A 461,373-nucleotide genomic window follows, 5' to 3' on the forward strand; every position below is an offset into this window, starting at 1 on the left:
GCGGCTTCGATGAGCCACACCCTGGGTGCGTTCTGCCCGAACATCCTGTTCCCGTACGCCCGTGAGACCCTGGACAGCCTGGTGACCCGCGGTTCGTTCCCGGCCCTGATGCTGTCGCCGGTCAACTTCGACGCCCTGTATGCGCAAGAAATGCAGCGCATGCAGGAAGCGGGCGAAGTGCCGACTGTGCAGTAATCACTGCCGGTATCAAAAAAGCGCCTCTCGGGGCGCTTTTTTGTTGCCTGTTCCGGCCTCTTCGCGGGGCAAGCCCGCTTGTATGGTTAGACTTGAAGGGGTGGTGGGACTAAATGCCCGATTCTGACTGTTCACAGCAGTACAGACCGTGGGAGACATCGCCCCACCCCTTCCACCAAAGCGCCGATAAAGAATGCATCGTTTGCAAACGACGATAGAAGCAAGCCAGCGCCTCTTGGTGAAACCCCTTCAAGCCAAAAAACCATAACGTGAGGAGGCTCCCGTGGCAATGCAGGCTGGCAAATTGATCGTGGGTGCGGATGTCGCGAAAGCAGAGTTAGTGATTCATCACGATGATCGCGATGAGATCATCAAGGTGAAAAATACCAAACCGGAAATCAAGAAATGGCTGAAGCAACAGCCTCTCAACACGGCAATTGCTGTTGAGGCAACCAATGTTTACCACCTGGACTTGGTTGAGCTGGCCCATAGCCTGGGTTTCGAGGTCTATGTCATTGATGGGTTCCAACTGAGCAACTACCGCAAAAGCGTGGGTGTGCGGGTAAAAACGGACCCCTCTGATGCTCGGTTGTTATCCCGATTTTTGAAAAACGAGGGGGAAGACCTCCGCCCTTGGACTCCCCCTCCCGCCGTCTACGGCAAGCTTCAGAGCCTTCTGCGACGCCGAGCGGCCTTGGTGACTGCCCGCACGGCGATGACTCAGAGCTGGGCTAATGAAGCCCTCTTGAAAGCCGCCTTCCAAACCTTTGTAAAATCGATAGACCGGCTGGATTTGTTGATCCAAAAGAAAATTAAAGAAGTGCTGCGCGAAGCAGGGCTGCACGAGCAAGTTGCTCACTGCCAAGCAGTAGAGGGCATTGGGTTTCTCACCGCCACTGCCTTGGTAATGGCCTTTATGCGAGGCGAGTTCAAGAGCAGTGATTCGTACATTGCATTCCTGGGAATGGATCTACGAGTGATTGATTCTGGGCAGAAGAATGGACGTCGCCGCCTGACCAAGCGGGGCTGCTCAGAAATTCGTCGCCTGCTGCATAACGCAGCGATGTCAGCCAGCCGGACGGCCACTTGGAAAGGGATCTACGAACAACATCGCAATGCGGGTAAAGCAACAACCCAGGCGTTGGTAATCCTGGCCAGAAAGCTTGCACGAGTGGCATTCGCCCTGATGAAGAATCAGGACGAATATGTCACCAAAGGTGGGAAACCGGCTTGCTGAAAACCATAGAATCTCCCACAGTGAACTGTGTACGCCAAACCCTTGTGGGAGCGGGCTTGCCCCGCGAAGAGGTCGCCCCTGCCAATGCATCAGCTACCGGCAAACCCGTTCTGCCGCCAGGCCTCATACACTGTCACCGCCACGGTATTGGACAGGTTCAGGCTACGGCACCCCGGCCGCATTGGCAGGCGCAGCCGTTGTTCGGCCGGCAGGCTGTCCAGCACCTCGGCCGGCAACCCGCGGCTTTCTGGCCCGAACAGGAAGGCGTCGCCCGGCTGATAGGCCACTTCGTGGAACGGGTGCGAGCCCTTGGTGGTAAAGGCGAACAGCCGTGGATTACCCAGGCTTGCCAGGCATCCGGCCAGGCTCTCGTGGCGCTTGAGCGTGGCATACTCATGGTAATCCAGCCCCGCGCGACGCAGGCGCTTGTCATCCAGTTCGAAGCTGATGGGTTCGATCAGGTGCAGGTCGCAGCCGCTGTTGGCGCACAGGCGAATGATGTTGCCGGTATTGGGCGGAATTTCTGGTTGAAAAAGGATGACGTGAAACATGCACGGCTCCAAGCGTGAAGATGACGGGCATTCTACCCCTGAACCGGACGTGCGTTCGAAAGCCTTCCCACGGGTAATGCTGTCATTGGCGATTGTCGGTCTGATGGTAGGCCTGATGATCGGCCGGCTGACAGCACCCGACGAGCGTGAGCTGCAGCAGGTGGAGGTGGTACAAGATGGCCTGACGCTGTGGTTCAACGAAGAACCCAAGCTGCATGGCGAGAATGTGGAAGGCACGGTTGCGCTACTGTTCCAGGCCCAGGGCAAAGCCCAGCAAGGGCAATTGAGCCTGCAGGGCAAACCGGTCAGTTGGCGGGTGCAGAAGAGTGATAAGGGGTTGTTGCTGACGGTGGTTGCCGCGCGTCCCCTGCACGGCGAGTGGGCCGGTGCAGAGGACGATGGGCGTTGGCGGGTGCAGGTAAAACTGCACGAATAAAAGAGGGGATATCCCGGCCTGCCTGTACCAGGGTCCCCAAAAGGGGTTACTGCGTATAAAGGGGGGATGTCCCGGCCTGCCTGTACCGAGGTCCCCAAAACGGGCGGTGTTGCGAATAAAAGAGGGGTTCACCCGGCCTGCCTGTACCAGGGCCCCCGAAACTGGGTATGTATAAGCTATTGCAGGGGGCGTGCCAGTTTTGCAAAGCCCGTGAATGTTGGGCTTTGAGGGGGATTTGGCCGGGTTTTGAGGGGATTTGTGCCTTCCAGAGGTGCATCGGGCACAGGATCGGTGCATCGGGGCTGAAATAGCTGGGGCCGCTTTGCGGCCCATCGCGACACAAGGCCGCTCCTACAGGGGTTCGCGTTCTCCTGTAGGAGCGGCCTTGCGTCGCGATGGGCTGCGCAGCAGCCCCATGGATCTTACGGGTTACCCTGGAGCTCAGTGGTCGTCACCTTCCTCGTCATCCCCACCCGCCACATTCATCCCCAGTTCCTTGATCTTGCGCGTCAGGGTGTTACGCCCCCAACCCAGCAACAGCGCCGCATCCCGGCGCCGTCCGGCGGTGTGCTTGAGCGCCGTCTCGATCATGATCCGTTCAAAACTCGGCACCGCGCTGTCCAGCAGGTTCGACTGCCCGCGTGCCAGCGCCTGGTCGGCCCACTGGCGCAGGGCCTGCTCCCAGTTGGTGACCGGTGCGGCATCCTGTGGCAGGTTCAGCAGCTCGGGCGGCAGGTCGCCGATCAGCACCTCGCGGCTGGAGGCCATCACGGTGATCCAGCGGCAGGTGTTTTCCATCTGCCGCACGTTGCCCGGCCATGGCAGGTTGCGGATGAACTCTTCGGTTTCCGGCTTGAGGATCTTCGGCTCGACTGCCAGCTCTTGCGCGGCGCGGGCGAGGAAGTGGCGGGCGAGGGCAGGGATATCCTCGCGGCGGTCAGCCAGCCGCGGAATGTGGATGCGGATCACGTTCAGGCGGTGGAACAAGTCCTCGCGGAACTTGCCCGCCTGCACCAGCGACTCCAGGTTCTGGTGGGTCGCAGCAATGATGCGCACGTCGACCTTGACCGGCACATGGCCACCAACGCGGTAGAACTCGCCATCGGCCAGGACCCGCAGCAGGCGGGTCTGGGTGTCGGCGGGCATGTCACCGATTTCGTCGAGGAACAAGGTGCCGCCATCGGCCTGTTCGAAGCGGCCCCGGCGCAGGTTGGCAGCACCGGTGAAAGCCCCTTTCTCATGGCCGAACAGCTCAGACTCCATCAGGTCCTTGGGGATGGCCGCCATGTTCAGGGCAATGAACGGCGACGCCGCACGCGGGCTATGACGGTGCAGGGCGTGGGCGACCAGCTCTTTACCGGTACCGGACTCGCCGTTGATCAGTACGGTGATGTTGGAATGGCTGAGGCGGCCGATGGCGCGGAACACCTCCTGCATGGCCGGGGCTTCACCAATGATCTCCGGGGTGCGTGCCAGGTTCTGTGGCACATCCAGGCCTTGCTGCTCCTGGGCGTGCTGGTTGGCGCGCTTTACCAGCGAGACGGCTTCGTCCACATCGAACGGCTTGGGCAGGTACTCGAAGGCACCGCCCTGGTACGACGCCACGGCGCTGTCGAGGTCGGAATGGGCGGTCATGATGATGACCGGCAGGCGCGGGTGGTGTTCGCGGATCTGTGCCAGCAGGTCGAGGCCACTGGCGCCCGGCATGCGGATATCGGAAATGATCACGTCCGGCTGCTGGCGTGCCAGGCGGCCCATCACGCCATCTGCGCTGTCGAAGCTCTGGGTGGTCATGCCTTCTTGTTGCAGGGCTTTTTCCAGGACCCAGCGGATGGAGCGATCATCGTCGACGATCCATACGGTTTCACTTCGGCTCATGAGGCGGTGGCTCCTTGTTCCAGGGGCAGGTAGATCGAGAAGGCGGTGTGGCCTGCGTGGCTTTCGCACTCGATCAGGCCCTGGTGCTGGCTGATGATGTTCTGGGTAATGGCCAGGCCAAGCCCGGTACCGTCCGGGCGGCCGCTGACCATGGGATAGAAGAGGGTGTCTTGCAGTTCCGGCGGAATACCCGGGCCGTTATCGATGATCTCCACCCGCGCGACCAGGCGATGGCGAACATGGCCGATGGTGAACTGGCGCAAGGCGCGGCTGCGCAGGGTGATGCGGCCCAGGCGCAGCTCGTTCTGCGAACTGATCGCCTGCATGGCGTTACGCACGATGTTGAGCATGGCCTGGATCATCTGCTCGCGGTCGATCAGCACGTCCGGCAGGCTTGGGTCGTAATCGCGCACCAAAGTGATGCAACCCTGGCTTTCGGCGTCGACCAGGCTGCAGACCCGCTCCAGCACTTCGTGAATGTTGGTCATGGCCAGCGATGGCAGCTTGTTCGAACCGAGCATGCGGTCGACCAGGTTACGCAGGCGGTCGGCCTCTTCGATGATCACGTTGGTGTAATCGCGCAGGCCTTCTTCGGGTAACTCGCGGGCCAGCAGCTGGGCCGCGCCGCGAATGCCGCCGAGGGGGTTCTTGATTTCGTGGGCCAGGCCGCGCACCAGCATCTTGGTGGTTTCCTGTTTGCTCAGCTGGGCCTCTTCCTTGGTGATGCGCAGCAGCCGGTCGCGTGGGTGCACCTCCAGCAACAGCAGGGTCTGGCCCTGGTTCAAGATGGGCGTTACCGCGTAGTCGACGGTGATGGTCTGCCCGGTCAGCGAGGTGAGCTGCGCTTCGCGCTTGGTGAACGGGTGCGCCTGCTCCACCGCCTGGCGCAACGAGCTGAGCGCTTCGGTCGATTCGGTAAACAGCTCGCTGATGAACTGCCCATGGCTACGTTGACCACTGACGGCCAGTAGCATTTCCGCGGCCGGGTTCATGTACTCCAGGCGCAGCTCGGCGTTGAGCAGCAACGTGGCGGTGGTCAGGTTGTCCAGAAGCAGACGGTGCTGCGCATCGCTGATGGTCATAAGGCGTCGTTGACCTCTTTTGGCGCTTGCCTGGCACTTCTTTGGCCAGGGCCGGGCTCGGGGTGCATCTGCTGATGCCAGTCTCTCCACAGAAAAATGCAAGAAACAAACCAAAGCTCCGAAAAGAAGCGGGATTTGCCGATAAAGGCCTGGATCTGCGCAAATTCGGATCAGAAAGTCTTGATGAAACGTTTAATGTGAACCAGATTGGGGAGCAAATCGGGGCACTGCACTCAATCTTGCACCAAGATAGAGCATAGCGTGGGTGGCGAGGGTTCTGCGTGGGGCGCAAACGAAAACGGCCTCCCGGGGGAGGCCGTCTTGATCATTTCACCGGCGCGAGGCGCCGATCAGATCAGCAGCTGTAGTACAGCTCGTATTCCAGCGGGTGCACGAAGGTGCGGACCTTGATCTCTTCTTCGCTCTTCAGCTCGATGAAGGCATCGATGAAGTCGTCGGAGAACACGCCGCCCTTGGTCAGGAACGCACGGCCTTTGTCCAGCTCTTCCAGGGCTTCTTTCAGGCTGCCGCATACTTGCGGAATGTCCTTGGCCTCTTCTGGTGGCAGGTCGTACAGGTTCTTGTCGGCAGCGTCGCCTGGGTGGATCTTGTTCTGGATGCCGTCCAGGCCAGCCATCAGCAGGGCCGCGAAGGCCAGGTACGGGTTGGCCGATGGGTCCGGGAAGCGTGCTTCAATACGGCGGGCTTTCGGGCTGCCGACGTAAGGAATACGGATCGAGGCGGAACGGTTGCGAGCCGAGTAGGCCAGCATTACCGGGGCTTCGAAGCCTGGGACCAGACGCTTGTAGGAGTTGGTCGACGGGTTGGTGAAGCCGTTCAGGGCCTTACCGTGCTTGATGATACCGCCGATGAAGTACAGGGCAGTGTCGGACAGGCCGGCATAGCCTTCACCCGAGAAGGTGTTCTTGCCGTCTTTCCAGATCGACATGTGCACGTGCATGCCCGAGCCGTTGTCGCCGTACAGTGGCTTCGGCATGAAGGTGGCGGTACGGCCGTAAGCGTCGGCAACGTTGTGCACGACGTATTTCAGGGCCTGTACTTCGTCAGCCTTTTTCACCAAGGTGTTGAACTTGACGCCGATTTCGTTCTGGCCGGCAGTCGCCACTTCGTGGTGGTGAACTTCAACGGTCTGGCCCATTTCTTCCAGCGCGTTGCACATGGCAGTACGGATTTCGTGGTCGTGGTCAAACGGCGGAACCGGGAAGTAGCCGCCTTTCACGCCTGGACGGTGGCCTTTGTTGCCGCCTTCCACGTCAGCGCCGGTCATCCACGAGCCTTGCTCGGAGAAGATCTTGAACATCGAACCGGAGATGTCCGAGTGGAACTTCACTTCGTCGAAGATGAAGAACTCTGGCTCCGGGCCTGCGAATACGGTGTCACCGATGCCGGTGCTCTTCAGGTACTCTTCGGCGCGTTTGGCGATCGCACGTGGGTCGCGATCGTAGCCCTGCATGCTCGACGGGTCGACGATGTCGCAGGTGATGATCAGGGTAGGTTCTTCGGTGAACGGGTCCAGCACGGCGGTATCGTCAACCGGCATCAGGATCATGTCGGAAGCTTCGATGCCTTTCCAGCCAGCGATGGAGGAGCCGTCGAACATCTTGCCCACTTCGAAGAAGTCTTCGTCCAGCGCATCACGCGACGGCATGGTCACGTGGTGTTGAATGCCTTTGGTGTCCGTGAAACGCAGATCAATCCACTTGACGTCATGATCTTTGATGAGTTGAACCGACTTCGACATGTTGTCCTCCGGATGGTCTAGAGCGCGGTGGGCCGCTGCCCTGGAAAAAGGGTGTTGCCGGGCGCGGATAGTCGGCCAAGCTTACCTGCCTCACAAGGGAGCAAATTGCATGCCAGTGCCCGAAAATGGCGAGGGTGGGATAAAAGCAGGCGTTTGCGGGCATTTGGCGGCGGGTCGAGGGCGAAAAACGCACCCTTAAGATGCGGTTTCTGAGTGTTGCGCACTATTATGGTGCGCGGCGTGAATCGTGTGCCTTCTTCGAGGGCCTCTTCGCGGGTAAACCCGCTCCCACCGGGACCGCACGGATTTGGAAGACTGTGCAAACCCCTGTAGGAGCGGGTTTACCCGCGAAAGGGCCGGAACAGGCGCCACAAAACCCCAGCCTTGCATTTATCTCAAAGCTTCTGATCAAAAGTTGGTCAAATCCTGAGCAGTTTCCGCTATAATTCGCGCCCCACATTTTCGGCAGGCCCTGCGCGCGCTGTTAACCAATGAAACTTATCGTCAAAGTCTTCCCAGAAATCACCATCAAGAGCCGGCCGGTGCGCAAGCGCTTCATCCGCCAGCTCGCCAAGAACATCCGCAACGTGCTCAAGGACCTCGATCCTGAGCTCGCGGTCGATGGTGTCTGGGACAATCTCGAAGTGGTTACCCGCATCGAGGACGAAAAGGTCCAGCGCGAGATCATCGAACGCCTCACCTGCACACCGGGTATCACCCACTTCCTGCAGGTTGAGGAATACCCGCTGGGTGACTTCGACGACATCGTTGCCAAGTGCAAGCAGCACTTCGGCCACCTGCTGGCCGGCAAGCATTTTGCCGTGCGCTGCAAGCGCGGCGGCCACCATGACTTCACCTCGATGGACGTCGACCGTTACGTCGGCAGCCAGCTGCGCCAACAGTGTGGCGCGGCCGGCATCGAGCTGAAAAAGCCTGAAGTGCTGGTACGCATCGAAATCCGCAACCAGCGCCTGTACGTCATCCACAACCAGCACCAGGGCATCGGCGGCTACCCGCTGGGCGCCCTGGAGCAGACCCTGGTGCTGATGTCCGGTGGCTTCGACTCCACCGTGGCGGCCTACCAGATGATGCGCCGTGGCCTGATGACCCACTTCTGCTTCTTCAACCTCGGCGGCCGTGCCCACGAGCTGGGCGTGATGGAAGTCGCCCACTACCTGTGGAAAAAGTACGGCAGCAGCCAGCGCGTGCTGTTCATCAGCGTGCCGTTCGAAGAAGTGGTCGGCGAGATCCTCAACAAGGTCGACAACAGCTACATGGGCGTGACCCTCAAGCGCATGATGCTGCGCGGTGCCGCGCACATGGCTGACCGCCTGGACATCGAAGCCCTGGTAACTGGCGAGGCCATTTCCCAGGTGTCCAGCCAGACCCTGCCGAACCTGTCGATCATCGACTCGGCCACCGACAAACTGGTGCTGCGCCCTTTGCTGGCCAGCCACAAGCAGGACATCATCGACCAGGCCAACGAAATCGGCACCGCCGACTTCGCCAAGCACATGCCGGAATACTGCGGCGTGATTTCGGTAAACCCGACCACTCACGCCAAGCGCCACCGCATGGAGCATGAAGAAAAGCAGTTCGACATGGCCGTGCTGGAGCGCGCCCTGGAGCGCGCCAAGCTGATCTCCATCGACCATGTGATCGACGAGCTGGGCAAGGATGTCGAAATCGAGGAAGTGGCCGAGGCACTCTCGGGCCAGATCGTCATCGACATTCGTCACCCCGATGCCCAGGAAGACGAACCCCTGGTGCTGGAAGGTATCGAAGTCCAGGCCATGCCGTTCTATGCCATCAACAGCAAGTTCAAGCATCTGGACCCGACGCGCCAGTACTTGCTGTATTGCGACAAGGGTGTGATGAGCCGTTTGCACGCACACCATCTGCTCAGTGAGGGACATGCCAATGTGCGTGTTTATCGTCCGACATAAGACGCCGGGGCTGTATGGCGGCAGTATCCGCCATCGCCCTCCCGACCGCCGGGCCCGCTGAGCCTTAAACAGTACATATTGGCCGCCTACACTGGGCGGCAACCGAATCCTCTGATCGAGATACACTTGTGATCGAAAATCTGCGTAACATCGCCATCATCGCCCACGTTGACCATGGTAAAACCACCCTGGTCGACAAACTCCTGCGTCAGTCCGGCACTCTGGAGCGTAACGAGCTCAACGACGAGCGCGTCATGGACTCCAACGACCAGGAAAAAGAGCGCGGTATTACCATTCTGGCGAAAAACACCGCCATCAACTGGAACGGCTACCACATCAACATCGTCGACACCCCCGGCCACGCCGACTTCGGTGGCGAGGTTGAGCGTGTAATGTCGATGGTTGACTCCGTGCTGCTGCTGGTCGACGCTCAAGACGGCCCTATGCCGCAAACCCGCTTCGTGACCAAGAAGGCCTTCGAAGCCGGCCTGAAGCCAATCGTCGTGATCAACAAGGTTGACCGCCCGGGCGCGCGTCCTGACTGGGTTCTGGACCAGATCTTCGACCTGTTCGACAACCTCGGCGCTACCGACGAGCAGCTGGACTTCAAAGTGGTCTACGCCTCGGCCCTGAACGGCATTGCCGGTCTGGACCACACCGAAATGGGCGAAGACATGACTGCCCTGTACCAGGCTGTCATCGACCACGTTCCAGCGCCAGCTGTTGACCGTGACGGCCCGTTCCAGATGCAGATCTCTGCACTGGACTACAACAGCTTCCTGGGTGTTATCGGCGTTGGCCGTATTGCCCGTGGTCGCATCAAGCCGAACACCCCGGTTGTTGCCATCGACGCTGACGGCAAGAAGCGTAACGGCCGTATCCTCAAGCTGATGGGCCACCACGGCCTGCACCGCGTCGACGTCGAAGAAGCCCAGGCTGGCGACATCGTCTGCATCAGCGGTTTCGACGAGCTGTTCATCTCCGACACCCTGTGCGACCCGACTGCCGTTGAGGCGATGAAGCCGCTGACCGTTGACGAGCCTACCGTTTCGATGACCTTCCAGGTCAACGACTCGCCGTTCTGCGGCAAGGAAGGCAAGTTCGTCACCAGCCGTAACATCAAGGACCGTCTGGACAAAGAGCTGCTGTACAACGTAGCCCTGCGCGTTGAAGAAACCGATTCCCCAGACAAGTTCAAGGTCTCGGGCCGTGGCGAGCTGCACCTGTCGGTACTGATCGAAACCATGCGTCGCGAAGGCTTCGAGCTGGCCCTGGGCCGCCCGGAAGTAATCATTCGCGAAGTAGACGGCGTCAAGCAAGAGCCGTTCGAAAACGTCACCATCGACATCCCTGAAGAATCCCAGGGCAAGGTGATGGAAGAAATGGGTCTGCGTAAAGGCGACCTGACCAACATGGTCCCGGATGGCAAGGGCCGTGTACGCCTGGAATACAACATCCCGGCCCGTGGTCTGATCGGTTTCCGTAACCAGTTCCTGACCCTGACCAACGGTGCAGGCATCCTGACCTCGATCTTCGACCGCTACGACGCGGTGAAGTCCGGTCACATGTCCGGCCGTCAGAACGGCGTACTGGTTTCGGTCGAAACCGGCAAGGCGCTGACCTACTCGCTGGAAACCCTGCAGGCGCGTGGCAAGCTGTTTGTCGAGCACGGTCAGGAGATCTACAACGGTCAGATCATCGGCCAGAACAGCCGCGACAACGACCTGGGCGTCAACCCTACCAAGGGCAAGAAGCTCGACAACATGCGTGCTTCGGGTAAAGACGAAGTCATCGCCCTGGTTCCGCCTGTTCGCTTCACCCTGGAACAGGCTCTGGAATACATCCAGGAAGACGAGCTGTGCGAAGTAACGCCGAAGTCCATCCGTCTTCGCAAGAAGATCCTGGACGAAAGCGAGCGTACCCGCGCTGCCAAGAAAGCCAAAAACAGCTGAGTTAGCTTTGGCTGAATGAAAACGCCCCCGGTCGAAAGGCCGGGGGCGTTTTTTTATGCCTTCAGGATTTGCGTTGGCCCCTTCGCGGGCTTGCCCGCTCCCACAGGATCTTCACCACATTCAGAACCTGTGCAGCACCTGTGGGAGCGGGCAAGCCCGCGAAGAGGCCCTTGAAGGCTGACGGTCAGCGCCCGACCACCTTGGGCTTATAGGCGCAATACCCCGGCCGCGGCCCGACCTTGGGGTGGTTGCGGCAGGTATCCGGGCGCTTGTCATAAATGGTGCATAGCCGGCTTTTACGATCCAGGTACATGCAGTCATCATTGCTCATCCGGGTCAGGGTGAAGATCCCCGACTTCTGGTTGAAGCGCTCGATGATGCCGTCCTTCTGCAGGCGTTTGGCCACGTTTTTCGGTGGTTCGTCTTTCTCGAACTCGTCCACCACGCCGATACGGATCAGATCCTTGATCTTCACCTCCACCGGCAGGGTGCAGCAGGTCGAATGGCAGCCATGGCACATGTTGCTGGTATAGCGCTGCCAGGTCTCCAGGCGGTCGACTTCGGCCGCGGCGATCAGGGTCGTTTTCATCTTTATAGGGTGGATCACGGTCTTGGGGCGCGCGATCATACCGGAATTGTTCAATTTATGAACAACCTTTTGCCGGATTGGCAAAGTGGGCATGAAAACTGCGAACACTAACTGTCACTCCCTGTCGAAGGGGCTAGTCTCATCAATCTCCCTCCGCTTTCGTCAACTTGCCAGAGGATGCCGCATGTCCCAGGAACCCGAAGCACGTGACGCCGAGGTGGCCGAATTTCGTGCCGCTGTACTGAACAAACTGACCTACGCCGTTGGCAAGGACCCGGAGCATGCGTTCGACCACGACTGGTTCGAAGCCATCGCCCTGGCCGCGCGCGATCACATGGTCGACCACTGGATGGACCATACCCGCCTGGCCTACCGCCGTAGCCAGAAGCGGGTCTATTACCTCTCCCTCGAGTTCCTCATCGGGCGCTTGCTGTACGACAGCCTGAGCAACCTTGGCCTGCTGGACATCGCCCGTGATGCGCTGGAAGGGCTGGATGTGGACCTGGAGCGTATCCGTCTGCTCGAGCCCGACGCCGCGCTGGGTAACGGTGGTCTCGGTCGCCTGGCGGCGTGCTTCATGGAAAGCATGTCCACCCTCGGTATTGCCGCCCATGGTTACGGCATCCGCTACGAGCATGGGTTGTTCCGTCAGGCTGTGGTCGATGGTTGGCAGCAGGAACAGACCGAAAACTGGCTGGACTTCGGTAACCCCTGGGAGTTCGAGCGTGCCGAGGTGATCTACCCGATCAGCTTCGGCGGCAGTGTCGAAACCGTGAACGACGCCAGTGGTGCCCAGCGCCAGGTATGGTCGCCAGGCGAAACGGTGCGGGCGGTGGCGTACGACACGCCCGTGGTGGGCTGGCGTGGGTCCAGCGTCAATACCTTGCGGCTGTGGCGTGCGCGGGCGCTGGAAGAGCTGCACCTGGAGCGCTTCAATGCCGGTGATCACCTGGGGGCGGTGGCCGAAGTGGCGCGGGCCGAGAGTATTTCCCGCGTGCTGTACCCGGCCGACAGCACTGAGGCCGGGCAGGAACTGCGCCTGCGCCAGGAGTACTTCTTTGTGTCGGCTTCGCTGCAGGACTTGCTGCGCCGCCACCTGAACATGCACAAGGACTTGCTCAACCTGCCCGACGCCGCGGCCATCCAGCTCAACGACACGCACCCTTCGATTGCCGTGGCAGAGCTGATGCGGCTGCTGGTGGACCAGCATGAAGTACCGTGGGACAAGGCCTGGGAGCTGACCGTTGGCACGCTCGCCTACACCAACCACACCCTGCTGCCCGAGGCCCTGGAAACCTGGCCGGTAGCCCTGATGGAACGCATGCTGCCGCGGCACATGCAGATCATCTACCTGATCAATGCCTACCATATCGACGCATTGCGGGCCAAAGGGCTGCACGATTTCGACGTGCTGCGCGCCGTATCGCTGATCGAGGAAGACAACGGCCGCCGGGTGCGCATGGGTAACCTGGCGTTCCTCGGCTCGCACAGCGTCAACGGGGTGTCGGCGCTGCACAGCAAGCTGATGAAAAGCACGGTGTTCTCCGAGCTGCACAAGCTCTACCCGCAACGGATCAACAACAAGACCAACGGCATTACCTTCCGCCGCTGGCTGTACCAGTCAAACCCACAGCTGACCGAGATGCTGGTCGAAGCGCTCGGGCCGGGGCTCAAGGACGACCCTGAAGGGCTTCTGGCTGGCCTCGTGCCATTTGCCGACAAGGCGAGTTTCCGCAAGCAGTTCGCCGCTCAGCGCCTGCACAGCAAGCGCGCCCTGGCCAGCATCATCCAGGACCGCATTGGGGTCACGGTGAACCCCGAAGCGATGTTCGATGTGCAGGTCAAGCGGATCCACGAGTACAAGCGCCAGTTGCTCAACCTGCTGCACACCGTGGCGCTGTACCAGGCCATACGCAACGACCCTGGCACCAATTGGGTGCCGCGGGTGAAGATCTTCGCCGGCAAGGCTGCGGCCAGTTACCACCAGGCCAAGCTGATCATCAAGCTGGCCAACGACATCGCCCGGGTGGTGAACAACGACCCGACCGTGCGCGGCCTGCTGAAGGTGGTGTTCCTGCCCAACTACAACGTCAGCCTGGCCGAAAGCATCATCCCGGCGGCCGACCTTTCCGAGCAGATTTCCACGGCAGGTTATGAAGCCTCCGGTACCAGCAACATGAAGTTCGGCCTGAACGGCGCGCTGACCATCGGCACCCTGGACGGTGCCAACGTGGAAATGTGCGAGCAGGTGGGCACCGACAACATGTTCATCTTTGGCCTCACTGCGCAGCAGGTCGAGGCGCGCAAGCGTGCCGGTGACTTTGGTGCCAACGCCGCCATAGCCGCTTCCAACCGCTTGAGCGACGTGTTGCAGGCCATTCGCAGCGGTGTGTTCTCGCCAGACGACCCCTCACGCTACACCGGTTTGATCGACGGGCTGGTGGCCTATGACCGCTTCCTGGTGTGTGCCGACTTCGATGCCTACTGGGATGCCCAGCGGCGGGTCGAGGAACTGTGGCACACACCGCAGGAGTGGTGGCGCATGGCGGTGTTGAACACGGCGCGGATGGGCTGGTTCTCGTCGGACCGCACCATTCGCGAATATGCCACCGAGATCTGGAAGGCATTGGATTGAGCATTTGGGGCCGCGTTGCGGCCCATTCGCGGGGCAAGCCCGCTCCCACAGGATCTGCGTTGCCTTGAAGCCAGCACAAAACCTGTGGGAGCGGGCTTGCCCCGCGAATGGACTGCAAAGCAGTCCCACTCGACAGCCGGCCTGGCGAAGGCTGAACTAGCGACCTATTGTGCCGTCTGAGAGCCGTGGCGAGTCTCATTGCTCGCTAGCCTGCCACTCTCCCTGTAAACTGCGGGGGTTTTTACTCCCACAATCCTTTCGGAGCCATACATGTCCCGCGTTACCCTGAGTCGCTATCTGATTGAGCAGACCCGCAGCAACAATACCCCTGCCGATCTGCGCTTCCTGATCGAAGTGGTGGCGCGTGCGTGCAAGGAAATCAGCCATCACGTGTCCAAAGGCGCCCTCGGCGGCGTGCTGGGCAGCATGGGCACTGAAAACGTGCAGGGCGAAGTCCAGAAGAAACTGGACGTGATTTCCAACGATATCCTGCTCGAAGCCAACGAGTGGGGCGGCCACCTGGCCGGCATGGCTTCCGAAGAAATGGACAACGCCTACCAGATCCCGGGCAAATACCCGAAAGGCGCGTACCTGCTGGTCTTCGACCCACTGGACGGTTCGTCGAACATCGACGTCAACGTCTCGGTCGGCACCATCTTCTCGGTGCTGCGTTGCCCTAACCAGTACCTGAGCCAGAACGAAAGCCTCAACGAAGAAGCCTTCCTGCAGCCAGGCACCGAGCAGGTCGCCGCCGGTTACGCCATCTACGGCCCGCAGACCATGCTGATCCTGACCCTGGGCAACGGCGTCAAGGGCTTCACCCTGGACCGCGAACTGGGCAGCTTCGTGCTGACCCACGAAAACATCCAGGTGCCGGCGACCACCGCCGAATTCGCCATCAACATGTCCAACCAGCGTCACTGGGAAGCCCCGGTACAACGCTACGTGGGCGAACTGCTGGCCGGCGAAACCGGCCCGCTGAAAAAGAACTACAACATGCGCTGGATCGCCTCGATGGTGGCCGACGTGCACCGCATCCTGACCCGTGGCGGCCTGTTCATGTACCCACGTGACGCCCGCGAGCCAAGCAAGCCGGGCAAGCTGCGCCTGATGTACGAAGCCAACCCGATGTCGTTCATCATCGAACAGGCAGGCGGCGCCTCTACCAACGGTTACGATCGCATCCTCGACATCAAGCCAGAAAGCCTGCACCAGCGCGTGTCGGTGATCCTTGGCTCGAAGGAAGAGGTAGAGCGCGTCACCGCCTACCACAAGGAGTAAGTCATGCTCGCACCTTGGCAGCCGTTGCTGGAATGGTGGTTCGGTTGGGGCACCAGTGCCCAGGCCGTGGCTGACGAGAAGAGCACGCTGTGGTTCGGCAAGCATCACGATGCCGATGCCCATGCGCTGTTTGGCGACCTGGTCGAGCACGCCCTGGCGGGCGGGCTCGAAGAGTGGCAGCAAAGCCCGCAGGGCTGGCTGGGCCTGCTGATTCTGCTGGACCAGTTGCCGCGCATGATCTACCGCGACACGCCGCGCGCCTTCGAGGGCGACCGGCGTGCCCAGGTGGTGGCCATGCAGGGCCTGCAGAAGGGCTGGGACTACCAGCTGCTGCCGATCCAGCGTGTGTTCGTGCTGCTGGTGCTGGAGCATGCCGAGGTGCTGGACTGGCAGAACCTGTGTGTCGAGCGTTATCAGTTGTTGCTGGACGAGCAGCCCGAAGCCAGCCGGCGGCTGTTCGAAGGCTTCCTGGACTATGCCGAGCAGCACCAGCGGGTGATTGCCCGGTTTGGGCGTTTCCCGCACCGCAACCTGGTGCTGGAGCGGCCGAGCACCAGCGAAGAAATGGACTTTTTGCTGGAGCCTGGGTCCAGATTCTGATGCCCACGGGGCCTGCTGCGCAGGCCATCGCGACGCAAGGCCGCCCCTGAAAGGGGGCGGCCTTTTTATTGGCGCGCGGTTAATGCTTTGTGATTAATCGCACAGTAGTGGCCATCCGACCAATGGTGTAGGGGCAAAGTGGGTAGGGCAGGGAACCTGGGAGGGATTTTCCCGTCGAAGGTCACTGCAGGCCACTCGCCTGTTTCCCCTCTCCAGGAGTGTCCTTCATGTCGTTGCGTTCCCTCGCCCTGTTGTCGTTGTGCGTCGTCCTGACTGCGTGCAGCAAGATCAACCAGGAAAACTATTCCAAGATCAAGGCCGGTATGAACAAGGCCGAGGTCGAGCAGCTGCTCGGCACGCCGACCGAGTGTTCTGGCGCGCTGGGCATGAGCAGCTGCACCTGGGGGGACGAGAAGAGCTTCATCAGCGTGCAGTACGCGGCTGACAAGGTGCTGATGTATTCAGGGCAGGGCCTCAAATGAGGCGGCTGTACCTGCTGATGGGGGTATGCCTGGCGTTGCTGCTGGGCGGTTGTGCAGGCTCCGTGCACGACCCGCTGGCGCCGAAGACCGCTGGCAACGTCGACCTCAAGCGCTACCAGGGCAAATGGTTCGAGCTGGCGCGCCTGCCCATGCGCTACCAGACCGGCTGCGAGCAGTCCGAGGCGCACTACAACCTCAAGCCTGATGGCACGTATGGTGTGCTCAACCGCTGCCGCACCATGGGTGATGAGTGGCTGCGTGCCGAGGGGCACGCAAGCATCCAGGAGCCGGGGCACACCGACAAGCTGTGGGTAGAGTTCGATAACTGGTTCACCAAGCTGGTGCCTGGCGTGGCGCGGGGCGAATACTGGATCCTGTACGTGGACGATCGCTACCGCACGGCAGTGGTCGGCAGCCCGGACCGCAAGTACCTGTGGATATTGTCGCGTACGCCGACGCTGCCGGCCTGGGAGCGCGAGCACCTGCTGGCCAAGGCACGCCAGCAGGGGTATGACACCAGCCGGCTGATCTGGCGGGCGTCGGATCAGCAAATCGTAAAAATGCACTGATTTTTGGGGCCGCTTTGCGGCCCTTTCGCGACACAAGGCCGCTCCTACAGGAATACGCGTTCCCCTGTAGGAGCGGCCTTGTGACGCGATAGGGCTGCAAAGCAGCCCCAATACGCTCAGCCCAAGAGCTGCCGCAGCACCCCGGCAAACGCCTGCGCGCTTTCCTCTTCCTGGGCATGCCGCCCCTGGCGCACTACCCATTGCCCATTCACCATCACATCCCGCACCTGGCGATCCCCGCCAGCAAACAGCCAGCGGTTTAGAATGGCATCGCCATCCGCCAGGGCGATGTAGGGGTCCTGCCCATCCAGCACCAGCCAGTCGGCGCGCTTGCCCACGGCCAGTTCCCCGACCGCTTGCTCCAGTGCCTGTGCACCGCCCGCCAGCGCGGCGTCGTACAGCGTGCGCCCGACCATCGGCTGGTCGCCGCGGTACAAGCGGTTGCGTCGCTGGTCACGCAGCCGCTGACCATATTCCAGCCAGCGCAGTTCTTCTACCACGCTTAGCGACACATGGCTGTCCGAGCCAATGCCCATGCGCCCACCCTGGGCCAGGAAGTCCACCGCCGGGAAAATCCCGTCGCCCAGGTTGGCCTCGGTGGTCAGGCACAACCCCGCCACCGCGCCACTGCGGGCCATGGCGGTGACTTCATCCGGCTCGGCATGGGTGGCATGCACCAGGCACCAGCGGCGGTCCACATCCACATGCTCGTACAACCACTGCAGCGGGCGCAGGCCGCTCCAGGCCAGGCAGTCGTCCACTTCCTTCTGCTGCTCGGCGATATGGATATGCACCGGGCAGTGCTTGTCGCTGGCCGCCAGCACTTCGGCGATCTGCCCCGGCGTCACCGCACGCAGCGAGTGGAAGCACAGGCCCAGATGCTGGGCGGGTTGTGGGGCCAGTAGCGGGGCCAGTTGCGCCTGCAGTTGCAGGTATTGTTCGGTGGTGTTGATGAAGCGCCGCTGGCCGTCGTTCGGCGCCTGCCCGCCGAACCCGGCATGGCTGTAAAGCACCGGCAGCAAGGTCAGGCCAATGCCACTGTCGGCTGCGGCCGCGCTGATGCGGCGGGACAGCTCGGCCGGGTCGGCGTAGGCCTTGCCTGCCTGGTCGTGATGCACGTAATGGAATTCGGCCACCGAGGTGTAGCCAGCCTTGAGCATTTCGATGTACAGCTGACGGGCGATGACCTGCAACTGCTCCGGGGTGATCTGCCCGACCAGGCGGTACATCAGGTCGCGCCAGGTCCAGAAGCTGTCGTTGGGGTTGCCGGCGACTTCCGCCAACCCCGCCATGGCGCGCTGGAAGGCATGCGAGTGCAGGTTGGGCATGCCGGGCAGCAATGGGCCGGCCAGGCGCTCGGCGCCTTCGGCCGAAGCGCCCGGCTCGATGCGGGTCACATGGCCATCGCTGGCGACCTCGATACGGACATGGCTGGCCCAGCCCGTAGGCAACAGAGCGCGTTCGGCGAAGTAGGCGGACATCGGTCAAATCCTGTTATTGTTAACTTGTATATACATATACAGGCGTTTGCCTGCCGGGTAAACTGCGGCAAGCTACCGCTCATTCCCTATGCACAAGGATCCAACGCCGTGCCGACACCTCCTGTCTCCGCGCTGGTTGCCCAGATGGGCGAGGGCCCGGCGCCGCTGTATGCCCGGGTCAAACAGATGATCATCCAGCAGATCGACAACGGCAGCTGGCCGCCGCATCACCGGGTCCCCTCGGAGAGTGAACTGGTCAACGAGCTAGGCTTCAGCCGCATGACCATCAACCGTGCCCTGCGCGAACTCACGGCCGACGGCCTGCTGGTGCGCATGCAAGGGGTCGGCACTTTCGTAGCCGAGCCCAAGGGCCGTTCGGCGTTGTTCGAAGTCAACAACATTGCCGATGAAATTGCCGCACGCGGCCATCAGCATAGCTGCCAGGTGATCACGCTCACCGAGGAAGCAGCCGGTTCCGAGCGGGCCCTGGCCCTGGACATGCGCGAAGGCCAGCGGGTGTTCCACTCGCTGATCGTGCATTTCGAGAACGGCGTGCCGGTGCAGATCGAGGACCGCTACGTCAACGCCGCGATCGCACCCGACTACCTCAAGCAGGATTTCACCCGGCAGACGCCATATGCCTACCTGTCCCAGGTAGCGCCGCTGACCGAGGGTGAGCACGTGGTCGAAGCCATCCTGGCCGAGCCGGAAGAATGCCGCCTGCTGCAGATCGAGCGGGGCGAACCTTGCCTGCTGATTCGCCGTCGCACCTGGTCCGGTCGTCAGCCGGTAACCGCTGCACGGCTGATCCACCCCGGTTCCCGTCATCGCCTGGAAGGACGTTTCAGCAAATGAGCCAGTTGCAGTTGTTGCGCGCGCAGGATTACCCGCGCATGCCGTGGAAGAACGGTGGCGGGTTCACCGAAGAGATCACCCGCGACAGCGGCGAGGGCCTGGACGGCTTTGGCTGGCGCCTGTCGATTGCCGATATCGAAGAGTCGGGCGGCTTTTCCACCTTCGCCGGCTACCAGCGGATCATCACCGTGCTGCAGGGCGACGGCATGCGCCTGTTGGTCGATGGCCAGCCCAGCCGGCCGTTGCTGCCGTTCGATGCCTTTGCCTTCGGCGGCGAGAGCCAGGTCAGCTGCAAGCTGCTGGGAGGGGCGATCCGCGATTTCAACCTGATCTATGCACCGCAGCGGTACCGGGCGAGGTTGCAGTGGTTTGATGGCACAAGCCGGTTGTACAGCTCGGCGTCGACAGTGCTGTTGTTTGCTGCCAGCAGCCACGTGGAAGTGACCATGGCGGGGCGTGAGGTGGAGCGGTTGGGGTTGTATGACTGCTTGCGGCTGGAGGGCAACGATGAGTTGCTTGGGTTGGAGGTATTGGGGCGATTCTGCCTGATCGAACTCATTACACGTTGAGATAGCCGGGGCTGCTGCGCAGCCCTTTCGCGACGCAAGGCCGCTCCTACAAAGACTGCGTTTGCCCAGGCTGGCGCGGTCACCTGTAGGAGCGGCCTTGCGTCGCGAAAGGGCCGCAAAGCGGCCCCAGCTTTTCCAGCCTGCTAGCAAATCAGTCCGAATATTTTGGTTGTCCATGCTTGTACATACAAGTAAAGGTGTGTTTGTATATTGACCACGACATACCCGCCCGCGGACGACCGCAGAGGACCTTTCCCGTGACCGACAACAACAAATACCGTGACGTTGAAATCCGTGCCCCACGTGGCAACAAGCTGACCGCCAAAAGCTGGCTGACCGAAGCGCCACTGCGCATGCTGATGAACAACCTCGACCCACAGGTTGCGGAAAACCCGAAAGAACTGGTGGTGTACGGCGGTATCGGCCGCGCCGCCCGTAACTGGGAATGCTACGACAAGATCGTCGAAACCCTGACCCGCCTGGAAGACGACGAAACCCTGCTGGTGCAGTCGGGCAAACCGGTCGGCGTGTTCAAGACCCACAGCAACGCCCCGCGCGTGCTGATTGCCAACTCCAACCTGGTGCCACACTGGGCCAACTGGGAACACTTCAACGAACTGGACGCCAAAGGCCTGGCCATGTACGGCCAGATGACCGCCGGCAGCTGGATCTACATTGGCAGCCAGGGCATCGTCCAGGGCACTTATGAAACCTTCGTCGAAGCCGGTCGCCAGCACTACGGCGGCAGCCTGAAAGGCAAGTGGGTACTCACCGCAGGCCTCGGCGGCATGGGCGGCGCCCAGCCATTGGCTGCTACCCTGGCTGGCGCCTGCTCGCTGAACATCGAATGCCAGCAGAGCCGCATCGACTTCCGTCTGGAAACCCGCTACGTCGACGAACAGGCCACCGACCTCGACGACGCCCTGGTGCGCATCGCCAAGTACACCGCCGAAGGCAAGGCCATCTCCATCGCCCTGCACGGCAACGCTGCCGAAATCCTGCCAGAGCTGGTCAAGCGTGGCGTGCGCCCGGACATGGTCACCGACCAGACCAGCGCCCACGACCCGCTCAACGGCTACCTGCCTGCCGGCTGGACCTGGGAACAGTACCGCGACCGCGCGCAGACCGAACCGGCTGCAGTGGTCAAGGCCGCCAAGCAGTCGATGGCCGTGCACGTGCAGGCCATGCTGGACTTCCAGAAGCAGGGCGTGCCGACCTTCGACTATGGCAACAACATCCGCCAGATGGCCAAGGAAGAGGGCGTGGCCAATGCCTTCGATTTCCCGGGCTTCGTCCCTGCCTATATCCGTCCGCTGTTCTGCCGCGGCGTTGGCCCGTTCCGCTGGGCGGCGCTGTCTGGCGAGGCTGAGGACATCTACAAGACCGACGCCAAGGTAAAGGAACTGATCCCCGACGACGCCCACCTGCACCGCTGGCTGGACATGGCCCGCGAGCGCATCAGCTTCCAGGGCCTGCCGGCGCGTATCTGCTGGGTTGGCCTGGGCCTGCGCGCCAAGCTGGGCCTGGCCTTCAACGAAATGGTCCGCAGCGGCGAGCTGTCGGCACCGGTCGTGATCGGCCGTGACCACCTGGACTCGGGTTCGGTCTCCAGCCCCAACCGCGAAACCGAAGCCATGCGTGACGGCTCGGACGCTGTTTCCGACTGGCCGCTGCTCAACGCCCTGCTGAACACCGCAGGCGGCGCCACCTGGGTGTCGCTGCACCACGGCGGTGGCGTGGGCATGGGCTTCTCGCAGCACTCGGGCATGGTCATCGTCTGCGACGGTACCGATGAAGCCGCCGAGCGCATCGCCCGTGTACTGACCAACGACCCAGGGACTGGCGTCATGCGCCACGCCGATGCCGGTTATGACATCGCCATCGACTGCGCCAAGGAGCAGGGCCTGGACCTGCCGATGATCACTGGCTGATCGCCACGCTTTGGATCGCACCCTGCAAGGGTGATACTGAACAACAAGAAGGAGCGCGCAGGCACCCACGAACGGGCCTGCGGCTCCACGCGATTTGGAGTAGTAACGTGACCGAACTCACCCTCAAGCCCGGCACCCTGACCCTGGCCCAGCTGCGCGCGATCTACGCCGCCCCCGTGCGCCTGCAACTGGATGCCAGCGCCGCGCCGGCCATCGATGCCAGCGTCGCCTGTGTCGAGCAGATCATTGCCGAAGACCGCACCGCCTACGGCATCAACACCGGTTTCGGCCTGCTGGCCTCGACCCGCATCGCCAGCCACGACCTGGAAAACCTGCAGCGCTCGCTGGTGCTGTCCCACGCCGCCGGTATCGGCGCGCCGCTGGATGACGACCTGGTGCGGTTGATCATGGTGCTGAAAATCAACAGCCTCAGCCGTGGCTTCTCCGGCATTCGCCGCAAAGTCATCGACGCGCTGATCGCCCTGGTCAACGCCGAAGTCTACCCGCACATCCCGCTGAAAGGCTCGGTGGGTGCTTCCGGTGACCTGGCGCCGCTGGCGCACATGTCGCTGGTGCTGCTGGGCGAAGGCAAAGCCCGCTACAAGGGCCAGTGGCTGTCGGCCACCGAAGCCCTGGCGGTTGCCGGCCTCGAACCGCTGACCCTGGCTGCCAAAGAGGGCCTGGCCCTGCTCAACGGCACCCAGGCGTCCACCGCCTACGCCCTGCGTGGCCTGTTCTACGCCGAAGACTTGTACGCTGCGGCCATCGCCTGCGGCGGCCTGAGCGTCGAAGCCGTACTGGGCTCGCGTTCGCCGTTCGATGCGCGCATTCACGAAGCGCGTGGCCAGCGCGGCCAGATCGACACCGCCGCCTGCTTCCGCGACCTGCTGGGCGAAGCCAGCGAAGTGTCGCTGTCGCACAAGAACTGCGACAAGGTCCAGGACCCTTACTCGCTGCGCTGCCAGCCGCAGGTCATGGGCGCGTGCCTGACCCAGCTGCGCCAGGCTGCCGAGGTGCTGGGTATCGAAGCCAACGCCGTCTCCGACAACCCACTGGTGTTCGCCGCCGAAGGTGACGTGATTTCCGGCGGCAACTTCCACGCCGAACCGGTGGCCATGGCCGCCGACAACCTGGCCCTGGCCATCGCCGAAATCGGTTCGCTCAGCGAGCGCCGCATCTCGCTGATGATGGACAAGCACATGTCCCAGCTGCCGCCGTTCCTGGTGGAAAACGGTGGGGTCAACTCCGGCTTCATGATCGCCCAGGTCACCGCTGCCGCCCTGGCCAGCGAGAACAAGGCCCTGTCGCACCCGCACAGTGTCGACAGCCTGCCGACCTCGGCCAACCAGGAAGACCACGTGTCGATGGCCCCGGCTGCCGGCAAGCGCCTGTGGGAAATGGCCGAAAACACCCGTGGCGTGCTGGCCATCGAATGGCTGGGCGCCTGCCAGGGCCTGGACCTGCGCAAAGGCCTGAAGACTTCGCCCAAGCTGGAGAAAGCACGCCAGGCGCTGCGCAGCGAAGTGGCGCACTACGACCGTGACCGTTTCTTTGCGCCGGACATCGAAAAGGCTGTGGAACTGTTGGCCAAGGGTAGTTTGACCGGTTTGCTGCCGGCAGGTGTGCTGCCAAGCCTGTAATGCCCCTAGGGCCGCGTTGCGGCCCATCGCGAGCAAGCTCGCTCCTACAAAGGCAACGCGTTCCCTTGTAGGAGCGAGCTTGCTCGCGATTGGGTTGCATGGCGCCCCCCCTGATCTCACGACCACAAAAACAATTTAAGGACGTGACATGCAACAAGCTCAAGGTCTCAAGCGCGGGCTAAGTGCCCGCCACATCCGTTTCATGGCCCTCGGTTCCGCCATCGGTACCGGGCTGTTCTACGGCTCCGCCTCGGCCATCCAGATGGCCGGCCCGGCCGTGCTGCTGGCCTACCTGATTGGCGGCGCCGCCGTGTTCATGGTCATGCGCGCCCTCGGCGAAATGGCCGTACACAACCCGGTGGCCGGCTCCTTCGGCCACTACGCCAGCACCTACCTCGGCCCCATGGCCGGCTTTATCCTCGGCTGGACCTACGCCTTCGAGATGGTCATCGTCGCCATCGCCGACGTTACGGCCTTCGGTATCTACATGGGCTTCTGGTTCCCGGAAGTGGCCCGCTGGATCTGGGTGCTGGGCATCGTCTTCATCATCGGCGGCCTCAACCTGTGCAACGTCAAGGTCTTTGGCGAGATGGAATTCTGGCTGTCGCTGCTCAAGGTCGGCGCCATCGTCGCGATGATCCTGGCCGGCCTTGGCATCATGGCTTTCGGCTTCAGCCAGGTGGGTACCGGGCATGCCGTAGGGCTGAGCAACCTGTTCGACCATGGTGGCTTCATGCCCAATGGCGTGGGCGGCCTGATCGCCTCCTTTGCCGTGGTGATGTTCGCCTTCGGCGGCATCGAGATCATTGGTGTCACCGCCGGTGAGGCCAAGGACCCGCAGCGGGTCATCCCCAAGGCAATCAATGCCGTGCCCCTGCGCATCCTGCTGTTCTATGTGCTCACCCTGTTCGTGCTGATGTGCCTGTACCCGTGGCCGCAGATCGGCAGCGAAGGCAGCCCGTTCGTGCAGATCTTCAGCAACCTGGGGATTGGCTCTGCCGCCGCAGTGCTGAACGTGGTGGTGATTTCTGCCGCGATCTCTGCCATCAACAGTGACATCTTTGGTGCTGGCCGCATGATGTATGGCCTGGCCCAGCAAGGCCATGCGCCACGCAGTTTCGGCAAGCTGTCGAAACACGGTGTGCCATGGATGACCGTGGTGGTGATGGGCGCCGCGCTGCTGATCGGCGTGCTGCTCAACTACCTGATCCCGGAGAACGTATTCCTGCTGATCGCTTCGATCGCCACCTTCGCCACCGTGTGGGTGTGGTTGATGATCCTGCTCACCCAGGTGGCCATGCGCCGCAGCATGAGCCGTGAAGAGGTGGCCCAGCTCAAGTTCCCGGTACCGTTCTGGCCATACGGCCCGGCCATGGCCATTGCGTTCATGGTGTTCATCTTTGGCGTGCTCGGCTACTTCCCGGATACCCAGGCGGCATTGATCGTCGGCGTGGTCTGGGTGGTGTTCCTGGTGGCGTCCTACCTGCTGTGGTGCAAGCCACGCGCAGGGCAGGGCCAGCCCGTAGCAGAGCCGGTCGAACTGCACCGCTAGCAAAGGAGATTGTGCATGAGAACCCTCTGGCAGCATTGCCATGTGGCCACCATGGCCGAGGGCCGTTACTCGGCCATCGAAGACGCGGCCATCGTCACCCGCGCCGGGCTGATCGAATGGATCGGCCCACGCGCCGAACTGGCGCCGGTCGACGCTGACCGTACGGTGGACCTGGGCGGCGCCTGGGTCACCCCGGGGCTGATCGACTGCCACACCCACGCGGTGTTCGGTGGCAACCGCAGCGGCGAGTTCGAGCAGCGCCTGCAAGGCGTCAGCTATGCCGAAATCGCCGCCCAGGGCGGCGGTATCGCCAGCACCGTGCGGGCCACCCGCGCGGCCAGCGAGGACGAGTTGTTCGCCAGTGCCCGCCAGCGGGTGCAGGCGCTGATGCGCGATGGTGTAACCACCCTCGAGATCAAGTCCGGTTACGGCCTGGACCTGGCCAACGAGCGCAAGATGCTGCGCGTGGCCCGGCGCCTGGCCGACGAGCTGCCGCTGGCGGTGCGCGCCACCTGCCTGGCCGCGCACGCCTTGCCGCCGGAGTACGTCGGCCGGGCCGACGACTACATCGCGCACATCTGTGACGAGATGCTGCCGGCCCTGGCCGCCGAAGGCCTGGTGGATGCGGTAGATGCCTTCTGTGAACACCTGGCGTTCTCCCCGGCCCAGGTCGAGCGGCTGTTCATCAAGGCCCGCGAGCTGGGCCTGCCGGTCAAGCTGCACGCCGAACAGCTGTCGTCGCTGCATGGCTCCAGCCTGGCGGCACGCTACCAGGCGCTGTCGGCCGACCACCTGGAGTTCATGACCGAGGAAGACGCCATCGCCATGGCCGCAGCCGGCACGGTCGCCGTGCTGCTGCCGGGCGCCTTCTACTTCCTGCGCGAAACCCAGTTGCCGCCCATGGACGCATTGCGCCGCCACGGGGTGAAGATTGCCCTGGCCAGCGACCTCAACCCCGGCACTTCGCCCGGGCTGTCGCTGCGGCTGATGCTGAACATGGGCTGCACCTGTTTCCGCATGACCCCGGAAGAAGCCTTGGCCGGCGTCACCGTACATGCCGCCACGGCGTTGGGCCTGGGTGACAGCCACGGCTCGCTGGAAGTGGGCAAGGTAGCCGACTTCGTCGCCTGGCAAATCGAACGCCCCGCCGACCTGGCCTACTGGCTGGGTGGCGACCTGCCCAAGCGCGTAGTGCGCAAAGGCCACGAAATATCCAACTGAGCGAGGCACGATGGACAAGGTTCTGAGTTTTCACCAAGGCCGCCTGCCGCTGCTGATCAGCATGCCGCACGCCGGCCTGCGCCTGAGCGACGCGGTGCGCGACGGCCTGGTCGACGAAGCGCGCAGCTTGCCGGACACCGACTGGCACATCCCGCAGTTGTACAACTTCGCCCGCGAAATGGGCGCTAGCGTGGTGGCGGCGGAGTACTCGCGCTTCGTCATCGACCTGAACCGCCCGGATGACGACAAGCCGCTGTACGCGGGCGCCACCACGGGCTTGTACCCGGCCACGCTGTTCGAAGGCGAACCCCTGTTCAAGGATGGGCTGGCGCCGTCTGGCGAAGAACGCAAACGCTACCTGGAGCAGATCTGGCGCCCGTATCACGGCACCCTTCGCCGCGAGCTGGACCGGTTGCGCGAGCAGTTTGGTTACGCACTGCTGTGGGATGCCCACTCGATCCGTTCGCACATCCCGCACCTGTTCGATGGCAAGTTGCCCGACTTCAACCTGGGTACCTTCAATGGCGCCAGCTGCGATCCGCTGCTGGCCGAGCGTTTGCAGGGCGTGTGTGCCGAAGCCCGGGACTACAGCCATGTGCTAAATGGCCGCTTCAAAGGCGGGCACATTACCCGGCATTACGGCGACCCGGCCAACCACATCCATGCCGTGCAACTGGAGCTGGCGCAGTGCACCTACATGAATGAAACCGAGCCATTTGCCTACCGCGAAGACCTGGCGCAACCAACGCAGCGGGTATTGACGCAGCTTTTGCAGGCACTGCTGGATTGGGGCAAGGAGCGGTACGGACGTTGACGTTCACCCGTGAAGAGGGCGACGCGCTGGGGGCAGTGCGCGTCGCCAGTTGCAGCCAGCAATCAGCTGTTGATCTGCGCTATCGTGAGTTCACGCAACAGCTCCTGCTCCTCCAGGTCCTTATCGTTTTGTAATTGCTGTTGCAGGCTCAGTTCCTCCTGAAGCGAGTGATCCTTGCTGGCCAGTTCAAGCACCAGCAGGCGGAAGCGGGCCTCTATTTCGGCAAAGCGCTCGGCATGTTCGGCCCGCAGGCGTGCAACCCAGTCGGTATTGGCCAGCATGTAGTCGACCAGGGCATCGCCCAGTTCGCTTTTGCGGACCTTTTCCAGCACCAGCGACAACTCATCAGGCGCCAGATTTGCTGCGCTTCGAAAACGCATGCTGTCGGCAAGCGGAAGGTCGAGCTCTCTGGCCAGCTCCCGGCGGTAGGCCAGCCGCACCGAAACCCTGTCGCCCGAGCCGGTTCGCTGGTTGGCCAGTTTCTCCAGTTGTTCGATCCTGAACAGTTGCAACAGGCGTCGTCGCAACGTTTGCAAGGTATCGCCCGCTTCGATCAACAGGCGCTGCCCCATCAGGTACAACTCGATATTGTTGAACTCCTGCAGCGCTCCATCGTGGCATGTCTGCGAGCCGGTTTCAGGGTGAGGCAGTGCGGCCGCAGCGATACTTTCCATCAGCGGGCGCTCTGCATCGTTGCTTGCGGCCACAACCAGCATCAGGCGTACACGCTCGCAGAAGCTGGCTTGCGAGGTCGGGTCGATGTATGGCGCAGCATTGCGCAGGCGGCCCGCCAACCGCAGCAGATCGCTGCCTTCGAGCATTTCCCAGCAATCGCGCAATGCCTCGTTCTGCGCCTCGTTGCCAAGCATCCAGTCTTCGAGCCTGGGCGTATCGTCGCCCAGCAGAGGAAAGTGAGGGTGATCCAGTGAGCCTTCGCTCGAAGAATTGACGAGCATCAGGTTGCCCGGGATATCCAGGGCGAAGGAATAGCTGTGCTGGCTGTCCGAGAACGCACGCACACGCAGAATGGTTTCAAGCGGCAAAGGGTTGTCGAACAACGCGATCGACGAGATCGGCATGGGGTTGTCCAGGTTCGAGAGTATGTGCTCGGGCAACTGGGTGATGTTGTTGGAACTCAAGTCCAGCAGCTCTAGCGGCAGCAGGCTGTCGCACCAGCTTGGCCACGCTTGCAGGTTCATGTCGGTCAGCGCGAGTGATTGCAGGTTGCTTGAGAGCCGTGCAGGTACCTGGCTGATGGTACCCACACGGTTGCCTGACAGGTCCAGTGATGTCAGGTGCTCCAACCCCGCCAAGGTCTCCAGCATGCGCTGATCGACTTCCAGGCCCATGTTGCGAAACTCCACGTAGCTGAGTTGGGGAAGACGCGCCAAGGCAGACGCCAGCGAGGGAGTGGCCGCCTGATGGGCATCGATGGTCAACCGGGTGACATTGGGGAAGCGGCTGAGCAATTCGTCGAGTTGCGACGTGGTGCCGCTCGTGCGGGTCAGCATGAGCGCCTGAACGCGTTCTTCAAAGAATGCCGGAAGCCGCCTGGGGAACTGTTCTACAGCCACATCCTCCAGTCGCAAGTGAAGGTAGCGCTGGCCCTGCTCCTGTTGCTCCCAGAATTGGCTGATCGCTGCCTAGATGCGCTGCCTGTCCGCGAGCGCTGCCTGGGTCAGTGGGTTGCTCGAACTGGACGCCTGGGCCCAGCCGTCGATTGCATCGCGCATTTGCTGGCGCTCATCGCGTATGCGTGCAAGCCGGCCGGTGAGTTCTGCAGGTACATCCACGGTAATACCGGCTGTCTCGGCGCGCTCGTTCAGCAGCAAACGCTGTAGGTGGGTTTCGTTGATACTGTTGCCTTCGAGTGAGATCAGCGTCGGGTTGGGCAGTGTGTCTGCCTCATTGAGCAGGAACGATGGCAATGACCTGAGGTTGTTGTTTCGCATGGACAGGTGGGCGATACGCCTCAGGGCGTCACTGCCAATTCCTACGGGCCACTGTGCCAGTTGCATGTGATCCAGGCCCAGAAAGTCCAGGGTCAGTTCATGGAAGCTTGGGCTGTTGTGCTGGGCCAGGCGGTTGCCACTCAGGTCCAGGTACCTCAACTGGCGAAGGTCTGCCAGCAGGTTGAGGTCGTTTTCGGACAGCGCGATGTTCTGGTTGGTTAGCACCAGCCTTTGCAGTTCAGGCAAAAGCTGGGTGATGGACGGTACGCTGAACATGAAGAACGTAGGTGTTGATCTGGCGTTGTAAGGCCGGCTGATTTCCAGTGATTCGATCTGCGGCATCTGCCTGAGCAGGCGTTGCAGCAGGCGTTCGTGCTGTGCCCAGCCGGCGAGGTTACCTGACGGTAGATCGAGCAGGCTCAGGGCACGCACACGGTTGTTGAAGAAATCGGGCAAGGTCAGGGGTACATCGGCCAAGGGCACCTGGGTTATGCGTAGCTCGGCCGTGTGCTGTGCCCCTTCAGCCAGCGCGGTGTCATACCAGTGCTGCATGATCGAGTCGCGCAGGCTGTTGTAGTCACGTGCCGCCTGCTCTGTTACTGGTGTAATGGCTTCACTCCAGTCAGCCAGCCTGCTCTGCAGTTCATTGCGCTGCTCCAGCAGCGCCTGTAGATGTTCGAGTATCTGCGACGGCGTCAGGCCGCGACTGGTCAGCGTCAGCAGGACCTGATCCGCCGTAACGCCGGTGTGCGCGACGAGCCCTGTTGCTTCGACCGCCTCGATCAGGCGCTGGCGGGTAGCGCGTTGAGCTGCCGGGCCGCTCCCGCTCAACGGGTAGCCCAGGCGCCCATCGGCCAAGCGCATGGGCGAACGGTAGCCGGGGCGCACAGGTTGCATGCCCAGTAGCGTCCTCAAGGTCGAGCGGGGCGGCAGGGGGCTTTCCTGCACCAGGCGCTGCAACGCTTGCTGGTCCGCGACGCCAAGCTGGGTCATGGCCTCTGGCAGCGCTTCGTACAGCGCGGCATAAAGGTCTGGATCAGTCGTGACCGCTGTGCTCGGACGGCTTTCATCGTGCACGATGTATCCGGCATCAGCATGGGTGATGGTGTGGTAGGGGCGAGGGTCCTGCGGCCCGATGCCATGCGCCTGGGTCGGCCAGGACATGCGCTGGAGCAGCTGCAGTTTTGTCTCGACGGGCCAGCCTGGCAGGCGTTCGAGCGTGTGCATGATCAGCCGGTCGCTGTCCCAGTTTGGCACGCCGGAAAGGTACAGCCCTTCGCAGGCGCGGGCCAGGCGGATGTGTTGCTGGTAGAGGCGGATTTCCTCGCCAAGGCGTATGGGGATTTTGCCGCTGCCGAGCATTTGCAGTTCGCTGGCGCTGGCGCCGCGCACCAGCTCAGCGCTGACGATGGCCGGCAGTTTCGGGTACACCCGCCCTATGGCCTCAGCTTCTGGCGCCAGGTCGCTCGGAAGGCGAGCGTAAGCCCTGGTGAATGCTGCTGGCCGGGTGCTTGCGTCCGGCAGCTGGCGGACTGTTTCGTCCAGTTTGAAGCGTTGCAGGGTGTCTTCGAGCAATGCCGGCAGCCGCTGGTTCTCGGCCAAGGCGCGGCGCAGTACGTCTTCGTGGGTGTCGCTGACGGCCAGGATCCGTTGGAGCGTCGGCTCGTCGAAGTGGGCATTCAAGTGACCGATACGGCGCAGCAGTGCCATGCCCGACCAGCTCAGCGGCTTGTCCGTGACCTGCAACCAGGCCCCGGCCCCATTGTGCCGCAACGGCGGCTCATAACCGCCAGCCTTGCTGGGGTGCTCGATGCTGTAGGTGCCGGTGTCGGCATTCCATTTCAGTGAAAATGCCTTGCCTTCAAGGCGCAGCCAGGTCTTGCCATCCTGGCGGTACAGCCCAAGCCCGTCCGGGCTGGCCTGCGATGGCAGCGTGAGGTCTTGTTCGAAGGGGGTCAGGTCCTGGTTCCACAGGCGTGTGCTGCCATCTGGTAGCTCAACCTCCACCAGTTCCTCCATGAAGGAGGGGGTCGGCACATCAATGCGTTCTATTTCTGGCTCTTCCAGCGCACTGCCTGCTTCGCTGCCTGCGGTGTTTCTCGCCGCTTTTGCTGCGGCGCTCAGTGCGGCCATGATCGCCACGTTTTCAATCACATCGACCATGTAGGTGAATGCCTTGTCGCGCTCGTCGTTTTTCCAGGCCTCGATGCCTTCGTATACCTCGTGGGCCAATTGGGCCACGCAGACGGCGAGCATCACCTCGCCCAGCCCGGGCACGAAGAAACCGGCGATGTTAAGGGCCGTCAGCACGCGTCCTGCAATCAATTCCCGGTGAGCCTGGGCCGTGCGCCGGTCGACGATTTCGGTGGGGGTTGCGTGGAACAGCACATCTTTTTCATGCCGCTGGGCTTTCTGGAAGGCCATGACGCTCTGGAAGGTGTGGCCGAATGGCCTTGCAACCGGATGCAGGGTGGCATGTGGGTCAGGGACACGCTCAAGTACCCCGCGGACACTCCATGCGATGGGCGTGAGCCGATCCTTCAGGCGGGTGATCGTTGCCGCCTTGTCACGGTCGGCAATGTGGTTGTCCAGGTAACTGATGTTGGCGTGGAGCCTGTCGCGCAAATCGGCCTGCAAGGCCTCCAGGGTTGTGAATTCCTTGAGCGGCTGTGCGCTGTCCTCAGGGATATACAGGGCCACGGCCTGACGCCCTTCGGCTTGCACGGTAATCAGCACCACCCCGGTCAGCTCCGCTTCCCACAGATCGAGATAGCTGAATGTCACGGGCGAGGTTGCCGATAGCGGCTGGTCAACCGGGACGGCAAGCGCTGCGGTGTACAGCGTCTCACTGATATCGCCTTTGAGGCGGGCGTAATGCAAGGCTTGCCGGAAGGCCGAGACTTCCGCTCGCCCCAGGGTCTGGTAAACGGCCAGCCCGGCTTCATCGGTGCCTGACTGCGTGGTGGCCTCAGGGTAATAGATTGCATGCACCAGGCCATGGTACTTGCCACCGATGTCCAGCGTGCGGCACAGGTCGGCGAAGTCTTCGGCGCCGATATCCACTGCGTTGCGGATCGGGACCGTGCCCATGAAGCGCCGATGATCGAGGATGACGGACTTTTTCAGCGCCGCCCCGGGCGCGTCCATGCCGTGTTCGGCAGCGGCGTCCTGGTCAAAATTGTGCAGGGCGCTGTGCAGCAGCGAGCGGGTAGCCTGGTTCACGGCCACGCGCGCGTCGCCTGCGTGGGTCGTGTCGATCAGGCGGGCGTCGACCAGGTATGTGTTGTGCACATCCAGGTCGAGCCCGAAGCGTTGCTTGATGGCGTCGGTCAGTGTCTGCGCGGCGTAGGTTTGCAGGTCGGGTAGCGGGTCGAACAGCTTCTGCACCTGTGCATGGTGTTCGCGGTGCCGGGCATGTTCCGCCTGCCATGCCTTGGCGATTTCCGGTAGCTGCTGGACCGCTGTGGCCAGCCAGGCGGGGATCGGCAACGCGTTGCGCATTGCGCGGTGGGTGTCTGGCGTGGCTTGCTTGAGCCAGGCGGGGAGCTTGCGTTCGACGGTGGCGTAATGAGCGCCAGGTAAGGTGTTGGCTGGGGTTGGCATGGCGGGCCCTTGCTAGGTATGGGGCAAGGGACTATCGGTGGTCTGGCAGGCGTGCCGGAGGTAAATATATGTGCCCCGCTTGCGGCCGTATCCGAGAGGACGGTGCTCAAAGCGCAATTCAGGTTTATGATGCCCAACGGCAGTCAATATCCTCACACGGAGTGCGCAATGCAGACCCTCTACCCGCAGATCAAACCCTACGCCCGGCACGATCTGGCCGTGGAAGCGCCGCACGTGCTGTATGTCGACGAAAGCGGCTCGCCAGAGGGTCTGCCCGTGGTGTTCATCCACGGAGGCCCGGGCGCAGGCTGCGACGCCCAGAGCCGCTGCTACTTTGACCCCAACCTGTACCGCATCATCACCTTCGACCAGCGCGGCTGTGGCCGCTCCACGCCCCATGCGACCCTGGAGAACAACACCACCTGGCACCTGGTCGAGGACCTGGAGCGCATCCGCGAGCACCTTGGCATCGACAAATGGGTGCTGTTCGGCGGCTCGTGGGGCTCGACCCTGGCCCTGGCCTACGCTCAGACCCACCCCGAGCGCGTCCATGGGCTGATCCTGCGCGGCATCTTCCTGTGCCGGCCGCAGGAGATCGAGTGGTTCTACCAGGAAGGCGCCAGCCGCCTGTTCCCCGACTACTGGCAGGACTATATCGCGCCGATTCCGCCGGAAGAGCGCGGCGACCTGGTCAAGGCTTTCCACAAGCGCCTGACCGGTAATGATCAGATTGCCCAGATGCACGCCGCCAAGGCCTGGTCTACTTGGGAGGGCCGTACCGCCACCCTGCGCCCGAACCCGCTGGTGGTCGATCGCTTCTCCGAGCCACAGCGGGCGCTGTCGATTGCCCGCATCGAATGCCACTACTTCATGAACAATGCCTTCCTCGAGCCGGACCAGCTGATCCGCGACCTGCCGAAGATCGCCCACCTGCCCGCGGTGATCGTGCATGGTCGCTATGATGTGATCTGCCCGCTGGACAACGCCTGGGCCCTGCATCAGGCCTGGCCGAACAGCGAACTGAAGGTGATCCGTGACGCGGGCCACGCCGCGTCCGAGCCGGGCATTACCGATGCCCTGGTGCGGGCAGCCGACCAAATGGCCCGGCGCCTGCTCGACCTGCCCCTGGAAGAAGCATGAGGGGCTTGCTGCAGCGCGTGCGCGGTGCGCGGGTTGAAGTGGCGGGGCAGGTGGTGGGCGCCATCGACCAGGGTTTGCTGGTGCTGGTGGCAGTCGAGCCTGAAGATTCCCGCGAGCAGGCCGATAAACTGTTGCACAAGCTGCTGAACTACCGTGTGTTCAGCGATGAGCAGGGCAAGATGAACCTGTCGCTCAAGGATGTCGGGGGTGGTTTGTTGTTGGTGTCGCAGTTCACCTTGGCGGCGGACACCCGCAACGGCATGCGCCCGAGCTTCTCGACGGCAGCGCCGCCGGCCCTCGGAGCGGAATTGTTCGACTATCTTTTGCAGCAAGCGAAGCGCCAGCATGCCAACGTGGCGAGCGGGCAGTTCGGGGCGGACATGCAGGTGCATCTGGTCAATGATGGCCCCGTAACATTTATGTTACAAATATGAGGTCAAAAAACCCTTTGTTTACAGGAAAACAAGGGGTTTTGTACGATAAATAGTTGTTCCAGCCTGATGCGTTGTCACGCGACCTGCTGGATAATCGCGCGCTGCATGGACCTGCGTTCGCAGGTTCGTTTCACTCTGACTCGAGCATTGTCTGGATCCGTTTGGGGAATCATTACGCCCTCACGGGGTCCGAACAGTGCTCGCCAACCCGGCATTAGTCGCTGGCCGTTGGTTTCATGATCTGTTTTCGGCGAGGGTTGCTCGTGATTGTTAGTCCCCAAAAAGCATCAAGAATCCCCGGCATCCGGCTACGCAAGGCCCTGATGGCCAGTGTGGCACTGGTCGGCCTGATGAGCGCGGGCCAGCTGTGGGCATTCAATCTTGACGATGTTGCAGCCAAGGCAAAGGATCTGGCCGGCCAGAAGTACGACGCACCAAAAAGCAATCTGCCGGCAGTATTCCGCGACATGAAGTTCGCGGACTATCAGAAAATTCATTTCCTGCAGGAAAAGGCCGAGTGGGCCAAGGACAAGACCCCGTTCAAATTGTCGTTCTATCACCAGGGGATGCACTTCGACACCCCGGTGAAAATCAACGAGGTCACCACCACCAAAGTCGAGGAAATCAAGTACGACCCGAGCCGCTTCGAGTTCGGTGACGTGCCCCACGACCCGGAAACCACCAAGAACCTGGGTTATGCCGGTTTCCGCGTGCTGTATCCGATCAACAAGGCCGACAAGCAGGACGAGATCATGACCTTGCTTGGCGCCAGCTATTTCCGCGTGGTCGGCAAGGGCCATGTGTATGGCCTGTCGGCCCGTGGCCTGGCCATTGACACCGCGCTGCCGTCGGGCGAGGAATTCCCGCGCTTCACCGAGTTCTGGGTCGAGAAGCCCAAGCCGGCCGACAAGCACCTGGTGATCTACGCCCTGCTGGATTCGCCGCGTTCCACCGGCGCCTACAAGCTGACCCTGCGCCCGGGCAACGACACCGTGGTCGACGTGCAGTCCCGCGTGTTCCTGCGTGACCAGGTCAGCCGCCTGGGCATTGCCCCGCTGACCAGCATGTTCCTGTTCGGCCCTAACCAGCCGTCCAAGGTGCTCAACTACCGTCCGGCCCTGCACGATTCCGAAGGCCTGTCGATTCATGCCGGCAATGGCGAGTGGCTGTGGCGCCCGCTGAACAACCCTAAACACCTGGCCGTGAGCAACTTCAGCGTCGAGAACCCGCGTGGTTTCGGCCTGATGCAGCGTCAGCGCGCCTTCAGCGACTACGAAGACCTCGACGACAACTACCAGAAGCGCCCAAGCGCCTGGATCGAGCCGAAGGGTGACTGGGGCAAGGGCACCGTCGACCTGGTCGAAATCCCGACCGCCGACGAGACCAACGACAACATCGTAGCCTTCTGGAGCCCGGAAAAACTGCCGGAGGCCGGCAAGCCGATCGAGTACGCCTACCGCCTGCACTGGACCATCGACGAGGCGAAGTTCCAGGCGCCTGAGCTGGGCTCGGTCAAGCAGACCCTGCGCTCCACCGGTGACGTCAAACAGTCCAACCTGATCCGCCAGCCAGACGGCAGCGTGGCCTTCCTGGTCGACTTCGCCGGCCCGGCCCTGGCCGCATTGCCTGAAGACACCGCGGTGCGCAGCCAGATCAGCGTTGGCGACAACGCCGAGGTGGTCGAGAACAATCTGCGCTATAACCCTGAGACCAAGGGCTGGCGCCTGACCCTGCGCCTGAAGGTCAAGGAAGCCAACAAATCGACCGAAATGCGTGCCGCGTTGCTGCGTGATGTGCCGGTCGAGCCCGCCAAACCTGCCCAGGACGCCAAGCAGGACAAGGCCGCAGCCAAGCATGCCAAGGCCGAGAAAGCCGTCAAGGCCGAGCAACCTGCCAAGGCTGAACAACCTGCCGCCGATGCGGCGCCCACCAACGGGACCCCGGCCACCACCGAGAAGGTGTTGACCGAGACCTGGAGCTATCAGTTGCCTGCCGATGAGTAACTCAAACGCAAGGCCAGTATCGCTTGGCGAGTACCTGGCTCACCTACCACTGAGTGACGAGCAACGGGCGGAACTCGCCAGCTGCACGTCGTTCAGTGAGCTGCACCAACGCCTGGCGGCCAACCCGGCCGCCAACGCTGCCGAGGCCGTGCAGGCCTCGGTGGGCCCGCGCCTCACCGTGGGCAGCGCCGCCGAACTGGAAGAGGCCGAAATGCTCGGTGTCGACGGCAGCGGCCGCCTTTGCCTGAAGATCGCCCCGCCGATCAAGCGCACCAAAGTGGTGCCCGAGCCTTGGCGCACCAACGTGCTGATCCGCATGTGGCGGCGCATGACGGGCCGCACCAACGCGCCCCAGCCACCCAAGCGCGAGTTGCCGCCGGCACGCTGGCGCACGGTTGGCTCGATCCGCCGCTACATCCTGCTGACCCTGATGATCGGCCAGACCATCGTCGCCGGTTGGTACATGAAGGGCATCCTGCCGTACCAGGGCTGGTCGTTCGTCGACCTTGACGAAGTCCTCAGCCAGCCGCTGTGGGATACCGTGGTGCAGGTGTGGCCGTATGCCTTGCAAACCTCCATCCTGATCCTCTTCGGCATCCTGTTCTGCTGGGTGTCGGCGGGCTTCTGGACCGCACTGATGGGCTTCCTCGAGCTGCTCACCGGGCGCGACAAATACAAGATTTCGGGCAGCAGCGCCGGCAACGAGCCAATTGCACCCGAGGCGCGTACCGCGCTGGTGATGCCGATCTGCAACGAAGACGTGCCTCGGGTGTTCGCCGGCTTGCGCGCAACGTTCGAGTCGGTGGCCGCCAGCGGCAACCTCGACCGCTTCGACTTCTTCGTGCTCAGCGACACCAATGACACCGACATTGCCGTGGCCGAACAACAGGCCTGGCTGGACGTGTGCCGCGAAACCAAGGGCTTCGGCCGCATCTTCTACCGCCGCCGTCGGCGTCGGGTGAAGCGCAAGAGCGGCAACCTCGACGACTTCTGCCGTCGCTGGGGTGGCGAGTACAAGTACATGGTCGTGCTCGACGCAGACAGTGTCATGAGCGGCGAGTGCCTGAGCAGCCTGGTGCGCCTGATGGAGGCCAACCCGGACGCCGGCATCATCCAGACCGGGCCTAGAGCCTCGGGCATGGACACCCTGTATGCACGCATGCAGCAGTTTGCCACCCGCGTGTACGGCCCGCTGTTTACCGCTGGCCTGCACTTCTGGCAGCTGGGCGAATCGCACTACTGGGGCCACAACGCGATCATCCGCATGAAGCCGTTCATCGAGCACTGCGCCCTGGCGCCGTTGCCGGGCAAGGGAGCGTTCGCCGGTGCGATTCTCTCCCACGACTTCGTCGAAGCTGCGCTGATGCGCCGTGCCGGCTGGGGCGTGTGGATCGCCTACGACCTGCCAGGCAGCTACGAAGAGCTGCCGCCCAACCTGCTCGACGAGCTCAAGCGCGACCGTCGCTGGTGCCACGGCAACCTGATGAACTTCCGCCTGTTCCTGGTCAAGGGCATGCACCCGGTGCACCGTGCGGTGTTCCTCACCGGGGTGATGTCGTACCTGTCGGCGCCGTTGTGGTTCCTGTTCCTGGTGCTGTCGACGGCGTTGCTGGCGACCAACACCCTGATGGAGCCGCAGTACTTCATCGAACCGTACCAGCTCTACCCGCTGTGGCCGCAGTGGCACCCCGAGAAGGCCGTGGCGCTGTTCTCCACCACTATCGTGCTGCTGTTCCTGCCCAAGCTGCTCAGCATCATCCTGATCTGGGCCAAGGGCGCCGTCGAGTTTGGCGGGCGGATCAAGGTCACCCTGTCGATGCTGATGGAGATGCTGTTCTCCATGCTGCTGGCTCCGGTGCGCATGATCTTCCACACCCGCTTCGTGCTGGCCGCGTTCCTCGGCTGGGCGGCGACCTGGAACTCGCCGCAGCGTGACGACGACTCCACGCCTTGGAGCGAGGCAGTGCGCCGCCATGGCCCGCAAACCCTGCTGGGCATTGCCTGGGCCGCGCTGGTGGCGTGGTTGAACCCGAGCTTCCTGTGGTGGCTGGCGCCAATCGTTGGCTCGCTGGTGCTGTCGATTCCGGTTTCGGTGATCTCCAGCCGCACCCGCCTGGGCCTGGCGGCCAAGGACGAGAAGCTGTTCCTCATCCCCGAGGAATACGCCACCCCGCAAGAGTTGCTGTCCACCGACCAGTACACCCACGAAAACCGCTGGCATGCCCTGCATGACGGCTTCGTGCGGGCCGTGGTCGACCCACGGCAGAACGCCCTGGCCTGCGCCATGGCCACTGCCCGTCATGGCCAGGCGGCGCCGATCGAAGCGCTGCGTGCCGAGCGCGTGGCCAAGGCCATGGAAGTCGGGCCGAAAGGGCTGGACCTCAATACCCGCCTGGCCCTGCTCAGCGACCCGGTGGCGCTGACCCGCCTGCACGAGCAGGTGTGGGCAGAGCACAATGCGGCGTGGATCGATGTGTGGCGCGCTTCTATCAAGAACGACCCGCACTCGCCGCTGTTGCCGCTGCACCCAGAGAACGAAGGCCAACCGGCACTCGTCGGCGCCTGACAGACCTTGGGGCCGCTTTGCGGCCCGTTCGCCGGCAAGCCAGCTCCCACAGGGATTGCACAAGCCTCTGGCCTGCGTGAATCCTGTGGGAGCTGGCTTGCCGGCGATGAGGGCTCCCCAATCTTCCTGCCTAATCGGATTTTGGCCAACAAAGTCCCCCCCGGCGCTAGGTCCCCGAGCCGCCATGCGTTAGCATCCCATTCCGATACGACGCCTCGGCCGGTACGGCCGTGCCAACACAATAAGATTCGCTACTTTTCTTGCTAGGGGACTTGGTGATGATCAAGCAATACCTTTCGCGACTGCTGGTCGGTGTAACCGCCCTGGTCGCTGTAACTGCGGCCCAGGCAGGCGCCATCGATGACGCGGTCAAGCGCGGCACCCTGAAGGTGGGCATGGACCCGACCTACATGCCGTTCCAGATGACCAACAAGCGTGGCGAGATCATCGGCTTCGAAGTCGACATTCTCAAGGCCATGGCCAAGTCCATGGGCGTCAAGTTCGAGGCAGTGTCTACCGCCTATGACGGCATCATCCCGGCCCTGTTGACCGACAAGTTCGACATGATCGGCAGCGGCATGACCCTGACCCAGGAACGCAACCTGCGCCTGAACTTCAGCGAACCCTTCATCGTGGTTGGCCAGACCCTGCTGATCCGCAAGGAACTGGCGGGCGAGATCAAGTCGTACAAGGACCTGAACAACGAGAAGTACCGCCTGACGTCCAAGCTGGGCACCACCGGCGAAATGGTTTCCAAGAAGCTGATCGGCAAAGCCAAGTACCACGGCTACGACAACGAACAGGAAGCGGTGATGGACGTGGTCAACGGCAAGGCTGACGCCTTCGTCTATGACGCGCCATACAACGTGGTAGCCGTGGAGAAGGCCGGTGCTGGCAAGCTGCTGTTCCTCGAAGAGCCTTTCACCTACGAGCCGCTGGCCTTTGGCCTGAAAAAAGGCGACTACGACAGCATCAACTTCATCAACAACTTCCTGCACCAGATCAAGCATGACGGGACCTACGATCGTATTCACGACAAGTGGTTCAAGAACAAGGACTGGCTGAAGGACATGGAATAAGGCCCAGGCCACAAGCCCGGCTTTGACCCCGACGCGCAGGCAAACCCTGCGCGTTTCGCATTTACGGAAGTACCCCACGTGATCAAACACAAGAAAGCCCAGTGGCCCTGGCACGGGCTGACTGCCCTGGTGCTGGTCGGCCTGGCGATCAGCCTGTACATGGCCACCTCGATGATGTCCTACGAGTGGCGCTGGAACCGCGTACCGCAGTACTTCGCCTACAAGGCCGAGGACGTACAGCGCGCCGCCGGTTATGGCACCGTGCAGGACATCGTCATTGCTGGCGATAACGCCCGCGTCACGCTGAAGGACGAGCAAGGTGACGAGCAGGTGCTCGACGTGGCCAAGGACAGCCTGCAACTGAGCCGCGGCGACGATGTTGCCGAAGGCGACCAGATCGGTGTCACCCGGCACTGGGCAGCCGGCCCGCTGGCCTGGGGCCTGTGGACCACGTTGTGGCTGTCGGTGGTGTCTGGCGCCCTGGGCTTGGTCATCGGCTTGTTCGCGGGCTTGTGCCGGTTGTCCAGCAACCCGACCCTGCGTGACCTCTCGACCGTTTATGTCGAACTGGTGCGTGGCACGCCGCTGCTGGTGCAGATCTTCATTTTCTACTTCTTCATCGGCACCGTGCTCAACCTGTCCCGCGAGTTCGCCGGGGTGGCGGCGTTGGCCCTGTTCACCGGCGCCTACGTGGCTGAAATCGTCCGTGCTGGCGTGCAGTCCATTGCCAAGGGCCAGAACGAAGCCGCCCGCTCGCTGGGCCTGAACGCTGGCCAGTCGATGCGCCACGTGATCCTGCCGCAGGCTTTCAAACGTGTGCTGCCGCCGTTGGCGGGCCAGTTCATCAGCCTGGTCAAAGACACCTCGCTGGTCTCGGTGATCGCAATCACCGAACTGACCAAGAGCGGCCGAGAGGCCATCACCACCTCGTTCTCGACCTTCGAGATCTGGTTCTGCGTGGCAGGTCTGTACCTGCTGATCAACCTGCCGCTGTCGCACCTGGCCAGCCGGCTCGAGCGGAGGCTTGCGCAAAGTGATTGAAGTCCGTGACCTGCTGAAAGTCTTCGACACCCGTGGCCAAGTGGTACGGGCGGTGGACAACGTCACCACCCAGGTCGCCAAGGGCGAAGTGGTGGTAGTGCTCGGGCCGTCGGGTTCGGGCAAGTCGACCTTCCTGCGCTGCCTCAACGGCCTGGAGCATTTCGACGAAGGCCATGTGGCCATCGACGGCCTGCAACTGGCCGACCCGAAGACCGACATCAACGCCTACCGCCGCGAAGTCGGCATGGTGTTCCAGCACTTCAACCTGTTCCCGCACATGACCGTGCTGGAAAACCTGTGCCTGGCGCAGAAGGTGGTGCGCAAGCGCAACAAGGCCGAGCGTGAAGCCAAGGCCCGGGCGTTGCTGGAGAAGGTGGGCATTTCGCAGAAGGCCAACGAGTACCCGTCGCGCTTGTCTGGCGGCCAGCAACAGCGGGTGGCGATCGCCCGGGCCCTGGCGATGGACCCGAAAGTGATGCTGTTCGACGAGCCGACCTCGGCGCTTGACCCGGAAATGGTCGGCGAGGTGCTGGACGTGATGAAGACGCTGGCTCAGGAAGGCATGACCATGGTCTGCGTTACCCACGAAATGGGCTTTGCCCGTGAAGTGGCGGACCGGGTGCTGTTCTTCGACCATGGCAAGCTGCTTGAAGACGCTTCTCCGGGGGCGTTCTTCGATGCGCCGAGGGATCCGCGCGCGCAGTCGTTCCTGCGCCAGGTGCTGTAACCGTACCGGCCCCTTCGCGGGGCAAGCCCGCTCCCACAGGTACTGCACAGCCCTTCAGAGCTGTGCGATACCTGTGGGAGCGGTTGCCCGCAAAGAGGCTCGATCTTCCACAGGTCTCCTTCTGCCCTAAGGGTCAGTGAAATCCTGTGGGAGCGGGCATGCCCGCGAAGAGGCCAGCACGGGCGACCCATCCCTCAGGTTAAAGCTTGAACCGCCCCACCAACCCCTGCAGGTGGGTCCCCAGCCGAGCCAGCTCCACACTCGAACTGGCCGTCTCTTCACTGGCCGCTGACGTCTGGTCAGAAATATCCCGCACATTCATCACGCTGCGGTTGATCTCTTCGGCGACGGCCGTCTGTTCCTCTGCCGCCGTTGCAATCTGCTGGTTCATCGCCTGGATCGACGACACGGTGCGGGTAATAGTCTCCAGCGAGCTGCCGGCACGGCGGGTCAGTTCGACGCTGCTGTCGGTCAGCTGGCGGCTGCTGTCCATCACGCTGGCCACCCGTTGGGTGCCGCTTTGCAGGCCGGCAATCAGCTCTTCGATTTCTTCGGTCGACTGCTGGGTGCGTTGCGCCAGGCTACGTACCTCGTCGGCCACCACGGCAAAGCCACGCCCGGCCTCACCCGCGCGGGCGGCTTCGATTGCAGCATTCAGGGCCAGCAGGTTGGTCTGCTGGGCCACCGACTTGATCACGTCGAGCACGCTGCCGATCTTGTCGCTTTCGGCCTTGAGCTGGTTCATCGCTTCGCTGGAATTGACCACTTCACCCGCCAGGCGCTCGATCTGCGCCACGGCCTCGCCCACCACGCGGTCGCCTTCGCGGGCCTGCTGGTCGGCCATCAAGGCGGCTTCCGAGGCCTGTTCGGCATTGCGTGCCACTTCGTGCACGGTGGCCGTCATCTGGTTCATGGCGGTCGCCACCTGGTCGGTTTCGACCTTTTGGTTGTTGACCCCGGCGCTGGTCTGCTCAGTCACCGCCGACAGTTCTTCTGCGGCGCTGGCGATCTGCGTGACCCCGTCACCGATGCCGCCAATCAGCTCGCGCAGGCCTTGGGTCATGCGCTGCATGCTCGCTTGCAGCTGGCCCAGTTCGTCACGGCGGTTTACCTGCAGGTTCTGGGTCAGGTCGCCACTGGCTACCCGCTCGGCGGCGCGCAGGGTCTGGCGCAGGGGGATGATGATCTGTCGGGTAATGGCCCAGGCCGCCAGTAGACCAAGGGCCAGGGCCAGCCCGGTGGCCACGGCGAGCAGGGTCTTGGCCTGGGTGGCCCCGGCGTCACGCACGGCGGTCTGCGAGGTGGTCATCGCCTGGCTGGTCTGCAGCAGCAACGTGCCTTGCTCGGCCATGTGCTGCAGGGCCTGATCGCTGGCGGCCTGGGCATTGCCGAACTGGGTGACTGCATCGCGGTAGCCGCCCATGGCGGTGGCGGCATCGTCGAGACCGGCGGCATGTTCGGCAGGCACTTTGGCCGGCAATGCACGCAGCTCGGCCAGGGCCTGGTCGATGGCCTTCAGCGCCGTTTGCTGGTACTCGGTATTGCCGCTGTAGGTGTAGCCACGTACCTGGAAACGCGCTTGTTGCAGCAGGGCGCTGACATCTACCGCGTGCTGGTACTGGCTGATATCGCCACCCTGCAGCAGGCCCCGCTGCACGCGGCCGATCAGCTCTGCGGCTTTGTCGGCGCTGTCGCCGAGCACGCTACGGCTGGCCTCGCGGCGCTGGCCAGCCTGCTTCAGCTCGTTGAATGCCTGCTGGTAGATGCGCACGGCCTCGCGCTGCTGCTCCAGGCGCTGGCGGTCGGTGGGGTTTTCGATCTGCCCGAGCATCAGCTGCACCTGGCGGTCAAGGTTGGCCAGGGCTTTTTCCAGCTCGGCCACCGATGCGTCATCACTGCGGCGCTCGTAATGCTGGCGGGCAATGCGCAGTTCCTGGGTGTACTGCTGGATGACCGAGATGTTACCCAGCTTGTCGCCACGGTCGATGATGCTGTCCATGCCGTGCCAGCCGGCCAGGGTAATAGCCAGGGTCAACAGCAGCACCAGGCCGAAACCCAGCCCCAGTTTGCGATTCACGCTCACATTGCCCAGCGATTGGGCTAACCATTGGTACATGTACGACTCCCCGGCGGCTTGGCAGCACAAATAATTGTTGTGTTGCCAAGGCCATCGGCCCGGGAGGGGGAAACTTGATGGGCGAAAAAGTGACGTTTACGTCAGAAAATACGCGAAAGCAGCGCAGTGACGGCGGTTTCTACCCGCAGGATGCGATCGCCCAGTTGCACCGGTGCCAGGCCAGCCTTGCCCAGCAGGTCGATTTCGTAGGGGATCCAGCCGCCCTCGGGGCCGATGGCCAGGGTTACGGCTTGCTCCACGGCGCGTGGGCAGGCGGGGTAGGGGCCGGGGTGGCCGACCAGGCCCAGGGTGCCTGCGGCGATGGCGGGCAGCCGATCCTCGACGAAAGGCTTGAAACGTTTCTCGATGACCACCTCGGGCAGCACCGTGTCACGCGCCTGTTCCAGGCCTAGGATCAGGTTGTCGCGGATGCTCTCGGGCTGCAGGAAAGGCGTTTGCCAGAAGCTTTTCTCGACCTTGTAGCTGTTCACCAGGATCAGCCGTGATACGCCCAGGGTAGCCACGGTCTGAAACAGCCGCCGCAGCATTTTTGGCCGCGGCACTGCCAGCACCAGGGTCAACGGCAGCTTGGCCGGTGGCTGCTGGTCGAAGGCCACTTCAAGTTCGGCTTCGTGATTCTCCAGGCGCAGCACCGTGGCTTTGCCCATCAGGCCGTTGATCCGGCCCACGCGCAGGTTGTCGCCCACCGCCACACGGTGAATCTCCTGCATGTGGGTAAAACGCCTGTCAGCAAGAACGACGCGGTTTGCCGAGACGAAGTCGGCCTCTTCAAGAAGCAACAGATTCACGGTTGGGTCGCTGGTGGCTGGTCGTTGTGGTCGTTGGCTGCTTCGTCGTGGGCGCTACGCTTGCGGATCAGGCTGCCGCACAGCACGCCGACCTCGAACAGTAGCCACATGGGTACGGCCAGCAGGGTCTGGGAGAAGATGTCCGGCGGGGTGAGGACCATGCCGACCACGAAGCAGCCGATGATCACGTAAGGGCGGATCTTCTTCAGGTACTTCACGTCGACCACGCCTATCCACACCAGCAACACCACCGCCACCGGGATTTCGAAGGCCACGCCAAAGGCGAAGAACAGCGTCATCACGAAGTCGAGGTAGTTGGCGATGTCGGTCATCATTGCCACGCCTGCCGGGGTGGCGGCGGCAAAGAACTTGAACATCAGCGGGAACACCAGGAAATAGGCAAAGGCCATACCGGCGTAGAACAGCAGAATGCTCGACACCAGCAGCGGAATGGCAATGCGCTTTTCATGGCGGTACAGCCCTGGCGCGATAAAGCCCCAGATCTGCTGAAGGATGAACGGAATGGCCAGGAACAGCGACACGATCATGGTCAGCTTGAACGGCGTAAGGAACGGCGAGGCCACGTCGGTAGCGATCATCGTCGCGTTGGCCGGCAAATGGTCGCGCAGCGGCGCCGACACCAGTGTGTAGATCTGCTGGGCGAAGGAAAACAGCCCGGCAAAGATCAGGAAAATGACGGCAACACAGCGCAGCAGGCGGGTGCGCAGTTCGGTCAGGTGCGATACCAGCGGCATCGGCTGGTCGTGTTCCGGATTCTCGCTCATGGGGCTCGCGGCGGTTGAGGCGGTTCAGAGGGTACGGCCGGGGCAGCAGGTGCTTCGACCGGCCTGGCCTCAAGCCCGGCAGGTGGCTGCACGCTGGCCGTGGTTACCGGCGGCTGGGCAGGGGGTGTCATCGGGTTGAGGATGCGCTTGGCTTCCTCTTCCATCTGCAGGATGTGCTCGTTGTGCAGCTGGCGGCGGATGTCGTCGGCGCCGATTTCGCGCTCCACTTCCATCTTGATGCTGTTGAAGCTGCGTTTGAGCCGGCCAATCCACAGGCCTGCCGTGCGCGCGGCACCGGGCAGGCGCTCGGGGCCGAGCACCAGCAGGGCGACCAGACCTACGAGCAGCAGCTCGCTGAAACTGATGCCGAACATGGGTCAGTCTTTCCGTTGCGGCTCTTGGACCGGTTGGGCCTGGCCTTCGATGGTGTGGCCTTGTTGCGGCTGGGCAGTGTTTTGCACCGGCGGCACAGGCTGGGCAGGCGGCGGCGTTTGCTCGGCCGGCTTGGTCTCTTCTTCGTTCATGGCCTTGCGGAAGCCCTTGATCGACTCGCCCAGGTCACTGCCGAAGTTTTTCAGCTTTTTGGTGCCGAACACCAGGACCACGACAACCAGCAGGACGATCCAGTGTTTCCAGTCAAAAATACCCATTTCGTACTCCCGAAATTTACAGGTACAGCAAATCTGTCTGGCAGCGCGGCCCTTGTGGGAGCGGGTTTACCCGCGAACACCGGCGCTGCCGGTGCCATATACCGCGTTGCATGCTTCGCGGGTGAACCCGCTCCCACAGGGGTGTGCAGCGCCCCAAAAATACATCAGGCAGATGGCTGGCGTGCGGCCTTTTCATCATGCCCGGACAGCCCGAAACGGCGATCCAGCTCATCCAGCACGGCTTGTGGATGCTGGCCCAGCGCGCTGAGCATCACCAGGCTATGAAACCACAGGTCGGCGGTTTCGTAGATGACATCGCTGTAATCCTTGCTGACGGCAGCGTCCTTGGCGGCAATGATCGTTTCGACCGACTCTTCGCCGAGCTTCTCGAGGATCTTGTTCAGGCCCTTGTGGTACAGGCTGGCTACGTAGGAGCTGTCAGGCGCCGCTTGCTTGCGTTCTTCAAGCACTTCGGCCAGGCGGTTGAGGGTGTCGCTCATGTCAGTGTCCTGCGCTGTAGATGGCATCCGGGTCCTTCAGGACCGGGTCGACGATTTTCCACTGGCCGTCTTCAAAGACGCGGTAGAAGCAGCTTTCACGGCCGGTATGACAGGCGATATGGCCCAGTTGCTCGACCATCAGGATGATCACGTCGGCGTCGCAGTCCAGACGCAGCTCATGCAGCTTTTGCACGTGCCCGGATTCTTCGCCTTTACGCCACAGCTTGCCACGCGAACGCGACCAGTAGATGGCGCGCTGTTCGGTGGCGGTCAGCGCCAGCGATTCGCGGTTCATCCAGGCCATCATCAGCACGCGTCCGGTCTTGTGGTCCTGGGCGATTGCCGGTACCAGGCCGTCGCTGTTCCACTTGATCTCGTCCAGCCAGTCTTTCATCGTCGACTCCAAAGCGGGCCCGCTCCTGTATCGGGCCCTTTGCGCTAGTGTGCCAGCCACAGGCGCGGCTGGCTATTGGCGCACGATCAGGTAAAGGCCTGCGGCCAGCATCAGCCAGGCCGGCCACGCAGCAGGGGCGGCCAGGCTGGCGGCCTCGGCAGCGCCAGCGGCCAGCACCGCGCCACCACCGAGCAGGCCGGCGCCCAGCAGGCGCAGGGCCCAGCGGTCACCCTGGCGGCGGCGTTCCGGCATTTGCGGATCGTGCAGGTGCGGTTGCGACAGGCGTTCGAGCAGGTCGCGGGCCATGTTGGTCAGGTGCGGCAACTGCTCGACCTGCCCATGAATATTGCCGAGAACGGCCTTGGGGCTGTAGCGGTCGCGCATCCAGCGTTCGAGGTAGGGTTTGGCGGTACTCCACAGGTCCAGGTCGGGGTACAGCTGGCGGCCCAGGCCCTCGATGTTGAGCAGGGTCTTCTGCAGCAGCACCAGCTGCGGCTGCACTTCCATGTTGAAGCGCCGCGCGGTCTGGAACAGGCGCATCAGCACTTGGCCGAAGGAAATATCCTTTAACGGTTTTTCGAAGATCGGCTCGCACACGGTGCGGATCGCCGCTTCGAATTCGTTGACCTTGGTGTGCGCCGGCACCCAGCCCGAGTCGATGTGCAACTCGGCGACGCGGCGATAGTCACGCTTGAAGAAGGCAAACAGGTTACGCGCCAGGTAGTCCTGGTCCTCGGCGGTCAGGCTGCCGACGATGCCGCAGTCGATGGCGATGTACTGCGGGCTCCACGGCTTGACCGTGCTGACAAAGATGTTGCCCGGGTGCATGTCGGCATGGAAGAAGCTGTCGCGGAACACTTGGGTAAAGAATACCTCCACGCCTCGCTCGGCCAGCAGCTTCATGTCGGTACGCTGGTCGGCCAGGGTGGCCATGTCGGTCACCGGTACGCCGTAGATGCGTTCAATCACCAGCACTTTAGGGCGGCACAGGTCCCAGTAGACCTGGGGCACGTACATCAACTCGGAGCCTTCGAAATTGCGCCGCAGCTGGCTGGCGTTGGCAGCCTCGCGCAGCAGGTCGAGCTCGTCATAGATGGTTTTTTCGTAGTCACCGACGATTTCCACCGGATGCAGGCGGCGGGCATCGGCCGAGGCGCGTTCGGCGGCCTTGGCAATCAGGAACAACCAGGCCAGGTCTTGGGCGATTACAGGCTTCAGGCCCGGGCGCACCACTTTGACCACCACCTCTTCGCCCGTCTTGAGGCGTGCGGCGTGTACCTGGGCCACCGAGGCCGAGGCCAGCGGCTCGACATCGAAGCGGCTGAACACCTCGCCAACCTTCGCGCCCAGCTGCGCTTCAATCAGTGCCACGGCCTGTTTCGGGTCGAACGGCGGCACGCGGTCCTGCAGCAGCATCAGCTCGTCGGCGATGTCGGTGGGCAGCAGGTCGCGGCGGGTGGACAGCAACTGCCCGAACTTGATGAAGATCGGCCCCAGGTCCTGCAGCGCCAGGCGCAGGCGCGCGCCACGGCTGAGCTCGGTGGGCTTGCGCGGCAGCCAGCGCCACGGCATCAGCAGGCGCAGGCTGGCCAGCCACCAGGGCAGCAAGGGCTGTTCGAACAGCAGGTCATCGAGACGGTAGCGAATCACCACGCGCTGGATGCGAAAAAGACGGCGGACGGCGAGCAGCTTCATGCGTTTTCGCTGGTATCAAGGGATCGGGAGAGGCGCTTGATGCGCGCCTCGAGGCGTTCTGTATCGAGCTTCAGGGCATCGAGTTCGCTGAAGGCGGCTTCGGCTTCGCGCTTGCCTACCAGGGTGCGGGACTCTTCGGCCAGGTACTCGGAAAGGTTCTGGCTGAAGCGCGCCAGGCCCTGACGGGTCCAGCGTGCACGCAGGCGGATGTGGCCTGCCAGCAGCGCCGTGGCGACCGGGCCGAGCCAGCGTTGCAGTTCGTGCTCCCAGTCCAGCTCCAGGTCCTGCAGCACGCCAAACAGGTCGAGCAGCACGGCGCTGTCGCCATGCAGTTCGACCTGCGGGCTGTGCAGTACGGCGGTCTTGTCCCTGGCCAAGGCCAGTTGCGCCAGGCTGCCGGCCGGTGCGCGCAGGCTGCAGTCGACCTCGCCTTCCCAGTGGGCGGCGAGCATCAGGCCGTCTTCATCGGGCAGGATGAAGACCTGCAGGGCCGGTTGGCGGCAGTCGATCTCGATGACCTTGCCTTCCAGCGCGGCCAGCCGCGGCAGGGCCGTGCTGTCCATGCGCAGGACGCGGTTCAGGCCATGTTCGACGCTGGCGAGCAGCCCGGCCAGCAGCATCAGGGTTTGATCCCCCGGTGCACGGCAACGATGCCGCTGGTCATGTTGTGGTAGGTGACGCGGTCGAAACCGGCCTCGACCATCATGCTCTTCAGGGTTTCCTGGTCCGGGTGCATGCGGATCGACTCGGCGAGGTAACGGTAGCTTTCCGAGTCGTTGGTGATCAGCTTGCCGGCCAGCGGCATGAAGGCGAACGAATAGGCGTCGTAGGCCTTGGACATCAGCTTGCTGGTCGGTTTGGAGAATTCCAGGATCAGCAGGCGGCCACCGGGCTTGAGCACGCGCAGCATCGAACGGATGGCTTCGTCCTTGTGGGTGACGTTGCGCAGGCCGAAAGCGATGGTCACGCAGTCGAAGTGGTTGTCCGGGAACGGCAGTTTTTCGGCGTCGGCCTGGACGAACTCGATGTTGCCGGCCACGCCACGGTCGAGCAGGCGGTCACGGCCAACCTTGAGCATTGACTCGTTGATGTCGGCCAGCACCACCTGACCTGTCGGGCCGACCAGGCGCGAGAACTTGGCGGCAAGGTCACCGGTGCCGCCGGCGATGTCCAGCACCCGGTTGCCGCTGCGCACGCCCGACAGCTCGATGGTAAAGCGCTTCCACAGACGGTGCATGCCGCCGGAAAGCACATCGTTCATCAGGTCGTACTTGGCTGCCACCGAGTGGAACACTTCGGCGACTTTTTTCGCCTTCTGGCTTTCAGGTACGTCCTGGTAGCCAAAGTGGGTGGTGGGTTCGGCGTGGTCGCCTTTGCGCTGGTCGTTCATATCGCTTCACCGGAAAAAATTACCGCCATTCTAGGGCGAACGGGCGGATTTGTCTTGGCGGGGTGTGCCAGTGGGCAGGGGCGGGCATAATGCCCATTATGTCTACATCTTCAGGAATGCCCGCATGACCCAGATCAGCGTCGAACGCAAACACTCCCTCGGCCGCGATGCTGCCCGCGCCAAGGCGCAAGCGCTGGTCGACAAGCTCAGCCGCGAATACGACCTCAAGGCCACCTGGAACGGTGACCGGGTCGATGTGGCACGCAGCGGCGCAAACGGCAGCGTGCACATTGGCGAAGACATCATCCGTGTGGAGCTGAAGCTGGGCATGATGCTGTCGATGATGAGCGGCACCATCAAGGGTGAAATCGAGCGGGCGCTGGACAAGGCGCTGGCCTGACCCCCGCGGGTTTCAGTCGGGCGGGAACGGGATCACCCCTTCTATCTGCTCAAGCCGCAGGTCGCCCCGGTAGATGTGGATGCGTTCTGCCGGGTCGAGTGAGCGCTCCAGCTTTTCCTCGCGGCTCATGGCCCGGGGTTCCCAGAACTTCAAATGGCCCTTGGCGAACGCGCGCGCCGCAGCCTGGGCGCTGGTGTAGTGAAAGTGCGCTTCCCAAAGCATCTGTCTGGGTTGCTTGCGATAGATACTGTACACATCCAGGTAGTCATTGGCCTTGAGCCGCTTGCGCGCGTTGCTCAGGGTTATCTCGATCTGGCCTTGCTGATGAAGGTAGCGCAGTGCCTTGCTGTCCGGGTACCGTGTGTTGAGATAGGCGTCGGTGAGCAATCGGCGTTTTTCAGCCTGCAGCCCCTCGACCGCCTCGTTCAGCTGCGCTGCCAGGGCCTGGCCCTCGGGCGGGCCGGCCGTCAACTGCCGGGCGATGTCGTCCATGTCCTGAATCTGCCAGTCCATCAGGTCTGCCAGGCTGTTGGGTTCCTTCGAATAGCGGGCGGCCAAGGCGAGCTTGCCGGTCTTCTGCGCAAGCAGACTGGCGCCGACACGGCGAAGGTAGGCGTTGCTGCGCGGCGGCGCGGCGCTGGGTACCGGTTCCCATTGCGCGCCACGCGGCTGGTACTGGACGGTTTGCTGGGTGACAGGGTCGCTTTGCGTCGCCAGCTGGCCTTCCGCGCTGTAGTCGGCCAGGATCGTTCTACCCTTCACAGTACGGATCAGCTTGCGTCTGCCTGGGCGCCTGCGGTAGGTCAACTGCCTGGGCTGTGCAGGCCTGCCGCTTTGGCGGGCGAGCAAGGCGGTGCTCAGGTCGTGCTCGGCCGCTGATTTCAACGCCGTCAACTCGCTGATGTACTGCTCCAGGCGCGTTGTATCAAGTGCCGGCTCATCCATTGACAGCAGGTAGTTGGCCTTGCCAAGCGAAGCCTGGTATTCGCGTACGGCATTGCCGAGGATTTCGACTTGCTCTTCGGCGGGCAGATTCTCCGCCGCCAGGCCATCGTGGCTCAGCAATGCTGCCTGGAAGCCGCGATCGCGCAGGCCTGCTTGCATGCGCAGCAGTTCGTCGAAGTTTTCGCGGGTCAGTTGCTCCCTGTTCACTACCAACTGGGCCAGATCGCTGATCACCTGACCGCGGGAGATGACGGTCGAGTAATGGCGCTGGCCGATGATCTTTTCGAGCTTGGACTGTTTGTCCTTGAACTGCAGGGTGGTGTCGTTCAGGGCCAGCGCGATGTTCTGGTCCAGGCGTTCACTGACCGTGAGTACGCGTTTGTGCGTGGCGTACGCGGCTGCCACGTTGTCCCGGTAGGCAAGGTACAGCAACCCTTGTTCCTGGCCGAACGGTAACTTGACCAACTGTGCCGACTGGTGCCTGAGGACCTCATAGTCGGTCAGGTCCAGTAAGCGGTGGAAAAGATGCAGGTCGGTGTCGAGCAGTTGTTCCGCCCACTGACTGCGGCCCACGGCCGATGTGCTCCGGGGGTCGAGCCTGGCGAAGCGGGGCTCGCTCATCTGGGTAAACAGCCTGACTTGCGAGCCCAGCAGGTCGGCCTGCTTTTCGTAAGTCAGCGAGATGATCAGCAGGTGCGGGCGGACCTCGTTGCGCATCGTTTGCACCGTGCGCACCTGTTCCTGCAGCGTTTCTGGCAGGTCGCTACGGGCGATGCCTGGGTGTTCGCGCAGCGCTCGCCTGACATCCCGCGCGGCATCGTCGTAGGGTTTGGTCAGTTCCAGGTACCTTTCGATGAATGTCTCGTTCTTCAGGATCGCCTGGTCGTTGCGTTTTCGCTCTTCCTGCAGGGCAACGATTGTGGCTCGGTTTTCATCCAGTAGACCTTTGCGGGTCCTGGGCATACCGCCCGCCAGCCGCAGGTCGAGCATCCATTCGCCGTTCCAGCGGGCCAGCCACGGCCCTGTGCTGCGCTCGCGCCCAACGATGTGGTAGCCATCCCAGGCACCGCCAAGCGCCTGCCAGTCGCCTGCACTGGTATCGGGGCCGATGATGCGCACGCCTGTGTAGGATTCTTCAACCTCGTAGGGGGTATCTTCGAGCTTCACGTAGTAGCGCTCGTCGAGTTTGTAGAGCCCGCGCAGGCGCCCTTGCTGCTGTGCTACCAGCCCTTGCAGGTCAACGTTGGCACGCAGTTCGAGCAGGGCATTGCGCGCTGTGCTCGTGAGGTTGCCAATGCGATGGTTATTGCCCCAGGCGCTTACCTTGTAGGGGGCAGGTGCAGGCAGCTGCGACGGGTCTTGCCAGGCCCTGGCCTGGGGCTGTTCTTGTCGCGCCGCGCTGCCGGCCTGGCGTGGCGATGGGCCACCGAGGTACAGCTCATTCTTTTCCGGCTGCACCCGCTGCGGCTGCGCCGTGGTATGAACGTGGACCAGCAGCATGGCGATGTTGGACAACAGGTCGGAGGCGGCCAACACCTTCTCTTCGGGGCTGCCCTTGGCCAGCGCCGACAGGTCGGTTTTCAGGCTGACCACGGTGGCGACCAACCACATCACCGTGGCCGCAGGCCCGCGCAGCAGCGCTGTGACCGTGTTGAACACCATCCAGCCAAGTTGCACCACCATGGCCCAGCGCAGCTGGGCATTGGAGACGCTCTGGCGCGACGCCAGCAGCACCATCGCCTCGGCATGGGCTTGAAGCAGCTGGGTGTGCAGATCATCCGACCACGCAGCGAAGGCCAGGGTGGCCGGCGCACGCATCTGCGCCAGGGTGTGCTCGGTCAGCACCGCGCCGGCCCCCAGCAAGTCGGCCAGTTCGGACAGCTGCGGGTGCAGGTGGGGCCGGGTGAAACCACCGTTGTCGTAAATTGGGCGGTCAGCGTCATCCAGCCAGGCCAGGATGCTTTGTTGCAATTCGCCGGCAGCGCGGACATCGGCCATCAACAGCGCTTCGCTGCTGTACACCCGCAATCTGCGGCGCGCGGCCAGCGGGCGATAGAGTATCCAGGTGCGTGGCTGCTCGACCAGGATCACGAACATGCCGTGCACCCGGTTGGCACGGGTGGCGCCCCGTACGCAGTGGAAGGCCAGCGGGGCAACCCTGACTGGCCCCGTGGCCGTTGTCGTGTTGCGGCAGAACAGCATCAATGCCTGGCAGGCCTGCTCGCTCAAGTGCCCCACGATCCTGGCCTGGAGGGCGTCCAGCAGCAGGCTGCTGCGCCATTCACCGGCAAAGCGCTGGATACGCTGGTCACGGCCAACCGGGTCCTGCAGCTTTTGGTGGATGTACAGGGGATATTGGCCCCCCACATCCAGCGTGGCTACCAGCCGATTGATGTAATCGAGGTTCAGCCAGCCTTCGACGGGTTGCGAGCCGGCTGCAGTGACTGCCGTGGCCACTTCATGCTGGGCTGGTTGCAGGCGCGAGATGGCCAGCTCGGTCAGGGAGACGGTCTTGAGCGGCTCCAGGCGCGCGGGCCCGAGGGACGATATCTCGACCACTTGCGAAATCGAGATCAGCAGTTGGTCGGAGGCCGGCACTGCCTTGCCGGGGTGGTCTGCGGTCATCTGCTCGCGCAGGCGTCGGGTGGTGTACTGCTGCAGGTCCTCGAAGTCGTCCGGCGATGTCGTGCCAGTTGCCAGCGCCTGGCGTGCTGCCAGCGCCAGCATTGCCCGATGGTAGTCGAAGCGGTCACTGGCGCTGGCCTTGGCAAGCCAGGCCGGCAGGGGGATGGCCGGCGCCTGCCGGTCGATGCAGGTGTGTTCCGGGAACGCCAGGGAGGGGTCGCAGAGCTGGTTGTAAAGGCGCTCCAGTTCGCTCACCTGCGTGATCGAGCATAACTGCACGCGTTCGATGCCCTGCAAGGCGGCGTTTAGCAACTGGCCGGCCTGGTAGCGGAAAGCGTCCCCCTGCACCGGCGTACAGGCCCAGGACAGCGTGTCGAAATCATGCTGGTCGGCCAGTTCGTCGCGCAAGGCCAGGGCAAAGGCGGGCGCATCGTTGAAGCTGCGGACGGTACCTGAAGGCTGGCACCAGAGCACCAGGCTGCCCTCGTCGCGCTCCGCGATCATGAGCAGGTCCGCCGATACCAGATGATGCGCGTCGCCGCCCTTTTGCAGTGACACTTGCAGACCTTGCAGGGCGGGTGTGCTGCCGTCTTCGGCGACCCAGCCGTACAGCAGGCGTTTGGCGTCTTCGCACAGGCCCTGGCGTTCAAGCGTACTGAGCAACGCAGCCTTGATCATCTGCTCCAGCCAGCGCAACCGGGACACACCCGAGTCGCCTTCGCAGCCATTCCAGAAACTCACCTGCGCTTGCTGAAACGACTCGGTGAGGGTTGTCAGCATGTCGTCGAACGCCTGGCCTACAACATCCATACGCAGGTCGATGGTGGGCGCTTGCGGCTGCGGGCGAAAAATCGCGGGCGGCGCCAGGCTGAACTGGTCGCTGGCGGCAAACGACAGGCCAGTGCCGTGAAGGAAGTGCGCAAGCAGCGTGTCGAGCAGATCACTTTGCCGCGCCGCGCCATCGTCTGTCGGCGCATGCAAGATGGTCATCCCCTCAAGCGATTGCAGCCTGGGGTGATTGGTGCGGATCCAGGGATAACGGTCTGTCAGTGCCTCGAAGGCGGCGCGGGCCGTGACGCTGCGCAAGCTGGGGCGATCGGCAAAGTGGGCAGCTACCTGCTGTCTGAACGAGTTGAGGGGAGTGGGATGCGAGTCGGGCATGGCAGCGGCGCTCTGTGGGCTAAAGAGGCCGATGCTGGCTGGCGCCGCCAGGCGGGCGGTGGTAGATAGGTAAACACATGGCTGTTTTCAAGGCAGCCTGATCGGTGCGCAGGCGCTTTGCCTGCAAAGCCTAGGGTGAAGATTCTAATTTGGCTCATTACCTTATGCTCAAGCCCAACCTCCATGGGCGGTTCCTCCTCCACTCATGAGCATGAGGTACAGAGCATGGCCAAAGTGAATGTGAAGAAAAAGGATGACGCCCAGAGCACCTTGGGTGAAGTCCGCGGTTATGCACGCAAGATCTGGCTGGCTGGCATCGGCGCCTATGCGCGGGTCGGCCAGGAAGGCTCCGACTACTTCCAGGAGCTGGTCAAGGCCGGCGAAGGCGTCGAGAAGCGTGGCAAGAAACGCATCGATCAAGAGCTCGATGCTGCCAACCACCAGATCGACGAAGCCGCTGAAGAAGTCAGCCGCGTACGCGGCAAGGTGGAAATTCAACTCGACAAGATCGAAAAAGCTTTCGACGCACGGGTAGGGCGCGCCTTGAATCGCCTCGGCATTCCGTCTAAACATGACGTTGAGGCGTTGTCGGTCAAGCTTGAACAGCTGCACGAGCTGCTTGAGCGCGTCGCGCACAAACCATAAGGAGAGCAGGATGGCTGGCAAGAAGAATTCCGATAAAGAAAGCAGCTCCTGGATCGGCGGGATCGAGAAGTACTCCCGCAAGATCTGGCTGGCGGGGCTGGGTATCTATTCGAAAGTCGACCAGGACGGCCCCAAGCTGTTCGACTCGCTGGTGAAAGATGGCGAGAAGGCCGAGAAGCAGGCGAAGAAGACGGCTGAAGAAGCAGCCGAATCCGCCAAGTCGTCGACCACCTCGCGCGTGTCTGGCGTGAAGGACCGTGCGCTGGGCAAGTGGGGCGAACTCGAAGAGGCCTTCGACAAGCGCCTGAACAGCGCCATCTCGCGCCTGGGCGTGCCAAGCCGCAACGAGATCAAGGCCCTGCACCAGCAGGTGGACAGCCTGACCAAGCAGATCGAGAAGCTGACCGGTGCTTCGGTTACGCCGATTTCGTCGCGCGCTGCGGCTGCCAAGCCGGCTGCGGGCAAGGCAGCGGCCAAGCCACTGGCCAAGGCAGCAGCGGCCAAGCCTGCTGCTAAAACGGCGGCGGCCAAACCTGCTGCTAAAACGGCAGCAGCCAAACCTGCTGCAAAGCCTGCGGCCAAACCTGCAGCTGCCAAGCCCGCGGCAAAATCGGCAGCAGCCAAGCCAGCGGCAGCGAAGAAACCTGCGGTGAAGAAAGCACCGGCCAAACCGGCAGCCGCCAAGCCGGCAGCCCCAGCCGCCAGCGCCGCCCCGGCTGCAACCGCAGCACCGGCACCTGCTGCCGCCCCGGCCAGCAGCGCACCGTCGGCACCAAACGGCACCGGTACCTTGATCTGATACCGCGTCGCCCTCTTCGCGGGCTTGCCCGCTCCCACAGGTTCAGCGCCGATCAGCCGGTCAGCGCAGGCCTTGTGGGAGCGGGCATGCCCGCGAAGGCCCCAGCGCCGAAACAGCAGGCCTACCCCTCCAGATACCGCACCGCCAACTGCTCCGCCGCCGCCCGCGCCTGAGCCTGCAGGTGCGGCGCCACCAGCATCATCACCTGGTACACCACAATCCCCACATCCCCCTCGCGCCCCAGCACACGCTGGTAATCCAGCGAGAACATCAGCGTCAGGGTGATCTGCTCCACCAGTTGCCCCAGTGCCTGGGTTTCACTTTCTACCAGCCCCTGGCCCTTGAGGCTGGCCAGCAACGCTGCCAGCGTACGTTTGAGTGCATTGATCAGGCTGCGCATGCCGCGCGCCAGCTTGGGCAGGCGGCCGGTGAGGTTGGACAGGTCCTGGAACAGAAAGCGGTACTGGGCCATGTGCTCGACGATCAGGTGCAGGAACAGCCAGTAGTCCTCGGCGTCCAGGCGCACCTCCAGGGGCGGGTCAAGCAAGGGCATCAGCGCTTCCTCGAAACGCTCGAACAGGCCCAGTACCACAGGCTCCTTGCCGTGGAAGTGGTAGTACAGGTTGCCCGGGCTGATGCCCAGTTCGTTGGCGATCTCCAGGGTGGATACGTTCGGTTCGCCCTGCTGGTTGAACAGCTGCAGGGCGCATTCGAGGATACGGTCGCGGGTCTTCATCCAGTGGTCGGGCTCATCGGGTCAGGACATAGGTGCCTGGCGCCGGGCCGAGCGGTGGGTAGGCACTGTTGCCCAACTCGGTACGGGGCGCCTTGAGCGGGCCGGAGCGCGGGGTAATCCATTCCAGCCATAAGGGCCACCAGCTGCCGTCGCTGCGTTTGGCTTCGTAGAACCAGGCGCGCGGGTCCCCCGAAAGCTTGGGGTTTTCCAGGTAGTAGGCCTTGGGGTTGCCCGGTGGGTTGATGATGCTTTGAATATGCCCGCTGTTGGCCAGCACGAAACGCCGGTCGCCACCGAGCAGCAAGGCCGAGCGATACACGGCGTCCCACGGGGTGATGTGATCGTTGCTGCCGGCCACGGTAAAACTGTCCAGGTCGACCTGCTTGAGGTCGATGGGCGTGCCGCACACTTCGAGGCCTGCCGGGTGGGTGAGCGGGTTGTGCTTGAAAAAGTCCAGCAAGTCGCCGTGCAGTGCTGCCGGCAGGCGTGTGTTGTCGGCGTTCCAGTAGAGGATGTCGAACGCGGGCGGGGCTTTGCCAAGCAGGTAGTTGTTGACCCAGTAGTTCCAGATCAGGTCGTTGGGGCGCATCCAGGCGAAAATCCTCGCCACCTCGCCGCCGTCCAGCACACCCCGTTGATAGGAGCGGCGCTTGGCGGCCTCGACCGTCTGCTCGTCGGCGAACAGGCTGGCGGGGCTATCGAACTTGCTGTCGAGCAGGCTGACCAGGTACGTGGCGCTGCGGATCTTGCGCAACTGATGTTTGGCCTTCAGGTGGCCCTGCAGCGCAGCCATGGTCAGGCCGCCGGCGCAGGCACCCATCAGGTTGGGGTCGCGGTTGCCGCTGATGCTGCGGCAGGCGTTCAGCGCTTCTTCCAGGGCTTGTACGTACGTGGACAGGCCCCATTCGCGGTGGCGCGGGTCGGGGTTGCGCCAACTGATCATGAACACCTGCAAGCCGTTCTTGAGCATGTACTGCACGAAGCTGTTGTGCGCCTGCATGTCGAAGATATAGAACTTGTTGATTTGCGGTGGCACCACCAGCACGGGCCTGGCGTGCTGTTTTTCACTCATCGGCTTGTACTGGATCAACTCCAGCAGCTCGTTGCGAAACACCACCGCGCCGGGCGTTGCCGCCAGGCTGCCACCTACCTCGAAGGCGCGTTCATCCACCTGGCGCGGCAGGCCGTCATTGTGGCGCAGGTCGTCAAGCAAGTGGGCCACGCCCCGCACCAGGCTTTGCCCGCCCGTGTTCAGCAGCTCTTTGACCGCCAGCGGGTTGAGCAGCGAGTTGCTCGGTGCCAGGGCGTCATTGATCATGCCGAACAGAAAATGTGCGCGGGCGCGGTCATCGTCGTCCAGGTGGCTTTCGTCGATCCACTCGCGCGTCTGCTTCTGCCAGGCCAGATAGGCCTGCAGGCCCCGGCGATAAAACGGGTTCTGGCTCCAGGTCGGGTCGCTGAAGCGGCTGTCGCGAGGGTTGGGCTGGTAGGGCGTGTCGCCCAGCATCACACGGCCCAGCTGGCCCCCGAGCGCCAACAGGTGCCGCGCAGTGTGCAGCGGGTTGGTCAAGCCGTGGCGGCCAACCCGGCGCAGGGTCGACACCAGGTCGCGCCCACGCAGGCCGAGTATGGCGTTTTGCACATTCATGCTGGTGGCGGGGAGCGTTTTCGTTCCTTTGGCCGGTTTGTCTGTCATGGCAACACTCCCTCGTCTTCCCGATTCTTGGGCTGCGACAATCAACCGCCAGAGGCGGGGCGCGGGTGCATGACCGCGCGCTGACGTTCTTCCTGGAGAAACTTCATGATGATCGGTGCGACGGCCTCGGCCCGGGTAATCAGGAACAGGTGGCCATCGTCGATTATGTGTAGCTGGGCATTGGGAATCCGCCAGGCCAGCAGGCGCATGTTGACCAGCGGGATCAGCGGGTCGTCGTCACCGGCCAGCACCAGCGTCGGCTGATGAATCTTGTGCAGCCAGTGGATGCTGGTCCAGCCCAGGCCGGCGAACAGCTGCCAGTAGTAGCCCAGCTTGCCGCCTGAGCGCACCTTGGACGCATGGTGCATGGCCAGGTCCGGGTCGCGGCGGAAGGCGCCGCCGTAGATCAGCGGGGCAATGCGGATTACATGGGAAGGCTGCACGTAGCGCCTTGGGCTGGCCATCATCCACAACACCTTGGGCTTGCCCGGCACCATTACTGCGCCGGCGGCAGTGGCGGCCAGCACCAGTTTCTTGCAGCGTTCCGGGTAGTCGTGGGCAAACTGCTGGGCCAGGGCGCCGCCCCAGGACACGCCGATGACGTTGACCTGGCCGTAGTCCAGGTAATCGAGCATGCGCGCCGTGAGCTTGGCCAGGCCAGGAAAGCGATAGGGGTGACGCGGGGTGGATGACCCCCCTACACCGGGCACATCGAAGGCGATGACCTCCAGGTCCGGGTCCAGCGCCTCGATGAACGGGAACACCAGCTCCAGGTTGGCACCGATGCCGTTGAAGATCAGCAACGGTGTCAGGTGCGGCTTGCCCGGGCGCACGGCGGTGCGAATGGACTGGTCGTCCAGTTCGACGGTCCTGAAGATGTAGGGTTCCGGCATGCGTTCGACTCTGTCGTGAAAAAAGCGCCGTGGCGCGCTCATGGCGGCCACGGCAACGCAACTCAGCGCTCGTGAACGTAGGTGCCTGGGGCGGCTTCGCCAGCGGCATAGGCGCGGTTGCCCAGGCGGGTTGGCGCTTTTTTCAGCTCCCCGGCACGTTCGCTCAGCCAGCTCTGCCAGTGCAGCCACCAGGAGTCGGCGTGCTTGGTGGCGTTTTCCTGCCAGGCCACCGGGTCACCCGGGCGATCGGCGCCGGTCATGAAGCGCGCCTTGGGGTTGCCTGGCGGGTTGAGGATGCTCTGGATGTGGCCGCTGTTGGACAGCACGAACTCGATCTTGCCGCCGAACAGGTGCGCCGAGCGGTAGCATGATTGCCACGGGGTGATGTGGTCGGCGGTACCGGCAACGCTGAAGATGTCGCAGTGCACATTCTTCAGGTCGATCGGTGTGCCGCACACTTCCAGTGCATCCGGGCGGATCAGCGGGTTGCTCTTGAACATTTCGATCAGGTCGCCGTGGAAGGCGGCCGGCAGGCGCGTGGTGTCGTTGTTCCAGAACAGGATGTCGAACACCGGCGGCTCGTTGCCGAGCAGGTAGTTGTTGACCCAGTAGTTCCAGATCAGGTCGTTGGGGCGCATCCAGGCGAACACCTTTGCCATTTCGCTGCCTTCCAGCACCCCAGCCTGGTAGGAGTGGCGCTTGGCGCTTTCCAGGGTCTGCTCATCGACGAACAAGGCGACCTGGTTGTCCATGGTGGTGTCCAGCACGCTGACCAGCAGGGTCAGGGCATTGACCTTGTTTTCGCCAACGGCGGCATAGTGGCCCACCAGCGCAGTACAGGTGATGCCACCAGAGCAGGCGCCGAGCATGTTCAGGTCTTTGCTGCCGGTAATCGCCAGCACCGCGTCGACGGCTTCCTTGAGCGCATCGATGTAGGTGGACAGGCCCCATTCACGCTGGGCCTTGGTCGGGTTGCGCCAGCTGATGATGAAGGTTTGCTGCTGCGAGCGCAGGCAGTAGCGCGCCAGGCTCTTTTCCGGGCTGAGGTCGAACACGTAGAACTTGTTGATCTGCGGTGGCACCACCAGCAGCGGGCGGGCATGCACCTGTTCGGTGATGGGGCTGTACTGGATCAGCTCCAGCACATCGTTGCGGTACACCACCGCGCCCTCGCTGGTGCCCAGGTTCTTGCCCACTTCGAAGGCGTCCATGTTCACCTGGCTGGGCATGCCGCCGTTGTTGACCATGTCCTTGGCCAGGTTGGACAGGCCATCGAGCAGGCTCTTGCCGCCGGTTTCGAAGAAGCGTTTGAGCGCTGCCGGGTTGGACAAGGTATTGGTCGGCGCCATGGCTTCGGTCATCAGGTTGATGACGAACTGGCCGCGGCTGATGTCCTGGGGTGGCAGGTCGCTGTTGCCGATCCAGTCCTGCAACTCGTTGCGCCAGGCCAGGTAGGTTTGCAGGTAGCGGCGGTACAGCGGGTTGTTGCTCCAGGCCGGGTCGTTGAAACGGCGGTCGTCGCTTTCCGGGGCCAGGCTGGATTTGCCCAGCAGCACGTTTTTCAGCTCCAGGCCAAAGTGGGCCACATGCTTTGCGCTGTGCAGCGGTTGGCGCACGGCCTGGCGCAGCACGGTGCGTGCCGAGCTCAACAGGTCCTTGCGGCGAATGCCGATGACCGGGTTCAGCCCCAGGGTGTGTTCCGAGGCCTGCCGCTGCAGCTCATCGTTGTTCTTGTTACTCATCTACGACGCTCCGTTGTCCTGAGACGAGTACCGGTTGCTGTGACAAGCGCACAGCCCTGAGCCCGGTACTGCTACTCGGGTGACCAGTGATAAGGAACAGCGGTGCTGCGGGGTTCTGACTGCCTGCAAAAATGATGCAGGGAACTTGCCACACCCATTGGTTACCCGACTTTCATGTAATGCGCAAGACAGCCCTTCACTGGGCTGTCTGCAAGTCATTCAAACAGATGAATTTAGAAAATGCGCTCTAAACCCTGCAGGCCTTGCGCTAGAGCATGAGTTTCACAACCGATTCGGCCGGGTCGCGGGATTTTCCGGCCTTGTGCAACTCGTCGAGGTAGTCGGCCCACAGCTGTTCCTGGCGCAGGCACAGCTGTTCAAGGTATTCCCAGGTGAACAGGCCGCTGTCATGGCCGTCGTCGAAGGTCAGTTTCAGTGCATATTGGCCGGCAGGTTCCAGGCCGACCAGGCCGACGTTGATCTTGCCGAACTGCAGGATAGGGTTGCCGTGGCCCTGGACCTCGGCGGAGGGGGAGTGCACGCGCAGGAGTTCGGCAGGCAGGTGGTAGACCTCGCCGGGGGCGTAGGTGAGGGTGAGGGTTTTCGAGGCTTTGTGCAGGTTGATGGCGGTGGGCAGGCGGGCCATGGGCAGAATCTCTCGGGAGCTGATGATGCACAGCTTCGGGACATTCTGGGGATTGTGCAAGGGGGGCTGCTTTGCAGCCCAATCGCCGGCAAGCCAGCTCCCACAGGTGCTCCACAGCATTCAGGATTGTGTTAATCCTGTGGGAGCTGGCTTGCCGGCGAAAGGGCCGCGCAGCGGCCCCCTGCGGTCTTACAGGATGTAACGCGACAGGTCTTCGTTCTGCGCCAGTTCACCCAGGTGGCTGTTCACATACGCAGCGTCGATCTGGATCGGCGTTTCGTCATGGGCGCTGGCCAGGTCGCCAGCGCTGAACGACACCTCTTCGAGCAAACGCTCAAGCAGGGTGTGCAGGCGACGGGCACCGATGTTCTCGGTCTTTTCGTTTACCTGGTAGGCAATCTCGGCCAGGCGCTTGATGCCATCGGCGATGAACTCGATGTTCAGGCCTTCGGTCTTCAGCAGGGCCTGGTATTGCTCGGTCAGCGAAGCGTGCGGCTCTTGCAGGATGCGCTCGAAATCTTCCGGGGTCAGTGCCTTCAGCTCGACACGGATCGGCAGGCGGCCTTGTAGCTCGGGTACCAGGTCGCTTGGCTTGCTCAGGTGAAACGCACCCGAGGCAATGAACAGGATGTGGTCGGTCTTGACCATGCCCAGCTTGGTGTTGACGGTGCAGCCTTCGATCAGCGGCAGCAGGTCGCGCTGCACGCCTTCACGGGACACATCGGCACCGCCAACGTTGCCACGCTTGGCAACCTTGTCGATTTCGTCGATGAACACGATGCCGTGCTGCTCGACCGCTTCCAGGGCCTTGGCCTTGAGCTCTTCCTCGTTGACCAGGCGGCCCGCTTCTTCGTCGCGAACCATCTTCAGCGCTTCTTTCACCTTCAGCTTGCGCGCCTTGCGCTTGCCTTTGCCCATGTTGGCAAACAGGCTCTGCAGCTGGTTGGTCATCTCTTCCATGCCAGGCGGCGCGGCAATTTCGACGCCCACGGCATCGGCCACTTCGATCTCGATTTCCTTGTCGTCCAACTGGCCTTCACGCAGGCGCTTGCGGAACAGCTGGCGGGTGTTGGAATCGCTGCTGGTCTGCGCGGCTTCTTCCGAGAAGCTGCTGACCCGCGCCTGCGGCAGCAGGGCATCGAGGATACGGTCTTCAGCGGCGTCCTCGGCGCGGTGGCGCACGCGGATGATCTCCTGCTCGCGCAGCATCTTCAGCGCGGCATCGGCCAGGTCACGAATGATCGACTCGACGTCGCGGCCCACGTAGCCCACTTCGGTGAACTTGGTGGCTTCGACCTTGAGGAACGGCGCGTTGGCCAGCTTGGCCAGGCGACGGGCGATTTCGGTCTTGCCGACGCCGGTAGGGCCGATCATCAGGATGTTCTTCGGGGTCACTTCGGCACGCAGCTCGGCAGGCAGCTGCATCCGGCGCCAGCGGTTGCGCAGGGCAATGGCCACGGCGCGCTTGGCGTCGTCCTGGCCGATGATGTGGCGGTTGAGTTCGTGGACGATCTCGCGGGGGGTCATGGACATGATCAATAGGGTCCTTGGGCGGATGAATCAGCGTGGAAAAGCCCCGCTCGGAGCGGGACGCCAGAACAACTGATCAATCGGCCAGGTCCTGCTCCTCGATGGTCAGGTTGTGGTTGGTGAACACGCAGATGTCGCCGGCGATGTTCAGGGCAGTTTCAGCGATTTCACGGGCCGAGAGGTCGGTCTTGTTCAGCAGGGCGCGAGCTGCGGCCTGGGCGTAGGCGCCGCCGGAACCCATGGCGATCAGGCCGTCTTCGGGTTCGACCACGTCACCGTTGCCGGTGATGATCAGGGAGGCATCCTTGTTGGCCACGGCCAGCATGGCTTCCAGGCGGCTCAGGGAACGGTCGGTACGCCATTCTTTGGCCAGCTCGACGGCGGCACGGACCAAATGGCCCTGGTGTTTTTCCAGCTGGCTTTCGAAGCGCTCGAACAGGGTGAAAGCATCGGCCGTGGCACCAGCAAAGCCGGCGATGACCTGGCCGTGGTACAGGCGGCGCACTTTCTTGGCGTTGCCTTTCATCACGGTGTTGCCGAGGGAAACCTGGCCGTCGCCGCCCATGACGACTTTGCCGTTACGGCGGACAGAAACGATGGTGGTCAAGGGGAGAGTCTCCACGCAGCGGGGCGAAAGTGCCTGATGCAGACTCATATGGGGGTGGGGGGAAAGATTTCAACCGTGAGGGATGAATGGTTGGTCCGGTCCTCGAACCGGGCACGGTCGATGTAGGAGCGGCCTTGTGTCGCGAAAGGGCCGCAGAGCGGCCCCAGCAATTCATGCGTGATGCAGAGACCCTGGGGCCGCTGCGCGGCCCGATCGCGACACAAGGCCGCTCCTACACAAAGCAAGTAGGCGCTTTGTCAGGCCTCGTGGCAGACGTGCCCATCGACCAAGGTATAACGCACCGCACCCGGCAGGCAGTGGCCGATGAACGGGCAGTTCTCACCACGCGAGAACCACTGCTCGCCGGCAACGGTGGAGGCTTGCGGGTCGAACAGCACCAGGTCGGCCGCACCACCCACTTTCAGCTCACCTGCCGGCAGGCGCAGGGCGGCAGCCGGGCCGCTGCTCAGGCGGGCGAGCAAGGTTGGCAGGTCTAGCAGGCCGTCCTGCACCAGGGTCATGGCCAGCGGCAACAGCAACTCGACGCTGCTGATGCCCGGCTCGGTGGCGCCGAACGGGGCAAGCTTGGCGTCGCGTTCATGCGGCTGGTGATGGCTGGAAATCGCCTGGATCACCCCCGATTTTACTGCGGCGCGCAGGCCATCACGGTCCTTGGCAGTGCGCAGCGGTGGCTGCACGTGGTACAGGCTGGAAAACTCGCGCAGCGACTCATCGGTGAGTATCAGCTGGTATAGCGCCACATCGGCGGTCACCGGCAGGCCGAGTTCCTGCGCCTGGGCAATCAGCTGTGCGCCCCGGGCGCTGGTGATCTGGGTGAAGTGCGCACGCACGCCGGTCTGTTCTACCAGCAGCAGGTTGCGCGCCAGGGCCACGGTTTCGGCGGTTTCCGGAATGCCCGGCAGGCCGAGGAAGCTGGCCATGGCACCTTCATGGGCCAGGCCGCCGTGGGCCAGGTCGCGGTCCTGGGAGTGGAACACCACGGTCAGGTCGAAGGTGGCGGCGTACTCCAGGGCGCGGGCCAGGGTACGGTTGTTGGGGATTTGTTTCAGGCCGTTGCCGAAGGCCACGCAACCGGTGTCGCGCAGGGCCACCAGCTCGGCCAGCTGCTCGCCTTCAAGGCCTTTGGTCAGGGCACCGACTGGGTACACCTTGCTGTTGGCCGCCTCACGGGCGCGGTCCAGGATCAGCTCGGCCACCGCCGAGGTGTCCAGCACCGGCTTGGTCTGCGGCGGGCAGCACAGGCTGGTGACACCGCCGGCCACGGCAGCGCGGGTTTCACTGGCGATGTTGCCTTTGCGGCTGTAACCCGGCTCGCGCAGGGATACGCCAAGGTCGACCAGGCCCGGTGCGGCGACCAGGCCATCGGCCTGGATCGTGCGGCTGGCGCTGAAACCGGCCGGCGCCGCGCCGATCGCGGCAATGCGGCCACCGTCCAGGTGCAGGTCGGTCACCTGGTCCAGGCCGGTCTTGGGATCGATGACCCGGGCGCCAAGAATACTGATGGTCACTGGGCGTTCTCCTGGTCGAGTTGACGTTGCGCGTTTTGCCCGCTCATGGCCATGGACAGCACGGCCATGCGCACGGCGATGCCGTAGGTGACCTGGTTGAGGATCACCGAGTGCTTGCCGTCGGCCACCGCCGACTCGATTTCCACACCACGGTTGATCGGGCCCGGGTGCATGACGATGGCGTCAGGCTTGGCCCCGGCCAGGCGCGCGGTGGTCAGGCCGAACAGGCGGTAGAACTCGCCTTCGCTAGGCAGCAGGCCGCCGGCCATGCGCTCACGCTGCAGGCGTAGCATTATCACTACGTCGACATCCTTCAGGCCTTCGGCCAGGTCGGTGTAGACCTTCACGCCGTACTGCTCGATGCCGATCGGGATCAGGGTTTTCGGGCCGATCACGCGGATGTCCGGGCAGCCCAGCGCTTTGAGCGCCAGCATGTCGGAGCGGGCCACGCGTGAGTGCAGGATGTCGCCGACGATGGCCACCGAGAGGTTCTCGAAGCTGCCCTTGTGGCGGCGAATGGTGAGCATGTCGAGCATGCCTTGGGTCGGGTGCGCGTGGCGGCCGTCACCGCCGTTGATCACGGCGACGTCCGGGCACACGTGCTCGGCGATGAAGTGCGCGGCGCCGGAGTCGGAATGGCGCACCACGAACATGTCGGCCGCCATGGCCTCGAGGTTGCGCAGGGTGTCGAACAGCGTCTCGCCCTTGCTGGTCGAGGAGGTCGACACGTTCAGGCTGATCACGTCGGCCGACAGGCGCTGGGCCGCCAGTTCGAAGGTGGTGCGGGTACGGGTCGAGTTCTCGAAGAACACGTTGCACACGGTCTTGCCGCGCAGCAACGGGACTTTCTTCACGGCCCGGGCACCGACTTCCAGGAAGGAGTCGGCGGTGTCGAGGATCTCGGTGAGCAGTTCGCGGGGCAAACCGTCGAGCGAGAGGAAGTGGCGCAGCTGGCCCTGATCATTGAGCTGCAGCGGGCGCTTGGCGTCGATTGGCGTCATCGCGGGGGACTCTTAAAGGGCGGAAGCGGAGGCGAGGTCCTGGCGCTCGAGTGCGAGCGGTGCGGGTCCGGTCAATTTTACCCGCTCATGGGCGGCCAGCGACAGGGTGGCACCGAGCACATTCGGACGAATCGGCAATTCGCCGGCATCCAGGTCCAGCAGGCAGACCAGGGTGACGCTGGCCGGGCGGCCGTAATCGAACAGTTCGTTGAGCGCCGCGCGGATGGTACGCCCGCTCATCAGCACGTCATCCACCAGCACCAGGTGCTGGCCCTCGACCTCGAACGGCAGCTCGGAGGGGCGCACTTGTGGGTGCAGGCCGTTCTGGCTGAAGTCGTCGCGGTAGAACGAGACGTCCAGGGTACCCATGGGGCTGGTGTCGCCCATGGCTTCCTGCAGGGCCTGGGCAACCCAGACACCGCCGGTGCGGATACCGATGTAACGGGGCTCGGTGATTGCCCGGCGCGCCAGGTGGGCACGAAGGTCGACAGCCATCTGCCGAATCAGGTCGGCGGGATTGGGTAGGCTCATTGCGGGCTCCTCGGAAGGGTGCGCCGGGCGGGCCCGGCGGCAAAGATGATCAGGTATTGGCCTCCAGCCAGCCTTGCAGCAACAGGGCGGCAGCGATGGCATCGACCGGGTTGTCGCGGTAGCTGCCGCGCTGGCCGCCACGGGCCATGCGCTCGCCTTTGGCCTCGAAGGTGGTCAGGCGTTCGTCGTGGGTGTGCACGGGCAGGTTGAAGCGGCCGTTCAGGCGGCGGGCAAATTTTTCGGCGCGGGCGCTCATTTCGCTGGGCGTGCCGTCCATGTTCAACGGCAGGCCGACGACAATGGCATCGGGTTTCCACTCATTGATGAGCTTTTCCACCTGAGCCCAGTCCGGCACGCCGTTCTGCGCCTTCAGGGTGCACAGTTCGCGGGCCTGGCCGGTTATTACCTGGCCGACGGCCACGCCGATCTGTTTGCTGCCGTAGTCGAAACCCAGCAAGAGGCGTAGTTCAGCCATCAGGCGTGGCCCGCCTGGCTGGTCAGCAGGTGCAGGTTGATGCCCAGGCTGGCGGCCGCTGCTTCCAGGCGCAGGTCGCTGGCGCGGTCAAAGATGATTTCCGGGTCGAACGGGCAGTTGAGCCAGGCGTTGTGGGCCAGCTCCGCTTCCAGCTGGCCCGCTTCCCAGCCGGCATACCCCAGTGTGATCAGGCTCTGTTTCGGGCCTACCCCGGCGGCAATCGCAAGCAACACATCCTGCGATGTGCTCAGTGACAGCCCTTCCAGGGCCACGGTGGCCTGGAAGCTGCATTCGCTGCTGTGCAGCACGAAGCCGCGGTCGGTTTGCACCGGGCCACCCTGGTAGATAGGCACCTGCAAGGTGCTGGCCGGCGGCGTTTCGTCCGGGCGCAGCTGCTCGAGGATGTCGGCCAGGCTCAATTCCTGCGGCCGGTTGACCACCAGGCCCATGGCGCCATGCTCATTGTGCTCGACGATATACGTGAGGGTCTGGGCGAAGTTCGGATCGGCCATGTGCGGCATGGCAATCAGGAACTGGTGCTTGAGGTAGCTCGGGGTGAGGGTTTTCATGCCTCTAAGTGTGGCGTCGGGACGCCGGGCTGACAAGGTCAAGAGCGCATTATCGACAGGATGGCGCGGTGATGCGCTGAGCAAGCGCGCCGTCGAAGCGTGTGCCAAGGCTGGGGGCAAGGCCAGCCTTGGCGTTGAGTTCATTAGGTTGGGGCGGGCACGGGGTAATGAACTTCAACCTCATGCTTAAGACTGTGTGCGGTGAAGTTGAATGAGGATCGAACAAGTGTCAGGTGCGTGACCTTGTCGTAGGTGACGGTGCCACTGCCAATCTCGGCGTTGCCCTCAGCGTCTTCAAAATAGGCGAGGTGACCATAGTCCGGAATTAGTTGCGTAGTCAGTTTGAACTCGCCATTTTCCAAGGGCCTGGTATTGTTCAAAATGCTAATGCTGAACTGCATTTCTTTGCTTTGGAATGCTGCATCGAAATAGCTGTAATTGCTGAAGTCATCATACTTGGTAACGTGCCATTCCATGGATTCAGCGGTCAGCTGGATTGCTTGCTGACCCTCAATCGTTAGCGTCACACGGGGCATGGGCGGTTCATTTACCTTGGGGCTCGTCCGCGTTGTCACCCTGGTGGGTTTCTTAATGTTTAACTTATTGAAAATTTCCTGTCTGCGGGGCATGGTGGCGAACCTATTCTTGTGGAATGGCTCGAACTCTAGGAAGAAACTGGTGACCGGTAAACTGGTAAAACTACCAGTTGACGAGCGTTGGCAAGGGGGCTGGGCTGACCACACGCTGCGGATCAGCAAGTCGTGCCCTAGTTGCTCGACAACCGGTCCCCACGGGCAAACCGCCAGGTACGAATGATCTCCAGCCGGTCAAACTCGGCCAGATCCCCGGTAAACGGTGCAAACGGCGCGGCCAGCCGCACGATGCGTTGCGCCGCCTGGTCCAGCACGGGCTGCCCGGATGATTCCAGTACCAGCACCTCGTACAGCGAGCCATCGCGGTTGATCGATACCATCATGCGCAGGTTGCCGTAGATCTGTTGCCGACGTGCTTCGTCGGGGTAGTTCAGGTTGCCCACCCGCTCGACCTTCTTGCGCCACTCTTCCTTGTACCACGCGCCCTTGTCGCGCATGGTCGAGGCGGCGTTCAGGCGGTGGATGCGCGGGCGCTTGGCGTACATCTGCTGCTCGTTGGACAGCTCCGCCTCCAGGCTGGCGATCTGGCTGGACAGTTGCGAACTGTCGAAGTCTGGCGCTGGCGCGGCCGGCTTGGGCTGGGCCTTGCTTTCCTTGGGCTTGGGTTCGACCTTGTGCGGCTTGGGCGCAGTGGTCACTACCGCCGACTTCTGCGGGGCAGGGGGTGGGACCACCTCGGGCCTGGCCGCAGGCGGTGGCGTGACCTTGTTGATCTTGCTGTCCTGGAAGGGCGCCAGCTCGGTGGTCGTGGGCACCGCTTTCTTGTCCAGCGTGCCGCTGCCCTGCTGGTTGTCCTGCGCCTGGAAATCGGCCTTCTCGGGCGCTTTTTCGCTTTTGAAGGTGGCCAGGGTGATGTCCATGGTGTGGCGGATTTCGGCAGGTTTGACCACGGTGAAGCCAACGCCAAGAATCAGCGCCAGGTGCACCAGTGCAGCCAGGAACAGGGTAAAGCCGAGCCGGTCCACCGGGCGAACACGGGGCGGCAGCAGGTCGGAGGGGATGTCAGCGGGCAGCGTCATCAGGTATCCAGCAACTGCAGGGCGGGGCAGCAGCTCAGTCGAATAGGACCGGCATCATACCCCACTCTGCGGTTTTGCTTCGCGTTGGCTGTCAGCGCGCCTTGAGCTTGCGATCAATGGCATCCATCAGTTTGCCACCGATATCGGTGTTGTAGGCGGCATCGATCTCGCGGATGCAGGTGGGGCTGGTCACGTTGATTTCGGTGAGGTAGTCGCCGATCACGTCCAGGCCGACGAACAGCAGGCCCTTCTCGCGCAGCGTTGGGCCGACCTGGGCGGCAATCCAGCGGTCGCGCTCGGTCAGCGGGCGCGCCTCGCCACGCCCGCCGGCGGCCAGGTTGCCACGGGTCTCGCCGCTGGCCGGAATACGCGCCAGGCAGTAGTCCACCGGCTCGCCATCGATCATCAGGATGCGTTTGTCACCGTCCTTGATCGCCGGCAGGTAGGCCTGGGCCATGATCTGCTGGCTGCCCAGCACGGTCAGGGTTTCCAGGATGACCGACAGGTTGGGGTCGCCAGCCCGGTGACGGAAAATCGACGTACCGCCCATGCCATCCAGCGGCTTGAGGATCACGTCAACATGCTTGGCCGCGAATTCGCGAATGATGTCCGGGCGGCGGCTGACCAGGGTTGGGGTGGTGCACTGCGGGAACAACGTGGCGAACATCTTTTCGTTGCAGTCGCGCAGGCTCTGCGGGCGGTTGACCACCAGCACGCCATCTTGCTCGGCCTGCTCCAGCAGGTAGGTGCTGTAGACGAACTCCATGTCGAAGGGCGGGTCCTTGCGCATCAGGATCACGTCCAGTTCGGCCAGCGGGCTGTCCTGCTCCTCGCCCAGCTCGAACCAGTGCGCCGGGTCGGCAAACACCTTCAGCGGGCGCATGCGGGCGCGGGCCTTGCTTTCGCCCTGGTACAGGTCTTGCTGTTCCATGTAGAACAGGCTCCAGCCGCGGGCCTGCGCGGCCAGCAGCATGGCCAGCGAACTGTCCTTCTTGTAGGAGATGGACGCGATGGGGTCCATGACAATGCCGAGGCGAACGCTCATGGGGTGGTTCCTCTTGGCGGCAGGTGGCCGCGATGGATCGAAAGAAAAGTGGCTCAGGGTGGCGCCGCGAACGCCGCCGGTCAAGGGGCGGCGCAGATGGAATGGCCACCCGGAGTATGCTAAAAGTGCAGCTAATTTCCATTGGTAGGCGTCTATGGAACAACCCCTGAAGGTGATGGTGATCGACGATTCGCGCACGATCCGCCGCACCGCCCAGATGTTGCTCGGTGAAGCGGGCTGCGAGGTGATCACCGCCAGTGATGGCTTCGATGCCCTGGCCAAGATCGTCGACCACCAGCCCAGCATCATCTTTGTCGATGTGCTGATGCCGCGCCTGGACGGCTACCAGACCTGCGCCGTGATCAAGCACAACAGTGCTTTCAAGGACACCCCGGTGATCCTGCTGTCGTCGCGCGACGGGCTGTTCGACAAGGCCCGCGGCCGGGTGGTCGGCTCTGATCAGTTCCTGACCAAACCGTTCAGCAAGGAAGAGCTGCTCGACGCGATCCGCGCCCACGTGCCCGGGTTTACCGCGCCTCCACAACACGCACCCTGACCGCGCCCCGCCATGGCACGGCCTTACTTTCCTGATGGGGAAACAGCATGGCCCGAGTTCTGATTGTCGACGACTCGCCGACAGAGATGTACAAATTGGCCGGATGGCTTGAAAAGCACGGCCATGAGGTGCTCAAAGCCAGCAACGGTGCCGATGGCGTTGCGCTGGCCCGTCAGGAAAAGCCCGATGCGGTATTGATGGATATCGTCATGCCGGTTCTCAACGGCTTCCAGGCGACCCGGCAATTGAGCAAGTACCCCGAGACCAGCGCCATTCCAGTATTGGTCGTTACCACCAAAGACCAGGAAACCGATCGGATCTGGGCAAAGCGCCAGGGCGCGAGGGGGTTCGTGACCAAGCCTGTGGAAGAAGACGACCTGATCGCCAAGCTCAAAGAAGTGCTGGGCGCTTGACCACCCGCCCGCAGGGCGCGTCGCTGACCGCCTTCGAGCTGTTGCTGGACATTGACCGGCGCTGCCGCCTGCTGGTCGCCGACCAACCGCCGCAGGACAACCGCCTGCAACAGTGGAGCGGTATCGGTTTTCGCATTGCCGGGCAGTGGTTCGTCGCGCCCATGGGCGAAGTGGCCGAGGTGCTGCGCGAACCGCGCAGCAGCCGCGTCCCTGGTGTGCAGCCCTGGGTGTGCGGGGTCGCCAACCTGCGCGGCCGGTTGTTGCCGGTGATGGACCTCAGCTGCTTTTTCGGCCTGGGCCACGTTGCCCCGGGCAAGCAACGGCGGGTGCTGGTGCTGGACCACGAGGCGCTGTTCGTCGGCCTGCTGGTGGACGAGGTACTGGGCCTGCAGCATTTTGACCTGGACAGCCTGCAGCTTTCACCGCCGCAGCCACTGATCCGCGCCGCTGCACGTTTTGTGCAGGGGCATTTCCCGCGTGAACGCAACTGGGCGATCTTCAGCCCCTTCGCCCTTGCCCAGGCGCCGGGCTTTCTCGATGTGGCGTTATAGGACCTGCGAACGTGAACAAGCCTGCCACCTCCGTCACCGCAACCACCGTGAGCCCGCGTACCCGCAGCATCGCGCAGATTACCGTGCTGTTCCTGATTCTGATCTTGTCGATCATCCTGCTGTTCGCCAACTTCGCGTACCTGAACACCCAATCCAACTACGACAAGCAGTACATCGGTCATGCCGGCGAACTGCGGGTGTTGTCGCAACGCATCGCCAAGAACGCCACCGAAGCGGCCACCGGCAAGGCCCTGGCCTTCAAGCTGCTATCGGATGCGCGCAACGATTTTGAACGGCGCTGGGGCTACCTGCGCCAGGGTGACAAGTCCACCGGCCTGCCGCCGGCGCCGCCCACGGTGCGTGACGAGATGGAATCGGTACGCCGCGACTGGGAAAACCTGCGCAAGAACACCGACACCATCCTGGCCAGCGAGCAGACCGTGCTGTCGCTGCACCAGGTGGCGGCGACGCTGGCCGAAACCGTGCCGCAGTTGCAGGTGGAATACGAGAAAGTGGTCGAGATCCTGCTGCAAAGCGGCGCCCCGGCCAACCAGGTAGCGGTGGCCCAGCGCCAGCTGTTGCTGGCCGAGCGCATCCTAGGTTCGGTCAACACCGTGCTGGCCGGTGACGATGCCGCAGCCCAGGCGGCCGACGCCTTTGGCCGCGATGCCGGGCGCTTTGGCCAAGTGCTGGAGGGCATGCTTAGCGGTAACGCGGCAATCCAGGTAACCCGCGTCGAAGACGCCGACGCCCGTGCACGTCTGGCTGAAATCGCCGAACTGTTCCAGTTCGTTGCCGGCTCTGTGGATGAAATCCTCGAAACCTCGCCCGAACTGTTCCGCGTGCGCGAGGCAGCAGGCAACATCTTCAGCCTGTCGCAAACCCTGCTCGACGAAGCGTCGCACCTGGCCAACGGTTTCGAGAACCTGGCCGGCGGGCGCACCCTCGACACCGTTGGCGGCTACGCCCTGGGCCTGCTTGCGCTGGCCTCGATCATCCTCATCGGCCTGGTCATGGTGCGCACCACCAACCGCCAGCTGCGCGAAACGGCGGAAAAGAACGAACGCAACCAGCAGGCGATCATGCGCCTGCTCGACGAAATCGAAGAGCTGGCCGATGGCGACCTGACCGTAACCGTATCGGTAACCGAGGACTTCACCGGCGCCATTGCCGACTCGATCAACTATTCCGTGGACCAGCTGCGCGACCTGGTGGCCACCATCAACCACAGCGCCGTGCAGGTGGCCGCGGCCGTGCAGGACACGCAAAACACCGCTCGCCAGCTTGCCAAGGCCTCCGAGCACCAGGCCGAGCAGATCAGCGAGGCCTCCGAGGCGGTTGGCGACATGGTCGAGTCGATCGACCGGGTATCCGCGCATGCCTACGAATCGGCCAAGGTGGCCGAACGCTCGGTGGCCATCGCCAACAAGGGTAACGAGGTGGTGCACAACACCATCAATGGCATGGACAACATTCGCGAGCAGATCCAGGACACCGCCAAGCGGATCAAGCGCCTGGGTGAGTCTTCCCAGGAAATCGGCGACATCGTCAGCCTGATCGACGACATTGCCGACCAGACCAACATCCTTGCCCTCAACGCGGCGATCCAGGCCTCGCTGGCCGGTGAGGCCGGCCGTGGTTTTGCCGTGGTCGCCGACGAGGTGCAGCGCCTGGCCGAACGCTCGTCATCGGCCACCCGCCAGATAGAGGCGCTGGTGCGCACCATCCAGGCCGACACCAACGAGGCGGTAATCTCCATGGAGCAGACCACCGCCGAAGTGGTGCGCGGCGCCCGCCTGGCCCAGGATGCCGGGGTGGCGCTGGCGGAGATCGAAGGGGTGTCGCAGAACCTCGCCGACCTTATCCACAGCATCTCCGACGCTGCCCAGTTGCAGACCTCGTCGGCCGGGCAGATCTCCCACACCATGGCGGTCATCCAGCAGATTACCGCACAGACCTCCGCCGGCTCCGGGGCCACTGCCGACAGCATCCGCCACCTGGCCCGCATGGCCAGCGAGATGCGCCGTTCGGTGTCCGGCTTCACCCTGCCGCCACCTGCCGAGCCCAAGTGAAGCCCCGCGTTGAGGAAGTGACCATGGCATCTGTTGCTGTAAGCCCCGAGCGCCACGACACGGTGGCGCTGGCCTGGACCAAGGCTGCCATCCTCGACTGCCTGGGCCAGGCGCGCCAGGCGCTGGAGCGTTTTGCCGGCGAGCCTGGCGAGCTGTCGATACTGGCCTTTGTGGTCGACAACCTGCACCAGGTGCATGGCTGCCTGCGCATGCTCGAGCTGCGAGGTGCCACGCGCCTGGCCGAGGAACTGGAGCTGTTCGCCAAGGCCATGGCCGACGGCCAGGTGAGCCCACGGGGTGATTGCCTGGGTGCGTTGTTCCGCGGCCTGGAGCAATTGCCCTCATACCTTGAGCGCTTGCGCGGTGCCCGCCACGACCTGCCGTTGGTGATGCTGCCGCTGCTCAACCAGCTGCGCGCCTGCCGTGGCATTGAGCCGCTGGCCCAGGCCAGCTTGATCAGCGGTGCTGCGCAGCGCTTTGCCGGCTCCGACGACCTGGCCAACCTCGACCTGTCGCTGGGCAACTGGCGCGAACAGTTGCAGGCCGGGCCGGGCCGCGATGCCCTGCGCTCGGTGGTGACCGCACTGTGCGACGACCTTATGCGCATAAAGGAGCGCCTGGACCAGTTCGTGCGCAGCGATCGCCAGCACAGCGAGCAGCTCGATGCCCTGCTGGCGCCGCTGCGCCACGTGGCCGATACCCTGGCGGTACTGGGTTTTCAGCAACCACGGCGGGTGATCATCGACCAGGTGCTGGCGCTGCAGGCCCTGGCCCAGGGCGAGCGGGCCGTGGACGACGCGGTGTTGATGGATGTAGCGGGCGCCCTGCTGTATGTGGAAGCGTCCCTGAACGGCATGGTCGGCCCGCTGGAGGAAAACGGCCAGGGCGGCCTGCCAGGCTCGGATCTGGCCGAAATACGCCAGCTGGTGTTGAACGAGTCGCTGAACGTGTTGCAGCAGGCCAAGGACCTGATCGGCGACTATGTGGAGTCCGACTGGCCCCGGCAGCGCCTGCAACCCTTGCCTGGGCTGTTGCAGCAGGTGCGCGGGGCGTTGGCCATGTTGATGCTACCCGCCGTGGCCGAGCTGTTTGCCGGCTGCGCAAGTTATGCGCAACGTTGGTTGCAGCACCTGGAGGACGAACCGCCCGCCGACGAGCTGAGCCACCTGGCCGAGGCCTTGAGCGCCGCTGAATGCTACCTGCAGTGGCGGGTGGCCGACCCGCTGGCGGACGGCCAGCCGTTCATCGATATGGCGCGTGCCAGCCTGGCAGCGTTGGGCGTGCACTGTGCACAGGCCGACGCCCGAGCGGGCCTGGATAGCCATGGCGATGGCATCGATGACGAGCTGCGCGAGGTGTTCCTCGAAGAAGCAGGCGAGTTGCTGCCGGAAATCGAGCGCCACTGGCTGCGCTGGCGTGCCGACAACCAGCAGCGCGCGGCGTTGGGGGAAGTGCGCCGTGCGCTGCATACGCTCAAAGGCAGTGGCCGCATGGTGCATGCCGAGGCCGTGGCTGAACTGGCCTGGGGCGCCGAGCACCTGCTGAACCGGGTGCTGGAGGGCCGCAGCGTGCTCAGCCCGGAAGGCGTGGTGGCCCTGCAACAGGTGTTCGTCCATCTGCCTGATCTGCTGGCCGACTTTGCCGCCGGCCAGCTGCCGCAACTGACCGAAATCGAACAACTGGCCGGGCACCTGCATGCCCTGGCGGAAAACGACGCACCGGCGGCCAGTATCGATGGCCTCGATCCACAGTTGCTGGATATCTTCCGCAGTGAGGCACAGGGCCATTTGGCCACCCTTGATGATTTCCTGCAGGGCGCCGATGGCCACGACACGCCGGTCAGCGACGGCCTGCAACGTGCCCTGCACACGCTCAAGGGCAGTGCCGCCATGGCCGGGGTGATGCCGGTCGCCGAGCTGGCCACCGCCTTCGACCGCCTCGCCCGTGAATACAAGGGCCATCAACTGCCATTGCAAATGGCCGAGATCGAATGGCTGGAAGCCGCGCGCTCGCTGTTCCACCTGGGCCTGGCGCAACTCGACAGCACACCCCTGGCCGCCATCCCTGGCGCCGCAGAACTGATCGAAGCGGTTGGCCAGGCAGTCGATAGCCGCCTGGCCGGCGGGCATGACGACCCGCAGCATGCCCGGCGCAGCAAGCGCGACCCACAGCGGGTTGCCAGTTTCCTGGCCCAGGCCATGGACATTCTGCTGGATGCCGAGTCGTTGCTGTCGCGCTGGCAGCAACAGCCCGGCCAGCGCGACGCACTGGATACCCTGCTTGACCAGATGACCACCCTGGGCCACGCCGCGCACCTGGCCGACTTGTGGCAAATGGATGATGTGTGCGAGGCCTTGCTGGACCTGTATGGCGCCGTGGAAGAGGGCAGCCTGCCCGCTGATGCGCGCTTTTTCGCCCACACGCATCGCGCCCATGAGGCCCTGCTGGACATGCTCGACGAAGTGGCGGCCGGGCAGGACATCGTGTCGCGCCCGGAGCTGGTCGACAGCTTGCGCAACCTGCTGGACCAGGCCTTGCCACCGGATGCCACCGGCCTGGTGGGCATCGACACGGTAACACCGCTGCACCCGGACATGGACCTGAGCGATACCTTGGGGCTGTCGCATAACCCTTTGTTGCCAGAGCTGGTTGAGCCACTGCCCGAAGACCCGGAAAGCCCAGGCGAAGAGCTGCTGGAAGTGTTCCTCGAAGAAAGCTCGGACATCGTCGAGAGCGCCGCCGCAGCCCTGGCGCGCTGGCAGGCCGACCCGCGCAGCAGCGTCGAGGTCGACAACCTGATGCGCGACCTGCACACCCTCAAGGGTGTGGCGCGCATGGTCGAAATTGCGCCGATCGGTGACCTGGCCCACGAACTGGAATTTCTTTACGAGCTGCTGGCGGCCGGGCGTTTGCCGCCGAGCCCGCCACTGTTCGCCCTGTTGCAGAATTGCCATGACCGGCTGGCGCACATGCTTGATGCCGTGCGCCTGGGGCAGCCTTTGCATGCCGCCACGGCGCTGATCGACTATATCCGCAACTTCAGCAGTGCGGCCCTCACCGACAGTGCAGCCGGCCAAGGGCCGGTCGAAGCCGCCGCCAGCGAGGTACCGGCGGCAGCGCCAGAGCGGGCGCCAGGCGACATGGTCAAGGTTGATGCCGAGTTGCTCGATGACCTCGGCAACCTGGCCGGCGAACACTCGATCATTCGTGGGCGCATCGAGCAGCAGGTCAACGACGCGCAGTTCGCCCTCAACGAGATGGAAACCACCCTGGAGCGCATGCGCGACCAGTTGCTGCGCCTGGACAACGAGACCCAGGGGCGGATCTCCAGCCGCCAGGCATTTGAAGGCGATGCCTATGACGACTTCGACCCCCTGGAAATGGACCGCCATTCGCAGTTGCAGCAACTGTCGCGGGCCTTGTTCGAGTCTGCCTCGGACTTGCTCGACCTGAAGGAAACCCTGGCCCAGCGTGCTCAGGAGGCGTACAGCCTGCTACAACAGCAGGCGCGGGTGAACAGCCAGTTGCAGGAAGGCCTGACCGCCACCTTGATGGTGCCCTTCGAACGCCTGGTACCTCGGCTGCAGCGTGTGGTGCGGCAGGTGGCCAGCGAACTGGGCAAGCAGGTGGAACTGGTGGTTGGCAACGCCGAAGGCGAACTGGACCGCAGTGTGCTCGAACGCATGGTGGCGCCGCTGGAGCACATGCTGCGCAACGCTGTCGACCATGGCCTGGAAAGCCGCGAAGCACGGCTGGCCGCTGGCAAGCCGGAACAGGGCACCATCCACCTGAATTTGCTGCACGAAGGTGCCGATATCGTTATCGAAATGACTGACGACGGTGCCGGTGTGCCACTGGACGCGGTGCGGCGCAAGGCCATCAAGCGCGGCCTGCTGGACCCCCAGGCAGACTTGAGCGATCACGAGATCCTGCAGTTCATCCTGCGCCCGGGTTTTTCCACCGCCGAAAAGATCACCCAGATTTCCGGGCGCGGCCTGGGCATGGACGTGGTGCACGAGGAGGTCAAGCAACTGGGTGGTTCGATGAGCATCGAGTCGGCCCTGGGCAAGGGGGCGCGCTTCTTGATCCGCCTGCCGTTCACCGTGTCGATCAACCGTGCGCTGATGGTGCACCTGGGCGAGGAGCAGTACGCCATCCCGCTCAATACCATCGAGGGTATCGTTCGCGTGCCGCCGGCAGAGCTTGCGGTCTGCTACCAGCTGGACACGCCCCGCTATGTCTACGCCGGCCATGAATACGAGCTGCGCTACCTGGGCGAGTTGCTGCAAGGCCTGCCGCGCCCCGCGCTGCTGGGGCAGAGCGTGCCGTTGCCGGTGCTGCTGGTGCATTCCAAGGAGCAGTCGTTCGCCATCCAGGCCGACAGCCTGTCGCCCAGCCGCGAGATCGTGGTGAAGAGCCTGGGGCCGCAGTTTGCTGCGGTTGCAGGGCTGTCGGGGGCGACATTGCTGGGCGATGGCCGGGTCGTGCTGATTCTCGACCTGCTTGGCCAGCTGCGCGGCCAGCAGCGGCGCCTGGCCCGTTTGCCCGGTGGCGGCACCCAGCGCCAACTGCTCGGCCCGGCGCCGCGGCGTGCGTTGCTGGTGATGGTGGTGGATGACTCGGTGACCGTGCGCAAAGTCACCAGCCGGCTGCTGGAGCGCCACGGCATGAGCGTGCTCACGGCCAAGGACGGGGTCGATGCCATGGCCCTGCTGGAAGACCACCGCCCCGACGTATTGCTGCTGGACATTGAAATGCCACGCATGGACGGCTTTGAGGTGGCCACACGCATTCGCCGTGACGAGCGGCTGAAAGACCTGCCAATCATCATGATCACCTCCCGCACCGGGCAGAAGCACCGCGACCGTGCCATGGCTATTGGCGTCAACGAATACCTGGGCAAGCCGTACCAGGAGTCGCTGCTGTTGCAGAGCATCGCCCATTGGAGCCAGGCCCATGCTTGAACTGATTTCCGGCCAGCGCAGCAGCCTGACCGGACTGTTGCTGCCGCTGGGTGACCGTACCCTGGTGTTGCCCAACGTGGCGGTGGCCGAGTTGAGCGGGCAGCGCAACCTGGTGTGCCACCCCGGCGACCCCGCCTGGCACCTGGGCTGGATCGACTGGCGCCAACAGCGCCTGCCGCTGATCGGCTTCGAGGCGGCGTGCGGTGGTGAAACACCGTGCGGCGAGCGGGCCCGGGTGGTGGTGCTCAATGCACTGGGTGACACCGGCCTGCGCTACCTGGCGCTGTTGCTGCAGGACATACCGCGCTCGTGCAAGCTCGACAGCCAGTTGAACTACGTGGATGTGGCGCTGGGCAGGCTGGAACTGGCGGCGGTGCAGGTGGGCGAGCAGGTGGCTCGGGTGCCGGATCTGGTTGCACTGGAAAGGCTGGTGCGTGACGCGGATCTGCAACCTGACCTTGATTAGGATGTAGGGCACAAGGCTGCTCCTACAGGGCTTGTGTTTACCTTGAAATCGACACCGGGTGAGGCCATCAGCATCACATCAGGAACCCAGCCCACCTAAGGAGGTCTGTGTTTGCATGTATTACGGTGAACGCTTCAACGCCTGGACCCACCTGGTCGGTGCCGTCCTGGCCTGTATCGGTGCCATCTGGCTGATCGTGGTCGCGGGCCTGCAGGGCGACCCGTGGAAGATCGTCAGTTTCTCCATCTACGGCGGCACGCTGCTGTTGCTGTACAGCATTTCCACCCTGTACCACAGCACCCGCGGGCGGGCGAAGGTGATCATGCGCAAGCTCGATCACCTGTCGATCTACCTGCTGATCGCCGGCAGCTACACGCCATTCTGCCTGGTCAGCCTGCGCGGTCCCTGGGGCTGGAGCCTGTTCGGCGTGGTCTGGGGGCTGGCGGTAATCGGCATGCTGCAAGAGATCAAGCCGCGCTCCGAGGCGCGGATCCTGTCGATCATCATTTATGCCGTGATGGGCTGGATCGTGCTGGTGGCAGTGAAGCCGTTGCTGCACTCGCTGGGCGGCGCCGGCTTTGCCTGGTTGGCCGCCGGCGGGGTGTTCTACACCGTGGGCATCATCTTCTTCGCGCTCGACAGCCGCTTGCGCCACGCGCACGGCATCTGGCACCTGTTCGTGATTACCGGCAGCCTGCTGCACTTCGTGGCGGTGTCGTTCTACGTGCTCTAGCTAAAAATCGCCCCACAATTGCTGTGCCACCGACAGCGCCACCACTGGCGCAGTCTCGGTGCGCAGCACCCGTGGACCGAGGCGGGCAGCGTGGAAGCCAGACCCTTTGGCCTGCTCGACTTCGGCGTCGCTCAGACCGCCTTCGGGGCCGATCAGGAATGCCAGGGTCGCAGGTTTGTCGTGGCTGGTGAGCGGTTCGGCCACCGGGTGCAGGACCAGTTTCAGGTCGGCTTTGGTGCCTGTCAGCCATTCGGCCAGGGTCACGGGTGGGTGGATGACCGGCAAGGTAGAGCGGCCGCATTGTTCGCAGGCGCTGATCGCCACTTGGCGCCAGTGGGCCAGGCGCTTGTCGGCGCGCTCGTCTTTCAGCCGCACTTCGCAGCGTTCGCTGACGATCGGGGTGATTTCGTTGGCGCCAAGCTCGGTGGCTTTCTGGATCGCCCAATCCATGCGCTCGCCACGGGACAGGCCCTGGCCAAGGTGCACGTGCAACGGTGAATCGGCCTGTCCGGCGAGGGCCCGGTCGAGGCTGACGCGTACGGTTTTCTTGCCCACTTCAAGCAACTGGCCGAGGTATTCCTGGCCGCTGCCGTCGAACAGCTGCACGGCGTCGCCGGGGGCCATGCGCAGTACGCGGCCGATGTAGTGGGCCTGGGCTTCGGGCAGGTCGTGCTCGCCAAGGCTCAGGGGGGCGTCGATGAAGAAGCGGGACAGTCTCATGGGTTTGCTCGGTAAATAGAGAGACACAGATCCCCTGTGGGAGCGGGCGTGTCGATGCGTCGAACCGCCGCGAATCAGGCGCCGCGGTGCCTGGCAAGGGCTTCGCCCTTGTTCGCGGGCTCGCCCGCTCCCACAGGAAAAGTGGTGTGGCGAATTGCCGGGCCTAGCCCGGGTCGCGGAAGTCGGGGTGGAAGTTGGCCGGCACGGCAACACTGACGCTGTCGCGGGTGGCGATGTCGATGCCTTCGCTGGCAACTTCTGCAAGGAAGTCGATCTGCTCCGGGGTGATCACGTACGGCGGCAGGAAGTACACCACGCTGCCCAGCGGGCGTAGCAGGGCGCCGCGGGTCAGGGCGTGTTCGAACACCTTCAGGCCACGTCGCTCCTGCCAGGGGTAGGCCACCTTGCCAGCTTTGTCCTTGACCATCTCGATGGCCAGGGCCATGCCGGTCTGGCGGATTTCGGCAACGTGAGCATGATCGGCCAGGTGCGCAGTGGCGGTGGCCATGCGCGTGGCCAGGGCCTTGTTGGCCTCGATCACGTTGTCCTGTTCGAAGATGTCCAGGGTCGCCAGCGCCGCAGCGCACGCCAGCGGGTTGCCGGTGTAGCTGTGCGAGTGCAGGAACGCGCGCAGGGTCGGGTAGTCGTCATAGAACGCCTGGTACACCTTGTCGGTGGTCAGGCAGGCGGCCAGCGGCAGGTAGCCACCGGTCAGGGCCTTGGACAGGCACAGGAAGTCCGGGCGGATGCCGGCCTGCTCGCACGCGAACATCGTGCCGGTGCGGCCAAAGCCCACGGCGATCTCGTCGTGGATCAGGTGCACGTCGTAGCGGTCGCAGGCCTCGCGCAGCAGCTTGAGGTACACCGGGTGGTACATGCGCATGCCGCCGGCCCCCTGGATCAGCGGCTCGACGATCACGGCGCTGATCGAGGCGTGGTGCTCGGCCAGGGTTTGCTCCATGGCGGCGAACATGTTGCGCGAGTGCTCTTCCCAGCTCATGCCCTCGGGGCGCAGGTAGCAGTCGGGGCTAGGCACCTTGATCGTGTCCAGCAGCAACGCCTTGTAGGTTTCGGTGAATAGCGGCACATCACCTACCGACATGGCGGCGATGGTTTCGCCGTGGTAGCTGTTGGTCAGGGTGACGAAGCGCTTCTTGTCCGGTTTGCCGACGTTCAGCCAGTAGTGGAAGCTCATCTTCAGCGCCACTTCGATGCACGACGAGCCGTTATCGGCGTAGAACACCCGGTCGAGACCGGCCGGGGTCATGGCCACCAGGCGCTCGGACAGCTCGATCACCGGCTGATGGCTGAAACCGGCCAGGATCACGTGCTCCAGTTGGTCGACCTGGTCCTTGATGCGCTGGTTGATGCGCGGGTTGGCGTGGCCGAACACATTGACCCACCAGCTGCTCACCGCGTCCAGGTAGCGCTTGCCTTCGAAGTCCTCCAGCCACACGCCTTCGCCGCGCTTGATCGGGATCAGCGGCAGCTGCTCGTGGTCTTTCATCTGGGTACAGGGGTGCCACAGGACCTTGAGGTCGCGTTGCATCCACTGATCGTTGAGGCCCATGGGCACTTCTCCTGGCTTTGCGGCGTGGTTCGACCGCGTAAGCCTAAGCAATGCCGCAGGGCAGGACAACCGCTGCCTTTCAATGGCGGTGGGTGCCGGTCCATTCCAGCCGCCGGATGTGTACGGTTCCGGCCTGGGAAGTGGAGATGGTCAGGCGGCGGAAGGGGCCGTCGATCATCTGGTGGTAGGGGTTCGTGGCGATGGGGCCAGGGCGCAGGTCGCGAAACCCGCTGCCTTCCACGGTGAGCCAGTAGAAGTTGCGCGGGATCGGGGTGGCCAGGTCGCAATCTCCTCTTTCAGTATCGAACAGCATGTGCAGGTCGTCGCAGAGAAAGTCGCTGACTACGTAGTATTCCAGGCGCAGGCACTCGACTTCCTGGGCGAAGAGGATTTCAACATCGCTGTGTTCACCGATGACCAGTTCGGTACCGTCTTCACCCTTGAACGCTTCATGAAAGCCGGTCCATGAGGTGCTGTTGGAGCGGATACTCAGGCCCGAGGCCGTATGAAGCGTCTGTTTGTGCCACAGAAACTGCCGTTCGACGTGTTGGAAGTGCTCCTCGAAGATCATGCGCGTGCCCTCCTGATGGGGCTTCTGGCTATCTTGACCAGCTTCGCTTGCTGCCGTGTGACATGGCTACTGGCAAAAATGTCAGTTGCCAAAGGCACTTGATGTCACTGCGCTGGCAGGGTCGGCAGAGGTGACGTATTCTTAACGCATCTCCCTCGGGGCATTCCTGCCTCTCCCCGTTTCTGTAACCTCTGACTCGGAGTTCGCCGACATGGCTGCTGCTTGGGTGCGCCTGTGCGCGTTGGTATTGATTGGTGTGTCCAGCGGCGCCGCGCTGGCCAAGGACAAGACGCCCACGGCGATTGTCGTGGGTGGCGGCCTGGCGGGCCTGACGGCAGCCTACGAGCTGCAGGACAAGGGCTGGCAGGTGACCCTGCTGGAGGCCAAGTCGGGCATGGGCGGGCGCTCGGGCCTGGCCACCAGCGAGTGGATCGGCAATGCCAAGGCGCAGCCGGTGCTCAACCATTACCTGGACCGTTTCAAGCTTGAAACACTGCCGGCACCGGAGTTTGTGCGTAGCCCCGGTTACCTGATCGACGGTGAGTACTTCAGCGCCACCGACCTGGCCACCAAGCAACCGGCTACCGCCGAAGCGCTCAAGCGCTACGAGAAAACCCTCGATGACCTGGCCCGTTCGATCGATGACCCGCTGAACCCGCAGGCAACCAGCACGCTGTTCGCCCTCGACCAGATCAACGTCTCCACCTGGCTGGACAAACTGCAACTGCCGGCCACCGCCCGTCAGCTGGTCAACCAGCAGATCCGTACCCGTTACGACGAACCGTCGCGCCTGTCGCTGCTGTATTTCGCCCAGCAGAACCGTGTGTATCGCGGTGTCAGCGACCGCGACCTGCGTGCCGCGCGCCTGCCCGGTGGCAGCCCGGTGCTGGCCCAGGCCTTCGTCAAGCAACTGAAGACCATCAAGACCAGCTCGCCGGTCACCGCCATCGTGCAGGACAAGGATGGGGTAACGGTAAAAGTCGGCAGCGTCGGCTACCAGGCGGATTACCTGGTCATGGCCGTGCCGTTGCGTGCCCTGGCCAAGATCCAGATGACCCCGGGCCTGGACACCCAGCACGTGGCGGCGCTCAAAGGGACCAACTATGGCTGGCGCGACCAGCTGATGCTCAAGTTCAAGAAGCCGGTGTGGGAAAGCCGCGCGCGCATGTCGGGCGAAATCTTCAGTAACGCCGGCCTCGGCATGCTGTGGATCGAGCCAGCGCTCAAGGGCGGCGCCAACGTGGTGATCAACCTTTCCGGCGACAACGCCCGCCTGCTTCAGGCGTTTGGCGACAAGCAGATGGTCGACCAGGTGCTGATCCGCCTGCATGCGTTCTACCCGCAGGCCCGTGGAGCCTTCACCGGTTACGAGGTCAAGCGCTACAGCACTGACGCCGGTACCGGCGGCGCTTACCTGGCCTATGGCCCGGGGCAGATCAGCAAATACTGGCGCCTGTGGGAGCGCCCGGTGCAGCGCATCACCTTTGCCGGTGAACACACCGATGCCCTGTACCCGGGCACCCTGGAAGGCGCCCTGCGCAGTGGCCAGCGCGCGGCCAGCCAGGCACAGGACCTGTTGGCCGGGAAGTCGTTCGACCCCGCCAAGGCGGTGCCGGTTGCGGCGGCAGCTGCAGCAGGTGCAGCGGCTGCCAAGGACAGCAAGGGCGGGTTCTTCTCCAATATGTTTGGTGGTTCGTCCGACAAAGGCGACAAGGCTGCCAAGCCGCCGGTCAAAGCTGAGCCGAAGCAGCCCGAAGAGGCCAGGCAGGACAAGCCAGGCTTCTTCAAGCGCCTGTTTGGCGGGGCGCAAACGCCAGAAGTGAAGGCTGAGCCAATCGCCAAGGCAGAGGAAGTGGCACCGGCACCTGCGCCTGCTCCCCAGGCCGCGCCGGCTCCGGTGGCACCAGCGCCTGTGGTCAAGGAAGCGGCTGCCAAGCCTGCGGCAACCAAGGCCGCCCCGGCCAAGCATGCGCCCGCGCACAAGCCGGCGCATAAGCCTGCCGAGACGAAGAAGGCGACAGCCAAATCCGAGCCGACCAAGAAACCTGTGGCCAATACCCAGGCCAAGGCTGGTTGATTGATCGACAGTGCCGGCCTCTTCGCAGCACAAGGCTGCTCCTACAGGCACCGCATACCCCTGTAGGAGCAGCCTTGTGCTGCGAAGAGGCCAGTACTGGCAACCGCTATTTCCCCGACTATCGTTAATGTTTCCTTAATGGGAAGCTTACAGAATACTTATCGGATTTCTCGATAAACCGAAGCAATTTTTTCCGCTTTTCTTCGATACGTTACGCGTTAGTCTGTGCACAGCTTTCACGGGGAAACACGCCAACATGCAACTGCGCAATTCACCTTCTCGCTACGGCGTGGTCAGCATCATCCTGCACTGGGGCGTGGCGCTGGCAGTGTTCGGCCTGTTCGGCCTGGGTCTGTGGATGGTCGGCCTCGACTACTACAGCCCTTGGCGCAAAGCCGGCCCGGACCTGCACAAAAGCATCGGCCTGGTGCTGCTGGCGGTGATGCTGCTGCGGGTGGTCTGGCGTTTCATCAGCCCCCCACCACCGGCACCCGCCAACCATGGCGCAGTCACGCGCCTGGCGGCCAAGCTAGGCCATCTGGCCTTGTACCTTGGTCTGTTTGCGGTGATGGCTGCCGGATACCTGATTTCTACCGCCGACGGCGTCGGCATTCCGGTGTTTGGCCTGTTCGAAGTGCCGGCACTGATCAGCGACCTGCCTGACCAGGCAGATGTGGCTGGCGTGATTCATCTGTGGCTGGCCTGGGGCCTGGTGATTTTTGCCGTGCTGCATGCCCTGGCAGCGCTCAAGCACCATTTCATCGACCGTGACGCGACCCTGACCCGCATGTTGGGCCGCAAAGCTTGACTCTCAACCTCAATTGCATAGGAAGGAAATAAGGATGTTGAAAAAGACTTTTGCCGCTCTGGCGCTCGGTACCGCTCTGCTTTCCGCCGGCCAGGTCATGGCTGCCGAGTACAAGATCGACAAGGAAGGCCAGCACGCGTTCGTTGACTGGAAGATCAGCCACCTGGGCTACAGCTTCATTCACGGTACCTTCAAGGACTTTGACGGCAACTTCACCTGGGACAGCGCCAAGCCTGAAGCCAGCAAGATCAGCGTCGACCTGAAAACCGCCAGCCTGTGGTCGAACCACGCCGAGCGTGACAAGCACATCGCCAGCGCCGATTTCCTCGACGTGAAGAAGTATCCTCAAGCCAAGTTCGTCTCCACCGCTGTCAAGTCGACTGGCGACAAGACTGCTGACGTGACCGGCGACCTGACCCTGCACGGCGTGACCAAGCCGGTCACCTTCAAGGCTACCTTCAACGGTGAAGGCAAGGACCCATGGGGCGGTGAGCGCGCTGGTTTCAACGCCACCACCACCCTTAACCTGAACGACTTCGGCATCAAGGGCCCAGGCGCGACTTCGCAAACCCTGGACCTGGATATCAGTGTTGAAGGTGTGAAGCAGAAGTAAGCATTGCCTTGGCAATAGAAAACGCCGCCCATTGGGCGGCGTTTTCATTTCCCGTTCAGGGCCCTGGCAGGGCCGTTACAGGCTACCTCTGGCTCAACCTTTTCGGGTCAACAGGGCAGGACGCTCACCGCGCGGGCGGCTTGGCAGGTCATCCAGTTGCTCAGGCGTCGGGAAACGGTCGAGCTTGGACTCCTTGCGGATGATCACCGGCTGTTTTTCCGGTTGGCGCGGGTTGCGCACGGCCGGTTCTTGCCGGGCAGCATCGTCACGGGCCGGGCGACCACGGCCACCGCCATCACGGCGTGCACCGCCACCATTGTTGTTGCGCGGTGGGCGCTTCTCACCGTTGGCACTGCGGGGCTGGCCGCCATTGCGAGCCTGACCGCCGCCACCGTTGCTGCGCGGGGCAGCACCTTGGCCTTGGCTCTGGCCTGCGCCAGTACCACCGCCAGGGCGACGGTTACGCCCCTGGTTCTTGCCTTGGTAAGGGCTGACGTAATCGGCGCGGTTACCGAAGTTGTCGACTTCGTCATCCAGGAACTCATCCGGGGCACGGTCGGCGGGCGCCTTGGGTGTGCTGTTCTGGCTGGCCTGCTGCTGGCGCGGCTTGTTGTCACGCGGCTTGCGCTGCTGCGGCTTGTCGCCGGACTTTTCCTTATCTGCAGGCTTCGCGGCAGCTGGCTGCTTGGCCTTGCCTTTATCCTTGCCTTTGTCCTTGCGGCCACCGTTGGCGTCTTTGCCGCCTTCGCCGCGTGGCTGGTTGCGACCGCCACGGCCGTTGGCCTGCGGGCGCTCGCGTACTTCGGGTTTCTCGGCTTCCACCTGGCTGGCGTCAAAGCCCATCAGGTCGCCGTCGGCGATCTTCTGCCGGGTTACCCGTTCGATGCTCTTGAGCAACTTCTCTTCATCCGGCGCGACCAGCGAAATGGCCTCGCCCGAACGACCGGCCCGGCCAGTACGGCCGATACGGTGCACGTAGTCTTCCTCGACATTCGGCAGCTCGAAGTTGACCACGTGGGGCAACTGGTCGATGTCCAGGCCGCGGGCGGCGATGTCGGTGGCGACCAGTACGCGCACGCTGTTGGCCTTGAAGTCGGCCAGGGCCTTGGTGCGGGCGTTCTGGCTCTTGTTGCCGTGAATCGCGGCGGCGGTCAGGCCTTGTTTTTCCAGGTACTCGGCCAGGCGGTTGGCGCCGTGCTTGGTACGGGTAAACACCAGTACCTGTTCCCAGGCACCCAGGGTGATCAGGTGGGCCAGCAGCGCACGCTTGTGGCTGGCGGGCAGGCGGTAGACGCGCTGCTCGATACGCTCGACGGTGGTGTTCGGCGGCGTGACCTCGATACGCTCCGGGTTGTGCAGGAGCTTGTCGGCGAGGTCGGTGATGTCCTTGGAGAAGGTGGCCGAGAACAGCAGGTTCTGGCGCTTGGATGGCAGGCGGGCCAGTACCTTCTTGACGTCGTGGATGAAGCCCATGTCGAGCATGCGGTCGGCTTCGTCGAGCACCAGAATTTCAACGTGGGCCAGGTCGACCTTGCCTTGGCCGGCCAGGTCGAGCAGGCGGCCCGGGCAGGCAACCAGCACGTCAACGCCCTTGGCAATCGCCTGGACTTGCGGGTTCATGCCAACGCCGCCGAAGATGCAGGCGCTGACCAGTGGCAGGTCACGGGCATAGACCTTGAAGCTGTCGTGCACCTGGGCTGCCAGCTCGCGGGTTGGGGTCAGGACCAGCACGCGAGGCTGGCGCGGGCCGTGACGCTGCGACTTGTCGGGGTGGCCGGCCGGGAACAGGCGCTCGAGAATCGGCAGGGCGAAGCCGCCGGTTTTACCAGTACCTGTCTGGGCGGCAACCATCAGGTCGCGGCCTTGCAACACGGCGGGAATCGCCCGCTGTTGCACGGGGGTCGGCTGGGTATAGCCCGCAGCCTCGATAGCGCGGACAAGAGCCTCGGAGAGACCGAGGGAAGCAAAGGACATGGGCGATCCTGTTCTCGTGTGGGCTGGGCCCGTTGGGATGTTCTGCCTGGCGCGACGGGCATCGGTGGGATGCGATCGCGTCCGGTCCAGCTGGGCTTTCACTGCACATCCGGGAAACGGAGGGTGACGCGAAGGCGCGTCGGTGCCGATCGGGATGCCTGTTGCGAGGCCGAGCGTCCGGGCGTGAGCCGGGCGGGAAGGCCCGAGTATAACAGAGCTATCGCGCTGTGCTGCTTTCCTGCTGCTCAACGGCGTTGAGAATGTTTCCGATGTCGCCTGTGTAACGGTGGCTGATGGCGGCAAAGGCCGGGTCCTGCTTGAAACGCTGCAGTTCTTCGGCAAAGGCCAAGGCCAGTGTTTCACGCCCTGGCTTGCGCACCAGCCCCAGGTACTGGGCTTGGCGGTTGATCACCAGAGGCAGTTCCTCGACCTGTTGCTCCAAGCCAAGATGCCGGATCAGGTAATGCCCGACCCTGCGGTCGGTAATTGCCAGGTCGATACGGCCCAGCAGCAGTTTGCCGAAGTTGGCTTCCTGGGTCGGCGCGGCTTCACGTCGAAAATGTGTGGCCTGGTTGAACCCGCTGCCATAGGCGTAGCCGGGCGAGGTGCCTACGGTGAGGCCCGCGAGGTCGTCCGGGCCGGCTACGGCATGGCGACGTGCGCGGGCCTGGAACAGCACGAACTCGACCTCCGACATGGGTTCGGGGGCGTATACCAGATACGGGCGCCGGGTTTCGGTCTGGAAAATATCCAGAATCCCGTCCGCCAGGCCTTGCTCGATCATTGCCAGGCAGCGTTTCCACGGCAGGAACTGCCATTCCACCTCGACACCCAGGCGTTTGAATACCTCGGTGGTGACTTCGTAGTCGATACCGCGGGGCTGGCCATCGTGCTGATAGACGTAGGGTGCCCAGTCATCGGAGACCAGGCGCAGGCGCTCGCCCAGAGCCAACGGGCTCAGGCAGGCGAGCAGCAGGATCCAGAACAGTCGGGCGACGAGTGGCATGGCCGGAGATTACGCGGTCGGCCGAATCAAGGCCAGAGGCCTGATATTCAAAGCGGCCCCGATCTCAGTGGGGCAATTGCCCTGCTCAGATACTGATTTGTGAGAGCGGGCATGCCCGCGAACACCGGCGAAGCCGGTGCCCCTTCCGCGATGCCTGCTTCGCGGGCCTGCCCGCTCCCCCAAGGATGGTTTGAGGCAATGGGGTTGCGGGCGTATCAGCCTTGCGATGTTCTCAGCAGATGCACCTCGATCTCTTTGCGCCGTTCGCCCAACGACAGGCGCAACCCCGGGTGGCGCAAGCACTGGCGCAGTTGCTCGGGCTGCATCTGGCCATTACGGGCATTGAGGTTTTCCAGGGCCTTGTCCCACCAGGCCGGCGCGCAGGCGAGGTCGAACTCGTTAGGGTAGGGGTAGCAGCCATACAACAGTTCGCGGGCGAACTGGCGCTCGTGGCGCGGCAGCGTCAGGCTCAGGGCCTTGTAGCCCAGGCGGTGCAGGGCAGGCGGCCGTGGTAGCTGGTCATTGACCAAAGTGACGTCGGCCAAGGCCGCCTGGCTCAGCGGGTCATGGCCGTGCTTGCGCAGCCAGGCCTGGATCTTGGCGCGGAACTGCGCCTTGCGGCTCCAGTAGTGATGGATGACGTCGGTGCACTCGGCCACCTCCAGCGTGCGGTACGCTGCCACTGCCAGGCAAAACTCCTCGAGGGTATAGGCCTCGCGCGCCAGCGGGTAGAACTCGTCCATCATGTCGATGGAGCGGTCCAGGGTGCTGGCGTCCTCGGCGGTAAGGCCGATTACCCCGGAATTGACCAGTGGCATCTGGCAGTCGGCCAAGCCCCGGGCTTGCAGAATGGACAGCAGGTTCCGGTACAGCAGGCACTTCTGGTTTGCGCCATAGCGCGGGCCGATGGCATTGCACAGCAGCTTGCCAGGGGCCACCCGGGCGAACAGCTGCAGGGGCGAAGTGCGGAAGAAGGTGTCGGTGTCGATCAGCACTGCCAGCGGGTGTTGCTGCAGCACTTGGCGCAGCAGCACATGCTTGCTGCGAAAATGATAACCGTGAGGGGCGTTCCATGCCTGGCGCGTGGCTTCGTCCAGCAAATGGACGGTGACGGGCAACTTGGCGTAGGGCTGCGGGTTGTCGGTGTACACCTGGATGTCCATGGCTTCGGCGGCTGCCGGCCCCAAGTGGGTGACGGCGCTGACGATGCTGAAGCAGGCTTCCTGATGGTAGGTTGCTGGGCCAAAAGCCAGGTAGACAAGCTGTGGGCGCGATGGCTGGGGATGCTGCATGGCTGGCAAGACCTGTATAACCCGAAAATGAATAAGGCTTTAGTCTATGACCAAAGCCTTAACCATTTCTTAAGCAGACGTTGCCAAAAAGTTTCAGCGCGGCAGCTTCAGGTTGTTCCAGATCGCCAGGCTCGGCTCGGCCTGGTTCAAGGTGTAGAAGTGCAGGCCCGGTGCGCCGCCTTGCAGCAGCTGTTCGCACATGCGGGTAATCACTTCTTCGCCAAATGCCTGAATGCTGGCGGTGTCGTCGGCATAGGCTTCCAGCTGCTTGCGGATCCAGCGCGGGATCTCGGCGCCGCAGGCGTCGGAGAAGCGGGCCAGCTTGCTGTAGTTGGTGATCGGCATGATGCCGGGTACCACCGGGATGTCCACACCCAGCTTCTGTGCGCGCTCGACGAAGTAGAAGTAGCTGTCGGCGTTGAAGAAGTACTGGGTGATGGCGCTGTCGGCGCCAGCCTTGACCTTGTGCACGAAGTTGGCCAGGTCGGTTTCGAAGTTGCGCGCCTGCGGGTGCATTTCCGGGTAGGCGGCCACTTCCAGGTGGAAGTGGTCAGCGGTTTCCTGGCGGATGAACTCGACCAGGTCGCTGGCGTAGCGCAGTTCGCCACTGGCCATGCCCATGCCCGACGGCAGGTCGCCACGCAGGGCGACGATGCGCTTGATGCCGGCAGCCTTGTATTCCGCCAGCAGGGTGCGCAGGTCGTCCTTGGAGTCGCCCACGCACGACAGGTGCGGTGCGGCCGGTACCTTCACTTCGTTTTCCAGCTGCAGCACGGTGTTCAGCGTGCGGTCGCGGGTCGAGCCACCGGCACCGTAGGTGCAGGAGAAGAAGTCCGGGTTGTAGGTGGCCAGCTGGCGGGCGACGCCCATCAGCTTTTCGTGACCGGCGTCGGTCTTGGTCGGGAAGAACTCGAAACTGTAGCGGCGTTCTTGTGACATTACTCGTTCCTCAAGCAGCCTGCTTCAAGCGGCAGGCTGCAAGTAAAAGCCAGGGCGGTGGGGGCCGGCCTGGCTTGGGCATCGTTGCGAAGCGTTGCCAGCGACTACTTAGTAGCGGTAGGCGTGTGGCTTGAACGGGCCTTCGACGGTCACGCCGATGTAGTCGGCTTGCTGCTTGGTCAGCTTGGTAACCACGCCGCCGAAGCCGCGGACCATTTCCAGGGCCACTTCTTCGTCGAGCTTCTTCGGCAGCACTTCAACGGTCAGGCGCTCGGCTTTCTTCTCGGCCGACAGGTCGGCGTACTTCTGCTCGAACAGGAAGATCTGTGCCAGCACCTGGTTGGCGAACGAACCGTCCATGATGCGGCTTGGGTGGCCAGTGGCGTTACCCAGGTTGACCAGACGGCCTTCGGCCAGCAGGATCAGGTAGTCGTCGTTCTGCGGGTCGAAGCTGCCAGCACCGGTGCGGTGGATCTTGTGCACCTGCGGCTTGACCTCTTCCCAGGCCCAGTTCTTGCGCATGAAGGCGGTGTCGATCTCGTTGTCGAAGTGGCCTATGTTGCAGACCACGGCACGCTTCTTCAGGGCCTTGAGCATGTTGGCATCGCAGACGTTGACGTTACCGGTGGTGGTGACGATCAGGTCGATCTTGCCCAGCAGGGCCTTGTCGATGCTGGCTTCGGTGCCGTCGTTGATACCGTCGATGAACGGCGAGACCAGCTCGAAACCGTCCATGCAGGCCTGCATGGCGCAGATTGGGTCAACTTCGGTGACCTTGACGATCATGCCTTCCTGACGCAGGGACTGGGCCGAGCCCTTGCCCACGTCACCGTAGCCGATCACCAGGGCTTGCTTGCCCGACAGCAGGTGGTCGGTACCACGCTTGATGGCGTCGTTCAGGCTGTGACGGCAGCCGTACTTGTTGTCGTTCTTGCTCTTGGTAACCGAGTCGTTGACGTTGATCGCCGGGACTTTCAGCTCGCCCTTGGCCAGCATGTCCAGCAGGCGGTGCACGCCGGTGGTGGTCTCTTCGGTCACACCGTGCACGCGGTCCAGCACTTGCGGGTATTTCTTGTGCAGCAGCTCGGTCAGGTCACCGCCGTCGTCGAGGATCATGTTGGCGTCCCATGGCTGGCCATCCTTGAGGATGGTCTGCTCCAGGCACCACTCATACTCTTCTTCGGTTTCACCCTTCCAGGCGAACACCGGGATGCCGGCGGCGGCGATGGACGCGGCGGCCTGGTCCTGGGTAGAGAAGATGTTGCAGGACGACCAGCGTACTTCGGCACCCAGGGCTACCAGGGTTTCGATCAGCACGGCGGTCTGGATGGTCATGTGGATGCAGCCCAGGATCTTCGCACCCTTGAGCGGCTGCTCGGTCAGGTACTTGCGACGCAGGCCCATCAGCGCAGGCATTTCCGATTCGGCGATGATGGTTTCGCGACGGCCCCAGGCGGCCAGGGAGATGTCGGCGACTTTGAAATCGGTAAAACCAGCAGGCGTGTTTACAGCGCTCATGAGAGCCTCCATTCGTAGTGTGCGAATGGGCGCCGTTGTGCGTTGAGCGTCCGCGGGAGCGGACAACGCCCCATCCGAGCCTGACAGGCCTAGCCTGCTGCAGCGCCCCTCGGACAGGTGGCGGGCATGGCGCCGCAGTGGGCGACCATGTGAAACGGCGCAGATTATAGCCGCGCGCGGCCACTTGCCCAAGGTTTTCTGTCGATTAATCGAGACGATAGTCGATGTTCAATGGAGCGATGGCGGCCGCTCTGCCATCATTGCTACACGTTAGCCAAGCAGGTCAGGAGTACAGATGAACTTTCACACCCGCAAGTGGGTTAAACCCGAAGACCTCAACCCCAATGGCACCCTGTTCGGTGGCAGCCTGTTGCGCTGGATCGACGAAGAGGCGGCCATCTACGCCATCGTCCAGCTGGGCAACCAGCGCGTAGTGACCAAGTACATATCGGAAATCAACTTCGTCAGCGCTTCGCGTCAGGGCGACATCATCGAACTGGGCATCACTGCCACCGAGTTCGGCCGCACCTCGATCACCCTCAAGTGTGAAGTACGCAACAAGATCACCCGCAAGAGCATTCTGACCGTCGACAAGATGGTGTTCGTCAACTTGGGTGAAGACGGCTTGCCGGCAGCGCACGGGCGCACCGAGATCAAGTATGTCCAGGACCAGTTCCCGGATTCTGCAGTCGAGTAAACATGCTGGGGCTGCCTTGCAGCCCATCGCGACACAAGGCCGCTCCTACAGGAGAATGCGATCCCCTGTAGGAGCGGCCTTGTGTCGCGATGGGCCGCAAAGCGGCCCCGAAAATCTTACGGCTGGGCGCTGACCTTGCGCACCACCCGCCCGATGCTCAAGCCTTGCACCAGGATCGAGGACAACACCACGATGTAGGTGATCGACAGCAGCAGGTCACGCTCCTCGCCCAGTGGCAGCGACAGTGCCAGGGCCACCGACACCCCGCCACGCAGGCCACCCCAGGTCAACACCCGCACCGTGCCTTTGGGCACCGGGCGCCAGCGGCGCAGCAGGACAATGGCCGGGGCCACGGTCAGCAGCCTCGACAGCAGCACCGCCAGCGCCAGCACGCCGCCGGCCGCCAGGTGCATCCAGTTGAATGGCAGCAGCAACAGCTCCAGGCCGATCAGTGCGAACAGCAGGGCGTTGAGCATGTCATCGATCAGCTCCCAGAAACCGTCCATGTAGCGACGGGTCATGTCGTTCATCGCCAGGTTGCGTCCCAGGTTGCCGATGATCAGGCCGGCCACCACCATGGCGATCGGCGCCGAAACGTGCAGCTCGTAGCACATGGCCGAGCCACCGATGACCAGCGCCAGGGTCAGCATGACTTCTACCTGGTACTGCTCGATGCTCTTGATCATGCGGTAGGTGGCGTAGCCGATCAGACCACCAAATACCACGCCGCCAATGGCCTCGCGGGCGAACAGGATCGCCGTGTCGGTCATGCTCGGCGTTTCGCCAAGCTGGATGATGCCCAGCAACACGGTGAACACCACTACCGCGGTACCGTCGTTGAACAGCGACTCGCCGACGATGGTGGTTTTCAGCGGTTTGGAGGCGTTTGCGGTACGCAACGCGCCCAGCACGGCAATCGGGTCGGTGGGCGAGATCAGCGCACCGAACAGCAGGCAGTAGATCAGCGGCACTTGCCAGCCGAACATCGCGAATACCCAGTGCGACAGGTAGCCGATGACCACAGTGGCGATCAGCACCCCAATTGTCGCGAGCAAGCCGATCGGCCAGCGGTAACTGCGCAAATCGCTGAGGTTTACGTGCAAGGCGCCGGCAAACAGCAGGAACGCCAGCATCCAGTGCATCAACAGGTCGTTGAAATCGATCTGGTTCATCAGCCCTTCGACGCGCTCTTCCAGGCCAGGGAAGCCGATCAGGCTAAGGCCCTGCAGCATCAGGGAGAACAGCAGTGCCGTAACCATCACGCCGATGGCGGGGGGCAGGCCGATGAAACGGTAATTTACATAGGTAAGGAGGGTGGTGAGGCAGATAAACGCGGCAACTAATTCAAGCATCCCGAATCCTGTGACAGTGGCTTCCAAGTCGTTACCCGAATGGCTCGGGCAGTTCTTTGATGACCTGGCGCGGGGTTCGGGACACAAGCTTTGACCGGATTCGTTCCAATCGTTCCCATTTAAGGGGCTGCTGCGCAGCCCAATCGCCGGCAAGCCAGCTCCCACATGTAGGGCATCAACCTTGAAAGCGGCGCGGTCAATGTGGGAGCTGGCTTGCCGGCGATTGGGCCGCACAGCGGCCCCTGAACGCTATATATTCACATCAATAAAAAGCCATTAAGGATAAGAAGGCGTGTTGGCAACATCCTTGGTGCTGGTCGCCGCCTTGCTGCATGCGACCTGGAATACGCTGATCAAATTCAGCGGCGAGCGCTTGCTGGTGATCGCCAGCATGGACACGGTGGCCCTGGTGTTCGCGGTGCTGGCGGTATCCTTCGTCGATGTGCCGCCAGCTGAAATATGGCCCTGGTTGATAGCCTCAGCGTTGGCCGAGCAGCTGTACCGCTACCTGCTGATAAAAGCCTACCAAGTGGGCGACCTGGGGCTGGTCTATCCTCTGATGCGCGGGCTGTCGCCGCTGGTGGTGCTGGGGCTGACCCTGGCCTTTGCCGGGGAGTCGCTGAGCCAGCAGCAGATCATCGGTATCCTGTTGATCCCCTGTGGAATGGCCTGCCTGTTGTGGCAGGGCGGCGGCGGTGACCGGCTGCCCTGGTCGATGTTGCCTGTGGTTGCGTTGATTGGCCTGTGCATTGGTTGCTACACCTGGTTCGACGGCCAGGCCGTGCGACTGTGGGGCAAACCGTGGGATTACCTGGTGTGGCTGACCCTGCTCAGTGCTTGGCAATTTCCGTTGTTGGCTGGCATAGCGCGGCGGGCGCCGTTTGTACTGTTCTGGCGTACCCAATGGCGGCTCGGGCTGGCGGTAGGGTTCTGCGTATTGTTCAGCTATGCCCTGGTGTTGTGGGCCATGCACCTGGGGTCGGTGGCCGAGGCTGCCGCGTTGCGGGAGTTGAGCGTGATCCTGGTGGTGCTGCTGGGTATGCGCTACCTCAAAGAACCTTTTGGCGGGCCGAGACTCCTAGCTTGCGGGCTGGTCCTGGCAGGCATGCTGGTGATGAAGCTCTAACCCATTTTCGAACAAGGAGTCTGAGCATGACCGTTGCCCTATGGTGCATCCTGATCGCGCTGCTGCTGAACCCGCTGTGTGCCTTGATCGCCAAGGTGGCCAGCGGCCGGTTCGGCCTCAAGGACAATCACGACCCGCGAGCCTTCCTTGATACCTTGTCGGGCTTGCCGCGGCGTGCCCATGCTGCGCAGCAGAATGGCTACGAGGCATTCCCGGCATTTGCTGCGGCGGTGCTGGTGGCGGATATCGTCGGCAACGCCGAGCAGGTGACGCAGGATGTGCTGGGGGTGATGTACATCACCAGCCGCTTGCTTTACATCATCTGCTACCTGGCCGACTGGGCTGCCTTGCGCTCGCTGGTGTGGTTTGCCGGGTTGGCGCTGATCGTGTCGTTCTTCGTGGTTTCCGTCTGAAACCGCGTTGCCTTCTTCGCGGGCTGGCCCGCTCCCACAGGTACAACACAGCCCTTGAGTACTGTGGTGTACCTGTGGGAGCGGGCAAGCCCGCGAAGAATCCACCGCCGATCAAGGTACCTTAGGTACCTCAGGTAGTGGCTGGCCTTTAGGCCAGAGCATCCAGATCTGCCCCTGCTGCTTCATGTTCCCCGCCAGCTCGCCGGCTTCCGGCCCGGTGCCCCAGAACAGGTCGGCACGCACTTCACCCGCAATCGCCCCACCAGTGTCCTGCGCGCCTACCGGGCGCACCACTGGCGACCCGTCGGGGCGCGTGGTGGAAAGCCACAACAGGCTGCCCAGCGGAATCACCTTGCGGTCGATGGCCACGCTGTAGCCGGCGGTGAGCGGTACGTTCAACGAGCCGCGCGGGCCTTCATTACTGTCTGGGCGAGTGCTGAAGAACACGTAGCTAGGGTTGCTGGCCAGCAGTTCCGGGACACGCTGCGGATTGGCCTGGGCCCAGGCATGAATGGCACCCATGCTCACTTCTTCTTTTTTCAGCTGGCCCTGCTCCACCAGCCAGCGGCCGATTGGCCGGTAGGGGTGGCCATTCTGATCTGCGTAGCCAAGGCGCAACTGACGGCCGTCTTCCAGTTGTACCCGGCCAGAACCCTGGATTTGCAGGAATTGCAGGTCCATCGGGTCCGTCAGCCAGGCCAGCACCGGTGCCTTGACGCCGTTGCGGTTGATCACTTCGGCAGTGTCGTAGGGCTTGAGCACCCGGCCATCAAGCCGACCGCGCAGGCGTTTACCCTTGAGTTCGGGGTACACGCTGGCCAGGTCGACCACGATCATGTCATCAGGGATGCCGTAGACCGCCACATGGTTGGTCGCCGATTGGCTCAGGCTGCCGGGGTAGACCGGCTCGTAGTATCCGGTAATCAGGCCGTTGGCATTGTTATCGGCGGAGCGCAGGCCGTATACCTGCAGGTTCTGTTCAAGGAAGGTACGGACCTGGGCGGCGCTCGCCGTGTCGCTGCCGGCCGCTTCGCAGGTGGCGGCCCACACTGGGTCGCGCTTGAGCTTTTCACAGCCGCTGCGCCAGGCGTAGAAACCGGCCAGCAGGTCTTCGTCGCTGACCGCGGGCAGGTCTTGCCATGTGGCCGGGGCATAGGTGGCAATGGCGTGGGGCTCGGGCTTGGCGTTCTCGCCGCCGTTGCAGCCGGCCAGCAAGGCCAGCACCGGGAGTGTCCAGGCCAGGTGGCGCAAGGCAGATGTCATGTGTGCATTCCTGTCATGGGCGAACATGAAGATTCGCCCCTGTTTTTTATGTGGCTATTGGTGTTTGGCCCTTGGGCGGTGATACTGGCCGCCCATTTGCGTAGGCCGAAGTGAGCGTGATGTTGAAGCGATTGACCGTTGTTCTGCTGGCAGCCCTGGCCCTGAGTGGTTGTGACCGGGTTGACCCCAACTCGCCGCTGGGCAAGCGCAAGGTAATCTTCAAGGACATGCTCAACACCAGCGAAGACCTGGGCGGTATGCTGCGCGGCCGGTTGCCGTTCGACGGGCTGAAGTTTGCCGACGGTGCGCTGAAGCTGGACAACCTTTCGCACCAGCCCTGGCAGCATTTTCCGCAAGTGCGCGATGGCGGTGATAGCGCCGCGCGCGCAGAGGTGTGGGAGCGGCAGGCGCGCTTTCATGACCTGGCCCGGCAGCTGGAAAGCGTCACCGGCGAGCTGGTCGATGTCAGCCGCACCCAGCCGCTGGATGCTGCGCAATTGAAAGCGCCGATGGACAAGGTCGAAGCAGCGTGCAAGGCGTGCCATACCGAGTTTCGTAATCATTGATGGCCTGCTGTGGCCTCATCGCCGGCAAGCCAGCTCCCACAGGTACTGCGCAGTAATTGAAGGCAGTGTGATACCTGTGGGAGCTGGCTTGCCGGCGATGAGGCCAGTAAGGGCAACGCGAATCGCTGTCAGCGATCCAGATCGTCCACGGCTTCCTGCAGCTCTTTGCGCGACTCGGCAAGCTTGTCCTTGCGCTTGTTGATCTTCTCCGCGTCGCCTTTTTTCTCGGCTTTCTTCAGGTCTTTTTCCCGCTGCGCCACTTCGTGACGTGCATCCAGCACCTTCTGCTCTCGCTCTTTGCGCAGGCTCGCGTCGGTGCAGTTGTCCACGCCACGCAGTGCTTCCTCCAGCCCTGCGACCTGGCCGCTATTGCCGTGGTCGCGGGCAATTTTCAGCTGGTTCTCGATGGCGCTGCGCTTGGCGGCGCAGCCGGTCAGGCCTGGGTCTGGCTGGGCGGCTTGCACGGCACCTGCAGCCAAACCGAGTGATGCGAGCAGGAAAAGAGTCGAAATGCGTTTCATGAAAAGCCTCCTGAACGGGGCGGGGCAGCAAAAGTTGGTGGAAATCCTGCCTTGGTTTTGCCCATTTAGGAACCCTTGGTGGGGTTTTCCGCTTGAATCTCGGGTTTTCCTACAAGCTAAATGGTAAAAAATCATTGCTCAATGCGCTGGGGCGTAGCGGGGAACCCCTCTATGCCGGTTTTCGCCAACCGTGCAGCAATGGCTTGCACCTCAGGGGCCGCGAAGAAATCCACAAGTTGGCGCGAGCGTTTTGTGCCGATGCCGGGCACGGTTTGCCATTGCCCGGTACTGCGCGAAGCCAGCTCTGGCCAGTCACCCGTCAGTTGTAGATGCTTGCCGACGGGCGCGCCAATGCCGCGCAGCCACTGATCGAAGGGGCGTGAGCGCGCTTGGTCGAAACTGCCCAGCAGCTGTGCCGCCGCCAGGCTGCTTATGCCGGGGACCTGCTGCAGGCGCTCGGCATCGAGATGCAGCCAATCGGTCATTGACGTTACCAGGCCAGCTTCGACCAGCCGGCGCCATGTCCCGGGCCCGGTGCGCGGCAAGGCCAGGCCGTGTTTCCCGCCAAGCCAGGTGAGCCGGGCAATGAATTGTTCCTCACAGGCCTCGCTGGCCTGCCAGCAGCTGTGCGCGTGATGCTGCTCGGGAGCAGGCGCGGCCAGGGTTTGGCGCTCGACAGCGCGGTGCGCGACGTGATCGAGCCGTGGAATGGTCAGCCCGGCAAGGCTGATGGCCACCTGGTCGCCGGGGCCGATATCCAGGGCTTGCCAGCGCGCCAGCGAGCCAAGGCTTACCTGGGTAATGCGCCTGTCGTCGAGGGTTACCGGCTGCACATGCACAACGGGCGTGACCTTGCCGGTGCGGCCAACCCGAAAGCGCACGTCGCGTACTTCGGCCAAGGCTTGCACATAAGGGTATTTCCAGGCTGCGATCCAGTACGGCGCCTTGGCTTGCCAGCGCTCGGCGGGCGGCCGGCTGCCCTGGCGCAGGATCACGCCGTCGGTGGCGAAGGGCAGGGGAGAGCGATACCAGTGCTCGCGCCAGTGGGCTGCATCTTCCAGCGTGTCGATGGCGATGCTGTAACGTTGGCTGTCGGGGAAACCCAGTTGTTCCAGTTGTGCGAGGCGTTCGGCCTGTTGGTCAGGGCCTTGCGGCCAGCCCCACACGAACAGGCCGATAGTGTTCCCTTGCTCGGCGGTCATTTGCTTGCGTGCGAGCAGCCCGGCTACGGTGCCGCGGGCGTTGGCGCTGCCTGCCTGGGCTTGTACGTGTTCGGTCAGGCGCAGATACAGTTCACCTTGCAAGTGCAGGTCAACCGGCGTGGACAATTGTCGGGTGATTGCGCCGAGTTGTGGGATGTGTCGGCTCCAGTCATGGCCGTGTACCCCGTCACCCCGGCTGGTCAGCTGTACCAATCGGCCCCGCTGATAAGTGAGGGAAACTGCAACACCGTCGACCTTGGGCTGTACCCACACGCCGGTCTTGCCGGTGAGCCATCGCCCCACGGCCTGGCGGTCTGCCAGCTTGTCGACGCCGGTATGCGGCACCGGGTGGGGGACCGGGCCGCGAGCGCTGGTCAGGGGGGAGGGGCTGCTGCCAACCGCGAAGCATTGCTGCAGGTGATTCAGGCGCTCGCGGCTTTGGTCGTACAGTTCATCGGCGACCAGGGCAAGCCCCTGGCGATGGTAGTGCTCGTCCCATCGGGCAAGCGTGGCGCGCAGTTGCGCAACTTCGGCCTCTGCCTGTTGCGGCTTCCAGTCGGGGCATGAGGTGGCGCTGGCCAGAGGGGTGTGTAGCGCAAACAGCAGGACAAGCAGCAGCTGGTACGGCATGGCCAGCATCCTTGCATGGCGGGTGGGTCCCCAAGCCTAGGCAGGTTCGCAGGCGCTTGCCGCCGCGCGATTGTCAGCCGATATGTCACAAAAAAGCCCCTGCCGATTCCTCGGCAGGGGCTTTCGCCTGGTGCTGTAGGAAACTTACAGGCCGGCAGCGTCACGCAACGACTGGGCGCGGTCGGTGCGCTCCCAGGTGAAGGTGGTGAAGGTGTCGTCGCCGACAGTCTTCTGCTGCGGGGTGCGGCCGAAGTGGCCGTAAGCAGCGGTTTCCTGGTACATCGGGTGCAGCAGGTCAAGCATGGTGGTAATCGCGTACGGACGCAGGTCGAAGCACTCGCGCACCAGCTGGATGATCTTGTCGTCGGAGACCTTGCCGGTACCGAAGGTGTTGATCGAAATGGAGGTCGGCTGGGCCACGCCAATGGCGTACGACACCTGGATCTCGCAACGCTCGGCCAGGCCGGCGGCAACGATGTTCTTGGCTACGTAGCGGCCGGCATAGGCGGCGGAGCGGTCGACCTTGGACGGGTCCTTGCCGGAGAACGCACCACCACCGTGGCGGGCCATGCCGCCGTAGGAGTCAACGATGATCTTGCGGCCGGTCAGGCCACAGTCACCCACCGGGCCACCGATGATGAAGTTGCCGGTCGGGTTGATGTGGTACTGGGTGCCCTTGTGCAGCAGCTCGGCAGGCAGGGTGTGCTTGACGATCAGCTCCATCACGGCTTCTTGCAGGTCTTTCTGCGAAACTTCCGGGTTGTGCTGGGTCGACAATACCACCGCGTCGATACCGACCACCTTGCCGTTTTCGTAGCGGCAGGTGACCTGCGACTTGGCATCCGGGCGCAGCCACGGCAGCAGGCCGGACTTGCGCGCTTCGGCCTGGCGCTCGACCAGACGGTGCGAGAAGCAGATTGGTGCCGGCATCAGTACTTCGGTTTCGTTGCTGGCATAGCCGAACATCAGGCCCTGGTCACCGGCGCCCTGGTCTTCTGGCTTGGAGCGGTCCACGCCCTGGGCGATGTCCACCGACTGCTTGCCGATGATGTTCATCACGGCGCAGGTGGCGCCGTCGAAGCCGACGTCGGAGCTGTTGTAGCCGATGTCGATGATCACCTTGCGCACCAGGTCTTCCAGGTCGACCCAGGCCGAGGTGCTGACTTCGCCGGCGATGATGGCGACACCGGTCTTGACCAGGGTTTCGCACGCTACGCGGGCGTATTTGTCCTGGGCGATGATGGCATCAAGGACGGCGTCCGAAATCTGGTCGGCGATCTTGTCCGGATGCCCTTCGGACACGGACTCGGAGGTGAAAAGGGAGTATTCGCTCATCTCGAAGGTTCCTGAAATTTACCGATGGTGTATGTCGCCAGCCGTCCGCTGGAAGTGGCGGACCTGGATCTGGAAACCGTTACGCAAGCCCACGTACAGGCTGTCCCCATGGGCCAGCCCGGCAGCGTTGGCCCAGCGGGCCAGGTCGTCCTGTTCAAAGCCAAGCCACAGGTCGCCGCAGGCGTCCCGCGCCCACCCCTGGTCATGGCTGCACAATTCGGTGACCAGCAGGCTGCCGCCTGCCTTCACCCGTTTGGCCAACTGGCTCAAGGCCAGGGCCGGGTCGCTGAAATGGTGCAGCACCATGTTCAGCACAACGCAGTCGGCGGCCACATCCGTTGCACCCAGTGCATCGGCCAACTGCAGGTTCACGTTGTCGAGCCCCTCGCGCTGGCACACCTGGCGCGCCAGTTCGAGCATGGTCGGGCTGTTGTCCAGGGCGGTGACCTGGGCGAAGCGCCGGGCCAGGTCGGGGAGGAAGCCGCCGTCACCGGGGCCGACCTCCAGGGCGCTGGCGGCCGGGTCGAAATGCAGTTTGTCGAGCAGCGCCAGCAGGCTTTCGCGGTACTGCGGCAGGCCGGCGATCAGGTCTTGCTGGGCGCGAAACTTCTCTTCCACGCGCAGGAAGAAGTCCTGGCTTGTGGCCGCGCGGCGTTGTTGCACCTGGGCGATCCGCGCCTGCACGGCCGGCGGCAGGGCCAGGTCGTCGACTTCTTCGAGCAGCGCCGCATGCAGCCGACCACCCAGGCGCAGGCTGTCGGGCAGTGCGCGGCGATAGAAGATGGCGTTACCTTCGCGGCGAGTTGCCACCAGCTCGGCCTGGGCCAGCACCTTCAGGTGGTGGCTCATGCCCGACTGGCCGATGTCGAAGATCTGCGCCAGCTCCAGCACGCCGAACGAGTCGTTGGCCAGGGCGCGCAATACGTTCAGGCGCAGCGCGTCGCCACTGGCTTTGCACAGGGCTGCCAATGCTTCACGTTGCTCGGGGATCGATTGCGCGCGCAGGTTCATGGGGCGGCAGTCTAGACAGGCATCGATGCCCTAGCAAGGCCAATATCAAAAAGTTTTGATATTGGGTGATGGGCGGGGCGGGTAACCCGGTTTTGCCCCGAATTGAATGCCAATCACAGGAAAATCCCCCGACTGCGACCATACGTCATTGCCCCAAAGCCCCCCAGTGGGCGAAAATGGCCGCCTTTTTCGTAACACCACCTATTCAAGACCCCAGGAGATCAGCGATGCCCAGCCGTCGTGAACGTGCCAACGCCATTCGTGCCCTCAGCATGGATGCCGTGCAAAAGGCCAACAGCGGCCACCCAGGTGCCCCGATGGGCATGGCGGATATCGCCGAAGTGCTCTGGCGCGACTATCTGAAGCACAACCCGAGCAACCCGAGCTTTGCCGACCGTGACCGCTTCGTGCTGTCCAACGGCCACGGCTCGATGCTGATCTACTCGCTGCTGCACCTGACCGGCTACGACGTCACCATCGATGACCTCAAATCGTTCCGCCAGCTGCACAGCCGTACCCCGGGCCACCCGGAGTTCGGCTACACCCCGGGTGTCGAGACCACCACCGGCCCGCTGGGCCAAGGCCTGGCCAACGCCGTGGGCTTTGCCCTGGCGGAGAAAGTACTGGGTGCCCAGTTCAACCGTGAAGGCCACAACGTCGTCGACCACAACACCTACGTGTTCCTGGGCGACGGCTGCATGATGGAAGGCATCTCCCATGAAGTCGCCTCGCTGGCCGGCACCCTGGGCCTGAACAAGCTGGTTGCCTTCTATGACGACAACGGCATTTCCATCGACGGTGAAGTGGAAGGTTGGTTCACCGACGACACGCCGAAGCGTTTCGAGTCCTACAACTGGCTGGTGATCCGCAACGTCAATGGCCACGACGCCGACGAGATCCGTACCGCCATCGACACCGCCCGCAAGAGCGACCGTCCGACCCTGATCTGCTGCAAGACCATCATCGGTTTCGGTTCGCCGAACAAGCAGGGCAAGGAAGACTGCCACGGTGCCCCGCTGGGTAACGACGAAATCGCCCTGGCGCGCAAGGAACTGAACTGGAACCACGGTCCGTTCGAAGTCCCTGCCGACATCTACGCCGAGTGGGATGCCAAGCAAGCCGGCGCCAAGGCCGAAGCCGAATGGAACCAGCGTTTCGACGCCTATGCCGCTGCCTTCCCGGAGCTGGCCAGCGAGCTCAAGCGCCGCCTGAACGGTGAGCTGCCAGCCGACTTCGCAGAAAAAGCCGCTGCCTATATTGCTGAAGTCGCGGCCAAGGGCGAGACCATTGCCAGCCGCAAGGCCAGCCAGAACACCCTGAACGCCTTCGGCCCGCTGCTGCCGGAACTGCTGGGCGGCTCGGCCGACCTGGCCGGCTCCAACCTGACCCTGTGGAAAGGTTGCAAGGGCGTCAGCCATGAAGATGCCAATGGCAACTACATGTACTACGGCGTGCGCGAGTTTGGCATGACCGCGATCATGAACGGCGTTGCCTTGCACGGCGGCCTGGTGCCTTACGGCGCGACTTTCCTGATGTTCATGGAATACGCCCGCAACGCCGTGCGCATGTCTGCCCTGATGAAGCAGCGCGTGATCCACGTCTACACCCACGATTCCATCGGCCTGGGCGAAGACGGCCCGACTCACCAGCCGATCGAGCAGCTGGCCAGCCTGCGCAGCACGCCGAACCTGGACACCTGGCGCCCGGCCGACGCGGTGGAATCCGCCGTGTCCTGGAAGCACGCCCTGGAGCGCAAGGACGGCCCGTCGGCGCTGATCTTCTCGCGTCAGAACCTGCAGCATCAGGTGCGCAGCGATGCGCAGATCGCCGACATCGCCCGTGGCGGCTACGTGCTCAAGGACAGCGCTGGCGAGCCTGAGCTGATCCTGATCGCCACCGGTTCCGAAGTGGGCCTGGCCGTTCAGGCCTTCGACAAACTGACCGAGCAAGGCCGCAAGGTGCGTGTCGTGTCGATGCCGAGCACCAGCGTGTTCGACGCGCAGGACGCTGCCTACAAGCAGTCCGTGCTGCCGTTGGAAGTGGGTGCGCGCATCGCCATCGAAGCTGCCCACGCCGACTTCTGGTACAAGTACGTCGGCCTGGAAGGTCGTATCATTGGCATGACCACCTACGGTGAGTCGGCCCCGGCCTCTGCACTGTTCGAAGAGTTCGGCTTCACCCTGGATAACATCCTCGGTACTGCCGAAGAGCTGCTGGAAGACTGATGTAACAATGGAGGGCAGTGACGCCCTCCAGGTCGTGCAAGGGGAGGGCTTCGCCCTCCATCGCGACGCAAGGCCGCTCCTACAGGTACCACGCAACCCCGATGTTGCCGCGGTATCTGTAGGAGCGGCCTTGTGTCGCGATGGCCGCAACGCGGCCCCAAAAGCCATCATGCGTTAGCGAGCCAACGAATGCCCCACCCGCGTCCCTACAAAGTTGCACTCAACGGTTATGGCCGCATCGGCCGCTGTGTCCTGCGCGCGCTGTTCGAGCGGGGGGCAAAGGCGGGTTTCGAGATCGTCGCGCTGAACGACCTGGCCGACCAGGCCAGCCTTGAGTACCTGACACGCTTCGACTCCACTCACGGGCGTTTCCCCGGCGAGGTGAGGGTCGATGGTGACTGTCTGCATATCAATGGCGACTGCGTGAAGGTAATGCGCAGTGCCACCCCCGAAGGCATCGACTGGGCTGCGCTGGACATCGACTTGGTGCTGGAGTGCTCCGGTGCTTACAACACTCGTGCCGATGGCCAGCGCTTCCTCGACGCCGGTGCACCCAGGGTGCTGTTCTCGCAGCCCATGGCCAGCGAGGCCGATGTTGACGCCACGGTGGTTTACGGCATCAACCAGGCCTGCCTGACCGGCAGCGAGCGCCTGGTGTCCAATGCCTCGTGCACCACCAACTGTGGCGTGCCGCTGCTGCGTGTACTGGACCAGGCGTTCGGCATCGAATACGTGCAGATCACCACCATCCACTCGGCGATGAACGACCAGCCGGTAATCGACGCCTACCACCACGAAGACCTGCGCCGCACGCGTTCGGCCTTTCAGTCGGTGATCCCGGTGTCCACTGGTCTGGCACGTGGCATCGAGCGCCTGCTCCCGGAACTTGCCGGGCGAATCCAGGCCAAAGCGGTACGTGTACCGACCGTCAATGTCTCGTGCCTGGACATCACCCTGCAGACCGCCCGCGACACCAGCGCGGCCGAGGTCAACCGGGTGTTGCGCGAGGCTGCGCTGGAAGGCCCGCTGAAAGGCTTGCTGGCCTACACCGAGCTGCCGCACGCCAGCTGTGATTTCAACCATGACCCGCATTCGGCGATTGTCGATGCCAGCCAGACCCGCGTTTCCGGCCCCCGGCTGGTGAACCTGCTGGCCTGGTTCGACAACGAATGGGGTTTTGCCAACCGTATGCTCGACGTTGCCGAACACTTTCTGCACGTCGTTCACCCAACCCGCAACAAACAGCCCTGAAGGACTGCATTCATGACCGTGTTGAAGATGACCGACCTCGACCTGCAAGGTAAGCGCGTACTGATCCGCGAAGACCTCAACGTGCCTGTGAAGGACGGTGTGGTAACCAGCGACGCGCGTATCCTGGCAGCGCTGCCGACCATCAAGCTGGCGCTGGAGAAGGGCGCGGCGGTAATGGTCTGCTCGCACCTGGGCCGCCCGACCGAAGGCGAATTCTCTGCCGAGAACAGCCTCAAGCCGGTTGCCGACTACCTGAGCAAGGCCCTGGGCCGTGATGTGCCGCTGGTTGCCGACTACCTGGACGGTGTCGCGGTTCAGGCCGGTGAGCTGGTGCTGTTCGAGAACGTGCGCTTCAACAAGGGCGAGAAAAAGAACGCCGACGAGCTGGCGCAGAAGTACGCTGCCCTGTGCGATGTGTTCGTCATGGACGCTTTCGGCACCGCTCACCGCGCCGAAGGTTCGACCCACGGTGTGGCCAAGTTCGCCAAGGTTGCCGCTGCCGGCCCGCTGCTGGCGGCTGAGCTGGATGCCCTGGGCAAGGCGCTGAAAGCCCCGGCCAAGCCAATGGCGGCCATCGTTGCCGGCTCCAAGGTGTCCACCAAGCTGGATGTGCTGAACAGCCTGAGCAGTGTGTGCGACCAGCTGATCGTTGGTGGTGGTATTGCCAACACCTTCCTGGCCGCTGCTGGCCACCCGGTGGGCAAGTCGCTGTACGAGCCTGACCTGGTCGACACCGCCAAGGCCATCGCCGCCAAGGTCAGCGTGCCGCTGCCAGTCGACGTAGTGGTTGCCAAGGAGTTCGCCGAAACTGCCGAAGCCACCGTCAAGGCCATTGCCGACGTTGCTGCTGACGACATGATCCTGGACATCGGCCCGCAAACCGCAGCCAACTTCGCCGAGCTGCTGAAGTCGTCGCAGACCATCCTGTGGAACGGCCCGGTTGGCGTGTTCGAGTTCGACCAGTTCGGCAACGGCACCAAGGTACTGGCCAAAGCCATTGCCGACAGCGCAGCGTTCTCCATCGCCGGTGGCGGTGACACCCTGGCCGCCATCGACAAATATGGCGTCAGCAAGGAAATCTCCTACATTTCTACCGGTGGTGGTGCCTTCCTCGAGTTCGTCGAGGGCAAGGTCCTGCCAGCGGTGGCAATCTTGGAAGAGCGGGCCAAGGCCTGATGACGTCGGCGCTTGGCAAAGGGAGTGGCCTGATGGTCAAGCAATTGCCTGTGATGATACTGGCGGGCCTGCTGAGCGCCTGCTCCGGCAGCCCGGCCTCGGATGGCGACCCGGCGCACCCGCCCAAGGGTGGTTGCTACCAGTCCGAGTGGCAGGCCGAAACCGTGCCGGTCATCAGCAAGCGCGTGGGCCCGGAAGGCCTGGAAAAGTACGACGAAGACCACCAGCGCAAGGCGCCGGGTTGCCCTTGATCGGGTGAGAGGCAACCTGAAGGTTGATTTGTGGTCTTGAAGAAGGGGCCGCTGTGCAGCTCTTCGCGGGCTCGCCCGCTCCCACAGGTACAGTGCGTTCTCTGTGGGAGCGGGCAAGCCCGCGAAGAGCTGCACGGCAGCCCCAAATCGAGGAAACTGAATGAAAGCGCTTTTGGCCGTAACGGCCCTGGCGACACTGGCAGGATGCTCACTGCTGCAGCCGGCGCAACCCGCCCCGGCAGACGACTGGACCCGTTGGGTCTGCGATACCCAGGCCGAAGTGCTGTGGCGCTTCGCCGATGCACAACGCGACCAGGTCGACGTGCGCCTTGGCGGCGGTGACCAGGTCTACCGGCTCAAGTCCGAGCCGGGTGCTTCGGGCGCGCTGTACAGCGATGGCATGTTGGCCTTCCACACCAAGGGCGAAGAAGGCCTGGTGTACTGGGTAGCAACCAACGATCTGATTGGGCGGGGCTGCAAGGCACCGTGACTGGCCGGGCCGCGTGAATGGCCCACACTACTTGAACAGCAACCGCCCCTGCGGCAGGCTTGCACGAAACAAACGACGCTTGTCGGGAGAGAGATACACAATGGCACTCATTAGCATGCGCCAGATGCTGGACCACGCCGCCGAGTTCGGTTACGGCGTACCAGCTTTCAACGTCAATAACCTCGAGCAGATGCGCGCCATCATGGAAGCGGCTGACAAGACCGACTCCCCGGTGATCGTCCAGGCCTCGGCCGGTGCCCGCAAATACGCGGGTGCCCCGTTCCTGCGTCACCTGATCCTGGCTGCCATCGAAGAATTCCCGCACATCCCGGTGTGCATGCACCAGGACCACGGCACCAGCCCTGATGTCTGCCAGCGCTCCATCCAGCTGGGCTTCAGCTCGGTGATGATGGACGGCTCGCTGGGTGAAGACGGCAAGACCCCGACCGACTACGAGTACAACGTCCGCGTTACTCAGCAGACCGTTGCCATGGCGCACGCCTGTGGCGTTTCGGTAGAAGGCGAGCTGGGCTGCCTGGGTTCGCTGGAAACCGGCATGGCCGGTGAAGAAGACGGCATCGGCGCCGAAGGCGTGCTGGACCACAGCCAGATGCTGACCGACCCGGAAGAAGCGGCCGACTTCGTCAAGAAGACCCAGGTCGACGCCCTGGCGATCGCCATCGGTACCAGCCACGGTGCCTACAAGTTCACCAAGCCGCCTACCGGTGACGTGCTGGCCATCGACCGCATCAAGGAAATCCACAAGCGCATCCCCAACACCCACCTGGTGATGCACGGTTCTTCCTCGGTCCCGCAAGAGTGGCTGGCGATCATTAACCAGTATGGCGGCGACATCAAGGAAACCTACGGTGTACCGGTCGAAGAGATCGTTGAAGGCATCAAGCACGGCGTGCGCAAGGTCAACATCGACACCGACCTGCGTCTGGCTTCCACCGGTGCAATGCGTCGCCTGATGGCGCAGAACCCGAGCGAGTTCGACCCACGCAAGTTCTTCGGTGAAACCGTCAAAGCCATGCGTGAAGTGTGCATCGCCCGTTACGAAGCCTTCGGCACTGCCGGTAATGCCTCGAAGATCAAGCCGATCTCCCTCGAAGGCATGTACCAGCGCTACCTGAAAGGTGAGCTGGCCGCCAAGGTCAACTGATTAACTGGCAGCAGTGAAAAACCCGCAGCGATGCGGGTTTTTTTATGGGTGGCAAAAAGCCGGAACATATTCCGGCAGACCGACCGTTAGTCGGCTACCGTACAGTTGAACCACTGATAGCGTTCTGATTGCATTGCGTGTTACCACCTCAGGACTAGAGTAATAATGGATCCAACCGTATTTTGAAGTCGGTCACATAATAGAGAAGCAGCATGGATGGCGCTCAAGCTCAAGCTCAACCACAGCCACTGGATGGTAGCTCGGTCCTTCTGGTGGTAGATGACTACCCCGAGAACCTCATCAGCATGCGGGCGTTGCTGGCCCGGCAGGATTGGCAAGTGTTGACGGCAAGCTCGGGGACGGAAGCCTTGAGTGCGTTGCTGGAACACGATGTCGACCTGGTCTTGCTGGATGTACAGATGCCGGAGATGGATGGGTTCGAAGTCGCCCGGCTCATGCGTGGCAGCCAGCGCACCCGGCTGACACCGATCATCTTCCTCACCGCCAACGAACAGTCCGAAGCGGCCGTGCTCAAAGGGTACGCCAGCGGCGCTGTGGACTACATGTTCAAACCGTTCGACCCGCAAATTCTCAAGCCCAAAGTGCAGGCCTTGCTCGACCAGCAGCGCAACCGGCGCATGCTGCAGCGCCTGACCCGCGAGCTGGAGGCAGCCAGGGCGTTCAATGCGTCGATCCTGGAGAACGCCGCCGAGGGCATTCTGGTGGTGGATGCCCAAGGCGTCATCAGTTTTGCCAACCCGGCCATTTCGCGCTTGCTGGCGGCCCCGGTGCAGCAGTTGCAGGGTGTGCACCTGCTCGACCTGGTGCAACTCGCCAGTGCCAGCGTGTGGGGGGAGTCTGACTTCTACCAGGCCTACCTGGGGCGGCGTATTTTCCGCGTGCATGATGCCCAGCTGCGTACCCTCGGTGGCGAACTGGTGCCGGTGGCGTTGTCCTGCGCACCGTTGCCGGCTGACCAGCAGGCCATGGTGGTCACCGTGCTGGACATGTCGGTGGTGCGCAACCTGCACCAGCAGCTGGAATACCAGGCCGTGACCGACCCGCTTACCGGCCTGCTCAACCGCCGTGGTTTCTACCAGGCGGCCGAAGGTGCGCTGCTGCGCAACGAGCGTTCGGACAAGGCACAGGCATTGATGTACATGGACCTGGACGGCTTCAAGCGCATCAACGACTCGTTGGGCCACGACACCGGTGACCGTGTGCTGCGCTGGGTGGGCGAGCAACTCAAGGATTGCCTGGGCAGCGAGGCCTTGCTGGCACGCATGGGAGGGGATGAATTCACCGCGCTTTTCGACAGCCTGCCCTATCCCGAACAGGCCGGGCGCTATGCCGAGAAGTTGCTTGAGCGTATTTCGATCAGCCACCAGATCGAAGGGCTGGATGTGTGCCTTGGGGTCAGCATCGGCATCGCCACCTTCCCGGACTGCGGGGCCAATGTGGAAGGCCTGCTGCGCGCCGCCGATGCAGCGATGTACGCCGCCAAGCAGGCCGGGCGCCAGCAGTACCGTTTCTACGACCAGGAGCTCAACGGCCGGGCGCGCTCGCGGCTGATGCTGGAAGACGGTGTGCGCACCGCCATCGAGCAGCAGGATTTCACCTTGGTGTATCAGCCGCAGGTGTCGTTCATTGATGGCCGTCTGCGGGGCTTCGAGGCCTTGTTGCGCTGGCAGCATCCCAGCGTCGGCGACGTACCGCCTGGGCTGTTTATCCCGTTGCTGGAAGAGGCCCGCCTGATCAACCGCCTGGCCAGCTGGATCTACCGCCAGGGGGCCGCCCAGCGCCAGGCCTGGTACGAACGCTTCCCTGCAGACCTTGTGCTCGGCATCAGCCTGAGCCGCGCGCAGTTCGTCATGCCCGGCCTGGTCGAAGAGCTGCAGCGGGTGATCCAGCTTTACCAGCTGGACCCGGCGCAGCTGGAGGTGGAAGTCGCGGAAACCTCGCTGATGTATAACATCGATGCGGCCGTCAAACAGATACACCGCTTGCGTGAGCTGGGGGTGCGGGTGGCCCTGGACGATTTTGGCGCAGGCGACTGTTCGTTGCGCATGCTGCGTGACTTGCCGATCGACACCTTGAAGCTCGACCGCCACCTGGTGGCGCGCTTGCCTGATTCGGCGGTGGATGCAGCCTTGGTCCGCAGTGTCATCGGCCTGTGCGCCGACTACGGCATCACAGTGATCGCCGAGGGTGTGGAAACCCCGGCCCAGGCGGCTTGGCTGAAGGCCAATGGTTGCGAATACGTGCAGGGTTTTCTGGTGGCGTACCCAATGACTGCTGCGGATGCCAGCGGCTTCCCGGCAATTTTCTCCTGGCCAGGGCCATGATTGGCTAGAATCGGCATTCGTTACGCCGAATGCAGCGCCATGACCGTATTACGTTACCTGCAAGCCTACCCTGCACACCTGCAAGAGCAGGTGCGGCAGATGATCGACAGCGACCGCCTGGGCGAATACCTGCAGCGCCGCTACCCCGACCGCCATGACGTGCAAAGCGACAAGGCGCTGTACGGCTATGCCCAGGATCTGCGCCAGCAATACCTGCGCAGTGCGCCGAACCTGGACAAGGTGCTGTTCGACAACCGTCTCGACCTGACCCATCGGGCCCTGGGCCTGAACACGGCGGTGTCGCGGGTGCAGGGCGGCAAGCTCAAGGCGAAGAAGGAAATCCGCATTGCCTCGCTGTTCAAGGAAGCTGCGCCGCAGTTCTTGCGCATGATCGTGGTGCATGAACTGGCGCACCTGCGCGAGCGCGATCACAACAAGGCGTTCTACCAGCTCTGCCAGCATATGGAGCCGGACTACCACCAACTGGAATTCGACCTGCGCGTCTACCTGACCTATCGGGAGCTGCCAGGCAACTGCTAAGGACCACGCAGCATGGAAGTGAGCAAGACCAAGAGCAGCTTCTACCGTCGCCTGTACGTCGCCTGGCTGATCGACAGCCAGACCGCGACCAGCGTGCCCGCCCTGATGGAGGCTACCGGCATGCCGCGACGCACGGCCCAGGACACCATCGCCGCGCTGGCTGACCTGGACATCGTCTGCGAGTTCGAACAGCAGGAAGGCGCACGCAACCACGCCGGGCATTACCGCATTCATGACTGGGGGGCGATCGACAAGCAGTGGATCATCCGCCACTTGCGGCAGATCCGCGAAGTGCTGGGCTATCCCTGAGGATTCCGGGGCTGCTGTGCAGCCCATCGCCCAGGCCTGCGCGGAACCTGTGGGAGCTGGCTTGCCGGCGAAAGGGGTGCAAAGCACCCCCGGCAATTTCAGCCTTTGCGCATCCCGATGTGCGGGATGTCATCTTCAAGATATTCCTCGCCCACCACCTCAAACCCATGGCCGGCATAAAACCCCTGCAAGTGCGCCTGTGCCGACAGGTAAACCGGTACTCCCGGCCAGCAATGCTCTGCCGCCTCCAGCCCCTTGAGCAGCAACGTGTGCCCCAGCTTCAGGCCGCGCGCTTCGGGGGCGGTCACCACCCGCCCGATAACCACGTCCCCGCCCTGGGACTGCGGGTCGAGCAAGCGCAGATAAGCCACCAGCTTGTCGTCCTGCCAGGCCATCAGGTGCACGGTATCGCCGCTCAGGTCCTGGCCATCGACTTCCTGGTACGCGCAGCGCTGCTCGACCACAAACACTTCGGTGCGCAATTGCAGAATGGCGTAGAGCTGGTCCTTGCCGAGGTCGGTGTGGTGCTTGCAGAGCCAGTCGATGGACATTGGCGAACTCCTTGAATGGGTAGTCGATCATCGCACGTCGTCGGTGCTTCGGCCAAAATAGAGGCTAAATGACACTATTGGCCGCTGCCCTCTGCAACAGCTTTGTGTAATCTCGTCGGCAGTGTGTGCCCTCCATAGCGAAAGGACGTGAGCATGCGGCCACTGCTTTGTGTGCTGGGATTACTGGCAATGATGCTGGCAACACCCGCCCCGGGTCACGACAAGCTACGGTTGGTGGCTGACAGCTGGCCACCGTTCACGGATGCCAACATGCCGGGCGGCGGCCTGGCGACCAGCATCGTTACCACGGCACTGGCACGTGCCGGCTACACCAGCGGCTATGAAGAGGCGCCTTGGGCGAGGGCGCTGCTGGGGGTAGGTGAGGGGCGCTACGACGTACTGATCAATGCCTGGTACAACGACTCGCGCGCCAACATCGGGCAGTTTTCCAAAGCCTACCTGACTAACCGCATTCGCCTGCTGCAACGCACGGGCGAAAATTTCCACTACAAAGGCCAGTCGGATTTGTACCCCTACAGCATCGCGGTGGTACGTGATTACGCCTATTCCCCGGAATTCGACGCCGATACCCGTCTGCACAAGGTGCCGGTGCGCAACTTTTCGTCGGCGGTACGCATGCTGGCGGCAGGGCGGGTGAACCTGGCGGTGGAAGACGAGTACGTGGCCCGCTACAACCTGCAGCGTGAGCCGCAGGAAGTGCGTGATGGGGTGATGCTGGTGGAGCCGCCGCTGGGGGAGAACACCCTGCATATCCTGGTGAGCCTGAAGCACCCGGAGCATAAACGCATCGTCGAGCGCTTCGAGCAGGCCATTGAGGCGATGAAGGCCGATGGCAGCTATGACCGGCTGTTGCGTCAGCATGGCTTCTGACCTATATCGCGTGTTCTGGCCTCTTCGCGGGTAAACCCGCTCCCACAGGTAATCCATATGTCCCAAGCCCTGTGAAATCCCTGTGGGAGCGGGTTTACCCGCGAAGAGGCAAGCACAGGCAACCCAAAAATCAGGCCGGGGCACCTTCCTTGATCAGGTGTGCCGCCAAGGTCCGCAACGGCCCCAACTGCCGGCAAATCAACGCCAACTGTGTCTGCACCAACCGCTGATGTTCATCCAGCTCTTCCGGCATCTGCTCCAGGGCATTGGCCAGCGCCTCTTCGGCATCGCTGTGAATCGCCACCGGTAGCCGTGCTGCCAGGCCGTTGGCAATCTCGTCCAGGCTGCTGGCCAGGCTTTGCCCGGCGCCCTCGATCAACTGCTCCTGCACTTCTGCCGGCAAGGCCGTGTCGCGGTGCGCGCCCAACCCCGAGAGGTAGCTGAGCAAGGTGTGCGACAGCACCAGGAAGCGGAAGCCAACGTCAGCCTCCTTACGGAAATGCCCCGGCTCCATCAGCATGTTGGCCAAGGTAGTGGACAGCGCCGCGTCGGCGTTATGGGCATTGCGCCGGGCCAGGCGGTAGGCCAGGTCGTCGCGCTTGCCATGGGCATACTGCTGCATGATCTGGCGCAGGTACACGCTGGCGCAGGCCAGGGTATTGGCCAGCGCCTTGTTCAACCGTCGCCCTTGCCAGTCCGGCAAGAACAGGAACACCGCCAGAATGGCGATCAGGCTGCCCACCAGTGTATCGAACAGGCGTGGCAGGAACAGGCCGTAGCCATCGCCGATCTGGTTGAAGCAGAACAGCACCATCAGGGTGATCGCGGCCGTGGCCAGGGTGTAGCGGGTGGTACGGTTGACGAAGAACACCACCCCGGCAACCACGGCGAACAGCGACTGGATGACCGGGTTGGGGAACAGGTCGAACAACGCCCAGCCCACTGTCAGGCCGACGGCGGTGCCGAAAATTCGCTGCACCAGCTTGCGCCGGGTTGCACCGTAGTTGGGCTGGCACACAAACAGCGTGGTGAGGATGATCCAGTAGCCCTGGGTGGGGTGAATCAGGTGCACCATGCCGTAGCCGATCGACAGTGCGAGCGGCAGGCGCAGGGCGTGACGGAACAACAGCGAGGTCGGCGTGAGCTGGGTGCGCAGGCGTTTCCACACGTCTTTCAGCGAGCGTGGCGAGCGGTCGAGCAGGCTGCTGTCACTGGTATCGGCCAGGCTGTCCGGGTTGCTGGCGGCGCTCAGCAGGCGGTCCAGTGTGGCCAGGTTGGCTGCCAGTGCCCGCAGCGAGCGCAGCAGGCTGCGCCAGGCCGGGTTGTTCTGCATGCGCAGGTGCTCCAGCGAGGCGTTGAGGTCCTCGAGGGCTTCTGGATAACCGCTGGCCAGCACGAACGGCTGGCGCAGGCGGATCGAGCGGGCCAGCTCCTGGCAGGACGAGCCTTGCTTGCGTAGCAGGCGCTGGCAGCGGAACATCACGTCACTGTGGAAAAACGCCTCGGTCAGGCCGTTGTAGGGGTAGTGCGAGGCACTGACCCGCTCGTGAATGTCCTGGGCCAGGAAGTACAGTTTGAGGTAGCGGCTGACCTTGGAATTGGGCTGGCTGTTGCCCACCCGGTGCAGGATGATTTCCTTGGCAGCGTTGAGCGCTGCCACCACCTTGCCGTTCTGCTGGGCCAGCTCCAGGCGCCGGGCCTCGACGTCGAGGGTGCGGATCGGTTCGAACAGGCTGGCCTTGAGTTTGAGGTAGCTGCCCAGTTCGAAGAACAGCTTGGCCAGGCTTTGCTGCACCGGCTGGTTGGAAAACAGCGCCTGCCACAGTACCGAGAGCAGCCCGTACCAGGCCGCGCCCGCCACCAGCAGCAGCGGCTCGTGCCAGAAGTCCGTCACTTGGCCACCGCGCTGGTCCACACCGATCATGGTGTACACCGCCGTGATCAATGTCGCCGAGGCAATCGCACCATAGCGCTCGCCCAAGGCGCCGAGCATGGTCAGGCCGAACGCCGCCAAAGCCAGGGCGATGGCGAAGATCCAGGGGTAGGGGAACAGCAACTCGACCGCCAGCGCAGCGATGGCGAAACACACCAAGGTAACCGCCAGGGCGCTGAGGCGGCCCTGCCAGCTGTCGTCGGTCTCGGCCAGGGCGCTGGCGATGATGCCGAGGAACAGCGGAATCAGCAGGGCCATCTCGTTCTGGTACCAGCACAGGGCCAGGCTGCCGGTGAGGGCGATGGTGACCCGGATGCTGTAGCTGAACTTGTCTTGGCCCCACAGGCGACGCAGTGACTGACGGAACGAGCTCGATGACATGATGGCCTGCTAGGCAGTGAGCGAAGAATGCATTGCAGCACGGGCCAGCAAGAAGCGTTCCGTGCTGCTGAATGGATTCTACTCTACACGAACTGCGCCGCGGCGTTGGCCGATGCCCAGGCCCACTGGAAGTTGAAACCGCCCAGGTGGCCAGTGACATCCAGCACTTCCCCGATGAAGTACAGCCCGGGGCTTTTCAGCGATTCCATGGTCTTGGACGACACTTCGCGGGTATCCACGCCGCCCAGGGTCACTTCGGCGGTGCGGTAGCCTTCGGTGCCGGCCGGCACCACTTGCCAGTTCGCCAGTTTTTCGGCGATCTGTGCCAGTTCCGCCGGGGTGTACTGCTTCATCGGCCTGGACTCGAACCATTGCTCGGCCAGCAGGTTGGCCAGCTTGCGGGTGAATACCTCACCCAGCACGGTCTTCAGTTCGGCGTTGGCGCGTTCGGCCTGCATCTGTTGCAGCCAGCCCAGCGCATCGCGGTCCGGCAACAGGTTGATCTCGACCGTATCGCCCGCTTCCCAGAACGACGAAATCTGCAGGATCGCCGGGCCGCTCAGGCCGCGGTGGGTGAACAGCAGGTTCTCGCGGAAGCTGGTGCCGTTGCAGCTGGCGGTGCAGTCCAGCGAAGTGCCGGACAGTTCGGTGCACAGTGCCTTGAGTTGGGGCTCGGTGATGGTGAACGGCACCAGCCCGGCGCGGGTCGGCAGCAGGGTGTGGCCGAACTGGCGGGCCACCTGGTAGCCGAAGCCGGTGGCGCCCAGGGTCGGGATCGACAGGCCGCCGGTGGCGATCACCAGCGACTGGCAGGCGAACTGGCCACCGCTGGTCTGCAGCAGGTAGCCGCTTTCGGTCTTCTCGATGTGTTCGATGCTGGTGTGCATGCGGATCTCGGCGCCGGCCTCGTCGCATTCGGCCAGCAGCATGTCGAGGATGTCACTGGCCTTGTTGTCGCAGAACAGCTGGCCGAGTTTCTTCTCGTGGTACGGCACGCCGTGCTTGCACACCAGCTCGATGAAGTCCCACTGGGTGTAGCGGGCCAGGGCCGACTTGCAGAAGTGCGCGTTGTGCGACAGGAAGTTGGCTGGCTCGGTGTACATGTTGGTGAAGTTGCAGCGCCCGCCGCCGGACATGAGGATTTTCTTGCCGGGCTTGTTGGCGTGGTCGAGCAGCAGTACCCGGCGGCCGCGGCGGGCGCTGAGCTGGGCGCACATCAGGCCGGCGGCGCCTGCGCCGAGGATGATCACGTCGGTGGAGTGCACGGTGTTACCTCAGTGGTAGTTTGGGGCCGCTGTGCGGCCCATCGCCGGCAAGCCAGCTCCCACAGGCCCTGCACAAGCCTCAGGCCTGTGGTGATCCTGTGGGAGCTGGCTTGCCGGCGATGGGCTGCAGAGCAGCCCCAAAAATGTCAGAGAATGCGGACTTTCAGGGCGCGGCCCTTGATCTTGCCGCTGTTCAGCCGCTGCATGGCCTGCTTGGCCAGCGCGCGCTCCACGGCAACAAACGCCTGGAAGTCGAAGATGGCGATCTTGCCCACCTGCTTGCCCGGGATGCCGGCATCACCGGTCAGCGCACCAAGAATATCGCCAGGGCGCAGTTTGTCCTTGCGGCCTGCGGCAATGCACAGCGTGGTCATTACCGGCAGCAGCGGTTCACCGCCCTTGTTCTTCAGGCTGTCCAGCGAGGCCCAGCGCAGCGGGCTTTTCTGCAGGTCTTCGATGGCCTGGGCGCGGTGGCCTTCGGCCGGTGCCACCAGGCTTACCGCCACACCTTTCTCGCCGGCACGGCCGGTACGGCCCACGCGGTGCACGTGGATTTCGGCATCACGCGCCAGCTCCACGTTGATGACCATGTCCAGGCCATCGATATCCAGGCCGCGCGCGGCCACGTCGGTGGCCACCAGCACCGAGCTGCTGCGGTTGGCGAACATGGCCAGTACCTGGTCGCGGTCGCGTTGCTCCAGGTCACCGTGCAGGGCCTGGGCAACGATACCCTTGGCCGTCAGGTGAGCAACCACGTCCTCGCATTGCTGCTTGGTGAAGCAGAACGCCACGCAGGATTGCGGGCGGTAGTGGCCGAGCACACGGGTGACGGCTTCAAGGCGGTGCTGTGGGTCGATCTCGATGAAGCTCTGTTCGATCTGGTTGTCGGTGTGCAGGCTCTCGACCTTGACCTGCTGCGGGTTACGCATGAAGTCGGCGGCCAGCTGCTTGATACCGGACGGGTAAGTGGCCGAGAACAGCAGGGTCTGGCGGCGCGACGGGGTCTTGCCGATGATGCTGGCGATGGCGTCGAAGAAACCCATGTCGAGCATGCGGTCGGCTTCGTCCAGCACCAGCGTGTTCAGGCCGTCGAGCACCAGGGTGCCTTTGTCCAGGTGCTGCTGGATACGCCCCGGGGTGCCGACGATGATGTGCGCGCCGTGCTCCAGCGAAGCAATCTGCGGGCCCAGCGAAACGCCGCCGCACAGGGTCAGGATCTTGATGTTGTCCTCGGCGCGGGCCAGGCGGCGCAGCTCTTTGGCCACCTGGTCGGCGAGCTCGCGGGTAGGGCACAGCACCAGCGCCTGGCAGCCGAAGTAGCGCGGGTTGATCGGGTTCAGCAGGCCGATGCCGAAGGCGGCTGTCTTGCCGCTGCCGGTCTTGGCCTGGGCGATCAGGTCCTGGCCCTTGAGGATGACGGGCAGGCTCTGGGCCTGGATCGGCGTCATCGAGGCATAGCCGAGGGCGTCCAGGTTCGCCAGCATGGCGGCGGACAACGGCAGAGTGGCAAAGGCGGTGGATTCGGTGGTCACGAGGCGGGCCTGCGTTGCGAAGCGAAAAAATGCCGCACAGTCTACCAGCCTCGTGGCCATTCGCCCTACGGTTCCATGTGTTGTTCCGGACGACGGGCACGCCTTCCGTCCGTCGGCGCCAGTTGCAGGAAGATCGCTGCCGCCAGCATGGCCATCACGCCGATGGTGACAAACGTCAACTGGAAGGCGCCCAGGGTGCTTTCCACGCCTTCGGCACTGCCCGCTGCGGTAAAGCCGCCCAGCAGGGCGCCGGCACAGGCCACACCCAGGCTCAGTGCCAACTGTGCAACAACCGACAGCAGGCTGTTGCCACTGCTGGCGCTGGCGTCATCGAGGTCGATCAGGGTTACCGTGTTCATGGCCGTGAACTGCATGGAGTTGACCGCGCCCAGCAGGCCCAGCTGGATCAGCAGCACTGCGTAGGGTGTCTGCTCGTCGACCAGGCCGAGGCTGGCCAGCAGCAGGCCCAGCAGCAAGGTGTTGCCGGTGAGGATGATGCGGTAGCCAAACCGTTCGATCAGCGGCCTTGCGACAGACTTGGCCAGCATGGCCGCTGCTGCCAAGGGGATCATGCTCATGCCGGCCTGGGCCGGCGAGTAGCCGAGCGCCACCTGCAGCAGCAGCGGCACCAGGAAGGGCAGGGCGCCGCTGCCTAGGCGGGCGAACAGGTTGCCGAGGATGCCGATGGCGAAGGTGCGCACGCGGAACAGACTGGGCGAGAACAGCGGCTCCGGGTCGCGCCCGGCGCGCAGCCAGTAGGCGGCCAGGCAGGCCATGCCGGCGAACAGCAGCAGCATCACCCGCAGGTGCGGCAGGTGCAACTCGCCCAGGCCTTCCATGGCGATGGTGATCAATACCATCGCTGCGCCAAACAACAGGAACCCGGGGCCGTCGAACGTGGTGCGCTCGGCACCGCGCAGGTCCGGGATGAACTTCCATACAGCAATGCAGCCGATCAGGCCGACCGGCAGGTTGAGCAGGAAGATCCAGTGCCAGCTGAGGATTTCCACCAGCCAGCCGCCGACGGTTGGCCCCAGCAGTGGGCCGAGCAGGCCAGGGATGGTGATGAAACTCATGATCCGCACCAGCTCGCTGCGGGGGTAGGCGCGCAGCACCACCAGCCGCCCGACCGGCAGCATCAGCGCACCGCCCAGGCCCTGTACCACGCGGGCGAAGATCAGGAAGCCCAGGCTATTGGCTGCTGCGCACAGCAGCGAGCCGAAGCTGAACAGCAGGATGGCGCTGAAGAAGATGCGCTTGGTGCCAAAACGGTCGGCGATCCAGCCCGAGGCGGGGATCAGCAGGGCCACGGTGAGCATGTAGGCGATGATCACACCCTGCATGCGCAGCGGGTCTTCGGCCAGCGAGCGGGCCATGGCCGGCAGCGCGGTGTTGAGGATGGTGCCGTCCAGGGACTGCATGAAGAAAGCGATGGCCACTACCCAGGGGATCCAGCGGGCGGTGACGGGGTCCAGCGGGGTGCGCTCAGGCATGACGTCCTCTTTTGTCTGTGCCGGCCTCTTCGCGGGGCAAGCCCGCTCCCACAAGATCTCCACTGCACTCTGATGTGGTGGGATCTCTGTGGGAGCGGGCTTGCCCGCGAAAGGGCCGGTAATGCCAATCACAATGTCAAGGTCAGGCCTTTGACCAATGCCCCCGGTAAATGACTCGACCCGGTACTGCGCTGCCCATAGGTACTGGTCGACAAGATCATCTCGCGCTCCCGGGTCAGGTCCTCCAGCTGGCTACCCAGCAAGCTGTAAAGGCTGTCATCGAAGCGCATGGTGCTCACCGGCCCCTGGATCTGCCCGTTTTCCACCCAGAAGGTGGCGAAGCGGGTCAGCCCGGTCATGCGCGCTGCCGGCAGGTCAGAGTAGTTCAGGTACCACAGGTTGCTGATGTACAGCCCGGTGCCTAGTCGCTCAAGGATCTGTTCGCTGGCCAGGTTGCCAGGCGCCAGGCTGAGCGCGCAGGGCGACTCGTAGCTGTCGGCGCCATTGGCCAGCAGCTCGAACTCGGCCGCGCTGCGTGCGCAGATCAAGCGTTGCTGCGCCTTGCCTTGCTGGACCAACGGCACATCCAGGCGTGGCGCCCCTTCATCGGAAAACGCCGGGCTCAGCGAGCCGCTGACCTGCTCGGTGAAGCTCACCAGCGGGCTTAACCGTGCATCGCCGTTGTACAGGCGCTGCAAGGCGCTGTTGCCGGTGGCGAGGGCCTGTGCGGAAAAACCGCCCCAGCACAGCATGCCGGCGATTTCGTCCATGGCCGCAGGCGCCAGGTAGGCGCGGTAGCTGCCAGGCTTGAGGGTGACTGCCGGGCGGCCGAGGAAGCCCAGTTGTTCACGTGCCTGGCGCAGGCGCTCGGTGAAGTCGTCGGCGCTCCACAGCTGGCCGGCATAGTTGGCCTTCACCGCCTGGCCGTTTTCGTGGAACAGGCTCCAGTCAACGTTGAAGCTGTTGGCCTGGTGCCAGCCAAAGGCGCCGAACGAACTGGCGAAGCCCCGGCAGATCGGGCCGGCGGCGTAAATGCCGACCAGGTCCAGCTCGCCTGCTTCGCGGTCGAGCAAGGCCAGCACTTCGTCCAGTGCGGGCAGGGGATGGTCCTGCAGGCTGTGGCTTTGCCAGGCGCTTTCTTCCAGGCGCAGGTACGGGTCGAGGGCCAGCAGCGGCAAGGTCTGGCGCAGTTGCTCAAGGGCATCGCTCAGGCGCTGGCGGTCCAGTTGCACGTCGCCACTCAAGGTCACCTGCTGTTCCGCCTGGCGGCCATTGCGCACCAGCCGCAGCTGGGCGCTTGCCTGGCTCACTTCACCGGCCTGGCGCACCTTGGCGTGGTTGAAACGCACGAACTGCGACTGTTCTGCGCTGTAGCCGAGGGTGAACTGCTCGCCTGCTTGCAGGGCAGCGCGCACATCCCCGACAAGCGTTTCGAAAGCGTGCTTCATCAGGCGTCTCCTCCGAATACATCGATCTGGCGGAACACACAGGCCGGCGAGGCGTGGCCGACCCGCACCACCTGGTTAGGTTCGCCTTTGCCACAGTTGGGCGTGCCCAGTACCTGGAAGGTACTGCGGTCGCCGACGGCCGACAGGTTGCGCCAGAACTGCGCGGAGATGCCGCGGTAGTTGGGGTTCTTGACGATGCCCTTGAGCTCGCCGTTTTCAATCAGCTGGCCATATTCACAGCCGAACTGAAACTTGTTGCGCGCATCATCGATGGACCACGAACGGTTGGTACGCATCAGGATGCCGTGCTCGATGCCTTGCACCAGTTGCTCCAGGCTCTGATCACCCGGTTCGATGTTGAGGTTGGCCATGCGGTCGATCGGGGCACGGTTCCAGCCACAGGCGCGGCTGTTGGCTACGCCGTCCAGGCCAGAACGGAACTGCGACAGCGCGCCGCCCAGTGGGCGCAGCAGCAGACCGTCGCGGATCAGGAACTGCTTGCTGGCCGGGCTGCCGTCATCATCAAAGCTGTAGCTGGCCAGTTCTTCGCCGATGGTCGGGTCGAAGGTCACGTTCAACAGGCTGGAGCCGTACTGCAGGTGGCCGAAGTCGCTGGCTTTGACGAAGCTGGTGCCCGCGTAGTTGCGCTCGTCGCCGAGAATACGGTCCATCTCCAGCGGGTGGCCGATGGACTCGTGGATCTGCAGCATCATCTGGTCGGGCATCAGCAGCAGGTCACGCGGGCCGCTGGGGGTGTTGGGGGCCAGCAGCAGTTGCAGTGCCTCGTCGGCCACCTGCCGGGCGGCGCCGACCAGCCCGCAGCGCTCGATGATCTCGAAACCGCCCTGCTGGCCGAAGTTGTCGCGGCCCAGGCTACGGCTCTGGCTGTCCTGGCCGTCGCTGGCGGTTACGCCCAGGCCCGGGAACAGAAAACGCTGTGCATGGCGCAGTTCGGCGCCCGCGGAGTTCAGGTAGGTTTGCTCCACCAGGCTCAGGCCCAGAGTGGCCTGCCAGTCCACCAGGCGGCTGTCCTTGGGCACGCTGGCCGATTCGGCTGCGAGCAGGCCAAGGCAGTCGGCGAGGGAGGGTACGGGTTGATCGAAATTGGGCGAAGTGTGGTCGTGACGGGCGTTGGTCACTGGCTGGTCGCGCAGGTCGAGCAGGCTGTGCGGGGCGATCTGCCGGGCCAGGGCCTCGGCTTGTTCCAGTGCGCGTTGCAGCCCGGCCTGGGACAGATCGGCGGTGGCCGCATAGGCCTCCACGCCGTTGACCCGCACGGTGAGCATGGCGCCCTCGTCCTGGCTGAAGAAGGGTGGCTCGGCGACATTACGGCGAACCGACAGCGCCTGGTGCGACTGTTTCACATGGCGCAGGGAAAACAACTCGGCCGTACTGCGCAGCGCGGCAAAGCGCTGGCGCAGCAGGGCGCTGGAATCGAACATGCAAAAGCCTCCGTGTACACGGTGGCTCCCCCTTAGAACCACTCGTCCTGCATGGTGAGGCAAGTGTTGTCGCGTGCCTCTAGCAATGCCAGCTCATTATGGCAGCCCGGTACTTCCCAGGTCAGGAAATAACGCGCGGCCTGCAGCTTGCCGAAGTAGAAGTCGCGATCGCTGGCGTTGCCGTTGAGCAAGCCAAGCTCGGCGTGAATGGCCTGTTCCAGCCAGCGCCAGCCGATCACGCAGTGGCCGAAGGCCTTGAGGTACAAGGCTGAGTTGGCCAAGGCACCAGCGACTTTGCCTTGTGCCATGTCGCCGAGCAGGGCCAGTGTGACGCCTTGCAGTCGGTTGACCAGTTGCTCCAGCGGCTGGCGCAGTGGGTCGAGTTTGGGGTGGTGGCTTGCACGCTCGCCGGTAGTGGCGATCAGGCGGATCAGTTGCTTGAGGCCGGCGCCATTGTTCTGCGCCAGCTTGCGCCCCAGCAGGTCGAGCGACTGGATACCCTCGGTGCCCTCGTGAATCGGGTTCAGGCGGTTGTCGCGGTAGTACTGCTCCACCGGGTATTCGCGGGTATAGCCGTGGCCACCGAGAATCTGGATCGCCAGTTCGTTGGCCTTGAGGCAGAACGTCGAGGGCCACGACTTGACGATCGGGGTCAGCAGGTCGAGCAGCGCCTGCGCTTGTGTGCGGGACGTTTCGTCATCGGCGGTGTGGGTATCGTCGAACAAGCGCGCGGCGTACAGGCCCAAGTCGAAGGCGCCTTCCACGTAAGCCTTCTGTGCCAGCAGCATACGTTTCACATCGGTGTGCGCGATGATCGGCACCGCCGGGCTGAGCGGGTCCTTGCTGTCCGGCAGCCGGCCTTGCGGCCGTTGGCGGGCATATTCCAGCGAATATAGGTAGCCGGCATATCCGAGCATCACTGCGCCCATGCCCACGCCGATGCGTGCTTCGTTCATCATCTGGAACATGCAGGCCAGGCCCTTATGCGGCTGGCCGACCAGGTAGCCGACGCACTGGCCGTTGTCGCCGAAGTTCAGCGCGGTGGAGGTAGTACCGCGCCAGCCCATTTTGTGGAAAAGCCCGGCCAGCAGCACGTCGTTGCGCGGGCCACGGCTGCCGTCGGGGTTGACGTGGTACTTCGGCACGATGAACAGCGAGATGCCTTTCACCCCGGGCGGCGCGTCCGGCAGCTTGGCCAGCACCATGTGCACGATGTTTTCCGACAGTTCGTGGTCGCCACCGGAGATGAAGATCTTGTTGCCCTTGAGCCGGTAGCTGCCGTCGCCCGCAGGTTCGGCGCGGGTGCGAATGTCGGCCAGTGATGAGCCTGCATGGGGTTCGGTCAGGGCCATGGTGCCGAAGTAGCGGCCCTCGATCATCGGCTGCAGGAACAGGCGCTTCTGTTCCTCGGTGCCGAAGCTCTCGATCAGGTTGGCTGCGCCCATGGTCAGGAACGGGTAGGCCGTGGTGCCGGCGTTGGCGGCCTGGAAGTGGGCGAAGCAGGCCTGCGAAACCAGGCTGGGCAGCTGCATGCCGCCGACCTCGAAGTCGCGGTTGGCGTTAAGGAAACCGGCTTTTAGGAAGGCATCGACGGCGGGTTTCACATCGGGGATCAGTTCCGCGCGGCCGTCCACGTAGCGCGGCTCGTTTTCGTCGGCCTTGCGGTTGTGCGGGGCGAAGTACTTTTCGGCGATGGTGCGGGCGGTAGCCAGTGCCGCGTCGAAGGTTTCACGGCTGTGCTCGGCGAAGCGCGGGCGCTGGGTGAGGGCTTGGGCGTCGAGGACTTCGTAGAGTTCGAAGGCCAGATTGCGGGGGCTGAGCAGGGTCTCGGGCATGGTGGCGGTCCTGAGGCGGGATGCTGCGAGTGTAGGGAATCGGGTGGGGTGGGGGGAGGTTAATAGGTTTGGGTGATATGGGTTTAGAACGGGTGGGGTATACAGGTGCTTGCCTTGATTTTTTGTGCGCCTGTGAGACCGAGCGCCGCCCGCGCGGCGCATCGCGACGCAAGGCCGCTCCCACATTTGTTTCGGGCCAATCCATCCTGTGAGGCCACCGCTGTCCGCCTTGTTTGTTCCATGCGGTATTGAAGGGGGCGCAGTCGCTCTTTATCGATCTCCAGCCATGCACCCAGGGTGCGCGCGCCATAGGCACAGGAGAGACTGGCCCGAAACAGATGTGGGAGCGGCCTTGCGTCGCGATGCGCCGCGCGGGCGGCGCTCGATTTCACAGGCGCTGCAAAGGGTGAGGCGGACATGATCCCCGATCCACCCCCTAACAGCCCTAGGCTGATTAATGTGTTGTGAGTGCCGGCCCTTTCGCGGGCACGCCCGCTCCCACAGGATCACCACAGGCTTCAAGACTTGCACAGTACCTGTGGGAGCGGGCGTGCCCGCGAAAGGGCCGGCCCAGGGATTACAGAAATTTCAGGGGATCGAACAATGACAACAGAAGACAGTGAGGGCTTGCCTTCCGGTTGCGTGAAGGCGGCCAGGTGTTCGTCACAACATTTCAGCGCCTGTGAGACCGAGCGCCGCCCGCGCGGCGCATCGCGACGCAAGGCCGCTCCCACATTTGTTTCGGGCCAGGCCATCCTGTGAGGCCACCGCTGTCCGCCTTGTTTGTTCCATGCGGTATTGAAGGGGGTGCAGTCGCTCTTTATCGATCTCCAGCCATGCACCCAGGGTGCGCGCGCCATAGGCACAGGAGAGACTGGCCCGAAACAGATGTGGGAGCAGCCTTGTGCTGCGAAGCGCCGCGCGGGCGGCGCTCGGTCTCACAGGCGCTGAAAAGGGTGAGGCGCGAACACCTGCCAGTCTCACCGCATTCCGGCCAGTTTCGGCAGATCATTTTAGGTTTTCACCTATTCCATGTAGTCCATTTCCCAAACATACTCCCAACCCCCTTCAAGCCATTGCGGTGCTCTGGATCGGGCCCTAGTCTCGGGTGGTCGCTGCCAAATCAGTGACCGGCTTTGACAGGCCGCTTAGGTCAAACCGCATCGCTTTGCCTTTATGGCAGCTGTGCATGGGGCACTTCGTGTGCGCCGGGTTTTGGTTTGCCTACCGGTCTGTCAACCCATGTACAGCTGCCACCCTCTTGTTTGACAGCAGGTGTGTAGTGGCCTTTATCACTAGGTGAACCATGATGCTGAAGATAGTCCCCGATCCACCCCTTAACGCCCATTCCCTTGAAGACACCCTGATCCAGGCCACGGATCACGCGCTGTGTGCCGCAACCGTGGTGCACCACGCCATGCAGCTGCAGCCCAGGTCGCCGGCTTCGATCCTGATGATGACCACGATGCATGAACTGGAGGCGCTGCGGGCTTTGCTTGAGTCTGCATTGGTTCAGGTGCAGATGCCCGCTGAGGCCAGGCCTGTGCATTGAGGCTGCGTAATGTGTTGCCTGGGCTGGCCTCTTCGCGGGTAAACCCGCTCCCACAGGTACTGTGCAAGCCTTGGGGCTTGTGATGAACCTGTGGGAGCGGGTTCACCCGCGAAAGGGCCAGGCCAGGCAGTCGAGAATTATCAGGGGATTGAACAATGACAACAGAAGACACCCAGTTCACCGTCGGCAAGACCACGTTCTACCAGGGCGAGAATGGCACACATCCACTGTTTCGCATCGAGCCGGGTATCCCGTGCAGGGATGCCCGAGAGCAGTCTTCGGAGTTGATGGGCTATGTGCGCGAACTGACCATTACCGGGTTGATGGATGAGAAACCGATGATGCTCTGGGCTGCGCATTATTTGAGTGCGATGGCCAAGGCACTGATGGATGATGCTGAGTTGGGGATGAAGCAGTGAGGGCCTGGCTTCAGGCTGCATGAAGGCCCCAATGTATTCGCCGCAGCAGTTTCAGCGCCTGTGAGATCGAGCGCCGCGCGGGCGGCGCTCGATCTCACAGGCGCAAAAAATGTTGTGGCGAGCGCCTACCAGCCAAAACCCAATCTCAAGCCGATCACCCATAAAAAAGGGAGAGCCAAAGCTCTCCCTTTCCTTTCAACAACCCTCAGCCTCAGCCAATGGTCATCAAGCTGGCATTCCCCCCCGCCGCCGCAGTGTTCACACTCACCGCCCGCTCGATCACCAGGCGCTCCAGCGCAATCTGGTGATCCCCGCTGGACAGCCCGTGTACACCGACGATCGCACCAGCACGCTTGGCCACCTGCTGGCACACGCTGCGCAGTTGGTCCGAATCGCCGTGGTGAATCACGGCGTCGAACGCCACTTCATCCTTGTTCCAGTCCGCCACCAGCTTGACCTTGGCCTGCAGCTCACGCGGCAGGCGGGCACGCAGGGCTTTGCCAGGCTCGCTGTCTGCCCACACCGCCGAGCTGCCGACGGCCAGTACGGCGGCCAACTGCGCCAGCAGGTCAGCCTCGTTGTCGGCCAGGCACAGCACGTGCTCGCGTGGCAGGATGGTGTAGCTGTTGCGCTCGCCGGTCGGGCCTGGCAGCAGGCGGGCGATGCCGCTCTGCGACTGGCTGGCGAACTGGTCGCACAGCGCAGCCAGGTCGGCCAGCTGGTTGCTCTGGGCCCAGGCCTTCAGGCCGTGCAGCGGCTTGACCAGCTGTTCGTGCAGGGTACGGTCTGGCTTGCCTTCGCCATCCTGCTGCTGGAAGTGGCGACCAATCGCGTCGGCCGGGCGGGTCGACAGCAGGCGGTACAGGTACAGCGGGCCGCCGGCTTTCGGGCCGGTGCCAGACAGGCCTTCACCACCGAACGGCTGCACGCCCACCACTGCACCGACGATGTTGCGGTTGACGTACATGTTGCCAGCGTTGGCGTTTTCCACCACCTTGGCGATGGTCTCGTCGATGCGGGTGTGCACGCCGAGGGTCAGGCCGTAGCCGGAGTTGTTGATCTGCTCGATCAGTTGATCCAGGTTGCGGCGGTTATAACGCACCACGTGCAGCACCGGGCCGAAGATTTCACGCTTCAGCTCGTCGAAGCTGTCCAGTTCAATCAGGGTTGGCATCACGAAGGTGCCACGCTTGACCTCGGCAGCATCGGCAATGGCCACTTGATAGACCGCGCGGCCTTTCTCACGCATGCCCTGGATGTGCTTCTCGATGCCGGCCTTGGCTTCGGCGTCGATCACCGGGCCAATGTCCACGGCCAGGCGGTCCGGGCAACCCAGGCGGCTTTCGGCCATGGCGCCCTTGAGCATTTCGATCACGCGGTCGGCGGAGTCTTCCTGCAGGCACAGCACGCGCAGGGCCGAGCAACGCTGGCCGGCACTGTCGAAGGCCGAGGACACCACGTCGATCACCACCTGCTCGGTCAGTGCTGAGGAGTCGACGATCATCGCGTTCTGGCCGCCGGTTTCGGCGATCAGCGGGATCGGACGGCCCTGGTTGTCCAGGCGGCCGGCGACGTTGCGCTGCAGCAGGCGGGCAACCTCGGTGGAACCGGTGAACATCACACCTTTGACGCGTTCGTCACCGACCAGGCCGGCACCGACGGTTTCGCCACGGCCTGGCAGCAGTTGCAGCACGCCCTCTGGGATGCCGGCTTCCAGCAGCAGGCGCACGGCCTGGGCAGCGATCAGCGGGGTTTGCTCGGCAGGCTTGGCCAGCACCGGGTTGCCGGCGGCAAGGGCTGCGGCCACCTGGCCGGTGAAGATCGCCAGCGGGAAGTTCCATGGGCTGATGCACACCACTGGGCCCAGCGGGCGGTGGGCATCGTTGGTGAAGTCGTTGCGTGCCTGCACGGCGTAGTAGCGCAGGAAGTCCACGGCTTCACGCACTTCGGCGATGGCGTTGGCGAAGGTCTTGCCGGCTTCGCGGATCAGCAGGCCCATCAACGGCTGGATTTCGGCCTCCATGAGATCGGCGGTGCGTTCCAGAATGGCAGCACGCTCGGCGGGCGGGGTGGCCTGCCAGATCGGCGCGGCGTTCAGGGCGCACTGGATGGCGTTGTCCACGTCGGCAACGGTGGCTTCCTGCACATGGCCGACCACGTCGCGATGATCCGCCGGGTTCAGTACCGGCGCGGCAGCGCTTTCACTGGCGGCGCAGGCCAGCAGCGGGGTGGCTTTCCAGTCGTTGTGAGCGGTGGCCAGCATGGCGCAGGACAGCGACGCCAGGCGGTGTTCGTTGGCCATGTCGATGCCGGCCGAGTTGGCCCGCTCAGTGCCATACAGGTCGCGCGGCAGCGGGATGCGCGGGTGTGGCAGGCCGATATTGCCTTCCTGGGTGCCCATGCGTTCGATGCTGGCGACCGGGTCGGCAACCAGTTCCTGGATGGAAATCGAGTGGTCGGCGATGCGGTTGACGAACGAGGTGTTGGCGCCGTTTTCCAGCAGGCGACGCACCAGGTAGGCCAGCAGCGTTTCGTGGGTGCCGACCGGTGCATAGACGCGGCACGGGCGGTTCAGCTTGCCATCGGCAATCTTGCCGACCACCTGCTCGTACAGCGGCTCGCCCATGCCGTGCAGGCACTGGAACTCGTACTGGCCCGGGTAATAGTTCTGCCCCGCAATGTGGTAGATGGCCGACAGCGTGTGGGCGTTATGGGTGGCGAACTGCGGGTAGATGGCTTCTGGCACGGCCAGCAGCTTGCGGGCGCAGGCCACGTAGGACACGTCGGTGTACACCTTGCGGGTGTAGACCGGGTAGCCTTCCAGGCCCTCGACCTGGGCGCGCTTGATCTCGCTGTCCCAGTAGGCGCCTTTTACCAGGCGGATCATCAGGCGGTGGCGGCTGCGCTTGGCCAGGTCGATGACGTAGTCGATCACGTACGGGCAGCGCTTCTGGTAGGCCTGGATAACAAAACCAATACCGTTCCAGCCCGCCAGCGACGGCTCGAAGCACAGGCGCTCGAGCAAATCGAGCGACAGCTCCAGGCGGTCGGCTTCTTCGGCGTCGATGTTCAGGCCGATGTCGTATTGCTTGGCCAGCAGGGTCAGTGACAACAGGCGCGGGTACAGCTCTTCCATAACGCGCTCGTACTGGGCGCGGCTGTAACGCGGGTGCAGCGCCGACAGCTTGATCGAGATGCCCGGGCCTTCATAGATGCCGCGGCCATGGGAGGCCTTGCCGATCGAGTGGATGGCCTGCTCGTAGGACGCCAGGTACTTCTGCGCGTCGTGCTCGGTAAGCGCGGCTTCGCCGAGCATGTCGTAGGAATAGCGGAAGCCCTTGGCCTCGAAGCGGCTGGCATTGGCCAGGGCTTCGGCGATGGTCTCGCCGGTGACGAACTGCTCGCCCATCAGGCGCATGGCCATGTCGACACCCTTGCGGATCATCGGCTCGCCGCTCTTGCCGATGATGCGGGTGAGCGAGGAGGTGAGGCCGGACTCGTTGTGGGTGCTGACCAGCTTGCCGGTCAGCAGCAGGCCCCAGGTGGCGGCGTTGACGAACAGCGACGGGCTGTTGCCCAGGTGCGGCTGCCAGTTGCCGGTGCTGATCTTGTCGCGGATCAGCGCGTCACGGGTGCCCTTGTCGGGGATACGCAGCAGGGCTTCGGCCAGGCACATCAGCGCCACGCCTTCCTGAGACGACAGCGAGAACTCCTGCAGCAGGCCCTGGACGATGCCGGCACGGCCGCCAGCGCTCTTCTGGTTGCGTAGTTTTTCGGCGATGCCGGCGGCCAGCTTGTTGGTGGCTTCGGCCAGTGGTGCGCTCAGGCGTGCCTGCTCCAGCAGCATCGGCACCACTTCCTGCTCGGGGCGGCGGTAGGCGGCGGTGATCGCCGAGCGTAGTACCGACTGTGGCAGGATGCTTTCGGCAAATTCGAGGAAGCACTGGTGGCTGTGGTCGGCCTGAACATCACCGGCATCATCAGCCAGGCTGGTGGCGTGGCCGTTGAGTTCGGTCAGGGTGGCACCACCCTCGAGCTTCTCCAGGTAGTTGAAGATCGCCTGCTTGATCAACCAGTGCGGCGTGCGGTCAATCGACTGCGCAGCTGCCTTGAGTCGCTCACGGGTCGGGTCATCGAGTTTGACCCCAAGGGTGGTCGTCGCCATTTCTTATCCTCGTTATTGCCACGGCTGTGGCCTAAGCTGGCGCCAAGAGTAGCTGTAGGACAATTCGGGTGCAACCAGGTGCAACCCGAATTTTTTGTGTAAAAGGTGCAACTCGTCTGACAGACATTTCCACACCCTGAAACGGGGCGTTTCCGGTTCGTTTTGATCTGAAAAACCGGCGTGATGCGCCAAAAAGGAGCAAAAAAGCGGCTTTTACAAAAAATGCTCAAGCAGGTGCAACTTGCAATTGAAAAATGGTTGCACCTGCTTCGCGTTGTTGCATAGGATTCGCCGCCTGGGTGCAACCGCCATTGCTGCGGGTGTACATGAGATAAAAACAAACGCCAGGGCACACGCATGGGCAATCCAATCACGATCACCTTTGTGATCTACATCGCGGCAATGGTGCTGATCGGCTTCGCGGCCTATCGCGCCACCAACAACCTTTCCGACTACATCCTCGGCGGTCGCAGCCTGGGTAGCGTGGTCACCGCGCTCTCCGCCGGTGCTTCCGACATGAGCGGCTGGTTGCTGATGGGCCTGCCGGGCGCCATCTACTTTTCCGGCCTTTCCGAAGCCTGGATCGCCATCGGCCTGACCGTCGGCGCCTACCTGAACTGGCTGTTCGTGGCTGGCCGTCTGCGGGTGCAAACCGAGCACAACGGTGACGCGCTGACCCTGCCGGACTACTTCGCCAGCCGCTTCGAAGACAAGAGCGGCATGCTGCGGATCATCTCGGCCATCGTCATCCTGGTGTTCTTCACCATCTACTGTGCTTCTGGCATCGTCGCAGGTGCCCGCCTGTTCGAAAGCACCTTCGGCATGTCTTACGAGACTGCGCTGTGGGCTGGCGCTGCGGCCACCATCGCCTACACCTTCGTGGGTGGTTTCCTGGCGGTGAGCTGGACCGACACTGTGCAAGCCACGCTGATGATCTTTGCGCTCATTCTTACTCCGGTAATCGTGCTGATCTCCACCGGTGGCCTCGATCAGACCTTCGCCGCCATCGAAACGGTGAACCCGGCCAACTTCGACATGCTCAAGGGTGCAACCTTTGTCGGCATCATCTCGCTGATGGGTTGGGGGCTGGGCTACTTCGGCCAGCCGCACATCCTGGCGCGCTTCATGGCCGCCGATTCGGTGAAGTCGATTGCCAATGCCCGCCGCATCTCCATGACCTGGATGATCCTGTGCCTGGCCGGTACCTGCGCCGTGGGCTTCTTCGGCATCGCCTACTTCTCGGCAAACCCTGACCTGGCAGGCCCGGTCACCGAGAACCATGAGCGTGTCTTCATCGAGCTGGCCAAGATCCTGTTCAACCCATGGATCGCCGGCGTGCTGCTATCGGCCATTCTGGCGGCGGTGATGAGCACCCTGAGCTGCCAGCTGCTGGTGTGCTCCAGTGCATTGACCGAAGACTTCTACAAGGCCTTCCTGCGCAAGAACGCTTCGCAGGTCGAGCTGGTGTGGGTCGGTCGCCTGATGGTGCTGGCCGTGGCACTGATTGCCATCGCCATGGCTGCCAACCCGGAAAACCGCGTGCTGGGCCTGGTGGCCTATGCCTGGGCCGGCTTCGGCGCCGCCTTCGGCCCGGTGGTGCTGATTTCGGTGCTGTGGAAAGGCATGACCCGTAACGGCGCGCTGGCCGGTATCGTGGTCGGTGCACTGACCGTGATCCTGTGGAAGCAGATCGATACCTGGGGCCTGTACGAAATCATCCCAGGCTTCCTGCTGGCGAGCATCGCCATCGTTCTGGTGAGCAAGCTGGGCAGCCCGTCGCAAGCGATGGTGCAGCGCTTCGAGACTGCAGACGCGGCGTATCACGCTGACAAGTAATAGCCGTTGAGTCCGCGTTGCCTGCTTCGCGGGCTTGCCCGCTCCCACAGGTACTGCGCAGGGTTTGAGAACTGTGCAGGCCCTGTGGGAGTGGGTTTACCCGCCAAGCAGGCGACGCCGATCAGCAGCCAGGCCTGACTCCGCCTGCAAGGCAAGGTAAACTTGCCACCCCCGCAGGAGTTGCCATGAACTATCGTCACGCCTTCCACGCCGGCAACCACGCCGACGTCCTCAAACACATCGTGCTGACCCGCCTCATCGCCTTGATGTCGCGCAAGGAGCAGCCGTTCGCCTACATCGATACCCACGCAGGGCTCGGCCTGTACGACCTGCAAGGCGACCAGGCAACCCGTACCGGCGAGTACCTGGAAGGCGTCGCCCGCCTGTGGGGCCGCGATGATGTGCCGGCCATGGCTGCCGATTACCTGCGTGTCATCAAGCGCCTGAACGCCGACGGCGAGCTGCGTTACTACCCCGGTTCGCCCGAGCTGGCGCGCCGCCTGATGCGCCAGCAAGATCGCGCCCTGCTCAACGAAAAGCACCCCGAAGACGGGCCGCTGCTCAAAGAGAACATGAAAAAAGACCCGCGTGTGGTCGTGCACCTGGGCGAAGGCTGGCATGTGCCCAGGGCCCTGCTGCCGGTGCAGGAAAAGCGCGCAATCATGCTGATCGACCCGCCGTTCGAGCAGGCCGATGAGCTCAAGCGCTGCACCAATTCCATGAAAGAGGCCATCAGTCGCATGCGCCAGACTGTCGCGGCTATCTGGTACCCGATCAAGGACCAGCGCTCGCTCACGCGCTACTACCAGGACCTGACCAGCACCGGCGCGCCGAAACTGCTGCGGGTCGAGCTGTATGTGCACCACCAGGACAGCCCGCAGGGCCTCAATGGTTCGGGCCTGGCCATCGCCAACCCGCCGTGGGGCCTGGAAGAAGAGCTCAAGGAGCTGCTGCCGTGGCTGGCCAAGGAGCTGGCCCAGACGGACGGTAGCTACCGCATGGATTGGCTGATCGCCGAATAATATTGCTTGCCTGTACTGGCCTCATCGCCGGCAAGCCAGCTCCCACAAGTACCGAATCTCCCTTGAGGCAGCGTTGGTCCTGTGGGAGCCAGCTCCCACAAGTACTGCATCTGCCTTGAGGGCAGCGGTGTTCCTGTGGGAGCTGGCTCGCCGGCGATGAGGCCAGTACAGGTTGCCGCGTTGCGCGCATGTTTGCGTTATAATCCCGCCCTTTAGCCGCCACCCGCCCAAGAGGCCGCTGGCGCATTTTTACCGAATGAAGAGGCTAATCCCTTGGCATTGACGATTCTTGGCCTGTCCGGCGCCCTTAGCCATGACCCTTCCGCGGCCCTGTACATTGACGGCAAGCTGATTGCCGCCGCCGAAGAAGAGCGCTTCGTGCGTGACAAGCATGCGAAGAACCGCATGCCCTACGAGTCGGCGAAGTTCTGCCTGGAGCAGGCAGGCATCAAGCCGTCCGACGTCGACGTGGTAGCCATCCCGTTCGCCCCGATCAGCCTGTTCGGCAAGGCGCGCTGGCACTATGCCAAGCGCTACTGGTACGCCCCGGATCGCGCCCTCGACGCCATCCTGATGGGCAACCGTCGCTACAAGCGCTATCGCAAGAAGATCGTCTGGTGCCTGGAGCAGCTGGGCTTCGACCCGAAAAAGGTCAAGATCGAGCCGGTCGAGCACCACCTGGCCCACGCCTCCAGTGCCTACCACTGCTCGGGCTTCAAGGAAAAAACCGCAATCCTCGGCATCGATGGCAAGGGCGAATACGCCACCACCTTCTTTGGCTACGGCGAAAACGGCAAGATCCACAAAATCAAGGAATTCTTCGACCCGGACTCCTTGGGCGGCCTGTATGGCGCGATCACCGAATTCCTCGGCTTCGAAATGCTCGACGGCGAGTTCAAGGTCATGGGCATGGCGCCGTATGGCGACGCCAGCAAGTACGACTTCTCGCGCCTGGCCAGCTTCGAAAACGGCGAACTGGTGATCAACACCGAGTACGCCAACGTCATCGGCTTGCGCCGCTATAAAGAGAAGGGCAAGGGTTTCTACTTCTCGCCAAAGCTGATCGAATGGCTGGGCCCCAAGCGCGAAGGCGACATCGCCGACGAGCCTTACATTCATTACGCGGCCAGCATGCAGGCGCTGTTCGAGAAGCTGGCGCTGCAGATGATCGACCACTACCTGGGCGACACCCTGCGTGAAACTGGCAAGCTGGCCTTCGCCGGCGGCTGTGCGCTGAACGTCAAGCTCAACCAGAAGATCATTGCCCGCCCGGACGTGAAAGAGCTGTTCGTCCAGCCGGCCTCCGGTGACGCTGGTACTGCTGTAGGCGCCGCAGCCTACGTTTCCCATGCCCGTGGCGTACCGGTCGAGAAGATGGAACACGTCTACCTCGGCCCGTCGTATTCCAACGAAGACGTGATCGCTGCCTGCGCCCGTCACCCGAACCAGCCTACCTGGCGCAAGCTGGACAACATGCCTCAGCAGATCGCCCAGATCATGGTCGACGGCAACCCGGTGGCCTGGTTCCAGGGCCGCATGGAGTTCGGCCCGCGTGCCCTGGGTGGCCGTTCGATCATCGGCTGCCCGAGCGTCGAAGGCGTGGCGGACCGCATCAACCATCAGATCAAGTTCCGCGAGCGCTGGAGACCCTTCTGCCCGTCGATGCTCGACACCGTCGCCCCGCAGATGATCAAGGTCGACCACCCGGCGCCGTTCATGACCTTCACCTTCGAAGTGGCTGAAGAGTGGAAGACCCGCGTACCGGAAGTGGTGCACGAGGACGGTACTTCGCGTGCCCAGGTGCTCAAGCGCGAGTACAACCCGCGCTACTACGACATGATGAAGGCGCTGGAAGACCTGACCGGCAACGGCGTGTCGCTGAACACCTCGCTGAACCGCCGCGGTGAACCGATGATCTGCTCGCCGACCGACGCCCTGAACATGTTCTTCGGCTCGGACCTGCAGTACCTGATCATGGAAGACATCCTGGTTGTGAAGGACGGCGCGGCCGCGTATGACCAGCCGCTCTGAACCGCGCATCCTGCAGTTCTGCCATGGCTATGACGGGCCGTTCCTCGACTGTGCCCGTCAGTACGCCAGCCTGTTCCAGGGGCGTGGCTACCAGGTCACCACGGTGTTCCTCACCGGTGCCGCCGACCCGCAGGTGGCGGCCGGTTGCGCGTCGGACGAGGTGCTGTTCCTGGGGTTCAGTTCCAAGGCCGTGCGTGGCCTGAAGCTCGGTGCCATCCGTGCCTTGCGGCGCATCGCGGCCGAGCGCAACTTTGCCTTCTGCATTGCCCACCGCTTCAAGCCCATCTATGTGGCCCTGCTGGGTACCGGCCTGCCGGTGATTGGCGTGCACCATGCCTTTGGCGACTACGAGCGCAAAGGCCGCCGGCTGTTCGCCAACCTGTTCAGCAAGCGCCTGAGCCTGCTGGGCGTGTCGGACGCGGTGCGTGACGACATGCGCCGCTGCCTGCCACAGTGGCCGGCCGAACGCATCCAGACCCTGTACAACCGCATCGACATCGACGCCCTGCAAACGGCCCTGGTGCCGCGCGCCGAGGCACGCCAGGCCTTGGGCCTGGACGCGCAGGCGTGGGTTGTCGGCAACGTCGGGCGCCTGCACCCGGACAAGGACCAGGCCACGCTGTTGCGTGGTTTTGCCCAGGCGCTGCCCGGGTTGCCAGCCACTGCCCGCCTGGCCATCCTCGGCAAGGGCCGGCTAGAGGCCGAGCTCAAGGCCCTGGCCGCCGAGCTGGGCATTGCCGGGCAGGTGGACTTCCTGGGCCAGGTGCCGGATGCACGCCGCTACTTCCAGGCCTTCGACGTGTTCGCCCTGAGCTCCGACCACGAGCCGTTCGGCATGGTCCTGCTCGAAGCCATGGTCGCTGGCGTGCCGGTGCTGGCCACGGCCTGCGGCGGGGCCCGTGAGGTGGTCGAGGGTGTGGGTGTGCTGTTCCCGCTAGGCGATGCCGCACAGTTGGCCCACGGCCTGAAGCATATGGCCACGCTGGACGCTGAACAGCGTCAGGCCTGTGCCGGGCACATGCTGCAGCGCCTGCATGAACGCTTCTCCGATCAAGCGGTACGCGAGGCCTTCTGGCAGCTGCCGCAAGTACGTGCGCTGGTGGGGCAGGCCTGATGCTCAATCGTATCCAGGCCTTCCGCGAGCGCGGTTGGCAAACCATCGACGCCAAGGCCTATGCCGAGGCGTGGGCGCGTTTTGGTGGCAGTGTCGCCACCCATCCGCTGGTGGTCGAGCAACTGGCTGACCTGGCGCAGATCCCGGTGCGTTACCTGGGCTGGTACCAGGCCGGCGAGCTGAAAGCCGCCATCCCGACCTGGGGGCGCCACCTGGCACTGGCCAAGGACGTGCTCAAGCGTGCCGGCAAAAAAGCCCTGTTCGACCTGGGCAACGCCGAAATCATCCTGCCTGCGGCGGCCGATGCCGCTGCACCGTTGCGCCATACCGCACGCTACCTGTCCGAACTGTGCCAGGGCCGTTTCAGCGGCCTCAAGGCGCAGAAGGAACAGCTGGCGATGGCGCGGGCGCACGAAGACCTGTCGAAGAAATTCCGCTACAACCAGCGCCGCGAACTGCGCCTGCTGGAAGAGGCGGGTGGCGTGGTACGCCCGATCAGCGACTTCAGTGCGCAGGAAATCGCTAGCATGTACTGCGACCTGTTCCAGCGCCGCTGGGGCTTCCCGGCCACCGGCGCCGAGCGCATGGCCGAGGTGCTGGAGCGCCTGCGCGAGCTGCTGATCGGCTCGGTGCTGATGCTGGACGGCAAGCCCATTGCCATCCAGCTGGTGTACCGCGTCGAAGCGCCCGAATGGGTCAGTGTCGAGTACATCAATGGCGGTGTCGACCCTGAAACCAAGGCCTTCAGCCCCGGCAGCGTGCTGAGCTTCCTCAATACCCAGGCCGCCTGGGAAGATGCCCGGGCGCGCAACAAGCCATTGCGCTTCTCGTTTGGCCGTGCCGACCGCGAATACAAGGACCGTTGGTGCAACCCTGTGCCGGTGTATCAGGCGTGAGCCGCAAGCAGCAGTTGCTCAAGCGCCACCGGCGCAACAAGCGCCTGGGCTTGCTGGCCGGCCTGGTAGCGCTGGTCGCCCTCGGTGTACTGGCCGGGTGGTGGCTGCCGCTGTTGCTGTTGCCGCTGCTCTGGGCCGCCCACGAGGCCTGGTTTGCCGACCACCTGTTCTATGCGCCGGGCGAGGACTATGTCTACGACTTCGGTGACCAGGCGCGGCAGGTCCCTGCCAGCCTGCAGGGTGGCCTGCTCAAGGCCGACTGCGCGTTGCAGGGCGATGAAACCCTGGTGCTTGAGCTGCGGGTAAAAGGCAGCTGGCTCGGGCGGTTCCTGGACCCGCAGGTCGCGCTGCTGGCGGGTGAGCAGGCCGATCGGCAAACCTTCGAGCGTGGCGTCGATGGCGTGCGCTTCCTCAACCTGACTGGCCTGGCTGCGCCGCTGCAAGCCGGCACGTTGCGCCTGCGTGGTCGCCATTGCCGGCTGCTGGGCGAGCCGCGTCTGTGGATAACGCCGGCGGTCGAACTGCAACGGCGCCGGGTAATGGTGATTGCGCCCCATGCCGACGACGCCGAGCTGGCTGCGTATGGCCTGTACAGCCAGGCAGATGAAACCTGGGTCGTGACGCTGACCGCTGGTGAAATCGAGGCAGAGCACTACCAGGAGATGGGCCTGGCCAAGGCCGAGGCCGCGCGCCTGAAAGGCCGCCTGCGTGCCTGGGACAGCATCACCGTGCCGCGTTGGGCCGGTGTGCCGGAGTCGCGTTGCGTACAGTTGGGCTACTTCTGCCTGCAACTGCCTGCCATGCAGGCCGCGCCCGACCAGCCGGCCGCCTCCCGTGAAGCCGACCTCGCCGATATCCGCATATTCCGCCAGTTCAACCCGTTCCCGCTGCCAGCCGACAGCGACGGTGCGCCAACCTGGAACAACCTGTTGGCCGACCTGCGTGCCTTGCTGGAAATGGCCAAGCCAGAAGTACTGGTGATGCCGCACCCGCAGCTTGACCCGCACCCCGATCACATCTGCGCCCAGGCGGCGGTGCTGGAAGCCTTGCAAGGCCTGGCCTGGCAGCCACAAACCCTGCTGTGCTACGCCAACCACCTGCATGACAACGACCGCTGGCCCATGGGCGACAGCGGTGATGGCGTGGCGTTGCCGCCGCAGCTGGGCGCGGCGCAGGCATGGGCGCCTTGCAGCCTGGTCCTGGACCTGGCTACCCAGCACGACAAGGCCATGGCCCTGGGCATGATGCACGACCTGCAGCCGCCCGCGCCGTTCAAACGCCGCCTGCGCCGCTTGCTGCAACGCTGGCTGGCCGGGCGGCGGCCGTCGCCTTATGGGGAGAACGAGTTCTTCCGCAAGGCCGTGCGCCGACACGAACTGTTCTGGCGGCGCGAGCTGTAAGCACGCCCCATGGTTGACCGCGATGGCGCAGAGCGCCCAAGGAAAGCAATGAAAGTCCTATTTCTGGTGCAGAAGGAACAGCGGGCGATTCTCGACCGCCTGTACGACGGCGTCGCGGCCAACTGCGAGTGCGACCTGCGTTGGCTGACCAGCGAAGACCAGCGCAACCTGCGACGCTATTTCAAGCGTGAAGTGCAGGTCGAGCGTTATGACCGCATCGTATTCTTCCTGCGCTTCAAGCAGGAAATCCGCCAGGTGGCCTTCATCCGCACCGTGCCGAACCTGGTCATCCTCGAGCACGACGCCTACCAGAACTACATCCCGTGCAAGTACACCGGCAAGTTCAGCGCCCACTACCGCCAGTTGCCATGGGCACGGGTGATCAGCTCTGGCTACATGGTCAGCGAGCGCTTGCGCCAGGAAGGTTTCGATGCGGTGTTCGTGCCCAAGGGCTATGACGAGCAGTTGCTAACCGACCAAGGACGTGAGCGCGACATCGAACTGGCCTTCGTCGGCAGTGTCAACAGCGTGGCCTACAGCGGTCGCAAGGCGCTGCTGGACGAGTTGGGGCAGGTCGAGAACCTGCTGGTAACCCGCACCAAGTCGGGTGAAGACTATTGCAACACGCTCAACCGTATTCGTTTTTTCGTCAGTGCCGACGTCGGCATGGGCGAATACATGATCAAGAACTTCGAGGCCATGGCTTGCGGCTGTGTGTTGCTGGCGTACGACCAGGGCGAGGAAGAAAACCGCGCATTGGGCCTGCAGGACATGCACAACGTGGTGTTCTATGACAACATCCCGACCCTTCAGGAAAAGCTCCGCCGTTTGCGAGCAGACCCTGAACTGGCCCGGCAGATTGCAGAAAATGGCCGCCATCTGGCGGTTTCCCGTTTCAGTTTCGCCGCAGTTGGACGTAGCATCGTCGACCACATGCGCCCGGCGCTCAGGCCCCACCCGCCGTTGTCTGCTTGGCAGCGGCTGCGCCTGAAGCTGGGCATCTAAACGAGCGCTTTCGCGCCCAGGAGCGGGTGTCGAAAGCCGATAGTCGCAATGCGGAGGGAGTCCGGTGCGCTTTTCAGAAGAAAGTGATGTCACGCTCGTCGTGACCAGTTGTGGGCGGTTCGATCTGCTCAAAGACACCCTTGAGAGTTTCGATCGCTACAACACCGCGCCCATTCGCGAAGTGTTCATCACCGAAGACTCCGGTGACGATGCCGTGCATGGCGCTGTGCCGGAGCACTGGAAACCGCACTGCAAGGTGTTCGTCAACCGGCCCAAGCTCGGCCAGTTGCCGTCTATCGACCTGGCCTACAGCCACGTCAAGACGCCGTACATCTTCCACTGCGAAGACGACTGGCATTTCTACCGCCAGGGCTTTGTCGAAGACTCGCGGGCCATCCTGGCTGTCAGCCCCGACGTGTTGCAGGTGTGGCTGCGCAGCCATGCCCACGACCTGGCGGTCCACAGCCCGTACATCCACCTGGGCGATCGCCAGATCATCGCCGGTGTGCCGTGCTATCCGCTGTTGTCCGACAAGGCAGAATGGCAGGCGTTTTCGCTCAACCCTGGCCTGCGTCGATTGAGCGATTACCAGCGCTGTGCACCATTTGCCGCCTATGCTGGAGAGAAGGCGCTTTCCCGGCGCTACGCTGAGTTAAATCTGACAGCGGTCACCTTGGAGGGTGATGCAGTATTGCACACTGGATTTGGCAATCACGTGACCTTGCCCATTGAAGTGGAGCGCAAGGCCAAGCGTCGTCAACGTGATCGGATCAAACTGGCATTGACGCTGGTGACAGGTGCCTTGATCGGCATGGGTATCACCCTTTTTGTTCAATGAAGTCGCTGTCCCACCTGACATGAGCGGGAGAGGGCCCATGAACATCGTCAATATGATGTGGGCGGGTGGAACGCCGTACATGTCCATCCACAAGGTGCATCGGCAGGTGCTTTCGCACGCCGGTACCGATGCGCGGATCAGTAACTGGTTGCTGCTGGGTAGCGGGCTGTGCTGTGGGGTCGGTTCGACACGTGAGTGGCACATGCCACCACGTGCGCTGAAAGGGCGGCACCTGTGGCGGCTGCTGCGGCCGTGGTTGCGCATGCGTTTGCGCAAGGCGCTGACCGAGGCCAAGGCAGAAATCGTGCTGCTCGACGGTATTGGTGTCGCGCGGCTGGTGCTGCCGCTGCTGCAGACCATCCCCCAGGTGCGGGCCAAGGTGCTGTTCCATGGCAAGACGCGCCTGAACAGCAGCGATGTTCGCCTTTTGCGTATGTTCCCGGCCGAGCGCCTTAGCATCGCGGCCGTGTCGCATACGTTGGCTGAATCGCTGGAGCATGACCTGGGCAGGCCGGTGCAGACCCTGCGCATGGCGCTCGACCCGCTGGCATTCGTCGAACCGTTGCTAAGCCGGGACCAGGCCAGGCAGGCACTGCAGTTGCCTCAGGCCGACGGGGTGATGCTGGGTGCGGTAGGGCGGTTGGTAGAGAGCAAAGGCTTCGAAATGCTGATCGAGGCATTCGCCAAGGCCCATGCAAGGCAACCTGGCCTGCAGCTGGCGATCATTGGTGAGGGGCCGCAGCATGCCGCGCTGCAGGAGCGTATCGATGCGCTCGGCCTGGCTGGGCGCGTTCATCTGCGCGGTCACCGCGAAGACCTGCAGCAGCTGTATCGGGCATTCGACTGGCTGTTGGTGCCTTCGCGTTCCGAGGGCCTGGGGCTGGTGGTACAAGAGGCAGTGATGGCCGGTGTACCGGTAGTGTGCAGTGACCTGCAGGTGTTCCGCGAGCAGTTGCGCGACACCGGGGGCTACCTGCCCATAGCCGACGAGGGCGCCTGGGCTGAGGCGATCGAGCGTTGTACAGCCCTCAGCGCCCCGGCGGTAGCTGCGCAGCAGCGCCAGGCGCTGGCACCGGAGCAAGCCTGGCAGGCCTTCTGCACCGGCTCACAGAGCCTGTTGCGCAACTGACGCTCAGTGCGCCAGCAGGGCTGCCTCGAAGGCGGCGAGCGGGAACCGGTCGCCCAGGTTCTCCCGCTCGATATAGCGCACCATGTGCTGCACATTGCGACGAATCATGCGTGCCGACAGCGGCGGGCGCAGGAAGCGCATGTCGGCCACATCGATCAGGCCCAGGTGCTGGTCAGGGGTAACCACCACATTGCCCAGGTGCAACGAGCGGAAGTACACGCCGCTGCGGTGCAGTTGGCGTACCAGCTGGATCAGTTGCGGCAGGTAGGTGTCCCAGCTGAAGCCTTCATCGCGCGACATTTGCAGCAAGGTGCGCCCGGGTAGCGGGCGATACAGCACGGCAGTGCGGCCTGGCTGGTCGAGCTTGTGCTGGCTGATCACTTCGAGGGTGGGGATACCCAATTGCGCCAGGCGCGCGGCGTTATCGACGAAGCGCTGCGAGTAGGGGCGTAGCAGTGCAGATGAAATCAGCCGCTTCCTACGAAAAACCTTGAGGAAATTACCATCCGCGAGCAGGTAGACTTTGGCGCCATGGCTATCTGCCTCAAGCACCTGTGCGCCTTGTGTCAGCTGATCGAAGTCGACCTGGGTGAGCCGGGAGCATTGCATGAATAGAGCCTTGTCGTCTGGCGAGCAAAATGACCGGCAATAATGCCGAAAATAATGCTGTAGCACCATGGAAGGTGTCTTTGATTCATCGGGGGAAATGGATGTTGTATCAAAAAACCTGGGCGCGGGCCTGGTTGGGCTTGGGCCTGGTCTGGTTCCTGGCGGCGATTGCCTTGGCACCGAGCAACAAGATTTATCAGCAAGGCCTGGTGTTGTTCCTGTGGCTGCCGACGTTGGTGCTGGCGTGGTCCGCCCGCGAGGTGCTGGTGCAAGCCTGGAGGCGTCAGCCGGCGTTGTGGATAAGTTTGCTGCTGCTGTTGGCCTGGAGTGGCCTGAGCCTGGCCTGGTCGCCCGCTGAGGACTCGGGGCGCGAGATCAAGCGCCTGCTCTACATTCTGGTGTTCCTGCTGGCGTTTCCGCTGCTGGCCCAGCTTGGCCTGGCGAGGATTCGCCAGCTTTTGATGCTCGGTAGCGGCCTGCTGGCCATTGCTGCACTGGTCTCGATCGCCAACTTCTATGGTTTGCAGGGTGAGTCGTTGTTGGCTCGCCTGGCCGGCATTGGCGAGATATCACATCCTATTCTGGGTGCTTATGTCGTTGGCTCGGCCGTTCTTTTCCTGCTTTATGAGCCACCGCGGCAGCGTGGCCTGCAGCTGTTGTGGCTGTTGGCACTGGCTTGCCTGGGGGCGTTTGCCATGCTCAGCCAGAGCCGTGGCGCGCTCCTGGCCCTGGTGCTCACCGTCATCATGGCGCCATTGTGGTTCCGTGACCGCCACAGCCGGGTGTTCTCCATGCTGGCAGTCGTTGCAACCGGCCTTGCTCTGTACGCGGTATATGACCTGATCGCCCAGCGCGGCTCATCCTACCGGCCGGAAATTTTCCATGCCGTGGTCGACATGATTGCCGCACACCCCTGGACCGGCTTGGGCCTGGGGGCTGCCTACGACGTCAGTGCGGTGGGCATGCACTTCGACCACACCCACAACATGTTTACCCACGTCGCCGTGGAGATGGGCCTGCCTGGCATGCTGCTCTGGGCTATGGTGTGGTTGCTCACACTGGGCGAAATCATCCGTGCGCGCGGCACCCTGTTCGGCAAGATCCTGCTGGGCTTCTGGGTATACTCGACCTTGGCCATGCAGTTCGATGCCGCCAGCCTCACCGGTACGCCGCGTGCCGAATGGTTCATCAGCTGGTTGCCTGTGGGTCTTGCCATGATGCTGCCATGGGGGCGTGCCGAAAATGACGCCTGTGGTAAAATTTCCGGTTCAACCTGAACAGCGAGCTCGATAATGGCCGAAACACCGCGACCGGCGGAGCCCACCTCCAGCCTGAAGATCTACTTCCGGCTGTTGGGCTATGTGAAACCCTATGTCGGCATTTTCCTGCTGAGCATTGTCGGTTTCGTGATCTTTGCCTCGACCCAGCCGATGCTGGCAGGCATTCTCAAATACTTTGTCGACGGGCTGAGCAACCCCGAAGCGGTGTTGTTCCCCAACGTCCCCTACCTGCGCGACCTGCAATTGCTGCAGGCGGTGCCGTTGTTGATCATCCTGATCGCTGCGTGGCAGGGCCTGGGGTCGTTCCTTGGCAACTATTTCCTGGCAAAGGTCTCTCTGTGCCTGGTGCACGACCTGCGCGTGGAGTTGTTCAACAAGCTGCTGGTACTGCCCAACCGCTACTTCGACAACCACAACTCCGGGCACCTGATTTCGCGTATCACCTTCAACGTGACCATGGTTACCGGTGCTGCCACCGATGCAATCAAGGTGGTCATCCGTGAAGGCCTGACCGTGGTGTTCCTGTTTGCCTACCTGCTGTGGATGAACTGGCACCTGACCTTGGTCATGGTTGCCATCCTGCCGGTGATTGCCGTGATGGTCAGTGTCGCCAGCAAGAAATTCCGCAAGCAGAGCAAGAAGATCCAGGTGGCCATGGGCGACGTCACCCACGTCGCCTCGGAGACCATCCAGGGTTACCGCGTGGTGCGCAGTTTCGGCGGCGAGGCCTACGAGGAGCAGCGTTTCAGCAAGGCCAGCCAGAGCAACACTGACAAGCAGCTGCGCATGACCAAGACCGGCTCGCTGTACACGCCGATGCTGCAACTGGTGATCTACAGCGCCATGGCCGCGCTGATGTTCCTGGTGCTGTTCCTGCGTGGTGAGTCCACCGCCGGTGACCTGGTGGCCTACATCACCGCCGCCGGCCTGCTGCCCAAGCCGATTCGCCAGTTGTCGGAAGTCAGCTCGACCATCCAGAAGGGCCTGGCAGGTGCAGAAAGCATCTTCGAGCAACTGGACGAAGAGCCTGAACTGGACACCGGTACTGTCGAAAAGGAGCGTGTGGAAGGCCGCCTGGAAGTACGCAACCTGAGCTTCACCTACCCGGGTACCGAGCGTGAAGTGCTGAGCGACATCAGCTTTGTCGCCGAGCCTGGGCAGATGATCGCCCTGGTTGGCCGCTCTGGCAGTGGCAAGTCGACCCTGGCGGCGCTGATCCCGCGTTTCTATCACCACGACCAGGGGCAGATCCTGCTCGATGGCGTGGAGATCGAGAACTACCGCCTGCGCAACCTGCGCCGCCACGTTTCGCAGGTGACCCAGCACGTCACCCTGTTCAACGACACGGTGGCCAACAACATCGCCTATGGCGACCTGGCGGGTGCCCCGCGCGCAGACATCGAAGCCGCAGCGGCCGATGCCTACGCCAAGGAGTTCGTCGACCGCTTGCCGAAGGGTTTCGATACCGACGTGGGTGAAAACGGCGTGCTGCTCTCCGGCGGTCAGCGCCAGCGCCTGGCGATTGCCCGGGCACTGCTGAAAAACGCGCCGCTGTTGATTCTCGACGAGGCCACCTCGGCCCTGGATACCGAATCCGAGCGGCACATCCAGGCTGCCTTGGACCATGTGATGCAAGGCCGTACCACGCTGGTAATCGCCCACCGCCTGTCGACCATCGAGAAGGCCGACCAGATCCTGGTCATGGACCAGGGTCGTCTGGTAGAGCGCGGCACCCATGCCGAACTGCTCGCGGCTAATGGCCATTATGCCCGCCTGCACGCCATGGGCCTGGATGAGCCGGTCAAGGCCGATATCACCTGAGTCCTCCCTGATCGGGGCCGTAACGGCCCCGATTGTCACGGGAATTTTCCGGGGACGATCTGGCCATAAAGCCGTCGACTACCCTGTGCTAATATCCTGCCCCTGTTCATTATTTTCATATGGGTTGCCCATGAAGTTGTCCATGCCGCGTTTCGATCAAGCCCCGGTACTGGTGGTCGGCGATGTCATGCTCGACCGCTACTGGCATGGCGGTACTTCGCGTATCTCGCCTGAAGCGCCAGTCCCGGTGGTCAAGGTCGATCAGATCGAGGATCGCCCCGGCGGCGCGGCCAACGTTGCCTTGAACATCGCCGCTCTGGGCGCACCGGCTTCGTTGATCGGCGTTACCGGCCAGGACGAGGCTGCCGACAGCCTGGCCAACAGCCTGCAGGCTGCGGGTGTGCGGTCGGTGTTCCAGCGCATCGCGCACCAGCCGACCATCGTCAAGCTGCGGGTCATGAGCCGGCACCAGCAGCTGCTGCGTATCGATTTCGAAGAGCCGTTCGCCACTGACCCGCTGTCGCTGGGGGCCGAAGTCGACAGCCTGCTCGAAGGCGTCAAGGTGCTGGTCTTGTCGGACTACGGCAAGGGCGCACTGAAAAATCACCAAAGCCTGATCCAGGCCGCGCGGGCCAAGGGCATTCCGGTACTGGCCGACCCCAAGGGCAAGGATTTTTCCATCTACCGTGGCGCCAGCCTGATTACCCCGAACCTCAGCGAGTTCGAAACCATCGTTGGCCGTTGCGCCGATGAGGCCGAACTGGTCGCCAAAGGCTTGCAGCTGCTGAAGGAGCTGGACCTGGGTGCTGTGCTGGTAACCCGTGGCGAGCACGGCATGACCCTGCTGCGCATTGGCCAGCCGGCGCTGCACCTACCGGCGCGGGCGCGTGAAGTGTTCGATGTGACCGGTGCCGGCGATACCGTCATCTCCACCCTCGCAGCGGCCATTGCGGCTGGCGAGGACCTGCCCCACGCGGTGGCCCTGGCTAACCTGGCCGCAGGCATCGTGGTCGGCAAGCTGGGTACCGCTGCCATCAGCGCCCCCGAGCTGCGCCGGGCGATCCAGCGTGAGGAAGGCTCCGAGCGCGGTGTGCTGGGCCTGGAGCAACTGCTGCTGGCCATCGATGATGCACGGGCGCACAAAGAGAAGATCGTCTTCACCAATGGCTGCTTCGACATCCTGCATGCCGGGCATGTCACCTACCTGGAGCAGGCGCGGGCCCAGGGCGATCGCCTGATCGTCGCGGTCAACGACGACGCTTCGGTCAGCCGCTTGAAAGGGCCGGGCCGGCCGATCAACAGCGTCGATCGGCGTATGGCCGTACTGGCCGGGCTGGGTGCAGTGGACTGGGTGATCAGCTTCCCGGAAGGCACCCCGGAAAACCTGCTGAGCCAGGTCAAGCCGGATGTGCTGGTCAAGGGTGGTGACTATGGCATCGACCAAGTGGTGGGCGCTGATATCGTCAAGGCCTATGGCGGCACCGTGAAGGTGCTGGGCCTGGTCGAGAACAGCTCGACCACCGCGATTGTCGAAAAGATTCGCAAGAACTGATACCGCTGGGGCCGCTTTGCGGCCCAATCGCCGGCAAGCCAGCTCCCACAGGTACAGCGCAAGCCTTGAGAATTGCACAGGCCTTGTGGGAGCTGGCTTGCCGGCGATTGGCTGCGCAGCAGCCCCAGGTATTCACTTGTGAAGTGAGGTGCGGGCCCGCGCCAGCAGCGCGCGGGCCTTGTCGCCAAACCGCTGCAGGTGCGATGCCCGCGCCGGTTTGCTCTCCACCAACCCCTGCTGCTTCACCCAGTCCTTCCAGCGCACCCGCTCGTCGGTCACCACCCAGCCTTCCTGCCGGGCGAAACTTTCAGCCAGGTACAGCCCGCGTGTGCTCGCCGGCACCAGCTCGTCCTTCTTCAGCGTGTACAGCTCCGCCAGTGGCTGGCCGTCCTTCAACGGCATCAGGTACAGGTCTGGCCGTTTACGGTTGAGTCGCGCGACCAGTTGGTCGCCCTCCAGCCGCTCATCGACGTGGAACAGGCTGAGTTTCTTGGCTTCCCGGGGCACTTGCAGGCGCATGTCGTAGATCAGCTGCAGCGAGGCGGTGGGCAAGTGCACATAGGCCCGCGGCCGTTCCAGTAACATCAGCTTGCCGCAGTGCACGGGCCGCGCGGCGCCGGACTCTGGGGCAAGCACGAAGTGTGGCGTTTCGCGGTAGTGCAGGGCGGCGGCGTAGGGCACGGGCAGCCAGGTGTCGTTGAAGCGCCCGCCCAGCCAGCCTTCCGGGGTTTCCAGCAGGCATTCCTCGGCCACCTCCTGAACAGCCGTGTGCAAAGGCAGGTTCAGCTCCTGTGCGGGTACATAGCCAGAAATCAGTTTTAGTACTACATCGCCCCGGTCTTGCCGACGCTGACGTACCAACACCCAGTAATCGCGGTTTTGCCAATGCAGAGTAAGCCGCACCGACACACCCAGGTTGGCCAGTTCGACCACGAAACGCTGCGTATCGGGCAGCTGGATGGCCTTGCGCCGCTGTTGGGTTTGGGCAAAGTTCAGCGGCATGCCGATGCTCTGGTAGATCAGGCCTTCGGGCGTGGCTTCTACATGCAGTGGCAGTGTCTTGAAGTTGCTCGGGTTCTTGCGGATCAGCGTTCGCGCCACGAGGCTCCTCCTTGCGTCGGGTCATTCTCCTGGCCCGTGGGCCAGGGGCAACTCAGTGCTGGCCCAGGATACGGGCGACAGTGGCCACGTTGTGGGCCAGGTGCAGCGGATTGATGGTGCCGACGATAGCACTGCTGACGCCCGGATGGGCGAACAGCAGCTCGAAGCTTGCCTGCACCGGGTCAACGCCCGGGGCCAGGCAGATATGCCCGCTGGCCAAAGCCTTCTTTACCAGGATGGCCTTGCCGTGTTCGGCAGCGTAGTCCAGCAGCGGGCGTTCTGCCTGTTCGTTGAGGTTATAGGTGACCATGGCACAGTCGCCTTGCTCCAGCGCTTTCAGGCCGCCGGCCACGGTCTTGCCGGACAGGCCAAAGCCGAGAATCTTGCCCTCCTGCTTGAGCTCGGCCAAGGTCTGGTAGACCTCCTGCTGTTCGAGGATCGCCAGGTCGTTGCCGTCGGAATGCACCAGCACCAGTTCGATGCGGTCGGTTTCCAGGCGGCGCAGGCTGCGCTCCACCGAACGGCGGGTGTGGGCGGCACTGAAGTCGAAGTGCGACAGGCCGTTGTCGAATTCTTCGCCGACCTTGCTGACGATCACCCATTCATCGCGTTGGCCGCGCAGCAGCGGGCCCAGGCGTTCTTCGCTGCGGCCGTAGGCGGGGGCAGTGTCGATCAGGTTGATGCCCAGTTCGCGAGCCTGCGCCAGCAGCATGCGGGCTTCGTCATCGCCGGGGATGGTGAAGCCGGTGGGGTATTTCACACCCTGGTCGCGGCCCAGCTTGACCGTGCCCAAACCCAGCGGTGAAACCTTGAAACCGGTGCTGCCCAGCGGGCGGTGGAAGTCGTGCAGGGTTGGCAGGGTCATGGCAGCAGTTGCTCCCAGGCCGGTACACCCAGCGGTGGGCGTGGCAGGCCGGCCAGGTCGGCTTGTGCTTGCGGGCGGATGCCGTCGCGCTCCAGGTGGGCGATGACCCGGTCGCTGAAGTCCGGTGCCAGCGCCAGCTTGGTCGGCCAGCCGACCATCAAGCGTTGCTGGTCGGCGAGGAATGCGTTGTCCGGGCGTACCAGGCCCGATTGTGCGGGTTCTGCACGGTCGACCCGCAGGGTAGCCCAGCGCACCAGGCTCTGGTCGACCCAGGGCAGCAGGTTGGCGATTTCCTTCTGCGCCGCAGCAATCTGTGCTGCAGGATCGCGCGCCACGCCATCGGCTTCGGCCAGGTCCCCGCCGAGGTACCACACCCACTGGCCATCGGCTGCCGGGTGGGTGGTCACCGTAACGCGCGGCTTGGGCCCGCCACCGAGGCAGTGGGCGTACAACGGCTTGAGGTTCGGGCCCTTGGCCATGACCATGTGCAGGGGGCGTGTCTGCATTGCGGGCTGGTGCAAGCCGAGGGTGTGCAGCAGGTCTTCGGTGCCGGCACCTGCACTCAATACAACGCGCTGGGCACGGATTTCGCGGCCGTCGACGCGCAGACCGACCAGTTCGTCGCCTTCGCTCAGCGGTTCGATGTGTTCGCCTGCCAGCAGGCTGTCACCCGCCAGTTCGGCCAGGTTGGCCAACAGGCTGGGCACGTCGATGACCAACTCGGCCAAGCGATACACCTTGCCCTTGAAGGCGCGGTCCTGCAGTGCAGGCGGCAGTTGCTCGCCCTTGACCTGTTCGACACGGGTGCGCACGGCCTTGCTGGCGAAGAAGCTTGTGAGGTTGCCGGCCAGGGTGCCTGGCGACCACAGGTAGTGGGCATCGGACAGCAGGCGGGTACGCCCGAGGTCGAGTTCGCCGTCGCCCGCCAGGGCCTCGCGCCAGCGGCGTGGCATGTCGGCGATGGCTTCCGAGGCGCCGGTCAGGGCGCCGTGCAGGGCGTACTTGGTGCCGCCGTGGATGATGCCCTGGGACTTGATGGTCTGCTCGCCGCCAAGGCTGGCGCGTTCCACCAGCACTGTCGAGTAGCCCTGGCGGCGCAGGCGGGCATTGAGCCAGAGGCCTGCGACCCCGGCGCCGACGATCAGCACGTCAGTGGAAATGGCAGATGGCATGGCGGTACCTCGAAGACTGGGACAGCTGGCAAGTATACAGCCTATACCTGTGAGGGCCCTATCGCCGGCAAGCCAGCTCCCACAGGGGTAGTGGAAGTTGCAGGCTGTGCACTACACCTGTGGGAGCTGGCTTGCCGGCGATAGGGCCCTCAGAGGTTGACTCAATGCCCCGCCGTCTTTGAGAACAGCTGAATCACCACCACCCCACCCACGATCATGGCCATGCCCAGCATCGCCGGCACATCCAGCTTCTGCCCGTAAATCACCAGCGCCGCCACACTGATCAGCACAATCCCCAGCCCCGACCAGATTGCATAGGCGATCCCCACCGGAATGCTGCGCACCACCAGGGTCAGCATCCAGAACGCGATGCCATAGCCGACCACCATCAGCAGCAGTGGCAGTGGCGTGCTCAGGCCTTTCACCGCTTTCATGGAGGCAGTGGCGATAACTTCGGCGCAGATGGCAATGGCGAGATAGGTGTAGGCATTCATGGCAGGATCCTCCGGTAACTGGTCGGGCATTCTAGACCTTGCCCAGATGCGGTAAAGTCATTACCTATCAGATATGGGGATAGGTTGATGGCTGAGCAATGGAACCTGGAGCAGCTGCGAATTTTTCTGCGCGTCGCCGAATTGCGCTCCTTTTCTGCCGTTGCCCGCGAACAACGCAAGGCTCAATCGGCCATCAGCAATGCCATCGCCCTGCTGGAGGCAGACCTGGGCGTCACCTTGTTCGAGCGCAGCAGCGGCCGGCAACCGAAGCTGACCGAAAATGGCAGTGCGCTACTGGAAGATGCCCGCGAACTGTTGCGTCAGTGCGAACACCTGGATGGTCGTGCCCTGGCCCTGATGCGCGGGCAGGAGGCCTTGCTGCGTGTGGCCCAGGACGAGGCCATGCCGTATCAGCCGGTGATCGACAGCCTCGACGAACTGGCCAGCCGTTACCCGTTCCTGGAGGTGCAGCTGGCCAGCGGTGCCCAGGGCGATGTGGCGCGCAAACTGGTGGAGCGGCGCGCCGATCTGGGCCTGTTCTTCCACCACGAAAGTATCCCGGCCTCGCTGGAGCGGCGGGCGCTGGGCAGTGTGGAGATGGTTACGGTATGCGCTGTCGGCCATCCACTGGCCGGCGAAGGCCGGGTCACCCGGCAACAACTGGCGCGTCACCGGCAATTACTTATCACCCCACAGCAAAGCGGTTACCCCGGCGGCGAGGCGATCAGCCCGCAGGTATGGCGTGCCGACAGCTTCTACGCCATGGCTGAACTGCTGATGCGCGGCCTGGGCTGGGCCTGGCTGCCGCGGCATGTGGTGCAGTACCCGACCTACCAGGCGCACATGGTCGAGCTGGACAGCGAGTGGCGCCCGCCGGCCTTGGTGGCGGAACTGGCCTGGCGCCGTGATGAGCCCCTGGGCCCGGCCGCGCAGTGGCTTGCCGAGCGCTTTGCAGTGCACCTGCGCGCGATCGGGTAAACTTCGCCTCCATGAATAGAACACTCTATACCTTGCTGTTTCACCTGGGCCTGCCGCTGGTTGCGCTGCGCCTGTACCTGCGCGCACGCAAGGCGCCTGCCTATGGGCAACGCATTGGCGAGCGCTTTGCCTGCAAACTGCCGGCAATGCGCCAGGGCGGCATCTGGGTACATGCGGTGTCGGTGGGCGAAAGCATTGCGGCAGCGCCCATGGTTCGCGCCTTGCTCAAGGCCTATCCCGAGCTGCCGGTCACGCTTACCTGCATGACGCCGACCGGTTCCGAACGCATTCGCGCCATGTTCGCCGACGAACCCCGCGTGCAGCATTGCTACCTGCCCTACGACCTGCCATGGGCCGCCGGGCGTTTTCTCGACCATGTGCAGCCGAAGCTGGGCATCATCATGGAAACCGAGCTGTGGCCCAACCACATCCACCAGTGTGCCAAACGCGGCATTCCGGTAGCGCTGGCCAACGCGCGATTGTCCGAGCGCTCGGCACGCGGCTACGGGCGCTTTGCCAAGCTGACACGCCCGATGCTGGCGGAAATGAACCTGATCGCCGTGCAGACCGAAACCGAGGCGCAACGCTTCCGTGCCCTGGGCGCGCGCCCTGAGTGCGTGCAGGTCACCGGCTCGATCAAGTTCGACCTGAAGATCGATGAGCAATTGCTACCGCGTGCCAGGGCATTGCGTGAGCAGTGGGGCGCCGAACAGCGCCCGGTGTGGATTGCCGCCAGTACCCATGACGGTGAGGATGCGCTGATTCTGCAGGCTCATCGGCAGTTGTTGCAGGTGCATGGCGATGCCTTGCTGATCCTGGTGCCGCGGCACCCAGAGCGGTTTGCTGCGGTGCATGCGCTGTGCAGCGAGCAATTCACCACCGTGCGCCGTTCTGCTGCAGCGCCGGTCGATGCGCAAACCCGCGTGTTGCTGGGCGACACCATGGGTGAGTTGCTGTTCCTCTATGCGCTGGCCGATATTGCCTTTGTCGGCGGTAGCCTGGTGCCGACCGGTGGGCACAACCCGTTGGAGCCGGCGGCGCTGGCGTTGCCGGTGCTCATGGGGCCGCATGTGTTCAACTTCCTTGAAATCAGCGCGATGTTGCGTGAGGCGGGGGCGTTGCAGCAGGTGGACGATGCCGACGGGCTGGCCGGGGCGGTGCGGCGGCTGGTCGAGTTGCCGCAGGATGCGCAGCGCATGGGCGAGGCGGGCAGGGCGGTGATGCAGGCCAATCAGGGCGCGTTGCAGCGCTTGCTCGATGGCCTGGGTGCGCTTATCCGCTGACTTTTGCTTTGGTTTTCCTGGCCTCATCGCCGGCAAGCCAGCTCCCACAGGTACTGCACAAGGCTTGAGGCCAGTGAGGAACCTGTGGGAGCTGGCCTCAAGCCTTGTGCAGCCCCTGTGGGAGCTGGCTTGCCGGCGATGAGGCCATCAAAAGCAACCCGGTCTGTGAGCAATACACCCCTGTTTCAAGGGCGGCGCTCAAAGTTCTTGGCCGCTGCTGCAGCCAGGTCTGGCGGCAGGAAGTCCTTGTCCGGGTTGTAGTCCGGTTTCAGGTAGCGCTTGAGGTCCTGCAGGTCTTGCGGGCTGAGGGTGCCGGCCGCCTGCTTCAGGCTCAGGTTGTCGAGGATGTAGTCATAGCGGCTGTTGTTGTAGTCGCGCACCGAAGTGTACAGCTGGCGCTGGGCATCGAGCACGTCGACGATGTTGCGGGTACCCACCTGGTAGCCGATTTCAGTAGCTTCCAGCGCGCTCTGGTTGGAGATGATCGACTGCTTGCGTGCTTGCACCTGTTCCACATCGGTGTTCACCGCGCGGTGCAGGTTGCGGGTGTTTTCCACCACCTGGCGGCGCAGGCTTTCGCGCTGTTGCTCGCTCTGGCTCAGGCGCTGGTAGGCCTCGCGTACCTGCGAGCTGGTCAGGCCGCCGCTGTAGATCGGGATGTTCAGCTGCAGGCCAACGCTGGTCTGTTCGACATCGCCGCTGTAGCGCACGCCCAGTTGCGAAGGGTTGGTAAAGCCGAGGTTGTCGTTGTCACCCTTCTGGTACTTGGCCACTGCATCCAGGGTCGGCGCATGGCCGGCCTTGCGCTGGCGCAGGGTCTCTTCGGCGGCGGAAACCGCATAGTTGGTGGCCAGCAGGTTGAGGTTCTGGCGGCCGGCGGTTTCGACCCAGGCCTTGGCGTCGTTTGGCGTGGGTACCTGCACCGGCAGGGTATGCACCACGCCTTGGATCGAGGTGTATTCACGGTTGGTCAGGGTAACCAGCGCTTCAAAGGCATCCTGCACCTGGCGCTCGGCGATGATCCGGTTGGCACGGGCCGTGTCATAGCTGGCCTGGGATTGCAGCACGTCGGTCTTGTCCGACAGGCCCACATCGAAGCGTTCGTTGGACTGGTCCAGCTGGCGTTTGAACGCGGCTTCCTCGGCCTTGGTGGCGGCCAGGTTGTCCTGCGCGCGCAGCACGGCAAAGTAGTTTTGCGCGGTTTGCAGGATCAGGTTCTGTTCAGTGGCCGACAGCTCCAGCGCTGCCTGTTCGTTGGCCGCTTCAGCTGCCTGCAGCTGGAACCAGCGATCAGCGCGGAAGATTGGCTGGGCCAGGGTCGCGCTCCATGAGTTGCCGCTACGGTTGGAGGTGATGGAAGGCTCGTCCAGCTTGGTGCGGGTGTTCAGCATCTCGGCATCGGCCGAGAGGTTTGGCAGCAACCCGGCGCGGGCCTGCGGCACCACTTCGCGGCGGGCGCCATAATCGGCACGTGCCGCAGCCAGGTCGGCGTTGTTGTCTACCGCTTCCTGATAAACGCTGACCAAATCGGTTTTGACTGTCGAGGGCACGTCCACTGCCCAGGCCACTCCGTTGGACGCACAAGACACGGCTATCGCCAGTGAGAGTTTGCGCAGCATAGAGGCAATCCTTGTACGAAATTTAATTACTGAACTGTTGAGTATCGAGTGACGGGCCAGTGTAGTGCCATGCGCCCCTGGCAACAATCGCCCGGTGTGCCTTTCATCATCCGCGCATTTACCCGCTTGGCTTTGCCGACCACTCCAGTCTAGACTGCGCATGTTCTTGTCGGGGTGCCTTGAAGCAAAGGCTGAGATCGCAGAGGTGCGGATCCCGTTGAACCTGATCAGGTTAGCGCCTGCGTAGGGAACAAGATTGCTCGCCTTCCCGGGGAGCCTCTTGTGCCAGGTCCGGGAATGTCGCAGCTGCATGCAGCTTCAGGCACCCCCATATCCGGCACTGCACTCGTCCATGGGTGCGTCCGCGCTTTTCAGGTTCTCCCCGACATTCCACTGCTAGGAAGCCGTCTGGAGAGCCTGTGATGACCAAACAAGAAAAAGCGATCAACCTCAGCGAATCGGCACAAGTCGATCAGCAGTCCGTGCAACCGTTCCCGCGCTCGCGCAAGATCTATGTCGAAGGCTCGCGCCCGGACATCCGCGTGCCCATGCGTGAAATCAGCCTGGACGATACCCCGACCGATTTCGGCGGCGAGACCAACGCGCCGGTACTGGTTTACGACACGTCCGGCCCGTACACCGACCCCGACGTCATCATCGACGTGCGCAAGGGCCTGGCCGACGTGCGTTCGGCGTGGATCGAGGCGCGCGGTGACACCGAGCGCCTGGGCGGGCTTAGCTCCGACTTTGGCCAGCAGCGCCTGAACGATGCCGAACTGGCCAAGTTGCGTTTCGCCCACGTGCGCAACCCGCGCCGTGCCAAGGCCGGCGCCAACGTCTCGCAGATGCACTATGCCCGCCAAGGCATCATCACCGCCGAGATGGAATATGTCGCCATCCGCGAAAACATGAAGCTGCAAGAAGCCCGCGCCGCTGGCCTGCTGAACGAGCAGCACGCCGGCCACAGCTTCGGTGCCAACATCCCGAAAGAAATCACCCCCGAATTCGTCCGCCAGGAAATCGCCCGTGGCCGCGCGATCATTCCGGCCAACATCAACCACCCGGAAGTCGAGCCGATGATCATCGGCCGCAACTTCCTGGTGAAGATCAACGGCAACATCGGCAACAGTGCCCTAGGGTCCTCGATCGAGGAAGAGGTGGCCAAGCTGACCTGGGGCATTCGCTGGGGCTCGGACACGGTCATGGACCTGTCCACCGGCAAGCACATTCATGAAACCCGCGAGTGGATCATCCGCAACTCGCCGGTGCCGATCGGTACCGTGCCGATCTACCAGGCCCTGGAAAAGGTCAACGGCGTGGCCGAAGACCTGACTTGGGAGCTGTTCCGCGACACCCTGATCGAGCAGGCCGAGCAGGGCGTGGACTACTTCACCATCCATGCCGGTGTGCTGCTGCGCTATGTGCCGCTGACCGCCAAGCGCGTCACCGGCATCGTCAGCCGCGGTGGCTCGATCATGGCCAAGTGGTGCCTGGCGCACCACAAGGAAAACTTCCTGTACACGCACTTCGACGAAATCTGCGAAATCATGAAGGCCTACGACGTCAGCTTCTCGCTGGGTGACGGCCTGCGCCCCGGCTCCATCGCCGATGCCAACGACGCCGCGCAGTTCGGTGAGCTGGAAACCCTCGGCGAGCTGACCAAGATTGCCTGGAAGCACGACGTGCAGTGCATGATCGAAGGCCCGGGCCACGTGCCGATGCAGTTGATCAAGGAGAACATGGACAAGCAGCTGGAGTGCTGCGACGAGGCGCCGTTCTACACCCTCGGCCCGCTGACCACCGACATTGCACCGGGCTACGACCACATCACCTCGGGCATTGGTGCGGCGATGATCGGCTGGTTCGGTTGCGCCATGCTCTGCTACGTCACGCCCAAGGAACACCTGGGCCTGCCGAACAAGGACGACGTCAAGACCGGCATCATCACCTACAAGATCGCCGCCCACGCTGCCGACCTTGCCAAGGGCCACCCGGGCGCGCAGATTCGCGACAACGCCCTGTCCAAGGCACGCTTCGAGTTCCGTTGGGAAGACCAGTTCAACCTCGGCCTGGACCCGGACACCGCCCGTGCCTTCCACGACGAGACCCTGCCGAAGGAGTCGGCCAAGGTGGCGCACTTCTGCTCGATGTGCGGGCCGAAGTTCTGCTCGATGAAAATCACCCAGGAAGTGCGTGAGTACGCTGCCAAAATCGAGGCCGTGGATGTAACGGTCGAGCAAGGCATGCGCGAGCAGGCCGAGCGGTTCCGCCAGGAAGGCAGCCAGCTGTACCAGAAAGTCTGACTGCATAGCTGCCCCCTGTAGGAGCGGCCTTGTGTCGCGATGGCCCGCAAAGCGGCCCCGGCATTATCAGCGGTGAAGCTGAAACCGGGGGCCGCTTTGCGGCCCATCGCGACACAAGGCCGCTCCTACAACGACCGCGTACATCCATATTCCTCTGCCGAGCGCCAGCAAGCATGACCACCCCCAGCCGATTCTCCCCCGACCACCCTGTCCCCACCCACCAGCGTATCTTCGGCGCCCGCGACCTGTTCTCGCTGTGGTTCTCCCTCGGCATCGGCCTGATGGTGCTGCAAGTCGGCGCGATGCTGGCCCCAGGCCTTGGCCTTGCCGGCGCGGTGCTGGCCATCGCCCTGGGCACCGGGGTCGGGGTGCTGTTGTTGGGCGCCGCTGGCGTCATCGGCAGCGACACCGGCCTGTCCGCCATGGGCACCCTGAAACTCAGCCTGGGCAGCCATGGCGCGCGCTTGCCGGCTGTGCTCAACCTGCTGCAACTGGTGGGTTGGGGCGCCTTCGAGATCATCGTCATGCGCGATGCCGCCAGCCTGCTGGGCGCGCGGGCGTTCGGCGATGACAGTGCCTGGAACAGCCCGATGCTCTGGACCCTGTGTTTCGGTGCCCTGGCCACCCTGCTGGCCGTCAGCGGGCCCCTGGCTTTCGTGCGCAAGGTGCTGCGCGCCTGGGGTATCTGGGTGTTGCTGGGCGCTTGCCTGTGGCTGACCTGGAACCTGTTCGCCAAGGCCGACCTGGCTGAACTGTGGGGCCGCGCCGGTGACGGTTCGATGTCGCTGGCCGTGGGCTTCGACATCGTCATCGCCATGCCGCTGTCCTGGCTGCCGCTGATCGCCGACTATTCGCGCTTCGCCCGCAACGGCAAGCATGTGTTCGGCGGCACGGTCATTGGCTATTTCATCGGCAACACCTGGCTGATGAGCCTGGGCGTGGCCTACACCCTGGCCTTCGCTGCCAGTGGCGAGGTCAATGCCCTGCTGCTGGCCCTGGCCGGCGCCGGGATGGGCATTCCGTTGCTGCTCATTCTGCTGGACGAGTCGGAAAAGGCCTTCGCCGACATCCACTCGGCAGCGGTTTCCACCGGCGTGCTGGTGCCTGTGAAGGTCGAGCACCTGGCGCTGGCCATCGGCGTGCTGTGCACCCTGATCGCCCTGCTGGCACCACTGGCCCAGTACGAGAACTTCCTGCTGCTGATCGGGTCGGTGTTCGCACCGCTGTTCGGCGTGGTGCTGATGGACCACTACGTGATCCGTCGTCGTCGCCTGCCGGCGCAGGTGGGTGGCTTGCACTGGCAGGCACTGGTGGCCTGGTTTGCGGGGGTGGTGGCCTATCACCTGATTGCCGCCAACGCCCCGGAGCTGGGGGCTACCCTGCCAGCACTGCTGCTGGCAGGTGTACTGCATGGGTTACTGAGCCTTAGCCGCGGCCGGGAAACAGCTCAGGCTTGAGTACGCCATTCAGGCGCGGGTAGGGGATTTTCAGCTCCACGTGGCCCATGGAATAGGGCGCGATGGCGTAGACCTCGTACTTGACCACTAACGCGCCGTACGTCAGGGCGATGTGCGGCGACTTCTTGAATGGCCAGGTCTTGACGAACTCGGCGTCCTTGTCCATGCCCACGCTCATCAGCCAGGCGCGGTGCGACTCCTCGACGGTTTTCCAGAAGGTGTCCTCCTGGCCTGGCACCAGCATGTCCTGCAGGGTCAGCACCTTGTCCAGCTTGCGCGAGTAGTTGATGAAGCCGCGCCCGGGCATGCCATGGGCGCCACCGCTGTCCAGGTAGCTGGATAACTCGATGATCACCAGCCCGTCATGCTGCTCGCGTACCTTGGCTTGCAGATAACTGCTGTTACGTTTGTCGGCACTGGCCAGGTATTGCTGTTCGTAGGCCTGCAAGGTGCTTGGCGCGGTGCCATGCTGATTGTCTTCGGTCAGTTGCAGCAGGCGTTTTTCGACGATGCCGTCGAGCTTGGGCAGGGCCGGGAAGTGGACCATGTCGATGTTCACCAGCGGGCAGTCACTTTCGCTGCAGCCGGGTTTGACATGCTCCCAGGCGTCGCGCTTGACCTCGAGCGGGGCCCGGTAGTTGGGCGTGAACAGGCTCTGGCAGGCGCCCAGAGCGAGTGCCAGCACGGCCACGGAAGTCAGTTTGACAAGTGTCATGATGATCCTTGCAGAACAGGGAAAAGTCGGCCTTTGACCGTCTGCGCGGCCTTCAGTTCGCCACTAAGCTAACAGAGTGAAGACGCGCTGTCCCGAGTGTGCGAACGGTTGCTGGAAAGGGGTGAAACGGGCAAGCGTGCAGAGTAGGATGGCGCGATGCGGTAATTGAGGTAACGAGGATTTCCATGTCAGACACGTTGAATTCGGTGCCCAAGGCGGTCGAGATCGTCAAGCGGGCCAATTGCTTCCAGGGCTTCTACAAGCTCGACAAGGTGCACCTGCGCCACGAGCTGTTTGCTGGTGGCATGGGCCGCGAGATCAGCCGCGAACTGTTTGTGCGCCACGATGCGGTGTGTGTGCTGCCTTACGACCCGTTGCGCGATGAAGTGGTGCTGATCGAGCAGTTCCGTGTCGGCGCGCTGGACAAGGTCGCCAACCCCTGGCTGATCGAGATGGTCGCCGGGCTGATCGACAAGGATGAGCAACCCGAGGAAGTCGCCCATCGCGAAGCCGAGGAAGAAGCCGGCCTGACGTTCAGCGCCCTGTGGCCGATGACCCGCTACTTCCCGTCGCCCGGCGGCAGTGACGAATACGTGCACCTGTTCCTTGGCCGTTGCAGCAGCGAGGGCGCGGGCGGGCTGCATGGCCTGGAAGAAGAGGGCGAAGACATCCGCGTGCGCGTGTGGTCGTTCGAGGATGCCTTGCAGGCGGTGCGCGACGGGCGCATCTGCAATGCGGCGACTATCATCGGCTTGCAATGGCTGGCGCTGAACCGTGACGAAGTAAGAGGTATGTGGAAGTGAACCTGCTGCGCGAGCGCTATCGAGTCGACCTGGTCGGGCTGCAGGCCGCCTGCGAGGCCAACTACGCCCGGCTGATGCGCCTGTTGCCCGACATGCGCACCACCCAGAGCTCGCGCCGCATCGGCATGACCCAGGGCGACCAGATGCTTGGCGTGCTGGTGCTGGACGTGGTGTTGGCCTGCCCGTACACCACCACCTTGCATGTGCGTCAGGAGCACAGCTTGCCGTGGCTGCCGGTGCCGCACCTGGAAGTGCAGGTGTACCATGATGCACGCATGGCCGAAGTGGTCAGTGCCGAACACACCCGCCGCCTGCGCAGTATCTACCCGTATCCGAACGAGGCCATGCACCAGCCGGACGAAAAGGCCCAGCTCAACCTGTTCCTCGGTGAGTGGCTGAGCCACTGCCTGGCTTGTGGCCACGAACTGGCAAGCGTTCGCTGACATGTACCCAGACAACACGCGCCCTGTTCATGTGGTGCAACTGACCGACGCCCATCTTTTCGCCGACCCGGCCGGCAGCATGCTGGGGCTCAATACCCGTGACAGCCTGCGCCATGTGGTGGCCCAGGTGCGGCGCGAGCAGCCGCTTGTCGATTTGCTGTTGTGCACGGGTGATCTGTCCCAGGACGCCAGCGTTGCCTCTTATCAAGCGTTCCGGGATCTGACTGCGCCGTTTGCCGTGCCCACTCGCTGGTTGCCGGGCAACCATGACGAGGCCCGGGTCATGGCCGAAGTGGCCCCGGAGCTTGTGCAGGCGGTAACCGATATTGGCGCCTGGCGTATTGTCATGCTCGACACGGCGGTGCATGGGGCGACACACGGTCTGCTGGAGCGTGACCAGCTGGCAGTGCTGGAAGCCGCCTTGAAAGAGGCGGGCGAGCGGCATTGCCTGGTGTGTTTCCACCATCAGCCGGTGGACATCGGCTGCGCCTGGATCGCGCCGATCGGCTTGCGCAATGCCCAGGCCCTGTTCGACATCGTCGGGGCTTATCCACAGGTGCGGGCGTTGCTGTGGGGGCATGTGCATCAGGAATGGGATGAGCTGCGCGAGGGCCGGCGCCTGCTGGCTACGCCCTCGACCTGTATTCAGTTCGCGGCCGGCAGCGAAGACTTCAAGGTGAGCGAGGAGCAGCCCGGGTACCGCTGGTTGCGCCTGCACGCCGACGGGCGGTTGGAAACCGGGGTGGAGCGGGCCACGGACTTTGAGGTGAAACTCGACTTCGATAGCCCAGGTTATTGAAGAATCCGGGGCCGCTGCGCGCCCCATCGCCGGCAAGCCAGCTCCCACACCGACCGCATCGGCTTCAAGCCATGTGTGGTATCTGTGAGGGCCGGCAAGCCAGCTCCCACACCGACCGCATCGGCTTCAAGCCATGTGTGGTATCTGTGAGGGCCGGCAGGCCAGGTCCCATACAGACCGAATCGGCTTCAAGCCATGTGCAGTACCTGTGGGAGCTGGCTTGCCGGCGATGGGCTGCGCAGCGGCCCCGGCTTTCTTGAAGAAATTGTTGCGAAACCCGTGACACTGCGTCAAAACCCGGCGAACGCGCTACACTGCGCGTCCCTGCGCCCGCATCATCAGGCGCGAAGCCACAGATTCCGGGGGCAGCATGTCGGGTTCCATCCTCTATATCCATGGCTTCAACAGCTCGCCACTTTCAACCAAGGCGCGCCAGCTCGAAGCCGTGATGCAGCAACTGGGCCTGTCGGCCCAGCTACGTGTGCCCGCCTTGCATCACCACCCGCGGCAGGCCATCGCCCAGCTCGAAGCGGCCATCGCCGAACTGGGTGCGCCACTGCTGGTGGGCAGTTCGCTCGGCGGCTACTATGCCACTCATCTGGCCGAGCGCCATGGCCTCAAGGCGCTGCTGGTCAACCCGGCGGTAACCCCGCACAAGCATTTCGACGGGTACCTGGGCACTCAGCGCAATCACTACAGCGGTGAAACCTGGGAGCTGACCCACGATCACGTACAGGCCTTGGCCGAGCTGGAAGTGCCGGCCCCGGTAGATGCCAGCCGCTATCAAGTGTGGCTTCAGACGGCCGATGAAACCCTGGACTATCGCCATGCCGAGCGCTATTACCGTGCATGTGCGCTGCGTATCCAGGCCGGTGGCGACCACAGCTTCCAGGGCTTCGCCGAGCGCCTGCCGGCTTTGCTGGCGTTTGCCGGTATAGCTCGCGGGCAGTATGCGGCGCTCGATTTTTCTGTATTTTGACTTTTTTGCACTCACCAGACTGACGACGAGACCCTATGGCCAATCCCAGCGCTAGCGCCTATAACGCAGACGCCATCGAAGTCCTCTCGGGCCTTGACCCGGTCCGCAAGCGGCCGGGCATGTACACCGATACCAGCCGCCCCAACCACCTGGCCCAGGAAGTCATCGACAACAGTGTCGACGAAGCCCTGGCCGGCCACGCCCGTTCGGTGCAGGTCATCCTGCATGCCGACCACTCGCTGGAAGTCAGCGACGATGGCCGCGGCATGCCAGTGGACATCCACCCGGAAGAAGGCGTGTCCGGGGTCGAGCTGATCCTTACCAAGCTGCACGCCGGCGGCAAGTTCTCCAACAAGAACTACCAGTTCTCCGGTGGTTTGCACGGTGTGGGTATCTCGGTGGTCAACGCCCTGTCGACCCAGGTGCGCGTGCGCGTCAAGCGTGACGGCAACGAATACCAGATGACCTTCGCCGATGGCTTCAAGGCCAGCGAGCTGGAAGTGGTCGGCTCGGTCGGCAAGCGCAACACCGGCACCAGCGTCTACTTCAGCCCAGACCCCAAGTACTTCGACTCGCCCAAGTTCTCCATCAGCCGCCTCAAGCATGTGCTCAAGGCCAAGGCCGTGCTGTGCCCCGGCCTGCTGGTCAGCTTCGAAGACAAGGCCAGCGGCGAGAAGGTCGAGTGGCACTATGAAGACGGCCTGCGTTCGTACCTGGTCGATGCGGTCAGCGAGTTCCAGCGCCTGCCTGACGAGCCGTTCTGCGGCAGCCTGGCGGGCAACAAGGAAGCCGCAGACTGGGCGTTGCTGTGGTTGCCAGAAGGCGGCGACAGCGTCCAGGAAAGCTACGTCAACCTGATCCCCACTGCGCAGGGCGGCACCCATGTCAATGGCCTGCGTCAGGGCCTGCTGGATGCCATGCGTGAGTTCTGCGAGTTCCGCAATCTGCTGCCGCGCGGCGTGAAGCTGGCGCCAGAGGATGTCTGGGAGCGCATCTCTTTCGTGCTTTCGATGAAAATGCAGGAGCCGCAGTTCTCCGGGCAGACCAAAGAGCGCCTGTCGTCGCGCGAGGCGGCTGCCTTTGTTTCCGGCGTGGTCAAGGACGCCTTCAGCCTGTGGCTCAATGCCCACCCCGAGCTGGGCATGCAACTGGCAGAGCTGGCCATCAGCAACGCCGGGCGCCGCCTCAAGGCCAGCAAGAAGGTCGAGCGCAAGCGCATTACCCAGGGCCCGGCACTGCCGGGCAAGCTGGCCGATTGCGCCGGCCAGGACCCGATGCGTGCCGAACTGTTCCTGGTCGAGGGTGACTCGGCAGGTGGCTCGGCCAAGCAGGCACGGGACAAGGAGTACCAGGCGATCCTGCCGCTGCGCGGCAAGATCCTCAACACCTGGGAAGTGGACGGTGGCGAAGTCCTGGCCAGCCAGGAGGTGCACAACATCGCCGTGGCCATCGGTGTCGACCCGGGTGCCACAGACCTGGCGCAACTGCGCTACGGCAAAGTCTGCATCCTTGCCGACGCCGACTCCGACGGCCTGCACATCGCCACGCTGCTGTGCGCGCTGTTCGTCCAGCACTTCCGCGCGCTGGTGGAAGCCGGGCATGTGTACGTGGCCATGCCGCCGCTGTACCGCATCGACCTGGGCAAGGAAATCTACTACGCCCTCGACGAAGCCGAGCGTGACGGCATCCTCGACCGCCTGGTGGCCGAGAAGAAACGCGGCAAACCGCAGGTCACCCGCTTCAAGGGCCTGGGTGAAATGAACCCGCCGCAGCTGCGTGAAACCACCATGGACCCGAACACCCGGCGCCTGGTGCAGCTGACCCTGGATGACGTCGAGGCCACCTGCGAGCTGATGGACAAGCTGCTGGCCAAGAAACGCGCCGGTGACCGCAAGAGCTGGCTGGAAACCAAAGGCAACCTGGCCGAGGTCATGGTTTGATTCGGCACGTTCTTGCCGTTTGCCTTGCGTTGGTTGCCTTGCCCGCCCTGGCCGGTAACTGGCCGGAGCTGAAGCTCAGTGCCGAGCACCCGATCGACGGCATGCGCGGTGGCAACCTGTCCGGCCTGGCGCAATGCCGGGGCGGGCTGTGGGGTGTGTCCGACCGCGACGACGACCGCATCTACCGCTTCGACCAGCAGAACCCGACCTGGCGCGCGCAACCGCTGACCTTTACCTCGCCACCGCCGCCGGAAAGCGGCCTGCCGTGGGGCCTCAAGTCGCGCAATTGGGCGGCGTCCTACATTCGCGGGGGGGAGCTGGACTTTGAAGGCATCACCTGTGACCAGGCGGGTAACCTGTACCTGGCAAGCGAAGCCCATGCCGCCGTGTTGCAGTTGCCGGTGCAAGGCGAGCCGGACTGGTTGAAAATCGACCCGGCCATGGTGCGGCAGGCCCGCGCCAGTGGCATGCTGCTGAACTTCAATGCCCTGTTCGAAGGCCTGGCGATCAACCCGGCGGGCGACCGCCTGTGGCTGGCCGCCGAACGCGAGCGCCGTGGCCTGGTGGCCATCGAGCGCCAGCAATCGGTGTGGACCTGCGGACGCAGCTGTGTGCTGCTGAGCGAGGCCGGGGTCGAGATGCAGCCTGCGCAAATGCCCAACGCCCGGGCACTGTCGCGCGACTTTGCCGACCTGGCCTGGTTCGAGGGCAAGCTGTTCACCCTCGAACGCAATGCCTACCGGGTCTGTCGGCGGGATGCCGACAGCGGCAAGGTCGAGCGCTGCTGGTCGTTTGCGGCCGATGCCCTGGTCGAGGCGCGCCGCTACCCGCAACCGTTCGGCCTGGCCGAAGCCCTTGTGATCGATGCCAAGGGCGCCTGGATCGGCCTGGACAACAACAACGGCGCCCGCGCCGATGGCGAGACGCGCCCGATCGTCTGGCGCTTCGAGGCACCGGAAGGTGGCTGGAGCGCCAAGCCATGAGCCAGGCGCCGGGCAAGCGGGCGGGCAGGGTACTGATGATCGTCGCCTGGGCGGCGGCGCTGTTCCTTGCCACGCGCTTTTTCGGCCAGTGGGAAGACAGCCAGCGCAACCCCAATGCCCAGGTGCAGTCCGAGCATGGCGACGGCTTTGTCGAAGTGCGCCTGCTGGGCAACGGCCAGGGCCACTTCATGGTGGATGGCGCGATCAACGGCCAGGTGGTGCATTTCATGCTCGACACCGGCGCCACCGATGTGGCGATCCCCGAGGCGTTGGCCCGTGGCCTGAACCTTGAACGCGGCAGCCCGGTGCTGCTCAGTACCGCCAATGGCCGCACCGAAGGCTACCGCACACGCCTGGCCAGCCTGCAGCTGGGCGATATCCGCCTGCAGGATGTGCGCGCCATCGTGGTGCCGGGGCTGGACGGGCAAACCGTATTGCTGGGCATGAGTGCCCTGAAACAACTTGAATTTACCCAGCGCGGCGGCACCATGCTGCTACGCCAGAACCTGAAATGACGAGGCCCGCATGAGCGACTCACTGGAACTCAGCCTGGACGGCGTCGAACGCCGCTCGCTGGCTGACTTCACCGAACAGGCCTACCTCAACTATTCCATGTACGTGATCATGGACCGCGCCTTGCCGCACATCGGCGATGGCCTGAAGCCGGTGCAGCGACGCATCGTCTATGCCATGAGCGAGTTGGGGCTCGATGCCGATGCCAAGCACAAGAAGTCGGCGCGTACCGTCGGTGACGTGCTCGGCAAGTTCCACCCCCACGGCGACTCGGCCTGCTACGAGGCCATGGTGCTGATGGCGCAACCGTTCAGCTACCGCTACACCCTGGTCGACGGCCAGGGTAACTGGGGTGCGCCGGACGATCCGAAGTCGTTTGCCGCCATGCGTTATACCGAGGCGCGGCTGTCACGCTACGCCGAAGTGCTGCTCAGCGAAGTTGGCCAAGGTACCGTGGATTGGGTACCGAACTTTGACGGTACCCTGCAGGAGCCAGCCGTGCTGCCGGCGCGCCTGCCCAACATCCTGCTCAACGGTACCACCGGTATCGCCGTGGGCATGGCGACCGACGTGCCGCCGCACAACCTGCGTGAAGTGGCCAGCGCCTGCGTGCGCCTGCTCGACGAGCCAAAGGCCACCATCGAGCAATTGTGCGAACACATCCAGGGGCCGGATTACCCCACCGAGGCGGAAATCATCACGCCACGGGCAGAAATCCTCAAGATGTACGAAAGCGGCCGCGGCTCGATCCGCATGCGTGCCGTTTACCGCGTCGAGGATGGCGACATCGTTGTGACTGCACTGCCGCACCAGGTCTCCGGGGCCAAGGTGCTGGAGCAGATTGCCGCACAGATGCAGGCCAAGAAACTGCCGATGGTGGCGGACCTGCGTGACGAATCCGATCACGAGAACCCGTGCCGCATCGTCATCATCCCGCGCTCCAACCGTGTGGATGCCGACGAACTGATGCAGCACCTGTTCGCCACCACCGACCTGGAGAGCAGCTACCGGGTCAACGTCAATATCATTGGCCTGGACGGCCGCCCGCAGTTGAAGAACCTGCGTGCAATATTGGTTGAATGGCTGGAGTTTCGTACCAACACTGTTCGCCGCCGGCTGCAGCATCGCCTGGACAAGGTAGAAAGGCGCCTGCACCTGCTGGATGGTTTGCTCACCGCATTCCTCAACCTGGATGAAGTGATCCACATCATCCGTACCGAGGAGCACCCCAAGCAGGCCCTGATTGCCCGCTTCGAACTGAGCGAAATCCAGGCTGAGTACATCCTCGAGACCCGCCTGCGTCAGCTGGCGCGCCTGGAAGAGATGAAAATCCGCGGTGAGCAGGACGAACTGCTCAAGGAACAAGCCAAGCTGCAAGCGCTGCTGGGCAGCGAGGCCAAGCTACGCAAGCTGGTGCGCAGCGAACTGATCAAGGACGCCGAAACCTACGGCGACGCGCGCCGTTCGCCCATCGTCGAGCGCGTCGAAGCCAAGGCCCTGTCGGAAAACGAGCTGATGCCGACCGAGCCGGTCACCGTGGTGCTGTCGGAGAAGGGCTGGGTGCGTTGCGCCAAAGGCCACGACATCGACGCCACCGGTTTGTCGTACAAGGCCGGCGATGGCTTCAAGGCCGCGGCAGCCGGGCGTTCCAACCAGTTTGCCGTGCTCATCGACTCTACGGGCCGCAGCTACTCGGTGGCGGCTCACAGCTTGCCCTCGGCACGTGGTCAGGGCGAGCCGCTGACCGGCCGCCTGACGCCACCGCCAGGGGCCACCTTCGAGTGTGTGCTGTTGCCGGAGGACGACGCGCTGTACGTGGTTGCCTCGGATGCGGGCTACGGCTTCGTGGTCAAGGGTGAAGACTTGCAGGCCAAGAACAAGGCCGGCAAGGGTTTGCTCAGCCTGCCTAACGGCGCCAAGGTCATGACCCCGCGCCCGGTGGCCAATCGCGAGCAGGACTGGCTGGCAGCCGTGACCACTGAAGGCCGCCTGCTGGTGTTCAAGGTCAGCGACTTGCCGCAGCTGGGCAAGGGCAAGGGCAACAAGATCATTGGCGTGCCGGGCGACCGGGTCGCCAGCCGTGAAGAATTTGTCACCGATCTGGCCGTGATTGCCGAAGGCGCGACCCTTGTATTGCAAGCCGGCAAGCGTACCCTGTCTCTGAAAGCGGACGACCTGGAGCATTACAAGGGCGAGCGCGGACGGCGAGGCAGCAAGCTGCCACGCGGCTTCCAGCGCGTCGATGGGTTGCAGGTGGAAGTGCCGGCGTAAAGGGCAGAAATGTCTGGAACGGCAATTTCAGCGCCGTTCCGGGCAGAAATGCTGGAGTCGGACGGTTATTTCGCGGATGATATGGCCCTCGCGGTGCCGACGTAGTCGTGTGCCCGTTTGAATCTATATGTATCACTGCGGTGGCCTGTAGGCGACCGCCTGGATGGGATGATGAAACTTCTGCGCCTTCCATTTGCGCTGTTGATGACTGGCCTGCTGGGCCTTGGCGGGTGCACCATGCATCAGCCGGTTGCCCTGTACCAGCTCGACAGTGGTGATCCTGGCCAGCCGTCGCAGAGTGCGGGCATGGCCGTGGTACTCGGCCCGGTATCGGTGGCCGATTACCTGCAGCGTGAGACGTTCCTGCAGCGTCAAGCCGACGGCAGCCTGAGCGCGGCCACTGACGGCCGTTGGGCGGGCAGCCTTTCGTCGGATATCGACCAGCTGCTGGTGCGTCAACTGGCCTGGCGCCTGGACAGCCAGCGCGTTGTGCTGGCCCCGGCGACCGCTGGCTTCAGCCCGGACGTGCAGGTGCTGTTGTCGATCACGCGCCTGGACTCGGGCAAAAACCAGCCGGCCATCCTGGATGCCCAGTGGCGTCTGCTGGACCGCCGTGGCCATGTGCGTGACAACCGTATCGTTCACCTCGAGCAGCAGCATGAGGGTACCGAGTCGTCGCAGGTGCAGGCCCAGGGCCAATTGCTGCAGAAGTTGGCCGAACAGCTGAGCACAGCGGTGAAACCGCTGGCAAACCAGCCGGCGATTGCCGAAGAAGCACCGAAAAAGCCCGCTGCACCGGTGCAGGTCAAAAAGGGGCCGGAGAAATCCAAGATTCCGATGGCCTCGCCGATTCGCACCGACATGGAAGTTTATCGGTTCTGATCGAACTGACACCCACAAAAAAGCCCGCATCTCTGCGGGCTTTTTTGTATCCAAAGGATAGATGCGCCTTTGTGGGAGCGGGCGTGCCCGCGAACACCGGCGCAGCCGGTGCCATGCACCGCGGCGCCTGATTCGCGGGCGCGCCCGCTCCCACAGGGGGAACTGTCAGGCGCGGCGCTCGTGCATGCGGGCCAGCTGCCGTTCCAGCATCGACGGGTAAGGCTCCATCAAGCGCTCCACACAGCAGGCACCCTCAGGGCTGGCAATCGGGCGAATGCGGGCGCGCTGGCGAATCAGCGCGTCATCGCTGATCTGCCGCTCCACCAGCAACAGGTTGCGGCTGTGCTGCGACAGTGCCAGGGCATCCTGGGCCTTTTCGGCCATCAGCAGGTCTACCAGCTCCAGCCCTTGCAGGTCGTTGCCCAGGACCAGGCCCAGTTGCAGCTGAAGGGTGATGCCGCTGTCGGCCACTTCGATCTGCAGGGCATGGCCCAGGGCGCGCAGCAGCTCGCCGCAGCAGATGGCGTTGGTCAGGTAGTCCTCGCCACAGTCGCGGCTGTGGAACAGTACCAGGGTGCTGCCGTCGTTGAGCGTGTGGGTTTCACCGTCATAGAGCGAGGCAGCATGCTCCAGGCAATCGCGGTAGCGTTCGGTCAGCTCGGTCAGGCGGGTGCGCGGCAGGCGGCGCAGTTGCTCTTGCGAGCCCAGTTGCACGGCTAGTACGGCGCTGTACTGAGGCTCGTCAGACTCGACCGGGGCGGCTTTGGGCGCACTGTCGTCGTCCATCAGGCCGGCGAAGGCTTCGTCGTCCTCTTCCTCGGCCAATGCGGCAACCTTGGGGCGCGGTGCGGCCTTGGGGGCCGGCGCTGCGTCCTGGAAGTCGTCGAAATGCTCGTCGTCCTCTTCCTCCAGCTCTGGCTCCGGCGGTGGCGGCGGGGCCAGGCGCGCATGCAACTGGCGGGCGATGTCGCCGATCTCATCCTGGCGGTCGGTGGCCGGGGTATAGGGCTGCGGGTCTCGCAGCCACACCCGCAATTGCAGCAGCGGCAGGGTGATGTGGCGGCCCTGTCGCAGGCTCAGGCTGAGGGCCAGGGCCAGCAGGATGGCTGCCATGATCCCCATGCTCTGCAGGCTGATCAGCATCGGCTGCTGGAACTGGCTCATGTCCAGGCTGATGCGCAGTTGCCCGGCCGTCACGTCCTGGAAGGTGATCTTGGTCTGGTACAGGCCCTCGGCCTCGCCCAGCAGGCTGTTGCGCGGGCGCTGGCCGGCCTCGGCGAGGATGCGGTTGTCCACGCTGTAGATGGCCGCGTGGGCTACCAGCGGGTTTTTCACCAGGTTGCCCAGCAGCACGTTGAGACTGAGGATGTCGTTGGACACCAGCAGCTCGGTCGCCGAGGTGGCGGTCTGGGTGGTCAGGCTCTGGCCAAGGGCATCGGCCTGCTCGTGCATGGCCTGCTTGAACTGCAGGCCCATCACGCAGGCATAGATCACCAGCGCCAGCGCGACCAGGAAGATGTTGGTGCAAGCGATGCGCAGTGCCAGCGGCACGCGGCGTTGACTCAGGGCACGATAGATCATCAGGAAGAAATTGTCTGGTTTGACGGGCGTGGGCCGGTTCACTGAGCTCGGCTCTTAATGGCAGAAAGTGTGGGGCAGTATAGCGACCCGGGTTTTGTCGGCAAAGTATCGTTGGCGCCCGATGGTCACGGAAAATCGGTAGAATGCGCATTTTTCATCGAAGTCGGAGCCAGGTTGTGCGCGAAATCGTCCTGATCAACATCACCGGTGAGGACCGTCCCGGTCTCACTGCGGCTATCACCGGCGTCCTGCTGCAGGGCGGTGTGAGCATCCTCGACATCGGCCTGGCGGTCATGCACGGCACTTTGTCGTTCGGTATCCTGGTCGACATCCCTGACAACGAAGTGGCTACCGCCCTGCTGCAAAGCGTGCAGGCCAAGGCCCATGAACTGAACCTGCAGGCCCGCTACACGCCGATTTCCGAGGCGGACTACCAGCACTGGGCTGACGGCCAGGGCGAAGCGCGCCATATCGTCACCCTGCTTAGCCGCAAGATCACCCCCGAGCAATTGCAGCGGGTGAGTGCGGTGATCAGCCAGTACGGCCTCACCATCGAGCGCATCGAGCGTTTGTCGGCGCGCGTGGCGCTGGATGCCGAAACCGACAAGGGCAAAGCGGCCATCGAAATCTCCGTGCGCGGCGCGCCGAGCGATGCCCAGGCCCTGCGTGCCGACTTCTTTGCCCTGGCCGAAGCGCTGAGCATCGACATCGCCTTCCAGAAGGACGACCTGTTCCGCCGCAACCGCCGCCTGGCGGTGTTCGACATGGACTCGACGCTGATCGAAGCCGAAGTCATCGATGAACTGGCCAAGGCGGCCGGCGTGGGTGAGCAGGTGGCCGCGATCACCGAGCGCGCCATGCGCGGTGAGCTGGACTTCCGCGCCAGTTTCAAGGAGCGCATGGCGCTGCTCAAGGGCCTGGATGTGGGTGTGCTGGACGAAATCGGTGCCTCGCTGCGCCTGACCGAGGGTGCCGAAAACCTGTTCGCCGAGCTCAAGCGCCTGGGTTACAAGACCGCGATCCTGTCCGGTGGCTTTACCTACTTTGCCCGCCAGGTGCAGGCGCGCCTGGGTATCGACTATGTGTTCGCCAACGAGCTGGAAGTGGTCGACGGCAAGGTGACCGGTGTGGCTGTCGAGCCGATCGTCGATGCCCAGCGCAAGGCCGAGCTGCTGCAACAGCTGGCCAGTGAAGAAGGCTTGCAGCTGGAGCAGACCATCGCCGTGGGTGATGGCGCCAACGACCTGCCGATGCTGTCGCTGGCCGGCCTGGGCGTAGCGTTCCGCGCCAAGCCGCTGGTGCGCCAGTCGGCCAAGCAGGCGATTTCCACCCTGGGGCTGGATGGCGTGCTGTACCTGTTGGGCCTGCGCGACCGCGACGCCCGCGGCTGACACAAGAACCTGGGGCTGCTTCGCAGCCCTTCGCGGGCATGCCCGCTCCCACAGTGATCGCGCTTTGTGGGAGCGGGCGTGCCCGCGAAGGGCCGCACAGCGGCCCCAATGAAAAGGCCCCGCATGAGCAGGGCCTTTTTCATCCAGCTTGAATCAAGCCTGGGCGGGTTCTGCCAACAATTGCCCCATGCTTACAGCGGAGCCAGCGCCCAGGTTCTCAGCCCACTTCACCTGCTCCGGCCCGAACAGCACGATGGCGGTCGAGCCCAGCTTGAAGCGGCCCAGCTCGGCACCTTTCTCCAGGTGGATCGGCGCACGGCTGGCTTCGTCGTAACGGAAGGTCTTCAGCTCACGCTTGGGCGGCGTCACCAATCCAGCCCACACGGTTTCGATCGAGGCGACGATCATCGCACCCACCAGCACCACGGCCATCGGCCCGCGCTCGGTGTCGAACAGGCACACCACGCGCTCGTTGCGGGCGAACAGCTCGGGCACGTTCTCTGCGGTGGTCTGGTTGACCGAGAACAGACGGCCCGGCACATAGACCATTTCGCGCAGGGTGCCGGCCAGCGGCATGTGCACGCGGTGGTAGTCCTTGGGCGACAGGTAGATGGTGGCAAACTCGCCGCCCATGAACGGCGCTGCCAGGGCCGGGTCGCCGCCCAGCAGCTCTTGCGCGCTGTAACCGTGGCCCTTGGCCTGGAAGATGCGGCCGTGCTCGATCGGGCCGAGCTGGCTGACGGCGCCGTCGGCCGGGCACAGGATGGCGCCCGGGGTTTCGTCCAGCGGGCGTGCACCGGGCTTCAGGGCGCGGGTGAAGAACGCATTGAAGTGCTCGTAAGCGCTCAAGTCCTCGACCAGCGCTTCAGACATGTTTACCTGGTAGCGCTTGGCGAACCAGGCGGTAAAGGCATTCTTGAACCAGCGCACGCGGCACTCGGCGATGCAGCCGGCCAGCCGTGACAGCAGGTGGTGCGGCAGCAGGTACTGGCTGATGATGAACAAACGGGATTTCATGCAGGTTCCTTAAACTTCTACAGGCGTGTCCGGGTGGTTGCCCCATTCGCTCCACGAGCCGGCGTAGGCCTTGACGCGTGGGTAGCCGAGGGCCTTGGCCACCAGATAAGTGAAGCCGGAGCGGCGGTGGGTCTGGCAGTGGGTGATCACTTCCTTGTCAGGGGTGATGCCCAGTTGCTCGAGGACTTGTTTGATGTCCTGGCGAATGCGCAGGTGGTCGTTGAGGTCCATGCCGGCGGTCCACTCGAAGTTGATAGCACCGGGTATGTGCCCGCCCTTTGCTGCCAATACCTTCTCGCCGCTGAATTCCTGCGGGCCGCGAGCGTCCCAGATGACCAGGTCATCGGCGCCCAGGCGGCTTTGCAGGTACTCGCGGGTGGCGGTGGGGGCGTTGTCGATACGCAGGTGCACCGGGCTGTTGCCGCTGGCGGGCACGTCGGTGGACAACGTGTCTGCCGGCCAGGCCTGGATACCGCCATTGAGGTAGTGATACGCCTTGTGGCCGATCACGTCGAGCAGCCAGATGAAGCGCCCGGCCCAGCCACCGCCTTCATCGTCGTACACCACATAGACAGCGTCGTCGCGGTGGCCGAGTTCGCTGAACAGTTTTTCCAGCTCGCCCAGGGGCGGCAGCAGGCCGGGCGCAGGAGGCTGGCCAAGCTGGGTACGCTTGCCTTCGACAAAGCGTGCGCCGGGGATATGCCCGCTGACATAGCGGTTGGCACTGCTCAGGTCGACCAGGATCAGCTGTGGCGAACCCAGGCGTGGCAGCAGGTCCGCGGCTTCGATCACCAGGGGCAGGCCGGAAAAGTCAGTCATCCACGGTCTCCAGTGTGGAAAGAGGGGCGATTGTAGCGCAAGGCTCAGCCCTTGCGGTTGGCAAACACCGACAGTGCCCGCTCGGTGCATTGTGCGGTCTTGCCGAAGGCCTGCACGCTGATATCGGCCAAAGGCCGGCAGCCCTGGTCGGCCACTATCAGCATCAGCACCTGGTCGTTCACCGCCAGCGAGCGCAGCAGCACGTGCTCGCTGCGGAACAGGGCGCGCAGCGGGGCTGGCAGCAAGGCCGAGAACTGGCTGTGGTTTTCTGGGGTGATGCGCAGCTGCCCGGCCTGCGCCATCAGCTTTTGCAGCAGTTTGTTTTGTGACACCTGCAGGGCCAGGGCCCCCGCCTCTTTGGGTAGACCGGCAATCTGCTGCACGCGCAGGTAGTCACTGGCTTTATCCAGGCTCAGCAGCATGATGCGTTGCATGCCGCAGGCCAGCAGGGCTTCGCGGGCCTGGGTGGCCAGGTGCACGGTATTGGTGAACGGGCTGGGCTGGGCCAACAGGTCCTGGCACAGCTTGCGCCAGCGCGCCAGGTCGTCGCTGCTGGGTGGCGGCGGCGCCAGCATGTCCGGGTGCGGGCGGCGCTGGTGCCAGGGCCAGATCAGTGCTTCAGCCGGGTGGAACAGGGCATGCCTGGCGTGGCGGCGGGCGCTGGCGGCAGCTTGTTGGTGTACTTGCTGCTGCACGTCTTCCAGCGAGGTCTGCAGGTACAGCGCCGTCAGCAGTTGCCAGCGCAGCAGGTGCGGGTTGTCCCAGCCCACCTGCGCCGCCAGTGCAAGGTTGTTGGCCAGCAGCACGGTGTTGGCCGGCTGGTTGAACCAGCGGCGCAGGCCGGGCTCGGCATCCAGGCGGTGTTGCTGGCTGAGCAGGTCTTCGTCGCGGGCGATGCTGAGCACTTGGGCCAGTTGTTCGCGTTCCTCCAGCAGCAGGCGGTAACCCTGTGTTACCCACTGCGGCAGGCGCCAGTACTCCGCCATGGTTTGGCACAGCGCCATGATGCGCACGCCAAACAGCTCATCCTCTACCTGGGCGGCGTCCTCACCCTTGTGGATAACCCGCAGCTCCCAGGTGTCGAGCAGCTTGGGGTAGGCCAGTGCCAGCGGCCACAGCGGTGACAGGAACAGCAGGCTGCCCCAGTGAATTTCCTGCCACAGGCGTGCCAGGCGGCTGGCGAACAGGCCGCTGGCCTGCTGCGAAGCGTGCTGGCTGATCAGCTGGAACTGGCTGAGCACTGGCGGGATTTCTTCGACGGGCAGCGCGGGCAGGCGCTTGAGGAGTTGCTCGCTGCGCGCCAGGCCCAGGCGGTTGAGGGCGACTTCCAGGCTTTCGGCGGGCTCGGCCTGGCTGGCGTTGGTGGGGTGATTCGCTTCGCGCATCACCGAAAGCACCAGTGCCGGGCTGTCCTGCATCAGTTCGGCGATGTCGCGCAGCGAGCGGCGGCTATCGTGGATGGCAGCCATGACCCGGTCGTAGCTGTGCTTCGGCACGGGGATGCGAACACTCTCTAGCAGCTTTACCCAGGCCTCTAGCGTACGCGGAGCCTGAGCGGGCACCTTGGTTTCGATTGGCATTTTGACATCAGTCCGAACTGGCTTTTCGCATTGAGTGGCTATAGTCTGGCGCAGTTCTGCCGATAAGTAGAAGAAGAGTTTTAAAGCTCCCGTCTCTTCCCCTGACCACGACAGCAAGTGCTTTGAACCTATGGCTAAAATTATCGGCATCATCGTCGTATTCGCGAGCGTGCTCGGCGGCTACGTGCTCTCCCACGGCAAGATCGCGGCGCTGATCCAGCCGTTCGAAGTACTGATCATCGGCGGTGCGGCCTTTGGCGCATTCCTGCAGGCCAACCCTGGCCACATGACCATGCACGTCATCAAGAAGTCGATGAAGATGTTCGGCTCGCGCTTCACCCATGCCTACTACCTGGAGGTGCTGGGCCTGGTGTACGAGATCCTCAACAAGAGCCGTCGCGAAGGCATGATGGCCATCGAGGCCGACATCGAGGACGCCGCCGCCAGCCCTATCTTCGCCAAGTACCCAACGGTGCTGGCCGACGAGCGCATGACTGCGTTCGTGTGCGACTACTTGCGCATCATGTCCACCGGCAACATGGCCCCGCACGAACTCGAGGGCTTGTTCGACATGGAGCTGCTGAGCATGAAGGAAGAGCTGGAGCACCCGTCCCATGCGGTGACCGGCATCGCTGACGGCATGCCTGGTTTCGGTATCGTCGCGGCGGTACTGGGTATCGTGGTAACCATGGCCTCGCTGGGCGAGGGCGACCAGGCAGCCATCGGCATGCACGTGGGTGCGGCGCTGGTCGGTACTTTCTTCGGTATTCTGGCTGCCTACGGCTTCTTCGGCCCGCTGGCCAAGTGCCTGGAGCACGATGCCAAGGAGGAGCTGAACCTCTACGAATCGATCAAGGCTTCGCTGGTTGCCTCGGCCTCGGGCATGCCACCTTCGCTGGCCGTCGAGTTCGGGCGCAAGGTGCTGTACCCAAGGCACCGCCCAAGTTTCGCCGAGCTGGAACAAGCGGTTCGCGGTCGCTGAGTCATGGAAAACAATCAGCCCATCATCGTCAAGCGCGTCAAGCGCTTTGGCGGCGGCCACCACGGCGGCGCCTGGAAAATCGCCTTTGCCGACTTTGCTACGGCAATGATGGCGTTCTTTCTGGTGCTGTGGTTGATGTCCACGGCCACACCGGAGCAGAAAATCGCCATTGCCGGCTACTTCCAGGACCCGATCGGCTTCTCGGAAAGCGGCACGCCCTATGTCATCGACCTGGGTGGTTCGCCTGAACTGGCACCGGAGAAAACCATCAACCCGGAAGTCAAATCCGAGCCGATGCCCGAGTCCACAACCCAGATGAGCAAGGACCAGGTCGAGACCATGGCCGAGCAGGTCGAGCGCGAGCGCCTGGAGTTGCTGCTGCAGGAACTGCAGAACAAGGTGGAAGAGAACCCGCAGCTGCAGAAGTTCAAGGACCAGATCCTGTTCGAAATCACCCAGGACGGCCTGCGCATCCAGATCATGGATGCCGAGAACCGGCCGATGTTCGACATCGGTAGCGCCCGCTTGCAGCCGTACTTTGAAGACATCCTGCTGGCCATGGCCGACACCATCAAGGCGGTGCCGAACAAGATCAGCATCAGCGGCCACACCGATGCCAAGCCGTATGCCGGCAGTGGTGAGTTCGGCAACTGGGAGCTGTCGGCCAACCGTGCCAACGCTGCGCGCCGTGCGCTGGTGGCTGGGGGTTACCCGGACGGGCAGGTGGCGCGGGTGGTGGGTTATGCCTCGTCGTCGCTGTTCGACCGCAAGGACCCGTTCAACCCGGTCAACCGCCGTATCGATATCATCGTGCTGACCAAGAAGGCCCAGCGCAATATCGAGGGTGAGCAGGGTGCGCCGGAAGCGCCGGCCGCCGACCCTGCTGCTCCGCCAGCCAGTGGCGCTGTGCCGGGGGCTGGCGCACCGCAAGCCCCAGGGGCAACTGAGCAAGCACCGATGCAACCGCGTGAGCTGCGCCAGAAGCTGAACATCTTTGAAGATGGCACACTGAAGATGGATGAGGCCAAGGAGCAGTAAGCGGCTTTTTTGTGCGGGCGACTGTTCTACACAAAACCTGAACGCTGGCGCGATCACTGTGGGAGCGGGTTTACCCGCGAAGCATCCAGCGCGGTGGATGGCACCGGCGTTGCCGGTGTTCGCGGCTAAAGCCGCTCCCACAGGGGATCGCGGCAAATTTCATTTCAAGCGTTTCAGTAGCTGTCTTCGGTCAGGCTGGCAATGATCGAGCGGTAGCTGTTCATGCGTTGCGGCTTGATGCGCCCCTCGTCCAGGGCCTTGAGCAGCGCGCAGCCCGGTTCGCGGTCATGCTTGCAGTCGCGGAAGCGGCAGGTGCCGAACAGGTCGCGGAACTCGATAAAGCCATCTTCCACGTCGTCGCGGCTGACATGGCCAAGGCCGAACTCACGGATGCCCGGCGAGTCGATCAGATCGCCGCCGTTAGGGAAGTGGTACAGCCGCGCGGTGGTGGTGGTGTGGGTACCTTGGCCAGACCATTCCGACAGATCGCCGACACGGGTGCCAGCGTCCGGCAGCAGGCTGTTGACCAGCGACGACTTGCCCACCCCTGACTGGCCGACGAACACACTGATGTGGCCGTCAAGCAGCTGCTGCAGGCGCTGCATGCCGTCGCCCTGGTGTGCCGATACTTCCAGCAGCGGGTAGCCCAGTTCGCGGTAGACTTCCAGCAGCGCATGCAGGCCGGGGCCGTTCTCGTCATTGATCAGGTCGGCCTTGTTCAGCAGCAGCAGCGGCCGCAGGCCAGCGTGCTCGGCCGCTACCAGGTAGCGGTCGATCAGGTTTGGGTGCGGCTCTGGCGCAGGGGCGAACACGATCACGATCAGGTCAACGTTGGCGGCCACCGGCTTGAGTTGACCGTGGTTGTTTGGCCGGCACAGTTCGGTGCTGCGCGGCATCTGCGCCACGATTACGCCGATGCCCTGGTTACCCGCACGCCATACGACACGGTCGCCGGTGACCAGCGCCGGCAGGTTGGCGCGCAAATGGCAGCGGAACACCTGGCCTGCGGTTTCGCCATCCTGGGCTTCAACTTCTACCTGCACGCCAAAGTGCGCGATCACCAGGCCCAGTTGCTCTGGCCCCAGGTCGCCGCCTTCCAGTTCCTGCAGCGCATGCTGCTCGCGTTTGGCGGCGCGAGCGGCGCGCTCGCCCTGGATTTTTTCGATCCGCCAGTTCTGGCGGCGATTGAGCTGGCGTTTGGCCATGAAGGTACCGTGTGAAAGGCCCGGGTAGGGCATTGAAAACGGCTGGCAGTTTAGCACGCCAGGCTCTGGACCATTGTGCTTACCTTTGATGCGGTGAATGGGCGTGCATTGGCCACTAGGCTAATATGACGGCCTATATGAGGAGCCCCTGCATGCAAAACCCACAGAACCTGATCTGGATCGACCTGGAAATGACCGGCCTGGATCCGGACAGTGATGTCATCATCGAGATGGCCACCATCGTTACCGACAGCCAGCTGAACACCCTGGCTGAAGGGCCGGTGATCGCCATCCATCACAGTGACGAAGTGCTGGCGCGCATGGACGAATGGAACACCCGTACCCATGGTGCTTCGGGCCTGACCCAGCGCGTGCGCGAGAGCAAGGTCAGCATGGCTGAAGCCGAGGCGCAGACCATCGCCTTCCTCGAGCAGTGGGTGCCCAAAGGCAAGTCGCCGATCTGCGGCAACAGCATCTGCCAGGACCGCCGCTTCCTCTACCGCCACATGCGCAACCTGGAAAACTACTTCCATTACCGCAACCTGGATGTCTCCACCCTGAAGGAACTGGCCGCGCGCTGGGCACCGGACGTGCGTGACAGCTTCAAGAAGGGCAATACCCACCTGGCGCTGGACGATATCCGCGAGTCGATCGCCGAGCTGCGCCACTACCGCGAGCACTTCATCAAGCTGTGAACCGAAAAGGCGCAGATATTGTATCTGCGCCCCCTTTTGGTGCCCTGGGCAACTGGTTAGACTGCGCGCCTTTCTCGCACGGACCCGCGCCATGTTGTTGATGCTCTACCTCATCGCTATCACCGCCGAAGCCATGACCGGCGCCTTGTCTGCCGGGCGTCGCGGCATGGACTGGTTCGGCGTGGTGCTGATTGCCTGCGTCACCGCCTTGGGTGGCGGCTCGGTGCGCGACGTGCTGCTCGGGCATTACCCGCTGACCTGGGTGAAGCACCCGGAGTACCTGGTGCTGACCAGCTTTGCGGCGTTGCTGACCATTTTCATTGCGCCGATGATGCGCCGCCTGCGCTCGCTGTTCCTGGTGCTCGATGCCCTGGGGTTGGTGGCCTTCACCCTGATTGGCTGCATGACCGCGCTGGAGATGGGGCAGGGCATGCTGGTGGCGTCGATAAGTGGGGTGATTACCGGCGTGTTTGGCGGGATCTTGCGGGATATCTTCTGCAACGACATTCCACTGGTGTTCCGCCGTGAGCTGTATGCCAGCGTGTCCTTTGCGGCGGCGTGGTTCTATCTGGGGTGCGTGTATTTCAAGGTGCCGGCAGAGCAGGCGATGCTGCTGACCTTGTTTGGCGGGTTCCTGGTGCGGTTGCTGGCGATCCGCTTCCACTGGGAAATGCCCAAGTTCCACTACAACGACCAGCAGTAGGTCATTTTTCAGCCCTGAGGCAGTCTTTGTGGGAGCGGGTTCACCCGCGAAGAATGCAACTCGGTGTATGGCACCGGCTGCGCCGGTGTTCGCGGGTGAACCCGCTCCCACAGGGGCATGTGGTTATTGGATGTTGTGTCGGGCCAATGCCCACTCCACATGCTCGCGCACCAGTTCTGATTCATCCTCGCGCCGGGCTTTCAGGGCCTCGATCACAGGAATGGTGGAAGGCGCATTGCCCAACCCCACCGCCAGGTTGCGCAAGAACCGCTCATACCCCGCCCGCCGCAATGGCCCGCCCTCGGTCTTGCGCAGGAAGGTGCGTTCATCCCACAGGAACATCTGCGCCAACTCGGCATTCTCCAGCCCATGCCGCGGCTGGAAGTCCTGTTCCTGGGTGTGCTTGGCAAAGCGGTTCCATGGGCAGACGATCTGGCAGTCATCGCAACCGAACACCCGGTTACCCATCATTGAGCGCAACTCGACAGGGATTGCGCCCTTCAGTTCGATGGTCAGGTATGAGATGCAACGCCGGGCATCCAGCACATAAGGCCCGACAAATGCCTGGGTGGGGCAGATGTCCAGGCAGGCCTGGCAGCGCCCGCAATGTTCGCTGGTCGTCGCGTCGTCCACCGGCAACGGCAGGTCGACAAACAGCTCGGCAAGAAAGAAGTAACTGCCCGCCTTGCGGTTGAGCAATAAGGTGTTCTTGCCGATCCAGCCCAGCCCGGCCTGTTCGGCCAGGGCCTTCTCCAGCACAGGGGCGCTGTCGACGAATGCGCGGTAGCCGAACGGGCCAATGGCTTCCTGGATGCGGTCGGCCAGGAACTGCACACGCTTGCGCACCAGCTTGTGGTAGTCCCGGCCCAGCGCATAGCGCGATATGTAGGCCTTTTCCGGCTGTGCCAGGCGCTGCGCCATCTGTGTGTCGCCGGGCAGGTAGTCCATGCGCAGCGACACCACACGCACCGTGCCGGGAATCAGCTGCTCGGGGTGCGCGCGCTTGCTGCCGTGCGCACCCAGGTACTCCATCTCGCCCTGGTAGCCGGCATCGAGCCAGCGCTGCAGGTGGTGTTCGTGTTCGCCAAGGTCGACCCCGGCGATGCCAACGTGGGCAAAACCGAGTTCCTGGCCCCAAATCTTGATCGATTGGGCCAGTTGGGCGAGGTCAGGTGTGCAGCTGGACATGGATGGGCAAGGCAATACGGGCTCAGGTGCGTATAATTCTGCCAGACATTGGAGCCTTTGACCCCATGCCGCAGACCAAACACCCCAGCCATGCCCCGCAACGGCTCAGCAGCGTGACCGTCGCGCACCTGCCGACACGGCATGCGCATGCCCATAAAGGCGACTTCGGCCATGTAATGGTGGTGGGTGGCGACCTTGGCACCGGCGGCGCGGTGCTGTTGAGCGCTGAAGCCGCCCTGCGCTGTGGTGCCGGGCTGGTCAGCGTAGCGACGCGCCCCGAGCATGTTGGCGCGAGCCTGGCCCGGCTGCCCGAAACCATGTGCCTGGGCGTCAGCTCGGCCAACCAGCTGATGGGCGTGCTGGAGCGCGCCTCGGTGCTGGTGGTTGGCCCGGGGCTGGGGCAGGCGGCGTGGGGGCGTAGCCTGCTGTCGGCAGTGGCCAACGCCGAGCGGCCGCAGGTGTGGGACGCCGATGCCCTGAATTTGCTGGCGCGTACCCCCCTGGCCCTGCCCAGTGGCAGCATCCTCACCCCGCACCCGGGGGAGGCGGCGCGGCTGCTGGGTATTTCCACCGAGGCGGTGCAGGCCGACCGCCAGGGCGCTGCGCGCAAGCTGGCGCGCCGTTACAACAGCGTTTGCGTGCTCAAGGGCGCCGGTACGCTGGTGGCCGACCCGGCCGGGCAGCTGATGCTGTGCGAGCGGGGCCACCCGGCGATGGCCGGGGCCGGCCTTGGCGATGTGCTGACCGGTGTGCTGGCGGCGTTGCTGGCCCAAGGGCTGGATGCCTGGCAGGCCGCTGGCCTGGGGGTGTGGTTGCATGCCTGTGCAGGTGAGCGGCTGGGTGTAAAAGGTAGAGGCCTGGCGGCCAGTGATCTGGCGCCGGTCATTCGTGAGTTACTCGAGGAGCATTCTGCGTGTCTGGCATAACCCTGTTTCTGGCCGATGAAGACGCCACGGTCAAGTTTGGCGCAGCCCTGGCCGAGGTGACCGGCGGTCGCGGCGTGATCTTTCTTGAAGGTGACCTGGGTGCGGGCAAGACTACGCTTTCCCGAGGGCTGATCCGTGGCCTGGGCCATACCGGTGCAGTGAAAAGCCCGACCTTCACCGTGGTCGAACCCTACGAAATTGGTGGGGTGCGGGCCTTCCACTTCGACCTGTATCGCCTGGTCGATCCGGAGGAGCTGGAGTTCATGGGTATTCGTGACTATTTCGAGGGCGACCCGCTGTGCCTGTTCGAGTGGCCACAAAAGGGTGCGGGCGTTTTGCCAAAGCCTGACCTGACCATTACCATGACCCCCCAAGCGGGCGGACGCTCGCTGATCCTTTCGCCGCAGGGGGCTCGCGGCGAGGCCTGGTGCGTGGCACTGGCCAAACACTATAAACAGTAAGTGGGGTAGGTATGCGCATACGCGCACTGGTTGCCATCGTTGGGCTGCTGCTGACAACGGTGACCGTTGACGCTCTGGCCGTCACTCAAGTCAAGAGCGTGCGCCTGTGGCGCGCGCCAGACAACACGCGGCTGGTCTTCGACCTGTCTGGCCCCGTGCAGCACAGCGTCTTCACCTTGAGCGCGCCTGATCGCCTGGTTATCGACATCAATGGCGCGACACTGGCCGCGCCATTGAACGTGGCCACCTCCAACACGCCGATCACCAGCGTGCGTTCGGCTCAGCGCACCCCGACCGACCTGCGGGTGGTGGTCGACCTGAAAAAGTCGGTCACCCCGAAAAGCTTCACGCTGGCGCCGAACGCCCAGTACGGCAATCGCCTGGTGGTCGACCTGTACGACCAGGAAGCCGATGCCATTGCGGCCAGCGCGCCACCGCCGGCCCCGGCGCCGGTACAGACGCCGGCTACCACACCAGCGGTGCCGGTATCCCCGGCCCAGCCCGCCATCAAGTTGCCGCCGGTACCTAGCGGCAAGCGTGAAATCGTGGTGGCCATCGATGCCGGCCACGGTGGCGAAGACCCGGGTGCATCCGGTTCGCGCGGCCAGCATGAAAAAGACATCGTGCTGCAGATTGCCAAAGAGCTTCAGCGCCAGATCAACAGCGAAAGGGGCTTCCGTGCCGAATTGACCCGTACGGGCGACTATTTCATTCCGCTGCGCAAACGCACCGAAATCGCTCGCAAGAAGGGTGCCGACCTGTTCATCTCGATCCACGCCGACGCCGCGCCGTCGCGGGCTGCATTTGGTGCTTCGGTGTTCGCCTTGTCCGACCGCGGCGCCACCTCCGAGACCGCGCGCTGGCTGGCAGACACGGAAAACCGTTCCGACCTGATCGGCGGTGCCGGCAACGTCAGCCTCGATGACAAGGACCGCATGCTGGCCGGCGTGCTGCTGGACCTGTCGATGACCGCCACGCTCAGCTCCAGCCTCAACGTGGGGCAGAAGGTGCTGGGCAACATGGGCCGTGTCACCTCGCTGCACAAGCAGCGTGTGGAACAGGCCGGCTTCATGGTGCTGAAGTCGCCGGATATCCCGTCGATCCTCGTTGAAACCGGGTTCATCTCGAACAACAACGAAGCTGCCAAGCTGGCCACCGCCAGCCATCAGCAGGCCTTGGCCCGTTCGATTCATACCGGTGTGCGTCAGTACTTCCAGCAGAACCCGCCGCCGGGTACCTATATCGCCTGGCTGCGTGATACCGGCAAGATTGCCGCCGGCCCACGTGAGCACACCGTGCGCCCTGGCGAAACCCTGGCGATGCTCGCCGTGCGTTACCAGGTCAGCGTGGCCAGCCTGCGCAGCACCAACAGCCTCAAGACGGATGAACTGAAGGTCGGCCAGCGCCTCGACATCCCTGCAACCACATTGGCCGCGCAATGAGTGGCGGTTCGCGCATCCAGCTGCTCAGCCCGCGGCTGGCCAACCAGATCGCCGCCGGCGAGGTAGTCGAGCGGCCGGCCTCTGTCGCCAAGGAGCTGTTGGAAAACAGCCTGGACTCCGGCGCCCGACGCATCGACGTGGACGTGGAGCAGGGCGGCGTCAAGTTGCTCAAGGTACGGGACGATGGCAGCGGAATTTCTGCTGACGACCTGCCGCTGGCCTTGGCCCGACACGCCACCAGCAAGATTCGCGAGCTGGAAGACCTTGAAGGGGTATTGAGCCTGGGTTTCCGTGGCGAGGCCTTGGCATCGATCAGCTCGGTGGCGCGGCTGACCCTGACTTCGCGTACCGCCAGTGCCACCGAGGCCTGGCAGGTCGAAACCGAAGGCCGTGACATGACCCCGCGCGTGCAGCCGGCGGCGCACCCGGTGGGTACCTCGGTAGAAGTCCGCGACCTGTTCTTCAATACCCCGGCGCGGCGCAAATTCCTGAAGGCCGAGAAAACCGAATTCGATCACCTGCAGGAAGTCATCCGCCGGCTGGCGCTGGCGCGTTTCGACGTTGGCTTCCACCTGCGCCACAACGGCAAGAGCATCCTCAGCCTGCACGAGGCCCATGACGAAATGGCCCGGGCGCGGCGGGTGGGCGCCATCTGCGGCCCGGGCTTCATGGAGCAGGCGCTGCCGATCGACGTCGAGCGCAACGGCTTGCGCCTGTGGGGCTGGGTGGGCCTGCCGACCTTCTCGCGCAGCCAGGCAGACCTGCAGTACTTCTTCGTCAACGGCCGTGCGGTGCGCGACAAGCTGGTCGCCCACGCTGTGCGCCAGGCTTACCGTGACGTGTTGTTCAATGGTCGGCACCCGACATTCGTGCTGTTCCTGGAGCTGGAGCCCAACGGCGTCGACGTCAATGTGCACCCGACCAAGCACGAAGTGCGCTTCCGCGAGGGGCGTTCGGTGCACGACTTCCTGTATGGCACCCTGCACCGCGCACTGGCCGATGTGCGTCCGGAAGACCAGTTGGCCGCGCCTGCCGCCGTACCCGAGATAATCCGCCCCACCGGCCAGCAGGCCGGTGAGTTCGGCCCGCAGGGCGAAATGCGCCTGGCGTCGCCAGTGCTTGAGCGGCCCCAGGCGCCGCAGCATGCGATCTCCAATGGCGGCAGCGGCGCCGGTTACCAGTACCAGTACACCCCACGCCCTTCGCAGCCGCTGCCGGCCGCCGAGGCGCAGGCGGTGTATCGCGAGTTCTACAAACCGCTGGAAGACGGAGCGGCACCGGTAACCACGCTGCCCGAAAGCCAGGGTGATATTCCTCCGCTGGGCTATGCACTGGCGCAGCTCAAGGGTATCTACATCCTGGCCGAGAACGCCGTTGGCCTGGTGCTGGTGGACATGCACGCTGCCCACGAGCGCATCATGTACGAGCGCCTCAAGGTGGCCATGGCCAGCGAAGGCCTTAGCGGCCAGCCGCTGCTGGTGCCCGAAACCCTGGCCCTGAGCCAGCGTGAAGCTGATTGCGCCGAAGAGCATGCACAGTGGTTCCAGCGCCTGGGCTTCGAACTGCAGCGCCTGGGCCCCGAGACCTTGGCGATTCGCCAGATTCCGGCCTTGCTCAAGCAGGCCGAGGCCAACCGCCTGGTTCAGGACGTACTTGCCGACCTGATGGAGTACGGCACCAGCGACCGTATTCAGGCCCACCTCAATGAACTGCTCGGCACCATGGCCTGCCACGGCGCCGTGCGCGCCAACCGGCGCCTGGCAATCCCCGAAATGAATGCCCTGCTGCGCGACATGGAAAACACCGAACGCAGTGGCCAGTGCAACCATGGCCGTCCCACCTGGACCCAGATGGGCCTGGACGATCTGGACAAACTTTTCCTGCGCGGTCGATGAAATGAGCGGCAAGCCCCCTGCAATATTCCTGATGGGCCCGACGGCGGCCGGCAAGACCGACCTGGCCATCGAGCTGACCAAAGTGCTGCCGTGCGAGCTGATAAGCGTCGACTCGGCGCTGGTCTATCGCGGCATGGACATCGGTTCGGCCAAGCCGTCAAAAGAAATTCTGGCTGCCCACCCGCACCGCCTGATCGACATCCGCGACCCGGCCGAGAGTTATTCGGCCGCGCAATTTCGCGCCGATGCCCTGGAGGCCATGGCCGACATCACTGCGCGGGGCAAGGTCCCGCTGCTGGTGGGCGGCACCATGCTCTATTACAAGGCGTTGATCGATGGCCTGGCCGACATGCCGGCAGCGGATGCCGCGGTGCGAGCCGACCTGGAAGCCCAGGCCCAGGCGCTTGGGCTGGCCGAACTGCACCGCCAGCTGGCTGAGATAGACCCGGAATCGGCGGCGCGCATCCACCCCAACGACCCGCAGCGCTTGATTCGCGCGCTGGAGGTGTACCGGGTGAGTGGCGAGAGCATGACAGCCCATCGCCAGCGTCAATTCGCGGAAAGTCGCGGCGCAGACGCAGGCGCTGGCGGACATTTGCCCTATACTGTCGCGAGTTTGGCGATTGCTCCTACAGATCGTCACATTTTGCATCAGCGAATTGCGTTACGATTTTCGCAGATGTTGGAACAGGGCTTCGTTGACGAGGTCCGATCGCTGCGAGCCAGAAGTGACTTGCACGCCGGGCTGCCGTCTATACGGGCAGTGGGTTATCGGCAGGTCTGGGATTACCTGGACGGCACGCTGACTGAGAATGAGATGCGAGAACGCGGTATCATTGCTACCCGGCAGCTGGCCAAGCGGCAGTTCACCTGGTTGCGTGGCTGGCCTGATGTGCACTGGCTTGACAGCATGGCCTGCGACAATCTGTCCCGCACCTTGAAATACCTTGGGGCCATCTCCATATTGAGCTGAGTCCCTGCTGATTGCCGTCTATTCTTGCGAAGGGGCGGCCTAATTTATCGATTTTCTTGATTTTCTATTATTTATCCTTACAGGAGTGCGGCATATGTCAAAAGGGCATTCGCTACAAGACCCTTACTTGAACACCTTGAGAAAAGAAAAGGTTCCGGTATCCATCTACCTGGTCAACGGCATCAAACTGCAGGGCTCGATCGAATCGTTCGACCAGTTCGTGGTACTGCTGAAGAACACCGTCAGCCAAATGGTCTACAAACACGCCATTTCGACCGTGGTGCCTGCCCGTCCGGTTCGCCTGCCAAGCCCGTCCGATTCCGATCTCGGCGACAGCGAGCCAGGCAACGCCTGATAGGAGCCTGCATTGTTCTTTGAGCGCCACGGTGGTGGTGAACGGGCGTTGCTCGTTCACTTGGAAGGTCAGAACCCTGAGGCGCGCGAAGATCCGCAGGAGTTTCGGGAGCTGGCACTGTCGGCCGGGGCGGACATCGTCTCGCTGGTGACTGTGACAAGGCATCAGCCAACGGCCAAATACCTGATTGGCAGCGGCAAGGTCGAGGAATTGCACGACCTGGTCCATGCCGAACAGGTAGACCTTGTGATTTTCAATCACACCCTTACGCCCAGTCAGGAGCGCAACCTCGAACGTGTGTTCGAGTGCCGTGTGCTCGATCGTACCGGGCTGATCCTCGATATTTTCGCCCAACGGGCGCGTACCCATGAAGGCAAGCTGCAGGTCGAACTGGCCCAGCTTGATCACATGAGCACGCGGCTGGTGCGCGGCTGGACCCACCTTGAGCGACAAAAAGGCGGTATCGGCCTGCGTGGCCCGGGTGAAACCCAGCTGGAAACCGACCGCCGCCTGTTGCGGGTGCGCATTCGCCAGATCAAGTCACGCCTGGAGAAGGTACGCAGCCAGCGTGAGCAGGCGCGTCGCGGGCGCAAGCGCGCGGATATCCCTTCCGTTTCGCTGGTGGGTTACACCAACGCCGGCAAGTCCACGCTGTTCAACGCCCTGACCGAATCCGAGGTGTACGCCGCGGACCAGCTGTTCGCCACCCTCGACCCGACCCTGCGCCGGCTTGAGCTCAACGACCTGGGGCCGATCGTGCTGGCCGACACCGTGGGCTTCATTCGCCACCTGCCGCACAAGCTGGTCGAGGCATTTCGGGCTACGCTCGAAGAGTCGAGCAACTCCGACCTGCTGCTGCACGTGATCGACGCCCATGAGCCAGAGCGCATGGAACAGATCGAGCAGGTGCTGGCCGTGTTGGGCGAGATTGGCGCGGAAGGCTTGCCCATCCTCGAGGTGTATAACAAACTCGACCTGCTCGAAGATGTCGAGCCACAGATCCAGCGCAATGCCGACGGCAAGCCGGAACGGGTCTGGGTATCGGCACGCGATGGGCGTGGTCTGGAGCTGGTTGGCCAGGCGATTGCCGAGTTGCTGGGGGATGATCTGTTTGTCGGTACCCTGTGCCTGGAGCAGCGTTTTGCCCGCTTGCGCGCGCAATTCTTTGCTCTGGGTGCCGTGCAGAGTGAAGAGCATGATGAAGAAGGGCGCAGCCTGCTGAGCGTGCGACTGCCCATGGTCGAATTGAATCGCCTGGTCAGCCGCGAAGGCATGGAGCCGCAAGTGTTTGTCGAGCAACACACTTTGCAATAAATGCTCGTCGAGGTCGCCGGGCAGCAGTGACAGGCATTCTGTAGCATTGGACGGCGCGCCGTGGGCGCGTCTTTGCTTTATCAGATGGAGAGCGCTATGGCTTGGAACGAGCCGGGTGGCAACTCGAACAATCAGGATCCCTGGGGCGGCCGCCGTGGTGGCGGTGGCGGTGGTGGTGACAAGAAAGGTCCGCCGGATCTGGACGAGGCCTTCCGCAAACTGCAGGACAGCCTGAACGGCATGTTCGGCGGTAACAAGAAACGTGGCGGCGGTGACCGCAATGTCGGCAAGGGCGGTGGCCTGGGCCTGCTGGGCATCGGCCTGGCGGTACTGGCTGCCATCTGGCTGTACAGTGCCGTGTACGTGGTCGACGAGCAGGAGCAGGCTGTGGTGCTGCGCTTCGGCAAGTACCATGAAACGGTCGGTCCCGGCCTGAACATCTACTTCCCGCCGATTGATCGCAAGTACATGGAAAACGTCACGCGTGAGCGTGCCTATACCAAGCAGGGCCAGATGCTGACCGAAGACGAGAACATCGTCGAGGTACCGCTGACCGTCCAGTACAAGATCAGCAACCTGCAGGACTTCGTGCTTAACGTCGACCAGCCTGAGGTGAGCCTGCAGCACGCGACCGACAGTGCCTTGCGCCACGTGGTGGGTTCCACCTCGATGGACCAGGTGCTGACCGAAGGCCGTGAACAGATGGCCGTGGATATCCGCGAACGTCTGCAGCGCTTCCTCGACAACTACCGTACCGGTATCACCGTTACCCAGGTCAACGTACAGAGCGCGGCAGCCCCGCGTGAAGTGCAGGAAGCCTTCGACGACGTGATCCGTGCCCGCGAAGACGAGCAGCGTGCCCGCAACCAGGCCGAGTCCTACGCCAATGGCGTGGTGCCGGAAGCCCGTGGTCAGGCCCAGCGCATCATCGAGGACGCCAACGGTTACCGCGACGAAGTCATCGCCCGGGCCAAGGGTGAGGCCGACCGCTTCACCAAGCTGGTGACCGAGTACCACAAGGCACCTGAGGTGACCCGTCAGCGTCTGTACCTGGAGACCATGCAAGAGGTCTACAGCAATTCGAGCAAGGTCATGGTGGCAACCAAGGACGGGCAGAACAACCTGCTCTACCTGCCACTGGACAAGATGGTCGAAGGCAGCCGCAATTCGTCCGCGCCAACCACCAGCGTGTCGCCATCGGCCAACGATGCGGCCGCCCGTGCGGCGCAGGACCTGCAACAGCAACAGCAGCCGCTGCGTACTAGGGAGAGCCGCTGATGAGCAACAGATCGCTGATCGCCCTGATCGCCGCCGTCGTTCTGGCCATCGTGGCCTGGAACAGCTTCTACATCGTGTCCCAGACCGAGCGTGCGGTACTGCTGCGCTTTGGTAAGGTGGTCCAGGCGGACGTTCAGCCAGGCCTGCACGTGAAGATTCCGTACGTGAACCAGGTGCGCAAGTTCGACGCCCGCCTCATGACCCTCGACGCCCCGACCCAGCGGTTCCTGACCCTGGAGAAGAAAGCGGTGATGGTCGACGCCTACGCCAAGTGGCGCGTCAAGGATGCCGAGCGCTTCTACACCGCCACGTCCGGCATGAAGCAGATCGCCGACGAGCGTCTGTCGCGTCGTCTGGAAAGCGGCCTGCGCGACCAGTTCGGTAAACGTACCCTGCACGAGGTGGTTTCCGGTGAACGTGACGCACTGATGGCCGACATCACTGCATCGCTAAACCGCATGGCCAACAAGGAGCTGGGCATCGAGGTGGTCGACGTGCGCGTCAAGGCCATCGACCTGCCGAAGGAAGTCAACCGCAGCGTGTTCGACCGCATGAGCACCGAGCGTGAGCGTGAAGCTCGCGAGCACCGTGCCAAGGGTAACGAGCTGGCTGAAGGTATTCGTGCCGATGCCGACCGCCAGCGCCGTGTGCTGCTGGCCGAGGCCTACCGCGAAGCAGAAGAAACCCGTGGTGACGGCGACGCCCAGGCGGCCGCCATCTATGCCAAGGCCTACAGCCAGGACGCTGATTTCTATGCGTTCCACCGTAGCCTGCAGGCATACCGCGAGAGCTTCTCGAGCAAGAGCGACGTGCTGGTCCTGGACCCGAAGAACGAGTTCTTCCGTTACCTGGACAAGAGCAAGCCGTGATGCTCAGGCCCTGACTTTCGTGCAGGGGCGCCCCGCCGGGCAGCTAAAATACCAGGCGGGGTGCATCCTGAATGAAAAGGGGTGTATGATGAGGCAGCCGGGAAATTTCCCGGCTTTTTTGCGTCTGAAAGGTTGATTGGCGAAGCGCCAGTTGACGGTTTGGTCAGCTCGCAAGGCAATTCGAGGGTATCGGGTACGGTGGCTGCGCTGGGATCAGTGCTGCCCGCTGCTGTGCGCGATACCGGCTTTACTGACGGCTCGCCAGCTGGCAAGCCGCCCGGACCAGAGGGGAAAAGGCGTAATGGCAACGGTAGACCGCTGGCTGCTGCCAGATGGCATCGAGGAAGTACTGCCACCTGAGGCTGCGCGCATCGAGATCGCGCGCCGTCAGGTGTTGGACCTGTTCCAGAGTTGGGGCTACGAGCTGGTCGTCACCCCGCATATCGAGTACCTGGAGTCGCTGCTCACCGGCGCCGGCCAGGACCTGGATCAGCGCACCTTCAAGGTAGTGGACCCGCAGTCCGGCCGCCTGATGGGCTTCCGCGCCGACTTCACCCCGCAGGTGGCGCGCATCGACGCCCACACCCTGCGCCGTGAAGGCCCGAGCCGCCTGTGCTACGCCGGCAGCGTGCTGCACGCCCAGCCGCGTGCACTGTCCACCTCGCGCAGCCCGATCCAGCTGGGCGCCGAGCTGTATGGCGATGCCAGCCCGACCAGCGACGTGGAAGTCATCAGCCTGATGCTGGCCACGCTGCAACTGGCCGATGTGCCGGACGTACACATGGACCTGGGCCACGTCGGTATCTACCGCGGCCTGGCCCGTGCTGCCGGCCTGTCCGGTGCGGTCGAGCAGCAGCTGTTCGACGCCCTGCAGCGCAAGGCCGTCGATGAAGTGCAGGCGCTGACCGCCGACCTGCCGAAGGACCTGGGCAACATGCTGCGCGCACTGGTCGAACTGTGCGGTGGCCGCGAAGTGCTGGCCGAAGCCCGCGTGCGCCTGGGCCGTGCCCCGGCCAGCGTGCTGGCTGCACTGGACGACCTGCTGGCGATCGCCGATCGCCTGACGTCGCGCTACCCGGACCTGCCGCTGTACTTCGACCTCGGCGAACTGCGCGGCTACAACTATCACACCGGCGTGGTATTCGCGGTGTTCGTGCCGGGCGAGGGTCAATCGATCGCCCAGGGCGGGCGCTACGACGACATCGGCGCCGACTTTGGCCGGGCCCGCCCGGCCACCGGTTTCTCCACGGATTTGAAGACCCTGGTCACACTGGGGCGAGCGGAGGTCGTATTGCCAACGGGCGGCATCTGGATGCCGGACAGTGGCGACGCGGCCCTCTGGCAGCAAGTCTGCCAGTTGCGCACCGAGGGCCAGCGTGTGGTCCAGGCCCTGCCTGGCCAGCCGTTGAGTGCTGCTCTCGAGGCGGATTGTGATCGGCAATTGATTCAGCAAGACGGGCGCTGGCAGGTTCTGCCGCTGGCCCAGTGAGTTTCTGCGTCGGCAACAGGCCGGCAACCAAGTTTGCGTGAATGAGGACCAATGTAATGGGTAAGAATGTCGTCGTCCTGGGCACCCAGTGGGGTGATGAGGGCAAAGGCAAGATCGTCGATCTGCTGACCGAACATGCTGCCGCCGTAGTGCGCTACCAGGGGGGCCACAACGCGGGTCACACCCTGGTGATCAACGGTGAAAAGACCGTTCTGCACCTGATTCCGTCCGGCATCCTGCGTGAAGGCGTACAGTGCCTGATCGGCAACGGCGTGGTCGTTGCCCCGGACGCCCTGATGCGCGAAATCACCAAGCTGGAAGAAAAAGGCGTACCGGTGCGCGAGCGCCTGCGCATTTCCCCGGCTGCGCCGCTGATCCTGTCGTACCACGTGGCCCTGGACCAGGCCCGCGAAAAAGCCCGTGGCGAAGCCAAGATCGGCACCACCGGCCGTGGTATCGGCCCAGCCTACGAAGACAAGGTCGCGCGCCGCGGCCTGCGTGTGGGCGACCTGTTCCACCGCGAGCGTTTCGCTGCCAAGCTGGGTGAGCTGCTGGACTACCACAACTTCCAGCTGGTGAACTACTACAAAGAGCCGGCCATCGATTTCCAGCAAACCCTGGACGAGTGCATGGCCTACGCTGAACAGCTCAAGCCGATGATGCTCGACGTCACCGCCGAGCTGCACAACCTGCGTCGCGCCGGCAAGGACATCATGTTCGAAGGTGCCCAGGGCTCGCTGCTGGACATCGACCACGGTACCTACCCGTACGTCACCAGCTCCAACACCACCGCTGGCGGTATCTCCACCGGTTCCGGCGTTGGCCCGATGTACCTGGACTACATCCTGGGCATCACCAAGGCCTACACCACTCGCGTGGGTTCCGGTCCGTTCCCGACCGAACTGTTCGACGAGACCGGCGCTACCCTGGCCAAGCGTGGCCACGAGTTCGGTTCCACCACTGGCCGTGCCCGTCGTTGCGGCTGGTTCGATGCCGTCATCCTGCGTCGCGCCATCGACGTCAACAGCATTTCGGGCATCTGCCTGACCAAGCTGGACGTACTGGACGGCCTGGAAACCATCAACATCTGCGTTGGCTACAAGAACGAGAACGGTGCTGTCATCGACGCGCCTTCCGATGCCGACAGCTACATCGGCCTGGAGCCGGTGTACGAAGAGATGCCAGGCTGGAGCGAGTCGACCCTGGGTGCAAAAACCCTGGAAGAGCTGCCGCAAGCTGCGCGTGACTACATCAAGCGCATCGAAGCGTTGGTTGGCGCGCCGATCGACATCATTTCGACCGGCCCGGACCGCAACGAGACCATCGTGCTGCGTCACCCGTTCGCCTGATCTGCCCTCCAGGCTGATCTGACGCCGTGGCCCTGAAAAGGGCCGCGGCGTTTTCATTTGTGGTGTATGCCTGCACTGGCCCTATCGCCGGCAAGCCAGCTCCCACGGCATCTTCATCGGTCTCGAGATGTGTGAAGTTCCTGTGGGAGCTGGCTTGCCGGCGATAGGGCCGGTATTGGCAACCCCTTTGCTGAACCTTGGCGTTTATCCCTGCTGCCTTCGGCACAACCCTTGCTGTAAGAAGTTTCTGTAGATGCCATCAAAATAGTGGCGCCAGAAAACACGAGGGTTACACCGTGTCTGCCATCCTCTCACTGTTACGAAGCCGCCTTTTGCGGCCTGTGTTTGTTGCCCTTGGTATCGCTCTTTTGGTGCAGGTGCTGGTTGCCGTTGCGCTCACCCGAAGCACGGTCACCGCCCTGGAAGCCGACCTTGGCGAACGCCTGGGCAACGACAGCCGCCAGCTGGCCAACGACCTGGAGCAAGCCGGGCAAGACGTGCGCTCGGGCCTCGACGGCCTGTCCAGCAGCACCCGCCAGCGCCTGAGCGCCGGGTTGTCGGAGCGCCTGCAAAGCGAACAGCAGCAACTGCGCAGCACCCTGGAAAAGAACCTGAAGGACTCCGCCAACGACATGGCCGAGCTGCTGGCGTCGGTTGCCCCGCGGGCGATCTGGGACAACGACGTGCCGGTGCTCTCCGACTTTGCCCGGCGTGCCCAGCGCAACCCCAACGTGCTGTTCGTGGTGTACGACGATGCCCAGGGCCAGCACCTCACCCGCTATTTGAACCGGCAAAACCCGATCAACCAGGCTTTGATGGACAAGGGCCAGGGCGAGCGTGCGCTGGACAAGGTGATCGATGCCGCCCGACACGACCCGGCGGTGTACTTTGTCGAAGCTTCGATCAGTCCCAATGGCGCAGAAATCGGCAAGGTGGTGATGGGGGTTTCCACCGCCGGCATCGACCAGGAGCTCAAGGCCCTGGACCAGCGCTTCGCGGCGCTGATTGCCAGCGGTGAGCAACTGGTTGGCGACAGCCTGGTGGGGGCTGCCGCCGACAGCGGCAAAACCCTGCGTGAGCGCCTGGAGAAGGCGCAAGGCAGTGCTGCAGCGATGCAGGCCAATACCGCACAGACTGTGCGCGATGCCGCTGCCGAACTGCGCTGGCGCATTGGCCTGGGCCTGGTGCTGGTTGGCCTGGGTGTGCTGCTGGTGGTGGCCGTGGTGCTTGGCCGCCGAGTGCTGAGCAAGCTGCGCCTGCTGATTGCTGCCCTGGACGACCTGGCGGCGGGCGAAGGCGACCTGACCAAGCGCGTGCCGCTCGACAGCCGCGACGAAATTGGCGACATGGCTTCGGCGGTGAACCGCTTTGTCGACAAGCTGCAACCGATCGTGCGTGAGGCGGGCGAGGTGGCGCAGCGTACCGGTGTCGAGATTGGCGCGATGGCCCAACGCAATGCCGGCGCCGATGCGGCTGCGGCACTGCAACGCGATGAAGTGGCAGCCAGCCTGCGCGACCTTTCGAGCATGGCCGACGAAGCCCAGGCTGAAAGCCACGCGATGCAGGCGGCCTTGAAACAGGTGGTGGATATCCGCCAGGCCACCGACGAAAACAGCCGCACCTCGACCCAGCTCGCGGGGTTGATCGAGAACCTGGCAGGCCAGGTAGAGACCGGCTCCCAGGTGATCGAGCGCCTGGCCAAGCAGAGTGAGCAGATTGAAGTGGTGCTGACAGTGATCCACGGCATTGCCGAGCAGACCAACCTGCTGGCGCTGAACGCGGCCATCGAAGCCGCCCGGGCGGGTGAGACCGGGCGCGGGTTTGCCGTGGTCGCCGATGAGGTGCGGGCGCTGGCGAGCAAGACGCAAAGCTCCACGGGGGATATCCAGTCGCACATCGCGGCGCTGCAGAAGGGCGCCAAGGAAGCCGTGGCGACCATCAGCCAGGCCGGGCTCAAGGCCAGCGAAGGGCTGCTGGTACTGCGTGATAACGAGCGCCGGCAGCAGTCCGTGCAGGCGGCGGTAGAGCAGGTGCATGCGGCCATTGGCCTGGCCACCCGTGCCGCCGAGCAGCAGGCGAGCGGGGCGCAGGCAGTGCGTGGGCGGGTGGAGACTATCCATGCCCAGGCTGAGCGATCAGCTCAGGTGGTGATGCAGACCACGGCCAGCAGCAAGGTGCTGGATGACCTGGCCGCGCAGCTACGGGCAAGCCTTGGCCAATTCCGCGCCTGACGCGGTGCCTGTAGGAGCGGCCTTGCGTCGCGATGGGCTGCGCAGCAGCCCCAGGATATCGGCATTAATGCAGATATTGCCGGGGCTGCTGCGCAGCCCATCGCGACGCAAGGCCGCTCCTACAGTGGGCGGTGTTGCTATGCTGTCGGCGACACATGACAAAAGGACTTGCTCATGTCCGCCCAACTAATCGCCGCCCAGGCTGACCTGAATTTCCTGCACAGTGACAGCGTACAGCTCACTGACCCGATGACCGCCCTGCAAGCCTACTGCGCTATGACCTCGGACGTCCCCGACTGGCTGGCCCGGGCCTTCCGCTTTCGCGACTTCATCTCACGCCGTTTCAATGTTGCCGATATCCACGGCTTCACTCGCGCCGATCCAACGCATGTGCCAGCCGTTGGTGAGCGCCTGGACTTCTTCACTGTCGAGACCATCAGCGACCAGCAACTGGTGCTGACTTCGCGCGACACGCACTTGGCGGTGATGGTCTGCATGGATGTGTACGGGCAAAGCTTGAGCGTGACCACATCGGTGCTGTGCCTCAATACTTTTGGCCGGTTGTACATGCTGCCGGTCGGCATGGTGCATGGCCTGATCGTAAGGAAAATGCTGGAGAAGCTTTAAGCAGCATCGAACCTGACCAGGAAACATTCTTTTACTGATCAAATCGTCATCATCGTCGAATCTGTAGGAGATTTCCCAAATATTCCTTGATAGGGCGTTTGCTGTTGCAGTGGCTGACACAGGGGTTAGTGTCGTATTGGGCTGGCGTCAACCGAGCTGTCAATTCGTAACGCTTGCGTGCTTGGGCGGGAGTAGGAGTGCAGAAAGGCTGAGTATGTCGAGAAGAGTTCGCTAGTTGCGAGCTTGGGGCTAGGAGGAATGGGTGGATATGTTGGGGGCCTATTGGGGCAATAGCATGTGTTGCCGTAGGTATTCCCACCGGTGGAACGGCAACTTTCGCATGTGCGGTATTGGGAGGGGCGGCTGGAGGTGTTGCTGGCGGTGAGTTTGGTGAGGTATTGGGAGAAAGAGTGGGGGAGATTTTGTATGAGGCAGTGCGATGAGTAACTTGCACATGGCAGTGCTTGGAGTGTTTGTAATTATTTCTCCGTTTTTGATGTTTGGTGTGTGGGTATTCGTTGCGTATCGATATCTGGATCGTATCGAATCAATCTTGTCAAATAGCCGAATGGTGGCCGTGAACAGAGAAATATATTCTCATGCTGGGCTGCTCGGGAAAGTCATGCGGCTAGGGTCAATTTCTGCAATGCTATCTATGAAATATTTTAGCGTTCGAAAGGGGCTATTAGATAGCAATGATGTTAGTAAGGCTCCCGTCGACCTGCAAAGGCTGTTAGTGCGCTTGTGGACTGTACAAATTTTGCTGATTGCACTGATTGTTCTGTTTTTTGTTTGGATAGAGTACTTGAGGTAAGCTCGTGTGTGTCGTACGAAATTCCAGGCTACTCGCCAGCCTGGATTCGTTCTCAAGCCTTGGAGTCCATCAAGAAGACGCTAGAGGAAATTGATGAACTGCATAGAGCATATTTGGGTGAAGGATCACTCAGGGCGCGTGATGAGTTTTATGCAAAGCGAGCGGCCTTGTTCCTGACGCTGGAGGGCAAACTCGAAAAAATGGCCGCGTTCGGATCAGGTTTGCGTAACAGGGGCTCGATCAAGAGGATGCTGGAAATATCCACCAAAAGCTATCTGCATACAGGGGAAGTTGCTAGGTATGCAGATAAAGTGACCGGTGTTGCGAGTGCGGCGAACTTTATAAAAAAAGGGACTTATCTTGGCTCGGCATTGGAAGTGGCTTCTACAGGCCTCGCCATCCACAAGGCTTGCACTTTAGGTCGAGAGGAAGATTGCAGAAAAGCCAGATATGTAGAGACCAGCGCCTTGGCCGGTAGGATGTCTGGTAGCGCCGGTGGTGGGGTGGCGGGAGGTGCGTTGCTAAGCTCTCTGTGTGTAGCGATTGGAATTCCTTCGGCGGGGTTTGGAGGGATCACATGCGTCGTTATTGGTGCGGCGGTGGGAGGTAAATACGGAGGGGACTACGGTGGGGTGTGGGGTAGCGGTCTGGGGGAGTTGATTTATGAGAGAGTGCGAGAATGAGTACCGAAGCTTTGACGATAATCGCGTCTATCCTGCTCGCTTGTATGGCAATCAGCGTGTGTGTGATGATTTACTTGGCTTGCCGATTTATAGAGGCTGTCGAAAAATCTTTAGCGAAATGCAAGTATATTCAGAGTAATAGGGAGAGCTTTTCAGCGGCTGGTCTTGTTGGAAAATTAATGCGTACTTGCCTGGCGGCAAATATGCTCATGATTCCAGGGTTGTTTGTTCGAAAAGGTGTGGCAGATATTTCAGATCTCGAGAGTTTCCCAAGGTCTATGAAAAGAGTTTTGTTATCGTCTTGGGTGGGGCTTGTAGTATCGACGACCTTGTTCTTTGCTTTCAACTGGCTACTGGAAGTTTTAAAGTGAACTTGTGGTGAAGTCTCAGGTGGTAAATATTTTGGTGACATACTTTATCGTAGTGTAAATCCATGGCAATCAATGTGATAGAACTAGTTGTATTGGCCTGTTTTGTTTTGGCGGTACTATCGCTCTTGGTGTTGGTGTATTTATCGTATCGTTATCTAGAGTTCATAGAAACCATGCTTTCCAACTCTAGCTTTGTGGTGGGGAATAAAAACCTGTATTCACGGGCGGGCTTGATTGGGCGTGTCATGCGGATCTGCACGGTGTCGATATTATTGACGGTGCCAAAGTTATTCGTGTATAGGGGGCTGGTTGACTCACGGGAGGTAGATAGGTTTCCGGTGGCGATGCGGTGTGTATTGGTTGTGTTATGGAATCTTATGCTGATCTCGTTTTTAATCTTTATCTGTATGAGTGGATAATGAATTGGTGGCTGCGAATGTTGGGGTCATTGGCCGGGTCGCCGGTGCGCACAATTAGAAGCTCGGCGGTTATTGGGGTATCGAAACTGCGCCATGCTATTTGAAATCTATAGAACAGTATCCGAGGGGGGCAGCGTACCTGCTGGAAACCAAACTATCAAACGGGTCGGAACCAACCATCAGATCTCTGCCAATGCCTACGATCTCATCCTTGGCGGAGTACTGCTGTGGGGCTTTGCCGTCCACTGATACCTGATAACCACACTGCCAGCTGAGATCGTTGGGGGCCATTCCCATGATGTTGTTCTTGGCGGGTTTCAGGATCACTGCGAAGACAGGGGTCGTTATACCTTCAGTCTGAAACCGCGCAGAGACATCATCGATCTGTCTCTGCGGGTCTTGTGGGTCATGTCCAGGAAGTGCCTTGTGCAGGCCACGGTAAGCGTTTGCCGCTGATCTTGATGACAGCCTTTTTGTACAGCGCCTCGTCACGGTCCAGGCTGCTCGGCAGCCTGGACGGGTTCTCACGCCTTGTTTAGATACATCCGCGTAGTGAGCAGATACACCGGCAACCCCGAAACCAAGATCAACAAGGCGGCATAAGGCGCCGCTGCCGCGAACTCGACGTTGGCTGTATGCGCCCACACCTCGGTGGCCAGTGTGGTCATGCCCGTGGGGCTGAGCAGCAGGGTGGCTGTCAGCTCCTTCATGGCATCCAGGAACACCAGCGCAAAAGCCGCGGCCATGGCCGGGAAGATGATCGGCAGGGTCACCCGGCAGAACGCGGCAAAGCTGCTGGCACCCAAGGTACGGGCCGCTTCTTCCAGCGTTGGCGAGGCCTTGTTCAGCGCGGTGCGCACCGGCGACTGCGCCAGTGGCAAAAACAGCAGCGCATAGGCCAGCAGCAGCAATGCCGTGGTCTGGTACAGCGCCGGCACGTAGTGCAGGGCGAAGAACACCAGGGTCAGGGCAATCACCAGGCCGGGCAGGGCGTGCAGCAGGTAAGGCAGGCGCTCGGCCCAGATTGCCAGGCGACCCTTGTAGCGCACCACCAAGAAGCTGATCGGCAGGGCAAGCAGTACACAGAAGCCCGCACCGCCCAGCGACACCGACAGCGAGGTGAACAGCGCCTTTGAGATGGCCGCCACCGGGAACGCTGCCGACGACCCCACGCTCAGCCAGTAGCCGAGCATGGCCAGCGGAATACCGCTGCCCAGCACCGCCAGGCCCACGCAAAACAGCTGTGCCAGCACCGCCCAGCCACGCAGTTGCACCGGTTGCGCACGCCGCGCTACGCCCTGGCCGATGCGCACATGGCGGGCTTTGCCGCGTACGCGCAGTTCCAGCCACAGCATCACCAGGCACATCGCCAGCAGCACGGCAGACAGCATGGCCGCGTTGGCATTGCTGAACTCCAGTTCGAACTGTTGGTAGATTGCGGTGGTGAAGGTTTGCAGGCCGAGGATCGACAGCGCACCGAACTCCACCAGCATGTGCAGGGCAATCAGTAGCGCGCCGCCGAGCATCGACGGCCACAGCAGCGGCAGGGTGACCTTGCTGAACACGCCCCAGCGGCTGCAACCCAGGGTGCGTGCCGACTCCTCCAGCGACGTGTCGAGGTTGCGCAGGGTTGCGGCAACGGGCAGGAACACCAGCGGGTACTTGGACAGGGCCATGACCATGATCGCCCCGCCGAGGCCTTCGAAGTCCGAACTCAGCGACACCCAGGTGAAGCTGCTGACGAACGACGGCACGGCGAACGGCAGGCACAGCACCACGCCCCACAGCCTGCGGCCGGCCAGGTTGCTGCGCTCCAGCAGCCAGGCCAGCGCCAGGCCGACCACCATGCACGTCAGCGTCACCCCGACCATCAGCAACAGCGTGTTGCGCATCAGCCCCCAGACAAAGGGGCGCCACAGCAGGTGCAAGGCTTCGCGCCAGCCGGCTTCCCAGGCTTTGATGGCGACATAGGCCAGTGGCAGCAGGCTCATCGCCACCAGGAACAGCACAGGCAGCACCACCCAGATGGAGGGGCGCTTGCGGCGCGGTACGAAGCGCACCGGCGCCGGTGCGGACAGGGCGGCAGTCATCAGAGCAGGCCGACCTCGCGCTCAAGCTCGATGGCTTCCTCGGCGTTACCCAGGTCGGCCGGCGAGATCTTCGGCGGGCGCAGCTCGTCGAACGGCTTCAGGCCACGGTCAGAAACCATGCCCTTGTGCAGCGGGTACTCGGCGGTGGTCTGGGTGATCACGCGCTGGCCTTCTTCGCTGGCCATCCAGTTGAGCAGGGCCTGGGCTTCTTTCGGGTGCTTGCTGGCCTTGACCACGGCCGCGCCGGAAATGGTGACAAGGTTGCCGGCATCGCCGTCGGCCAGGTAGTAGAGTTTGGTGTCCAGCTTGCCGCGTTCGCGTTCAAGCGCGTACCAGTAGTAGTTGTTTACCAGTACCGCAGCCACTTCGCCTTTTTCCACGGCTTTGAGGGCGACCATGTTGTTGGTGTAGGTCTTGCCAAAGGCTTTCAGGCCAGTCAGCCATTCTTCGGTGGCTTCACGGCCGTGCATTTTCAGGATGGCCACGGCCTGCTCCTGGAATGCGCCACTGGTGGGTACATAACCCACGCGGCCTTCCCACTCAGGGTTGGCGAAGTCCATCACTGTGGTGGGCAGGTCTTTCTCGTCGACCTTCTTCGGGTTGTACACCACGATGCGCGTACGGGCCGTAATGCCCATCCAGGTGCCGTTGGCGCCAACGTATTCCTTGGGCACCAGGTTCGAGGTGGCGTCGTCGATCTTCGCCAGCAGGCCCAATTCGCCCAGGTTGTTCAGGGGCGGGGATTCTTCGGTGTAGATGATGTCGGCGGGCGAGCGGTCGCCTTCCTCGATGATCTGGCTGGCCAGCTGGTTGCTGCTGCCCTTGCGGATATCGATGTGAATACCGGTCTTGGCCTCGTAGGCCTTGGCGATGGCTTCGCCGATTTCCTTGTGCTGACCGTTGTACATGGTCAGGGTGACCGGTGCGTCTGCCATGGCGGCCGGAGCGCCGATGACCAGGCTCAGCACGGCGGCGGCCAAGGTGCGCATCAGCGGTTGCGGGCGGATCGTCATGCGGGTACTTCCTCGCTTACGGCTACATATTTGGAAACAATGGTAAACGAAATTGTTTCTCAAGTGGCCGTGTGACGAGAAATTCATGGGCAGACCATCGTTCAGTCTTCGAGAGTTGTGTTGGGCACTTCGCGGGCTTGCCCGCTCCCACAGGTATCGTGCAGTCTTCAAACCTGTGGTGTGCCTGTGGCAGCGGGCAAGCCCGCGAAAAGGCCGCAACAGGATTACACCTTGCTGGCAATCACCGCAGTGACCGGAGCAACCGGGTACCTCAGGCCATCCTCCTGCCGCACGTCGACAAACCCCGTGTGGCGCAACCTCTCGGCCAGCTCCCCAGCGGGCAACACATACCGCCCCTGCATGCGCATATGCAGGTAATAAGGCAGCACCCGCGCCGCAGTCTGTTTGTCTTCTGGTACCTCGGCATGGCAGCACACCAGCACGCCGCCGGGGTTCAGCGCCGAATGCAATCGCCGCAGCAATTCATCAAGGTCGTGGGCAAAGTGAAACACCGAGGAGCACCAGATCAGGTCGTATCCACTGCCAAAATCATCACGATCCAGATCCCCGCCAATGACCCCAAGGCGCTTTTCCAGCCCGGCGCGAACAATATTCTCCTGGGCCACTGCTGCAGTTTCGGCAAAGTCGAACACTACCCCGTGCAAATCCGGTAGCTGCCGGGCGAGGGCGATGGCGACCAGGCCAGGCCCGCCGCCCAGGTCCAGTATCCGTTGCAGGCGCGGTGCCTGCGGCAACCGTTCGATCAGCGCGCGCGCCACATCCACAGTAACCGCCTGCTGCTCCTGGGCAATCTGCACGCGAGCCGCCTCGGCCCAGCGCTGAGCCATTTCCGGGGTGGGGGCTGATGCGGGTGGCAAGCCATTGCGCAGTGCGTGCTCCAGTGGCTGGCCAGCCTGGCGCAGCACTTGATGGCGGAAGAGCAGGGCGTCGCCGCAGTAGTCGCTGGCACTTCGAGTCAAAAAGCGTTGGGCGGTTTCGCCATTGCGGTAGTGGCTGCCTTGTTCGTCGCGCTCGAGCAGCCCTTGGGCCCAGAGCATTTCCAGGAGGTAGCCGGTATTGAAGGGTTCCAGGTCCAGCTTTGTAGCCAGTTGGGCCGGGACGATGGATTGCTCGAGGTGTTCGAACAGGTTGATCGACAGTGCTACGCGCAAGGCATCGGCGGCGAGGCCCGCCAGTTGCAGGTCCCAGCACGCTTGCAGTGGGTGAGGGGTGGTCAGGTCCATGCTCATCGTTCGCTCGCTCCATGAGAGAAAGCTCAATCCTAGATAGGAATCATTCTGGATTGCAATGGAAGAGATGACGGGTAGGGAGGGGTAGGCAAAAAACGCAGGCAAGAAAAAACCCACTAGCAAGCTAGTGGGTTTTTGTATGGTGCCCAGGAGAAGACTCGAACTTCCACGACCTTGCGGTCACTGATACCTGAAACCAGCGCGTCTACCAATTCCGCCACCTGGGCAAAGCTTTACATCATCTGTAGAAGGCGACTATCGTTCGCTTTCACACAGTAGTAACAGATCCTTGGTCATCTGTTACTTGAAAATATTTGGTGCCCAGGAGAAGACTCGAACTTCCACGACCTTGCGGTCACTGATACCTGAAACCAGCGCGTCTACCAATTCCGCCACCTGGGCACACATTCGAGATTAAAAGATGCTTTACAGCGCCGTTCATCTCTACTACAACGTCGGGGTTGTCCGTCGTTGTGGTGCGCACTATACGGACGCTCCCCAAGGCTGTAAACCCCCCAATCAAAAAAAATTTCAAAAAATTCAACTTGTTGATTCCACAGGCCTATTACCGTTCTGGATGCACAGCAGTGGGGGCTGTCCAAGGCAGACATTTCCGGTTTCAATAGGCCTATGCCAGAATTCCTATCTATATACCCCAAGGTGAACCCCTTCTGATGGCCGATTGGCAATCCCTCGATCCCGAGGCCGCTCGCGAAGCGGAAAAATACGACAACCCCATTCCCAGCCGTGAGCTGATCCTGCAGCGCCTTGCCGACCGCGGCGAGCCCGCTGCGCGCGAGGAGCTGGCGAAAGAGTTTGGTCTGTATGAAGAAGACCAGATCGAAGCCCTGCGCCGCCGCCTGCGTGCCATGGAGCGCGATGGCCAGCTTATCTATACCCGGCGCGGCACTTATGCCCCGGTGGACAAGCTCGACCTGATCTGCGGCCGTATCTCCGGCCACCGCGATGGGTTTGGTTTCCTCATTCCCGATGATGGCAGCGATGACCTGTTCCTCAGCCCGTCGCAGATGCGCCTGGCTTTCGATGGCGACCGCGCGCTGGCGCGTGTTTCCGGTACCGACCGCCGTGGGCGCCGTGAAGGCGTGATCGTCGAGGTCATCTCCCGTGCCCATGAAAGCGTGGTCGGCCGCTACTTTGAAGAGGGCGGCATCGGCTATGTAACCCCGGACAACCCGAAGATCCAGCAGGAAGTGCTGGTGACCGCCGGGCGTAACGGTGGTGCCAAGATCGGCCAGTTCGTCGAGATCAAGATCACCCACTGGCCAACACCGCGCTTCCAGCCGCAAGGCGACGTGGTGGAAGTCATCGGCAACTACATGGCGCCGGGCATGGAAATCGACGTTGCCCTGCGCAGCTACGACATCCCGCACGTCTGGCCCGATGATGTGGTCAAGGAAGCGCGCAAGTTCCGCTCCGAAGTCGAAGACAAAGACAAAGAGAAGCGCGTCGACCTGCGTCATCTGCCGTTCGTCACCATCGACGGTGAAGACGCCCGCGATTTCGATGACGCTGTCTATTGCGAACCGCTGGGCAAGCTGCGCCTGTTCTCCGGTGGCTGGCGCCTGTATGTGGCCATCGCCGACGTGTCCAGCTACGTGCGCCTTGGCTCGGCCCTGGACGTCGAGGCCCAGCAGCGCGGTAACTCGGTGTACTTCCCCGAGCGCGTGGTGCCGATGCTCCCCGAAGAGCTGTCCAACGGCCTGTGCTCGCTGAACCCGCACGTCGACCGCTTGGCCATGGTCTGTGAAATGACCATGAACAAAGCCGGCCAGATGGTCGACTACCAGTTCTACGAAGGTGTCATCCACTCCCACGCCCGCCTGACCTACAACAAGGTCAGCAGCATGCTCGAGCACGCCCGCACCCGTGAGGGCAAGGCGCTGCGCGAGGAGTACAAGGCGGTCGTGCCTGACCTGAAGAACCTGTACAACCTGTACAAGGTGCTGTTGGATGCCCGCCACACCCGCGGTGCCATCGACTTCGAGACCCAGGAAACCCGCATCATCTTCGGCGATGAGCGCAAGATCGCGGAAATTCGCCCGACCGTGCGCAACGAAGCCCACAAGCTGATCGAGGAATGCATGCTGGCGGCCAACGTGGCCACCGCCGAGTTTCTGCAGAAGCACGGCGTGCCGGCACTGTACCGCGTGCACGACGGCCCGCCGCCGGAGCGCCTGGAAAAACTGCGTGCCTTCCTGGGTGAGCTGGGCCTGAGCCTGCACAAGGGCAAAGACCCGTCGCCGAAGGATTACCAGGCCCTGCTGGCGAGCATCGCCGGGCGCCCGGATTTCCACCTGATCCAGACGGTCATGCTGCGCTCGCTGAGCCAGGCCGTTTACAGCACCGAGAACAACGGCCACTTCGGCCTGAACTACGAGGCTTATACCCACTTCACCTCGCCGATCCGCCGTTACCCGGACCTGCTGGTGCACCGCGCCATCCGCAGCATCATCCGTTCCAAGGTAGACACCCCGCACGTCAAGCGTGCCGGCGCCATGAGCATCCCCAAGGCGCGCATCTACCCGTACGACGAAAACACCCTCGAGCAGCTTGGCGAGCAGTGCTCGATGACCGAGCGCCGGGCTGATGAAGCCACCCGTGACGTGGTCAACTGGCTCAAGTGCGAGTACATGAAGGACCGCGTGGGCGAAACCTTCCCAGGCGTGATCACCGCGGTGACCGGCTTCGGCCTGTTCGTCGAGCTGACCGATATCTATGTAGAAGGCCTGGTGCACGTCAGTGCGCTGCCGGGCGACTACTACCACTTTGACCCGGTCCACCACCGCCTGTCCGGTGAGCGCACCGGGCGCAGCTTCCGCCTGGGCGACACGATTGAAGTCAAGGTCATGCGTGTTGACCTGGACGAGCGCAAGATCGACTTCGAAGTGGCCGACAAGACGCTGGCTGCGCCGATTGGCCGCAAGCAGCGCGGCGCCGCGCCGGCTGCCGACAAAGCCGACAAGCCCGAGCCAGCACCGGTCGAGGCCAGGGCCACGCCGAAGCCGCGCAGCCGCAAGAGCGAAACCTCCGAGGCGTATTTCCCGAAAGACGCCGTGCAGCGTAACGCCGAAGTGCGCAAGAGCCGTGAAATGAAAAAGGCGCTGATGAGCGATGCCCGCACCGGCAGCTCGTCGAGCAGCAAGTCGGACAAAGGTGGCAAGGCCGCCGGCAAGCCGACCAAGCACCGTAAAGGCCCGCCGAAGTCCGGTGCGCCACGCAAGAGCAAGAGCAAGTCATGAGTCAGCTGGAAAAGATCTACGGCGTGCATACCGTGCAGGCATTGCTGAAGCACCATCCGAAGCGGGTCAAGCAGATCTGGCTGTCGGAAGGGCGCAGCGAGCCACGCCTGCAGACGCTGCTGGCGCTGGCTGCGGAAAACCGCGTGCAGGTTGGCCAGGCCGAGCGCCGTGAGATGGATGCGTGGGTCGAAGGCGTGCACCAGGGCGTTGTCGCCGAGGTGAGCCCAAGCCAGGTGTGGGGCGAATTGATGCTCGAAGAGTTGCTCGAGCGCACCGAAACGCCGCCGCTGATCCTGGTACTGGACGGTGTCACCGACCCGCATAACCTTGGCGCGTGCCTGCGCACGGCCGATGCGGCCGGTGCCACGGCGGTGCTGGTGCCCAAGGACAAGTCGGCGACCCTGACGCCTGTAGTGCGCAAGGTGGCGTGCGGCGCGGCAGAGGTGATTCCGCTGGTGGCCGTGACCAACCTGGCGCGCACGCTGGAGAAACTGCAGCAGCGTGGCCTGTGGGTGGTGGGTACTGCCGGCGAGGCCGAGCAGGAGATCTACCAGCAGGACCTGACCGGGCCTCTGGTGATGATCATGGGCGCAGAAGGCAAAGGCATGCGCCGGCTGACCCGTGAACATTGCGACTTCCTGGTGAAGTTGCCGATGGGCGGTAGCGTCAGCAGCCTGAACGTTTCGGTGGCGACCGGGGTTTGCCTGTTCGAAGCCGTGCGTCAGCGTCAGGCCAAGCGCTGATCTTCACCCTGTTCCGGCCCATTCGCGGGCGCGCCCGCTCCCACAGGCTTTTCACTGGCTTTCAAGCAGTGGGGCGCTGTGGGAGCGGGTTTACCCGCGAAAGGGCCGGTAGCCTGTGAATATGTTTCAGGCTGTTCAAATATTCGCCAATTGCCTTGCTTGTGCGCCACGCCTTCTCTACAATTGCGCCCCTTGCCGAGCTGGCAGGCGCTCATGTGCCTCCCCTCCGTGCAAGACATACAGTGTCATTCACTCCTTGTCTGACCAGATACGCTGGCAGACTACTAACCCGTAAGGAGCATTCATGCGTCATTACGAAATCATCTTCCTGGTTCACCCGGACCAGAGCGAGCAAGTCGGCGGCATGGTTGAGCGTTACACCAAGCTGATCGAAGAAGACGGTGGCAAAATCCACCGCCTGGAAGACTGGGGCCGTCGTCAACTGGCCTACGCAATCAACAATGTTCACAAGGCTCACTACGTGATGCTGAACGTTGAGTGCACCGGCAAGGCCCTGGCCGAGCTGGAAGACAACTTCCGCTACAACGATGCCGTTATCCGTAACCTGGTCATCCGTCGCGACGAAGCCGTTACCGGCCAGTCCGAGATGCTGAAGGCTGAAGAAAACCGCAGCGAGCGCCGTGAGCGTCGTGAGCGTCCTGAGCATGCTGACTCCGCCGAAGGCGACGACAGCAATGACAGCGACTCCAGCGATAACGCTGACGAGTAATCCACGGACCTTTAGAGGAGCCTATTAAATGGCACGTTTCTTCCGTCGTCGTAAATTCTGCCGCTTCACTGCTGAAGACGTGAAAGAGATCGACTTCAAAGATCTCAACACCCTGAAAGCTTACGTATCCGAAACCGGCAAGATCGTTCCAAGCCGCATCACCGGTACCAAAGCTCGTTATCAGCGTCAGCTGGCTACCGCTATCAAGCGCGCCCGCTTCCTGGCCCTGCTGCCCTACACCGACAGCCACGGCCGCTGAGACCGGGCCGTCGACAAGCAGTAAGGGATTAGCATGCGAGCGTTAGCAAGTTTCATCATGCGCGGTCGTGTGCAGGCCACCCTCGTGGTGGTCATCAGCGCGGTACTGCCGCTGCTGTTCTGGTTGAGTGCCGCTGCCTGCAGCCTTGTGCTGCTGCGGCGTGGGTTCAAGGATGCTACAACGGTCATCGCCGGCGGCCTGCTGGCGGGTCTGGCCGTGTGGGTCATGGGCGATCCCATCACCTTTCTGGTGATTGCGGGTGCCCTGGCCCTGGCCGCCATGTTGCGTGCCGAGCATCCCTGGAGCCGGGTGTTGCTGGTCAGTGCCGTGTTCGCCGTGGCTTTCAGCCTCGTGCTCGATCTGGCGCTGGCACAAACCTTCGATGTGCTGGCCAAGGCGTTTGCCGAAGCCATGCCGAAAATCGAGGGGCAGCCGGTACTCTCCGGTGAGCTGATCCGCCCTGTGCTGGTCGCTTCCACAGCAGTGACGGTGCAATTGTTCAGTGTGCTGGCCTTGGTGCTGGCGCGCTACTGGCAGGCAGCGTTGTACAACCCTGGAGGCTTCGGTCGCGAGTTTCGCGCCCTGAAGTTGCCAAAACAGACCATGGCGGTCTTGGTGGCAGTGATGGTGGTGGCTCCGTTTATCGGGCCGCAGTTCATCATCCTGGCATCGGCTTCGAGCCTGGTACTGGTACTGGCCGGCATCGCTTTGATGCATGGGCTGGTGGCACAGGGCCGACTGGCCGGTTTCTGGCTGGTGGGCATGTACGTAACGCTACCGCTGATCATGCAGCTGATTTATCCGTTGCTGGTGGTTTTGGCCATTGTCGACAGCCTGATTGATTTTCGCGGTCGCAAGTCCCCCAAGGGGAATGACTCCGCGAACGGTGAAGGTTAAAAGTTAAGAGGTTTTACCAAATGGAACTGATCCTGCTGGAAAAAGTCGCTAACCTGGGCAACCTGGGCGACAAAGTAAAAGTTAAGGCTGGTTACGGCCGTAACTTCCTGCTGCCATTCGGCAAGGCCACCGTTGCCAACGCCGCCAACCTGGCTGCGTTCGAAGAGCGTCGCGCCGAGCTGGAAAAAGCAGCTGCTGACCGTAAATCGTCGGCTGAAAGCCGCGCTGCCCAACTGGCCGAGCTGGAAGTGACCATCACTGCCACCGCTGGCGACGAAGGCAAGCTGTTCGGTTCGATCGGCACCCACGACATCGCTGACGCCCTGACCGCCTCCGGCGTTGAAGTGGCCAAAGCTGAAGTTCGTCTGCCGAACGGCACCATCCGTCAGGTTGGCGAATACGACGTAGCCGTGCACCTGCACAGCGACGTTGAAGCCACCGTACGCGTGGTCGTCGTAGCTGCCTAAGCTGCGCTAACTGGCTGGCTCCTTGCGGGTCAGGCGGTTAACATCGGGCACGGTCCTGTTTAGTACAGGCCGTGCCCTTTGTCTTTTTCATCCTCCAGAATTATTTCGTGGCCATGAACGAGATCACCACCTCCGAACAGCTAGACCTGCAAACCGCCGCCCTGAAGGTGCCGCCGCATTCCATCGAGGCCGAACAGGCCGTGCTCGGTGGCCTGATGCTGGACAACGAGGCCTGGGAGCGAGTGCTGGACCAGGTGTCGGACGGCGATTTCTACCGGCATGACCACCGGCTGATCTTCCGCGCCGTGCACAAGTTGGCCGATGCCAACCAGCCATTTGACGTGGTGACCCTGCACGAGCAGCTGGACAAGGAAGGCCTGTCCTCGCAGGTAGGCGGCCTGGCTTACCTGGCCGAACTGGCCAAGAACACCCCGTCCGTGGCCAACATCAAGGCCTACGCCGCGATCATTCGCGAACGGGCCACACTGCGCCAGCTGATCAGCATCAGCACGGACATTGCCGACAACGCGTTCAACCCGCAGGGGCGCAACGCTGCAGAGATTCTGGACGATGCCGAGCGGCAGATCTTCCAGATCGCCGAGGCACGGCCAAAGACCGGCGGCCCGGTAGGTGTCAACGAGCTGTTGACCATGGCCATCGACCGCATCGATACGCTGTTCAACTCCGACAGTGATATCACCGGTATTTCTACCGGCTACACCGACCTGGACGAGAAAACCAGCGGCCTGCAGGCAGCCGACTTGATCATCGTCGCCGGCCGTCCGTCGATGGGTAAAACCACCTTCGCCATGAACCTGGTGGAAAACGCCGTGCTGCGCAGCGAAAAGGCGGTGCTGGTGTTCTCCCTCGAGATGCCAGGTGAATCGCTGATCATGCGTATGCTGTCGTCCCTGGGCCGTATCGACCAGACCAAGGTGCGTTCCGGCCAGCTGGACGACGACGACTGGCCGCGGCTTACCTCCGCAGTCAACCTGCTCAACGACCGCAAGCTGTTCATCGACGATACCGCCGGCATCAGCCCGTCGGAAATGCGTGCGCGCACGCGTCGCCTGGCGCGTGAGCACGGTGAAATCGGCATGATCATGGTCGACTACCTGCAGCTGATGCAGATCCCGGGCTCTTCCGGTGACAACCGCACCAACGAAATTTCCGAAATCTCCCGCTCGCTCAAGGCCCTGGCCAAGGAGTTCAACTGCCCGGTCATTGCCCTGTCGCAGCTGAACCGCTCCCTGGAACAGCGCCCCAACAAACGCCCGGTGAACTCCGACTTGCGTGAATCGGGTGCAATCGAGCAGGACGCCGACGTGATCATGTTCGTGTACCGGGACGAGGTGTACCACCCCGAGACCGAGCACAAGGGCGTGGCCGAAATCATCATCGGTAAACAGCGTAACGGCCCCATTGGCTTCGTGCGCTTGGCGTTTATCGGCAAGTACACCCGCTTCGAAAACCTTGCGCCGGGCATGTACAACTTCGACGATGACGAGTAAAGGGCGATTGCTGTTGGGGGTTCAAGCACTAGGGGCTGACTCCGTATTGCATGAAGGCGGCCATGTACTCGTCGCGGCAATTTCAGCGTCTATGAGATCGAGCGCCGCTCGATCTGACAGGCGCAGCAACCTGTCAATAATCAGATTTTTCCCGTTGCGCGTAGGCCATTTCTGAAATAGCTTCCTACGGCCTTTACACCATTGCGGTGGTTTTCTGGGCGGCCTAGTCTGGCCCTGTCGTTGGAAAAACAGCGACCGGGCCTGCAAGCCTGATCAGGAACGAATGTTGTTCACCGCAAGCCAATGGCACGCCATTGGGCTCGCTTGATGGTGGCTGCGTGCGGGAGGTTTTCGAACCTGCCGGTTTTCGTTCTCTGTCCGGTCTTGCAGACCCGTACGTGGCCGCCACCCATCACACTGCAAGTCATGAGTGCGGCTCTATGTGAATCTACAGAGAGCTATAGCATGCTGAAAATTTTTCCCGATCCACCCCTCAATCCCCTTTCCTTGAACACAGCTCTACTCAGGCCGAATGCCCACCGTAAGGCTTGATTGATATTGCGCCTGGCCGGGCCCTTTCGCGGGTGAACCCGCTCCCACAGGATCACCACAGCTTTCAGGCTTGCACAGTACCTGTGGGAGCGGGCGTGCCCGCGAAAGGGCCGGCATGAAGCAGTGAGGGGTTGGCCTTCAGGCTGCATGAAGGCCGCCGTGTGTTCGACACAGCAGTTTCTGCGCCTGTGAGATCGAGCGCCGCCCGCGCGGCGCATCGCGAGCAAGCTCGCTCCTACGTTTGTTTCGGGCCAGTTTCGCCTGTGACAGGCGCGCGCGACCGCCTTGTTTGTACGACGCGATATCGCGCCATGCGCCAAGGCGTTCGCGCGCAAATCCCCCAGGAAAAATTGGCCCGAAACAAACGTAGGAGCGAGCTTCGCTCGCGATGCGCCGCGCGGGCGGCGCTCGATCTCACAGGCGCAGAAACTGCTGTGTCGGACACCTTGCGACTCCACCACAAGCCTCAAGCCATGCACCTGGCAGCCTTCACCCAACCGTCGCCCAACCCACCAATCCCCACGAAGACAGTCGGATTTGGTCAAAATTTGTGCTATATTCCGCGCCCGCGATTTCCCTGCACACCAGAACCGGTCACTGACATGCAAGCAGCCAAACCACTCTACGACTATCCCAAGTACTGGGCCGAATGCTTCGGGCCAGCACCTTTCCTGCCGATGAGCAGGCAGGAGATGGATCTGCTCGGCTGGGATTCCTGCGACATCATCATCGTGACCGGTGATGCCTACGTCGACCATCCGTCGTTCGGCATGGCCATCATCGGCCGCCTGCTGGAAGCCCAGGGCTTTCGCGTAGGTATCATCGCCCAGCCGAACTGGCAGTCGAAAGACGACTTCATGAAGCTTGGCGAGCCGAACCTGTTCTTCGGCGTGGCCGCGGGCAACATGGACTCCATGATCAACCGCTACACCGCCGACAAAAAGATCCGTTCCGACGATGCCTATACCCCTGGTGGCCTGGCAGGCAGCCGTCCGGACCGCGCCAGCCTGGTGTACAGCCAGCGCTGTAAGGAAGCCTACAAGCATGTGCCGATCGTACTCGGCGGCATCGAGGCTTCGCTGCGCCGCATCGCCCACTACGACTACTGGCAGGACAAGGTGCGTCACTCGATCCTGATCGACGCCAGCGCCGACATCCTGCTGTTCGGCAACGCCGAGCGTGCGGTGGTGGAAGTGGCCCAGCGCCTGGCCAGTGGCGAGACGATCGAGAGCATCACTGACATCCGCGGCACCGCGTTCGTGCGCCGTGATACCCCGCAGGGCTGGTACGAGATCGACTCCACCCGCATCGACCGCCCGGGCCGCGTCGACAAGATCATCAACCCGTACGTGAACACCCAGGACACCCAGGCCTGCGCCATCGAGCAGGCCAAGGGCGACCAGGAAGACCCGAACGAAGCCAAGGTGGTGCAGATTCTCGACAGCCCGGCCGTGACCCGGGAAAAGTCGGTAATCCGCCTGCCTTCGTTCGAAAAGGTGCGTAACGACCCGGTGCTCTATGCCCACGCCAACCGCGTGCTGCACCTGGAGACCAACCCGGGCAACGCCCGCGCCCTGGTGCAGAAGCACGGCGAAGTGGATGTGTGGTTCAACCCGCCACCCATCCCCATGACCACCGAAGAAATGGACTACGTGTTCGGCATGCCTTACGCCCGTGTGCCGCACCCGGCCTATGGCAAGGAGCGCATCCCGGCCTACGAGATGATCCGTTTCTCGGTGAACATCATGCGTGGCTGCTTTGGTGGCTGCACCTTCTGCTCGATCACCGAGCATGAAGGCCGCATCATCCAGAACCGCTCGCACGAGTCGATCCTGCACGAGATCGAAGAAATGCGCGACAAGGTGCCGGGCTTCACCGGCGTGGTCTCCGACCTTGGCGGGCCGACCGCCAACATGTACCGCATCGCCTGCAAGAGCCATGAAATCGAGAAGCACTGCCGCAAGCCGTCGTGCGTGTTCCCGGGTATCTGCGAAAACCTCAACACCGACCACAGCTCGCTGATTGAGCTGTACCGCAAGGCGCGCGCCCTGCCAGGTGTGAAGAAGATCCTGATCGCCTCGGGCCTGCGCTATGACCTGGCCGTGGAGTCGCCGGAGTACGTCAAGGAACTGGTAACCCACCATGTTGGCGGCTACCTGAAGATTGCCCCGGAGCACACCGAGCGTGGCCCGCTGGACAAGATGATGAAGCCGGGCATCGGCTCCTACGACCGCTTCAAGCGTATGTTCGAGAAATACTCGAAAGAGGCGGGCAAGGAGCAATACCTGATCCCGTACTTCATCGCCGCACACCCGGGCACCACCGACGAAGACATGATGAACCTGGCCCTGTGGCTGAAGGGCAACGGCTTCCGCGCCGACCAGGTGCAGGCGTTCTACCCGTCGCCGATGGCATCGGCCACGGCCATGTACCACTCGGGCAAGAACCCGCTGCGCAAGGTGACCTACAAGAGTGAAGGGGTTGAGATCGTCAAGAGCGACGAGCAACGCCGCCTGCACAAGGCGTTTTTGCGCTACCACGACCCGAAGGGCTGGCCGATGCTGCGTGAAGCCCTGGAGCGTATGGGCCGCGCCGACCTGATTGGGCCGGGCAAGCACCAGCTGATCCCGTTGCACCAGCCGCAATCCGACACGTATCAGAGCGCGCGCCGCAAGAACTCGACGCCAGCGGGCAGCCACAAGGTGGGCAAGGACCAGAAGATCCTCACCCAGCACACCGGCCTGCCACCGCGTGGCAGCGATGGCAGCAAGCCGTGGGACAAGCGTGAGAAGGCCAAGGCCGAGGCGTTTGCGCGTAACCAGCAGGCGGCCAAGGAACGCAAGGAAGCAGCCAAGGGCGGCAAGGGTAACAAGAAGCCGCGTCAGCCCGTTATTCCGCGCTGATTGATCTATTTTGGGGCTGCTTTGCAGCCCTTTCGCGGCACAAGGCCGCTCCTACAAGAAACCGCGATTCCCTGTAGGAGCGGCCTTGTGCCGCGAAAGGACCGCAAAGCGGTCCCAAAAATCTCAGCTTCAATCAGGCTGCTTGTCGACCCACTTCGGCACCACCGGCGCCACAAAACGGTCCATCCCGTCCAGCAGCGCGTCCGGCTGCTGCCCCAGCAGCAACATCGCCCGATGTTGCGGCCGCACAAAGCCTTCTTCGACGATATGGTCGAGGAACCCGCCCAGTTTCTCGTAGAAGCCGTTCACATCCAGCAGCCCCAGTGGCTTGGCGTGATAGCCCAGTTGCCCCCAGGTCCAGACTTCGAACAGTTCTTCCAGCGTACCCAGCCCACCCGGCAGGGCGATGAAGGCATCGCTCAGCTCGGCCATGCGTGCCTTGCGTGCATGCATGCCGTCGACCACTTCCAGGCGGCTGAGGCCCTTGTGGCCGATTTCGGCGTTCATCAGGCTTTCGGGAATGATCCCGATCACTTCGCCACCGGCCGCCATGGCCGCGTCGGCTACGGTGCCCATCAGGCCGACCGCACCGCCGCCATAGACCAGGGTCAGGCCGCGACGCGCAATGGCCTGGCCAAGTGCGATGGCGGCTTCACGGTAGGCAGGGTTGGCGCCGATGCTGGCGCCGCAGAACACACAAACGGAACGTACGGGCATTGCTCATCTCCTGTCACTCAGGTGGACAGGGTACGGCGCATGCCCGTCGCTTCCAAGGCCGTGTTCATTCCGGGCGGGAGAATTCGCAGATGGCACCCGTGGCCCCGTGGGCATAGGCGGCGAGCAGGCTGTTGATGAAGGCAGAGATGGGCATTTGGTATTGCTCCTAAATGAGAGGTTGTCCCATCGTCTAGTAAAAGGGCATGATGTGCTCTTAGATTGGTTGTATACAATCCATTGAACAATTCTACTGGCTGGCCTGTTGACACCCCCCTTGACCCATATCAGCAAGGGGCCGAACGGTTTCAGGCAGTCTCGCAATTGATAAAACCCTGCCAAGGAGATTCATGATGTTTGCGAAAGCTGTAGCGGTATCCCTGCTGACCCTCGCCAGCGCCTCTGTCTTTGCAGCCGAATGCTCGGTGACTGTCGAATCGACGGACCAGATGTCCTATACCACCAAGGAATTCACCGTCGACAAGAGCTGCAAGGAGTTCACCGTCAAACTGACCCACTCCGGCAACCTGCCGAAGAACGTCATGGGCCACAACCTGGTGATCAGCAAGACTACCGACATGCAGGCCATTGCCACTGAAGGCATGACCCAGGGCATCGAAAAGGGCTACCTGAAGGAAGATAACGCCAACATCATCGCCCACACTGCGATGATCGGCGCACCGGAAAAAGAGACCGAAGTGAAGTTCGACACTTCCAAGCTGGAAGCCGGTGGTGACTACAGCTTCTTCTGCACCTTCCCGGGCCACATCTCGATGATGAAAGGCAAGGTCGTCGTCAAGTAATGACAGCTGTGTAGGCCTCTCGGGCCTATTCGCGGGCACGCCCGCTCCCACAGGTTAATCACTGTTTTCAAGGGCAGTGAAAATCCTGTGGGAGCGGGCGTGCCCGCGAAGCTTTTACGGGGCGAACGGCAGTTCGCGCTTGTGCTGGGTCTTGTGGTAGGTAGCAACGATGATGTCGAACGCCGCCTGATCAACCGGCAACCCATGCAGGAAGGCATCGATCTGCTGGTAGGTCACGCCATGCGATGCTTCGTCCGGCTTGCCCGGCTCCAGGTCCTCAAGGTCGGCAGTCGGCACCTTCTCCACCAGTGACTCCGGTGCGCCAAAGCTGCGCGCAATGGCCCGTACCTGGTTCTTCACCAGCCCGCTCAGCGGCGCCAGGTCGCAGGCACCATCACCAAACTTGGTAAAGAAGCCCATCACCGCCTCGGCGGCGTGGTCGGTACCGATCACCAGGCCCGCGCGGGCGCCGGCGATGGTGTACTGGGCAACCATGCGGGTACGTGCCTTGACGTTGCCCACCACAAAGTCCACCAACGTTGGCGAGCCGTTCTTCAACTCCACCACTTCAGCGGCCAATGCCCGCACCGCCGGGGCGATATCCACGGTGTGCACTTCATCGGCCTTGATCACGTCGAGGCAGGCCTGGGCGTCATGTTCGTCATGCTGCACCTGGTAGGGCAGGCGCACGGCAATGAAGGTGTAGGCCTTGTCGCCGGTTTCGGCGCGCAGTTCATTCACGGCGCGCTGGGCGAGCAGGGCGGCAGTCAGCGAGTCGACACCGCCGCTGATGCCCAGCACCAGGGTCTTGAGCCGGGCGTTGGCCAGGCAATCCTTGATGAACGCCACACGCCGGGCGACTTCGGCCTCAAGCGCGGTAGCGTCGGCGAACGGCGGCTGTACCTTAAGCGCCTGGGCAATCTCTTGCTGAACCGCTTGCATGGGTTACTCCTTGCTGGGGACTTTGAATACGTGGCGCATGTAGGCGACGAAGTTCTCGTCACGGCACTGGGTCTTGGCGGCTTCGTCCGAGATCTTGGCCACCGGCGCGCCGTTGCAGTCGGTCATTTTAAGCACGATGCTCATCGGGGCCACACCCGGTATGTCACATGTCAGGTTGGTGCCGATGCCAAAGCTGACGTTGATGCGACCACGCAGGGCACGGAAGATCTCCAGCGAGCGGGTCAGGTTGAGGCCGTCGGAAAACACCAGGGTCTTGGTCATCGGGTCGATACCCAGCTTCTGGTAATGGGCAATGGCCTTCTCCGCCCAGGCCACCGGCTCGCCCGAGTCGTGGCGCAGGCCGTCGAAGAGCTTGGCGAAGTACAGGTCGAAATCGCCGAGGAACGCATCCATGGTGATGCAGTCGGTCAGGGCAATGCCAAGCAGGCCGCGGTACTCGCGCACCCAGCAGTCCAGTGCGGCGATCTGGCTGTCGATCAGCCGTGGGCCGAGCTGCTGGTGGGCCATGATCCATTCATGGGCCATGGTGCCCAGCGGCTTGATATCCAGTTTCCATGCCAGGTCGACGTTGCTGGTGCCGACGAAGCGGGCCGGGAAGTCGTCGCGTAGCACCCGCACCACGTCTTCCTGGACACGGCTGGAAAAACGCCGACGGGTGCCGAAGTCGGCTACCTGCAGTTCGGCCAGTTCGTCATCGCTGGCATGCGCACGCAGCCAGTCGAACTTGCGGTACAGCTGGTCGCGCGCTTCGGCCAGGCGCATGTGCGGGTGCAGATGGCGGTTGCGCACTTCGCTGATGATGGCCAGCAGCGGGACTTCGAACAGGATCACATGCAGCCACGGGCCCTTCAGGCGCAGGAACAGTTGGTCGTTTTCAATGCCGACGCGTACGTAGCGCAGGTTGAAGCGGAACAGGCGCAGAAAACGCAGGAAGTCCGGCTTGAGGAAGCTGATGCGTTCGAGGAAAGCCAGTTGGCCGTCGTCCAGGGTGAGGTCGCTGAGTAGCTCGAGCTGGTTGCGGATCTCGCCCAGGTAAGGGCGCAGGTCCTCGCCGTTGCGGCAGCGGAATTCCCATTCGACGTCGGCGTCCGGGTAGTTGTGCAGCACACCCTGCATCATGGTGAGTTTGTAGAAGTCGGTGTCGAGCAGGTTGTGCACGATGCGCTCGGCGAATGCGCTTTCGCTCATCAAGGGGGCTCCGGAAGCGGCGAATGGCCGACATTGTGCCAGCCTTTTGGGCCTTGTTGTGTCTGGGCTGGCCTCTTCGCGGGTGAACCCGCTCCCACAGGGCTGCGTATCTGCCAAAACAGAGGTGTTTTTCCGTGCACCGGCTAGCCTTCAAACGGTGCCGCCTGTAGCAGTTGCGCACCAGCGGTGTGCACTTCGGTGACGTCCGCTGTTACAGGGCGGTTGCACGTAAACACTTGCCAGGGTTGCAATGATGGCACATGGCGGTTGCTCCTTGTCTGTACGTGTGGTGGCGCCTGCCGCGCGGCAGACGGTTGCACGCTCAATAAAGAAAAGGCCGTCGGTCGCCTGCAGTGCGCCTGCGCAGTGTGTTTTCCCGGAAGACAAAACCTATGGCACGGCCCTTGCTCTGAGCACAGGGTTGAGAAGTTGTAGTGCCAACCAAAAAAAACTCTAGGAGCACCACCTCATGTCGCAGACGTTTTACAAGAAAGGTTTCCTGGCACTGGCCGTCGCTACGGCCCTGGGTGTTTCTTCGTATGTTCAGGCCGACGTCAAGATCGGTGTAGCGGGCCCGATGACCGGGGCTAACGCGGCGTTTGGCGAGCAGTACATGAAAGGTGCGCAGGCAGCGGCCGACAAGATCAACGCAGCCGGTGGCGTCAACGGCGAGAAAATCGTCCTGGTCAAAGGCGACGATGCCTGCGAACCGAAGCAGGCCGTGGCGGTAGCCAACCGCCTGGCCGATCAGGACAAGGTGATCGGCGTAGTGGGCCACTTCTGTTCTTCCAACACCATTCCGGCGTCCGAGGTGTATGACGAAGCGGGCATCATCGCCATTACCCCGGGCTCGACCAACCCACAAGTGACCGAGCGCGGCCTCAGCGCCATGTTCCGCATGTGCGGCCGTGACGACCAGCAGGGCATCGTGGCCGGTGACTACATCGTCGACGTGCTCAAGGGCAAGAAAGTCGCGGTGCTGCACGACAAGGACACCTACGGCCAGGGCCTGGCCGATGCGACCAAGGCACAGCTTGAGAAGCGCGGCGTCAAGCCGGTGCTGTATGAAGGCCTGACCCGTGGCGAGAAAGACTTCAGCGCCGTGGTTACCAAGATCCGTTCCACCGGTGCCGACGTGGTTTACTTCGGCGGCCTGCACCCGGAAGCCGGCCCGCTGGTGCGCCAGCTGCGCGAGCAGGGCCTGAAGGACGTCAAGTTCATGTCCGATGACGGCATCGTCACCGACGAACTGGTGTCCACCGCCGGCGGCAAGCAGTACGTCGATGGCGTGTACATGACCTTCGGCGCTGACCCACGCCTGTTGCCAGACAGCAAGGCCGTGGTGGAAGAGTTCCGCAAAGGCGGTACCGAGCCTGAAGGCTACACCCTGTATGCCTACGCTTCGGTACAAGCGCTGGCCGCAGCCTTCAATGGCTCCAAATCCAACAAGGGCGAAGACGCCGCCAAGTGGCTCAAGGCCAACCCGGTGCAGACCGTGATGGGCGAGAAGAAGTGGGACAGCAAGGGCGACCTGACCGTGTCCGACTACGTGGTCTACCAGTGGGACAAGGAAGGCAAGTACCACCAGCTGGAAAAACAAAAATAACAACGGCAGCCCGCCCGGGCGCAGGCCCGGGCCATTGCCCCTGCGGTACCTGTCTTTATTCGGAGATCTGCACGGTTCTGCACTGCGGGGGCCGCTTTGTCCGTGGCCTGCCGTGGTCCGCGCCTGTGCAGTCTCACTCAGGTGAGATTGCGTTATGGATGGTATTTTCCTGCAGCAACTGGTCAACGGCCTGACCCTCGGGTCGGTCTATGGCCTGATCGCCATCGGCTACACAATGGTCTATGGCATCATCGGCATGATCAACTTCGCGCACGGCGAGGTGTATATGATTTCCGCGTACCTCGCGGCAATCAGCCTGGCATTGCTGGCCTATTTCGGCGTCGAGTCGTTCCCGCTACTGATGTTGGGCACGCTGTTGTTCACCGTCGTCGTCACGGGCGTCTATGGTTTCACCATCGAACGCATCGCCTACAAACCCCTGCGTAACTCCACCCGCCTGGCGCCGCTGATCAGTGCCATCGGCATCTCGCTGATCCTGCAGAACTACGCACAGATCAGCCAGGGCGCCCGCCAGCAAGGCGTGCCCACCCTGCTTGAAGGTGCCTTGCGTGTCGAAGTCGGCACCGGCTTCGTGCAACTGACCTACACCAAGATCTTCATCCTGATCGCCGCCTTCGTGGGCATGGGCCTGCTCACCTACGTGATCAAGTACACCAAGCTCGGCCGCATGTGCCGTGCCACCCAGCAAGACCGCAAGATGGCCTCGATCCTGGGCATCAACACCGACCGGGTGATTTCCTACGTGTTTGTCATCGGTGCGGTAATGGCCGCCCTGGCAGGTGTGCTGATCACCATGAACTACGGCACCTTCGATTTCTACGCCGGCTTCATCATCGGCATCAAGGCGTTCACCGCCGCAGTGCTCGGTGGTATCGGCTCGCTGCCTGGCGCCATGCTTGGCGGCATCATCCTGGGGATTTCCGAGTCGCTGTTCTCTGGCCTGATCAACTCCGACTACAAGGACGTGTTCAGCTTCTCGCTGCTGGTGATGATCCTTATCTTCCGCCCACAAGGCCTGCTGGGTCGCCCGCTCGTGGCTAAGGTGTGAACATGTCCGTTGCCAAAACTGCCTCTGTCAGCGAAACCAAGGGTTTCGACCTTAAACGCAGCCTGCTGGAGACCCTCGTCGCCGGCCTGCTGGCACTCATCGTGTTTGGCCCGGTCGTCGGCGTAGTGCTCGACGGCTACACCTTCAATGCCGAGCCGCGGCGCGTAGCCTGGCTGGTCGGCGGGGTGATGCTGGGGCGCTTCCTGCTCAGCCTGTACCTGCAGAGCGCCGCTGGCGTTCGCATGCTCCAGGGCTTCGACAGCGGTGGCTCGGGTGTGCATGTGAACGCACCGGACTACAAGTCGCGCTTGCGCTACATCATCCCGGCGCTGGTGGTGATTGCCATCGTCTTCCCGATCTTTGCCAACAAGTACTTGCTGACCGTGGTCATCCTCGGCCTGATCTACGTGTTGCTGGGGCTTGGCCTTAACATCGTGGTCGGCCTGGCCGGCCTGCTCGACCTGGGCTACGTGGCGTTCTACGCCATTGGCGCCTATGGCCTGGCACTGGGTTACCAGTACCTCGGCCTGGGTTTCTGGAGCGTGCTACCCCTGGCGGCCATCGCCGCAGCGTTGGCGGGGTGCATACTTGGCTTCCCGGTGCTACGAATGCACGGTGACTACCTGGCAATCGTGACCCTGGGCTTTGGCGAGATCATCCGCCTGGTGCTGAACAACTGGTTGTCGTTCACCGGTGGCCCCAACGGCATGCCGGCCCCTTCGCCAACCTTCTTCGGCCTGGAATTCGGCCGCCGGGCCAAAGATGGCGGGGTGCCGATCCACGAGTTCTTCGGCTTCGATTACAACGCCAACCTCAAGTTCGTGTTCATCTACGCGGTGCTGTTCCTGGTGGTGCTGGCTGTGCTTTACATCAAGCACCGCCTCACCCGCATGCCGGTCGGCCGCGCTTGGGAAGCGCTGCGTGAAGATGAGATCGCCTGCCGCTCGATGGGCCTGAACCACGTACTGGTCAAGCTTTCGGCGTTTACCCTGGGGGCCTCCACTGCCGGCCTGGCCGGGGTGTTCTTTGCCACCTACCAGGGCTTCGTCAACCCGTCGTCGTTCACCTTCTTCGAGTCGGCGCTGATCCTCGCCATCGTCGTGCTGGGTGGCATGGGCTCGACCGTGGGCGTGGTGATTGCAGCGTTCGTGCTGACCGTGGCGCCCGAACTGCTGCGCAGCTTCTCTGAATACCGGGTGCTGTTGTTCGGGGTGCTGATGGTGCTGATGATGATCTGGCGACCGCGTGGGCTGATCCGCATCAGCCGTACCGGTGTGACCCCGCGTAAAGGAGTGGCGCCATGAGCGACGATATCATTCTCTCGGTCGACAACCTGATGATGCAGTTCGGCGGCATCAAGGCGCTGAGCGATGTCAGCCTGAAGGTCCGGCGCAACCAGATATTCGCCCTGATCGGCCCCAACGGGGCGGGCAAGACCACGGTGTTCAACTGCCTGACGGGTTTCTACAAGGCCAGTGGCGGGCGCATCGAGCTGAACGTGCGCGGCAGCCACACCAACGTCATCCAGCTGCTTGGCGAGCGCTTCCAGGCGGCGGACTTCATCTCGCCGGCGCGCTTTGCCAACCGCATGTACTACAAGATGTTCGGCGGTACCCACCTGGTCAACCGCGCAGGCCTGGCGCGCACCTTCCAGAACATTCGCCTGTTCAAGGAAATGTCGGTGGTGGAGAACCTGCTGGTGGCCCAGCACATGTGGGTCAACCGTAACCTGCTGGCCGGGGTACTCAACACCAAGGCCTACCGCAAGGCCGAGAGCGATGCGCTGGACCATGCCTTCTACTGGCTGGAAGTGGTCGACCTGGTCGACTGCGCCAACCGCCTGGCCGGCGAGCTGTCGTACGGCCAGCAGCGCCGCCTGGAAATTGCCCGGGCCATGTGCACGCGGCCGAAGATCATCTGCCTGGACGAACCGGCGGCGGGCCTGAACCCGCAGGAAACCGAAGCCCTCAGCCGCATGATTCGTGTGCTGCGTGACGAGCACGACATCACCGTGGTGCTGATCGAGCACGACATGGGCATGGTCATGAGCATTTCCGACCATATCGTGGTGCTGGACCACGGCAACGTGATTGCCGAAGGCGCGCCGCAGGAAATCCGCCACAACCCGACGGTGATCGCCGCCTACCTGGGTGCAGATGAAGAGGAACTGGTATGAGTGCACCCATTCTCGAGCTGAAGGACCTGGACGTGTTCTACGGGCCGATCCAGGCGCTGAAAAAGGTTTCGATGCACATCAACGAGGGCGAGACGGTCAGCCTGATCGGTGCCAACGGGGCTGGTAAGTCGACCCTGCTGATGTCGATCTTCGGCCAGCCTCGCGCTGCGTCCGGGCATATCGTTTATCGCGGCACCGACATTACCCGCAAGTCGTCGCACTACATTGCGTCCAACGGTATCGCCCAATCGCCGGAAGGGCGCCGGGTGTTCCCCGACATGTCCGTCGAGGAGAACCTGATGATGGGTACCATCCCCATCGGCGACAAGCATGCCGATGAAGACATGCAGCGCATGTACGAGCTGTTCCCACGGTTGAAGGAGCGGCGTAACCAGCGGGCCATGACCATGTCCGGGGGTGAGCAGCAGATGCTGGCGATTGCCCGGGCGCTGATGAGCCGGCCGAAGTTGCTGTTGCTGGATGAGCCCTCGCTGGGGCTGGCGCCGATCGTGGTCAAGCAGATCTTTTCGACCCTGCGTGAGCTGGCCAAGACCGGGATGACCATTTTCCTGGTGGAGCAGAACGCCAACCATGCGTTGAAGCTGTCCGACCGGGCGTATGTGATGGTCAACGGGGAGATTCGCATGACCGGGACCGGGCAGGAGCTGCTGGTCAACGAGGAAGTGCGCAACGCCTATCTCGGCGGGCACTGAGTTACATCCGGGGCCGCTTTGCGGCCCATCGCCGGCAAGCCAGCTCCCACAGAGATTGCACAAACCTTGAAGGCAGTGTTTTACCTCTGGGAGCTGGCTTGCCGGCGATGGGCTGCAAAGCAGCCCCATTTCCAATGTGGACAACTTGCCGCGCCTTGCTCTCGATACCCGCCAATATTCCCTCGCAAGCCCTTGTTTCCACAGGCTTGATCTTGTCCACGGATAATGTGGAACCGCCTGTGGAAAACATGGTGGCATCTCGCTCCAGCCCTTTGATAACGTGCCCTGCAGCGATGCGATCATTTTTTGATCACATCCTTCCTGTGGATGACTTTTCAAGCTTTTTCACAGACCCGAAAGCACCTCCAAATCAGCGCCAAGGCTGTGGATAACTCTGTGGGAAAACCTTGGACAGACTGCTGCAGGCAGCATGCTTGAAAGCTTTGCATCCTCACCGAAAAGATATCCACCGACCACGCAACGCTGAAAGGGTTCCGCACTGTGGACGAGTTGCCCCCAATCCATGGGGAAAGCCTTGTGGATAACATGCGCATAGCTGGCGCCGAGCCTTCTGCCGCAAGGGTTTGCCGTACATGTACAAAAAATGTACAGCGCCCTGAACGGCTTGCTGCCAGCGCACGGCGCGGGCATGCTGCAAAGCTGCCGATGACAACCTACCGTGAGGAACAGAGCATGACGTCCACCGTATTCATCACTGGCGCCACATCCGGTTTCGGCGAGGCCACCGCCCGCCGCTTTGCCGAAGCTGGCTGGAAGCTGGTGCTCACTGGTCGCCGCAAGGAGCGCCTGGACGCCCTGTGCGCCGAGCTGTCGGCCAAGACCGAAGTACACGGCCTGGTGCTTGACGTGCGTGACCGCAAGGCCATGGAACAGGCCATCGCCAGCTTGCCGGCCGGGTTCGAAAAGATTCGCGGCCTGGTCAACAATGCCGGCCTGGCACTGGGTGTGGATGCGGCGCAGAACTGCAGCCTGGACGACTGGGAAACCATGGTCGACACCAACATCAAGGGCCTGATGTACACCACCCGCCTGCTGCTGCCACGCCTGATCGCCCACGGTCGCGGCGCGTCGATCCTCAACGTAGGTTCTGTGGCGGGCAACTACCCGTACCCTGGCAGCAACGTGTATGGCGGCACCAAGGCCTTCGTCGGCCAGTTCTCGCTGAGCCTGCGCTGCGACCTGCGTGGCACTGGCGTGCGCGTGAGCAATATCGAGCCGGGCCTGTGCGAGAGCGAGTTCTCGCTGGTGCGCTTCGGCGGTGACCAGGCCAAGTACGACGCCACTTATGCAGGCGCCGAGCCGATCCAGCCGCAGGACATTGCCGAAACCATCTTCTGGATCCTCAACCAGCCGGCGCACATCAACATCAACAGCCTGGAGCTGATGCCGGTGAGCCAGGATTGGGCTGGGTTCTCCATCGACCGTTCGGTCAAGGGCTGAAAATAGTCACCGGGGCCGCTGTGCGGCCCATTCGCGGGGCAAGCCCGCTCCCACAAGGTAATTCACTAGCCTAAGGACGATGCAGTACCTGTGGGAGCGGGCTTGCCCGCGAAAGCGTCAGCTCAGGCGCTGCAACCCTTCCAGGCAGGTCGCCAAATGATAGGGCGTAGTAGAAGGCATATCATGCCGGCTGACGTTGCCCTCACCATCCCGGCACTCATACCAGCCCGCTTCCCGCAAGAACCGCGCTTCCAGCACCTGCAACTGCTCCGGCAATTTCGCCTCCCCGCCAGCACGCAGCACCAGCGCTCGCAGGTACTCCGCCTGTGCCCAAACCCGTTGTGTGGCATCCAGCACCTGGCCATCCACATCCAGCATCGCCAGCACTGCCCCATTCTTCACCCCGAACTGCTCGGCAAAGCCGAACGCCCGGTCGATGGATGCATGCAGCGGCGTGTCACGCAGCAGCGGCGAGGTATGCAGCAGGTAGAACCACTCGAACTGGTGCCCCGGCTCGAACCAGTTATCCACAGCCCCGCGTGGCTTTTCCAGCATCAGGCCGTGGGCCGGTTCGATGAAGTGCGCCTGAAGCGCCTGGCACAGTTGCAGCAGCGACTGCTGGGTATGTTCATCGTCACGCACCGCCAACACCTGCAGGAACGCCTCGGCCAGGTGCATCTGCGGGTTCTGCAGCGGGCCGCTGGCGAGGTCGGCCCAGTCTTCGCCCAGGCTGGCTTCGTACAGGCCGTCGTCACGGGCGAACTGCTGGTCGATGATGTCCAGCGCGGCGTTCAGTGTGGATTCCACCAGGCTTTCGCGCACCTTGCCCCAGTAGTGCGCGCAGGCAAACACGATGAACGCGTGGGTGTACAGGTCCTTGCGCCGGTCCAGCGGCTTGCCCTGGGCGTCGATGCTGTAGAACCAGCCACCGTGTTCGGCGTCGTGAAAATGCTTTTGCAGCGAGCGGAACAACGCCGCCGCCCGCTCCGCTGCGCCCGGTTGCCCGATACGGCTGCTGAACAGGTACAGCTGGCGTGCGCAGGCCATGGCCCGATAGCGCTGCACCGGCAAGGGCTGGTGCTGGGCGTCCAGGGCCTCGTAGGGCAGGGCCAGGTCGGCATTCCAGCCCGGGCCTTGCCACAACGGCACGATGCATTCGGCGAAGTGCTGGTTGAAGCGGGCCAGTTCAGGCAGGGTGGGGCGGGGGTCGGACATTTCGGCGCTCGTCGCTGTCGGGCAGGGCGCCATGGTAGCAGAACTGGCGTTTTCAGTAGCCTGTGCCGGCCCCTCGCGGGCTTGCCTGCTTCCACAGGATCACCACAGGCCCGAGCTATTTGGGTTACCTGTGGGAGCGGGCAAGCCCGCGAAGGGGCCGGCACAGGCAACCCATCAGCCCGGGTTGCCCAGCCCTTGCCAATGCCGCGCGCCGACGAAGATGAAGCGTAATTGCTGGGTGATCTTTTCCTGCGCCGTCAGCGCCTGTGGATAACTTGAATCTGGGCTGTCGATAAGCTCGGGCAGGGTAGCGAACACGGTCTTCACCACCAGGTCGGCCATCACCGCCAGCGCGGCGCTGTCAAGGTGCTGCCAGCGCTTCATGCGCGCAAGGTCGGTCGCCAGATCGTCGCTGATGTCCTGGCGCAGGCGGGCAATGGCCTGGCGCACGGCCTGTGAACCGCCGTACTGCTCGCGGGCCAGAAACAGGAACTGCGCGCGGTGGGCAGCCACCACGTCGAGGAAAATGCGCACCGAAGCATCGGTGATGCCGCCCAGTTCGAATTCGTTCTGGCGCACCAGGCGGATGGTCTGGCGGAAGGTGGTGTCGATTTCGGCCACAAGGGCCAGGCCCAGGGCGTCCATGTCGGGGAAATGCCGGTAGAAACCGGTCGGCACGATGCCAGCGGTCTTCGCCACTTCGCGCAGGCTGACACTGCCGAAACCACGGCCACTCTCCATGAGCAGGCAGGCGGCATCGAGCAGGGCCTGGCGGGTCTGTAGCTTCTGTTCGGCGCGCGGCAGCATGATGCGGGCTTCTGTGACGGTAAGGCTGGGCACTCTAGATAAAAAAACAAAGCCCGGTCAATGGACCGGGCCTGGAGGGGAGCAAGCGGTGTGACAGAGGTTGTTCTTTTCCGCCATGGTGATCAGCTCACACGGCTGAGTTCAACCAGGCGATCGGAGCCACCTTCAGCAACGCGGCCAGCTTGTTCGATCAGGCGATCCGAGCCACCTTCGGCAACGCGGCCAGCTTGTTCGATCAGGCGATCCGAGCCACCTTCGGCAACGCGGCCAGCTTGTTCGATCAGGCGGTCCGAGCCACCTTCGGCAACGCGGCCAGCTTGTTCGATCAGGCGATCCGAGCCGCCTTCGGCAACGCGGCCAGCTTGTTCGATCAGGCGGTCCGAGCCACCTTCGGCTACGCGGCCAGTGCGTTCGATCAGGCGATCAGAGCCACCTTCGGCAATGGTTTTCAGCGGCTGGGCGATTTCGGCAGCGCTGGAGCGGGATTCGGCGGTGAGGTGTTGCTCGTCGGCTGGCAGGGCAAAAGCGTTGGCAGCCAGGATGGACAGGGTCAGGGTCAGCAGGTGGCGTTTCATGATTTCGGTGCTCCTCTCGGGGGCTGGAAAGTGGGTACGGAGCCAATGCTACGCTCGGTAACGCCAGAGAGAAGTTCATACGGGTAATGGTAACAATCGACCGCATTGATAGAGGTTGGAAACCGCTCTGGAAAGCGCTTTACAGGTCGGCTTAGGCTGACGTGATGGTCCTGTTGACGGGTAGCAGGCAGCGCCTGACGCGACGTATTGCTGAGCAAAAGGCCAGGAAAACTTCGCTATCATGGCGCTCTCGATAAAACCCCACGGGTTTTCCACAGTCCGACATATTGACTGCCATCGCTGCCCCCGTTTTGTGCCATACCGCAAGGAGAATCACGCAATGACGCGTCCCGCCAGAATCCTCCTCTGGGCCCTCGCCACCCTGTTAACCCTGCTGGCGATTCTGGTGGTGGTGATCGCCACCTTTGACTGGAACCGCGTAAAGCCCCTGCTCAACGAAAAGGTTTCCGAGGCCTTGCACCGGCCCTTCGCAATCAACGGCAACCTGGCCGTGCACTGGCGCACCGAGCCTGAAGAGGGTGGCTGGCGTGCCTGGGTGCCATGGCCGCATTTCATTGCCGAGGACCTGACCCTGGGCAACCCGGAGTGGCTCAAGGAACCGAAGATGGTCGGCCTGGAGCGCGTGGAGTTCCGCCTGGCGCCGTTGCCGCTGGTGTTCCAGCAGATCAGCATCCCGCGCATCGACCTGACCAAACCCACTGCCAGCCTCACTCGCCTGGCCGATGGCCGTGCCAACTGGACGTTCGACTTCGGCCCCAAGGATGAAAACGCAGAACCGTCCAAATGGCAGCTGGATATAGGTGCGATCGGTTTCGACCAGGGTAATGTCAGCTTCGACGACCAGACCCTGAAAACCAGCATGAAGGTGCAGATCGACCCGCTGGGCAAGCCGATCCCGTTCAGCGACATTGTCGGCAAGGCCAGCGCCGAGAAGGCCGGTGGTGCACAGGACTACGCCTTCGGGCTCAAGGCCCAAGGCCGCTACAAAGGCCAGCCGGTGTCCGGCACCGGCAAGATCGGCGGCCTGCTGGCCCTGCAGGACGCCAGCCAGCCGTTCCCGCTGCAAGCCGATGTGCGCATCGCTGACACCCATGTGGTGCTCGCCGGCACCCTGACCGACCCGCGCAACCTCGGCGCGCTCGACCTGCGCCTGCGCCTGTCCGGTGCCAGCCTGGGCAACCTCTACCCATTGACCGGGGTGACCCTGCCGGACACCCCGGCCTACTCGACCGACGGTCGTCTCAGCGCCAACCTGCATGCCGCGCAAGGCGCGACGTTCAACTACCAGAATTTCAACGGCAAGATCGGCGACAGCGACATCCACGGCGACCTGGCCTTCGTCGCCAGCCAGCCACGGCCCAAGCTGTCTGGCAACCTGGTGTCCAACCAGTTGCTGTTCAAGGACCTGGCGCCGCTGATCGGCGCCGACTCCAACGCCGAGCAGAAGGCCCGTGGGGGGGCCAGCAAGCAGCCGACGGGCAAGGTGCTGCCGGTTGAAGAATTCCGCACCGAACGCTGGCGAGCAATGGACGCCGACGTCACTTTTGCCGGCAAGCGCATCGTGCACAGCACGCAACTGCCGTTCAATGACCTGTCGGCCCACGTGATGCTCGAAGACGGTCTGTTGCGCCTGGAGCCCCTGCGGTTTGGCGTGGCCGGCGGCAACCTGGCCTCCAAAATCCGCCTGGACGGTCGCAGCGTGCCCTTGCAGGGCCGCGCCCAGCTGACTGCCCGGGGCTTCAAGCTCAAGCAATTGTTCCCCACCTTCGCACCGATGCAGACCAGCTTTGGTGAACTGAATGGCGATGCCGACATCAGCGGCCGTGGCAATTCGGTTGCGGCCTTGCTGGGGACGGCCAATGGCGACCTGCGCATGCTGATCAACGATGGCGCGATCAGCCGCAGCCTCATGGAAATCGCCGGCTTGAACGTGGGCAACTACGTGGTCGGCAAGCTGTTCGGTGATGAAGATGTGAAAATCAATTGCGCAGCGGCCGATGTCGGTCTCAAGGACGGCCTGGCGACTACGCGGTTGTTCATCTTCGATACCGAGAACGCGATCATCTACATCAACGGCACGGCCAACTTCGCCAGCGAGCAGCTGGACTTGAAGATCACCCCGGAATCGAAAGGGCTGCGTCTGTTCTCGCTGCGTTCGCCGCTGTATGTGCGGGGGCCGTTTGCCAAACCGAATGCGGGCGTACAGGCGTTGCCGCTGGCGCTGCGCGGGGCGGGAATGGTGGCGCTGGGGGTGGTGGCCGGGCCGGCGGCAGGGTTGCTGGCGCTGATTGCGCCCAGCAGCGGGGATGATCCCAACCAGTGCACGCCGCTGTTGCAGCAGATGAAGGCGGGCAAGGCGCCGGCTGTAGTGAAAGGCAAGAAGTGATGGGGGCCGCGTTGCGGCCCATTCGCGGCACAAGGCCGCTCCTATAGGGGAAAGCGATCCCTTGTAGGAGCGGCCTTGTGTCGCGAAAGGGGCGCAAAGCCCCCCCAGCAATTACAGCCCTTGCAGCAGGTCGGACATGTCGTCCGCGTGCTCTTCTTCCTGGGCCAGGATGTCTTCGAAGATGCGCCGCGTAGTCGGGTCCTTGTCACCGATGTACTGGATGATCTCGCGGTAGCTATCAATGGCAATCCGCTCTGCCACCAGGTCTTCCAGCACCATCTCTTTCAGCGAATTACCCGCCACGTACTGGGCATGGGAGTTTTTTGTCAGGTTATCCGGGTTGAAGTCCGGCTCACCGCCCAACTGCACGATGCGCTCGGCCAACTTGTCGGCATGTTCGGCTTCCTGGTTGGCATGCTCCAGAAACTCATCGGCAGCCGCGCTGGCCTTGATGCCGCTGGCCATGAAGTAGTGGCGCTTGTAGCGCAGCACGCAGACCAGCTCGGTGGCCAGCGATTCATTCAGCAAGCGCAGGATTTCCTGACGGTCGGCGTGGTAACCCTCGGTCACGGCGCCTTGCTCCACATGCTGGCGGGCACGTTCGCGCAGGGTTTTCACATCGGTCAGTTCAGTCGCATTCATGTTCATCTCCGGAAGCATCAGGGTGGTCATGGGAGGTCTTGAGAGGCTTACGCGCCGCGGACGGCGTCGCTGTCTTCTTCACGTTGTTTGCAGGTTTTGAAGCCCTTGGCATCGACGTGGCCGGTGGCATCGAAGCGCACGTAGTAGGGCTGCTGTTTGCCGTCGCGGTTGAGGATGTAGTCGTTGCAGGTACCCCCGTGCGGCAGGTCGATCACATTCGATGGGCTGCCGCCGATGGCGATGACCTTTTGCATGGTCATGCCGTGCTCCACCTGCTTGACCAGCGGTTCGTCGCGGTAGGTGACATAGTCCACCGGGTTTTCCGGGCGGCTGCCGCAGGCGGCCAGGGTGGCGCTTGCCAGAAGGATTGCCAGGGTCTGCTTGTACATGGTCCCGCTCCTTGCAAAGGGTCTGTGTGGTTTGGAACCACAGCGCGCGCCGGGAGTTCGATTGCGATGGTCATGATTGGCGCTGTAGTGTTGCCCGGTCGTCCACGGAAAGGGGCTGGGGCAATGCAGCAGGAATTGGCCACGCGATACCCGTTGGTGCTGGTGCCGGGCATGCTCGGGTTTGTCCGGGTAGTGCTCTACCCCTACTGGTTTGGCATCGTGCCAGCCCTGCGCAAGGGCGGGGCGCAGGTGTTCCCGGTGCAGGTGTCGCCGCTGCATTCCAGCGAAGTGCGCGGCGAGCAGTTGCTGGAGATCATCGAAGATATCTGCACCCGTACCGGTGCCGACAAGGTCAACCTCATCGGCCACAGCCAGGGTGCCCTGAGCGCGCGCTACGCAGCCGCCAAGCGGCCGCAGCGCGTGGCTTCGGTCACCTCGGTGGCCGGCCCCAACCACGGCTCGGAACTGGCTGACCACCTGGAGCGCACGGCGCCTGGCGATTCACCCCAGGGGCGCATCCTCAAGGCCGTGCTGCATGGTTTTGCCGTGTTGCTGGTGTGGCTGGAAACCGGCTGGCGCCGCGACCCGCTGCCGGTCGATGTGCACGCCTCGCACCAATCGCTGACCACAGACGGGGTGGCGCTGTTCAACCAGGCGTATCCGCAGGGGCTGCCGCAGACCTGGGGCGGCGAAGGGGCCTATGAGGTCGATGGCGTGCGCTATTACTCGTGGTCCGGCACCTTGCAGCCCGGCCTGACCGACCAGGGGCGCAACCGCTTTGACGGCAGCAACCGCTTCTGCCGCCTGTTCGCGCGCGGCTTCGTCAAGGAAAAGGGCCATTGCGACGGCATGGTCGGGCGTTTCAGTTCGCACCTGGGGCAGGTGATCGGCGATGACTATCCACTCGATCATCTGGATATCGTCAACCAGTCGCTCGGCGCCGTGGGCAAGGGCGCCGAGCCGGTGCGGCTGTTCACCGAACATGCAGCCCGGCTCAAGGCGGCCGGGCTTTAGTTTCAGGGCTTCAGCGGCGTATCGGCGTGGTCCAGCGCTCGGCCAGCACTACCCCTGCCAGGGTCAGCAGGCCGCCGACCAGGTGATAGCGCGCCAGTTGCTCGTCGAGCACCAGGGCGGCGATCAGTGCGGTGATCAATGGCAGCAGGTTGAAGAACAGCGTGGTGCGGCTTGGCCCCAGGCGATGCACGGCCTGCATCCACACCAGTGGCGCGATCATCGAGGCCAGCACGCAGGCGTACAGCACCAGGCCGATGTTATGGCTGTTCAGGCCGGTCTTGTCCGACAGCAGGAACAGCGGCAGCAGCACCACGATTGCTACCAGCACCTGCAAGTACAGCAACTGCAGCGGTGGCAGGCGCAACTGCCATTTCTTCAACAGGAAGCTGTACAGCGCATAGGCAAGGGTGGCGACCAGCATCAGCAGGTCGCCGCTGTTCAAGCCCTGCTGCAGCAGGCTGGCGGGGTGGCCGGCACTGACCACTTCCAGCACGCCGAAGAATGACACCACCGCGCCCAGCAGGGCGCCGTAGCTCAGGCGCTGGCCCAGCCAGGCGATGGACAGCGCCAGCGACATCAGTGGCATCAGCGAAAGGATGATGCCCATGTTGGTGGCGCTGGTGATGCCGGCGGCAAAATAGGCCAGGCTCTGGTACATCGCCATGCCCAGCACGCCCAGCACGAACACTTTGCCCAGGTGTGGGCGAATGGCTGCGCGGTTGCGCCATACGGCGGGCAGCAGGAATGGGGTGAACAGCAAGCCGGCCAGTAGCCAGCGGTAGAAGCCGATTTCGGCAGGTTGGATGGCACCGGCGGACATCTTGGTGACCACGGTGTTGCCGGCCCAGATGAGGATGGCGGTGAGGGGGAACAGGTAATTCATGTAGCGGGTTACTCATTGGGGCCTGGATTGGGGCTGCCTTGCAGCCCTTCGCGGGCTTGCCCGCTCCCACAGGGATATCACAGGCCTTGAGGTTGGCGCAGTTCCTGTGGGAGCGGGCAAGCCCGCGAAGGCCTGCAAGGCAGGCCCTCGATAGGCCTGTATTATCGAGTGTCTGTTCACAAGCCTATACTCTTATCCAGACAACCCACCCCGCAAAGCAGACAGCATGCCGCGCAAATACCTCGATATCCCCCAATTCACCCAACTGCCGGCCCCGGTGTACTTCCGCCACGACGAGTTCGTTGCCGATACCCACAGCGCCGTGCACTGCCACGCTTGGGGCCAGCTCAACTACTCGGCTCACGGCGTGATGCACCTGGATGTGGCCGGCCAGCGTTTCCTGTCGCCGCCGCAATACGCCGTTTGGGTACCGCCCGATACCGAGCATGGTTGCTACAACCCTCAAGCCATCGTCTACCGCTCCATCTATCTCGACCGCAGCCTGTGCGCAGCCCTGCCACCGCTACCGTGCAGCCTGATGATCAGCGATATCCTCAAGGCTATCCTTGGCGACTTTGCCCGGCGTGACCTGAAGGTGGCCGAGGAGGAGCGCGACCAGCGCCTGGTGCAGGTACTGCTCGACCAGTTGCTGCTGGCGCCCACCCAAGCCTGCTACCTGCCGTTTGCCCACAGCGATGGCCTGCGGCAGGTACTCGACGGCCTCAGTGCCGAGCCCGGTGACAACCGCCCGCTGGCCGACTGGGCCGCGCGCGTGCATGTCAGCGAACGCACCCTGGCCCGCCAGTTTTTGCGCGAACTGGGCATCAGTTTTGGCGAATGGCGCCTGCGCCTGCGTTTTCTGCGTGCCATCGAAGCGCTGGAGGCCGGCCTGCCGATTCAGGCCATTGCCTTCGACCTGGGCTACAGCAGCGCGTCGGCGTTCATCGCCATGTTCCAGCGCCAGGCTCAGTGCACCCCCGAGCAGTACCGTCGGCAGGCACGGGCGGGGCGCTGAATTTCTTGGCTACACTCAGCTCGACCCCCGTGCGTCGGGCACGGAGCCAAGGAGACCACTCCATGAAAGTGCTGCAAATTCCATTGCTGGCGTTGGCTGTGTTGTTCAGTGCCCAGGGCTTCGCGGCCAATACGGCGCAGCAGGAAAAGATGAAAACCTGCAATGCCGACGCTACTACCAAAGCCCTCAAGGGCGATGAGCGCAAAGCGTTCATGAGCACTTGCCTGAAGAAGGACGTGCCACAAACCCAGCAGGAGAAGATGAAGACCTGCAACGCCGACGCCACCACCAAAGCCCTGAAGGGTGACGAGCGCAAGGCGTACATGAGCGACTGCCTGAAGAAGAAATGACCTATGCCTGCGCCGCCAAGGCTGGCAGACTGCGGGCATTCCCGCTGTCTGCCGTCGAGGCTGTATGACCTTTACCCCCCGTCAGATCACTCTGGCCAGCCTGATCATCGTCATGGCGGGCCTGCTGCTGGCTTTGCCCTTGAAGTTGTTGCCCAGCCTGCTGGCCGGCCTGCTGGTGTTCGAACTGGTCAACATGCTGACCCCGCGCCTGCAACCGCTGCTGGCCGGCCAACGCGCGCGTTGGCTGGCCGTGGCGCTGCTCGGTACGCTGGTGGTCACTACCTTGACGCTGTTGATTGCCGGTGCCTTCAGCTTTTTGTTGCACGAGGCGGAAAACCCCGGCGCCTCGCTGGACAAGTTCATGGCCCTGGTGGAGCGTGCCCGCGGTCAGCTGCCGCCCTTCATCGAGGGCTACCTGCCCGCCAGTGCCGCTGAGTTCAAGGTGGCCATCGGTGACTGGATCAAGAGCCACCTGAGCGACTTGCAACTGGTGGGCAAGGGCATGGCGCACATGTTCGTGACGCTGCTGATCGGCATGATCCTCGGGGCGATCATCGCCTTGCAGCGTATCCCCGATGTTTCCCGGCGCAAGCCCCTGGCGGCAGCGCTGTTCGAGCGGCTGAACCTGCTGGTGAAGGCGTTTCGCAACATCGTGTTCGCGCAGATCAAGATCTCGCTGCTCAACACGGCCTTTACCGGCATCTTCCTGGCGGTGGTGATGCCGCTGTTCGGCGTGCACCTGCCGCTGACCAAGACGCTGATCGTGCTGACCTTCCTGCTGGGCTTACTGCCGGTGATCGGCAACCTGATGTCCAACACCCTGATCACCATCGTCGGCTTGTCGCTGTCGATCTGGGTGGCGGCGGCGGCACTGGGCTACCTGATCGTCATCCACAAGGTCGAGTACTTCCTCAACGCGCGGATTGTTGGCGGGCAGATCAGTGCCAAGGCATGGGAACTGCTGCTGGCGATGCTGGTGTTCGAGGCGGCATTCGGGCTGCCCGGCGTGGTGGCGGGGCCGATCTACTATGCCTACCTGAAGAGTGAGCTGAAGCGCGAAGAGCTGGTTTGATTCTCTATTAGCCTGTACCGGCCTCTTCGCGGGTAAACCCGCTCCCACAGGTACTGCACAAGTCTCAAGTATTGTGCGATCCCTGTGGGAGCGGGTTTACCCGCGAAGAGGCCAGTCCAGGCCATAGAGATGAATCAGGCAGCGCCGTAACGCTTGCGGGCTTCGATGGCCAGGCCGCTACCAATGCTGCCAAAGATGTTGCCTTCCACGTGCCGCGCATTCGGCAGCATCGCCGACACACTGTTGCGCAGCGCCGGAATGCCGCTGGAACCGCCCGTGAAGAACACCGTGTCAACCTGGCCTTCGCTCACGCCAGCCTTGGCCAGCAGCTCGGTCACGCTGCCGCGTACCCGCTCCAGCAGGCCTTCGATGGCGCCTTCGAACAGCGCTCGGGTCAGTTGGGCAGTCAGCTCGGGCTCGACACGGCGCAGGTCGATGTGGCGGCTGTCTTGCTCGGTCAGCTCGATCTTGCTGGCCTCTACTTCCATCGCCAGCCAGTGCCCGGCGCGCTGCTCGATCAGTTTGAACAGGCGGTCGATGCCAAAACTGTCCTCGATGTCATAGCGCATGCTGCCCAGCGCCAGCTGCGACTTCTGCGAGTACAGGGCGTTGATGGTGTGCCAGGTGGCCAGGTTGAGGTGGTAGCTGGTGGGCATCAGCGCCCCGCTCTTCATGCGGCTGCCATAGCCGAACAGCGGCATCACGCCCTGCAGGCTCAGCTGCTTGTCGAAGTCGGTACCGCCGATGTGCACGCCGCCGGTGGCGAGAATGTCGCTTTGGCGTTCGGCGATCAGGTGGCGCTCGGGCGACAGGCGGATCAACGTGAAGTCTGAAGTACCACCACCGATGTCGACGATCAGCACCAGCTCTTCACGGCTGATGCCCGACTCGTAGTCGAAGGCCGCGGCAATCGGCTCGTACTGGAACGACACATCCTTGAAGCCGATCTTGCGCGCCACGTCGGCCAGGGTGTCCTCGGCTTCCTGGTCAGCAGCCGGGTCTTCGTCGACGAAGAATACCGGGCGGCCCAGCACCACCTGGTCGAACTCACGGCCAGCGGCAGCCTCGGCGCGCTTTTTCAGCTCGCCGATGAACATGCCCAGCAGGTCCTTGAACGGCAGGGCACTGCCCAGCACGCTGGTGTCGTGCTTGATCAGCTTGGAGCCCAGCAGGCTCTTCAGCGAGCGCATCAGGCGGCCTTCGTAGCCTTCCAGGTATTCGTGCAGTGCCAGGCGGCCATACACCGGGCGCCGCTCTTCGATATTGAAGAACACCACCGAGGGCAAGGTGATCTTGCCGTCTTCCAGGGCAATCAGCGACTCCACGCCAGGGCGGTGCCAGCCGACCGTGGAGTTGGAGGTGCCAAAGTCGATGCCCAGGGCGCGGGCCGGGGATACGTCAGACATGGGAAATCAGCTTCCGGAGCGAAAACGGCCGCGCAGTTTATGCCACTTGGCTACAGAATCAAGACCAGTCGTCTGCCATGGCGCAAACCCAAGGCGGTCTTGAAAGGCTATGCTTGACCCCTATCTTCTGTTGCAACACGCACATTCACATTGGTGATCCACAGATGGACTTCAAAGACTATTACAAGATACTCGGCGTAGAGCCCACGGCGGACGACAAGGCAATCAAGGCCGCGTACCGCAAGCTTGCGCGCAAGTATCACCCCGATGTCAGCAAGGAGCGCGACGCCGAGGACAAGTTCAAGGAGGCCAACGAGGCCTACGAAGTGCTGGGCGACGCGCAGAAACGTGCCGAGTTCGACGAAATTCGCAAGTACGGCGGCCAACATGGCCGGCCGTTCCAGGCACCACCGGGCTGGGAGAGCCGCGGCGGTGGCGGCGGCTTCGAGGGCGGCGACTTCTCCGACTTCTTCAGTTCGGTCTTCGGTGGGCGGGGTGGCAACCCCTTCGGTGGCGCCCGGCAGCAGCAACGCAGTGCCGGCAGGCGAGGGCAGGATGTGGAGCTTGAACTGGCGGTGTTCCTTGAAGAGACCCTGAGCAAGGAGTCCAAGCAGATCAGCTTCCAGGTGCCGCAAACCAATGCGTTGGGCCAACGCACCGGCTTCACTACCAAGACCCTGAACGTGAAGATTCCGGCCGGCGTAACCGACGGCGAGCGTATCCGCCTGAAGGGGCAGGGCGCGCCGGGCAGCGGTGGTGGGGCCAATGGCGACCTGTTCCTGACCATCCGCATGGCACCGCACCCGCTGTTCGATGTCGAAGGCCATGACCTGATCATCACTGTGCCGCTGGCACCGTGGGAGGCGGCCCTGGGCACCAAGGTGGCGGTGCCGACCCTGGAAGGCAAGATCAACCTGACCATCCGCCCCGACAGCCAGAGCGGCCAGCGCCTGCGCGTGCCGGGCAAGGGCCTGGCGAACAAGAGCGGTGAGCGCGGCAACCTTTACGCGCAACTGAAAGTGGTCATGCCGCCGGCCTCCGATGAGGCTGCCCGCGAACTGTGGACCAAACTTTCCGAGACCGCGGCGTTCAACCCGAGGACACAATGGAGTAAGTGATCATGAGCAGCACCCTGATCGTTCAACTGGACATGCGTACCCTGTGTCAGGAAGCCGATGTCACGGCGGACTGCGTGATCGAAATCGTCGAGCACGGCATTGTCGAACCCTCCGGGCGAACGCCTGAGGACTGGTTGTTCGACGATCAGGCGCCGTTGGTGGCCAAGCGCGCGGCGAAGCTGCACCAGGAGCTGGAACTGGAGTGGGAAGGGGTGGCGCTGGCGCTGGAGCTGTTGCAGGAAGTGCAGCAGTTGCGCAGCGAGAACAGCATGCTGCGCCAGCGGCTGGGCAGGTTTACCCAGATGTAAGGTTTGCAGGCCCGGCCTCTTCGCGGGTAAACCCGCTCCCACAGAGATCCCACATTGCCCAAGACATGTGAGGTACCTGTGGGAGCGGGTTTACCCGCGAAGAGGCCAGCACAGCCTACATCAATTTCAGGTGGGTTCGGCTCCGGGGTTCAGCACCAGCTGCATGAAGGTCAGGTCCAGCCAGCGGCCAAACTTCACCCCCACCTGCGGCATCTGCCCGGTCACCACGAAGCCCAGCCGCTCATGCAGGCGCACCGATGCAGCATTGCCACTCTCGATGGCTGCCACCATCACATGCTTGCCACACCCACGCGCACGCTCGACCAGCGCTGCCATCAACACCGGCCCCAGCCCTTTGCCACGCTGGTCGCCGCGGATATACACCGAGTGCTCCACGGTGTTGCGAAAGCCCTCGAACGGCCGCCAGTCGCCAAACGAGGCATAACCGAGCACGCCAGTGTCGTCCACCGCCACCAGGATCGGGTAACCCTGCTGCGCCCGCGCCTCGAACCAGGCCTGACGGTTGCCGAGGTCCACCGGGGTTTCGTTCCAGATCGCCGTGGTGTTGCGCACTGCGTCGTTGTAGATGTCGAGGATGCCCGGCACGTCGGTAGGCAGGGCGTCGCGGATTTCGTAACTCATGACAGCGTCTCGCAGGGTCGTTGCTTGCAGATTAAATGGTTACCAGGCCACGCACACCTTCGGCTTGCATGTTTTCGCCGCGGCCATGCTGCACGATCTCGCCACGGGCCATGACCAGGTACTGGTCGGCCAGTTCTTCGGCAAAGTCGTAGAACTGCTCCACCAGCAGGATCGCCATGTCGCCACGCTGGGCCAGGCGGCGGATGACGGCACCGATTTCCTTGATCACGGAGGGCTGGATGCCTTCGGTCGGCTCGTCGAGAATCAGCAGCCGTGGGCGGCTGGCCAGGGCGCGGCCGATGGCCAGCTGTTGCTGCTGGCCGCCAGACAGGTCGCCGCCACGGCGCTGTTTCATTTGCTCCAGCACCGGGAACAGTTCGTAGATGAAGGCGGGCACTTCGCGGGCCTCACGGGCCGGGAAGCGTGACAGGCCCATCAGCAGGTTTTCCTCGACGGTAAGGCGCGGGAAGATTTCACGGCCCTGGGGCACGTAGGCGATGCCGGCCTGGACCCGTTGCTGGGGCTTGAGGCTGGTGATCGGCTTGCCCTCCCATTCGATGCTGCCGTTACGGGCGGGTACCAGGCCCATCAGGCAGCGCAGCAGGGTGGTCTTGCCCACGCCATTGCGGCCCAGCAGGCAGGTGACTTCGCCGACCTTGGCTTCGAAGGACAGGCCGCGCAGGATGTGGCTGCCGCCGTAGTACTGGTGCAGGGTGTCGATTTTCAGCATGTCATATCCTTGGTGTTTTTGTTGTGGCTGCACCGGCCCTTTCGCGGGACAAGCCCGCTCCCACAGGTTCACCACAGTTTTTGAATGGATGATTTCCCTGTGGGAGCGGGCTTGTCCCGCGAAAGGGCCGGTGCAGGCTGCCTGAATCATCGGCCCAGATACACCTCGACCACCCGCTCATCCGCCTGCACCTGCTCCAGCGACCCTTCTGCCAGCACACTGCCCTGGTGCAGCACGGTCACATGGTCGGCAATGCTGCCGACAAAGCCCATGTCATGCTCCACCACCATCAGCGAATGCTTGCCAGCCAGGCCCTTGAACAGCTCGGCGGTGAACTCGGTCTCGGCATCGGTCATGCCGGCCACCGGCTCATCCAGCAGCAGCAATTGCGGCTCTTGCACCAGCAACATGCCAATCTCCAGAAACTGCTTCTGCCCGTGCGACAGCAAGCCGGCCTGGCGCTGGGCCAGGGGCAGCAGGCGCAAGGTGGTCAGCACTTCTTCGATGCGCTGGCGCTGCTCGCCACCCAGGCGCGCGGCCAGGCTGGCCCACACCGACTTGTCGGTCTTCAGCGCCAGCTCCAGGTTCTCGAACACCGTCAGCGCCTCGAACACCGTGGGCTTCTGGAACTTGCGGCCAATGCCGGCCTGGGCGATCTGGTATTCACTCATGCGGGTCAGGTCGAGGGTGTCGCCAAAGTAGGCGCTGCCGGTGTCAGGGCGGGTCTTGCCGGTGATCACGTCCATCATCGTGGTCTTGCCGGCGCCGTTAGGGCCGATGATGCAGCGCAGTTCGCCCACGCCGATGTACAGGTTGAGCGCGTTGAGTGCTTTGAAGCCATCGAAGCTGACGCTGATGTCCTCCAGGCTCAGCACCGTGCCGTGGCGGGTGTCGAGGCCGGCCTTGCGGCTTTGGCCCAGGCCGATCGCTTCGCGACCATTGCCGAGGGTGTCGAACACCGGTTCGAGCATGAACTCAGGGTGTACCGGGGGCACGCCTCTCATGGCTGGCTCCTTTTCTTCAACAGGCCGACCACGCCCTTGGGCAGGTACAGGGTGACGAGGATGAACAGCGCGCCAAGGAAGAACAGCCAGAACTCCGGGAACGCCACGGTGAACCAGCTTTTCATGCCATTGACCAGGCCGGCGCCGAGCAGCGGGCCGATCAGCGTGCCGCGCCCGCCCAGGGCCACCCACACGGCGGCTTCGATGGAGTTGGTCGGCGACATTTCGCTGGGGTTGATGATGCCCACCTGCGGCACATACAGCGCGCCCGCCAGGCCGCACAGCACGGCGCTGAGCACCCACACCAGCAGCTTGAAGCCCCGCGGGTCGTAGCCGCAGAACATCAGGCGGTTCTCGGCGTCGCGCACGGCGGTGAGCAGGCGGCCGAACTTGCTGCGGGTCAGGCGCCAGCACAGGTACAGGCTGGCCAGCAGCAGGCCGACGGTGAGCAGGAACAGCACCGCGCGGGTGCCTTGGGCGGCAATGTCGAAGCCCAGGATGGTGCGGAAGCTGGTGAAACCGTTGTTGCCGCCAAAGCCGGTTTCGTTGCGAAAGAACAGCAACATGCCGGCGAAGGTCAGGGCCTGGGTCATGATCGAGAAGTACACGCCCTTGATCCGCGAACGGAAGGCGAACCAGCCGAACACCAGTGCCAGCAGCCCAGGCGCCAGCACCACCAGGCACAGGGCCCAGGCGAAATGCTGGGTACCGGCCCAGTACCACGGCAGCTCGGTCCATGACAGGAAGGTCATGAACCCCGGCAGGCCGTCACCGGCCGCCTGGCGCATCAGGTACATGCCCATGGCGTAGCCGCCCAGGGCGAAGAACAGGCCGTGACCCAGCGACAGCGGGCCGGCATAGCCCCAGACCAGGTCCAGGGCCAGGGCGACGATGGCGTAGCAGAGGATCTTGCCGACCAGGGTCAGGGTGTAGGCCGACACCTGCAGCGCGTGATCCGCCGGCAGCAGCGACAGCAGCGGCAGGGCCAACAACATCAGGACGACGAGGGCGCCGATGGCCAGGGTCAGGCGCGGCCCGGCCTTTTGCGTAGCGGTGACAAGCAGTGGCTGGTTCATCAGTCGATTACCCGTCCCTTGAGGGCGAACAGGCCTTGCGGGCGCTTCTGGATGAACAGAATGATCAACGCAAGGATGAGGATCTTGCCGAGCACGGCGCCGATCTGCGGCTCCAGCAACTTGTTGGCTATCCCTAGGCCGAACGCGGCCCAGAGGCTACCGGCCAGTTGCCCGACACCGCCCAGCACCACCACCAGGAACGAGTCGATGATGTAGCTCTGGCCCAGGTCCGGGCCGACGTTGCCGACCTGGCTCAGGGCCACGCCACCGAGCCCGGCGATGCCAGAACCCAGGCCGAAGGCAAGCATGTCGACGCGCCCGGTGGACACGCCGCAGCAGGCGGCCATGTTGCGGTTCTGGGTGACCGCGCGCACGTTCAGGCCCAGCCGCGTGCGGTTGAGCAGCAGCCAGGTGAGCAGCACCACGGCCAGGGCGAAGCCAATGATGACCAGGCGGTTGTACGGCAGCACCAGGTTGGGCAGAAGTTGGATACCGCCCGACAGCCATGTCGGGTTGCTGACCTCGACGTTTTGCGCGCCGAACAGCAGGCGGATGGCCTGAATCAGGATCAGGCTGATGCCCCAGGTGGCCAGCAGGGTTTCCAGCGGGCGGCCATACAGGTGGCGGATCACGGTGCGTTCCAGCGCCATGCCGACCCCGGCACTGACAGCGAAGGCCACCGGCAGGGCAATCAGTGGGTAGAACTCGATGGCGCCCGGGGCGTAGCGTTGCACCAGCACCTGGACCATGTAGGTGCTGTAGGCGCCGAGCATCAGCATCTCGCCGTGGGCCATGTTGATCACCCCGAGCAGGCCGAAGGTGATCGCAAGGCCCAGTGCCGCCAGCAGCAGGATCGAGCCCAGCGACAGGCCGCTGAACGCCTGGCCGAGCAGTTCGCCGACCAGCAGCTTGCGTTTGACCTGGGCCAGGCTGGTTTCGGCAGCGGTGCGCACGCCCGGGTCGGCTTCAGCGTCGGGTTGCAGCAGCGCTTCAAGACGGGTGCGGGCCACCGGGTCACCGGTTTCGCCCAGCAGGCGCACGGCGGCGAGGCGTACTGCCGGTTCGCTGGCGCCCAGTTGCAGGTTGGCCAGGGCCAGGCCGATGGCGGCGTGCACGGCGGCATCCGGCTCGCTGGCGAAGCGCCGGTCGAGGAAGGCCATTTGCGCGGGTTGTGCGCTTTTTTGCAGTTGCTGGGCGGCGGCAAGGCGCGTTTCGCTGTTGTCGCTGAGCAACTGGTGGCTGGCCAGGGCGTTGTCGATCAGGCCGCGCAGGCGGTTGTTCAGGCGCACCTTGCGGGTGTCGTCGGTGGCGATTCGGCCCTGGCGCAGGTTGTCCAGCAGCGGCAGGCGCGCGGCATCGGGTTGCGCCGCCCAGCTTTCGAGCAGGCGGGCCTGCTCGGCGGGCTTGGCGGTGATAAAGAATTCGCCCTCGCTGGCCTGGGTGGCCATGGGGAGTAGCAGAAGCAGGGTGAGCAGCATTCTGAGCATGCGGGCAATCCTGGGAATCGGTGTTGGATTCATCGCCGGCAAGCCAGCTCCCACAGGTCTTCCACAGGCCTTGAGGGCGGTGCTTTCCTTGTGGGAGCTGGCTTGCCGGCGATTGGGCTGCAAAGCAGCCCCGTTGCACTCAGTTACCTTTCACTGCGTAGTCAGGTCGCTTGTCATTCCCTGGAATGAACGGGCTCCAAGGCTGCGCCCGCAGTGGCTGCTCGGTTTCCCAGACCACACTGAACTGCCCGTCATCCTGGATCTCGCCGATCATCACCGGCTTGTGCAGGTGGTGGTTGGTCTTGTCCATGGTCAGGGTGAAGCCAGACGGTGCCTTGAAGCTCTGCCCAGCCAGCGCTTCACGCACCTTGTCGACGTCGGTGGACTTGGCCTTCTCAACGGCTTGCGCCCACATGTGGATGCCCACGTAGGTGGCTTCCATCGGGTCGTTGGTCACCGCCTTGTCGGCGCCTGGGAGGCCCTTGGCCTTGGCGTAGGCCTTCCAGTCGGCGACGAACTTCTGGTTCACCGGGTTATCCACCGACTCGAAGTAGTTCCACGCGGCCAGGTGCCCCACCAACGGTTTGGTGTCAATGCCGCGCAGCTCTTCTTCGCCTACCGAGAACGCCACCACCGGTACGTCGGTGGCCTTCAGGCCCTGGTTGGCCAGTTCTTTGTAGAACGGCACGTTGGAGTCGCCGTTGACCGTGGAAATCACCGCCGTCTTGCCCCCGGCGGAGAACTTCTTGATGTTGGCAACGATGGTCTGGTAATCGGCGTGGCCGAACGGCGTGTACACCTCTTCGATGTCCTTGTCGGCCACGCCTTTGCTGTGCAGGAAGGCGCGCAGAATCTTGTTGGTGGTGCGCGGGTAGACGTAGTCGGTACCCAGCAGGAAGAAGCGCTTGGCGCTGCCGCCGTCCTCGCTCATCAGGTATTCAACGGCAGGAATGGCCTGCTGGTTGGGGGCGGCGCCGGTGTAGAACACGTTCGGCGACATCTCCTCACCCTCGTACTGCACCGGGTAGAACAGCAGGCCGTTGAGCTCTTCGAACACTGGCAGCACCGACTTGCGCGACACCGAGGTCCAGCAGCCGAACACCACCGCGACCTTGTCCTGGGTCAGCAGCTGGCGGCTCTTTTCAGCGAACAGCGGCCAGTTGGACGCCGGGTCGACCACCACCGGTTCGAGCATCTTGCCGTTCACGCCGCCCTTGGCGTTGATCTCGTCGATGGTCATCAGCGCCATGTCCTTGAGCGAGGTCTCGGAAATGGCCATGGTCCCCGACAGCGAATGCAGGATGCCAACCTTGATGGTCTCGGCGGCCTGGATACTCCAGCTCAGGCCCATCGCCGCAATCGATGCGCTGAGGGTAAAAGCCTTGATCAGACTGCGACGCTTCATGTGCTCTCTCCGCTGAGTTTTTTAGAGTGTTGGGCAAGCGGGGAGGGGCGTTGCAAGGGGTGTGCCTAATGGCGAAAGGGGCGTAATAGAGGGGGTGTGCGAGGTGTTGGGGCGTTTGCGAGGTCCAGGTTGGTGCCTGGGACATTGATGTGCACAGGATTGGGGCCGCACAGCGGCCCCCTGGGCCATCAGCCGTTACGCACAGCCGAACGCGGATGGCGCCTGCTGCGTACAAACTGATACGTCACCGCCAGCAGCACGAACCAGATCGGCGTGACCACCAACGCCGAGCGGGTATCTGCCTCCAGACTCAGCAACACCAGAATGAAGGCGAAGAACGCCAAGCACACGTAGCACATGAAGCGCCCGCCCGGCATCTTGTACTTCGACGCCTGGTGCAGCGCCGCGCGGTTTTTGCGGTACTTCAGATACGACAGCAAAATCAGCGTCCAGACGAACATGAACAGCACCGCCGAAACGGTAGTCACCAACGTGAACGCCTCGACCACGTTCGGCACCAGGTAGATCAGCACTGCACCGAGCAACAGGCAGGTGCACGAGAAGTACAGGCCGTTGGCCGGCACCGAACGGCTCGACAGTTTTTCGAATGCCTTGGGCGCGTCACCTTCTTGCGACAGGCCGAAGAGCATGCGGCTGGTGGAGAACACCCCGCTGTTGGCCGACGAAGCCGCCGAGGTCAGCACCACGAAGTTGATGATGCTGGCCGCCGCTGGCAGGCCGGCCAGCACGAACAGCTCCACGAACGGGCTCTTGCCCGGTACCACGTCGCGCCAAGGCGTCACGGCCATGATCGCGATCAGCGCCAGCACATAGAACACGATGATGCGGATCGGGATCGAGTTGATCGCCCGCGGCAGGGTGCGCTCCGGGTTTTTCGCTTCGGCGGCGGTGGTGCCCACCAGCTCGATACCGACAAAGGCGAACACGGCGATCTGGAAACCGGCGAAGAAACCCATCAGCCCATGGGGGAACATGCCGCCGTCATTCCACAGGTTGGCCAGCTGTGCAGTGCGCCCGCTGGGCGAGGTGAAGCCGGTGATGACCATGTACAGGCCGGTGGCGACCAGGCCGAGGATGGCGATGATCTTGACCAGGGCGAACCAGAACTCCATCTCGCCGAACATTTTTACCGTCACCAGGTTCAGCGACAGCAGCAGCCCTACGCAGGTCAGCGCCGGTATCCACTGCGGCAGGTCGGGGAACCAGAACTGCGTGTAGGCGGCGATGGCGACCACGTCGGCGATACCGGTGACTACCCAGCAGAACCAGTAGGTCCAGCCGGTGAAGTAACCGGCCCAGGGGCCGAGCAGGTCGGCTGAGAAGTCGATGAACGATTTGTAGTTCAGGTTCGACAGCAGCAGTTCGCCCATGGCGCGCATGACGAAAAACAACATGAAGCCGATGATCATGTAGACGAAGATGATCGACGGGCCCGCCAGGCTGATGGTCTTGCCCGAGCCCATGAACAGGCCGGTACCGATCGCGCCGCCGATGGCGATCAGCTGGATGTGGCGGTTGGTCAGGTTGCGTTGCAGGTGCTGCTCTTCTTGTGGTTTTGGTGAAATTGCGGTCATAAGCTGCATTCCCTTGAAAGTCGCCGGCTAGGCTAACACGGGCGTTCCAATTCGAGATCGCGACAGATCGACACGATTTTCAGATAGCAGCCGTGCTCTCGCAGGTAAAGTCCGACACCTTCGCCGGCCTCTTCGCGGGTGAACCCGCTCCCACAGGGACCGCGCCAAGCTTGAGCGCAGCACGATACCTGTGGGAGCGGGTTCACCCGCGAAGAGGTCCGGTCAGGCAACACAAGGTCAGGCGCTGGCCAGCTCCCGGCGGCGGCGCACTACCAGGCTGTCCACCACCCACATCACCACCATCGACACCCCCACCAGCGGGAATATCACCCCGAGCACCAGCATCACCCCCACCGCCGCCTTCCAGCGCGGCAGGTCATGGCGCAGCGGCGGCACGCCCAACCCACCTTCAGGCCGGCGCTTCCACCACATCACCAGCCCGCTCACCGAACCCAGCAGAATCATCAGGCACACCACCAGGATGATGATCTGGTTGAACGCCCCGAACATCTTGCCTTCGTGCAGCATCACCCCCAGCTCGGTGGCGCGGGCGACCGGGCTGTAGTCCTGCCAGCGCACATCGGCCAGGACCTTGCCGGTGTACTGGTCGACATGCAGGGTGGCGTCGTTGCGCGGGTCGTCGGCGAACACCGCAATGGTGAACACACCGTCTGCCGTGGTCGGCAGGGTAATGCTGTAGCCCGGCTCGACCTGGCGGGAGGTGGCGATGTCTTCGACCTGCTGCACGCTCACCTGGGGCGCCGCAGGCATGTCCGACATCATGTGGTGCCCGGCGTGTTCGGCGTGTGCGCCGGACTGCGGCATCGGCGTGTTTTCCATCGCCCAGGGCACGGTCTGGCGGTGCGCGTTGTTCAGCTCACCTGCCTGCTGGTCCGACTTGGGCACGTCGTTCCACATGGCTGCCGGGAAACGGTTCCACAAATCGGCGTACTGCTTGCCCCACAGGCCGGTCCAGGTCATGCCGCTGAGCAGCATCAGCAACAGCAGGGCCGAACCCCAGAAGCCGGTTACCGCGTGCAGGTCGCGCCAAAGCAGCCGTCCGCGTGCCGACAGCCGTGGCCACAGCACGCCAGCGCCATTGCGCCCGCGTGGCCACCACAGGTACAGGCCTGACACCACCAGCACGATGCCCCAGCCTGCGGCCAGCTCCACCAGGCGGTCACCGACCGTGCCGACCATCAGCTCGCCATGCAGGGCGCGGGCGATGGCCTGCAGGTTCTGCTTGGCGTCCTGCTCGCCGAGCACCTTGCCGCTGTACGGGTCGACGAACACATTCAGTTCGCGCCCGCCGTCATGCACCACGAACTGCGCACTGCGCTCGGCGTTGATTGGCGGCAGGTACTGGCCGACGTGGCCCTTGGGGTAAGCCTGGCGCACTTCGGCCAGCATCGCATCGGCGCCCTGCCGGTGGTGGCCGGCTTCGACCACCATCAGGTCGCGGTACAGCAGCGGGTCGAGCTGCGGCTTGAACAGGTAGATGATCCCGGTGATCGCCAACAGGATCATGAACGGGGCCACGAACAGCCCCGCATAAAAGTGCCAACGCCAGGCCAGGTTATAGAAATTGGTGCGTGTTCCTCTCATGGGAACCTCCTGTTTGACCAGCAGAGGGGCGCAACCGAAGCTGCGCCCGTGGTTGTTGTCAGAAGCTGAAATCGACCTTGGTCCAGAAGGTCCTGCCTGGCTCGTTGACCGGCTGTGGATCGGTAGCCGGGTAGCCGAACCCGGCGTTCCCGGCCAGGTTCAAGTGCTCGGCGTAGGTTTTGTCGAACAGGTTGTCGACCCCCGCGCTGAGCTTGAGGTTTTTGTTCACCTTGTAGGCGCCGTTCAGGGAGAACACGCCGAAGCCGGCGCTCTTGTCGTAGTCCTTGCCGACCACGTTGCCTTGGTTCTCGGCGATGCGGTTCTGCGCAGCTACCAGCCGCCACAGTGCGCCGACGCTCCAAACGTCGCGGCTGTAGGTCAGGCCCAGGCGGCTTTCCAGGGGTGGCATTTGCGGTAGCGCTTTGCCATCACTGCTGTTCTTGCCCCAAGCGTAGGCCAGCGTGCCGTCGGCCTTCCAGTTTTCAGTCAGCTGGTAAGCCGCGCCCAGTTCGCCACCCATGATGCGGGCGTCGATGTTCTGTGCCTGCGAGGTGCTCATGCCCATCATGCCGGTGCGGTAGTCGAACAGGATGTAATCGCGGATCTGCCCGACATAGCCCGAAGCCCAGGCTTCCAGGCGCTCAGTGCGGTACTGGATGCCGAAGTCGAGCTGGGTGGTTTTCTCCGGTTTGATGCCGTCGAAGGCATTTGCTGCACCGGGCGGTGCCAGCTTGGGCGAGAACAGCTCCCAGTAATCGGGGAAACGCTGGGCATGACCGAGGCCGATATAGGTGGTGGCCGGGATGGCTGCCAGGTCGTGCTCGTAGCGTATGAAACCGCTGGGCAGGGTGTCGGCGCGGGTATCGCCTTCGGTGGCGCTGCCTTTACGGAAGTCGCGGGCCGAGGCGCGGTCCAGGCGGGCACCGGTAATCAAACGGTCCCCACCGCTGACGTACCAGGTCAGTTCGCTGAAGGCCCCGTAGTTGTGGAAGTCGGCGTCCTTGGTCCAGGCCTGGCCCTTGTGCGCGTCTACGCCCATGCCGCCACGTTGGCGATGTTCGTTGGTTTGCGCGTCGATGCCACTGATCAGCTGCACATCGGCCCACCGCCAGGTGGCCTTGATGCGTGCGCCCAGGGTGCGACGGTCGACGTTGCTGACCATCGGCATGCCCATCATGCCGCTGCCCGACGGGGTACGCAGGCTGTAGTTGTCCATCACATGGTCGGCATAGTTGTAGTAGACCTGCGCCTCGACCTTGTCGAGCACCTCGCCGAGGTTGGACTTTTCAAAGCGCAGGCCCAGGCTTTCGCGCTTGAACTGCGAGCCGTCCATGCCGCGCCCGGCATAGCGGGCCTCGCCATCGCCCTTGCCGGCCGTTAGCTCCAGCAGGGTGTCCTGGTCGGGGGTCCAGCCGAGGGCAACATCGCCGTTCCATTTTTGCCAGCGCGAGGGCACGGTGTCGTTGTTGCCGTCGTGGTAGTCATCCGAGCGTGACTGGTTGCCGACGAAGCGGGCGTAGGCCTGGCTGTTGCCGGCGGCGGCATCCAGCACCTTGTCGAAGCGGCCGTTGGAGCCGGCCAGCAGGCTGGCGTTTACGCGGCTGCCGAGGGTGCCGAACTTTTCGGGTTCACGCTCGAAGAGGATGGTGCCTGCCGAGCCGCCCGGGCCCCAGATCACGCTTTGCGGGCCTTTGATCACGGTCAGGCGGTCGTAGGTCTCTGGCGAAATGTAGGAGGTGGGGGCGTCCATGCGATTGGGGCAGGCGCCCAGCATCAGGCCGCCGTTGGTGAGGATGTTCAGGCGCGAGCCGAACATGCCGCGCAACACCGGATCGCCGTTGGTGCCGCCGGCTCGGATCGCCGAAAAGCCTGGGATGGTCTTCAGGTAGTCGGCGCCGTCGCTGGCCGGTACTGGCTGGCGCGGGTCTTTCGGGTTGGTGACCACGGTCAGTGGCGAACTCGGGGCCACGGCGGTGATTACCGTCGGGCTCAGCTCGGGTGCGTCGTGCGCATGGCCGTCATGGCCAGGGTCGGCGGCCAGGGCCACGGGCGCGAGCAGCGAGCCGCACACGGCGGCGATGGCCCCACGCAGGGACAAGGCAAAAACAGGGGTGCAGCCGGACATAGTGATTCCAGTCGATCAGTCATGAGTTAGCGCGAAGCCTCCTGGCTCCGTGCGCAAAATGTGGGTTCAGACGTTGATCGAGGATGGTGGGGCGCGGCTGCGCGCACCGGGGAATACAGCCTGCCGGGCATGGCCCTGGTGCGTTGGTGCAAACAGGTGGGTGGTGGGGACGACGCTGCCGGCGCTGAGCGGGCTGAGGGCCTGGGGCAGGGCCGGGCAGTTGAACAACAGGCTGCAGTAACCGCACTTTTCCCACATCACATGCAGCTGGCCATCACCGCCGTGGCCGTGATGGGTGTCGCCGCCATGCTGGTGGGCAGCCGCCATCGGCATGTCCATCGGCATGCTCATGCCGGCGTGGTGGTCCATCGGCATCGACTGGGAAATCAGCGGGCCGATGAAGATCATCCACATGGCGAACAGGCTCAGCCATCCGCCACCGGCGCGCCTGTGGTCAGGGCGGGTGGTACGGCTGATGCTGTTGCGCGGCAGGCTCATGGCGGGTGCCTGTCAGCAGGTGTCAGTGCGCGTGTTCGTGGGCTTGCGGCTGGTCCGCTGGCGCCTGCTTCTGCACGGCCACTTCGACGGTGATGTCGCCGGCCTTTTCGAAATGCAGGGTCAACGGGAAGCGCTTGCCGTCGCTGAGCAGGCTGCGGTCTTTGGGCTGCATCAGCATCACATGGTAGGCGCTGGGGGCGAAGGTCAGGTCCTTGCCGGCAGGCACCACCACGCTGGGTACTTGCTGCATCTTCATGGCGCCGCTGGCGCTCATGGCATGCTCGTGCAGTTGCGCGTCATCGCTGATGGGGCTGTCGACGCTCAGCAGGCGGTCATCGGCCTGGCCATTGTTGTGCACCACGAAATACGCGGCGACATTGGGTGCGTTGGGGGGCAACTGCAGCGACCAGGGGTGGGCGATGTGCAGGTCGCCCACGCTGTATTCGTGGGCATTGGCAAAGGCGCCGGGCAGCAGCAGGGCGGCCATGACGAGGGCGTGCTTGAGCATGGTGAATCTCCGTTCTGTTCAGGTTCAGGCAGACAGCGGGATGAACTCAGGCCAGCGGAGAGGCACGGGGGTTTAGCGCGGGCCAGAGCTGGCGCGGCGTAGGTTGGTAGTCGGCGGGGGGCGGCAGCAGGCCGGCAACCAGTGTTGGCGGGTTGTGCAGCTGCGGCGGGTAGCCGGGCAGGGCCAGCAGCGGCGCAGCGCCCGAGCAGCACCAGCAATTCATCATGCTGGCGCTGTCGTCGCTTTGCGGGCCGAGGTCGATCTTGGCCAGGGCCTGGACGTCGACCTTGGCCTTGTTGGCCATGCTGGAACAGAAAGCCCCCCACAGCAGCTGCTCGGCCGGGCCCTTGGGCACGGCAGAGGCCAGCGGCATGGCCAGCAGGTTGAACAGCACTGCAAGGCAGGCTATCCAGGCAATGTGCCGACGTGGGGGCATGGAGAGATCCGGTCAGGAATCGTGGTGGCTATTGTAAGGCGCAGTATAGGTAAAAAAGGCGGGGTGCGGTGAAGTGACGCAGGCAGGCAGTTGAACCGGTGTCGCCTGCTTCGCGGGCATGCCCGCTCCCACAGGATTACCAACAACCTTGAGAGCTGCGGGGTACCTGTGGGAGCGGGCGTGCCCGCGAAGAGGGTGAAATCAATCTCAAGCCTTGTTACGGCCCATCAGGCCCCGGACGGTTTCTTGCAGGTCTGCCGGCAGCACCACCACCTTGGCGTTGTTGCTGCTCGCCAGGTTCTCCATGGCCCCGACATAACGCTCACCCAGCAAATACATCGCCGGCACGGTCTCGTTGCCCACCGCTTCCTTGACCAGCGAAATCGCCCGCGCCGAGGCCTCGGCCAGGCTGATCTGCGCTTCGGCATCCAGCCTGGCCGCCTGCAGGCGTGCTTCCGCTTCAAGGATCGCGGCCTGCTTGGCACCTTCGGCGCGGGTCACATCGGCCTTGCGCTCACGCTCTGCCGCCGCCTGGCGCTCCATGGCCAGTTGCATGTTTTCCGAAGGCTTGATGTCCTGGATTTCCACCGAGCGCACGGTCACGCCCCAGTCTTCGGTCTGCTCCGACATTGCCTCGCGCAGGCGTGCCTTGATCTGCTCGCGGCTGGACAGCGCTTCGTCCAGGTCCATGGCGCCGACGATGGCGCGCAGCGAAGTCATGGTCAGGCTGGTGACGGCGAACGAGAAGTTTTGCACGCCATAGGAGGCCTTCTGCGGGTCGACCACCTTGGCGAAGCACAGGGCGTTGGCGACGATCACGGCGTTGTCCCGGGTGATGATTTCCTGTTGCTGCACATCGAGGATGATGTCTTTGGTCGGCAGGCGATAGGCGACCACATCCATGTACGGGATGAGGATGTTCAGGCCGGGCTTGAGGGTGCTGTGGTAGCGGCCCAGGCGCTCGACGATCCATTCCTCGCCCTGGGGCACGATACGTACGCCCTTGAACACGGTGATCAGGACGAACAGGGCGATGGCGGCGACGACGATGAGGCTGGTCATGATGCGAAATTCCTTTTAGTGCGGATTCAGGCCCGGATGACGCGGGCAGTGTTGCCCTCAATGGCGGTAAGGCGTACCCGTTCGCCGGCTGCGATCTGGCTATCGGCGACGCAGGTCCATTCTTCGCTGCCAAGGATCGGCTTCTGGAAACGCACGCGGCCTTTCTGAAACTCCGAAACGCCAGCGGTCAGCAAGCCCACTTCGCCGATCACGCTGTCGGCGGTCCAGCGCACGTCTGGCTGCTTGCGCCGGAATACCTTGAACCACAGCGCGGTGGTGACAGACGACAGCAGTACCCACAGCAGCACCTGCATGTCCAGTTGCAGGCTGGGGGCGGCGAGCGAGATGAGTGAGACCAGCACGGCACCAATGCCGAACCAGAGGATGAAGAACGTCGGCAGGACCAGTTCGAGCAGGATCAGCGCGATGCCGAAGACCAGCCAGATCCACCATTGCATTTCCATATGGGTGAAACCTTCCGGGGGAGGGGCATTGAGTTTACGGCAGCAGGACAACCCAGAGCCACGTGCGGGGCTGAAAGAAAAATCCGAAAGGGCTGTAGGGTAACGGTCACATACAGGTTTTAAGGCTGGCACGGTCTTCTGTGGGAGCGGGCGTGCCCGCGAAGAAGACGACTCGATGTATGGCACCGGCTTCGCCGGTGTTCGCGGGCTTGCCCGCTCCCACAGGGACCTCTAGCGTGCTTGCGAGAGGTGTTGATGCAGGTCGAGTGCTGCTGCCATGTCAGCCTGCGATTCGAATGCGCGGTCAACAGCCGGCAACGCCGGGCGCTTGAGGATCAGCACCGGCACACCAAGCTCCCGCGCCACCTCGAGCTTCGGCTCGGTCGCCACACTGCCGCTGTTCTTGCTGATCAGCACATCGATATTGCGGCGCTGGAACAACGCCCGTTCATCCACAATATGGAATGGCCCTCGCGCGCCAATCACTTCGCAGCGCTCGTTGCCAGGGCACGCTTCCAGTGCACGCAGCGTCCAGAACTGCTCCGGCGGAATCTCCTCCAGATGCTGCAGGGGTTCACGCCCCAGCGTAAACAGCGGTCTGCGAAACGGCTTGAGCGCCTCTATCAGCCCTGCCCAGTCCTCGACTTCGCGCCAATCATCCCCCGCTTGCGCCTGCCAGGCCGGGCGACGCAAAGCCCAGCACGGGATGCCAGCGTTGCGTGCGGCACTGGCGGCATTGCGGCTGATTTGCGCGGCATAGGGATGGGTGGCATCGATCAGCAGGGTGATGCCTGCTTCGCGCAGGTAGCTGGCCAGGCCCTCGGCGCCGCCAAAGCCCCCGACCCGTACCTGGCATTGCAGGTCCTGCGGCACGCGGCCGATACCGGCCAGGCTATAGACATGCTGTGGGGCGAGGCGGCGGGCGATGGCGAGGGCTTCAGTGACACCGCCCAACAGCAGTATGCGTGCAGTCATTGCACACCTGCCTGGCCAACGATGCCGCCCTGGCGGTCGATGGCGAACACTTCCACTTGCACCTGCGCCGGCACGACGCTGCGGGCGAAGGCGAGTGCGTGGGCGCACACCGCGTCACCCAGGGCAATGCCGGCCGCATGGGCCAGTGCGAGTGCTTGCTGGCTGGTGTTGGCGCCGATGATGGCCGCCTGCAGGGTTTCGTCAGCGCCAATGTCAGCAGCCCAACCGGCCAGTTGCGGCAAGTCGATACTGGAGTGACGGCTGTGCAGGTCCATGTGCCCGGCGGCCAGTTTGCTGATCTTGCCGAAGCCACCACACAGGGTCAGGCGTGGCACCGGCACCTTGCGCAGGTGCTTGAGCACTGCGCCGACGAAATCGCCCATTTCGATCAGGGCGATTTCCGGCAGGCCGTAGACCTGGCGCATGGTGTCTTCACTGGCGTTGCCGGTGCAGGCGGCGATGTGCGTGTAGCCGTTGGTGTGGGCCACGTCGATACCCTGGTGGATCGAGGCGATATAGGCCGCACAGGAAAACGGCCGCACGATGCCGCTGGTGCCGAGGATCGACAGCCCGCCGAGGATACCCAGGCGCGGGTTCATGGTCTTGAGGGCGAGTTGGTCGCCACCCTGCACATTGACCGTGACCTCGAAGCCACCGAGGTAGCCGCACTCGTCGGCCAGGCGTTGCAGGTGTTCAGTGATCATGCGGCGTGGCACCGGGTTGATGGCCGGCTCACCCACCGCCAGCACCAGCCCCGGGCGGGTCACGGTGCCGACGCCGGTGCCGGCGACAAAGCGGATACCCGGTTCGCCCAGCAGGCGTACCTGGCTGTAGAGCAGGGCGCCGTGGGTCACGTCCGGGTCGTCGCCAGCATCCTTGAGGGTGCCGGCTTCGGCGCGCTCGCCAATCAGGCGGCAGAATTCCAGGCGCATCTGCACCACCTTGCCCTTGGGCAGGGTAATGCTGACGGCGTCGCTGCTTTCGCCGTTCAGCAGCAAGCGCGCGGCTGCCAGGCTTGTGGCGGTGGCGCAGCTGCCGGTGGTCAGGCCGCTGCGCAGGGGCGCGGGCTGTTCACGGGTTTCTTCACGCATCGACGGGTTTCACCACTTCCAGCAGGGTGATCGGCAGCGCCTGGCGCCAGGTGTCGAACGCGCCCAGGGGCTGGGCATGGGCGACATGGATGCGGGTCAGCTCACCACCGTGCTGCTCGCGGAAATGCGCCAGGGCCAGTTCGCTTTGCAAGGTCACTGCATTGGCCACCAGCCGCCCGCCAGGGCGCAGGTTGGCCCAGCACAGGTCCAGCACGCCTTCGCGGGTGACGCCGCCGCCGATGAAGATTGCATCGGGCTGCTCCAGGCCCTGCAGTGCTGCAGGTGCCTTGCCGCAGACCAGTTGCAGGCCGGGTACACCCAGCGCGTCCCGGTTGTGTTCGATGAAGCCTTGGCGGCCTTCGTCGGCCTCGATGGCCAGGGCGCGGCAGGCCGGGTGGGCGCGCATCCATTCGATGCCGATCGAGCCGCAGCCCGCGCCCACGTCCCACAGCAGCTCGCCGGGCTGGGGCGCCAGGCGCGCCAGAGTGATGGCGCGGACATCGCGTTTGGTCAACTGGCCGTCGTGCCAGAAGGCGGTGTCCGGCAGCCCGGCCAGCCGGTGCAGGCGTGGGGCATCGGGCGCGGCCAGGCACTCGATGGCCACCAGGTTGAGCGTGGCGATATTGGCGTGCGGCCAGTCCTGGGCGGTGCCGGCCAACTCGCGTTCTTCCTGGCCACCCAGGTGCTCGAAAACCCGCAGGCGGCTTGGCCCGAAGCCACGTTCGCGCAGCAGTGCAGCAATTGCCGCCGGGCTGTCGCCATCGTTGCTCAGCACCAGCAGGCGCATGCCGCTGTGCAGGTGGGCATTCAGCGCCGCCAGTGGCCGCGCCACCAGCGACACAACCTGCACCTCCTGCAGCGGCCAGCCCAGGCGGGCAGCGGCCAGGGCGCAGGAGGAGGGCATCGAAAGCACGCGCAATTCAGCGGCAGGCACCTGGCGCGCCAGGCTGGCGCCGACGCCGTAGAACATCGGGTCGCCGCTGGCCAGCACGCACACCGGCTCGCCGCGCAGGGCCAGCACCGGGGCCAAGGAAAACGGGCTTGGCCAGCCCAGCCGTTCGCCGGGCACGCAGCGCGGCAGCAAGGCCAGCTGGCGCGGGCTGCCGAAGACCCGCGCAGCGCCCAGCAGCGCGCGCCGGGCCTGTTTGCCCAGGCCACTGAAGCCGTCTTCGCCGATGCCTACTACTGTCAGCCAGGGTGCCATGTATTTCATTCCGCCATTTTTGGGGCCGCTTCGCGCCCCTTCGCGGGCACGCCCGCTCCCACAGGTACAGCGCAGCCATTGAGGGTAGCGATGATCCTGTGGGAGCGGGCGTGCCCGCGAAGAGGGCGACACAGTCCTGAATTTCTCCTCAATCGATGAGGATGCTCGACCACCGGCTTTTCATGCCGCCGGACAAAGCAGGCATAATACCGCGCCTTCTACACTCAAGCGCATTTTCACAGATTGCCGGACGCCCCTTTGACGCAGGCCCATGCCCCCAACGTTCCGCCCCGCCCCTCGGCCTGCCCGGGGTTGTGGCGCATTGTCAGTGCCCGTGATGGCGGTATCTGCCGCATCAAGCTGCCGGGCGGCCTGCTGCTGGCCGACCAGGCCGAAGCGGTGGCGACGGCAGCCGAGCGCTTCGCCGGTGGTGTGATCGAGGCCACCAACCGTGGCAATTTGCAGATTCGCGGCATTGGCACCGAGCATCGCGCCCTGGTCGAGACCCTGCTCGCAGCTGGCCTGGGCCCGCGCGACGCGGCCGGTGACGATGTGCGCAACCTGATGCTCAGCCCGCTGGCCGGGCATGACCCGGCGATGCTGCTGGACGCACGGCCGTTGGCAGGGCAGATCCTCGACCTGTTGGAAGGCACCCCGCGCTTTCACCAGTTGTCGGCCAAGTTTGCCGTGCAGCTGGATGCCGGCGAGCGCCTGGCCATGCTCGAGCACCCCCACGACCTGTGGCTATCGGCCCTGCATCTGCAGCAGCAGACCTGGCTGGCGTTTGGCCTGGCGGGCTGCCCGGCGGGCGGGCAGGTGCTCGGCGCGGTGCCGCTGGCGCAGGGCCTGGCGCTGGTGCGTGCGGTGCTGGAGCGCTTCCTCGACCTGGCAACCCCGACGCAGTCACGCATGCGCCAGTTGCTCGAGGTGTGCCCGGCAAGCGATTTCGTCGATGGGCTCGGCCTGGACATCCGCCGCGATGCCGCCGTGCGCGCCTGGCAACGCACACAGTACCGCGCCTCTTGGCTGGGCACGCTGCCGCAGGCAGATGGCGTTGCTCTTGGCGTAGCCCCGCCGCAAGGCCGCCTGACCCCGGCCATGCTGCGCGGCGCCGCGCGGGTTGCCCGTGAACGGGGCGATGGCAGCTTGCGCCTGAGCCCCTGGCAAAGCCTGGTGCTGACCAACCTGCAAGCCGACCACATCGACCAAGCCCAGGCTGAACTGTCGGCCCTGGGCCTGCTGTGCCACGACCATGAACCGCTGGCGCGCATCAGCGCCTGCACGGGTGCCAGCGGCTGCGCCAAGGCGCTTGGCGAAACCAAGGCCGACGCCGTTGCCTTGGCCGCGCTGCTGGGCCCTGGCGTGCCCGCCAGCGTGCACCTGTCTGGCTGCCCCCGTTCCTGCGCCGTGGCCCATGTTGCCCCGGCCACCCTGCTGGCCCGTTCGCCGGGCCGATATGACCTTTATCTGCGTGACGCGCACCAACCGGGCTTCGGCGCCCTGCGCGGCACCGACCTTACCTTGAATGAAGCAGGCGCCATGCTCGACCTGCCGACGGAGCACCTTGATGATTGACTACATCCGCGATGGTCAGGAGATCTATCGCAATTCCTTCCGGATCATCCGTGAGGAAGCCCGACTCGAGCGGATCCCCGCAGACCTCGAAAAGCTCGCCGTGCGCGTGATCCACGCCTGTGGCATGGTCGATGCCATCGATGGCCTGCAGTTCTCCGAAGGCGCCGGCCGGGCCGGGCGCGAGGCGCTGCTCAACGGCGCGCCAATCCTGTGCGATGCGCACATGGTCGCCGAAGGCATCACCCGCGCCCGCCTGCCAGCCAACAACAAAGTCATCTGCACCCTGCGCGACCCAAGCGTGCCGGGCCTGGCCAAGGACGCCGGCAACACCCGTTCTGCCGTAGCCCTTGAGCTGTGGCGCCCGTACCTGGAAGGCAGCGTGGTGGTGATCGGCAATGCGCCCACCGCCCTGTTCTACCTGCTGGAGATGATTGACGCCGGTGCACCCAAGCCGGCGCTGATCCTCGGCTTCCCGGTCGGTTTCGTCGGGGCTGCCGAGTCCAAGGCGATGCTCGCTGCCGACAGCCGCGGCGTGCCGTTCGTGATCATGCAAGGCCGCCTGGGCGGTAGCGCGATGGCCGCCGCTGCGGTCAACGCCCTGGCCACGGAGGTGGAGTGATGGCGCCGCGTGGACGTCTGCTGGGCCTGGGCGTGGGCCCGGGCGACCCTGAACTGATCACTCTCAAGGCTCTGCGCCTGCTGCGCGAAGCGCCAGTGGTCGGTTACTTCGTGGCCAAGGGCAAACGTGGCAATGCCTTCGGCATCATCGAGGCGCACCTGCAAGCGCAGCAGACGCTGTTGCCGCTGGTGTACCCGGTCACCACCGAAGCCCTGCCGGCGCCGCTGTCCTATGAGCAGGTGATCAGCGACTTCTACGACGAAGCCAGCGTGCAGGTGGCCGAGCACCTGGATGCCGGTCGCGACGTGGCGGTGATCTGCGAAGGTGACCCGTTCTTTTACGGGTCCTACATGTACCTGCACGACCGCCTGGCGCAGCGCTATGAAGCCGAAGTGATCCCCGGCGTGTGCTCGATGCTCGGGGGCGCCTCGGTGCTGGGTGCGCCGCTGGTGTACCGCAACCAGAGCCTCTCGGTCTTGTCTGGCGTGTTGCCCGCCGAGGAACTCAAGCGCCGCCTGGCCGACGCCGATGCAGCGGTGATCATGAAGCTTGGGCGCAACTTCCCGAAAGTACGCGAAGTACTGACCGAACTGGGCCTGGACGGGCGCGCGCTGTATGTGGAGCGGGCCACCATGGCCAACCAGAAGATCGTGCCGCTGGATCAGGTCGACCCACAGTCGTCGCCGTACTTCTCGCTGATCATCGTGCCGGGGGAAAAATGGCAGGGCTGAGCATGCACAAGGCACCCGCAATCATCATTCTTGGCCCGGGCAGCCTGGCGACGGCGCAGCGTATCCAGCAGTGTTATCCACAGGCCACGATCCATGGCCTGGAGGGGCGTGTCGAGGGTGCAGACCAATCGTACAGCTCGTTCGGCGATACCCTGCGCGGGTTGTACCAGCAGGACACGCCGATCATCGCCCTGTGCGCTGCGGGCATTGTCATCCGCAGCCTGGCCAGCCTGCTCAGCGAGAAGGGCAGCGAGCCGCCGGTACTGGCCGTGGCCGAAGATGGCAGTGCGGTGGTGCCGCTGCTCGGTGGCCTGGGTGGCGTGAACGTGATGGCACGCGAAATCGCAGAGGCACTGGGCGTTGCTGCTGCGATCACCACCAGTGGCGAGCTGCGTTTCGGCACTTGCCTGCTGAACCCGCCGCAGGGTTATGCATTGGCGGACATTGAGCAAGGCAAGCGCTTTGTCTCTGATTTGCTGGCTGGCGAGGCGGTGCGCATCGAAGGTGATGCGCCGTGGTTGCAACAGGTGCAGTTGCCTGCCAGCGAAGCAGCCCGGCGCACCATCCATGTGGGGCATCAGGCCCGCCCGGCCAACCGCGACGAACTGCTGATCCACCCGCGCTCGGTGGTGGTGGGTGTTGCAGGTGGCAACCTGCACGGCATTCGTGCTGCGTTGCAGCAGGCCGGTATCGCCGAGCCATCTGTTGCCTGTGTGCTGGCGGACGAGCAAGCCATGGCCGACAGTGCCTTGCACGAGGCTGCGCAGGCTTTGGGTGTCGCCTTGCGCTTCGCTGCCAGGCCAGGCGATGTGGCCAGCATGGTGGCTGCAGCGTTGCCAGGCGCAGAGTTGATAGAACAGGACGAAGTGGTCATCGCAGTGGCGCCTGCCCCGGTCGATGTGGCGCAGGTTGGCCGCCGTCGTGGTCGTCTGGCTGTTATCGGCCTGGGCCCGGGGGCCGCCGAACTGATGGTGCCGGCGGTCAAGGCCGAGCTGGCGCGGGCCGAGGATGTGCTTGGCTACGAAACCTACGTGCGCATGGCCGGGCCGTTCCGTGACGACCAGGTGCTGCACTGCACCGACAACCGGGAAGAGATGCAGCGCGCCCGGCATGCCTTCGCGCTGGCGGCACAAGGCCGTTCGGTGGTGGTGGTCTCGTCGGGCGACCCTGGTGTGTTCGCCATGGCCGCTGCGGTGCTTGAAGCGCTGCACGAATCCAGTGACCCGGCCTGGCAGCGCGTCGACCTCGAGATCCTGCCTGGGGTGTCGGCCTCGCTCGCTACGGCTGCGCAGGCGGGGGCACCGCTGGGGCATGACTTCTGTGTGATGTCGCTGTCGGACAACCTCAAGCCCTGGTCGATCATTGAAAAGCGCCTGGACCTGGCGGCCCAGGCCGACCTGGTGCTGGCCTTCTACAACCCGATTTCCAAGTCCAGGCCGCACCAGCTCGGGGTGGCGCTGGAGGTTGTGCGTCGCCACCGCGAGGGGAACACGCCTGTAGTCCTTGGGCGCGACATCGGTAGGCCGGGGCAGACGCTGAAGGTAGTCACCTTGGCCGAGCTGCTGCCGGAAATGGTCGATATGCGCACCATGGTTCTGGTCGGCTCCTCTACAACCTGTGTATTCCCTCGCCTGTCGGGCGGGGTGTGGGCCTACACGCCGCGTTGGTACCCCACCGCCAGCTAGTTGCGTCGGAAACCCTTCAGCGCGCTTTGTGAGCAGCGCGCTGGCTAAGGTGATTGCCCCTGACTCAAGGGGCAACCATCAAGGAGTTTCCAATGTCCGATGCAACCCAAATCACCACCACCGATGCCGCCATCCTGGTAGAAGGCAACCTGCTTGCCTGCGGCGCGGGCATGTCTGCGCAAAGCCGTCATGATGTGAAGAATGCTTTCCACTTCGCCACATTGGTCGCCGACAAAGCGTTTAACGCCGAAAAGCAGAGCCGGGAGTGGTACGACAAATTCATCGATGTCATGCGTGACCTTGGCTTTACCATCCCACGCCGTACCTTCGAACTTGAAACTTCGGCGGAACTGTCCGTCACCGTGGGCGCCGTGGCCATCCGCACCATAGGTGTGGTTGGCAATGCGATGCTGGGCGGCACCAAGCTGGGTGAAGTGGCAAAGCGGGCCTTCGACAAACTGACCACTGTCGAAAACGACGCCAAGGTGATCGATCACAAGCGCAAGAACAAAGCCAGGGGCATGGTTGGCATGGCCGCCTGCATTGAAACCGAAAACAACGATGTGGTCATGGTAGTGAGCTGCATCCAGGCCTCTGCTCCAACACTGGACGATGACGTGCTGGGCATCCAGTGGAAGCTGGACAAGACCGCGTACTACGCCGGCACGGCAGTGCTCACCCTCAATAACTTTGTCTACGACAAAATCCGCGAAACCGTAGAAAACAAACTCGGCGTGCGCAGTGTCGAGAACGTGCTCGAGTACGACATCTGATTGCCCGGCGGCGTAGTCGCAACGCCGCCTTGTTCGGTTCTTTGTGATGAGGTAACACGATGGATAGAGCAGCTGAGCAACTGATGTTGATTGGCGGAACAGCCTTGCTGTATTCGCCAGGCGCGGTCGAGGCACAACGCAAGGCCGCTTTCGATTCAATCCTGTACGCACAGTTGGTAGCCAACAAGCACGCCGGTTCACGCGTTGACCATTATGAAAACTGGTATGCCGCGTATCGGGAGGCCTACCGCCAACTGGGCTGGATCAAGCTGGCCAGCACCCATGACCTGAAACCGTTAGGGCGCCCGGTGCGCAACGCGCATGTACAGCCACTTGAAGCGTGGCTGAAAATGCGTTCGCTTCGCCATGAGGCCGTGCTGGCGGCGATAAAGACGGGCCTTGGTCAATCTGCCGAAGGCTTCCGGCACTTGCTGAAGTTCTGCGCGCATGACCAGGCGCAGTGCTCCACGCTGGTCATCGAACTTGGCGTACTCAAGCCGGGGCCGGCCCTGGACCTGTGCAGCATCTCGCTGCAAATCGACAAGCCACTCTCGCTAGTTTCGCTGGAGACATTTCTGGGCGAACAAGTACTTGAGGGCGAGGCCGAGTTCAACGGCGTTTCCCTGGCGTTGGATGAAGGACGCTTCCAACGCCAGCGTGATGAATTGCAGGCCTTGATGCAAACCAAGGATGCACAGGCCGTTTACCGGTTCGACCCTTACGCACAACCTACAGGAGCAGCATCATGAGTGAAGCCACGTCTGCCGTTATCGGCGCTGGGATCGTTTCGTTCTTGCCGGGCATTGATGCCGCGCAGAAAAACAAGGTGAAGCTGGCCTTGGCGATGGCCGAGCGCGCCACTGATACCGCTTACAAGGAGGGGCTGATTAAAGACTGGTTCGCTTATTACCGTAACCAGCTCAAGTTCATGGGGTGGGATGCTGTCACGGCCGAGCAGATCCATTGGCCGGACAAGACGCGTACCCAGCAGACTGACCAGGTATTGCAGACCCTGTCCAAAACGGCCGGGGACAGCTTTGCGTCGTCGGTCAAAGTTTCCATCCAGACGTTGCTGACCAAACAGTCGGTGCTGAAGGAACTTGAGAAAAAGGCATTCGAGAGGCAGCACTTTCAAGTGTTGGCCTGCGCGCCGGCCGGCAATAACCGGGTGGACATGGTGATTTACCACGAAGTGGACAAGCAGTCTGTTTTCAGTGCAGGGTTCATCAGCCGCAAGCGCAGTCACAAGAATGTGCGTGCAGAACTGGTCCGGTTCAATATTCTGGCCTTTGAGAACAGCGTATTGCCGAAAGTGCAGGAAAGCGCCGTCAAGGTATCCCTCGCGCGCATTCATGACTATGCCATTTAAGGCACCAGGTACCCTTTGATCCCGGTAAAGATGATCTGCGCCGCCAGGGCACAGACGAACAGCCCCATCAGACGGCTGACGATCTGCAGGCCCTGGTCGCCCAGGATCCGCTCGATACCGTGCGACAGGTAAAGCACCAGGCCGACGGTGAAGCTGGCCAGCGCGATACTGACGATGGCCAGCAGTTTGTCGTCCCAGTGCGGCTGGCTTACACCCATCACCAACAGTGCACCGATGGTACCGGGGCCAACCGTCAGCGGAATGGTCAGCGGCACGATGGTCACATCCTGCTGCACGTTATCGGCCTGTACCGCCGGCTTGCCCTGGGCCATGCCCAATGCCGAAATGAACAGCACGCTGCCGGCACCGATGCGGAAGGCGTCGGCGGTGATGCCGAAAATGCCGAAGATCACCCGACCGAACAGGTACAGCAGCACGCTGGCCACCAGGGCTGCGAAGGCGACCTTCCAGGCCAGTTGCTTGCGCTCCTTGCTGGAGTGACCGCGTGTCAGGCTGATGAAGCACGACAGCACGAAGAACGGGCTGTAGAGCACGAGCATTTTCAGGTAAACGCTGAACAACTCATGGAGCATGGGATAGCCCCTTGCAGGGAAGGTGACGGGAAGTGTATCAGCAGCATTGTGGTTGTCTTCACTGGCCTCATCGCCGGCAAGCCAGCTCCCACAGGTACTGCGCATGGCTTGAGAACGATGCGATCGAGGTGGGAGCTGGCTTGCCGGCGATGAGGCCAGTACAGGCACTACAGATCAGGAAGTATGCGCCGGGTCCGCCTTGGCTTCCCGGTGATTGGCCCAGTACTGGATCAGTTCGCGCAACTGCGACAGCTCGACCGGCTTGGCCATGTGCCCGTCCATGCCCGCCAGCCGGGCGCGTTCCTTGTGTTCTGTAAGAATGTGCGCGGTCAGCGCCACCACCGGAGTGCGCTGGCGCTGGTTGGCGGTTTCCCACGCACGCAGCTGCTGGGTGGCCGAGAAACCGTCCAGAACCGGCATTTCGCAGTCCATCAGCACCAGGTCATAGCGCTGGTTTTTCATCGCCTGCAGGGCCTCTTCGCCATTGCACGCGGTGTCGGGCTCAAGGTTTAGCTTGCCAAGCATGCCGCGTATCACCTTGGTGGAAATGCTGTTGTCCTCGGCAACCAGCACGCGGAAGTCGCCGGGCAGGTCCAGCGCCTGCGGGACACCGGGCAGGCTGGCCGGCACTGCCTGATCGCGGCCACGCTGGGCCAGTTCTTCGGCCAGGGTGGTTTTCAGCGTGTAGCCGGCCACCGGCTTGGCAAGTATCCGTTTCACCCCGGCGTTGCGTGCGATGACCTTGCTCGGCGCATTGCTGATGCCGGTGAGCATCACCACCAGGATGTCGTGGTTCAGGCTCGGGTCTTCCTTGATCTTGGCGGCCAGCTGCATGCCGGTCATGCCGGGCATGTTCTGGTCCAGCAGCACGGCGTCGAAGTAGTCGCGCAGGTGTGCCTTGGTGCGCAGAAGGGCCAGGGCTTCCTTGCCCGACGGCACCGCGCTGACGTTCATGCCCCAGGCGCTGCATTGTTGCACCAGCACCTTGCGGCAGGTGTCATTGTCGTCCACTACCAGCACGCGGGCATCGCGCAGCGGGCTGTCGAGGTCGGTCGGTGGCTGTTCCAGGCGAGAAGGGTCCAGCGGCAGGGTCAGCCACAGGGTGTTGCCCATGCCGGTGCTGCTTTTTATGCCGAACTCGCCCTGCATCAGGCCGATCAGCTGCTTGGCGATGACCAGCCCCAGGTGGCCGCCCAGCTTGTTGCTGGACAAGAAGTGGTGGCTGTGCAACTCGGCCTGCAACAAGGCTTCACGGTCTGCGGCGGCCAACGGCTCGCCGCTGTCCTGCACGGCGATGCGCAGGCGCGGTACCTCACCCCGTTGGTCCAGCGCCACCACCAGCAGGATCTCGCCGTGGTCGGTATTTTTCAGGGCGTTTTCCAGCAGGCTCGACAAGGCCTGGCGCAGGCGCGTCGGGTCGCCACTGATCACCCGCGGTACTTGCGGCTGGGTAAAGCTGATCAGCTCGATGTTCTGCTGCTCGGCCTTGGCGCGGAAGATGTTCAGGCAATCCTCGATCAGCGCATTGAGGTCGAACTGCACGTCATCCAGTTCGATCTGCCGGGATTCCAGCTTGGAAATGTCGAGAATTTCGTTGATCAGCGTCAGCAGCTCGTTGCCAGCGCTGTGGATGGTCTGCACGTAGTCACGCTGTTTGACTGACAGCGGTGTGCCCAACAGCAATTCAGTCATGCCCAGCACGCCGTTCATGGGGGTGCGGATTTCGTGGCTGATCTTGGCCAGGAACTCGGCTTTCGCGTTTATTTCGGCATCGCTGGCGGCCAGGGCGCGGCTGGCGCTGAAGCGCTCCTCGCTCATGCGGCGCAGGCGCTCGCTGACTGCCAGGTTGAGCAGCAGGCCGCTGGCCACGGCCAGCCCCAGCAGGACGCACAGTAGCCAAGGCGTCGAGGTGCGGGTCAGGCCTAGCAGTGCCGGCAGCAGCACCAGCCCCCCCAGGTTGAACACCACCATGGCCAGGCTGAACAAGCGACCGGGCGCGTAGCCCCGGTACCAGTGGTAGCTGCTGACCAGCAGCATGCTCACGCTGCCCAGGGCCATCAGGGCGTAGGTCATCAGGTTGAGCGGCAGGGTGTCGACAAACAACAGCACCAGCCCGCTGAGCCCCACCACCAGCATTTCGCCCTGCAGCAGGCGGTTGATCCGCGGTGCGTTGCACGGGGTGAAGAAGTGCTGGGTGAAATACAGCCCCGCCAGGCCGGCCAGTACCAGCGTGAGGTAGGCGGCCGGGGTTTGCGCGTTGTGCCACACGTGCCACCAGGGGCCGCTGAGGTTGAGCAGGATCAGGCCGCTGAGCAGCATCAGGCCGTGGTACAGCGCCAGTATCAGGGTGGTGGTGGAGCGGCTGTAGAGGAAGCGGATCAGGTTGTGCAGGATCAACATGACCAGGCCGCCGAACAGCATGCCGAACAGCAGTGGCTGGCTCTGGTCCGAGGCGGCTACGGCCGCAGGTTCCAGGCTGATGGCTGGGCGCAACTGGTGCTCGGAGACCAGGCGCAGGTAGATGTCCAGCGGTTGCCGGCTGTTGGGCAGGGGCAGTACATGGTCGCTGCCACGCAGGGTCGGGCTGGCATTGCCGGCCTGGCGCCCGTGGTGCAGCTGACGCAGAAGTTGATCGCCTTCGAGGGCGTACAGGTCAAGGCCAGAAAGGTCGGGGGCGAATACCCGTAGCAGTTGCTCCTGGTCGCCTGGTTCCAGGCGGTAGTGCAGCCACAAGGCCTGTTCCGGCGGCGCGGCATTCAGTTCGGCAAGCACCAGCGGGCTGAACTGGTTGCGGTAGCGCTCGGAGCGTACATCGCTCAGTTGCAGGTTAGCCTGTTCGTCGAGCAGAACGGTCCAGCCTGCGTCATGTTCGGCTGCAGCCGGGAACATGCAGAGCAGGGTCAGCAAGGTGACGATCAGAGCTGAGGCAATCCGAAGCCGACGCACTACGAGATCCCTTCTTAGCCGATGTGCCGGGTACTAACTATGCGCGGCGCGCCAAGTCGAAGGCAAGGCCCGTGCCGGGCCTTGTCGACGAGCCGGATACCGTGCGCCGGGCGGTTGACAGCCCTGGGCGGCACGGCATTCCGGTAATGCTTACTGCTGGTGCTCACCGCGCTCGCGGGCAATGGCCCGGTAGCCGATGTCAGTGCGGTAGAAACTGCCGTTCCAGCTCACTTCCTTGGCCAGGCGGTAAGCCTGCTGCTGCGCATCGGCAACCGTGCTGCCCATTGCCGTGGCGCACAGCACGCGCCCGCCGTTGGTGGCCACTTGGCCGTCCTTGAGCGAAGTACCGGCATGGAACACCTTGCCTTCGATCTTGGCCGCTGCGTCCAGGCCGCTGATCACGTCGCCCTTGGCATAGTCGCCCGGGTAACCGCCAGCTGCCAGCACCACGCCCAGGCTCGGGCGCGGGTCCCACTGGGCTTCGACCTTGTCCAGCGCCTTGGCGAAGGCGGCTTCGATCAACAGCACCAGGCTCGACTCCAGGCGCAGCATGACCGGCTGGGTCTCTGGGTCGCCGAAGCGGCAGTTGAACTCGATGACCTTGGGGTTGCCCGCCTTGTCGATCATCAGGCCAGCATAGAGGAAGCCGGTGTAGACGTTGCCTTCCTCGGCCATGCCGCGCACGGTTGGCCAGATCACCTGGTCCATCACGCGCTGGTGCACGTCGGCGGTAACGACGGGGGCAGGGGAGTAGGCACCCATGCCGCCGGTGTTCGGGCCAGTGTCCTGGTCGCCGACGCGCTTGTGGTCCTGGCTGGTGGCCATGGGCAGCACGTTGTGGCCGTCGACCATGACGATGAAGCTGGCTTCTTCGCCGTCCAGGAACTCTTCGATCACCACACGCGAACCCGCTTCACCGAAGGCGTTGCCGGCCAGCATGTCACGCACGGCGGCTTCGGCTTCTTCGAGGGTCATGGCGACGATCACGCCTTTGCCCGCAGCCAGGCCGTCGGCCTTGATCACGATCGGCGCACCTTTTTCTTGCAGGTAGGCCAGGGCCGGCTCGATTTCGGTGAAGTTCTGGTAGTCGGCGGTCGGGATCTTGTGACGCGCCAGGAAGTCCTTGGTGAAGGCCTTGGAGCCTTCCAGCTGGGCCGCACCCTTGGTTGGGCCGAAGCAGTCCAGGCCACGGCTGCGGAACAGGTCGACCACACCGATGACCAGCGGTGCTTCCGGGCCGACGATGGTCAGGTCGACGTTTTTCTCGGCGAAGTCGGCCAGTTGTTCCAGGGCGCAGACGTCGATGGCGACGTTCTCGCACTTGGCTTCAATGGCGGTGCCGGCGTTGCCTGGGGCAACGAAGACTTTCTCGACGCGTGGGTCCTGGGCAACTTTCCAGGCCAGGGCGTGCTCGCGGCCGCCGCTGCCGATGATCAAAACTTTCATGTCAAAACCTCGAATTCTTTCGGGCGCAAAGCGAAGCCTCACGCTGTACGAGGTCGCAATGAAGCAGGTAGATGCAAGGCGGGGCCGGTTCCGATGAGCGGAGTTGCCTTCTGGCAATGAGCATCAGCGGAACCGGCCCCAACGCAGCAGATGCCTGCTTCAGTGCGGCCGATTGCCGTAAATCAGTGGCGGAAGTGGCGCATGCCGGTGAATACCATCGCGATGCCGGCTTCGTCAGCGGCGGCAATCACCTCGGCATCACGCATCGAGCCACCCGGCTGGATCACGGCGCTGATACCCACTTTAGCCGCATTGTCGATGCCATCACGGAACGGGAAGAACGCATCCGATGCCATGACTGCGCCCTGCACCTGCAGGCCAGCATGCTCGGCCTTGATTGCGGCAATACGCGCGGAGTTGACGCGGCTCATCTGGCCAGCGCCGACGCCAATGGTCTGGCGCTGCTTGGCGTAGACAATGGCGTTGGACTTGACGAACTTGGCCACTTTCCAGGCAAACACCAGGTCGTGGATTTCTTGTTCGGTCGGGGCGCGTTTGGTGACGATCTTCAGGTCATCGGCGGTGATCATGCCGATATCGCGGCTTTGTACCAGCAGGCCACCGTTGACCCGCTTGAAGTCCCAGCCGGCAGCGCGGTCGGCTGGCCACTCGCCGCATTCCAGCAAGCGTACGTTCTGCTTGGCAGCCACCACGTCGCGGGCAGCCTGGGAAATTTTTGGCGCGATGATCACTTCGACGAACTGGCGCTCGACGATGGCCTTGGCAGTTTCGCCGTCCAGTTCGCGGTTGAAGGCAATGATGCCGCCGAAGGCCGACTCGGTGTCGGTGGCGTAGGCCAGGTCGTAGGCCTTGCGGATGCCGCCTTCGTCTTCAGGCACAACAGCCACGCCGCACGGGTTGGCGTGCTTGACGATGACACAGGCCGGCTTGACGAAGCTCTTCACGCACTCCAGCGCGGCGTCGGTGTCGGCCACGTTGTTGAACGACAGCTCCTTGCCCTGCAGCTGGATGGCGGTGGAAATGCTGGCTTCGCCTTTTTTGGCTTCTACGTAGAACGCCGCGCTCTGGTGCGGGTTCTCGCCGTAGCGCATTTCCTGGGCCTTGACGAACTGGCTGTTGAAGGTGCGCGGGAATTCGCTGCGTGCGGAAGTCGAAAGGGTGTCCTTGGCCTGGTCGATGGTGCCCATGTAGTTGGCGATCATGCCGTCGTAGGCTGCAGTGTGCTCGAACGCCTTGAGCATCAGGTCGAAGCGCTGGGCGTAGGTCAGGCCGCCGGCCTTGAGGCCTTCGACGATGCCGGCGTAGTCACTGGCGTTGACCACGATAGCAACATCTTTGTGGTTCTTGGCTGCCGAACGGACCATGGTCGGGCCGCCGATGTCGATGTTCTCGATGGCGGTCGGCAGGTCACAGCCAGGCTTGGAAATGGTGGCTTCGAACGGGTACAGGTTGACCGCAACCAGGTCGATCGGCTTGATACCGTGCTCGCTCATGATGGCGTCGTCGGTGCCGCGACGGCCGAGGATGCCACCGTGGATTTTCGGGTGCAGGGTCTTGACCCGGCCATCCATCATTTCGGCGAAGCCGGTGTAGTCGGCCACTTCCACCGCGTTCACGCCGTTGTCCTTGAGCAGCTTGTAGGTGCCGCCGGTGGACAGGATCTCGACACCGAGCTGCTGCAGCTCACGGGCGAATTCGAGGATACCGGTCTTGTCGGAGACGCTGATCAGGGCGCGGCGGACTGGCAGGCGGGTAGTCTGGTCGGTCATTTCGGGTTCCAATAACGCGGTGGAGTCTGCAAAAAAGGCGCCTCTGTTCAGGGAGCCGCCTTTTCTGGTTGGGATTCTGGCTTACAGCAAGTCGTACTGCTTGAGCTTCTTGCGCAGGGTGCCTCGGTTCAGCCCGAGCATCTCGCTGGCCTTGGTCTGGTTGCCCTTCACGTAGTTCATCACGCTTTCGAGCAGGGGCGCCTCCACTTCGGAGAGCACCAGGTTGTACACGTCCGTGACGGTCGCGCCTTCCAGGTGGGCGAAGTAGTTGTGCAGCGCCTTCTCGACGCTGTCGCGAAGGGTCTGGCCCTCTTCGCTCGGCGTGTTGAGGTGCTGTTTCAGGTTGGCGTTGTCGCTCACGGGCGTTGTTCCACTCACAAAATTCTCGGTCATCATCGTCATGCGGCCACCCCTTGTCCGTCCTCTGTCTCAAGGCTCTGTCGACGTTCACTGAAAAACGCGCGAACGTTGGCGCACTGCGCTTGTGTGTCTTCCAAAGCGTTGAACCGGGAGCGAAACTCCTTGCCGCCGGGTCGTGTTGCCAGGTACCAGCCAACGTGCTTGCGGGCGATACGTACGCCCATCACATCGCCATAAAAGGCATGTAACGCGGCCAGGTGCTCCAGCAGGATACGTTCCACTTCGTCCAGTTGCGGCGCTGGCAGGTGTTCGCCAGTGCGCAGGTAATGCTCGATCTCGCGAAAGATCCATGGCCGCCCTTGGGCGGCCCGGCCGATCAACAAGCCGTCGACCCCGGTGGCATCCAGCACCGCCCGGGCCTTTTCTGGCGAAGTGATATCGCCATTGGCAAAGACCGGGATCGACACCGCTTGCTTGATGCCCGCGATGGTGTCGTATTCGGCTTCGCCGGTGTACAGATCGGCGCGTGTACGGCCATGTACCGCCAGCGCCTGGATGCCGGCCTGTTCGGCGATCTTCGCCACGTTCAGGCCGTTCTTGTTTGCCCGGTCCCAACCGGTGCGGATCTTCAGGGTCACCGGGACGTCCACAGCGCCGACCACGGCGTGGAGGATCTCGCTGACCAAGGCTTCATCTCTCAATAAAGCAGAGCCTGCAGCTTTGTTGCAGACTTTTTTAGCCGGGCAGCCCATGTTGATGTCGATGATCTGGGCACCCGCTTCGACATTGGCCTTTGCTGCCGCAGCCATCATCTGCGCATCACCACCGGCGATCTGCACCGAGCGTGGCTCGGGATCACCTTCATGGATGCGGCGCAGGCTCGACTTGCGGCTGTTCCACAGGCTCATGTCGCTGGAGACCATTTCCGAGACCACCATGCCCGCACCCAGGCGCTTGCAAAGTGTACGGAAAGGTTGGTCCGTGACCCCGGCCATGGGGGCGAGGATCAGGTTGTTACGTAGTGTGTATGGGCCGATGCGTACCGCCGACATAGGTGATCCCTGTTGTGGGGCCGGATCTTGGAGTTCGAAAAAGGGTGGGCATGATACCCGCTCTCGGTGACCGGATAAAGATGGATTTGGATAAAATCTGAACAGTTGTCGGCTTATGACTTTTGGTATGAGCCAGGACCCGGGTGTCGCGCGGCCCCCTGTGGGAGCGGGCGCGCCCGCGAAGCAGACGCCGCGGTGCATGGCACGGGCTTTTTGCCCGTGTTCGCGGGCATGCCCGCTCCCACAGGGTTGTGCTGACTATTCCGGCGAGCGGAAGCTGAGGCTGTAGTTCACGGCCTTCGGCCCCGGGTCGAGGATGTCCAGGGCGATATGGATCGGCGTCTGGCTTGGCATGTCGCCACGCCCGGCCAACTCGCCGGACAGGTACTCGCTGGGCTTGAAGCGCCGGCTGGCGATCAGCTGGCCATTGAGGTCGGCAAAACGCAGTTCCAGCAGCGGGAACGGTTGCGCGAACGGTGCACGGTTGTAGATGATCGCATCGACGATCAGGGCGCCTTTGAAGTCCGGGTGGCTGCGCACCACCAGGTTGCTGCTCTTGATTCTTGCGATATCGACGCGGGTCGGCACCTGGCACCCGACCATCGGGCAAATTTGCTGGAAGATCGGCCGGTACTGGTCCTGGCGGGCCATCTCGTCGAAGTGGAACCACACATACTGGAACGCCAGCAGGCCAGCGGCCAGCAGGGTCAGGAAGCCCCATAGCAGGCGCTTGCCCCAGTTGGGCGCAGGTTTTTCCCAGCCCAGTTGCAGCGGGTCGTCCACCACGTCGACCAGCGGCTCCTTGCGCACCGGGCGCCCGGGCTTGCTGGCAAGGCCTGGCTCCAGGCGTTCACCCGGCAGCGGCTCGAGGGGGTCGTCGTCGCGCGCCGACAGGTGCAGCGCCAGCGGTTCATCGTCGCGGGCGCTCAGGCCTTTTTCCGGGTTTTCGTCATCGCTGGCGTGCAGCGGTTCGCTGAATGCGGGCTGGTCATCGGCTTCGGCTGCGCGGTGTACGGGCGGCTCGTCATCGATGTCCAGGTCAAGGTTACGGCCCAGGGTCGGCTCGGTGCGCTCGCCGGGTGCAGGGTCCAGCTCCAGCTCCAGGGGCTGCGGCTCCAGCAGCACAGGGCTGGGCTCTGCCGGCGTTTGGGGCTCGAAGGGCTCATCGGTGGCGTTGCCGAACAGGTCGTCCGCATGTTCGTCCGGGTGCAGTTCGTCTCGCCGCGCCTGCAGCCCGTCATCCAGGTTGGCGGGGCGTGTCGGGGCCGGTTGGCCGCGTCGCTCCAGGCGTGCCAGTTCCTGGTCAAGGTCAAGTGCGTCCAGCGCCTGGGCGGTCAGCGCCCAATCCTCGTCAGGGGTGATGCTGCGCTCGTGGGTGACCGGCTCGGGCGTCATCGCCGGCTCTGCTACAGGCTCGGCAGGCGCAGCTGGCACAGGCACAGGCACCGGCACCTCAGGTGCGCTGGCACGGTTCTGCTCCAGCAGTTGCTTGGCGGCATTGAACACCTGAAGGCAATGGCCGCAGCGCACCACGCCGCGGGCCACGCTCAACTGGTGGTGGGTGACGCGAAAGCTGGTCTGGCAATGCGGGCACTGTGTGACGAAACTGTCGGTCATGCGGCAATCCGGGAGCTGTGCAGAGGGATATTCTAGGCCCGCTTAGCGGCGACGACCACTGATGCGCACCCAGCCATCGCGAACGACGACCGGGTCCAGCTCGAAGTCGGCAGCGTACGCCGCAGCCACGTCCTCACCCTGTTCAGCCAGAATGCCGGACAGTGCCAGCAGGCCACCATGGCGGACCAAGCCGGACAACTGCGGCGCCAGCGACACCAGCGGGCCGGCGAGGATGTTGGCGACCAGCACGTCTGCCTGCATGGCCGGCATGTGCTCGGGCAGGTACAGCGCCAGCTTTTCATCGGCGATGCCGTTGCGTTGGGCATTGTCGCGCGAAGCCTCGATGGCCTGCACGTCGATGTCGGTACCGACCGCTTCACGGGCGCCCAGCAGCAGCGAGGCGATGGCCAGGATGCCCGAGCCGCAGCCGAAGTCCAGCACCTGGGTGCCTTCGAGCTGCTGGCCGTCGAGCCATTCCAGGCACAGGGCAGTGGTGGGGTGGGTGCCAGTGCCGAAAGCAAGGCCCGGGTCCAGCAGCAGGTTGACCGCGTCCTTTTCCGGGGCGTCGTGCCAGCTGGGCACGATCCACAGGCGGCGGCCAAAACGCATGGGCTGGAAGTTGTCCATCCAGCTGCGCTCCCAGTCCTGGTCCTCGATCACCTCGGCCTGGTGCTGGGGCAGTTCGGCGCCGGTCAGCAGGCGCAGGTGGGCAAACACCTGATCGGGCTCGGCATCGGCCTCGAACAGCGCCAGCAGATGGGTGTGCGACCACAGCGGGGTGGTGTTGAGGTCTGGCTCGAAGATCGGCTGATCTTCGGCGTCCATGAACGTGACCGAGACGGCGCCTACTTCGAGCAGGGCATCTTCGTAGGTTTCGGCTTGTTCCGGGCTGATGGCCAGGCGTACTTGCAGCCAGGGCATGGCGGGCACCTTTGGTAAACGACAGGGGCAGCCCTAGGCTGCGCGAAGGCTGGCAGTTTACGCGAGTGCGGGGGGTTTGTAGAGAAGGCCGGGTGCAGACCTTGTGGGAGCGGCCTTGTGTCGCGATTGGGCTGCAGAGCAGCCCCAGGATCTCGGCATCATGTCAAGATTGCTGGGGCCGCTTAGCGGCCCTTTCGCGACGCAAGGCCGCTCCCACAGAGATCGTGGTGTGTCAGACGAAACAGAGCGAGAGCGACTCAGCTATATAAGCAGGCTTCTCTTCACCCTCGATTTCCAGCGTGGCAATCGCCTTGAGCAACCACTGCCCCGGCTTCTTCTCCACCACTTCGGCCAGGTCCACTTTCAGCCGAACCTGGCTGTTGACCTTGACCGGCTGAATGAACCGTACGCTGTCCAGCCCATAGTTCACCACCATCTTCAGCCCTTGTGGCAGGACCAGGATGTCCTCGATCAGCTTGGGGATCAGTGACAATGTCAGGAAACCGTGGGCGATGGTGCCGCCAAACGGGGTTTTCGCCGCCTTTTCAGGGTCGACATGAATGAACTGGAAATCGCCGGTCGCCTCGGCGAACAGGTTGATGCGCTGCTGGTCGATTTTCAGCCAGGCGGAGCGGCCCAGTTCCTTACCAACATACTGCGAAAGCTCTGTAACCGGTACATAGGGCATCGCGGACTCTCCAGGTTGTCAGTTGGTACGAGAGTGCAAGATCAGCACGGCTAACCGTTTCAGTCAAGTTGTCTGCTTTTCGGCGATTATCGGTATATAGCCGTGCGTGCTTATAATGGCGGCCATGCCCGAGGGAGATGCTTATGCTGTTGCGTGGTTTGACCTGGCTGGTGCTGTTCCAGCTGTTGGGGACGGCGATCAATCACCTGTTTTTGCCGTTTCTGCCGGGGCCGATCATCGGCCTGTTGCTGCTGTTGTGCTTCCTCATGGCCCGCGGTGAGGTGGGCAAGCCGCTGAACGAGGCGGCCAGCAGCCTGCTGCGCTACCTGCCGCTGTTGCTGGTACCGCCAGCGGTGGGGGTGATGGTATATGCCAAGGACATCGCCGCCGACTTCTGGGCGATTGCCGGCGCCCTGCTGATTTCCTGCCTGGTGACGCTGGTGTTTGTCGGTGTGCTGATGCAAAAGCTCATGCACCGCCAGGGCAAGCGTGAGGAGCAGCCATGATGCTCGACTGGCAAGGCGCGCTGGATGCAGTGGTGCACCATCCTTTGTTCGGCATCGGTATCACGCTAGGTGCCTACCAGGTGGTGCTGGCGGCCTACGAGAAAACCCGCTGGATCTTCCTGCAGCCGGTATTGGTGTCGATGTTGCTGGTAATCGGCGTGTTGCTGCTGTGCGGCATCGAATACAGCGAGTACCGCAAGAGCACCGAAATCATGAACATCCTGCTGGGCCCCGCCACCGTGGCGTTGGCCGTGCCGCTCTATCTCAACCTGCGGCGTATTCGGCAGCTGTTCTGGCCCACATTTACTACGCTGGTAATCGGGGGGCTGTTCGCCACGCTCTGCTGCCTGTTGCTAGGCTGGTGGTTCGGTGCAGAACACATGATCCTGATGACCATGGCACCCAAGTCGGTGACCTCGCCAATCGCCATGCTGGTGGCAGAGCAGATTGGCGGTGTGGCGGCCCTGGCGGCAGTGTTCGTACTGATCACCGGGGTGATTGGCGCCATCTTCGGCCCGGCACTGCTGAGCCGCTTCGGCGTGCATAGCCCTGAGGCGCGCGGCATGTCGCTGGGCGTTACCGCGCATGCGGTGGGTACTTCGGTCGCCCTGCAGGAAAGTGACGAATGCGGCGCTTTTGCCGCGCTGGCGATGAGCTTGATGGGGGTAGCCACGGCAGTGTTCCTGCCGCTGGCGGTCAGCCTGGTGGCTTGAGGAGTTGTGATGACACTACCGCTGTTTCCGCTCAATACCGTGCTGTTCCCGGGCTGCTTTCTCGATTTGCAGATTTTCGAGGCGCGCTACCTGGACATGATCGGGCGCTGCATGAAGCAGGGCGAAGGCTTTGGGGTGGTCTGCATCCTGGAGGGCGAGCAGGTTGGCAAGGCGCCACCGATGGTCGCCTCGATCGGCTGTGAGGCAGTGATCCGCGACTTTGTACAGCAGGACAATGGCTTGCTGGGCATTCGCGTCGAAGGTGTGCGGCGCTTCAACCTGGAAAGCACCGAGGTGCAGAAGGACCAGTTGCTGGTGGGGCAGGTGCAATGGTTGCCGGAGCAGCCGGACAGCCCGCTGCTCGAGGCCGATGATGACCTGCTGGCGCTGCTGGTGGCGCTGGGCGAGCACCCGATGGTCGAGGCGCTGGACATGCCGCGCCCGGTGGACGGGCGCCAGGCGCTGGCTAACCAGTTGGCTTACCTGCTGCCGTTCATGGAAGAAGACAAGCTGGACCTGCTGACCCTCGACTCGCCGCAGCAGCGGCTGGGCGAGATCCAGAAGCTGCTGGAGCGGATTCAGGGTGAGCTGTTTGCCTGACACTGATGTGTTGACTGTGCCGGCCCTTTCGCGGGTAAACCCGCTCCCACAGGTACTGCACAGCTCTCAGGGCTGGTGAAACCCCTGTGGGAGCGGGTTTACCCGCGAAGGGGCCAGCACAGGCAATATCAATATTGGTATCTGAGCAAAGCCTGCGGCAGCGCATGCATGGCAAAGAACGCCAGCAGCGCGATACATGCCGGCAACACCAGCCACCACACCCGCAGTGGCATGGCTGGCAGCGTCTGCCGGTGCTGTACGACTGTCAGGCTAAGCGCACATACACAGCACGCCAGCAAGGCCCCGGCGAGGATGTCGGTCGGCCAGTGCGCCCCCAGGTAAACCCGTGACAGCGCAATCGCCAGTGCCGGAATGCAACCCAGCATCACCCAGGTCAGGCGCATGCGCGGCGGTTGTGCGCGGCCTGCCAGCACTGCCATGACCAGGAAGAACGCAAACGACGCCGAGCTGTGCCCGCTGGGCATGCTGTAACTGGTCAGGGGGTCGGTCAGCACTTCCGGCCGTGCCCGGGCGAACAGCCACTTCAGCGTACCGTTGGCGATCGCCGTGCCCATCAGCGCGCCAGCGGCAAAAAACGCATGCCGCCACTGGCGGGCAAGCAGCAGCAGGCCGGTGAGCAGGGCGCCCAGAAACAGTTGCGTGCGGAAATCGCCCAGCCGGGTCACCAGTACCACGGCGCCGTCGATGGCCTGGCTGCGATGTTCCTGCACCAGGGTCATCACGCCCTGGTCGAATTCGTGCAGGTAAGGCCAGCCGAGGAATACCCCGGCCAAGGCCACGAAGCTCATGCCGGCGATCAGTCGCGTGCCATGGCGCTGGTCACGAATGCTGGTGGTCAGGCTAAGGCCGATGATGACTGCCAAGGTGCCGGCGATGATGCCTGCATCCAGCCAGAAGCCTTCCGGCAGCGGCAGGCGCATGGCCGCGCCGGTGGCCCAGCCTGGCAGCAGGTAGGCGACCGACCAGCCGGCGCCGGCCACCAGGCTGACGGCGATGAAGCGCGGCAGCGGCATGTCGAACATGCCGGCGACCATTGGCAGCATGGGCCGCAGCGGCCCGATGAAGCGCCCCACCAGCAGGCTGGCAATACCGTAGCGCTGGAAGTAGGTTTCGGCGCTGCCGATCCACTCAGGGTGGTGGCGCAGCAGCGGCAGGCGGCGAATGTTCTGGTGGAAGTACTTGCCCACCGTGTACGACACCGCGTCGCCCAGCAAACCGCCGAGAAAACCCAGTAGCAGGGTTTCGCCCAGGCTGAAAGCACCACTGCCGGCCAGTACCGCGACGGCGAACAGCAGCACGGTGCCAGGCACGATGATGCCGGCAATGGCCAGGCACTCGATGCAGGCCACCAGGAAAATCGCCAGGCCAAGCCACTGCGGGTTGGCGCTGAGCCAGCCGGTCAGGCTGTCGAGCCATTGGCCCATGTTCAGCTTCCTTGTTCGAGAATGAAGAAGTCACGGCCTTCGACTTGGCCGCGACGTAACGGGTTCCGCGTGCAGAAACGAGCGTACTCGGCGTCGACGAAGCGGTAGGGCAAGTGTTCGTCGCGCCTGTGCGGGATGCCCAGCCGCGCGGCCTGGACCACCCGTGGCACGGCGTTGCCGCAATCGTCCACGTACAGCCGCTCGGCGTCGAAGCGCTGGGCGTCCCAGTGTGGCACTTTCAGGCCCAGGGCTCGGCACAGCAGGGTCTGGCCGGCGCACAGGCGCTCATCCGGGCGCAGCTTGCCGCTGGCATCGGGGTTGTTCAGTTGCATCTGCGCCAGGCTGTTGGGCCCCGAGAGGGCGTCCTGCCAAGGATAGGCAGACTTTATCAGCACTGCGTTGCCCGGCCCGTGGGCACTGAAGTTCAGCGAGTCGCCGCCGCGGGCGTAGTACATGTAGATGTGCCCGCCATCGAGGAACAATGCCTTGCGCTTTTCGGTGTAACCGAGCGAGGCGTGGCTGCCTTTGTCGGTGAGGTAGTAGGCCTCGGTCTCGATGATGCGCGCAGCCAGCCACAGGTCGCCGTGGCGGTGGCGGATTACCTTGCCCAGCAGGGCCTTGGCCACGGTCTGGGCATCACGGTCGAAAAAGCTGTCGGGCAGGGCTGGCATGCGGGCAGTTCGTGGCTGGGGAGGCGGGGATGATAGCAATGAATGGCTTAATCTTGGCTGAATCGGATGTGATGTTGGCGGTGCGGGCCTCTTCGCGGGTAAACCCGCTCCCACAGGTATTAGCTAAGCCTCAGGCCTTGTGGAATCCCTGTGGGAGCGGGTTCACCCGCGAAAGGGCCGGAACAGGTAAAGGCATTTTCGATAAGTGCGGTTACATCTTTCCTGCACATTGCCCCAGCCATTTTCTACCATCCGCCACCCGCCGCTGGGCGTACACCTGCGCGGCAGTTATAATCAGCCGATTTCCCCTTCGCCAAGACACCGAACCCATGACTGAGTCCGTTCTTGACTACATGACCCGCTTGGGTCGCGCTGCCCGTGAGGCTTCCCGGGTGATCGGCCGTGCCAGCACCGCGCAGAAGAACCGCGCCCTGCAAGCCGCTGCCGATGCGCTGGATGCTGCCCGGGCCGAACTGACTGCTGCCAACGAGCTGGACCTGGCTGCTGGCCGCGCCAATGGCCTGGAGCCGGCGCTGCTCGACCGCCTGGCGCTGACCCCCGCACGCATCGACGGCATGATCACCGGCCTGCGTCAGGTAGCCAGCCTGCCGGACCCGGTCGGTGCCATCCGCGACATGAGCTACCGTCCATCCGGTATTCAGGTGGGCAAGATGCGCGCACCGCTGGGGGTGATCGGGATCATCTACGAGTCGCGCCCGAACGTGACCATCGATGCTGCCAGCCTGTGCCTGAAGTCGGGTAACGCGACCATCCTGCGTGGCGGCTCCGAAGCTATCCATTCCAACCGCGCCATTGCCACCTGCATCCAGCGTGGCCTGGCTGCCGCAGGCCTGCCAGCCGCCGTGGTGCAGGTGGTCGAGACCACCGACCGCGAAGCCGTGGGTGCGCTGATCAGCATGCCGCAGTTTGTCGACGTCATTGTGCCGCGAGGCGGCCGTGGGCTGATCGAGCGCATCAGCCGCGATGCCCGCGTACCGGTCATCAAGCACCTGGACGGCATCTGCCACATTTATGTCAGCCAGCATGCCGACCTGGACAAGGCCTGGAATGTGGCCTTCAACGCCAAGACCTACCGCTATGGCATCTGTGGCGCCATGGAAACCCTGCTGGTCGACCAGCAAGTGGCCGAGCGCTTCCTGCCGGAAATGGCCCGCCGCTTCCAGGAGAAGGGCGTGGAGCTGCGCGGTTGCGAGCGTACCCGCGCGCTGATCGAGGCCAAGCCGGCCACTGAAGACGACTGGCACACCGAGTACCTGGACGCGATCCTGTCGATCCGTGTCGTCGATGGCCTGGACCAGGCCATCGAGCACATCAACCACTATGGCTCGCACCACACCGACTCGATCATCAGCGAACACCAGGGTGAAGCCCGCCAGTTCATGGCCGAGGTCGACTCGGCGTCGGTCATGCTCAACACCCCGACCTGCTTCGCCGACGGTTTCGAGTACGGCCTGGGTGCGGAAATCGGTATTTCCACCGACAAGCTGCATGCCCGTGGCCCCGTTGGCCTGGAAGGCCTGACCTGCGAGAAGTACGTGGTGATCGGCGACGGCCAGCTGCGCGGCCAGGGGTCCTGCTGAGTTGAGCAAGGCCCAGGCAGCCCGGCGCATCGGCATTCTAGGTGGCACCTTCGACCCTGTGCACATCGGCCACCTGCGCAGCGCGCTGGAAGTGGCCGAGTTCATGGGGCTGGACGAGCTGCGCCTGTTGCCCAACGCCAGGCCGCCGCACCGCGACACCCCGCAGGTGGCCGCGCAGGACCGCCTGGCCATGGTCCGCGAAGCGGTGCAGGGCGTTACTTGCCTGAGCGTCGATGCCCGTGAGCTTGAGCGTGACAAACCGTCGTACACCATCGACACCCTGGAATCGATCCGCGCCGAACTGGGCGGCAACGACCAGCTGTTCCTGGTGCTGGGCTGGGATGCCTTCTGTGGTCTGCCTGGCTGGCACCGCTGGGAAGAATTGCTGCAACACTGTCACATCCTGGTGCTGCAACGCCCGGATGCCGACGTAGAACCCCCTGACGAGCTGCGCAACCTGCTGGCTGCGCGCTCGGAGAGCGATCCCGCCGCCATGTCCGGCCCGGCGGGAAATATTTCGTTCGTCTGGCAGACACCGCTTGCGGTGTCGGCTACACAGATCCGACAGCTGCTGGCCAGCGGCAAATCGGTGAGGTTCCTGGTGCCGGACGCCGTACTGGCCTACATCGAGGCGCACGAACTGTATCGTGCACCTAACTGACGGTGCCTCTGGCGCCTCATCCAACGAGTTGAACGAGTTTTATATGAGCAAGCAGAAAACCAATGGCATCAGTGGCGAAGAACTGGTCAAACTGACCATTAGCGCTCTGGAAGACGTCAAAGCCCAGGACATCCAGGTCATCGACGTGCGCGAAAAGCACAGCCTGACCGACTACATGATCATTGCCACCGGTACCTCCAACCGCCAGATCAACGCGATGCTGGAAAAGGTCCGTGAAGCGGTCAAGAAACAAGGCGCACAGCCGCTTGGCGAAGAAGGCAAGGGTGACAGCGACTGGGTGCTGCTGGACCTGAATGACGTTATCGTGCACATGATGACCGCCGCTGCCCGCCAGTTCTACGACCTGGAGCGTCTGTGGGTGGGTGCCGAGCAAAGCCGTGCTGCTGATGCCAAGCACCACAGCCCGGAAAACGCCAGCGACTACTTCACCGACAAGCTCAAAGACCGGGAATAAGACGCTGTGCGTCTGCGCCTGATCGCGGTCGGCTCGCGCATGCCGAAGTGGGTCGAGGAAGGTTGGCATGAGTATGCCAAGCGCCTGCCCGCCGAGCTGTCGCTGGAGCTGGTGGAAATCCCGCTGAACACCCGTGGCAAGAATGCCGACGTCGCCCGCCTGATCCGTCAGGAGGGCGAGGCCATGCTGAGCAAGGTTCAGCCTGGGGAACGCATTGTCACCCTCGAGGTCCATGGCAAGCCCTGGAGTACCGAGCAGCTGGCGACCGAGCTGGACCGCTGGCGCCTGGATGCGCGCACGGTGAATTTGATGGTGGGCGGCCCGGAAGGCCTGGCGCCTGAGGTTTGCGCGCGCGCCGAGCAACGTTGGTCGCTGTCGCCGCTGACCCTGCCGCACCCGTTGGTAAGGATACTCATCGGCGAGCAGATCTACCGCGCCTGGACCGTGTTGTCCGGGCACCCTTACCACAAATGAGCCTGTAAGCAGTCAGATGTCGCAGCCGATCCGCCTCAAGGACCACGAGAAAGACGCCCGCCTGGTGCGCAACCGCGTCGTGGTCGGCGCGGTGGCGATCATGCTGCTTATTTGCGTGCTGATCGCGCGGCTGTACTACCTGCAGATCATCCAGTACGACTATCACTCGACGCTGTCGGAGAACAACCGGGTGCATGTGCAGCCGATCCCGCCAACCCGCGGGCTGATCTTCGACCGCAACGGGGTGATCGTTGCCGACAACCGGCCTAGCTTCAGCCTGTCGATGACCCGCGAACGTGCGGGTAACTGGCAGGAAGTGCTGGATACAATCGTCGAAGTGCTGGACCTGACGGCCGACGACCGAGCCCTGTTCGAAAAGCGTATGCGTCAGGGCCGTCGGCCGTTCGAGCCGGTGCCGATCCTGTTCGAGCTCAACGAAGAGCAGATCGCCCGGGTGGCGGTGAACCAGTTCCGCCTGCCAGGCGTGGAAGTGGTGGCCCAGCTGGTGCGGCATTACCCGCAGGGTGCACATTTCGCCCACTCGGTGGGTTATGTGGGGCGCATCAACGAGAAAGAGCTGAAAACCCTCGACCCGGTGAACTACAGCGGCACCCACCATATCGGCAAGACCGGCATCGAGCGCTTCTACGAAGACGACCTGCACGGCCAGGTCGGCTACGAGGAAGTCGAGACCAACGCCCGAGGCCGCGTGCTGCGGGTGCTCAAGCGCACCGACCCGAAACCGGGCAAGGACATTGTGCTGAGCCTGGACATCAAGCTGCAGGAAGCCGCCGAGGCCGCCCTGGGTGGCCGGCGTGGCGCGGTGGTGGCACTCGACCCACGTACCGGCGAGGTGCTGGCCATGGTCAGCCAACCAAGCTTCGACCCCAACCTGTTCGTCACCGGCATCAGCTTCAAGGCCTACGCCGAACTGCGCGACTCGATCGACCGTCCGCTGTTCAACCGTGTGCTGCGTGGCTTGTACCCGCCCGGTTCGACCATCAAGCCGGCGGTGGCCATCGCCGGCCTGGACAGTGGCGCGGTCAATGCCAGCAGCCGGGTGTTCGACCCGGGCTACTACCAGCTGCCCAACTATGACCACAAATACCGTAACTGGAACCGCTCCGGCGATGGCTGGGTCGACCTGGATACCGCGATCATGCGTTCCAACGACACCTACTTCTACGACCTTGCGCACAAGATGGGTATCGACCGGCTGTCCAGCTACATGAACAAGTTCGGCATCGGCCAGCGGGTTTCCCTCGACATGTTCGAGGAGTCTGCCGGGTTGATGCCGTCGCGCGAATGGAAGCGTGCCACCCGCCGTCAGGCCTGGTTCCCTGGCGAAACCCTGATTCTCGGTATCGGCCAGGGCTACATGCAGGCCACGCCGCTGCAGCTGGCCCAGGCCACTGCACTGATCGCCAACAAGGGCGTGTGGAACCGCCCGCACCTGGCCAAGACCATCGAAGGCCAGCAGCCTGTGGACGAAAACCCCATGGAAAACATCGTGCTGCGTGACAAGTCCGACTGGGCCAAGGTCACCCATGGCATGGAGCAGGTGATGCACAACGCCCGCGGTACTGCGCGCAAGGCCGCAGCCGGTGCCCAGTACCGCATTGCCGGCAAGAGCGGTACCGCCCAGGTGGTGGCGATCAAGCAGGGCGAGAAGTACGACCGCAACAAGCTTCAGGAGCGCCACCGCGACCACGCCCTGTTCGTCGCCTTTGCCCCGGCCGAAGCCCCGAAAATCGTGGTATCGGTAATGGTCGAGAACGGTGAGTCCGGCTCGGGTGTCGCTGCGCCCGTGGTACGCCAGATCATGGATGCCTGGCTGCTCGACGAAAATGGCCGGCTCAAGCCCGAGTTCGCGCCTGCCACCGTTACCCAGGAATCGGCCCTGTGATGAACAATTTCGATCGCATGCTCTCCAGTGAGGATGTGATGCGTCGGCGCGCCAGCTTTCTGCAGCGCATCCATGTCGACGGCCCCTTGCTGATCATTCTGCTGACCCTTGCGGCCGGCAGCCTGTTCGTCCTTTATTCGGCCAGTGGCAAGAACTGGGACCTGCTGCTCAAGCAGGCCACCTCGTTCGGCATCGGCCTGGTGTCGATGTTCGTCATCGCCCAGCTGGAACCGCGCTTCATGGCCCGCTGGGTGCCGCTGGCGTACCTGGCCGGGGTGCTGTTGCTGGTGGTGGTGGACGTGATGGGCCACAACGCCATGGGGGCCACGCGCTGGATCAACATCCCAGGGGTGATCCGCTTCCAGCCCTCGGAATTCATGAAGATCATCATGCCGGCGACCATCGCCTGGTACCTGTCCAAGCGCACCTTGCCGCCCCATTTGAAGCACGTGGCAATCAGCCTGGTGCTGATCGGCGTGCCGTTCATCCTGATCGTACGCCAGCCCGACCTGGGCACGGCGCTGCTGATTCTTGCCTCCGGCGCCTTCGTGCTGTTCATGGGCGGGCTGCGCTGGCGCTGGATCCTCAGTGTGCTGGCGGCGGCGGTGCCGGTGGCGGTGGCGATGTGGTTCTTCGTCATGCACGACTACCAGAAGCAGCGGGTACTGACCTTCCTCGACCCGGAAAGCGACCCGCTGGGCACGGGTTGGAACATCATCCAGTCCAAGGCGGCGATCGGTTCGGGCGGGGTGTTCGGCAAGGGCTGGCTGCTGGGCACCCAGTCGCACCTGGACTTCCTGCCAGAAAGCCACACCGACTTCATCATCGCCGTACTGGGCGAGGAGTTCGGCCTGGTCGGCATCTGCCTGCTGCTGATTGTCTACCTGCTGCTGATCGGCCGTGGCCTGATGATCACCGCACAGGCGCAGACCCTGTTCGGCAAGCTGCTCGCGGGCAGCCTGACCATGACCTTCTTTGTATACGTGTTCGTCAATATCGGGATGGTCAGCGGCCTCCTGCCCGTGGTGGGCGTGCCGCTACCTTTCATCAGCTATGGCGGAACATCGTTGGTGACGCTGCTTTCAGCGTTTGGCGTTCTGATGTCGATCCACACGCACCGCAAATGGATCGCACAGGTTTGAATAAGGTGAAGAATTTCATGCAAGCAGTGCGTAACTGGGCTGCCCGTTGTGCGCCGTGGATCGGCGCGGTGGGCCTGTTCGGCGCTGTACAGCTGGCCCATGCCGGCGATTACCAGGGCTCACCGCAGGTGGCCGAGTTCGTTGGCGAAATGAGCCGCGACCATGGTTTTGCCCCTGAGCAGCTGATGGGCGTGTTCCGTGAAGTGCAGCGCAAGCAGTCGATCCTCGACGCCATCTCGCGCCCGGCCGAAAAGGTCAAGCCGTGGAAGGACTACCGGCCGATGTTCCTCACCGACGCGCGCATCGCCCGTGGTGTGGACTTCTGGCGCCAGCACGAGGCCGTGCTGGCCCGAGCCGAGCAGGAATACGGCGTGCCGGCGCAGTACATTGTCTCGATCATCGGTGTGGAAACGTTCTTTGGCCGCAACACCGGCAACTATCGGGTGATCGACGCGCTGTCGACGCTGGGCTTCGACTACCCGCCGCGGGCCGAGTTCTTCCGCAAGGAACTGCGCGAATTCCTGCTGCTGGCCCGTGATGAGCAGCTCGACCCGCTCACGCTCAAAGGCTCCTATGCCGGTGCCATGGGCCTGCCGCAGTTCATGCCGAGCAGCTTTCGCAACTACGCGGTGGACTTCGACGGCGATGGCCACATCAATATCTGGAACAACCCGGACGATGCCATCGGCAGCGTCGCCAGCTACTTCAAGCGCCATGGCTGGGTGGCCGGTGGGGGCGTGGTCAGCCGCGCCTGGGTGGACGGTGCAGCTGCCGAGCAAGGCCTGACCACCGGCATCGAACCGGTGAAAACGGTAGGGGAGTTGCGCGCGCTTGGCTGGTCGGTTCATGATTCGCTGCGCGACGATCTGCCGGTTACTGCCTTCCGTCTTGAGGGCGACAACGGCCCCGAGTACTGGGTGGGCCTGAAGAACTTCTACGCGATCACTCGCTACAACCGCAGCGTGATGTATGCCATGGCGGTGCATCAGCTTGCGCAACAGCTGGTTCAAGCACGGGGCGTCAAGTAATGCGCGCAATCATTTCTGCCAATTCCTTCAAGCTGTTGACCTGCCTCGCCGTTGGCGTGGTGCTGGCCAGCTGTTCATCCAGCCGCCCGACTCCGCAAAGCAGTGGCAACGTCGTGCGCACCCAGCCGGGCCTGGACATCAACCGTGCTCACAAGGACGGCGCGCCGTGGTGGGATGTGGATGTGAACAAGATCCCCGACGCCACGCCGACCGTGCACACCGGCAACTACAAGGCCAACCCGTACACGGTGCTGGGCAAGACTTATTACCCGATGCAGGACTCGCGCAATTACCGCGCCGAGGGCACCGCATCGTGGTACGGCACCAAGTTCCACGGCCAGAACACCGCCAACGGCGAGCTGTACGACCTGTATGGCATGAGCGCGGCGCACAAGACCCTGCCGCTGCCGGCCTACGTGCGGGTGACCAACCTGGCCAACGGCCGTAGCGTTATCCTGCGGGTGAATGACCGTGGCCCGTTCTATTCCGACCGCATCATCGACCTGTCCTACGCGGCGGCGAAAAAACTCGGCTATGCCGAGACCGGCACGGCGCATGTGCGCGTCGAGGGTATCGACCCGCAGCAGTGGTGGGCCCAGCGTGGCCAGACGCCACCGATGGTGCTGAAAGAGCCGCAGGTGGCCCAGACCCAGGCGCTCCCGGCCAGTACCGGGCGTGTCGAGCAATGGACGCCGCCGGCACAGCAGCACGCGGCGCCGGTGGTGCCGGTACAGGTGGGTGGCAACAACGTACCTGGCGGCAATGGTGGCAGCTTCCTGCAGGTGGGCGCCTTCGCCAACCCGGACGCCGCCGAACTGCTGCGCTCCAAGCTCAGCACCATGGTCAGTGCACCGGTGTTCATCAGCTCGGTCGTGCGCAACCAGCAGACCCTGCACCGCGTGCGCCTGGGGCCGATTGGCAGCCAGGGCGAGATCCAGCAAGCACAAGACAGCATCCGGCTGGCGAACTTGGGGCAGGCCAAGCTGGTCACAGCTGACTGACCGCGTCGTCTTCTTCGCGGGCACGCCCGCTCCCACAGGGGTATGCGACACCCTGTGGGAGCGGGCGTGCCCGCGAAGAAGGCAACACCAAACTGTCGGTTTTGTCATGAATTGCCGGGCGCGGCCATGTACAATGACGGCTTTTGCCCGCAGCGACATAAAGCCGCACGTTCGCGGGCCAGGCCAACGGCCATAAAACTAGACTGACTGGCGCTGGGCACATGATCTTGCCCAGGGAACATCTCAGACCATTAGCGATTTTCGAGAGACGGATGAACATCACCAACCTTGCCAAACGACTTTGCCTGCCTGTACTGCTGCTGATCACGCCTGCCGCCTTCGCGGCAGAGCAGATGACGCCGGCGCCACCGCAACTGGCAGCCAAGTCCTACGTACTCATGGACGCGTCCAGCGGCAACGTGCTGGTCGAGAACAACGGTGACGAGCGTCTGCCGCCAGCCAGCCTGACCAAGCTGATGACCGCCTACATCGCCACCCTGGACATCCGCCGCGGCCAGATCGGTGAGAACGACCCGGTTACCGTCAGCGAAAACGCCTGGCGTACCGGCGGTTCGCGCATGTTCATCAAGGTCGGCAGCCAGGTGACTGTCAGCGACCTGCTGCACGGCATCATCATCCAGTCCGGCAACGACGCCTCGGTCGCCCTGTCCGAGCACATCGCCGGCAGCGAAGATGCCTTCGCCGACATGATGAACAAGACGGCTGCCGACCTGGGCATGACCAACAGCCACTTCATGAACCCGACTGGCCTGCCGAACCCGGAGCACTACTCGTCGGCGCACGACATGGCCACCCTGGCCCGTGCGATCATCACCGTCGACCCGGCCCACTACGCCATCTACTCGCAGAAAGAGTTCTTCTGGAACAACATCAAGCAGCCTAACCGCAACCTGCTGCTGTGGCGTGACAAGACCGTCGATGGCCTGAAGACCGGCCATACCGACGAAGCCGGTTACTGCATGGTGGCTTCGGCCGTTCGCGATGGCCAGCGCCTGATCGCCGTGGTGTTCGGCACCAACAGCGAGCAGTCCCGTGCTGCCGAAACCCAGAAGCTGCTGACCTACGGTTTCCGCTTCTTCGAAACCCAGACCTTCTACCAGAAGGGCACCGAGCTGACCCAGGCCCCGGTCTGGAAGGGCGCCACCAGCCAGATCAAGGCTGGCCTGGCCGACGACCTGACCATGACTATGCCTAAAGGCCAATTGAAGCGCCTGCAGGCTTCGATGACCATGAACCCGCAGCTCACCGCGCCAATCGCCAAAGGTGACGTGATCGGCAAAGTGGAAGTCAAACTGGACGAGAAAGTGGTTCACAGCGCCGACCTGATCGCCCTCGATGGCGTCGAGGAAGGTGGTTTCTTCCGCCGTATGTGGGATAGCATCCGTCTATTCTTCTTCGGGTTGTTCAACTGATACGTGACCTTCATGCCCCCGCGTAGCTCGCGGGGCGTTGTTGTTGCCACGGCTTACGAGGCCGTTTCCGCCATGAGCGAACCAGACGTCAAGTCGCACAAGATCGAATTCCCTTGCGCTGATTACCCGATCAAGGTAATCGGTGATACCGGTGTCGGCTTCAAGGACACGGTAATCGAGATCCTCAGCAAGCACGCCAAGGTCGACCTTTCCACGTTGGCTGAACGCCAGAGCAAGGAAGGCAAGTACACCACCGTGCAGTTGCACATCGTTGCCGAAAGCGAAGACCAGTTGCACGATATCAACAGCGCCCTGCGCGCTACCGGCATCGTGAAAATGGTGCTCTGATGTCCGCCTGTCTCGGTTTTCGCGAGCTTGGCCTGCAGCCCTATGAACCGGTGCTGGAGGCCATGCGTCGCTTTACCGAGCAGCGCAGCCCGGACAGCCAGGATGAAATCTGGCTGGTCGAGCACCCCGCAGTCTTCACCCAGGGCCAGGCCGGCAAGGCCGAGCACCTGCTGGTGCCGGGCGACATCCCGGTGGTGCAGACCGACCGCGGTGGCCAGGTGACCTACCATGGCCCCGGTCAGCAGGTGGCCTACCTGCTGCTGGACGTGCGCCGGCTGGGCTTTGGCGTACGCGAGCTGGTCAGCCGTATCGAACAGGCCTTGATCGGCCTGCTCGCCAGTTACGACGTGCAGGCATCGGCCAAGCCCGATGCCCCGGGCGTCTATGTCGACGGAGCGAAGATCGCCTCCCTCGGCCTGCGAATTCGCAACGGCCGTTCGTTCCACGGCCTTGCCCTGAACGTGGACATGGACCTTGCGCCATTCCGCCGAATCAACCCCTGCGGCTATGCGGGGCTGGCCATGACCCAGCTGCGCGATCTGGCAGGCCCGATCGAACTCGACGAGGTCAGGACAAGGCTGCGCGGACAGCTGGTCAAGCACCTCGACTACGCTGAGCAGACGACCCTCACGGGCGGAATCGACTGAATATGACAACTGTGCAAGAAGCCGTGCCGAACCTGATCCCTACCCAGGATGCCACCCCGCGCCAAGCGCCGAAGAAGGTGGAAGCTGGGGTTAAACTGCGTGGTGCCGACAAAGTTGCGCGCATCCCGGTAAAGATCATCCCTACCGACGAGCTGCCGAAAAAGCCTGACTGGATCCGCGTGCGTATCCCGGTGTCGCCCGAGGTAGACCGTATCAAGCAACTGCTGCGCAAGCACAAGCTGCACAGCGTTTGCGAAGAGGCCTCCTGCCCGAACCTGGGTGAATGCTTCTCCGGTGGTACCGCCACCTTCATGATCATGGGTGACATCTGCACCCGTCGTTGCCCGTTCTGCGACGTTGGCCACGGCCGACCGAAGCCACTGGACCTGGACGAGCCAAAAAACCTGGCTGTCGCCATTGCCGACCTGCGCCTGAAGTACGTGGTGATCACCTCGGTGGACCGCGACGACCTGCGTGACGGCGGTGCCCAGCACTTTGCCGACTGCATCCGCGAAATTCGCGCGCTGTCGCCGGGTGTGCAGCTGGAAACCCTGGTGCCGGACTACCGTGGCCGCATGGACGTTGCGTTGGCGATCACTGCGCAAGAGCCGCCAGATGTGTTCAACCACAACCTCGAGACTGTGCCGCGCCTGTACAAGGCCGCGCGTCCGGGTTCGGATTACGACTGGTCGCTGGACCTGCTGCAGAAGTTCAAGCAGATGGTGCCGCACGTACCGACCAAGTCGGGCCTGATGCTCGGCCTGGGCGAGACTGACGAAGAAGTGATCGAGGTCATGCACCGCATGCGTGAGCATGAAATCGACATGCTCACCCTCGGCCAGTACCTGCAGCCATCGCGTAGCCACCTGCCGGTGCAACGTTTCGTTCACCCGGACACCTTCGCCTGGTTCGCCGAGGAAGGTTACAAGATGGGCTTCAAGAACGTCGCCTCCGGCCCGCTGGTGCGTTCTTCGTACCACGCTGACCAGCAGGCTCACGAAGCCAAGATCAAGCTCTGAGCCACGCGCAGAGCCACATATGCCGATGCGCGCCGAAAGGCGGCATCGGCATTTTTGTTTGTGCCACACGCGCTGCAAGGAGCCGCGATGAATTGCGCCGAAACCTTCCAACCTCGCCTGCCAGCCGCGCTGCCGGCTAACGCCTGCTTTGCCATTGTCGCGCCAGCGGGCGCGGCGCGGCTGGATACGCACAAAGTCAGCCAGTGGTTTGCTGAGCGCGGCTACCGTTGCCGTATCTACCCGGGTGCCCTGCAGGCGCAAGGTTACCTGGCAGGGCCGGACCAACAGCGCCTGCAAGACCTGCACGATGCTTTTGCCGACCCGGCCATCGACGCCATCCTGTGCATGCGCGGCGGCTATGGCAGCATGCGCTTGCTCGACCAGCTCGATTTCGAGCTGATTCGGCGCAACCCCAAGCCGTTGATCGGCTACAGCGACATTACCGCACTGCACACCGCGATCTACCGGCATAGCGGGTTGGTCACCTTCCATGGGGGGATGCTCAATGCCGACCTGCTGGGGGCCAAGTTGCCACCCACCGAGTCGTCGTTGCTGGCGCAGCTGGGTGGGCATGTGCGGGCTGGCGAGCCGATCGTGCACCCGGCGGACTATGCCTTGAGCAGTGTGTTGCCGGGTGTGGCCAGCGGTGCGCTGCTGGGCGGTAACCTGTCTATGTTGGGCGCGACCATGGGGACGCTTGCCGAGCTGGATACCCAGGGCTGCATCTTGTTCATCGAGGACGTCAATGAGCCGTTGTACCGGGTGGACCGGTTGCTGACCCAGTTGCGCCTGGCGGGCAAGCTGGAGGGAGTGAAGGGCGTGCTGGTGGGGGACTTTGCCGGGATTACCACGGCGGCGTTGGCGCCGTTGCTGGAGCAGACGTTCGCGCCGTTGGGTGTACCGGTGCTGGCGGGGTGGCGCAGTGGGCATTGCGACCCGAATGTGTGCTTGCCGTTGGGGGCTCGGGTAAGGCTGGACAGTGATCGGCAGAGCCTGGTGCTGGAGCAGGATCTGTTCAAGGCTTGAGATTGTGGGGGCTGCTTTGCAGCCCATCGCGACACAAGGCCGCTCCTACAGGGGGATTGCGATACATTGCAGTTACGCGGTTGTCTGTAGGAGCGCCCCCGGCAATCTCACGGCTGGCGCAGGCTCTCGAGCAGCTTGTGGGTCGGGTAGCCATCTGCTGGCCACCCCAGCCCCTGCTGGGCAGTGCGAATGGCCTTGCGGGTATTGGCACCGATGATGCCATCGGCATTCCCGGCCTCGTGCCCACGGCTGTTCAGCAAGTTCTGCAGCTCCATGCGTTCGCTGCGGCTGAGCGGCAGGTCTTCTTTCGGCCAGCTGCCGGCAATAAAGCCCCAGCCGCTGAAGCGATCCCCCAGCAGGCTGACCGCCAAGGCATAGGACGACGAGTTGTTGTACTTGAGAATGGCGCGGAAGTTGTCCAGTACCAGGAACGCTGGCCCGCGCGCGCCAGCCGGCAGCAGCAAGGCGGCAGACAGCTGGTTGCTGTTGGCGGGCAACTGCGTGCCTGCCGGCAGTGTCACGCCCATGGCCAGCCACTCGCTCACCGGTTTGCGCAGCGCGCCATCGGCTTGCCAGAAATCGAAACCAGCCGGCACTTGTACCTCGAAGCCCCATGGCTGACCACGCTTCCAGCCCGAGCTTTGCAGGTAGTGCGCAGTCGAGGCCAGGGCATCCGGTGTACTGTTCCAGATGTCGCGGCGGCCATCACCGTCGAAGTCCACGGCATGGGTGTTGTAGGTGGTCGGGATGAACTGGGTCTGGCCCATGGCGCCGGCCCACGAACCACGCATGGCCTCGGGCTGGATGTCACCATGCTGGATGATCTGCAGCGCGGCGATGAGCTGGTCCTGGGCGAACTGCGGGCGGCGGCCCTCATAGGCCAGCGTAGCCAGCGAACGAATTACAGATTTGTTGCCCTGGAACTGGCCAAAGTTGCTTTCCATGCCCCACACCGCGACCAGCACCTGGCGGTCAACGCCGTAGCGTTGCTCGAGGCGGGCCAGCAGCTCGGCGTTCTGCTCCAGCAGCTTTTTGCCGTTGCGCACGCGCAGAGGCGACAGGGCGCCTTCGAGGTATTCCCATACCGGGCGGGTGAACTCTGGCTGGCTGCGGTCGGCCTTGATCACGTCCATGTCGGGGGTGACGCCGAGGAAGGCGCTGTCGAACGTACTCGGCGAGATACCGGCTTGCAGGGCTTGCTGGCGGAAGCCTGCCTGCCACTGGGCGAAGGTTTGCAAAGGCTGGATTTCAGTGCTGACGTCGGGCGTTGTGCCGGGCACAGTCACCACTGGAGCGGGTTGGGCAGGGGCCAGCGGCAGTGCGTCGGCAGCGGTGGGCTTTTCCGCGCAGGCCACAAGCAGGATGAAGCTGGAGGCCGCGATCAGCTGGCGGGTTTCCCAACGGGGGATAAGACGGAAGAGCATGCACAGATCCAGAATTGCAGGTCAGGTGACGACCATATCATGCCTGCGCTTGCGATGCTTTCATGCTGCCAAAAAGTAGGAAGCCTCCCAATCTCTCGATTGGAAGGCTTCGCGGCGGTAGCTGCCTTTGCCCTTGTCCGGTTGTTCCTGGCGGCAGCGGAACAGTGGCTGGGCGATGATGGACTTGGCCTTGTTGGGGCCGTGCTTTTTCGGCTTTTTGCTCATGGCGGGGTTCCCGGTTTGGGTGGGTTTCGGGGCGCACTGTAGGGCTTGGTGCGGGGTGGGGCCAATTGATTGTGTTTATGGTCAGGATCCCGGGCATAGCATCCCTGTGGGAGCGGGCGTGCCCGCGAACACCGGCGAAGCCGGTGCCATCCACCGCGTCGCCTGATTCGCGGGCACGCCCGCTCCCACAGTGGCCCTGGTTACTCGGGGGGGAGGGTAAGGCGCTGCCCCGCCATCAACAGCGACAAGCGCGCAAGCCCCGTCCAGGGCGAGCCCTCGGCCTGGCCCTTGATCTGCGCATCAATACGCTGGGCGTCCTGCAGCAACTGCCCCCAGCGCTGCGCCGACAGGCGCTGCAGGGCTTTGCTGACCAGCGGTCGGCGTTTGTCCCAGATCGGCGGGCGGGCCTGGCTAAAGGCTTTGTCCAGCGGCACCCCCTGGCTGAACTGTTGGGCCAGCCCAGCCAGTTGGCGCAGCTCGCGGGCCAGGGCCCAGAGGATCACGGGTGGTTCTACACCTTCACCCCGCAAGCCTTCGAGCATGCGCAGGGCATGCGCAGCTTCGCCGTTGAGAATGGCGTCGACCAGGCCGAAGACATCGAAGCGGGCGCTGTCGGCGACGGCGGCCTGCACGGTTTCCACGGTGATCTGGTTGCCGTCGGCGAGCAGCTTGAGCTTTTCGATTTCCTGCGCGGCGGCCAGCAGGTTGCCTTCCACGCGCGCAGCGATCAGGTCGACAGCGTCACGTTGCGCCGACAGGCCGGCTTGCTGCAGCCGCTGGTTGATCCACTGTGGCAACTGGTGCACATCCACCGGCCAGATCTGGATGAACTGGCAGTGCGCACCTTCGATCAAGGCCTTGCCCCACTTGGTCTTCTGCGCGCTGCCGTCGAGCTTGGGCAGGCTGACCAGCAGCAAGGTGTCTTCGGCGGGGTTGGCGCAGTATTCCATCAGTGCGGCGGCGCCCTTGTCACCGGGCTTGCCCGAAGGCAGGCGCAGTTCCAGCAGGCGGCGCTGGGCGAAAAGCGACAGGCTGGCGCCAGCCTGGAGCAGGGTACCCCAGTCGAAGTTGGCGTCGGCACTGAAGACCTGGCGTTCGTCAAAACCTTGCTGACGTGCCGCGTTGCGGATGGCGTCAGCGGCTTCCTGGCACAGCAGCGGGTCGTCGCCGCTGACCACGTAGACCGGTGCAAGGGCGCCTTGAAGGTGCTTGTTGAGTTGGGCGGGGGCGAGTTTCATGGGAAACAGGTGGGGCACCCGAGGGTGCCCCACGCGGGCTTAGTTGCCCGGTACTTCCAGTGGCGACTGTTGAGGCGTTTCGGCCTGCTGACGGCGGGCGGCCTCCAGCGCGTCGGCTTCGGCCTTGGCGCGTTCGTCGGCTTTGCGTTGCAGCTCGTCCAGCTGGGAAGGGCTCAGCATCTGCAGGCGGACGACCATGGCGTTGACCAGGTCGCGGCGCATTTCTGCGCGGGCGCGGGTGGCTTCCTGTTCTGAACCGGTGATGTTCGAGGCGTCACGCACGTAGACCTTGCGCACTTGCAGCTTGTCGCTCAGCAGCTCCAGGTTGTTCAGGCCCTGGATGCTGTAGTTCAGCTCTGTGGTCAGCTCGTACTCGGCGGTACGGTTGCCGCTGTTGTAGGTTGCCGAGCGCTCGCGCTCCTGCTCGTTGGTCAGCACCAGGCGGTAAGGTGCGCCGGCATGCACGTTGACACCGCTGCGCTTCAGTACCTCGCGCAGCTCGACCACGGTCGGGCCGTAGGCATTGCGTGCGCTGACGTCCATTTCCTTCACACTCAGCTCGGTGGAGCCGGTGCCGCGCAGCTGGAAACCGCAGGCGCTGAGCATGACCGCCAGGCCGATTACCAGCAAATTGCGTTTGATCATGTTGTTGCTCCCTTGTGGGCCTGTTCCGCCCACCCGCAGCCACTGCGGGTGGGCGTTTTCATCAGTTGGCGACGATGTTGACCAGCTTGCCCGGTACCACGATGACCTTGCGGATGGTCAGGCCATCGATGAAGCGCAGGACATTCTCGTTGCTGCGGGCGGCGGCTTCGACTTCTTCGCGGCTGGCCGCGGCAGGCATCTCGACCTGGCCGCGCAGTTTACCGTTGACCTGAACCACCAGGGTAACGGTGTCCTGCACCAGTGCCTGTTCGTCGACGCTCGGCCAGGCGGCATCGATCACCGACCCGGCGTGGCCGAGGTGCTGCCACAGCGCGTGGGAAATGTGCGGAGTGATCGGTGCCAGCAGCAGGGTGACGGCTTCCAGGCCTTCGTGCAGCAGGGCACGGTCCTGTTCGCTGGCCTGCGGGGCCTTTTCCAGTACGTTCATCACGGTCATCACCTGGGCGATGGCGGTATTGAACTTGTGGAACTGGCCTACATCGTTGCTGGCCTGCTTGATGGCGGCGTGGATGGCACGGCGGATGACCTTCTGCGCATCGTCCAGGGCGGCGATATCCAGCTTGCCCGGCAGGCCTTGGCTGACGTGGGCCTGTGCCAGGCGCCAGACACGGCGCAGGAAGCGGCTGGCACCTTCGACGCCGGAGTCGGACCATTCCAGGCTCATGTCGGGCGGCGAGGCGAACATCATGAACAGGCGGCAGGTGTCGGCGCCGTAGGCTTCGATCATCGATTGCGGGTCGACGCCGTTATTTTTCGACTTCGACATCTTCTCGGTGCCGCCGATTTCCACCGGCAGGCCGTCGGTCTTCAGCCGGGCGCCGATGATCTTGGCCTTGGCATCGCGCTCGATCTCGACATCGGCCGGGTTGAACCAGTCCTTGCCGCCATTGCTGGCCACGCGGTAGTAGGTTTCGGCGACTACCATGCCCTGGGTCAGCAGGTTCTTGAACGGCTCGTTCGAGGTGACCAGGCCTTCGTCGCGCATCAGCTTGTGGAAGAAGCGCGCGTACAGCAGGTGCAGGATCGCGTGTTCGATACCACCGATGTACTGGTCTACCGGCAGCCAGTGGTTGGCGGCTTTCGGGTCGACCAGGCCCTTGTCGTAGTTCGGCGAGGCATAGCGGGCGAAGTACCAGGACGATTCGACGAAAGTGTCCATGGTGTCGGTTTCGCGCTTGGCCGCAGTGCCGCATTTCGGGCAGGTGCATTCGTAGAATTCTGGCATGCGCGCCAGTGGCGAGCCAGCGCCGTCCGGTACCACGTTCTCCGGCAGGGTGACCGGCAGCTGGTCTTCCGGCACCGGTACGTCGCCGCAGGACGGGCAATGGATGATCGGGATCGGGCAGCCCCAGTAGCGCTGACGGCTGATGCCCCAGTCGCGCAGGCGGAACTGGGTACGCGACTTGCCGAGGTCCTTGCGGATCAGGGCGGCTTCGATGGCGTCGAAAGCACCGGCGAAGTCCAGGCCGTCGAACTCGGCGGAGTTGATCAGCTGGCCGTGCTCGCCATAGGCGGCCTGCCACTCGCTGCCGACTTCATCGCCAGCGCTGGTGCGTACCACGGCCTTGACCGGCAGCTTGTACTTGTGGGCGAACTCGAAGTCGCGCTCGTCGTGGGCCGGCACGGCCATTACGGCGCCATCGCCGTAGTGCATCAGCACATAGTTGGCGACCCATACCGGCAGCTTCTCGCCGGTCAGCGGGTGCTCGACCAGCAGGGAAGTGGCCATGCCCTTCTTCTCCTGGGTCGCCATGTCGGCCTCGGCAACGCTGCCGCTCTTGCACTCGTCGATGAACGCCTGCAGCGCCGGGTTGCCCTGGGCAGCCTGGGTGGCCAGCGGGTGCTCGGCGGCAACGGCGACGTAGGTCGCGCCCATCAGCGTGTCCGGGCGGGTGGTAAAGACCTTGAGGGTGCCTTCGTGGCCGATGCTGGCCTGGTCGTACGGGAACTGCACTTCCATGCCGCGCGACTTGCCGATCCAGTTGCGCTGCATGGTCTTGACCTGTTCAGGCCAGCCCGGCAGCTCGTCGAGGCTTTCCAGCAGCTCGTCGGCGTAGTCGGTGATGCGGAAGTAGTACATCGGGATTTCGCGCTTTTCGATCAGCGCGCCCGAACGCCAGCCACGGCCGTCGATGACCTGCTCGTTGGCCAGTACGGTCTGGTCCGCCGGGTCCCAGTTCACGGTGCCGTTCTTGCGGTAGATGATGCCTTTCTCGAACAGGCGGGTGAACAGCCACTGCTCCCAACGGTAGTAGTCGGGCTTGCAGGTGGTGACTTCACGTGCCCAGTCGATGGCCAGGCCCAGGCTCTTGAGCTGGGTCTTCATGTAGTCGATGTTTTCGTATGTCCACTTGGCCGGGGCGACGTTGTTTTTCATCGCCGCGTTTTCCGCGGGCATGCCGAAGGCGTCCCAGCCCATCGGCTGCAGAACGTTTTTGCCCAGCATGCGCTGGTAGCGGGCAATCACGTCACCGATGGTGTAGTTGCGCACGTGGCCCATGTGTAGCTTGCCGCTCGGGTACGGGAACATCGATAGGCAATAGTAGGTGTCTTTGCCTGGCTGTTCGGTAACAGCGAACGATTGTTGCTCGTCCCAGAAATTCTGGGCGGCGGCTTCGATATCACGGGGCGTGTATTGTTCGTGCATGGCTACTTTTGGCTGAGAGAGAAGAGACCTTGTTCCAGGCAGCGGAACCTCGCTGCAACCGGTACTCCGGTGTCGTTTAGAGTGAACGCCGTAGCATACAGCAGCGTTGCGTATCGTGGGAAACCTTCGTTGCGAATGCCCGCTGGTCGCGGCAGGCTGCTGCTTTTCATTGCGCCGCTAAGCTCAGGTGTGGGGGGAGATATTCTTTATCTTCAATGAGGTGAACGGATGGGAGAGACGCAGCTACCCGCAATCAAGCCGGAGCTTTACGAGCGCCTGATCGACCGGCTTGGCCTGGCGCTGGAAGCGGCCAGGACCTCGGTGCGATTGCGTGACGAGATGCCAGCCGAGCTGGAATTGCGCGGCCTGAGCCATGCCGAGTTCGAAGTGATCAAGGCCTACCTGGATGCCCTCCCGGAGCGCCAAAGTGCCTGTGCCGGCAGTTACCCACAAGCGGAGCCGACATCGGCCAAGATCATCTGGCTCAAGGACAAGAAACGCCCCGCCAATACGGCGAGATCCAGGACGCTGCCACATCGCTAGCCGTTCAGGATGCCAGCCGCAGGCCATCGCGCGCCGGTTCTTCAATATCACACAGCTCACGATTGGCGCCGGTCGCTCCCTTGTTGACCGGCGCCGATCCTTTTAGGCTGCACGCCTGCCAAGGAGGTGTGGCCGATGCCGATCCGATTCTTCATCAAACAATGGCTGATGCCGCCGGGCATCCTGTTCCTGCTGCTGCTCGCGGCCTGGTGGTTGCGTGCGCGGCGGCCACGGTTGGCGGCCCTGTGCTTTGCCGTGGGGCTGGGTGGCCTGTGGCTGATGAGCCTGCCGCTGGTGGTGCAGGAAACCGCCCGTATGCTGGAAAGCGAGCCGCCGTTGGCCGTGAGCGACTGGGCCAGCCTGGCGAGCCGGGCGGATGCGATTGTGGTGCTGGGTGCGGGGCGTGAGCGCGGCGACCCTGCCTGGGGCGGTAGCGACCAGCCCACGGCCACGGCGCTGGAGCGCCTGCGCTTTGCCGCGCAGCTGGCCAAAGCATCGGGGTTGCCGGTGCTGACCAGTGGTGGGCTGCACTATGGCACCCCGCCGAGCGAGGCGCGGTTGATGGCTGATCGCTTGCGTGAAGACTTTGCAGTCGAGGTGAAATGGCGCGAAGAGGCCAGCCGCACGACCTGGGAAAATGCCCAGCTCACGCGCAAGGTGTTGCAGCCGTTGGGGATTCGCCGCGTGGTGGTGGTAACTCAGGCCTGGCACATGCAGCGCTCGCGGTGGAGCTTTGAACAGGCGGGGTTCGAGGTGGTGTCGGCGCCGGTGGGGTTCCTGGGGCGCGATCATGCGCGGCCGTTTGCCGGGTTGCTGCCGGAGAGTCGGGCGATGTGGCAGAGCGGGCAGTTGCTTAATGAAGTGGTGGGGTTGGTGGGGTATCGGGTCTTTTATTGAACCTTGTGCTGCCTGTGCCGGCCTCTTCGCGGGCTTGCCCGCTCCCACAGAATTAGCGCAGCCTTCGAGGCGTGTGCAGTCCCTGTGGGAGCGGGCAAGCCCGCGAAGAGGCCGGCACAGGCAGCATCATCAGACGGTTTTTGCAATACGGCCTGCCAGCAACGCCCAGCCCAGCAGCAGTACACAGACGATCGCCAGCGGCCACGAGCGCCATTTCAGGTATGGCGTCAATTGCTGCATCGGCACCACTTCGCCATACAGCACCGCCTGCTGGAACTGCGGCACTTGCGTGGTAATGCGGCCAAACGGGTCGATCAGCGCGGTCACGCCGTTGTTGGTGGCGCGGATCATCCAGCGGCCGGCTTCCAGTGCGCGCATCTGGGCCATCTGCAGGTGCTGCAAGGGGCCGATCGATTTGCCGAACCAGGTGTCGTTGCTGATGGTCAGCAGCAGGTCGCTGCGCGCGGCCAGGCCTGCGGCAAACTCGGGGTAGACCACTTCGTAGCAGATGTAGGGCGCAATCTGATAGCCCTTGGCCTGCAGCAGCGGCTGGTCTTCAGGCCCGCGGGCGAAGTCGGACATGGGCAGGTTGAAGAACTCGATCATGCCCCGCAGCATGTCCTGCAGCGGCACGTACTCGCCAAACGGCACCAGCTTCTGCTTGAGGTAGGTGCCATCGCCTTCACCGGTGACGGTGATGCCGTTGTAGTAGCGGCGCTGGTGATGCACCACTTCACGTACCGGCACGCCAGTGATCAGCGCCGAATGACGCTCGGCGGCGAAGCGGCCCATCACGTCGATGTAACCCTGGGCCTGGTCCTTGAGTACCGGCACTGCGGTTTCTGGCCAGACCAGCAGATCCACAGGTTTGGAGCTGAAACTCAGGTCACGGTACAGCGCCAGTTGCGCGTCGATGTGCGCCGGGTCCCATTTCAGGTCCTGCTCGACGTTGCCCTGAATGGCGGCCACTTTCAGCGGGTCGCCTGCCGGTTTGGTCCAGGCATGGCCCTTGAGCGCCAGGCCCAGTGCCCACGGGGCCAGCAACAGCAGGCAGGCCACGGCCAGGAACGACGGGCGGGCGCGCAGGCGGTGCAGGTTGCACAACAGGGCCGCCGTCAGCGCCAGGGCGAAGGAGACCAGCCACACGCCGCCCAGCGGTGCCAGGCCGGCCAGTGGGCCGTCCAGCTGGCTGTAGCCAGCGTAGAGCCAGGGGAAACCGGTCAGGAACCAGCCGCGGAAGGCCTCTTGCAGCAGCCACAGGGCGGCGAAGCACAACGCGTCGGCCAGTGGCGCTTCGTTGCGCCTCAGCCAGCGTGCCCATAGCCAGGTGGGCAGGGCAAAGAACCAGGCCAGGGCGGCGAAGAACGCCAGTAGCAGCAGGATCGCCAGCAGCGGCGAGGCGCCGCCGTAGGTGTTCATGCTGACGTAGATCCACCAGGTGCCGGCGCCATACAGGCCGAAACCGAACCACCAGCCCCGCCACATGGCCTGGCGCGGGGTTAGCTCACGCAGGCCAAGGTAGAGCACGGCGATGGACAATATGGCCAGCGGCCAGATGTCGAACGGCGCCAGGGCCAGAAGGGTGGAGGCACCGGCCGCCAGGGCCAGCAGGTTACCGGGCCAGCCGGGGCGGGTGATCCAACGCATGTTTGTCCTTAACGGGTGATCGGGGTCAGGCGCAGCAAGTGTATCCGCCGGCTGTCGGCGTTGAGAATACGGAACTTGTAAGACCCGATCTCGGTGGTTTCGTTGCGCTTGGGCAGGTGGCCAAAGGCGCTCATCACCAGGCCGCCGACCGTGTCGAACTCGTCATCGGAAAACTCGCTGTCGAAGAACTCGTTGAAGTTCTCGATCGGGGTAAGCGCCTTGACCAGGAAGTCGCCGCTGGGCAGCGGCTTGATGTAGCTGTCTTCCTCGACGTCGTGCTCGTCCTCGATATCGCCGACAATCTGCTCCAGCACGTCTTCGATGGTGACCAGGCCCGCCACACCGCCATATTCGTCGATGACGATGGCCATGTGGTTATGGTTGGCGCGGAACTCGCGCAGCAACACGTTCAGGCGCTTGGACTCGGGCACGAAGGTGGCCGGGCGCAGCAGGTCCTTGATGTTGAAGCTGTCGCCGTTCTCCTTGAGGATCAGCGGCAGCAGGTCTTTGGCGAGCAGGACCCCGAGCACATCGTCGTGGCTTTCGCCGATCACCGGGTAGCGCGAGTGCGCGGCGTCTATCACCGCGGGCAGAAACTCGCGCGGCGACTGGCCGGCCTTGATGCTGTTCATCTGCGAGCGCGGCACCATGATGTCGCGCACCTGCAGGTCGGCGACCTGGATGGCGCCTTCGACGATGGTCAGCGCTTCGCTGTCCAGCAATTTGTTCTGATGGGCTTCGCGCAGCAGCTCAAGGAGCTCCTGGCGGTTTTTCGGCTCATGGGCAAAAGCCTGGGTCAGTTTGCCCAGCCAGGACTTTTGCCCGTTGCTCGATCGATCTTCGCTCATGGCGGTTCTCGTGATCCTTCGTGTTTCAGTGTGTGATTGAGTCGGTTTCATCGTCGGCGTACGGGTCGGGGTGACCCAGTTCTGCCAGCAATTCCCGTTCCAGGCTTTCCATTTCTTCGGCTTCCTCATCATCGATGTGGTCGTAGCCGAGCAGGTGCAGGCAACCGTGGATGACCAGGTGCGCCCAGTGGGCCTCCAGCAACTTGCCTTGTTCGGCCGCTTCGCGCTCGACCACCGCGACACAGATCACCAGGTCGCCCAGCAGCGGGATATCGAGCAAGTCATCGGGCACATCGGCCGGGAACGACAGCACATTGGTCGCGTAGTCTTTATGCCGGTAGGTGCGATTCAGCTCTCGGCCTTCGGTTTCGTCGACCAGGCGAATGGTCATTTCCGAGTCGGCGCTGCGCTGGCGCAGGGCCAGTTCGCACCAGCGGCGGAAGGCGGCGTCATCCGGGGCGGCAGCGTCCGTGGCCCGTTGGATATCAAGTTCAAGCATCTTTGCCGGGCGCCTCGGGCTTGGCCTGGCGGGCTTCGAAGCGGTCGTAGGCTTCTACAATGCGCTGCACCAGTGGGTGACGAACCACATCTTTGGGTTGGAAGTGGGTAAAGCTGATGCCCGGAACGTCCTTCAGCACCTCGATGACGTGTGCCAGGCCCGACTTGGTGCCACGTGGCAGGTCGACCTGGGTGATGTCGCCGGTGATCACCGCGGTGGAGCCGAAGCCGATGCGGGTGAGGAACATTTTCATCTGTTCCAGCGTGGTGTTCTGGCTTTCGTCGAGGATGATGAAGCTGTTGTTCAGGGTGCGGCCACGCATGTAGGCCAGCGGGGCGATCTCGATCACCTGGCGCTCGATCAGCTTGGCCACGTGTTCGAAGCCGAGCATTTCGTAAAGGGCGTCGTACAGCGGGCGCAGGTACGGGTCGATCTTCTGCGCCAGGTCGCCGGGCAGGAAACCAAGCTTTTCGCCTGCCTCCACCGCCGGGCGCACCAGCAGGATGCGGCGCACCTGTTCGCGCTCAAGCGCGTCCACGGCGCACGCTACGGCGAGGTAGGTCTTGCCGGTACCGGCCGGGCCAATGCCGAAGTTGATGTCGTTGGCCAGGATTTCCTTCACGTAGCGCTGCTGGTTGAGCCCGCGCGGGCGAATGTTGCCCTTGCGCGTACGCAGCGACACGCTGACCTCGTTGACCGCCGGGTTGTCGATGTTCTCGACAGCCGACTCCTGCAGGTACAGGTGCACGGTTTCGGGCGACAGGTCGGTGGCCTTGGTCTCGCGGTAGAGACGGCGCAGCAACTGTTCGGCCGCAGAGGTGGTCTTGGGTTCGCCTATCAGTTCGAACTGATTGCCGCGGTTGCGGATTTCGATGGCCAGGCGCTGTTCGATCAGGCGCAAGTGCTCGTCGAACTGCCCGCACAAGTTGGCGAAACGGTGGGCCTCGAAGGGCTCGAGGATGAAACGATGGGGTTCTATGGGTGCGTTCAAGGTCGTTTTTAGCCGCTCGACGGCAATGGATGTGAACTCAAGAATAACCCTTGAATGCCAGTGGCGAAAGCACTGAAACGTTCAACGGTATGTACTGCCTGTTCTGGCCTCTTCGCGGGTGAACCCGCTCCCACAGGTTGTGTGCATGACCTGTGGGAGCGGGTTCACCCGCGAAGAGGCCGGAGCAGGTATCATGCCTGCCTTTTCTTACGCATGTGTTATCCCTCCCATCATGAGCAAACGCGAACCTGCCATCTATAAAGTGATCTTCCTCAACCAGGGGCAGGTCTTCGAGATGTATGCCAAGCAGATCTATCAAAGCGACCTGTGGGGCTTTCTGGAAATCGAGGAGTTCGTGTTCGGCGAGCGCTCGCAACTGGTGGTGGACCCGAGCGAGGAGAAGCTCAAGAGCCAGTTCGAGGGGGTAATCCGCAGTTTCGTGCCAATGCACTCGATCGTGCGAATCGACGAAGTCGAGCGCCTGGGCACGGCAAAGATCAGCGAAGCCAAGGGCGGCGGCAATGTGATGCCGTTCCCGATGCCAATGCCGGAAAAATAACCCTCAGGGGAGCGGCGAGAACGGCGTGCGCCCTTCGGCGTTTTGCAGTTCCAGCAGGTATTTGCGGAAGATCTGGCCGAGCACCTGGGTGGCATGCTCCAGCTCGTCGCGGGGCATTTGCTCGGTGACTTCGTCGGCCATGTCCAATGCATCTTCGGCACCGTTGACCGCGGCCATCTTCAGCAGGATGTAGGCCTGCACGTTGTTGGCCTTGACCCCTTCGCCATGGAAGAACATGGCACCCAGGCGGTACTGGGCGTCGGCCTGGCCTTGCAGCGAAGCCTTCTGGAACCAGTCCAGGGCTTTGTCGAGGTTTTTCGGGGTTTGCGTGTAGTAGTACTCGCCCAGTTCGAATTGTGCCTGGGCATCCCCCGCAGTTGCCGTCTGCTCGCAGGCCTTGAGGGCGTTTGCCAGGTCTTCAGGCTGAACATTCAAGGTGCAGCGGCCCGTCGCCGGAATAAGCAACGAGTTACCGCCCTCCGCCAAGGCCAGCAGGGGCTGAAGAAGCAACAGGCAGCCCAGGGTCAGGGCGCGGCCGGTGCGGTTCATGGGGATCGACTTACCTCTGCAAAGCTGCGGCCAATGTCTCTGGTGGCACATTATGGGATAAGCAGCGCCAACCTTACAAAGTTTTACTCGAATTTCTGCTTGGTTGGGGAAGTCAGCTGATTGTGCATGCGTAATTATTGCCTGTACCGGCCTCTTCTCGGGGCAAGCCCGCTCCCACAGAGGCCGGTGCAGGCTGGCAATTACTTCAGCGCTGCAAAGGCCTTTTCAGCCGCATCCAGGGTGATCTGCAGCTCTTTGTCGCCATGGGCGATGGAGGTGAAGCCCGCCTCGAACGCGCTGGGTGCCAGGTACACGCCGCCATCCAGCATCAAATGGAAGAAGCGCTTGAAGCGCTCGGCATCGCTGCTCATCACGTCTTCGAAGGTGACGATGTCGTCGGCGCCGCTGAAGTACAGGCCGAACATGGCACCCGCCTGGGTGGTGACGAACGGTATGCCAGCAGCATCGGCACGTTGTTGCAGGCCATCGAGCATGCGGCTGGTGTAGTCGGTCAGCTCGGCGTGGAAGCCCGGGCGGCTGATCAGCTTCAGGGTAGTGAGGCCGGCGGCCATGGCCAGCGGGTTGCCCGACAGGGTGCCGGCCTGGTAGACCGGGCCGAGTGGGGCGATGCAGCCCATGATTTCGCGTTTGCCGCCGAAGCAGCCGACCGGCATGCCGCCACCGACGATCTTGCCGAAGGTGGACAGGTCCGGCTTGATGCCATAGTGGCCTTGGGCGCCGCCCAGCGATACGCGGAAGCCGGTCATCACTTCGTCAAAGATCAGTACCACGCCGTGTTTGTCGCACTGCTCGCGCAGGCCTTCAAGGAAGCCCGGCGCCGGGGGTACACAGTTCATGTTGCCGGCCACGGGCTCGACGATGATGCACGCCACCGTCTGGCCAACGTCGGCCAGGGTTTTCTCGACCGCGGCGATGTCGTTGAACGGCAGGGTCAGGGTGTGCTTGGCGAAGTCTGCCGGCACGCCGGCCGAGCTTGGTACGCCCTGGGTCAGCAGGCCGGAGCCGGCTTTTACCAGCAGGCTGTCGGAGTGGCCGTGGTAGCAGCCTTCGAACTTGATGATGGCGTCACGGCCGGTGTAACCACGGGCCAGACGGATGGCGCTCATGGTGGCTTCGGTGCCCGAGCTGACCATGCGGACCATTTCCATGGACGGCACCAGCGAGCAGACCAGGTCGGCCATGTCGGTTTCCATGGCGGTGGGTGCGCCGTAGGACAGGCCGTGCTCCAGCTGCTTGCGTACCGAGTCCAGTACGTCCGGGTGGCCGTGGCCGAGGATCATCGGGCCCCAGGAGCCGACGTAGTCGACGTAGCGCTTGTCGTCCTCGTCAACGACATAGGCGCCTTCGGCATGCTTGAAGAACAGTGGCGTGCCGCCAACGCTCTTGAAAGCGCGGACCGGCGAGTTGACGCCGCCTGGGATGTGCTTCTGGGCTTTGGCGAACAGGTCTTCGGAACGGGACATGAAAGGTTCTCTCGAAATCAGGATGCGAACAAGGCGTTGAAGGCGCGGGCGCGGCGGGTGACTTCTTGCGCGCTGTCGGCACCGAACAGGCCATGGATCACCGCCAGCAGGTCGGCACCGTGGGCGACCAGCGGGGCGGCGTTGTCGAGGGTGATGCCGCCGATCACGGCAATGGGCAGTTTCACCTGGGCACGCGCCTGCTCCAGCAGTTCAACGTTGGCGGCGGGCGCGCCCGGCTTGGTAACGGAATTGAAGAAGCGGCCAAAGGCGACGTAGCTGGCACCTTCGCTGGCGGCCTGGGCGGCCAGCTCGAGGCTGGCGTGGCAGGTGGAGCCGATGATCGCCCGGCGGCCGAGCAGGGCGCGGGCCGGGGTCAGCGGGCCGTCAGTCTGGCCCAGGTGTACGCCGACGCCCAGGCGCGCGGCCAGTTCGGCGTCATCGTTGATGAGCAGCTGGGTGCCGTAGCGCTCGCAGAGCTTCATCAGCCCTTCGGCTTCACGCAGGCGGCGCGCCGCGTCGTCACTTTTGTCGCGGTACTGCAGCAGGCACACGCCGCCTTCTAGTGCCGCCTCGACATGGGACAGGAGACGGCCAGCGAGCAGCTGGCTGTCGGTGATGGCGTACAGACCGCGTAGCTTCATTGAAGGCCTCGTATCAGGAGCAGAAGTCCAGGGGCAGGCGGCGCGGCACATACTGGCCCCGGCCCAGCTGCTCGGCGTCACGCAGGGTGCGCCAGGTGTAGTCCAGGGCGCTGCGCACGGCGCTTTCCAGCTGCTCGCCGAGGGCCAGGCGGCCAGCCAGGGCGCTGGCCAGGGTGCAGCCCGAGCCGTGATAGCTGCCTGGCAGGCGCTGGCAGGTCCAGGTGTGGTGCTGACCGTCCTGGGTGTACAGGCGGTTGTGAATTTCGTCTTCGTCGCCGTGACCGCCGGTAATCAGCAGGTGTCTACAGAACGGCAGCAGCTTTTCGGCACATTCGTCGGCGGTGCCTTCGGGCAGTTCGGCGAGGATGCGGGCTTCTGGCAGGTTTGGTGTGGCAATGGTCGCCAGCGGCAGCAGGCGTTCGCGCACGGCGTAGCCCACTTCGTCCTTGCCCAGACGGCCACCGCCGCCAGCACGCAGGACCGGGTCGCAAACCAGCGGCAGGTGCGGGTGGGCGGCCAGCAGTTCGGCGACGGTGTCGACCATCTCGATCGAGCCGAGCATGCCCAGCTTGACGGCGGTCACCGTGGAGTCGGCCAGTACGGCATTGGCCTGGGCCAGTACCCACTCGCGGTCGAGCACGCGGAAGTCGGAAACGTTGACGGTATCCTGCACGGTCAGGGCGGTCACTGCGGGTGCAGCGTGACAGCCTTGGGCGATCAGGGCTTCGATATCTGCCTGCAGGCCGGCGCCGCCACTGGGGTCGTGGCCGGAGAGACAGAGGACAACGGGGCGGGAGCTGTAGGTATTCATGGTCGGCGAGCTTACCACCAAACCTGTTTGGGCGGATCGTCCGACAAACGAGATTTACTGATCGATCGGTCAGATTTCTATTTGTGGCTCTGCTGAAAGTATTGATTTAGAGCGTTTTCTTTGGTTTTTGACATGACCGATTGCCAGGTTGGGAAGCTATGCTAGAGTGCTCGGATAACTCGACAAACGGGTTCTGCCGGATCACGTCGTCTCAAACGGATGGGAGGCTACCGCGACGCGACCGGACAGGCCATGCTGGGGCTGTATGCGCTATTTGCTGATTGTGCTTCTGGGCTTGCTGCCCGTGCTGGCCGGAGCCGTCGATTTCGACGACGCTACCCGGCATCTTCCGTTGGGCAAGGCCATGCAGGTTTACGAAGACCTCGATGGCAGTGCCAGCATCGCCCAGGTCAGTGCCCCCGGGTTCGCCAAACATTTCCACCCCCACCACGAAGACGTGCTCAATGCCGGTTACTCCAGCTCGGTGTTCTGGCTCAAGGTCGAGCTGCGCCCTGTTGCCGCGCCCAGCGCTGCCCCACGGCAATGGTTGCTGGAGCTGGCCTATCCGCCGCTGGACCACATCGAGCTGTACCTGCCAGACGGCAAGGGTGGCTTTCGCCTGGCCCAGCGCACCGGCGATGCCTTGCCCTACGACAGCCGCCAGATCCGGCAGAACAACTACCTGTTCGAACTGCAACTGCCGCCTGGGCAGGTAACCACCGCCTATCTGCGCCTGCACAGTCAGGGCTCGGTGCAGGCGCCGCTGGCGCTATGGTCCGCCGAAGCCTACATGGAGGAGCAGCCCACGCGCTTGTATGTACTGGGGATCATTTACGGCGTGTTGCTGGTGATGCTGGTGTACAACCTGTTCATCTACCTCAGCGTGCGCGACGTCAGCTACCTCTACTACATTCTCTATATCGCCTCGTTCGGTTTGTACCAGGTGTCGGTGAACGGTGCGGGCGTGGCCTACTTCTGGCCGGACAGCCCCTGGTGGGCGAACGCCTCGACGCCGCTGTTCATTGGTGCGGCAGGCCTGTTCGGCTGCCAGTTTGCCCGGCACTTCCTGCAACTGGGCAACATCAGCCGTGGCTTTGACCGGCTGCTGCAGCTACTGATGCTGGGCGGTGCGCTGGTGATGGTGCTGGCGGTGAGCATGCCCTACGGCAGTGCCCTGCGCATGGCCACGCTACTGGCTTTACTGTTCACCGTTAGCATCTTCAGCGCTGGCTTGTACGCCTGGTGGCGTGGCTTGCGCGTGGCGCGCTGGTTCATCATCGCCTGGACGGCGTTTCTGCTTGGAGGCCTGGTCAACACCTTGATGGTGCTGGGCTACCTGCCAAATGTGTTTATCACCATGTATGCCAGCCAGTTGGGTTCTGCGCTGGAGGTGGCATTGCTGTCGCTGGCGCTGGCCGACCGGATCAACAGCCTGCGTGAGCAACAGGCGCGAACCTTGCGCGAGACCGGGCGCACGCTGGAGCAACTGAACCTGGAACTGGCCAGGAGCAACCGCCTGAAAGACGAGTTCCTGGCCAGCGTGACCCATGAGCTGCGTACCCCGATGAATGGCGTTATCGGCTCGCTGGAACTGATGCACACCCTGCCGATGGGGGCCGAAATGGCCCAGTACCACCGCACGGCGGTGGGGTCTGCGCAAGGCATGATGGACATGGTCGACGCCATTCTTACCCTGTCCGAGCTGCAGGCAGGCCGCCTGCGCGCGCAGCCGGCGCCGTTCAGCCTGCGCGCACTGCTGCAGGGCTTGCGCGCCGGTTATGCCGGGCAGGCCCTGCGCAAAGGCTTGTACCTGAGCCTGGACATACCGGCCGACCTGCCGGACGGGCTGCTGGGTGACGGGAAGAAACTGGCCCAGTGCCTGGGCTGCCTGGTGGACAACGGTTTGAAGTTCACCCATCAGGGCGGGGTGATGATCCAGGTGCGCGGCCGCCGGTTGGGGCCGGGCGACCTGGCCTTGACCTTTACCGTCAGTGATAGCGGTATCGGCTTCGATGACCTGGAGCAGTCGACCCTGTACCAGCGGTTCTTCCAGGTCGACGGTTCGATGACCCGGCGGTATGGCGGCTTGGGGATTGGTTTGTCGATCTGCCGGCAGATGGGGGAGTTGCTGGGGCCAGGTTGGCGCATGAATCGACGCGCGGGTTGGGGAGCCGGTTTGAATTGAGTTTGAACGTGGCGATTTCGCAGGTGCAGATGACTCCGAATATCCAACAGACGAGGCGTTCGCTGTAGGTTTTTATTGGGGCTGCTTTGCAGCCCTTCGCGGGCTCGCCCGCTCCCACAAGGATCGCGCACAGCTTGGGCTGAGCACAAAACCAGTGGGAGCGGGCGTGCCTGCGAAGGGCCGCGAAGCGGCCCCAAGAGATTCATTGGCTACGACGATTTCAGACTCTTCCTACGGCTCGGGGCTGGCAACTCGATCCCCTGCGAAATACCCTACAACCTCTGTCGACACGCGTCTGATTGTTCCTGCAAATCCCTCCCTCTAGGCTTTGCCTGTCGCTGACGGTTCAGCGATCGGGTGTGGAAACCTGGCAGTTCATAGGGTGCTTGTTGTCATGACAGCTGTACGCGGGAGGCTTTCGCCTACCGGGTTTGCCATATGCCTGGATTTCCACTCCGTGTGCAGCTGTCACCCCAATGTGTGGAAACTGACGGGTGGCACATAACGATATGGTGCCCAATCGATGACCGACGAAACCAAAACCACCCCAGGCGTAACCTATTTCTACCAAGGCGAAGGCCAAACCCATCCGCTGTTCCGCATAGCCGAAGGCATCCCCTGCCGCAGCGCCCGCGAGCAGGCCTCCGAGTTGATGGGCTATGCACGGGACTTGTCGCTGACTGGTTTGATGGATGGCGACCAGCAAATGATGTGGGCATCGCATTACTTCGCAGCCATGGCCAAGGCGCTGCTGGATGATGCCGAGCTGGGCTTGATGCGCTGACTTTTGTATTGGCTGTACCGGCCCTTTCGCGGGTGAACCCGCTCCCACAGGAATTGTGCATAGATTGAAAGATGCGCTATCACTGTGGGAATCGGTGCCCCGCGGTGAGTCCTCAAGCAGGGCTAGGTAGCGCGGGTTAAGGCATCAATGCTCCGTAAGCCGACAAAAACCCAAAAAGAGCGGTGATGGGCATCCAGCAGATAATCAGCCATAGAACATTTGCCCAAGTTATTTTTGAATTTTCAAACCCGCACGCATCACCCTCGCAAATATTGATTGCTTGTTGTATCTGCACCATTGCTACCGAGAAAAAGGTGGTGTAGAGGAGTGTGAGCATAATCGGGATTATGGTGAAAAAAGAGAGCGGCAGGTTGCTCAGTACTTTTTCGGATATATAAAATTCCCAGCCCACTATCAGTAGGATGGGTGCGTACACCATCAGAGTGACACCGACCGCACTACCTTCTGCAGACCGATTCGCTTGAGTACAGCGAGCGACGATTTTTTTCATCAAGAAGAATATTGTCAAGGCGCTGAATATTGTACAAAGCAGCGGGATGAGTCTGAGGCCATGCTGACCTCTAATGAGCAACCAGTGTCGATAGTACCAATAATAAAGGTACAGGCCCATTGATAAGGATGCCATAATTATGAGTTTTGAAATGGACGTGACATGGAGTTGCGTTTTTTGGGGGTGTGAGGTGATTGGCGATTCGGGGCGGTGGTTCTGGTCAGAGGTCACAAGGGGGCTCTCAGGTCGGCTATTAGATGAAGAAGTTTACGGCTATCCAGATGATGCCGATGATGTTCAGTGATGATGAAATAAGTATTTTGCTTTTTAGCTTCTTAGGGAATTGTCGGTAGTCTCGCTCATCCATAAGCCCTCTACGAATACTTGAAGTTGGTGATCCGATGGCGCCAGCGATTACAGAAATGACTAGCACTCTGGAGCCAATTTTTTTCTCCCCCCACATGGCAGTCGCAAATGGAAGGCACGCACTCCGTTGGAGTGCCGAGGTCATCTCTTTATATTGGCGAGAGCAGGCGATATGAACATCAGAAGCAAGCCCGATTAAAATTAGGCATGCAGGTGTTGCTAGCAACAATAGTCTTAGCTTTAAGTCAAGATGCTCAATCATCTGCAAAGACCTCGAAGACTAATTCGCCGAGCTTTTCACCATATTTCATGCCGCCGACGCTACCAGCCAAGGTACCTGTGCCGGTGATTACTATTCCACATGCGACAGTCCCGGGTCCAAATCTCCAGCAAACCTTCGCAGAGACTCTGGCTGATACTTTGCCGGCCGCCCAGCCGCCGGCTAAGCCGCCAGAGAAATTACTTGTTTCAGTAACTTTGACTTTTTCGCAGGCTGTGGTGTTTCCCTCTTTACAGACTTCAGAGACTTTGATTGCCGAGCCGATTCCACCAATAGTAATCCCTATACGCCCGCCGGTTTTCAAATATTTGGTCATCTTGGCCAGTTTATCCATATGTGTCGCGTAGCCAGGGATGTGTGTCGGTCCTCCCGCCTTGCTCCAATGATGGACTAAACTTTTCGATGAGATTCCCAGGTCCCGCCGCAGACTCTCATAATTTCCGAGATTGAGCCGCTTGTTCAGAACGGTTGCGTTCAAATTTTTACTTAATTGCGTAAATAGTTTATGACGTTCCGCAAAGAACTCAGGGTGCCTAAGATGCCCATGCTTGATGAATTGATCTTTATGCAGGTCTTCAATTTTTCGCAGTATGTCGCTGAGTTCATCCAGCGACTTGCCAACCATCGCCTCACTCACCCCCATCGCCAGGCTCACATCGCTGAGCAACCCGGCAATCTCGGCCTGATGGCGCATCATGAACTCGGCCTCTTCTGGCGTCAGGCTCGCCAACGCTTCCCGCGCCTGTTTCGCCGCACTCATTGCAGTCAGTTCTTCACGCGTACACACCGGCCGCTGCAAACCGTCGCCAATGACAAAGATCTCACCTGCCTTGAACCCTCGCTGATAGGTCGGGTTCAGTCGTTCCAGAATCGAGCCAGGCAGGTTGGCCTGCGGCGCGCCGAGTTCTGCCAAGACTTCCTGATACGTCATGCAGCGCGGAACGATGTAGAAGCCAGGCTCCATGCCCTGCGCTGTTTTTGAGGGCTGATGTGCCCCAGGTTGATAGCGGCTGCTTACTTGGTTACTCGCTTGTGCCTGTGGTGGTGCCTCATGAACAGGCTCAGGTACAGGCGCCCTGCGCGGCGGCGCAGGTGCATATCCATTTGCAACCAGTCGATTGCTGCCCGATGGGCACCCGCATTGCACCAGCGCTCCATCCAGGGCAGTGGGTATATCGTCCTGCCTCCAGCGGGATTCGCCCTCGATGATGGTGCCCGCTTGTCCACAGAGGGGGCAGGGTGTGGTCGGGTCGCCTTGAAGCAGCCAGTTGCGGCCATGCACGCGGCCCCTGGCACGGCTGGCAATGCAGATAGCGCCTGTGGTGGTTTGGTCGCCGTCCAGGCCCTGGTATCGGCCGAAGATATTCATGCGCATGCTCATGGCTCGCCTCTTTTTTGAGGATGAAAGCCAGGAAGCTAGCAGCCTCTAGACGGGTATTTTCGGGTTGGAAAGGGTTTAGGAAGAGTCCTACAAGAGGTAGAGATTTGGACTACACGGTTTTTTAACTGACAGGTTTCGCTACACCTGTCAGGGCGAACACCTGCCAGCCTTGGTGCCTGTCCAAGACATGCATGCCTACTACAATTTCAGACTCTTCCTACGCCTCAGGACTGGCAACTCGATCCCCTGCGAAATACCCTACAACCTCTGTCGACACGCGTCTGATTGTTCCTGCAAATCCCGCCCTCTAGGCTTTGCCTGTCGCTGACGGTTCAGCGATCGGGTGTGGAAACCTGTAGTAAGCATTTCAGGGTATGTCGTTCATGGCGGCTGTACCCGGGAGGCCTCGTGCCTACCGAGTTTTCCCTGAATGCACTCGGGTTTCCACCCCGTGTACAGCTGCCACCCTTCCTGTGGAAACGGAAGAGGAGGTCAACGAGCATTCAGGAGAACCCATGACCGACGAAACCAAAACCACCCCAGGCGTAACCTATTTCTACCAAGGCGAAGGCCAAACCCATCCTCTGTTCCGCATAGCCGAAGGCATCCCCTGCCGCAGCGCTCGCGAGCAGGCCTCCGAGTTGATGGGCTATGCACGGGACCAGTCGCTGACTGGTTTGATGGATGGCGACCAGCAAATGATGTGGGCATCGCATTACTTCGCAGCCATGGCCAAGGCGCTGCTGGATGATGCCGAGCTGGGCTTGATGCGCTGACTTTTGTATTGGCTGTACCGGCCCTTTCGCGGGTGAACCCGCTCCCACAGGAATTGTGCATAGATTGAAAGATGCGCGATCCCTGTGGGAGCGGGTTTACCCGCGAATTAGCTGTGCGATCAGCTTTTTTCTGAAACATGTTTGTGTATCATTTGATCAGCTTCATTAGGTAATATGCCGCTACCCAGGCAATGCCAATAGTATTTAGCGAAGATGCAATGAGTATTTTACCTCTTAAATACCTGGGGAATTGTAAGTGGTCTTGCTCATCCAATAGCCCACGGCGAATGCTGAAGGCGGGGGATCCAATGGCACCGGCGATTACAGAAATCACTAGAATTCTGGAACCAATTTTTTGCTCTCCCCACATGCCGGTCGCAAATGGAAGGCACGCGCTACGTTGGAGTGCTGAGGTCATTTCTTTATATTGGCGAGAGCAGGCGATGTGAAGGTCAGCTACAAGCCCGATTAAAGCGAGGCAGATAGGAGCGCCTAACAGAAATAATCTTATTTTTACGTCAAGGTGATCAATCATCTCCAAAGACCTCGAAGACTAATTCGCCTAGCTCCTCGCCCGCTTCCATACCACCGATGCTGCCGGCCAAGGCGCCTCCACCAGTGATCACTATTCCACATGCAACGGCGTAGGGTCCGACTCTCCAGCAAACCTTCGTAGAAATTCTGCCCGCAAGTTTTCCTGCCAACCAGCCACCCGCTAAGCCACCGGAAAAATTACCTGCCTCAGTAACGCTGACTTTTTACAGGCATGTGTGTTGCCCTCTTTGCACACCTCAGAAATTTTCATAGCAGCTCCGCTACCGCCAATAGCAGTGCCAATACGTCCCCCGGTTTTTAAATATTTAGCCATTTTGGCCAGCTTGTCCAAATGTGTCGAGTAACCAGGGATGTGGCTCGGAGCCCCTGCTTTACTCCAGTGGTGTACTAAGCTTCTTGACGATATACCTAAATCCCGGCGGAGGTTTTCATAATTGCCGAGGTTGAGGCGTTTGTTTAAACCGGTCGCTTTTAAGTTCACACTCAGTTGCGTGAATAGTTTATGACGTTCCGCAAAGAACTCAGGGTGCCTCAGGTGCCCATGCTTGATGAGTTGATCTTTATGCAGGTCTTCAATTTTTCGCAGTATGTCGCTGAGTTCATCCAGCGACTTGCCAACCATCGCCTCACTCACCCCCATCGTCAGGCTCACATCGCTGAGCAACCCGGCAATCTCGGCCTGATGGCGCATCATGAACTCGGCCTCTTCTGGCGTCAGGCTCGCCAACGCTTCCCGTGCCTGTTTCGCCGCACTCATTGCAGTCAGTTCTTCACGCGTGCACACCGGCCGCTGCAAACCGTCGCCAATGACAAAGATCTCACCTGCCTTGAACCCACGCTGATAGGTCGGGTTCAGTCGTTCCAGAATCGAGTTAGGCAGGTTGGCCTGCGGCGCGCCGAGTTCTGCCAAGACTTCCTGATACGTCATGCAGCGCGGAACGATGTAGAAGCCAGGCTCCATGCCCTGCGCTGTTTTTGAGGGCTGATGTGCCCCAGGTTGATAGCTGCTGCTGACTTGGTTACTCGCTTGGGCCTGTGGTGGTGCCTCATGAACAGGCTCAGGTGCAGGCGCCCTGCGCGGCGGCGCAGGTGCATATTCACTTGCAACCAGGCGATTGCTGCCCGATGGGCACCCGCATTGCACCAGCGCTCCATCCAGAGCAGTGGGTATGTCGTCCTGCCTCCAGCGGGATTCGCCCTCGATGATGGTGCCCGCTTGTCCACAGAGGGGGCAGGGTGTGGTCGGGTCGCCTTGAAGCAGCCAGTTGCGGCCGTGCACGCGGCCCCTGGCCCGGCTGGCAATACAAACAGCGCCTGTGGTGGTTTGGTCGCCCTCAAGGCCCTGGTATCGGCCGAATATGTTCATGCGCATGCTCATGGCTTGCCTCTTTTTTGAGGATGAAAGCCAGGAACCTAGCAGCCTGTAGACGGGTATTTTCGGGGCAGGGAGGCTTTAGGAAACGCCCTACAGGGGATAGAGAATTGGACTACAAACCTTGCTGGGTGGCACCGCCTGTCAGCCCTGATGCATTCCCAAGGCATGCGCCACCCCCACCACACGTTTAGTCATTAATGCCCCTTTGACTCCCCGGCAAGCAGTGCTTCACTGGGTCTCTCAAGCCTACCCGGATCCAGGAGCCCCCCGATGAACCTGCACCAGTACGCTGAAACCCACGAAGTCACCAACCAGCCACCGTCCCTCGACGGCGCCAACCTGTACCGCCTCGACCTGCCATTGCAGGAGTGGTCACGGCGTTTCGGCGCGGGCTGGGCCGAGTCGCGGATCGATGCCTACGGCGCCTTGGCGGGCGGCCCGCTGATGCAGGCAGGTTTCCTGGCCAACGCGCACAAGCCGGAGTTCATCAGCCACGACCGCTATGGCCATCGCATCGACCTGGTCGAGTTCCACCCGGCCTACCACGAGCTGATGCGCACCGCCGTCGAGCACGGCCTGCCTTCTTTACCATGGGCCGAACCCCGCGCTGGCGCCCATGTGGCACGCGCGTCGATGACTTACCTGCACAGCCAGGCCGAAGCCGGTACTGGCTGCCCGCTGACCATGACCTTCGCCGCCGTGCCGGCGCTACGGCTTCAGCCCGAACTGGCCGAGTACTGGCTGCCGAAAATCCTGGCCTGCGAATATGACCCGCGCAACGTCGGCGACCGGCACAAGGCCGGGGTCACCCTGGGCATGGCCATGACCGAGAAGCAGGGCGGCACCGATGTGCGCGCCAATACCACGCGGGCGTACCCGGTGGGCGCACCTGGCCCGGGCCAGCCATATGAGCTGGTCGGGCACAAGTGGTTCTGTTCTGCGCCCATGTGCGATGCCTTCCTCACGCTGGCGCAAACCGAAAAAGGCCTTAGCTGCTTCCTGCTGCCGCGCCACCGCCCGGACGACAACCGCAACCAGTTTTATATCCAGCGCCTGAAGAACAAGCTGGGCAACAGCTCGAACGCCTCCAGCGAGGTGGAGTTCCGTGGTGCGCTGGCCTGGATGATCGGCGAAGAAGGGCGGGGTGTGCCGACCATCATCGAGATGGTCGCCATGACCCGTTTCGACTGCATGGTCGGTTCCAGCGCGCTGATGCGTCAGGCGTTGACTCAGGCGGCCCACCACTGCGCGCACCGTAAGGTTGGCGGGCGGTTGCTCAATGAGCAGCCGCTGATGCAGAACGTGCTGGCTGACCTGGCCTTGGAAAGCGAGGCTGCACTGGCCCTGAGCCTGCGCATGGGGCAGGCGCTGGAGCAACTCGACGACCCGCAGCAGGCGCATTTCGCCCGGCTGGTCACGGCAGTGGGCAAGTACTGGATCTGCAAGCGCGCGCCGGCCATGATCAACGAGGCCGCCGAATGCCTGGGCGGTGCGGGTTATGTCGAAGACAGCATCCTGCCACGGCTGTACCGCGAGGCACCGGTTAATTCGACCTGGGAAGGCTCTGGGAATGTGCAGTGCCTGGATGTGCTGCGGGCCTTGTCCAAGGAGCCGGGCGTGCTCGATGCGCTGTTCGCCGAATTGGGCGACGGGCATGGAGATCCGCGGCTGGCGGCGTATATCGGCAACCTCAAGGGGGCATTTGCCGACACCGGCGACATACAGTACCGCGCGCGGCAGCTGACCGAGGATATCGCCCTGGCGCTTCAGGCCAAGCTGTTGCTGGAGGCGGGCAATGCGGTGGTCAGTGACGCGTTTATCGGTAGCCGGCTGACGGGTGGTGGACGAGTGTACGGGGCGCTGCCACGGGGTGTGGATGTGCAGGCACTGGTGAGCAGGGCAACACCAGCCTGGCCGAGTTGAGGTGGCTTTGAAAGGCTAATCGCCGGCAAGCCAGCTGCCACAGGTAATGCACAAGGTTCGATAGCGGTGGAGTACTTGTGGAAGCTGGCTTGCCGGCGATGAGGCCGGTACTGACCGCCGGGGATGTAATTGCCATGAAACGCAGGCAAGATGGTTCACATGCATGTCCAGACAGGAAGCACAGTGTGAGCCACGCTTTTGTAGTCGTTGATACCCCCGAACAGGCCGTCGACCGTCTGGCGGCCCTGCATGAACAGGCCACCGGGGCCCTGAGCCAGGCCCTCAAGCGTTACCTGAAGGACCGTACCGAGCCGGGCGCCGATGAGCGCGACCTGTTCCGCTACCCGGCGTTGCGCCTGACCTACTACAGCCACGGTGAGGTCGCCGCCACCACGCGGGCCTATGCCAAGGTGCAGGTGGCCGGCACCTACAGCGTCACCGTCACCCAGCCAGCCGCGTTCCGTGGCTACCTGCTGGAGCAGCTGCGCCCGTTGATGCACGACTACACCGTCACGGTAGAGGTGGGCATCAGCGAGCAGAACATTCCGTACCCTTACGTGGTCGACCAGGGTGACGAACTGGCCGGCAGCGGCATTACCGCCGCGCAGCTGGCGCGGGTGTTCCCCAGCACTGACCTGTCGGCCGCCACCGACAACATCGCCGATGGCCTGTACGACTGGGACCGTGCCGAAATCTTTCCGTTGGCGCTGTTCGACGCCGCACGCGTCGACTTTTCGCTGCGCCGCCTGGTGCACTACACCGGCAGCGACTGGCGTCATGTGCAGCCGTGGATCCTGCTGACCAACTACCACCGTTATGTCGACCAGTTCATCAGCCACGGTCTGGAGCAACTTCGCGACGACCCGCGCTTCGTGCGCATGGTGCTGCCGGGCAACGTGGTGATCGAAAAAGCCATGGACCACGGCGAGACCCAGGCCTTGGTCGCCAGCGTGATCTGGCACCGCTACCAGATGCCGGCCTACCACCTGATCGCCGCCGACGGTGACGGCGTTACCTTGGTCAACATTGGTGTCGGCCCGTCCAACGCCAAGAACATCACCGACCACCTGGCCGTGCTGCGCCCGCACTGCTGGCTGATGATCGGCCACTGCGGCGGCTTGCGACAGTCGCAAACCATTGGCGACTACGTGCTGGCCCACGCCTACATGCGTCGTGACGGTATTCTCGACCGGGTGGTGCCGCCGAACATCCCGATTCCAGCCCTGGCCGAAGTGCAGATGGCCTTGCAGGAGGCTGCCGCGCAGGTCACCGGCGAGCGTGGCGAACAACTCAAGAAGCGCCTGCGCACCGGTACCGTGCTGACTTACGACGACCGCAACTGGGAGCTGCGCTGGGCTCAGGAACGCCCGCTCATCAACCTGTCGCGTGCAGTGGCAGTGGACATGGAAAGCGGCACCATTGCCGCCCAGGGTTATCGTTTGCGCGTGCCGTACGGCACCTTGCTGTGTGTGTCCGACAAGCCGCTGCACAGCGAGATCAAGCTGCCGGGTTCGGCCAACGCCTTCTACAACCGGGCGGTCAGCCAGCACCTGAAGATCGGCATTGCTGCCCTCGACCTGTTGCGCACCGAGCTCAACTCGCTGCACTCGCGTAAACTGCGCAGCTTCGATGAGCCGCCGTTCCGCTGAGGATCCATGTCACTGCCACCCCGTAACAAGCCGCGCCGCCCCCAGGCGCGGCCTGCCGCCGGCCCGCGTCGCCAGCCCAAGGCGCCACCGGCCGAGCCGCGCCTGATCCTGTTCAACAAACCGTTCGACGTGCTGACCCAGTTCAGCGACGGCGAAGGGCGCGCGACCCTCAAGGACTTCATCGACATCGCGGGCGTGTACCCGGCCGGGCGCTTGGACCGCGACAGTGAAGGCCTGCTGTTGCTGACCAACGATGGCGCGCTGCAGGCGCGTATTGCCGACCCCAAGCACAAGCTGGCCAAGACTTACTGGGTACAGGTGGAAGGGGAACCGAGCGACGAGCAGTTGCAGCGCTTGCGTGATGGCGTGGAGCTGAACGATGGGCCGACCTTGCCGGCCGAGGCACGGCGGCTGGAAGAACCCGACCTGTGGCCACGCAACCCGCCGGTACGCTTTCGCAAGAGCGTGCCGACCAGCTGGCTGGAACTGGTGATCCGCGAGGGGCGTAACCGCCAGGTACGGCGGATGACGGCGGCAGTGGGGCTGCCGACCTTGCGCCTGGTGCGGGTGCGGATTGGTGACTGGGCGCTGGATGGGCTGGAGCAGGGTTGCTGGCGGGAGGTCCCTGCCAAGCTTTAGTTCAGGTCATGGGCCTGTTCGCGGGCACGCCCGCTCCCACAGGGACGGCGCAGTACTCGAAGGCAACGCCAAATCTGTGGGAGCGGGCGTGCCCGCGAATGGCCCTGAAATTTTTATACACCTTCCAGAAACCCCACCACCACGCTCTTGATGATAAAGGCCAGCACCCCCAGCCCCAGCACGAAGAACAGGATCAACGTCCCGAACTTGCCAGCCTTGGACTTTTTCGCCAGGTCCCAGACGATGAAACCCATGAAACCGATCAATACGGTGACCAGGATGATCATCATCCACTCTTCGAATACGGCGGGATCCATCTGTGTTCTCCGGGCAGGCTGAGCAGCCGAGTATACGCCGGCTACCGTGGGCGTTTAACGCAGGTGGGTCAATGGCAGCTCGGTGCTGGCCAACACCTGGTTGAGCACGAAGCTCGAACGCACGCTGGTGACGCCTTCGATACGGGTCAGGCTGCCTAGAAGCAGTTTCTGGTAATGGTCCATGTCCGGCACCACCACTTTGAGCTGGTAGTCGGCATCCATCCCGGTGACCAGGCTGCATTCAAGCACCTGCGGCAGGATACGGATGGCCGCCTCGAAGGTTTCGAAGCGCTCCGGGGTGTGGCGGTCCATGCCGATCAGCACGTAGGCGGTCAGGCTCAGGCCCAGCTTCTTGCGGTCGAGCAGGGCCACCTGGCGCGAGATGTAGCCGTCGTCCTCCAGTTGCTTGACCCGACGCGAGCATGGCGAAGGCGACAGGCCAATGCGTTCGGCCAGTTCCTGGTTGGAAATGCGCGCATCGCGCTGCAATTCGGCGAGGATGCTCAGGTCGTAGCGGTCAAGTTTGCTCATGGCATTTGCCCTTTTCTGTTCGTATTGCGGCGAATTATCAATCCAGGGTGAAAAATTGCGCAAGTGCTATTTATCTGAGCAATCTTCGCAATCCTCTGCCGCAACCTGTCCGGTATCTTTATCCACAGAATCACTGCCCGGACATCAGTCCACGGCGACGCGCTCTAGGCGGGCGGTCGCGGCCAGCCATCCAACAGGATGCACTCGGCCCCCGGGCTACACACCCTCCAGAAGACGGTGTGAGGTGAGCCGGCGCCACAAGTGCCGAGCACGGACGACAATTTCAGAAGGGAGGCCCTGTGGCCTCCCTTTTTTCTGTCTGGAAATTTAATTGGCCTGCGTGGCGGTCACGGTAGACTGGCGGTGGTTGCCGTATTTTCTACCGAGAGGAACACCATGAAGTCGCGCATCTGGCAGTTGGCAGGTGTTGGTTTGCTGGGTTTGAGCATCAGCCTGGGGGCCTTGGCCGAAGGGCCGGGTGAAGGGCATGGCGAACGAGGCCAACAGGGGCAGGCAGAAGGCACGCCCGGCCGCTCGCTGAACTCGCGCGACGAAGTGCGCCAGACCCAGCCGCCAAGGCAGGGTTACTACCAGGACATTCCCCGGCGCCACGGCGATAACCATCAATGGGAAGCTGGCGGCCCGGGGCAACGCCCCGGTGGCGACTGGCAGGGGCGCCCGGATGGCCACGGCAATGGCTGGGGGCCTGGGCCGCAGTATCGACCGGGTCACACTGTCGATCATTTCCCCGACCGCTACTGGAAAGTGCCCTACCGGGGGGCGGACTACTTCTACTCCGGTGGCTACTGGTATCGCCCCCATGGTGGCAGTTACATCGTGGTGACCCCGCCTTACGGCGTGCGAGTCAATTACCTGCCGCCCTATGCGCAGGAGGTCTGGCTGGGTGGGGCGATGTTCTTCCTGGTGGCCGACACCTATTACCAGTACCTGGCTGACAGCCAGGAATATGTGGTGGTCAACCCGCCCGTCGGTGCCCCTGCGCCTGTACCGGTGGCACCGGCAAACGGCGGGTATGACGTGGTGGCTTACCCGATGAACGGGCAGGGGCAACAGCAGCAGGAGCAGGACCGCTACCAGTGCCATCGCTGGGCGGTGAGCCAGTCGGGGTTCGACCCGGCGACGGCGACGTACGCACCGGCGGCCAATGTGCTCGACACCTACCGGCGGTCGCTGGGCGCCTGCTTCAGTGGGCGGGGTTACAGCATCAACTGAGCCAGATGTGCTGTCTGTCCCGGCCCTGTCGCCGGCAAGCCAGCTCCCACAGGTAGTGCGCATGCCTTCAGGCCGGTGCAAGCCTGTGGGAGCTGGCTTGCCGGCGATAGGGCCCTTGCAGATTCAAACAGGGTCAGCGTGCACCATCACATCCGCCTGTGGATAACGCTGGCGGATCACCCGCGAGGCCTCCACGCACAACCCGTGCGCGTCATGCAGCGGCAACTGCCCTGGCAGCTCCAGGTGCAGCTGCACGAACCATTGGTTGCCCGACACCCGCGTACGCAGGTCATGCACGCCTTTCACGCCGGGTATGGCCAAAACCAGAGTGGTCATGTGCTCGCCAACATCGCCGGGCAGCTCCTTGTCCATCAGGATCGCCGTACTCTCGCGGGCAATCTGCAACGCGCTCCAGAGGATGTAGAAGGCGATGCCCAGGCCGAACAGCGCATCCAGCTGCGGCCAGCCGAAGCGTGCGAGCAGCAGGGCCAGCAGAATGCTGCTGTTGAGCAACAAGTCCGAGCGGTAGTGCAGGGAGTCGGCTCGCACTGCAGTGGAGCCGGTCAGGCGGATGACTTTGTGCTGCAGGCTCAGCAAGGCGACGGTCAGCCCAAGTGACAGCAGCATCACCGCGATGCCGATGCCGGTATCACCCAAGGGTTGCGGGTCTTGCAGCCGTTCAACCGCTTGCACGCCGATCAGCACCGCACTGACACCGATAAACAGCGCCTGCGCCATGCCGGCCAAGGCTTCGGCTTTACCATGGCCGAACCGGTGGTCGTCGTCGGCGGGTCGCAAGGCGTAGTGCACGGCCAGCAGGTTGAGAAACGAGGCAACAGCATCCAGTGCCGAGTCGGTCAACCCGGCCAGCAGGCTGACCGAGCCGCTCAGCCACCAGGCCAGCGCCTTGCTCAGCACCAGGATACTGGCCACCGCCAGTGAAGCGCGAGTGGCCAGGCGTAGCAGGCGCTGGTGTTCGGCCGAGGTGATCATCCGTGGTCAACGTCCGTGTGTGGGGTTCAGGCTGCCGGCACCAGGCCCAGGCTGGCCAGCTGTTCGACGCTGCCGCGGTGCTGGATCAGCCGTGGGTCGTTCAGCGGCAGGCGCTGGCCCAGCTCGCTTTCGATGATGGCCTGCAACTTCAGGTTGTCGACCTTGCCGTCGGGGCTGACGGCTTCTTGCAGCTTGGCCGGGTCTACCTGGGCGGTGCGGCCCCCCGGGTAGTAGATGGCGCCAGTGGCAAAGTCGATGCCGAAGGCAATCAGCCCCGGGATCACGTAGAACAGGATGCCGATGGCGTCCATGGCGGCTACCACGGGGTCGATCTTGCCGCCGATCTGGCCGCGCCGGTCCGGGTAGAAAATGGTACCGCAGGCCGTCAGCTGGGTCAGCATGGTGGCGATGAGGGCGCCGCCGATGACGCGGGATGGGATGCGCATGTAAATCTCCGAGAAGGTATTCAGCAGGGCAAGCGAAGCGCCTGCGCCTGAAGCTTAAGACCATGATAGAGCAGGCTGGGTTCGCCGTTATACTCGCCAGATTGTTCGAGGACCACCATGATTTCATTACCGATCGATGCAGTCTTGCCTGCTTTGCGCCAAGCCCTGGAAAAACGTGACGAAGCCGTGCTCGAAGCGCCACCCGGCGCCGGCAAGACCACCCGCGTGCCGCTGGCGCTGCTGAACGAGCCGTGGCTGGCCGGGCAGACCATTCTCATGCTCGAACCGCGGCGCCTGGCGGCGCGGGCGGCAGCCGAACGGCTGGCCAGTGAACTGGGCGAGCAGGTCGGTGAAACGGTGGGTTACCGCATTCGCCTGGACAGCAAGGTCGGGCCGAAAACCCGTATCGAGGTGGTGACCGAAGGCATTCTTACCCGCCGCCTGCAAGCCGACCCGGCGCTGGAAGGCGTGGGCCTGCTGATCTTCGACGAATTTCACGAGCGCAGCCTGGATGCCGACCTGGCCCTGGCGCTGAGCCTCAATGGCCGCGAGTTGCTGCGTGACGACCCACCGCTGAAGATCATGCTGATGTCCGCAACCCTGGAAGGGGAGCGCTTGTCGCGGCTGCTGGACGAAGCCCCGGTGGTCAGCAGTGAGGGCCGCATGCACCCGGTGGATATCCGCTGGGGGCGGCCGTTCCAGCCGGGCGAGTTCATCGAGCCTCGGGTAGTGGACAGCGTGCTGCAGGCCTTGGCCGACCAGACGGGCAGTGTGCTGGTGTTCTTGCCGGGCCAGGCCGAAATCCGCCGGGTGCACCAGAGCCTGCAGGAGGCACTGGGCGAGCGGCCGGAGGTTCTGCTGTGCCCGCTGCATGGCGAACTCGACCTCAATGCCCAGCGTGCGGCCATCGACCCGGCGCCCAAGGGCCTGCGCAAGGTGGTGCTGGCCACCAACATTGCCGAGACCAGCCTGACCATCGACGGGGTGCGCGTAGTGGTCGACGCAGGGCTGGCGCGGGTGCCGCGGTTTGACCCTGGCAGTGGCATGACCCGGCTGGACACCCAGCGTATCTCCCGCGCCAGCGCCACCCAGCGCGCCGGCCGTGCCGGGCGCCTGGAGCCGGGCGTGTGTTACCGGCTATGGTCCGAGGCCCAGCATGACCAGTTGGCTGCCCATGGCAGCGCCGAAATCCTCCAGGCCGACCTGGCAGGCCTGGCCCTGCAACTGGCGCGTTGGGGCGTCGCACCCCATCAGTTGCGCTGGCTCGACCAACCGCCCAGCGCAGCGTTTGCCCAGGCGCAGGACCTGCTGGCGCGCCTGGGTGCATTCAAACCGGGCAGCCGCGACAACCTCAGCGATCACGGCCAGGCCATGGCCGAGCTGCCGGCCCACCCCCGTATCGCCCATTTGTTGCTGCGTGGTCAGGGCCTGGGGTTGGCCGCCATGGCCTGTGATGTGGCGGCGTTGCTCGGTGAGCGGGATATCCAGCGTGGCGCCGGTGCCGACCTGCACAGCCGGCTGGCCCTGGTCAGCGGCGAGAGCAAGGCCAGCCGCGGCGGCCAGGGTGGCGTGCAGCGCGCCCGGCAGCTTGCGCGTCAGTACCGTGGCCTGTTGCGCGGCAAGGCCGGGGCCGCCGTCGCCGACCCCGATCATCCGCGCTGGCTTGGCGCCTTGCTGGCGCTGGCCTATCCCGACCGGGTCGCGCAGCAGCGGCGTGAAGGGGGCGCCGAGTATCGCCTGGCCAACGGGCGTGCAGCCTTGTTCGGTGAGGTCGATGCGTTGATGAAGCACCCGTGGTTGGTAATCGCCGACCTGGGTAGCCGCCAAGGCCAGCGCGAAGAGCGTATCTACCTTGCGGCAGAATTCGACCCGGCGCTGCTCGATGATGTGCTGGCCGAGCAGGTCGAGCGTGTCGATTTACTGGACTGGGACGAGCGCGAGCAGGTGCTGCGTGCCGAACGCCAAACCAAAGTCGGTGAGCTGATACTGAGCCGCGAACCACTGACTGGTCTGACTGACGAAGCGCGCGCCAAGGCGCTACTCGGCCTGGTACGACGCAAAGGCCTCAACCTGCTGACATGGACCCCGGAACTGCGCCAGTGGCAGGCGCGGGTGGCACTGTTACGCCAGCTGGACCTGGACAAGGACGGGCAAAGCGAATGGCCCGACCTGGGTGACGAGGCGCTGCTTGCCAGCCTGGAAGACTGGTTGCAGCCCTACCTTGGCAAAGTGTCCCGCCTCAGCCACTTCAGCGCGCTGGACCTTCCTTCGCTATTGCGCAACCTGCTGCCCTGGCCGCTGCCGCAACGCCTGGAAGAACAGGCCCCCGCGCATCTGGCCGTGCCGTCCGGTTCGAACATTCGCCTGGACTACAGCGAAACCCCGCCGATTCTCGCCGTGCGCCTGCAAGAACTGTTCGGCCTGGCCGATACCCCGCGCATCGCCAATGGCCGGCAGCAGGTCAAGTTGCACCTGCTGTCCCCGGCACGCCGCCCGGTGCAGGTGACCCAGGACCTGGCCAACTTCTGGCGTACGACCTATGCCGAAGTGAAGAAAGACCTGAAAGGGCGGTACCCCAAGCATTACTGGCCGGACGACCCGTTGGTGGCCGAGGCCACGGCGCGGGCCAAGCCTCGGGGTACCTGATTACGGTGCTGCCTGGCCGCACCGCAGGGCTGGGCATCACGCCCCGGCTTCGCCCTCCAGCAGCATGAACAGGCGGTACAGCACCACGGTGCTGAACAGCTGCAGGAAGCCGCTGAGGCTGTCCATGGCCAGCTCCATGCCGGGCGATGGCTCGGGGAAGGCCATCAGCAGCAGCCCATCGATCAGCCAGATCGGTGCCAGTACCGCTACCACACAGATCATGATGCGCATGAAGTGCCCGGTGGTCATGCGTGCGCTTTCGCGCATCGACTGCACCACCGGCAGGCCGCGCAGCACCAGCAGGTACTCGGCGAACACCAGGTTGATCATGATCCACACGCCCGGGAAGATGAACAGCGCCAGGCCGGCCATGATCAGCAGCGAGCTGATCAGGATCAGCAGGGCCAGTTGCGGCCATAGCTGCAAGGCGCGGGCGAACAGGTCGCGCTTGCCGATGTCCTGGCCGTTGCTGCGGGTGTGCAGGTAAAGAATCAGTGCCGCACTGTACAGCGGGTAGAACAGCAGGCTGACCAGCATGCCATAGGCCGGCGATGCCTGGTCGCCCATCTGCCGGTACAGCAGCTGGGTGAGCAAGGCTTCCAGCACCACCAACGGCAGGCACAGCTGGAGGATGTTCGGCAGGTGGCGGCGGAAGAAGTACAGGGAGTCGCGCAGAACGCTCAGCGGATTCATCAGTCAACATCGCATGGCAGTAAAAACAGGGGCATAACTTTAGCCCAAAGCAGGCGTGGGGCTGTCACTTGCTGAAAAAAGTTTCACGCCGCCAGTGATTGAATCCCGCGCCGCTACACCCCATCTTTGACGCTGTCCGTTGTCCCGCTACCCCACGAGGTCGCCCATGAACACTGAAGAACAAACCCTGATCGACGGCCTGTTCGGCCGCATCAGGCAAGCCGAAGACCCGAGCCAGCCGCGTGACGCGCAGGCCCAGGCGTGCATCGAGCAACACCTGCGCCAGCAGCCGGCGGCGCCTTACTACATGGCCCAGGCCATCCTGGTGCAGGAGGCGGCAATCAAGCGCCTCGACGAGCAGAACAAGCAGCTGGAGGCCGAGCTGAAGCAGGCCCGCGCCCGGGCTGAGGCTGCACAAGCCGGTAACAGCGCACCAGGCAACGGTGGTGGGGGCTTCTTGTCCAGCATCTTTGGCTCGGGCGGGCGCAATGCGGCCCCGGCTGTGCAGCCTCAGCGCCCTTCGACGCCGCCGGCAGCACCCGGCGGTGGCTGGCGCGAGCCGTCGGCGCCGGGCTTCCCCCAGCCTCAGCAGCAGCCTGGCTTTGGCGCCGCGCCGGCGCGCGGCGGTGCCAGCAGCTTCCTCGGTGGGGCCATGCAGACCGCCGCCGGTGTGGCCGGTGGCGTGTTGCTGGCGCAAGGCATCAGCAGCATGTTCAACCACAACTCGCAGCCGGAAGAGGTGGTCGAGGTGATCAAGGAAGAGCCAGTACCCGCTAGTGATAGCGGCGGCTGGAACGACCAGGGCGGGCAGCAGCAAGTGGCTGACAACGGTGGTTGGGGCAGTGACCAGGGCGGTTATGCCAACACCGATTACGGCAGCGACGACGGCGGGTTCTTCTCGGACGACGATTCGTACGTCTGACAGGTCTGGCATACTGCTGGCAATTTTGGGGGGGCGCTTTGCGCCCCTTCGCGGGCAGCAGCCCCCGGTATTCCAGGCCAGACATGAGGTTCCCAGGTGAAAAAGATCGCGCTGTTCGCCGATGTGCAGAACCTCTACTACACCGTGCGCCAGGCCCACGGCTGCCATTTCAACTACACCGCGTTGTGGGCCGACGTCAGCCGTGAAGGCCAGATTGTCGAAGCGGTGGCTTATGCCATCGACCGTGGCGACAGCAAGCAGCAGCAGTTCCAGCAAATTTTGCGCAACCTGGGTTTCGATGTGCGCCTCAAACCCTTCATCCAGCGCAGCGATGGCTCGGCCAAAGGGGACTGGGATGTGGGTATTACCCTGGATGTGATCGACGCGGCCAGCCGGGTCGACCAGGTGGTGCTCGCCTCTGGCGATGGTGACTTCGACCTGTTGCTGGAGCGGGTGATCCAGCGCCACGGTACAGAGGCCGTCGTGTATGGGGTGCCTGGGCTTACCGCATTGTCGTTGATCCGTGCGGCCACCCGTTATGTGCCCATCGAGGGTAAGCTATTGCTCAAACATTGAGGCCCTTTGATGGAACGTATTGCTGTAATCGACTTTGAAACTACCGGCATCAGCCCTGGCGCCGGCTGCCGCGCCACCGAAGTGGCGGTGGTGATGCTGGAAGGCGGGCGCATCGTCGAGCGCTACCAGAGCCTGATGAACGCCGGCGTGCCGGTACCTGCCTTTGTCGCCGGGCTGACCGGCATTACCACCACCATGCTGCGCAGTGCGCCGCCGGTGGACAAGGTAATGAACGAAGTCGCCGAGTTCGTCGGGGGCACCCCGTTGCTGGCGCACAACGCTGCCTTCGACCAGAAGTTCTGGGACTACGAACTGAGCCGCATTGGCCGTATCCGTAGCCAGTCTTTTGCCTGCTCCCTGCTGCTTTCCCGGCGCCTGCTGCCGATGGCACCGAACCACAAACTGGGCACCCTGACCCGCTGGGCCGGCCTTCCGGATACCGGTACCGCGCACCGGGCCATGGCCGATGCCGAGATGGCGGCCAACCTGCTGCAACACCTGGTAGGCGAACTGCGCCAGGCCCACGGTATCCAGGAACTGTCCCACGGCCTGCTTTGCCGCCTGCAGAAAGTGCCTGCCGCGAAGGTTCGCGAAACCCTGGCCAAATTCCGGTGATCCCTCCTCAACCCAAGCCGGACGCACCAAAAGTGTGCCGCTCATTTGAGCCGGTTCTGTAGCGTAACTTCACCCGGGCAGGCCGTTAAACTGAATTACCCGTAAACGGATTTCGAGTTTTTCCATGCCTGCCTCCCGTCGCTTCCCGTTGTTGCTCATTGGTGCTTTCCTGGCCTTGTACCTGGTCTGGGGCTCTACCTACCTGTTCATTCGCATTGGTGTGGAGAGCTGGCCGCCGATGCTCATGGCCGGGGTGCGCTTCCTGATTGCTGGCGGCCTGCTGTACGGTTTTCTGCGCTGGCGCGGTGCGCCGGCGCCAACCTGGGCGCAGTGGCGGGCGGCAGGGGCAGTCGGCTTTCTGCTGCTCAGCTGTGGCAACGGCGGCGTGACCGTGGCCGAACATGCCGGGGTGGCATCGGGCGTGGCGGCGCTGGCGGTGGCGACAGTGCCCTTGTTCACCTTGCTGTTCGGCCTGTTGTTCGGGCACCGCAACTCGCGGCTGGAGTGGGCGGGGATTGCCCTGGGGCTGGTGGGTATCGGCCTGCTGAACCTGGGTTCCAACTTGCAGGCAAGCCCGATGGGGGCGGCACTGATCATTTTTGCGGCGGCGTCGTGGGCATTCGGCTCGGTATGGAGCAAGACTTTGCCGTTGCCTCAGGGGCCGATGGCCAGCGCTGCGGAAATGCTGGTGGGCGGCGCGGCGCTGTTGCTGGGCAGCGTGCTGTCTGGTGAGCGCATGACGCAGATGCCGACCGCAGCCGGCTGGGGTGCGTTGGCCTACCTGGTGTTCTTCGGCTCTATCCTGGCATTCAGTGCCTACATGTACCTGCTCAAGCACGTACGCCCGGCGGCGGCCACCAGCTATGCCTACGTCAACCCGGCGGTTGCCGTGCTGCTGGGCATCGTCTTTGCCGGCGAACAGATTGGCGCCGAGGAGTGCGTGGCCATGGCGGTGATTATCGGCGCGGTGGTGCTGATCGGCCTGCCACAGTGGCGCAAGGCACCTGCGCCTGCGCAGCCGTTGGAAGGCGAAATCTGCAAGTAGGCCGGGGTGATGCGGTAAACTTGCCGCCTTCGCTGAACCCCCTGACGGTATTGCCATGAATTTCGCCAAACTCGGCCTGATCGAACCGCTGCTGCGCACGCTGCAGCAGCTGGACTACACCACCCCGACCCCGGTGCAGGCCAAGGCCATCCCCGCCGTGCTGGCCGGCCGCGACCTGATGGCCGCCGCCCAGACCGGCACCGGCAAGACCGCAGGCTTTGCCCTGCCCGTGCTGCAGCGCCTGGCGCTGGAGGGCGAGAAGGTGGCCAGCAACTCGATCCGCGCGCTGGTGCTGGTGCCAACGCGCGAGCTGGCCGAGCAAGTGCACAACAACGTGCGCGAGTACGCCGAGAACCTGCCGCTGAGCACTTACGCGGTGTACGGCGGGGTCAGCATCAACCCGCAGATGATGCGCCTGCGCCGTGGCGTCGACCTGTTGGTGGCCACCCCGGGCCGCTTGCTCGATCTGTTCCGGCAGAACGCGGTCAAGTTCAACCAGGTGCAGACCTTGGTGCTGGACGAAGCTGACCGCATGCTCGACCTGGGCTTTGCCGAAGAACTGCAATCGGTGTACGCCGCGCTGCCCCGCAAGCGCCAGACGCTGTTGTTTTCCGCCACGTTCTCTGACCAGATTCGCGTGCTGGCCGGACTGGCCCTGAACGACCCGCTCAGTATCGAAGTGAGCCCGCGCAACGCCACCGCGACCAGCGTCAAACAGTGGCTGGTGCCTGTGGACAAGAAGCGCAAGGAAGACCTGTTCTGCCACCTGCTGCGCAAGCAGCGCTGGACGCAGGTGCTGGTGTTTGCCAAGACCCGTAACGGTGTCGACCAGCTGGTGGCGCGCTTGCTGGCCGAAGGCGTGAACGCCGACGGCATCCACGGTGACCGCCCGCAGGCCACCCGCCAGCGTGCGCTGGACAGCTTCAAGGCCCGCGAGATTCAGGTGCTGGTGGCGACCGACGTGGCGGCCCGTGGCCTGGATATCGATGACCTGCCGCTGGTGGTCAACCTCGACCTGCCGATCGTCGCCGAGGATTACGTGCACCGCATCGGGCGTACCGGGCGGGCGGGTAACAAAGGCGAGGCGATTTCGCTGGTGTGCGCGGATGAAGTGCAGTTGCTGGGGGCTATCGAAGTGCTTACCCGGCAGACCCTGCCACGCCATGAAGAGCCGGATTTCATCCCTGATCACCGGGTGCCGATGACCGACGCCAGTGGCCAGGTGATCAAGAAGCCGAAGAAACCCAAAAAGCCGAAAGAGAACAGCGCCAAGCGCGGGCTGGGGCGCTGGATGGACAGTGGGGACCCGGAGCCGGCTGTGAAGGCAGTGCGCAAGGTGCCGAGCTTCAATGGTGGGCCGCGTAAGCGTAAGCCTTGAGATTTTGGGGCCGCTTTGCGGCCCATCGCGACGCAAGGCCGCTCCTACAGGACAGTGCAAACCTAGGCATTGTGAGCACCCTGTAGGAGCGGCCTTGTGTCGCGATGGGCTGCAAAGCAGCCCCAAAATCTGTCAGGAAACCCGCGTAACCCAATCCGCCGCGGCCCGCCCGGCGCGCAACCCGCTGGCAAAGCAAGCCGTCAGCAGGTACCCCCCGGTCGGCGCCTCCCAGTCCAGCATCTCGCCGGCACAGAACACCCCCGGCATGCCCTTGACCATCAACCCCTCATCCAGCCCCTCGAAGCGTACCCCGCCGGCACTGCTGATCGCTTCATCCAGTGGCCGCGTACGCAGCAATGTGATCGGCAATGCCTTGATCGCCGGCGCCAGCGCCTGTGGGTCGGCAAAGGTCGCCTGATCGGTCAGCTCGCGCAGCAGCGCCGCCTTGACGCCATCAATCCCCAGCTGGCTGTGCAGATGCTTGGCCATGGAGCGCGAACCGCGTGGCTTGGCCAGTGCCTGGGCAATTTTGTCCACAGGCTTGTCTGGCAGCAGGTCGAGCAGCAGTATGCCTCGGCCTTCGCGGTTGATGGCCTCGCGCACCGGTGCCGACCAGGCATACACCAGGCTGCCTTCAACACCCTGCGCGGTGAGGATGAACTCGCCTTTGCGCGGCGCGCTGCCGGGGACGCTGAGGGCAATGTTCTTCAGCGGTGCGCCCGCGAATTTTTCCTTCAGCAATGCGCTCCAGCCTTCCACCTCAAACCCGCAGTTGCTGGGCTGCAAAGGCGAGATATCCACAGCCCGTGCGGCCAGCAATGGTTGCCAGGCGCCATCCGAACCCAGTCGCGCCCAACTGCCACCACCCAGCGCCAGTACCACCACGGCAGCGTTTACCGCGCGCTCACCCTGTGGATAAGCGATCCGCAAGGTACCGTCGGCATTCCAGCCCAACCAGCGGTGCCGGGTGTGGATAACTACCCCGGAGTCGCGCAGCCGCTTGAGCCAGGCGCGCAGCAGGGGGGCGGCTTTCATGTCGGTGGGGAACACGCGCCCCGAGGTGCCGACGAAGGTTTCGATGCCCAGGCCGTGAATCCACTGGCGCAAGGCGTCGGCGTCGAAGCCGCGCAGCAGCGCATCGACTTCGCCCTGGCGCTCGGCATAGCGTGAAACGAACGCCGGGTACGGCTCGGAGTGGGTGATGTTCATGCCGCCAACACCCGCCAGCAGGAACTTGCGCCCCACCGAAGGCATGGCGTCGAACACCTCGACCGCCAGGCCTGCCTGGGCCAGCGCTTCGGCGGCCATGAGGCCAGCGGGGCCGCCACCGATGACGACGGCAAGAGGAGGGGAGGCGGGATTCAGATCGGGCATGGTGGGCAGCAGGCTGTGGAAAAAGATGCGCATTCTACCGCAGCGCTGCCCATGGAAGCACTGATCAAAAAATGATCAGGTTGCTGCAGGCCTTGCAGGCAAAGGGCTACAGCGCCTTTCGCTCAGGTTATCCACAAGCGGTTCCACAGTCATTGTGAACAACCCATGACACGTGCCGCGCTGTGGTGAAGGATGCCATGGCGCCTGGCCAACGCTTCGCGGTCTTTGCTGTAGCCGCCGCCGATCACGCCAACCACCGGGATGTCACGGCCCAGGCAGTGGCGCAGCACCGCTTCGTCACGGGCGGCCAGGCCGGCGTCGGTCAGTTGCAGGTAGCCCAGGGCGTCGTCCTTGTGCACATCGACGCCGGCGTCATACAGCACCAGGTCGGGTTGATAGAGCGGCAACAGGTAGTTGAGGGTGTCGTCCACCACCTTAAGGTAGGCCGCATCGCCCATGCCACGGGGCAGGGGAATGTCCCAGTCGCTCTGCGCCTTGCGGGCCGGGAAGTTCTGTTCGCAATGCAACGACACGGTGATGGCCTCGGGGGTGTCGTGCAGGATGCGCGCGGTGCCGTCGCCCTGGTGCACATCGCAGTCGAAGATCAATACCCGGTGTACCCGGCCAGCCTCCAGCAGGTAGCGGCTGATCACGGCCAGGTCGTTGAAGATGCAGAAGCCGGCGGGGTGGTCGTAATGGGCATGGTGGGTGCCACCGGCGAGGTGGCAGGCGATGCCATGTTGCAGCGCCATCTCGGCGGTCAGCAGCGAGCCACCCACTGCACGGACCGTGCGCCGGGCCAGTGCTTCGCTCCAGGGCAGGCCAAGGCGACGCTGGTCCTCGCGGGACAGGTCGCCGTTCATGTAGCGCTCGATGTAGCCACGGTCGTGGGCCAGGGCGAGGATGTCGTTGGGGCAGATGTCCGGGCGCAGCAATGCCTGGTCGGTGGTCAGCCCGCTTTCGACCAGGTGGTCATGCAGCAGGCGGAACTTGTCCATCGGGAAGCGGTGTTCGGCGGGGAACTCCGGGCTGTAGTCTTCGTGGTAGATCAGCGGCAACGGCATCGGTGGGGTCGCAATCAGGGCCAGTGCTGATCTTGCCATGGGCGGGGCAGCTTTGCTGCCCAATCGCCGGCAAGCCAGCTCCCACAGGTAATGCACAAGCCTCGAAGGCCATGGGGAACCTGTGGGAGCTGGCTTGCCGGCGATGAGGCCGGAGCAGGGGAATGCTATTTGCCGGTGCTGGCCAATACGCGTTGCCAGTCAGGTTCGTTCAGTCGCCCCAGGATGCGTGCTTTGCCATTACCATCCACCGACACGAACAGGGCGCTGGCATAGCTACTCTGGCGCTCGCCACCGGTAACGTTCTGCTGGCGGGCGAAGTGGTCGATGCAGCCGTTGTGGGTCACCAGCACCAGGTTGTGGCCGGGGCGCTTGCGTAACAGTGCTTCACTGGCAAACTGGTTGTCACAGCCTTCCAGCCAATCCTCGCTGGCCACCGCCTGGCCGAGGATGAAATGCGCGGTTTGCCGGGTGCGCAGTTTCGGGCTGCTGAGCATGTCGGCGTTGTTCAGGCCCAGTTGGTGCAGCCCTTGGCCAACGCGGCCAGCGGCCTGGCTGCCGGCCACGGTGATGCCGGTGGGGTCGTCCAGGCAAGGGCCGGGGGCGCTGTCGCAGCGTTCGGCGTGGCGGATCATCACGATCACAGCGCCGTCGGCCCAGTCCTGCAACAGGCCGCTGTCACTCAGTTGTTGCTCGTTACCAAGGTCCACGATATGCGCCCTCGTCGCCAGCCAGGTGGTCAACGCCGCCACGACCATGCACAGGCCAAGGGCGGCACCGAGGGCCTTGCGTGACAGGCGCCGCTTGCGCCGGGCATGAATGGCAGGGTGCCCCAGGGTGTTGCTCGATAGCATGCGTTGCTCCGTTGGCAGTGCCGCGGCTAGCGCGGAGGTGGATGGCGGCATCCTGCCAAGCGGCCTGTCGGGGGCCGGTGAAGGGCGTGTGAAAATTGCATTTGGCTGCTGCCGGCTGGGTGAAACCCGCGCCCGCGCCTACGCTGTAAACTGCAAGGCGGTAAACCGGAGCAGGCCCCATGACCCCCATCCTCCAACTGGAAAGCGCACGGCTGGTGCTGCGCCAATGGCATGACGATGACTTGCGCGAGTTCGCCGCGCTCTGTGCCGACCCACAGGTGATGCGCTACTTTCCGGCGCCGCTGACGCGCGTTGAGGCGGCTGCGTTGATCGGCCGGGTGCGCGGGCATTTCAATGAGTACGGCTTTGGCCTGTGGGCGCTGGAGCGCAAGGACAGCGGCGCGTTCATCGGCATGACCGGGTTGCTCAATGTCAACTTCGAGGCACCCTTTGCCCCAGCAGTGGAAATCGGCTGGCGCCTGGCACGTCGCCACTGGGGCCTGGGCTTTGCCAGCGAGGCGGCGTGGACCTGCCTGCGTTGTGCTTTCGCCCAATTGCGCCTGGAAGAGGTGGTGTCATTCACTAGCGAGAGCAATTTGCCGTCGCAGAAGGTGATGCAGGCCATCGGCATGCAGCAGGACCTGAACGGCAGCTTCGAACACCCCCGCCTGCCCGTGGGGCACCCGTTGCGCCCGCATGTGCTTTACCGCATCGACCGCGCCCATTGGGAGCGCACCCTGCGCGCCTGAATGCACGGCCATGCCCGGTGCGAATGACAAACCCTGTATCATTTGCCCACTTGGAAGGCGCTTGCCGAAACACTCTTCAGCGCCTGTGAGATCGAGCGCCGCCAAGGCGGCGCATCGCGAGCAAGCTCGTTCCTACGGAGAACCCCCAATGAGTCATGTGTTGGACGACCTGGTCGACCTGTTGAGCCTCGAATCCATCGAGGAGAACCTGTTCCGTGGACGCAGCCAGGACCTGGGCTTCCGTCAGCTGTACGGTGGGCAAGTGCTGGGCCAGTCCTTGTCGGCGGCCAGCCAGACGGTCGAGGACGCCCGCCATGTGCATTCGTTGCACGGCTACTTCCTGCGCCCGGGCGATGCCAGCCTGCCGGTGGTGTACTCGGTAGACCGCGTGCGTGATGGCGGCAGCTTCAGCACCCGTCGGGTAACGGCGATCCAGAAGGGCCAGACCATCTTCACCTGCAGCGCGTCGTTCCAGTACGACGAGGAAGGGTTCGAGCACCAGGCGCAAATGCCTGACGTGGTCGGCCCGGAAAACCTGCCCACCGAGGTGGAGCTGGCCCGCGCCATGGCCGACCAGTTGCCCGAGCGTATTCGCGACAAGGTGCTGTGCGCCAAGCCGATCGAGATCCGCCCGGTTACCGAGCGCGACCCGTTCAACCCCAAGCCCGGCGACCCGGTGAAGTACGCCTGGTTCCGCGCCGACGGCAACCTGCCCGACGTCCCCGCCCTGCACAAGTACCTGCTGGCCTATGCCTCGGACTTCGGCCTGCTGACCACGGCGTTGCTGCCCCATGGCAAGTCGGTGTGGCAGCGCGACATGCAGATCGCCAGCCTCGACCATTCGCTGTGGTTCCATGGCAACCTGCGCGCCGACGAGTGGCTGCTTTACGCAACCGACAGCCCCTGGGCCGGGAATTCCCGCGGTTTCTGCCGCGGCAGCATCTTCAACCAGGCCGGGCAACTGGTGGCATCGTCGAGCCAGGAAGGCCTGATTCGCCATCGCAAGGACTGGGCATGAGCCTGGGCGAGGTGCGCAACTGGGTGTTCGACATGGACGGCACCCTGACCGTGGCCGTGCATGATTTCGACGCCATTCGCGTGGCGTTGGACATCCCCGCCGAGCACGACATCCTTACCCACCTGGCGGCCCTGCCGGCAGACGTGGCAGCGGCCAAGCATGCCTGGCTGCTGGAGCACGAACGTGACCTGGCGGTTGCCTCCACGGCGGCCACCGGGGCGGTGGAACTGGTGCGCGAGTTGGCCGGGCGCGGGTGCCGGTTGGGCATCCTGACGCGCAATGCCCGCGAGCTGGCGCATGTGACGCTGGAGGCCATCGGCCTGGCAGACTGCTTCCCGGTGGAGCACATTCTTGGGCGTGACGAAGCGGCCCCCAAGCCGAGCCCGGACGGGCTGCTGAAGATTGCCAGTGCCTGGGGCGTGGCGCCGGGCGAGCTGGTGATGGTGGGGGATTACCGGTTTGACCTGGACTGTGGGCGGGCGGCCGGGGCGCGCACGGTGCTGGTGAATTTGCCGGATAACCCATGGCCGGAGCTGGTGGATTGGCATGCGGCCGATTGCCGAGCGCTGAAGGTGATGCTGGGCTGATTCTTGTGTCGGCAACGCGGGCCTCTTCGCGGGCATGCCCGCTCCCACAGGTATTGTGCAAGTCTCAGGTCTGTGGTGCCGGACCTGTCTATGCTGAACCCCATTCTTTCCTCTGATACGGAGACCCACCCATGACCAGCAAGGCCATCTATGTACAACCCGGCGGCGGCTACGACAAGGTCGAGGTCGGCACCAGCGAGGCCCAGGCCCCCAAGGCCGGCGAAATCACCGTGCGCCTGCACGCCAGCTCCCTCAACTACCACGACTTCGCCGTGGTCAGCGGCATGTGGGGCCCGAGCGAGCGGCGTATCCCCATGGCCGATGGCGCTGGCGAAGTGGTTGCGGTGGGCGAAGGCGTCAGCGAGTTCCAGGTCGGCGACGATGTGGTCAGCACCTTCTTCCCCGACTGGCTCGACGGCCAGGCCAATGTCGAGGGCTTTGCCCGGGTGCCCGGTGACGGCCTCGACGGCTATGCCCGCGAACAGGTGACCGCCCGCGCCACCGCGTTCACCCTGGCGCCCAAAGGCTTCAGCCATGCCGAAGCCGCTACCCTGACCACGGCTGGCCTTACCGCCTGGCGTGCGCTGATGAGCGACGACCACCTCAAGCCTGGCGACACGGTGCTGGTGCAGGGCACCGGTGGTGTGTCGATCTTCGCCCTGCAGTTTGCCAAGCTGGCTGGCGCCACGGTGATCGCCACGTCGTCCAGTGACGCCAAGCTGGAGCGCTTGAAGGCCTTGGGCGCCGATCACCTGATCAACTACAAGAGCACCCCAGCCTGGGGTGAGAAGGTGCGCGAGCTCACCGGCAACCGCGGCGTTGACCATGTGATCGAAGTGGGCGGCCCGGCGACGCTGGAGCAGTCGATGATTGCCGCGCGCATCGGTGGGCATGTGTCGCTGATTGGCATCCTTACCGGCGTGGCCGGGCAGCTGCCGTTGGTGCAGGCGCTGGTGCGGCAGATTCGCCTGCAAGGTGTGCTGGTGGGCAGCCGCGCCCAGCAGCAGGCGATGGTGCGGGCGATCGATGCCAACGGCCTGCGGCCGGTGGTGGACAAGCACTTCGAACTGGAGCAGATCGTCGAGGCGTTCCGCTACCAGGAAAGCAACCGGCATTTCGGCAAGATCTGCCTGACCTGGTAATGCCCATACGCGGTACCTGTGGGAGCGGGCGTGCCCGCGAAGGGCTGCGCAGCGGCCCCTAGTCCGGCAGCATCCGGTCGCGGCTGTTGGACAAGTGCAGGCAGACCGCCGCCCGCGCTGCATCCGGGTCTTGCCGGCGGATGGCATTGAGGATTGCCTCATGCTCCAGGTTGGCCAGATACGCCTGCCTGGCCAGCTTCGCCCCCCCGCGTTCGGCCAGGGCCATGCGGTTGCGCGGGATCAGGCTGTTGCCCAATTGCAGCAGCATCTCGGTGAAGTACAGGTTGCCAGTAGCCTCGGCAATCAGCAGGTGGAAGCGTCGGTCGGCCTCGATGCAGCTGTCGCCGGCGGCAGCCAGGTCCTGATAGTCATCCAGCGCCTGGCGCATGCGCACCAGGTGCCCCTCGTCACGGCGCAGCGCAGCCAGGGCGGCGGCCTGGCCTTCCAGGCCAATGCGCAGCTCCAGCAGGTCGCGCACATTCGCCGCGCTTTCCGCCGCGATGCGCAACCCGGCCTGGGCCTGGCGCGCCATCACGAAGGTACCGATACCGTGGCGCGGTTCCACCAGCCCGGAGGCCTGCAATTTGGACAAGGCTTCACGCACCACCGTGCGACTGACCCCGTGCTCGCGCACCAGCGTGTTCTCTGAAGGCAGCTTGTCGCCCGGCTTGAAGGTGCCCAGCAAAATCTGTTGGGTCAGGCTGGAGACCAGGTCATGGGCGCGGCTGTGGCCGCGCTTGCGGGCGTTTTCGGGCTCCATGCTGTGATCCGTTTCGTGCTTAGCTTGTACGACAAGTTAAACCATCAAATTATTTTTTGCCGATTTTTTCTGCCTTCGAGCGGGTATTTAGCTTCGCTGTTTTTGAAAGATCGCAGCATATTGTCATTGTGACAGCTTGTATTTTGCTGTTTTGCCGACATTCTTGATCTTGTCGTACAACCTCGCCGCGCATATGCTCATCCCCACTGCCATGTCAGACAACCCAGACCCGCACAAAAACAATTAGTGGGAGATTTGCAAGTGAAAGACACCCTCGCTCCGTCTGCCCGGCATGACGGCGACGCCCTGGCCAGTGCCGTGGCCAAGGTCAAGCGCCATGTTCTGCCGCTGTTCGTCATCATGTTCATCGTCAACTACCTCGACCGCGTCAATATCGGCTTTATCCGCCCGCACCTGGAAAGCGACCTGGGCATCAGCGCTGCGGCCTATGGCTTTGGCGCCGGCTTGTTCTTCATTGGCTACGCGTTGTTCGAAGTGCCTTCGAACATGCTGCTGCAAAAGGTGGGGGCGCGGCTTTGGCTGACCCGCATCATGTTCACCTGGGGGCTGGTGGCCACGGCCATGGCTTTTGTGCAGAACGAAACCCAGTTCTACGTGCTGCGCTTTCTGCTGGGTGTTGCCGAGGCGGGCTTCTTCCCTGGGGTGATCTACTACTTCACCCGCTGGCTGCCAGGCGCCGAGCGCGGCAAGGCGATTGCCATTTTCCTCAGCGGTTCGGCGCTGGCTTCGCTGATTTCCGGGCCGCTGGCCGGGGCGTTGATGCAGATCCAGGGCCTGGGCATGCATGGCTGGCAGTGGATGCTGTTCATCGAAGGCATGGCCTCGGTCGCATTGTGCTTCTTCGTGTTTTTCTGGCTGGATTCCAAGCCGCAGGATGCCAAGTGGTTGAGCCAGGCCGAGCAGGACGCGCTGGTAGCCACCATCGACCGCGAGCAGCGTGAGCGCGAAGCCGTTGGCACGGTCAAGGCTTCGGCCTGGAGCCTGCTCAAGGACCGGCAGATCGTTCTGTTCTGCGTGATCTACTTCTGCATCCAGTTGACCATCTACGCTGCCACCTTCTGGCTGCCCAGCATCATCAAACGCATGGGCGACCTCAGCGACCTGCAGGTCGGCTTCTTCAACTCGATCCCGTGGCTGATCTCGATCCTGGCCATGTACGCCTTTGCCGCCGGCTCCGCGCGCTGGAAGTTCCAGCAGGCCTGGGTAGCCGGTGCCCTGGTGGTCGCCGCCATCGGCATGTTCATGTCCACCACCGGTGGGCCGGTGTTCGCCTTTGTCGCCGTGTGCTTCGCGGCCATCGGTTTCAAGTCGGCATCGTCGCTGTTCTGGCCAATCCCGCAGGGTTACCTGGATGCCCGCATCGCGGCAGCAGTGATCGCCCTGATCAACTCGGTCGGCAACCTCGGCGGCTTTGTTGCCCCCACCACCTTCGGCCTGCTGGAGCAGCAGACCGGCTCGATCCAGGGTGGGCTATATGGCCTGGCCGTGACCTCGGTGCTGGCGGCCATTGCCATCTTCTTCGTTCGCACTCGTCCAAAGGGCGCCCCTTCCGATGACCTCAAGGCCCCCTCGGCCCTGGGCCAGACCCACTGAATACTGCGAGACAACAATCATGAATATGCAGACCAATCCCGCCGTTCATACCAGCACCCCGGTGGTCACCGACCTGCGCGTTATCCCCGTGGCCGGCCATGACAGCATGCTGCTGAACCTCAGTGGCGCCCATGGCCCGTATTTCACCCGCAACGTGGTAGTGCTGCGCGACAGCGCTGGCAATACCGGGCTGGGCGAGGTGCCTGGCGGTGAACAGATTCGCCAGACCCTGGAAGACGCCCGCAGCCTGGTAGTCGGCCAGCCGATCGGCCACTACCAGCGCGTGCTCAATGCCATGCGCCAGACCTTTGCCAGCCGTGACTCGGCGGGTCGTGGCCTGCAAACCTTCGACCTGCGCATTACCGTGCATGCGGTAACGGCCATCGAGTCGGCGCTGCTCGACCTGCTTGGCCAGCACCTCAACGTGCCCATGGCGGCCCTGCTGGGCGAGGGGCAGCAGCGCGATGCGGTGAAGATGTTGGGTTACCTGTTCTACATCGGCGACCGCCAGCAGACCGACCTGGCCTACCGCAACGAGGCCGATGCCGATGACGACTGGTTCCGCGTGCGCCACGAGAAGGCCTTGACCCCGGAAGCGGTGGTGCGCCTGGCCGAAGCGGCCGAGCAGCGCTATGGCTTCAGCGACTTCAAGCTCAAGGGCGGTGTGCTGCGTGGTGAAGAGGAGATGGAAGCAGTCACGGCGCTGGCCGAGCGCTTCCCCGAAGCGCGAATCACCCTCGACCCCAACGGCGCCTGGTCACTGAAAGAGGCCATTGCCTTGTGTCGCGACAAGCATCACGTGCTGGCCTATGCCGAAGACCCCTGCGGTGCCGAGAACGGTTATTCGGGCCGGGAGGTGATGGCCGAGTTCCGCCGGGCCACCGGCCTGCCCACCGCCACCAACATGATTGCCACCGACTGGCGGCAGATGGGCCATGCGATCCAGTCGCAGGCAGTGGATATTCCGCTGGCCGACCCGCACTTCTGGACCTTGCAAGGTTCGGTACGGGTAGCGCAGATGTGCAATGACTGGGGGCTGACCTGGGGCTCGCATTCGAACAACCATTTTGACATTTCGCTGGCGATGTTCACCCAGGTGGCGGCTGCGGCGCCGGGCGAGATTACCGCGATCGACACCCACTGGATCTGGCAGGACGGCCAGCGCCTGACCCGTGAACCGCTGCGCATAGTCGACGGGCACGTGCGGGTACCGGCCCGGCCGGGGCTGGGGGTGGAGCTGGATGAGGACCAGTTGGCCAAGGCCCATGAGTGCTACCGCAACATGGGGTTGGGGGCGCGGGATGACAGCGTGGCGATGCAGTATCTGATTTCGGGGTGGCGCTTCGATAACAAGCGGCCTTGCCTGGTGCGTTGAGGGCGGTTCAAGACTTTGCAAGGAAGGCCTCGGGAGACCGGGGCTTTTTTGTATCTGACGAGAAGAGGTTTTGCCTGCGCCGGCCCTATCGCCGGCAAGCCAGCTCCCACAAGGATTGCGCATGGCATGAAACCTATGCGGTCGAGGTGGGAGCTGGCTTGCCGGCGATAGGGCCAGTGCAGGCAACACACATCCAAATGAAAAACAAAAGCGCCAGATGGCCCGATGGCGCGATCAGGCATGCCATTCGCGACATCTGGCGGCAATGGAACTGCCCTGTCGTGATCGAACAGTTCCGGGGCGTTCTCGTGTAATTTCCCACAGCCCTGCGAGGCTTAAATGAAGCCCGAACCGCACGGACACGTTGCTCTGTGATGCGCGCCAAAGATCAACAACAGCGCGCGAGCAACCTGTCGACTTACTGATTTGAAAGGAGATATTTTCGCCTAAGCCTGCCCGTCCATCCTTGTGTCAGCAAAAAGAGAACAACATCAATGAGCACCGTGGGATCTGATGGCAACCTTGCACAAGGTTTCAAGCCTCGTCATGTAACGATGCTGTCCATCGCCGGCATCATCGGCGCCGGACTTTTCGTGGGCTCTGGTCACGCCATCGCGGCGGCTGGGCCAGCAACCATAGTTTCTTATTTCGTGGCCGGAACCCTGGTGGTACTGGTCATGCGCATGCTCGGCGAAATGGCCGTGGCACACCCTGATACCGGATCGTTTTCCACCTACGCCGACCAGGCCATCGGCCGCTGGGCCGGCTACACCATCGGTTGGCTGTACTGGTGGTTCTGGGTATTGGTAATCCCTATCGAAGCGCTGGCTGCCGGGCATGTGCTGAACGCCTGGTTCCCCCAGGTGGACAGCTGGATCTTCGCCCTGGCCTCGGTGCTGCTGCTGGCCTGCACCAACCTGTTCAGCGTGGCCAAGTACGGTGAGTTCGAGTTCTGGTTCGCCATCCTGAAGGTTACGGCGATTCTGGGTTTCATCGGCCTGGGCTTTGCCGCGCTGATGGGCTGGCTGCCCAACCGCGAGGTCAGCGGCCTGAGCGGGCTGATGGCCGAGTACGGCGGCTTTGCGCCGAAGGGTTGGTCGGCGGTGGTCGGTGCGTTCATCACCGTGATGTTCAGCTTCATCGGCACCGAGGCGGTGACCATCGCCGCGTCCGAATCCAGCGACCCGTCGCGCAACATCGCCAAAGCCACCCGCTCGGTGATCTGGCGTATCAGCACCTTCTACATCCTGTCGATTTTCGTGATCATTTCGGTGGTGCCGTGGAACGACCCACAACTGGCGGTGGTTGGCTCGTACCAGCGTGCGCTGGAAATCATGAACATCCCCAATGCGTCGTTCATGGTCGACCTGGTGGTGCTGGTGGCCGTGACCAGCTGCATGAACTCGTCGATCTACATTGCTTCGCGGATGATGTATTCGCTGGCCAAGCGCGGTGACGCCCCGGCCTTCCTCAACAAGACCTCCAAAGTTGGCGTACCACGCGCTGCAGTGTTTGGCAGTACCCTGATCGGCGCAGCCATCGCCATCCTCAACTACTTTGCGCCCAAGGGGGTGTTTGAATTCCTGCTGGCCAGCTCTGGTGCCATCGCTCTGCTGGTGTACATGGTCATCGCCATCTCGCAGCTGCGCATGCGCCGCCGCCTGGAGCGGGAGAACACCGAGCTGAAGTTCCGCATGTGGCTGTTCCCGTACCTGACGTGGGCGGTGATCGTCTTCATTGCCGGGGCGTTGGCGGTGATGATGTATACGCCCGAGCACCGGGTGGAGGTGAGTTCCACACTGGGCCTGGCGATCGTGATTTCCTTCCTGGGGATCGTGACCTCGCGCGGCCATGCGCAACCTGTGGGGGCGCGGTCGGTGGGGTGATTCAGTTCACCTGGCGGTAGGGCGAAGGGCCCCGTGGATGGGAGCCCTTTGTTTTTTGAAACACTTGTCTGATGGCGCGGGCGACCGGGCGCTGGCTTGTCGGGGGTAGACTTCCTGTCGAATTCACAAAGGGAGTCGATGCATGAGCGCTGAACAAAAAATACAAGCGCCGACCGCCTTTCCTTCGGTCAAGGATGACCGGTTCGAGGAAGTGCTCGGGTTGATTAAGAATGCCAGGCAACGTGCGGTGCAGGCGGTCAATACACAATTGATCGATTTGTACTGGCAGGTGGGGGCTTACATCAGCCGCAAGCTGGAGCGAGCTGAGTGGGGGGAATCTGTAGTAAGCCAGCTGGCAGCACACCTGGCTCAGACGCAGCCTGGGCTGCGTGGCTTTACAAAGCGCAATCTCTTCCGCATGCGGCAGTTCTATGAGGCGTATCGGAATGACGAGAAAGTGTCAGCACTGCTGACACAATTGCCTTGGACCCATAACCTTACCATCCTGACCTTGAGCAAATTGCCTGACGAACGTGAGTTCTATCTGCGTTTGGCCGTCCAGGAGAAATGGTCCAGTCGTGAGCTGGAACGGCAGTTCAGAGCTTCTCTTTTCGAACGTAGTGTGGCGAACCCTGCTAAAGCCTCAGCAAATCTGAAACAGCATTACCCAGCAGCAATGGATGTGTTTCGAGATGCCTACGTGGTCGAGTTCCTGGGCCTACCGGGTGGCCATGTCGAAGCGGATCTGCAAGGTGCGCTGATGGATAGGCTCAAACAGTTCCTGATCGAGCTGGGCCGGGATTTCTGCTTCGTTGGCTCCCAATATCCGCTTCAGGTCGGCGGCCGTGACTTCGCACTCGACCTGCTGTTCTTCCACCGGGGCCTCAACTGCCTGGTCGCGATCGAACTGAAAGTCGGCCGCTTCGAGCCTGAGTACCTGGGCAAGCTCGATTTCTATCTGGAAGCACTGGATCGCAATGAACGTAAGCCTCATGAAAACCCTGCCATCGGCGTGTTGTTATGCGCCAGCAGAGATGACGAGGTGGTCGAGTACGCACTTAACCGAAGCTTATCTCCAGCGCTGATTGCCGAGTATCAGACGCGCTTGCCGGACAAGGCACTGCTGCAGGCCAAGCTGCATGAGTTTTATGCCCTGGGTGCTGCAGAAGATCAGAGTGCTTGAGCGGCCATCAAGTGCCGCCCATCACGCTTTGCACATATCGCATCACCGCAGGTGCTTTCTCGAAGCGCCGGTGAACCAGGCTTAGCCACGAGCTAGCTTGGCAATCGACGACCCGCCGGTAATTCACCTGCGGCAGGTTGATGCGCTGCACCACCGATTCCGGGACTACAGCAATGCCTTGCCCAAGTGAGACCAAGGTAATCACTGCCACCAGGCTGCCGGGTTGTGGGCCAAGCCTGGGAACGAAACCACCTTGCGCGGCCACTTCCAGCGTGCCGGAAATCTGCTCGGGCAGGATGAAGGTTTCGTTGGCCAGGCGTGAGGCCGGAATCTGCGGTACTTCGTTGATCCGCGAGCTGGCGGGCAGGGCGAGGACGAAACCTTCCTGGTGCAAGGCGATTGCTTCCAGTTCGTCAGGCAGCTCCATCGGTGAGCGCACGTAGGCAAGGTCGAGCAAGCCGTCGCGGACCATGCCGGGTAGCTCGGCCATGGGCAGTTCACGGATATTCAGGCGCACGCCAGGGCAGGTTTCGCTGTAGCGGCTGACTTGCTGCTGGAGCATGCCCGAGTAGGCGGCCGAGGCCACGTAGCCCAGTTCGATACGCCCGCTTTCGCCACGGGCGGCCTTTTGTGCGCCCAGTTGCGCCGCATCGAACTGGCGCACGGCGTGCTCCGCCTCGATCAACAGCGCCTGGCCGGCGGCGGTCAGGTTGACCTCGCGCTGGCTGCGCTCGAACAGGCGTACGCCCAGTTCGCGCTCCATGTCCTGGATCTGCCGGCTGAGGGTGGGCGGGGCGATGCCCAGTTGCTCGGCGGCACGGGTGAAATGGCCGTGGCGGGCGACGCACAGGAAGTAGCGGAAATGGCGGATTTCCATGGGTGTTACCTACAAGGTAATGACGCAGGCCGCCGGGGCTAACAAAGCTTTGGGTTGGCGGCGTTATGGTTGAGGCCAACACTACAAGGCTGGTGGCTTGGCGGCAAAGCCTGCCTGTGCAATTGCCGGGACCGCTGTGCGGTCCATCGCCGGCAAGCCAGCTCCTACAGGTATTGCGCAACCGCGAACACGGCGCGGCCCCTGTGGGAGCTGGCTTGCCGGCGATGGAGCGCGCAGCGGTCCCGGCGATCCCCGCAGGTTAAAGGCACTTCAAACCAGCCAGCTCAGCTTCCGGAGCCCCATCATGCCCTCTGCACGGTTCACCCTGCTCACAGCCTCCCTGGTCTGCGCCCTGATCATTCTCGACACCAACATCGTCGCGGTCAGCCTGCCCAGCATCGCCCGCGACCTGTCCGGCTCGTTCGCCGATATCGAATGGGTGGTCAGCGCCTACCTGCTGGCCTTCGCCGCCTGCCTGTTGCCCGCCGGCAGCCTGGCCGACCGTTTTGGCCGGCGGCGCATGCTGCTGCTCGGCCTGGTGCTGTTCGGTTTGGCCTCGCTGGCGTGTGGTGCCGCGCCGAACCTGCTGTTCCTTGACCTGGCCAGGGCCGCAAAGGGTGTGGGGGCTGCGTTGTTATTGACCTCGGCGCTGGCCGCGATCGGCAACCGCTTTCATGAGCCGCAAGAGCGCATGCGCGCCTGGGCCTTCTGGGGTGCCTGCATGGGCGCCACCATCACCTTTGCGCCGCTGTTAGGCGGGATAATCGCCAGCACCCTGGGTTGGCGCTGGATCTTCTACATCAACCTGCCGCTGGTAGCGCTGCTTGCAGTGATGGTGATGCGCAGTGTCGAGGAATCCCGCGACAGTGCCGCAGCCCGGCTCGACCCATGGGGCAGCCTGACCTTCGCCGGCAGCCTGGGCTACCTGATCTGGGCGATGATCGATGCCAACCAGGTGGGCTGGGGCAGCGCGCAAACCCTTGGACGGCTGGTGATCAGCGCCTTCCTGTTCGGCCTGTTCGTGATGGTCGAGCGCAGCCAGGCACGGCCGATGATCGACCTGCGGCTAATGCGCAGCGGGCGTTTCGTCGGCGCCCTGCTGGGCATGTTCGCGTACGCCGCTTGCGCCCAGGTGATGATGACTCTGCTACCGCTGTACCTGCAGAACGGCCTGCAGCTTTCGGCCCTGGCCGCTGGCGCAGGCATGTTGCCGTTCGCCATCGCCATGTTGGTGACGCCGCGCCTGGGCATGCGCCTGGCCACCCGCTTGAGTCCGGCGCAGGTGTTTGCGTTGGGCCTAGTACTGGTGGGGGTGGGCAACCTGCTGTGTGCCTGGGCCGCCGGGTTTGGCGGCTATGCAGCCTTTGCCCTGGCCAGCCTAGTGCTGGGGGCGGGTGCCGGGCTGCTAAATGGCGACACCCAGAAAAACATCATGGCGTGTGTGCCACGCCAGCGTACCGGGATGGCTTCCGGGTTGAGTACAACTACGCGCTTCGGGGCCATCGTCCTGGCTATCGGTTTACTGGGTGGCGTACTGGCCGCCCGCAGCGGGCAATTGCTTCACGAAGCCCTGGTTGCCGTAGCGCCATCGCAAGTGGGCCAGGTTGCTGCGATGGCCACGCGGGTAGCGGCGGGCGACCTGCAGGCGGCCCTGGCGCTGCTTGATCCGGGCTTGCGTGAAGCGGTGGCACCCTTGGCCCGCCAGGCGTTCATGGGTGGCTTCGAGGCCGTGTTGCAGGTTGCGGGCGTTGCAGCGCTGGTGTTCGCGGTGGTGGTCGGCGTGCTGCTGAGCCGCCCGCTGCCCGCTACGCAGGAAACGCTACTGGGGCAAAGCCAACCCCTGTAAAAGGCATGTATCCACACCGGCAAAACCGCGTTGAAACCGCACTCGGATGAGTAGGTAGCTGACCGCAGTTATTTCACCCTTGCGCGCAACTAATACAACCGGAAAATGTCATTTCACTGCGCGCCAGCAATGGCGCGTGGATGAGGCTGGCGCTGGCCAGTAAAACTATGCCGAGGCAAGGAGCTTCCCGTGCACAACGACGACTATTCCGACCAGCTATCAATCCCGGCGGACCAACTACCGCCAGGCGTTTTCCCGCCGATGCCGGGCTACACCATCGCCGACCTGCTTTATGTTGCTTACCAACCCACTGAAACGCTACTTGAAAAGCTCGATATCGACCCGGGCCTGATTCGCGAAACCAGCATCGCGTTTGCCAGCCATCTGTATCAGGCGCTGGAAAGAGACGATATCCAGTATCAGATCGCGACCTGGTACCAGAAGCCCTATGACCACCCTGAAATGCGTGTGCGCAGTGTGGAAATCATGGCTGAACAATTCGGGACCGTCACGTTAGAAGCTGTCGCTGACTCATTGAAGGGCTCACCGCTGGTGCAACTGGGTAAAGACTTCTATATGGAATACATCGAGCTGGCCGGTTATGCCATCAAGAACCACATCCTGAAGTTGAACGACCCCGACTTTGACCCGTTTGCGAACCGCGATAGTGAATAACGTTTAAGTGCTGGAGGCGCCCGCGATGTGGTGCCTCCAGCCACCCGAAAAATAAATGAGGTGTTTTCTCATTCTCGTTCGGCTTGTAGAGAAGGCCGGAATACAGGCCAGCCCGCCGACCCCTCTACGGAGCGAGAAAATGAGTTTGACCCCGGTTTCACAGCGCCATCCTTTGAGCCGTGCTGTGCACGCTGCTTTTCTGGGCCTGGTTGTCAGCAGCGCTGCGCTGCCTGCGTTTGCGCAAGCTGCTACCGCTGAGCGCAACAACCAGGTCCAGCAATGGAACATTCCTGGTGGCCCACTGGCGCCGGCGCTTGACCACTTTGCGCGCCAGGCCGGTATCAGCCTGTCCTTCGACGCACAGAGCGTAGCCAACCGCAACACGGCGGGCGTGCAGGGCGCGTTGGGCACGTCGGCTGCACTGTCGTCGTTGCTGCAGGGGACCGAGCTTCAAGCTGAGCAGCAAGGCCCGAGTGCTTACCTGGTGGTACCCCAGCCAAAGCCGGCCGGCCCGCTGGAACTGGGCGCGACCGAGGACTACCGCCTGGCGCCCGTCATCATCAACGCCAAGGTCAAGGCCAGTGCCGACGATGACACCAACTCGGTGGTTGCCAAGGAACTGTGGGTGGGCGGCAAGGTGGCGACCAGCATCCTCAACACGCCAGCTTCCGTGTCTGTGGTTACCAACAAGGAAATGCAGCAGCGCAGCGTCAGCACCACGGAAGAGGCGCTGCAATACACCCCAGGTGTGGTCAGCGACTTCTACGGCTCGGACGACCGCAACGACTACTTCCAGATCCGCGGCTTCCAAGCCACCACTTACCGTGACGGCCTGACCTTGAGCTCGATGCGTGGTGTGCGCGAAGACCCGTTCGCCTACGAGCGCATCGAAATTCTGCGTGGCGCCAACTCCACCCTGTTCGGCCCGGCAGACCCAGGCGGCTCGGTCAACTTCGTGACCAAGCAGCCGCGCTTCGAAAAATTTGGCCAGGGCTACGTGACCTATGGCTCCTATGACCATGCCGAAACCGGTATCGATGTAGGCGACGCCCTGAACGACGAACAAACGCTGGCCGGCCGCTTTACTGCCAAGATGCAGAACAGCGACCGTGAGTACGACCACTCGCAGGACGATAACCGGTTCGTGATGGGCGGCCTGACTTGGGCGCCTACCGACTTCACTTCGGCCACGGTGATCCTCGACTACCTGAAGACCAACAGCTCGCCAAACAGCGGTGGCTACCCACTGGACAAGGAATACGACCGCAGCGATTTCTACGGCGAGCCCGGCTACAACTTCCACGATGTCGAGCGCACCAGCCTCAGCGGCAACATCACCCACGACTTCGATAACGGCTTCACGCTGCGCGGCAACCTGCGCTACAGCGAGTTGAGCGATGACTTTGGCTATGTCTATCTGAGCGACAGCGCTTCGCGGGTGGGTACCACCCTACCGCGCTATGTATTCGGAACTGACAGCGATGCCGATCAGCTCAACGGCAACCTGATGCTGCAATACGATGCCCAGTTCGAGCACATCGACAGCAGCACCCTGGTGGGTGTGGAATACCTCGACTCCACCACCAAACAGAGCTCCGTATACAGCCTGGCGCCCTCCATCGATATCGCCAACCCAGTGTTCACCGGCGTGCCGGGCGGCATCACGCCCTATACCCGCAAGAAGAACGACGCCACCACCAAGGCCGTGTTCCTGCAGCAGAACCTGTCCTTCTATGACCGCTTGATCGCTACAGCGGGTGTGCGTAATGACTCCATGGACCTGTCCAGCACGGAGTACGTCGGCGGGGTGAGCAAGCAAAGCGACAACTTCTCTGAAACGTCCTACCGTGGCGCGCTGACTTACATCGTCAACGATGAAGTCTCCACTTATGTGAGCATGGTGGAATCGGTTTCGCCTCCGCAGGTTGGCGTCACCCCACAGACCGGCAGGCAGTACGAAGTGGGTGTGAAGTACTCGCCACTGGGCATGGATGCGTTGTTCTCTGCTGCCGTTTATGACCTGACCCAGGAAAACGTCACCATCGCCGTGGTGCTGCCGAGTGGCATCATCGAGCAGCAGACGGTGGGCGAGTCACGTGCCCGTGGCCTGGACCTGGAAGCCAAGGCGCAAGTCACGCAAAACCTCAGCCTGATCGGTGCCTATTCCTACATGGAAACCGAGGTGCTGCGCGGTGCGCTGTATGACGGCAGTTCGCTCAAGGGCAAGGAATTCACTGTGGCGCCGAAGCATACGGCTTCGCTGTGGAGCTACTACGACATTGCCAACACTGATGTGAGCGTTGGTCTGGGTGCCAGGTACGTTGGTGGCTATTACATGGATGCTGCCAACACCAAGAAAAGCGACGGCACCACGCTGTTTGACGCGGCCTTGAACTACAAGATTGCCAAGGGGACTGACCTTGCGCTGAATGTCAGCAACCTGTTTGACGAGCAGCATGTGGTGGGGTCGGGGACGGCGAACTATTACAACCCGGGGCGTGAGGTTACGGCGAAGGTGAGTTACAGCTGGTAATACGGCTAGGGGATGGCACGGGTTGCGCCCTGTTCACGGGCAAACCCGTGGCCACAGGTGCGCAAATCCTGAAGCTTGCAAAGGCCCCGGTGTTTGTCAGGCGCCCAAATCGGCACTACTAAAACCGTTGCGCTGGTAAAAGCGCTCCAGCTCACGCGCCTCCGGCTCCCTGCCGGTGAAAATCTTCAGGTATTCGGGGATGTAGCGCATGCGCTGTGCCAACGGCTCCCGGGTTTTCATGCTGATGTAGCCGATTTGCGTAAGGTAGATCGACCGGGCGCGGGTAATCGCTGCATCGTCTTCAAAGCCGAAACGGTCAAACATCTGCCGCAATGCCTCGACGCGCTGCGCGTCTGCCTGGCCGATTTCCTGCGCCACTTCCGGTGACTGCAGCGCCCAGCTGCGCATGGCGAACTCGAATTGCGAGTCGAACAATTCGCTGTTCAGCCAGCAGTCGAAGACGTTGAGAATTGCCTCCGTAATCGACTCGGCATAGGCCTGGGACTGGGTCACCAGGTTGAAGGTGTTCTTGTTTTTCCATTGCTCGATCAAGGCTACGAGCAAGGCATCGCGGTCTTCGAAAAACCAGTAGAAGCTGGTGCGCGACAAATTCAGTTTTTTTGCCAGCGGCATCACGCGCACGGCATCGACACCTGACTCGGTCAGGCTTTCATAGGCCGCATTCAGCCAGCCTTCCAGTGAGCCTCGGCCTGCGGGTTCCGCCTTTGAGGTGGCGCCTTTCATGGGCATTTCTCCCTTTTCAATCTGCTATTTCTGGCAACTGTACACCATCGTCAAGAGTGTTGACACCTGTGTACAGAGGGGCCTATTGTCGGCTTGCCTGATGACCTGTTTGCGAGACCGATATGAAAAACGATCCGCTACTTCAGCCTTATCGCCTCAAGCATCTGACCCTGCGCAACCGCATCATCACCACTTCCCACGAACCGGCTTACCCGGAAGACGGGATGCCGAAAAAACTCTACCGGGCCTACCACGTCGAGCGTGCCAAAGCCGGCGTAGCCATGACCATGACCGCAGGCTCCGCCGCGATTTCCCGTGACAGCCCGCCCGTGTTCAACAACATTCTGGCCTACAAGGACGAAGTGGTCGGCTGGATGAAAGACCTGACCGATGAGTGCCACGAACATGGCGCGGCGGTGATGATCCAGCTTACTCACCTGGGCCGGCGTACCCGCTGGGACAAAGGCGACTGGCTACCGGTGGTGTCGCCCTCCCACAATCAGGAACCCGCACACCGCGCCTTCCCCAAGCAGCTGGAACATTGGGACATCGACCGCATCATTGGCGACTACGCTGATGCCGCCGAACGCATGAAGGCCGCCGGCCTGGATGGCATCGAGCTGCAAGCCTACGGCCACTTGATGGACCAGTTCTGGTCGCCCCTGACCAACGAACTGGAAGGGCCGTACGGCGGCTCGCTGCAAAACCGCCTGCGTTTCACCTTCGATGTGCTCACGGCCATTCGCAAACGCGTGGGCCCCGAATTTATTGTCGGCATCCGCTACACCGGGGACGAAGTGCTTGCCGGTGGTCTGCAAAAAGAGGAGGGCTTGCAGATCTCTCAACTGTTGAAAGACAGCGGCATGATCGACTTCCTTAATGTGATCCGCGGCAACATCGCCACCGACGCCGGGCTGACCGACATCATCCCGATCCAGGGCATGCGCAATGCGCCGCACCTGGACTTTGCCGGTGAAATCAGGGCGCTGACCGGCTTCCCGACCTTCCATGCAGCGAAGATTCCCGACGTGGCCACGGCGCGTCATGCCATTGCCTCGGGGTTGGTTGACATGGTCGGCATGACCCGCGCGCACATGACCGACCCGCACATCGTGCGCAAGATCATCGAAGGCCGTGAAGACGATATCCGCCCATGCGTGGGCGCCAACTATTGCCTGGACCGCATTTACAACGCTGGCGCTGCCTATTGCATCCACAACGCCGCGACCGGGCGTGAAACCACCATGCCCCACGAAATACCCAAGGCTGTGCACAAGCGCAAAGTGGTAATTGTGGGCGCCGGCCCTGGTGGCCTGGAGGCGGCACGTGTGGCAGCAGAGCGCGGCCACGAGGTGGTGGTGTACGAGCTGGCGGACAAGCCCGGCGGGCAGATTCGCCTGACCGCGCAGTCCGAGCGGCGCAAAGAAATGATCAGCATCATCGATTGGCGCATGGCGCAATGCGAGCGCCTTGGCGTGACGTTCCACTTCAACACCTGGGCAGACACCGCGATTGTGCTTGATGAAAATGCCGACGTGGTTATCGTGGCCACCGGGGGCATGCCGCACACCGAAGTGCTGGCACACGGCAACCAGTTTCTGGTTTCAAGCTGGGACATCATTTCTGGCGATGTGAAGCCTGGGCGCAATGTGCTGGTGTATGACGATGCGGGCGACCACGCCGGCCTGCAAGCCGCCGAATTCATAGCCCGCAGTGGTGCCAAGACCGAAATCATGACCCCCGACCGCTCGTTCGCACCAGAAGTCATGGGCATGAACCTGGTGCCCTACATGCGCTCGTTGCAGCAACTGGACACCACCTTCACCGTCACCTACCGGCTCAAGGCGGTGGAGAAACAAGGCGACCAATTGCTGGCCACGATCGGCACCGATTACAGCGACCTGACTAAAACGCGCCTGGTGGACCAGGTGGTGGTCAACCACGGCACCCGGCCGCTGGACGAGCTGTATTTCGAACTCAAACCCCTGGCCAGCAACGAAGGCGCCGTGGAGTACATGGACCTGATTGTCGGCAAGCCGCAAACCGTTGTCAGCAACCCCGAAGGGCGCTTCCAGTTGTTCCGCATTGGTGATGCAGTGGCGTCGCGCAATACCCATGCGGCCATTTACGATGCCCTGCGGCTGGTCAAGGACCTGTAGCTACCGTGTGTTGCCCACAACAATAAAGACAGCCGTCACCCGATTTAGAAACCTTAAGTTACTGCCCCGAAGTTTGGTCTGACTGAATTTGATGAACATCAAACTCTTCCCAGCGGAGGTTGTTGCATGCAAACGGGTTCTGATTCCATTGAGCTGCTCACTGCGTTAACCGAACGCGACCTGCGCTTTCGCAGCGATGCCAAGGTCACTGAACATGCCATCGCGCCGGTCGACACGGCGTTACTCGATGCGTATGCCGCCATCGACCGCAAAGCCTTGCGCCATTACCGCCTGGGGCGCATTCGCGAGCAACTGCGCGCCCAGGATTACGCCGGCATTCTGTTGGCCGACCCGATCAATATTCGCTATGCCACCGACACCAACAACCTTGGTTTGTGGGTGATGCACTCGCCCAGCCGCTATGTGTTCGTGGCCACCGACGGCCCGGTGGTGCTGTTCGAGTTCACCAGCAGCCGGCACAACAGCGAGCACGTTGAAACCATCGATGAAATCCGCCCGGCGATTCCCTGGCTGTATTTTCTTGCCGGCCCCCGCGTGCAGGAAAAAGCCGAGCGCTGGGCACAGGAGGTGGCAGACCTGGTGGCCCGCCACGGTGGCGGCAACCGCCGCTTGGCGGTGGACCGCTGCGACCCTTGGGGTGCGCAGCGCCTGACGCAACAGGGCATTGAGCTGTTCGATGCGCAGCCGTTGATGGAGCAGGCACGCTTGATCAAATCAGCCGAAGAAGTGGCCAGCCACCAGGTGTCCATGGGCGTGTGCGACCTGGCCATTGCCCGCATGCGCACAAGCCTGGTGCCAGGGGTTACCGAAAACCAGCTGTGGAGCATCATGCACGGCACCAACGTCGCGCACGGCGGCGAGTGGGCGGAGAGCCGCTTGCTCAGCTCCGGGCCGCGCACCAATCCTTGGTTTCAGGACGCCACCGACAAAGTCATCAAGGCAGGTGAAATGGTCTGCTTCGACACCGACATGGTCGGCCCCGGCGGTTACCTTTCAGACATCTCGCGCAGCTTCATCTGCCCCGGCAAGGCGCCAACCATGGCCCAACGCGACTTGCTCGACATCGCCTCGCAGCAGATCAACCACAACGTCGAACTGCTGCGCCCGGGCCTGTCCTTTCGCGAGTTTGCCGAACACTGCTGGCCGGTGCCCAAGCGCTTTGAGCACAACCGCTACATGATGATGCTGCACGGCGTCGGGCTGGTGGACGAGTACCCCAGCGTCGCCTACGCCGTGGATTTCGCCGAGTGGGGTTACGACGGCCTGTTCCAGGAAAACATGGTGGTGTCGGTGGAAAGTTACATCGGTGAGCAAGGCGGTGGGGAAGGGGTGAAGCTCGAAGAACAGGTGCTGATCAGCGCCAACGGGCCGATCAAACTCTCGCGCACGCCCTTAGTCGACGGCGATCGATAGCTGGAGCAGAACCATGAGCAGCATGACCGTGATTGAAACCGCACCCACCTTGGCGCCGCGGCCGGTGGCCAGTGCCGAACCGTTCTTGCGCCTGGAGGGCATTCATAAACAGTTTGGCCCTTACCCCGTGTTGCACGACGTGTGTTTTGAAATGAACAAGGGTGAGGTGGTGGCCATTATCGGCCCCAGCGGGTCGGGCAAAAGTACCTTGCTGCGCTGCATCAACCAACTGGAGCCGCCGACCAAGGGGCGGGTCAGCATGGCTGGCGTGCACATCGAAGCGGGCAAGGCGTTGCCCCGTACCGAGCTGCTCAAGTTGCGCCGGCGCATTGGCATGGTGTTCCAGTCGTTCAATCTGTTCCCGCACCTGACGGTGCTGCGCAACGTCAGCCTGGCGCAAATCCGCACCCTGGGCCGCAGCCCCAAAGAAGCCGACGCCCGCTCCTTGCAACTGCTCGAACGCGTCGGGCTGGCTGACAAGGCCCAGCATTATCCCGCGCGCTGTTCCGGTGGCCAGCAGCAACGCATCGCCATCGCCCGCGCCCTGGCATTGGACCCTGAGCTGATGCTGTTCGACGAGCCGACCTCGGCGCTGGACCCCGAGCTGGGGCTGGAGGTGCTGTCGGTGATGAAAGAGCTGGCCGGCGAAGGCATGTCGATGATTGTGGTAACCCACGAGATGCACTTCGCCGAAACCGTGTCCGACCGTGTGGTGGTGATGGCTGACGGGCGCATCATCGAGCACGGGCCAAGCCAGCAGGTGATGCGCGAGCCCCAGCATGAACGGGTGGTGCAGTTTCTCCAGGCCGTGAGGAATCGCTGATGCAAGACATCCTGATGATGCTGTTGAACGGCGTACCCTGGACCATTGCCGTTACTGTGCTGGCATTCTGTGTTGGCGTAGTGCTGGGGTTTCCGATCTGTGCCCTGCGCATGTCCAGGGTCAAGGTGCTGAGTGTGCTGGCTGCCATGCTGGTACTGACCCTGCGCTCGATCCCCCCAATTGTCTGGCTGTTTTTCATCTTCTTCGGCATCGGTGGCGGCTATGTCAGCCTGTCGCCGTTTACCGCAGCGGTGGTTGGCCTGGGGCTGATTACGGCGGCGCACATGTCCGAGGTGTACCGCGGTGCGTTCGCGGCAATTCCCGCTGGCCAGTTCGAAGCCGCCTACGCGCTTAACCTGTCGGCACCGCAACGGTTTTTCGATGTGGTGTTGCCGCAGTTGGTGCGCATCGCCATTCCCACCTCAGCCACCTACGCCATTGGCCTGCTGAAGGATTCGGCCGTGGCCTCGACCATTGGCGTGGGTGATATCAGCTTTCAGGCTTACCAGGTTTCACAGCAAACCTTTCAGGGCCTGAGCGTCTACAGCGCGGCGGCGGTGGTGTACCTGGTGCTCAGCGTGCCAGTGGCCCTGTGCTCACGTTGGCTGTCGGCCACGTTGAAACAGAGGATTGCCCGATGAGCGAACTGCTGACGATGTGGGCGCAATGGTTGCCGGAGTTGTGGAAGGGCTTTGTGCTGTCGATGCAGGTGACAGCGGTAAGCCTGGGCCTGGGCGTTGTGCTGGGGCTGTTGCTGGCACTGGGCGTTTCGGCGCCGAACCGCTGGCTGCGTTACCCCTCCCTGGTTGTGGTGGAACTGGGGCGTGGTGCACCGGCGTTGATCCTGCTGCAGTACTTCTACTTCGGCCTGCCCAGCGTCAACCTGACCCTGACCTCGTTCTGGGCCGCTGCGCTGGCCATGGCGTACTGCACGGCCGCCTACACCAGTGAAATCATTCGCGGTGGCATCGAGTCGGTGGCCGCAGGGCAAACCGAGGCCGCCGAAGTGATCGGCCTCAACCGCTTCGACGCGCTGCGCTTTGTGATCCTGCCTCAGGCCTTGCGGGTGGCGCTGCCATCACTGCTGGGGTTCTCGATCATGATGTTCCAGGCCTCGTCGCTGTGTTTCACCATCGCCCTGCCAGAAATTGTCAGCCGGGCATCCTCCATTGGCTCCTCCACGTTCGAGTACATGCCGGTGCTGATACTGGCCGGTTTGATGTATGCCGCTGTCTGTGCCCCGGCGACCCTGGGTGTGGCAGCGCTGGAAAAAAGACTGGCACCCAGCCAGCCATAACAACAAATGCCACTCGCGCCGATTTCGGCTGCTGCTCTCTTATTGCAAAGGTGACGTCATGACTCGCTCATTCAAACGTTTTACCCGTTGGATGTTGTTGTGCTCGACCCTGGCCGGCGCCCCGTACGCCCTGGCTGAATGCACCCCCGCGAACCAGTTTGAAACCATCACCCCAGGTGTACTCACCGTGGCGGCGTATGTGTTCCCGCCCTACTCGATACCGGGGCCCAACAACCAGTTGAGCGGCGTGGATGGCGAGATCATCAAGCGCATCGCCGAGCGCGAATGCCTGAAAGTCAAAACCATGGTGGTGGACACCGCCGCCGTCGTGCAGGCGGTGGTGGCCAAGCGCGCCGATGTCGGCATTGGCGATTGGTACCGCACGGCAGAGCGCAGCAAGGCGTTGGGCTTGTCGGCGCCGTTGTACCTGGACGTGATGGGCATTATTTCGGATGAGGGTTACACCAAGATCTCCGAACTGGATGGCAAGCGTATCGGCACCGTGCAGGGCTACCTGTGGGTGGACGATTTGAAGAAGGCCTTTGGCGATAACCTGGTGCTTTACCCCAACCCGGTGGCCATGGCCCAGGACTTGGCGTCCAGGCGCATTCAGGTTGGCGCGGACAGCTTCGCGGTGGCCGTTTCTTCGCAGCAGAAGGGCGGCTACCCCGGCAAGAGCATCAAGGTGTCCGAGCCCGATCAACGGGTCAAGGCCACGCTTGAGCCCGGGCAGAGCGCCTTCCCGTACACCAAGGCCAACGCAGCCTTGGGCGAGGCGCTGGGCAAGAACATCCAGGCCTTGCACGACTCGGGCGAAATCGCAGAAATCCTCGCCACGTTTGGCCTGGACCGCGAGGCTGCAAAAGTGGGTGAGCCAAGGATGATTCAGTAAAGGTCATCAAATCCTGCAGGAGCGGCTATCGCCGCCCCCTGCAGGTTCTCAGGCTGCGGCACACCTTCAATCCGAGAGCACCGAAGCCACCATGGAAGACCACAAACCTGAAAAGCGCCTGTCTCTGGCCGATGCCACCGCCTTTGCACACCAGCTCTGCCTGGCCCACGGCGCCAGCCACGCCGTGGCCTCGGCGCTTGCCGACGCCACGGTATCAGCCCAGGCCCATGGCCAACACGAACTCGGTTTCGGCCATTTACCTGACTACCTCAGCGGCTTTGCCACCGGCCGAATCGCCCCGGCTGCCGAGCCCATCGTGACCCAGGTTGCGCCGGCCATGATCCGCTGCGACGCGGGCCAAGGCATCGCGCAACTGGGGTTTGATCGCGCTTTCCCAGCGCTGTGCAGCAATGCGCATCAACTGGGTATTGCCCTGTTTGCGCAGTTCAACGCTTTTACCTGTGGCGAGTTGGGTTATTACACCCGCCGCCTGGCGCGCGAGGGGCTGGTCGCGTTGGCGGTTACCAATGGTCCGCCACTGCTCACCGTAGCGGGCCAGCGCCGGCCGATGTTTTCCACCAACCCCATCGCATTTGCAGCGGCCAGTGCAGCGGGCCGGTTATTGGCGATAGACCAAGCTAGCAGTGCCACGGCCTACGTGAACCTGTTGCGGGCTGCTGAGGCGGGGGAGGCGATACCGGCAGGCTGGGCGGTTGATGCGCAAGGCAATGAAACGTGTAGTGCGCGGGAGGCATTGCGTGGGACGTTGCTGGCGTTTGGGGGCGGTAGGGGGGCTAACATTGCGTTGATGGTTGAGGTGCTTGCGGCGGGGGTGACGGGGGCTAATTGGTCGTTGGATGCAGGCGATTTTCGGGCTGGTAGCGAATCGCCGGGGGCTGGGATGCTGGTGATTGGGATTGCTCCCAGGTTGTTGGACGAGTGCTTTGCTTCACGGTTGGGTGAGCAGATGAGCCGGCTTGAAGGCTTGGGGGTTTACCTGCCGGGGAAGGGGAAAGAGCAAGCTTATGCTCGTGCGGTTTGTGAGGGGATCAGCTTGCCCGGAGCGGCGTACGCTGCGTTTAAGTTGCAGTTGGGGTAGTTACATCCTTTGCCATCGCCGGCCGCGGTAGCCTACCGGATCGGGGGGGCTGCAGGTGAGCCGGGGTAATCTGAATAGTTTTCATAATAAATTGATTTTAAAGGTTATTTTTTGTTTGAAGATGTCTTTGGAATACCGTTTGGAATACCGCAAGTGTCAGGTTGACGGCGCAGATGGGAAGGCAGGTGTCGAGTAGCATCCCTACTCTTGCTTTCTCTAAAGGAATCTGTGGACAGTCTGTACAGGTCAGATGACCTGGGCTGAGGTGCCGTCCAGCACCCTTAATAAGCGCCACCCATTAGTCAGATGAGCTTTTCCCATTTTTAGTACGCCGTAAGCGCGAGCAAACCCACCGTGAGCGTTTCCTGGTCGAAATGGAGCAGGTATTGCCGTAGAGAGGATAGGTGGCGTTGACCGAGCCGTACTACCCGAAAGCTGAGGGCGATCGCAACCCGCTTTCGTGGAGTGGCCGACAACACGGCGCAACTGACCACACTGTTTGCGCTGTCGACTCTGTGGATAGTACGGCGGCAATTGTTGACTGCGCGGGTGCTAAACGCTGGTTTCGGCGTCAAGGCATTTGGAGGCCTGGCCTGACTGAGTCAAGACTCCGCTCATCGCCGACTGCTGAGTAACTATTTCGGAGTTTCCTTAGGGGGGTAAGGGTTGTCTACTAAATATCCCCCACCCTCGGATTCCATTGTTATCAACCGCTCAAGGACTTGAGCTCGTTTCAGTTTGTGCTTTTCTGCGAGCTCGTCAAGTAGGTTGATGGCGGTTTTTGCCAGCATGACATTAACCTGCTTCTTGTCTACCGCGCGCACATCGAACTGTCTTCGGCTCCACAACTGCTTGATCGCCTTGATGATGGCTTTCTGCTCGGTGGGGCCAAATTCCGCGTGATCGAAGAATGTAATTAGTTCTGTGTGGTTCGTTATGGGGGTGGCTAGTGAATGTGGGGGTAAACGATTTTTTTTCAGCCAGTCCCAAGCGCATTTACAGCGTAAGTGGCCTTCGTTTTTATCTTCAAACCATCCGAAATCACTGTCTTTTGCTTTGTGCTGTAGCCATTCATTGCGAAGGGAATCGATTTGTTTAGCTTTCTCCGCAATGTTGATATTCCAAATATCCAGCATAGCGATGAGACGACTCCTGCCGGTTAGGTGAACTAGCCCCCGGGGTAGTCCCGAATGATTTTTCCCTGTCGTCAGTCTTTCAACTCTGGGTCGCAACCATAGGTATTGTCGTTCGCTCTGATCTATCCAGTTTATTCGTTCAGCTAAGACGAGAAACTGGTCTTTAAGTGACCCTAGTCGCCTGAGAATGGAACGCCTCCTTTCCAGAAGGCGGGCGATTTGGCCTCGCATAGTCGACCCATTGCAGGATTCGAATGGGAGGTCAGCGTTCTCATAAATAACAAGGTATAGCCATAGCCAAATGTCCCGGCGAGGATCGTTCCGCACGTCCTCGAGTAGCATGGCCAGCTCATCATTCCAGTCATCCGCCAGGACAAAGTCATCTTTCCGGTTCATAGTTTAAATCTATTGATATCTGTAAGTAAAAATAAAAAAACTATTTATTGGTGGAGTGATTCTAGCAGGTTCTATATGCATCCTATGCACCGCCTATGAAATTTCAATTTCAATTCTAAGTTTATTTATAGATAATTCTAGGAATCTTCTATGATTTCGATTTTGTCGTTCTGCGCCTAGAATGCTGGGGGTGAGTGGGTGAGCGCTGCGTTTTCTTTGTGTGAGATCTTGGGACTAAAGGATTATCATCCCGCTGACGTGGGAGTAGCCTTTTAGTTTTGCGGCGAATGCTAGGCGGCATAGGCCGTTTTCCACTTGCAGTTGTAGGCGGACTGTGGGATTCGATTCTCGGTTAGCGCGGGCGCGCGTAGTCTCAAGTCAGCAAACTGCAAAGTTGGCTGTCCCGTTGCTCCGGAGGGGGCGATGCGTGTAATGAGAATGTAGGCTCAACGGACGAAGGCTAGTGAATCCTTTTGCATGTGATGCTAGTGCGAGATGCGTACTGGCATCAGCTTCTGTCATGCCCAGCTAGGCATGCGCAGTATTTTCTTACAGGACAAACCAATCCTGTGAGCGAATACTAGGAGCCCGTTCATGAGGATCGTCCGCCTGAAAGAAGTTATCGATTCGACCGGCCTTGCCCGGTCTACCATCTACAAATACATTGCGGAAGGTAACTTCCCGAAACCGGTGTCGCTGGGGGACCGCTGCGTTGGTTGGATCGACCGCGAGGTGTATGACTGGATCCTGGCTAGGATCGGGGAGCGTGATCTGGCAGAGGGGGCTGCGGTGCGCTCCGCTGGCCAACGGAGTGTGGCCAACTAGAGTTGACTATTTGCGTCATGACTAGCTACGGCTGGTCATGGCGTTTATGCCGCTTTGGAAGAGTATGAGTTCTCAGCTAACTCTCCCTGAATTCGATTTAGCAAACCTCTCGGCAGGCAGGGCAATGTTGCTCCCCATTGCCAAGTCTCGCCGGGATAGTTGGTAATGGGCTGGGCTGCCTCTAGTGATATATCTTCTGACTATCATTGCCTAGTAATTTATCACTCATCGACACTCACCCGGTACAGCACCTACTACACAGGTTAAAAATTACATGGCGCGTGACTGGTATACATACCAACAAACCAGGCATGCATTCATGATTAATCGCAAAAAATACACTCATCTTTCCCAGGCTAATATTGCTCTCCAGATTGAGCGTCTTGTACAGGCTATTGAAAAATCCGATTTACCTGCGCTCCGAATCAAGCAGGTACGGCCAGGTTGCGAACGCGTCCAAGAGGCTAGGATCTCTCGCTACTTCGATCACATCCAGCAGATGGTGGACCTATTCGAAGGCCGTATCGAATACAGCTACAGCGAGCACCTGCAAGCGTTCAGGGCTGCATGTCAGGACATCGGGTTGGAGCGTCACCCTGACGGTCCAGCCTGTCTGAATGAACAGGGCGCGGCCTACCTGGATCATAATCTCAGCATGAAACTTTTAGTCACCAGGATCCGGCAGTTGACTCGTGAGCGGTGGTATCTCCGCAGGAAGCATGACCTTCGTCACCAGGCCAAGGAGCAGGAGATCCAAGTATGCGACTACGCCGATGCCTTATGTGAGCTCTATTCACGCATCACTATCGTCAGGGTCGACTTCCACTACCGTAGTGAGGCTCAAGTCAGGCTGCGAGTCGAGCATGTCTTCGATGACCTAGATGAACTGATTGCCAAGCACAAGCGCAATACGATTTTTGAGCACCTCATCGGCCACATTTATTCCGTGGAGCAGGGCGACAAGAATGATGGTGGGGGCTACCACATTCACGCTGCCTACTTCTTCAATGGCAATGAGGTGCGTGGAGACGTTTTCAAGGCCATTCAGCTCGGCGAGTTGTGGGATGACATAACGAATGGCCAGGGCTACGTGCACAGTTGCAACCACTACAAGGGGCAATACGGAAGCGAGTGCGGTATTGGTCGCATCGAAAGGCGTGACCGGTCGATTCGGTGTCAGGTGCACAAGGTCGTGAAGTATCTTGTCAAAGATGCTCAGCACCTGCGCTTGAGGCCTGTGGGGGCACGATGCTTGCGGGTGGGGCGGCTGAAGCGCCTCCGCCGAGGGTAAGCTCGGACGTGCTAACAACCGTGCACGGCGGTCATGGACTCCTGCGGGGGGGATTACCTGGGGGCTTCAATGCAGTGGTGACGGCCTCCTAAATAGTGGAAACTCGCGCAGTCGTATGCCTAAGAAGCGGCTGGAGAATATTTCCTGCTTCGGCTCGATCCCGTGCTCAATATCCAGGCAGGCCGCACCCGTGCAACTCACGTACGGTTTTATCCAGCATCGCATTTACATGCTTGTGCAGCGTCCAGGCTCCCCTCTGTGCGAGGTACCAGGCCGTTTTGATCTTTGTGCCTTCTAGGCGCACAGCCTCCACCCTCATGTAGAGCTGCTACTAAACTGATGTATTGACCCAAGATTTTTGCCCAAAATCGATGCATTACCCCTTATGATTCAGTCATTTGCCAGTCGAACGACGAGATGCCACCTATGATCAAGGACGCAAAAATCATCGCCGAGCTGCGAGTGCTCATTGGTTACCTCGGTGAGCAGCAGCCAGCCTGGTGGCCTAGCCAGTTCTACAGCCCCAACGCCGCAGCCTTCCTGGGGCCGGTGTTCGCCCGCTCTACGGCTCTGGCGCAGTACCAGGGCGTGACTGCTGCCGCCGCACGCAAGCATGAGGAGCACATTGGGGAGGGGCGCAGCTTTCACCTGTTCAGGCTCCCCGAGATTTTCGAGCAGTCCGCCGCTAGCGTGTTTGCTGACAAGCCCTCCGAGGCCAGCATCCGTGTCACGGTCACCAGTCGCGATCAGGCGCTTGCGCGCCTTGCTGAGCTGGCAGGGCAAGTAGCCAGTGCCACTGAGGGACCGGTGGTCGTGGGCGATTTGAGGGATGGGCTGGGGGATTCTCTGAAGTCCTGTGCTGCGCTATACCTGGATGCCTTCAACAAGGGGATCCAGTGTTTCCCATACCTGCGGGAGGCGCAGTGAGCGCAACACGTTTCTACACCACCCAGCTCCAGGCGGGTTTGGGACTCATCGAGGAAACACGGCTGCTGCTCGGGCTTTACCAGCCTGGAATGAGCACCAGTGAGCTGTCAGAAAAGGCCTTGGTCTCGGGATTGTTCCCTCTGATCTCGGCTCGCCGCTTACACAACATCGTCGCCGAGAGCTTTGCTCCGCGCTACCTGCGTTCGCTGGGAGTAGCTGCTGCGCTCAAGCGCCTAGCCTGTAGTCTGACGCGCCAGGAGCTCAGTCAGTTGCTGTTCCTGCACACCGCGCGAGCCAACCTGATCCTGGGGGAGTTCGTCCGTGAACAGTACTGGCCGCGCTACAGCGCCGGACGAGACAGCCTGTCTTTGGATGAGGCCCGCGAGTTCGTACTGACCGCTGTCCGCAAGGGTAAGACTCAGAAATCCTGGTCGGACAGCACCATTAAACGCATTTCCTCATACCTGATTGGCTGCTGTGCCAACTATGAGCTGCTTTCTAACAATGGCCGTGGTCCCCGCCGTATTCTGCCCTTCCGGATCCAACCCAAGGTCGCTGCATACCTGGCCTACGACCTGAAATTTCAGGGGCTGGGAGACAACCAGATTGTTGGTCACAGCGATTGGCAACTGTTCGGCCTGGAACGCGAAGATGTACGCGATCAATTCAAGCGCCTGTCGTTGCAAGGCTTACTGATCATGCAGTCCGCTGCCGAGGTCACTCACATCAGTTGGATATACAAGCACATGGACGAGGTGATCGATGTCCTCACTCAAGGCTGACTTCAACGAGCTAATCGAACGTATTCGGCAGGGGCGCGAGTTCGGTCACGCCAGTTTCGAGCCGATTTTTTATCTGGTTTTTCACCCGGAGCAGATTCTGGAGGTGAAGCGTCAGCAGCCCGCCTGGGAAGCGCGGCTGCGTAACGATGGTTGGGATGTCCATACGCTTTCCATTGTTGACGAAATCGCCGACATCCTCGGTAAAGCACCCCTGCGTAAGATCTGGTTGGCAGCAGACCAACGTGCCCCCCAATCCTGGGAGAAGACCAATACTTCCCTTGCGAATGCCATTGCCAACGGCGCCCTCCAGGATCGGCTGGAAGCCAAATTAAGCATCCTGGAAGGCAAGCCCAAGGCCATCCTGCTGGTGTCCGATCTTGAGGCCCTGCACCCCTTCATGCGCATCGGTGTCATCGAAGGGAAGCTGCAAGGTAAATTCCACGTGCCCACCGTGTTTTTTTACCCCGGCGTGCGCACTGGCAAGACCCGTTTGAAGTTCCTCGGTTTCTACCCCGAGGACGGCAACTACCGCTCAGTGCATGTCGGCGGCTAAGAATTAGAGACTCGTATGGAAATCAAACAGCTTTTCGACCCCAGCAAGAACATTTACCGCAGCATCGAGAAAGTCATCACCTACGGGATCTCCCAGGAGGAGCGCCTCAAGGCGGAGATCGGCGAATACGTAGTGACCGACAGCATCGACGAGCAGTTCAACAAACTGCTACTCAAGATGCAGGCAGCCATGGATATTGGTGGTGAGAACGAGGTAGGGGTCTGGGTCTCCGGATTTTACGGCTCTGGCAAGAGCTCGTTGACCAAGTACCTAGGCCTGGCCTTCGACGATAGCATCAAGATTGACAGTGTGCCGTTCATTCAGCACTTGCAAGACCGCCTGAAGAAGACTACTACTCGGCAGCTGCTCAGCACCGTGGCTAAGCGCTTCCCGGCGGCGGTGTTGATGCTCGACTTAGCCAGCGAGCAGGTGGCGGGTGCCACCATGGAGGAGGTCTCCACCGTCCTCTATTACAAGGTGTTGCAATGGGCCGGCTATTCGCGCAACCTCAAGGTGGCGGCCTTGGAGCGCAAACTGAAGAAGGATGGTCGCTACCAGGAGTTCCTCGATTTGTTTAAGGACATGACGGGGGGCGAACAATGGCAGAACTATCGCAATGACGAGTTGGTCGTAGATAGCCTGGTGCCGGCCATTGCTCACCAGCTCTACCCGAATCTGTTTAAGACCGAGAGCTCGTTCAGCACCGAGTCCAGCGAGGTCATCCGTTTCGAGAACGACCGTGTTCAGGAGATGCTGGAAATCGCCCGTGAGGCCTCCGGCAAGGACTACATCATCTTCATCATCGATGAGGTGGGGCAGTACGTCGGCTCGCGTCCCAACCTGATCCTCAATCTCGACGGTCTGGCCAAGAACCTCAAGGCCCTGGGTGATGGCAAGGTCTGGATCATCGGTACCGCGCAACAAACTCTGACCGAGGACGATCCGCGCGCCTCGCTCAACTCGCCGCAGCTGTTCAAGCTCAAAGACCGCTTCCCGATCCAGATCGACCTGGAAGCCAATGACATCAAGGAAATCTGCTACACCCGTCTGCTCGGCAAGTCGCCGCAAGGGAGCGCCGAGATTGGCGCTCTGTTCGACCAATATGGGCAAGCCCTACGTCACAACACCAAACTGGAGGACGCCCGCGCTTACGGCGCGGATTTCGACAAGGCTACATTCACCAACCTGTACCCCTTCCTGCCGGCGCACTTTGACATTCTGTTGCATCTGCTGGGCGCTCTGGCGCGTTCCACGGGCGGTATCGGTCTTCGCTCGGCGATCAAGGTGATCCAGGATGTGCTGGTCGAGCCGGGCGAGGGCAAGACTCCCATCGCCGATCAGCCGGTGGGCTGGCTGGCCACCACGGTGACGCTGTATGACGCCTTGGAAAAAGATATCCAGCGCGCATTCGCCAGCATTCACAAGGCCGTTGAAAGCGTCTGCAAGATTCGCTTCAGCCACTCGGCGATCCACCAGCATATCGCTAAGACTGTAGGGGTCCTGCAGATCCTCGGTAACCTGCCGATCACCCGGCAGAACGTCAGCAGCCTAATGCATGGCAGCATTTCCGCACCCAGCCAGGCGGAGGCAATCAAGCAGGCCGTCGAAGAGCTGATTAGTGACCCCATAGTTCCTTTTGGTGAGCAGGACGGCTGCTTGCGCTTCTTTAGCGAGAAGCTCAACGATATCGAGCAAGAACGCAGCCAGATTCCGCTGCGTACCGTCGAACTCAAGCGTATCGCCAACAATGCGCTGACGACTGCTTACAGCCCGCTGCCGAGCACCCAGTTGCACGGCTCCTTGGTAGTGCAAGCCGGCCTCAAGGTCCAGAGCCAAGGCGGCCTTCCGGTTGCTCTGGCCGGGGATCGCAACACCATCCAGACCATCGTCGAGCTGGTCGATCCGAAGGACTACGACGCCACGCGTACTCGCTCGGTGGATGAGTCGCGTCAGAAGCAGACCCTGTACCAGATATTCCTGGTCGGGCGTACCACCCCGGAAATCGACGACCTGACGGCGGAAATCTATCGCTGCAAGGAAATCGCCAACAAGTACCGGAATGACCCTGATCAGGAGGTCAAGGAGTACTGCAATGGTCAGTCGGATCGTGCCAATCGCTTGAATGCTGAGCTGGAGCGCCTGATCAAGCGCAGCCTGCTGCAAGGCTCCTTCGTTTTCCGGGGCCAAGTAAATGCCGTGGCGAACTTGGGTACAGAGCTGGCTGATGCTGCTCGAAAACACCTGGGCGAAGTTGCGGACCAGGTGTTCGACCGCTATGGCGAAGCACCTGTGCGCGCAGCTACCGAGTTGGCAGAGAAGTTCCTGCGTGTTGGCAATCTCACCGGCATTACTACCCAGCTCGATCCGCTCAGTTTGGTGCATGTTCAGGCTGCTAAGGCTAACATCCGCACCGACCACAGGGCACTGATCAGCATCCGCGACTACATCGACCGGCTGGGGATCGTCGAGGGCAAGAGCCTCAGCGAGAAGTTCGCCGATGCGCCGTTTGGGTGGTCTCCGGACACGCTCCGCTATTTGCTGGCCGCCATGCTGGTGGCAGGTGAGATCAAGCTCAAAGTCGCTGGACGTGAGGTCACCGTCAACGGCCAGCAAGCCATCGATGCGTTGAAGACCAACAATAGCTTCAAGAGCGTCGGTGTTTCCCTGCGTGATGACAAGCCCTCGATGGAAATGCTCGCCCTGGCTTCGGCCCGGCTGACCGAACTGAGCGGCGACCTGGTCGTGCCGCTGGAGGACTCAATCAGCAAGGCGACCACCAAGCTGTTTCCCAACCTGCAACAGCGTTATGCGCCCTTGGCGGAAAAACTCAAAGGTTTAGGGTTGCCGGGCGTTGAGCGCCTTGACAGCCTGAGCCGGGATATCGCCGATGTCCTTCTGACCGATGCCTCAGATGCGCCGCAACGGCTAGGCAAGCAGGACTCGGCCCTCTACGAAACCCTCAAATGGGCCGCCGATGTGCGTAACAGCCTGGAGCAGGGCCTGGAGCAAACCCTGCGCGATCTTCAACATCATCGCCGTGCTATCGATGGGCTGCCGCAAACCGATATTCCCGCTCGGCTCAAGGAGGAGCTTGCCGAGCCGTTTGCCCAGTTGGAACAGCGTTTGCATCAGCTGGACTTCCATAGCCACTCAGCCGACTTCAATACCCGCCTTACCCACCTGCGAGCTCAGGTGAGCAGTGCTGCTGAGGCCATGCAGGCAGCTCAGGCTGAGCGCTTGAAAGCGGCAGAAGTCGATTTGCAACGCGTCCCAGAGTGGAGCGAGCTGACCCTACAAGAGCAGCAGGAGCTACTGGGTAACCTGGAAGGTTTAATTCTCCAAGTACAATCGAATATTGCTGGCTTGCAAGCACTGGTCAATCGTGACTACGAAATCCACAGCCAGGTGCAGCAGCTCAAGCAGCGCATCGAGCGCTTGGGGCGCGAACGCCTACAAGAGAAGGTCAAGTCTGAGCAGCAGGAAAAAGAACAGGTGGGGGTGCAAGAGAGTAAGACCATTACCCGCAGCTTCAAGGCCCGTTCGCGCATTACCTCGCTGTCCGACCTGGATGCCATGATCCAGGTGCTGCAAAAGCTCAAGAGCGAACTGAAATACGCCCACGCCTTCGAGCTTGATGTGCAGGTGGAGGAGTAATCCATGGCATTTGATCAAAGCACCCGCAATTGCCTGCAAAAGCTGGTCAGTCGTTGCCGAAGACTGCTCAGTGAGGAGTTCAGCATTCAATTGCAGCAGGCCTATGGCATTGACCCGAACAGTGGCGATGTAGCAAGCATGGAGCGGCTGGCTCACCTGAGTGACCGGGATCGACAGACTGCTCAACTGCTGCGCGACACCCTCGCGCACTATCTGGCTGTGGATGAGGACGACAAAGCCCATCGTATCGCCGCCATCGACCGCATCATTCGCGAGCAGGCCTTCACTGTACTCAACCGGCTTGCTGCCCTGCTGATGATGGAGGCGCGAGGCCTGCTGGCGGCGGCGGTGGTCAGCCAAGGGCAGCAGTCCCAGGCTTTCGAACTGTACAAGATGGTAGCTGGTAGTGCTCTGGGTGAAACTGGTGAAGCCTACCGCACCTTCCTGTTCAGTCTGTTTGATGAGTTCGCCATCGATCTGCCGGCGCTATTCGACCGCTATGCCGCACAGGGGCGCCTGTTCCCTCGCGAGCCAGCGTTGCTTGAAGTGTTGCAAGCGCTGAATCACCAAGAGATTCAGCCGCTATGGGCTGAAGACGAAACCATCGGCTGGATCTACCAGTACTTCAACTCTAAGGAAGAGCGCAAGGCAATGCGCGATGCCAGCCAGGCGCCGCGTAACAGCCGCGAACTAGCGGTACGTAATCAGTTCTTCACTCCACGCTACGTGGTGGAGTTCTTGGTCGACAACACCCTGGGGCGTCTGTGGTTCAACGCTACTGGGGGACAGACTGACTTACGCCGGCGTTGTCAATACCTGCTAGTCAAGCCGGACGAACAGCCTGAGATTAGCATCCGGCTGCGCGATCCGCGCACCCTCAAGCTGCTCGATCCGGCCTGCGGGTCAATGCACTTTGGGCTGTACGCTTTCGACTTATTCTTGCAGTTATATCAGGAAGCCTGGGACTGGGAGCAGACTCATGGCCCAGGCTCGCTGGACGTGTCTTCCCAGCCGAATGCCGGTTGGCTGCCGCTCAGCCACTCTTACGCCGACCGTGAGGCCTACCTGCGTGAAGTACCGCGGTTGATCGTCGAGCACAATATCTACGGCGTGGATATCGACCCTCGCGCTGCACAAATAGCCTCACTGGCGCTGTGGTTACGGGCGCAGCGCGCCTGGCACGATGCAGGGGTCAAGGTTCAGCAGCGTCCGGAAGTGGGGCGTGGACATGTAGTCGCTGCCATTGCTCCACCGGCCGAGCGCGAGTTATGCCAACAGTTCACCGCCAGCCTTGACAAGCGCGATGCTGAGCTGTTCGAAAAGACTCTGCAACTGCTCAATGGCCTGCCTGAACTCGGCGTGCTATTGCAAGTGGAACGCGAGCTACCCAACTTGATTCGCCAGGTTTATGTTGGCACCGGCACCGGCTTGTTTGCTTCGGAGGAACAAGAAAGCTGGGACCAAGCTGAAGCCCGCCTGCGTGCGGCACTGGTCGAATTCACACAGGCAACAAAATCGACTTACCAGGGACGGCTATTTGCTCAGGATGCCTTGGAGGGGTTGCGCTTGATTGACTTGTGCCGCGAAGTGTTTGACGCGGTTGTCATGAATCCGCCGTTTGGGGCGTTATCCCTTGGTGTGAAGGGCTATTTATCTGATACCTATACGAATTCTGGTAATGATCTTCTGGGCATTTTTGTTGATCGTGGATTGTCGTTGCTTCGAATTGGGGGACGTCTGGGAGCAATTACCTCAAGAACCTGTTTCTTCTTGACCAGCTTCACAGACTGGAGGAAGAACGTCGTTTTAGGTCGTTCTGGTATCGAGGTAATTGCCGATCTTGGTCAGGGAGTGATGGACGATGCAATGGTGGAGGCGGCAGCCTATGTCCTGGAACGCGGAACTGCACACCCGACTACCAATGTCATTCGTGCTATTGCCGACTCGAATCGCAATGAAGCCTTAGATGTCTGTGTGGCTACTCATCGCAAAGGCGAGACTGATGCACGCTTGTTCAAGGCCGAGAAGAAGACCTTTGATCTATTACCAGACTCACCTTTTGTCTATTGGGTAGACGCCAGCACGATCAAGCAATTTAATTCCGATGAATGTTTTGAGCCGAATGTGGCTAGTGTGCGAGTGGGGTTGCAAACCGGCGACGACCCACGCTTCGTGCGGGCTGTGTGGGAGGTGCCCCCCAAAGACACGCAATTTTGCTACTACCCGACAAATGAGGAAGCTTTCTGCAGTTTCGAAGATCCTGTTGTGCAGGCATATTTTCGTAGACGTGATGAAGGTACTCCGCGCTGGGCATTTCATGTCAAGGCAGGAGCTTCGCAGCCTTGGTACTCCCCTATTACGTTGAAACTGAATTACTTAGAACATGGTGCCGAGCTTCGGGGTTTCAAGGATGGAAAAGGGAAACCAAGAGCATATCTGAGGAGTCAAGGATACTATTATCGACCTGGCTTCAGTTGGACTCGCCGCGCAGTCCGTTTCTACCCCTACGTAATTCCAAGCAACTGCATTCCGTCTGTCAGCCGCTATATGGCGTTTCCTAGTTCAGGACGTGAAACCGAAGCCTTAGGTGTATGTGCGTCACGCTTGGCGTCTGCATTTTTTCGATTTTATGGCGAAAAATTTGAATTTCCGAATTTCTTGGTCGAGAGCGTCAAGATGTTGCCTTGGCCTCGATTGGGCGACGATGCCAAAGATTACTTCAGTACCTTAATTACTGATGAAGTTGAGAAAAGGCGACAAGCCTATAAAAATTTCGAGCCTTTTCATGAGTTCGTATTGCCTGCTCGCATTTGCGATTATTCTGGTGGTGGCGCTGCACTGGCGTTCGATCGCTATAGCCTCATAGGTGAATACGGTGAAAGTTTGGTTGCAGATGCCTACGGCTTTACACCGAAGCAGGCAGAGACAGTGGAACGTGACTTGCGGGAAGCCATAGCTCATCAACATGGTGATATTTCTGAAACGGATGGCGAAGAGTCTTCGGCTGAAGACTCAGACTTTGTTCTGGATGCCTCTCCTTACGCTACTGAGGAGGCGCATATATCCTACCTTGTAGGTTGTGTATTCGGTCGTTGGGATATTCGCTTTGCAACGGGAGAGCGTCAGCCTGAATCGTTACCAAGTCCTTTCGCTCCCTTGCCAGTATGTCCTCCAGGCATGCTTCAAAACGAAAAAGGCCTCCCCGCCTCTGAGCAAGAGTTACCAGAAAAATATCCGTTGGCCATTGCGTGGTCTGGTGTGCTTGTTGATGAAGAAGGCCATAGATCGGACGTTGTTGAGCGGTTGCAAAGTGCACTTCGTTCAATCTGGAAGGAGCAGGCAGACGTTATTGAGGAAGAGACATGCGTAAGACTGGGTTGTAAGTCGCTTCGAGATTACTTTCGACGTCCAGGTGGATTCTTTGCCGACCATCTCAGGCGCTACACGAAGAGCACCCGCAAGGCGCCGATTTACTGGCCGCTGGCGACCGCTTCCGGTAGCTACACGCTATGGCTCTACTACCCTAGCCTGAGCGACCAGACGCTTTTCACGGCAGTTAACGACTTCGTTGATCCCAAGCTGGAGGATTTGCGCGATGAGCTGGCTACTTTGCGCGGCAAAGGCCCCAACCGTAGCCGTCAGGAGGAGAAGGATTTGGAGGCGCTCGCTACTCTGGAGCACGAGCTAGCCGACCTGCGCGACAGCCTGCTGGAAATCGCTCCCAACTTCCGCCCTAACCAAGACGACGGCGTACAGCTCACCGCCGCCCCCCTGTGGAAACTTTTCAGCCTCAAGTCCTGGCAGAAGGTGTTGAAAGATACCTGGGTGAAGCTGGAAAAAGGCGACTATGACTGGGCACACATGGCGATGAACTACTGGCCGCAGCGGGTGAGCGAGAAGTGCATCATCGACAAGTCGCTAGCCATCGCCCACAACCTAGAACATTTATATGTCGAACCAGAGCCGAAGCCAGCGAAGGCCCGGGGCCGCAAGAAAGCAGGGAGCACCGAATGAGCATCATGCAGCAGTCCAGCAAAGCCCAGGACAGGGCACTGGGGGTTTGGTTCCAGAGCATCCAGCAAGGGCAGGTGAAGTTGCCACGTTTCCAGCGCTTCGAGGCCTGGGATCGCAATCGGGTGACCGGGTTTCTCAATACCATCATCAACAACCTGCCTGTGGGCGTGACCCTGGCGCTAGAGGTGGGTGATGTCGAGAAGTTCGAGTCACGTTACATCTCCACCGCCGAGCCTCCGGCAGCAGGGCGTGTGAACCAGCACCTGCTTGATGGTCAGCAGCGCCTGACAGCCTTCTGGCGCTCGATGCACAACAACTACAAGTGGGAAACCTACTTCGTATATTTGCCGCAGTTCGACCGTTACTACGATAAGTCGGGCGATGAGGTGGAGGTGTGCTGCATTCCGCGCTGGATCAACAAGAATGGCCTGCACATGCCCCGTTGGGCTGATGATCCCAGAAGCAGTTTCGAGCGTGGGTTCGTGCCCATTTCCCTTCTGCGCCCAGGTGATTTGGTTGGCGAGATCGATGTCTGGCTGGCTAGCGCGACCAACCACTTGCGGCCGAGCAAAGGCGATTCTGATGCCTGGGAGCAGATGGAGAAGTACAACGTCTTGCGCGAGCAGTTCAAGAACGAACTCTGCACACTTCGCGAGCGGGTAACCCACTTCAATCTGCCTTATCTCTCGTTACCGGCCGGCACATCCAAGGAAGTGGCGCTACAGGTGTTCATCAATATGAATACCAATAGTAAGCCGCTCTCGCTGTACGACATCATTGTTGCTGAGGTCGAGAGCGTCGCTGGCCGCTCGCTGCATGAACTTCAAGTGGCACTGGACGAGAAGTGCCCGTACGTCCGCCGCTATGGCGAGCTGGGTGACCTGATTCTTTCAACATCGGCGCTGCTTCAGGAGAAAATCCCCAATACACGCGGCATGGTGGAGATGTCCAAGACGCTCATGCTGGACAATTGGCCGACGCTTGAGCGTGGCCTGGAGCGCATGGTGGCGATGCTGGCGAGCCAGGGCATCTACGACTCCGCACGGTTGCCGACCAATGCCGTGCTGGCCGTATTGGCAGCCAGCTATGCGCTGATCCCGGAGCATGGAGACTTTTTGGGCAATGCGGAGAAATTGCTGCGCCGTTATCTGTGGTCGTCCTTCTTCAGTGATCGTTACGAGAACTCTGCTGCATCTCGGGCCTTTGCCGATTTCAAGGCGCTGAAACTACTACTGCAGAAGAAGAGCTTTTCGGATGAAGATCTTGCAGGGGTGCCTGTTCTGGATCGCTCCCAGCATCCTCTGGCGACCGTGGATGAGCTGATGAATGCAGGTTGGCCTAAGGGAGCTGGTATCGAGGCGCGAGCCATCATGGCGGTGACGACCTACCTCGGGGCAGTCGATTTCGCTGACCACAAGCCGGCCTCGTACGAGAGTTTGCAGGGGCGGGAGTATCACCACGTCTTCCCCGATGCTTTGCTGGCTGAGGCCAATATCCCAAGCTATCTGGCGCTCAATTGTGCACTGATCACTTGGAAAACCAATCGAAGCATTGGCCGCAAAGATCCTCTCAACTACCTGAAAGATCGCGTGGAGTGGGCTGGTGAAGATACTGTGCGCAAGCGTCTCAAGACGCACCTGATCGACTATGACGATCTAGCCAAGGCGAATTATGGCGCTGTTAGCGGTGACGAGTTCGTAGAGCTCTTGAATGCAGACTTCACAGCATTCCTGCGTAACCGAGCCCTGTTGGTTGAGGCTGCAATGAAGCAGTTGGCTGATGGCGAGTCTTCCGATTTACATGACCTCTGGTCAGTGCTCAACTCTGTTGAAGAGGCTGTTGTTTGATGAATATTCAGACCTTCATACAACAGGAAATCCTCGCGGCGCGGCTGTCGAAGCGCGGTGTGTTGGTTGTTTACGACCCGGAGCGGCGCTATAGGGAAACCTGCCTGGCGCTGGCTGACGAGCGTTGCGAGGTGGTAGATGCATCTGAGAGCAGCATCCTCAGCCGCGAGCAGGCGAGCAAGGCACTGGTCGCGCTGGGCAAGGGGCAGCTGGAAAAGCTGCTGGTCTATGTCCCGGTTACTCAGCCACTGATCGAGGAGGCCAAGCAAGCCGATCCTTTTGCGATCTATGGCGCCTGTGGCGAGATTTTTCCGAGCGGTGACGGTGACAGCTTTCTCAGCCTGTGTCTGAAGGCTAAGCCCGATCAGTCCATTGCCATTCGTCAGATCTTCCAGGCCGACCCCAACCCGAGCTTCGCGGTGATCGACGCCGTTGGGGGAGGGCTGGGTTGGCCGAATCTGCGCGCCTTGCTCAAGGTGGAGTCCAGTCGTGACATCATCTTCGCCCTGTTGGCACCGAGCGCCTCACAAGAAACTGACCTCAAGAATAGTGATACCTGGGTAAGCGAGGCCCGTGACCTGCTGAAGAGTAGCATTGGTCTGTCGCTGAAGACGAAGGGCAAGACTTGGTCTTCGATTGCCAGCGAGCTGTGGCGATTCGTGCTGTTCAGCGAGTTCGTCTTCGATCTGCCCGAGCAATTACCAGCGGCATTGGCCGACATTCCACGTGCAGATAGCATAGCCAGACCTGTGATCGAGGGGCTCTGTGATGATCTGCGCAATGATCGGCGGACCCAGAGCCTGTACATCGACAGGGCTGAGGAAGTCGAGGCTGAGCTGGGGCTGGTCGAACACTGCACCGAGTTGGTTAATCTCGGCCAGCGGGATACTTTCCCCTTCGAAGAACGCACTTTCCTCAATCGTGCTGTTGCGGCCATTCTCGGCGATGACACCGATCAGGTAAGGCGCATTCTTGAGCAGCACCAGCGCTCTGTATGGACTGGCAAGGGCGAAAGCTATGGTCAGTGGGATCTGGTGCGCTCGGCTCTGGAACTGATACAGAGCTGTCAAGATCTGGATCGTCAGTTGGGGGACCACACTCGTAACCTGGAGGCTTTGCTGGATTTCTACGTGGGCTCGCTGCGCGAGGTCGATCGTCTGCATCGCGAGTTCGAACAGGCCGTTAGCGATTTCGAGTGGCAGGATGCCGATGGGGTGATGACGCCCGTTAAGCAACAGGCCCGAAAGCAGTACGGCAAGCTGGCTGAGAAGGTGCAGGTCGTCTTCACCCGCCATTTGCAGAGTAGCGGCTGGCCATTGCCGGGGTATCTCGCCAACGCAGATGTATTTGATCGGCTGGTTGCGCCCAAGCTGCAACAGAACGGTCGTAAGGTTGCCTACCTGATGATTGATGCCCTTCGCTACGAGCTGGGCGTAGCGTTGGAACGGCAGTTGGCAGAGGATGGTGTTGTTACGCTGAGTACCGCTCTGGCGCAGTTGCCCAGTGTGACTCCAGTTGGCATGGCGAGCTTGTTGCCGGGGGCAGGTCAGCAGCTGTTCCTGCGCAATGCTGAGCAGAGCATTCAGCCCATGCTGGGCGATCAATTGGTCAACACCGTAACGCAGCGCATGGAGGTGTTCAGGAAACGCTATGGTCAGCGGTTTGCCGAAGGTCGGTTAGAAGACTTCGTTCGGGATCGGATTGATTTTGGTGCTGACATCGATTTACTGGTGCTGCGTGCGGTGGAGATCGACAGCCATTTCGAGAATCATCCGGATACCGCGCCTGCGGAAATCACAAACGCCCTCAAACGTATTCGGGTGGCTGTACATAAGCTGACCCAGCGTGGTTTTCATGAAGTCGTGATTGCCACTGACCATGGATTCTTCATGAACAACCATGCGGGGGCAGGGGACGTGTGTAGCAAGCCGATCGGTAACTGGCTGGTCGTGCATGACCGCTGCGCTCTGGGTGATGGCAGCGCAGATGCCAACCACCTGGTGATGGGGGCCGACAAGCTGGGTATCCGTGGAGACTTTGCCAAGTTCGCCGGGCCGCAAACGCTCGCCGCTTATCGCAGTGGGCTTCTGTACTATCACGGCGGTGCTTCACTGCAAGAGTGCGTGGTACCGGTCATCACCATGCAGCTGAAAGCCGAGGCGCAGCCGAGCCTCAACAAGGCGGCGATCAGCATCTCTTACAAGAACGGCGCCAAGCGCATTACCACGCGGGTGCCGGTGATTGAGGTAGCTGTTGAGGCCGCAGACATATTCTCGACCGAGAGCGACTTCGAGATCCTGCTGGAGGCTCAAAGCAGCAAGGGCGAGGTGGTGGGTGAGGCCAAGGCTGGCGGTGCTGTGAACCCAGCAACTGGTACGCTGACGCTCAAGGCCGGGGAGAGGGTGCAGGTCACTCTGAAGATGCATATGGAGTTTGAGGGCAAATTCAAGGTGAAGGCACTGAATCCGAAGACTAACGCCATTTACAGCCAGATCGAGCTGGAAACGGACTACGCGGTGTAAACCATGGATACCCTGGATCAGAAGCTCACGTCGACATTCGACGGCAAGGTAGTGCGCAAGGATCTGCTGCATCGGATTAAGAAGGGTACCAACGTGCCCACCTTCGTACTGGAGTTCCTCCTGGCGCGCTTTTGTGCCAGCGACGATGACTCGGAGATCCAGGCAGGCCTGGAGGCGGTGCTAGACACCCTCAATGAGAACTACGTGCGGCCAAACGAGGCGAACGCAGCCCAGTCGAAGGTGGCCACCAAGGGCAAGCATCGCTTCATCGACAAGGTGCACGTCAACTACGTGGAGAAGGATCGCCGTCACTGGGCGGCCTTGGAGAACTTCGACTCTCGTAAGGTGGCAATCAGCGAGAAGTACTACCGCGACCACGACCGTCTGTTGCAAGGCGGTCTGTGGGCTGAGGTGACCCTGGCCTTTAACGAGATCGAAGACGACGACTACGCTTTCTACATCGAAGATCTGCGCCCGATCCAGATGAGTCGCTTCGACTTCGTGCGTTACTGCGAGGGGCGTGAGCAATTTACTCGGGACGAGTGGCTGGACGTGGTGCTGCGCTCTGTGGGGTTGGAGCCGAGCAAGCTGGCACAGCGAGTCAAGCTGCACTTCATTGCCAGGCTGGCCCCGCTGATTGAGCCTAACTACAACTTTATCGAGCTGGGGCCGCGAGGTACCGGCAAGTCCTACTTTTTCAGCGAGTTCTCGCCCTACTCGACGTTAATCAGCGGTGGCCAGGCTACTAAGGCCACCCTGTTCTACAACAACCAGCGTCACAAGATCGGACTGGTAGGTTACTGGGATACGGTGGCATTTGATGAGGTGGGCGGAATCAAGGTCAAGGACCAGGACACCATCCAGATCATGAAGGACTTCATGGCCAACGGGCGTTTCTCCCGTGGCGTTGAGGTCATTGCCGATGCCTCCATGGCCTTCGTGGGGAATCTGGATCTTTCGGTCGAGCAGATCGTCAACTCGGAAGTTCATGATTTGTTCCAGCCGTTACCCAAGGAGTTCGACCTGGCGGTACAGGATCGTTTCGCTTGCTATCTGCCGGGCTGGGAAATGCCCAAGAACAGCAGTGAATTCCTGACCAGTCACTACGGCTTCATCACCGACTACCTGGCCGAAGCATTCCACTACCAGTTGAAGCAGACCAACCGTTACGAGGAGGTCAGCAAACGCATCAAGCTGGGCAGGGCGGTTGAAGGTCGTGACGAGAAGGGTATCAAGAAGACCGTTTGTGCCTTTCTGAAGATCCTCCATCCCAATGGCCCACCGAGCGACCAGGAGTTCGATGAGTACGTGGCCTATGCGGTAGAAAGTCGCCGACGCGTCAAAGAGCAAATGAATAAGCGTAAGACCGATGACGAGTATGCGCGGATCAATCTGTCTTATCTTGATGCTTCAGGCAAAGAGGTGGTGGTCTATTGCTCTGAGTCACGTAATGCACCTGCCACTCAGGAGCCGACCCGCAAAAGCATACACGCCAGCGCCGGGGAGGAGGGGCGTGTTGCACCTGTGTACGTCGATCAGCCGGTTGTGGCAGCTATCGCCACGGTTGAGCAGCCGCTTTTGGTCGCGGCTTCTGTCGGCGATGCAGAGCTGCAAGAGCAGCATTACACCATTCACTACGGTGATACTGGCTACAGCTACGAATCGATAATGCTTCCCTACCTGAGGGCAGCGAAGACCGTGGAAATCGAAGATCCCTATATTCGAGCTAACCACCAGATCCACAATTTCGTGCGCTTCTGCGAGGCGGTGATCAAGTCACCCACGGTTAGAGCCATAAAGTTGACCACGAGCTATGATCAGGATACCGACCTCAAGGATGTTGCGGAGCACCTGGAAGAGCTCAAGCAGAGCTTGCTAGAGATGGATATCGCACTGGAGGTCAGGATCAACGAGAACCTGCACGACCGCGAGATCCGTACCGACAGCGGCTGGGTAATTAAGATCGGCCGTGGTCTTGACTTCTTTCAGAAGCCGGACAGTTGGTTTGGCATTGGAGCGAACGACCTGACGCTGCGGCGCTGTCTGGAGACTAAAGTCGATATCTTCAAGGCGAAGGGGTGATTGCGGGCTGTCCGAGCGGAGTCCTCGCTGAGGTCTTTGCTCGGGCCGTCACAGCCAGTGCTCTGGCAGCTTGATTCCGTAGTTCTTCGCCACGGTCTTTAGCGTAGAGAGGATCTCGATATGCTGAGCTTGATCGGCGACCTGCCATGTGGGACGGCGCTCCAGCAGTCTCTTCAGTTCGTCCAGTTTGTACATGCCCAGGCGGTGGAAGTTGCCCCAGCTGGGAATGCCGAAGAGGTTGTAGATGACCACGGTGGCGTCGCGTTCGCTGGCCAGGCGTTTGTCCCCGCTAAGCTTTTCGGCGCCGGCTTCGGCTTCGTCCCGGTCGTCGTAGGTGTTGAGTAGTTTCATCAGTGTTTGCCTATAGTTCAGTTGGGCGCTGGATTCTGCCTGACTGGTAAAAAAGAACATCCGAGGATCTGTTCAGGTAGAGTCGCTTGTCTGCGACTCTACCTGAACATGCGCCTATCGAATTAGCCCCGCTGCAACCGGCTTAGCATCCAACACGCCAGCAACACGACGAAGAGTATTGGCGGAAAGCGCAGCATCAGAATCACCAGCAGCATAAGCGTCAGGCAGCCTGCAAGGATGCCTGCGAAAATGAAAACTGCTGCAAAGACGCGCAGAAGCTTCATTTTCGTATTCCTCACAGGTAGCCCAGTTCGGTCAATGACACACAGCCTTCGCGGCCCACGATTATGTGATCCAGCGTCCGGACCCCGACCAGGTTCAGTGCCTCCTTCAGTTTGTGGGTCAGGTTGCGGTCCGCCTCGCTGGGTTCAGGGTCTCCGGAGGGATGGTTGTGCACCAAGACTATGGCTGCGGCGTTGTGTTCCAGGGCTGCCTTAACAACCTTGCGTGGATAAACGCTGGCGCCGTCGAGTGTGCCCCTGAACATTTCCTGAAAGGCGATAACTCGATGTCGGCTATCAAGGTGGAGAAGGGCAAGAACTTCATGCTCGTAATCGCTCAACAGCGACTGTAGGTGACTGAACACCGCCTTCGGTGAGGTCAGTGCTCGCCCCCGGCGCAGACGCAGATTTGCCAACTGGCGGGCCATCAGCAGGATGTCGGTTTCGGTGACCGGAGACTCGATCAGGTAGGTTCCGGTCGAATCACTGGCTTTCAGTTTGTTCAGGCGCATGGCCGGCTCCTTGGTGGTTATCAGTCGGTGGGGTATGGCGCTGGGCTTGCGCCTCCAGCTTCTTGGCCAGGCTGCTTTTCGCAGATTGCAGGGGAGAGTTGGCGGTTGGGGATTGGCTTTCCTCTGCGGGGTGGAACTCCTCGACGATGGTGCCGGCGTCTTCCTCGCTGTCCTCGAACGCGCCATTGGCGAAGCCACGCTGCGCCGCTTCATCCAGTGCGGCTTGAATGAAGCCTGCTGCTTGCCGCTGCGCATCGAGCTCTTTGGCGGCTTGCAGCGCCTCGGCCATGTCCATACCGCCGCGTACTGTCAGGTCGACGTAGAAGATCGGAGTGCCATGGCTCTGGCGAGTGGACTTGCCACGCAGGCGTAGTTCCAGCGGCAGGCACGCCAGGCGGTTGCCGGAAATGGCCTGGAAGTAATGCAGCCGGGCGGCGAGGGTGCGGATGCTGTTGAAGCCGGTAGTGCGAAACACAAAGCTACCGAGCGGATCCTCATCACCAATGACTACGTTCAGCCGTCCGTAGGGCCTACAGATATTGCCCTTGGCCAATGGGCATGCATCCGGCGAAGGGCAGGGTAGGGACTGCATACCGTCTTGAGTGACGCGCTTGCAGGTCTCACCGTTGCCCACGCAAAGCGGTCGTCCGGACTTGGTGCTGACCAGGCGCAGGGCTGGGCGTTTCTTGGTGGTGCTGCCGTTCAATGACGTTGCTTTCATGGTATTCATCTGCAGATATAAGAAGGCCCGATCAGCACAAGGCTGACCGGGCGCGAGGATTGAGGTGAGTGAGGGTTAAGCGGCGAGCTGCAGCGCAACATCCAGGGCGCGTTGCTTGATTTGCGCGCCCTGGCCGAACCAGGCCGAGTCCATGCGGTACTCGTTGCTGCGCGCACGGCGCTCGTGGTCGACGTACTCGGTCACGGCGTTGAGCAGGCCCCAGGCGGTACCGCGCGCCGAGTCCAGCTGGCTACCGCGACCACGACCTTCGTACAGCTCCTGAACCTTGCGCAGGGCGCGCTCGTTGGGCAGTTGCTCCGGCAGTACTCCGGTCGGACTGGCCTCGCACATCACGGTCATGAAGAAGCCCAATGCCTCATGCCACTGCACCTTGCGCTCAGCCAGGGCACGCATGCGGTACATGAAGTCGTCCCATTGCGAGACGGCGATACCGAGTTGCTTCTTCACCGCCTTCGGATCGAAACGGGTGTTGTGCGGCACCTTGATCGCCCGGCAGGTGCCATCCAGGGCGATGGTCAGGGTGTTGTTGCACACGACGCGCACCGTGGTTGGTGTGGCTGTGGTGGCCAGTGTGCCGTCGCAGGAGGTCGCCAGCAGCAGATAGCCATTCACCTGGTCGTTGCCCTTGAGCGCCGCGCCTTGCCCAGTACGCGCCAGCGCCCATAACTTGCGCCCACCCTTGAGCACGCCGGCCGTTTCCAACTCGTAGCCGGAAACTTCGGTGAGGTCACGATAAAATTCGAGCACCTCTCGGGGCTGCACCGTGTGGTAGCGCTGAGAGACCACCGACAGCGGCGCCTTGCTGTCGGATCGATAGAGCACCTTTTGCTCGGGGAAGGAGTGGATCGCGCCCAGGTGGCCGATGGCATCCGATTTGAAATGCACGGGGCTTTCCAGAATCTGCCAGTCCATTCCAGCTTCGCTTTGCCAGACTTCGATAGGTTGCTTTTGACTGAGCTGATTACCCAGGCCATGCCAGGGGGTAGCGCCTGCGTAGGCCATGGTTTCGATGAGATGTGCCATGTTGGTGATTCCTTTTAGTACGGGCAGGCATAAAGCGCTGCGCGAGGCGCAGCACCGGACGGATTAATGAAAAGTAGAGAGGGCCAATCAGGTCGGCAGATTGAAGCGATGACCGCATTGCAGGCAGAGGTTGTGGGCCAAGATGTGGCGGTCGAGTGATTCACCGAGCTGAGCGCCGAGCACGCAGCCACCGACACTGCCGGCCAGGCCGCCAAATATGGCACCTGATACGGAGCCGAGGGTGATACCGACCGGTCCGGCGATAGCGCCGATGGCTGCGCCAGTCTGACCGCCAGATAGGGCCGCGCTGACGCCACGCGCAAAACCGCTCACGGTGCCGATGGACGCACCGACCTTCATGGCGTGATGGAAGGAGGCGATTCTAGGGGAGTGGCAGAGAGGGCATTGCAACGACATGGGGGTGAACCTCAATGGTGATGATGTCGTTGGGGTTATGTGTGATTCAAATTTTTTTGGAGTCGATTTTTTGCTGAATATCTCTCTCGCGTCTGTCCGATCTGTGTCCTCAATGTTGAGTTCTATTGCAATTCATCAACATTTAAAGGGCCAGTTCGCCACTTTTGCTGAAAGAGTAACCGTGCCAAAGAGAAGAGCGTCCGAGGATAAATACAGACTTGAGTTGGTAGAAGGCTAATGGCCATCATTGCGTCGGTTAGATAATCAAGAAATCCCTTCACAAGCCGATGACCTCACTAACATTGCGCGTGTTTCAACAGGAGTAGTTGATGAAAGCCCCCCTGATCAAAGACATGGAAACCGCTGTAGCCGGTGTGCTCAAGATCTCAGCCGAGCTGAAGACTCGTAGCAACCCACGCCCAGCCTTGGTCTCGATCCTCCGCAAACTGCGCATCGCCCGCGAGCTCTCTTCGGTCTACTACATCTGCGTAGCCGGCAGCCAAAGTGCCGGCAAAACCCGTCTGCTCCGCGAACTCTACAACCTGGGCGAGGGCTGGCTTGCAGACAACCAGGGTCGCGGCGAGCGTATCCCGGTGTTCATCCTCGAAAAGGACTGCGACATCCCCTACGCCGTAGTCGTCAAGTACGACGCCCAAGGCAACGAGCAAGAAGAAGAAATTTCCCAGGAGGCGTTCAGAGCGCTGATCAGCGGCTACGACAACTCCGGCGACCTCGACTGCCTGTTCCCCAAGCTCTACGTGCCACGCCGCTACTTCGATGGCCAGCGTTGCGGCTTCGTACTGCTCCCAGGCTACGAAATGCTGAATCCGGAAAACGTCGAGTGGCAGGGCCTCATGCGCCACACCCTGGTGCATTCCTTGGGCAGCATCCTGGTCACCGACCGCACCCGCGTCGCCGACAACAGCCAGAAGCAGATTCTCAACGATCTGGTCGCCCGTTACTTCCCCGATCGCAAACCCGCCATCGCAGTCACCAAGACCGAAACGCTTACTTCTGAGCAAATAGATGAACTGGCCGGCACCGTGTCCGAAGTTTTCCAGATCCGCTCCGACGAGCAAGACCGTGTGATCTTCACCGGCGTCGGCGACGAAGCCTACCGCTCTGCCTGGACCAACCAACTCATCCATGTCATCAACAAATATGCGCTGTCTGCAGGCGGCTCGGACGCAGGTCGTCTGCGGGAACTGGAGAAGCTGCTGGACACGGAACTGGCAACGGTCAAGGCTGCGCTGGAAAGTGAGCTGGACGCGCAGAGCATCAGTGAACACCTGACCGAGCGCCAGGCCGAGCGGATGCGAGAGGTGTTCACCACGGCATCAGAGCGCTACCGGAACCGTTATGCCAAACGGCTTCGCGAGCACACCATGAATTACCTTGGACAGGTCAAGGAAATCGCTGAGGAACGATATAACAAGGAAGAGGAGACGATCACTAACAAGCTCCGGCACGCAGCGAACTTCCTTACCTTGCAGTCTGGTCAAAACGAGACCCGCTTCAGGTCAAGAATCATCGACTGCTGGTGTAACGGCACCAGTACCCTGCAATCACCGCTGGAATCCGATTACCTGGCCATCTCGGACATGTCTTCTAAAGAGCTGGGCATTCAGGAAATCAAATCCACGGAGCTCGCTGCGATCAAGCACGAGGGCCTGAACAAACTGCTGGGTTACGAGGGGGCCTCTCTCGAAGTTCTTGCGGTGGGTACCCAGGAGCTGCAGCATGATCTGCGCCTGCTGCTTTCCAAGGGTAGTACTACCACCAATGACGTCGAGCGATTCAAAGCGAAGCATGTCGAAGAGGTGCTGAAGGCGCTGCCCGCGATGACCATGGAATACTTCCGCCTCAACCAGGCAGTTGCCATCCGTACTCCTGAGTTGGCCCGCACCGAACTGGAAGCCTTCGACTTCGGCAAGCTTGCCTCGTCTATTCAGCAAGACCTCCCAAAGGTCACGGCATCGGCCAAACCGCTGCTCAATACCCTGGCGGCAATCCTCGCAGTGGACGTAGTCATTGACGGCTCCATCGACACCATCCCGGCCATCGCGGGCACGCTGACGGGCGGCCAGACCGCTGCTGCTTCGCTGGGCGCATCGTTGTCCATGGCTGCAGCCGGTGCGATCACTTTGGGCTTCATCGCCTACCGTGGTGCCACAGAAATTCAGCGCTACGACGCTGCGCGCAAAGGCTTCATCGCCGAAAGCCTCAACCAGTTCGCCGAGGCCCATATCAAGAAGGGCCTGGAGCTCTACGACGACCTGATGGAAACCCTCGAGGAGCGCCTGGTGCGCAACCTGCGGGTGGCCTATGGCCTGGGCGCCGACCTCACGGTAAAAGACGCACTGGCGCGTGGGTTGACGCGCCTGGAGCACGCTCGGGTGAACATGGTCAAAGCCATTGATGATGCGCAAAGCCGCCATGTGGCTTGAGAAGTACAGCAACCGCTATCGCTGGGCCTATGACGCGTATCAGCGCTTCATCGACGAGGTAGACCCAAGCCTGGCTGGAGACTTCAACCGCTCCAGCCATGTGACGGTCGCCGTCTATGGTGCGACCCAGGTCGGCAAGACCACGCTGATTCTGGACTTGCTGGGCGTGACCGGCGAGGCGTTGGAACGGGCTTCCAGCGTATTGCGGGGCGACCAGCGTATGGGCAAGTCTTCGACGGCCTGTGCGATTCGTTACGGCCGTTCGAAGGATGATTACTGGTACATCGGCGACAACAGTGGTGCGCTGGATGATGAAGCCGCGAAGGTGCAGTTTTCCGCGATACGCACCGAGCTGGAGGAAGGTAGAGCACATTCCGTGGACGTGTTGTCCGTGCGGCTACCATCGATGTTCTTCGAGCAAGGAGGAGGGGATGCGCTGAGCCTGGATTTGCGCATTCTCGATATCCCGGGTATCAATGCGGTCAACGAGGCCGAGCAGGCCCAGGTCGCGCGGGTGGCGGAGAAGTATGTGGCCACGGCCGATCTGATCTTGCTGGTCGGGCGTGCGGATGACCTGGGCTTCCTTCATCCCAACAAGCTCAAGTTGGCGGCATTGGGAGACTGGATGCTGCAGCCCAACCGCTATCGAGTGGTGCTCTCCTATACGTTCTCGCCTGCCAGCTTCAAGACCTGGTTCGGCCAGGACGAGCGAACGCTTCAGCAGGTCAGGGCCAAGCTCTACCAGGAACTGGGTACCCATGACTACAAACCGCCCAAGTCGGTCGAGGCGATGTTGTACCCACTGGAGTTCGGCGATTCGCTGCGAAGCCTGGGGGCAACGCCTGAGTATCATCAAGCGGCCGTTACATTGATCCAGCAATTACGACGCGAGCTATTGGCAAGCATCACCGAGTCGGCCAGCCCCTACGGTCGGCTCGCGTCCGCGTTCAAGATGAAAACCTTGATAGATGCCAGACTTGAGCGAGAGCAGCTTCATTACGAGGCGCACAGTAAAGAGCTGGAATGCGATCTACAGCATGCACTGCATGCGCTGGAGCAGGCTGAGGGGTTATTGAGTGGCTGTCAGGAAGAAAGCGGCACGCTCGATCATCACAGGCGTCGCCTGCACCGTTACCTGAAACTGTATAAGGGTAGTGATGTTCGTGGCTTTTTTGCTCAGCCTCTGCCGAGTACTACCGAATCAGTCAGTGCTCTGAAGTTGGTTGCCATGCAGTTCGAAAACGGTATCCAGGCGAAATGGAAGGCAATGTGCGAACGTCACGTCCATCGGCAGGCCCATGTTCGGCTGGCTGAGCTCTCGCCACCCGCAACCAGTGCGCTGAGCAGCTTCTATCAGAAGATGAACGGGTATCTCACCGATGGTTACTGGTGGTCCAGCGAGAACTTCCGTTCTGACCGGAGCATGCTTCATGGGGCCGCCGTGAAGGTGGTTGATGCCTATGCCGAAGCCGCAACCTTGGAAATTCAAAAGTACTTCGAGCATCAGGTGAGTGGCCTGAAGCGTAAGTATTCGGAGTACGAACGGCGGCTTGACGTCTTGAAAAGAGCCGTCGCAGAGCGCCAGCAAGCGGTGGAGGGCATACAAGGCAAGCGTTATCACCTTGAACAGGCCCACGCGCAATTCAAGGCCCGCATGCAGTTCAGCATGGACCACTCGCACAAGTTCGAACAATACATCCTCGAAGCTTTCAAGGCCGAGCTCGATCGTGTCAGGGAAGCCATCCGCCGTCCGCTCAGTGCGCTGGAACAGATCTACGACATGTTCTACCTGCATGTACTGCTGGGCGAACTAGACAAAATGCAGGAAGGGAAGAAGTTCTGATGGAACGATCCGATTTGGATATCGAAATCGCAGCCGCTGATCAAGAGCTGTCAGCGCTGCTGGAAAAGCACATCAATGTCCCGGTGAAACGGAGCATTGAAGAGGTGAGCGGCGGCCTGTCGCTCACGCTCAAGGGAGACTTCGAGGCCTGTGTTCTCAGCTTGCGGTCGGAGCTGAAAAAGCTGAACAGTGCCTTCGAAGAGTTGGGTGATGATCTTGGCAGTGTTCACAAGGTGTCCAAGCGCGTCGAGACATCGGTTCAGCAGGCTGAGGGGGCGCAAGACAGCCGGTTCGAGAGGGCTGGCGCGCAGGTTGCCGAAAGCACTCGTCAAATTTCCGAAGGGATCGCCGGTGTAGAGGAGCGCCTGAGCAAGCTCGGCGCAGCACAACTGCATCACCTGAACACCGCGCTGAAAACTTTGGCCGCAGACTTTCAAGCTCAGCGCGCTGAAAGCCGCGATGATCAACAGAAGTCGTTGGTCAAACTGGATGAGATCGCGTCAGCGATTGCAGCGCAGCAGACTGAGGCGCAGGCGACGAATGTTGTATCCAGGCGGCGCTTCATCTGGACGTGCGTGGGGCTTGCGGTGAACTTTGGAGTGCTTGTAGCACTTTTGGCGAAGGCGTTCCTGTAGAAGCTTCACAGGTGCCCGGCACAGTCGCGGCACCGGTGCATTGCAGTCGGATCGTCACCTTTCCTCTTCTTGAACCGGTCAAGGACAGCCCGTCGTGAGTTCCTCAAACGTACTTTCTTCCCCTGATGCTACTGCGCAACGGCTCGTAGACGAAGACGAACAAGCGCGCCAAGCTGACCTGCTTGGCCAGGTCGCCTTCGCTGATACAGCCAGCGCACCTAAGGCGGCTGCGGTCATCTGGAGCTTCATCCGATCCTACGACCAGCATCACAGCGAGATGTCACTGGATCAATGGCTCACCCAGGAATTCAACAAGTATCCGCATCTGTGGCAAGGCAACGCCGAAGTCGAGACTGTCGCGCGCTCGTTGATCAACTCCATCTCGCGCACCAACCAGCACAAAGCGTCATTGCAACGAAACCTCGCCAGGGGAAAGAGCGCGGTCAATTGGTTGGCCAGAGAGCTGGAACAGGATGCTCAGAACAATCCCGAGTTGAACCTGAGCGAGTACGCGAGCCAGGTGCAGGGGATGCTGGCGTCAGCCAATGTGTCGCTGGCGCAGACGCTCGAGCCGGGTGTGCGTCATTCCACAGTGTCTGGCGATATGACCCATGCACCTTCGTCGATTCTTGCCGAAACCCAGGTGACCAATTGGGACGAAACATCCCGCTTGGAGATTTCCAAAGAGATCAACAAGCAAGCGCTGTTGAATGCAGCCCTGAACGCGTCGTATCACGGCGCGCGAATTCTCGGACAACGCACCTGGAATTGGCTGCGTGGTGAAGAAAACGAACCTGCCAGCGCGGCAATGCAGGCGTTTTTCGATAGCTCGCTGAAGTCGGCCGACCATGTTGGTGCACAGGTTGCAGTTTCTGGCGGGGTGATGGTCGCAGCAAAAAGCGGCTGGTTGAGCTTTTTCAATGGCACGTCCGCCGAGGAGGTCGCGACCACGACTTACGTTGGCCTGGAACGGGCCAAAGCCCTGTACAAGCTCGGGGAAGGCGAAATTCTTGCGGATACCGCGATTAACGCAATCGAGCACACAACGATGGTGGCTGCCCGCTCATTGGCTCAGGTTGTGGAACAGAAAGGCGCTGAACTGGGAGCTCAGTGGGGGGCTACTTTGGGCGCTGTGTTCGGTCCCGGTGGTACGGCTATCGGTGGCGTTGTGGGTGGTGTCGTTGGCCGTGCGGCAGGGAGAGCCGTCGGTACACTCATCGAACAGGGCGGACGGAAGGTTGTCGAGGTTGCTAGGAAGGTGGTTCGCAGCGTGGTGAGTACAGTCAAGGAAGTGGGAGCGAAGGTTGTTGGCGGCGCGATAAAACTCTTCACATCGCTGTTTGATTGAGGCTGAGTGATGACCGATAAAAAGGCTTTCGAAACCCAGTTGGAAGAGCATTTCCTCGCTGGGGCTCCCGCCATTTACATTCAATCGGCCGAAGAAGCACGTGTCGATCAGTTGCTGCTGGGGCTCAAGGAAAAGGCCAGCCTCAAGCGCATCCACGAATGGAACCTTGGCTATGGTTGGGTGGATGTCGACAACAAGCTCCCGCTGAGTAACCTCGATTCAAGTAAAACGGAGCTCGAGCACGCTCTGTTGGCGTTGTTGGACGTGGATCTGGAAGAGACGTTGATCGTCATTAAAGGTGCTCGGCTGGCCCTGGAGAACAATACGCTTGCGGTGGCCCGGCTCAAACAGTTGTTGAATTCGATCGAGCGCAACTATGCAGGCGAGTGTTCGGTCATTCTGGTCTCGGAAGCGGTGTGCATCCCCGCGTCGATCGAGGCCCAGGTTACGTTGCTGCCGTTGCCTCTACCGAGCCGCACTGAAATCAAAGCGATGCTGGCCGAGGCTGAGTCTCGCGGACTGCTCACCATTCCGGATCACCTGAGTGACCTGGCCGTTTCTGGCCTGAGCGGGCTGACCTCCAGCGAAATGGCTCAGCTACTGAGGATGGTTGCGCGCCAGGCCCAGACCATCGATGAGCAGTCGTTGAATACAATCCTCCACGAGAAAGAGCAGATCATCGTCAAGAGCGGTGTGCTGGAGATGGTGCGGGTCGATGTCGGGGTCAGCGATATCGGTGGCCTGGAAAACCTGAAGCAATGGCTTGAGCAACGTTCGACCATTATCCGACGCCTGGACGAGGCAACGAGGCAGGGCGTCAAAACGCCTAAAGGCGTGCTCATCGCAGGCATGCCTGGCTGCGGCAAATCGCTCACGGCCAAGGTGGCTGCCGGTTTGTTCCAGCTGCCGCTGTTGCGGCTGGATATCGGTTCTCTGCTGGGTAAGTACGTGGGGGAGAGCGAGCATAACATGCGGCGCGCGCTCAGCATGGCCGAGACTGTCAGCCCCTGCATTCTGTGGGTAGATGAGCTGGAGAAAGCGTTTGTAGGCATGGGTGGTGGGAATGCCTCGGAGGTGACTGCTCGTCTACTGGGCTATTTCCTGACCTGGATGCAGGAAAAGACCGGCGCCGTATTTGTCATCGCCACCGCCAACGACATCACCGCACTACCCCCGGAATTGCTGCGCAAGGGTCGCTTTGACGAGATTTTCTATGTCGGCTTCCCCAACCCTGTGGAGCGAGAAAAAATCCTGAGCATTCATCTGGATAAATCGGGGCAGCAAGTCGCTGATCTGGAAATGGATGAGCTGGTGAATCTCTGTCGGGATTACTGCGGTGCCGATATCGAGAACTCGATCAACGAGGCCGTAGCTAACGCCTTCATCAGCGGAGGGGCATTGACGCAGCAGCATCTGGAGGACGCTATTCAGTCCACCATTCCTTTGCGCGAAACCTTGCGCGACCAGGTCGGCAAGTACGAGGAGCTGTTCGAGAAACTGAAGCTGCGCCCGGCATCCGAGTATCAGGGGCTGAGCGTGGCGCAGATGATCAAGATGGCTGCTGACCCTAACCATGTGAAGCGGGAGGAGGTAGCCCGTAATCCTGATTGCCCTGGTGATCAGTTGGAGAAACTCTCCATGGATGCGCAGCGCAGTGTGGCGGAGGCGGTCTATGCAAATCCGCGGTGTCCTGAGCACGTGCTGTCGATTCGGCTCAACCTCGTCAAGGGTCAACCGCAGTATGATCATGGGATGTTCAAGCTGGCTTGCTTGAATGGCAATGCGCCGCAAGATCTCCTGATACGCATGATCGATGAGGATGTACTCGACGATGATTTACGTGCGTCGTTGGCGGCCTGTGTCAAAGGCGAAGACCTCCAGTTCAAGTTGGCTCGCGACCGACTTGCTTCGGTTGTTGCTGGCCTGATCTTGAATCCCTCACTACTTAGCAGTGTGAAGTCCAAGTTGCTTGAGGAAGGCAAAAGCAGTGTGAGGCAAGCGTTCGCCAAGCACCCCGGTTTGACTGAGGATGAACAGCGTTCGCTGCTCAGCAATGCGAGCCCTGCACTCAGGGGTACCCTCAGCAAAAATCCCAAGCTGTCTGCCGCCTTGCAACTGAACCTCGCCAACGATCCTGATCCGGATGTAAGAGAGAAGCTGGCAAGCAATCCTTCGTTGATCAAAGAGGCTCAGCAAATCTTGGCCGAGGACGGCAGCTATCAGGTCAAGCGAGCACTGTCAGACAATCCAGCCCTATGTCTTGATCATGAGCAAAAAATGAAGTTCAAGAAGCACATAATGGAGAACAGGCACCTGAGTGGGAGTGGAGGTGGTTTTTTCTCCAGCATTCATCGCAGTTTTTAGCAGTACCCATCCGTGAGCCAGGCTTGCGCTGGCTCACGTTCACATTCCGGGATACTTCAGCTCTCGGGCGCCACTCCCAGCAGCATCTGAACCTGACGCCGCAGCTGCCCCACCAGCTCACGTTCAGCGCGCAACTCGGAGCGCAGTTCATTGTTCTCGTGCTCGTGAATCCGAGCGATGCGCTGCACATCCCGATCGTTTCTGACCACATCCCAGACCTCTCCCATCCGCGAGTGCACCAGCACGAGAACGAGCAGAGTGATGCCGCTTAGGCTCAGCAGTGCGAGCTGCAGGGTTTCCATTTATCGCTTCCTTGGGTAGTGGCTTTTTGCCGTTAAGTGAAACGATATGTCTACTATAACTACATGTCTATATTGGCTACTTGTACAGGTAAAGGATTGGTGCAGATCCCGCCCGCGCTTGACTGGCGTGTGGATAGGAGGGTGAAGGCAATATGCTATTGTGCAGGCCGCGGATGGCATGGCCTCAAGAGGGAAGCGCTCTCGCAATGGAGATTTTCGAGCGCCTGTTTGATACGTATAAATACTTTACACATCTATCGCGTGTTGATCGTAAGTGAGCAGACACGTAGGATCTCACGACACGTCATTTGCCTGGTCGCTACCCGCTGCCAATCATTCAGGGCCCTTGATGAAACATAAGCAAAGTATGGATCAAATCCGCTGGGACCTTGCCCTGCGCTACCGCCTGATCGAAACGGTGGTCTGGTGGGAAGGGCGCCTGACCACCAACCACTTGATGCAGTGCTTCGGCATCAGCCGGCAGCAAGCATCGAAGGACATCAACACCTACATCACCGACTATGCCTCTAAGAACCTGGTCTACGACAAGCAGATCAAAGGCTACGTGCCAACCCGGCAGTTCAAGCCGTTGTTCATCGACGACAGCGCTAGTGCCTACCTGGACCTGCTTAACCACAACGATGAGCGTGCGCCGCATATCGAAGGGTTGAACCTGGCTTACGCGCACACTGAAGTCTTGAAGGTACCTGATCGCTCTGTGAGGCCCGAGGTGCTGCGGCCACTGCTCAAGGCGTGTCGTGAAAAGCGGCGTCTGGACATCGAGTACGTGTCGTTCAAAACCCCCGAAGTAGAAGGGCGCACCATTGCGCCGCACACGTTGGTGTACACCGGGATACGTTGGCACGTGCGGGCTTACTGCGAGAAGAACCGTGAGTATCGGGACTTTGTGTTGAGCCGTTTTCGAGGCGAGCCGGAGCTGCTCGACGATCAGACGGAAAATGGTGTCGAGCACGACGTAGAGTGGAACACCAAGATCGATGTGATCTTTAAGCCGGACGAGCGCCTGACGCCGGCGCAACGGTCGATCATTGAAGTGGACTACGCGATGACTGATGGCCAGCTCGTGGTCAAAAGCTCACAAGCATTGGCGAAGTACGTAGTGAAACGATTTCACGTAAATCCGAACCTGCATGACGCCCGCCCTGAAGCCCAGCAGTTGGTGTTGGCGAACCGGGCAGAGTTGAAACTCTGGCTGAGCTTAGACTAAAGACGTCCCTGGTCGACCTCGTGTTTTTGCCAGGCTAGGCATTCAAGCCGATGTATGAGTCATTATGTTCGAGGATAGATACATTGCCGTTGTTTCGGTTACGGGGTTGAGCAAAGCCTCATTAGCGACCACGCTGACCGCGGATGACCGCCTTTGGCCGTTAGGCTGTTGGGACTGGCTACTGTGAGGCAGTGCCAGCGGATCTAAACGACCTCCCTGCGCCGATTTTCTTGGATAGCTGACACTGACAGATTACCCGTCGCTGCTTCCTGGATATGCTCACTCCACCAGGTCATCATCGGCCGTCTCCGCTCGATGTAGTCCGCGCGGTTGTAGGCGCTGCGAACCTCGTCTTTATCGACATGGGCAAGTGCTACCTCGATCAATTCGGGATCCCAGCCATGCTCGTTGAGGATGGTGCTGGCCATCGACCGCATGCCGTGGCTGACCAGACGCCCCTCGAAGCCCATTCGTTTCAGCGCCATGTTGGCGGTCTGGCTGTTGCAGTGGGTACGTGGGTTTCGGTCTGCGGGGAACACAAATTCCCGATGTCCACTGTAGGGCTTGATCGCTTCGAGGAGTGCAAGAGCCTGCTCCGTGAGCGGGACAATGTGCGCGCGGCGCTTTTTCATTCGCTCCGCAGGAATCGTCCAGATCTTCTTCTCGATGTCGATATCTGCCCAGCGGGTGGTCGCAGCTTCGACTGGCCGGGTCATGGTGTGAAGCTGCCACTCGATCAGGCAGCGTGTTGTTCTTTTTATGCTGGCATTGGCGATTGCCACCATGAGTTCTTTCAGCTCATCGGGGGGTAGTGCCGCCATGTTTTTCTTTTTCGGTTTCTTGAAAACGGAGCGGATGCCACTGAGCGGGTTCGCGTGAATCAGTCCCGAGTTGACCCCGTAGGTCATGATCTCGTTGAGCCGTTGTGTCAGTCGTTTTACGGTTTCAAGGCTGCCTTTGGTTTCGAGTGGCCGGAGCAGGTTAATGACCTGAGGAGCACTTATGGTCGAGATTGGGGTGTGTCCCAGATACGGAAAGATGTGCAGCGTGAGGGAACGCCAGATGTCCTCAGCGTAGGCCTGTGTCACTGAATCCTTTTTCAGCTCATACCAGGCCGTCGCCACGTTCTGGAAAGTGTGCTCCGTCGCTGCCTTCTTCGCTTGCTGCACTGCATCCCGTTTTTCTTTGGGGTCGATGCCGTGAGCGAGGAGCTCGCGTGCCTCAACGGTGCGCTTGCGGGCTTGCGCCAATGAAACTTCGGGGAAGGTCCCGAGGCCCATGTTGATCCGGTTCTTTGTCACCGGATGCCGGTAGTTGAAGTTCCAGAGTTTAGAGCCATTGCTTCTCACTCGCATTTGGAGGCCGTCACCATCGCTTAGGACATAGTCCTTCTCTTGCGGCTTGGCGGCTTTGACTTTGAGGTCCGAGAGGCGGGTGGCTTGAGCGCACATGCGGTATTCCAAGAGCGGTTTCGGTATTCCAAAAACTACCAGTAGATGGCTTGGAATACCACTTGGAATACCGAATCTTGTAGATCCTGTTGGACGCTATCGGACCCTGATGGCGCTGAAAGCCCCGTATTTACTGGGTTTCAGGCACAAAAAAAGACGTCCGTGGACGTCTTTAGATGGTTATTTGGTGGAGCCGGGGGGATTTGAACCCCCGTCCGCCAGTACTCCGCTGTCGGTACTACATGCGTAGCCGTGTCTACTGATTTAATCCGCAGCCGCCCGACGGGCAGGGTGCTTTGGATGAGTTGTGTAAGTTTTAGTCACTTCGCCCACAACGTGCTACGCGACGATCCTGTTCTGTATGACAATCAGTTCGGGTTTACAGGCATCCCCTAGTGATTGCTGGAGCCGAAGCTACCAGAAGCAACGGGTCAAGAGGACTGCTTACGCAGCCAGCTTGCACTCCGCGCCGTAGTTTTCGTCATTGGCAACTATAAAAGTTGCAACAGTGGATTTACGAGTTCTGTTACCAACTCGGCATGCACCTAGAGTTTCGCTACCGGCGTCGAATCCTAATCGGCCCCACACTAGCGTTACGCTAACGCACCTTACGGCGCGTGGGATGGAGTATACGCCATTGCGCGGGCGACGTCGACAGCCGGTCCTGTCGCCCGCTTCATGGCTCACGCGCCGCCGCTGCCGGAGCCGCTGCCTTTCTCGGTTTTCTCCAGGCGTTCCAGCACTTTGCTGGTGATGGCGATGCATTCCTTGGTGTCGCCCGAGGCCTGGGCGGCTTTGGCGTTGTCCACCTGCTCGGTAAGGGCCTTGTCCAGGCCTTCGGAGGTGGCGCCGGCGGTGGCCATGCTGTCGTCGATCTTTTGCAGGTTGGTGTTGCAGAGGTCATCGGCGGCGAACACCGGCGAAGCCAGCAGGGTGGCGGCCGCGAACAGGGCCGAAAGCGCGGTACCTTTCATGGGTGTCTCCTCTGGGGCCTCTGGAAGGTGGGCCTGTAGGGTGGACTGTGGGGGATTGGCGGGGGTTCAATCGGGATGGTGGCGGGGCGATATTGAGGTGGGGGATGGCACCGGCTTTGCCGGTGTTCGCGGCTGAAGCCGCTCCCACAGGGATCGTGGTTGGCTCGGGGGTGCGCTGTACCTGTGGGAGCGGCCTTGTGTCGCGAAAGGGCTGCAGAGCAGCCCCGGGGATCTATGCAGCGCTGCTGAGAACCTGGGGCCGCTTTGCGGCCCGATCGCGACACAAGGCCGCTCCCACAAGGGTGAAGGTGTCTGCCTTTAGATGCTGCGTGGGCGGGTGACGCGGTCTACCAGGTAGACCAGGCCGTGGTAGTCGATGCCGCTGTGGCTCGACAGGCCTATTTCGCAGGTGCGGCTGGTGGAGATGCCTTCGCTGCAATACTGCACGGCATCCTTCAGGCTGCGCAGCGAGTGGGCGTTGAGCTCGGGGGTGGTGAAGCCTTTGTCGCCGGCAAACCCGCAGCAATGAATGCCTTCGGGGATTACCACCTGTTTGCTGCAACGCCGCGCCAGGTCGATCAGGGCCTGGCTTTCGCCCAGGTGCTGGGTGCTGCAGGTCACGTGCACGGCCACCGGCTCGTCCTGGGGGGTGAACTCCAGGCGGTCGAGCAGGTGGGTGCGGATGAAGCGCACCGGGTCGTACAGGTCCAGCCGGGTTTCGCCCAGGTCTTGCACCAGGCGCAGGGTGCAGGGGCTGGTGTCGCAGTAGATCGGGTCTAGGCCGCCGCGGCTGGCGTGCAGCAGGGCGGTGATCAGTTCCTGGCGCTTGTGCTCGGCCTGTTCGGGGTAACCCTTGGAGGCGAAGGGCTGGCCGCAGCACAGGCTGTCGGCGTTGTCGGGGAACACCACCTGGTAGCCGGCCTTTTCCAGCAGGGCGCGGGTTTTGTCCAGCAGCGAGCTTTGCTCGCTGTCGGCATAGGCCGGGCCCATCACCCGTGACACGCAGGCCGCAAGGTACACCACGCGGGGGCGGGCGTCGTGGCTGGCCGGGCCGAAGCTGATCGGGCGCAGGGGTTGTGGCATGGCCGGGGTCCACTGGGGCAGGCGGCCTTTGCTGGCTTTGCTCAGCGAGGCGCTCAGGCGGCCCAGGCGCGGGGCGCCGAGCAGCTTGCGTGCGGTATTGGCGGCCGTGAGGGTAAGGCGGGCGCCACCCAGTGCGGTGTGGAAGTGCTCGGCGAGCCAGTCGGCGGTCTTGATGTGGTCGGCGGCCTGGCTGCGCAGTTTTTTCACCAGCTCGCCGGTGTTGATGCCGACCGGGCAGCGCTGGGCGCACAGGCCGGTGGCGGCGCAGGTGTCGATGCCTTGGTACTGGTAGGTCTGCATCAGTTCGCGGGTGTCGATGCCGGCGCGTTGCTTGGCCTGGATGTCACGCCACATGACGATGCGCTGGCGTGGGCTGAGGGTAAGCCCTTTGGACGGGCACACCGGTTCGCAGAAGCCGCACTCGATGCACTTGTCGACGATTTCGTCGGCGGCTGGCAGCGGCTTGAGGTTTTTCAGGTGGATGTCGGGGTCTTCGCTTAGCACCGCGTCGGGGTTGAGGATGCCGTTGGGGTCGAGCAGGCGCTTGAGCTTCCACATCAGCTGGTAGGCGTCATGGCCCCATTCCAGTTCCACGAACGGGGCCATGTTGCGCCCGGTGCCGTGTTCGGCTTTTAGCGAACCGCCGAATTCCACGGCCACCAGTTGCGCCACGTCGTCCATGAAGGCCTGGTAACGGGCGACTTCCGCGGCGCTGTTGAAGCCTTGGGTGAAGACGAAGTGCAGGTTGCCTTCCAGCGCGTGGCCAAAAATGATCGCTTCGTCGTAGCGGTGCTTGTCGAACAGCTGGATCAGGCGGTTGACGCCTTCGGCCAGTTGCTCGACGGGGAAGGTCACGTCTTCGATGATCACCGTGGTGCCGGTCTGGCGCACGGCGCCGACGGCGGGGAAGGTGTCCTTGCGGATTTTCCACAGCTGGTTGTACACGGCTGGGTCTTCGCTGAAGTCCACTTGCTGTTCCAGCGGGAAGTCGGCGATCGAGGCCATCACTTGGTGCAGTTGTTCGTGCAGCAGGCTCTGGCTGGCGGCGCGGGACTCGATCAGCAGGGCGCAGGCGTTGTCTGACAGGCCTTTTACCCACAGCGGCATCCCAGGCATGTTCTGCACCGAGCGCAGGCTGCGGCGGTCGAGCAGTTCCACGGCCGAGACTGGCTGCTGCTTGAGCACGGGTACGGCGCGGCAGCAGCTTTCGACGCTGGGGAACACCAGCAGGGCGCTGGCCTTGTGCGGGTGGTCGGGCACGGTGTTGTAGGTGACGGCGCTGATGAAGCCCAGCGTGCCTTCGGAACCCACCAGCAGGTGCTGCAGGATGTCCAGCGGCTGGTCGTAGTCCACCAGTGCGTTCAGCGACAGGCCGGTGGTGTTCTTCAGCCGGTATTTGTGCCGGATGCGCTCGGCCAGCGCGGTGTTGGCGCGGGTCTCGCGGGCCAGGCTGGCCAGCGATGCCAGCAGCTCGGCGTGGCTGCTTGCAAAGGCGGCGACGCTGGCCGGGTCTTCGCTGTCCAGGCGGGTGCCGTCGGCCAGCACCAGGCGCAGGCCGGCCAGGGTGTGGTAGGTGTTCTGCGCGGTGCCGCAACACATGCCGCTGGCGTTGTTGGCAACGATGCCACCAATTTTGCAGGCGTTGATCGAGGCCGGGTCGGGGCCGATCTTGCGCCCGAAGGGGGCCAGCCAGGCGTTGGCCTGGGCGCCGATCACGCCCGGTTGCAGGCGGATCTGCTCGCCCTGGCCACGGATTTCGCGGCCGTTCCAGTTATCGCCGAGCACGATCAGCACCGAGTCGGTGATGGCCTGGCCAGAAAGACTGGTGCCGGCGGCGCGGAAGGTGACCGGCACCCGCTCGCGCTGGGCCAGTTTGATCAGGCCGACCACTTCGTCCTCGGACTCGACGCGCACCACCAGCTTGGGGATCAGCCGGTAGAAGCTGGCGTCGGTGCCAAAGGCCAGGGTGGACGTGGGGTCGTCGAAGCGGCGTTCGGCGGGTATCAGGCGCTCGGCATCACGCAGGAACGCGGCGGGCAAGCTCATGCAGTCTCCTCGCGGGGCTGTGGCGTCTGTGCACCACATGCCCCGGGTCAATCAGGCGGTGTTTCTTGCAGGCGGTCAGGCGCCCAGTTCGCGTACCAGCGAGTCGCGGGTGATCTCGCTGATCGACTTGGCGCCAGTCAGCACCATGGCCACGCGCATTTCCTTCTCGAACAGCTCAAGCAGGTTTTTCACCCCGGCCTGGCCGTGCACGGCAAGGGCATAGAGGAAGGCGCGGCCGATCAGTACGGTGTCGGCACCCAGGGCGATCATGCGCACCACGTCGAGCCCACTGCGGATGCCGGAGTCGGCCAGAATCTTCAGGTCGCCTTTGACGGCGTCGGCAATGGCCGGCAGGGCGCGGGCGCTGGACAGCACGCCATCGAGCTGGCGGCCGCCGTGGTTGGACACCACGATGCCGTCGGCGCCGAACTTGACCGCATCGCGGGCGTCATCGGCATCCAGAATGCCCTTGATGATCATCGGGCCGTCCCAGTACTCGCGGATCCACTCCAGGTCTTTCCAGGAGATGGACGGGTCAAAGTTGTTGCCCAGCCAGCCGATGTAGTCGGCCAGGCCCGTGGGGTTGCCACGGTACTTGGAGATGTTGCCCAGGTCGTGCGGGCGGCCCATCACCCCCACATCCCACGCCCACTCGGGGTGGGTCATGGCTTGCAGCACGCGGCGCAGCGGGCCGTTGCGGCCGCTCATGCCCGAGTGGGCATCGCGGTAGCGGGCGCCGGGTACGGGCATGTCGACGGTGAACACCAGGGTCTTGACCCCGGCGGCCTTGGCCCGCTCCAGGGCGTTGCGCATGAAGCCGCGGTCCTTGAGCACGTACAGCTGGAACCACATTGGCCGGTCGATGGCCGGGGCCACTTCTTCGATCGGGCACACCGACACGGTAGACATGGTGAACGGGATGCCGTGGGCCGCCGCTGCACGCGCCGCCTGCACTTCGCCACGGCGGGCGTACATGCCGGTGAGGCCGACCGGGGCCAGGGCTACCGGCATGCTCAGGGTTTCGTCGAACAGCTTGGTTTCCAGGCTGAGCTCGGACATGTTGTTCAGCACGCGCTGGCGCAGGGCAATGCCGGCCAGGTCCGACACGTTGTGGCGCAAGGTGTGCTCGGCGTAGGCGCCGCCGTCGGCGTAGTGGAACAGGAAGGGAGGCAGCTTGCGTTGGGCCGCGGCGCGATAGTCGGTAGAGGCAGAAATGATCATGGATTCTCGCAGCGTTGCTTGTGGGGAGTGCCGGGCGCGCGATGGCGCCCGGCCCCTTTCACTTTAGTGATGAACCAGCATGCCGGTCAGCCAGTAAGCCTGCACTAAGGTGATCAGGCCCACGATGGTGGCAAAGAACAGGCTGTGCTTGACGGTGAAGCGGAACAGGTCGGATTCCTTGCCCACCAGGCCGGTGGCGGCGCAGGCCACGGCAATGGACTGCGGCGAGATCATCTTGCCGGTCACGCCGCCGCTGGTGTTGGCCGCTACCAACAGGGTGTCGCTGACGCCGATCTGGTGCGCAGTGGTGGCCTGCAGCGAGCTGAACAGGGCGTTGGACGAGGTGTCCGAACCGGTCAGGAACACGCCCAGCCAGCCAAGGAACGGCGAGAAGAACGGGAACGCGGCGCCGGTGCCGGCCAGTACCAGGGCCATGGTCGAGGACATGCCCGAGTAGTTGGTGACGAAGGCGAAGGCCAGCACCATGCCGATGGACAGGATGGGCCAGCGCAGCTCCCAGAAGGTCTCTTTGAAAGTGGTCAGACCAGTTTTGAAGTTGATCTTCAGCACCGCCATGGAGATCAGCGCCGAGAGGAAGATCGCGGTGCCGGTGGCAGAGATCGGGTCGAGCTTGAACACCGCTGGCATGGCGGTTGGCGCGGCAACGATCGGTGCGGTCTTGATCACCAGTTGGTCGAGGTGCGGGATGGCGAAGTTGAACACGAAGTTGTACATGGCGCCGCCCGGGGCGAACGCTGCCTTGAACGGCTTCAGGGTCCAGATGGTGACCAGTACGGTCAGGATCAGGAACGGCGACCAGGCCTTGAAGATTTCGCCAAAGCTGTAAGGGCTAGGCTGGCTGCCACTTGGCTGCACAACGGCTGCGCCGACGCTGCCTTTGGCTTCGCTGAACGAACGCTTTGGCTGCCAGACTTTCAGGAACAGGGTGAGGCAGATCAGGCTGGCCAGCGCCGAGGTGATGTCGGGCAGCTCAGGGCCGATAAAGTTCGACGTGAAGTACTGGGTGACGGCGAAGCTCAGGCCGGCGACCAGGGCGGCAGGCCAGGTTTCTTTCACGCCACGCAGGCCGTCCATCATGAACACCAGCCAGAACGGCACGAACAGCGACAGCAGCGGCAGCTGGCGGCCGGTCATGGCGCCGATGTGGAAGGCGTCGATGCCGGTGACCTGGCCGGCCACGATGATCGGGATGCCCAGGGCGCCGAAGGCCACGGGTGCGGTGTTGGCGATCAGGCACAGGCCGGCGGCGTACAGCGGGTTGAAGCCCAGTCCCACCAGCAGCGCGGCAGTGATTGCCACGGGTGCGCCGAAGCCTGCCGCGCCTTCGAGGAAGGCACCGAAGCAGAAGCCGATCAGCAATACTTGCAGGCGCTGGTCGTCGGTAATCGACAGCACCGAGCTGCGGATCACTTCGAACTGGCCGCTCTTGACCGTTAGTTTGTACAGGAACACCGCGGCAACGATGATCCAGGCAATCGGCCAGAGGCCGTAGAGGAACCCATAACCCGCGGCGGCGAGGGCCATGTCGACAGGCATCTGGAAGGCAAAGATCGCCACCAAAATCGACAGCGCGAGGGTGATGCTGCCCGCTACGTGGCCTTTCAGGCGGAACACGGCGAGGGCAAGGAAGAAGAACACGATAGGGATGACTGCCGCCAGTGCGGACAGGCCAAGACTACCAAGCGGGCTATAGAGTTGTTGCCAGGTTTGCATATGGGGTGGCCCCTAATTGTTGTTGGTCAGCACTGGCATTGGATAATTGGTAAGACCAATTTACAATGGCTGGTCGCTAGGTTAAAAGCGCTGTCGTGGGTGTGTCAATTTGTCCTGTGCAAAACTTTGGTCGCGTGCCGATGAATGGGCGCCTGATGCGCTGGCAAAATCGCGGCTTGATGGGTGTTTGCGCGGCCTGGATCGGCGAGAATAGGCGCCCCTGAAATTTGCCGGGGGTTTGTGGAGAGCATGTGATGGTTTTTGATCAGGTCCGCCAGCGGCGCCTGTCCGACGACATTGTCGATCGGTTGGAAGGGATGATTCTGGAAGGCACGCTGACCTCTGGGCAGCGGCTGCCGGCCGAGCGCGCCCTTGCCGAGCAGTTCGGCGTGTCCCGCCCGTCACTGCGTGAGGCGATCCAGAAACTGGTGGCCAAGGGGTTGCTGGTCAGCCGCCAGGGCGGGGGCAATTTTGTGGCCGAGTCACTGGGTTCTACGTTTAGCGACCCGCTGCTGCAGTTGCTCGAGCACAGTGCCGAGGCGCAGCGCGACCTGCTCGAATTTCGCCATACCCTGGAGGCGTCGTGTGCCTATTACGCCGCCCAGCGTGCCACCGGGCCGGACCGGGCGCGCTTGAAGGCGGCCTTCGATGCGTTGCAGGACTGCTACACCCGGGTTGATGAGGTTACTCGGGCGGAAGAGGGTGTGGCCGATGCGCGCTTCCACCTGGCGATTGCCGAGGCCAGCCATAACGCGGTGTTGCTGCACACCATTCGGGGCTTGTTCGACCTGCTGAAGCGCAACGTGGTGACCAACATTGGTGGCATGTACCAGCAACGCACCGAAACCCGGGACATGCTGATCAGTCAGCACCGGGAGCTGTACCTGGCGATTGTCGAGGGCAGGGCGGAGGATGCGCGGGAGGTGTCTAGCCGGCACATTCTGTATGTGCAGGAGGTGCTGCAAGAGGCGCACGAAGAGGCGCAGCGGGTGGCGCGGGCAGAGCGGCGCAGCGGGCGCTGAGATCGGTGCTGGATTCTTCGCGGGCACGCCCGCTCCCACAGGATGGGCGCCGGGCTTGAACCTGGCTCGATCCCTGTGGGAGCGGGCGTGCCCGCGAAGAGGCCGGAACAGGCTAAAGACCGATTAGTCTTCCTTGCCCTTGTTCCGCACAACCCGCTGCAGCTCGCGGTTGGAATCGCGTTCGCGCACGGTGTCGCGCTTGTCGAATTCCTTCTTGCCCTTGCCCAGTGCAATTTCGCACTTGATCAGGTGCTTGCTCCAGTACAGCGACAACGCCACGCAGGTGTAGCCCTTTTGCGCCACAGCCGCTTCCAGCCGCTCAAGCTCGCGCTTGTTCAGCAGCAGCTTGCGGGTGCGGATAGGGTCTGCGATGACGTGGGTGCTGGCGGTGGTCAGCGGGGTGATGTGGCTGCCGAACAGCCAGGCCTCACCGTCCTTGAGCAGCACGTAACTGTCAACGAGGTGCGCCTTGCCAGCTCGCAGGCTTTTTACTTCCCAGCCGGACAGGACCAGCCCGGCCTCGAACTTGTGTTCGATGAAGTAATCGTGTCGCGCTTTTTTATTTTGCGCGATGGTCCCGGTCGGATGTTTTTTTTGCTTAGCCATAGGGGCGGCATTATAGGCAAGTCCGCGCGTCGTCCGCTATGGGATTTCGGTGTGCTTGAGCCACCGGAATGAATACCGGACAATACCAACCCTGTCATACGCACAGAACCTGTTTTCGGCACGCTGCGAAGCGTCGCCACCCAGCCTTGGAAGTGACGCCTGGATGACTACCCATATTCAACGCTCCGCCCTGCTGCCATACCCCGCCCAGGCGCTCTACGATCTGGTCAACGATGTGGCCAGCTACCCAGAGTTTCTGCCGTGGTGCTCGGCCTCCACGGTGATCGACGCCAGCGATACGCACATGCATGCCAAGCTGGAGGTGGCCAAAGGTGGCATGAGCCAGTACTTCGTCACGCGTAACGTGCTGGTGCCGGGGCAATCTATCGAGATGAACCTTGAGGAAGGGCCGTTCACGCAGCTGCATGGCGTGTGGGTGTTCAAGCCGCTGGGTGAAAAGGCCTGCAAGATCAGCCTGGACCTGTCCTTCGATTATGCCGGGCCGATTGTGCGCGCCACGTTGGGCCCGCTGTTCAATCAGGCGGCCAACACCCTGGTCGATGCGTTCTGCCAACGTGCCAAGCAATTGAATGCCTGACGGATAAGGCGCAAATAAAAAGCCCGGACCAGGTCCGGGCTTTTTTGCATCTGCTGTTCCCGTTTAGCGGGTTTCCAGCGGTGCGGGGGTCGGGACCGGGGTGGCCTCGATGGTGTCGATTTCGCGCTGGATGGATTCTTCCACCGAGCCTGGCTTGGCCGGTTTTTCTTCTGGCTGGGCCGCTGGCTGCTCTGTCTGGCCTGGCTCGCTGGCTGGGCTGACCGAGGTGTCGCCGCTGCCACCGAGGATTTCCTGGTCGCGGCTGACGCCTGGCATGAAGTCGCCAGACAAGCTGACCAGTTGGTCGCTTTCGTTGAAGAAGATGCTCATGCGCTCTTGCTGGCGTTTACCGCCGCCAGGCTGCAGGCTGTACAGGTAATCCCAACGATTGGTGTTGAAGGTGTCCTGAATCAGCGGGTTGCCCATGATAAACCTTACTTGCCGTCGGGTCATTCCCGGGCGTAATTGGTCTATCATGTCCTGCGTGACGACATTGCCCTGCTGGATGTCGATTTTGTAAACCCCGGGAAACGAGCAACCGGCGAGTGCGAGCAGTCCCACTAGGGTGAGGCTGGTTAGCAAGAGCTTGGTGTTTTGCATCGGTGGGCGACTTCCACTATCTTGGCTGGACAACGTAAACCCCGATCATACCCGTATTAAGAGAAGCTGCGAAGCAGCATCGGCGAGAAAGCTGACCATGGTTGAAAATAGCGAATTGCGCAAAGCCGGTCTCAAGGTGACCCTGCCTCGAGTCAAGATCCTTCAGATGCTCGATTCCACCGAGCAGCGTCACATGAGTGCCGAGGATGTTTACAAGGCACTGATGGAAGCAGGCGAGGACGTAGGCCTGGCCACCGTCTATCGCGTACTGACCCAGTTCGAAGCAGCGGGTCTGGTGGTTCGCCACAACTTCGACGGCGGCCACGCAGTGTTCGAGCTGGCCGATGGCGGTCACCATGACCATATGGTGAACGTGGAGACCAGTGAAGTCATCGAATTCATGGATGCCGAAATCGAGAAGCGCCAGCGCGAAATCGTAGCCGAGCATGGCTTCGAGCTGGTGGACCACAATTTGGTCCTGTATGTGCGTAAGAAGAAGTAACGATTTTTTATCGTTATGAATGACAAAGGCGACCTTCGGGTCGCCTTTGTGCTTTCTGCTTCGGGCAGATTAATTGGGTTGCCTGCACTGGCCCTATCGCCGGCAAGCCAGCTCCCACAGGTACACCACGTATTTCAGGTCCTGTGATCACCCTGTGGGAGCTGGCTTGCCGGCGATAGGGCCAGTGCAGGTAGCATCAAGCCTTGCCAGAAACCACCATCTTGCGCGCATGCGCCAGGGATTCCTTGGTCAGGTCAATGCCGCCGAGCATCCGCGCCACTTCCTCGACCCGCTCGCGCTTGCCCAGGCTGGCCACGGCGGTGTGGGTGGTGTCGCTGTTGCGCACCTTGTGCACGAACAGGTGGTGATGCCCTTGCGCCGCAACCTGTGGCAGGTGAGTCACGGTCAGCACCTGGCCGCGCTCGCCCAGGCGGCGCAACAACTGGCCGACAATTTCGGCAGTAGGGCCGCCGATACCCACGTCGACTTCGTCGAACACCAGGGTAGGAATGCGCGATGTCTGGGCGGTAATCACCTGAATCGCCAGGCTGATACGTGACAGTTCGCCACCCGAGGCCACCTTTGCCAGGCCCTTGAGCGGTTGGCCGGGGTTGGCGCTGACCAGCAGTTCGATCTGCTCCAGGCCATGCGGTGACAGGTCAGCCCCCTCGGTGGGCGTCAGCTCGATGCGGAAACGCCCGCCGGGCATGCCCAGGCGCTGGATTTCCTGTTCGACGGCGCCCGCCAGTTGCTGCGCGGCTTGCTGGCGCAGGGCGCTGAGCTCGCGGGCGCGCTCTTTATAGTGGTGTGCGAAAGCCGCCAGCTCTTCGCCCAGCCGTTCGATCGATTCGTCGCTGGCGTTCAGGCCTTCGATCTCTTCCATTAATTGTTGCTGCAGGTGGGGCAGTTCGGTGGGGTGCACCCGGTGTTTGCGCGCCAGCGTATAGATGGTGTCCAGGCGCTCTTCCAGTGCCTGCAGGCGCATGGGGTCGGCGTCGAAGTTGTCGAGGAAGCGGTTGAGCTCGCCCACGGCTTCTTCTACCTGGATCTGCGCGCTGGCAATCAGGTTGGCGGCCTCGCCCAGGGCCTTGGGCGAGTGGGTGGCAGCGCCCAGCCGGTTGAGGCTGGTGGTGAGGGCGCTAAGCACGTTGCCCGAGTCGCTTTCGCTGCACTGGTCGATCACCTGGCGGCAGATGCCGAACAGCGCTTCGGCGCTGGTCAGGTTCTTGTGCTCCTGCTCCAGGTGCTCCAGTTCGTGCTCGCCCAGGCCGAGGTTGTCCAGCTCTTCCAGCTGGTAGCTGAGCAACTGATGGCGGGCACGCTGCTCGTCACCTGAATTGGACAGCCGCTCCAGCTCCAGGCGGGTCTGGTTCCAGCGTTTGGCGGCCAGATGCACCTGGCGGGCCAGGTCGACGGCGCCGGCATACTCGTCGAGCAGGCGGCGGTGGGTGTCAGTCTTGAGCAGCGACTGGTGCTCGTGCTGGCTGTGGATATCGATCAGCAGCTCGCCCAGCGCCTTCAGGTCGCCCAGCGGGCACGGCGTGCCATTGATGTAGCCGCGGCTGCGGCCTTCGGCGGTGATGACCCGGCGCAGGATGCACAGCCCGTCGTTGTCCAGGTCGCGTTCGGCCAGCCAGGCGTGGGCCTCGGGGATGTCCACCAAGTCGAAGGTGGCGAGGATGTCTGCCTTGTCGGTGCCAGGGCGCACCACGCCACTGTCGGCCCGGTCGCCCAGGGCCAGGCCCAGGGCGTCGAGCATGATCGATTTGCCGGCACCGGTCTCGCCCGTGATGACGGACATGCCGCGGGCAATTTCGAGGTCGAGGTGCTCGACGATGGCGTAGTTGTGAATGGACAGGTGCACCAGCATGAGGGGCGGCTCCCGAAAGTCAGGTCTGGTTATTTATACAGTACTTTTTTCAGGCCTGCCAATGCCCCTTGGCAGATTCTGTTGCAGCCTGGAAAACCACCTTGCCCCTTGAAGCTGGTTTTTCCGGCCCCATATAGCCGACATCACAGGCGAGCCTGGCTCGCAGTCCACAAAATTGCGCAGGAGAGACCCCATGGCTGATGAACAGCTGAACGAGAAAGACCTTAACGTGGAAGAAACCGGTGCAGGCACTGCAGCTGACACCCGTGTTCTGGAGCTCGAGGAACAGCTGGCCGCAGCCAAGGACCAGGCGCTGCGCGCCGTTGCCGACGTGCAGAACGTGCGCCGTCGTGCCGAGCAGGATGTGGAGAAAGCCCACAAGTTCGCCCTGGAAAAGTTCTCCAGCGACCTGCTGCCGGTGATCGACAGCCTGGAGCTGGCGCTGACCCACTCCAGTGCCGACGATGAGCACGTCAAGCAGATCCGCGAAGGTGTCGAGCTGACCCTGAAAATGTTCCAGGACACCCTCAAGCGCTACAACCTTGAAGCTGTCGACCCGCACGGCCAGCCGTTCAACCCTGAGCACCACCAGGCCATGGCCATGCAGGAAAACGGCGAAGTCGAGCCAAACAGCGTGCTGAATGTGTTCCAGAAGGGTTACCTGCTGAACGGCCGCCTGCTGCGCCCCGCCATGGTGGTGGTCAGCAAGGCGCCGAGCGCGGCGCAACCCTCGATCAATGAAAAGGCTTGAAATCCGTCTGGGCAACCCCATCTAGGTGTCAAGCCTTCAAGTATTACCGCAGTTGGCCAAAGTAGTCGCTGCTACCAAATTCAAGTTTCGGGAGAGTTAACATGGGCAAAATCATCGGTATCGACCTGGGGACCACCAACTCGTGCGTCTCCATCCTGGAAAACGGTAACGTCAAAGTCATCGAAAACGCCGAAGGTGCGCGTACCACCCCTTCGATCGTGGCCTACGCCAACGATGGCGAAATCCTGGTAGGTCAGTCGGCCAAGCGCCAGGCTGTTACCAACCCGCACAACACCCTGTTCGCGGTAAAGCGCCTGATCGGCCGCCGCTTCGAAGAGCAGGTCGTGCAGAAAGACATCGAGCTGGTTCCGTACAAAATCGCCAAGGCTGACAACGGTGACGCCTGGGTTGAAGTGAACGGCCAGAAAATGGCACCGCCGCAAATCAGCGCCGAAGTGCTGAAAAAGATGAAGAAAACCGCCGAAGACTACCTCGGCGAGCCGGTTACCGAAGCGGTCATCACCGTTCCGGCCTACTTCAACGACAGCCAGCGTCAGGCGACCAAAGACGCCGGCCGCATCGCTGGCCTGGACGTAAAACGCATCATCAACGAACCGACCGCTGCTGCGCTGGCCTACGGCATGGACAAGGCCAAGGGCGACCACACTGTCATCGTTTATGACCTGGGTGGCGGTACCTTCGACGTTTCGGTCATCGAAATTGCCGAAGTCGACGGTGAGCACCAGTTCGAAGTACTGGCTACCAACGGCGACACCTTCCTGGGTGGCGAAGACTTCGACATGCTGCTGATCGACTACCTGGTCGAAGAGTTCAAGAAAGAGTCCGGCATGAACCTGAAGGGCGACCCGCTGGCCATGCAGCGCCTGAAGGAAGCTGCCGAGAAGGCCAAGATCGAGCTGTCGTCTGCTCAGTCGACCGACGTCAACCTGCCGTACATCACTGCAGATGCCACCGGTCCTAAGCACCTGAACGTTAAAATCTCCCGCGCCAAGCTGGAGTCGCTGGTTGAAGGGCTGGTGCAGCGCACCATCGAGCCTTGCCGCATCGCCCTGAAAGATGCCGGCATCGACGCCAGCAAGATCGACGACGTGATCCTGGTCGGTGGCCAGACCCGTATGCCACTGGTGCAGAAAACCGTTGCTGACTTCTTCGGTAAAGAAGCCCGCAAGGACGTCAACCCGGACGAAGCCGTCGCCATGGGCGCTGCCATCCAGGGTGCTGTTCTGGCCGGTGACGTGAAAGACGTGCTGCTGCTGGACGTCAGCCCGCTGACCCTGGGTATCGAAACCATGGGTGGCGTGATGACCGCGCTGATCGAGAAGAACACCACCATTCCGACCAAGAAGTCGCAGGTGTTCTCGACTGCCGACGACAACCAGGGCGCCGTGACCATTCACGTGCTGCAAGGTGAGCGTAAGCAGGCCGCGCAGAACAAATCGCTGGGCAAGTTCGACCTGGCCGACATTCCACCGGCTCCGCGTGGTGTGCCGCAGATCGAAGTTACCTTCGACATCGACGCCAACGGCATCCTGCACGTCAGCGCCAAAGACAAGGCTACCGGCAAGTCGCAGTCGATCGTGATCAAGGCCAACTCCGGCCTGTCGGACGACGAAATCGAGCGCATGGTGCGTGACGCCGAGGCCAACGCCGAGGAAGACCGCAAGTTCGAAGAGCTGGCCGCTGCCCGTAACCAGGGTGATGCGCTGGTGCACTCGACTCGCAAGATGGTCGCTGACGCAGGTGACAAGGTCACCGCTGAAGAGAAGACTGCCATCGAAGCGGCCGTGGTTGCCCTGGAAGCCGCCGTCAAAGGCGACGACAAGGCTGCCATCGATGCCAAGGTCGAAGAGCTGTCCAAGGTCTCTGCCCCGGTTGCCCAGAAGATGTACGCCGAGCAGTCGGCCGAACAGCCTCAGGGTGGCGCGCAGCAGGCCGAGCCGGAAGCCAAGCACGATGACGTGGTTGACGCCGAGTTCGAAGAAGTAAAAGGCGACGACAAGAAGTAATCGTTGCATGTTGTCGGCCAGTTCACCGCCGTTTGGCGGTGAACTGGTAGGATGTCGCCGCGCGGGGGCTTGCTCCCGCGTTGGCGTATCTGGAATTCGAGAATTTTTACAGCATCTGTCAGCCACCTTGGGTGGCGCAGGCAGGTGCTGACGGCGCGGCGCAGATGCCAGACGCCCAACAAGGTGCAAATGACCTATGTCCAAGCGTGATTACTATGAGGTTCTGGGTGTCGAGCGCGGCGCCAGTGAAGCTGACCTCAAAAAGGCTTATCGCCGTCTGGCGATGAAGTACCACCCGGACCGCAACCCGGGTGACAAAGAGTCGGAAGACATGTTCAAGGAGGCCAACGAGGCCTACGAAGTGTTGTCTGATGCCAGCAAGCGCGCGGCGTTCGACCAGTATGGCCATGCGGGTGTCGACCCGAGCATGGGCGGTGGCGGTGCCGGTTTCGGTGGCGCCAACTTCTCCGACATCTTCGGTGATGTATTCAGCGACTTCTTTGGTGGCGGCGGCCGCGGCGGCGGACGTGGCGGTGCCCAGCGCGGCAGCGACCTGCGCTACACCCTGGAGCTGAACCTGGAAGAAGCGGTGCGTGGCACCACGGTCAGCATCCGTGTGCCTACCTTGGTCAACTGCCAGCCTTGCGATGGCTCTGGTGCCAAGAAGGGTTCGACCCCGTCCACCTGCCCGACGTGCGGTGGTATCGGCCAGGTGCGCATGCAGCAAGGCTTCTTCTCGGTGCAGCAGACCTGCCCGCGCTGCCATGGCCAGGGCAAGATCATTACCGACCCGTGCGCCTCGTGCCACGGCGAGGGCCGTGTCGAGGAATACAAGACGCTGTCGGTCAAGGTGCCGGCAGGCGTCGATACCGGCGACCGCATCCGCCTGTCGGGCGAGGGCGAGGCCGGTACCCATGGTGGCCCGACTGGCGACCTGTACGTGGTGATCAGTGTGCGTGAGCACGAGATCTTCCAGCGCGATGGCAAGCACCTGTACTGCGAAGTGCCCATCAGCTACACCGATGCCGCCCTGGGTGGCGAGCTGGAAGTGCCGACCCTCGATGGTCGCGTGAAGCTGAAAATTCCGGAAGGCACCCAGACTGGCAAGCAGTTCCGTCTGCGTGGCAAGGGTGTGGCGCCGGTGCGCGGTGGTGGTGCGGGCGACCTGCTGTGCCGTGTGGCGGTGGAAACCCCGGTCAACCTCAGCCGCCGTCAGCGCGAGCTGCTCGAAGAGCTGCGTGATTCGCTGGAAGGCGACAGCTCCCACTCGCCCAAGGCCAGTGGCTGGTTCGATGGCGTGAAGCGCTTCTTCGGCGATCTCTGACAAGGAACAGGCTATGCGACGTATTGCAGTGATGGGTGCGGCAGGGCGTATGGGCAAGACCCTTATCGAAGCCGTGCAACAAACGCCAGGTGCCGGGCTGACGGCGGCGATCGATCGCCCGGATAGCTCGCTGGTTGGGGCTGACGCCGGTGAGCTGGCGGCACTGGGCCGGATCGGCGTGCTGTTGTCCGATGATCTGGTCAAGGTCGCCGATGAGTTCGATGTGCTCATCGACTTCACTCACCCTTCGGTGACCCTGAAAAACCTTGCATTTTGCCGCAAGCACGGCAAGGCGATGATCATCGGCACCACCGGTTTTACAGCTGAAGAGAAGCAGCTGTTGGTCGAGGCCGGCAAGGACATTCCAATCGTCTTCGCTGCCAACTTCAGCGTGGGTGTGAACCTTAGCCTGAAGTTGCTGGACATGGCCGCGCGGGTGCTGGGTGATGATGTCGACATCGAGATCATCGAGGCGCACCACCGGCACAAGGTCGATGCACCATCGGGTACTGCGCTGCGCATGGGTGAAGTGGTTGCCAATGCGCTGGGCCGAAACCTGCAGGAAGTGGCCGTGTATGGCCGCGAGGGGCAGACCGGTGCGCGTGATCGCAAGACCATCGGCTTTGCGACTGTGCGTGCCGGTGATGTGGTGGGTGACCACACTGTATTGTTCGCTGCCGAAGGCGAGCGCCTGGAAATTACCCACAAGGCCTCCAGCCGCATGACCTTCGCCAAGGGCGCCGTGCGTGCGGCGCTGTGGCTGGATGGGCGCGAGCCTGGCCTGTACGACATGCAGGATGTGCTCGAGCTGCGCTAAGCCGTTCGAGTGGTGTTGGTTTCTTCGCGGGCTTGCCCGCTCCCACAGGTATTGCGCCGGTCTCGGGGCGTGTGGTGGTCCTGTGGGAGCGGGCGAGCCCGCGAAGAAGCCACCGCCGATGTCAGTCTGTCGCATTGATGTGTTTTAGAGACACATATGCGGTAGACCGAAAACGCACTTTTCTGTAAGCTACAGCTTTAGTGTGTCCACTAAAAGCGCGCAGCGAATTGAATTCAGCACATGAAAGCGGGGTGACGTGTCCATACGTCACTCCGCTTTTTTGCAACCTGCGATCGCCCTTTCATGCTTGATTTACGGGAGGTCTTCTTGACAAAGCCAGCCATACTCGCCCTTGCCGACGGCAGTATTTTTCGCGGTGAAGCCATCGGTGCCGACGGTCAGACCGTTGGTGAGGTGGTATTCAACACCGCTATGACCGGCTACCAGGAAATCCTTACAGACCCTTCCTACGCGCAGCAAATCGTTACCCTGACCTATCCGCACATCGGCAACACCGGTACTACGCCGGAAGATGCCGAGTCGAACCGTGTCTGGTCCGCTGGCCTGGTCATCCGTGACCTGCCGCTGCTGGCCAGCAACTGGCGTAACACCCAGTCGCTGCCTGAGTACCTCAAGGCCAACAACGTTGTTGCCATCGCTGGCATCGACACCCGTCGCCTGACCCGTATCCTGCGTGAAAAGGGCGCCCAGAACGGTTGCATCCTCGCCGGTGACAACATCAGCGAAGAAGCCGCCATCGCCGCCGCCCGTGGCTTCCCTGGCCTGAAGGGCATGGACCTGGCCAAGGTCGTTTCCACCAAAGAGCGCTACGAGTGGCGCTCCAGCGTGTGGGAGCTGAAAACCGACAGCCACCCGACCATCGAAGCCGCCGACCTGCCTTACCACGTGGTCGCCTTCGACTACGGCGTCAAGCTGAACATCCTGCGCATGCTGGTTGCCCGTGGCTGCCGCGTGACCGTGGTGCCGGCCCAGACCCCAGCCAGCGAAGTGCTGGCACTCAACCCGGACGGCGTGTTCCTGTCCAACGGCCCGGGTGACCCCGAGCCGTGCGACTACGCCATCCAGGCGATCAAGGAAATCCTCGAAACCGAGATTCCGGTATTCGGCATCTGCCTCGGCCACCAGCTGCTGGCCCTGGCCTCCGGCGCCAAGACCGTGAAAATGGGCCATGGTCACCACGGTGCCAACCACCCGGTCCAGGACCTGGACAGCGGCGTGGTCATGATCACCAGCCAGAACCACGGTTTTGCTGTTGACGAAGCTACCCTGCCGGGCAACGTTCGCGCCATCCACAAGTCGCTGTTCGACGGCACCCTGCAGGGTATCGAACGCACCGACAAGAGCGCGTTCAGCTTCCAGGGCCACCCTGAAGCGAGCCCTGGCCCGACCGACGTCGCGCCACTGTTCGATCGTTTCACCGATGCCATGGCCAAGCGCCGCTGAGCATCCTGCTTCAAGGCCCCGGGCCGGCTCGCGCCGCGCCCGGAAGCGCCTGACCCAGATTGTTCAAAGCGGCTTGCCGACTGACCCCGGATTTGAGTGACCACCATGCCAAAACGTACAGACATCAAAAGCATCCTGATTCTCGGTGCCGGCCCGATCGTGATCGGCCAGGCCTGCGAATTCGACTACTCCGGCGCCCAGGCCTGCAAGGCCCTGCGCGAGGAAGGGTTCCGCGTCATCCTGGTGAACTCCAACCCAGCCACCATCATGACCGACCCGGCCATGGCCGACGCCACCTACATCGAGCCGATCAAGTGGCAGTCGGTGGCCAAGATCATCGAGAAAGAGCGCCCGGACGCCGTCTTGCCGACCATGGGTGGCCAGACCGCACTGAACTGCGCCCTGGACCTGGAGCGCCACGGCGTTCTGGAGAAGTTCGGCGTAGAGATGATCGGTGCCAACGCCGACACCATCGACAAGGCTGAAGACCGTTCGCGCTTCGACAAGGCCATGAAAGACATCGGCCTGGAGTGCCCGCGCTCCGGTATTGCCCACAGCATGGAAGAGGCCAATGCGGTCCTCGAAAAGCTCGGCTTCCCGTGCATCATCCGCCCATCGTTCACCATGGGTGGCACTGGCGGTGGTATCGCTTACAACCGTGAAGAATTCGAAGAAATCTGCACCCGTGGTCTGGACCTGTCGCCGACCAAAGAGCTGCTGATCGACGAATCGCTGATCGGCTGGAAAGAGTACGAGATGGAAGTGGTCCGCGACAAAAAGGACAACTGCATCATCGTCTGCTCGATCGAAAACTTCGACCCGATGGGCGTGCACACCGGTGACTCGATCACCGTTGCTCCAGCGCAGACCCTGACCGACAAGGAATACCAGATCATGCGCAACGCCTCGCTGGCGGTGCTGCGTGAAATCGGTGTTGAAACCGGCGGTTCCAACGTGCAGTTCGGTATCTGCCCAGACACCGGCCGCATGGTCGTCATCGAGATGAACCCGCGTGTATCGCGTTCGTCCGCCCTGGCTTCCAAGGCTACCGGCTTCCCGATCGCCAAGATCGCCGCCAAGCTGGCCATCGGTTACACCCTCGACGAACTGCAGAACGACATCACCGGCGGCCGCACCCCGGCTTCCTTCGAGCCGTCGATCGACTACGTCGTCACCAAGCTGCCGCGCTTTGCCTTCGAGAAGTTCCCGAAAGCCGACGCCCGCCTGACCACCCAGATGAAATCCGTGGGTGAAGTGATGGCCATCGGCCGTACCTTCCAGGAATCCCTGCAGAAAGCCCTGCGCGGCCTGGAAGTCGGTGCCTGCGGTCTGGACCCGAAAGTCGACCTGGCCAGCCCGGAAGCTGCCGGCATCCTCAAGCGTGAGCTGACCGTGCCGGGCGCCGAGCGTATCTGGTACGTGGCTGACGCCATGCGTTCGGGCATGACCTGCGAAGAAATCTTTGCCCTGACCGGCATCGACATGTGGTTCCTGGTGCAGATGGAAGATCTGATCAAGGAAGAAGAGAAGGTCAAGACCCTGGCCCTGTCGTCGATCGACAAGAGCCTGATGCTGCGCCTCAAGCGCAAAGGTTTCTCGGACCAGCGCCTGGCTGTGCTGCTGGGTATCACCGACAAGAACCTGCGCCGTCACCGTCACAAGCTCGAAGTGTTCCCGGTGTACAAGCGCGTCGACACCTGCGCTGCCGAGTTTGCCACCGACACCGCCTACCTGTACTCCACCTACGAGGAAGAGTGCGAGGCCAACCCGTCGACCCGCGACAAGATCATGATCCTGGGTGGCGGCCCGAACCGTATCGGCCAAGGTATCGAGTTCGACTATTGCTGCGTGCACGCCGCCCTGGCGCTGCGTGAAGACGGTTACGAGACCATCATGGTCAACTGCAACCCGGAAACTGTCTCCACCGACTACGACACCTCCGACCGCCTGTACTTCGAGCCACTGACGCTGGAAGACGTGCTGGAAGTGTGCCGCGTCGAGAAGCCGAAAGGCGTGATCGTGCACTACGGCGGCCAGACCCCGCTGAAACTGGCCCGTGCCCTGGAAGAAGCCGGCGTACCGATCATCGGTACCAGCCCGGACGCCATCGACCGCGCCGAAGACCGTGAGCGCTTCCAGCAGATGGTTCAGCGCCTGAACCTGCTGCAGCCGCCAAACGCTACCGTGCGCAGCGAAGAAGAAGCTATCCGCGCTGCGGGCAGCATCGGTTACCCGCTGGTGGTGCGCCCGTCGTACGTACTGGGCGGCCGCGCCATGGAAATCGTCTACGAACTGGACGAGCTCAAGCGCTACCTGCGTGAAGCGGTGCAGGTGTCCAACGACAGCCCGGTACTGCTCGACCACTTCCTCAACTGCGCCATCGAGATGGACGTGGATGCGGTGTGCGACGGCACCGACGTGGTGATCGGCGCCATCATGCAGCACATCGAGCAGGCCGGCGTTCACTCCGGTGACTCGGCGTGCTCGCTGCCACCTTACTCGCTGAGCAAGGAAGTGCAGGACGAAGTCCGCGTACAGGTCGCCAAAATGGCCCTGGAGCTGGGCGTTGTCGGCCTGATGAACGTGCAGTTGGCCCTGCAGGGCGACAAGATCTACGTGATCGAAGTCAACCCGCGCGCCTCGCGTACCGTGCCGTTCGTGTCCAAGTGCATCGGCACCTCCCTGGCCATGATCGCCGCCCGCGTAATGGCTGGCAAAACCTTGAAAGAGCTGGGCTTCACCCAGGAAATCATCCCGAACTTCTACAGCGTCAAGGAAGCCGTCTTCCCGTTCGCCAAGTTCCCGGGGGTTGACCCGATCCTCGGCCCTGAGATGAAATCGACCGGTGAAGTCATGGGTGTCGGTGACACCTTCGGTGAGGCGTTCGCCAAAGCCCAGATGGGTGCCAGCGAAGTGCTGCCGACCGGTGGTACCGCGTTCATCAGCGTGCGTGACGACGACAAGCCACAAGTGGCTGGCGTTGCCCGCGACCTGATCGCCCTGGGCTTCGAAGTGGTTGCAACTGCTGGCACCGCCAAGGTTATCGAAGCGGCGGGCCTGAAAGTGCGCCGTGTGAACAAGGTGACGGAAGGCCGCCCGCACGTGGTCGACATGATCAAGAACGACGAAGTGTCGCTGATCATCAACACCACCGAAGGCCGCCAGTCGATTGCCGATTCCTACTCGATTCGTCGCAATGCGCTGCAGCACAAGATTTACTGCACCACTACCATTGCGGCCGGTGAAGCCATCTGCGAGGCGCTGAAATTTGGTCCGGAAAAGACCGTTCGTCGCCTGCAAGATCTGCATGCAGGACTGAAAGCATGAGCATTACCAAGTACCCGATGACCGTCCAGGGCGCTCGCGCCCTGGAAGAGGAGCACCTGTTCCTGAGCAAGACCGAGCGCCCGCGCCTGAGCCAGGCGATCGGTGAAGCGCGCGAGCTGGGCGACCTCAAGGAAAACGCCGAATACCATGCTGCCCGTGAAGAGCAGGGCATGGTCGAGGCGCGTATCCGCGATATCGAAGGCCGTCTGCAGAACTCGGTCGTGATCGACGTGACCACCATCCCTCACACCGGCAAGGTGATTTTCGGTACCACCGTGGTACTGGCCAACACCGAAACCGATGAAGAGGTGACCTACCAGATCGTCGGCGAAGATGAAGCCGACGTGAAGCAGGGCAAGCTGTCGAGCGGCGCACCCATTGCCCGTGCCATCATTGGCAAGGAAGAAGGTGACACCGTCGTCGTCAAGACGCCTAGCGGCACGGTCGAGTACGAGATTGTCGAAGTCAAGCACATCTGACCGGCGCCTGCGGGCGCCATCCCTGGAGGGGATCCTCTGGCAACTGGCCCAGGTTTTCTGGGTCGGTGGCCTGTGGGTGTTCCATGTGGGGCTGGTGCCTGCGCTCAAGGTCAGTGGCCTGGCGCCGCTGCTGGTGCAGGATATCGCCGGGCAGATCGACCGCTGGTTGATCGGCGTGGCGTTGCTTGGCTTGTTGACCCAGCTGGCAGTGCTGGCAAGGGTGGACGGCCTGGCGGCCTGGTGGCGGCAGTTCCGTGGCCAGATGCTGTTGCTCGGCTTCGGTGCCTGCGTGGGGTATTACACCTTGCGCTACGGTATTTCGGTGGGCGAGCGCTGGCAGATGTTCTGCTTCCTGGTGCTGGGCTTTTCCGGCATCGTGCTGGTGGCCCAGCCGGTGCCGGTCAGGGCGCGTTCATCGCGCCACTGACCGGAGCCACCGTTACTTGTAACGGTGGATGTTGGACAGCTGCTTGTTCGGCTGTGGGTTCTTGCGGTAGATCAGTGCTTTCTTGCCGATGGTCTGCACCAGCTCGGCACGGCCGGCCTTGCACAGCTCGGCAATGGTGGCGGCACGTTCTTCGCGGTCTTCCGAACGAATTTCGACCTTGATCAGCTCATGGTCGACCAGCGCGCGCTCCAGTTCGGCGACTACGCCTTCATTCAGACCGTTCCCGGCAACGATCAGGACCGGCTTCAGGTCATGACCAATGGACTTGTATTGCTTCTTCTGCTCGTTATTGAGCGGCATAATCTGACCCTTTCCGTCTGATTCTGTAAAATTGACCGGCATTTTACCCGAGGGCCACCGGCTCCGCCCAGTCAATCACGACGCATATCATCGAGGTGCCCCGTGGTACAACGTTCCAAAAGCAGCGCAAACTGGCTGCGAGAGCATTTTAACGACCCTTTCGTCAAACAGGCGCAGAAGGATGGCTATCGCTCGCGTGCGAGCTACAAACTGCTGGAGATCCAGGAAAAGGACCGCCTCATCCGCCCGGGCATGAGCGTAATCGACCTCGGCGCGGCGCCAGGGGGCTGGTCGCAGGTGACCAGTCGTCTGATTGGTGGCCAGGGGCGCTTGATCGCTTCCGACATCCTGGAAATGGACTCCATCCCCGACGTGACCTTCATCCAGGGTGACTTCACCGACGATGCAGTGCTGCAGCAGATCCTGGCGGCGGTCGGTGATTCGCACGTAGACCTTGTGATTTCCGACATGGCCCCCAATATGAGTGGTACGCCCGAAGTGGACATGCCGCGCGCCATGTTCCTCTGCGAGCTGGCGCTGGATCTGGCAACCCGCGTGCTGAAGCCCGGCGGCGATTTCCTGATCAAGATTTTCCAGGGTGAAGGCTTTGATATGTACCTGAAGGATGTGCGCACCAAGTTCGACAAGGTGCAAATGCGCAAGCCGTCTTCTTCGCGGGACCGTTCCCGTGAACAGTACCTGTTGGGCAAAGGTTTCAAAGGCGTTTGAACAGCGTGCTGCGGGTGGTCGATAGTTATTTCCAATCGGCCGTCCCGTCTGGATCGTCCGAACTTCGTGTAGTCTAGCTTTCACAAAGGGTTACAGACGGTGCCTGCGGCTGCGTAGGTAATGTAGTAAGTTAGGGCGATGAATATCATGCGAGGCACGGCTGCGTCGTGCGCCGGCCTCAGAGGGTAGCGAATTGAACGACATGGCAAAGAATCTGATCCTGTGGTTGATCATCGCAGCTGTCCTGGTGACAGTGATGAACAACTTCTCCAGCCCTAACGAGCCGCAGACCCTCAACTATTCCGACTTCATCCAGCAGGTCAAGGATGGCAAGGTCGAGCGTGTGACCGTCGACGGCTACATCATTACCGGCAAGCGCGCTGACGGCGACAGCTTCAAGACCGTGCGCCCGGCCATTACCGACAATGGCCTGATCGGTGACCTGGTCGACAACCACGTGGTTGTCGAAGGCAAGCAGCCAGAGCAGCAGAGCATCTGGACGCAATTGCTGGTCGCCAGTTTCCCGATCCTGGTGATCATTGCCGTGTTCATGTTCTTCATGCGCCAGATGCAAGGCGGTGCAGGTGGCAAGGGCGGGCCGATGAGCTTCGGCAAGAGCAAGGCACGCCTGCTGTCCGAAGACCAGGTCAAGACCACCTTGGCCGACGTTGCAGGTTGCGACGAAGCCAAGGAAGAAGTGGGCGAGCTGGTCGAGTTCCTGCGCGATCCGGGCAAGTTCCAGCGCCTGGGTGGCCGTATCCCGCGCGGTGTGCTGATGGTTGGCCCGCCCGGTACCGGTAAGACCTTGCTGGCCAAGGCTATCGCGGGCGAAGCAAAAGTACCGTTCTTCACCATTTCCGGTTCGGACTTCGTGGAAATGTTCGTCGGTGTTGGTGCCAGCCGCGTTCGCGACATGTTCGAACAGGCCAAGAAGCACGCCCCGTGCATCATCTTCATCGACGAGATCGACGCCGTTGGTCGCCACCGTGGCGCCGGCATGGGTGGCGGTCACGACGAGCGTGAGCAAACCCTCAACCAGTTGCTGGTGGAGATGGACGGCTTCGAGATGAACGATGGCATCATCGTCATTGCCGCTACCAACCGCCCTGACGTACTCGACCCGGCGCTGCTGCGCCCTGGCCGTTTCGACCGCCAGGTGGTGGTAGGCCTGCCAGACATCCGCGGTCGCGAACAGATCCTCAAGGTACACATGCGCAAGGTGCCGATTGGCGAAAACGTCAACCCGGCGGTGATTGCCCGTGGTACCCCTGGCTTCTCCGGTGCCGACCTGGCCAACCTGGTCAACGAGGCCTCGCTGTTTGCCGCGCGTTCCAACAAGCGCCTGGTCGAAATGAAAGAGTTCGAGCTGGCCAAGGACAAGATCATGATGGGCGCCGAGCGCAAGACCATGGTCATGTCCGAGAAAGAAAAGCGCAACACTGCCTACCACGAGGCCGGTCATGCCATTGTGGGTCGCCTGGTGCCTGAGCACGACCCGGTCTACAAGGTTTCGATCATTCCGCGCGGTCGCGCCCTGGGCGTCACCATGTTCCTGCCAGAAGAAGACCGCTACAGCCTGTCCAAGCGTGCGCTGATCAGCCAGATCTGCTCGCTGTACGGTGGCCGTATCGCCGAAGAAATGACCCTGGGCTTCGATGGCGTCACCACCGGCGCTTCCAACGACATCATGCGGGCCAGCCAGATCGCTCGCAACATGGTGACCAAGTGGGGCCTGTCGGAAAAACTCGGCCCGCTGATGTATGCAGAAGAAGAGGGTGAGGTGTTCCTGGGTCGTAGCGCGGGCAGCCAGCATGCCAGCGTGTCCGGCGAGACTGCCAAGCTGATCGACTCCGAAGTACGCAGCATCATCGACCAGTGCTACGCCACTGCCAAGCAGTTGCTGATCGAGAATCGCGACAAGCTGGAAGCGATGACCGAAGCGCTGATGAAGTATGAGACCATTGATGCCGACCAGATCGATGACATCATGGCTGGCCGTACGCCACGCGAACCGCGTGACTGGGACGATGACAAGCATTCGGGCACCCCTGCTGCCCAGGATGATCGCCCTGAGTCGCCAATTGGCGGTCCGGCAGCTCAACACTAAGGGCGTCTATGAGCTCAGTGCAGTACCCGACCCGGTTGCCTTGCGGCAACCGGGTTCTTGATTTGTCGCGTACCCATGTCATGGGTATTCTCAATATCACCCCCGATTCCTTTTCCGATGGCGGGCGCTTCAGCCAGCGCGACGAGGCCCTGCGCCATGCCGAAGCGATGGTCGCGGCCGGCGCCACGCTGATCGACATCGGCGGTGAGTCCACGCGCCCCGGCGCGCGGGCGGTATCGGTGACCGAGGAGCTGGAGCGTGTGGCGCCGATGGTCGAGGCCATCAACAGCCGCCTCGACGTCGTCATTTCGGTCGATACCTCCACGCCTGCCGTCATGCGTGAATCGGCGCGCCTCGGTGCCGGGTTGATCAATGACGTACGTGCCCTGGAGCGTGATGGCGCCCTGGACGCCGCTGCGGATACCGGGCTGCCGGTGTGCCTCATGCACATGCGCGGCGAGCCGGGCAACATGCAGGACGACCCGCATTACGATGATGTGACCGCTGACGTCACGCGTTATCTTGAACAGCGGATGGCTGCCTGCGCTGCCGCGGGCATCGACGCGAACAGAATCATCCTTGACCCGGGCTTTGGTTTCGCCAAGACACTGGCGCACAACCTGAGCCTGTTCAAGCACATGGAAGCACTCTATCGCCTTGGGCGCCCGCTACTGGTGGGCGTATCACGAAAGAGCATGATCGGCCTGACGCTGGAACGTCCGGTCGGCGAGCGCTTGTACGGCAGCCTTGCGCTGGCGGCGTTGGCCATGACCAAGGGGGCGAGCATCCTGCGTGTCCATGACGTGGCTGAAACTGTCGATGTGGTGCGCATGATTGCTGCGGTACAAAACGCCGAATAAGAACATTGGAGTCCCTATGAGCAGAAAATATTTTGGTACCGACGGCATTCGTGGCCGAGTCGGCGAATTCCCGATCACGCCTGACTTCATGCTGAAGCTTGGCTGGGCGGCCGGCATGGCCTTCCGCAAGCAGGGCCATTGCCGGGTGCTGGTGGGCAAGGACACGCGTATCTCTGGTTACATGTTCGAGTCTGCGCTCGAAGCCGGCCTGGCCGCGGCGGGTGCCGACGTCATGCTGCTGGGGCCAATGCCGACGCCGGCCATCGCCTACCTGACGCGCACCTTCCATGCCCAGGCGGGCATTGTCATCAGTGCCTCGCACAATCCGCACGAAGACAACGGCATCAAGTTCTTCTCGGGCCAGGGTACCAAGCTGCCGGACGAAGTCGAACTGATGATCGAAGAACTGCTCGATCAGCCGATGTCTGTTGTCGATTCGGGCAAGCTGGGCAAGGTTTCGCGCATCAACGATGCTGCCGGCCGCTACATCGAGTTTTGCAAGAGCAGCGTGCCTAGCAGCACCAGCTTCGACGGCCTCAAACTGGTGGTCGATTGCGCCCACGGTGCAACCTACAAGGTGGCGCCAAGCGTGTTCCGCGAGCTGGGTGCCGATGTGACCGTGCTGCATGCGCAGCCGGATGGCCTGAACATCAACGAAGGCTGCGGCTCGACCCACATCGAATCGCTGCAGGCTGCCGTACTGGTTGGCCATGCCGATCTCGGCATTGCCTTCGACGGTGACGGCGATCGCGTGTTGATGGTCGACCATACTGGCGCCATCGTCGACGGTGACGAGCTGCTGTTCATCATTGCCCGCGACCTGCACGATCGTGGCAAGCTGCAGGGCGGGGTAGTGGGTACGCTGATGAGCAACCTGGGCCTGGAGCTTGCGCTGAAGGACCTGGATATTCCGTTCGTGCGGGCCAAGGTGGGTGACCGCTACGTGATGGCCGAGCTGCTGGAGCGTGAGTGGCTGGTCGGTGGTGAAAACTCCGGGCACGTCGTGTGCTGCAACCACACCACCACCGGTGACGCGATCATTGCCGCGCTGCAGGTGCTGATGGCGCTCAAACGCCGTGGCGAAACCCTGGCGCAGGCCCGTCAGGCCCTGCGCAAGTGCCCGCAGGTGCTGATCAACGTGCGTTTCGGTGCCAGCAAGGTCGACCCGCTGGAGCACCCTGCAGTCAAGGAAGCCAGTGCCAAGGTGACCGAGGCCCTGGCGGGTCGCGGCCGTGTTCTGTTGCGCAAGTCCGGTACCGAGCCGTTGGTGCGGGTCATGGTCGAGGGCGAAGACGAAGGCCTGGTGCGCATGCACGCTGAAGCGTTGGCCAAACTGGTCGGCGAAGTTTGTGTCTGAAGGCGCTTGCCAGCGCAGATCTGGTTGGGTAAGATCTGCGCCCACTTTGACCGACGAGGTAAAGCATGCGTCGCCCTATGGTAGCTGGTAACTGGAAGATGCACGGTACCCGCGCTAGCGTCGCTGAGCTGACCGAAGGCTTGAGCAATCTCGCCTTGCCGCGCGAAGTGGAAGTCGCAGTATTTCCGCCGGCCCTGTTCATCAATCAAGTGATCGATGGCCTGGCAGGTAAAGAAATTACTGTCGGCGCACAGAATTCTGCTGTACAACCCGAACAGGGTGCGCTGACCGGGGAAGTTGCTCCGGCGCAGCTGGTCGAGGCAGGTTGCAAGTTGGTGTTGGTTGGTCATTCGGAGCGTCGCCAGATCATTGGTGAAACTGACGAAGTGCTCAATCGCAAGTTTGCAGCGGCCCAGGCCAAAGGTTTGAAGCCAGTGCTTTGCATCGGGGAAACCCTTGAAGAGCGCGAGGCTGGCAAAACGCTCGAAGTTGTCGGGCGTCAACTAAGCAGTATCATCGAGGCATTCGGTGTTACGGCTTTTGCCAATGCAGTAATTGCCTATGAGCCTGTATGGGCCATCGGCACCGGCCTGACGGCCACGCCACAGCAGGCCCAGGATGTGCACGCCGCCATCCGCGGCCAGCTGGCGGCAGAAGATGCTGAAGTGGCTGCGAAGGTGCAGCTGCTCTACGGCGGCAGCGTGAAGGCGGCCAATGCGGCCGAACTGTTCGGCATGCCGGATATCGATGGGGGTCTCATTGGTGGGGCTTCCCTGAACGCAGACGAATTCGGTGCAATTTGTCGCGCCGCAGGAAACTGAACAAATGCTGGAAACAGTCATCGTTGTTTTTCATCTGTTGGCAGCGCTGTCGCTTGTAGTGCTGGTTCTGTTGCAACAGGGTAAGGGTGCGGAAGCAGGTGCATCTTTCGGCGCGGGTGCTTCAAACACCGTGTTCGGGAGCCAGGGCTCTGCAACGTTCCTAAGTAAATTCACTGCTATACTCGCTGCCACTTTCTTTTTGACAGCACTTGGGTTAGGATACTTCGCGAAGCAACAAGCTCACCAGCTTAGCCAAGCAGGTCTTCCAGATCCAGCAGTGCTAGAAGTGAAAGAGCCGCAGAAACCGGCAGTTAATGATGATGTACCGGTGCTCCAACAGCAGAAGAGCGAAACCACCAATAACGCTGGTGATGTACCTCCTCCGGCTCAAGAGCAGAAGTAACGGGTTTCAAGTAGTAATATTGCCGAGGTGGTGGAATTGGTAGACACGCAACCTTGAGGTGGTTGTGCCCATAGGGTGTAGGGGTTCGAGTCCCCTTCTCGGTACCAATTGAAGCTTGAGAGCCCGCTTTAGCGGGCTTTCTTGTAGGTGAACGTTTGGATTTGACCCTTAACAGGGTTCGGTCTTATACTTTCGCCCCAGCTTTGTCGCGGGGTGGAGCAGCTTGGTAGCTCGTCGGGCTCATAACCCGAAGGTCGTTGGTTCAAATCCAGCCCCCGCAACCAGCTTCAGCGGAGCCCCTTTTCAGGGGCTTTTTGCTAACCGAACAGTTTTCGGCGTCGTTGTCCAACGGCGCTTTCAGGGATGGGCGCTTTGCCCATTTTTTATTTGCACAGCATGCACGAGGGGGTTCAGGTGTCGAGCAAGCTAGAACAGTTGCAGGCCTTGTTGGCCCCGGTTGTCGAGGGTCTGGGCTATCAGTGCTGGGGGATCGAATACGTTTCCCAGGGTAAGCATTCGGTACTGCGCATCTACATCGACAAGGAAGGCGGCATCCTGGTGGAAGACTGCGAAGCGGTCAGTCGTCAGGCCAGCGGCGTTCTCGATGTGGAAGATCCAATCAGCAGTGAGTACACCCTCGAGGTGTCTTCTCCAGGCATGGATCGCCCACTGTTCACTCTGGAACAGTTTGCCTCGCATGCCGGCGAACAAGTGAAGATCAAGCTGCGCTCACCCTTCGAGGGTCGTCGTAACTTCCAGGGCCTTCTCCGCGGTGTGGAGGAGCAGGATGTGGTGGTCCAGGTGGACAATCAGGAGTTCCTGCTGCCGATCGACTCGATCGACAAGGCCAATATTATTCCCAGTTTTGACTGAGACGTGCCGGGCCCGGCGGACTATCCGGGCCCAATGGCTTGCGCAAGGCGAGGCGTACGATGAGCAAAGAAGTACTGCTGGTTGTTGAATCGGTATCCAACGAAAAAGGTGTACCGCCCGGCGTCATTTTCGAAGCGCTGGAGGTGGCCCTGGCCACTGCGACCAAAAAACGTTTTGAAGACGAAGTCGATCTGCGTGTGGAAATCAACCGCCACACCGGTAGCTACGAGACCTTCCGTCGCTGGACCGTGGTCGACGAAGCCGATCTTGATGATCCGGCGATCGAAACCTGGCTGGACAAGATCAAGGACACTCATCCCGAAGCCAAGATTGGTGACGTGATCGAGGAGAAGATCGAGTCCATCGAGTTCGGTCGTATCGCCGCCCAGACCGCCAAGCAGGTCATCGTGCAGAAGGTCCGTGAGGCCGAGCGTGCCCAGGTGGTCGATGCCTACCGCGAACGCGTAGGCGAGATCATCTCCGGTACCGTCAAAAAGGTTACCCGCGACAACGTCATCGTTGACCTGGGCAACAACGCCGAGGCCTTGCTGGCCCGCGAAGATATCATTCCGCGCGAAACCTTCCGTGTGGGTGTGCGCCTGCGTGCACTGCTCAAGGAAATTCGCACTGAAAACCGTGGTCCTCAGCTGATCCTGTCGCGCACCGCGCCGCAGATGCTGATCGAGCTTTTCCGCATTGAAGTGCCGGAAATTGCCGAGGGCCTCATTGAAGTCATGGCTGCTTCCCGTGATCCGGGTTCGCGAGCCAAGATCGCCGTCCGCTCCAAGGACAAGCGCATCGACCCGCAAGGCGCCTGTATCGGCATGCGTGGTTCGCGCGTCCAAGCTGTATCCGGGGAGTTGGGTGGTGAGCGTGTGGATATCGTCCTCTGGGACGATAACCCGGCGCAGTTCGTCATCAACGCCATGTCGCCGGCTGAAGTCGCGGCGATCATCGTTGATGAAGATGCCCATGCCATGGACATCGCCGTCGCCGAGGATAACCTGGCCCAGGCCATTGGTCGTGGCGGTCAGAACGTTCGTCTTGCCAGTCAGTTGACCGGCTGGACGCTGAACGTGATGACCGAGAAGGACATTCAGGCCAAGCAGCAGGCCGAAACAGGTGACATCCTGCGCAATTTCATCGATGAACTGGAAGTCGACGAGGAGCTGGCCCAAGTGCTGGTCGACGAAGGCTTTACCAGCCTCGAAGAAATTGCCTACGTACCGTTGGAAGAAATGCTCAACATCGATGGCTTTGACGAAGATATCGTCAATGAGCTCCGCGCTCGAGCCAAGGACCGTTTGTTGACCAAGGCCATCGCTACCGAAGAAAAACTGGCAGACGCCCACCCGGCCGAAGACCTGCTCTCTCTTGAGGGTATGGACAAAGACCTGGCGGCTGAACTGGCGGTGCGCGGCGTGGTTAACCGCGAAGACCTGGCCGAGCAGTCGATCGACGATCTGCTCGACATCGACGGCATCGACGAAGAGCGTGCCGGCAAGTTGATCATGGCCGCCCGAGCCCATTGGTTCGAGTAATTAGGCGCGGCCTGAGGAGAGAAGTGCATGACGCAAGTCACGGTGAAAGAACTGGCCCAAGAGGTCGAGGCACCGGTAGAGCGCCTGCTGCAGCAGATGCGTGAGGCAGGTCTGCCGCACACCGACGCCGGTCAGGTAGTGACCGACAATGAGAAGCAGACCCTGCTGACTCATTTGAAAAGCAGCCATAAGAGCAAGGCGGAAGAACCGCGCAAGATTACCTTGCAGCGCAAAACCACCAGCACCCTGCGTGTCGCCGGTAGCAAGAGCATTAGCGTAGAAGTACGCAAGAAGAAAGTATTCGTGCAGCGCAGCCCGGAAGAAATCCAGGCTGAGCAGAAGCGTGAAGTGGAAGAGCGCCGCGCGGCCGAAAACGCCGCTCGCGACAAGGTTGACGCCGATGTTCGCCAGCGCAACGAAGATCAGGCTCGCCGTCAGGCAGCCAACTCTGCTGTAGCCGCCCCTGCGCCTGCTGCCAAGCCAGAGCCGGCACCTGCCGCTGCCCCGGCCCCGGTAGTCGCTGACGCCCCGGCCTCCGAAGACGCTGCAGCCCGTGCTGCCGAGCGCAAGAAAGACGAGACCCGTCGCAACGAAAGCCGCACCCGTGATGACGATCGTCGTCGTGGCGAGGCGCCTCGTGTGTCGATCAAGGTCAAGGTCAAGGAAAAGGAAAAGGCCCCGACTCCGCGTGCTGCTCCGCGTACCACCGACGAAGAGAGCGATGGCGCTCGTCGCGGTCGTGGTGGCAAGGGCAAGCTGAAGAAGCGTAACCAGCATGGCTTCCAGAACCCGACCGGCCCCGTCATCCGTGACGTGACCATCGGCGAGACCATCACGGTCTCCGAACTGGCCAACCAGATGTCCGTCAAGGGCGCTGAAGTCGTCAAGTTCATGTTCAAGATGGGCACCCCGGTTACCATCAACCAGGTACTCGACCAGGAAACCGCTCAGCTGATCGCAGAAGAGCTGGGCCACAAGGTCACCCTGGTCAGCGACACCGCCCTGGAAGACTCCCTGGCCGAATCGCTGAAATTCGAAGGCCAGACCGAGTCGCGTGCACCGGTGGTTACTGTCATGGGTCACGTTGACCATGGTAAGACCTCGCTGCTCGACTACATCCGTCGTGCCAAGGTTGCCGCAGGCGAAGCCGGTGGTATCACCCAGCACATCGGTGCCTACCACGTGGAAACCGACCGTGGCATGGTCACCTTCCTCGACACCCCGGGCCACGCAGCTTTCACCCAGATGCGTGCACGTGGTGCCAAGGCGACCGACATCGTCATCCTGGTGGTGGCGGCGGACGACGGCGTGATGCCGCAAACCCGCGAAGCCGTTCAGCATGCCAAGGCAGCTGGCGTTCCGCTGGTGGTTGCGGTGAACAAGATCGACAAGCCAGGTGCTGACCTCGATCGCATCCGCAACGAACTGTCCGTCGAAGGCGTAACCTCCGAGGAATGGGGTGGTGACACGCCATTCGTCAAGGTTTCGGCGAAGATGGGTACCGGTGTCGACGAACTGCTCGAAGCCGTCCTGCTGCAGGCCGAGATCCTCGAGCTGAGCGCAACCCCGACCGCTCCAGGTCGTGGTGTGGTCGTCGAATCGCGCCTGGACAAGGGCCGTGGCCCAGTGGCCACCATCCTGGTTCAGGACGGTACGCTGCGTCAGGGCGACATGGTGCTGTGCGGTTCCAACTATGGCCGCGTGCGTGCCATGCTCGACGAGAACGGCAAGCCTGTGAAGGAAGCCGGCCCGTCGATCCCGGTCGAAATCCTCGGCCTGGACGGTACCCCGGAAGCCGGTGACGAGCTGTCCGTGGTTGCCGACGAGAAGAAAGCCCGCGAAGTTGCCATGTTCCGTCAAGGCAAGTACCGCGAGGTCAAGCTGGCCCGTGCTCACGCTGGCAAGCTGGAAAACATCTTCGAGACCATGGGTCAGGAAGAGAAGAAGACCCTCAACATCGTCCTCAAGACCGATGTGCGTGGTTCCCTGGAAGCGTTGAACGGTTCGCTCGGCGGCCTGGGCAACGACGAAGTCCAGGTACGCGTGATCGGTGGCGGTGTGGGTGGTATCACCGAAAGCGACGCCAACCTGGCGCTGGCTTCGAATGCAGTACTGTTCGGCTTCAACGTGCGTGCCGATGCCGGCGCGCGCAAGATCGTCGAGCAGGAAGGTCTGGATATGCGTTACTACAACGTGATCTACGACATCATCGAAGACGTCAAGAAGGCCCTGACCGGTATGCTCGGCAGCGATGTTCGCGAGAACATCCTGGGTGTCGCCGAAGTGCGTGACGTGTTCCGTTCGCCGAAGTTCGGCGCCATCGCTGGCTGTATGGTCATCGAGGGTACCGTGTACCGTAACCGTCCGATCCGCGTTCTGCGCGAAGACGTGGTTATCTTCGAAGGCGAGCTGGAATCGCTGCGTCGCTTCAAGGACGACGCCGCCGAAGTGCGTAACGGCATGGAGTGCGGTATTGGCGTCAAGAGCTACAACGACGTCAAGGTCGGTGACAAGATCGAAGTCTTCGAGAAAGTCCAGGTGGCTCGTACCCTCTAAGGGCGAGCAAGCCGCAAACCGCCGCTACAGGGCGGTTTGCGGCACCTCTTCAGGTAGCGCCCGGTCAGGCATTGGTCTGACCGGGCGTTTGCCGCTTTAAGTTACAGGTAGCAAGAATGGCCAAAGAATACAGCCGTACCCAACGTATCGGCGATCAGATGCAGCGCGAGCTGGCCGAGCTGATCCGTCGCGAAGTCAAGGACCCACGTGTCGGTCTGGTTACCATCACCGCCGTGGACGTCAGCCGTGACCTGGGCCATGCCAAGGTGTTCATCACCGTCATGGGCGAGGAAACGCCAGATGCCGTGAAGCAGTCGCTGAAGGCACTGAACAGTGCTGCCAGCTTCCTGCGTCTGCACCTTGGCCGCTCGATGCAACTGCGCAGCGTGCCGCAGCTGCACTTCCACTTCGATGAAAGCGTCAGCCGCGGTGTGCACCTGTCGGCGCTGATCGAGCGTGCAGTGGCCGAAGACCGCCTGCACAAGGATACCGACGAGCTGGACACCAAGGAGTAAGCGGTGGCCCAGGTCAAACGTATCCGCCGCAATGTCAGCGGCATCATCCTGCTCGACAAGCCTTTGGGCTTCACGTCCAACGCCGCCCTGCAAAAAGTGCGCTGGCTGCTCAACGCGGAAAAGGCTGGCCACACCGGTAGCCTCGACCCGTTGGCAACCGGCGTGCTGCCGCTGTGCTTCGGCGAGGCGACCAAGTTTTCGCAGTACTTGCTCGATTCCGACAAGGGCTACGAAACCGTCATGCAGATGGGGCAGACTACCAACACCGGCGATGCCGAAGGTGAGGTGCTGCAGACCCGCGACGTGACCGTTGGTCGTGCCGACATCGAAGCGGTGCTGCCACGTTTTCGTGGCCCGATCAGCCAGATACCGCCCATGTACTCGGCGCTCAAGCGTGACGGCCAGCCACTTTACAAACTGGCGCGTGCAGGAGAGGTAGTGGAGCGCGAGGCGCGTTCTGTTACTATTAACCGCTTGGAGTTGCTGGAGTGTGAAGGCACCCGTGCACGGTTGACCGTAGGATGCAGCAAAGGCACCTATATCCGCACCCTGGTGGAGGATATCGGCGAGGCCCTTGGTTGCGGCGCCTATGTCGCCGAGCTGCGCAGGACCCAGGCCGGGCCCTTCGCGCTGGCACAGACGGTCACCCTCGAAGCGCTCGAACAGGCCCACGCCGAAGGCGGCAACGAAGCGCTCGATCGCTTCCTGATGCCCTCGGACAGCGGTCTGCAGGACTGGCCCATGGTGTGCCTGTCCGAGCACAGTGCGTTCTACTGGCTGCATGGGCAGGCGGTACGCGCACCGGACGCGCCACAGTTTGGCATGGTCCGGGTACAGGATCACAATGCGCGCTTCATCGGTATCGGTGAAGTGAGCGAAGACGGGCGCATTGCGCCGCGTCGGCTGATTCGGTCGGAATGACCGAAACCGTGGGGTGAGGCTTCGGCCGAGCGCTACGGAATCAAGGGTGGCTGTCAGTAGGCACGGTCACACCTTTTTTATTAATACAGGGATTTGTCCCTGGCCTATTGGACCCCGCTTGCGGGATCCGTTATCAGGAGAAGCCACATGGCCCTCAGCGTTGAAGAAAAAGCTCAAATCGTTACCGACTACCAGCAAGCTGCTGGCGACACTGGTAGCCCGGAAGTTCAGGTTGCTCTGCTGACCGCGAACATCAACAAGCTGCAAGGCCACTTCAAGGCCAACGGTAAAGACCACCACTCGCGTCGTGGCCTGATCCGCATGGTAAACCAGCGTCGTAAGCTGCTGGACTACCTGAAGGGCAAAGACACCACTCGTTACAGCGCCCTGATCGGTCGCCTGGGCCTGCGTCGCTAATAGCGGCCTGGTCAGTGGTGTGCATGGCGTGTCTCATGCATTGGCAGCGCTGCCTGGCAGCGTTGTCTATGGGCACGCCGTGCGTATCTCCGAGGTTGGCAGCCTGGTGAAGTGGAGCGGTTTTCCGCTCTCTAACCAGGCTCCCAGCCTCGTGTTGTATCTGGACGGTCAATGGGGCCGATTCCCCGTTCTGCCCACAAATTCGCAAGAAACCAGTTCCCCCAGAGCCACTGAAAAAGGTAGGAAACCGTGAACCCGGTAATCAAGACATTCCAGTTCGGTCAGTCGACCGTTACTCTCGAAACGGGCCGTATTGCCCGTCAGGCAACCGGCGCCGTGCTGGTTACCGTCGACAACGACGTCACCGTGCTGGTGACTGTGGTAGGCGCCAAACAGGCTGATCCAGGCAAGGGTTTCTTCCCGCTGTCGGTTCACTACCAGGAAAAGACCTACGCCGCCGGCAAGATCCCGGGTGGCTTCTTCAAGCGTGAAGGCCGTCCTTCCGAGAAAGAGACGCTGACCTCGCGCCTGATCGATCGTCCGATCCGTCCGCTGTTCCCAGAAGGCTTCATGAACGAAGTGCAGGTCGTCTGCACCGTGGTTTCCACCAGCAAGAAGACCGACCCGGACATCGCTGCGATGATCGGTACCTCGGCTGCCCTGGCGATTTCCGGTATTCCGTTCGAAGGCCCGATCGGCGCCGCCCGCGTTGCCTTCCACGAAAGCACCGGCTACCTGCTGAACCCGACCTACGAGCAACTGGCTGCCTCGAGCCTGGACATGGTCGTTGCCGGTACCTCCGACGCCGTGCTGATGGTTGAATCGGAAGCTCAAGAGCTGACCGAAGACCAGATGCTGGGTGCCGTACTGTTCGCCCACGACGAATTCCAGGCTGTTATCCAGGCTGTCAAAGAGCTGGCTGCCGAAGCTGCCAAGCCGACCTGGGACTGGAAACCTGCCGTTGCCAACACCGAGCTGTTCAACGCCATCCGCGCCGAGTTCGGCGAAGCGGTTTCGCAGGGTTACACCATCACCGTCAAGGCTGACCGCTATGCGCGCCTGGGCGAGCTGCGTGACCAGGCCATCGCCAAGTTCTCCGGTGAAGAAGGCCAGCCTTCGGCTTCCGAAGTCAAAGAAATCTTCGGCGAGATCGAATACCGCACCGTTCGCGAAAACATCGTCAACGGCAAGCCACGTATCGACGGCCGCGACACCAAGACCGTTCGTCCGCTGAACATCGAAGTCGGTGTGCTGCCGAAGACCCACGGTTCGGCGCTGTTCACCCGTGGCGAAACCCAGGCACTGGTCGTTGCAACCCTGGGTACTGCCCGTGACGCCCAGCTGCTGGATACCCTCGAAGGCGAGAAGAAAGACCCCTTCATGCTGCACTACAACTTCCCACCGTTCTCGGTAGGCGAGTGTGGCCGCATGGGCGGTGCTGGCCGTCGCGAAATCGGCCACGGCCGTCTGGCCCGCCGTTCGGTCCAGGCCATGCTGCCGGCTGCTGACGTGTTCCCGTACACCATCCGCGTGGTTTCGGAAATCACCGAGTCCAACGGTTCGAGCTCCATGGCTTCGGTCTGTGGCGCTTCCCTGGCGCTGATGGACGCCGGTGTACCGATGAAGGCACCGGTTGCCGGTATCGCCATGGGCCTGGTCAAGGAAGGCGAGAAGTTTGCCGTTCTGACCGACATCCTGGGTGATGAAGACCACCTGGGCGACATGGACTTCAAGGTAGCCGGTACCGCCAAAGGTGTTACCGCGCTGCAGATGGACATCAAGATCAACGGCATCACCGAAGAGATCATGGAAATCGCCCTGGGCCAGGCCCTGGAAGCGCGCCTGAACATCCTCGGCCAGATGAACCAGATCATTGGTCAGTCGCGTACCGAGCTGTCGGCCAACGCCCCGACCATGATCGCGATGAAGATCGACACCGACAAGATCCGTGACGTCATCGGTAAAGGCGGCGCCACCATCCGTGCCATCTGCGAAGAGACCAAGGCTTCGATCGATATCGAAGACGATGGCTCGATCAAGATCTTCGGCGAAACCAAGGAAGCGGCAGAGGCTGCCAAGCAGCGCATCCTGGGCATCACCGCCGAGGCCGAAATCGGCAAGATCTACGTGGGTAAGGTTGAGCGTATCGTCGACTTCGGCGCCTTCGTCAACATCCTGCCTGGCAAGGACGGCCTGGTGCACATCTCCATGCTGAGCGATGCTCGCGTCGAGAAAGTCACCGACATCCTGAAAGAAGGCCAGGAAGTGGAAGTGCTGGTACTGGACGTGGACAACCGCGGCCGTATCAAGCTGTCGATCAAAGACGTTGCCGCGGCCAAGGCCTCGGGCGTCTAAGCGACTGCCACGCTACACAAGAAAGGGCCCTTCGGGGCCCTTTTTTCATGGGGTACGGGAACCTTTTGCGGACTTGCATCTTGCATGCAGGTTTACCGCGCTGATTGCAAAATGCACGACACAGCATTTGATGGCTGTTTGCTAACCTGTTGATTTATAAGGGAACAAGCGAAGCGGAAAAGCTGGCACAGCCCATGCAACTACCTTCATACCTGCCGCCAGGACATACGGCGCAGACCTTTCGAAAAACAGGAGTGACCCACATGAAGAAGTTCGCCATTGCTGCCGCTACTGCTACCGCTCTGACCCTGACCATGGCTAACGCGGCATTCGCCCAACAGTCCACCCAGGCCCCGATGACGCTTGCGGCCGGTGAGGTGACCAAAGCCAAGGAAGCCACTTCCGATACCTGGATCACCACCAAGGTCAAATCGGACCTGCTGACCGAGAAAGGCATCCCGGGTTCCGACATCAAGGTTGAAACCAATAAAGGCGTGGTGTCGCTGTCGTCGACCACCGCCGTGACCGAATCGCAGAAAGAAATGGCGATTTCCATCACCAAGAAAATCAAAGGCGTGAAGGCTGTTTCGGCCGATGGCCTGAAAGCCGAATAAGGATTGTCCCGTTCGGCCAAACGGATTTGGCCAGTTATACACAAAGCCCTGGCGTGAGCCGGGGCTTTTTCATACCTGCTAGTACACCGGGTTGCGTGCGATCACATCGCTTTCGAAGCATTGCTGCTCGGCTATCAGCGGTTCTACCAGTGGGCGGCTGTCGCGAAAGTGTGCGGTCTGGGTATGGGCTTCATACGCGGCATCGTCGCGGTAGATTTCGTACAGGTAGATAAGCTCCGGGTCGACCCGGTCTTGGGACACATCGAACACCAGGCAGCCTGGCTCGCTGGCGACGGAAGCGGCGGCATTGACCTTGATCGCTGCCAGAAAAGCCTCGGCGCAACCGGGCTTCACACGGGTCTTGATGAACAGGCTATACACAAGTCGCTCCTTTTGTTTTAAATTCGATTATGAATTGTATACAAAAATGGAGCCTCGCCAATGTCTGAATTGCCTGCACGTCCCGGCCGCCTGAATGGTCTGCGCCATATTGCCCTGCTGGTACCTAACCTTGAGGAGTGCGAACGCTTCTACGTCGATGTGCTGGGCATGGAAGTGCTGAACCGTGCCAATGAAGACCTGGTGTACCTCACCTGCGGCAACGACAACCTTTCGCTGGGGCGTGGGGCGGGGGCGGCCAACGGTTTGCAGACTCTGGACCACTACGGGTTCATTGTGGACAGTGTGGAGGAGCTGGAGGCCTGGTACCAGTACTTCAAGGCCCGAGGCGTGACCTTGCTCGACCGGCCGTTCAACCATGGTGACGGGGCGCGTAGCTTCCACTTGCTGGACCCGGCGGGGAACAAGGTGCAGCCGCTGTATCACCCGGCGGTGTCAGGGCAGCGGTTGGTCTGAAGCCTGTGCCGGCCTCTTCGTGGGCGCGCCCGCTCCCACAGGTATCGCGCAGGTCTGTGGTGGTGCGCGATCTCTGTGGGAGCGGGCATGCCCGCGAAGAGGCCAAGCCTGCTAGAGGGGATTACTCGGCATCCAGATGCATCGGCGTCACCACCCGGCCATCGCTTTCAGGCTGCCCCAGGCTGGTATCGATGAAATACACCCGGTCATCTTCCAGCTTGCCCTTGTCCACCAGGTAATCCTTGATGCTGCTGGCCCGCTCCTGGCCCAGTGTACGCAGCAGGGCAGTGCTTTCGGCCCACGACTTGATCACTGCTTCGCGTAGCTTGGTGGTGCGTTCGTCGCGGCCCAGTTGCTCCCATTCGGCTGGCGGTTGCTGCTTCAGGCGCGTGCGGTAGATGCCTTCCAGCATTGCCGGCTTGTCGCTGTCGTCCACTACCAGCATCGAGGCATTGGCCGGCACCTTGTCACCGCGGCGCTGCAGGATCTTGTACCAGGTGGACTGGTACTCACGCTCCAGGCGTTGCTGGGCGATCAGTGGGCCGTCGCTGGCCTGGGCGCTGGTGCCTTCGATTTCCAGGCGTAGTTCGGGGCGCTCTTTCAGCGCCGCCGCCAGCTTGTCCAGTGACGACTGGGCATCGCCGGTGAGTTCGCTGGAGCCCGGGGCAAATGCCACGTTACCCAGGTCTTGCGAGCCACCGCCGGTAATCAGCCCGCCAATGAACTTGAACGGTGCCTGCGCCGCGCGCAGCACCAGGTTGCGCAGTGTTTGCCACACAATCGGCATCACGCTGAACTGTGGGTTGTTGAGATCACCCGTCACCGGCAGCTCGATCGAGATCTTGCCCTCGGTGTCTTTCAGCAGTGCCACCGCCAGGCGGATTGGCAGGTCGACGGCGTCCGGGCTGTCGACTTTTTCGCCCAGTTGCAGCTGCTCCACCACTACCTTGTTCTCGGCCTTCAGCTGGCCGTTGGTAATCAGGTAGTGCAGGTCGAGGTTGAGCCGGCCCTTGCGGATGCGAAAGCCGGCAAACTTGCCGGAGTAGGGCGTCAACGTGGTCAGCTCGACGCGCTTGAAGCTGGTGGCGATGTCCAGGCTGGCCAATGGGTTGAACGGGTTGAGTGCGCCCTTGATGGTGACCGGTGCGTAACGGTCGACCTTGCCCTTGACGTCAACCTTGGCCGGCAGCGGCTTGCGGTTGTCGATGGTGCCGATCTGGCCGTTGAGCTGCTGGGCGGCCGTGGCAAAGTTGGGGGTGAGCGACAGGTCGGCAAAGTTGGCCGAGCCGTCTTTGATGTCGATCTGGCCGATGTGGATGCCCAGTGGTTTGTCGCTGCTGGCCGAGGCCGGCTTGGCCTGGCTGCTCGCCGGGGCGCCGGCCGGTTGCGGGATCAGCAGGTCATTGACGTTGGTGGTGCGGTCTTCGTTGATGATGAAACGCGCATAGGGTTGCATCAGGGTCACCTTGTCGATCGACAGGGCATCACCGTGCACGTAGGACAAGCCGTCGACATTCACCTGCTGCCATTTGACGAAGTCGCGGCTCTTGATGGTATCCAGGGTATGCAGCTGGTTGACCTGCGCCTTGCCGGTAATAGTGAAGGCCAGTGGCGCGGTGTTCTTCAGGTCGACCTTGAGGTCGCTGGCGAGCATGCCGCTGCGCAGCTCCAGCAGGATGAACGGGTTGATGTAGGCCTGGGCCACACGCAGGTCAATGTCGCGGGTGCTCACATCCAGCTTGGCCCATATCGGCGCCAGGTTGACCTGGCCGGCCGCCTGCAGCTTGCCTTGCCTGCCCACGCCGGTATCGAGCTTGAGCGTGAAGGGCGTCTGGTTGAGGCTGTCGAAACCTTGCAGGTCGGCGTTGAGCGGGCCAATGTCCAAGGCTACCGGATCTTTCTGGCTGCGGTCTGCCAGGTGCACCAGGTAGTTACGCAGTTGCACGTCCTTGAGCAGCACTTGCCAAGGTTTGCCTGGTTCGTTGGCGGCTTTCTCTTCAGGCGCAGGCTCGGCAGCGGCAGGCTCGGCCTTTTCCTTCGGTGTGGCCTTGGCCGGTTGGCTGGCGAACAGCTTCTGCCAGTCGAGCTGGCCGTCTTTTTCCAGCGCCGCCCAGGTTTCCAGTTTTTCGCTGCGGATCTTGCCCACGGTGACCAGTTGCTTGACCAGGTCGATGGAGGTTTCGCTCACCTCCAGGCTGGCCAGGCGCGCCAACGGGCGGCCATCCGGGGCTTTGATGGCGAACGGCGCAATGCGTACGGACACGTTATCCAGCAGCAGTTCGGTTTGTTTGGCGAGGTTGAGCTTGTAATGCGTATCGAGGCTGACCACGCCGTCTTCAAGCACCAGTGGCACGGCATCGCGCACGTAGGGCCAGAACAGCTTCATCTTGCCTTCGGTGACCTTCAGTGTGCCTTCGGAGGCGATCGGCGACAGGCTCAGGGTGCCTTTCCAGTCGATCCGGCCACCGTTGGGGCCGTTGGCCACCAGCGTCATGTCGGCATTGTCGTTGGGCAGGGTGCTGAGGTTTTTCAGCTCCAGGTTCATGTTGTCGTAGAGAAACTCGATCGGCTCGCTGGGACGCAGGTCCTCGAAGTGCAGGTAGCCATCGACCAGCTTGATGCTGCCAATGCGCAGTGGGAACGGGTCGCTGGGCGGCTCGTCGGGTTTGGCCTCACTGGCGGGCAGCTTGAACAACCGGGTCAGGTTGAGGGTACCGTCCTTGGCGAACAGTACCTCGTTGCGTGGTTTGTCGAGTTCCACCGCTTCCACATGCAGGGCTTTGGTCCACAGGCTGTCGAGCGAGAGGTTGGCGTACAACCGCTCGAAACCGACTTGCTCCTTGCCCGGCTCGCCAAGCTGCAGACCCCACAGCGTCAGCTCGAGGCTGAAGGGGTTGAGTTCGATCCGTTCGAGGTGGGCCGGCACGGTCGCGTACTGGGCCAACTGCTGGTTGGCGATGCGCAGCGCGACACCGGGAAGAATGAGAAAGCCGAGCAGGCTATAGAGGGCTACCAGGGCCACAATTGCGCCAGCGGCGCGGGTCAGTCCTTTGTACATGTGTCGCTTCGTCTGTCTAAGCAGGAGTGCTTGGAGTATGGCACGTTAAATCAGTTCCGCAGGGGCGACCATTTGGCCTCATTCGATGCCCATGCGCCGTTTGGCCCGATGCGCCGAGCCGTCGCGCATGGCCCAGCGCAGCACAGGTGCGGTGCGCTGCAGGCCCAGGCGGATCAGGCGCTGTTGCAAGGGCCCGTGCTGCAGGCCGAGCATGGCCTGGGCCCAGCCCGGCAGCAGGTCGATGCCGGCGTGCAGCATCAGCTTGCCTACTGGCTGTGCCAGGCGGCTGGGGGCAGGGGCGTCGAGCAGGATCTGCATGACTTCGTGGCTGCGCGTGTCGCAGTGCAGCTGCGGGCGCATGCGTTGCAGGTAGTCTTCGACCTGCTGACACGAACGTGGCACGTCGCGGGCGCCAAGGCGCTCGGCGATCAGGGCGATTTCGTTGTAATAGGCATCCTGTTCGGCGCGCGGCAGGTACGGGTTGCGATAACGCAGGTGGGCGGCGAGGAAACTGCTGACTTCCGCCACATGCACCCAGGTCAGCAGGTCGGGGTCGCTGGCTGCGTAGGGGCGGCCGTCCGGGGCGGTGCCGGTGACCTGAAGGTGAATGGTGCGCACCTTGTCGATCAGCCACTCGGCATCGCCGGTGGCGCCGAAGGTGGTACCGGAAATGAACTGGCTGGTGCGGCGCAGGCGGCCGAGCAGGTCTTCACGGAAGTTTGAGTGGTCCCACACGCCGGCCAGGGCCAGCGGGTGCAACAACTGCAGCATCAGTGCGCTGATGCCGCCGACCAGCATGCTCGGGAAGTCGCCATGTACCCGCCAGCTGATGCTGTGCGGGCCGAACAGGCCGGGGTCGCCCTTGGGCGATTCCAGGTCGAGCTGGCCGAGGGCCAGCCCGGTGAGGCTCATGACCTGGGTTTCGATACGGCGGCGAAGGGCTTCCATGGCGACCTGAGGTTCAGGGTGGCCATGGACAGCGGCCACCGGTTACTGGTTGAGGCGTTTATCGATCAGGCCCTGTACCACGCTGGGGTCGGCCAGGGTCGAGGTATCGCCAAGGTTGTCCAGCTCGTTGCAGGCGATTTTGCGCAGTATACGCCGCATGATCTTGCCTGAGCGGGTCTTGGGCAATGCCGGCGCCCACTGAATCAGCTCGGGCTTGGCGAAACTGCCGATTTCCTTGCTGACCAGGGCTAGCAGTTCGGCCTTGAGCGCATCGTCCGGGGCCACGCCATTCATGGGCGTGACGAAGGCGTACACGCCCTGGCCCTTCAGGTCGTGCGGGTAGCCGACCACCGCTGCTTCGGCGACGCTGTCATGCAACACCAGCGCGCTTTCCACTTCTGCGGTGCCGATGCGGTGCCCTGACACGTTGATCACATCGTCGATGCGCCCGGTGATCCAGTAGTCGCCATCGGCATCACGGCGGGCACCGTCGCCGGTGAAGTAATAGCCGGGCATGGGCTTGAAGTAAGTGTCGACCATGCGCTGGTGGTCGCCATAGACGCTGCGGATCTGGCCAGGCCAGCTGGCCTTGATCACCAGCAGGCCGGCGCCGGGGCCTTCGATCAGCTTGCCCTTCTCATCCAGCAGTACCGGCTGCACGCCGAACATCGGTCGGGTAGCGCAGCCGGGCTTGAGCGATTGCGAGCCTGGCAGCGGGGTGAGCATGATGCCGCCGGTCTCGGTCTGCCACCAGGTATCGACGATGGGGCAGCGTTTTTGCCCGACTTCCTCGAAATACCATTCCCAGGCCTCGGGGTTGATCGGCTCGCCGACGCTGCCCAGCAGGCGCAGGCTTTTGCGCGAAGTGCCTTGCAACGGTGCGGAACCCTCGCGCATCAGGGCGCGCAGGGCGGTTGGGGCGGTGTAGAAGATGTTCACCTGATGCTTGTCCACCACTTGCCAGAAGCGCGAGGTGTCCGGGTAGTTGGGCACGCCTTCGAACATCAGTGATATAGCGCCGTTGGCCAGCGGGCCATAGACGATGTAGCTGTGGCCGGTGACCCAGCCGACGTCGGCGGTACACCAGAACACCTCGCCGTCGCGGTAATCGAACACCACCTTGAAGGTCATCGTCGCCTGCAGCAGGTAGCCGGCGGTGGTGTGCAGCACGCCTTTGGGTTTGCCGGTGCTGCCGGAGGTGTAGAGGATGAACAGCGGGTCTTCGGCCTCCATCGGTTCGGGGGGGCAGTCGTCGCCGGCCTTGTCCGTCACCTCGTGGTACCAGACGTCACGGCCTTCGGCCCAGCTGACATCACCGCCGGTGCGGTGTACCACGAACACGCTGCTGACCGCAGGGCAGCTGGCCAGGGCTTTGTCGACGTTCTGCTTCAGCGGGATGCGCTTGCCACCCCGCACGCCTTCATCGGCGGTGATCACGGTGCGGCAGTCGGCGTCGAGGATGCGGTCACGCAGGGCGTCGGGGGAGAACCCGCCGAACACCACCGAGTGGATGGCGCCAATGCGGGTGCAGGCGAGCATGGCGAAGGCAGCCTCGGGGATCATCGGCATGTAGATGCATACCCGGTCGCCTTTTTTCACGCCGCGCGCCTTCATCGCGTTGGCCAGGCGGCACACCTGGCGGTGCAGTTCGCGGTAGCTGATGGCCTTGGAGTCGTTGGGGTCGTCGCCTTCCCACAGCAGGGCGGTCTGCTCGCCGCGCTGGGCCAGGTGACGGTCGATGCAGTTGTAGCTGACGTTGAGTTGCGCGCCGTCGAACCAGCGAGCCTTGCCGGTGTTCAGGTCGCACTGCTGCACGCTTGACCAGGGCTTGATCCAGTCAAGGCGCTTGGCCTGTTCGGCCCAGAAGGTATCAGGGTCGTCGACCGACTGGCGGTAGAGGCGGCGGTAGTCGTCGGGGGTGAGGGTGGCAGACTGGCTGACGGCCAGGGCCTGGGGGTAATTGCGGATATCGAACATGGCGGGTGGTCCTGCTCTTGTAAGGGGCGATGGACTGCAACGGCTATTTCGATAGGACAGTGTAGCTGGGAGCGGTGTTCAACCTGTGCTGGCCTCTTCGCGGGTGAACCCGCTCCCACAGGGACTGCACAATGCTTGGAACTTGTGCAGTACCTGTGGGAGCGGGTTTACCCGCGAAGAGGCCCGTGCAGGCGTTGGATCACCCGCGGTGACGGCCGCGGAAGTAGTTGATCAGGCCTTGGGTGGAGCCGTCTTCGGCGCTGTCTTCCAGGGTGCCGACCAGGCGTTGGTAAACACCCTTGCCCAGCTCTTTGCCCAGTTCCACGCCCCACTGGTCAAAGGCGTTGATGCCCCAGATCACGCTCTGCACGAACACTTTGTGCTCGTACATCGCCACCAGTGCGCCCAGGCGACGTGGGCTGATGCGCTCCACTACCAGGGTGTTGCTCGGGCGGTTGCCCGGGATCACCTTGTGCGGGGCCAGCTTCTCGATGTCCGCTTCGTTCAGGCCTTTGCCGCGCAGTTCGGCCTCGGCTTCTTCACGTGTCTTGCCCTGCATCAGCGCCTGGCTTTGCGACAGGCAGTTGGCGTACAACCACTGGTGATGGTCGGCCACCGGGTTGAAGCTCACCACCGGCACGATGAAGTCGGCCGGAATCAGCTGGGTGCCCTGGTGCAACAACTGGTGGTAGGCATGCTGGCCGTTACAGCCAACCCCGCCCCAGATCACCGGGCCGGTATCAGTCTTCACCGGGGTGCCGTCCTGCAGCACGCTCTTGCCGTTGGATTCCATGTCCAGCTGCTGCAGGTGCTTGGTGATGTTGCGCAGGTAGTGGTCGTACGGCAGGATCGCGTGGCTGTTCGCGCCCCAGAAGTTGCCATACCACACACCCAGCAGGGCCAGCAGCACCGGCATGTTCTTGTCGAACGGCGCGGTCTGGAAGTGCTGGTCCATGGTGTGGGCACCTGACAGCAGTTCCTTGAAGTTGGCTGTGCCGATGGCCAGGGCGATGGGCAGGCCGATGGCCGACCACAGCGAATAGCGCCCGCCGACCCAGTCCCACATGGGGAAGATGTTTTCTTCGCGAATGCCGAAGGCCACGGCGGCGGCCTTGTTGCTGGAAACCGCGATGAAATGGCGGTACAGCTCGGCTTCCGAGCCGCCCTGGGCCAGGTACCAGGTGCGCGCGGCCATGGCGTTTTTCAGGGTCTCGAGGGTGTTGAACGACTTCGACGAGACGATGAACAGGGTGGTTTCGGCGCGCAGGTTGGCCGAAAGCTCGTGGAACTCACTGCCGTCGATGTTCGCCAGGTAGTGGCAGCGTACGCCGCGCTGGGCGTAGGGCAGCAGCGCCTCGGAAACCAGCTCGGGGCCAAGGAACGAGCCACCGATGCCGATGTTGACCACGTCGGTGATCGGCTTTTCGCTGTAACCGCGCCACAGGCCGTCGTGGATGCGGCCGACCAGTTCGGTGATCTGGTTGAGTACCTTGTGTACTTCCGGCATGACGTTCACGCCGTTGACGCTGAGCTTGTCGCCCACCGGCCGGCGCAGGGCGGTGTGCAGCACCGGGCGGCCTTCGGAGGCGTTGATGATTTCGCCGTTGAACATCGACTTGATGGCGTCCTGCAGGCCCACTTCGTTGGCCAGGTTCACCAGCAGGTCGCGGCTTTGTTCGGTGATCAGGTTTTTCGAGTAGTCGAGGAACAGGCCGCAGCAGCTCAGGGAGAACTGGTCGAAGCGTTGGGCATCGGCGGCGAAGGCTTCGCGCATGCTGAAGCCTTGCATGGCGTCGCGGTGTTGCTGAAGCGCCTGCCAGGCGGGCAGGGCCGTCACATCGTGGGGAGTACGGTAATACGCCATTGCGCGGGGTTCCCTTGGTGCGTGGTGATGCCTTGGACACGGCAGTCATTGCCGGGTTCAGGCTGGCATCATTATAGGCAAAGGCCACGCACTGGGAATGGGTATGGCAGGGTGATTTTGGGGGCGCTTTGCGCCCCATTCGCGGGGCAAGCCCGCTCCCACACGGGATGTGAGTTTCCTGGGGATAGTGCAGAGCCTGTGGGAGCGGGCTTGTCCCGCGAATGGGCTGCATAGCAGCCCCAAGCCGTTATGCGGTCTTATCTTCCACATGCAGGTAAAGGTTGTCGATCAACCGCGTGTTACCCAGGTAAGCCGCCGCAATCACCACCAGGTCGCGGTCATCGATAACGGCCGGGCGCAGGCTCACGGCATGGCGCACTTCCAGATAATCCGTGCGCAACCCCGCCGCACTCAACTGCGCCTGCCCATCAGCGACCAACGCGGCAAAATCCCGTTGGCCACGGCCGATGGCCGCTGCAATGTGCTGCAACGTACGGTACAACACCGGCGCAGTGACACGCTGCTCCGGCGTGAGGTAGCCATTGCGCGACGACAGCGCCAAGCCATCTTCGGCACGCACTGTGGGCTCGCCAATGATCTGCACCGGCATGTTCAGGTCGCGCACCATGGCGCGGATCACCGCCAGTTGCTGGAAGTCCTTTTCACCGAACACCGCAAGGTCGGGCTGGACCATGTTGAACAGCTTGCTGACCACGGTGGCCACACCTTCGAAATGCCCCGGCCGGCTGGCGCCGCACAGGCCTTCGGAAAGGTGGGGCACGCTGACGCGGGTTTGCACGCCCATGCCGTCGGGGTACATCTCTTCCACAGTGGGCGCGAACAGCAGGTTGCAGCCGGCCTGCAGCAGGCGCTCCTGGTCTGCGGCCAGGGTGCGCGGGTACTTGTCGAGGTCTTCGTTGGCGCCGAACTGCAGCGGGTTGACGAAGATGCTGGCTACCACGAAATCGGCGCGCTGCGCAGCCTTGGTCACCAGGGCCGCGTGGCCGCTGTGCAGGTTGCCCATGGTCGGCACGAAGCCGATGCGCTTGCCTTCACCGCGAGCGCGGGCGACGGCGGCGCGCAACTCGCGGACGGTCTTGACTGTATTCATGCACTGAACCCGTGTTCGCTACCTGGGAAGCTGACTTGCTTGACCGCCTCGACGTAAGCGACGAGGGCGCTGTGGATATCGGGCTGGCCTTGCATGAAGTTCTTCACGAACTTCGGCACCCGGCCGGTCAGCGACAGGCCGAGCATGTCGTGCAGTACCAGCACCTGGCCATCGGTGGCGCTGCCGGCGCCTATGCCGATCACCGGAATGCCCACGGCATTGGTGATTTCTGCCGCCAGTTCGCTGGGCACGCATTCGAGCAGCAGCATGGCCGCACCGGCCTGTTCCAGGGCGATGGCGTCGGCGCGCATCTGCCGGGCCTGGGCTTCCTGGCGGCCTTGCACCTTGTAGCCGCCCAGCACGTTGACAGTCTGCGGCGTCAGCCCCATGTGCGCGCACACCGGCACGCCGCGCTCAGCCAGCAGACGGATGGTTTCGGCCAGCCACGCAGCGCCTTCGATCTTGACCATGTGGGCACCGGCTTGCATCAGCGTGGCGCTGTTGGCAAAGGCTTGCTCCGGGGTGGCGTGTGCCATGAAGGGCAGGTCGGCCAGGATCAGCGCGCCGTCATTGCCGCGTTTGACACTGGCGGTGTGGTAGGCCATGTCCGCCGTGGTCACCGGCAGGGTGCTGTCGTGGCCCTGCAGGACCATCCCCAGCGAGTCGCCCACCAGCAACACTTCAATGCCGGCCTGGCTGGCGGCCTTGGCGAAGGTCGCGTCGTAGCAGGTCAGCATGGTGATTTTTTCACCCTTGGCCTTGAGGCCATTGAGGGTGGTAAGGGTTACTTCAGGCATGTCGGAAAATCCTCGTTCAGGCGCTGTAAAAAACGACTGCATTCAACGCGTGTAGTCATCTTCCGGAGCGGCACATCATCGCGCGTGATGTTCGGGCACAGGTCCGTCCGGGCCTAAATACGGGTATGCGGCACTTTGGTGCCACACGGGACGCCTATAGTCGTGAGCGAGGTGGGGGAAGTCAATCACCCTGTTACCGCATTGTTACGATCAGGGTGTTACTGGCGTTACCGTGCCAGGGGGCAAGGCTGGAGCGCCCGGTTTACAGGCGCTCAAGGCCGACGAACGGGCAGTCGTCGAGCAATTGCGCAAGGGCGCGGCCATCTGCCAGGTGGAAATCGTCTGGCACCAGTTCGGCCAGTGGGTACAGCACGAAAGGCCGGGCATGCATGTGGTAATGCGGCACTTTCAGGCGTGGCTCGTCGAGTACCTGGTCACCGAACAGCAGGATGTCCAGGTCCAGCGTGCGCGGGCCCCAGCGTTCCTTGCGCACGCGGCCCTGGCCGTTCTCGATGGCTTGCAGCGCATCGAGCAGCGCCAGTGGCGGCAATGCGGTGTCCAGGGCGGCGACAGCGTTGGTGTAACGCGGTTGGCCGGGCAGCAGCGAATCGCTGGTGTACAGGGCCGAAGCCGCCACCAGGCGCGTGCCCTGCACCTGGTCAAGCGCCTGCAAGGCACTGCGCAGTTGTTCGGCAGGTGCGTCCAGGTTGCTGCCAAGGCCGACGTAGGCGCGAGTTTTCACTCGGACGCCTCGTCACCACCGCGCTTGCGTTTGCTGGCGCTGCGTTTGCGTTTGCGCGGGCCAGCACCGGTGCCTTCGTCACGGCTGCCCAGTTCGCGAATCATCTCGCGGCGCTCGCTGTCGTTGGCATCCTGGTAGTCGGTCCACCACTGGCCAAGATCGTCGGTATCTTCCCCGGCGCTTTCGCGCAGCAGCAAGAAGTCGTAACCGGCACGGAAGCGTGGGTTGTCCAGCAGCATGTCGGCGCGTTTGCCGCTGCGCCGTGGCAGGCGCTCCTGCATGTCCCAGATCTCGCGGATCGGCAGGGTGAAGCGCTTGGGGATGGCGATGCGCGCGCATTGCTCGGCGATCAGGTCGTGGGCCGCGCCGTTCATGGCCGGTATCGGCGGCACGCCCTGGTTCTGCAGGTGCAGCACACGGGCCGGCAGGGCTGGCCACAGCAGCGCGGCGAACAGGAACGCCGGGGTTACCGGTTTGCCCTGCTTTACGCGCAGGTCGGTGTTTTGCAAGGCCTGGCTGATCAGTGTGTGGGCGTAGGTCGGGCGCTCGTCCAGGGCGTGGGCACTGGCCGGGAACAACGGCTCGAACAGCTGCAGGTCGACCAGCATCTCGAAGGCGATGGCGCCTTGGCCGGAGAGGAACAGCTTGAGGCTTTCCTCGAACAGGCGTGCCGGTGGAATCTCGCGCAGCAGCGGGGCCAGTTCGCGGATCGGCTGGACCGTGTGCTTTTCGATACCGAAGTCCAGCTTGGCGGCGAAACGCACCGCGCGCAGCATGCGCACAGGGTCTTCCTGGTAGCGGTGGGTCGGGTCGCCGATCAGCCGCAGCAGGCGGTTGCGCACATCGTGCACACCGTTTGCGTAATCGAGAACGCGCTCGCTGACCGGGTCGTAGTACAGGGCATTGATGGTGAAGTCGCGACGTTGCGCGTCTTCTTCCAAGGTGCCGTACACGTTGTCACGCAGGATGCGGCCACTGGAATTGTGCGACGAACGGTGGCTGTCGCCCTGGTCGTCTTCCGAGTGGGGAGCACGGAAGGTAGCAACTTCGATGATCTCACGGCCGAAATGCACGTGAACCAGCTTGAAGCGGCGACCAATGATGCGCGCGTTACGGAACTCGGCACGGACCTGTTCGGGGGTGGCGCTGGTGGCGACGTCGAAGTCTTTCGGCGTGATGCCCAGCATCAGGTCGCGGACACAGCCACCGACCAGGTAAGCCTGGTAGCCGGCGCTTTGCAGGCGTTCCACGATGTTCACCGCGTGACGGCTGAACTGGTGGCGCTGCAGCGAGTGCTGGCTCTTGTTGATCACCTCAGGCGTGGTGCGCCTGTGGTGCGGGCCCGGTACGGGCGGGCGGAAAGACTGGAACAGCTTCTTCAGCATGGGATGCACTGTGTGAAGGAATGTTCGGCCAAGAATAGGAGAATGGCCGCATGATGGGCGGGGATTCTAGCATTTACTCGGGGAATGGTGTAGGCGGGTAGCAGGATGCCTGCCAGAAGGGTAGAAACGACAAGGGGAGCCTAAGCTCCCCAAGAAGTCGTTGCGTGCTCTTATTATTTTTTTGCTGGGCTTTTTGTTTTTGTTGAGTGCCCTGTCCACAAATCTCGAAGCTTGTGAACGACCCCCAATCCAGGGGTTAAGAGCAAACGGATTGCTTTGGCCGCTGATGTCACGTTGATCTGTCGATCCAACCAGTTCAGGCGCTGCTTTTTAGTGCAGTTTTTGTTGTTCTCTGCCTGGTCGTGGGGCAAGCCCCAAACACGCATCCTCTCCAAAAGAATCAGTTAGCTGCGCCTCCGCCGTCTTGTTTTTATTGTGCGTGAGCCGTTTCGTCTTGTTCTTATTTTAGGTTGCAGTGCTTGTTATTGTTTTTGTACTAAGCATATAGCAGGTGCCGTGCCAACTTTTGCAAACCCAGTAAAATCAAGGGGTTGAGCGGTTTTGGCAAAATTCTGCGGGCTGAAATCGGGGCGATTTCGTTACCGTACGCCTCGGGAACTGTTACGGCGGAAAGGTTGGGTAACAGATTTTTGTGGGAACTGATGTGTTACCTGGGGTGTTTCCGGGCCAGATGTGTTCGCCACACCCCGTTCAGCGCCTGTGAGATCGAGCGCCGCCCGCGCGGCGCATCGCCGGCAAGCCAGCTCCCACATTTGTTTCGGGCCAGTTATACCTGTGCCATTGGCGCGCGGCCCCCTTGGAGCTCGACGCGATATCGAAGGGGGACAAACAAGGGACCGTGCGCCAATGGCTCAGGATTGATTGGCCCGAAACAGATGTGGGAGCTGGCTTGCCGGCGATGCGCCGCGCGGGCGGCGCTCGATCTCCCAGGCGCCGCACTTGCTGCGGCGAACCCTGGAATTACTCGCTGGTAGCGTTGCTCTTGCGCCGTGGAATGCCCAGGCGCTGGCGGCGTTCCCACAGGCACTTGCGGCTGACGCCAAGCTTGCGTGCCAGTTCGGTCTCGGTCATGTGGTCCTGGTGCTCGAGCACGAAGTGCTGGAAGTAGTCTTCCAGTGACAGGTCCTCGGTCGGCTCATGGCTGGCATTGGCAGCACTGGCCACCACCAGGGCGCTGTTGAGGATTTCGTCCTCTTCCAGGTCGCTCAGCTCGATGTCGATGCCCAGCAGTTCGGCAGAAATTTCTGCGCTCTCGCTGAGGATCACCGCGCGCTCTACGGCGTTTTCCAGCTCCCGCACGTTACCCGGCCAGCTGTAATGACGAATGGCTTGCTCGGCTTCGGCCGAGAAGTGCAGGTCGTCGCGGCCGATACGCGCGCTCTGGCGCGCCAGGAAGGCACTGGCGATTTCGTTGACGTCGCTGCCGCGCTCGCGCAGGGCAGGCAGTTTCAGGGCGATCACGTGCAAGCGATAGTAAAGGTCTTCGCGGAACTGGCCGGCCTTGGCCAGGTTTTTGAGGTCGCGGTGGGTCGCGGCGATCAGGCGCACATCGACCTTTTGCGATTGCACCGAACCCACCCGGCGAATCTCGCCTTCCTGCAGCACGCGCAGCAGGCGGGCCTGGGCTTCCAGCGGCAGCTCGCCGATTTCGTCGAGGAACAGCGTGCCACCGTCGGCGGCTTCTACCAGGCCTGCACGCCCGGCGCTGGCGCCAGTGAACGCGCCCTTCTCGTGGCCGAACAGTTCGGACTCGATCAGTGTCTCGGGGATGGCTGCGCAGTTCACCGAGATCATCGGTGCCTTGGCTCGGCGCGACAAGTTGTGCAGGGCGCGGGCCACCAGCTCTTTACCGGTACCCGACTCGCCCTGGATCAGCACGTTGGAGTCGGTGGGCGCCACCTTGCGGATCTTGCTGTACATGTCCTGCATCGGCGGGCACGAGCCGATGATGCCGATTTCGCCATTGGCCGCAGCCGCGCTGCCTTTGTCGGCCGGGGCGGCCTTGCCATTGGCGGCGCGTGGTTCGGCCGCCGGGGCCGGGGCCGGGGCGTTCTGCCGGTCGCGCAGGATACGCGCCACGGCCTGCAGCATCTCGTCGTGGTCGAAAGGCTTGGCGATGTAGTCCACCGCGCCCATTTTCATCGAGTCCACTGCCGAGCGCAGGCTGGCGTAGCTGGTCATGATCAGCACCGGAGTGCCCTGGCCGAGCTTGATCAGCTCGGTGCCAGGTGCGCCTGGCAAGCGCAGGTCGCTGACGATCAGGTCGAAGGTGGCAATGCTGAAGCGTTCCTGGGCTTCCTGCACCGAGCCGGCTTCGCTGACCTGGTACTGGTTCCGCTCGAGCAGGCGACGCAAGGCCGAGCGGATGATGGTTTCGTCTTCGACGATCAGAATGTGCGGCATTGATTCAATTCTCTCGACGGTCTCGAATTTCAGGGGACGTCGCTACGACATGCCGGGGCAGGGTCACGCGGATCCGGGTGCCACGTTGCCGTTCGATATCGGCCGGGCTGTCGATGGTGATTTGCCCATAATGCTCTTCCACGATGGAATAGACCAGAGCGAGGCCTAGTCCGGTTCCCTCGCCCGGGTCTTTGGTGGTGAAGAAGGGTTCGAACAGGCGGTCCATGATGTTCTTCGGTATCCCGCTGCCCTCGTCTTCGACGATCAGGTCGACGGTGTGTTCGCTGACTTCGCTGCGCACGCGTACGGCGCTGCCGGGTGGCGAGGCGTCGCGGGCGTTGGAGAGCAGGTTGATCAACACCTGGGCCAGGCGCTGCGGGTCCCCTTCGGCCCAGTGGTCCGGGTCGCAGAGGTTGAAGAACTGTACTTCGAAATTGCGCCGGTTCAAGGCCAGCAGACCGATGGCGTCCTGCGCCACTTCGGCCAGGCACACTGGTTCTTCGCTGTTCTGGTGGCTGCCGCCGGCATGGGCAAAGCTCATCAGCGACTGGACGATGCGCGACACGCGCTTGGTCTGGTCGAGGATCTGGCTGGACAGCTCGATGATTTCGCCATCGCCTTCGCGTTCCTCCCGCAGGTTCTGCGCCAGGCAGGCGATGCCGGTAATCGGGTTGCCGATTTCGTGGGCCACGCCGGCGGCCAGGCGGCCGATGCTGGCCAGGCGCTCGGAGTGCACCAGCTTGTCTTCCAGTGCCTGGGTTTCGGTAAGGTCTTCCACCAGCAGCACAAGGCCGCTGTTACCGGGGGCCAACGGCTCGTCGATGGCGGCCTTGTGCAGGTTTAGCCAGCGCGGCTGCCCGTCCAGTGCCAGGCGCTGCTTGTGCAGGTGCTCGTCGGGCAGGTTGATGAAGCCTTGCAGCAGGCCGCGCCAAGGCTCGTCGATGGTGAGCAGACGCGAGCCGACCACGTGCTTGGCGGCGATGCCGGTGAGCTCTTCCATGGCCTTGTTCCACATCAGGATTTCCTGGTCCTTGGCCAGCGAGCAGACGCCCATGGGCAGCTCCTGCAGGGTCTGGCGGTGGTAACGGCGCAGGGCATCGAGCTCGGCCGCCAGGCCGGTCAGGCGCGAGTGATAGTCTTCCAGGCGGCTTTCGATGAAGTGGATGTCTTCGGTCACGTAGTTTTCGTTACCGGACTTGTACGGCAGGAAGGTCTCGACCATGTCCTGGGCCACGCTCGGCCCCATCAGGCCGGACAAGTTGGCCTCGATGCGGTCGCGCAGGCGGCGCAAGGCGTAGGGGCGGCGCTCGTCGAACGGCAGGTAGAGGTCACGCAGGGCCTGTTCCACTTCCTTTTGTGCGGCCTTGGCGCCCAGCGGCTTGGCCAGTTGGGTGGCAAACTCCTGCGGCGAGGCGGCGTGCAACTCGCGGCGCTGCGGGCGGCGGACGTTGTCCACGGCGCAGGCTTCTGCCGCGCTGACTTCTTCGTTGCTGGCGTTGGTGAACAGCGAAATCAAGGTAAACAGCAAAACGTTGGCCGCCAGCGAGGCAATGGCCGCCATGTGCCAGCTGGTATCGTCCAGCACATAGATCATGTCCAGCAGCGGGATGTAGAAGCCCTGCAGATTGCCCAGCAGCGGCAGCAGCATGGTCACCATCCACACCAGGGTGCCGGCCAGCAGCCCGGCGATGAAACCGCGGCGGTTGGCGGTGGGCCAGTACAGCACCGACAGCACGCCCGGCAGGAACTGCAGGGTGGCGACGAAGGCGACGATGCCCAGGTTGGCCAGGCTCTGGTGGTTGTTCTGGGTCAGGTAGAACATGAAGCCGGCGGTGATGATGGCGACGATCAGCGCGCGGCGGGTCCACTTCAGCCAACGGTAGATATTGCCTTCGGCCGGGGGCTGGTACAGCGGCAGCACCAGGTGGTTGAGGGCCATGCCCGACAGCGCCAGGGTGGTGACGATGATCAGGCCGCTGGCGGCCGACAAGCCGCCGATGTAGGCCAGCAGTGCCAGTGCTTCGTTGTTGGCGGCAATCCCCAGGCCCAGGGTGAAGTACTCGGGGTTGGTGCTTGCGCCCAGGCGCAGGCCAGCCCACAGCACCAGCGGCACCGCCAGGCTCATCAGCAGCAGGAACAGCGGCAGGCCCCAGCTGGCACTGACCAGCGAGCGCGGGTTGAGGTTTTCGGTAAAGGCCATGTGGTACATGTGCGGCATGACGATGGCCGAGGCGAAGAACACCAGCAGCAGGGTGCGCCATGGGCCCTCCTGCAGCGGGGTGTGCAGGGCGGCCAGGGCGGTCTGGTTTTGCAGCAGCCAGACTTCCAGCTCGTGCGGGCCGCCGAATACGCCGTACAGGGCGTAAAGCCCGATACCGCCCAGGGCCAGCAACTTGATCACCGACTCGAAGGCGATGGCGAACACCAGCCCTTCGTGTTTTTCACGCGTGGCAATGTGCCGCGAGCCGAAGAAGATGGTGAACAGGATGATCAGCGTACAGAAGGCGAAGGCTACCCTGGCCTTGACCGGCTCACCGGTGAGGATGCTGATCGAGTCGGCCACCGCCTGTATCTGCAGTGCCAGCAAGGGCAGCACGCCGATCAGCATGATGATGGTGGTGAGTGCCCCGGCCCAGGTGCTGCGAAAGCGGAACGCCAGCAGGTCGGCCAACGATGACAGCTGGTAGGTGCGGGTGATCTTGAGGATCGGGTAGAGCAACACAGGTGCCAGCAGGAACGCACCGGACACCCCCAGGTAGCAGGCGAGGAAGCCGTAGCCGTACTGGTAGGCCAGGCCCACCGAGCCATAAAAGGCCCAGGCACTGGCGTACACGCCCAGCGACAGGGTGTAGGTGAGCGGGTGGCGAATGATCGAACGCGGGATCAACCCGCGTTCACTGATCCAGGCCACGCCAAACAGCACCATGAGGTACCCGGCGCTGATCAGGATCATCTGGGTCAGGCTAAAGCTCATCGGCATCTCGTTGGCTCTGCAGGATGAAGGTGACGACGATCAGGATCAGCCAGAGCAGGTAAGGGCGGTACCAGGCTCCGGTCGGTTCGATCCACCAGTCCATGATGGCCGGGGAGAACAGGTAGATCCCCACGACCAGAAGCAGGACCAAACGATAGATGTACATGCTGGCCTCGATGGTTGGGCGCTGCGGGCTTGGACTTATTATTGGCGCAAATGGCTGGGTGGATGCTAGCGGGAATCCATTGCGTTAGCCAAGGGTTTGAAATTATTGGGCTTTTGTTTTTGAGGGTTGGTTTGCCTGTGCTGGCCCTTTCGCGGGTAAACCCGCTCCCACAGAACGGCACCGCCTTCGAAACCTGTGAAGAACCTGTGGGAGCGGGTTTACCCGCGAAAGGGCCGGGCCTGCCTCAGCGCAAATCAGCCTCTGGCACCGTGGTCCGCTGCGCAATCGCCTCCGGCCGCCACTGCTTGCGGGCTATCGCCAACACTTCAGCCGGCGTAGCCAGTAGCAGATCGGGGTCTGTTTCTTGCCCCAGCGCCCGCAATGCCCGCAACAGCAGCGGTGTAGCATGCTCCGCCTGCAGTGGCGGCGAACGGTACGATTTGCCCAGCTTGTGCCCATCCGGCTGCACGATCAGCGGAATATGCAGGTAGCGCGGCTGCGAAAAGCCCAGCAGTTCCTGCAGGTACAGCTGGCGTGGGGTGTTGTCGAGCAGGTCGGCGCCACGCACGATGTCGGTCACACGTTGCCAGGCATCGTCCAGCACCACCGCCAGCTGGTACGCATACAGCCCGTCGCGGCGCTGGATGACGAAGTCGCCCACCTCACGCCCCAGGTGCTGCTGGTACTCGCCCTGCACCCGGTCGGTAAAGCGGTAGATCAGCTCTGGCACGCGCAAGCGGATCGCCGCACCTTCCCGGGCATGGCCGGCGTTACGGCAAAGGCCTGGGTAGATGCCGTTGTAACCCTCCAGCTGCTTGCGCGAGCAGGTACAGGCGTAGGCCAGGCCCATGTTGAACAGGCGGTCGACTACCGCGGCATAAGCGTCGTGCCGCTGGCTCTGGCACACCACCTCGCCATCCCATTCCAGCCCGTAACGCTCCAGGGTTTGCAGGATGGCATCACGGGCACCGGGCATTTCCCGGGGTGGGTCGGTGTCTTCCATGCGCAGCAACCAGCGGCCGTTGACGGCGCGGGCGTCGAGCCAGGAGGCGAGGGCAGCGACCAGCGAGCCGAAGTGCAAAAAGCCGCTGGGGGTGGGGGCGAAGCGCCCGATGTAGCTGGAGTCGGTCATGTCAGGCTGGGCATATAAATGAAACGGGGCGCATCAAGCGCCCCGTTCAGGTGGAAGAAAGATCAGCCTTTGCCGACCGTTTTTTCCTTTTTCTCGGCAATTTCCTTGCAGTCGAAGCATAGGTCGGCGGTCGGACGGGCTTCCAGACGGCGCAGGCCGATCTCGATGCCGCAGGAATCACACCAGCCGTACTCTTCGTCCTGAATCTTCTGCAGGGTCTTGTCGATTTTCTTGATCAGCTTGCGCTCGCGGTCACGGTTGCGCAGCTCAAGAGCAAATTCTTCTTCCTGGCTGGCACGGTCGGCCGGGTCCGGGAAGTTCGCAGCTTCATCCTTCATGTGGTCTACGGTGCGATCCACACTGTGCATGAGCTCGCCTTTCCAGGCATTGAGAAGCTTGGTGAAGTGCTTCTTCATGGGCTCACCCATGTACTCTTCGCCCTTGGTCTCTTTATAGGGCTCGACACCGTACATGGTTCCGGTTTTTTGCTTTTCTACGGTGGACATGAATAGACCGCCTCTCACTCATCTGATCCAATGCGCAGGATGCTCCATCCCCGGCGACCGCCGGCCCTGCGACTGCGAGCCGCCGAACTTACCAGATAGATCGGGGGTGCGCTACCCCGCCCGATCCTGCTTATTGACATCGGCGCGAGCCGTACGTTCGTTGGCGTGCAGAGGTAGAATCTCCAGTTTAGACGCAATTGAGAGAAGGTCATGGCCCACCCCTACAGTGCGCGCAGCCGCGCCATCGAACCCTTCCATGTCATGGCGCTGCTGGCCCGGGCCAACGAGCTGCAGGCGGCCGGGCACGACGTGATCCACCTGGAAATCGGCGAGCCGGACTTCACCACGGCCGCACCGATCGTCGCCGCCGGCCAGGCCGCGCTGGCTGCCGGGCACACCCGCTACACCGCCGCACGCGGCCTGCCGGCGCTGCGTGAAGCGATTGCCGGCTTTTATGGCCAACGTTATGGCCTGAATATCGACCCAGAGCGCATCCTGATTACCCCGGGTGGCTCTGGCGCACTGCTGCTGGCCAGCAGCCTGTTGGTCGACCCGGGCAAGCATTGGCTGCTGGCCGACCCGGGTTACCCGTGCAATCGCCACTTCCTGCGTCTGGTCGAGGGTGGGGCGCAGCTGGTACCGGTGGGCCCGGAGGTGAATTACCAGCTGACCGCCGACCTGGTCGAGCGTTACTGGGACAAGGACACCGTCGGTGCACTGGTCGCGTCGCCGGCTAACCCGACCGGTACCGTGCTGGGGCGCGAAGCGTTGGCCAGCCTTGCCAAGGCCACCCATGAGCGACACGGCCACCTGGTGGTGGACGAGATCTATCATGGCCTCACTTATGGCATGGACGCGCCAAGCGTGCTGGAAGTCGACGACTCGGCGTTCGTCCTGAATAGTTTTTCCAAGTATTACGGCATGACCGGTTGGCGCCTTGGCTGGCTGGTAGCCCCACCCGGCGCGGTGGCCGACCTGGAGAAGCTGGCGCAGAACCTGTACATCAGTGCACCGAGCATGGCCCAGCATGCTGCGCTGGCATGCTTCCAGCCCGAGAGCCTGGCCATCTTCGAGGAGCGCCGCGCCGAGTTCGCCCGCCGCCGCGACTATCTGTTGCCCGCCCTGCGCGAATTGGGCTTCCGCATTGCCGTCGAGCCGCAGGGGGCGTTTTACCTGTATGCCGATATCAGCGCCTTTGGCGGTGATGCGTTTGCCTTCTGCCGGCACTTTCTGGAAACCGAGCACGTGGCGTTTACGCCGGGCCTGGATTTCGGCCGCCACCTGGCCGGGCACCATGTGCGCTTTGCCTACACCCAGAGCCTGCCGCGCCTGGAAGAGGCGGTGCAGCGCATTGCCCGTGGCCTGCGGAGCTGGCAAGGCTGATGCAGTTCTATCCTCCACTCGAACAGGGCCGCCTGCTGCGCCGTTACAAACGCTTTCTGGCGGACATCGAACTGGCCAGCGGTGAACAACTGACCATTCACTGCCCGAACACCGGCTCCATGCTCAACTGCATGCGTGAAGGCGGGCAGGTGTGGTTCAGCCGCTCCAACGACCCCAAGCGCAAGCTGCCAGGCACCTGGGAGATCAGCGAAACCCCGCAGGGGCGGCTGGCCTGTGTGAATACCGGGCGGGCCAATGCGTTGGTCGAAGAGGCATTGCGGGCCGGCACCATCGCCGAACTGGCCGGGTTCACCGCGCTCAAGCGCGAAGTGCCGTACGGTGAGGAAAGCAGCCGCATTGACTTTCGCCTGGAGTTCGACGGTGCCCCCGCTTACGTCGAGGTCAAGAGCGTGACCTTGGGCTACCCCGACAGCACAGTTGCAGCTTTCCCCGATGCGGTGACACAGCGCGGTGCCAAGCACCTGCGCGAGCTGGCGAAGTTGGCGCGCCAGGGCGTGCGTGCGGTGCAGTTGTATTGCGTGAACCTGACGGGCATCGATGCCGTACGCCCCGCTGAGGAAATCGACGCAGCCTATGCCCAGGCCCTGCGTGCGGCGGCGGCGGACGGCGTGGAGGTGCTGGCCTACGGCACCCGCCTGGACGCCGAAGGCATTGTTGTTGATCGCCGCCTGCCGGTGCTGCTTACGCCGTGAGCCAGATGCCTTGGCTGTCTTCGTGACAGCCAAGGGCCAGCAGTTGCTCACCCTCGCAGGGCCCGGCTACGCACTCGCCGCTTTCAATCAAAAACAGCGCGCCATGGTGAGCGCAGTGGATGAGGCTGGCGCTGTCATCGAGAAATGCATCTTGCGCCCAGTGCAGCGGTATGCCGCGGTGTGGGCAACGGTTGCGGTAGAGGTAAACCTGGCCCTGGCGGCGCACGCCGAACAGTTCGAGGCCGTCTACGCTGAAGGCGCGGCTTTGGCCTTCGGCCAGGGCGTGGGAGATACAGAGCAAGTGCATGGCAAGGACGACTCATGAAACAGATGATGACTTGACGCGTCAATGCGAATAATTATCAAATTGCCCGCATTCGCTGCGCCTGCCTACCTATGGTGCGCAGTTCTGCCGCCCGCCACAAGGCGCGTGGCTCGCCTTCAGAAGGAACCCGATGATGCGCCGTCCAGTCGCCGTGCTCGCCCTGTGCGCAAGCCTTGTGCTTTCCACCCAGACCCTGGCGGCCGAGTTGCCGCAACGCTGGGTCAGCGCGGGTGGTGCCCTGAGTGAGTGGATAACGGCACTGGGCGGTGAAGCGCGGCTTGTCGGTGTGGACACCACCAGCCAGCACCCGGCATCGCTGAAGTCACTGCCCAGTGTGGGCTACCAGCGGCAGTTGTCGGCTGAAGGCATTCTCAGCCTGCGCCCGGATGTACTGGTGGGCACTGAGGAAATGGGCCCGCCGCCGGTACTCGCGCAAATCCGCAAGGCCGGTGTGCAGGTGGAGTTGTTCTCCAGCAAGGCCGAACTGGCGGCGGTGGATGAAAACCTCAAGCATCTGGGGCAGTTGCTGGGCGCAGAGCCGCAGGCTGCGGGGTTGGCGGCGGGTTACCACCAGCAAATCGAGGCTGTGCAGGCCAAGGTCAAGCAGGCCCAGGCCGGGCAACAGGCACCTGGGGTGCTACTGCTGGTCGGCCATGCCGGGGCCAAACCGCTGATCGCCGGGCAGGGCACGGCGGGTGACTGGCTGCTGGGCCAGGCAGGTGGGCACAACCTGGCAGAACATCAAGGCTACAAGAACTTCTCCAACGAAGCCTTGGCGGCGTTGGACCCGGACGTGATCGTGTTTTCCGACCGGGCGCTGGCCGATGAGCAGGCCTTGCAGGCGCTGTTGAAAGAAAACCCCGCGCTGGCTGCCTCGCGGGCGGTGCGTGAGAAACGCCTGGTGTCACTGGACCCGACGCTGCTGGTAGGCGGGCTTGGCCCACGCCTGCCATCGACCTTGCAGTCGCTGGCAGCCACCTTCTACCCGGCAGCCCAGGCCAGCTTCGCACAATGAAACAGCGGGTCCAGCCACGCACGTTGTTCGTTTGCCTGAGCCTGCTGTGCCTGTTGGCGGTGTGGCTGTCGCTGGCTCTGGGGCCGGTCAGCCTGCCGCTGTTCGACACCCTGCGCGCCGGCCTGCGCCTGCTGGGGCTGCCAATTGCGGCTGACGGCCTGCAGCAGGCCGAGATGATCCTGGGCCAGATCCGCCTGCCGCGTACCTTGCTGGGCCTGGCGGTGGGCGCGGTGCTGGCGCTGTCCGGCGTGGCCATGCAGGGGCTGTTTCGCAACCCGCTGGCCGATCCAGGGCTGGTGGGGGTTGCCGCTGGGGCGGCGATGGGTGCCGCGGTCGCCATTGTCGGTGGTGCCTGGTTTGGCGGCATGCCGGAGGCTTTCGCGCCCTATCTGCTGTCGTTCTGCGCTTTTGTCGGGGGGCTTGCGGTAACCGCGTTGGTCTACCGTCTGGGGCGGCGCGATGGCCAGACCAACGTCGCAACCATGCTGCTGGCGGGCGTGGCCATGACTGCGCTGGGCGGCGCGGCCGTCGGGCTGTTTTCTTACCTGGCCGACGACGCCACCCTGCGCACGCTGACGTTCTGGAACCTTGGCAGCCTGAACGGTGCCAGCTACGAACGGCTGTGGCCATTGCTGCTGGTCGCAGCGGGGGTAGCGGTGTGGCTGCCACGCCGGGCCAAGGCGCTGAATGCCCTGTTACTGGGCGAGTCCGAGGCGCGCCACCTGGGTGTTGACGTGGAGCGGCTCAAGCGCGAGCTGGTGTTCTGCACGGCGCTGGGCGTAGGTGCGGCAGTGGCTGCCGCAGGGCTGATCGGTTTCATCGGCCTGGTGGTGCCGCACCTGGTGCGCTTGCTGGCCGGGCCTGATCACCGCGTGGTGCTACCTGCCTCGTTGCTGGCGGGGGGCGTGCTGATGCTGTTCGCCGACCTGGCGGCGCGGCTGCTGCTGGCACCTGCCGAGTTGCCGATTGGTATTGTCACGGCCTTTATCGGTGCGCCGTTCTTTCTTGTGCTGCTGATACGAGGGCGCAGCTGATGTTGCAAGTTGAAGGCCTGCACCTGCGGCGGGGAAGCAACGAGGTGCTGCACGACATTCACCTGCAGCTGAGCCCGGGGCAGGTGGTGGGTGTGCTCGGCCCCAATGGCGCCGGCAAGAGCAGCCTGCTGGGTGTGTTGTGTGGCGAGTTGGCGCCCGACCGGGGGCGGGTGACGCTGCAGGGCCGGCCCCTCACCGATTGGCCTGGGCAGGAGCGGGCCAAGCGCCTGGCTGTGTTGCCACAGGTGTCCAGCCTGGGCTTCTCGTTCCGGGTCGAGGAGGTGGTGGGCATGGGGCGCATGCCGCATGGCACCGGGCAGCAGCGCGATGCGCAAATTGTCGAAGCGGCGTTGCAGGCGGCGGATGCCTGGCACCTGGTGGGGCGCAGTTACCTGGCGCTATCGGGGGGCGAGCGGCAGCGGGTGCACCTGGCCCGTGTGCTGGCGCAGCTATGGCCGGGCGAGGAGGGGGCCACGCTGCTGCTCGACGAACCGACCTCGATGCTCGACCCGCTGCACCAGCACACCACCCTGGAGTCCGTGCGCCGCTTTGCCGACCGCGGCGCCGCGGTGCTGGTGATCCTGCATGACCTGAACCTGGCAGCGCGCTACTGTGACCGTATCCTGTTGCTGGAACAGGGGCGCAGTCATGCGTTTGCCTCGCCCGAAGAGGTACTGACGCCCGCGGCGTTGAGGGCAGTCTACGGTATCGATGTGCTGGTGCAGGCGCACCCGGAGCGTGGGCATCCGCTGATCATCACCCGCTAGGAGGCATTGCCGATGCGTCATCCGCTGCTGTCCGGTTTCTCGCTTTGCCTGGTGTTGGCACTGGGTGGCTGCCAGGCCAGCCTGCCGCCGTTGCCCCCTTGGCAGGGCAGTGAGGGGCGTAGGCATGCCGAGTTGGGGCACATCATCGACCTTGCCAGTGGCCAGGCGATCAGCCCTGAGCAACTGGTGCAACGCCTGGCGGGCGCCCCCCGTGTGCTGGTGGGCGAAAAACACGACAACCCGGACCATCACGCGCTGCAACTTTGGCTGCTGCGCGCGTTGCAGGGGCAGCGCGTGCAAGGCAGCCTTTTGCTGGAGATGCTGCAGCCTGAGCAGCAACCGCTGGTCGACAAGGTTCAGGGCCAGCCCCTACCGGCAGACTTGCCCAAGGCGCTGGCCTGGCAGGAGGGTTGGGACTGGCAACTGTACGGGCCGATCGTGCGGGAGGCCTTGCAGCAGCGAGTACCACTGCTGGCGGCCAACCTGTCGCCTGGCGAGATGCGCCAGGCCTATCGGCAGCCAGCCTCGCTGACCGGCGAAAGGTCCAATGCACCGGCGGTAAAGGCTGCTTTGCTGGAGCAGGTACGCGCCGGGCATTGCGGGATGCTGCCGGCAAGCCAGTTGCCGGCGATGCTGGCCGTGCAGCAGCAGCGCGACCGGCGCATGGCCGAGCGTTTGCTGTCGGCGCCGCAGCCGGCACTGCTGTTTGCCGGGGCCTATCACGTGCGCAAGGACTTGGGCATACCCTTGCACCTGGCTGATTTGGGGGCGTCGGGGGAGAGCAAGGTATTGCTGCTGGCCGAGGTGGGCGAGCAGGTTGAGCCAGGCGAGGCTGATTACGTGTGGTACACGGCGGCAACGCCGGCGCAGGATTACTGCGCGCAGTTTCGCCAGTAGTGTCCACGGTAGTAAAGCCAAGCCAGGCGGCACAAAAACCACAGGCAAAAAAAGACCCGGCAAAGAGCCGGGTCAATAACCGTGATTAGCCTGATGAGGAGATAATCTGAGAGTCCGAACCAGGGGCTCTTAGGTTATCCAACCAGTCTCGCGACCAGTTGTGATAATCATAACGATTCTCATTTCGTAGTCAATCCCCTTTCCACGATTATTTTGGATTTTTTTGCGTAGGGTTTTTCGCGTCCAGTTGTTGATTGAGCGCTTCTTTGCGTTCGAGCGGCAGATCGTTCCAGTGCATGTCCAGCAGGGCGCCTTCAATGGCGTACAACAGCACCTTGGAAGCGCGGAACCCTCGTGTCTTTACGGCCTGGTATGCACCCACCGCACCCAGGCGACGCAGGTCCGATGCACTGTGGATGCCGG

Annotated in this window: 397 protein-coding genes, 4 tRNA genes, 1 other RNA gene, 3 pseudogenes and 2 riboswitches (2 of these 407 only partly in view); of the genes and pseudogenes, 228 read left to right on the plus strand and 177 right to left on the minus strand. The window is 62.5% G+C overall.

Annotated features, from left to right (window positions below; genetic code table 11):
* Positions 1-195: the final stretch of a protein-export chaperone SecB gene (gene secB / locus N805_RS24055; protein WP_016489596.1), read on the plus strand. It extends 291 nt beyond the left edge of the window; the window shows 195 of its 486 coding nt (coding positions 292-486); its start codon lies beyond the left edge, outside the window; its stop codon occupies positions 193-195.
* Between the two features lie 283 nt (positions 196-478).
* A complete protein-coding gene (locus N805_RS24060; RefSeq protein WP_028614103.1) occupies positions 479-1,432 on the plus strand; it encodes an IS110 family transposase in 954 nt (317 codons plus the stop codon).
* Positions 1,433-1,521: 89 nt separating this feature from the next.
* On the opposite strand, the gene trmL is transcribed toward N805_RS24060, so the two are convergent.
* Entirely contained in the window at positions 1,522-1,983 is a 462-nt protein-coding gene (trmL, locus tag N805_RS24065; protein ID WP_019470640.1) for a tRNA (uridine(34)/cytosine(34)/5-carboxymethylaminomethyluridine(34)-2'-O)-methyltransferase TrmL, read from the minus strand.
* Here trmL and N805_RS24070 point away from each other — a divergent pair.
* Positions 1,982-2,419, plus strand: a complete 438-nt coding sequence (locus N805_RS24070) for a hypothetical protein (protein WP_019470639.1) — start codon at positions 1,982-1,984, stop codon at positions 2,417-2,419. The genes trmL and N805_RS24070 overlap by 2 nt on opposite strands.
* A gap of 441 nt (positions 2,420-2,860) precedes the next feature.
* Here N805_RS24070 and ntrC read toward each other — a convergent pair whose 3' ends face one another.
* The 3 genes from ntrC to glnA all read right to left on the minus strand — a co-directional run bounded on the left by ntrC (position 2,861) and on the right by glnA (position 7,141).
* Positions 2,861-4,297: a nitrogen regulation protein NR(I) gene (gene ntrC, locus N805_RS24075; RefSeq protein ID WP_019470638.1), complete on the minus strand. Its 1,437-nt coding sequence runs from the start codon at positions 4,295-4,297 to the stop codon at positions 2,861-2,863.
* Positions 4,294-5,379, minus strand: a complete 1,086-nt coding sequence (glnL, locus tag N805_RS24080) for a nitrogen regulation protein NR(II) (RefSeq protein WP_019470637.1) — start codon at positions 5,377-5,379, stop codon at positions 4,294-4,296. Before glnL ends, ntrC begins: the two co-directional genes overlap by 4 nt.
* A gap of 355 nt (positions 5,380-5,734) precedes the next feature.
* Positions 5,735-7,141, minus strand: a complete 1,407-nt coding sequence (gene glnA / locus N805_RS24085; protein WP_016489592.1) for a type I glutamate--ammonia ligase — start codon at positions 7,139-7,141, stop codon at positions 5,735-5,737.
* Positions 7,142-7,632: 491 nt separating this feature from the next.
* Between glnA and thiI the strand changes: the two genes are divergently transcribed.
* Both thiI and typA read left to right on the plus strand, forming a co-directional pair.
* Positions 7,633-9,087: a tRNA uracil 4-sulfurtransferase ThiI gene (gene thiI, locus N805_RS24090; protein WP_019470636.1), complete on the plus strand. Its 1,455-nt coding sequence runs from the start codon at positions 7,633-7,635 to the stop codon at positions 9,085-9,087.
* 128 nt (positions 9,088-9,215) lie between these two features.
* Positions 9,216-11,039, plus strand: coding sequence for a translational GTPase TypA (gene typA, locus N805_RS24095; protein ID WP_016489590.1), 1,824 nt, complete (start codon positions 9,216-9,218; stop codon positions 11,037-11,039).
* 184 nt (positions 11,040-11,223) lie between these two features.
* Here typA and N805_RS24100 read toward each other — a convergent pair whose 3' ends face one another.
* Positions 11,224-11,628 carry a YkgJ family cysteine cluster protein gene (locus N805_RS24100; RefSeq protein ID WP_033692898.1) on the minus strand — a complete coding sequence of 135 codons (405 nt, stop codon included), beginning with the start codon at positions 11,626-11,628 and terminating at the stop codon, positions 11,224-11,226.
* A 184-nt stretch (positions 11,629-11,812) separates the two neighbouring features.
* Between N805_RS24100 and N805_RS24105 the strand changes: the two genes are divergently transcribed.
* The 5 genes from N805_RS24105 to N805_RS24125 all read left to right on the plus strand — a co-directional run bounded on the left by N805_RS24105 (position 11,813) and on the right by N805_RS24125 (position 17,195).
* Positions 11,813-14,263 (plus strand): glycogen/starch/alpha-glucan phosphorylase, encoded by a 2,451-nt coding sequence (locus N805_RS24105; protein ID WP_019473926.1) that lies wholly within the window; start codon positions 11,813-11,815, stop codon positions 14,261-14,263.
* A gap of 270 nt (positions 14,264-14,533) precedes the next feature.
* The gene (locus N805_RS24110) at positions 14,534-15,544 is read left to right on the plus strand and encodes a class 1 fructose-bisphosphatase (RefSeq protein WP_012274595.1); all 1,011 of its coding nucleotides are present in this window, start codon (positions 14,534-14,536) and stop codon (positions 15,542-15,544) included.
* A gap of 3 nt (positions 15,545-15,547) precedes the next feature.
* Positions 15,548-16,144: a DUF924 family protein gene (locus N805_RS24115; RefSeq protein ID WP_019472569.1), complete on the plus strand. Its 597-nt coding sequence runs from the start codon at positions 15,548-15,550 to the stop codon at positions 16,142-16,144.
* Positions 16,145-16,371: 227 nt separating this feature from the next.
* On the plus strand, positions 16,372-16,626 hold the full coding sequence (gene bamE, locus N805_RS24120) for an outer membrane protein assembly factor BamE domain-containing protein (protein ID WP_003249234.1): 255 nt from the start codon (positions 16,372-16,374) through the stop codon (positions 16,624-16,626).
* Positions 16,623-17,195, plus strand: a complete 573-nt coding sequence (locus tag N805_RS24125; RefSeq protein WP_019472570.1) for a lipocalin family protein — start codon at positions 16,623-16,625, stop codon at positions 17,193-17,195. Before bamE ends, N805_RS24125 begins: the two co-directional genes overlap by 4 nt.
* Positions 17,196-17,311: 116 nt before the next feature.
* Here the strand turns inward: N805_RS24125 and N805_RS24130 are convergent, their stop codons facing one another.
* Positions 17,312-18,676 (minus strand): formimidoylglutamate deiminase, encoded by a 1,365-nt coding sequence (locus N805_RS24130; RefSeq protein WP_019472571.1) that lies wholly within the window; start codon positions 18,674-18,676, stop codon positions 17,312-17,314.
* Positions 18,677-18,820: 144 nt separating this feature from the next.
* Here N805_RS24130 and hutC point away from each other — a divergent pair, with 144 nt between their 5' ends.
* The 7 genes from hutC to hutG all read left to right on the plus strand — a co-directional run bounded on the left by hutC (position 18,821) and on the right by hutG (position 27,258).
* Positions 18,821-19,531: a histidine utilization repressor gene (hutC, locus tag N805_RS24135; RefSeq protein ID WP_169725194.1), complete on the plus strand. Its 711-nt coding sequence runs from the start codon at positions 18,821-18,823 to the stop codon at positions 19,529-19,531.
* Positions 19,528-20,100: a HutD family protein gene (locus N805_RS24140; RefSeq protein WP_019472572.1), complete on the plus strand. Its 573-nt coding sequence runs from the start codon at positions 19,528-19,530 to the stop codon at positions 20,098-20,100. Before hutC ends, N805_RS24140 begins: the two co-directional genes overlap by 4 nt.
* 257 nt (positions 20,101-20,357) lie before the next feature.
* Positions 20,358-22,031 carry a urocanate hydratase gene (gene hutU, locus N805_RS24145; RefSeq protein ID WP_016502006.1) on the plus strand — a complete coding sequence of 558 codons (1,674 nt, stop codon included), beginning with the start codon at positions 20,358-20,360 and terminating at the stop codon, positions 22,029-22,031.
* A gap of 107 nt (positions 22,032-22,138) precedes the next feature.
* On the plus strand, positions 22,139-23,671 hold the full coding sequence (gene hutH / locus N805_RS24150; protein WP_019472573.1) for a histidine ammonia-lyase: 1,533 nt from the start codon (positions 22,139-22,141) through the stop codon (positions 23,669-23,671).
* Positions 23,672-23,819: 148 nt separating this feature from the next.
* Positions 23,820-25,223, plus strand: a complete 1,404-nt coding sequence (locus N805_RS24155; RefSeq protein WP_019472574.1) for an amino acid permease — start codon at positions 23,820-23,822, stop codon at positions 25,221-25,223.
* A gap of 15 nt (positions 25,224-25,238) precedes the next feature.
* Positions 25,239-26,444 carry an imidazolonepropionase gene (hutI, locus tag N805_RS24160; protein WP_019472575.1) on the plus strand — a complete coding sequence of 402 codons (1,206 nt, stop codon included), beginning with the start codon at positions 25,239-25,241 and terminating at the stop codon, positions 26,442-26,444.
* Positions 26,445-26,454: 10 nt separating this feature from the next.
* On the plus strand, positions 26,455-27,258 hold the full coding sequence (gene hutG / locus N805_RS24165; RefSeq protein ID WP_019472576.1) for an N-formylglutamate deformylase: 804 nt from the start codon (positions 26,455-26,457) through the stop codon (positions 27,256-27,258).
* A 62-nt stretch (positions 27,259-27,320) separates the two neighbouring features.
* Here hutG and N805_RS31090 read toward each other — a convergent pair whose 3' ends face one another.
* Together N805_RS31090 and N805_RS24170 are read right to left on the minus strand one after the other, a co-directional pair.
* Complete coding sequence (locus tag N805_RS31090) at positions 27,321-28,769, minus strand: NEL-type E3 ubiquitin ligase domain-containing protein (RefSeq protein ID WP_019472577.1); 1,449 nt, start codon at positions 28,767-28,769, stop codon at positions 27,321-27,323.
* Between the two features lie 132 nt (positions 28,770-28,901).
* Entirely contained in the window at positions 28,902-32,813 is a 3,912-nt protein-coding gene (locus N805_RS24170) for a leucine-rich repeat domain-containing protein (protein WP_019472578.1), read from the minus strand.
* Positions 32,814-32,981: 168 nt separating this feature from the next.
* Here N805_RS24170 and pip point away from each other — a divergent pair, with 168 nt between their 5' ends.
* The 7 genes from pip to N805_RS24205 all read left to right on the plus strand — a co-directional run bounded on the left by pip (position 32,982) and on the right by N805_RS24205 (position 41,803).
* On the plus strand, positions 32,982-33,953 hold the full coding sequence (pip, locus tag N805_RS24175) for a prolyl aminopeptidase (RefSeq protein WP_019472579.1): 972 nt from the start codon (positions 32,982-32,984) through the stop codon (positions 33,951-33,953).
* Entirely contained in the window at positions 33,950-34,387 is a 438-nt protein-coding gene (gene dtd, locus N805_RS24180; RefSeq protein WP_019472580.1) for a D-aminoacyl-tRNA deacylase, read from the plus strand. Before pip ends, dtd begins: the two co-directional genes overlap by 4 nt.
* A 263-nt stretch (positions 34,388-34,650) precedes the next feature.
* Entirely contained in the window at positions 34,651-36,390 is a 1,740-nt protein-coding gene (locus tag N805_RS24185) for a glucan biosynthesis protein G (RefSeq protein ID WP_218186722.1), read from the plus strand.
* Complete coding sequence (gene mdoH, locus N805_RS24190) at positions 36,383-38,956, plus strand: glucans biosynthesis glucosyltransferase MdoH (RefSeq protein WP_019472582.1); 2,574 nt, start codon at positions 36,383-36,385, stop codon at positions 38,954-38,956. The genes N805_RS24185 and mdoH overlap by 8 nt, the downstream gene beginning before the upstream one ends.
* A 281-nt stretch (positions 38,957-39,237) precedes the next feature.
* Positions 39,238-40,035: a transporter substrate-binding domain-containing protein gene (locus tag N805_RS24195; RefSeq protein WP_024717349.1), complete on the plus strand. Its 798-nt coding sequence runs from the start codon at positions 39,238-39,240 to the stop codon at positions 40,033-40,035.
* 78 nt (positions 40,036-40,113) lie between these two features.
* Positions 40,114-41,076, plus strand: a complete 963-nt coding sequence (locus N805_RS24200) for an amino acid ABC transporter permease (RefSeq protein ID WP_019472583.1) — start codon at positions 40,114-40,116, stop codon at positions 41,074-41,076.
* The gene (locus N805_RS24205; protein ID WP_026034587.1) at positions 41,069-41,803 is read left to right on the plus strand and encodes an amino acid ABC transporter ATP-binding protein; all 735 of its coding nucleotides are present in this window, start codon (positions 41,069-41,071) and stop codon (positions 41,801-41,803) included. Before N805_RS24200 ends, N805_RS24205 begins: the two co-directional genes overlap by 8 nt.
* 199 nt (positions 41,804-42,002) lie before the next feature.
* Here the strand turns inward: N805_RS24205 and N805_RS31345 are convergent, their stop codons facing one another.
* The 11 genes and pseudogenes from N805_RS31345 to ubiE form a co-directional block, all read right to left on the minus strand.
* Positions 42,003-42,875 carry a methyl-accepting chemotaxis protein gene (locus tag N805_RS31345; protein ID WP_419198337.1) on the minus strand — a complete coding sequence of 291 codons (873 nt, stop codon included), beginning with the start codon at positions 42,873-42,875 and terminating at the stop codon, positions 42,003-42,005.
* A 30-nt stretch (positions 42,876-42,905) separates the two neighbouring features.
* Positions 42,906-43,919, minus strand: a pseudogene (locus N805_RS31350) (methyl-accepting chemotaxis protein); the annotation flags it as partial.
* 101 nt (positions 43,920-44,020) lie between these two features.
* Positions 44,021-44,728, minus strand: coding sequence for a 16S rRNA (uracil(1498)-N(3))-methyltransferase (locus N805_RS24215; protein ID WP_019472586.1), 708 nt, complete (start codon positions 44,726-44,728; stop codon positions 44,021-44,023).
* Positions 44,725-45,513 carry a twin-arginine translocase subunit TatC gene (gene tatC / locus N805_RS24220; RefSeq protein WP_019472587.1) on the minus strand — a complete coding sequence of 263 codons (789 nt, stop codon included), beginning with the start codon at positions 45,511-45,513 and terminating at the stop codon, positions 44,725-44,727. Before tatC ends, N805_RS24215 begins: the two co-directional genes overlap by 4 nt.
* Positions 45,510-45,887: a Sec-independent protein translocase protein TatB gene (gene tatB / locus N805_RS24225; RefSeq protein WP_016489565.1), complete on the minus strand. Its 378-nt coding sequence runs from the start codon at positions 45,885-45,887 to the stop codon at positions 45,510-45,512. Before tatB ends, tatC begins: the two co-directional genes overlap by 4 nt.
* 3 nt (positions 45,888-45,890) lie before the next feature.
* Positions 45,891-46,163 carry a twin-arginine translocase TatA/TatE family subunit gene (locus N805_RS24230; RefSeq protein WP_016489564.1) on the minus strand — a complete coding sequence of 91 codons (273 nt, stop codon included), beginning with the start codon at positions 46,161-46,163 and terminating at the stop codon, positions 45,891-45,893.
* A 164-nt stretch (positions 46,164-46,327) separates the two neighbouring features.
* Complete coding sequence (locus N805_RS24235; RefSeq protein WP_016489563.1) at positions 46,328-46,663, minus strand: phosphoribosyl-ATP diphosphatase; 336 nt, start codon at positions 46,661-46,663, stop codon at positions 46,328-46,330.
* 1 nt (position 46,664) lies between these two features.
* Positions 46,665-47,057, minus strand: a complete 393-nt coding sequence (gene hisI / locus N805_RS24240) for a phosphoribosyl-AMP cyclohydrolase (RefSeq protein WP_019472588.1) — start codon at positions 47,055-47,057, stop codon at positions 46,665-46,667.
* Positions 47,058-47,129: 72 nt separating this feature from the next.
* Positions 47,130-48,752: a ubiquinone biosynthesis regulatory protein kinase UbiB gene (gene ubiB / locus N805_RS24245; protein WP_019472589.1), complete on the minus strand. Its 1,623-nt coding sequence runs from the start codon at positions 48,750-48,752 to the stop codon at positions 47,130-47,132.
* A complete protein-coding gene (locus N805_RS24250; RefSeq protein ID WP_019472590.1) occupies positions 48,749-49,372 on the minus strand; it encodes a ubiquinone biosynthesis accessory factor UbiJ in 624 nt (207 codons plus the stop codon). The genes ubiB and N805_RS24250 overlap by 4 nt, the downstream gene beginning before the upstream one ends.
* Positions 49,372-50,142 (minus strand): bifunctional demethylmenaquinone methyltransferase/2-methoxy-6-polyprenyl-1,4-benzoquinol methylase UbiE, encoded by a 771-nt coding sequence (gene ubiE / locus N805_RS24255; protein WP_016501988.1) that lies wholly within the window; start codon positions 50,140-50,142, stop codon positions 49,372-49,374. Before ubiE ends, N805_RS24250 begins: the two co-directional genes overlap by 1 nt.
* 124 nt (positions 50,143-50,266) lie before the next feature.
* Here ubiE and N805_RS24260 point away from each other — a divergent pair, with 124 nt between their 5' ends.
* Positions 50,267-50,542: a polyhydroxyalkanoic acid system family protein gene (locus N805_RS24260; RefSeq protein WP_019472591.1), complete on the plus strand. Its 276-nt coding sequence runs from the start codon at positions 50,267-50,269 to the stop codon at positions 50,540-50,542.
* 12 nt (positions 50,543-50,554) lie between these two features.
* On the opposite strand, the gene N805_RS24265 is transcribed toward N805_RS24260, so the two are convergent.
* A complete protein-coding gene (locus N805_RS24265; RefSeq protein WP_026034588.1) occupies positions 50,555-55,273 on the minus strand; it encodes a DUF6543 domain-containing protein in 4,719 nt (1,572 codons plus the stop codon).
* A gap of 225 nt (positions 55,274-55,498) precedes the next feature.
* On the opposite strand from N805_RS24265, the gene N805_RS24270 reads away from it, so the two are divergent.
* Positions 55,499-55,918, plus strand: a complete 420-nt coding sequence (locus tag N805_RS24270; RefSeq protein WP_019472593.1) for a phasin family protein — start codon at positions 55,499-55,501, stop codon at positions 55,916-55,918.
* Positions 55,919-55,928: 10 nt separating this feature from the next.
* Entirely contained in the window at positions 55,929-56,717 is a 789-nt protein-coding gene (locus N805_RS24275; protein WP_019472594.1) for a phasin family protein, read from the plus strand.
* A gap of 121 nt (positions 56,718-56,838) precedes the next feature.
* On the opposite strand, the gene N805_RS24280 is transcribed toward N805_RS24275, so the two are convergent.
* From N805_RS24280 to gshB, 15 genes are all read right to left on the minus strand, one after another.
* Entirely contained in the window at positions 56,839-57,453 is a 615-nt protein-coding gene (locus N805_RS24280) for a TetR/AcrR family transcriptional regulator (protein WP_019471570.1), read from the minus strand.
* Positions 57,454-57,466: 13 nt separating this feature from the next.
* Positions 57,467-59,149 (minus strand): class II poly(R)-hydroxyalkanoic acid synthase, encoded by a 1,683-nt coding sequence (phaC, locus tag N805_RS24285; RefSeq protein ID WP_026034462.1) that lies wholly within the window; start codon positions 59,147-59,149, stop codon positions 57,467-57,469.
* A 41-nt stretch (positions 59,150-59,190) separates the two neighbouring features.
* Positions 59,191-60,042 carry a poly(3-hydroxyalkanoate) depolymerase gene (phaZ, locus tag N805_RS24290; protein WP_019471568.1) on the minus strand — a complete coding sequence of 284 codons (852 nt, stop codon included), beginning with the start codon at positions 60,040-60,042 and terminating at the stop codon, positions 59,191-59,193.
* 62 nt (positions 60,043-60,104) lie between these two features.
* Positions 60,105-61,784 carry a class II poly(R)-hydroxyalkanoic acid synthase gene (gene phaC / locus N805_RS24295; RefSeq protein WP_019471567.1) on the minus strand — a complete coding sequence of 560 codons (1,680 nt, stop codon included), beginning with the start codon at positions 61,782-61,784 and terminating at the stop codon, positions 60,105-60,107.
* A 268-nt stretch (positions 61,785-62,052) separates the two neighbouring features.
* Positions 62,053-62,430, minus strand: a complete 378-nt coding sequence (locus N805_RS24300) for a gamma-butyrobetaine hydroxylase-like domain-containing protein (RefSeq protein WP_026034461.1) — start codon at positions 62,428-62,430, stop codon at positions 62,053-62,055.
* 189 nt (positions 62,431-62,619) lie between these two features.
* Positions 62,620-63,963: an ATP-dependent protease ATPase subunit HslU gene (hslU, locus tag N805_RS24305; protein WP_019471565.1), complete on the minus strand. Its 1,344-nt coding sequence runs from the start codon at positions 63,961-63,963 to the stop codon at positions 62,620-62,622.
* Between the two features lie 73 nt (positions 63,964-64,036).
* Entirely contained in the window at positions 64,037-64,567 is a 531-nt protein-coding gene (hslV, locus tag N805_RS24310) for an ATP-dependent protease subunit HslV (RefSeq protein ID WP_019471564.1), read from the minus strand.
* A 257-nt stretch (positions 64,568-64,824) separates the two neighbouring features.
* Positions 64,825-66,096: a dihydroorotase gene (locus N805_RS24315; protein WP_019471563.1), complete on the minus strand. Its 1,272-nt coding sequence runs from the start codon at positions 66,094-66,096 to the stop codon at positions 64,825-64,827.
* The gene (locus tag N805_RS24320) at positions 66,093-67,097 is read right to left on the minus strand and encodes an aspartate carbamoyltransferase catalytic subunit (protein ID WP_016395343.1); all 1,005 of its coding nucleotides are present in this window, start codon (positions 67,095-67,097) and stop codon (positions 66,093-66,095) included. The genes N805_RS24315 and N805_RS24320 overlap by 4 nt, the downstream gene beginning before the upstream one ends.
* 12 nt (positions 67,098-67,109) lie before the next feature.
* On the minus strand, positions 67,110-67,628 hold the full coding sequence (pyrR, locus tag N805_RS24325; RefSeq protein ID WP_019471562.1) for a bifunctional pyr operon transcriptional regulator/uracil phosphoribosyltransferase PyrR: 519 nt from the start codon (positions 67,626-67,628) through the stop codon (positions 67,110-67,112).
* Positions 67,629-67,677: 49 nt separating this feature from the next.
* Complete coding sequence (ruvX, locus tag N805_RS24330) at positions 67,678-68,103, minus strand: Holliday junction resolvase RuvX (protein ID WP_016489546.1); 426 nt, start codon at positions 68,101-68,103, stop codon at positions 67,678-67,680.
* Positions 68,103-68,672, minus strand: coding sequence for a YqgE/AlgH family protein (locus tag N805_RS24335; RefSeq protein WP_019471561.1), 570 nt, complete (start codon positions 68,670-68,672; stop codon positions 68,103-68,105). Before N805_RS24335 ends, ruvX begins: the two co-directional genes overlap by 1 nt.
* Before the next feature lie 143 nt (positions 68,673-68,815).
* Positions 68,816-69,208, minus strand: coding sequence for a hypothetical protein (locus N805_RS24340; protein ID WP_019471560.1), 393 nt, complete (start codon positions 69,206-69,208; stop codon positions 68,816-68,818).
* A 230-nt stretch (positions 69,209-69,438) separates the two neighbouring features.
* Entirely contained in the window at positions 69,439-70,344 is a 906-nt protein-coding gene (locus N805_RS24345) for an energy transducer TonB (protein ID WP_019471559.1), read from the minus strand.
* Positions 70,345-70,435: 91 nt separating this feature from the next.
* Positions 70,436-71,389 (minus strand): glutathione synthase, encoded by a 954-nt coding sequence (gene gshB, locus N805_RS24350; RefSeq protein WP_019471558.1) that lies wholly within the window; start codon positions 71,387-71,389, stop codon positions 70,436-70,438.
* Between the two features lie 154 nt (positions 71,390-71,543).
* Here gshB and N805_RS24355 point away from each other — a divergent pair, with 154 nt between their 5' ends.
* The 7 genes from N805_RS24355 (at position 71,544) to trhA (ending at position 81,144) form a co-directional block, all read left to right on the plus strand.
* Positions 71,544-71,945 carry a response regulator gene (locus N805_RS24355; RefSeq protein ID WP_016501972.1) on the plus strand — a complete coding sequence of 134 codons (402 nt, stop codon included), beginning with the start codon at positions 71,544-71,546 and terminating at the stop codon, positions 71,943-71,945.
* A gap of 47 nt (positions 71,946-71,992) precedes the next feature.
* Positions 71,993-72,358, plus strand: a complete 366-nt coding sequence (gene pilH / locus N805_RS24360) for a twitching motility response regulator PilH (protein WP_019471557.1) — start codon at positions 71,993-71,995, stop codon at positions 72,356-72,358.
* A complete protein-coding gene (locus tag N805_RS24365; protein WP_019471556.1) occupies positions 72,355-72,909 on the plus strand; it encodes a chemotaxis protein CheW in 555 nt (184 codons plus the stop codon). Before pilH ends, N805_RS24365 begins: the two co-directional genes overlap by 4 nt.
* Before the next feature lie 47 nt (positions 72,910-72,956).
* Positions 72,957-74,981, plus strand: coding sequence for a methyl-accepting chemotaxis protein (locus tag N805_RS24370; protein ID WP_230685740.1), 2,025 nt, complete (start codon positions 72,957-72,959; stop codon positions 74,979-74,981).
* Between the two features lie 23 nt (positions 74,982-75,004).
* A complete protein-coding gene (locus tag N805_RS24375) occupies positions 75,005-79,945 on the plus strand; it encodes an Hpt domain-containing protein (RefSeq protein ID WP_019471554.1) in 4,941 nt (1,646 codons plus the stop codon).
* Positions 79,938-80,411 (plus strand): chemotaxis protein CheW, encoded by a 474-nt coding sequence (locus N805_RS24380; protein WP_019471553.1) that lies wholly within the window; start codon positions 79,938-79,940, stop codon positions 80,409-80,411. Before N805_RS24375 ends, N805_RS24380 begins: the two co-directional genes overlap by 8 nt.
* Before the next feature lie 115 nt (positions 80,412-80,526).
* Complete coding sequence (gene trhA, locus N805_RS24385) at positions 80,527-81,144, plus strand: PAQR family membrane homeostasis protein TrhA (RefSeq protein ID WP_019471552.1); 618 nt, start codon at positions 80,527-80,529, stop codon at positions 81,142-81,144.
* Here the strand turns inward: trhA and N805_RS24390 are convergent, their stop codons facing one another.
* The 3 genes from N805_RS24390 to N805_RS24400 all read right to left on the minus strand — a co-directional run bounded on the left by N805_RS24390 (position 81,145) and on the right by N805_RS24400 (position 84,005).
* Positions 81,145-81,864 carry a 16S rRNA (uracil(1498)-N(3))-methyltransferase gene (locus tag N805_RS24390; protein WP_019471551.1) on the minus strand — a complete coding sequence of 240 codons (720 nt, stop codon included), beginning with the start codon at positions 81,862-81,864 and terminating at the stop codon, positions 81,145-81,147.
* A gap of 163 nt (positions 81,865-82,027) precedes the next feature.
* Complete coding sequence (locus N805_RS24395; RefSeq protein WP_019471550.1) at positions 82,028-83,434, minus strand: adenosylmethionine--8-amino-7-oxononanoate transaminase; 1,407 nt, start codon at positions 83,432-83,434, stop codon at positions 82,028-82,030.
* 79 nt (positions 83,435-83,513) lie between these two features.
* Positions 83,514-84,005: a hypothetical protein gene (locus N805_RS24400; RefSeq protein ID WP_019471549.1), complete on the minus strand. Its 492-nt coding sequence runs from the start codon at positions 84,003-84,005 to the stop codon at positions 83,514-83,516.
* Positions 84,006-84,216: 211 nt separating this feature from the next.
* Between N805_RS24400 and N805_RS24405 the strand changes: the two genes are divergently transcribed.
* The 3 genes from N805_RS24405 (at position 84,217) to N805_RS24415 (ending at position 87,503) form a co-directional block, all read left to right on the plus strand.
* A complete protein-coding gene (locus N805_RS24405; protein ID WP_019471548.1) occupies positions 84,217-86,082 on the plus strand; it encodes a flavin monoamine oxidase family protein in 1,866 nt (621 codons plus the stop codon).
* 256 nt (positions 86,083-86,338) lie between these two features.
* Entirely contained in the window at positions 86,339-86,890 is a 552-nt protein-coding gene (locus N805_RS24410) for a cytochrome b (RefSeq protein ID WP_019471547.1), read from the plus strand.
* Between the two features lie 34 nt (positions 86,891-86,924).
* On the plus strand, positions 86,925-87,503 hold the full coding sequence (locus tag N805_RS24415) for a YceI family protein (RefSeq protein ID WP_019471546.1): 579 nt from the start codon (positions 86,925-86,927) through the stop codon (positions 87,501-87,503).
* Between the two features lie 93 nt (positions 87,504-87,596).
* On the opposite strand, the gene N805_RS24420 is transcribed toward N805_RS24415, so the two are convergent.
* From N805_RS24420 to ahcY, 5 genes are all read right to left on the minus strand, one after another.
* Positions 87,597-89,477: a DEAD/DEAH box helicase gene (locus N805_RS24420; protein ID WP_019471545.1), complete on the minus strand. Its 1,881-nt coding sequence runs from the start codon at positions 89,475-89,477 to the stop codon at positions 87,597-87,599.
* Between the two features lie 217 nt (positions 89,478-89,694).
* Positions 89,695-90,483 (minus strand): substrate-binding periplasmic protein, encoded by a 789-nt coding sequence (locus tag N805_RS24425; RefSeq protein ID WP_019471544.1) that lies wholly within the window; start codon positions 90,481-90,483, stop codon positions 89,695-89,697.
* A 215-nt stretch (positions 90,484-90,698) separates the two neighbouring features.
* On the minus strand, positions 90,699-91,775 hold the full coding sequence (locus tag N805_RS24430; protein WP_019471543.1) for a hypothetical protein: 1,077 nt from the start codon (positions 91,773-91,775) through the stop codon (positions 90,699-90,701).
* Positions 91,776-91,868: 93 nt separating this feature from the next.
* Positions 91,869-92,714: a methylenetetrahydrofolate reductase [NAD(P)H] gene (gene metF, locus N805_RS24435; RefSeq protein WP_019471542.1), complete on the minus strand. Its 846-nt coding sequence runs from the start codon at positions 92,712-92,714 to the stop codon at positions 91,869-91,871.
* Between the two features lie 108 nt (positions 92,715-92,822).
* Entirely contained in the window at positions 92,823-94,232 is a 1,410-nt protein-coding gene (ahcY, locus tag N805_RS24440) for an adenosylhomocysteinase (RefSeq protein WP_016501957.1), read from the minus strand.
* A gap of 20 nt (positions 94,233-94,252) precedes the next feature.
* A riboswitch (S-adenosyl-L-homocysteine riboswitch) is annotated at positions 94,253-94,349 on the minus strand.
* 178 nt (positions 94,350-94,527) lie between these two features.
* Here ahcY and N805_RS24445 point away from each other — a divergent pair.
* Positions 94,528-94,929, plus strand: a complete 402-nt coding sequence (locus N805_RS24445) for an acyl-CoA thioesterase (RefSeq protein ID WP_016501956.1) — start codon at positions 94,528-94,530, stop codon at positions 94,927-94,929.
* Positions 94,930-95,045: 116 nt separating this feature from the next.
* Here the strand turns inward: N805_RS24445 and N805_RS24450 are convergent, their stop codons facing one another.
* Entirely contained in the window at positions 95,046-96,281 is a 1,236-nt protein-coding gene (locus tag N805_RS24450) for a cation:proton antiporter (RefSeq protein ID WP_019471541.1), read from the minus strand.
* A gap of 292 nt (positions 96,282-96,573) precedes the next feature.
* Here N805_RS24450 and N805_RS24455 point away from each other — a divergent pair, with 292 nt between their 5' ends.
* Both N805_RS24455 and N805_RS24460 read left to right on the plus strand, forming a co-directional pair.
* Complete coding sequence (locus N805_RS24455) at positions 96,574-97,407, plus strand: DMT family transporter (protein ID WP_019471540.1); 834 nt, start codon at positions 96,574-96,576, stop codon at positions 97,405-97,407.
* 26 nt (positions 97,408-97,433) lie between these two features.
* Entirely contained in the window at positions 97,434-97,820 is a 387-nt protein-coding gene (locus N805_RS24460; protein ID WP_019471539.1) for an MAPEG family protein, read from the plus strand.
* A 111-nt stretch (positions 97,821-97,931) separates the two neighbouring features.
* On the opposite strand, the gene N805_RS24465 is transcribed toward N805_RS24460, so the two are convergent.
* Positions 97,932-99,083: a murein transglycosylase A gene (locus tag N805_RS24465; protein ID WP_019471538.1), complete on the minus strand. Its 1,152-nt coding sequence runs from the start codon at positions 99,081-99,083 to the stop codon at positions 97,932-97,934.
* A gap of 119 nt (positions 99,084-99,202) precedes the next feature.
* On the opposite strand from N805_RS24465, the gene N805_RS24470 reads away from it, so the two are divergent.
* Complete coding sequence (locus tag N805_RS24470; RefSeq protein ID WP_019471537.1) at positions 99,203-99,649, plus strand: c-type cytochrome; 447 nt, start codon at positions 99,203-99,205, stop codon at positions 99,647-99,649.
* 128 nt (positions 99,650-99,777) lie between these two features.
* On the opposite strand, the gene N805_RS24475 is transcribed toward N805_RS24470, so the two are convergent.
* From N805_RS24475 to N805_RS24490, 4 genes are all read right to left on the minus strand, one after another.
* Positions 99,778-100,170: a DUF1090 domain-containing protein gene (locus tag N805_RS24475; RefSeq protein WP_019471536.1), complete on the minus strand. Its 393-nt coding sequence runs from the start codon at positions 100,168-100,170 to the stop codon at positions 99,778-99,780.
* A 131-nt stretch (positions 100,171-100,301) separates the two neighbouring features.
* The gene (gene ligB, locus N805_RS24480) at positions 100,302-102,002 is read right to left on the minus strand and encodes an NAD-dependent DNA ligase LigB (RefSeq protein ID WP_019471535.1); all 1,701 of its coding nucleotides are present in this window, start codon (positions 102,000-102,002) and stop codon (positions 100,302-100,304) included.
* 144 nt (positions 102,003-102,146) lie between these two features.
* Complete coding sequence (gene metK, locus N805_RS24485) at positions 102,147-103,337, minus strand: methionine adenosyltransferase (RefSeq protein ID WP_019471534.1); 1,191 nt, start codon at positions 103,335-103,337, stop codon at positions 102,147-102,149.
* An 18-nt stretch (positions 103,338-103,355) separates the two neighbouring features.
* Entirely contained in the window at positions 103,356-104,348 is a 993-nt protein-coding gene (locus N805_RS24490) for an ArsR/SmtB family transcription factor (RefSeq protein ID WP_019471533.1), read from the minus strand.
* A 227-nt stretch (positions 104,349-104,575) separates the two neighbouring features.
* Between N805_RS24490 and tkt the strand changes: the two genes are divergently transcribed.
* The 9 genes from tkt to N805_RS24535 all read left to right on the plus strand — a co-directional run bounded on the left by tkt (position 104,576) and on the right by N805_RS24535 (position 114,100).
* On the plus strand, positions 104,576-106,573 hold the full coding sequence (tkt, locus tag N805_RS24495; RefSeq protein ID WP_019471532.1) for a transketolase: 1,998 nt from the start codon (positions 104,576-104,578) through the stop codon (positions 106,571-106,573).
* Between the two features lie 189 nt (positions 106,574-106,762).
* Positions 106,763-107,824, plus strand: a complete 1,062-nt coding sequence (gene epd, locus N805_RS24500; protein WP_019471531.1) for an erythrose-4-phosphate dehydrogenase — start codon at positions 106,763-106,765, stop codon at positions 107,822-107,824.
* Between the two features lie 12 nt (positions 107,825-107,836).
* Positions 107,837-109,000, plus strand: a complete 1,164-nt coding sequence (locus N805_RS24505) for a phosphoglycerate kinase (protein ID WP_019471530.1) — start codon at positions 107,837-107,839, stop codon at positions 108,998-109,000.
* Positions 109,000-109,251 (plus strand): hypothetical protein, encoded by a 252-nt coding sequence (locus N805_RS24510; protein ID WP_019471529.1) that lies wholly within the window; start codon positions 109,000-109,002, stop codon positions 109,249-109,251. The genes N805_RS24505 and N805_RS24510 overlap by 1 nt, the downstream gene beginning before the upstream one ends.
* 160 nt (positions 109,252-109,411) lie before the next feature.
* Entirely contained in the window at positions 109,412-109,741 is a 330-nt protein-coding gene (locus N805_RS24515; RefSeq protein ID WP_019473575.1) for an MliC family protein, read from the plus strand.
* A gap of 100 nt (positions 109,742-109,841) precedes the next feature.
* A complete protein-coding gene (fba, locus tag N805_RS24520; RefSeq protein WP_019473576.1) occupies positions 109,842-110,906 on the plus strand; it encodes a class II fructose-bisphosphate aldolase in 1,065 nt (354 codons plus the stop codon).
* Between the two features lie 212 nt (positions 110,907-111,118).
* On the plus strand, positions 111,119-113,251 hold the full coding sequence (locus N805_RS24525; protein ID WP_019473577.1) for a putative bifunctional diguanylate cyclase/phosphodiesterase: 2,133 nt from the start codon (positions 111,119-111,121) through the stop codon (positions 113,249-113,251).
* 39 nt (positions 113,252-113,290) lie between these two features.
* Positions 113,291-113,791, plus strand: a complete 501-nt coding sequence (locus tag N805_RS24530) for a M48 family metallopeptidase (RefSeq protein ID WP_026034674.1) — start codon at positions 113,291-113,293, stop codon at positions 113,789-113,791.
* A 12-nt stretch (positions 113,792-113,803) separates the two neighbouring features.
* Positions 113,804-114,100 carry a winged helix-turn-helix domain-containing protein gene (locus tag N805_RS24535; protein ID WP_003249396.1) on the plus strand — a complete coding sequence of 99 codons (297 nt, stop codon included), beginning with the start codon at positions 113,804-113,806 and terminating at the stop codon, positions 114,098-114,100.
* 98 nt (positions 114,101-114,198) lie between these two features.
* Here the strand turns inward: N805_RS24535 and N805_RS24540 are convergent, their stop codons facing one another.
* Positions 114,199-114,651, minus strand: coding sequence for a GNAT family N-acetyltransferase (locus tag N805_RS24540; protein WP_019473579.1), 453 nt, complete (start codon positions 114,649-114,651; stop codon positions 114,199-114,201).
* 153 nt (positions 114,652-114,804) lie between these two features.
* On the opposite strand from N805_RS24540, the gene N805_RS24545 reads away from it, so the two are divergent.
* Positions 114,805-115,542 (plus strand): substrate-binding periplasmic protein, encoded by a 738-nt coding sequence (locus N805_RS24545; RefSeq protein WP_019473580.1) that lies wholly within the window; start codon positions 114,805-114,807, stop codon positions 115,540-115,542.
* A 130-nt stretch (positions 115,543-115,672) separates the two neighbouring features.
* On the opposite strand, the gene yccS is transcribed toward N805_RS24545, so the two are convergent.
* From yccS to N805_RS24580, 7 genes are all read right to left on the minus strand, one after another.
* Positions 115,673-117,856, minus strand: a complete 2,184-nt coding sequence (gene yccS, locus N805_RS24550) for a YccS family putative transporter (RefSeq protein WP_019473581.1) — start codon at positions 117,854-117,856, stop codon at positions 115,673-115,675.
* 83 nt (positions 117,857-117,939) lie between these two features.
* Entirely contained in the window at positions 117,940-119,121 is a 1,182-nt protein-coding gene (locus tag N805_RS24555) for an NAD(P)/FAD-dependent oxidoreductase (RefSeq protein WP_019473582.1), read from the minus strand.
* Positions 119,122-119,267: 146 nt separating this feature from the next.
* A complete protein-coding gene (gene dbpA, locus N805_RS24560) occupies positions 119,268-120,605 on the minus strand; it encodes an ATP-dependent RNA helicase DbpA (RefSeq protein ID WP_230685741.1) in 1,338 nt (445 codons plus the stop codon).
* 113 nt (positions 120,606-120,718) lie between these two features.
* Positions 120,719-122,146, minus strand: coding sequence for a multidrug transporter subunit MdtD (gene mdtD / locus N805_RS24565; protein ID WP_019473080.1), 1,428 nt, complete (start codon positions 122,144-122,146; stop codon positions 120,719-120,721).
* Between the two features lie 128 nt (positions 122,147-122,274).
* On the minus strand, positions 122,275-123,594 hold the full coding sequence (locus tag N805_RS24570) for a TldD/PmbA family protein (RefSeq protein ID WP_019473081.1): 1,320 nt from the start codon (positions 123,592-123,594) through the stop codon (positions 122,275-122,277).
* Positions 123,594-125,036 (minus strand): TldD/PmbA family protein, encoded by a 1,443-nt coding sequence (locus tag N805_RS24575; protein WP_019473082.1) that lies wholly within the window; start codon positions 125,034-125,036, stop codon positions 123,594-123,596. The genes N805_RS24570 and N805_RS24575 overlap by 1 nt, the downstream gene beginning before the upstream one ends.
* Positions 125,037-125,068: 32 nt before the next feature.
* Entirely contained in the window at positions 125,069-126,871 is a 1,803-nt protein-coding gene (locus N805_RS24580; protein ID WP_019473083.1) for an acyl-CoA dehydrogenase, read from the minus strand.
* Between the two features lie 1,309 nt (positions 126,872-128,180).
* Between N805_RS24580 and N805_RS24585 the strand changes: the two genes are divergently transcribed.
* Together N805_RS24585 and N805_RS24590 are read left to right on the plus strand one after the other, a co-directional pair.
* Entirely contained in the window at positions 128,181-128,423 is a 243-nt protein-coding gene (locus N805_RS24585) for a hypothetical protein (protein ID WP_026034574.1), read from the plus strand.
* Between the two features lie 155 nt (positions 128,424-128,578).
* A complete protein-coding gene (locus tag N805_RS24590) occupies positions 128,579-128,842 on the plus strand; it encodes a DUF3077 domain-containing protein (protein ID WP_012312461.1) in 264 nt (87 codons plus the stop codon).
* Positions 128,843-129,053: 211 nt separating this feature from the next.
* Here N805_RS24590 and putA read toward each other — a convergent pair whose 3' ends face one another.
* A complete protein-coding gene (gene putA, locus N805_RS24595) occupies positions 129,054-133,007 on the minus strand; it encodes a trifunctional transcriptional regulator/proline dehydrogenase/L-glutamate gamma-semialdehyde dehydrogenase (RefSeq protein WP_019472408.1) in 3,954 nt (1,317 codons plus the stop codon).
* A 357-nt stretch (positions 133,008-133,364) separates the two neighbouring features.
* Here putA and putP point away from each other — a divergent pair, with 357 nt between their 5' ends.
* From putP to N805_RS24640, 9 genes are all read left to right on the plus strand, one after another.
* The gene (putP, locus tag N805_RS24600) at positions 133,365-134,843 is read left to right on the plus strand and encodes a sodium/proline symporter PutP (protein WP_019472407.1); all 1,479 of its coding nucleotides are present in this window, start codon (positions 133,365-133,367) and stop codon (positions 134,841-134,843) included.
* 185 nt (positions 134,844-135,028) lie between these two features.
* Positions 135,029-135,865: a 23S rRNA (adenine(2030)-N(6))-methyltransferase RlmJ gene (locus N805_RS24605; protein WP_016501929.1), complete on the plus strand. Its 837-nt coding sequence runs from the start codon at positions 135,029-135,031 to the stop codon at positions 135,863-135,865.
* Between the two features lie 273 nt (positions 135,866-136,138).
* Positions 136,139-137,896, plus strand: coding sequence for a carbamoyltransferase (locus N805_RS24610; RefSeq protein ID WP_019472406.1), 1,758 nt, complete (start codon positions 136,139-136,141; stop codon positions 137,894-137,896).
* Positions 137,880-139,010, plus strand: a complete 1,131-nt coding sequence (locus N805_RS24615; protein ID WP_019472405.1) for a glycosyltransferase — start codon at positions 137,880-137,882, stop codon at positions 139,008-139,010. The genes N805_RS24610 and N805_RS24615 overlap by 17 nt, the downstream gene beginning before the upstream one ends.
* Entirely contained in the window at positions 139,010-139,906 is an 897-nt protein-coding gene (locus N805_RS24620) for an antimicrobial resistance protein Mig-14 (protein WP_019472404.1), read from the plus strand. The genes N805_RS24615 and N805_RS24620 overlap by 1 nt, the downstream gene beginning before the upstream one ends.
* Positions 139,903-141,306, plus strand: a complete 1,404-nt coding sequence (locus N805_RS24625; RefSeq protein WP_019472403.1) for a PIG-L deacetylase family protein — start codon at positions 139,903-139,905, stop codon at positions 141,304-141,306. Before N805_RS24620 ends, N805_RS24625 begins: the two co-directional genes overlap by 4 nt.
* Positions 141,307-141,354: 48 nt before the next feature.
* Positions 141,355-142,311, plus strand: a complete 957-nt coding sequence (locus tag N805_RS24630) for a glycosyltransferase (protein ID WP_019472402.1) — start codon at positions 141,355-141,357, stop codon at positions 142,309-142,311.
* 64 nt (positions 142,312-142,375) lie between these two features.
* Positions 142,376-143,149, plus strand: a complete 774-nt coding sequence (locus N805_RS24635) for a glycosyltransferase family 2 protein (protein WP_019472401.1) — start codon at positions 142,376-142,378, stop codon at positions 143,147-143,149.
* Positions 143,150-143,186: 37 nt separating this feature from the next.
* The gene (locus N805_RS24640) at positions 143,187-144,278 is read left to right on the plus strand and encodes a glycosyltransferase (RefSeq protein WP_019472400.1); all 1,092 of its coding nucleotides are present in this window, start codon (positions 143,187-143,189) and stop codon (positions 144,276-144,278) included.
* A 3-nt stretch (positions 144,279-144,281) separates the two neighbouring features.
* Here N805_RS24640 and N805_RS24645 read toward each other — a convergent pair whose 3' ends face one another.
* Positions 144,282-144,887, minus strand: a complete 606-nt coding sequence (locus tag N805_RS24645) for a hypothetical protein (RefSeq protein ID WP_019472399.1) — start codon at positions 144,885-144,887, stop codon at positions 144,282-144,284.
* A 101-nt stretch (positions 144,888-144,988) separates the two neighbouring features.
* Here N805_RS24645 and N805_RS24650 point away from each other — a divergent pair, with 101 nt between their 5' ends.
* The 3 genes from N805_RS24650 (at position 144,989) to hldE (ending at position 149,540) form a co-directional block, all read left to right on the plus strand.
* Positions 144,989-146,164 (plus strand): O-antigen ligase family protein, encoded by a 1,176-nt coding sequence (locus tag N805_RS24650; protein WP_019472398.1) that lies wholly within the window; start codon positions 144,989-144,991, stop codon positions 146,162-146,164.
* 15 nt (positions 146,165-146,179) lie between these two features.
* Complete coding sequence (gene msbA / locus N805_RS24655) at positions 146,180-147,988, plus strand: lipid A export permease/ATP-binding protein MsbA (RefSeq protein WP_019472397.1); 1,809 nt, start codon at positions 146,180-146,182, stop codon at positions 147,986-147,988.
* A gap of 130 nt (positions 147,989-148,118) precedes the next feature.
* Positions 148,119-149,540: a bifunctional D-glycero-beta-D-manno-heptose-7-phosphate kinase/D-glycero-beta-D-manno-heptose 1-phosphate adenylyltransferase HldE gene (gene hldE / locus N805_RS24660; RefSeq protein ID WP_019472396.1), complete on the plus strand. Its 1,422-nt coding sequence runs from the start codon at positions 148,119-148,121 to the stop codon at positions 149,538-149,540.
* 132 nt (positions 149,541-149,672) lie between these two features.
* Here hldE and N805_RS24665 read toward each other — a convergent pair whose 3' ends face one another.
* The 4 genes from N805_RS24665 to N805_RS24680 all read right to left on the minus strand — a co-directional run bounded on the left by N805_RS24665 (position 149,673) and on the right by N805_RS24680 (position 153,172).
* Positions 149,673-150,641 carry a hypothetical protein gene (locus N805_RS24665; RefSeq protein WP_019473534.1) on the minus strand — a complete coding sequence of 323 codons (969 nt, stop codon included), beginning with the start codon at positions 150,639-150,641 and terminating at the stop codon, positions 149,673-149,675.
* A 52-nt stretch (positions 150,642-150,693) separates the two neighbouring features.
* Positions 150,694-151,506, minus strand: coding sequence for an aldo/keto reductase (locus N805_RS24670; protein ID WP_019473533.1), 813 nt, complete (start codon positions 151,504-151,506; stop codon positions 150,694-150,696).
* Positions 151,503-152,678, minus strand: a complete 1,176-nt coding sequence (locus N805_RS24675) for an NAD(P)/FAD-dependent oxidoreductase (protein WP_019473532.1) — start codon at positions 152,676-152,678, stop codon at positions 151,503-151,505. Before N805_RS24675 ends, N805_RS24670 begins: the two co-directional genes overlap by 4 nt.
* A gap of 161 nt (positions 152,679-152,839) precedes the next feature.
* Positions 152,840-153,172 carry a DMT family transporter gene (locus N805_RS24680; RefSeq protein ID WP_008095055.1) on the minus strand — a complete coding sequence of 111 codons (333 nt, stop codon included), beginning with the start codon at positions 153,170-153,172 and terminating at the stop codon, positions 152,840-152,842.
* A gap of 87 nt (positions 153,173-153,259) precedes the next feature.
* Here N805_RS24680 and N805_RS24685 point away from each other — a divergent pair, with 87 nt between their 5' ends.
* The gene (locus tag N805_RS24685) at positions 153,260-154,150 is read left to right on the plus strand and encodes a LysR family transcriptional regulator (protein ID WP_019473530.1); all 891 of its coding nucleotides are present in this window, start codon (positions 153,260-153,262) and stop codon (positions 154,148-154,150) included.
* An 11-nt stretch (positions 154,151-154,161) separates the two neighbouring features.
* A complete protein-coding gene (gene waaA / locus N805_RS24690) occupies positions 154,162-155,433 on the plus strand; it encodes a lipid IV(A) 3-deoxy-D-manno-octulosonic acid transferase (RefSeq protein ID WP_019473529.1) in 1,272 nt (423 codons plus the stop codon).
* Positions 155,434-155,618: 185 nt separating this feature from the next.
* On the opposite strand, the gene N805_RS24695 is transcribed toward waaA, so the two are convergent.
* Positions 155,619-157,052 (minus strand): TolC family outer membrane protein, encoded by a 1,434-nt coding sequence (locus N805_RS24695; protein ID WP_019472534.1) that lies wholly within the window; start codon positions 157,050-157,052, stop codon positions 155,619-155,621.
* A gap of 160 nt (positions 157,053-157,212) precedes the next feature.
* Positions 157,213-157,319: riboswitch (TPP riboswitch) on the plus strand.
* A 155-nt stretch (positions 157,320-157,474) separates the two neighbouring features.
* Here N805_RS24695 and thiC point away from each other — a divergent pair.
* Complete coding sequence (gene thiC, locus N805_RS24700; RefSeq protein ID WP_016501909.1) at positions 157,475-159,355, plus strand: phosphomethylpyrimidine synthase ThiC; 1,881 nt, start codon at positions 157,475-157,477, stop codon at positions 159,353-159,355.
* A 173-nt stretch (positions 159,356-159,528) separates the two neighbouring features.
* On the plus strand, positions 159,529-160,812 hold the full coding sequence (cytX, locus tag N805_RS24705) for a putative hydroxymethylpyrimidine transporter CytX (protein ID WP_019472535.1): 1,284 nt from the start codon (positions 159,529-159,531) through the stop codon (positions 160,810-160,812).
* On the opposite strand, the gene N805_RS24710 is transcribed toward cytX, so the two are convergent.
* A complete protein-coding gene (locus tag N805_RS24710) occupies positions 160,781-161,527 on the minus strand; it encodes an RsiV family protein (protein WP_019472536.1) in 747 nt (248 codons plus the stop codon). The genes cytX and N805_RS24710 overlap by 32 nt on opposite strands.
* A gap of 185 nt (positions 161,528-161,712) precedes the next feature.
* On the opposite strand from N805_RS24710, the gene N805_RS24715 reads away from it, so the two are divergent.
* The 9 genes from N805_RS24715 to N805_RS24755 all read left to right on the plus strand — a co-directional run bounded on the left by N805_RS24715 (position 161,713) and on the right by N805_RS24755 (position 171,140).
* Positions 161,713-162,330, plus strand: a complete 618-nt coding sequence (locus N805_RS24715; protein ID WP_016501906.1) for an NUDIX domain-containing protein — start codon at positions 161,713-161,715, stop codon at positions 162,328-162,330.
* On the plus strand, positions 162,321-162,773 hold the full coding sequence (locus N805_RS24720; RefSeq protein WP_016501905.1) for a DUF1249 domain-containing protein: 453 nt from the start codon (positions 162,321-162,323) through the stop codon (positions 162,771-162,773). The genes N805_RS24715 and N805_RS24720 overlap by 10 nt, the downstream gene beginning before the upstream one ends.
* Position 162,774: 1 nt before the next feature.
* Positions 162,775-163,572 carry a 3',5'-cyclic-AMP phosphodiesterase gene (gene cpdA, locus N805_RS24725; protein WP_019472537.1) on the plus strand — a complete coding sequence of 266 codons (798 nt, stop codon included), beginning with the start codon at positions 162,775-162,777 and terminating at the stop codon, positions 163,570-163,572.
* 370 nt (positions 163,573-163,942) lie between these two features.
* Positions 163,943-164,551 (plus strand): YqiA/YcfP family alpha/beta fold hydrolase, encoded by a 609-nt coding sequence (locus N805_RS24730; protein WP_012274480.1) that lies wholly within the window; start codon positions 163,943-163,945, stop codon positions 164,549-164,551.
* A gap of 35 nt (positions 164,552-164,586) precedes the next feature.
* Positions 164,587-166,491, plus strand: coding sequence for a DNA topoisomerase IV subunit B (gene parE, locus N805_RS24735; protein ID WP_016489465.1), 1,905 nt, complete (start codon positions 164,587-164,589; stop codon positions 166,489-166,491).
* A complete protein-coding gene (locus N805_RS24740; RefSeq protein ID WP_019471316.1) occupies positions 166,488-167,474 on the plus strand; it encodes an esterase-like activity of phytase family protein in 987 nt (328 codons plus the stop codon). Before parE ends, N805_RS24740 begins: the two co-directional genes overlap by 4 nt.
* Complete coding sequence (locus tag N805_RS24745) at positions 167,471-167,989, plus strand: retropepsin-like aspartic protease family protein (RefSeq protein WP_019471317.1); 519 nt, start codon at positions 167,471-167,473, stop codon at positions 167,987-167,989. The genes N805_RS24740 and N805_RS24745 overlap by 4 nt, the downstream gene beginning before the upstream one ends.
* Positions 167,990-167,999: 10 nt before the next feature.
* Positions 168,000-170,258, plus strand: coding sequence for a DNA topoisomerase IV subunit A (gene parC / locus N805_RS24750; protein ID WP_019471318.1), 2,259 nt, complete (start codon positions 168,000-168,002; stop codon positions 170,256-170,258).
* Positions 170,259-170,429: 171 nt separating this feature from the next.
* A complete protein-coding gene (locus N805_RS24755; protein WP_019471319.1) occupies positions 170,430-171,140 on the plus strand; it encodes a PqiC family protein in 711 nt (236 codons plus the stop codon).
* A 165-nt stretch (positions 171,141-171,305) separates the two neighbouring features.
* On the opposite strand, the gene N805_RS24760 is transcribed toward N805_RS24755, so the two are convergent.
* Positions 171,306-172,763, minus strand: coding sequence for an AhpA/YtjB family protein (locus N805_RS24760; RefSeq protein WP_019471320.1), 1,458 nt, complete (start codon positions 172,761-172,763; stop codon positions 171,306-171,308).
* 134 nt (positions 172,764-172,897) lie between these two features.
* Here N805_RS24760 and serB point away from each other — a divergent pair, with 134 nt between their 5' ends.
* Positions 172,898-174,112, plus strand: coding sequence for a phosphoserine phosphatase SerB (serB, locus tag N805_RS24765; RefSeq protein ID WP_016501896.1), 1,215 nt, complete (start codon positions 172,898-172,900; stop codon positions 174,110-174,112).
* A gap of 153 nt (positions 174,113-174,265) precedes the next feature.
* Here the strand turns inward: serB and asd are convergent, their stop codons facing one another.
* From asd to N805_RS24780, 3 genes are read right to left on the minus strand one after another with little or no spacing between them, the layout of a single operon-like run.
* A complete protein-coding gene (gene asd / locus N805_RS31095) occupies positions 174,266-175,129 on the minus strand; it encodes an archaetidylserine decarboxylase (protein ID WP_019471321.1) in 864 nt (287 codons plus the stop codon).
* A gap of 9 nt (positions 175,130-175,138) precedes the next feature.
* Positions 175,139-175,948, minus strand: a complete 810-nt coding sequence (locus N805_RS31100; protein WP_019471322.1) for a rhodanese-like domain-containing protein — start codon at positions 175,946-175,948, stop codon at positions 175,139-175,141.
* Between the two features lie 44 nt (positions 175,949-175,992).
* Positions 175,993-177,528 carry an HDOD domain-containing protein gene (locus N805_RS24780; RefSeq protein ID WP_019471323.1) on the minus strand — a complete coding sequence of 512 codons (1,536 nt, stop codon included), beginning with the start codon at positions 177,526-177,528 and terminating at the stop codon, positions 175,993-175,995.
* Positions 177,529-177,658: 130 nt separating this feature from the next.
* Between N805_RS24780 and motA the strand changes: the two genes are divergently transcribed.
* Complete coding sequence (gene motA / locus N805_RS24785) at positions 177,659-178,510, plus strand: flagellar motor stator protein MotA (protein ID WP_019471324.1); 852 nt, start codon at positions 177,659-177,661, stop codon at positions 178,508-178,510.
* A 3-nt stretch (positions 178,511-178,513) separates the two neighbouring features.
* Positions 178,514-179,548 carry a flagellar motor protein MotB gene (gene motB, locus N805_RS24790; protein WP_019471325.1) on the plus strand — a complete coding sequence of 345 codons (1,035 nt, stop codon included), beginning with the start codon at positions 178,514-178,516 and terminating at the stop codon, positions 179,546-179,548.
* 173 nt (positions 179,549-179,721) lie between these two features.
* Here the strand turns inward: motB and rsgA are convergent, their stop codons facing one another.
* Entirely contained in the window at positions 179,722-180,753 is a 1,032-nt protein-coding gene (gene rsgA / locus N805_RS24795; RefSeq protein WP_026034441.1) for a small ribosomal subunit biogenesis GTPase RsgA, read from the minus strand.
* A 152-nt stretch (positions 180,754-180,905) separates the two neighbouring features.
* On the opposite strand from rsgA, the gene orn reads away from it, so the two are divergent.
* Together orn and N805_RS24805 are read left to right on the plus strand one after the other, a co-directional pair.
* Positions 180,906-181,448 (plus strand): oligoribonuclease, encoded by a 543-nt coding sequence (gene orn / locus N805_RS24800; protein ID WP_019471327.1) that lies wholly within the window; start codon positions 180,906-180,908, stop codon positions 181,446-181,448.
* 91 nt (positions 181,449-181,539) lie between these two features.
* Complete coding sequence (locus N805_RS24805) at positions 181,540-182,151, plus strand: trimeric intracellular cation channel family protein (RefSeq protein WP_003249516.1); 612 nt, start codon at positions 181,540-181,542, stop codon at positions 182,149-182,151.
* Positions 182,152-182,274: 123 nt separating this feature from the next.
* Here N805_RS24805 and queG read toward each other — a convergent pair whose 3' ends face one another.
* Entirely contained in the window at positions 182,275-183,339 is a 1,065-nt protein-coding gene (gene queG / locus N805_RS24810; RefSeq protein WP_019471328.1) for a tRNA epoxyqueuosine(34) reductase QueG, read from the minus strand.
* Between the two features lie 65 nt (positions 183,340-183,404).
* On the opposite strand from queG, the gene N805_RS24815 reads away from it, so the two are divergent.
* The 16 genes and pseudogenes from N805_RS24815 (at position 183,405) to N805_RS24890 (ending at position 200,416) form a co-directional block, all read left to right on the plus strand.
* Complete coding sequence (locus N805_RS24815; protein WP_026034442.1) at positions 183,405-184,265, plus strand: NAD(P)H-hydrate dehydratase; 861 nt, start codon at positions 183,405-183,407, stop codon at positions 184,263-184,265.
* On the plus strand, positions 184,253-184,726 hold the full coding sequence (tsaE, locus tag N805_RS24820) for a tRNA (adenosine(37)-N6)-threonylcarbamoyltransferase complex ATPase subunit type 1 TsaE (RefSeq protein ID WP_019471330.1): 474 nt from the start codon (positions 184,253-184,255) through the stop codon (positions 184,724-184,726). Before N805_RS24815 ends, tsaE begins: the two co-directional genes overlap by 13 nt.
* Positions 184,727-184,737: 11 nt before the next feature.
* Positions 184,738-186,168 (plus strand): N-acetylmuramoyl-L-alanine amidase, encoded by a 1,431-nt coding sequence (locus tag N805_RS24825; protein WP_019471331.1) that lies wholly within the window; start codon positions 184,738-184,740, stop codon positions 186,166-186,168.
* Positions 186,165-188,063: a DNA mismatch repair endonuclease MutL gene (mutL, locus tag N805_RS24830; RefSeq protein WP_019471332.1), complete on the plus strand. Its 1,899-nt coding sequence runs from the start codon at positions 186,165-186,167 to the stop codon at positions 188,061-188,063. Before N805_RS24825 ends, mutL begins: the two co-directional genes overlap by 4 nt.
* 1 nt (position 188,064) lies before the next feature.
* A complete protein-coding gene (gene miaA, locus N805_RS24835; protein ID WP_019471333.1) occupies positions 188,065-189,036 on the plus strand; it encodes a tRNA (adenosine(37)-N6)-dimethylallyltransferase MiaA in 972 nt (323 codons plus the stop codon).
* A 94-nt stretch (positions 189,037-189,130) separates the two neighbouring features.
* Positions 189,131-189,391: an RNA chaperone Hfq gene (gene hfq, locus N805_RS24840; RefSeq protein WP_016489445.1), complete on the plus strand. Its 261-nt coding sequence runs from the start codon at positions 189,131-189,133 to the stop codon at positions 189,389-189,391.
* Between the two features lie 12 nt (positions 189,392-189,403).
* Positions 189,404-190,705, plus strand: a complete 1,302-nt coding sequence (hflX, locus tag N805_RS24845) for a ribosome rescue GTPase HflX (RefSeq protein ID WP_016501882.1) — start codon at positions 189,404-189,406, stop codon at positions 190,703-190,705.
* A gap of 96 nt (positions 190,706-190,801) precedes the next feature.
* Positions 190,802-191,983, plus strand: coding sequence for an FtsH protease activity modulator HflK (gene hflK, locus N805_RS24850; RefSeq protein WP_019471334.1), 1,182 nt, complete (start codon positions 190,802-190,804; stop codon positions 191,981-191,983).
* Positions 191,983-192,852 carry a protease modulator HflC gene (hflC, locus tag N805_RS24855; protein WP_012274454.1) on the plus strand — a complete coding sequence of 290 codons (870 nt, stop codon included), beginning with the start codon at positions 191,983-191,985 and terminating at the stop codon, positions 192,850-192,852. The genes hflK and hflC overlap by 1 nt, the downstream gene beginning before the upstream one ends.
* A gap of 301 nt (positions 192,853-193,153) precedes the next feature.
* On the plus strand, positions 193,154-194,341 hold the full coding sequence (locus N805_RS24860) for an ATP phosphoribosyltransferase regulatory subunit (protein ID WP_019471335.1): 1,188 nt from the start codon (positions 193,154-193,156) through the stop codon (positions 194,339-194,341).
* A 56-nt stretch (positions 194,342-194,397) separates the two neighbouring features.
* Complete coding sequence (locus N805_RS24865) at positions 194,398-195,690, plus strand: adenylosuccinate synthase (protein ID WP_019471336.1); 1,293 nt, start codon at positions 194,398-194,400, stop codon at positions 195,688-195,690.
* A gap of 1,112 nt (positions 195,691-196,802) precedes the next feature.
* Positions 196,803-197,015 (plus strand): annotated as a pseudogene (locus N805_RS31355) (methyl-accepting chemotaxis protein); the annotation flags it as partial.
* A 201-nt stretch (positions 197,016-197,216) separates the two neighbouring features.
* Positions 197,217-197,921 (plus strand): methyl-accepting chemotaxis protein, encoded by a 705-nt coding sequence (locus N805_RS31360; protein WP_371113218.1) that lies wholly within the window; start codon positions 197,217-197,219, stop codon positions 197,919-197,921.
* A gap of 174 nt (positions 197,922-198,095) precedes the next feature.
* A complete protein-coding gene (locus N805_RS24875) occupies positions 198,096-198,548 on the plus strand; it encodes a DUF2867 domain-containing protein (protein ID WP_019471338.1) in 453 nt (150 codons plus the stop codon).
* 822 nt (positions 198,549-199,370) lie between these two features.
* On the plus strand, positions 199,371-200,045 hold the full coding sequence (locus N805_RS24885; RefSeq protein ID WP_155412709.1) for a hypothetical protein: 675 nt from the start codon (positions 199,371-199,373) through the stop codon (positions 200,043-200,045).
* Positions 200,042-200,416, plus strand: coding sequence for a hypothetical protein (locus tag N805_RS24890; RefSeq protein WP_019471341.1), 375 nt, complete (start codon positions 200,042-200,044; stop codon positions 200,414-200,416). The genes N805_RS24885 and N805_RS24890 overlap by 4 nt, the downstream gene beginning before the upstream one ends.
* A gap of 943 nt (positions 200,417-201,359) precedes the next feature.
* Here N805_RS24890 and N805_RS24905 read toward each other — a convergent pair.
* The 5 genes from N805_RS24905 to N805_RS24925 all read right to left on the minus strand — a co-directional run bounded on the left by N805_RS24905 (position 201,360) and on the right by N805_RS24925 (position 205,590).
* Positions 201,360-202,925 carry an ABC transporter permease gene (locus N805_RS24905; protein WP_019471344.1) on the minus strand — a complete coding sequence of 522 codons (1,566 nt, stop codon included), beginning with the start codon at positions 202,923-202,925 and terminating at the stop codon, positions 201,360-201,362.
* Positions 202,925-203,938 carry an extracellular solute-binding protein gene (locus N805_RS24910; protein ID WP_019471345.1) on the minus strand — a complete coding sequence of 338 codons (1,014 nt, stop codon included), beginning with the start codon at positions 203,936-203,938 and terminating at the stop codon, positions 202,925-202,927. The genes N805_RS24905 and N805_RS24910 overlap by 1 nt, the downstream gene beginning before the upstream one ends.
* A 224-nt stretch (positions 203,939-204,162) precedes the next feature.
* A complete protein-coding gene (locus N805_RS24915) occupies positions 204,163-205,188 on the minus strand; it encodes a methyltransferase domain-containing protein (protein ID WP_019471346.1) in 1,026 nt (341 codons plus the stop codon).
* Positions 205,189-205,328: 140 nt separating this feature from the next.
* A tRNA-Leu gene (locus N805_RS24920) sits at positions 205,329-205,415 on the minus strand.
* An 88-nt stretch (positions 205,416-205,503) separates the two neighbouring features.
* Positions 205,504-205,590: transfer RNA gene (locus N805_RS24925), tRNA-Leu, on the minus strand.
* 272 nt (positions 205,591-205,862) lie between these two features.
* Here N805_RS24925 and rnr point away from each other — a divergent pair.
* The 8 genes from rnr to N805_RS24965 all read left to right on the plus strand — a co-directional run bounded on the left by rnr (position 205,863) and on the right by N805_RS24965 (position 216,510).
* Entirely contained in the window at positions 205,863-208,448 is a 2,586-nt protein-coding gene (gene rnr, locus N805_RS24930) for a ribonuclease R (protein ID WP_019471347.1), read from the plus strand.
* A complete protein-coding gene (rlmB, locus tag N805_RS24935; protein WP_019471348.1) occupies positions 208,445-209,191 on the plus strand; it encodes a 23S rRNA (guanosine(2251)-2'-O)-methyltransferase RlmB in 747 nt (248 codons plus the stop codon). Before rnr ends, rlmB begins: the two co-directional genes overlap by 4 nt.
* 304 nt (positions 209,192-209,495) lie before the next feature.
* Entirely contained in the window at positions 209,496-209,921 is a 426-nt protein-coding gene (gene rpsF, locus N805_RS24940; RefSeq protein WP_003249557.1) for a 30S ribosomal protein S6, read from the plus strand.
* Positions 209,922-209,949: 28 nt separating this feature from the next.
* A complete protein-coding gene (gene rpsR / locus N805_RS24945) occupies positions 209,950-210,180 on the plus strand; it encodes a 30S ribosomal protein S18 (protein WP_003249563.1) in 231 nt (76 codons plus the stop codon).
* Positions 210,181-210,213: 33 nt separating this feature from the next.
* A complete protein-coding gene (locus tag N805_RS24950) occupies positions 210,214-211,077 on the plus strand; it encodes a hypothetical protein (protein WP_016489435.1) in 864 nt (287 codons plus the stop codon).
* 20 nt (positions 211,078-211,097) lie between these two features.
* Positions 211,098-211,544 carry a 50S ribosomal protein L9 gene (gene rplI, locus N805_RS24955; protein WP_012316464.1) on the plus strand — a complete coding sequence of 149 codons (447 nt, stop codon included), beginning with the start codon at positions 211,098-211,100 and terminating at the stop codon, positions 211,542-211,544.
* A 113-nt stretch (positions 211,545-211,657) separates the two neighbouring features.
* Positions 211,658-213,055, plus strand: a complete 1,398-nt coding sequence (gene dnaB / locus N805_RS24960; protein ID WP_019471349.1) for a replicative DNA helicase — start codon at positions 211,658-211,660, stop codon at positions 213,053-213,055.
* A 1,154-nt stretch (positions 213,056-214,209) separates the two neighbouring features.
* Complete coding sequence (locus tag N805_RS24965) at positions 214,210-216,510, plus strand: YgiQ family radical SAM protein (RefSeq protein WP_026034455.1); 2,301 nt, start codon at positions 214,210-214,212, stop codon at positions 216,508-216,510.
* A 129-nt stretch (positions 216,511-216,639) separates the two neighbouring features.
* Here N805_RS24965 and N805_RS24970 read toward each other — a convergent pair whose 3' ends face one another.
* Entirely contained in the window at positions 216,640-217,227 is a 588-nt protein-coding gene (locus tag N805_RS24970; RefSeq protein ID WP_019471457.1) for a TIGR00730 family Rossman fold protein, read from the minus strand.
* A gap of 350 nt (positions 217,228-217,577) precedes the next feature.
* Between N805_RS24970 and azu the strand changes: the two genes are divergently transcribed.
* On the plus strand, positions 217,578-218,027 hold the full coding sequence (gene azu / locus N805_RS24975; RefSeq protein ID WP_026034454.1) for an azurin: 450 nt from the start codon (positions 217,578-217,580) through the stop codon (positions 218,025-218,027).
* 114 nt (positions 218,028-218,141) lie between these two features.
* Here the strand turns inward: azu and nadE are convergent, their stop codons facing one another.
* Positions 218,142-218,969, minus strand: coding sequence for an ammonia-dependent NAD(+) synthetase (nadE, locus tag N805_RS24980; RefSeq protein WP_019471455.1), 828 nt, complete (start codon positions 218,967-218,969; stop codon positions 218,142-218,144).
* 3 nt (positions 218,970-218,972) lie between these two features.
* Entirely contained in the window at positions 218,973-220,178 is a 1,206-nt protein-coding gene (gene pncB / locus N805_RS24985; RefSeq protein ID WP_019471454.1) for a nicotinate phosphoribosyltransferase, read from the minus strand.
* Between the two features lie 469 nt (positions 220,179-220,647).
* Here pncB and N805_RS24990 point away from each other — a divergent pair, with 469 nt between their 5' ends.
* The 6 genes from N805_RS24990 to N805_RS25015 all read left to right on the plus strand — a co-directional run bounded on the left by N805_RS24990 (position 220,648) and on the right by N805_RS25015 (position 227,203).
* A complete protein-coding gene (locus N805_RS24990) occupies positions 220,648-221,784 on the plus strand; it encodes a branched-chain amino acid ABC transporter substrate-binding protein (protein ID WP_019471453.1) in 1,137 nt (378 codons plus the stop codon).
* A 154-nt stretch (positions 221,785-221,938) separates the two neighbouring features.
* Positions 221,939-222,853, plus strand: a complete 915-nt coding sequence (locus N805_RS24995; RefSeq protein ID WP_016489422.1) for an ABC transporter permease subunit — start codon at positions 221,939-221,941, stop codon at positions 222,851-222,853.
* Positions 222,854-222,855: 2 nt separating this feature from the next.
* The gene (livM, locus tag N805_RS25000; RefSeq protein ID WP_019471452.1) at positions 222,856-224,157 is read left to right on the plus strand and encodes a high-affinity branched-chain amino acid ABC transporter permease LivM; all 1,302 of its coding nucleotides are present in this window, start codon (positions 222,856-222,858) and stop codon (positions 224,155-224,157) included.
* The gene (locus N805_RS25005; protein ID WP_019471451.1) at positions 224,154-225,029 is read left to right on the plus strand and encodes an ABC transporter ATP-binding protein; all 876 of its coding nucleotides are present in this window, start codon (positions 224,154-224,156) and stop codon (positions 225,027-225,029) included. The genes livM and N805_RS25005 overlap by 4 nt, the downstream gene beginning before the upstream one ends.
* Positions 225,026-225,742, plus strand: coding sequence for an ABC transporter ATP-binding protein (locus N805_RS25010; protein ID WP_019471450.1), 717 nt, complete (start codon positions 225,026-225,028; stop codon positions 225,740-225,742). Before N805_RS25005 ends, N805_RS25010 begins: the two co-directional genes overlap by 4 nt.
* Before the next feature lie 693 nt (positions 225,743-226,435).
* Positions 226,436-227,203 (plus strand): SDR family oxidoreductase, encoded by a 768-nt coding sequence (locus tag N805_RS25015; RefSeq protein WP_019471449.1) that lies wholly within the window; start codon positions 226,436-226,438, stop codon positions 227,201-227,203.
* A 117-nt stretch (positions 227,204-227,320) separates the two neighbouring features.
* On the opposite strand, the gene N805_RS25020 is transcribed toward N805_RS25015, so the two are convergent.
* The 3 genes from N805_RS25020 to N805_RS25030 all read right to left on the minus strand — a co-directional run bounded on the left by N805_RS25020 (position 227,321) and on the right by N805_RS25030 (position 229,800).
* On the minus strand, positions 227,321-228,418 hold the full coding sequence (locus tag N805_RS25020) for an AGE family epimerase/isomerase (protein WP_019471448.1): 1,098 nt from the start codon (positions 228,416-228,418) through the stop codon (positions 227,321-227,323).
* A gap of 174 nt (positions 228,419-228,592) precedes the next feature.
* Positions 228,593-229,225: a TetR family transcriptional regulator gene (locus N805_RS25025; protein WP_019471447.1), complete on the minus strand. Its 633-nt coding sequence runs from the start codon at positions 229,223-229,225 to the stop codon at positions 228,593-228,595.
* Between the two features lie 122 nt (positions 229,226-229,347).
* A complete protein-coding gene (locus N805_RS25030; RefSeq protein WP_028614104.1) occupies positions 229,348-229,800 on the minus strand; it encodes a hypothetical protein in 453 nt (150 codons plus the stop codon).
* A gap of 340 nt (positions 229,801-230,140) precedes the next feature.
* On the opposite strand from N805_RS25030, the gene N805_RS25035 reads away from it, so the two are divergent.
* Positions 230,141-232,207, plus strand: coding sequence for an AsmA family protein (locus N805_RS25035; protein WP_019473584.1), 2,067 nt, complete (start codon positions 230,141-230,143; stop codon positions 232,205-232,207).
* 111 nt (positions 232,208-232,318) lie between these two features.
* Here the strand turns inward: N805_RS25035 and N805_RS25040 are convergent, their stop codons facing one another.
* Positions 232,319-232,849, minus strand: a complete 531-nt coding sequence (locus N805_RS25040) for a ferritin-like domain-containing protein (protein WP_026034675.1) — start codon at positions 232,847-232,849, stop codon at positions 232,319-232,321.
* 47 nt (positions 232,850-232,896) lie between these two features.
* Positions 232,897-233,238, minus strand: a complete 342-nt coding sequence (osmE, locus tag N805_RS25045) for an osmotically-inducible lipoprotein OsmE (protein ID WP_019473586.1) — start codon at positions 233,236-233,238, stop codon at positions 232,897-232,899.
* A 123-nt stretch (positions 233,239-233,361) separates the two neighbouring features.
* Between osmE and N805_RS25050 the strand changes: the two genes are divergently transcribed.
* A complete protein-coding gene (locus N805_RS25050; RefSeq protein WP_019473587.1) occupies positions 233,362-234,252 on the plus strand; it encodes an esterase/lipase family protein in 891 nt (296 codons plus the stop codon).
* Between the two features lie 10 nt (positions 234,253-234,262).
* Here N805_RS25050 and N805_RS25055 read toward each other — a convergent pair whose 3' ends face one another.
* The gene (locus tag N805_RS25055) at positions 234,263-235,135 is read right to left on the minus strand and encodes a DMT family transporter (protein WP_019473588.1); all 873 of its coding nucleotides are present in this window, start codon (positions 235,133-235,135) and stop codon (positions 234,263-234,265) included.
* A 226-nt stretch (positions 235,136-235,361) separates the two neighbouring features.
* Between N805_RS25055 and N805_RS25060 the strand changes: the two genes are divergently transcribed.
* From N805_RS25060 to N805_RS25070, 3 genes are all read left to right on the plus strand, one after another.
* Positions 235,362-236,150, plus strand: coding sequence for an AraC family transcriptional regulator (locus N805_RS25060; RefSeq protein ID WP_019473589.1), 789 nt, complete (start codon positions 235,362-235,364; stop codon positions 236,148-236,150).
* A gap of 62 nt (positions 236,151-236,212) precedes the next feature.
* Positions 236,213-236,500: a PsiF family protein gene (locus N805_RS25065; RefSeq protein WP_016501850.1), complete on the plus strand. Its 288-nt coding sequence runs from the start codon at positions 236,213-236,215 to the stop codon at positions 236,498-236,500.
* A 64-nt stretch (positions 236,501-236,564) separates the two neighbouring features.
* Entirely contained in the window at positions 236,565-237,572 is a 1,008-nt protein-coding gene (locus N805_RS25070; protein WP_019473590.1) for an AI-2E family transporter, read from the plus strand.
* Positions 237,573-237,706: 134 nt separating this feature from the next.
* Here the strand turns inward: N805_RS25070 and N805_RS25075 are convergent, their stop codons facing one another.
* Positions 237,707-238,978 (minus strand): Hsp70 family protein, encoded by a 1,272-nt coding sequence (locus N805_RS25075; RefSeq protein ID WP_019473591.1) that lies wholly within the window; start codon positions 238,976-238,978, stop codon positions 237,707-237,709.
* 164 nt (positions 238,979-239,142) lie between these two features.
* Between N805_RS25075 and cbpA the strand changes: the two genes are divergently transcribed.
* A complete protein-coding gene (gene cbpA, locus N805_RS25080; protein ID WP_019473592.1) occupies positions 239,143-240,096 on the plus strand; it encodes a curved DNA-binding protein in 954 nt (317 codons plus the stop codon).
* 2 nt (positions 240,097-240,098) lie between these two features.
* A complete protein-coding gene (locus N805_RS25085; RefSeq protein ID WP_019473593.1) occupies positions 240,099-240,404 on the plus strand; it encodes a chaperone modulator CbpM in 306 nt (101 codons plus the stop codon).
* 126 nt (positions 240,405-240,530) lie between these two features.
* On the opposite strand, the gene N805_RS25090 is transcribed toward N805_RS25085, so the two are convergent.
* The 17 genes from N805_RS25090 to N805_RS25170 form a co-directional block, all read right to left on the minus strand.
* Complete coding sequence (locus N805_RS25090) at positions 240,531-241,046, minus strand: GNAT family N-acetyltransferase (protein WP_019473594.1); 516 nt, start codon at positions 241,044-241,046, stop codon at positions 240,531-240,533.
* A gap of 31 nt (positions 241,047-241,077) precedes the next feature.
* Entirely contained in the window at positions 241,078-241,776 is a 699-nt protein-coding gene (urtE, locus tag N805_RS25095) for an urea ABC transporter ATP-binding subunit UrtE (RefSeq protein WP_028614105.1), read from the minus strand.
* A gap of 146 nt (positions 241,777-241,922) precedes the next feature.
* Positions 241,923-242,780 (minus strand): urea ABC transporter ATP-binding protein UrtD, encoded by an 858-nt coding sequence (gene urtD / locus N805_RS25100; RefSeq protein ID WP_028614106.1) that lies wholly within the window; start codon positions 242,778-242,780, stop codon positions 241,923-241,925.
* Positions 242,777-243,856, minus strand: coding sequence for an urea ABC transporter permease subunit UrtC (gene urtC / locus N805_RS25105; protein ID WP_019473760.1), 1,080 nt, complete (start codon positions 243,854-243,856; stop codon positions 242,777-242,779). Before urtC ends, urtD begins: the two co-directional genes overlap by 4 nt.
* Entirely contained in the window at positions 243,856-245,376 is a 1,521-nt protein-coding gene (gene urtB, locus N805_RS25110) for an urea ABC transporter permease subunit UrtB (protein WP_371113252.1), read from the minus strand. The genes urtC and urtB overlap by 1 nt, the downstream gene beginning before the upstream one ends.
* A gap of 106 nt (positions 245,377-245,482) precedes the next feature.
* Entirely contained in the window at positions 245,483-246,748 is a 1,266-nt protein-coding gene (gene urtA, locus N805_RS25115) for an urea ABC transporter substrate-binding protein (RefSeq protein WP_012274414.1), read from the minus strand.
* Positions 246,749-246,936: 188 nt separating this feature from the next.
* Positions 246,937-248,343 carry a D-serine/D-alanine/glycine transporter gene (gene cycA, locus N805_RS25120; RefSeq protein ID WP_019473762.1) on the minus strand — a complete coding sequence of 469 codons (1,407 nt, stop codon included), beginning with the start codon at positions 248,341-248,343 and terminating at the stop codon, positions 246,937-246,939.
* A gap of 237 nt (positions 248,344-248,580) precedes the next feature.
* The gene (locus N805_RS25125) at positions 248,581-249,948 is read right to left on the minus strand and encodes a PepSY-associated TM helix domain-containing protein (RefSeq protein ID WP_019473763.1); all 1,368 of its coding nucleotides are present in this window, start codon (positions 249,946-249,948) and stop codon (positions 248,581-248,583) included.
* Between the two features lie 58 nt (positions 249,949-250,006).
* The gene (locus N805_RS25130; RefSeq protein ID WP_019473764.1) at positions 250,007-252,073 is read right to left on the minus strand and encodes a TonB-dependent copper receptor; all 2,067 of its coding nucleotides are present in this window, start codon (positions 252,071-252,073) and stop codon (positions 250,007-250,009) included.
* Positions 252,074-252,139: 66 nt separating this feature from the next.
* Complete coding sequence (locus N805_RS25135; protein ID WP_019473765.1) at positions 252,140-252,571, minus strand: DUF2946 domain-containing protein; 432 nt, start codon at positions 252,569-252,571, stop codon at positions 252,140-252,142.
* 22 nt (positions 252,572-252,593) lie between these two features.
* A complete protein-coding gene (locus tag N805_RS25140; protein WP_016489394.1) occupies positions 252,594-253,079 on the minus strand; it encodes a copper chaperone PCu(A)C in 486 nt (161 codons plus the stop codon).
* Between the two features lie 46 nt (positions 253,080-253,125).
* On the minus strand, positions 253,126-253,515 hold the full coding sequence (locus tag N805_RS25145; RefSeq protein ID WP_019473766.1) for a DUF2946 domain-containing protein: 390 nt from the start codon (positions 253,513-253,515) through the stop codon (positions 253,126-253,128).
* Between the two features lie 207 nt (positions 253,516-253,722).
* The gene (locus N805_RS25150) at positions 253,723-254,577 is read right to left on the minus strand and encodes an SPFH domain-containing protein (protein WP_016501834.1); all 855 of its coding nucleotides are present in this window, start codon (positions 254,575-254,577) and stop codon (positions 253,723-253,725) included.
* Between the two features lie 26 nt (positions 254,578-254,603).
* Positions 254,604-255,041: an NfeD family protein gene (locus N805_RS25155; protein WP_019473767.1), complete on the minus strand. Its 438-nt coding sequence runs from the start codon at positions 255,039-255,041 to the stop codon at positions 254,604-254,606.
* 231 nt (positions 255,042-255,272) lie between these two features.
* Complete coding sequence (locus N805_RS25160; protein ID WP_019473768.1) at positions 255,273-256,016, minus strand: cobalt-precorrin-6A reductase; 744 nt, start codon at positions 256,014-256,016, stop codon at positions 255,273-255,275.
* Entirely contained in the window at positions 256,013-257,107 is a 1,095-nt protein-coding gene (locus tag N805_RS25165) for a cobalt-precorrin-5B (C(1))-methyltransferase (RefSeq protein WP_019473769.1), read from the minus strand. Before N805_RS25165 ends, N805_RS25160 begins: the two co-directional genes overlap by 4 nt.
* Complete coding sequence (locus tag N805_RS25170; protein WP_019473770.1) at positions 257,100-258,311, minus strand: bifunctional cobalt-precorrin-7 (C(5))-methyltransferase/cobalt-precorrin-6B (C(15))-methyltransferase; 1,212 nt, start codon at positions 258,309-258,311, stop codon at positions 257,100-257,102. Before N805_RS25170 ends, N805_RS25165 begins: the two co-directional genes overlap by 8 nt.
* A gap of 243 nt (positions 258,312-258,554) precedes the next feature.
* On the opposite strand from N805_RS25170, the gene cobG reads away from it, so the two are divergent.
* The 7 genes from cobG to N805_RS25205 all read left to right on the plus strand — a co-directional run bounded on the left by cobG (position 258,555) and on the right by N805_RS25205 (position 265,063).
* Positions 258,555-259,886 (plus strand): precorrin-3B synthase, encoded by a 1,332-nt coding sequence (cobG, locus tag N805_RS25175; RefSeq protein WP_019473771.1) that lies wholly within the window; start codon positions 258,555-258,557, stop codon positions 259,884-259,886.
* Positions 259,879-260,505, plus strand: a complete 627-nt coding sequence (locus N805_RS25180) for a precorrin-8X methylmutase (RefSeq protein ID WP_019473772.1) — start codon at positions 259,879-259,881, stop codon at positions 260,503-260,505. The genes cobG and N805_RS25180 overlap by 8 nt, the downstream gene beginning before the upstream one ends.
* A complete protein-coding gene (locus N805_RS25185) occupies positions 260,505-261,236 on the plus strand; it encodes a precorrin-2 C(20)-methyltransferase (RefSeq protein ID WP_016501827.1) in 732 nt (243 codons plus the stop codon). The genes N805_RS25180 and N805_RS25185 overlap by 1 nt, the downstream gene beginning before the upstream one ends.
* Complete coding sequence (gene cobJ, locus N805_RS25190; protein ID WP_019473773.1) at positions 261,224-262,921, plus strand: precorrin-3B C(17)-methyltransferase; 1,698 nt, start codon at positions 261,224-261,226, stop codon at positions 262,919-262,921. Before N805_RS25185 ends, cobJ begins: the two co-directional genes overlap by 13 nt.
* Positions 262,922-263,013: 92 nt before the next feature.
* Complete coding sequence (locus N805_RS25195; RefSeq protein ID WP_019473774.1) at positions 263,014-263,694, plus strand: hypothetical protein; 681 nt, start codon at positions 263,014-263,016, stop codon at positions 263,692-263,694.
* A gap of 59 nt (positions 263,695-263,753) precedes the next feature.
* Positions 263,754-264,443, plus strand: coding sequence for a hypothetical protein (locus N805_RS25200; RefSeq protein ID WP_026034692.1), 690 nt, complete (start codon positions 263,754-263,756; stop codon positions 264,441-264,443).
* Positions 264,440-265,063, plus strand: a complete 624-nt coding sequence (locus tag N805_RS25205) for a hypothetical protein (protein ID WP_019473776.1) — start codon at positions 264,440-264,442, stop codon at positions 265,061-265,063. The genes N805_RS25200 and N805_RS25205 overlap by 4 nt, the downstream gene beginning before the upstream one ends.
* On the opposite strand, the gene N805_RS25210 is transcribed toward N805_RS25205, so the two are convergent.
* The 9 genes from N805_RS25210 to N805_RS25250 all read right to left on the minus strand — a co-directional run bounded on the left by N805_RS25210 (position 265,060) and on the right by N805_RS25250 (position 276,476).
* Positions 265,060-265,656, minus strand: coding sequence for a MarC family protein (locus N805_RS25210; protein WP_016489380.1), 597 nt, complete (start codon positions 265,654-265,656; stop codon positions 265,060-265,062). The two genes, N805_RS25205 and N805_RS25210, sit on opposite strands and share 4 nt — an antisense overlap.
* Positions 265,657-265,830: 174 nt before the next feature.
* On the minus strand, positions 265,831-268,602 hold the full coding sequence (locus tag N805_RS25215) for a hybrid sensor histidine kinase/response regulator (RefSeq protein WP_028614107.1): 2,772 nt from the start codon (positions 268,600-268,602) through the stop codon (positions 265,831-265,833).
* A gap of 150 nt (positions 268,603-268,752) precedes the next feature.
* Positions 268,753-270,048, minus strand: coding sequence for a phosphoribosylamine--glycine ligase (gene purD / locus N805_RS25220; protein WP_019472784.1), 1,296 nt, complete (start codon positions 270,046-270,048; stop codon positions 268,753-268,755).
* Positions 270,049-270,230: 182 nt separating this feature from the next.
* Complete coding sequence (gene purH, locus N805_RS25225) at positions 270,231-271,838, minus strand: bifunctional phosphoribosylaminoimidazolecarboxamide formyltransferase/IMP cyclohydrolase (RefSeq protein ID WP_019472783.1); 1,608 nt, start codon at positions 271,836-271,838, stop codon at positions 270,231-270,233.
* Between the two features lie 81 nt (positions 271,839-271,919).
* Positions 271,920-272,240: a DNA-binding transcriptional regulator Fis gene (gene fis / locus N805_RS25230; RefSeq protein ID WP_003249693.1), complete on the minus strand. Its 321-nt coding sequence runs from the start codon at positions 272,238-272,240 to the stop codon at positions 271,920-271,922.
* The gene (gene dusB, locus N805_RS25235) at positions 272,237-273,250 is read right to left on the minus strand and encodes a tRNA dihydrouridine synthase DusB (protein WP_019472782.1); all 1,014 of its coding nucleotides are present in this window, start codon (positions 273,248-273,250) and stop codon (positions 272,237-272,239) included. The genes fis and dusB overlap by 4 nt, the downstream gene beginning before the upstream one ends.
* 258 nt (positions 273,251-273,508) lie before the next feature.
* Positions 273,509-274,867 carry a DUF3426 domain-containing protein gene (locus tag N805_RS25240; protein WP_019472781.1) on the minus strand — a complete coding sequence of 453 codons (1,359 nt, stop codon included), beginning with the start codon at positions 274,865-274,867 and terminating at the stop codon, positions 273,509-273,511.
* A 42-nt stretch (positions 274,868-274,909) separates the two neighbouring features.
* Positions 274,910-275,788, minus strand: a complete 879-nt coding sequence (gene prmA / locus N805_RS25245) for a 50S ribosomal protein L11 methyltransferase (protein ID WP_019472780.1) — start codon at positions 275,786-275,788, stop codon at positions 274,910-274,912.
* Positions 275,789-276,020: 232 nt separating this feature from the next.
* The gene (locus N805_RS25250) at positions 276,021-276,476 is read right to left on the minus strand and encodes a MaoC family dehydratase (RefSeq protein ID WP_019472779.1); all 456 of its coding nucleotides are present in this window, start codon (positions 276,474-276,476) and stop codon (positions 276,021-276,023) included.
* A gap of 143 nt (positions 276,477-276,619) precedes the next feature.
* On the opposite strand from N805_RS25250, the gene N805_RS25255 reads away from it, so the two are divergent.
* From N805_RS25255 to N805_RS25265, 3 genes are read left to right on the plus strand one after another with little or no spacing between them, the layout of a single operon-like run.
* A complete protein-coding gene (locus N805_RS25255) occupies positions 276,620-276,982 on the plus strand; it encodes a CidA/LrgA family protein (protein ID WP_019472778.1) in 363 nt (120 codons plus the stop codon).
* Entirely contained in the window at positions 276,979-277,695 is a 717-nt protein-coding gene (locus N805_RS25260) for an LrgB family protein (RefSeq protein WP_019472777.1), read from the plus strand. Before N805_RS25255 ends, N805_RS25260 begins: the two co-directional genes overlap by 4 nt.
* Positions 277,696-277,704: 9 nt before the next feature.
* Positions 277,705-278,295, plus strand: coding sequence for an LON peptidase substrate-binding domain-containing protein (locus N805_RS25265; RefSeq protein ID WP_019472776.1), 591 nt, complete (start codon positions 277,705-277,707; stop codon positions 278,293-278,295).
* 128 nt (positions 278,296-278,423) lie between these two features.
* Here the strand turns inward: N805_RS25265 and N805_RS25270 are convergent, their stop codons facing one another.
* On the minus strand, positions 278,424-279,740 hold the full coding sequence (locus N805_RS25270) for a bifunctional DedA family/phosphatase PAP2 family protein (RefSeq protein WP_019472775.1): 1,317 nt from the start codon (positions 279,738-279,740) through the stop codon (positions 278,424-278,426).
* A 2-nt stretch (positions 279,741-279,742) separates the two neighbouring features.
* Positions 279,743-280,411 carry a DNA-3-methyladenine glycosylase gene (locus N805_RS25275; protein WP_019472774.1) on the minus strand — a complete coding sequence of 223 codons (669 nt, stop codon included), beginning with the start codon at positions 280,409-280,411 and terminating at the stop codon, positions 279,743-279,745.
* Between the two features lie 329 nt (positions 280,412-280,740).
* On the opposite strand from N805_RS25275, the gene N805_RS25280 reads away from it, so the two are divergent.
* The 13 genes from N805_RS25280 (at position 280,741) to N805_RS25340 (ending at position 293,172) form a co-directional block, all read left to right on the plus strand.
* Positions 280,741-282,012 (plus strand): glutamate-5-semialdehyde dehydrogenase, encoded by a 1,272-nt coding sequence (locus N805_RS25280; protein ID WP_019472773.1) that lies wholly within the window; start codon positions 280,741-280,743, stop codon positions 282,010-282,012.
* A gap of 1 nt (position 282,013) precedes the next feature.
* Positions 282,014-282,673, plus strand: a complete 660-nt coding sequence (gene nadD, locus N805_RS25285) for a nicotinate-nucleotide adenylyltransferase (protein WP_019472772.1) — start codon at positions 282,014-282,016, stop codon at positions 282,671-282,673.
* 43 nt (positions 282,674-282,716) lie between these two features.
* Entirely contained in the window at positions 282,717-283,148 is a 432-nt protein-coding gene (rsfS, locus tag N805_RS25290) for a ribosome silencing factor (RefSeq protein WP_019472771.1), read from the plus strand.
* A 6-nt stretch (positions 283,149-283,154) separates the two neighbouring features.
* Positions 283,155-283,622 (plus strand): 23S rRNA (pseudouridine(1915)-N(3))-methyltransferase RlmH, encoded by a 468-nt coding sequence (rlmH, locus tag N805_RS25295; protein WP_003249722.1) that lies wholly within the window; start codon positions 283,155-283,157, stop codon positions 283,620-283,622.
* A gap of 16 nt (positions 283,623-283,638) precedes the next feature.
* Positions 283,639-285,528 carry a penicillin-binding protein 2 gene (gene mrdA / locus N805_RS25300; protein WP_019472770.1) on the plus strand — a complete coding sequence of 630 codons (1,890 nt, stop codon included), beginning with the start codon at positions 283,639-283,641 and terminating at the stop codon, positions 285,526-285,528.
* A 38-nt stretch (positions 285,529-285,566) separates the two neighbouring features.
* Entirely contained in the window at positions 285,567-286,670 is a 1,104-nt protein-coding gene (gene rodA / locus N805_RS25305; protein WP_046811387.1) for a rod shape-determining protein RodA, read from the plus strand.
* A gap of 17 nt (positions 286,671-286,687) precedes the next feature.
* Positions 286,688-287,698 (plus strand): lytic murein transglycosylase B, encoded by a 1,011-nt coding sequence (gene mltB / locus N805_RS25310; RefSeq protein WP_026034607.1) that lies wholly within the window; start codon positions 286,688-286,690, stop codon positions 287,696-287,698.
* Positions 287,698-288,699: a septal ring lytic transglycosylase RlpA family protein gene (locus tag N805_RS25315; RefSeq protein WP_019472767.1), complete on the plus strand. Its 1,002-nt coding sequence runs from the start codon at positions 287,698-287,700 to the stop codon at positions 288,697-288,699. Before mltB ends, N805_RS25315 begins: the two co-directional genes overlap by 1 nt.
* Positions 288,700-288,971: 272 nt before the next feature.
* Positions 288,972-290,132 carry a D-alanyl-D-alanine carboxypeptidase family protein gene (locus N805_RS25320; protein WP_019472766.1) on the plus strand — a complete coding sequence of 387 codons (1,161 nt, stop codon included), beginning with the start codon at positions 288,972-288,974 and terminating at the stop codon, positions 290,130-290,132.
* A gap of 72 nt (positions 290,133-290,204) precedes the next feature.
* On the plus strand, positions 290,205-290,480 hold the full coding sequence (locus N805_RS25325; protein WP_019472765.1) for a DUF493 domain-containing protein: 276 nt from the start codon (positions 290,205-290,207) through the stop codon (positions 290,478-290,480).
* Positions 290,480-291,127 (plus strand): lipoyl(octanoyl) transferase LipB, encoded by a 648-nt coding sequence (lipB, locus tag N805_RS25330; RefSeq protein ID WP_012274372.1) that lies wholly within the window; start codon positions 290,480-290,482, stop codon positions 291,125-291,127. The genes N805_RS25325 and lipB overlap by 1 nt, the downstream gene beginning before the upstream one ends.
* 2 nt (positions 291,128-291,129) lie before the next feature.
* Entirely contained in the window at positions 291,130-292,146 is a 1,017-nt protein-coding gene (gene lipA, locus N805_RS25335; protein WP_019472764.1) for a lipoyl synthase, read from the plus strand.
* A gap of 87 nt (positions 292,147-292,233) precedes the next feature.
* Positions 292,234-293,172, plus strand: a complete 939-nt coding sequence (locus N805_RS25340) for a S66 peptidase family protein (protein ID WP_019472763.1) — start codon at positions 292,234-292,236, stop codon at positions 293,170-293,172.
* A 107-nt stretch (positions 293,173-293,279) separates the two neighbouring features.
* Here N805_RS25340 and N805_RS25345 read toward each other — a convergent pair whose 3' ends face one another.
* From N805_RS25345 to leuS, 5 genes are all read right to left on the minus strand, one after another.
* The gene (locus tag N805_RS25345) at positions 293,280-294,596 is read right to left on the minus strand and encodes a lytic murein transglycosylase (protein ID WP_019472762.1); all 1,317 of its coding nucleotides are present in this window, start codon (positions 294,594-294,596) and stop codon (positions 293,280-293,282) included.
* A 60-nt stretch (positions 294,597-294,656) separates the two neighbouring features.
* Positions 294,657-294,821, minus strand: a complete 165-nt coding sequence (arfA, locus tag N805_RS25350; RefSeq protein ID WP_012274368.1) for an alternative ribosome rescue factor ArfA — start codon at positions 294,819-294,821, stop codon at positions 294,657-294,659.
* 200 nt (positions 294,822-295,021) lie between these two features.
* A complete protein-coding gene (gene holA, locus N805_RS25355; protein WP_019471727.1) occupies positions 295,022-296,059 on the minus strand; it encodes a DNA polymerase III subunit delta in 1,038 nt (345 codons plus the stop codon).
* A 39-nt stretch (positions 296,060-296,098) separates the two neighbouring features.
* On the minus strand, positions 296,099-296,704 hold the full coding sequence (lptE, locus tag N805_RS25360; RefSeq protein WP_019471726.1) for an LPS assembly lipoprotein LptE: 606 nt from the start codon (positions 296,702-296,704) through the stop codon (positions 296,099-296,101).
* A gap of 61 nt (positions 296,705-296,765) precedes the next feature.
* Positions 296,766-299,372 carry a leucine--tRNA ligase gene (leuS, locus tag N805_RS25365; RefSeq protein ID WP_019471725.1) on the minus strand — a complete coding sequence of 869 codons (2,607 nt, stop codon included), beginning with the start codon at positions 299,370-299,372 and terminating at the stop codon, positions 296,766-296,768.
* A gap of 228 nt (positions 299,373-299,600) precedes the next feature.
* On the opposite strand from leuS, the gene N805_RS25370 reads away from it, so the two are divergent.
* A complete protein-coding gene (locus N805_RS25370) occupies positions 299,601-299,915 on the plus strand; it encodes a hypothetical protein (RefSeq protein ID WP_019471724.1) in 315 nt (104 codons plus the stop codon).
* A gap of 135 nt (positions 299,916-300,050) precedes the next feature.
* Positions 300,051-300,812 carry a YdcF family protein gene (locus N805_RS25375; RefSeq protein ID WP_019471723.1) on the plus strand — a complete coding sequence of 254 codons (762 nt, stop codon included), beginning with the start codon at positions 300,051-300,053 and terminating at the stop codon, positions 300,810-300,812.
* Positions 300,813-300,941: 129 nt separating this feature from the next.
* On the opposite strand, the gene lnt is transcribed toward N805_RS25375, so the two are convergent.
* From lnt to N805_RS25395, 4 genes are read right to left on the minus strand one after another with little or no spacing between them, the layout of a single operon-like run.
* Positions 300,942-302,459 carry an apolipoprotein N-acyltransferase gene (lnt, locus tag N805_RS25380; RefSeq protein WP_019471722.1) on the minus strand — a complete coding sequence of 506 codons (1,518 nt, stop codon included), beginning with the start codon at positions 302,457-302,459 and terminating at the stop codon, positions 300,942-300,944.
* 8 nt (positions 302,460-302,467) lie between these two features.
* Complete coding sequence (locus N805_RS25385; protein WP_019471721.1) at positions 302,468-303,307, minus strand: HlyC/CorC family transporter; 840 nt, start codon at positions 303,305-303,307, stop codon at positions 302,468-302,470.
* Between the two features lie 25 nt (positions 303,308-303,332).
* A complete protein-coding gene (gene ybeY, locus N805_RS25390; RefSeq protein ID WP_019471720.1) occupies positions 303,333-303,806 on the minus strand; it encodes an rRNA maturation RNase YbeY in 474 nt (157 codons plus the stop codon).
* Positions 303,799-304,797, minus strand: coding sequence for a PhoH family protein (locus N805_RS25395; protein WP_016712170.1), 999 nt, complete (start codon positions 304,795-304,797; stop codon positions 303,799-303,801). Before N805_RS25395 ends, ybeY begins: the two co-directional genes overlap by 8 nt.
* Positions 304,798-305,029: 232 nt before the next feature.
* Between N805_RS25395 and N805_RS25400 the strand changes: the two genes are divergently transcribed.
* Positions 305,030-305,356 carry a DUF1820 family protein gene (locus N805_RS25400; protein ID WP_016489346.1) on the plus strand — a complete coding sequence of 109 codons (327 nt, stop codon included), beginning with the start codon at positions 305,030-305,032 and terminating at the stop codon, positions 305,354-305,356.
* 3 nt (positions 305,357-305,359) lie between these two features.
* Here the strand turns inward: N805_RS25400 and N805_RS25405 are convergent, their stop codons facing one another.
* From N805_RS25405 to N805_RS25420, 4 genes are all read right to left on the minus strand, one after another.
* The gene (locus N805_RS25405) at positions 305,360-305,905 is read right to left on the minus strand and encodes a tetratricopeptide repeat protein (protein ID WP_016489345.1); all 546 of its coding nucleotides are present in this window, start codon (positions 305,903-305,905) and stop codon (positions 305,360-305,362) included.
* A gap of 200 nt (positions 305,906-306,105) precedes the next feature.
* Complete coding sequence (gene hemL / locus N805_RS25410; RefSeq protein ID WP_019471719.1) at positions 306,106-307,389, minus strand: glutamate-1-semialdehyde 2,1-aminomutase; 1,284 nt, start codon at positions 307,387-307,389, stop codon at positions 306,106-306,108.
* Positions 307,390-307,406: 17 nt separating this feature from the next.
* Complete coding sequence (gene thiE, locus N805_RS25415) at positions 307,407-308,030, minus strand: thiamine phosphate synthase (protein ID WP_019471718.1); 624 nt, start codon at positions 308,028-308,030, stop codon at positions 307,407-307,409.
* Positions 308,031-308,043: 13 nt separating this feature from the next.
* Complete coding sequence (locus N805_RS25420; RefSeq protein ID WP_019471717.1) at positions 308,044-308,841, minus strand: hydroxymethylpyrimidine/phosphomethylpyrimidine kinase; 798 nt, start codon at positions 308,839-308,841, stop codon at positions 308,044-308,046.
* 265 nt (positions 308,842-309,106) lie between these two features.
* Here N805_RS25420 and N805_RS25425 point away from each other — a divergent pair.
* Together N805_RS25425 and N805_RS25430 are read left to right on the plus strand one after the other, a co-directional pair.
* Positions 309,107-311,094 (plus strand): annotated as a pseudogene (locus N805_RS25425) (sensor histidine kinase).
* A gap of 455 nt (positions 311,095-311,549) precedes the next feature.
* Entirely contained in the window at positions 311,550-311,810 is a 261-nt protein-coding gene (locus N805_RS25430) for a DUF3077 domain-containing protein (protein ID WP_016501785.1), read from the plus strand.
* Between the two features lie 136 nt (positions 311,811-311,946).
* Here N805_RS25430 and N805_RS25435 read toward each other — a convergent pair whose 3' ends face one another.
* The 3 genes from N805_RS25435 to N805_RS25445 form a co-directional block, all read right to left on the minus strand.
* The gene (locus tag N805_RS25435) at positions 311,947-312,321 is read right to left on the minus strand and encodes a hypothetical protein (protein WP_230685691.1); all 375 of its coding nucleotides are present in this window, start codon (positions 312,319-312,321) and stop codon (positions 311,947-311,949) included.
* Positions 312,322-312,574: 253 nt separating this feature from the next.
* On the minus strand, positions 312,575-312,949 hold the full coding sequence (locus tag N805_RS25440; protein WP_033692306.1) for a hypothetical protein: 375 nt from the start codon (positions 312,947-312,949) through the stop codon (positions 312,575-312,577).
* Positions 312,942-314,348, minus strand: coding sequence for a PAAR domain-containing protein (locus N805_RS25445; RefSeq protein ID WP_028614108.1), 1,407 nt, complete (start codon positions 314,346-314,348; stop codon positions 312,942-312,944). Before N805_RS25445 ends, N805_RS25440 begins: the two co-directional genes overlap by 8 nt.
* A gap of 515 nt (positions 314,349-314,863) precedes the next feature.
* Between N805_RS25445 and N805_RS25450 the strand changes: the two genes are divergently transcribed.
* Complete coding sequence (locus N805_RS25450; protein WP_019472996.1) at positions 314,864-315,124, plus strand: DUF3077 domain-containing protein; 261 nt, start codon at positions 314,864-314,866, stop codon at positions 315,122-315,124.
* A 148-nt stretch (positions 315,125-315,272) separates the two neighbouring features.
* Here the strand turns inward: N805_RS25450 and N805_RS25455 are convergent, their stop codons facing one another.
* The gene (locus N805_RS25455) at positions 315,273-315,659 is read right to left on the minus strand and encodes a hypothetical protein (protein WP_019472995.1); all 387 of its coding nucleotides are present in this window, start codon (positions 315,657-315,659) and stop codon (positions 315,273-315,275) included.
* Between the two features lie 180 nt (positions 315,660-315,839).
* Entirely contained in the window at positions 315,840-317,057 is a 1,218-nt protein-coding gene (locus N805_RS25460) for a PAAR domain-containing protein (RefSeq protein ID WP_329959574.1), read from the minus strand.
* A gap of 267 nt (positions 317,058-317,324) precedes the next feature.
* On the opposite strand from N805_RS25460, the gene N805_RS25465 reads away from it, so the two are divergent.
* The 3 genes from N805_RS25465 to N805_RS25475 all read left to right on the plus strand — a co-directional run bounded on the left by N805_RS25465 (position 317,325) and on the right by N805_RS25475 (position 321,265).
* Positions 317,325-318,977, plus strand: a complete 1,653-nt coding sequence (locus N805_RS25465) for an acyl-CoA dehydrogenase family protein (protein WP_019473460.1) — start codon at positions 317,325-317,327, stop codon at positions 318,975-318,977.
* A 134-nt stretch (positions 318,978-319,111) separates the two neighbouring features.
* The gene (gene amn, locus N805_RS25470) at positions 319,112-320,626 is read left to right on the plus strand and encodes an AMP nucleosidase (RefSeq protein ID WP_259375049.1); all 1,515 of its coding nucleotides are present in this window, start codon (positions 319,112-319,114) and stop codon (positions 320,624-320,626) included.
* A 6-nt stretch (positions 320,627-320,632) separates the two neighbouring features.
* Positions 320,633-321,265 (plus strand): pseudouridine synthase, encoded by a 633-nt coding sequence (locus tag N805_RS25475; protein ID WP_028614109.1) that lies wholly within the window; start codon positions 320,633-320,635, stop codon positions 321,263-321,265.
* Between the two features lie 113 nt (positions 321,266-321,378).
* Here the strand turns inward: N805_RS25475 and N805_RS25480 are convergent, their stop codons facing one another.
* Together N805_RS25480 and N805_RS25485 are read right to left on the minus strand one after the other, a co-directional pair.
* Positions 321,379-321,582: a DUF2788 domain-containing protein gene (locus N805_RS25480; RefSeq protein WP_003249787.1), complete on the minus strand. Its 204-nt coding sequence runs from the start codon at positions 321,580-321,582 to the stop codon at positions 321,379-321,381.
* A gap of 54 nt (positions 321,583-321,636) precedes the next feature.
* Positions 321,637-322,113 (minus strand): Lrp/AsnC family transcriptional regulator, encoded by a 477-nt coding sequence (locus N805_RS25485; RefSeq protein WP_016501780.1) that lies wholly within the window; start codon positions 322,111-322,113, stop codon positions 321,637-321,639.
* Positions 322,114-322,509: 396 nt separating this feature from the next.
* Here N805_RS25485 and N805_RS25490 point away from each other — a divergent pair, with 396 nt between their 5' ends.
* Positions 322,510-323,346, plus strand: a complete 837-nt coding sequence (locus N805_RS25490) for a DUF6515 family protein (RefSeq protein ID WP_019471729.1) — start codon at positions 322,510-322,512, stop codon at positions 323,344-323,346.
* 123 nt (positions 323,347-323,469) lie between these two features.
* Here N805_RS25490 and N805_RS25495 read toward each other — a convergent pair whose 3' ends face one another.
* A complete protein-coding gene (locus N805_RS25495; protein ID WP_019471730.1) occupies positions 323,470-324,339 on the minus strand; it encodes a cation diffusion facilitator family transporter in 870 nt (289 codons plus the stop codon).
* A gap of 26 nt (positions 324,340-324,365) precedes the next feature.
* Positions 324,366-324,785: a hypothetical protein gene (locus N805_RS25500; RefSeq protein WP_019471731.1), complete on the minus strand. Its 420-nt coding sequence runs from the start codon at positions 324,783-324,785 to the stop codon at positions 324,366-324,368.
* Positions 324,786-324,902: 117 nt separating this feature from the next.
* Here N805_RS25500 and hrpB point away from each other — a divergent pair, with 117 nt between their 5' ends.
* Positions 324,903-327,431 (plus strand): ATP-dependent helicase HrpB, encoded by a 2,529-nt coding sequence (gene hrpB / locus N805_RS25505; protein WP_019471732.1) that lies wholly within the window; start codon positions 324,903-324,905, stop codon positions 327,429-327,431.
* 36 nt (positions 327,432-327,467) lie between these two features.
* Here the strand turns inward: hrpB and N805_RS25510 are convergent, their stop codons facing one another.
* Positions 327,468-328,124 (minus strand): YciC family protein, encoded by a 657-nt coding sequence (locus N805_RS25510; protein ID WP_019471733.1) that lies wholly within the window; start codon positions 328,122-328,124, stop codon positions 327,468-327,470.
* 166 nt (positions 328,125-328,290) lie between these two features.
* On the opposite strand from N805_RS25510, the gene N805_RS25515 reads away from it, so the two are divergent.
* The 5 genes from N805_RS25515 (at position 328,291) to N805_RS25535 (ending at position 332,660) form a co-directional block, all read left to right on the plus strand.
* Positions 328,291-329,046, plus strand: a complete 756-nt coding sequence (locus tag N805_RS25515; RefSeq protein ID WP_019471734.1) for a DUF2076 domain-containing protein — start codon at positions 328,291-328,293, stop codon at positions 329,044-329,046.
* A 96-nt stretch (positions 329,047-329,142) separates the two neighbouring features.
* Complete coding sequence (locus N805_RS25520) at positions 329,143-329,622, plus strand: NYN domain-containing protein (RefSeq protein ID WP_016489324.1); 480 nt, start codon at positions 329,143-329,145, stop codon at positions 329,620-329,622.
* Positions 329,623-329,631: 9 nt separating this feature from the next.
* Positions 329,632-330,237, plus strand: a complete 606-nt coding sequence (locus N805_RS25525; RefSeq protein ID WP_019471735.1) for a PolC-type DNA polymerase III — start codon at positions 329,632-329,634, stop codon at positions 330,235-330,237.
* A gap of 124 nt (positions 330,238-330,361) precedes the next feature.
* Entirely contained in the window at positions 330,362-331,282 is a 921-nt protein-coding gene (yedA, locus tag N805_RS25530; protein WP_019471736.1) for a drug/metabolite exporter YedA, read from the plus strand.
* A 55-nt stretch (positions 331,283-331,337) separates the two neighbouring features.
* Positions 331,338-332,660 carry a DEAD/DEAH box helicase gene (locus N805_RS25535; protein ID WP_019471737.1) on the plus strand — a complete coding sequence of 441 codons (1,323 nt, stop codon included), beginning with the start codon at positions 331,338-331,340 and terminating at the stop codon, positions 332,658-332,660.
* 132 nt (positions 332,661-332,792) lie between these two features.
* Here the strand turns inward: N805_RS25535 and N805_RS25540 are convergent, their stop codons facing one another.
* The 3 genes from N805_RS25540 to N805_RS25550 all read right to left on the minus strand — a co-directional run bounded on the left by N805_RS25540 (position 332,793) and on the right by N805_RS25550 (position 335,949).
* Positions 332,793-334,034: a TIGR03862 family flavoprotein gene (locus N805_RS25540; protein ID WP_026034481.1), complete on the minus strand. Its 1,242-nt coding sequence runs from the start codon at positions 334,032-334,034 to the stop codon at positions 332,793-332,795.
* Positions 334,035-334,183: 149 nt separating this feature from the next.
* A complete protein-coding gene (locus N805_RS25545; RefSeq protein ID WP_019471739.1) occupies positions 334,184-335,098 on the minus strand; it encodes a histone deacetylase in 915 nt (304 codons plus the stop codon).
* Positions 335,099-335,262: 164 nt separating this feature from the next.
* Positions 335,263-335,949 carry a histidine phosphatase family protein gene (locus N805_RS25550; RefSeq protein WP_028614110.1) on the minus strand — a complete coding sequence of 229 codons (687 nt, stop codon included), beginning with the start codon at positions 335,947-335,949 and terminating at the stop codon, positions 335,263-335,265.
* Between the two features lie 179 nt (positions 335,950-336,128).
* Here N805_RS25550 and N805_RS25555 point away from each other — a divergent pair, with 179 nt between their 5' ends.
* From N805_RS25555 to N805_RS25570, 4 genes are all read left to right on the plus strand, one after another.
* Positions 336,129-336,698 (plus strand): GNAT family N-acetyltransferase, encoded by a 570-nt coding sequence (locus N805_RS25555; protein ID WP_028614111.1) that lies wholly within the window; start codon positions 336,129-336,131, stop codon positions 336,696-336,698.
* Positions 336,699-336,846: 148 nt separating this feature from the next.
* Positions 336,847-337,716 (plus strand): acyl-CoA thioesterase II, encoded by an 870-nt coding sequence (gene tesB / locus N805_RS25560; RefSeq protein ID WP_028614112.1) that lies wholly within the window; start codon positions 336,847-336,849, stop codon positions 337,714-337,716.
* A complete protein-coding gene (locus N805_RS25565) occupies positions 337,713-338,303 on the plus strand; it encodes an HAD family hydrolase (RefSeq protein WP_028614113.1) in 591 nt (196 codons plus the stop codon). Before tesB ends, N805_RS25565 begins: the two co-directional genes overlap by 4 nt.
* Positions 338,304-338,434: 131 nt before the next feature.
* Positions 338,435-339,445 (plus strand): zinc-dependent alcohol dehydrogenase family protein, encoded by a 1,011-nt coding sequence (locus N805_RS25570; RefSeq protein WP_019470392.1) that lies wholly within the window; start codon positions 338,435-338,437, stop codon positions 339,443-339,445.
* 58 nt (positions 339,446-339,503) lie between these two features.
* Here N805_RS25570 and N805_RS25575 read toward each other — a convergent pair whose 3' ends face one another.
* Complete coding sequence (locus N805_RS25575) at positions 339,504-340,205, minus strand: FadR/GntR family transcriptional regulator (protein WP_019470393.1); 702 nt, start codon at positions 340,203-340,205, stop codon at positions 339,504-339,506.
* Between the two features lie 261 nt (positions 340,206-340,466).
* Between N805_RS25575 and N805_RS25580 the strand changes: the two genes are divergently transcribed.
* From N805_RS25580 to N805_RS25595, 4 genes are all read left to right on the plus strand, one after another.
* Entirely contained in the window at positions 340,467-341,819 is a 1,353-nt protein-coding gene (locus N805_RS25580; protein ID WP_019470394.1) for an MFS transporter, read from the plus strand.
* A 19-nt stretch (positions 341,820-341,838) separates the two neighbouring features.
* Positions 341,839-343,194, plus strand: a complete 1,356-nt coding sequence (gene gudD, locus N805_RS25585; protein WP_019470395.1) for a glucarate dehydratase — start codon at positions 341,839-341,841, stop codon at positions 343,192-343,194.
* A 494-nt stretch (positions 343,195-343,688) separates the two neighbouring features.
* Positions 343,689-345,080 carry an amino acid permease gene (locus tag N805_RS25590; protein ID WP_019470396.1) on the plus strand — a complete coding sequence of 464 codons (1,392 nt, stop codon included), beginning with the start codon at positions 343,689-343,691 and terminating at the stop codon, positions 345,078-345,080.
* A 142-nt stretch (positions 345,081-345,222) separates the two neighbouring features.
* On the plus strand, positions 345,223-346,263 hold the full coding sequence (locus N805_RS25595) for a PDDEXK nuclease domain-containing protein (protein ID WP_019470397.1): 1,041 nt from the start codon (positions 345,223-345,225) through the stop codon (positions 346,261-346,263).
* Positions 346,264-346,270: 7 nt separating this feature from the next.
* Here N805_RS25595 and N805_RS25600 read toward each other — a convergent pair whose 3' ends face one another.
* Positions 346,271-347,140, minus strand: a complete 870-nt coding sequence (locus N805_RS25600; protein WP_019470398.1) for a LysR family transcriptional regulator — start codon at positions 347,138-347,140, stop codon at positions 346,271-346,273.
* 304 nt (positions 347,141-347,444) lie between these two features.
* On the opposite strand from N805_RS25600, the gene N805_RS25605 reads away from it, so the two are divergent.
* The 3 genes from N805_RS25605 to N805_RS25615 all read left to right on the plus strand — a co-directional run bounded on the left by N805_RS25605 (position 347,445) and on the right by N805_RS25615 (position 352,194).
* Entirely contained in the window at positions 347,445-348,986 is a 1,542-nt protein-coding gene (locus tag N805_RS25605; protein ID WP_019470399.1) for an MFS transporter, read from the plus strand.
* A gap of 189 nt (positions 348,987-349,175) precedes the next feature.
* Complete coding sequence (locus N805_RS25610) at positions 349,176-349,661, plus strand: hypothetical protein (RefSeq protein ID WP_019470400.1); 486 nt, start codon at positions 349,176-349,178, stop codon at positions 349,659-349,661.
* Between the two features lie 139 nt (positions 349,662-349,800).
* On the plus strand, positions 349,801-352,194 hold the full coding sequence (locus N805_RS25615; RefSeq protein WP_019470401.1) for a TonB-dependent siderophore receptor: 2,394 nt from the start codon (positions 349,801-349,803) through the stop codon (positions 352,192-352,194).
* Positions 352,195-352,290: 96 nt separating this feature from the next.
* Here the strand turns inward: N805_RS25615 and N805_RS25620 are convergent, their stop codons facing one another.
* Positions 352,291-352,938, minus strand: coding sequence for a TetR/AcrR family transcriptional regulator (locus N805_RS25620; protein WP_019470402.1), 648 nt, complete (start codon positions 352,936-352,938; stop codon positions 352,291-352,293).
* Between the two features lie 122 nt (positions 352,939-353,060).
* On the opposite strand from N805_RS25620, the gene N805_RS25625 reads away from it, so the two are divergent.
* The 7 genes from N805_RS25625 to N805_RS25655 all read left to right on the plus strand — a co-directional run bounded on the left by N805_RS25625 (position 353,061) and on the right by N805_RS25655 (position 360,642).
* Positions 353,061-355,097 carry an NADH:flavin oxidoreductase gene (locus N805_RS25625; protein ID WP_019470403.1) on the plus strand — a complete coding sequence of 679 codons (2,037 nt, stop codon included), beginning with the start codon at positions 353,061-353,063 and terminating at the stop codon, positions 355,095-355,097.
* Between the two features lie 126 nt (positions 355,098-355,223).
* The gene (locus N805_RS25630) at positions 355,224-356,531 is read left to right on the plus strand and encodes a M24 family metallopeptidase (protein WP_019470404.1); all 1,308 of its coding nucleotides are present in this window, start codon (positions 355,224-355,226) and stop codon (positions 356,529-356,531) included.
* 13 nt (positions 356,532-356,544) lie between these two features.
* Positions 356,545-357,354, plus strand: a complete 810-nt coding sequence (locus tag N805_RS25635) for an amino acid ABC transporter ATP-binding protein (protein WP_019470405.1) — start codon at positions 356,545-356,547, stop codon at positions 357,352-357,354.
* A complete protein-coding gene (locus tag N805_RS25640; RefSeq protein ID WP_016489256.1) occupies positions 357,354-357,995 on the plus strand; it encodes an amino acid ABC transporter permease in 642 nt (213 codons plus the stop codon). The genes N805_RS25635 and N805_RS25640 overlap by 1 nt, the downstream gene beginning before the upstream one ends.
* Positions 357,992-358,651, plus strand: coding sequence for an amino acid ABC transporter permease (locus tag N805_RS25645; RefSeq protein ID WP_019470406.1), 660 nt, complete (start codon positions 357,992-357,994; stop codon positions 358,649-358,651). Before N805_RS25640 ends, N805_RS25645 begins: the two co-directional genes overlap by 4 nt.
* A 58-nt stretch (positions 358,652-358,709) precedes the next feature.
* Positions 358,710-359,543, plus strand: a complete 834-nt coding sequence (locus N805_RS25650) for a substrate-binding periplasmic protein (RefSeq protein WP_019470407.1) — start codon at positions 358,710-358,712, stop codon at positions 359,541-359,543.
* 91 nt (positions 359,544-359,634) lie between these two features.
* Positions 359,635-360,642, plus strand: coding sequence for an Ldh family oxidoreductase (locus tag N805_RS25655; protein WP_019470408.1), 1,008 nt, complete (start codon positions 359,635-359,637; stop codon positions 360,640-360,642).
* 635 nt (positions 360,643-361,277) lie between these two features.
* Here the strand turns inward: N805_RS25655 and N805_RS30830 are convergent.
* Entirely contained in the window at positions 361,278-361,778 is a 501-nt protein-coding gene (locus tag N805_RS30830) for a hypothetical protein (RefSeq protein WP_177313742.1), read from the minus strand.
* Positions 361,779-362,768: 990 nt separating this feature from the next.
* On the opposite strand from N805_RS30830, the gene N805_RS25665 reads away from it, so the two are divergent.
* From N805_RS25665 to brxL, 10 genes are all read left to right on the plus strand, one after another.
* The gene (locus N805_RS25665) at positions 362,769-362,999 is read left to right on the plus strand and encodes a helix-turn-helix transcriptional regulator (RefSeq protein WP_019470410.1); all 231 of its coding nucleotides are present in this window, start codon (positions 362,769-362,771) and stop codon (positions 362,997-362,999) included.
* 319 nt (positions 363,000-363,318) lie between these two features.
* Positions 363,319-364,290 (plus strand): inovirus-type Gp2 protein, encoded by a 972-nt coding sequence (locus N805_RS25670; RefSeq protein ID WP_019470411.1) that lies wholly within the window; start codon positions 363,319-363,321, stop codon positions 364,288-364,290.
* Between the two features lie 426 nt (positions 364,291-364,716).
* Entirely contained in the window at positions 364,717-365,217 is a 501-nt protein-coding gene (locus N805_RS25675; protein ID WP_019470412.1) for a BrxE family protein, read from the plus strand.
* Positions 365,214-365,999: a BrxA family protein gene (locus N805_RS25680; protein WP_026034348.1), complete on the plus strand. Its 786-nt coding sequence runs from the start codon at positions 365,214-365,216 to the stop codon at positions 365,997-365,999. Before N805_RS25675 ends, N805_RS25680 begins: the two co-directional genes overlap by 4 nt.
* Positions 365,980-366,552: a BREX protein BrxB domain-containing protein gene (locus N805_RS25685; RefSeq protein WP_019470414.1), complete on the plus strand. Its 573-nt coding sequence runs from the start codon at positions 365,980-365,982 to the stop codon at positions 366,550-366,552. Before N805_RS25680 ends, N805_RS25685 begins: the two co-directional genes overlap by 20 nt.
* Before the next feature lie 15 nt (positions 366,553-366,567).
* Positions 366,568-370,206 carry a BREX system P-loop protein BrxC gene (brxC, locus tag N805_RS25690; RefSeq protein WP_019470415.1) on the plus strand — a complete coding sequence of 1,213 codons (3,639 nt, stop codon included), beginning with the start codon at positions 366,568-366,570 and terminating at the stop codon, positions 370,204-370,206.
* A 3-nt stretch (positions 370,207-370,209) separates the two neighbouring features.
* Positions 370,210-374,220 (plus strand): BREX-1 system adenine-specific DNA-methyltransferase PglX, encoded by a 4,011-nt coding sequence (gene pglX / locus N805_RS30625; RefSeq protein WP_019470416.1) that lies wholly within the window; start codon positions 370,210-370,212, stop codon positions 374,218-374,220.
* A complete protein-coding gene (locus N805_RS25705) occupies positions 374,217-376,067 on the plus strand; it encodes a DUF262 domain-containing protein (protein WP_019470417.1) in 1,851 nt (616 codons plus the stop codon). The genes pglX and N805_RS25705 overlap by 4 nt, the downstream gene beginning before the upstream one ends.
* Positions 376,067-378,589 carry a PglZ domain-containing protein gene (locus tag N805_RS25710; RefSeq protein ID WP_019470418.1) on the plus strand — a complete coding sequence of 841 codons (2,523 nt, stop codon included), beginning with the start codon at positions 376,067-376,069 and terminating at the stop codon, positions 378,587-378,589. The genes N805_RS25705 and N805_RS25710 overlap by 1 nt, the downstream gene beginning before the upstream one ends.
* A 3-nt stretch (positions 378,590-378,592) precedes the next feature.
* Positions 378,593-380,671 (plus strand): BREX system Lon protease-like protein BrxL, encoded by a 2,079-nt coding sequence (brxL, locus tag N805_RS25715; RefSeq protein WP_019470419.1) that lies wholly within the window; start codon positions 378,593-378,595, stop codon positions 380,669-380,671.
* A 48-nt stretch (positions 380,672-380,719) separates the two neighbouring features.
* Here the strand turns inward: brxL and N805_RS25720 are convergent, their stop codons facing one another.
* The 6 genes from N805_RS25720 to N805_RS25740 form a co-directional block, all read right to left on the minus strand.
* Positions 380,720-381,022 carry a hypothetical protein gene (locus N805_RS25720; protein ID WP_026034349.1) on the minus strand — a complete coding sequence of 101 codons (303 nt, stop codon included), beginning with the start codon at positions 381,020-381,022 and terminating at the stop codon, positions 380,720-380,722.
* 122 nt (positions 381,023-381,144) lie between these two features.
* Positions 381,145-381,306: a hypothetical protein gene (locus tag N805_RS30835; protein WP_019470421.1), complete on the minus strand. Its 162-nt coding sequence runs from the start codon at positions 381,304-381,306 to the stop codon at positions 381,145-381,147.
* 11 nt (positions 381,307-381,317) lie between these two features.
* Positions 381,318-381,815 carry a RadC family protein gene (gene radC / locus N805_RS25725; RefSeq protein WP_019470422.1) on the minus strand — a complete coding sequence of 166 codons (498 nt, stop codon included), beginning with the start codon at positions 381,813-381,815 and terminating at the stop codon, positions 381,318-381,320.
* The gene (locus N805_RS25730; protein ID WP_371113210.1) at positions 381,787-382,536 is read right to left on the minus strand and encodes a hypothetical protein; all 750 of its coding nucleotides are present in this window, start codon (positions 382,534-382,536) and stop codon (positions 381,787-381,789) included. The genes radC and N805_RS25730 overlap by 29 nt, the downstream gene beginning before the upstream one ends.
* Positions 382,537-382,611: 75 nt before the next feature.
* The gene (locus N805_RS25735; RefSeq protein WP_019470424.1) at positions 382,612-383,580 is read right to left on the minus strand and encodes a DUF932 domain-containing protein; all 969 of its coding nucleotides are present in this window, start codon (positions 383,578-383,580) and stop codon (positions 382,612-382,614) included.
* Positions 383,581-383,667: 87 nt separating this feature from the next.
* Positions 383,668-383,997, minus strand: coding sequence for a hypothetical protein (locus tag N805_RS25740; protein WP_033691906.1), 330 nt, complete (start codon positions 383,995-383,997; stop codon positions 383,668-383,670).
* 329 nt (positions 383,998-384,326) lie between these two features.
* Between N805_RS25740 and N805_RS25745 the strand changes: the two genes are divergently transcribed.
* From N805_RS25745 to N805_RS25765, 5 genes are all read left to right on the plus strand, one after another.
* A complete protein-coding gene (locus N805_RS25745; protein ID WP_019470426.1) occupies positions 384,327-386,444 on the plus strand; it encodes a hypothetical protein in 2,118 nt (705 codons plus the stop codon).
* Entirely contained in the window at positions 386,416-388,287 is a 1,872-nt protein-coding gene (locus N805_RS25750) for a dynamin family protein (protein WP_019470427.1), read from the plus strand. Before N805_RS25745 ends, N805_RS25750 begins: the two co-directional genes overlap by 29 nt.
* Positions 388,287-388,922, plus strand: a complete 636-nt coding sequence (locus N805_RS25755; RefSeq protein WP_019470428.1) for a hypothetical protein — start codon at positions 388,287-388,289, stop codon at positions 388,920-388,922. The genes N805_RS25750 and N805_RS25755 overlap by 1 nt, the downstream gene beginning before the upstream one ends.
* 94 nt (positions 388,923-389,016) lie before the next feature.
* Positions 389,017-390,270, plus strand: a complete 1,254-nt coding sequence (locus tag N805_RS25760; RefSeq protein WP_019470429.1) for a hypothetical protein — start codon at positions 389,017-389,019, stop codon at positions 390,268-390,270.
* 9 nt (positions 390,271-390,279) lie between these two features.
* Positions 390,280-392,634 carry an AAA family ATPase gene (locus tag N805_RS25765; protein WP_019470430.1) on the plus strand — a complete coding sequence of 785 codons (2,355 nt, stop codon included), beginning with the start codon at positions 390,280-390,282 and terminating at the stop codon, positions 392,632-392,634.
* A gap of 56 nt (positions 392,635-392,690) precedes the next feature.
* Here N805_RS25765 and N805_RS25770 read toward each other — a convergent pair whose 3' ends face one another.
* Positions 392,691-392,936 carry a hypothetical protein gene (locus tag N805_RS25770; RefSeq protein ID WP_019470431.1) on the minus strand — a complete coding sequence of 82 codons (246 nt, stop codon included), beginning with the start codon at positions 392,934-392,936 and terminating at the stop codon, positions 392,691-392,693.
* Positions 392,937-393,285: 349 nt separating this feature from the next.
* Between N805_RS25770 and N805_RS25775 the strand changes: the two genes are divergently transcribed.
* A complete protein-coding gene (locus tag N805_RS25775) occupies positions 393,286-394,164 on the plus strand; it encodes a helix-turn-helix transcriptional regulator (RefSeq protein ID WP_026034350.1) in 879 nt (292 codons plus the stop codon).
* A gap of 203 nt (positions 394,165-394,367) precedes the next feature.
* Here the strand turns inward: N805_RS25775 and N805_RS25780 are convergent, their stop codons facing one another.
* From N805_RS25780 to N805_RS25800, 6 genes are all read right to left on the minus strand, one after another.
* On the minus strand, positions 394,368-395,615 hold the full coding sequence (locus N805_RS25780; RefSeq protein WP_019470433.1) for an integrase domain-containing protein: 1,248 nt from the start codon (positions 395,613-395,615) through the stop codon (positions 394,368-394,370).
* Positions 395,616-395,800: 185 nt separating this feature from the next.
* Positions 395,801-396,199, minus strand: a transfer-messenger RNA (tmRNA) gene (ssrA, locus tag N805_RS30300).
* Positions 396,200-396,298: 99 nt separating this feature from the next.
* Positions 396,299-396,589, minus strand: a complete 291-nt coding sequence (locus N805_RS25785) for a hypothetical protein (RefSeq protein ID WP_019470434.1) — start codon at positions 396,587-396,589, stop codon at positions 396,299-396,301.
* 318 nt (positions 396,590-396,907) lie between these two features.
* Positions 396,908-399,718, minus strand: coding sequence for an FAD-binding and (Fe-S)-binding domain-containing protein (locus N805_RS25790; protein WP_019470435.1), 2,811 nt, complete (start codon positions 399,716-399,718; stop codon positions 396,908-396,910).
* Positions 399,719-399,793: 75 nt separating this feature from the next.
* Positions 399,794-400,939 (minus strand): FMN-dependent L-lactate dehydrogenase LldD, encoded by a 1,146-nt coding sequence (gene lldD / locus N805_RS25795; protein WP_019470436.1) that lies wholly within the window; start codon positions 400,937-400,939, stop codon positions 399,794-399,796.
* Positions 400,940-401,002: 63 nt separating this feature from the next.
* Complete coding sequence (locus N805_RS25800) at positions 401,003-402,673, minus strand: lactate permease LctP family transporter (RefSeq protein WP_019470437.1); 1,671 nt, start codon at positions 402,671-402,673, stop codon at positions 401,003-401,005.
* A 254-nt stretch (positions 402,674-402,927) separates the two neighbouring features.
* Between N805_RS25800 and N805_RS25805 the strand changes: the two genes are divergently transcribed.
* Positions 402,928-403,695: an FCD domain-containing protein gene (locus N805_RS25805; RefSeq protein WP_019470438.1), complete on the plus strand. Its 768-nt coding sequence runs from the start codon at positions 402,928-402,930 to the stop codon at positions 403,693-403,695.
* 123 nt (positions 403,696-403,818) lie between these two features.
* Here the strand turns inward: N805_RS25805 and smpB are convergent, their stop codons facing one another.
* Entirely contained in the window at positions 403,819-404,301 is a 483-nt protein-coding gene (gene smpB / locus N805_RS25810; RefSeq protein WP_016489183.1) for an SsrA-binding protein SmpB, read from the minus strand.
* A gap of 163 nt (positions 404,302-404,464) precedes the next feature.
* On the opposite strand from smpB, the gene N805_RS25815 reads away from it, so the two are divergent.
* On the plus strand, positions 404,465-404,899 hold the full coding sequence (locus tag N805_RS25815; protein WP_019470439.1) for a type II toxin-antitoxin system RatA family toxin: 435 nt from the start codon (positions 404,465-404,467) through the stop codon (positions 404,897-404,899).
* Positions 404,900-404,962: 63 nt separating this feature from the next.
* Here N805_RS25815 and N805_RS25820 read toward each other — a convergent pair whose 3' ends face one another.
* Positions 404,963-405,499: an outer membrane protein assembly factor BamE gene (locus N805_RS25820; protein WP_026034351.1), complete on the minus strand. Its 537-nt coding sequence runs from the start codon at positions 405,497-405,499 to the stop codon at positions 404,963-404,965.
* A gap of 97 nt (positions 405,500-405,596) precedes the next feature.
* Between N805_RS25820 and fur the strand changes: the two genes are divergently transcribed.
* The gene (gene fur / locus N805_RS25825; RefSeq protein ID WP_019470441.1) at positions 405,597-406,001 is read left to right on the plus strand and encodes a ferric iron uptake transcriptional regulator; all 405 of its coding nucleotides are present in this window, start codon (positions 405,597-405,599) and stop codon (positions 405,999-406,001) included.
* A 196-nt stretch (positions 406,002-406,197) separates the two neighbouring features.
* Here the strand turns inward: fur and recN are convergent, their stop codons facing one another.
* Positions 406,198-407,871, minus strand: coding sequence for a DNA repair protein RecN (gene recN / locus N805_RS25830; RefSeq protein WP_019470442.1), 1,674 nt, complete (start codon positions 407,869-407,871; stop codon positions 406,198-406,200).
* Positions 407,872-408,064: 193 nt separating this feature from the next.
* Here recN and grpE point away from each other — a divergent pair, with 193 nt between their 5' ends.
* The 8 genes from grpE (at position 408,065) to N805_RS25870 (ending at position 418,487) form a co-directional block, all read left to right on the plus strand.
* Positions 408,065-408,622: a nucleotide exchange factor GrpE gene (gene grpE, locus N805_RS25835; RefSeq protein WP_019470443.1), complete on the plus strand. Its 558-nt coding sequence runs from the start codon at positions 408,065-408,067 to the stop codon at positions 408,620-408,622.
* Positions 408,623-408,723: 101 nt separating this feature from the next.
* Complete coding sequence (gene dnaK, locus N805_RS25840) at positions 408,724-410,649, plus strand: molecular chaperone DnaK (protein ID WP_019470444.1); 1,926 nt, start codon at positions 408,724-408,726, stop codon at positions 410,647-410,649.
* A gap of 196 nt (positions 410,650-410,845) precedes the next feature.
* Positions 410,846-411,973, plus strand: coding sequence for a molecular chaperone DnaJ (dnaJ, locus tag N805_RS25845; RefSeq protein ID WP_019470445.1), 1,128 nt, complete (start codon positions 410,846-410,848; stop codon positions 411,971-411,973).
* A gap of 13 nt (positions 411,974-411,986) precedes the next feature.
* The gene (gene dapB, locus N805_RS25850) at positions 411,987-412,790 is read left to right on the plus strand and encodes a 4-hydroxy-tetrahydrodipicolinate reductase (RefSeq protein WP_019470446.1); all 804 of its coding nucleotides are present in this window, start codon (positions 411,987-411,989) and stop codon (positions 412,788-412,790) included.
* A gap of 327 nt (positions 412,791-413,117) precedes the next feature.
* Positions 413,118-414,254: a glutamine-hydrolyzing carbamoyl-phosphate synthase small subunit gene (carA, locus tag N805_RS25855; RefSeq protein ID WP_016501647.1), complete on the plus strand. Its 1,137-nt coding sequence runs from the start codon at positions 413,118-413,120 to the stop codon at positions 414,252-414,254.
* A gap of 105 nt (positions 414,255-414,359) precedes the next feature.
* Positions 414,360-417,581, plus strand: coding sequence for a carbamoyl-phosphate synthase large subunit (gene carB / locus N805_RS25860; protein ID WP_019470447.1), 3,222 nt, complete (start codon positions 414,360-414,362; stop codon positions 417,579-417,581).
* A 2-nt stretch (positions 417,582-417,583) separates the two neighbouring features.
* Entirely contained in the window at positions 417,584-418,060 is a 477-nt protein-coding gene (greA, locus tag N805_RS25865) for a transcription elongation factor GreA (RefSeq protein ID WP_024717413.1), read from the plus strand.
* Positions 418,038-418,487, plus strand: a complete 450-nt coding sequence (locus N805_RS25870) for a hypothetical protein (protein WP_019470448.1) — start codon at positions 418,038-418,040, stop codon at positions 418,485-418,487. Before greA ends, N805_RS25870 begins: the two co-directional genes overlap by 23 nt.
* A gap of 12 nt (positions 418,488-418,499) precedes the next feature.
* Here N805_RS25870 and N805_RS25875 read toward each other — a convergent pair whose 3' ends face one another.
* Positions 418,500-418,808 carry a YhbY family RNA-binding protein gene (locus N805_RS25875; RefSeq protein WP_016489174.1) on the minus strand — a complete coding sequence of 103 codons (309 nt, stop codon included), beginning with the start codon at positions 418,806-418,808 and terminating at the stop codon, positions 418,500-418,502.
* Positions 418,809-418,910: 102 nt separating this feature from the next.
* Here N805_RS25875 and rlmE point away from each other — a divergent pair, with 102 nt between their 5' ends.
* From rlmE to N805_RS25955, 16 genes are all read left to right on the plus strand, one after another.
* Entirely contained in the window at positions 418,911-419,537 is a 627-nt protein-coding gene (gene rlmE / locus N805_RS25880; RefSeq protein ID WP_019470449.1) for a 23S rRNA (uridine(2552)-2'-O)-methyltransferase RlmE, read from the plus strand.
* Positions 419,538-419,739: 202 nt separating this feature from the next.
* Positions 419,740-421,644: an ATP-dependent zinc metalloprotease FtsH gene (gene ftsH, locus N805_RS25885; RefSeq protein WP_019470450.1), complete on the plus strand. Its 1,905-nt coding sequence runs from the start codon at positions 419,740-419,742 to the stop codon at positions 421,642-421,644.
* A gap of 8 nt (positions 421,645-421,652) precedes the next feature.
* Positions 421,653-422,504: a dihydropteroate synthase gene (gene folP, locus N805_RS25890; RefSeq protein WP_016489172.1), complete on the plus strand. Its 852-nt coding sequence runs from the start codon at positions 421,653-421,655 to the stop codon at positions 422,502-422,504.
* Between the two features lie 16 nt (positions 422,505-422,520).
* Complete coding sequence (glmM, locus tag N805_RS25895; protein ID WP_019470451.1) at positions 422,521-423,861, plus strand: phosphoglucosamine mutase; 1,341 nt, start codon at positions 422,521-422,523, stop codon at positions 423,859-423,861.
* 65 nt (positions 423,862-423,926) lie between these two features.
* Positions 423,927-424,682, plus strand: coding sequence for a triose-phosphate isomerase (gene tpiA / locus N805_RS25900; RefSeq protein WP_019470452.1), 756 nt, complete (start codon positions 423,927-423,929; stop codon positions 424,680-424,682).
* Positions 424,683-424,686: 4 nt separating this feature from the next.
* Positions 424,687-425,085, plus strand: a complete 399-nt coding sequence (gene secG, locus N805_RS25905; protein ID WP_019470453.1) for a preprotein translocase subunit SecG — start codon at positions 424,687-424,689, stop codon at positions 425,083-425,085.
* A gap of 21 nt (positions 425,086-425,106) precedes the next feature.
* Positions 425,107-425,192, plus strand: a tRNA-Leu gene (locus tag N805_RS25910).
* Between the two features lie 100 nt (positions 425,193-425,292).
* Positions 425,293-425,369, plus strand: a tRNA-Met gene (locus tag N805_RS25915).
* Between the two features lie 130 nt (positions 425,370-425,499).
* Complete coding sequence (rimP, locus tag N805_RS25920) at positions 425,500-425,958, plus strand: ribosome maturation factor RimP (protein ID WP_026034352.1); 459 nt, start codon at positions 425,500-425,502, stop codon at positions 425,956-425,958.
* 59 nt (positions 425,959-426,017) lie between these two features.
* Positions 426,018-427,499: a transcription termination factor NusA gene (gene nusA, locus N805_RS25925; protein WP_016489167.1), complete on the plus strand. Its 1,482-nt coding sequence runs from the start codon at positions 426,018-426,020 to the stop codon at positions 427,497-427,499.
* A 27-nt stretch (positions 427,500-427,526) separates the two neighbouring features.
* A complete protein-coding gene (gene infB / locus N805_RS25930) occupies positions 427,527-430,055 on the plus strand; it encodes a translation initiation factor IF-2 (RefSeq protein ID WP_019470455.1) in 2,529 nt (842 codons plus the stop codon).
* A 116-nt stretch (positions 430,056-430,171) separates the two neighbouring features.
* Positions 430,172-430,570: a 30S ribosome-binding factor RbfA gene (rbfA, locus tag N805_RS25935; RefSeq protein ID WP_016489165.1), complete on the plus strand. Its 399-nt coding sequence runs from the start codon at positions 430,172-430,174 to the stop codon at positions 430,568-430,570.
* A 3-nt stretch (positions 430,571-430,573) separates the two neighbouring features.
* On the plus strand, positions 430,574-431,491 hold the full coding sequence (gene truB / locus N805_RS25940; protein ID WP_019470456.1) for a tRNA pseudouridine(55) synthase TruB: 918 nt from the start codon (positions 430,574-430,576) through the stop codon (positions 431,489-431,491).
* 147 nt (positions 431,492-431,638) lie between these two features.
* Positions 431,639-431,908, plus strand: a complete 270-nt coding sequence (gene rpsO / locus N805_RS25945; RefSeq protein WP_016489163.1) for a 30S ribosomal protein S15 — start codon at positions 431,639-431,641, stop codon at positions 431,906-431,908.
* 249 nt (positions 431,909-432,157) lie between these two features.
* A complete protein-coding gene (gene pnp, locus N805_RS25950) occupies positions 432,158-434,263 on the plus strand; it encodes a polyribonucleotide nucleotidyltransferase (protein ID WP_019470457.1) in 2,106 nt (701 codons plus the stop codon).
* Positions 434,264-434,526: 263 nt separating this feature from the next.
* Positions 434,527-434,877, plus strand: a complete 351-nt coding sequence (locus N805_RS25955; RefSeq protein ID WP_019470458.1) for a BON domain-containing protein — start codon at positions 434,527-434,529, stop codon at positions 434,875-434,877.
* 78 nt (positions 434,878-434,955) lie between these two features.
* Here the strand turns inward: N805_RS25955 and N805_RS25960 are convergent, their stop codons facing one another.
* A complete protein-coding gene (locus tag N805_RS25960; RefSeq protein WP_019470459.1) occupies positions 434,956-435,258 on the minus strand; it encodes a putative quinol monooxygenase in 303 nt (100 codons plus the stop codon).
* 60 nt (positions 435,259-435,318) lie between these two features.
* Here N805_RS25960 and N805_RS25965 point away from each other — a divergent pair, with 60 nt between their 5' ends.
* Complete coding sequence (locus N805_RS25965) at positions 435,319-435,732, plus strand: VOC family protein (RefSeq protein WP_019470460.1); 414 nt, start codon at positions 435,319-435,321, stop codon at positions 435,730-435,732.
* A gap of 121 nt (positions 435,733-435,853) precedes the next feature.
* Here the strand turns inward: N805_RS25965 and N805_RS25970 are convergent, their stop codons facing one another.
* The 13 genes from N805_RS25970 to dksA all read right to left on the minus strand — a co-directional run bounded on the left by N805_RS25970 (position 435,854) and on the right by dksA (position 454,816).
* A complete protein-coding gene (locus N805_RS25970) occupies positions 435,854-438,790 on the minus strand; it encodes a DUF748 domain-containing protein (RefSeq protein WP_019470461.1) in 2,937 nt (978 codons plus the stop codon).
* Between the two features lie 78 nt (positions 438,791-438,868).
* The gene (locus tag N805_RS25975; RefSeq protein ID WP_019470462.1) at positions 438,869-439,738 is read right to left on the minus strand and encodes an oxygenase MpaB family protein; all 870 of its coding nucleotides are present in this window, start codon (positions 439,736-439,738) and stop codon (positions 438,869-438,871) included.
* Between the two features lie 42 nt (positions 439,739-439,780).
* Positions 439,781-441,715, minus strand: a complete 1,935-nt coding sequence (gene acs, locus N805_RS25980) for an acetate--CoA ligase (RefSeq protein WP_019470463.1) — start codon at positions 441,713-441,715, stop codon at positions 439,781-439,783.
* Between the two features lie 199 nt (positions 441,716-441,914).
* Positions 441,915-443,579 (minus strand): glucose-6-phosphate isomerase, encoded by a 1,665-nt coding sequence (gene pgi / locus N805_RS25985; protein WP_019470464.1) that lies wholly within the window; start codon positions 443,577-443,579, stop codon positions 441,915-441,917.
* 247 nt (positions 443,580-443,826) lie between these two features.
* Positions 443,827-444,690 (minus strand): pantoate--beta-alanine ligase, encoded by an 864-nt coding sequence (panC, locus tag N805_RS25990; protein ID WP_019470465.1) that lies wholly within the window; start codon positions 444,688-444,690, stop codon positions 443,827-443,829.
* Positions 444,687-445,487: a 3-methyl-2-oxobutanoate hydroxymethyltransferase gene (panB, locus tag N805_RS25995; RefSeq protein ID WP_019470466.1), complete on the minus strand. Its 801-nt coding sequence runs from the start codon at positions 445,485-445,487 to the stop codon at positions 444,687-444,689. The genes panC and panB overlap by 4 nt, the downstream gene beginning before the upstream one ends.
* Positions 445,488-445,749: 262 nt before the next feature.
* Positions 445,750-446,229, minus strand: coding sequence for a 2-amino-4-hydroxy-6-hydroxymethyldihydropteridine diphosphokinase (gene folK, locus N805_RS26000; RefSeq protein WP_019470467.1), 480 nt, complete (start codon positions 446,227-446,229; stop codon positions 445,750-445,752).
* The gene (locus N805_RS26005; protein WP_019470468.1) at positions 446,226-447,614 is read right to left on the minus strand and encodes a polynucleotide adenylyltransferase PcnB; all 1,389 of its coding nucleotides are present in this window, start codon (positions 447,612-447,614) and stop codon (positions 446,226-446,228) included. The genes folK and N805_RS26005 overlap by 4 nt, the downstream gene beginning before the upstream one ends.
* A gap of 981 nt (positions 447,615-448,595) precedes the next feature.
* Positions 448,596-450,038, minus strand: coding sequence for a sigma-54-dependent transcriptional regulator (locus N805_RS26010; RefSeq protein ID WP_028614114.1), 1,443 nt, complete (start codon positions 450,036-450,038; stop codon positions 448,596-448,598).
* Positions 450,039-450,042: 4 nt separating this feature from the next.
* Entirely contained in the window at positions 450,043-453,018 is a 2,976-nt protein-coding gene (locus N805_RS26015) for a sensor histidine kinase (RefSeq protein ID WP_028614115.1), read from the minus strand.
* On the minus strand, positions 453,002-453,178 hold the full coding sequence (locus tag N805_RS30630; protein ID WP_003250005.1) for a hypothetical protein: 177 nt from the start codon (positions 453,176-453,178) through the stop codon (positions 453,002-453,004). The genes N805_RS26015 and N805_RS30630 overlap by 17 nt, the downstream gene beginning before the upstream one ends.
* Positions 453,179-453,422: 244 nt before the next feature.
* Positions 453,423-454,310: a tRNA glutamyl-Q(34) synthetase GluQRS gene (gluQRS, locus tag N805_RS26025; RefSeq protein WP_019471242.1), complete on the minus strand. Its 888-nt coding sequence runs from the start codon at positions 454,308-454,310 to the stop codon at positions 453,423-453,425.
* 62 nt (positions 454,311-454,372) lie between these two features.
* A complete protein-coding gene (dksA, locus tag N805_RS26030; protein WP_016489149.1) occupies positions 454,373-454,816 on the minus strand; it encodes an RNA polymerase-binding protein DksA in 444 nt (147 codons plus the stop codon).
* A gap of 210 nt (positions 454,817-455,026) precedes the next feature.
* Here dksA and N805_RS26035 point away from each other — a divergent pair, with 210 nt between their 5' ends.
* Positions 455,027-456,199 carry a pyridoxal phosphate-dependent aminotransferase gene (locus N805_RS26035; protein WP_019471243.1) on the plus strand — a complete coding sequence of 391 codons (1,173 nt, stop codon included), beginning with the start codon at positions 455,027-455,029 and terminating at the stop codon, positions 456,197-456,199.
* Positions 456,199-456,912, plus strand: coding sequence for a DNA/RNA nuclease SfsA (gene sfsA / locus N805_RS26040; protein WP_019471244.1), 714 nt, complete (start codon positions 456,199-456,201; stop codon positions 456,910-456,912). The genes N805_RS26035 and sfsA overlap by 1 nt, the downstream gene beginning before the upstream one ends.
* Here sfsA and N805_RS26045 read toward each other — a convergent pair.
* On the minus strand, positions 456,902-457,219 hold the full coding sequence (locus tag N805_RS26045; protein ID WP_019471245.1) for a Rieske (2Fe-2S) protein: 318 nt from the start codon (positions 457,217-457,219) through the stop codon (positions 456,902-456,904). The genes sfsA and N805_RS26045 overlap by 11 nt on opposite strands.
* 148 nt (positions 457,220-457,367) lie before the next feature.
* Here N805_RS26045 and N805_RS26050 point away from each other — a divergent pair, with 148 nt between their 5' ends.
* Genes N805_RS26050 through N805_RS26065 form a run of 4 tightly spaced genes read left to right on the plus strand, consistent with a single transcriptional unit; the run spans position 457,368 to position 460,950 of the window.
* A complete protein-coding gene (locus N805_RS26050; protein WP_019471246.1) occupies positions 457,368-458,252 on the plus strand; it encodes a heme/hemin ABC transporter substrate-binding protein in 885 nt (294 codons plus the stop codon).
* A gap of 50 nt (positions 458,253-458,302) precedes the next feature.
* Complete coding sequence (locus N805_RS26055) at positions 458,303-459,286, plus strand: FecCD family ABC transporter permease (protein WP_177313752.1); 984 nt, start codon at positions 458,303-458,305, stop codon at positions 459,284-459,286.
* Complete coding sequence (locus N805_RS26060) at positions 459,286-460,053, plus strand: heme ABC transporter ATP-binding protein (RefSeq protein ID WP_019471248.1); 768 nt, start codon at positions 459,286-459,288, stop codon at positions 460,051-460,053. The genes N805_RS26055 and N805_RS26060 overlap by 1 nt, the downstream gene beginning before the upstream one ends.
* A gap of 12 nt (positions 460,054-460,065) precedes the next feature.
* Positions 460,066-460,950 carry a ChaN family lipoprotein gene (locus tag N805_RS26065; RefSeq protein ID WP_019471249.1) on the plus strand — a complete coding sequence of 295 codons (885 nt, stop codon included), beginning with the start codon at positions 460,066-460,068 and terminating at the stop codon, positions 460,948-460,950.
* Between the two features lie 208 nt (positions 460,951-461,158).
* On the opposite strand, the gene N805_RS26070 is transcribed toward N805_RS26065, so the two are convergent.
* Positions 461,159-461,373, minus strand: the 3' portion of a protein-coding gene (locus N805_RS26070) for a TfoX/Sxy family protein (protein WP_016489141.1). 64 nt of this gene lie beyond the right edge of the window; only the last 215 of its 279 coding nucleotides appear in the window; its start codon lies off the right edge, out of view; it ends in the stop codon at positions 461,159-461,161.

This window comes from Pseudomonas putida S13.1.2 (genome assembly GCF_000498395.2).
Classification (GTDB): Bacteria; Pseudomonadota; Gammaproteobacteria; order Pseudomonadales; family Pseudomonadaceae; genus Aquipseudomonas; species Aquipseudomonas putida_Q.

Bases quoted from the DNA above. Each gene is read 5' to 3' on its own strand.
- N805_RS24070 (WP_019470639.1), top strand. From the start codon at position 1,982: ATGCACGGCTCCAAGCGTGAAGATGACGGGCATTCTACCCCTGAACCG.
- trmL (WP_019470640.1), bottom strand. From the start codon at position 1,983: ATGTTTCACGTCATCCTTTTTCAACCAGAAATTCCGCCCAATACCGGC.
- ntrC (WP_019470638.1), bottom strand. From the start codon at position 4,297: ATGAGCCGAAGTGAAACCGTATGGATCGTCGACGATGATCGCTCCATC.
- glnL (WP_019470637.1), bottom strand. From the start codon at position 5,379: ATGACCATCAGCGATGCGCAGCACCGTCTGCTTCTGGACAACCTGACC.
- glnA (WP_016489592.1), bottom strand. From the start codon at position 7,141: ATGTCGAAGTCGGTTCAACTCATCAAAGATCATGACGTCAAGTGGATT.
- thiI (WP_019470636.1), top strand. From the start codon at position 7,633: ATGAAACTTATCGTCAAAGTCTTCCCAGAAATCACCATCAAGAGCCGG.
- N805_RS24100 (WP_033692898.1), bottom strand. From the start codon at position 11,628: ATGAAAACGACCCTGATCGCCGCGGCCGAAGTCGACCGCCTGGAGACC.
- N805_RS24105 (WP_019473926.1), top strand. From the start codon at position 11,813: ATGTCCCAGGAACCCGAAGCACGTGACGCCGAGGTGGCCGAATTTCGT.
- N805_RS24110 (WP_012274595.1), top strand. From the start codon at position 14,534: ATGTCCCGCGTTACCCTGAGTCGCTATCTGATTGAGCAGACCCGCAGC.
- N805_RS24115 (WP_019472569.1), top strand. From the start codon at position 15,548: ATGCTCGCACCTTGGCAGCCGTTGCTGGAATGGTGGTTCGGTTGGGGC.
- bamE (WP_003249234.1), top strand. From the start codon at position 16,372: ATGTCGTTGCGTTCCCTCGCCCTGTTGTCGTTGTGCGTCGTCCTGACT.
- N805_RS24125 (WP_019472570.1), top strand. From the start codon at position 16,623: ATGAGGCGGCTGTACCTGCTGATGGGGGTATGCCTGGCGTTGCTGCTG.
- N805_RS24130 (WP_019472571.1), bottom strand. From the start codon at position 18,676: ATGTCCGCCTACTTCGCCGAACGCGCTCTGTTGCCTACGGGCTGGGCC.
- hutC (WP_169725194.1), top strand. From the start codon at position 18,821: ATGGGCGAGGGCCCGGCGCCGCTGTATGCCCGGGTCAAACAGATGATC.
- N805_RS24140 (WP_019472572.1), top strand. From the start codon at position 19,528: ATGAGCCAGTTGCAGTTGTTGCGCGCGCAGGATTACCCGCGCATGCCG.
- N805_RS24155 (WP_019472574.1), top strand. From the start codon at position 23,820: ATGCAACAAGCTCAAGGTCTCAAGCGCGGGCTAAGTGCCCGCCACATC.
- hutI (WP_019472575.1), top strand. From the start codon at position 25,239: ATGAGAACCCTCTGGCAGCATTGCCATGTGGCCACCATGGCCGAGGGC.
- hutG (WP_019472576.1), top strand. From the start codon at position 26,455: ATGGACAAGGTTCTGAGTTTTCACCAAGGCCGCCTGCCGCTGCTGATC.
- N805_RS31090 (WP_019472577.1), bottom strand. From the start codon at position 28,769: ATGCTGACCCGCACGAGCGGCACCACGTCGCAACTCGACGAATTGCTC.
- N805_RS24170 (WP_019472578.1), bottom strand. From the start codon at position 32,813: ATGCCAACCCCAGCCAACACCTTACCTGGCGCTCATTACGCCACCGTC.
- pip (WP_019472579.1), top strand. From the start codon at position 32,982: ATGCAGACCCTCTACCCGCAGATCAAACCCTACGCCCGGCACGATCTG.
- dtd (WP_019472580.1), top strand. From the start codon at position 33,950: ATGAGGGGCTTGCTGCAGCGCGTGCGCGGTGCGCGGGTTGAAGTGGCG.
- mdoH (WP_019472582.1), top strand. From the start codon at position 36,383: ATGAGTAACTCAAACGCAAGGCCAGTATCGCTTGGCGAGTACCTGGCT.
- N805_RS31345 (WP_419198337.1), bottom strand. From the start codon at position 42,875: ATGCAGCGCATGACCCAAGGCCTGCGCGAGCTGATTGGCGGCATCGGT.
- tatC (WP_019472587.1), bottom strand. From the start codon at position 45,513: ATGAGCGAGAATCCGGAACACGACCAGCCGATGCCGCTGGTATCGCAC.
- tatB (WP_016489565.1), bottom strand. From the start codon at position 45,887: ATGTTCGGCATCAGTTTCAGCGAGCTGCTGCTCGTAGGTCTGGTCGCC.
- N805_RS24230 (WP_016489564.1), bottom strand. From the start codon at position 46,163: ATGGGTATTTTTGACTGGAAACACTGGATCGTCCTGCTGGTTGTCGTG.
- N805_RS24235 (WP_016489563.1), bottom strand. From the start codon at position 46,663: ATGAGCGACACCCTCAACCGCCTGGCCGAAGTGCTTGAAGAACGCAAG.
- hisI (WP_019472588.1), bottom strand. From the start codon at position 47,057: ATGAAAGACTGGCTGGACGAGATCAAGTGGAACAGCGACGGCCTGGTA.
- ubiB (WP_019472589.1), bottom strand. From the start codon at position 48,752: ATGAAGCTGCTCGCCGTCCGCCGTCTTTTTCGCATCCAGCGCGTGGTG.
- N805_RS24250 (WP_019472590.1), bottom strand. From the start codon at position 49,372: ATGCTGCTGGCCGGGCTGCTCGCCAGCGTCGAACATGGCCTGAACCGC.
- ubiE (WP_016501988.1), bottom strand. From the start codon at position 50,142: ATGAACGACCAGCGCAAAGGCGACCACGCCGAACCCACCACCCACTTT.
- N805_RS24260 (WP_019472591.1), top strand. From the start codon at position 50,267: ATGACCCAGATCAGCGTCGAACGCAAACACTCCCTCGGCCGCGATGCT.
- N805_RS24265 (WP_026034588.1), bottom strand. From the start codon at position 55,273: ATGCCCGACTCGCATCCCACTCCCCTCAACTCGTTCAGACAGCAGGTA.
- N805_RS24270 (WP_019472593.1), top strand. From the start codon at position 55,499: ATGGCCAAAGTGAATGTGAAGAAAAAGGATGACGCCCAGAGCACCTTG.
- N805_RS24275 (WP_019472594.1), top strand. From the start codon at position 55,929: ATGGCTGGCAAGAAGAATTCCGATAAAGAAAGCAGCTCCTGGATCGGC.
- N805_RS24280 (WP_019471570.1), bottom strand. From the start codon at position 57,453: ATGAAGACCCGCGACCGTATCCTCGAATGCGCCCTGCAGCTGTTCAAC.
- phaC (WP_026034462.1), bottom strand. From the start codon at position 59,149: ATGACAGACAAACCGGCCAAAGGAACGAAAACGCTCCCCGCCACCAGC.
- phaZ (WP_019471568.1), bottom strand. From the start codon at position 60,042: ATGCCGGAACCCTACATCTTCAGGACCGTCGAACTGGACGACCAGTCC.
- phaC (WP_019471567.1), bottom strand. From the start codon at position 61,784: ATGAGTAACAAGAACAACGATGAGCTGCAGCGGCAGGCCTCGGAACAC.
- N805_RS24300 (WP_026034461.1), bottom strand. From the start codon at position 62,430: ATGGCCCGCCTGCCCACCGCCATCAACCTGCACAAAGCCTCGAAAACC.
- hslU (WP_019471565.1), bottom strand. From the start codon at position 63,963: ATGTCCATGACCCCCCGCGAGATCGTCCACGAACTCAACCGCCACATC.
- N805_RS24320 (WP_016395343.1), bottom strand. From the start codon at position 67,097: ATGACGCCAATCGACGCCAAGCGCCCGCTGCAGCTCAATGATCAGGGC.
- pyrR (WP_019471562.1), bottom strand. From the start codon at position 67,628: ATGAGCCTACCCAATCCCGCCGACCTGATTCGGCAGATGGCTGTCGAC.
- ruvX (WP_016489546.1), bottom strand. From the start codon at position 68,103: ATGGCTGAACTACGCCTCTTGCTGGGTTTCGACTACGGCAGCAAACAG.
- N805_RS24335 (WP_019471561.1), bottom strand. From the start codon at position 68,672: ATGAAAACCCTCACCCCGAGCTACCTCAAGCACCAGTTCCTGATTGCC.
- N805_RS24340 (WP_019471560.1), bottom strand. From the start codon at position 69,208: ATGCCCCGTGTGACGCTAACGATTGAGGGTCAGCAAGCAATCCAGCTG.
- N805_RS24345 (WP_019471559.1), bottom strand. From the start codon at position 70,344: ATGACGCTGCCCGCTGACATCCCCTCCGACCTGCTGCCGCCCCGTGTT.
- gshB (WP_019471558.1), bottom strand. From the start codon at position 71,389: ATGAGCGTTCGCCTCGGCATTGTCATGGACCCCATCGCGTCCATCTCC.
- N805_RS24355 (WP_016501972.1), top strand. From the start codon at position 71,544: ATGGAACAACCCCTGAAGGTGATGGTGATCGACGATTCGCGCACGATC.
- pilH (WP_019471557.1), top strand. From the start codon at position 71,993: ATGGCCCGAGTTCTGATTGTCGACGACTCGCCGACAGAGATGTACAAA.
- N805_RS24375 (WP_019471554.1), top strand. From the start codon at position 75,005: ATGGCATCTGTTGCTGTAAGCCCCGAGCGCCACGACACGGTGGCGCTG.
- N805_RS24380 (WP_019471553.1), top strand. From the start codon at position 79,938: ATGCTTGAACTGATTTCCGGCCAGCGCAGCAGCCTGACCGGACTGTTG.
- trhA (WP_019471552.1), top strand. From the start codon at position 80,527: ATGTATTACGGTGAACGCTTCAACGCCTGGACCCACCTGGTCGGTGCC.
- N805_RS24390 (WP_019471551.1), bottom strand. From the start codon at position 81,864: ATGAGACTGTCCCGCTTCTTCATCGACGCCCCCCTGAGCCTTGGCGAG.
- N805_RS24395 (WP_019471550.1), bottom strand. From the start codon at position 83,434: ATGGGCCTCAACGATCAGTGGATGCAACGCGACCTCAAGGTCCTGTGG.
- N805_RS24400 (WP_019471549.1), bottom strand. From the start codon at position 84,005: ATGATCTTCGAGGAGCACTTCCAACACGTCGAACGGCAGTTTCTGTGG.
- N805_RS24405 (WP_019471548.1), top strand. From the start codon at position 84,217: ATGGCTGCTGCTTGGGTGCGCCTGTGCGCGTTGGTATTGATTGGTGTG.
- N805_RS24410 (WP_019471547.1), top strand. From the start codon at position 86,339: ATGCAACTGCGCAATTCACCTTCTCGCTACGGCGTGGTCAGCATCATC.
- N805_RS24415 (WP_019471546.1), top strand. From the start codon at position 86,925: ATGTTGAAAAAGACTTTTGCCGCTCTGGCGCTCGGTACCGCTCTGCTT.
- N805_RS24420 (WP_019471545.1), bottom strand. From the start codon at position 89,477: ATGTCCTTTGCTTCCCTCGGTCTCTCCGAGGCTCTTGTCCGCGCTATC.
- N805_RS24425 (WP_019471544.1), bottom strand. From the start codon at position 90,483: ATGCCACTCGTCGCCCGACTGTTCTGGATCCTGCTGCTCGCCTGCCTG.
- N805_RS24430 (WP_019471543.1), bottom strand. From the start codon at position 91,775: ATGCAGCATCCCCAGCCATCGCGCCCACAGCTTGTCTACCTGGCTTTT.
- metF (WP_019471542.1), bottom strand. From the start codon at position 92,714: ATGTCACAAGAACGCCGCTACAGTTTCGAGTTCTTCCCGACCAAGACC.
- ahcY (WP_016501957.1), bottom strand. From the start codon at position 94,232: ATGAGCGCTGTAAACACGCCTGCTGGTTTTACCGATTTCAAAGTCGCC.
- N805_RS24445 (WP_016501956.1), top strand. From the start codon at position 94,528: ATGAACTTTCACACCCGCAAGTGGGTTAAACCCGAAGACCTCAACCCC.
- N805_RS24450 (WP_019471541.1), bottom strand. From the start codon at position 96,281: ATGCTTGAATTAGTTGCCGCGTTTATCTGCCTCACCACCCTCCTTACC.
- N805_RS24460 (WP_019471539.1), top strand. From the start codon at position 97,434: ATGACCGTTGCCCTATGGTGCATCCTGATCGCGCTGCTGCTGAACCCG.
- N805_RS24465 (WP_019471538.1), bottom strand. From the start codon at position 99,083: ATGACATCTGCCTTGCGCCACCTGGCCTGGACACTCCCGGTGCTGGCC.
- N805_RS24470 (WP_019471537.1), top strand. From the start codon at position 99,203: ATGTTGAAGCGATTGACCGTTGTTCTGCTGGCAGCCCTGGCCCTGAGT.
- N805_RS24475 (WP_019471536.1), bottom strand. From the start codon at position 100,170: ATGAAACGCATTTCGACTCTTTTCCTGCTCGCATCACTCGGTTTGGCT.
- ligB (WP_019471535.1), bottom strand. From the start codon at position 102,002: ATGCCGTACCAGCTGCTGCTTGTCCTGCTGTTTGCGCTACACACCCCT.
- metK (WP_019471534.1), bottom strand. From the start codon at position 103,337: ATGAGCGAATACTCCCTTTTCACCTCCGAGTCCGTGTCCGAAGGGCAT.
- N805_RS24490 (WP_019471533.1), bottom strand. From the start codon at position 104,348: ATGAACCTGCGCGCGCAATCGATCCCCGAGCAACGTGAAGCATTGGCA.
- tkt (WP_019471532.1), top strand. From the start codon at position 104,576: ATGCCCAGCCGTCGTGAACGTGCCAACGCCATTCGTGCCCTCAGCATG.
- epd (WP_019471531.1), top strand. From the start codon at position 106,763: ATGCCCCACCCGCGTCCCTACAAAGTTGCACTCAACGGTTATGGCCGC.
- N805_RS24505 (WP_019471530.1), top strand. From the start codon at position 107,837: ATGACCGTGTTGAAGATGACCGACCTCGACCTGCAAGGTAAGCGCGTA.
- N805_RS24510 (WP_019471529.1), top strand. From the start codon at position 109,000: ATGACGTCGGCGCTTGGCAAAGGGAGTGGCCTGATGGTCAAGCAATTG.
- N805_RS24515 (WP_019473575.1), top strand. From the start codon at position 109,412: ATGAAAGCGCTTTTGGCCGTAACGGCCCTGGCGACACTGGCAGGATGC.
- fba (WP_019473576.1), top strand. From the start codon at position 109,842: ATGGCACTCATTAGCATGCGCCAGATGCTGGACCACGCCGCCGAGTTC.
- N805_RS24525 (WP_019473577.1), top strand. From the start codon at position 111,119: ATGGATGGCGCTCAAGCTCAAGCTCAACCACAGCCACTGGATGGTAGC.
- N805_RS24530 (WP_026034674.1), top strand. From the start codon at position 113,291: ATGACCGTATTACGTTACCTGCAAGCCTACCCTGCACACCTGCAAGAG.
- N805_RS24535 (WP_003249396.1), top strand. From the start codon at position 113,804: ATGGAAGTGAGCAAGACCAAGAGCAGCTTCTACCGTCGCCTGTACGTC.
- N805_RS24540 (WP_019473579.1), bottom strand. From the start codon at position 114,651: ATGTCCATCGACTGGCTCTGCAAGCACCACACCGACCTCGGCAAGGAC.
- N805_RS24545 (WP_019473580.1), top strand. From the start codon at position 114,805: ATGCGGCCACTGCTTTGTGTGCTGGGATTACTGGCAATGATGCTGGCA.
- yccS (WP_019473581.1), bottom strand. From the start codon at position 117,856: ATGTCATCGAGCTCGTTCCGTCAGTCACTGCGTCGCCTGTGGGGCCAA.
- dbpA (WP_230685741.1), bottom strand. From the start codon at position 120,605: ATGCTGGCGAACCTGGACGCCCTCGGCTATGCCTCGATGACGCCGATC.
- mdtD (WP_019473080.1), bottom strand. From the start codon at position 122,146: ATGCCTGAGCGCACCCCGCTGGACCCCGTCACCGCCCGCTGGATCCCC.
- N805_RS24570 (WP_019473081.1), bottom strand. From the start codon at position 123,594: ATGAAGCACGCTTTCGAAACGCTTGTCGGGGATGTGCGCGCTGCCCTG.
- N805_RS24575 (WP_019473082.1), bottom strand. From the start codon at position 125,036: ATGTTCGATTCCAGCGCCCTGCTGCGCCAGCGCTTTGCCGCGCTGCGC.
- N805_RS24580 (WP_019473083.1), bottom strand. From the start codon at position 126,871: ATGCCCGAGACCCTGCTCAGCCCCCGCAATCTGGCCTTCGAACTCTAC.
- N805_RS24585 (WP_026034574.1), top strand. From the start codon at position 128,181: ATGCTGAAGATAGTCCCCGATCCACCCCTTAACGCCCATTCCCTTGAA.
- N805_RS24590 (WP_012312461.1), top strand. From the start codon at position 128,579: ATGACAACAGAAGACACCCAGTTCACCGTCGGCAAGACCACGTTCTAC.
- putA (WP_019472408.1), bottom strand. From the start codon at position 133,007: ATGGCGACGACCACCCTTGGGGTCAAACTCGATGACCCGACCCGTGAG.
- putP (WP_019472407.1), top strand. From the start codon at position 133,365: ATGGGCAATCCAATCACGATCACCTTTGTGATCTACATCGCGGCAATG.
- N805_RS24605 (WP_016501929.1), top strand. From the start codon at position 135,029: ATGAACTATCGTCACGCCTTCCACGCCGGCAACCACGCCGACGTCCTC.
- N805_RS24615 (WP_019472405.1), top strand. From the start codon at position 137,880: ATGACCAGCCGCTCTGAACCGCGCATCCTGCAGTTCTGCCATGGCTAT.
- N805_RS24620 (WP_019472404.1), top strand. From the start codon at position 139,010: ATGCTCAATCGTATCCAGGCCTTCCGCGAGCGCGGTTGGCAAACCATC.
- N805_RS24630 (WP_019472402.1), top strand. From the start codon at position 141,355: ATGAAAGTCCTATTTCTGGTGCAGAAGGAACAGCGGGCGATTCTCGAC.
- N805_RS24640 (WP_019472400.1), top strand. From the start codon at position 143,187: ATGAACATCGTCAATATGATGTGGGCGGGTGGAACGCCGTACATGTCC.
- N805_RS24645 (WP_019472399.1), bottom strand. From the start codon at position 144,887: ATGCAATGCTCCCGGCTCACCCAGGTCGACTTCGATCAGCTGACACAA.
- N805_RS24650 (WP_019472398.1), top strand. From the start codon at position 144,989: ATGTTGTATCAAAAAACCTGGGCGCGGGCCTGGTTGGGCTTGGGCCTG.
- msbA (WP_019472397.1), top strand. From the start codon at position 146,180: ATGGCCGAAACACCGCGACCGGCGGAGCCCACCTCCAGCCTGAAGATC.
- hldE (WP_019472396.1), top strand. From the start codon at position 148,119: ATGAAGTTGTCCATGCCGCGTTTCGATCAAGCCCCGGTACTGGTGGTC.
- N805_RS24670 (WP_019473533.1), bottom strand. From the start codon at position 151,506: ATGACCCTGCCAACCCTGCACGACTTCCACCGCCCGCTGGGCAGCACC.
- N805_RS24675 (WP_019473532.1), bottom strand. From the start codon at position 152,678: ATGCCATCTGCCATTTCCACTGACGTGCTGATCGTCGGCGCCGGGGTC.
- N805_RS24680 (WP_008095055.1), bottom strand. From the start codon at position 153,172: ATGAATGCCTACACCTATCTCGCCATTGCCATCTGCGCCGAAGTTATC.
- N805_RS24685 (WP_019473530.1), top strand. From the start codon at position 153,260: ATGGCTGAGCAATGGAACCTGGAGCAGCTGCGAATTTTTCTGCGCGTC.
- waaA (WP_019473529.1), top strand. From the start codon at position 154,162: ATGAATAGAACACTCTATACCTTGCTGTTTCACCTGGGCCTGCCGCTG.
- N805_RS24695 (WP_019472534.1), bottom strand. From the start codon at position 157,052: ATGCTGCGCAAACTCTCACTGGCGATAGCCGTGTCTTGTGCGTCCAAC.
- thiC (WP_016501909.1), top strand. From the start codon at position 157,475: ATGACCAAACAAGAAAAAGCGATCAACCTCAGCGAATCGGCACAAGTC.
- cytX (WP_019472535.1), top strand. From the start codon at position 159,529: ATGACCACCCCCAGCCGATTCTCCCCCGACCACCCTGTCCCCACCCAC.
- N805_RS24710 (WP_019472536.1), bottom strand. From the start codon at position 161,527: ATGACACTTGTCAAACTGACTTCCGTGGCCGTGCTGGCACTCGCTCTG.
- N805_RS24715 (WP_016501906.1), top strand. From the start codon at position 161,713: ATGTCAGACACGTTGAATTCGGTGCCCAAGGCGGTCGAGATCGTCAAG.
- cpdA (WP_019472537.1), top strand. From the start codon at position 162,775: ATGTACCCAGACAACACGCGCCCTGTTCATGTGGTGCAACTGACCGAC.
- N805_RS24730 (WP_012274480.1), top strand. From the start codon at position 163,943: ATGTCGGGTTCCATCCTCTATATCCATGGCTTCAACAGCTCGCCACTT.
- parE (WP_016489465.1), top strand. From the start codon at position 164,587: ATGGCCAATCCCAGCGCTAGCGCCTATAACGCAGACGCCATCGAAGTC.
- N805_RS24745 (WP_019471317.1), top strand. From the start codon at position 167,471: ATGAGCCAGGCGCCGGGCAAGCGGGCGGGCAGGGTACTGATGATCGTC.
- parC (WP_019471318.1), top strand. From the start codon at position 168,000: ATGAGCGACTCACTGGAACTCAGCCTGGACGGCGTCGAACGCCGCTCG.
- N805_RS24755 (WP_019471319.1), top strand. From the start codon at position 170,430: ATGAAACTTCTGCGCCTTCCATTTGCGCTGTTGATGACTGGCCTGCTG.
- asd (WP_019471321.1), bottom strand. From the start codon at position 175,129: ATGAAATCCCGTTTGTTCATCATCAGCCAGTACCTGCTGCCGCACCAC.
- N805_RS31100 (WP_019471322.1), bottom strand. From the start codon at position 175,948: ATGACTGACTTTTCCGGCCTGCCCCTGGTGATCGAAGCCGCGGACCTG.
- N805_RS24780 (WP_019471323.1), bottom strand. From the start codon at position 177,528: ATGCCAATCGAAACCAAGGTGCCCGCTCAGGCTCCGCGTACGCTAGAG.
- motA (WP_019471324.1), top strand. From the start codon at position 177,659: ATGGCTAAAATTATCGGCATCATCGTCGTATTCGCGAGCGTGCTCGGC.
- motB (WP_019471325.1), top strand. From the start codon at position 178,514: ATGGAAAACAATCAGCCCATCATCGTCAAGCGCGTCAAGCGCTTTGGC.
- rsgA (WP_026034441.1), bottom strand. From the start codon at position 180,753: ATGGCCAAACGCCAGCTCAATCGCCGCCAGAACTGGCGGATCGAAAAA.
- orn (WP_019471327.1), top strand. From the start codon at position 180,906: ATGCAAAACCCACAGAACCTGATCTGGATCGACCTGGAAATGACCGGC.
- N805_RS24805 (WP_003249516.1), top strand. From the start codon at position 181,540: ATGTTGTTGATGCTCTACCTCATCGCTATCACCGCCGAAGCCATGACC.
- queG (WP_019471328.1), bottom strand. From the start codon at position 183,339: ATGTCCAGCTGCACACCTGACCTCGCCCAACTGGCCCAATCGATCAAG.
- N805_RS24815 (WP_026034442.1), top strand. From the start codon at position 183,405: ATGCCGCAGACCAAACACCCCAGCCATGCCCCGCAACGGCTCAGCAGC.
- N805_RS24825 (WP_019471331.1), top strand. From the start codon at position 184,738: ATGCGCATACGCGCACTGGTTGCCATCGTTGGGCTGCTGCTGACAACG.
- mutL (WP_019471332.1), top strand. From the start codon at position 186,165: ATGAGTGGCGGTTCGCGCATCCAGCTGCTCAGCCCGCGGCTGGCCAAC.
- miaA (WP_019471333.1), top strand. From the start codon at position 188,065: ATGAGCGGCAAGCCCCCTGCAATATTCCTGATGGGCCCGACGGCGGCC.
- hfq (WP_016489445.1), top strand. From the start codon at position 189,131: ATGTCAAAAGGGCATTCGCTACAAGACCCTTACTTGAACACCTTGAGA.
- hflK (WP_019471334.1), top strand. From the start codon at position 190,802: ATGGCTTGGAACGAGCCGGGTGGCAACTCGAACAATCAGGATCCCTGG.
- hflC (WP_012274454.1), top strand. From the start codon at position 191,983: ATGAGCAACAGATCGCTGATCGCCCTGATCGCCGCCGTCGTTCTGGCC.
- N805_RS24860 (WP_019471335.1), top strand. From the start codon at position 193,154: ATGGCAACGGTAGACCGCTGGCTGCTGCCAGATGGCATCGAGGAAGTA.
- N805_RS24865 (WP_019471336.1), top strand. From the start codon at position 194,398: ATGGGTAAGAATGTCGTCGTCCTGGGCACCCAGTGGGGTGATGAGGGC.
- N805_RS31360 (WP_371113218.1), top strand. From the start codon at position 197,217: ATGGCCGACGAAGCCCAGGCTGAAAGCCACGCGATGCAGGCGGCCTTG.
- N805_RS24875 (WP_019471338.1), top strand. From the start codon at position 198,096: ATGTCCGCCCAACTAATCGCCGCCCAGGCTGACCTGAATTTCCTGCAC.
- N805_RS24890 (WP_019471341.1), top strand. From the start codon at position 200,042: ATGAGTACCGAAGCTTTGACGATAATCGCGTCTATCCTGCTCGCTTGT.
- N805_RS24905 (WP_019471344.1), bottom strand. From the start codon at position 202,925: ATGACTGCCGCCCTGTCCGCACCGGCGCCGGTGCGCTTCGTACCGCGC.
- N805_RS24910 (WP_019471345.1), bottom strand. From the start codon at position 203,938: ATGACGATCCGCCCGCAACCGCTGATGCGCACCTTGGCCGCCGCCGTG.
- N805_RS24915 (WP_019471346.1), bottom strand. From the start codon at position 205,188: ATGAGCATGGACCTGACCACCCCTCACCCACTGCAAGCGTGCTGGGAC.
- rnr (WP_019471347.1), top strand. From the start codon at position 205,863: ATGGCCGATTGGCAATCCCTCGATCCCGAGGCCGCTCGCGAAGCGGAA.
- rlmB (WP_019471348.1), top strand. From the start codon at position 208,445: ATGAGTCAGCTGGAAAAGATCTACGGCGTGCATACCGTGCAGGCATTG.
- rpsF (WP_003249557.1), top strand. From the start codon at position 209,496: ATGCGTCATTACGAAATCATCTTCCTGGTTCACCCGGACCAGAGCGAG.
- rpsR (WP_003249563.1), top strand. From the start codon at position 209,950: ATGGCACGTTTCTTCCGTCGTCGTAAATTCTGCCGCTTCACTGCTGAA.
- N805_RS24950 (WP_016489435.1), top strand. From the start codon at position 210,214: ATGCGAGCGTTAGCAAGTTTCATCATGCGCGGTCGTGTGCAGGCCACC.
- rplI (WP_012316464.1), top strand. From the start codon at position 211,098: ATGGAACTGATCCTGCTGGAAAAAGTCGCTAACCTGGGCAACCTGGGC.
- dnaB (WP_019471349.1), top strand. From the start codon at position 211,658: ATGAACGAGATCACCACCTCCGAACAGCTAGACCTGCAAACCGCCGCC.
- N805_RS24965 (WP_026034455.1), top strand. From the start codon at position 214,210: ATGCAAGCAGCCAAACCACTCTACGACTATCCCAAGTACTGGGCCGAA.
- N805_RS24970 (WP_019471457.1), bottom strand. From the start codon at position 217,227: ATGCCCGTACGTTCCGTTTGTGTGTTCTGCGGCGCCAGCATCGGCGCC.
- azu (WP_026034454.1), top strand. From the start codon at position 217,578: ATGTTTGCGAAAGCTGTAGCGGTATCCCTGCTGACCCTCGCCAGCGCC.
- nadE (WP_019471455.1), bottom strand. From the start codon at position 218,969: ATGCAAGCGGTTCAGCAAGAGATTGCCCAGGCGCTTAAGGTACAGCCG.
- pncB (WP_019471454.1), bottom strand. From the start codon at position 220,178: ATGAGCGAAAGCGCATTCGCCGAGCGCATCGTGCACAACCTGCTCGAC.
- N805_RS24990 (WP_019471453.1), top strand. From the start codon at position 220,648: ATGTCGCAGACGTTTTACAAGAAAGGTTTCCTGGCACTGGCCGTCGCT.
- N805_RS24995 (WP_016489422.1), top strand. From the start codon at position 221,939: ATGGATGGTATTTTCCTGCAGCAACTGGTCAACGGCCTGACCCTCGGG.
- livM (WP_019471452.1), top strand. From the start codon at position 222,856: ATGTCCGTTGCCAAAACTGCCTCTGTCAGCGAAACCAAGGGTTTCGAC.
- N805_RS25005 (WP_019471451.1), top strand. From the start codon at position 224,154: ATGAGCGACGATATCATTCTCTCGGTCGACAACCTGATGATGCAGTTC.
- N805_RS25010 (WP_019471450.1), top strand. From the start codon at position 225,026: ATGAGTGCACCCATTCTCGAGCTGAAGGACCTGGACGTGTTCTACGGG.
- N805_RS25015 (WP_019471449.1), top strand. From the start codon at position 226,436: ATGACGTCCACCGTATTCATCACTGGCGCCACATCCGGTTTCGGCGAG.
- N805_RS25020 (WP_019471448.1), bottom strand. From the start codon at position 228,418: ATGTCCGACCCCCGCCCCACCCTGCCTGAACTGGCCCGCTTCAACCAG.
- N805_RS25025 (WP_019471447.1), bottom strand. From the start codon at position 229,225: ATGCTGCCGCGCGCCGAACAGAAGCTACAGACCCGCCAGGCCCTGCTC.
- N805_RS25030 (WP_028614104.1), bottom strand. From the start codon at position 229,800: ATGAAACGCCACCTGCTGACCCTGACCCTGTCCATCCTGGCTGCCAAC.
- N805_RS25035 (WP_019473584.1), top strand. From the start codon at position 230,141: ATGACGCGTCCCGCCAGAATCCTCCTCTGGGCCCTCGCCACCCTGTTA.
- N805_RS25040 (WP_026034675.1), bottom strand. From the start codon at position 232,849: ATGAATGCGACTGAACTGACCGATGTGAAAACCCTGCGCGAACGTGCC.
- osmE (WP_019473586.1), bottom strand. From the start codon at position 233,238: ATGTACAAGCAGACCCTGGCAATCCTTCTGGCAAGCGCCACCCTGGCC.
- N805_RS25050 (WP_019473587.1), top strand. From the start codon at position 233,362: ATGCAGCAGGAATTGGCCACGCGATACCCGTTGGTGCTGGTGCCGGGC.
- N805_RS25055 (WP_019473588.1), bottom strand. From the start codon at position 235,135: ATGAATTACCTGTTCCCCCTCACCGCCATCCTCATCTGGGCCGGCAAC.
- N805_RS25060 (WP_019473589.1), top strand. From the start codon at position 235,362: ATGCCGCGCAAATACCTCGATATCCCCCAATTCACCCAACTGCCGGCC.
- N805_RS25065 (WP_016501850.1), top strand. From the start codon at position 236,213: ATGAAAGTGCTGCAAATTCCATTGCTGGCGTTGGCTGTGTTGTTCAGT.
- N805_RS25070 (WP_019473590.1), top strand. From the start codon at position 236,565: ATGACCTTTACCCCCCGTCAGATCACTCTGGCCAGCCTGATCATCGTC.
- N805_RS25075 (WP_019473591.1), bottom strand. From the start codon at position 238,978: ATGTCTGACGTATCCCCGGCCCGCGCCCTGGGCATCGACTTTGGCACC.
- cbpA (WP_019473592.1), top strand. From the start codon at position 239,143: ATGGACTTCAAAGACTATTACAAGATACTCGGCGTAGAGCCCACGGCG.
- N805_RS25085 (WP_019473593.1), top strand. From the start codon at position 240,099: ATGAGCAGCACCCTGATCGTTCAACTGGACATGCGTACCCTGTGTCAG.
- N805_RS25090 (WP_019473594.1), bottom strand. From the start codon at position 241,046: ATGAGTTACGAAATCCGCGACGCCCTGCCTACCGACGTGCCGGGCATC.
- urtE (WP_028614105.1), bottom strand. From the start codon at position 241,776: ATGCTGAAAATCGACACCCTGCACCAGTACTACGGCGGCAGCCACATC.
- urtD (WP_028614106.1), bottom strand. From the start codon at position 242,780: ATGAGAGGCGTGCCCCCGGTACACCCTGAGTTCATGCTCGAACCGGTG.
- urtC (WP_019473760.1), bottom strand. From the start codon at position 243,856: ATGAACCAGCCACTGCTTGTCACCGCTACGCAAAAGGCCGGGCCGCGC.
- urtB (WP_371113252.1), bottom strand. From the start codon at position 245,376: ATGAATCCAACACCGATTCCCAGGATTGCCCGCATGCTCAGAATGCTG.
- urtA (WP_012274414.1), bottom strand. From the start codon at position 246,748: ATGAAGCGTCGCAGTCTGATCAAGGCTTTTACCCTCAGCGCATCGATT.
- cycA (WP_019473762.1), bottom strand. From the start codon at position 248,343: ATGACCGCAATTTCACCAAAACCACAAGAAGAGCAGCACCTGCAACGC.
- N805_RS25125 (WP_019473763.1), bottom strand. From the start codon at position 249,948: ATGAGAGGAACACGCACCAATTTCTATAACCTGGCCTGGCGTTGGCAC.
- N805_RS25130 (WP_019473764.1), bottom strand. From the start codon at position 252,073: ATGTCCGGCTGCACCCCTGTTTTTGCCTTGTCCCTGCGTGGGGCCATC.
- N805_RS25135 (WP_019473765.1), bottom strand. From the start codon at position 252,571: ATGAGCCTGCCGCGCAACAGCATCAGCCGTACCACCCGCCCTGACCAC.
- N805_RS25140 (WP_016489394.1), bottom strand. From the start codon at position 253,079: ATGCTCAAGCACGCCCTCGTCATGGCCGCCCTGCTGCTGCCCGGCGCC.
- N805_RS25145 (WP_019473766.1), bottom strand. From the start codon at position 253,515: ATGCCCCCACGTCGGCACATTGCCTGGATAGCCTGCCTTGCAGTGCTG.
- N805_RS25150 (WP_016501834.1), bottom strand. From the start codon at position 254,577: ATGACCAGCCTCATCGTCGTCGCCGCCATCGCCCTGTTCGTCCTGATC.
- N805_RS25155 (WP_019473767.1), bottom strand. From the start codon at position 255,041: ATGGAAATGCAATGGTGGATCTGGCTGGTCTTCGGCATCGCGCTGATC.
- N805_RS25160 (WP_019473768.1), bottom strand. From the start codon at position 256,016: ATGACTGCACGCATACTGCTGTTGGGCGGTGTCACTGAAGCCCTCGCC.
- N805_RS25165 (WP_019473769.1), bottom strand. From the start codon at position 257,107: ATGCGTGAAGAAACCCGTGAACAGCCCGCGCCCCTGCGCAGCGGCCTG.
- N805_RS25170 (WP_019473770.1), bottom strand. From the start codon at position 258,311: ATGGCACCCTGGCTGACAGTAGTAGGCATCGGCGAAGACGGCTTCAGT.
- N805_RS25180 (WP_019473772.1), top strand. From the start codon at position 259,879: ATGATTGACTACATCCGCGATGGTCAGGAGATCTATCGCAATTCCTTC.
- N805_RS25185 (WP_016501827.1), top strand. From the start codon at position 260,505: ATGGCGCCGCGTGGACGTCTGCTGGGCCTGGGCGTGGGCCCGGGCGAC.
- cobJ (WP_019473773.1), top strand. From the start codon at position 261,224: ATGGCAGGGCTGAGCATGCACAAGGCACCCGCAATCATCATTCTTGGC.
- N805_RS25195 (WP_019473774.1), top strand. From the start codon at position 263,014: ATGTCCGATGCAACCCAAATCACCACCACCGATGCCGCCATCCTGGTA.
- N805_RS25200 (WP_026034692.1), top strand. From the start codon at position 263,754: ATGGATAGAGCAGCTGAGCAACTGATGTTGATTGGCGGAACAGCCTTG.
- N805_RS25205 (WP_019473776.1), top strand. From the start codon at position 264,440: ATGAGTGAAGCCACGTCTGCCGTTATCGGCGCTGGGATCGTTTCGTTC.
- N805_RS25210 (WP_016489380.1), bottom strand. From the start codon at position 265,656: ATGCTCCATGAGTTGTTCAGCGTTTACCTGAAAATGCTCGTGCTCTAC.
- purD (WP_019472784.1), bottom strand. From the start codon at position 270,048: ATGAAAGTTTTGATCATCGGCAGCGGCGGCCGCGAGCACGCCCTGGCC.
- purH (WP_019472783.1), bottom strand. From the start codon at position 271,838: ATGACCGACCAGACTACCCGCCTGCCAGTCCGCCGCGCCCTGATCAGC.
- fis (WP_003249693.1), bottom strand. From the start codon at position 272,240: ATGACGATGATGACCGAGAATTTTGTGAGTGGAACAACGCCCGTGAGC.
- dusB (WP_019472782.1), bottom strand. From the start codon at position 273,250: ATGTCGGCGGTACGCATCGGCCCATACACACTACGTAACAACCTGATC.
- N805_RS25240 (WP_019472781.1), bottom strand. From the start codon at position 274,867: ATGACCGACAGTTTCGTCACACAGTGCCCGCATTGCCAGACCAGCTTT.
- prmA (WP_019472780.1), bottom strand. From the start codon at position 275,788: ATGCCCTGGCTGCAAGTACGCCTGGCCATCAGCCCGGAACAAGCCGAA.
- N805_RS25250 (WP_019472779.1), bottom strand. From the start codon at position 276,476: ATGCCCTATGTACCGGTTACAGAGCTTTCGCAGTATGTTGGTAAGGAA.
- N805_RS25255 (WP_019472778.1), top strand. From the start codon at position 276,620: ATGCTGTTGCGTGGTTTGACCTGGCTGGTGCTGTTCCAGCTGTTGGGG.
- N805_RS25260 (WP_019472777.1), top strand. From the start codon at position 276,979: ATGATGCTCGACTGGCAAGGCGCGCTGGATGCAGTGGTGCACCATCCT.
- N805_RS25265 (WP_019472776.1), top strand. From the start codon at position 277,705: ATGACACTACCGCTGTTTCCGCTCAATACCGTGCTGTTCCCGGGCTGC.
- N805_RS25270 (WP_019472775.1), bottom strand. From the start codon at position 279,740: ATGGGCCAATGGCTCGACAGCCTGACCGGCTGGCTCAGCGCCAACCCG.
- N805_RS25275 (WP_019472774.1), bottom strand. From the start codon at position 280,411: ATGCCAGCCCTGCCCGACAGCTTTTTCGACCGTGATGCCCAGACCGTG.
- N805_RS25280 (WP_019472773.1), top strand. From the start codon at position 280,741: ATGACTGAGTCCGTTCTTGACTACATGACCCGCTTGGGTCGCGCTGCC.
- rsfS (WP_019472771.1), top strand. From the start codon at position 282,717: ATGAGCAAGCAGAAAACCAATGGCATCAGTGGCGAAGAACTGGTCAAA.
- mrdA (WP_019472770.1), top strand. From the start codon at position 283,639: ATGTCGCAGCCGATCCGCCTCAAGGACCACGAGAAAGACGCCCGCCTG.
- rodA (WP_046811387.1), top strand. From the start codon at position 285,567: ATGCGTCGGCGCGCCAGCTTTCTGCAGCGCATCCATGTCGACGGCCCC.
- mltB (WP_026034607.1), top strand. From the start codon at position 286,688: ATGCAAGCAGTGCGTAACTGGGCTGCCCGTTGTGCGCCGTGGATCGGC.
- N805_RS25315 (WP_019472767.1), top strand. From the start codon at position 287,698: ATGCGCGCAATCATTTCTGCCAATTCCTTCAAGCTGTTGACCTGCCTC.
- N805_RS25320 (WP_019472766.1), top strand. From the start codon at position 288,972: ATGAACATCACCAACCTTGCCAAACGACTTTGCCTGCCTGTACTGCTG.
- N805_RS25325 (WP_019472765.1), top strand. From the start codon at position 290,205: ATGAGCGAACCAGACGTCAAGTCGCACAAGATCGAATTCCCTTGCGCT.
- lipB (WP_012274372.1), top strand. From the start codon at position 290,480: ATGTCCGCCTGTCTCGGTTTTCGCGAGCTTGGCCTGCAGCCCTATGAA.
- lipA (WP_019472764.1), top strand. From the start codon at position 291,130: ATGACAACTGTGCAAGAAGCCGTGCCGAACCTGATCCCTACCCAGGAT.
- N805_RS25340 (WP_019472763.1), top strand. From the start codon at position 292,234: ATGAATTGCGCCGAAACCTTCCAACCTCGCCTGCCAGCCGCGCTGCCG.
- N805_RS25345 (WP_019472762.1), bottom strand. From the start codon at position 294,596: ATGCTCTTCCGTCTTATCCCCCGTTGGGAAACCCGCCAGCTGATCGCG.
- arfA (WP_012274368.1), bottom strand. From the start codon at position 294,821: ATGAGCAAAAAGCCGAAAAAGCACGGCCCCAACAAGGCCAAGTCCATC.
- holA (WP_019471727.1), bottom strand. From the start codon at position 296,059: ATGAAACTCGCCCCCGCCCAACTCAACAAGCACCTTCAAGGCGCCCTT.
- lptE (WP_019471726.1), bottom strand. From the start codon at position 296,704: ATGATCAAACGCAATTTGCTGGTAATCGGCCTGGCGGTCATGCTCAGC.
- leuS (WP_019471725.1), bottom strand. From the start codon at position 299,372: ATGCACGAACAATACACGCCCCGTGATATCGAAGCCGCCGCCCAGAAT.
- N805_RS25370 (WP_019471724.1), top strand. From the start codon at position 299,601: ATGGGAGAGACGCAGCTACCCGCAATCAAGCCGGAGCTTTACGAGCGC.
- N805_RS25375 (WP_019471723.1), top strand. From the start codon at position 300,051: ATGCCGATCCGATTCTTCATCAAACAATGGCTGATGCCGCCGGGCATC.
- lnt (WP_019471722.1), bottom strand. From the start codon at position 302,459: ATGCGTTGGATCACCCGCCCCGGCTGGCCCGGTAACCTGCTGGCCCTG.
- N805_RS25385 (WP_019471721.1), bottom strand. From the start codon at position 303,307: ATGAGCGAAGATCGATCGAGCAACGGGCAAAAGTCCTGGCTGGGCAAA.
- ybeY (WP_019471720.1), bottom strand. From the start codon at position 303,806: ATGCTTGAACTTGATATCCAACGGGCCACGGACGCTGCCGCCCCGGAT.
- N805_RS25400 (WP_016489346.1), top strand. From the start codon at position 305,030: ATGAGCAAACGCGAACCTGCCATCTATAAAGTGATCTTCCTCAACCAG.
- N805_RS25405 (WP_016489345.1), bottom strand. From the start codon at position 305,905: ATGAACCGCACCGGCCGCGCCCTGACCCTGGGCTGCCTGTTGCTTCTT.
- hemL (WP_019471719.1), bottom strand. From the start codon at position 307,389: ATGTCCCGTTCCGAAGACCTGTTCGCCAAAGCCCAGAAGCACATCCCA.
- thiE (WP_019471718.1), bottom strand. From the start codon at position 308,030: ATGAAGCTACGCGGTCTGTACGCCATCACCGACAGCCAGCTGCTCGCT.
- N805_RS25420 (WP_019471717.1), bottom strand. From the start codon at position 308,841: ATGAATACCTACAGCTCCCGCCCCGTTGTCCTCTGTCTCTCCGGCCAC.
- N805_RS25430 (WP_016501785.1), top strand. From the start codon at position 311,550: ATGACCGACGAAACCAAAACCACCCCAGGCGTAACCTATTTCTACCAA.
- N805_RS25435 (WP_230685691.1), bottom strand. From the start codon at position 312,321: ATGAAAAAAATCGTCGCTCGCTGTACTCAAGCGAATCGGTCTGCAGAA.
- N805_RS25440 (WP_033692306.1), bottom strand. From the start codon at position 312,949: ATGATTGAGCATCTTGACTTAAAGCTAAGACTATTGTTGCTAGCAACA.
- N805_RS25445 (WP_028614108.1), bottom strand. From the start codon at position 314,348: ATGAGCATGCGCATGAATATCTTCGGCCGATACCAGGGCCTGGACGGC.
- N805_RS25450 (WP_019472996.1), top strand. From the start codon at position 314,864: ATGACCGACGAAACCAAAACCACCCCAGGCGTAACCTATTTCTACCAA.
- N805_RS25455 (WP_019472995.1), bottom strand. From the start codon at position 315,659: ATGATTGATCACCTTGACGTAAAAATAAGATTATTTCTGTTAGGCGCT.
- N805_RS25460 (WP_329959574.1), bottom strand. From the start codon at position 317,057: ATGAGCATGCGCATGAACATATTCGGCCGATACCAGGGCCTTGAGGGC.
- N805_RS25465 (WP_019473460.1), top strand. From the start codon at position 317,325: ATGAACCTGCACCAGTACGCTGAAACCCACGAAGTCACCAACCAGCCA.
- amn (WP_259375049.1), top strand. From the start codon at position 319,112: ATGAAACGCAGGCAAGATGGTTCACATGCATGTCCAGACAGGAAGCAC.
- N805_RS25475 (WP_028614109.1), top strand. From the start codon at position 320,633: ATGTCACTGCCACCCCGTAACAAGCCGCGCCGCCCCCAGGCGCGGCCT.
- N805_RS25480 (WP_003249787.1), bottom strand. From the start codon at position 321,582: ATGGATCCCGCCGTATTCGAAGAGTGGATGATGATCATCCTGGTCACC.
- N805_RS25485 (WP_016501780.1), bottom strand. From the start codon at position 322,113: ATGAGCAAACTTGACCGCTACGACCTGAGCATCCTCGCCGAATTGCAG.
- N805_RS25490 (WP_019471729.1), top strand. From the start codon at position 322,510: ATGAAGTCGCGCATCTGGCAGTTGGCAGGTGTTGGTTTGCTGGGTTTG.
- N805_RS25495 (WP_019471730.1), bottom strand. From the start codon at position 324,339: ATGATCACCTCGGCCGAACACCAGCGCCTGCTACGCCTGGCCACTCGC.
- N805_RS25500 (WP_019471731.1), bottom strand. From the start codon at position 324,785: ATGCGCATCCCATCCCGCGTCATCGGCGGCGCCCTCATCGCCACCATG.
- hrpB (WP_019471732.1), top strand. From the start codon at position 324,903: ATGATTTCATTACCGATCGATGCAGTCTTGCCTGCTTTGCGCCAAGCC.
- N805_RS25510 (WP_019471733.1), bottom strand. From the start codon at position 328,124: ATGAATCCGCTGAGCGTTCTGCGCGACTCCCTGTACTTCTTCCGCCGC.
- N805_RS25515 (WP_019471734.1), top strand. From the start codon at position 328,291: ATGAACACTGAAGAACAAACCCTGATCGACGGCCTGTTCGGCCGCATC.
- N805_RS25525 (WP_019471735.1), top strand. From the start codon at position 329,632: ATGGAACGTATTGCTGTAATCGACTTTGAAACTACCGGCATCAGCCCT.
- yedA (WP_019471736.1), top strand. From the start codon at position 330,362: ATGCCTGCCTCCCGTCGCTTCCCGTTGTTGCTCATTGGTGCTTTCCTG.
- N805_RS25535 (WP_019471737.1), top strand. From the start codon at position 331,338: ATGAATTTCGCCAAACTCGGCCTGATCGAACCGCTGCTGCGCACGCTG.
- N805_RS25540 (WP_026034481.1), bottom strand. From the start codon at position 334,034: ATGCCCGATCTGAATCCCGCCTCCCCTCCTCTTGCCGTCGTCATCGGT.
- N805_RS25545 (WP_019471739.1), bottom strand. From the start codon at position 335,098: ATGCCGTTGCCGCTGATCTACCACGAAGACTACAGCCCGGAGTTCCCC.
- N805_RS25550 (WP_028614110.1), bottom strand. From the start codon at position 335,949: ATGCTATCGAGCAACACCCTGGGGCACCCTGCCATTCATGCCCGGCGC.
- N805_RS25555 (WP_028614111.1), top strand. From the start codon at position 336,129: ATGACCCCCATCCTCCAACTGGAAAGCGCACGGCTGGTGCTGCGCCAA.
- tesB (WP_028614112.1), top strand. From the start codon at position 336,847: ATGAGTCATGTGTTGGACGACCTGGTCGACCTGTTGAGCCTCGAATCC.
- N805_RS25565 (WP_028614113.1), top strand. From the start codon at position 337,713: ATGAGCCTGGGCGAGGTGCGCAACTGGGTGTTCGACATGGACGGCACC.
- N805_RS25570 (WP_019470392.1), top strand. From the start codon at position 338,435: ATGACCAGCAAGGCCATCTATGTACAACCCGGCGGCGGCTACGACAAG.
- N805_RS25575 (WP_019470393.1), bottom strand. From the start codon at position 340,205: ATGGAGCCCGAAAACGCCCGCAAGCGCGGCCACAGCCGCGCCCATGAC.
- gudD (WP_019470395.1), top strand. From the start codon at position 341,839: ATGAATATGCAGACCAATCCCGCCGTTCATACCAGCACCCCGGTGGTC.
- N805_RS25590 (WP_019470396.1), top strand. From the start codon at position 343,689: ATGAGCACCGTGGGATCTGATGGCAACCTTGCACAAGGTTTCAAGCCT.
- N805_RS25595 (WP_019470397.1), top strand. From the start codon at position 345,223: ATGAGCGCTGAACAAAAAATACAAGCGCCGACCGCCTTTCCTTCGGTC.
- N805_RS25600 (WP_019470398.1), bottom strand. From the start codon at position 347,140: ATGGAAATCCGCCATTTCCGCTACTTCCTGTGCGTCGCCCGCCACGGC.
- N805_RS25605 (WP_019470399.1), top strand. From the start codon at position 347,445: ATGCCCTCTGCACGGTTCACCCTGCTCACAGCCTCCCTGGTCTGCGCC.
- N805_RS25615 (WP_019470401.1), top strand. From the start codon at position 349,801: ATGAGTTTGACCCCGGTTTCACAGCGCCATCCTTTGAGCCGTGCTGTG.
- N805_RS25620 (WP_019470402.1), bottom strand. From the start codon at position 352,938: ATGAAAGGCGCCACCTCAAAGGCGGAACCCGCAGGCCGAGGCTCACTG.
- N805_RS25625 (WP_019470403.1), top strand. From the start codon at position 353,061: ATGAAAAACGATCCGCTACTTCAGCCTTATCGCCTCAAGCATCTGACC.
- N805_RS25630 (WP_019470404.1), top strand. From the start codon at position 355,224: ATGCAAACGGGTTCTGATTCCATTGAGCTGCTCACTGCGTTAACCGAA.
- N805_RS25635 (WP_019470405.1), top strand. From the start codon at position 356,545: ATGAGCAGCATGACCGTGATTGAAACCGCACCCACCTTGGCGCCGCGG.
- N805_RS25640 (WP_016489256.1), top strand. From the start codon at position 357,354: ATGCAAGACATCCTGATGATGCTGTTGAACGGCGTACCCTGGACCATT.
- N805_RS25645 (WP_019470406.1), top strand. From the start codon at position 357,992: ATGAGCGAACTGCTGACGATGTGGGCGCAATGGTTGCCGGAGTTGTGG.
- N805_RS25650 (WP_019470407.1), top strand. From the start codon at position 358,710: ATGACTCGCTCATTCAAACGTTTTACCCGTTGGATGTTGTTGTGCTCG.
- N805_RS25655 (WP_019470408.1), top strand. From the start codon at position 359,635: ATGGAAGACCACAAACCTGAAAAGCGCCTGTCTCTGGCCGATGCCACC.
- N805_RS30830 (WP_177313742.1), bottom strand. From the start codon at position 361,778: ATGCTGGATATTTGGAATATCAACATTGCGGAGAAAGCTAAACAAATC.
- N805_RS25665 (WP_019470410.1), top strand. From the start codon at position 362,769: ATGAGGATCGTCCGCCTGAAAGAAGTTATCGATTCGACCGGCCTTGCC.
- N805_RS25670 (WP_019470411.1), top strand. From the start codon at position 363,319: ATGATTAATCGCAAAAAATACACTCATCTTTCCCAGGCTAATATTGCT.
- N805_RS25675 (WP_019470412.1), top strand. From the start codon at position 364,717: ATGATCAAGGACGCAAAAATCATCGCCGAGCTGCGAGTGCTCATTGGT.
- N805_RS25685 (WP_019470414.1), top strand. From the start codon at position 365,980: ATGTCCTCACTCAAGGCTGACTTCAACGAGCTAATCGAACGTATTCGG.
- brxC (WP_019470415.1), top strand. From the start codon at position 366,568: ATGGAAATCAAACAGCTTTTCGACCCCAGCAAGAACATTTACCGCAGC.
- pglX (WP_019470416.1), top strand. From the start codon at position 370,210: ATGGCATTTGATCAAAGCACCCGCAATTGCCTGCAAAAGCTGGTCAGT.
- N805_RS25705 (WP_019470417.1), top strand. From the start codon at position 374,217: ATGAGCATCATGCAGCAGTCCAGCAAAGCCCAGGACAGGGCACTGGGG.
- N805_RS25710 (WP_019470418.1), top strand. From the start codon at position 376,067: ATGAATATTCAGACCTTCATACAACAGGAAATCCTCGCGGCGCGGCTG.
- brxL (WP_019470419.1), top strand. From the start codon at position 378,593: ATGGATACCCTGGATCAGAAGCTCACGTCGACATTCGACGGCAAGGTA.
- N805_RS25720 (WP_026034349.1), bottom strand. From the start codon at position 381,022: ATGAAACTACTCAACACCTACGACGACCGGGACGAAGCCGAAGCCGGC.
- N805_RS30835 (WP_019470421.1), bottom strand. From the start codon at position 381,306: ATGAAGCTTCTGCGCGTCTTTGCAGCAGTTTTCATTTTCGCAGGCATC.
- radC (WP_019470422.1), bottom strand. From the start codon at position 381,815: ATGCGCCTGAACAAACTGAAAGCCAGTGATTCGACCGGAACCTACCTG.
- N805_RS25730 (WP_371113210.1), bottom strand. From the start codon at position 382,536: ATGAAAGCAACGTCATTGAACGGCAGCACCACCAAGAAACGCCCAGCC.
- N805_RS25735 (WP_019470424.1), bottom strand. From the start codon at position 383,580: ATGGCACATCTCATCGAAACCATGGCCTACGCAGGCGCTACCCCCTGG.
- N805_RS25740 (WP_033691906.1), bottom strand. From the start codon at position 383,997: ATGTCGTTGCAATGCCCTCTCTGCCACTCCCCTAGAATCGCCTCCTTC.
- N805_RS25745 (WP_019470426.1), top strand. From the start codon at position 384,327: ATGAAAGCCCCCCTGATCAAAGACATGGAAACCGCTGTAGCCGGTGTG.
- N805_RS25750 (WP_019470427.1), top strand. From the start codon at position 386,416: ATGATGCGCAAAGCCGCCATGTGGCTTGAGAAGTACAGCAACCGCTAT.
- N805_RS25755 (WP_019470428.1), top strand. From the start codon at position 388,287: ATGGAACGATCCGATTTGGATATCGAAATCGCAGCCGCTGATCAAGAG.
- N805_RS25765 (WP_019470430.1), top strand. From the start codon at position 390,280: ATGACCGATAAAAAGGCTTTCGAAACCCAGTTGGAAGAGCATTTCCTC.
- N805_RS25770 (WP_019470431.1), bottom strand. From the start codon at position 392,936: ATGGAAACCCTGCAGCTCGCACTGCTGAGCCTAAGCGGCATCACTCTG.
- N805_RS25775 (WP_026034350.1), top strand. From the start codon at position 393,286: ATGAAACATAAGCAAAGTATGGATCAAATCCGCTGGGACCTTGCCCTG.
- N805_RS25780 (WP_019470433.1), bottom strand. From the start codon at position 395,615: ATGTGCGCTCAAGCCACCCGCCTCTCGGACCTCAAAGTCAAAGCCGCC.
- N805_RS25785 (WP_019470434.1), bottom strand. From the start codon at position 396,589: ATGAAAGGTACCGCGCTTTCGGCCCTGTTCGCGGCCGCCACCCTGCTG.
- N805_RS25790 (WP_019470435.1), bottom strand. From the start codon at position 399,718: ATGAGCTTGCCCGCCGCGTTCCTGCGTGATGCCGAGCGCCTGATACCC.
- lldD (WP_019470436.1), bottom strand. From the start codon at position 400,939: ATGATCATTTCTGCCTCTACCGACTATCGCGCCGCGGCCCAACGCAAG.
- N805_RS25800 (WP_019470437.1), bottom strand. From the start codon at position 402,673: ATGCAAACCTGGCAACAACTCTATAGCCCGCTTGGTAGTCTTGGCCTG.
- N805_RS25805 (WP_019470438.1), top strand. From the start codon at position 402,928: ATGGTTTTTGATCAGGTCCGCCAGCGGCGCCTGTCCGACGACATTGTC.
- smpB (WP_016489183.1), bottom strand. From the start codon at position 404,301: ATGGCTAAGCAAAAAAAACATCCGACCGGGACCATCGCGCAAAATAAA.
- N805_RS25815 (WP_019470439.1), top strand. From the start codon at position 404,465: ATGACTACCCATATTCAACGCTCCGCCCTGCTGCCATACCCCGCCCAG.
- N805_RS25820 (WP_026034351.1), bottom strand. From the start codon at position 405,499: ATGCAAAACACCAAGCTCTTGCTAACCAGCCTCACCCTAGTGGGACTG.
- fur (WP_019470441.1), top strand. From the start codon at position 405,597: ATGGTTGAAAATAGCGAATTGCGCAAAGCCGGTCTCAAGGTGACCCTG.
- recN (WP_019470442.1), bottom strand. From the start codon at position 407,871: ATGCTGGTGCACCTGTCCATTCACAACTACGCCATCGTCGAGCACCTC.
- grpE (WP_019470443.1), top strand. From the start codon at position 408,065: ATGGCTGATGAACAGCTGAACGAGAAAGACCTTAACGTGGAAGAAACC.
- dnaK (WP_019470444.1), top strand. From the start codon at position 408,724: ATGGGCAAAATCATCGGTATCGACCTGGGGACCACCAACTCGTGCGTC.
- dnaJ (WP_019470445.1), top strand. From the start codon at position 410,846: ATGTCCAAGCGTGATTACTATGAGGTTCTGGGTGTCGAGCGCGGCGCC.
- dapB (WP_019470446.1), top strand. From the start codon at position 411,987: ATGCGACGTATTGCAGTGATGGGTGCGGCAGGGCGTATGGGCAAGACC.
- carB (WP_019470447.1), top strand. From the start codon at position 414,360: ATGCCAAAACGTACAGACATCAAAAGCATCCTGATTCTCGGTGCCGGC.
- N805_RS25875 (WP_016489174.1), bottom strand. From the start codon at position 418,808: ATGCCGCTCAATAACGAGCAGAAGAAGCAATACAAGTCCATTGGTCAT.
- ftsH (WP_019470450.1), top strand. From the start codon at position 419,740: ATGGCAAAGAATCTGATCCTGTGGTTGATCATCGCAGCTGTCCTGGTG.
- folP (WP_016489172.1), top strand. From the start codon at position 421,653: ATGAGCTCAGTGCAGTACCCGACCCGGTTGCCTTGCGGCAACCGGGTT.
- glmM (WP_019470451.1), top strand. From the start codon at position 422,521: ATGAGCAGAAAATATTTTGGTACCGACGGCATTCGTGGCCGAGTCGGC.
- tpiA (WP_019470452.1), top strand. From the start codon at position 423,927: ATGCGTCGCCCTATGGTAGCTGGTAACTGGAAGATGCACGGTACCCGC.
- secG (WP_019470453.1), top strand. From the start codon at position 424,687: ATGCTGGAAACAGTCATCGTTGTTTTTCATCTGTTGGCAGCGCTGTCG.
- nusA (WP_016489167.1), top strand. From the start codon at position 426,018: ATGAGCAAAGAAGTACTGCTGGTTGTTGAATCGGTATCCAACGAAAAA.
- infB (WP_019470455.1), top strand. From the start codon at position 427,527: ATGACGCAAGTCACGGTGAAAGAACTGGCCCAAGAGGTCGAGGCACCG.
- rbfA (WP_016489165.1), top strand. From the start codon at position 430,172: ATGGCCAAAGAATACAGCCGTACCCAACGTATCGGCGATCAGATGCAG.
- rpsO (WP_016489163.1), top strand. From the start codon at position 431,639: ATGGCCCTCAGCGTTGAAGAAAAAGCTCAAATCGTTACCGACTACCAG.
- N805_RS25955 (WP_019470458.1), top strand. From the start codon at position 434,527: ATGAAGAAGTTCGCCATTGCTGCCGCTACTGCTACCGCTCTGACCCTG.
- N805_RS25965 (WP_019470460.1), top strand. From the start codon at position 435,319: ATGTCTGAATTGCCTGCACGTCCCGGCCGCCTGAATGGTCTGCGCCAT.
- N805_RS25970 (WP_019470461.1), bottom strand. From the start codon at position 438,790: ATGTACAAAGGACTGACCCGCGCCGCTGGCGCAATTGTGGCCCTGGTA.
- N805_RS25975 (WP_019470462.1), bottom strand. From the start codon at position 439,738: ATGGAAGCCCTTCGCCGCCGTATCGAAACCCAGGTCATGAGCCTCACC.
- acs (WP_019470463.1), bottom strand. From the start codon at position 441,715: ATGTTCGATATCCGCAATTACCCCCAGGCCCTGGCCGTCAGCCAGTCT.
- pgi (WP_019470464.1), bottom strand. From the start codon at position 443,579: ATGGCGTATTACCGTACTCCCCACGATGTGACGGCCCTGCCCGCCTGG.
- panC (WP_019470465.1), bottom strand. From the start codon at position 444,690: ATGAATACAGTCAAGACCGTCCGCGAGTTGCGCGCCGCCGTCGCCCGC.
- panB (WP_019470466.1), bottom strand. From the start codon at position 445,487: ATGCCTGAAGTAACCCTTACCACCCTCAATGGCCTCAAGGCCAAGGGT.
- N805_RS26005 (WP_019470468.1), bottom strand. From the start codon at position 447,614: ATGCTGAAGAAGCTGTTCCAGTCTTTCCGCCCGCCCGTACCGGGCCCG.
- N805_RS26010 (WP_028614114.1), bottom strand. From the start codon at position 450,038: ATGCCGCACATTCTGATCGTCGAAGACGAAACCATCATCCGCTCGGCC.
- N805_RS26015 (WP_028614115.1), bottom strand. From the start codon at position 453,018: ATGCCGATGAGCTTTAGCCTGACCCAGATGATCCTGATCAGCGCCGGG.
- N805_RS30630 (WP_003250005.1), bottom strand. From the start codon at position 453,178: ATGTACATCTATCGTTTGGTCCTGCTTCTGGTCGTGGGGATCTACCTG.
- gluQRS (WP_019471242.1), bottom strand. From the start codon at position 454,310: ATGACCGACTCCAGCTACATCGGGCGCTTCGCCCCCACCCCCAGCGGC.
- dksA (WP_016489149.1), bottom strand. From the start codon at position 454,816: ATGTCCACCGTAGAAAAGCAAAAAACCGGAACCATGTACGGTGTCGAG.
- N805_RS26035 (WP_019471243.1), top strand. From the start codon at position 455,027: ATGGCCCACCCCTACAGTGCGCGCAGCCGCGCCATCGAACCCTTCCAT.
- sfsA (WP_019471244.1), top strand. From the start codon at position 456,199: ATGCAGTTCTATCCTCCACTCGAACAGGGCCGCCTGCTGCGCCGTTAC.
- N805_RS26045 (WP_019471245.1), bottom strand. From the start codon at position 457,219: ATGCACTTGCTCTGTATCTCCCACGCCCTGGCCGAAGGCCAAAGCCGC.
- N805_RS26050 (WP_019471246.1), top strand. From the start codon at position 457,368: ATGATGCGCCGTCCAGTCGCCGTGCTCGCCCTGTGCGCAAGCCTTGTG.
- N805_RS26060 (WP_019471248.1), top strand. From the start codon at position 459,286: ATGTTGCAAGTTGAAGGCCTGCACCTGCGGCGGGGAAGCAACGAGGTG.
- N805_RS26065 (WP_019471249.1), top strand. From the start codon at position 460,066: ATGCGTCATCCGCTGCTGTCCGGTTTCTCGCTTTGCCTGGTGTTGGCA.